Origin of the sequence: Paenibacillus sp. FSL F4-0097, from assembly GCF_038593125.1 — a bacterium.
Taxonomy (GTDB): Bacteria; Bacillota; Bacilli; order Paenibacillales; family Paenibacillaceae; genus Paenibacillus_AQ; species Paenibacillus_AQ odorifer.
On record NZ_CP151965.1, the window covers coordinates 3,633,301 to 4,094,673 of the forward strand.

The window sequence follows — 461,373 nt, forward strand, 5'->3', positions numbered from 1 at the left end:
AAAAGGATACGAAGCGGCTAGCATACCAGATTTACTAGAAGTGATGGGCATTAGCAGATCCAGCCTTTACGATACGTTTTCCGACAAGCAAACCTTGTATACAGATGCCCTTGAGCATTATAAAAAGGGGAATTTCAATAAGCAGGCTATTCTTGAACAGGCATCAAGCGTTAGAGATGGAATTCTTCAATTTTTTGAGTATCACATTGCTTCAGCATACGATACCAGCCTGCCGGGCGGATGTTTTGTTACGAATGTAGCTACAACATTGGAGTCGCCAGATGAAAAAATTAATGAGTTGATAAAGACTAGTTTTTTGGAATTAGAGCAAGCTTTTTGTGACCTTTTAGAAAAGGGCCAGCAACGGGGAGAAATTGATAAAACGACTGATATCAAAGTGTTATCTTATTTATTGCTGAATTTACATCAAAGCATAAATATTATGGCCAAAGCAGATCAGCACCCGGAACGTGCAAAAGAGATGATTAGCTTTGTAATTGCAGGAATCTAATTTTTTTTAATTATTTCGGAACGATCGTTCCGTTATCGTGTTTCCCATATTATGAAGGTGATAATTGAAGAGTATATGTTAGACTATATTTTTTTTGATTATTTCGGAACGATCATTCCGTTATTGAGAAGCCCATCAAAATAAGGAGAGGTGTCTAATGAAAGTATCGTTTATTGGGCTTGGAAATATGGGGCTACCAATGGCCCAAAATCTATTGAAAGCGGGTTATGAATTAGTCATCTTTAATCGGACCCCTGAAAAAGTTGAACCCTTAATGAAACAGGGAGCACGATATGCCAAAACACCGCTAGAGGCAGTGAAAGAAGGCAATCTTGTAATTACCATGCTTTCTGATGATGCTGCTTTGAAGGAGGTCGTCGAGGGACCGAATGGTGTTCTGAATGGATTATCGGAAAATGGAATTCACATCTCTGCCAGTACAATCAGCGTAGATCTGGCTCGAAAATTATCCGTCTCGCATGCGGAGCGAAAGCAACACTTTGTGTCTGCCACGGTGATGGGGCGCCCAGATGCCGCTAAAGAAGCTAAATTGCGTATTATTTTAGCTGGTCCGGAACAAGCAAGACAACGGGTACTTCCCGTTTTAACAGCAATGAGTCAAGAGATAGTAGAGATTGGGGATCACGGCGAAGAAGGGAACGTTGTAAAAATTGGCGTTAACTTTCTAATTGCTTCAATGCTGGAAGCTTTGTCAGAAGTGCAGCTAATGGTAGAAAAGCACGGTATTGATTCGTCCCAATTTATGAATGTTGTAAATGCTCTTTTTCAGTCTCCAATATATCAGAACTATGGAGCGATCATGAGCGAACAGCGCTTTGAACCGGCCGGTTTTAAAATGAAGCTTGGGTTAAAAGATGTTGCATTGGCTATTGAGGCAGCGAAGTCCGTTCAAACTCCTCTACCTTTAGGTCAGCTTATCCACCATCACTTGTCTGAGGGAATTGCCAATGGTTATGGTGAGTTGGATTGGACGGCTTTAATCCGTTGTCTTGAGCATTCTTCTTAAGAAATTGGGTTGTCACCGATGATGTCGGACAAATCGCAAGAGAAAATATAAGGAGAGATTAACTATGGAAATAGGTGTTACTTCGTTCATAGAAACAAAGCCAGATACTGAGACCGGAGTGGTGATGAGTCACGCACAACGATTACGTGAAGTCGTCGAAGAAATCGTCCTTGCGGATCAGGTAGGACTAGATGTGTTTGGCATAGGTGAACATCATCGTGAAGATTATGCAGCTTCATCACCAGCAGTGGTGTTATCTGCTGCGGCCCCCCTAACAAAGCGGATTCGATTGACGAGTGCTGTGACGGTCCTTTCATCAGCTGATCCTGTCCGTGTGTTTCAGGATTTTGCCACGCTGGACGGCTTATCCAATGGACGTGCCGAGATTATAGCGGGCCGGGGTTCCTTTGTTGAATCTTTTCCGCTTTTTGGTTATGACCTGCATGACTATGAGGATTTATTTAATGAAAACATTGAGCTGCTTCTGAAAATACGGGAATCTGAGAAAGTAACATGGAGTGGAGGACATCGATCAGCGATAAATAATCTGGGTGTATACCCGCGCCCTGTTCAGCACTCTTTACCCGTATGGATTGGTAGCGGCGGTACTCAGGAGTCTGCCGTACGTGCAGGACTTCTGGGTCTGCCATTAGTCCTGGCGATTATCGGTGGAAATCCAACCAATTTTGCGCCGCTTGTACAACTGTATAAAAAGGCGGCAGCTCATGCCGGACATGATGTTTCGCGGCTTCAGGTAGGTTCACATTCCATTGGATTTGTTGCAGAAGATACGGAACAGGCGGCAGAACTCTTTTTTCCGTCTACCCAGTACGGTATGAATAAGCTCGGTAAAGAACGGGGGTGGGCGTACTATGATCGTTCCAGCTATGATGCTGCCCGACGCTTTGATGGTGCGCTGTATGTAGGGGATCCGGAAACAGTCGCCCAAAAAATTATCCATCTGCGTAAGCATGTAGGGATTACACGATTCATGATGTATGTTCCCTTAAGTACGATGCCGCATGAGTTGGTTATGCGGGCTATAGAACTGCTCGGTACAGAGGTTGCGCCGCGAGTACGAGAGGAAATTGCCAAGTGGGAAGCTCAAATGGGATAAGGATTATCTATGAATAAAACGTAAACGAACGAATTCATTATTTTATTTGGAGGGATTATCATGAGTAATGAAACACGTATACTACCAGAATTAAGAGAGGTTTATTCACAATTTCCTGGGTTTGAATTGGAGAAGAATTTAGAGTGGAGCAGGAGCTTAGTGTCAGCTGCATCCGTGAAAGGATCAGAGCATGTAAACACAACCAGTCGCAAAATCCCGAGGGATGGAGGCGAGATGCTGGTGAAAATTTATGAACCTGCCGGGCGAACGAATGACTTGTTACCTGCCATGCTATGGATTCACGGGGGCGGATACGTGTTAGGACATCCGGATATGGACGACGAATTATGCGAACGTTTTGTTCAGACAGCTGAATGTATTGTCGTATCGGTTGATTATAGGCTTGCTCCCGAGCATCCTTATCCGGCGGCGATCGAAGATTGTTATGCTGGATTGGTATGGATGACGGAGGAGGCAGCCTTGCTTGGCATTGATGTGAATCGGGTTGCAATTGCCGGTGCTAGCGGTGGTGGCGGACTGACAGCAGCACTCGCGCTGATGGCGCGTGATAAAGGAGGACCCTCTCTTATTTTCCAAATGCCATTATACCCGATGCTTGACAACCGTAACATCACACCGTCCAGTCATGAGATTACAGAAGCAGGCGCAATCTGGAACCGAACAGACAACATAGCAGCTTGGAACATGTACCTGGGCGAGGAGAGCGTTGGCAGAGGAGAATCTACTTATGCAGTACCCTCGAGAGCGGAGAACTTGGCAGGTTTGCCGCCAGCCTATACTTGTATAGGTCAGCTCGATCTATTCCGAGACGAGACAATGGAGTATGTGGCACGACTTGCACAAGCAGGTGTAGATGTTGAATTCCACCTGTATCCCGGTTGTTTTCACCTTTTCGAAATTTTCGCTCCAGAAACAGAAGTGAGTCAGCGCGCTGTTCAGAGCTATATGGATGCGATGGCCCGGGCACTTCACCCTAACTAATTACTGAGACTAAAGTAAACAGCGAATACGCAGAAAAACTTGATTGGTTATTTAAGTAGAGACACGTAATTATTCGGGAAAGATTCATAAAAAAGATGAGGTTGTTGATTTTTAAAAACAGCCTCATCTTTTGTTATATATTATTGATTTTAAAAAAGGCTTAGATTACTATCGTATTGTTCATTGGAAGCTTATTTTTTCAATTTTTATTTAGATGATGCAAAACAGTTTAAATATTGATAGGGTAGGCTTATATATTTGTAGGCTACTTGATCCAAATTATATCTAGTGATAAGGAGAATACAACATGTGGGATAAAATTAAGGGTGGGCTTTACGGCTTATTGATTGGAGATGCTCTTGGTGTCCCCTATGAATTCAGATCAGCGGAGCAGCTCCCACCTCTGAAGCATATTGAGTTTACTCCTCCTGTGGGCTTTCAGCCCACCTACCGAGATGTCCCTGCAGGCACCTGGTCGGATGATGGTGCGCAGGCACTATGTCTGCTGGAGAGTCTGATCGATAAAGGTACACTGGAGCTAACTGATTTTGCAGACAAATTGGTCGATTGGTATCACGAAGGTAGATGGGCAGTAGCCCAACAAGTTTTTGATATTGGGATACAAACCAGTCGTACGCTGACTACTTATTACCATGGAATGTCCCCTTACGAGAGTGGCAATACGGTTCCTGATGGGAAAGGGAATGGAGCGCTGATGCGCGTGCTACCACTTGCCTTGTGGCATAAAGGAACAGACGAGCAGCTCGTTCAAAACGCACATACTCAATGCCTTGTAACTCATGGACATATCTGTAATCAGGTATGTTGTGCCTTGTATGTGTTAATTGCACGTGAACTGTTGCAAAAGCAAGACTTCAATCTGTGCTACCGAACTGCTCTTAGCAAGCTTCGAAAGATCTACCAGCAGATGCCTGAGCATGAACGGGAGCTTGAAGAGAACATTCAGCCTGATAAAGTATTCTATGGCGAAGGATCTGGTTATGTCGTGGATTCCTTGTTCAGTGCATGTATGATCCTCCAAACCTGCACTTCCTACGAAAATGCCGTCAAACGAGCAGTTGCCTTAGGCAACGACACGGATACAACGGCCTGTATCACAGGCGGTCTTGCCGGAATCCGATATGGCTATGAGCATATCCCTCAGCGCTGGATCAACCAGCTGCGAGAGACAGATCTGGTTGATCAACTGCTGCTCCGTCTTCAATCTGCATGAGGAGTACTAAGTTCTATTAGCATTAACTATGAGGAGGAGTGGGAATGAACGCAGCAGTACAGAGGTTTTTAAACGATGTGTGGAGCGAGATGATGACCATATATAACAAAGAGACTATAAGAATAAATGAATTCATAGGCAATCGTCAGCTTCAGGCTGGGATAAAGGATTATCTCCAAGTAGCTTGGCGTGAAGGAAAAATACATATTGATGTTGAAGAACCGCTTGATTGGACGGACAGCTCTTATGAAATCGAAGCAGGTCCTTATATCGCCGAGCTCACGGATGAATTAATTAGATCTGAACTTTACCCGGCATTATGCAAGAGAGTGGAGGAGCTTTTTTTATCAGATAAACTAGGTCCTCGTTTTTTTGATTACCGATTCCAGATCGTACTTTCCTTTGAAATGGAAGACGAAGACTTAACGCTTTGCGTGCATCTGGTAAACGAAGAGAAGCTGAACGAACTCCGCCAATCATTACAGAAGTTTATAACATCCAAAATCATGTCTGATCTTCCGGTATTGCCGAGTGTTGATGACCAGTTTTTCTTTTCTCATCACTTGATGAATCCTGATCTTTTGAAGCAGGAAGAGAATGCGGTTGGCCCATTAATAGAGCGTTTGTCCGACAAGCTCAGAAGTAATAGGGGACGCTTAGACGAATGGACTGGCCAGTATACTTCGGCTATGGATGATTGGATTCAGAATGTTTTTCTTCCTCGCCATTTTGTGCGTACAGGCAGCTTTAGAATGGATTGGATACCTAAAGAGAATATGGCGCTTATGGATCCGAATGCAGATCAACTTTCCTTTTTTGTATATGCCGCTCTGCAAATTGGAAAAACGAAACCGGACATCCGGGAACAATATTTGAAACTTGCTGTCCAGCTTGGTTCAAAACGCGCAGCGGAGTATATTCAGGGGGGAAGCGGGAAATTCACTCCAGTATATAAAGGAACCCGTGTTGAAGTTGATAATAATGATGTAACCCAGAGCATTGAAATCCGGATTTTGACCGAGGAGGAAACAGCTTATGGAGAAGCATTAGATCACATTAACGAATTGCTGCAGCAAGGATTTCCGAAGGAATATTACCTGAAGCTTAAAAGCACACAAAAGAACTATCTTCCTCTAAAAAAAATGGCTAAATCAGGTCTTCATCAGTTTTTTGCTGGTGCACTCGCATATCCGGCTCTATATCCTAAGCTAGCTGCGTATGCGAATATCGCTATGGAGCCCTATGCGTGGTACAAGGACACAAATCCGGGTGAAAAGTCGGTCATGCCTGGTACCTATGCTGTACTCGGATTAGGATTATATAGCAAGGAATATTTTTCACTCATCTCTCGTTATATGGAGATGGTAGATACGGAGCACCAAATGATACAGGATGGTTATGCGGAGGCCTTTATTGATGCGCACGGTGTAGAGGCTGAGCTTATACCAGTCCTAGTAGACATTCTGCTAGCAGGAAATGAGGAAGCAAGATCTGTCAAAAACTTCGTGATCGATCGGGCCGAGCTAGCAGAAGTGCTGCTTCGAGAGGTGTCTCCTAAAGAAATATATGAACGGGAGCAGGTTCTATACCGGATATTCGGAAGTCGAGCAAAGCTGGAAAAAGCCGTGAAGTCAGAGCAGACGGAGCATGAGCTTAGAGTTATTCTATCAGAGCTGCTGACTCTTATAAGTTGCTGATGCTATATAGAGATAAGTGAAGCTAGGATCTGAAATAGATCTTGGCTAAAGGAGGGACACAAATGAGTAACCTAACCTCTCAAAATTGCAATCTAAATATATGGTATTACCTATCAGATGAAGTCTGGGATAAAGTAACTAATATATATGAGAGTATGCCAGGTTGGATAGGATATAAAAATGGAATTCCCTATTGGTTCGGGCAGGAAGATGATGATATTTTTATTGTGGCCTCAGTAGAGCCAAGTGGATTATCATTTTATGCACAGATGAGTAATGGTGATTGGAATTCTTGGATAGAGAGATTTAAATTGGAAGCGACAAAAGTATTAGGATTTGATGTTGGTGAACCCGAAGACGGGTTTATCTGATGTAGTGCACAATTTAATTGTGGAGATGATTTCGTGTTTCAATATAATGTGTGTTTTTTAAAGAGTGACGACCGTATCTTAATGTTGAATCGTGAAAAACCACCAATTATGGGCGTGTGGAACGGTGTTGGCGGTAAAAATGAAGTAGGCGAAAATGCTGATGATGGTGCAAAACGTGAAGTATTAGAAGAAACGGGTATTAAAGTAAGCAAATACTATTCAAAAGGTATCATTACCTGGGATAAAAATGGCGAGGAAAAAGATGGATTGTATCTGTACTTATTCGAAGTAGATAAGAATTTAGGAAATCAGCCCATACAAATAACGAGAGAAGGTATTCTCGATTGGAAACAAATTGATTGGATATTGAACCCAAGTAATTTAGGAATTGCTGAAATGGTAGCTCAATATTTACCTGTTCTCTTAGAAAAAGAGGGTGATTATTTATTTAAGTATAAAGACGGAATAGTAAACCTTATAGAGTGAGAATTATAAAATACATACCTAAAAAAACAGTTCACCTATTGGTACGTTAGTTGAACAAGATTGGAGGAAACCCCTTTTATTAGGGGTTTTCTTTTATTTTCACACAATTAAAGTTAGTTCTGTTGAGAAGCCTTCTGGACTTCCAAACGCATACCTTACTGGCGAGGAGTTCAATTATCCCTAGAGCAAAGGGCTTATGCTTGATCCTATAACGAACCATTACAAATGAATAAGTACCTGTCTGTAGAAATAGGAAGAATTTACTTGCCCTTCACAGGATTTTCTGTTATTTTTGATAGTAACAATATGTTATTAACAAAATGATACTAAGTAAAACTTATGTTTTTCACTCTATGAATGAGTCGAAAAAGCGGAGGGATGCAAGATGAAAAAGGTGGCGGGTAGCTGGAATCTGTTCGAAATTACGTGGTTGGTACTGTTTACCTCAATCGCTGTCGGGTTTACGGTGATAACAAAGGACTCTTTATTCGGATTTACGGTTTTTATTACTGGGGTGTTATGCGTGGTGCTTGCGGCGAAGGGCAACCTGATGAGCTATGTTTTCGGCATGTACAATACAGTCGGTTACGCTTATTTGGCCTATATTAACGGTTTGTTTGGAGAGGTTATGCTCAATCTGTTATTCTTCGTTCCAATGAATGTCATTGGCTTCTACATGTGGAAAAGTAATCGGCAAGAAGACGGTAGGCTGACCATGAGGCAGATGGATCTTAGAAGACTGCTCCTCGTTGGGATGGTCTGTGTAATCGGCTGCTTGCTCCTCGGATTTGGTCTTTCGTTCATTCCGGGACAGAACTCGCCTTACATCGATGCTACTACGACGGTGCTGTCTGTTGGGGCGACCTTCTTAATGGTTAGAAGATTCAAGGAACAATGGCTGGTCTATATCGTGCTAAATCTCTTTACGGTGCTATTGTGGGTGATTCGTATGCTGGAGGGTAGCGGAGAAGGCCTGCTGATGATCGTGATGTGGAGCGCGTATCTGGTCAACGCAGTATACGGGTACTATATTTGGAATAAAGGGGCTAAGGAGGTGGCGGCGTGAAAACGCTTGGACTAACACTGGGGAAGTTTGCCCCGCTGCATAAAGGCCATCAGTTCATGATCGAGACGGCACTACAAGAAGTCGATGAATTGATCTTGGTCATTTACGAAACGACGGTCACCCCGATCCCGCTTCATGTCCGGGCAAATTGGATTCGCAGGCTCTATCCGGAAGTCCGGGTAATCGAGGCTTGGGACGGTCCGGACGGGTATTCGGATGACAGGGAGCATGAGATTCGGGAAGAACAGTATATACTCGGTTTGCTGAACGGAGAGCAAGTAACGCATTTTTACTCGAGCGAGTTCTACGGCAAACATATGAGTCTCTCTTTGGGTGCAATAGACCGGCGGGTGGATGAAGCCCGAGAGCGGGTTCCGATCTCAGCGACGATGGTCCGTTCCAATCCATATAAGTACAGGGAGTTCGTAAGTGATATCGTGTACCGGGATTTGATCACGAAAGTGGTGTTCGTTGGAGCGATGTCGACGGGGAAGTCGACGATCACCGAAGCGCTGGCACGGCGATATTGCACGACGTTCGCGAACGAATACGGACGCGATTATTGGACCGAACATCAGGTGGACCGCCGAATCGGCTTGGAAGCGTTCGATGAAATCGCGGTGGGTCATATCGAGCGCGAAGAACAGGCAATACTTGAGGCGAACCGGGTTCTGTTCGTCGATACCAATGCGATCACGACGTATATGTTCGCCCTGGATTACCACGGCCGGGCCCCAGAGCTGTTAACCCGGATCGCTCTTGAGAACGCGCAACGTTATGATCTGTTCTTCCTATGCGCTGACGATATTCCTTACGACGATACTTGGGACCGCAGTGGGGATCAGAAGCGGCATGTGTTTCATAAACAGATTATCGCGGATTTGAAGGAGCGGCGGATCCCCTATATTACGCTGCGGGGGAGCCTGGAGGAACGTATTCGCAAGGTTGATGAAATGTTGGCAAAGTTCGAGCCCTACGGAAACTATTTCGGAGAGCTGAACGGTTAAATCAAATATAAAGGAGGCGTACCCACTTGGATTTGTTGGATAAGGATGGACTTATGGAACGCGAATTTTTGGAGCAATACAGAGCAGGGGATTACGAGCGGCCTTCAGTGACAACGGATATGGTTATTTTCACTGTGACGGAAGAGGATGCTGACAGTTATCGCAAACTGCCGGAAAAAGAGCTACGCGTCCTCCTTATTCGCCGGGGGGCTCACCCCTTCTTGGGCAAATGGGCTCTGCCTGGCGGTTTTGTCCGGCCGAATGAGACGACTGAGCAGGCAGCAGTAAGGGAACTATGCGAGGAAACCGGTGTGGAAGACATTTATCTGGAACAGCTGTATACGTTCAGTGATATCGGGCGCGACCCACGAACCTGGGTGATCAGCTGCAGCTATATGGCTCTGATCAACAGCGACAAGTTGGAGCTTAAGGCAGGAGATGATGCAGCAGACGCCGCCTGGTTCAAGGTATCCTATCGGCCGCTGCGGGAGCAAAAAGAGCTGATTGAGGACGGATACATCAAGACGCTGGAGTACGAACTCAAACTAAGCAGTGAAGAAGAAGAACTTTCGGCGGTCGTGGCAAGGACTATGACAGCGAAGACTACATCGACTGGCACGGATTATGAGATCGTATCGAATGACGGATTGGCCTTCGACCATGCGAAGATCATAGCATGCGCGATTGATCGGTTGCGGGGAAAAGTGAATTATACCGATATTGCACTGCACTTGATGCCGATGCTTTTTACCTTGACGGAACTGCAGCAGGTGTATGAGGTAATTATGGATAAAGAGCTGTTGAAGGCGGCCTTCCGGCGTAAAGTTGTAGATCTTGTAGTGGAGACCGATCATTATACCGAAAATGCGGGGCATAGGCCATCCCGCTTATATCGGAGAAATTTGGAGGGTTAACGATGATTTACAATATCGATGAGTTAAGAAAAGTATATAACGAAGGAAAAAAGTTCAAATTCGTATTTTTTTGGGGACATACACCGCCTAAGGACGGGAGCGTCGATAAAAGCTGCTTCAGCCAATGGTGGATGTGCCCGTTCACGGTAGAGGGAACGCAGTACTCCTGCGCCGAGCAGTTTATGATGGCCGAAAAGGCAAGGTTGTTCGGCGATGACGAAATGCTGAAGTCCATCCTTAAAGCTAAGCACCCAAAAGAGATGAAGGCTTTTGGACGTGCGGTCCAAAACTTTGACAAAGATATTTGGGATAAGGAATGTTACGGTATCGTCAAAAGAGTCAGCTTGGCCAAATTTTCGCAGAATCCGAAGCTTAACGATTATCTTAACTCGACGAAGAACCGCATCCTTGTGGAGGCTAGCCCGCGGGACCGTATTTGGGGGATCGGCATGGGCCAGTCCAATCCAGATGCGGAGAATCCCGTGAAATGGCGGGGTAGAAATCTGCTGGGGTTCGCACTGACGGAAGCGCGGGACGAGTTGCTGCGGAGTTAGATTTATACAAGATTAAGAAAATAGACATGATGAAATCAATGAAAGGATGAGGGAAGACCGTGAGATATACCGATTATATCCGCCTGAAAACAGGTAGATACCAATCTGTAGGAAAGTTTGGTGACAATATTTATGCATATGAGGTCCTAACGGGGGTAACCGACTCCCCGGAGTACCATCAAATATCTATGGCGGAATTCGATTCGTTTGAAACTTGGAGCCAAGAGTACATTTCCGATCTTAAAAAAATGTATGAAATCATTAACCGCCCCGTTATCTGCAGCGGCTACTTGGGGAGAGCGGAGCTTAATACTTCACTGCTTCGTGATATTTAGCTGTAAACTATATCTTCTGCTGAGATTGAGAAACGATTCTCCGGTCAGAGGACAAGAACATAGTCTCACTGGAATCCGCGCTGGGCGCGGTTTTTTTTATTGGAACAAGTTCTTGTCTTTTGTTCAGGGCAAGAACTTGTGATTGCCGATTCGATGTTCTTCTAAATTTCTCGAAGCGGAAGCCCGCTGAAACGTTCATTTTTACGATATCTGTGTTTAAAGGTGGGGTTGATGCAACGATGACCGTTCATGAAAGCATCCTAGATAAGGATTCTATACATTTATTCGGCCCCTGTCCCCAATGTCACTTAATGATGATATACTTACCTCATGAATTATGATATTGATAATCAATATCAATTGATAGGTGATATATAAAATGGAAAAAGTGAGATGAGGGAGCGCAGATAGATGCAAGACGAAGCAGCAGCAAGCCAGGTATTTACACCGGAGATGATCGATACGATGGCCCATATTTGGACACGTTCGATCATTACATTAATAGACGTGCGTTTTCAGAATGTAGCGTCCCAATACCCGTTGGAGCAGTATAAAATGCCTAGTAGCATGTTTATCTATGCATGTGGAGGAGAAGCACAAATTCAACTGAATGAAACCACATTTGGAATGGAACGCTTTGGTTTAGTTCACGGAGGGAAGGGGAGCCTGCTCAGTATTTCACCTATAGGGGAGAATGTGAAGACCTTTATGGTGTTTTATAAAGCAGAATTACCTCTTTTTTTCAAGAGGCACCTGCAGCAATTACTGGAGGAAGTGAACCCATTTGTTCAACAGTTTGGTTATACACCAAGTAATCCTATCTTGCTACTCGATTGGTTTCAACAGATGATGAATGGCTGGAACCGCGGCAAGGCGATGGATCAGCTGCAGGCCAAAAGTTTTCTATATCAATTGATTCATGGGGTCTACAGAGATTTTGAGAGTGGTGAGATTCGGTATCTCCAGCCAGATCCGGCTTGTTCTGCCAAGATATACCTCGATAAACATTACATGCAGCCGATTATGTTTCAAGAAATTGCCGATATGTTTGGGATCAGTGGCGGGCAATTGACGCGGCTGTTCAAAAAGAAGGAAGGCATGAGCTTACAGGAGTACCTCATTCAGAGAAGGATTGAAGCTGCCTGCCATGACTTGAAGCATACAGAAGCAACCATTAAAGAGATCGCAACAGGATCTGGTTTTGCAGATGAGAAAAATCTGTTTCGGATGTTTAAGAAGTATTACAAGATGACACCAAGTGATTATCGGAAAATAAACGCACTATCCATGCAGGTTGATGGTATTGATAATGATTCTCATTTTCTTTACTATGAGAGGGAACTAGCAGGTCTAGTCCAGTCTTATAGAGAAGGGGAATCAACCATGTTTGGAAAAGTAAGAAGTAAAGAAATGATCTTGGCGGCGGCGATGAGCTTGATGCTGTTATTGTCGGCATGTGCGTCGGGAACGCCATCGAATAACGGGGGAATGGTAAATCCAAACCCTGCACAGACACAACCGGAAGTATCAGAGACGACTGCTTCAGAAGCAGTCTCGCAGACGAGAACGATATCCACAGTAAAGGGTGACGTTAAGGTGCCTAACAACCCTCAGCGTGTTGTAGTCGATTACTTAGTGGGTGATGTGGTAGCCCTGGGTGTAACTCCTCTAGGTGTGGCGAGAGCAGCAAGGGACGGGAAAGAGGCTGTTTTTGCTAACCAGATTACAGACTCCATTAAAATAGCTATGGAGCCGGAAGATGTCATGACTCTTGAGCCTGATCTGATCATTTTAGCATGGGGTGATGAAAATTATGAAGATTTATCCAAAATTGCCCCAACAATTTATGTCCCTTATGGTGATATGACTACAGAAGAGCGTATACATTTTATTGGCGATGTTTTGAACAAGCAGGAAGAGGCTAAGGCTGTTTTGAGTGCTTATGCCGGAAAAATCGAAGAAGCGAAGTTAGCCCTTCAGAATGCAGGTCTTTCAGACGTGACGATTACTATGGGGGAATTCAGTGATAAAAGTAACTACATCGCTGGAGCCAAGCATGCGGTTGGCGAGCTTGTTTATAATGAACTTAAAATGAAAGCACCATCAAAAGTTCAAACTGATATTATTGACGCAGATAAATATTGGGGAGATATCTCTATGGAGGTCTTGGCTGCTTACATAGGGGATTATCTAATCGCTATAGGGGATACGGAAGTTCCTACTGATAATGCGGTCTGGAAATCACTACCTGCTGTGCAACATAACCGGATCATATCGGTGGGTACATCGCTATCTTGGTCCACGGATATAATGACTTCCAGTGCATTAATTGATCATATTGTAAATCATTTGCTGGCAATGGCTAAATAAGGATTTTGACGAGGTTAAAAGAAGTACTTTGCAAATATGACTATCAGTAGGTAAGGAAAGGAAAGCGTAATGAAAAACAAGCCTGAACAAAAACGCCGTGGGGCGGTGAACTTCACCATGTACATGGTGGTAGGGCTTGGATTAACGGTTCTCATGTCGGCGGCGTCGATTAGCTTCGGCGCCGCCGACATGAGGTTAGCGACTGCATGGGAGGCTATTTTCCGATTTGATCCAACGCTCACTGAGCATCAAATTATACAAACCCTACGTCTTCCGCGTACCGTAGCCGATCTGATCGTCGGGTGCAGCCTTGCGGTATGTGGGGCTATTATGCAGGGAACAACGCGCAATCCGCTGGCTGACTCCGGACTGATGGGGATCAGCTCTGGGGCAGCATTCGCGATTGCTCTTTGCCTGGCCTTTCTGCCAGGTTATTCGTATGGGCATATGATGCTGTTTGCTTGTCTGGGGGCAGCGCTCGCGACCGGGATCACTTACTTCATCGCGTCACTGGGCAAGCGCGGGATGACGCCTCAGCGGCTGGTATTAGCAGGACTGTCCATCTCCATGCTATTTGGCGCACTCAGTCAGTATTTAGCGATCAATTATAATCTGGGTCGAGCATTGGCATTCTGGACGGCAGGCAGTACAGCGGGGGTCAAGTGGGGGGAATTGCTGATTATCTCACCGCTATTTATTGGTGGTGTACTGCTGGCGCTGGCGTTATCTCCTTCTGTTACACTGCTCAGTTTGGGGGATGATGTGGCAAGTGGACTCGGTATTCGTAGCGGACTGGTCAAAGGGTTATCGACGATTATCGTGCTCGTGCTGACTGGATTGGCTGTTGTCTTAGTTGGCCCGATCGGTTTTGTTGGCCTGATTACCCCACATATTGTGCGATACATGGTCGGTGTCGACTATCGTTACATTATTCCGGTAGTTGCACTATATGGTGCGTTGCTGACCGTGTCGGCCGATCTGGCTGGACGTTTGATCAATAAGCCGTTCGAAACACCGATTGGCATTATATTTTCTATCATTGGTGTGCCGTACTTTCTCTTCCTGGCTCGCAAGCAAAGGAGGGAATCTGAATGATCAAGCAGCGTTATACGGTGCAAAGGGGCATAATCGTCAATATAGTGCTTATGGTGCTCATCCTTATGTTTGCTGTCATTAGCATGAATTCTGGCAAAATGAATCTTTCACCGCTAGAAGTGCTGAATGTTCTCCTGGGAAACGGTACAGACAAGCAAAATCTGATCGTGTTCGATTTTCGCCTGCCACGAATCACACTGTCCATCTTGGTAGGCCTGGGAATGGGAGCGGCTGGGGTCGTGATGCAGAGTTTGCTGCGTAATGACATGGCTAGTCCGGGGACGCTGGGGATTAGTTCGGGATCGGGTTTGTTTGTCCTGTTCTTCGTAGTATTCATCGCATCGACAGGAAAGGGCTCCTTTATAGCCCTGCCACTACTGGCCTTTGTTGGCGGATTATTGGCGGCGGGATTGATCTTCTTATTATCGTATCGCCGTGGGCGAGATATTTCGCCAATCGGTTTGATCTTAACCGGGGTCGCACTCGGAAGCGGGTATGAAGCGCTGACCACCTTCCTGACTCTCAAGCTGAATGATTCGCAGATGGATTTCATGCTGCACTGGCTGGCGGGAAGCTTGTGGGGCGCTGATTGGCGTTATATTTCCGTACTGGCACCATGGGTCTTGATTTTACTCGGCTATATTTTCTACAAGTCTCGCATACTCAACACCCTCCATCTGGGCAATCAGACGGCAGAAGGGCTGGGTCTTGCCGTGAAGCGGCAGTTTTTGGGGTTGTCGATCGCTGCGGTTGCTTTATCCTCTGGCAGTGTGGCCGTGGGCGGAAGCTTCTTTTTCGTTGGCTTGATCGCTCCGCATATGGCAAGAAAACTAGTCGGGCCCGATCACAAATTGCTCGTTCCCGCTGCCAGCCTGACCGGGGGATTAGTCGTGGTACTTGCTGACACGATTACGCGCACGGTTAGCCTGGGGGGAGATGTGCCGACGGGAATTGTCATTACGGTCATCAGTGTTCCGTACTTTCTTTATTTACTATCGAAGGCCAATTAGGAGGACGTCATGGAAAGTATTACAGCGCAACAAATCGATATTGCCTATAATGACACGCTTATCGTACAAGAACTGGACTTGCAGATTCCGCGTGGACAGATTACCTCGATTATTGGTCCCAATGGATGCGGTAAATCAACCGTACTAAAGGCAGTTGGTCGGCTGCTTAAGACGAATAATGGTACGGTTTATCTGAATGGTTCAGATATCCGCACGCTGTCCACCAAGGAAGTGGCCAAGCAGATGGCGATTCTGCCGCAGACGCCGACCGCACCAAGCGGTTTGACGGTCGGTCAATTAGTCGCCTATGGGCGTTTTCCACATCAACGGGGCTTCGGCAAGCTCTCCAAAGAGGATAAGCAAGTAGTAGCCTGGGCTCTATCGGTTACACAGCTTACAGCGTTTGAGCATCGTGAGGTCGATACGCTATCTGGCGGTCAGCGTCAGCGCGTATGGATTGCGATGGCGCTCGCCCAGCAAACCGATCTGATCCTGCTGGATGAACCCACCACCTATCTGGACCTGGCGCATCAGCTTGAAGTGCTGGAACTGCTCTATGAACTGAATCGCAGTCAACAGGTGACGATTGTGATGGTGTTGCATGACCTGAATCTGGCAGCACGCTTCTCCGACTATATGGTGGCGATTCGTGAGGGCCAGGTGGTGGAGCATGGATCACCAGAGCGTGTAATGACGGTACGGACGCTACGTGAGGTGTTTGCCATTGATGCCGAGATTATGCTGGAACCACGAACAGGGCGACCGGTTTATGTGACGTACGAGCTCTTGCGTGATAGTCGTAGAGAACAAGGAGTAGATCAAGGATTCCCAAAAGCTAAGGAACAGAAAGAGGCGATTGCCACTTGAAAATCGCATAGCGTGTCCTCCTAGGAGCACGGAAATACTGGTGCAGTTAGGCATTGGATTTGCCGGGGTCGTGATAGCCACGATTCAACGCGTATAGCCTTTGCTGTAGCTTCCACAAGCAACTCCATAAAAGGGGGCTATGGCTTTGTTGGGGAGGGGAGAGATAATAATAAATTACAACATATCCTAAATAAAATTCAAAGCCGCAGGTACCTAGCTTGCGGGCTTTTTTTATTATTCGGAACACTAGATTACGTGATTAATTTGAGAAAACCAGTATATATAACTCTAAATGAAGCAAGGAGGACTATTGAAGGTATCAGAGGAATGCGCAACAAGCAGATTGCCCGGAAACTGCAGATGGGGACCGCAACACAGCAGTTGAGAAGATCAGCTGGTTCAGACTCAGGGCGCACAATCACAATAGAATCTAAACGTGGCTGAAAGCTTGGAACAGATGTATCCCGCGGTGAGGACAAATCGGGCTGAACCGTACCATAAATAGGGTGAAAAATTAGTTGTGATTGAAGTTTATATAGAGATAAAATCAACCCCTAAGATGACTCTTAGGTTTTTGTATATGACTTAATACAACAATATTTACAAATTCATGATACGATATTGCTAAATTGGGAAATAGATGCTCCATATGTAAGATAGAATTAATTATTGATAGAACTGTTGAAGATGAATCATAACAAAATGATTGATGATCAACCAAGGATGTTTACTGAAACTATTATGACTCTGTAGAATGGGGGCCACTATATGTCGTTAGCTAATAAAAAAGAAGAGTGTTTACTTATTGAGACATTAAAATCGCATATACCAAATGTAGAGGAATTACTGAATCCAGCACTTGAGGAATCAGAAATAGATCTTTTCGAGAGCATGATGAACTGCAAATTTCCAGAAGATTTCAGAAAGTTATACATGAATTCTAATGGAGAAGGAGAGCAGATTTTTGGTGTTATGGCTGGTCTTGGTTGGATGAACATTGAATCGATAGTAAGCAACTGGAAGTCCCTTTTGGAATCAGCATACGATATTATATCCAGCAAATCAGATGTAATAAAAGATGGGAACTACAGAGAAGGCTGGATTCCTTTTGCTGAAGATGGTGGTGGCTCATTTTTGGCAATAGATTTAGACCCCGGAGAAAAGGGCATTTATGGGCAAATTATTACTATAGATCACAATTCTAATTTTTCCTATGTTATTGCGGAAAGTTTGGGGCATTTCTTTGAATTTATCAATTCGAGCCTCAGAAATAGTAGTATTGGTATTCGTGAAGAAGATGATGTAATCATATTATCTCGTGAAAATGGAAGTTTGTTAGATGATATTTTGGCTTTGACTAATTGGAATATCGAAGAGAAAAGCCTTATCCCTGTAAGCGGATTTTGGGAAGAGTATTTTAAAGACGATGTTGAGAGTGGTTTTGTATCTTCAAAAACATTGAAAAAAAAGAGAATGGTATTTATTAGAGCTGATCAAGCTCAAAAATACGGAGCAATATCTTTGGATATTTTAACCCATATGGTTAATCTTAAAGAACTTATTATACATGCGGATGAAATTACTAATTTTGATGTACTTCAACGGTTGACTTCTTTAGCAGAACTTGTGATAGGATCAGAAGCTTTTAAAGAGTCTGATTTGAAGTACTTGGTTTCTTTAGATGGGTTAAGGAAGCTAACATTAATAGGACTTCCATTAAAAGATATACATAAACTGAAAGATATAAAGAAATTAAAGAGTTTGAGATTATGTAGAATGAACTCAATTGAAATGGAATTAATAGGAACTATAAAAAATTTGAAGGAACTAAGCTTAGAAGAAATGGATGTTGGCGACCTGCTTTATATTTCAAACCTTAGTAAGTTAATAAAACTAGAGCTCAAACAAGTGACAATACCACATTTATCATTCTTAAAAGCTTTAAAGAATCTAACGGTTTTTGAGACAGATAGCTGTGCAATAGATGAATCACATATTGAGGTTATAGGAGAATTGAAGAAATTAAAGCAGTTCACTTATCCGGTTGGAGATTTAACAATACTCAAAAATTGTATGAGTCTAAAGCAGATTGGAGTAGATGCATCAAGACTTAAAGGTTTGGAGGAAATTTCAGACTGTAATATAGTCGATATAACTATATTTCATGCAACATCGAAAGAGAATGCGAAGTCCGTAGTCGCGGAGTTTAGTAAATACTTTAAACTTCAGTCATATGGATGGCAGGTAACATGGAAAGATTAATGAAACTTGCCTACGCTGAGCTTTATCATAATAGGGTGGAATTTTTATAAAAGAAAGGAGTCTAGCCATATTGGTTAGTCTCCTTTCTTTTTGCCGTTAGACCAACTTGACAGAGGTCTATATTTCGCTTTGAAAAATTTTAAGGGCTTTGGAAATCTACAGATACTTCATTTAATAAAAGTCGCGCTGATACCTAATAAAATACCCTCATTAGAAATGATTAGCTCCAGGAGCGGGTCTTTCGCTAATCAAATAGCTAAGTTGTTGATAAATTGTAAACATGAGATTTAAGCCATTGACCTTTCCGCTAACCAAATCAGAGGGGTCTTTCTTGCGAAACAAGAAATAATATACATGGGTCTGTGAAGTTTACAATAGTAATCTAATTATTGAACGTTTAGCATTAAGTAAAATGGAACGACGCATTAGGCGGATAAGGCGTACTACGGGTTGTTTATATTATCCTCGCATAATTTTTTCGATATGGAGAGTTTATGAAAAAGACTATTGTTTGTGTGATAACGATACTTATATTAATCTCAGGATTCGCAACACAAAGTTATGCGTCGTTGTCAGATACGCAATCTGCGGCAATACACGCGTTGCTGGATGATGCCCGTCGTATATCAGGTGTGCCGGGAATGTCAATCTCGATACTTGCTGATGATGAAATGTTCTACTTTTCTTCCGGGTATGCAGACCGTGAAAGTGGGTTGTCTGCAAGTGAAAATACACTATATGAGTTGGCCTCGGTCAGTAAAGCTTTTACCGGCATGGGCATTCTGCTGTTGGAGGAGCAAGGGCTGCTGTCAATGACTGACACTGTCCAAAAATATTTACCTTGGTTTACGTTAAAGTATCAAGGGAAACCTGTTGATATGACAAGCCTTACACTCAATAACTTTCTTCACCATACTAGCGGCCTAACAAATAGTAGGCATTCTCAAAATATTCCACAAGGCAATACACCAGATTTGCTGCAAAAGACTGTGGAAAATCTGGTAGATGCTGGGTTGGTGTTCCCTCCCGGTGAACAGTATAGCTATGGAACCGTTAATTATGACGTATTGGGTTTGGTTATTGAGAATGTGTCGGGACAAAGCTATGAAGACTTTATGAGGGAACAGGTATTTCAGCCGTTAGGTCTTCACCAGACGTATGTTTATAAAGAAGAGGCTCAAGCCACCGGACAGTTGGCACAGGGCTACCGTTCTTCCTTTTTTATGACAACTCCATATAACGCGCCGGATTATTCCGGGAATAAACCCGCAGGCTACATCATTTCTTCTACAAAAGATATGGCGCGTTGGATGGGCATACAGATGGGTATTGTGAAGGACATACCCGAAATATTCCATACGGTTATCGAAAAATCACATCAGGGGGATATGTCTGTTCCGGATGTCAACGAAATGTATTATGCGGCGGGCTGGACGGTAAACGCCAACCAAACGATTATAGAGCACCCCGGGGGAAATCCCAATTTTGGAACCGAAGTGATCATACTGCCAAATGAACGAACAGCCGTCTGCTTGCTGACCAACGGCGCCAATATCAACAGAAGCATGGTACTAAAAATCAAAGATATATTAGACGGCAATCTAACGCAGTCATATGAAATAAGCGGCACACAGCTTTTGGACATCATTTTATCGTCTACCACAATTATTTTTTGCCTATTGGCCGTTCTGTTCTTTCTCTTAGGATTACGCAGAAGAAAAATGAATGGGCGGCAGCCAATGACAAAAAAGCGAATAATCGTAACAGCTATTTTGCTGATTGCTACGATTGCCCTGTGTATAATGTGCTGTGTATTAGATTGGTCAACGATACTTATTTGGCAAACATATAGTGTTCTTACAGCCTTGATTTCGTCAGCATTATTAACAGCAAGCATTACATGGTTTGTATACACTCACCGATATAATAGTCTCATAAGAGGCGGGGCAGAGCGAGGTTTTTTTGATTTATGAATACATGTTCTTGTCGCGATCAAAGGACAAGAACATGCAACCATTTCCAAAAATGGACAAGAACATGTATCTATTTCCGCTAGAAGCAGAGGGGGAAGGTACATAAAAGGATATTTTTGATTTTAGAAATTTATTTTACAACCCGATTGCACCTATTGAACTTCCATATCACTTAGTTAGTATATTTATCAACATTGTCTAATCCCCATCCTTAGCTGGCCCTCGCTCTGCGACCCTTCCTTACGACAAATCCTTTTTATACTGGATGGCCATGTAAATTCCACCAGCTAAAAATGCTAGCGCATATTTGAACAAGAAAAAGATGTTCCACATATACTCTTTAGGAAAAATCATGTCACATAGAATAATTGTCAACAGCATAAAGTAACTGCTTTTCAAAAAGATTTTATTTGTCCGTTCATCGTCTTGCCCAATCTTCTTATAAAATACATAGGTAAAAATCGCACTACCCATGAGCAGTAAAAAACCGACTCCAATGAGAATATTCCAATTTCCCGTAGATTGCTCAGCCCAGGACTTTAAAGGGTGAAAAATTGCGTTATGGATATCAGAAATAGACTTAATTTTCATTTTGATCATTTCCTTTCAAATAAGTAAAAACATCGTTTACATCAACATTAAAAAAATCGGCAATTCGAAAAGCCAATAGAAGAGTTGGAACATAATTCCCTTTTTCCATTACAAAAATGGTTTGTTTGGAAACCCCGACTTTCTCTGCTAATTCTTGCTGAGACATTCTGGCAAGTACACGATATTCATAAACCTTATTGGATATTGAATCACCAAAATCTTTCTTCATGACCATCACCTCTTGAAGCAAATTATAAACTTATTTTTAACAAAAGTAAAGTATACTTATACTAAGTAATATAAAACCTTTATGTTTACTTAGATTGCTTTGATTTACAAGACTAGACTACAAAAAGAACCTGACGAAATTCATGATTCCGCCTGGTTCACATATCGATCTGATATAATTTATGGTTTTTGGTGGTGCATTTTATGATTTTCAGTGGCGCAAATAGATGAATGATTGCCACGATCGTGCAAGAACAATTCACAGTCAATAGCAGACGGATGGCAATCGGATTACTTAACGGATCTGGGATGGACGAAACCCATGCCTTTTAGCACGCCAGGCAACAAACAGAGCAAGAAGCAAGAGAAGCAGGAGTGCCCAAGGAAAGGAGAGATATAGGTGTACAAAATATTATGAGCCAGCATCCAGGCAAGAACCACAACCAAGATAGGAATCACCCCAGGTGTGAGTAAACTTTGAATACTGAAATGCGTTTATCAGCTGACTGTCCCGGATAATAAAGCAGCGACAGAAAAAGACTTGATAAATAAAGTCTTAGATTGCCGCTGTTGTTGTTCAATTATCGTTTCCCGTTAGTTTAGTCAAGGATGTTACGAAAAAACTATATATTTCGATTTTCATATTTAGATCAACCCCAATTGAAGGATTTAATGAAAATAAATTAAAAATCACCATACTATTTTAACAAAAAATTACTGAACATGTATTTCCGATTTGATATCATTTTGACTTAAAAATTTCATTAAATCATTACTCAGCTGCACAATCTCATTGTTAGCATTATTCGCATAATCCGGCAACATCATATCCCTAACCATTTTAGTTCTTAGCCATGTCATAAAGAAAAGATCCAAAAATAAGTTTGGAAATTTCAGCACCAATTTAAGCATTGATGGATCAATTGAAACGCCAGCTTTTTGTATTGCCCTTAGATACGCTTTTAAAGTGACTGTTATTTTGCGTGCCGTCTTTCTGGTTCTGGCTGTTTTTTTGTCAATAATCTTATTCTCAGAATGCAAAAAACTCAACATGGCAATGTCTGATACGGAATGTGTGATTAGATACGCTTGCATATCTTTTTTAATAACGTAGGGAAGCTTTGCAGTTTTAAATAATTTTGCAAGGTTTTCTATGCGTTCTGTCGCTACACCACTAATTTCTCCAAATGCAGTTGCCGCTATGAACTTTGGTAGAAATCGAGCATGCAATACTCCATCTTTAATCTGTCCGCCGAAGCCAGGAAAAGCTGGTAAAAGTCTATCTCCTATGATATCCAGCCACGAAGAAAATCCAATTGAATTACTAATCATCGTAACTATATTTTTGCTTTGATTATCTTTTAGCGCTAACAACGCTGATTCGGATCGATCATAACGAACGGTAACGAAAATAAAATCGTATACATCGTCATTTTCGAGCGTATCAATGACATTCACTTGTATCGATCTAACTGTACCTTTTTCTGTATATTGCAGGCCATTTTCTCTTAATGATTTAAATCTATTCGATTGTGCAAACAGGCTAACGTCAAACCCTGCTTCAATAAGCTTAATTGCGTACATGCTCCCGATGACACCTGCACCAAAAATTAAAATTTTATCTTGTTTTGCTGACAATTAAACCACCCCTACTTATTAGCATTTTCTTTTGATTATCCGACAACATGTTGTATGATGTGATTATAAATCTTCATTATTCCTTGATCAACCATCAGTTTTTTATGATTTGTCGGATGATATTCTTATTCGCTAGTAGGAGGGAAACATGAAAAAGCAACCCCAAATAACGGAGAAAACAAGACAAAAGTTTGTAGAAGTTTTTTGTGAGTTATATAGCCAAAAGCCGATTGAAAAAATTTCGATTCAGGAAATCTCGAATAAGTCAGGATATAACCGCAGCACCTTTTATCAATACTTTACTGACATTTACGAATTGTTAGACTCTGTTGAAAATGACTTATTGAATGACATGAAAAAAGAATTGGCGAATAATGAGCTATCGATGGATACGGTTCAAGATACGCTCAATTGTCTGGATAAAAAAGAACATCTCCTGGTTCTTAATGCCCTTTTGGGTGATTATGGAAGTGCCCGTTTTTTAAAACGCTTAAAGAAAGAAATCACTTTGGATCAATTAGGATTAAACGTTCCGCAAAACCAATCCTTAACGCCATACTTCATTGAGTTTTACCTGACAACTGCTCTTTCTTTGTTTCGTCTTTGGCTCCAGCGTCAAAAGGATTTATCGTCTGAAGAATTTTTCAAGTTAGTGGAGAACCTATATTCAAGAGGGATTACGCCCTATTTTAAAGAATGAGTTTGTCATTCAAACCAAACCCATATGTTGTATAACAATAAAAAAGTGTGCATAAGCATGTTTACCCAATAGACTCCAAAAGACTGGCCTAACCTACTCTTAAGATGGACGATGTTTTAGAGCACGAGATAGGGCGTTATTGCTTATATATGTACGGAGCGACATTCCATACGATCAGTTTCTGTTATATTGAAATATCAACGAAATTGTTTGTAACCTTTTGCAAATTCGTATCTAACAATTGATTCAACGGTGTAATCATAATTATTAGGGCAAAGGAGAATCATCTGGGAAGAAACTTATATAACTGGCGATAAAAGTACCTAATTATCAGTATTTGATCCAAATTACTTGACTATGACGTTAGGTCATAGTGCATAATTCTCACTATAGACGACTAGGAGTGAGAGATATGAACATAAAAACATTGCGTTCAGACCACATTTATCAAAAAGTTGCCCAAGCTTCGCCCGAGGAAAAACTTGAATTATTCAGAAATGAAATGATGGCTCCCTTTATGAAACAATGGCAAATTCAACAGATCCCTTTTAGAGCTGAGGAGGGGAATGGTTTTGACGTTGTTACGTTTAATAGTATAATGCATCGATCCCCTGATCAGATTACCCAGCAGATTTCATCTGAGGTAGAGTTGATTTCATCAGATTCTTTTTGGTTAGAGTGTGAGCACGCGGTAAGGAAAAGCCTCCGTCTATTTATAGAGCATGAAATAAGTCTCCCCGTATCCGAATATTTGTTTACCATTCAACTAGGGAATCCTGAAAGCAGTGCCTTAACAATAAACGAAGGATATAGTGGCTTTGGGGGCATTCCCGGGTTTATCTGGGGTACACTCTTGCCAAATGAGTACACGATTTCTCGAATGAAGGCTGCGCTGGCGCACGAGTGCAACCATAATGTGCGATATCAATTTATTCAGTGGGATCACACCGTTAATTTGGGCGAGCTCATTGTAAGTGAAGGATTAGCTGAAAACTATGCTATGTTCATGTTTGGCGAAGAATTGCTCGGCCCTTGGGTAACGAAAACAAACGCAGACACACTTAACAGGCGCATAAAGCCTGTCCTTAGAGAGCAATTGCAATTAACAGGGTTTGATAAATTTGCTCCGTATCTTTACGGTGACGAGATCGCCAAACTTCAAAACTTTGAACCGGTCAATATGCCTTATAGTGCTGGCTACGCTTGCGGATATTATTTAATCCAATATTATTTAAGAAAAACAGGAAGAACAATCTTTGAGGCCACAATAACACCTGCTGCTCAAATACTAGACGAAGTAAAAGGATTTTGGGATGAAGAAACCATTATTAGCTGTTAAAGATATTGTTCAGATTACAGGCATTACAAGCCGGACCTTGCATTATTACGATAGGATTGATTTATTTAAACCGACACATCTGACGGAAAAAGGGTATCGCTTATATGATCGAAGCAGTTTGGAAAAACTTCAAACTATTTTGTTCTTAAAGGAATTGGATTTTTCCTTGAAAGAAATTGCGGACATTTTAAAGCTGACCAGGCAAGAACAGAATCAAATATTAAAGAAGCAGAGACAAACCTTATTTTCGAGAAAACAAAGACTAGAAACCATCATGGTTGCTCTCGAAGAATACGTTTCGGGGAATGATATTAGTAATTTGCAAATTTTCAACAATTCTTCCGTTTTGCCATTAAAAGAACAATATGCAAATGAGGCGAGATTCATCTATGGTGAAACAGAAGCGTATAATGTGTTTAATGAAACGTTGGATAAACTATCACAAGATGAAAAAGATGAACGTTTTCAATCGATGGAGGAAGTATTCAAGCAAATTGCGTCTTGTGTCGATCAGCATCCTTCCTCCGATGAAGTTCAGCGATTAATCGAGGAGTGGAAAAAAAATCTAATGCAATTCATGCCATGTGATAAAGAGCTACTGGCTTGCATTGCCGATACTTATAAATTCGATGTACGATTCAATAACTACTTTAATCAATATAGCAATGAGGATTTTGCAGATTTTCTACACAGTGCTATTATGCATCATATATCTCAATCGTGAACAGGAAAATTCGTTTGAAACTTCGGTTGATAAGCGGAGTGTGCAGATAGAAGAAAGGAACAATATAGAAAAGACAGCCAAGATAAATAATTTGAAAGCCACAGATAATGCAGTTTTTATAATAAAAAATGAGGAACAGATAGAGAACGCCATACCATATAAATCGAAAACATTTTGGTATGAGTCTTGGCTGAAGATAAAAGAGTTCTTCGGAGTCTAACACGGTTGAACTAACGGGAAACGAAGGCCCGCGATGGAACTCGCCCAACAATTGGGCAGACGCATGGGGAACTTCATCGTTATAGGACTCTTTATGAAGTATATTCATGCTGGCAATGGACAACGCTTAAGGTTAAGTATTATCTTATACGGGAGGTCATCGCTTCTTGAAATTTGAAATAGGACGTTGCTTACTGAATGAACGATTGATGGAATCCGGAAAGTCAGCGGAATGGCTGGCAAAAGACTTGCTTTTTAAACCAGAACGAGTTTACGACTTTATTGAAAACAAAAGAGTGATGCCACTCAAAATTGCCATATCGATCGCCGATTCCATCGGTTGTGATGTTCGTGCCTTGTATGAATTAATTCCGAACGATAATGAAGTAAAGGGAGATTAATGGAATAAGTGGTAGGTTGCATTAAAACTACAAATGTGATCCATTAAGCTAGTTAATGATAAACGATAGCTCAATCAAAATAAGAAGGCAGCCGGTCAAATGATCGGCTGCCTTTTCATTAGCTAATAAGCAGTTTACAGTAACGAAACTGATACATTTTGGATTGAGAAACCGTCTTTATATTGAAGCAGCAAAAGGAGGGGAGGTTAGGCTAGCTAGGCAGGAATGATTGGAACAAATGAAAATGAAATTTTTTTAAAGGAGACTTGAGATGAGATTGTTTGAATTATTGCTATATTTGTCAAACATCAGTTTGTTTGTATTAACAGTTGTATTAAAAAAAGGTCAGCGTATAATTCCAGTATTCGTTGCAAGCGGGATCGCCGCAGTTTTACTGGTCATTCATTGGACGGTGGAAGGATACCGAGTGCAGCTGTTTTTATCATATTGCATAACGGTCTTTTTTTTAGCCATTTCAAGTTATAGTTATTTAAAAAAAATCAGTTTCCAAAAAATCCCTCGATTCCTGTTGGGTTCAGCTTATACCGCTATAGCGATCATGCTGGTCGGAACAGCGGTCCTCATGTATGCTTTTCCTGTATTTAAACTCCCTGAACTGACAGGCAAATTTAAGGTAGGAACTCAAACGTTTCATTTTGTGGATACCAATAGGGAAGAGATTTTTGATAAAGCAAGAGAGGGTAAAAGAGAATTGATGGTTCAGGTATGGTATCCGACTCAAGCTGGTAGTGGCAAGCGAACTGCTTTTATTCCCGATACGCGGATTTTAAGTTATATGGCCGCGAACTATGGTCTTCCCGGGTTTACTTTTCAACACCTGAAGTACGTATCCAGTCATGCATATTCGGAGGCGGAAATCTCTACGGCACAGACTTCATACCCACTGATCCTTGGGAATCCCGGCAACGGCTCTTCTAGGTTCCTCCACACGTCGCAAGTCGAATATCTCGCGAGTCACGGATATATCGTGGCAATGATAGACCACACCTACAACACATCTGCAACCGAGTTTCCGGACGGTCGAATCACGACCAGCACAACCAACGACTTATTCTCGCCTGACCATGATTATCGGACGGAAAGCGGAAATCGCGACAAGTTAGGGAAAGTTTTAACCGACGATGTGGTGTTTGTGCTGGACCAATTCGAACTTATCCAATCGGGGCAGATTCCAAGTCATCTAAAAGGCTGGATTGATCTCGACCATGTCGGGGTGTTCGGTCATTCTATCGGTGGAGCAACGGCTTATGACGCTTCTTACGATCCGCGAATCGCGGTTGGCATAGACCTGGATGGAGGGCTTTATCGTCTGCGTGAAAGAGAGGGACTGCAAAAGCCGTTTTTATTCCTCAACTCGGAAAGCTATTTTGAAAAATTAAAAATGGTGATGGATAACCGGGTCTACACGGATGCAGAAATTAACCGTATGGGCTCAACCAGAGAGTGGGAGGATCAAGTAACGGAAGATAAAAAGTTAGAGCTAGAACGAATGCGCAAAGCGGTCGACGAAGGGGGACAAGTCCTCTATATCGAAAATACGGAGCATTTGAATTTTACCGACGTACAGTTCATTTCTCCGATTTTCAAAATGCTGGGCATTACAGGAAAGATTAAGCCCGATAGAGCGGACTCCGTTACCAATACCTATATGCTGAATTTCTTCGATATGTATCTGAAAAATCAAGACGGAATCTTAATGAAAGGACCGGATAGCCGTTTTCCGGAGGTGAAGTTCGTAACCTCGCTATAAATTACGGAGCAGGTTAATATGATTGCAGTTATTTTAGACTGAAGCAACATCATTACGCTTACGGGGAATGATCGATCAATCCATACACGATAGCAGCCGTCTAGATGATCGGCTGTCTTTTTATTAAGCTAACGGCCACCCGTTAACTTTACCCTTTTAAGTACCGTAGCCGAAGTAGAATATTGTTACGCCATCCCGATCATACGATCGAGGAAGAAAGTGCTCCAATTTTCAGCCATTCTGAAAGAAACCAAAAGAATGAGCAACATGGTAGACGGCCTACTTCTTCTGGCAAGAGGCGTTCACATGAGGAAGTTATCTCATGCACACCTGTTAGTATTGACGGGATCATTAAAGAGATCGCCAAAAAAATGGAGCCAATAATGGATTACAAGCAGTTGCGGGTACAGCTTCATGTCGAAGGCTCGGAATTGCTCATGAATGGAGATGAGAATCGTCTCATACAGTTGTTCATGATTTTGTTGGACAATGCCATTAAATTTACGCAGGCGGATGGGCAAATCGATCTTGAGTGTCTTAGGCAGGGGAAATCAGTTCTTGTAACCGTCAAGGATAACGGAGTGGGTATTTCGGAACATGAATTACCACTCGTATTTAATCGCTTTTATAAGGGAGATTCCTCTAGAAGTAGAGGGGATCATGGAGCAGGTCTAGGGCTATCGATCGCACGTTGGATCGTCGATCAACATCAAGGTACTGTCCACATTAGCAGCGGGGTAGGGTGTGGTACGACAGTTATGATTCGTTTTCCGGTGATTAGTTAAATAATAATAGTACTCTTCAAAAGAGACTTACAATTGTTGTCGGGACTTTTGGGGATATCTATAGAACGCAGCAAAGTTCTTTATTATCTAATCTTTTCAAAAAAGAAGAAATTAGTACATCCTGTGCAATAAGCGAAGAAGATTATATGGCTTCGCTACCGGTTATTAGCGCATATAAACAAAGGGTGATTATCGCTCAATGTTTAACTTGGATGTGATGCCTTGTAGGAATTTCAAAAAAACCGTTGAATCAGCTCAACAGTTTTTTTGAATGCATTTGTGTGTCGTCCTATAAGTGGTTGATGAAACTCTGAGCAATTGATATGGCCAGTCGAAATCGCAAGGCTCTAATTAATGATGTGGTTATTGCTCGGAACTCGAAAGAGGAAGTGATAAATAGATCAAATAATATAAACCCCTAGATTGTGACACAATCCATATAGATCTATGTATAGTCTAAGTAGAATGCATCTTAGTGACATATGTACAAAATACGGGTTTTGTGAGGAAGTAGTATATAAATTAAAGGAACCAACCAATTTGATCCAAATTATTGCCTATTTACTGTCTATTAATGATTATCTAATCAATGTTCAAACCTGTTCAAAATAGCTGCCCTTTCATAAGCAATTGATTCTTATTTAGTAATCGATTTATCTTAAACGATTATTAAGCTTTAAAGCTCATCAGAGTGTCGCATAAAACTTTAAGTGCTGATAATGTTTTTATTGTTGCATTAGATTAAATAACTCTCGATTATAAAAAGTTAATTATTACCAGTATTTAACTTTTAGAATCATCCTCATACATGTTCATCTTTAAAGCTTTAATTTCAAAGCAACTCTTCAGCTATCCTTAATTGTCTTTCCCGTTCTTTAGTAGCTGCCTCTGCAACTGAAGAATGTTCTGATATGTAATTCACTAGTTTAACTGCATAGTCACTGCAAACCATAGCATGTCCTCTCATATGTCCAGTTGCAATGGCTTGTGCAAAAGAACGGGCAGCATACTTACTAACCTCGGTTGTGGACTCTTTGGCCAATTCATTGACTATGAATCCAACTTTTCTTAAATCAAAGGCTCTAATCTCACCAGTTATACGCTTTTCTAGCGTTTTTATACCTAAATCAATCCGCGGGTCATTTACAAGCTGCTGGTCCAGATGATCCAGGTGCTCAACTGCTACTTTCAAAGCCCATTTGGCCAGAAACTTCTGCGGCAGCTCTTCAAGCGTTTCTTCAAGCCAATTTCTTAATTCATGGTTATCTATAATCTTTATCTTTGGACTAGTATAAGTAAACATGTTAGTTTCTCTTAATTGCTGTTCATGTTTATTCCATGCATATTCCTCAATATTCAACGAATCACTCCCCCATTACAATACGGCACTATTTAATTGCTTCAGATCTTCTTTTATAAAAAGAGTGTACCATACTGAAAAAATGTAAATTAGCCATATTCTACGCGAATAGTCGCCTTTATTACTCCGATGCTGGGTAAACATCTCTTCGATGATATTCATATTGAATATTTCTTCAATGCCACTATATCGTATTTGTTCGAACATTATATCTGAAGTTGGAGTTTTGAGCCAATCACGAATGGGTACGGGAAATCCTAGTTTCGGGCGATTCACAATAGCTTCCGGAACGATTCCTTCCATAGCTTTACGCAAAGCAAGTTTTGTTGTTTTTTGCCCAATCCGATTGGATACAGGTATTTTACTAGCCGTTTCGAAAACCTCTTTATCTAAAAATGGGACTCTTAATTCTAATGAATGTGCCATGGATAGCTTATCTGCTTTTGATAAAATATCTCCAGGTAACCAAAAATTCATATCAATAAACTGCATTCTTGTCGTAGGGTCTAGGTGAGCTGTCTTATCATAAAAAGGCTTAACGATATCCGCGGGATGTAAAAAGCTATGCTGAGCGTGTACCGATTCGTGGAGCAAATTCATCTTACCGGTTTTGTTGAAGATGTTCGCATTACCGAAAAAACGTTCTTCTAAAGGTGTCAGACCCCGAAGCAAATAATTTTTTCCATAAAAATGATAGGGATATACGGATAATGATTTTCGTAACGAATCCTTTATAAAGTTAGGCATCCAGGTTATCGGTCTTAAAGCATTTGGCTCTCTATAGATTCTGTATCCTCCGAATAATTCGTCAGCACCTTCCCCTGATAAGACAACCGTAACATGTTCTTTGGCAAGCTGGTTTAGATGATAGAGTGCAATGGCAGAAGGATCCGCTACAGGTTCATCTAGATGCCAGACCGTTTTCGGGATACTTTCAAAAAAGTCTTTTTGCGATAAGATGTGAAAATAATGATCTGTCCCCAGTTTGGCTGCTGTTTGATTTGCAATGATTGTTTCATTGTTCAACCCTTCAAATCCAATTGAAAAGGTTTTGGTGGATTCTTCTGTTCTCATCATTGCAGCTATAGCTGTAGAGTCAATTCCACTGGACAAAAAACATCCTCTATTCACATCACTTTGTAAATGAAGGTTTACAGACTCTTTCAATTTCCACTGAATTTCTTCTGCGTAGTCTGCTAAAGATCGTACTACCGGTTGAAAATGGGGTTCCCAATATTTCTCGATCTTCATTTCACCTTCCGAGTTAACAAATACTCGCTCTGCAGGTCCTAATTTATGAATGTGTTCAAACATCGTATCAGGATGCGGGACATACTGAAAAGTTAAGTAGCTGAATAAACTTTGATACTGAAGCTTTCTGGGTACCCCTTGCACTGCAAGTATGCTTTTAATTTCCGAAGCAAATAAAAGATTATTTTCGTCTTTGTAATAATAAAAAGGCTTGATCCCGAAATGATCTCTAGCAGCAAAAAGAGATTGTTCCTTAAGATCCCAAATCGCAAAACTAAACATTCCACGTAAATGATGGACACAGTCCTTGCCGTATTCCTCAAATAAATGCACAATGACCTCTGTATCTGATTGCGTCTGAAAGTGATGTCCCTTTAGCTTAAGTTGATCTCGTAGTGTTTTATAATTATAGATTTCACCATTAAAAATAATCCAAAGAGTACGATCTTCATTCGTCATCGGTTGATTGCCATCACGTAAATCAATTACAGACAATCTGCGAAAACCAAGTCCAATGCGAGAATCGAGCCATACTCCCTCATGATTGGGACCTCGGTGATTCATAACCCCTGTCATTTGTTTTAAGGTTTCTTCATGTGGTGGCTGTCCATTATATTTTAATATTCCTGCTATTCCGCACATACTCTGGCAGTCCTTCCTATTATAAAGATTAGGATATAGAGTGCCCATAATTGCTTTGATAAATTTATCATTTTTTTCTAAAGGATTCACTTATTTGAAAATATAAAAAAAGAAAAGCCTGTATTAGCAGGCTTTTCTCATTCATTTTTACTTTATCTCTCCCAGAAAGCTTCTAAAGTTCTCGACAATGTCTTTAGATCGGGTATGGTGCAAATAATGCTCCCCATCAAGCAACATCAATTTCCCGTGTAAGGAGTCTTTAATCTGTTCTTTATGCAGGGATTCCCAGCCTGGAACATCCGTATTGTCTTTCACTAGGAAGAAAATAACAGGAAGATCTTTAGGGAAATTTAATGTTTCCGTGGCTTTGAAATTGCTTTTAAAATGCTCTGCTTCGCTGATGATATTAGGATTCATCATGTTTTTAAGTGAAATCATTCTATTTTGTTCTTTAGTTTCCTCATCATCACTTGGTGTAACGATTTGATCCGGGTTGAGTTTTACTAGCAATCGCATAAATCCTGATTTTTTAAGCAGCTTATAGGTTCCTGATGGAAATTCTTCATCGTTGCCCCCTTGTGTGGGTACGCTGCTGTCGATGCCTACGAATGCACTAACTTCGTTTTCGTATTTGTTCACATAGTCCAGTCCGTAAATTCCTGCTATAGAGTGTCCCATCAGAATATAACGATCTATCTTTAATTCTTGTAAAGCTTCATGAAGCTCACTCACTATATTGTCGACCGTTCGTTCTTTTGTGGTGACATCACTTAGTCCATAACCAAACGGCTCAACTACTACAACTTTATAGAAAGGAGTCAGTTCATCTACAAGTGGTTTGAAATCAATTACGGGTGATGCGGTTCCAAACCCTGGGAGTAACACGACCGTTTCCTTGCCTTGCCCTTGTATGGTTACATTCATCTTTTTCCCGTCGACAGGTACAAGCTGACCATAGGGTTCTATTTTTCCTTTCTCCACTTTATTGCTGATCACATTGACTGTAAAAACGATGACCAGAAAAAGTGCTAGGAGGATGACTATAGCGACTATTACTTTAAGTAAAATTAATAATGTTTTCTTCATACTTTCATTTCCTTCCTTGATGTTTCTTTTAGTTTCTCCAACTTCTGCACCCCTTCTTGTTATCCCTTATCTTTTGTCTATTCCATTCTATCAATCCAGTCTTAGATCCTGTGTAACGCAAGTTTAATTGATTCTTAACTTTCAACAGCCCCTAATGATAACGATTTAAGCTTCTGTTAAGATTGGAATAACAAAAAAACACCTTTAGTTATCCGTCGATTAACCATAGGCCAATTCAACGTTTTCTAAAGGTGTAGTTTCCACTTATTAGTTCATTGATTATTTACGCGCTGCACGAAGCTTCTCAGGAGTTACATCATTTCCATCCGGATCTAAAATTGTCACTCCAGAAAGACTGTTACGAACTTGTCCACGAATTTCACGCAGGTAGTCTTCACGCAATGCGATCTGTTCAACCCATTCGCCTTGTGTCAGACCTACTTCACGTTCTTTCTTAGCTAATTCATTGATGCGAGTCAAACTTGTAATCATCTATGTTCCTCTTTTCTTAGTTTTAATTAGCTTACTAACGGTTATGGCGATTAGTTCCAGATTCAAGCTAAATTATCAGCCATTTGTTTCATAAGTCTTCTTAATAATAAACGTTCTTCAGGTATAATTCCGGCTAGTAATTTATCCAGCTGTTTGTTCCAGATCTGTTCCACAGGTTCGCAGAGATTACGTCCGGCTGGGGTTAGATACACTCGGCTAACTCTGCCATCTTCAGGATCTCTTTTTCGAACAACAAACCCATGATTTTCAAGAGATTTCACCATATTTGTTATGGTTGGAGGCTCACAATTCAAGCGTTCACTTAGCTGTATCTGTGTCATTCCATCTGTTCTCCATAACCGGCATAATAACTGTTCTTGACCCACATGAAGATTAAGTTCTCTAAGCAGCTCTGCATAATCTCTACGCATTTCCGCTGATATTCTATCCAGTAGTTCCCTTATCTCATCTTCTATCACAGATATTTCCTCCGTACTGCCTTACAAATTACTTAGCAAGCTAATAATATCACGATTTATTAAAAATTTCAAATAAATGTCCGTAACGTTCATCCTGTTTGCTGACCAAACCATTAAAAAAGGAGTAAAACCACAAGATCACGTAGATCTTATTTTTTTACTCCTGCCCAGTCAACACTTGACTTCGTTCTCAATTATTTTGTGGAAGCCGCACTTCAAACATCGTCCGCACTACACTGCTTTGTGCAGAAACTGTTCCAGCATGTTGTTCCACAATGTTTTTAGTGATAAATAAGCCCAGTCCCGTACTCCCTGTGGGATGCGTTCGCGCTCGATCCCCGGTGTAGAACATATCAAAAATACGCGGCAGCTCTTCCGGATCAATACAATCTCCATAGTTAATAATCTCAATAACGACTTCGTTTTCTTCTAAATACCCATGAATATCAATAAATTGACCGTCGCTTCCGTATCGCGCTGCGTTAGTGAGAAGATTCTCAAATACACGTGCCAGCAGCTCACCGTCACCCTCTATCTTCAGAGGTTGGGTTACATCCAAACGGGAAGTAAGACCATTTTTCTCAAAAACGGGATATAACTCTTCATTTAATTGTAAAAGAAGCTCACTAAGGTCGATCGAGGTTTTCTCAAGCGTAAGCTTACCATAGTTCATTCTTGTGATTTCAAATAGCTCATCAATTAATTTTTCCAAACGTTGAGATTTAGTATAAGCAATCGTTGTGTAATGTCTGGTCTGTTCTGGCGTTAATTCATTGTCCTTAAGGATAAAATCCAAATAACCTATAACTGAGGTAAGTGGAGTACGCAGATCATGTGCCAGATTTAACACAAGTTGATCTTTACTGCTCTCCGCAAAGTCTCCCCGCTCAATAGCTTCCTGAAGATGATCAATAGCCAGATTGATATCATGGCCAATAAGGCCGAATTCATCTTTAGAAGGGATATCCACCCGCTCCGAGAAATCACCCGACGCCAGCTGATGGATCCCTTTCGAGATTTCCTTGAAATAATTTGCATATGGTTTAGTAAATATAAAAAAGAATAAGATGGCCAAAGGAATGAAGATAATCAAAAACGCATTAACATCACCGATATCCCGCATCAAGTAGCGAACTTTAGTCAATGGATTTTCTAATAAGACCTCTGATCGATAATATCTCTGCAGAATTTTATAGATTGAAAAGGTAATTCCACCGGATACAAGCATACTGGCCATCAGCAGCATAATCATTTTTGTACGAAAGCTATAAATCATTTTAGGCATTGGTTGTATACCCTTCCCCTACTATTTATCTTTGTAGTGACAATGGTATATGAATTCATTCAAAATCTCAAATCCTTCGAATTAAAGATCTTTCCGCACAAAAATCCGCAGAGAAATGATATATGAACAGCTAAGCAAGAATATATAAGCCAGCCCTAGGATTATAAAGGGAATGACCGTACCTTTCACTCCAAAACTTAGCCATCTGTTCACATCAGGTATCCACTGGATCAAAAAGCTAAACACGTTCGGGCCAAACATAACAATCATCATAAATACAAGATTAACCACTTGTGCCCCCTTTGCCCCTAACCAGTAATGAATCGGTAAATAAAGCATCGCAAGGAGAGGGAAAATGGATATCGTAATACCAACCTCTTGCCAAAAATGAGGGGTTACGGCTTTACCTGTCACAACAATCAGGAGATAGGTAAAGGCCGTTGCTGCCAGCCCGACAAGAGCAAACGGAAGGATCGAAAAATATTTGGCACGGACAAGCTCTTGTCTCCGTACAGGGAGATTAACGAGAAACCGTTGCGTCATCTGCTGAGTATCCATTGAACAGGAGCTTATCAATAACAGCATAGGTGGCATTACCGTAAATAAACTGAAGCTATGATAGTTTGAGTATGCTATGAAAATAAAGAAAGGGATTAGCAGCATCAGAAATTTACGCAAAAGAATGAAGTCTTTTTGAATTAAAAAAAATGATTTATACACTTTACGTCCTCCTTAGCTTATAACTCTTCCTTGCTAAACAATCGTAGTGAAATTCTATACGAGCAGTACAATATAGATAGATAAACAATCCCTGTCAAACCAACCGGCACCAGATGATCTTGCAGCTTTAAATGGGTAATCGTTAAGAAAAAGGATGAATTTGAGAGTGAAGATCCAGTGTTTAGGGTGGTTATCGTTATTACTACATTAAAAAGGATATTGAAGTAATAGTTTTTGGAACCAAGCCAATAATGAATCGGCAGATAAATAGACGCAGTCAAAGGAATCATCAGTAATGTTAAAGATACCCCTATCCAATAAAACGGGCTTATGGAATATCCAAATGAAAAGGAAATTAGTAACAAAGCTAAAGAGCAAACCAAACCGATGAAACAATAAGGAACAAGTGATAAGTATTTAGCCAAGATAATCTCTTGCCGTCTTACTGGCAACCCTATAACAAACTTTGTGTTGTTATTCTGTGCATCCATAGAACAGGAGTATACGAGCAACAGTAAAGATTGAAATGTAGCAAACATGCTGGAGTTATCCAGTTGAACATATGCGATAAACAAGATACTCAAGAGAAATATAGGGATAAAATTCCGCAGGAGAATAAAGTCTTTTCGAATCAGCAAAAAGAGATTAAACATACAAAGTGTTTCCCTTTACCGTAAAATACATGATTTCTTCCAGAGTAGGTGTTTCGCATATGGCATGACCTTTAAAGAAGTGTTCCCCCTCAGAGCGATTGTTCAGAAGACCCTCGAAACCAACTTCCGTCTCTCTAAGCCCGATGAACCATTTTCGTACATCCCGATCAAGCAACTCTTTTTTGCCTTTAACCAGCATATATTTGTTGGCTAGAGATTCTTTCATTTCATTAAATACTAGGCGCCCTTCATTCACAAAAACAATATAGTCTGCGATCCGGTCCAAATCAGTCGTATTATGCGTTGAAAAAAGAATAGACTTCTTCTCATCCTGGATATGCTCACTAAGCAAATCAAGCAACTCTCTTCGGAATATAGGATCAAGTCCTGCAGTAGGTTCATCCATAATGAGCAGATCTGCACCATGTGATAAGGCAATAGCGAGCGAATACTTCATTTTCATTCCTTTGGAGAGCTCCTTAATCTTTTTCCGCGGGGAAAGCTTGAACATCTCTATGTATTTCCTATACGTTTCTTGATCCCAACGACTATAAAAAGGAGCAATAATCTTACTCATCTGATCGATGGTTAATTGATCGTAAAAGTAATTTTCATCGGAGACATAGCCAATCCGATCCTTATTCTCTGCTTCATGAATAGACATCTCTTGGTCAAAAATCTTGACGCTGCCGCGATCAGGAAACACCATCCCCATCATCATTTTAATTATTGTTGTTTTCCCTGCCCCATTCGGCCCAATTAGCCCCGTGATATACCCTTCTTTGATACCGAACGTAAGTTCGCATAGGCTAAAATGGCCATATTTTTTAGAAATTTGGTCCAATTGAATGACTTCTTTCATTCTGTCTCCTCCTCATAAAGCAATTTCAACATCTCACTAAACTCAGCAAAATTAATCCCCAGCATTTTACTCTCGTCGATAATCTCCTTCATTTTTTGCTCCATAATCCGTAGCCGTTGTTCCCGAATAAACTCCTGATCTGCACCAGAAACAAAGGAACCTTTCCCCACAATTGAATTGATAAGCCCTTCTCTCTCCAGTTCTTCATAGGCTCGTTTCGTTGTAATTACGCTAATCTGCAGCTCTTTGGCTAATAGCCGGATAGAAGGTAATGGGGTACCAGACACTAATTCTCCTTGCAGAATCATCTGGCGGATCTGGCTGACAATCTGTGCATAGATGGGTTCACCGGAAGTGTTGGATATCAATATGTTCATGGAATCGTGCCCTCACTCCTAGTTTATGTGTTATCAATGTATATATGTAATATATACACTATACTCAATGTTGTCAATTACCTTTCTTGTATCGGCAAAAAAGCTGATTCCTAGGATCTAAGAACCAGCTTACACAGTTATCAGATATTTTCTCCATCACAATAATCCAGCACTTTTTAAAAAACGGCTAACAATATCTATCTGATAGCGAATCCGTAGCTCACGATCAAGGCTCCAGCAGGTTTCCACAGTAAATACTTTAGCCCCTAATATACGGGTAACGGCTGCCCTTGAGGAGCCGGGGCGCTCCCGTAAACGGATATTAAAATGATAAGCGGTTTTGGGAATCGTTCGATTAATGCCTTTGATGACACGTTTTGCTGTACCTATTCCTCGGCTTCCCGGAGTGACGATGATCGACTGGCCAAGTCGCTTCGGATTTTTTTGTGACAACCCATTTGCTTCATGAAGATCCAGAAACCAGGTGGGACGATATCTTAGTACTAGCTGTAGCAAAGCTGAAGCTAATGGATGTTTTGCCACTACTTTGTTAGAACGTGGAAAGGTGCGATTTAAATCGGGTACACCTCTGATCCGTTTGCGGTAAGCTTTTTGATTCAATAGAGGAACTACAATGATCGTGCCCCGGTGTATATACAACCTTCTCTGGTTAAAACGTTCTACAATGATCTGTGCGGCACGAATACTTCCTGTCTCATTCCCATGTATCCCCGACACCACCATAAAGACAGGACCAGGAAGCTCACCTCTAATCACATAATAAGGGGTAGCAAAAGCTGTGGACGATGCTAAGGTATAGCTTTCAACGATCATAAAGGATCACCTCCACATTTAGATAATCCATATATGTGTATTCCGATATACCCCAGTTGTCCTAGACAGATAAGCAAGAAGAAACGACGTTGTCTTTTTTTAAAGATAACAATCGTTTCTCGTAGAAATATATTCAAAAAAAGCCTGATTTCTCAGGCTTCCTTAGTCCTAACTAGTTAATTTATTTATACGCCGGGAGCCAGTCTCCATGGGCTGTGATCAGCTCGTCGCACATATTTGTAATGTCATCCATCGACAATTCAGCTGCTGTATGTGGATCAAGCATTGCGGCGTGATAGATATGCTCTTTCTTATGGGTAATGGCCGCTTCGATCGTTAACAGCTGTGTATTGATGTTTGTACGATTTAGTGCGGCGCACTGCGGAGGCAGATCTCCCACGTAGGTCGGAGTTACTCCGCTTCTATCTACTAAACAAGGGACCTCTACACATGCTTCATTTGGCAAATTGGTGATAAGACCTGTGTTCATAACATTGCCACCTATTTTGAAAGGCACATTAGTTTCGATGGCTTCCATGATATAAGACGCATATTCATGCGAACGTTCATGTTTAAGTTCTTTGTTATTAACCAATTCTTCCCGCATTTGTTGCCAACGTTCAATTTGATCTACACAGCGGCGTGGATACTCGTCGAGTGGAATTTGAAACCGTTCGATAAGCTCAGGGTAATTACGTTTGATAAAATAAGGATGATACTCTGCGTTATGTTCCGAAGATTCCGTAATGTAGTAACCGAATTTAAGCATCATTTCATAACGGACCATGTCTCCGTGATGTTCTTTTTGCTTCTCAGCTGCACGGCGTTTAATTTCCGGATACAAATCCTCGCCGTCTTTAGTAACCTCCAATAACCAAGCCATATGGTTAATCCCAGCGATCTTAGCCTGAACACCTGTCTGATCCATACCCAGATGCTCGAACAAGCCCGGAATACAATGCTGCACACTATGACATAATCCCACCGTCTTTACACCGCCATAGGTATTCATCACATTGGTCAGAACTGCCATAGGATTCGTATAGTTCATAAAGAGTGCGTCCGGACAAACCTCCCGTACATCCGCAGCAAAGTCCAGCATCACTGGAATAGTACGCAGGTTACGGAATATCCCACCTATGCCAACTGTGTCCGCAATCGTTTGCCGCAAGCCATATTTCTTCGGAATTTCAAAATCTGTGATGGTGCAAGGATCGTAACCTCCCACTTGGATTGCATTAATGACATATTTAGCTCCACGCAAAGCTTCTTTACGATCCGTATAGGATTTCACAACACAAGTGCTGCCGCTGCTCTCTTTTATATTATTAAGCATATTCTCGGAATCTTTAAGGCGTTGCAGATCAATATCATACAGGGCAAGTTCAAACCCTTGCAGGGCTGGCGTTCTCATACAATCTCCCAACACGTTTTTGGCGAATACGGTGCTGCCCGCTCCGATAAATGTAATTTTAGACATATGAAATATTCCTCCTTATAGGTGAGGTGAACGGTGTTAACATCGCAGTTTTATGGAGTAGAGTAAACTATAATTCCCTTATAAACACTAGGATGTTAGATCATAACCGTCTGCTCTCTTCACTAATCACTATAAATGAGAGCGGTCCCAATGAGTATGGAGAAATACAAGAGAAATATGGACGTTTGTTGCATTTGTATATTCAATCCTATACTCTAAATGTATTATAAAAGCAATCTTGGGGAGGTCCTAAGTGAATGGCTTCAGAGCATTATCATTTTACAGCAGGGTTTAATCTGGCTCCCGATGATCATGACCTATCTGTATTATTCAGCGGAGAAGGCAAGCCTGTTCCTGGCCATAAAATGGGCCCCTCTGTTCATGATTACTATCTCATTCATACAGTAATTGATGGTAAAGGTGTTTTTCAAAGTGGCAGTAATTCACAGGGATGTAGTAAGGGGGATACCTTTGTAATTTTTCCGGGTGCGTTATTTAGCTATCAGGCAGACATGGATCGTCCGTGGACATATGTATGGGTGGCCTTACAAGGGGAAGCGGTTGAACAGCTACTACACGAAGTGGGAATTACAAGGGACAAGCCAATAATCCACTTAGATAACCTAATAGAGATACATAAAATATATGAACATATTCGTTTATCCTTTCAGCAATCTGCTTATCCTCGACTGGAGAGCTTAGAAGCTTCGGGTTGGCTGCGGCTGCTAGTGCACAAATTCGGTGTTGCGAACATAAGTTCGCTTTCCTCTCAATCGATAGAATTACCGGATGTTATCGACCGCCAGATCGATCAAGCGATCCGTTGGATTTCTCTGCAGTTTCATCAACAGATCAGTATCGACCATATGGCATCGTCTCTAGGCTATCATAGAGCGCATCTCTCTAAAGTCTTTAAACAAAAGATCGGCATGTCTCCCAAACAATATTTATTAAAGGTTCGTATGGATAACGCAAAAAAACTGCTAGGAGGAACGCTGACCATCGACCAGATCTCTTCCTCGGTCGGTTTCAATGACGCGTTATACTTCTCCAAGCAGTTTCGTAAGTGGAGCGGCATGTCTCCAAGTGAATTTCGAAATCATCTTCGAACGGGCAAATGATTGATCTTTCTTACGTTTCTTTCATGGCTTTAGATAAAATAGAGGTAACAAACGTTGTCTTTCCTTCACAATAAGCATCAATGTCATAACGATGTTGTTCTGCCAGGCGCTGTTTGACCTCTGCATACGCTTGACGCGCTGCTGTATTCGATCGCAGATAGTCTCTGAAAGCGATATGCTCCAAGTAGCCTTTTCCATCCTTAGGGCAAACATACAGATGATATTTCATAAACCCGTCATCCTGAAGTCTTTGAAAAGCTTCTCTGCCCTCTATTCCCAAGTTCCCTTGGTGTTCATAACCACGCTGTTGTAAACGTTCGATGATTTGTGGGAGTACATCGTAGCTTTCCATCACAAGATCTAGGTCGATGATAGGTTTAGCAGCCAGCCCTTCAATGGAAGTACTGCCCACATGCTCGATAGAAATAATAAGATCTCCGACATAAGATAAGAGCTGTTCTTTTAATCTATTGAATTCTGCCTTCCACTCTGGGTTATACGGGACAACCTCTATAACTTTCGTCTTCTCAGCGATGATCAAACACCTCCCGGGTATAATAAAAGGTAATATAATACGTTTCTAGCTAATCTCCGGTATATCCTCTTTCTCGATCACTCTATAGACTATCCATATACATAGAGCGGCTACAACAAGCGTTCCCCCCATTAAGCAGACGCCACTCCAGCCCCAATGCTGCCATGCAAAACTTCCCAGCGTGGATCCAATCGCTCCACCTGTAAAAGTGCTGACCATAAAAACAGTATTTATACGACTTCGAGCCGCTGGTTCAAGTGCATATATCCGTGTTTGGTTACTGACCTGTGATCCCTGTACCCCAAGATCCAGAATAATAACTCCTGCAATCAAACTCCAGATTGTAAATCCGGCTAAACCAAAAAATCCGTAAGCAATCAATGTAATTAACAGTAGGATTCCTACAATCTTTTTGGGAGCAATTCTGTCTGCTAACCTCCCGATAAATGGAGCACCAGCAGCACCTGCTACACCAATAAGACCAAACAATCCTGTGATTGAGCTACTGTAGTGATAAGGTTCTCCTTCCAGAAAGAAAGCTAGAGAAGTCCAGAACACACTGAAGCCGCCAAACATGCAAGCCCCAATTAAAGATGACTCACGAAGCGTCGAATATCTGAGAATCAGTTGCCCCATTGATTTCAGCAGATCGGAGTACGAAGAATTATTGTCTGGTTTCGTTGCCGGGATTAGCCGATAAAGAATAAGGGATAGCAATAACATGACTACTGCGGCAATCCAGTACATCGCCCTCCAGCCGAACATATCCCCTATAATTCCGGATATTGTTCTTGCTAGCAGAATACCAAAAAACAATCCACTCATTACTGTACCTATAACCTTCCCCCGTTCCTCCGGTAAAGCTAACTCAGCCGAGAGAGGAATGATGACCTGCGGCACCACCGTAGTTATGCCGATAGCAAAGCTCGCGATATACATCCAAGTGAGGTTTTGTGCGGTAGCGAAACCAATTAGGGACAGTGATACAGCAATAAGAAGTCCGGATATCAGTGTTCTGCGTTCACGAATGTCACCTAGTGGAACAAAAAATAACATTCCCAGCGCGTAGCCGATTTGAGTAAGCATCGATACATATCCCACTGAGTTAGAGGAAGCATTAAAGGTGCGTCCTATCTCAGCTAGGAGCGGCTGATTATAATACATATTTGCCACGCTTAGTCCTGATGCAATGGCTAGAATTAGGATGAATTGCTTAGATAGACCTTCTCCTACACGAACAGCAGCGCCTGTGATAGATTGTGTCATGAAATTATGTGCCTCCGTTCACGTATGCTGCTTCAAACAGCGAGCTTTATTTTCCCTAATATATTATATCAGTCACTGTCAACCTTCTTTTTTCAATAGATTAATGATTAGTAAAAGCAAAAATATAAATATCTGCATAAGTACAATTTATAGTAAAATATATAAATCTGAGCTAGGAGTGGATGGGTGTGCACCAGAACGAACAAATCATAAACAAACTACAAAAGAACCCCTTAAAGAATGTTAGCTTGTTAAAAATGTTAACCTCCTTCCACGAAGTCATGAAAACACATCTAGTAGAGCAAGGTGAGCAGTGGGGTGTTGTTTTACTTCTTCCAGCCACAGCATACGCATATGATCATAGGGTATATCCTCAAGCGGATTACATCGTATTTTTGGATTACAGCTGCCCCGATATATTTCCAGCATTACTAACGCTGCTCCCCACAGAGGCGAAGCTTGTTTTTAAACTGCAGGATGTGAAGTACCAAGAGGCACTGTCTGCGCATTTTTCTTTAGAAAAAGTTCGGGGGTTTTTCTCTTACAGCACAACTGAGGGGTTAAGGTATGTTAAGGACAAAGAGGTAACAATCAATCATTCATTTGACGACAGACTACTTCCACTTTGGGCTGCTAACCATTACAATAAGGAAGAAATTGAGGAATATTTCCAAAAAGGAGCGTTTTCCGTTTCAATCTTTCAGGGCGACAATCCGGTTAGTACCTGCCTAGCGTTCCGCAATGAAGAGCAGATTTGGGAAATCGGCGCTGTACATACTTTAGAAGCATTTCAAAGATACGGATACGCGAAAATGGTAGTTCGCACAGCCATACAAGAAACGTTAGAACGAGGCTTTATTCCACGCTATCACGTCCTTGAAAGAAATCAAGCGTCCATTCGTCTAGCTGAATCTATTGGACTTGTCCCTTGTGTGCAGCTAGAGCACTGGATTAACTACATTCAATAACAATTTCTATTGGAGGTGATTTTAATGAGCTATCCACCAAACGACAATTTGAACTATTATCAGCCTCCACCCCCTCCGGCACCAACGAATGGCAAATCAATCGCTGGTTTTGTCTTGGGAATCCTCTCCATTGTTGTGCCTTATATTGGTTTTCTGTTAGGAATTATTGCGATTATTCTATCCGCCTTATCGCTGAAGGAAATCCGTAATCGTTATGAACAAGGCAAAGGCTTAGCGATTGCAGGTCTGGTATGTGGAATTGTGGGCACGCTGATGTACGCAATTATTATATTATTCGTCGTTGTGTTTGTTTTTGCAGCTTCTACTTACTAACCACGAAAAGGATCTCAATAGCCATCATCGGCTGCTGAGATCCTTTTTGAGTTAACACGTTTATCAAGTGAACCCTTCATTCAGTCGTGGAACCAAAATCGGTGATTTTAAGCTTTACATCAAAGGTTAATGGCATCCGAATAAATTCCTCGTCCCAATGATCCTTGACCTTTTTCCAAACCTGCGGTTTTTCTATGCTGAACCAATTTCCGAACCCTGCCACATCTACTTTATAGGTGGAATGCATTTTGTGAATAAGAGCATTAATTTTTTCGGTCAATCTCTCCTCGAATATCTTCTCCAATTCTTTGAAATAGGCAACTTCCGCGGAATGCTCATTATCATCCCAATGCTCAATAAGACGTCCATCAGACTCAATCGCAACATGAAAGGAAAACTTCTCATCAGCAGTCTCCTTCAGTGTAATCTTGCTCTTGACTGATTTAATCTCATAAGTAATTGCTTCGTTTGACTGATCATATGTTTTGATGCTCCCGCCTTTAACATCGCCTTTGATCCAGGCAATACTCTCCACATCCTGTTGGTTCAGATTGCCGATCCAATATCCTGTGTCTCCCTTGATAATACCGGCACCGGAAAACTCCACCTCACCATTTGCCTCAATAACGTTCTGCAAAACAAAGCTTTGCTTCGAATACATCAATGCATCTAGATTCGACAATGTTATGCCCTTCATAACTTTACTAGTCCTGAAGTGGTTATGGACCATGTCCTCCAGACGAAAAGAAGGAACCTCCTCTGCTGTCGTGTTTAGCGTATCAGACGCACGTCCTTGGCTAAGAAAGATGAGGCAGCTAGGGCGAATATCGTTATCACGCAACAGAAAGTCCATTAGCCGTCGGATTTTCTCCTCTTGTATCAATTTCTCGGATATGACAACAACCTTGAGGTGATGGCCTATAATCGGACGGTTCTTGCGGATCGAAATCTGGCGGAATACTTCAAGCAGGGAATCTCCAGACTCTGAAATATTATGGAAATGAGTTTTGGGTGTTTCACCTTCTTTGCCGGAGTTTCCAATTACATTTTCAGGCACAATTTGTACCGTAGCCGTCAATTTATTATGCTTAAGGTAACTTCCTCCGAGTTCCTCAAATTTCTTTTCGACTGTTTGAGGTTCCCCCTTGTCAAGCGCCAATCCCGTATAAACACTCAAGTCTTCAATTTCCTTACTGCTCCAGCAGCCGGACTGCGTAAGCAGAATCATAAATACCAATAGTAAGCGAATAACCTGCTGTCTAAACATTCTGCTTGAGTCCTTTCTTCCTAATGATTAATACAATCGACAATAACAGTGGCAGCAATATAAAGATCAGCACACCCATATAGCCAATCGCATCACCAAGACTGAAGACATCATTGATGCGTTGAGGGATCATCGTGCAGATGAAGATGATGGGCATTAAAGCGAACATAACCGGATGGATCTTTAGGTGAAACACCTGGGAGATTCCGAGTGACGCATTAAAGAAAAAGCTGCAAAAATTGCAGAACATCTGCATCAGCCAGATAACCAGCAACGGAAATTCAAATCGTTCAAAAAAGAACCCTGAAATTTCAAAGCTCCGCACCAAATCTATCGTCGGCCAGGTGCTGGAGATTACAGAATTAATAGATAAGCCGCCGATAACCATTACAACAGTAACCAAATATAATACAAATGGTATGCTTAAACCAACCAACATTCCCTTGACTGCTTGCTGTGGATGCTCCATAAAGGCCGTCATTGTCATCACAACCTCACAACCGGTAAAGATCAGGATGCTCGACTTCATGCCTCGGATCACCGGGATCATACCTTCACTCAGAAAAGGACGCAAATGCTGGATATCAAATATTCTGGTACTTAAGATATAACAAATTATCAGGATAAAAATACTGATCGGAAATACAATCTGAAACACGCGGGCCATGGAATTAATCCCACCATACACCAAATAAGTGCCCACCCAGATGAACGGCATCACAATCGCCCAGATCGGTGTCCCTTCCAGAAGAAAAAACAATGTTACTTCCGCCAAAACGCGGATTTCGAAACCCGCTATCACAATAAAGTACAGAATCAATATTGTACTCATTACACTGCCTGGAATATTCCCAACAATTCTTTTAGAATACTGAAAGACAGTCTTCCCTGGAAATTGCTGGCTAAGCTTCACCATAACCAATATCACCAAAGATACGGTGATACCTCCCAGCACTACTGAAATCCAGGCATCGGGAGTCTGTACAGCCTTAACAACATTTCTGGGCAAAGTCAAAATTCCCGCACCTAGCATTGAATTGGTCAAGATTATGGAAGCCTGCGAGGTTGTGATCTTGTCATCAGTTCGTTTGAACACTGTGGTCTCCCCTCTGCTCCTGCTAAGAATACATTCTCTAGGACCTGCGCTTTTTCTTCTGGGTCTTCAGCATCTCCGGTCTTCGCTTCATGATTGATAACGGTGCACGGACGAACAAATCCTTCCAGTCACTTAACCGGAAAGGGGAAATAGGAGTGACGTAAGGAACTCCAAAGCTTGAAAGCCGAGTCAGATGACTGCAAATAAGCAGGAAGAAAAGGATGGTTCCGAACATGCCCAGGACCGCCGCAAATAACATGCCTGCGAATCGTAAGATCCGGAGAGTAATCCCCGCACTGTACATCGGTATGGAAAACGAAGAGATCGCTGTCACGGCTACAACAATTACCAGAAACGGACTCACAATACCAGCCTGTACCGCGGCATCTCCAATGATCAGACCTCCGACAATCCCCATTGCCGGACCTATGGGCTTCGGCAGCCGGATTCCAGCTTCACGCAAGATTTCAATGGAAATTTCCAGAATCAACACTTCAATTAATGCAGGAAAGGGTACACCTTGGCGTGTTTCGATAATGGAGATCGCCAGTTGTGTAGGAATCAGTCCCGGATGAAAGGAGATAAAGGAAATATACAGCGCCGGAGCCAACAGAGCCAGAAATGATGCGCAAAACCGGAGTATCCGCAAAAGTGTACCCGGAATCCAGCGCTCATAATAATCCTCAGGAGACTGCAAAAGCATACTGAACGTCACTGGAACAACGAGTGCAAACGGTGTGCCATCCAGCAAAATAGCGACTCTTCCCTCTAACAAGGAAGCAATTACCCGATCGGGTCTTTCCGTATTCTGTGTCTGCTGAAACGGGCTTAAATAATCATCCTCGATCAACTGTTCCACATAGCCGGATTCCAGAATAAAGTCCATATCAATTTTGGAGATACGTTCCTTCACTTCCTGGAGCAGATCAGGATTTACAATGTTTTTCATATAAGCGATAACCAGGTTCTTCTTGATTTCGCTGCCTACTTCAACCATTTTCATTTCCAGATTCTTATTAAGCCCTTGGCGCCGCAGCATAGAGGTATTCTCACTGAGCACCTCGGTAAAGCCAATCCGAGGCCCCCGCAGCAAAGCCTCTGAGGTCGGCTCAGTAATCGAGCGCACTGCTCCATGCGGAGAACCCACCAGCAACATCTCACACATGCCTTCGACAATCAGCGCAGTGTATCCGAATAGGACAAACTCCTGCAGCTGGTCTAAATCCTTGGCTTCACTGAGCTGAGCTAGCGGGAGCATATTCTGTTTCAAGTAGTTGTATATTCCTTCTGAAGCTTGCGTTTCGCCGGCAAACATCAAATTCTGCAGCACCTGCTGATTGATCAGTTCTTCGTGCTGCATCCCCTCTACATAGACTAATGCGGCACGTGCCTGAATACCTTTAACTGAGAATTCACGAAAATGTACATCACTGTTCTCCCCCAATGCCGTTTTTATCGCTGTCAGATCGGCATCATAGTCCTGAGTAAAAGCAGTAGACACAGGAGGCTGCGGATTTACTTCCCGATTGTCATTCTTCTTCAGTTCCGCATCCTGTGATTTGGCCTCTGTTTCCTTAGAGCGTCCGCTTCCAACATAAAAATACAAATGCCTGTAAAGATAAAAAATCCCTACGGGAAAGAGCAGCGTAATCGCCGCCTGCATAAAAATTGTCCAGTCCGGAATATAAGAGACTATTTTAGGCCACATCGCAATCATCCTCTATAGGAATCTGTTAGTACTATTCTCCTTCCACCCTATTCTTATGCAACATTTGAAACTTAAGGAAAGTTCATATATCACCATGGATCCGGACATAACAAAACGCCCGCTTATGCGGGCGTCTGCAATTTAGAGTATTTTCGGTGTTTACTGCTCAAGGTTAATTAGGTTGCTGCCACTGCTTTAAAACTTCAATCAGACCCGGGACATCTAATCCATCCAAGGAAAAAGCTTTGCGCAGCAGCTCATGCGGGATGAACTCATCGTATTTTCCGAGGTAGGGCGCTTCATCTGGTGATAACAATGATAATGGATCTGTGGCAGCCATACTTTCGGCAATGATCTCTGCTTCCAGCGTTTCTGCATCAGTTTTACCCGCAACAACCATATAATAAGGTTCCATCGGAACGATAGAACGCAGTCCCAGAGGGCTCTTCAGATTGTTCTTCAGAAGGCGCTCCAGCGTGCGGAATTGTCGACTGCCCGCCCAGGGCAGAATGAACATAGAATCTCCACCCGCCGGCATAACGGATCGCACAAGCATTCCGCTTTCCTTCGCTAAACGACGAGCTCGTTCGAGCCGCGCAGCCGCACTCGGAGCTAAATACGGATACAATGAAGTGGCTCCTAAGATTTCACGGATCTTGTTCATGATGCGTGTATGTACATCCCCACCCGCACCAAGCCACAACGTATCTACTTTGCCGCGTGAGGTTTTCACATAAACGGCTTTATGGCGATTATCCACCTCTTCTACCTTCCAAAGCTTACCTGCTAGAGTAAAACAGTAGCCTGGTGGTGGAACCGTTGTGATCGATCCGATTTCCTCAGTTCCGTTATAGACCACATGCTCTTCATCATCTTTGAAGACCGCGTAGAAGCGGAAGTTATTCACGATCTTCTCTCCCGCCATCCCGATGATCAAGCTGCCTTCGTCCATCTTCTCAATTTGTCCCATGCCTAACATATAGGTCATGAAAATATCATAATCAGTAGGATCTATGGTTTTAAACGAAGGCAAACTCAGAACCGCTTCTTTTAAATCATCCGGTTCGGCCTCACCCATACTTTTCAAAATGCTCATCGTCTGATGGTATAGCAGTCCAACTGGCAGCTGACGCACGACCAGGGGTTCAACCCATTTCTCGCGCACATATAGCTCAATAACCGCTATCGCTCGAAGCAGTGTCCACGGCATCCGCGCCGGAAGCTGAGCTTCCTCGTCCTCTTCCTCGGGCGTGACAAAGATCATCTCGGATGCAGCGTCTCCACGCCTGCCCGAGCGGCCTAACCGCTGCACAAAGCTAGCACAGCTATAGGGAGCGCCGACCTGTAGCACTCGCTCCAGCTCGCCCAGATCAATGCCCAGCTCCAGCGTCAACGTCGCTGCGGCAACAGCCGGTCCGGTGCCTTGCCGCAGCGCGGCTTCCGTCTCTTCACGCAGCATCGCGGAGATGCTGCCGTGGTGAACGTGAAACACATCCCGTTCACCACGCTTCGCGGCCGTTCTCCGCATCTCTAGGGTCGCCGTCTCCGCATCTGAGCGGCTGTTGGTGAAGATCAACGCCTTCTTCAGATGCGTATGATCATAAATAAAATCGTAATAAGACTGCTTCGCACGTTCTAAATGCTCCGCCTGCACCTCATCCCGTGCATCCGGGAAAGAGAAATGCTCCACACTTAACCTGAGCTTACGCCCGCCTTGTGGAGCGGACACTTCAACGCTCTCCCGTGTGCCTGCCGCTAGCCACTCCGTGACAGAAGCGTAGTCGCTCAGCGTAGCAGATAGACCGATTCTGCGAGGATGGCATCCCGCCATTCGTGAAATTCTCGCCAGCTGGCTTAACACCTGGATCCCCCGGTCAGCTCCCATAAAGGCATGCACCTCGTCAATGACAATAAAACGTAGATCATGGAACAACGCTGGAATAGCATTCGGGCGGTTCATCAACAATCCTTCAAGCGATTCAGGGGTGATTTGCAGCACGCCTGAAGGATTCTGCACCAGTTTTGTTTTATCAGCTTGTGGTACATCTCCATGCCAGTGCCACACCGGAATGTTGCCTTCGCGAAGCAAATCATTCAAACGTGTAAATTGATCGTTGATCAAAGCTTTCAAAGGGGCGATATACAAAATGCCAACCGAACCGGAAGGACGTTCATACAGCTCAGTAAGCGCAGGGAAAAAAGCTGCCTCTGTCTTACCTGAAGCGGTACCTGAGGCAATCAGCAGATGATGCGGGGTATCAAAAAGCACACGGCAGGCATCCACCTGTGCCTCACGCAAAGTCTCCCAGCGGTTCTTATAAATAAACTCTTTAATGAAGGGTGCCAGCCTATAGAACGGATTATCACTCATAATTCAAACTCCGCTAAGAACCCATCCAGTTCATTTTGCTCGGTCTCAGCTGGCTTAGCTGTTTTTTCGCCCACTAGCTGTTCAAAAGTAATCTCCGGATGCTGGTGGAGCGTATGCAGCAGATCCATGAAATCACGAACTACCTCCCGTGGAGTCAAGAGTTCCTCAGCCCCTAATCTTCCAACCGCTTCCTCCATAAAATGAACCAATTGTTCCTGTGATAAACGCGCTTCATAACCATAATGTAGGGCGTGAATCCCTTTAAGCTTTTGCAGCAGTACCAGAATTTCCTCGTGTGATAACATGTCCAGTGCAATGATAGGTCCAGTATAATTGTTCAGACCCGCCGCCCCGTACCGGCCTGCAACCAATCTCGATCGCAGTGCCTCATAACTAAATAATCCGCGCCGTCCATCTTCCACAAATTGCGGTGTTCCCCCTATAAAAATCCCAAGGTTCTCTGCCTTCCCCTGCATCGTATCATTGAACATGGTAAGCAGCTTTTCATAGTTGCTCTGGCGGGAAATACTGTTCGTAATTTTATAGAGATTGACACCTTCATCAATAAACAGCAGCAGACCTTTATAGCCAATAGCCGCGGTAAATTCCGCCCAAAGCTTCATATAGTCATACCAATTATCATCATCAATAATCACGCCAACTCCAAGCGCTTTGCGGGCTTCTGTCCGAGTTGCAAATTCTCCACGCAACCAGCGAAGCGAATCCTGTTTCTGGTCATCATCAGCCAGCTTGTGTGCATTCCAATAAGAGGCGAGTACTTTGGCAAAATCAAAACCATGCACCAAACCACGCATTTCAGAGGCTACAGCGTAAATTCGCTTCTCTACTTCTTCACCAAGCTGAGGGTGATCAGGTCCATATTCCTTCTCCTGCATCACGGACTGCTGTAGCGTAATAATCCATTTCTGCAGGATGATCTCCAACGCTCCACCATCTGGACGTGTGCGGGTCGATAAATGGCTCATTAACTCCCGGTAAGTCGCTAGGCCTTGTCCTTTGGTTCCCACTAATCTGCGCTCAGGGGAGAGGTCAGCATCTGCTACTACAAAATCACGATCCATCGCGTAATTACGGATCATCTGAAGCAGAAAGCTTTTGCCGCTGCCGAATTTGCCTGTAATCAGCTTAAAAGCTGCCCCACCCTCTGCAATGTTCTCCATATCTCTTAATATGGCTTCAATCTCCGGCCGGCGGCCAACGGCTATATGCTCTAGTCCGATACGCGGAACAACACCAGCCGTCAACGAATTGACTAGCGCAGTTGTCATTCGTTTAGGTATTTTTAATTCACTCATCCAAAGTTCACCTCATTAAATATTGCGCAGCATAGAGATATATTCCTCAACAATATCTTCACCCTCAATGATCAGATCACCGAGAATATCCATTGCGATTTCATTAATCTCATCAATTAAAAGCTCTGACATCGTGCCATTGGCAGCAGCCAGCTTCAGCATAGATTGACTTCCATCCTCATCCAAAAGAGCAAACAGTGCTTCCCGTTGTAGTGGACTTAAAGCATTGGCAAACTGTTCTGCCTCCGACCCTATGTTAACCACTTGAGCTTCTTCCATCACATCTACAGGCAACAATTCTTCCTTGCTGTCTTTTATTGGACCGATTTCATCGATAGTTACATCGATCTCGCTATCCTCGTAATCTTCCTGCTCGTCCATATTCTCAACCGTAAGCATCGTCCGTACAATTTCAGAATCACTTTGCAGGCGTTCTAGCTTCTCCGGATCTATGACGACTGCCGGCCCCTTGTCTTCCTGCGTCTCTTTAAGGTACTCACGCTTTAGAAAACGAGTGATCAAATCGTCCATATCGGCATCCACATTAACACCTTTAAGTCGTCCGCGGTAGCCCATCAGTTCCCGTAGTTTATTCTCAGTCAGACGAAATAGCCTGGTAATCAGACTGCGAAGTGGTGGAGATTTACTAATACGTACAACCGGTATAAGAACAGAATAGCCATATAATGAAATGTCATATACGGCACTTCGGAATAAATAACGCTCCCGCATCACCGCTGGTCCAGGTGGAAACATTTCAACTAGATTGGAGCCGTGTTTTCGGGTGACATAAGCATTGATTAACGCCACGACCTGCGGAATGTATTGTTCAAGAGCTTCTTTGCCTTCTCCGATGTAGAACTTGGATTTACTAATATCATAGTCCGACATTGCCGTTAATACTGCAAAGGTTAGTTGCTCAGGCGCTGCGGTCAAGCCTCTCATTAATTCAAGTTCCGCCAGATCTCCTGCAAGACCACGTGAACGAGCCACAATGATAGAAAGCGGGACATCCAAGTGATGTACAAAAGAGAAGTCCGCGATCCAGCCGCCAAGATATTGATCCAAGCGTTTATAACTTTCCCGGTAAGCTTCCCACATCTGATTTAGCTGCCTATAGCCATCATAAGGATCAGTCCACCCCACGCCATTAATAAGCTCATATACATGCAGAAAAATATAAGAAAGATCTGTTTTCAGATATCTGCCTTGTCTAACTTCATTCCGCCAATAAAAATACCATCTGCTTTGCGTGCCTGTCATATGGCCATATGTAGGCCAGTAACTCTTAAAAGGAACAAATAGCGCTGAATCCTCAGTTTTATCAACCAATTCCTTCGCTCTTGTTACGAACTGCCCTTCGGTGGTAGTCACAGGCTCCGGCGTTTCCATCTCTGTATCCCAAAGCTGCAGCTGTAATGAAGGTTCAGGGGTGGAATTTGTTTTGCCATTATTCTTAGAAGATGACTTAGGCAGCGCAGGTTCAGGGGAATTTCGCGGCGGAATCGGTACATTTTGTTCCGTACTTTCCCAGACTAATTCTGTGAAATGCGGCTGCTTCCTATCATTACTCATGTGCGATCGCTCCGTCCTTATAACTAAGGATTAATGTAAAAAAACGGTCCTGTTCACAACTGTGAAGGAACCGTTTTGTTCTTACGTAATAGTAGTGGTCGTCCATACAGGACGACAACATCGTTTCTTCTTGATATTTTAGCACTGTTGATAGATTAACATCAAGTATGTAATGCAGAATCACACTTTAGAGAAGCTCGGTACCCTTTGTTTCTTTGCCAAGGAACAATACCGCTAATGCACCGATAATAATTGTTACAAAAAATAACATAAAGATCGAGCCAATCGCCATAGATTTACCTACTAGAACCCCTACCAGCAAAGGTGCGATAATGCCCCCAATCCGGCCAAAGGACGTTGCTAAACCAGCACCTGTGGAACGAATAGCCGTTGGGTACAGCTCTGGCGTATAAGCGTACATGCCACCCCAAGCGCCAAGATTGAAGAAGGATAAACAAATTCCGGCAGCCATCAGCATACCTTCAGTAGTCGCATTTCCGAACCATGCAGCGCTAACCGCAGTGAACAGCATATAGATGACTAGGACAAATTTACGTCCGAACTTTTCAATAAAGTAAGCGGCAGTAAAATACCCAGGCAGCTGAGCGAGCGTCATAATAAGCACATACTCGAAGCTTTTGACCAAGCTGAAGCCTTTAAGTACCATAACTGTAGGCAGCCATAGAAACATGCCATAATACGAGAACACCACCGTAAACCATAAAATCCACAACATAATTGTAGAACGGCGATATTCTGGCGACCATACGGTAGCGATTCGTTTCTTTAAGGAAACGGGTGCCTTTTTAATCTCAGCAAATTTCGGTGAATCATCAATCGCCCGTCTTAGATATAAAGCGTAGAGTGCAGGTACAGCCCCAATTCCGAAAGCTATACGCCAGCCATAATCAGGGATAATGAAGAACGCGATTAATGCAGATGCAATCCAACCGACTGCCCAAAAGCTCTCCAAAAGCACAACCGCACGGCCTCTCTCCTGAGCAGGCATGCTCTCTGAGACCAAGGTAGAAGCGACAGGCAGCTCTCCGCCAAGGCCAAACCCAGCAATAAAACGAAGCACACAGAGGATCGCAAAGCCTGTTGCAAATGCAGATAATCCGCTTGCCGCCGAGAAAATAAGGAGTGTCCACAGCAATACCGGTTTACGACCAAAGCGGTCTGCTAATATTCCTGCCGCTGCAGCACCTACTGCCATACCGACGGAATTAATACTAGTCAATATACCGATCTGCTCCGGTCCCAGATTCCAATCCTTAGCTAAAGCTGCTACAACAAAAGAAATCATTCCGACGTCCATCGCATCGAACATCCAGCTCAAGCCAGCGCTGAAGAGTAATTTCCTTTGTTTCGGATTCCGCAGCAGTGTCATTTGATTCACTTCGAAGCCCCCTTATTTCAACCTGCTAACTAATAAAACTTACTTTTGATTGTTTCACTTATACATTTTAAAATTGAAGTGCTCAAAAATCAAGAAATAAAGCAGCATTAAAGTATTGCCTAGCCAGCGATTGAAAATAACAGGTCTGCACAGAAATTGTGGCGATAAGCAGCATATTACGAACGGATTCTCTCTGCGCTCTCGACAAATGTGTCAGCCGGTTAATTACACGATCTATAGAGCTTTTTAACGAGGTATCTTCTTTCCAAGAGAACTCCTTGTGCAACACTTGATCTACTTTACATTGCGTCTGAATCGATGGATTGCTTTTGATCTCCTCAAAAAGCCCTGCATATGCGTAATACAGCTTGGCCGGTTCAATTAGATCATCATCATCGCGATCCGGCTTTAGGAACATTAGCTGGAACAATTGGCGAATACTTTCAAAGTTAAGGGCTGATTTGAGATCATCAATAATAAACAAAAGCGCCGCCTGATTAACCGAATATTTCTTTCCTTCTTTAGGCGAACCGAGATATTCCTTGAAGTCGCGCTTGACCCAATTTTGCATAGCTGTGACGGTCAATGTGGAATACTCTATAAGATGGCCCAATGAAGCAATTTCACCAAGTGAAAAGCCTTTTACATGGCCGCCTTTAATGATCTTTTGTAATATGGGTGGAACATTGGTTGATAAAAAAGCGGGTAACGAAGTCCCCTTTTGTAATTCTTCACGGTGAAACTTTGCCCATGCCTCTTGGAGGATATTCAGCGGTTTCCGGTCTGACAATCCGGTCAATGAGAGCAGTAGACTGGACATCTCCACACGAGTCAATGCAAATGATTCCATATCTGTTTCCCTCCACCATTTGATATTTTACTGAAAAGTTCGTAGAATAGTTCATAAGAACTCATAATAATGAGTATAACCTATTTTAGGAACGAAAGGGATGGTAAAGATTATATGGGTATAGGACTTAGTTTGACGTTGGTGGTTATTTTGATTATTTTAACCGCTTTTTTTGTAGCAACAGAATTTGCATTGGTGAGACTTAGAGGTAGCCAGATCAGTCAAATGGTGCTTGACGGAAAGAAGAATGCCTTAGCAGTACAGAAGGTATCCGCTAATCTCGATGGCTATTTATCCGCTTGTCAGCTCGGGATTACAATCACTGCGCTGGGTATTGGTGCACTGGCAGAACCTGCATTCGAACAGTTATTGCTTCCGATTTTCGACTGGGCCAATATCAGTTCTAGTGTGAGTCACCCTCTTGCGTTTTTACTCGCATTCATCATTGCAACATTCTTACACGTTGTTGTCGGAGAACTTGCTCCGAAGACGGCAGCTATAAACATTCCGGAAAAAATCGGTCAAATTACTTCACCGCTGATTATTTGGTTCTACAGAATTTTGTACCCTCTCATTTGGTTCATGAACGGTTCCGCTAATATGCTTGTTCGTCTTTTCGGGATGAAACCAGCTAGTGAGCATGGAGACGCGCATAGTGAAGATGAGATTCGTTTGATCTTGTCCGAGAGTTACGAAAGCGGGAAAATCAATAAAGCCGAATATGGCTATGTTAACCGAATCTTTACTTTTGATGAGATGCTCGCCAAAGAAATCATGGTTCCGCGAACCGATATGGTATGTCTTTTTACCAATCATTCGTTGAAAGAAAATTTCGAAATTATCCGCAAGGAGCAATATACTCGTTTCCCTGTGGCACAAGGCAGCAAGGATAATATTATCGGGATGATCAATACAAAACAGCTCTATTTGCAGTATGATAACAATCCTGATTTTGATTTCCAAAGTTTGATTCAACCCGTCCTGACAGTATCTGAGGTTACACCAGTCAAGAATCTTCTAACTCGTATGCAGTTGGAACGTGTGCATATTGCCTTGCTGCTTGATGAATATGGTGGAACATCCGGTCTCATCACGATTGAAGATATTTTGGAAGAAATCGTTGGTGAAATCCGTGACGAGTTTGACGGTGATGAACGCAGAGAAGTCGAAAAAATAAGCGATACTAACTATCTGTTCGATGGTAAAGTATCTCTGTTAGAGGTCAAGGAACTTACAGGGCTTGATTTCGAAGATGAAGAAGTGACTACAGTTGGAGGTTGGGTATATAGTCATATTACAGATCCAGCCATTGGCAAAAGTATTGTTCGTGACCATGTAACATTGACCATCCGCGAGATGAACAGATACCGTGTCCGCAAGGTTGAAGTTGTTATCGAACAATCAAGCAACACTGAATCATCATAAATTACGAAATCATAACCTTTATTCATAAAAAAAAGGATAGAGTCATCAGATTAAATCTGATCCTCTATCCTTTTTTCTTTTGGGAGAATTTTGCTCATATAATATTCGTCCACCCACTCACCATCGATAATAAGAGATTTCCGCTTCGTCCCTTCGATTTCAAACCCGTTCTTGATATATAGCGCCAAAGCAGCTTGATTATGGGTCATGACGGATAACTCAAGACGAACAATCCCATTGTTCATAGCCCAGATGTCCATCTCACGGAACAGGCCAGCTCCAATCCCATTCCCCTGATATTGTTTCTGAATCCCAATCACTATGTACGCGCTATGTCTATTGCGTCTAACACTTCCACCTCTAACAGACAAGTAACCTGCCAAATGATTGTCAACCTCTGCCCCTATAAGAATTGAAGTTTTCCCTGCCAGAAAGCTTTCGAGCATTTCTTTGACCTGACAAAGACTAGCTTGTCTTTCATCCGGTTCCAATAACATAAATTTGGACTCCTGGTCTAACTGATGCTGAAGTCGAAGCAATTCACCTGCATCCTCCGGCACCAGCTCTCTAAGTGTGACCATCATATCATCACTTCCAATCGTAAATAACTATAAATACTTCTTGAACAACTTGCTGGAGCTGCCATCATAACCTAGATGCTCGTAAAAACGATGCGCTTCTTCTCTCTTTGCAGCACTTGATAACATAATCTTAAGGGCTCCCTTGAAGATTGCTACATTCTCGGCATGTCTCATTAGCATTGCGCCATACCCTTTTCCTCGTACTTTTTCAGCCACAATAACTCTTTCTATAACAGCAAAGGGCCTATCGTCACACAAAGCATCCATACAAAAATGAAGATGTAACGACCCGACAATTATTCCTTGTTCTTCGTACACATAAAGAAAACTATCCGGATGATCTGCTATCTGCTTCAGTCGCTCAGGGGATACATGAATAGCTGGATGCTCAGGTAGCAAAATCCGGTATAGTTCTTCAATATTGATAGCGTCTTTGGGCACAGCTTCTCTTATCATTCGTCTACTCCCTTCTATATAACGCTTAACAACGACAGACCATAATCACATTTCCATCGGGATCTTTAAAATTAAACCAATGATCATGTTCGATATCCGTCAGAATCTCTCCTCCGTTGGCCTTTACATAATCATAAGCAGCATCAATGTCCTCGGTGTTTAGATGAAACGAAGGGATGTTTAGAACAGATTCAGCGGTGTAAATCTTACTGTCCAAAACGATGCCCGGTCCCTGCATAGGGACTACATATAAATGGCCGAATAATACCTCTCCATCTAGTGGCAGTCCAAGCAATTGGCAATACCATTGTTTAGATTTCTCAATATCCTTTACCGGAATAAAAACAGCACCAATCTGATTCAGAATCGGACTTATCATCATTAAGAAAGCCTCCTCTTTAAAGTTGACGGATAGGGTGTTATTCTAGAATAATTCGATAAAATATGTCAATTACCTCCCTCCATTTAGGGAAGGGCTGGTAAGTTGTGTTATAATTCTGTGAGCATTACTCCAATATCACGTACGTCAGGAGAATTACATTGGCTAACCTGAACTTCGGTGGTTTTAAAATGACCCCGCCCAAAGTTTTATCACTAGGATTCTTAATCCTTATCACTGCCGGGACTTTTCTGCTTAGTCTCCCGGTCTCCTCAACATCCGGACAAATATCCTTTATCGATGCCTTGTTTATGGCGACTTCAGCCACATGTGTTACAGGTCTTGCAGTCATTGATACGGGAACTCAGCTAACTACCTTCGGACAAGTTGTTCTACTCATTTTATTTCAAATCGGAGGATTAGGCTTTGTAACGATGGCTACTTTGATTACCTTGGTCCTTAATAAACGGATATCCTTGAAAGAGCGAATCCTTTTGCAAGAATCTATGAACCAAAATTCGATGCAGGGAATTGTACTCTTAATCCGTAGAGTCCTGATCTATTCTCTTGTTATTCAGCTGTCGGGTGCCGTGTTGTTTGCTGGAAGGTTTATGATGGATATGCCCTTTGGGAAAGCAGCATATTATGGGATTTTTCATAGTATATCTATCTTTAATAATGCAGGCTTTGATCTCTTCGGTGATATTCATGGACCCTTTAGCGGACTTACTCGTTTTGTAAATGATCCCATTGTTAACTTCACCTCAATGAGCCTCATATTTCTTGGAGGGATTGGTTTTATCGTTCTGTCTGATCTTATGGACTTTCCTAAACGCAGAAGACTCACTCTTCATTCAAAGGTTGTTCTTTGGACTTCTCTTATATTGATTATTATTGGTGCGGGGCTGTTTTTCTTACTGGAGTATAATTCTACGCTGAAGCCCTTGAGTGCAAGCGGAAAGTTTTGGGCGACCTTTTTACAAGCGGTAACTCCGCGATCTGGTGGTGTCACCACCATTGAAGTTCCACTTTTACGGCAATCCACACAATTTCTGATGATTCTATTGATGTTTATCGGAGCTGCACCTGGGTCGACGGGTGGAGGAATTAAGATCACTACATTCGCCGTACTGGTTACTGCGGTAGCTGCACGATTACGGGGGAAAGAAGATATTGTAATGTTTCGCCACCGGATCGCTAAAGAAAATGTATATAGAGCCCTTACCATCACATTAATGTCTCTCATGCTGCTTGTCATCGCTACGATGTTATTATCCTTGACCGAGAGCGCTGAATTTCTAACTGTACTTTTTGAAGCTGTATCTGCTTTTGGAACCTCAGGCTTATCTATGGGCCTTACTCCGGAACTGACTACGGCAGGAAAGGTTCTAGTGATTATCCTGATGTTTATGGGCCGGACCGGACCACTTACACTTGCTTATGCTTTGAAACCAAAAGGTAGTAAAGAACTGTATCGTTACCCAGAAGGTAAGATAACGATTGGATAGTCATGATATGGCCAGCGGCTACCAGATAATGCCGCTGGCGTCATATCAATAATAGTATTATTCTTCCACGATTTCTTGTTGATCAAGTGCCGCATCCAGCAACTGATTGTACACATCATCGTCATTCTCCAGCAATGCATCCGTTTCTAAGAACTGTTCCTCGCTCCCAGGCTCACCCGCAAAGCTTAGACTGTAATCCCATTCCGTTCCTCTTGTACTGAAGAAAGTAATTTCATATGGAGCCTTATGATTTTCGAGAGTGAATACAGTCCTCCCTACATAACTTTTATCTTCTTTACGGCTCATTTCAGCACTTACGATCTCTAAATTCATCCACTTATCTTCCTTCCTATCATCAAATCAGCTACCCTTTCAGTATATCATTGAAATGATTGTAATTCCTTCTCTTTGCTCTGTAAATTCCACGTAATTGACTTTTTTCATCCGGCGGTTAATAATTTAGTACAATGCTTGTAAAGTACTAAACTATTAGTAAATGGAGGAAATTACAATGACTGATTTTCAGGCTAAGCTTAGTAAATATGCAGATTTAGCTGTACAAATAGGTGTTAATGTTCAACCCGGGCAAATTCTAGTGGTGAATGCACCGATTCTTGCCGCTGATTTCGTACGTCTAATTACCGCTAAGGCATATGCCATCGGAGCAAGTTTAGTTAAGGTGAACTGGAGTGATGCGAGCATTACACGCCAACAGTTTGAACACGCTGCGCCAGAGGTATTCACTCAGCCTCCTACTTGGTACGCAGGTGAAATGACTGAATTCGCCGAAAAAGGTGCGGCTATCCTTAACGTGATCGCTGAAGATCCTGATGCACTTAAAGGTATTGATCCAGTACGTATCTCCAATTTTCAAAAAGTACGTGGAGCTGCCCTCACCAAATATCGTGAAATGCAAATGTCCGACAAAGTTAGCTGGAGTATTGTAGCTGTTCCTTGTCAAGCTTGGGCGGATAAAGTGTTCCCTGAGGTTCCAGCCGAAGAACGTGTAGATAAACTCTGGGAAGCCATTTTCCACACCGTGCGTCTTGACCGTGAAGATCCAGTAGCTGCATGGCAGGAGCATCTCGACACCTTAGAACAAAAAGCAAATGTACTCAATGCAAAAAAATATAAAAAGCTGCATTACATAGCACCTGGCACTGACCTTAGCATCGAGCTTCCTGAAGGCCATATCTGGGCACAAGGAGACAGCATTAATGCAAAAGGTCATTCTTTTGTAGCCAATATGCCTACCGAAGAAGTCTTCACTGCACCACTAAAAACTGGTGTTAATGGCACTGTAAGAAGCACAAAGCCACTTAGTCATGGCGGCAACATCATCGATGGCTTCTCTATTAGCTTTGAGAACGGCCGTATTGTAAGTGTTACTGCTGAGCAAGGTCAAGAAGCGCTAGAGCACCTCATTAGTATGGATGAAGGAGCGAAATACTTAGGGGAAGTTGCCTTGGTTCCTCATAAATCCCCTATTTCTGAATCCAACATTCTTTATTACAACACATTGTTTGACGAAAATGCTTCTAATCACCTTGCTATAGGTATGGCTTATGCCTTCTGTTTAGAAGGCGGTAAAGACATGAATCCAGAGCAGTTAATTGAGCATGGCCTCAACAATAGTGTAACCCATGTGGATTTCATGATCGGGTCAGCTGAGATGAACATTTACGGGATAACTGCTGATGGAACTGAAGAACCTGTCTTCCTGAATGGAAACTGGGCGTTCTAATTTAAGCACACAAGAGATACAGGATATTGGGAGGAATAGAAACTATGTTGGATTTCAAGCAAAAGCTGGAGAATTACGCATTGCTGGCCGTGAAGATTGGCGTTAATATTCAACCGGGTCAGACACTCGTTGTGAATGCAGATATTGTATCCGCAGAGCTTGTGCGACTTGTGGTTCGTAAAGCCTATGAAGCCGGCGCGAGACTTGTAAAGGTGAATTATAGTGATGAAGTTGTATTACGTACACGATATGATCTTGCTCCATCCGATTCCTTCCTGGAGCCGCCGCAGTGGCAAGCCGATGAATTAGAGGATCTTGCTAAAAAGGGAGCGGCATTTCTAACCATTATCTCTGCTGACCCGGATCTTTTAAAAGGCGTTGAACCTGGAAGAATTGCCGATAATCAGCGTATCTCTGGGCAGACCCTAGCGCCATATCGTGAGTACTTAATGGGAAATCATGCGAGCTGGAGCGGTCTTGCCTTCCCATCAGCCTCTTGGGCTGCAAAAGTGTTCCCTGACGCTCCATCCGAGCAGCAGGTTGAACTGTTATGGGATGCCATCTTTAAAGCCACACGTGCGGATCAGGACGATCCTATTGAAGCATGGAGCCGCCATTTAGATGGACTCAAAACTCGTTGCGCTTCCTTGAATGAAAGTAAGTTTCGCAAGCTGCACTATACAGCACCTGGTACAGATTTAACTATTGAGTTGCCAGAAGGACACATCTGGTGTCAGGCAGGAGCTGTGAACGGTAAGGGCGTCCCTTTCTTAGCCAATATTCCTACGGAAGAAGTGTTTACTGCCCCTTTGAAGTCTGGTATTAATGGTAAAGTGAGCAGCACTAAGCCACTTAGCTACGGCGGCAATCTAATCAATAACTTCACGCTGACCTTTGAGAACGGTAAAGTGATTGATTTTACTGCTGAAGAAGGCGCTGAAACTTTGGCATCACTAATCGCGCTGGATGAAGGCTCTTCCTATCTTGGCGAAGTTGCTTTGGTACCTTTCCACTCTCCGATTTCTGAGAGCGGTATTCTTTATTACACTACGTTGTATGATGAGAATGCCTCCTGTCATTTGGCTTTAGGTGCAGCTTATGCCTTCACAATTCAAGAAGGAATTACGATGACTAAGGAACAGCTGTTGGAAAAAGGAATGAATCAAAGCCATACCCATGTTGACTTTATGATGGGCTCTCCTGAAATGAATATTGACGGAATTAACGATGATGGAACAACAGTACCTATCTTCCGTAATGGGGATTGGGCTTAAGGCTTAAACAACACCCGTTAGATCCTAGATAGAACCAACTTCAAACAACCCGCTTAGCTCTCTAATTAGAGAGTAAGCGGGTTGTTTTTGTTTTAACAATAACATTTCAGGTGGTGAAATGCCCAAATTTGAATAAATGTTCAATATTTGTTCACACTATTGTTGATTTCCGTTCACAAATATGTCACAATACAATTAAGGATTGAATTTCCAAGGAGGGGATTATCATGTTGAGAGACCCAGTATCCAAAGAAGTTGACAGCATCGAAGAAGAACAGCTAGAAATTCAACCACCGGTAGATTCAAGAATTGTTGCATCTAATGCTATTAAATACACTGCCTATGTTATGCTGCTTTTTGGATTCTTGTATTTCCTGATTGCTTACTTGGCGCCTATGTTGGAACCTTAATGTGATGGATATAACTTTATTGGAAAACGCTTACGGTTAATCACTCTCTATGGAGTAGTGATTAACCGTTTTTATTAATTCCATGAGAATGCTTTGTTTGTCCAAGCTATTGCTGTAGGCGACCATACCCCGTTCATCTTCGATTGTATCCAAGCTATGGCCTCTTCTCTATCCCCTTCAAAAGCGGATAAACCGTTATCTGACATCCAGTGACTGACCGTCTCGAACGAGGTACTACTCCAACCATTTACTTCACCTTCATCATTCAGGCGTTGCTTGATGCCTGAGATCACCATATCTAAAGATCCTTGCAGCTCAGTAACCGCGTTATCGAAGGCTGTTTTCTTTTCTTTTGCCTTCATATCAGCCTCTGCCCGAAGTTTACGTGTATCAATACCTTCATGTTCACGAACAATCTGCAGCAAGGTCACAGCTTCTTTACTAGCCAACCCATCCTTATACCGCTCTTCAATAGATTTGGTACTGCCTGCTGCTGCTACAAATGCCGGGAACCACTCCCTTGAGACCAAAATAGCCTTTTTCTTAATAAACTTTCCGTATCCTGCAAGGCCCTCACCTGGAAACTGCGCACGCCATGACCACGGATCTAAATCTGTTCCAGTATGCCAATTCTCGGGCTTAGTTAAGCCGTTTAAAGACGGGTGCCCGGGGATGAGCGCAGCAAGCGGTAAAATCCCCAATTTCGCAATAACCTCTGCTGTTTCACCATAAGTGGTGACACTACCTTGTTCATATTCCTGACCCATTTGTTCATCATCTCCTAGATCTAATTTAATCAGATTTCATATTTCCAATTCCGGTTATAAAAGTGCTAATCAAGCGGGTTAGACTCTCGTTAGTATCGAGCGCCATACCGAATCCACCCTTTTGCTCCAATGAGGCGAATCCATGCAGGATACTCCGTAATCCCCTTACGGCATGAAGTTCTCCTTCTTCGCCTAATTGATAACTCTTCATCACCTGAATTATAAACTGCAAAATATGCTCACCAGCCGCTTCAAGCTCCGTGTTCTCCTGCTCAGGCGCTCGTAGTGTAGTCTCATACAGACCTGGTCTACTCCTAGCAAAATCCACATATGCCCGGCCCATCGCGTGTACAGCAGCATCTCCATTTAATCCTTCAGCTGCGTTCGACATGCTTGTAAATAATAACTCTAATCCGTAAATGGCGAGCCCAGTCCGCAAATCCTGCAGTCCATTTATATGGTTGTATAATGACGGGGAACGAACACCTAGTTTACCTGCTAATGCAGCCAAGGTAACCGCCTCTATACCTTCATCATCGGCAATATCTGCTGCTCTAATCACTAGTGTGTGACGATCTAATCCTGCTCTAGGTGACATTTAATTACTCCTATCCTGAATCATTTGTGCCTTACGTATGGCTTTCTCCATCTCCTGCTTTGGCGCTTTCAGTAAGTTGCCGTGACCAACAGCAAGTAAAGCTGGAGATAACTCTAGAAGCTTAATCGCACTATTCAGAGCTTGAGCTTTATTCCATGTAGCCATTGCTGGAAAAGGAAACAGGGGGATGATGGTTCCAGCCACCGCAGTTCCCCGGAAGGTCTGAAGAGCATCCCCAACGATTACAGCACCGCTGCGTGAATCAAGGAAAGACATAGAGCCGGGGGTATGTCCTGGAGTGTGAATCGCTGTTAATGATCCAATGGTATCCCCTTCGTGGAGAAGGACATCTGGTTTTGTAGCTATCTTCTTCGGAACGCCTCCCTTAATAGGGGTCTGAGGTTCTCCTTCCCGAAGTGAACGATCTCCACGAAGTAATGCCGAATCTCGCTCAGAGATGTACACCTGAGCCTCTGGACGTTGCTTTTTTAGTCCATCCAGTGCCCCAATATGATCATCATGCGCATGCGTTAAGATTATACGTGTAAGCTTCTTATTTAGCTTCGCTTCAGTCTTCATAATTCCTTTTAGACTAAATGGCATAGCGGCATCTATTAAAGTTAATCCATCCTTTTCCTCAATAATGTAACAATTCACTGGAAAAAAATTTGGCATCCAAGTCAACTGCAATAAATGACCTTCACGTGTTACTCTCATCCTTACCCCTCCGATAAACTAATGATATTAGCTTAAATATAAACTAATGATATTAGTTTTGCAAGAGATTGTTATCTTTAATATTTAATATTTAATATTTAACTCTCAATGTTCTTGTCAGCATTTTTGTTGGATTTATTAATTATGTACCACATCGCCCAAGTGATCCCTATGAAAAAAACAACCGCCCCCACGAGAGTACTCGATATATTTTTTCTAATATCCACTTCTCCCGCTTCTCTAAAATCAAGCAAAAATGTTAGCGTGGCCCAAATAATCGTGCTGATAACACCCGATATTAAATGAATCTTCTTAAACCGTCTGAGTTCTCCTTCCTTACTCGGCAGCAGGTATATCCCATCTTTGACACAACAAACGGTAACATACAAGCAACCTAACAGCATAATCCCAAAAGTATCTACCCAATATTTGATGTCCCATTCCAGGATAAATACTTTTACCAAAAGGCTGATCATAAATCCCACTAACACAATCAATAATCCGTGCGTACTAAACTTCTGAATTTCTGTGATAATTCGTTCGTCTTTAATCTTTGGCCCTTTCACAACTAATCCTCCCAAAAAATATCGTTTAATGACGTATCTAACGCCTTGCAGATGGCTATGCACAGCTTAATCGTCGGGTTATAGTTACCAGCTTCAATCAGGCCGATCGTCTGCCGTGTAACCCCTACAACTTCCGCTAACTGTTCTTGGGAAAGATTCTTTTGGATCCTTGCCAGCTTTAACTTGATGTTTTTGTTCTCTCCCACTCCATAACCTCCCTTTAATGTTTGTGATGCATTCCATTTTCCATCATTGTAATCTATATCGGTCATTATGTACATTATATATTACATTTGTTTATTGGGATCAACATTTCACTTTAGGATCGACGTGTCATTTTAGGATCCAGACTTCATTTTCCATTCCCTCTCCGTCAGGAATACTTTCTCCCCACCGTTGGATCAAATGGTGAAGAGTGATTGTAACTGAGTCCATAGCCAGTCAGCTGCGATGCCTAACTCGCCGCCTTGGCTAGTATGTAAGCACACTTTTGCCAATAGTTCGGACTCAGATGACCTTATAATGCAAATTCGAGTGTTTTCTACGGGTTATCGGACTCAATTGCAGCTATTTACTCAAAACCACACCAATTCTGCGCCTTTACAAGGTAATAAGAGCTATGGGGTCCGATACTTCTACAAAATGACTCAAAAAGCTCAAATAGCTGCAATACAGTCCCCAACATGAGGTTCTTTAGTTAGTTTAGGTTAGTTTGGGGTTAGTTCGCTTATTCGCCGTTGCATCGGACTGAGGAGTCCTTATTTCGTATATTTGCAGCTAATTGACGTGCTATCGGACCCAGTTGCAGCTATTTACTCATAACCACACCAGTTCTGCACAGTTATATGGTTATAAGAGCTATGTGGTCCGATACTTCTGCAAAATGACTCCAAAAGCTCAAATAGTTGCAATACGGTCCGATGCGGAGATCAGTAGGAAACCCGCAGGAGGTTAGTAGGAGGTTAGTAGGAGGTCAGTAGGAGATCAGTAGGAGATCAGTAGGAGATCAGTAGGATATCACTAGGGAGCCTGTAGGAGGTCTGTATGAAGCCCGCTGGAGGTCAGCAAAGATCACTAGGAAGTAAGTAGAAGGTTGAGCCACATCAGCAGAGGAACCGGCAGCGACAAGTGATCAGCAGCCATCAGCCATCACCCTACTATCGCTAGTCAAAGTAACAAAAAAAAGCATCCCTAAGGATACTTTGAACTGTGACCGTATTTGTGGAAAGTTGAAAAAAGAAGACCTTAAAGAAGCAATTAATAGGTGACTCCTGAATTCATCGGGAGTCATCTTTTTTAATGTCCATTGATATCGCTCGGAGTTATAGTAGGCGATATAGTCATCAACCTTTGTTCGTAATTCCAAGAGAGTCATACATGTCTTGTACTCCAAATCATCCTTCAGATGGCCAAAAAAGCTCTCCATGGCGGCGTTATCCCAGCAGTTCCCTTTCCGTGACATGGACTGTGTAAACCCAGCTTCGCGTACGAGAAGGCGGAATCTAGGGTGAGTATAGTGCATTCCTTGATCCGAATGCAAAAGGGCTTCTGGATGAATATTGCCATCCAGTCGTTCAAGTAGTTTCTCCAGTGTTCGTTCTACAATTGGCATAGCCAATGAAGAAGAGAGGTAGTGAGCTAAAATTTGTCTCGTAGCCCCGTCTTTCACCACGGATAAATAAGCACATTGTCCATTACCATAATGCATATAGGTAATATCCGTCAGCAGCACTTTCTCAGGCTCTCCTTGGTCAAACTGGCGCTTGAGTAGGTTGGGACATGTTTGGTGCTCTTGTGTGGCTTTTGCCATCTTGCGATAGGGATTTGCTTGCCGGATCGTAGCAACAAGCTTATATTTTCGCATTAATCTTCGAATCTTTTTATGATTCATGATGATACCATTCTCCCGTTCCAGCCACATCTTCACGACCAATGCTCCAGCTTTACCATTCAAAGCGTCATAGTGTTTCTTGATAAGGAAAGCGTCTCGTTCGTCTGCCTTCTCTCGCAACTGTCTTGCTTCCTCAGCGACTTGCCAACGGTAATATCCGCTTAAGCTCACACAAGCTAGCTTACACAAATAACGCGTCATTCGCTGCAGACCGTGCTTACGTATCGTTTGGTTAATAATTTCGTAGCGCTCGGAGGGGGTCAACGTTTCCTCTGCATCTTCTGCTTTTCGAGCGCCTCCAGCTTTTTTAAGAAGTCGTTCTCCATCTCCAGAAGCTTGATTCGTGCTTCTGCACGTTTTAACTTTTCCTCGGTAGAAAGTTCCCCTGTCGGTCGTCTGCCCGGGGATCCTTTTCCTCGTTGTTCCTCTAGTAGTCCAGCCTCTCCCAGAGCATTATATGTATTACGCCAACGGGTTAGGCAATGCTTAGGCTTCTTGCGACCGATAATATCTAGGTTAAATCCTGCGCTAAGGAAGATCTCCATTGGGGCTTGGCCTTCCTTATAGGCCTTAACCGCAGCCAACTTAAACGTTGGTGAATAGGTAATACTCTTTTCCGTCACGTTCTCTACATTTGGATTGTTCTCTAGTTGTTTGATCTCATTTTCGTTGAATATCCTTGAGCTTCCTCTTGTTTTGTTATTCATGAAGGCTTCCTCCGTTATTTCGATATTTCGATTAAAACACAAAATGACCCGTAAGAGGGTCACTTTTTTCAAAGTTTCCATCTTACGGGTCACAGTTCACTTTTGATCTTTCGATACTTTTGATCTTTCGATGCTTTTGATCTTTCGATGCCTTTGATCTTTCGATCTTTTTGATATTTCGACGCTTTTTCGATGTTTATGATCTTTCCGCTTTTAATATACGAATGCCTTCGACTTTCCTTATTCCACTACGCCATTCTCTGGATAGAAGTCTACGATCTTCAGCAGCTCCGAAGCGTCTGTGCGTGGACGGCTGTCAGGTACAGTCTCCGGATATCCGGCATGGATCATGGCTACAATTTTTTCGCCGGGCTTCACACCAATTTTAGTGCGGAATTCAGGGTTGTTGATGTATGGATCTGTCTTCCAAATCGTTCCTACACCTTGTTCCCAAGCTGCGAGCTGGAAGTTCTGTACTAGTGCGGACGCTGCTGCAAAATCCTCGTCCCACTCTCTTTGCCGAGGATCTTCAGGCATCACTACGATTACTGTTAATGGAATATTCGAGATATATTCTTTACGTTTAGCAGCCACTTCTGGATCAGCTATAGCACGTTTTACAAAAGCAAATGCAGATTCAGCTAGGAATTTCGAACCTTCCCCTTGAAAAGCAATAAATCTCCACGGCTCACGCACACCATGATTCGGTGCCCATACCGCTACATTTAATAATTCCTCTAAAAGGCCTTGTGGAAGTGGATCTTTTTTAAAAAGCTTAATCGAGCGTCGTTCTTTTATTATTTCGGCCACACTATTCTGTTGAGTCTGTTGAGATTGCGTCATAAGATCCACTCCCTAATATAGTAATAATGATAATCATTATCACAAATGATACAGCATCTTTCTGCCTTTTGCAAATAATAGGCAACCATTCGAATCACAACTCTTGAATTCACAAAAAAACACCGTTCCCGAAAGAACGATGTTCACAGCTTCAGCCGAATCGGCCCATGATATATTCTTGCGTCATTTGATTCTCTGGATTGGTAAAGACTTTATCCGTCTTATCATATTCGACAAGGGAGCCTAGATAAAAGTATGCGGTATAATCAGAGATCCGAGCTGCCTGCTGCATATTATGTGTCACAATAACGATGCGAAGCTCTTCTTTCAACTCCTTGATTAGCTCCTCTACTTTACCTGTGGAGACCGGGTCTAGAGCTGATGCTGGTTCGTCCAAGAGCAGAATTTGCGGGTTAACCGACAACGCTCTAGCAATACAAAGGCGCTGCTGTTGTCCACCGGAAAGTGCAAGTGCTGAATCTTTTAAACGATCCTTTACCTCATCCCACAATGCTGCTTTGCGAAGACTGCTCTCAACAATCTCATCAAGAGCCTTTTTGCCTTTAATGCCGTGATACTTAGGTCCAAAAGCGATGTTATCGTAAATCGATTTATAGAACGGATTTGGCTTTTGCCATACCATCCCGATCTTCTGACGCAGCTTAATCACATCCGTACCCGGAGCATTAATATCCACTCCATCAATCCAGATGCTTCCTTTTGTTTTTGAGCCAGAAATTTCGTCATTCATCCGGTTCAAAGAACGAAGAAAGGTTGATTTACCGCAGCCGGATGGGCCGATCAGTGCAGTAACCGTATTTTCAGCAAATGGAAGGCTTATCCCCTTTACTGCCTCATATGTTCCGTAAAAAATACTCAGGTCTTCGGTTTGAAAAGATTCACGCACTGCTGTTGCCGACGTTCCCATCGATTACTCCTCCTACATCTCTACTTTAATTTGTATGATTAGTTCATTCTTTTTGAAGCTGTAAGCTTACGATAAATAAATCTTCCGAAATAACGTGCTGCCAGATTGAAGATTAACACCATAATTACAAGCACCGCCGAAGCTCCCGCAGCAATCTGTGCAGCATCTGGAGCTAGACCTTCACTGTTGACCTTCCAAATGTGGACAGCCAGCGTTTCCGCTGGACGGAAGGGATTCAGTGGCGAATTCGCACTAAGTGGATTCCAGTTGGTGAAATCCAATCTAGGGCTACTCATTCCTGCTGTGAACATCAACGCAGCTGCTTCCCCAAAGACACGGCCAGCGGACAGGATAGTACCTGTAATAATTGTAGGTAATGCTACCGGAAACAACACCGAGGTAACAATTTTCCACTTGGATAATCCTAGTGCAAAACCAGCCTCTTTTTGTTGTTTTGGAACACTACGAAAAGCTTGCTCCGTAATCCGCACCATCAGTGGTAGATTAAAGACCGTCAATGCCAATGCACCGGAGATTAAGGAGAAGCCTAGATTGAAATAGTTAACAATCAGCAATAGACCAAACAAGCCGACTACGATGGAAGGGAAAGATGACAATACTTCAACAATCAAGCGAATAAAGCCGGTAATCTTACCGGGACGAGCATATTCCGCCATATAAATACCGGCACCCAGTCCAAGCGGAACTGTAATAATAAGTGTCAGTACTAACAGGAATAAGGAGTTAAATAGCTGTGGTCCGATCCCTCCACCTGCACGAATCTTTTGCGGTGCGGAGAAAAGAAAATCCCAACTGATATGGCTTAAGCCTCTAAAGAGGATATATCCCAAAAGTCCAAGTAGAATGGCAACGATGAGCATCGCGAAAAATACAATAAGACTGGTGGCAATTTTATTTACGGTTCTCGGCTTCAAATTTTATTTCTCCTTTCAAGCATTCTCACAAAGAAGACAAATACGAAAGTCATCAGCATGAGAACCAGTGCCATACTCCACAGTGCATTATTGTGAGGTGAGCCCATGGTCGTGTTCCCCATACCGAGTGTGATCACACTGGTCAAGGTAGAAGCTGACTCAAAGAGTGATTTTGGTACGAATGGCGCGTTCCCGATAACCATTTGTACAGCGAGTGCTTCACCGAAAGCACGAGCCATTCCCAATACAATCCCTGTCATTATGGCAGGAAAGGTTGTTGGAATAATCACCCGCGAAATCGTCTGCCACCGGGTGGCACCAAGCGCATAGGAAGATTCTTTTAAGTTTTGCGGCAATGAAGCCAGCGCGTCTGCAGCCACGCTTGTAATCGTCGGAAGAATCATTACCGAGAGCACAAGCGCGCCTGCAGCTACCCCGATGCCTTGGCCCGGCAGGTTGTTGCGTAGAAACGGTACAATTACACTTAATCCGATGAAACCATATACTACCGAAGGAATCCCTGCCAAAAGCTCAATAACAGGTTGAAGTAATTTTTTGCCCCACCCTGGAACAATCTCAGTCATAAATAACGCAGCGCATAAGCTAAGTGGACTAGCAATCAATGCGGCAAGCAAAGTAACCAGAAAGGAACCCGAGATAAATGGAAAAGCTCCGAAGGAAGGCGTATCCGCTTCTGGCGACCACTTTGTACCGAATAGAAATTCAGAAACTGTAGCATTACCACTTGTGAAGGTTGAAATTCCTTTAGACGCTACAAAATATACCATCGATACAATGATTGTTATCAACAGTAATACACAGAAGGACATATAAGTACGTCCAACAAAATCTTCAATATGATGTTTTTCGAATCGTGAGTTCTTTAGTTTCACCCTCAATTGCTCCCTCTTTCTAAAGTGAAAAGAGAGGCAGATGTATCCGCCTCTAATCACTTGAGATTCTAATCAATAACATTGCCTAGAATTTAATTACTTAGCGGTAACAGTTCCTGCAACGTCGCGAACAACTTGCATTTTAACAGCTGGGATGTATCCAAGTTCAACAACTTCACCAGTTTGAACTTCGTCAGTTAAGAAAAAGTCGAGGAATGCTTTTACTGTCGCGTTAGGTTCACCATTTGTGTACATATGCTCGTAAGCCCACACTGGGTATTTACCAGAAACAACATTATCAACAGATGCTTCCACACCGTCAAGACTAAGTGTTTTAATGGAATCATCCAGGTAAGAAAGAGCAAGGTATCCGATTGCCCCTGGAGTTTCACCGATCATTTTCTTAACCGTACCGGAGGAATCTTCTTGAATCGAACCTGGGATATCTTCTGTTTTGGTTCCAAGTGCAAAGCTTTCAAAGGTTGCACGAGTACCGGAGCTGCCTGGACGGTTGATGATTTGGATTTTTTGATCCGCTCCGCCTACTTCAGACCAGTTAGTGATTTTACCAGTGAAAATGTCCACCAGTTGTTGTTTAGTTAAGCTATCCACACCAGCATCAGGATGAGCTACTGCTGCGATCGCTACTACTGCTACTTGATGATCTACGAGTGCTGCTGCTTTTTCTGCATCTGCATCTTTTAATTTTTCTTCTGCGAATACGTCAGAGTTTCCGATATCTACTTGTTTCTCAGCTACTTGAGTAAGACCAGTACCACTGCCACCGCCTTGAACTTGAATGTCCACGCCAGTGTTTTTATCCATGAAATTCTCTGCTACCAGCTCAACCAAGGGTTGTAATGCTGTTGAACCAGAAGCCAGAATCGAACCACTTATTTCAGCGCCGCCGCTTCCTTCGTTAGTTGCTGCAGCGTTTCCTCCTGTGTTGTTTGCCCCGCCGTTACCGCAAGCCGATAGTGCCAGTACGCTTGTTAAAGCCAAAGTCATGATCCATGATTTTTTGAATTGCATTGTTTTGTCTCCTCCTAAATGGTTTGTTAGCATGGCTCCCTGATCAGTTCATACCAAACTGGCTTCGAAAGCTTTAACATGGTGTTGTGGAGCTTGGCCCCCATATGCATGGTTACTGTAAAAGTTCATCAAACGCATATGTTATATGTTGTCCGGGACTTCTTGGCCCCTCTGACTCTTCTTATTCTAGAGCTCGTTCGTTAGAGAAACTTCTTATCTTTGTAAAGTGAACGAAAAAAATACCAATATAAAGTGTATATCTGTATAGATATAATCTATAATGGAGATATAATTTGTAATCCAACTTAGCATTATGTGGAGGAAAGTCATGAATATTATGAAATTGAACATCGTAGTTCTAATTGAAAAATATAAAAAGGTAACCGATGTAGCCGCAGAATTAGGCCTTAAACAGCCTACTGTTTCTTTTCATATGAAGAATCTGGAGGCTGAGCTCGGAACCCCTCTATTTCTTTACCGCAGCGGAAGAGTGCTGCTTACGGATGCTGGGCGAGCCCTTTATCAATACGCCCTCAAAATCGTTTCCCTCACAGCAGAAGCTGAGCGTACAGTCAAACAATTTTCTTCTCCCTCAAAAGGAACATTAGAGCTGGAAGCCAGTTTTATTCCTGCAACTTATATTTTACCTAATGTGTTAATCCAATTCATGAAACTCTATCCGGGGATTAACAACTCCTTGACTGTTCAAAGCGATGCTTTGTTACGTGAACGTCTCCGTAGTCGGGATATTCAGATGGCCATTTTACATACTTCGGATTGGCAGGACGAATCTTTTGATTTTCAGCTTATTGTCCGTGATGAACCTGTCCTAATTTTTGCACCTGGTCATCCATTTGAAGACCTAAAGAAATTAACACCTGAACTAATTGCCAATGAGCCGTGGATTCAGCATGAGCAAGGATCTTGTTTACGGGGGTATGCCGATCAATGGGCACAATTCAATCAAATCCGTTTATGGAACCGATCCGAGTTGAATTCTCCAGAAGTGATTAAGCAGCTAGTTAGCGGGAGTGACTGTGTTGGCATATGTTCTAAAGCGGCTGTTAAAGCTGAGATTGAGCTAGGCAAGCTTAGCTATGCCAACCTACCAGGGATTTTGCCTGAAAGCGGCGGGTTTGTGCTCGGCTGGCGTAAAGATCATATTTTAACACCGTTGCAGCAATCCTTTGTTGAAATAGTAACGACTCTTGATCTTTAAAAAAACAAGGAAGCTTCTAAAGCCGCAAACGGTTTTAGAAGCTTCCTTGTTCATTTATTCTATAAAAGGAAACATTAATTTCTCATTTTCACTTAAATACATATTCTCCTTCGTGATGACCACGGAGCCTGTGTCTATTATCTGTTCCACTTCCTCACCCTCAACAGCTTCAATCGCCGTCTTCACAGCTAAATACCCCATATTAAAGGGCTTCTGCATGACCGTGCCAAGCAAAATCCCTTTTTCGAGGAGCTTCACCTCATTGCTAGAATTGTCGAACCCAAACAATTTCACTTTGTCCTGAAATCCCATATCCATAATCGCCTCCCCAGCACCTAGTGTAGAAGGTTCATTAAGACCGATTATTCCCTTTAAATTTGGCTCGTCCTTTAGCAAATCAATAGTTAACTGATACGCTTTTCGCACGGAACCATCACTGTATAATGTAGGCTGCACATCATGAACTCCATTTTCTAAAAGGGCGTCACGAGCTCCTCTTTCCCTCTCTATTGCTGTCGCAGAGCCTTGTACAAAGTTAACGATGGCGACTTTATCCTCTGGATCGATATATTTTCTTAACTCCTGCCCTGCCTTACGTCCTGCTTCATAATTATCCGTAGCAATAAAACTCTCTGATACACCACCGCTCAAGCCCGAATCTACAGTAATAAGCGTAATGCCAGCTGATTTGATCTTTTCCGCGATTGGAATGAGGCGATAATAATCCGTAGCAGATAAAATAATGGCGTCAGGCTTCTCCTTAATTGCTTGCTCCAACAGTTCTATTTGTTGATCTACATCAAGCTCTGTATCCGTTCCAACCGTGCGAACCTCTGCACCGAACTCCTTAGCCGCTGTTGCCACACCTTGTTTCATCACTTCCCAGAATTCAATACTGCTGTCGATAGTCTTGGGCACATAAATAATGGTCCTAACCTTTGCGTCAAGCTCATTTGCAAACATACGATAGGCTAATGAACCCAAAGTAACAATGAAGAGCAGCAACAGAGTATACAGGCCAATTTTTGACCGTAATGCGCTCATTGACTCTCCTCCTCATAAATTACAGGTATTCGTAAAGTGGCCGTCGTTCCTTCCTCCATCTCGCTTGTAAAAGACAAACCGTATTTCACACCGAAATACAGCTGGACACGATGGTTCACATTTGCGACACCTACACCGCTGCCAGTCTTGAAATCTGACTTTTGCAGCAGTACCTTACCCATCTGCTCTTCATCCATCCCAATACCGTCATCAATGATCTGTACGATAATATCGTTCTGTTCTTGTCTTGCCCGGATCAGAATGTGCCCTTGCTCAGGATTATGTTTTATGCCGTGATAGATCGCATTTTCAACCAAAGGCTGAAGTACCATTTTTAAAATGCTGCAGGTTAGGATATCTTCTTGTACCTCTATGGAATAAGTGAATTTATTACGATAACGCATGTTCTGAATCGTTAAATAGTGCCGAATATGCTCTAATTCTTTGGCCAGCGGAATCAATTCCTCACCCTCACCAATTGTTGAACGGAGCAGCTTGGATAGAGATGAAGTCATCTCCACCACTTCCTCCATCTTTCCTGTCTCTGCCATCCAAATAATCGAATCAAGTGTATTGTACAAAAAGTGAGGTTTATTCTGCGCTTGCAGCGCCTTCAGTTCACTCACACGCTTCATCTCTTGCTCCAAGACGATCTGACCCATTAACTCTTTAATCTTCATGATCATAAGATTAAACGTACGAGCAAGCTTGCCGATTTCATTCGTGCTCTCAATCTCTACGCGTATGTCGAACTCTCCACGTTCCGCTTTTTTCATATTCAGCTCCAAATTCTTCAGCGGTTTGGTCAGTGCGTAAGAGAGAAAAATCGATATAGCCATAGCAAAAATCAAACTAATTGCTCCCCATAAGGCGGCGGTTCCTTGCATACGTTGCTTGTTCGCGACCAAATCATCTGGATAAGTGACTCCAACTATTTTCCAGCCAAAGCTGGTAGTGTCCACAGTGTACAGTTTCTGGTCATTCCCCGTGTTAACCGTAACAGATCCATTTTTGATCCCAAGGACCGTCTCCAATTGTTCGAACTTGAGCTGGGAGTAAATCAACTGCTGTTGTGGATGATAGACAAGGCTACCTGCGGGATCGACGATAAAAACATAACCGCGTTTTCCCAGTTCGATTTGTTTACATAGATTATTAATTACACTGTAATTGAGATCTACGAGCAGTACACCTTGTTGATCCGCTTCCGTCATAGCATTCGCATTCGAGAGCTTTCGGCTTATCGACACTACCCACCGGTATTCATCTTGAAAGATGTGCTGCACATGTGAGGAAGAAACTGCAACGTCTAGTTGATTCATAGCTTTTTGATACCAATCTTGAGCTATTAGTTCAGGAAGCGGTTTCAAAACAGCATGCTGTCGATCCGAAACGGTCATGCCATCTGAGCCTGCATATAATATAGAGGAAATATCCGAGCGGGATTGAACGACTGACCGGAGATAATGACTGGCAAGCAGTTTATTCTTAAGCGCTTCTTCTTTATCTAAATTCGAGCCTTTTATATATTTCTCTAGATCACTGCTAGTTAACACCAGAGCGGCTATGCTCTCCATATTGCCAATGTAATTCTCGATATTCAGTTTTACTTGTTCTATTAATTGTGAAGTGTAGGCAACAGAATTGCCCTTGACCGCGGCTGAGGACAGGCGATAGGAAGTATAACTCAGGACAATAGTTGTGCAGAGGATAAGAAGTGAAAAGGAGACAGCAATATTAGTATGAATGCTTCGGCTGCGGAAAAAGCGCTGTGCTCTCATAGAGAGAGATTCTCCTTCTGCCGGTGTCGATATTCCTTCGGTGTGCTTCCTACATTACGTTTGAAAATAACACTAAAATACTGTGGATCAGCATAACCAACTCTGGCAGCGATATCATATGTCTTCAACTGTGTGACCGTAAGGAGTTCTTTTGCTTTTTCCAAACGGAGTCGAGTCAGATATTCTATAAATGTTTCTCCGGTATGCTGTTTAAAAGTTGCACTGAAATAACTGATGCTCATAAAAATATGGCTACACAGCTCATTGAGTGAAAAGCTGTCATTACAATAATTCTCGCGAATATAAGCTTCTGCGGCTTGCATCTGAGAAGTCCGAACCGTTGTTCTCTGTTCCGATAGTTTAAGTATCAGCTCATGGCAAGTCCTCTCCAGATAATTTCTAGCTTCATCTAAAGTCTTAAGCGCAGCAACCTCTGCAAACATATTATGCGAAACAACTACTGTATTTGGGAAGCCGATGTCGACCACATAATTCATCAAAGAAACCAGCAGCTGATAGATGCTGCTACGGCAGCCTTCTATAGAGGAGGTATTACTTTTAAGCTCCTGAAACCACTTCAATAGAATTTCCGATACAGCAGAAGCTTTACCTGTCTTTAAAGCGGATATGAATTGCTTTTCCCATGAGGTGAAATGCGCCTGATCCAATCCCTTGCCAAACTCAAGATCCTGTATGGAGATAACTTTATCTATGCCTAAAAGGTAACGATATTCTATGGAGGAGACCGCTTCTTGGAAGGATAGTGGAATTTGTTGCAAAGTATTATATTTTCTACCGATGCCTATGGTTGATGACAGCTTCAAATATTTATTTAAGCTACTCTGGACTTGCTCTGCAAGAAGCTGCGTTGCTACTTCTAACGTCTCTGAACTGCCGGATCTTATCGCAGCGATTTTTCCATCTCTCGTCTGGAATACCACTCCGTCTTGCTCTTTCTCCAACTGCTCCTGAACAATGTTAAAGGCTCCGAAACGCAGTAGCTCTGCATCAAAAGCTAGGTCCTGGCTTCGTTTCTCAAGTTCTATATCTATAACGAGCGCAAGGTACACTTGACCCTGTAACTGAATATGAAAATAACTCAATTTATTCTCGATTTCTTCGCTTTTCATTCGAGTAGTTACCAGCTGCTCCAAAAATCGTTCCCGCAGCAATGGAAGACTCTGATTAAGTTGCATACGAAGCTTAACTAAATTCGCTTTTTGTAGATGCTCTTCATCTAAATCCTGCTTCATCTTACTTAGAAATTCAGCAAACTCACGTGCATTAATCGGTTTTAATAAGTACTCAGTCACCTTCAGTGTTATGGCCTGCTTCGCATATTCGAAGTCTTCATATCCAGTGACGATAATGACCTTCATATCCCGGTACCTATCCATCACAGCTTTGGCCAATCCCAGTCCATCCATAAAAGGCATACAAATATCAGTAATAATTACGTCAGGCCGATGCTGCTCGATTGCTTCCAGCGCATCTCGGCCATTATCGAAATCACCAACCAGCTCAAACCCATATTTACTCCATGTAATCTTCTGTTTGATCCCTTCACGAACCTCATCTTCATCATCAACCAGAATTATTTTGTACATCCAACACCTCCACAACTTTGAACTTATCAGCATAAGCATAATAGAGGCCGCCTGCGTGAGGCAACCTCTATTATTAAACTCTATTCGTATAGTAGAGGTTTGATCTCATCAGAATCTATATTGTTTTTATCATACCAGTGGAACCCCGTGTCGATGTTCTTTTCAACCGCTTCCCCTTTAATCGCTTGCACAGCTGCCTTCACAGCTTGATAGCCAATACCAATGGGGTCTTGTGTAACAGCGCCAGCCACAACACCACTGCGGATAGCATCCATCAACTGCTTGCCAGAGTCAAAGCCGACGACTACGATCTTACCATTCATTTGCAATTCATTTACTGCATTAGCCACACCTACAGCAGAACCTTCGTTAGAGCCATAGATTCCTTTCAGATCCGGATTTGCCTGCATCATCGCTTTCGCAAGGTCTGTGGACTTTAACTGATCTCCACCCCCATATTGCGGCTCTAACACTTGAATATCCGGATATTTTGCTTTCATTTGTTCCAAGAAGCCATTGCGACGCTGTTGCCCTGTGCTGCTCGTTTGGTCATGTATGACAAGGCCCACTTTACCTTTCTTGCCAATCAGTTCAGCCATTTTATCTGCGGCCAAAGCAGCTGCTGCTTTATTGTTAGTCGCTGCTGTTGCTACAGGGATATCACTGTCTACACCAGAGTCGAAGCCGATGATAGGAATCTTATTTTCCTTTGCCTTTTCTAGATAAGGAATCGCAGCCTTGCTGTCTAGTGCGGCTAGCGCAATTGCTGCTGGCTTCTTGTCGAGAGCTGTTTGCAGCATCTCAATTTGTTTATCCACCTGACTCTCATTTTCTGGACCTTCGAAGGTAATCTCAACATCAAATTCCTTAGCAGCTTTCTCCGCTCCTTGCTTCACCGCTTGCCAGAATTGATGCTGGAAACCTTTTGATATGACTGGAATGTACGGTTTGTCTGAACCGGATGCACTCTTGTTACTATCATTGTTGTTACATGCACTCAGCGATGTAGTGACTAATAACAGACAGGCAAGCATGATAAACCCTCTACGACGCAGTTTCATTTGAATCTTCCCCCTCGTCATTTGCTTTGTATATCACTCCGGATGGAGATCATACCAAGTTTATTGCTTACGGCGGCGTAGAATATCAGCGTAAACCGCAATGATGATTACAACACCGACAATGACCGTCCGCCATTCCTGAGCCACGGACATAATCTGCAAGCCATTCGTCAGCACACTCATAATCAGTGCGCCAATAATCGTGCCTAGAATAGAACCTACACCTCCACTTAAGGAAGTTCCGCCAATGACCACTGCCGCAATAGCCTCTAGTTCATAACCGGTGCCCAGTGATGGCTGTGCTGAATTCAAACGTGATGCCATCAGGATACCTGCGATTCCGCTAAAGATCCCTGTAATGGAATAGATAATAATCTTCCATTTGACTGTGTTCACACCTGATAAGCGAGTAGCTTCTTCATTACTGCCAAGCGCGAAGTTGTAACGCCCAATAATCGTCTTAGACAAGATTATGCTTGCGATCATACCGAGTAATAAGAAGATAACGATGGTATTGGGTATACCGGGGATCATTTTACCCATAGCGATCTTGGCGAAGATCGGATCATCGTTGAAATAAATGGGTTTGGCTCCTGTAATGACAAGCGACAAGCCTTTGGTGACCATCATAATCGCCAGAGTGGCGATGAAGGGTGGAATGTTCATCTTCGCCACCATCAAACCGCTGATAAAGCCGCACAGTGCTCCAGCCAGAATCCCACCTACAATACCTAACGGGACGGGCAGACCCCAGAAGGTAATAATGACTCCAACCATAACAGATGAGAATGTCATTACAGTACCCAGAGCGAGGTCGATGCCACCCGTAATAATAACAAAGGTAGCTCCAAGCGCTAATACTCCGATTACAGCTGTAGAAACTAGAATTCCGACAAGATTTGAGAATTGAAAAAAGTTACTGGAGGATAAAGAGAATACGATGACCAATATGATCAGACTGGCAAATGCCAATAATTTTTGTTTGAATCCGGATTGCCCTCCCGTTTGCTTCATACCCGCTGGCTGACTAATCTCTTTATCCGCGATCTTCATAGTCCTGACACCTCCGGTTAACTCTTGAACAGTTATGAACGTTTCGTCGCATATTTCATAATCGCCTCCTGCGATGCTTCTTCTGCGGGGAGTTCTCCTGTTATACGCCCTTCACACATAATGATAATCCGATGGCTCATTCTTAGAATCTCAGGAAGATCTGAAGAAATGATAATGATCGCCTTCCCTTGACTCGCAAGCTGATCCAGCAGCTTATAAATTTCACTTTTCGCGCCTACATCAATACCTCGTGTGGGCTCATCGAAGATGAGTACATCACAGTCTCTAGTCAACCACTTGCCGATGACCACTTTCTGTTGATTACCTCCGGACAGAAACTTAACCTTTTGACCTACACTTGGAGTTTTGGTGGCTAGCGCTTCAACATGCTGCTCCGCTGAGCTTCGCATCTCCCGCTCCTTCATCCAGCCAAATGAATTACGGAATTTATAAAAGGAGGCAATCGCATTATTCATGCTGATATCCATATCCACAAGCAGTCCGAAACGTTTACGGTCTTCGGACAAATACCCAATACCATGCTGTACCGCTTGATGTGGCTGACGTATACGAACCGATTTTCCATGGAGCATAATTTCACCCTCATCGATGGGATCGGCACCAAATACGGCACGAACAACCTCGGTACGTCCAGCTCCCATTAAACCAGCGAAGCCCAAAATCTCACCTTTATACAGATGAAAGCTAATATCCTTGAACGCATGCCCTCTAGAAAGATTCCGAACTTCTAAGACAACTTGCTGAGTCTGTTTCGCAATCGTTGGTTTCGACGTTTGATATAATTCACGTCCAACCATCATGCTGATGATCTGATCAATCGTTATTGAATCGGTACGAACGGTATCTACATAACAACCATCGCGCATAACTGTAATGCGGTCTGTAATTCGCTTCAATTCATCCATGCGGTGAGAGATATAAATAATTCCCACACCTTTATCTCGTAGCTGCTCAATCATTCGAAATAACTCGTTAATTTCTGTATCTGTTAACGCGGCGGTTGGTTCATCCATGATCAATACCTCGGCTTGGAAAGACAAGGCTTTAGCGATTTCAACCATTTGCTGATTAGCAACTGTCAGATCTGATACCAAAACTCTGGGATCCAGCTTCAGATTCATTTGATCAAACAAAACCTGAACTTTTCGGTTTATCTCTAAATCATCAACGAACCATTTCAGAGCTTTTCGCGGCTCTCGTCCAATGTAAATGTTCTGGGCGACCGTAAGATGAGGCATTAAATTCAATTCCTGATGGATGATACTAATTCCAAGCTCCTGTGCTTCACGGGTATTAACAATCTCCACTTCATTTCCCTTGTACCACATTTGACCAGCATCCTTGGAATAGACACCTGTCGCAATCTTCATAAGGGTAGACTTGCCAGCGCCATTTTCTCCTACTAACGCATGAACTTCCCCACGCTTCAGCTCAAATTGACATTCATTCAAAGCATGAACACCTGGGAAAAACTTGTTGATTCCCTCCATACGAAGCAACACTTCGTTCATTTTGATATCCACCTCAAATTCTTTGAGAATGCATTAACCCTTAAAGTAATCGCTTTCAATCCGGAATGTAAAATCATTGTATTCCCTATAAGTTGCCATTGTAATGGAATAATCTCCGTAAAAAAGTTTAAAATTTTATGTTTTACACAAAAAAAAGCTGAACCGAGAGCACCTCAGTTCAGCACAAATGTTATACCCTAAAAATCACATGTCAGCGATCCCTCTTACAGGCTTGCGCCATTTCCAGCCACCAATGTGAAGGTCTTAGGAATTCCCTTATCATACACGTCGGAAGATAGATTAGGTTCTTCTACTAATTGGCGGATCACTAGTCCGCTATTAGCTGCAGCGGTTACAATTTCTCCGAGTGTCCAGCGGCGCCAATACACAACACTATGCTCTTGTTCACCTGCTGGTGTACCTGTGGAAGGCAAATACTTGGAATAGGATACCTTCTTCTCTTCCAATGATGAGTCAAAATAATCTCCGTTTACTTTGTGTTTGCGTACCTTCGCAGTAGATCCCTTTGAGGAAATAAGCTTGGTCGTTACCGGATGAAAATCGCGGAGTACAAATACGCCTCCAGGAGAAAGCAATCGGCGAGCTGTTTCCATGAATAGTGTAAGGTTAGTAAAGTAATGAACAATTCCTAACTCCGCGAAGACGATGTCATATGAACCGTCAAGGACGTCTTCTGGTAGCTTAAGAATATCTGAGACGATATAGGTTAGTGGTACCCCTGCTTCTTGGGCAAGATCAGCCGCATATCGCGCATTGGCTTCCGAGAAGTCAGCAACCGTTACTTCCGCACCTAGTAATGAGAGTGCCACGGCCTTCATTCCGTTTGAGCCCATTAAATTCATCATTTTCTTCCCCTTCACCTCTCCAAAAAAAGAAAGGAGCGGGTAAAGCTTTGCACTTGGTTCCTTTATTAATTTTGCAGCTGCTTCTGACGGTGTACCAAACCGAGTTACCCAAGCGGTATAAGTATCTTCGTTCCAAAGCTCTTCGCTTGTTGGCACAGCGTTTTTTTCTGCCTGATTATTTGAATATTGATTCTGCTCTTCCATCCATTACTACCCCTTTATGTGTAAAATATCTGTTATGAAGCATTCTGAATGGCATCAGCCATCCGGATAGTTTTCCTTCTTCCCGCGTACAAATATACTGCGAGTCCAATCATAACGAGCAGCCCACCTGCCCATTGTAAGGTTGTTAGCTGTTCACCCAAGAGTAAATACGCTAAGATACTGGCACCCACTGGTTCTCCTAAAATGTTCATTGAAACCGTAGTCGCAGATACATATTGTAGTAACCAATTAAACAAAATATGGCCAAACACCGTTGGCACCACTGCTAACAATACAAAGATTCCCCATTCCTTGGCCGGATAATTAAAAAAGGAAATCCCCATGAACAGATTGTATACGGCGAACACGCCAGCGGCTGACAAGAAGACAATCAAGCTATATAAATAAGAGGGCATGCGCACCACTAGCTTTTGACCGATCAGCATATGTATAGCTACCGCCACAGTGCCTCCGACCGATAATAGATCACCTTTAAGATTATCTGCAGAGATTCCAATATCACCCCAGCCGATAAACACGACACCGCCAATTGCAATGCCAAGCCCTAGAATAGCAGACAGAGCTGTCTTTTCCTTATACAAAAAATAAACACCCAGCATAATAAATACAGGCTCCAGCGCCATGATCATTGTTGAACTAGCTACCGAAGTATACTTTAATGATCCCATCCATAGCAAAAAATGCAGCGCAAGCATTGCGCCTGAGAGGATGAGCATTAGCCAGTCTTTTTTACGAAGAGCAAAAGCAGCTCCACTATAGGGTCTTGCAAAAGGCAGCATCAGCAGTGAGGTAAATAATAATCTGTACATGCCTTGTATAGATGCAGGTGCATCAGACCATTTAATAAAAATGGCGGAAAAAGAGATGGCCACAATCCCTATCAACATTAATAGTGGAATCGGAAGTGGCGGTTTTTTAAGTTTCACATGTTACGCGTCCTTTCAATATCTTAAGTCACTTATGTTAATTTAACGCAGACCGTGAAAAAATGCATCTTTTTTCATAAGATTTCACTAAAAAAAGCACAAGCAATGTCATTTCTGACGAAAGCTCATGCTTCTTAAAAGGCTACGGCTTCAGAACAACCTTGATGCAATCTTCTTTTTTCTCACTAAAAACGTCATAGCCATGCTCCGCTTTACTAATTGGCAGGCGATGCGTAATGATATCTGTAGGATCAAATTTATTTTCTTTAATCATCTTATACAGCAACGGCATATAGTGAATCACCGGCGCTTGTCCCATCTTTAATGTGATGTTTCGTTCAAATAGCTGACCCAGCGGGAACATATTGTAATTAAGTCCATAGACCCCTACAAGCTGGATGGTTCCGAATTTACGTACGATATCCGCGGCCATTCTGAATGCACTGAGCGAGCCCCCTTGCAGCTTCAGAACCGTTTCCACTTTCTCCAAGGCAGATATTTTGGCATCTAGACCCACACAGTCAATAACCACATCTGCGCCCCCATGAGTGATCTCCTTCAAATGAGCCCCAATGTCCTTGATCTCTTCGAAGTTATAAACTTCAACATTATTGGTCAGCTTCGCATGTTGCAATCGGTAGCCGATATGGTCAACAGCAATGACTCTAGAGGCTCCTTTGATCCAGGCAAACTTTTGAGTTAGCAGTCCCACGGGCCCGCAGCCGAGAACAATGACCGTATCTCCCGGCTTCACTCCCCCGCTTTCTACTCCCCACCAAGCAGTAGGCACAATATCAGATAAGAAAAGAATTTTCTCATCTTCCATTTCTGCATCCTCCGGAACTACAAAAGGCCCAAAATTACCATAAGGTACCCGCAGCAATTCAGCTTGTCCGCCAGCAAAACCGCCATAAGTATCGGAATAACCAAGATAACCGCCTGTGTCCTTGGCGTCATTAGCATTGTCGCATTGGCTCTCCATCTCATGCTGGCAGAAAAAACACTGCCCACAGGCGACATTAAAGGGGATGATGACTCGGTCACCTTTTTTGACTCTAGTTACGTCAGGTCCCACTTCCTCAACAATCCCCATCGGCTCATGACCAATAACATAATCATCATGCATACCTGGAATTTCTCCGTTATAAATGTGCAGATCCGAGCCACAAATCGCCGTAGTGGTAATCCGAACAAGAATGTCATCTTTTTTCTCAAGCTTCGGATCAGCTACTTCTTTAACTTTCACTTTTTTCTTCCCTTGGTAGGTTAGTGCTTTCATGCTGTTAATCCGCTCCTTTGGAGATGGTCTAGAGATATAACGTTCATACCTTTCTATGTTATATCCCTAAGCCCTAACCTCTTATCCATGAAGAAGCGGAGAATACATCATCAGTGCGTAATTATCAGTTACAGCTTCATCTCCAATTAGATCTCCAGATCGGGTATATACTTTTCGACTGATCTTATTACTGCGTATATATCCGCCCCAAGGCTCTAGACTAATCCTATGATCACTTTCGTATACTTCATAATCATAAAGCGCCTGCTCATTGCATCTCCATTCCCCGTGTAAATGGCTATCGTCCAGCCAGAGCTTTAGTTGATACGTTTGAGCGGTGTTATTTTTCAATTGAAGATCCAAATAGTTATAAGAACAGGTCGCCCCGCTTCCAAAAGGTTGTGTACGTTGTTCATCTGGAAATACATCATAGCTGTGACGATGCCGTTCAATAACGGTAAGTGGTGTGTGCAGTGCCATCCAATAGATCAGATTAGACAACTGGCATAAGCCTCCTCCAACCCCGGAATGAAAACCACCATAATGCAGCACCATACCCTCCAGATACCCTTTTCGTTTAGTGGGCTTACCAATACTTCTCCAGTAGGAAAAAGTCTCCCCCGGCTGCACAACAAGTCCATCCAGCTTCGCAATTGCCAGCCGTAAGTTAGTAATTTTATTGTATTGAAGCAGCATATCTACATTCCGAAGACTTCTTAATAACGGGGTAGCATGAGTCATAGCTGCATAAGATAATGTTTCATCCGTACGCTGCTTCGCTATTTTGCTTCGTCCAGTGTACCATTTCAAATATCTTTTCCAAATAAAATATCGTTTGCCAGCAAACAATCTAAGGCGAGAACGCTGAATAGGCTTCATGGCAGCCTGGGGTGTATTCATCTAGAACTGAACCTCGCTTTCAGCTCGTAACTGGGCGAATCTACCTCCAATTATCGCATTATGATGCTTAACGATCTCCCTACTACTCAGAACCCCATTATCAAAGGTGCTATGAGCATCTGAAACCAGTACACTTTTATATCCCATGCTGTATGCGCGTCTTATTGTCGTATCCAGACAGAATTCACTTTGCATCCCACAGATCACCAGATTCGTGATCTCGAGCTTTTGGAGTTCATCTTGCAATTCCGTTCGGTGAAAAGCATCCCAAGTAGGCTTCTCAACGATAACTTCGCCTTCCTGCGGTGTGATGCGGTGACTGATCTGCCAAGTGGGTGTACCTTTTGTGTACTCCTCATCTTCGGTATGTTGAATATACACAATAGGAGTACCTGCTAATCGAGCTTTTTGCTGAAGGGAGACAATCCTGTCCATCACACCCTCTTCATCGTACAGCTTTAGTTCATAGGAGAACATGGCTTCTTGAACATCGATAATTAATAATGCTGTTGATTGTTCCAAATGAATAACCTCCAAGAGCTTTTTTCAAAATCATACCAGAAACTGGGACAGACTATCTACCTACTAGAAGTTACAAATGTTAAAAATAAAAAACGAGCATCTGTAAGCTGATACCCGGACGATTTCATCAATCTTTTATTTGCCACGCTTATTATGCCAGATCAATGCATGCAACTGTGGAAGTACACGAACCTTGTTCATATCCGAATCCACGATTACTTTATTAAACAACCACTCCAGCCTTCCCAGAAGTCGAGCAGAAATGTTGCCCTCTTCCGTGACATCATCATTACCAGGCTGCAGAAAGAGCTGCACATTCGGATATCGCTGGTGAACGTTTTTCGCATAATCAAAATCATTATCATCAAACACTACGACCTTCAAGCTATGCGTAGAACGACCCAGTTTCTCCATCTTACTCATGATGTTATCTAACATTTCCCAATTCGTTGTCATTCCTGAGCTTGGGGGTTTAGGGCTGATTGTCAGCACATCCACGTCATTGAACCAATCCTGCCATTTACTCCCCTGAGTTTCTATCGCTGCTTTTATTCCACGCTCATGAAGCAGACTGATGAAGGTACCCATTCCTTCACCAATCAAGGCAGGATTACCGCCTGAAATCGTAACACAGTCGAAATTATCTCCAGCTAACGCCAATAATTCATTTATGATTTCTTCTGCTTCCATCATGCGAACCTTATTCTTAGCCGTACCATCCCAAGTAAAAGCGGAGTCACACCAGCCGCAGCGATAATCGCAGCCATAGGTGCGGACAAACATCGTCTTCACTCCAATTACCGCACCTTCGCCTTGAATAGTTGGACCGAACATTTCAATTACAGGAATCTTACTCACAGTCACAGCCTCCATACAAACGGTAGGATGGCCCTTCATCCGGAACGTCTTCAGCCAGCACCTCTGCCCAAGAGGTTGGAGTCTCCCATAGCTTTACCGAGTATAAAGGCAACCCTGCTTGCTTAAGCTTGTAGGCAATATATGAAGACATATTCTCCACTGTGGTGCGGAAAGACAATAAGGCTACTTTGGAGCCCGTATTCGTTAACGTCTCTAACACAGGTTCATTTCCCATAGCAAGAAAAGCGTGATCTAAACGATCTACAAGGCTTTGTTGTACTGTCATTTTGATATCGCTAAAATCAATGACGAAGCCTTCATCCGAGTGGCCTTCCGCGGCCATAGGTTTGCCCTTAAGCACTACTTCGAGCTTATAAGTATGTCCGTGCAGATTGCTGCATTTCCCTTTGTGTCCCACTAACTGGTGTGCCGCATCGAACGTAAATATTTTGCAGACTGAAACCTCGTTAAGCATTAAGAACCGGCCTCCATTCTCTCCGCCTCATATTGCTCAAGACCACGCTGACGCAATAGACAGGCTGGACAAGTACCGCAGCCACTGCCAATAATACCGTTGTAACAGGTCAGTGTGTGTTCGCGAACATAATCAAAATACCCCAGTTGATCGGCCATTTTCCACGTTTCTTTTTTATCCAGCCACATTAGGGGAGTGTGGATCGCAAACTCATAGTCCATAGATAAGTTCAGCGTAACATTCAATGATTTCACAAAAACATCACGGCAGTCCGGATAACCGCTAAAGTCCGTTTGGCAAACCCCAGTGACGATATGGGAGTACCCCAGTTGTTTAGCTAATATAGCGGCAAAAGATAAAAACAACAAATTCCGTCCATCGACGAAAGTACTTGGAAGCTCATCCCCTTCCCCAGCCACGATATCTATATCCTGACGGGTAAGTGCATTGGGTGCCAGCTGATTAAGCAGCCCCAGATCAAGAATATGCTGTTTTACATTAAACTTAGCTGCTATCTCTGTTGCAACTTCGATTTCAGCCGCATGACGTTGATTATAGTTGAAGGTAACTACCTGCACTTCCTCATACTGCTGCAATGCCCAAACCAGGCAAGTGGTGCTATCTTGTCCGCCGCTGAATACGACGAGTGCTTTTTTGTTCATATGAATCTCTCCTTATCACAAGTTGGAATTTAGCGGTTGTCCACTTTTTCTGGATAGAGGTCGTGATTGATTAAGCGGTGTTCCGCCATCGCCTCATACTTCGTACCCGGTCTTCCATAGTTGCAATAAGGATCAATTGAAATGCCTCCGCGCGGAGTGAACTTGCCCCATACCTCAATGTAACGCGGATCCATCAGTGAGATCAGTTCATTCATAATAATGTTGACACAGTCCTCATGAAAGTCACCATGGTTGCGGAAGCTAAACAGATACAGCTTTAATGATTTGGATTCCACCATTTTTTGTTCAGGAATATACGAAATATACAGCGTGGCAAAATCCGGCTGACCCGTTACAGGACACAAGCTAGTGAACTCAGGGCAGTTGAATTTAACAAAATAATCACGTCCGGGATGTTTGTTATCAAACACCTCCAGAATGTCTGGATCATAACCAAACTTGTACTGTGTTCCCTGATTACCAAGCAAAGTAACTTCTTGCATTTCCTCTTTCAATCTTCCTTCTGACACGACAAAAAACCCCTCTCTTTTCCTTCGGCCTTGGCCGGTAATGGAAAGAAGAACGAGATTTCGAAAACTTGGCTCCACTAAGAAGAAACGGAAGCAACGTCCGGATAAAGGACAGCAACCGCTTGTACTGTTTAATATATTCTTAGTTTTTTATAGAGGGAGTTCGCGAACCTCTCCTGCACAACTTTAGTGCAGACTTCTTCTTAAAGCATAAAGCATATTGCGTCTTGAACTATACCATGGGTAGCCCGCTCCTGACAAGTTCTACTCTTTACTGTTACCTTATACAGATCAGCAAATCACTCCAGATTAACGTGGATAGACCTGCGTATGTAGAGATTAGGAAGCTCAAAACCAATGCCAATTTGATTGTGGATTTCTTTTTAATGACATGAATTATTCATATGGTTAATTAAGATGCGGCAAAAAAAAGGATTCAAATCCTAAGAAAAGGGTAACTTATTCATAATAATCTTCGAGCTAAGGGTGGGAGCATTTTATGGAACAAAGTATACAGCAGCTTATGGATTGGCTTAACAATCATTTGAATGAAACAATCGCTATTGAAAAGAAAGAACTTCGTGATTTGGATAAAGTTCATTTCAATTTAGAGTCCGTAGATTTCCGGAGTGCAGACGATGTTATTGATGAATATCTTGGAAGTGCACTGATATTAAGAGGTTTCGGCAGCACACTTAACGCCGATGGTGAACTGGTATCCCTGCCACAATCCACTTATGATTTAGCTGTTGAAGGTCTTCAAATCGTAGACTTAGCCGACCGCAAGGCAGAAATAACTACGGACAGAGCTAATTACACCCTTTCAGTAGATTAAACGAACATGATTATGATAAGCAAAAAGAGCCCACAGCGATTGCGGGCTCTTTTTGCTTATCATTTATTCTTCTCCAATGATCTCCACTTCAGTTTCCAGCTCTACACCGAATTTATCCTTCACAGTCGCTCTTACATGGTGGATTAGCCCGATGTAATCACTGGCTGTTGCATTATCTGCATTCACAATAAATCCCGCATGCTTCTTGGATACCTCAGCACCGCCGATTCTTGTACCCTGTAAGCCGCTCTCTTGAATTAACTGACCTGCAAAACGGCCTGGAGGCCGCTTAAATACACTCCCACAGGATGGATACTCAAGCGGTTGCTTCGATTCACGTAAATAAGTTAGTTCATCCATTTTTGCCTTGATCGTTAAAACATCACCGGAAGTCATAGCAAATTTGGCCTCAAGTACAATGTACTCACCGCTTGCGAACACGCTTTTTCTGTAACCCCATTGCAGCTCATCACCTTGCAGAGTTACCAATTGCCCGTTCTTATTTATAGCTAGTGCACTATGCAGGACATCTTTGATCTCACCGCCATAAGCACCTGCGTTCATATAGAGCGCTCCACCAACTGTTCCTGGAATGCCACAGGCGAACTCAAGACCCGTAAGCTCCTTATCAAGTGCATATCTGGAAACATCAATTATTTTGGCACCACATTGCGCATATAAGAGATTGTCGCGAATCCCCATTTCGGTCAGTCCTGCCGTTTGCAGAACGATCCCACGTACACCTCCATCACGGATAATCACATTGGAGCCATTCCCAAGTACCGTAAGGGTTATCCCATTTTGTTCTGCATATGTAACGATCTTTTGAATTTCATCATAAGTAGCTGGTGCAGCCAAAATATCAGCTTTGCCGCCCATTTTAGTGTACACGTGATCTTTTAAATTCTCATGACTTTTCACTTTTCCTGCAGTCATTAGCTGCTCTAGGTCATCTTGAATTTTGTCAATATTCATGTTTTCATGCTCCTTTAACCATGTATAAATGATGGTCCTTGATCTATTTTAAAGAGTTATTATGAAATTGTAGGCAACCACAACTGTAACAACGAACAGGCTCCCTTGTCAATGACGGGAGCCTGTTCGTTGTATGATTTTAGATGATAATTACACAGCTTTATAGGCAGCAAGCTCGTAAGGAAGACACAGTGGCACACCCGTACGTGGATCCGGAACGATATCCGCTTCAATTCCAAACACTTCCCGCAATACATCTGGTGTCATAACCTCAGTAGGTGAGCCTTCGCTAACCACAGTACCGGACTTAATCGCTACCATATGCTGCGCATAACGAGTAGCATGATTCAAATCATGCACGACCATGATGATGGTACGACCTTCTTCCTCATTCAGCTTTTGCAATAGCTGAAGAACTTCGAGCTGATGCGCCATATCTAGGAAGGTTGTAGGCTCGTCAAGGAATAAAATATCTGTTTCTTGAGCTAACGCCATAGCGATCCATGCGCGTTGACGTTGTCCACCTGAGAGACGGTCAATAGGGCGATCATGAAAAGATTCCATGCCCGTAACAGAGAGGGCGTTGGAGATGATGTTGCGATCCTCAGCGGTCATCGTGCCAAATCCCTTCTGATGAGGGAAACGACCGTAGCTGACCAGCTCAGATACCGTCAGACCGTCAGGAGCCGTTGGGTTCTGCGGTAGAATCGCTAGCTGCCTAGCAACCTCTTTAGTTGAAAAGTTATGGATCGATTTGCCGTCCAGCATTACGGTGCCACTCTTCGGCTTCATAATCCGGGCCATCGTTTTGAGGATTGTAGATTTACCGGAGCCGTTAGCGCCCACTAGTGCGGTGATTTTTCCCGTAGGGATAGACAAGTTCAATCCTTTAACTATAGTAGCCTCTGCATACCCAATACTTAATTCTTCTGTATTCAAACGTTCTGACATGATCTACAACTCCCTTAAAAGTTTTATGGAGCTTTGCTCCTAAGTATGAACTAATTTACGCTTTAGACTTGGCGAGTAAATATAAAAAGTAAGGTGCGCCAATAATCGCAACCACAATGCCAGTAGGAACTTCCGCAGGTTGCAACACCCATCTGCCGATGGTATCAGCGGTAATCATAAGAAGCGCCCCTGTCAAAGCACTAGCAGGTAATAACACCTGATGACGGGGTCCCACGAGCCTGCGAGCCAGGTGTGGTGCTATCAGGCCGACGAAGCCAATACCTCCGCTTACTGCGACGCAGGAGCCGGCAAGCGCTACGGCTGTTACCAGAAGGAGAATACGTTCCTTCTCCACACGCATTCCTAGACCTAATGAAGTATGGTCCCCTAGATTCAATACATTTAGAACCCGGGCTTTATAGAAGGCGAACGGTAACAGAATCGCGATCCAAGGCAGCAAAGCAAGGACGAATCTCCAATCCCCACCCCATATTTTCCCGGCGATCCAAGTAGCTACAAATTGATAATTATTAGGATCAAGCCTAAGTGCCAATACAAGCTGGCAAGCATTGATTCCTGCAGCGACCGCAATCCCGATAAGGATCAGCCTTGTAGGAGACAGACCATCTGCCTTCCGGTAGGCAAGAATATAGATTAAAGCTGCGGTCAGGCCAGCCCCACCAAGCGCTAGGAGAGGCAAGACAAATACCGGAGCTGCTGTTGTAGCCGGAAAGAACGAGATAAAAATGATTACAGCAAAACCTGCACCAGCACTTATGCCCAGCGTAGCCGGTTCGGCGAGTGCATTACGTGCGAGACTTTGTAGAATACAGCCTGATACTGCAAAGCCCGCTCCAACTAACAATGAAATTACGATGCGGGGTAATCTGAAATCAAATAAAATAAGCTTTTGCTGATGTGTTCCATCACCCAGCAGTGTATGTAATACCTCCAGTGGGGATAGACGCATAAACCCTGTATTCATACTGACTATAAACACCACGACGATCAGTATAGCAAGGAGCGATAACACCGTTAGGGCGCGTGTACGGCGTTCTTTTTCATCTGGAGTAAGGGTTATTTTGGGCATTACAGCTCCCCCTTCCGCTTACTCGCTAAATAAATAAAGAAAGGTACGCCGATGATGGCAATTAAGGCTCCTAGCGGTGTCTCATACGGTGCATTTATCATTCTTGCGGCAATATCTGCAAAGATAATCAATAAGCTCCCCAGAACAGCCGAGCAAGGTATAATCCAGCGGTAGTCCACTCCAACGAAATAACGTGTAACATGTGGAATAATTAGTCCTATAAAAGCAATCGGGCCAACCGTTGAAACCGCACTTCCAGCTAAGATAACCACAACAATCATACATGCCAACTGAACTAACCTTGTCCGCTGCCCCAGACCAACCGCAACTTCTCTTCCTAAGCTGAGCAATGTAACGGATCGTGATAACATCATCGCTGCAATTAAGGCTACGGCCACCCAAGGGAATATAATCTTGATCTGAGTCCAGCTAGCTCCCCCCATCCCACCGGCTAACCAGAAGGCTATATCCTGAGATAAGTTGAAAAGAATAGCTACTCCCTGACTAATAGCAACCAATAAAGCACTAACTGCCGAACCTGCTAGTGTCAATCGCAAGGGGGTCAGGCCATTAAAAGAAAGCGAACCGATTCCGAATACGATAAAAGAGGCCACAGCGGCACCGATAAAGCAATACAACATTAGTGAAGTGAATGAGAGTGAGGGTGCAAAAGCAAATACTATTGCCAGCGCTACTCCTGCTCCTGCATTCAAGCCTAACAGCCCTGAATCCGCAAGCGGGTTTCTTGTCATCCCCTGCATGATAGCCCCTGCTACTGCGAAGCAAGCACCGACTAAGGCGCCAGCAATAGCACGTGGAAATCGCAGTTCTCTAATCACCTGATGTTTTTGTAAATCTGGATTGAAATGAAATATTGCTTCCCATACCGTAGCTAACTTGATATCTGCCGCACCCACTGAGACCGAAAGTGCCAATCCGAAGGCAATGGCAGCAAGTCCAAAAATAAGAATACCAATGGCAGCTGCCGGTCGGGTATGTAGAGCTTTTTTGGGTTCATTGTTAATACGATTTGCGAAATCTGAGGGTGAAACCATGGGTTGTCTCCTTATTCAATAGTTACAATGGTTTATATGATAACAACAATCATTCTCATTATCGCAAAAATATTTATGTTGTACAATTGCAGGAACGATTTTTCCGTACTATGGGATTGGTTTATAAAAAAATGGTGCAGATCTTTGTATCACGAGATACTTGATCTGCACGCCCTTCCCCACCGAAATGATCAGTCTCATTCATGGTGAATTACGACTTTTATTTCACAAGACTTTTTAGCACATCGTCAATGATTTTGCTGCCAGCGTTCGCACCACTGTAAAGCCAGCTGCTTGTTGAGCTCATTTCATGCACATTTCCAGCTTTCACAGCTGGGATGCCCTTCCAAATTGCACTATCTAAGATCTCCGAACCCTCAGTCTTATCACTATTTACAAGGAAAATATGATCTGCAGTCAGCTCAGAAAGCTTCTCTAGCGAGATTGGATTCCAAGTTGCTCTTGTTCCTACTGGGATCTCTGTTACTAAGTTAGGAAGCTTTACGCCAAGGTCTGTATATAATACAGCACCACTGCTGCGGGTTTCGTCTACAATATAGAAGTTTTTTTGCACCAACCATAGAATAGCCGCGGACTCTTGTCCAATAGCTCCTGCAAGCTGTTCTTTCGCAGCCGCTGCTTTAACATCATAATCTTTAATGGCTTTTTCTGCTTCAGAGGTTTTGTTCAAAATCTCACCAATCTTGAGCAAAGATTTGCGCCAATCTTGATTTAGTTCATCCCCAATTACATAAGTGGGTGCAATCTTATTCAACTGATCGTAAATCCCGTTCTGAACAGAAGACTCCGATGGGATGATAATAAGATCCGGAGCAAAGCTGGTTACAGCCTCTAACGGAAGATCGTAACTAATTGTAGGAACATCCTTCAATTCAGTGGCCAGATAATCCTGAACGCCATTTGTAACTGACCATTGAGCTACTGGAGTCACACCCAGAGTTACCAATGAGTCTTCCAAATATGAACCCAGGACGCGCTGTGGATTAGCCGGAATCGTTACTTCATGGCCCATTGCATCTGTTAATGTCTTAGGAGCAGCAGGTGCCTCTGTAGATTCTGCTGTAGGAGCTGTTGTAGGCGCTGTTCCTGCATTTGATGAACTTTCAGCATTATTATTACCACAAGCGGAAAGTAATAGCGTCATCACTATTAGTCCGCTCATTGTCACTTTCATGCTTCCTGATCTTTTTCTGTTAAGCCAAAACATTAAAAACCCTCCTATATGTAACTGCTTTGATATTCAAAGGTGACCTTTACCTCTGCTTCACTTTTAAATGATATTGATTCTCATTCTCTGTGTCAACATATAAATTTCAAATTCTGTGGATTTGCAACAATTTCCTTCATATAAAATACAAAAGAGGTTATATTCCGAACGTTCCGGATATAACCTCATCTTTAATCTTCTACTTATTTATTTAAATGATAAGGGACAGTCGCTACTACAACGTCCTTTTGATTCATTAGATACGAGCGGATTAAAAAGCTGGTCTGATTATGAAGCACGGCTTGCCACCAATGTTTGGTAATAAACTGTGGAATCAGAATCGTGATGTGATCCGTCGCAGCTGTCTTCCACTCAACCGTATCGATAAACTTCACTAACGGACGAATGATACTACGATATCTGGAGCGAAGTACAATCAGGCGTACGCCTGGATTCCATTCCTCCCACCGTTGCTCCATCTTATGAATGTCTTCTTCATCAAAGCCTACATACACAGCAACAACATTATCTGTTAGAGACTTCGCATAGCTGATGGAATGTAATACAGCACGTGTAACCCCTGCAACAGGAACAACTACAGTACTTCCTTTAATTATAGGTTTATCAGTAGCCGGACATATACGCAGTTGATCCGCAGTGTTCAAATAGTGCTTATGAATACGGTGGAACACGAACATTACAGCAGGTAAGAAAATGAATGCCATCCATACGCTTGAGAATTTAGTAATAATAAATATAAGCGTAATCGTCAATGTAGTCAGCATACCGATGGTATTTACAACAAATCTTTTCACCCATCCAGCAGGTCTTGTTTTGATCCAATGCACCATCATCCCCAGTTGGGATAAGGTAAAAGGAATGAACACGCCTACCGCATAAAGTGGAATCAAACCTTCCGTATTCCCATGGAATGCAGCCACAAGTATGATAGACATAACTCCTAGAAAAATAATGCCGTTTGAGAAGCCCAGGCGGTCACCACGGACCATAAATGCGTGTGGCAGATATTTATCTTTTGCAAACATAAAGGCAAGCAGCGGAAACGCTGAATATGCTGTATTAGCTGCCAAGAACAAAATCACTGCTGTAATCCCTTGAATGAAAAAGTACAATCCGCCACGGCCAAAGGTCGATTCAGCGATCTGAGAGACAACCGTAGCCTTTTCATCTGGCACAATACCATACCAATACGCCAGCACAGTGATTCCGGTAAACATAAAGCCAAGGATAAGTCCCATGATCATTAGCGTCTTGGCTGCATTCTTCTCAGCCGGTGCTTTAAAGTTTGGGATCGCATTAGATACGGCCTCAACCCCCGTTAGGGCTGAACAACCAGAGCTAAACGCTTTTAATAGTAGAAACAAACTTACATTAGATACGGCGCTGCCTATTTCAGGAACATTCGCATGCGCGCCACCCATTGCATATTTAACGATACCGGAGATAATCAGAACAACAATCGAAACCACAAACAAATACACTGGAATTGCGATGAACGAAGCCGATTCAGTCACTCCGCGAAGATTAATGATTGTTAATAGAACGATAACAGATACAGCGATGAGAACAGTATGATTATGAAGACTTGGAAAAGCCGATGTGATCGCATCCGTCCCTGCCGAGGCACTAACCGCTACGGTAAGAATGTAATCCACCAATAATGAACCCCCAGCGAGCAGCCCTGTCGGAATACCAAGATTGCTCTTGGCTACGATATAAGCTCCGCCTCCTTGCGGATAAGCAAAAATCGTCTGCCGATAGGATAAAATCAGGATGGCCAGCAGGCCCAATACGGCTAATGCAATTGGCAGGGAATACCAGATGGCAGTAAACCCGGCAGCCACCAGTACAATCAGTATTTGTTCCGTTCCGTAGGCTACAGACGAGAGCGCATCAGAAGACAGGACAGCCAGTGCTTTAACCTTGGATAACTTTTCATGATCGAGTTCATTCGACTTCATCGGACGTCCGATCAATAGTCGTTTTACCTTGCTTACCATGGTGGATACAGTTCCTTTCTTTGGGAGCTGAAACGGAATTTCCGTGCGCTGTTTTCATCGGTGGATTTCATAAATGCAGACACAAAAATAAGCATACGGAAATGATCCGCATGCTTATGCATGGTCATTTTCCCACCTTGCTTACGAGGTTAGCTGGCGGATTCGGGCTGTGGTTATAGCCCTACGGTACAGGTCTGTTCGACCCGGTTCCGATTCACCCCATTGGCATGAATGCCAAGTTTGGTTCCCCCGTTTTTCCTAAGAAAATTCAGCGCATATTCAACTTCTCACAAGGTCTAATATTAGTCTACAAAGTGCCTACAGTAAAGCGTTGAAAAAAATGAAAAAAGAATGAAAAAACATCCAATAAGCTCAAATATAGCGTCTTATTGGATGCTCTCTTTCATTATCTTCAATTATCCCTCTAGCCCGTGATTTTAATACCTTTTCAGCTTTTTTGTAACTTCCAAAGCGAAAACTAAAATCCTAAGCTCTCCTCTGCATCTACTTCAATCATTTCTTCTTCCTTACGTCCATACCAAAGAAGGAGACTAATTAGAGCAAAAGCGATTAAAGCTAACAAAGGAATCGTAATAAATCCGAAGTAGTTCAAGTAATCTTTATTACAAGGAACACCAATTGTACAAGGTAGAACTTTACTTAACGCTGGAATCTTCTGTTCCGCATAATGATAGATTGAGATACTGCCACCAATCAAACTTAATGGAAGCACATAAGGAATGATGCGCTTATCTCCACGGAAAGTGGCAATTCCCAACAAAAATAACTGCGGATACATAAAAATCCGCTGAAACCAGCAAAGCTTACAAGGTTCATATTTCAAGACTTCACTTAAATACAAGCTACCAGCTACAGCAACCAAAGAGACAAACCAGGCCAGATAGAGGCAGTTACGCTTGCAAAAAGATAGGAATTTTGTCACTTTGCCTCCACTGCTTTTGCGGCGGTGTTAATTTCAGATGTAATCGCTTCAATATCGAAAGGTTCAGCCGTTTTCACCCCATTAATGTAGAGCGAAGGCGTAGTTGTCACGCCTGCGTCAGTTGCCAACTGAATGTCTTTCTTCAGCTCATCTGCATAAGTTTTCTCTTGGATGTCTTTACGCAACAGATCGTAATCGATCGCTAATTTCTCTTTTTCAGCAAGGCTTATCAAGAAATCCTCAGTGGCCCATTCGTCGCTCTCATCCCCTTGCTGCGCATATACAGCATCATAGAACTTCCAGAATTCATCCTTATTCTGATGGTATACAGACAATGCAGCTAGTGAAGCTGTCTCAGAGTCAGGACCAACGAAAGCCATATTTACAAAGTAAAGAGCTGCTTTTCCCTCGTTGACAAAATCTTGAACAATTTTCGGTTTCATGGAGCCAGCAAACTGGGAACAAGCTGGACATTTGAAATCGCCAAATTCAACAAGCTTAACAGGTGCATCCTCATTACCAATCCTAGGTAGCTCACTGTAATTGAATTCTACCGGTTCTCCTGTAGAGACATTCTTTGCTGCATCTTTCGAAGCTAACATAAACAATCCAACAAAAATGATAACTACTACAGCTATTGAACTAATAACTAAAATTCTCGTTTTCTGCTTCTGTTGCTCCTGTTCTACCCGTCGTTTCTCTTGTTTGCTCAACTGGGGAACATTTGGACTTTTTTTAGGTTTACTCAAGGAGAATTCCTTTCTGTCCTCTAGGGACTAATGTAGTTTTTATCATATACATTTAAAATTATATAATTATTAATCTCTTTTTGGCAAACAGTATAGTCAAAAAAAACAGCGTGACTCCAAAAGGAGAAACGCTGCTCTTATTTTAAAAATATATAATTCCATCAAGCTCCAGCTTCTTCATTCAATAACTGTAACCGCAATAGCTTAATTCGAGAAATTCGCTTATTCTCAGTCTCTTCTACAATAAATAGATGATCATCAAATTCTACGGATTGCCCTTTTTGAGGTGGATTAACCTCCAATTTAGAATACAGCCAGCCGCCTATCGTATCGTAATCCTCAGTCTCCATATGAAGACCCAAAAGATCATTAATCTCTTCAATAAGCATCAAACCGTCAATGGAGTGTTCATCCTCGCCAAGCTTCTCAACACCGGGACGTTCCTCATCAAATTCATCCTGAATTTCTCCAACAATTTCCTCCATGATATCTTCCAATGTCACCATTCCTGAAGTTCCACCATATTCATCGATCAATATGGCGATTTGTGTCTTCGCACGCTGCATAACTTTCAGCAAAGCGCTAATCTGAATGGATTCCGGCACGGTTAATATTGGACGAATTAATTTCTGATAACTTTGCGGGCGATCCTTAATTAAGTCCTTTATATGGATGAAGCCTAAAATATGATCCTTATCACCATCACAGACGGGATAACGTGTCCTCATGCCATCATAGGCAATCTCAAGGTTCTCCTCAGCAGAAACATGATTATTCAGACAGATCATCTCTGTCCGCGGAATCATGATCTCCCGAGCCATGGTATCCACAAATTCAAAAATATTGTCAACCAAAGCCATTTCAGTATTATCGATAAAGCCGCTTTTGTTACTTTCCTGCATGATAATACGAATTTCTTCTTCCGTATGCGCCGTTCCCAGCTCTGAAGCCGGGGCTAATCGGAAAATTTGCAGTAAACCACGCGCCAGCCCATTAACGATCCATATCACTGGATACATGATTTTGTAAAATACATTCATCGGTCCTGCTGTTAGTAAAAGGACAGATTCAGCCTTGTTAACAGCAATGGTCTTAGGTGCAAGCTCACCTAATACGATATGCAAGATAGTAATGAACATAAGAGCAATAACCAAAGATACAACATTAACAGCAGTTTCTCCTAAACCTATGCTTCCTAATAAAGGTCCTATAAGATTAGCTATAGCTGGTTGACCCAGCCACCCTAATGCAAGTGAAGCCAATGTAATGCCGAGCTGACAGGCTGAGAGATAGCCATCCAGGTTGCTGACAATGCTTTTTGCATTAAAAGCTTTTTTACTACCTTCTTCAATCAGGGTATCAATTCTACCACTTCGCACTTTCACCATTGCATATTCGACTGAAACAAAAAATCCATTTAACAATACCAACAAAATAATAAGACCAACATGTAATATACCGGGTAAAGGGTCGCTCAATTTATACTCCTATCCACCATTTTCCGTACATGGATGGATAGGCCCACCTCCTTCGTTTTTTCAGAGTATTGGCAAAATGCTCGCCGTTTGTTCCTTTCAGTATCAATTTCCCAATGGTTTCATCTCCAGTCTAGAATCACGTTTTTGAATATATACTTTATTATATTAATATATTGGGGCAAACCGCAAGCATGCGTGTCCTTTCGAAAAAAAATGGGCAGTGATTATCAAGATTATTCCATAAATTAATCACAAATAAAAAGAACTCCTAACCGTTTGGCGTTGGAGTTCTTCTCATCGAAGATGGATTACATTTAGCGACAATTTCTCATCGTTGGAGGATTGCCAATTACACCTGGGTATTGATAAGTAAGGGGCTCATCGAAGGTAGCATAATCAAAATAAATCATAAGTAAGACGGTGCGTTGGCCAGTCGCAGGGTCACTGATAATAATGTGGTCACGGCCTGCCGCTTCCAGCACACCCTTGTAAACTTTGGCATTCCAGTCTTTGTTGTTCTCATAAGTAAAATAAAACGTACCTACTTTTCCTAAATTCAGGCGGAAAATATTTTCGATGTAGGATTGTTCGAACGTTTGTGGTGGATTCTGAACTACTACTCCCCCTGGCGTCATTGGACTGCCACTGCTTACTTGAGGTGGCATGCTGCCCATGCCTTGCATTCCTGATGACATCGGCATTCCGGAAGACATTGGCATACCTGAAGAAGAGACACTACCGATGGTATAAGTTACGGGGCGGTAAGGTTGAACGATCATTTAATGAAACCTCCTAAATGTTTATCGGAGCATAAACTCCTTTGGACACAATTGAAATCACTCTTACTTTCTGTGAGAATTACTCATTTTATTGAGTAATTCTCTTTGCACAGTTACCATTCTAATTGCCGATAAATACAGTCGGGCAATCTTCTCCGGTCGGAGTAAAGAAGCAATGGGCTTTGAAGCGGCCTGTGTTTTGTTGGTTATACCAGGTTGCAGGACAATCACCTGCGGGTCTGAAGAACCACAAAGCATTGGTAGCTGGCCAGGTTCTTTCACCTGCAATTACACGTTTGGCTAGACGGATATCTGCTTCTCTGGCTCGCTGATAGAAGTATCCCTTCTGCGGCGCTTCGAAACCTCCTGGACTTTGATAGACCATGTCATTCACATTCCGAATGTTATTAAAGTCCAAGCAATTGCCAAGAATCCGGTTGACGCCAACATTGCCGACCATGAGCATACCGAGTTCTCCATCTTCCTCAGCTTCCGCTCTCATCAACCGCGCCAGCACCTTCACATCTTCCGAGTTCGTTTTGATGACGGCCACGCTGTCTCCTCCTTGGGGTCACTTCTTGTAGCAACCTCGTTCTTAACTGCATGCTGTATAGTATGTGCATTCGCCTAAGAGGTGACAGTTCCCGCCTATTTTTTAGAGTAGGGATTTTTCCTTTTAACCACTCAGCAAATCCCCTTTATCTACACTCTAAGCTGCGTTTGCCCAATTACATTCGCGTTACAGCGTAAGAGTCGGGGGCAGCTGCGGTGTTAGCGACAATGTCAGCGTCAGCATCGATGTCCTCGTTAACGACAGCGTTAGCGTCTGAGTCGGGGGGCGGTGTCGGTGTTAGCGACAATGTCAGCAGCGTTAGCATCGATGTCCTCGTTAACGACAGCGTTAGCGTCTGAGTCGATGTTGGTGGCAGCATCAGGGTCGGCGTCGGTGTTAGCGCGTCAGTACAGCATCAGAGTCGGCGTCGGTTTTAGCGTCGAATCGGTGCTGGAATCGTTGTCGGTGTTAGCCACAATGTCCACGTCAGCGTCGATGTCCTTGTTAGCAACAGCAATAGCTTCAACGTCAGCAACAGCATCCACGTCAACGTCCGCTCAGAAGGCGCTATCGGACACAGCTGACCTTATTCGCGATATTAATCCACTTTTGGGATTCTATCGGACCCCAAAGCCCCTATTGGCCCGCAAAGCACCGATTATAAGCATCTTTCTAATGAATAGCTGCATTGGAGTCCGAAACTAGGCTCAAAAGGCTGTGAAATTACAAATAACGTCATCTGGGTCCGTAAGGTAAGAGGGTAATGAATATCTGACACTTAATAGATGATCGCACCTACAGTGAGCTTTGAGAGCTATAGTATCAGTGAGCTTTGAGCGCTACGGGATCAGTGGGCTTTGAGAGCTACAGGATCAGTGGGCTTGAATGGTACATAACCAAAACGCAAAGCAGCGCTCCTCCATTAGCATGGGGATCGCTGCTTTGATTTTATATAACAAATGACTACTCCGCAGTTGAGTATTGTGGCTGTCGTTGGAATCCATGATATCTAGTTCCTTGATAAGTAAGCATTCCTCTATCGCCTTCTGCGCTCAAGCCATATTCATGGCCATCTACTTTAAATTCCATGCGACTGCCGCCTTCCAGCTCGTACGTTAAATAGTAAGTTGTACTCGTACGAGTTGAGCCATTCTCTTCCTGAAGCTGCTGCTGACGTACTTCAGTCCGTTTGCTAACGATATGTGCAGGGATTGTTAGTATGGGTGAGCCATTGTTCCTGCCCCATTGAAGCAAGCCCCTGCCTGCTGATATAGCAAGAATACCAATCATAACAACGATAAAGATCGGCATCACCGTTCCGGCAAAATCAAACATCCACGAAAGATCCGGGCCCATTCCCATGACAGTTTCCCCCTTCTTCCCCTTGTAATTCAGCCTAATTGCTGCGTTCTGGGTACTTCTGTACATGTATATGCCTCATCTAGTCCAGAAAGCATTAAATAAGTGAGACTAGATGCAAAAAGACCACTTCGTTTTCTTAAAAATCAAGAATTCGAGTGGTCTCTATACAGAGTTTTCAGTAATTAAATTAAGCATGAACTAGGTCTAGCAATTTCTTAGTTTCGTCTGTCTGATCATCTAACATTCCATTTTCAGCCCAGCAAGCTCTGCATTGTTCTTCAGTTTCACAAAGATGAGCGTCATCACAGTTGTAGCAAAGTTGCAAAAGGTTTCTTGTCATATAATCTGTTTCGAATGTTTTCATTGTAATCTCTCCTATTCGATGTCTGAGTTTGTGAAAATATGAACTTGTTTTCTATGTGTTAAATATATCACAGGATTCTTTAAATGTCATGTGATTTTTTTCACATTTATAAAGAAAATTTTAAATAAGTTTTTTCCTTATATTCAATCATTCACAAACAACAATAAACCCCCACTCTGCTAACAACAAAAGAACCTACCAACAGGCAGGTTCTTTTTCCTTATTACATTACGCGCCAGCTGATACCACCATTCGTAGTCTGTAACAGTATCGAGCGCTTGTCCTCTTTTTTCTCAATCAAAAGCCACCCCACCTCAGTGGAAAAAAACTGCAGCTTTACAATCTCCGGATATTCCAGAAGTTTAGATCGCAGTACACTGCTCTCTTTAAGGGGCAACCACGTAGCTCCTTGATCCACCGTATGGTAAAGGGTGTCGCCAAGTATGGTCCAACCGATCTGTGAGTTCAAAAACGTCGGAGCAATTTGACGATTGACACCAGCTTGTGCGTTCAATCCAAAGGATGCAAATTTCCAGTTTGCTCCACCGTTAGCCGTAAAATATCCATGGTAGGCGATTGTTTTTTCTTTATCCTTTTGGCAGCCAACAGACATCCAACCAGTAGACTTACTGGTATCAAAGAACTCCGGTTTGCCCGTAATTACTCGGTCACAATCCTCTAAACGTTCGTTAACCAGAAAAGCTGGCCCGAGGCTCCAGCTCTTACCGCCATCTTTTGTCATAAAGATTTTGGGAAGAGCACCTGTCTGCATTGTCACAAATCCATGTGTACTATTGCGAAAAATCATTCCAGTGGTGACGCCGGCAAACGGTATCGAATCATTAGGGAAATTCGGATTGTATTGCTCATTCTGCATCACTTCTTCCCAAGTGGCCCCACCGTCTGTCGTTGAAAAAAGTGCCTTGTTCTCTTTATTGGAAGAAGCGTTCCATGAGGTCATCAGCCAACCCCGTTTGGGTGAGTTGAAATATACAGAGGATACTGTATTCACATCTCCTAAAGATGAGATTTTCCAGCTTTGGCCACCATCTGTGGTTCGCAGCACAATCGTTTCTGTCGCTCCAAAAGCACTTCTTATAATCCAACCATGAGATGGATCCGTGAAGAAAATCCCCTTCCCATACACAGGGTTGGAGAGGAACTGCACATTTGGTGCTGGTGAAATATTAGCCCAAGTTGCTCCGTTATCCCGGGTTAAGTACAACCGGAGTTCGTTTTTGGTAACCCCCCAGGCCAGACCTTCACTTTCACTAAGCAGCTGAAAATCTGTAAGACGAGTCTGAATTTGATATTTCGGAGCACTATCATTGTCAACATGATTCGCGTCTGGAGTAATCAGGGTTATCGTCTGTCCTTCTTCAGGTGCCTCTGTCGGCTGGGGCTGCTGAGTAGGTTCCGGGGGAGGAGATGAACAAGCCGTGACCACCCACGCTAACAAAATCAGCATCAATATTAATCTTATTCCCTTCAATCCAGCAATCTTAGATGCCAATAACCTCTCTCCTCTCGGATGGATTGAATCTTATTTATGATTCAAATTACTATTACGATAGCCGTATAGTGCATAGATTAGAAGTCCAACAACTGTCCAAATTAGAAAACCAATCCATGTCTCACTTCCTAGATTATACATCAAAATACCACAAGTTGCCGCACTTAACAGCGGAATGAAAGGTACCCATGGAACTCTGAACCCTCTTTTTAAATCCGGATGAATATATCTAAGCGCGATTACCCCTAAAGACACTACAAAAAAGGCAAACAATGTTCCTATGCTTGTCAGATTTGCCAACCGGTCCAGTGGGATGAAACCCGTTAACACGGCTATTAAGATGCCTACCATCCATGTGCTTCGTACAGGTACCTGTGTTTTAGCATTAATCTTAGATAAACTTATTGGCAGTAGGCCATCACGTGAGATGGCAAATAACAGCCGGGTTTGACCGAATAACATCACGAGGAGTACTGTAGTCATTCCCGCGATGGCTCCAACAGAGATCAGACCGGCAATCATATCCTGATTTACAAAGCGAAGCGCATAAGATACAGGATCACTAACATTGAGATCAGTATATGGAACAATACCTGTTAATACGAGTGAGACAAGAACGTACAAGACAGTGCAGATAGCAAGGGATGAAATAATTCCAATCGGCAAATCGCGTTGGGGTCTTTTCACCTCTTCTGCAGCGGTTGCTAGCGCATCAAAACCTATGTAGGCAAAAAACACTGTGGCCGCGCCATTGATCACGCCATGGTACCCAAAGGGGAGAAATGGAGTCCAATTCTCTGGCTTCACATAGAAAAATCCAGTTACGATAAATAGAAGCACCACTGCTATTTTGATAAAGACCATGATGGCGTTAAAACGTGCCGTTTCTTTCGTTCCCCGAGTCAGTAAATAGGAAATTAACAAAATGATGATTACTGCAGGCAGATTTATTATTGTACCCGCTTCCGGATTATAAGCCCCCGATAGTGCGGTTGGGAGATGTATCCCAAAGCCCTCTAATAACCCCTGAAAATACCCTGACCAGCCACTGCTTACAGCCGCTGCGGCAACTCCGTATTCCAAGACGAGATCCCAGCCTAAGATCCAAGCTAATAGTTCTCCAAAGGCTACATAACTATAAGCATAAGCACTCCCGGAAACAGGAATGGTCGAAGCAAATTCCGAATAACATAATGCCGAGAGCACACAGGCAAACGCCGCCAGTAAAAAAGAAATTATAAGACCAGGACCTGCATGTTCTGCTGCGGCAACTCCTGTCATTACAAAAATACCTGTGCCGATAATGGCTCCTACCCCAAGCATTGTTAGATCCAGGGCACCCAACGTCTTGTTTAACTGCGTCCCCTCAGAACTTGTGGGTATGTTTAGAGCCTTTTTACGAAATAAATCCATCCTTACATTCTCTCCTGTCTAGTCTTGCTAAGATAATGAAATAAAAATCACATTTTAGTATGGCCTTAATTAGGGTAATGCATTAAATAAGATCAGCTTGAAAACACTACCGTTAACGATTATGATGGACAAGATTGAAACCAAAAATTTGAAATATTAAGGAGATGGAGACATGGCCCCCCCAAAACCCAATCGGGTCGTAGTTATCGGTACTGGAGCAGTTGGTACAACTACAGCCTATACTTTATTGTTACGTAGACGTATGCCCGAACTCGTACTTATTGACGTTAATCATCAGAAAGCACTTGGCGAAGCACTGGATATGAATCACGGCATGCCTTTTGTCGGTGGTGTGAAGTTATGGGCTGGTACTTATGAAGACTGCCGTGAAGCAGATATCATTATAGTAACTGCCGGTGCATCACAAAAACCGGGAGAAACCCGGATAGATCTGCTTCGTAAAAATATTTCAATTTTTAAAGATATCATTGAAAAAATTACAAAGTATAACCAACATGCCATTCTACTTATTGCGACTAACCCTGTAGATATTCTGTCTTACGCGACTTTGAAAATAAGCGGGTTTGACCGCAGACGTGTAATTGGTTCTGGTACGGTACTTGATAGTGCTCGTTTTCGCTATTTGATCGGTCTTCACAAAGAAATCGATCCTCGCAGTATTCACGGACAGATCATCGGTGAACATGGAGATTCAGAGCTTCCGGTTTGGAGTCTTGCGAATGTAGCTGGGATTGATCTTGGTTTTGACGAAGCAGAACGCGAAGAAATCTTCCAAGATACCAAGAATGCAGCCTATGAAATAATTGATGCCAAAGGCTCAACCTCTTATGCAATAGCGCTTGCACTGGACCGAATTGTAGTCTCCATTCTTCATAATGAAGGCGCCGTGTTGAATGTTTCTACTTTATTAAATAACTATAACGGGGTTTCGGATGTCTATCTCGGTGCACCTTGCGTAGTAGATCGCTCGGGTGTTCGACAGGTACTGGACCTCCCACTCAATGAAACCGAACAGGCTTTATTCCAGAAATCCGCTGAGAAGCTAAAAGCAGAAATAGCTAAGCTAGAATTGTAAGCGAATCTGGCTGGAAACAGCCCTTTTTGACTACAAAAGACACAAGAAACCGTCCTTTTTATATGTGGAGCGTTGCCTCCACTATGAAAAGGACGGTTTTTAATATAACACGAATTAACTTAGCCTGCCAATGACAAAAAGATCCTTTAGCAGGCCAGGCTCACCTGAAATTCCGGATCTTTTTTATCAATTTATTTAGTGATAGTTTGCTTATAGTATTCTTTGAGAACTTGTTCGGCTTTTTTGCCATAAATATCAAAACCACGGTCAATGGAAGCCTCTTCTAAGTCATACAATTTCGTGCTCCAATCCCACCAGAAGTAACCGGCAAACCAAGGTTCATTCCAGAATGCTTCCAGCGCTGAGCGATAGAAGTTGGCCTGTTCATCTTCTGAATATGGTAAGTCTGTGTATGTAAAGTCCCATGGCATGGTGGCACACCCATGAGCACTTCGGCAGCCAATCTCGATGAATACGAGAGGCTTGCCAAATCGCTCAGAGAGTGACTTAAGCCGCGGTTTCTGCCGCTCCCAACCAGCCAGCATATTCTCATAAGAATCTCCCGGCACTGAAGCTACCGGATAATAAGCGCTGGTTCCGATAAAATCCACCTCATCCAGCCACTCGATTCCTTCTTCTTTGCCATGATTGGCATTATAAATGATCGGCCCTGTATAAAGATTGGTGACCTCTTGAATCAATTGTCTCCATTCCGCAGTTCTAGACTCTGTGCCGACCATTTCGCAGCCGATACAGAACATCTCACATTCAAGTTCTTCCGCCAACTCTGCGTAGTGTTTAATGAAATTAGTATAAGAACGGAACCATGCTGCCCAATAAACATCTCCCTCTTCCGGAAATCCAATCCTAGCTCTCCAAATGCCATCCCTCGAATTCACTACAGGTTTAAGACAAACTTTAAGACCAAGCTGTTTTGCCAGTTGTACCGCATGTGTGAGATCACGATCAGTCACCGTGTAACCGTAATCATAATGAATTTCTGTTGAATGCACAGTGTCTTGCCATGTCCAAAAAGATAAGGCAATCCATTCACTACCTGTCTCTGCCAGCTTTCTCATCGAATCTTCTGCATATTCTGTACGGTATTCACCTCGTTTTGATCCCCAGCCATAAGTCATCCCTTTTAGAAAAACATTCTTCACGATTAGGACCTCCTATAAAACTCTTAATAACTGTTAGAATAAATCAATACCGTTATAATAACAAGTTATTTTTTGTTATCGATTTTCTAAGGAGGTTGCTTTCTTTTCAATCACAGCTGGATTTGTAATTTAGACATGGCCTCTTCCTTCTCACGACTCGTGATATGTGTGTATACGGTTGTAGTCTGGATCGAGGAGTGACCTAGCAGTTCCTGTACGGTACGCAGATCTGCCCCTTTTCTCAGCAGCATGGTTGCAAAAGAATGTCGGAGCTTATGGCTTGAATACGGGCGTCGCTGTGCTGCTGGCACATCCCTTTGGAAACGATCGAAGGTATCTGCTGCGATTTGCTGAATGCCTCGGATAGACAACCTGCGTCCTTTTTGTGAAATGAACATCGCTTCCTCTTTACTGCGCCAAGGGTCTAACCTTTCTGCTAACGCGGAGTCGAGAAAAGGCACTACATCCTCGGGAACCGGCACATTACGCCATTTACGCCCCTTCCCAAACACACGGAGGGAATGTCTTTCTACATTATAATCACTCAAATTCAGCGTGTGGACTTCCCCCACCCGAAGCCCCATATAGGACATCAACAAAAAAACTGCTAAATTACGCTTTTTGTATTTACCATCTATAGAAGATAAAAACCGCCCCAGATCACTTTCATCTAAGTAAACCGGCTCACGATTGATCTCAGTTTTGGATTTCTTAATTCCGGCTGCCGGGTTGTTCTGTAGTAGTTCCAGCTCGATCAATGACTTGAAAAAACAGTTAATCGCAGCATGCTTCCGGTTACGGGTGGCATCACTCACTCCACGTTCGCGGACAGAGGTCAAAAAGGAAATGACATGCAGCTTCTTCACTGTCTCAAGCTTTTTACCATTCAGACTGTCTAAAAACTGTTTCACATCTACTAAATAGGATTTTTGCGTATAGGGAGTGTACCCGGCATCCTTCATCCAGATGAGAAAGGCCTCCAGCCCTTCTTCGTAGTCTTCACACCACTCATTCATGCCTTAGAGCCTCCTTGTTAATGTTGATCTATATTAGACTTCTCCATTGCTCAGCATGTTTTTTTATTGCAAGTAAGAACTCCGTAAGCACGGGCGATTTCCATTTTTTATGATGATAGGCGATCTGCGTCGCCACACGCTGTGATTCATCATTCCAATTTAATCTGGCAAGTTTGCCTTCAGCCAGTTCATTTTTTACAGTAATTAATGGAAGAAAGGCAATGCCAAGATCAGCCATTACACATTGCTTTATCGCCTCGATACTCCAAAACTCTAACGTGGGGTCAGGAAATACACCGTAACTGTTCAAATGCCGTTCAAATAAAGTCCGGTAGGAACAGCCAGTTTCGGTATGAAGTATGGTCACTCCTTTTAAATGAAGGGGTTCTACCTCAGCGAGGTTTAATAAGGGATGATCTGGCGCTGCGATCAGCGTCATCGGCTCATGTACTAATGTTTCTATATTTAAATCTTTATCTTCCGTCTCAGGTTGCAATAAGAACGCTAAATCCAGTTCACCCGAACGGACAAAATCTGATAGTTCCCAGCAAGCTCCAGGCTTCAGAATAATTTGCACCTGCGGATATTTAGCACGAAACTCCTTAATAATGCCTGGTAAGCGAAAAGCAGCCAGAGATTCAGGAGCCCCAATCCGCAAAGAACCCGTTAGTTCACTATCCGAGCGTAACGCGTCCTGTGCTAAATTGTGCATTCTGGATATTTCCTGTGCGAACGGAAGCAAACGACGGCCTGCGTCGGTTAGAATAATCTTTTTACTGATCCGATCAAATAATGGCTGGCCAATTTCAGACTCTAGTGCTTGGATTTGTGCAGTAATACTGGACTGTGCATAATCAAGCTTCTGTGCTGCTCTAGTAAAACTGCCCGTCTCCACTACCACTAAAAAGGTAAAAAGATGACGTGACTCCATGAATTTCCCCCTAAATGAAAATGAACCATCGGAATATTGAATGGATACTATTCAAAAATTCTGTTTTTCCAATGGATCTATTATCTGCTACTCTAGAACAAAAGACAAGGAAAGCAGGATAAAAAAACATGAAGGAATCCGCTTCAAACACTTTACAAAAAAACATTGGCATGCCTCAGGCTATTGCCCTTTACATCGGGGCTGTGTTGGGTTCTGGGGTCTTAATTGTTCCTGGTTTGGCTGCAGAAATGGCGGGTCCCGCTTCATTACTGGCGTGGGGATTTATGTCGTTGCTGATTTTGCCGATGGCCTTATCAATGGGTCTGCTCTCTGCTAAATTCCCTAACGCTGGAGGCGTGTCCCATTTTGTAACGCTTGCTTTTGGTCCAAAAGCTGGCTCACTGGTGGGATGGTTTTTTCTGATGTCCGTTCCGATAGGTGCACCTGTTGCTGCACTGACTGGAGCGGGTTATATGACAGCCGCTATGGGCTGGGACGAATCTGCGAGAATTACTATCGCCGCTATTATGCTGGTCATTGGTCTGATTACGAACTGGATTGGCATGCAGGTCGCTGGAAAGGTACAGATAGCGGTAGTAATAGCGATTGTTGCTGTGCTGGTCTTCTCCTTTGCTACTGCACTGCCCCGCATGGAAGTCGAACACTTCACTCCCTTTGTCCCACATGGATGGATGAGCATTGGCCAGGCTGCTGCAATCTTATTCTGGTGTTTTATTGGCTGGGAAGCTGTCTCACACCTATCTGAGGAGTTCAAGGACCCACAGCGCGCCGCCGTTAAAGGAGTAACCATCGCCGCTATTATAGTAGGGATTCTATATTTTCTCTCCGCACTAGCAACTGTTGGTACACAAAGCTACCTCAAAGGTGGATCAAGTACTTCACTCGTGTGGATTATTAGTCAGCCTCTTGGGCGCTGGGGAGGGTTTATTGCCGGACTTACCGGTCTGTTCATCTGTACAGCCACGATTATTGCCTATGTAGGAGCTGCCTCACGTGTGGCTTATGCTTTATCCCGCCAAGGCTCTGCGCCGAAATGGATGGGTAAAATGTCCAAACAGTATCATACCCCTATCGGTGGCATAGCTTTTCTTCTGCTCTGTTTTGTATCGGTGATGACACTGTATGGCAGCGGATCCATCTCCATCACCACTCTGATTCAGTTTCCGAATGCTACTTTTATCCTGACTTATATCGGAGGGTGTGCCGCAGGGATACGCCTGCTCAAAGGAAGTCGCTTAGGTGTGACGATAAGCTGGATTTCTTTTTTAGCAACAGCTGCTGTGTTTCCTTTTACGGGTTGGGCGATAGGCTATCCGCTGCTCATCACTTTGGTGTTCGTTTGGATTATCGGTAATAAAAGTAAACAGAGGATAAGTGTCACTGAGGAAATTAGTCGTGGAATGCATGAGAAACAACAAAAGGTGTTGTAAGGCTCTAACTGCGTTTGAACCTCTCCCAAAGGAATAGTTACACTGGTGTCCGAAACCGTGCTCAATAGGCGATAAATGTGCAAATAGTGTCAAATCTCTAACTAGTCGTAAACTGGCATTCGTTTCAGCAGCTGCTTAGATGGTTATGGAATGAAGAGGGTATACTAGACTATGACCAGTCAAAGGAGACGATAAATCATGCCAAACAAAACTAAGATCATTCTTGAGCCAGCAGCTCAAAAATTTGCCGATGATAATGCGAAACCTCCCTTTCTACCTGCCCTTGGGCCAGAAAAAGGTCGTGAAACGGTAGATAGCGTACAATCCAGTGATATATATAAACCGGAAGTTGATATTGAAGATCTAATGGTGCCAGGTGGACCTAACGGTGATGTTTCCATACGAATCGTTCGCCCCCCTAGCTCCTCATCAGCATCGTTGCCTGTTATCCTGTACATTCATGGCGCAGGATGGGTGTTTGGGAATGCCCATACCCATGATCGCTTGATCCGTGAACTAGCTGTCGGAGCGGAGGCCGCTATTGTTTTCCCAAATTACAGCCTCTCCCCAGAAGCTAAATATCCTACAGCTATTGAAGAAATCTACGCAGTTCTCAAGTGGACATCTGAAAAAGGAAGCGAGCACGGATTAGATACTAGCAAGCTTTCTATAGCCGGAGACAGCGTCGGTGGGAATATGGCAGCTGCTATTACTCTCATGGCGAAAGAACGGAGTGGACCGAAGATAGCGAAACAACTACTATTCTATCCGGTAACGGATGCCTCGTTTGATACTGAATCCTATCATGAGTTCGCCGAAGGTTATTTCTTGCAGCGGGACGGCATGAAATGGTTCTGGGATCAGTATACCACTGACCCTGAGGAACGAAATCAGATCACTGCCTCTCCTCTTCGGGCTAACCTAGAGCAGCTACGGGATTTACCAGATGCACTGGTTATTACTGGTGAAGCAGATGTGCTACGGGATGAAGGTGAAGCTTATGCCGCCAAATTGCGGGAAGCTGGCGTGAATGTTACGGCTGTCCGCTTCCAAGGCATCATTCATGATTTTGTCATGCTGAATCCTTTAGCCGAGACTCATGCTAAAAAAGGAGCTATCAAGTTAGCGACTACATGGCTTCGTGAAGGTTTCTAAACAAATCAACTGTTGACATATTCTTTTACTAGGCGAATTGGTTCTCACAAGAATTTTGTGCGAAACTGATTCGTCTTTTCTTGTTAACATAATATTTATTATGTTAACAAGTGTATTTTTACAATTGAGAAACAAATATCCATTCCCTGCGTCAATATATTATAAATGATCTATAAGGAGCTAAAATCGTGAAATATGTACCGTTTATCCTAAAGACCGTTATAGCATCCTCCTTGCTCGTATCTGGAGCTGGTGTATATTTGCCTGGTGCTCAAGCAGCAGTAACAACCCCTGCCTCCTCTTCAACAACCGTCGACTCTATCACCACAATTAAACCCTTATGGCACGCCAAGGCAGATGGTCAAGGAATTTATAGCCAACAGGCCCCTATTGCAAATGGATTATTCTATTATTCATCAGGCGGGACGCTAAAGGCCGCCGATCTCAGTACAGGCAAAGTTAAATGGTCCTACAAAAACGGAACAAATCCTGAGATTATAACGAATAACTCGGTTTTCTTTATCACTTATGAGGGTTATCTTGTAAAAGTTAATGCCCAAACGGGGAAATTGCTTTGGAAGGTTAAGGCTGCCAAAGATCCGATTGAAATCGGTGCTTTCGCGGAGTTAGTTAACGGAGTGTTGTACTTCCGGAACGAGCATGGTGGAATTGCAGCTTATCACCCGGTTACTGGTAAAAAAATCTGGGAGAATAAAGACATCCCTATGTATGTAGGAAGTATCGACGGCCTATATAACGGGGTATTGGTAGTATCCAGTACTGTTGATAATAGGCGTACACAGTTTTTCGGGCTCGATCCGGCTACAGGCAAGAGGTTATGGAGAATTCAGGGATTTTATAGCTTTGTTGCTTACCGGGATGGTGAATTATTACTCCGCGAACAAGCAAATGCTGCAAATGATGCCTCTAACGAGCCTCTTAAAGGCTATCAGTTGACCTTGGTACATGTTGATGTTAAAACTGGAAAAGCGAAGACCAAAAAGAACTATAAACCGCTCGAAGATGTCAGTAGACTCGGTAATTATTTCACATCACTTCAAGGCTCGTATCTATATACAGTCGATGGAGGTTTAGACCAATGGGGGGGTCATCCCCTATACCGCTTTACCTTAGGTCAAGAAACAGCGAGTGAACCCAAAAGTTATGAGGAGTACGGAAATTGGGTGGCTGGTCCAGTAAATAACATGGCTTTTTTCCAAAAGGATGCACAGATCACTGCCGTTCAAATGAACGATAATCGCATTATAAGCTTCAACGGGCCGGACAGTCCTGCGTTAAGCATTCAATCTATGGGTAAGGGGCTATACGCCGGCTATGAGAACGGATATTTCCTTATCATAAATGCAGAAACAGGAAAAGCGCTTGGCAAAGTAAAAACTGGAGCACAACAATACGGCAAACTATTCAGTGCGAATGGTATTCTCTACATCCAGACGGAGCACAATATATTCGCGATTTCTCTGCCAAAAGAATTAAAATAGTTGTTGTTACTCCTTATCTTTCGCAGCCACTTCTCGTTTAAACTCAATGGTTCGACTCTCCAGATGAACTGACCCGCTGTTTCCAATCTGGAAGGTCGTGCCAGACCCAATCGACAGAATTTTGATATATTGTATATTAATTGTTGATTCCGCGGAATCCTTTAATATCACAAATTCATCCACTTCATTCCCTTGGTTTGTCCATACAGGGATAGGAATGTCTATGAGTGTAGTATCTTTCGTGCGATTATTAATCTCCTTTATGTTAAAAAGGTAATTCTCCTTGCTTCCCAGGAATTTAGATTGAACCCGGCCTACAGATCCACATATAAATATAGAACTGTCAGACAGATTGTTGATATAGACATCTTGTATGCGTGAGGTGTGCATAGGTTAACTGCCTTTTTTGACTTGATCTGGAGCGCTCTGAGTATATTCTATTACGCTGTCAAACGCCGAGGAGCAATGAATGGATTGAGTATCCCCTACTAAAAATACTGATGAACCCGATATCGAAACGACTTTCACTGCATTGACACTAATATCTCTATTGATCACCGTTATCTTCATTCGTCTCCCGCCTTCCGGTTATATTTATTTCCAAATGCCGCTCTACTGCCATAACGATATCTCGTTTCATTTGCTCTACAATAGAAGCGCATTCCTCATCAGTGTATCCACGCCCTTCTTCTGTGGCAGGGAGTTGGCTTACATACTCGTTAATCCGTCCATCCATCTGATTCAGCAGATCCTGAGTCACCATTTGGATATATTGCTCATCAATGCTTAAATTCTTCTCTTTTTCTAAACGTGAAAATTGCGAGGGAACCTCTTCTTGCACATACTTCAGAATCTGTGGGCGAATCTGATCCGATAAGGCAGTTGTACCTACCTCCTGCTCTCCAATAGGTTTACCGTTGATCATCGCTTCATCCAGATTGTTCCCCTCATTCGGTGTAATGCCTATATTTAAAGTGCCTTCCAGCTTTTCGATTTTTAATTGTTCAAAATGATAATTAATAGGTCCTATACTTGCAGATTTATTGTTCTTTATGCTGTCTACATCGCCTTGCAAATCTCGAAGCTGCTTCTCTAGCTGTTGAATCTTCTCCGCTTGCAATCTTAGTGTATTAAAAACCTGTTGAGCATAATACGGATGCATACAACCCCCTCCTATGGTTTATTGTATGCGGGGACAAAGAGCCTAATTCAGTTGTGCATATAGTTCTGCCGCTGGCGGTAAGGACACAAGGGGTGAATCCATTTTTTCCGCTGGAGGTGTTGGAGGCGATGATGGAGCTCCAGAGGTCTCATAATTATGAGACAAAGTATTGATTCGTCCCGATGTACCAATCTGAAGAACCGAGGAATTAGAGATAGTACCGATTTTTAGATTATAGATCGATATGCATTGATATACCGTAATGTTCATTTAAACCCCACCCTTAAGGAGGTGATACTTGATCCACCACATCTGAATCCATCGTATTTGTACTGCTGGCCGCATTATTCGTTATATTCGTACCTATGGAGTCACCTATGGAGAAGGAGTTGGCACCGGCATAAATTTTAGAGTTGCTGCTCAGGATAACGGATGCCGTATTTCCTACTAAGACTGTGGAGCTGGGGCCTACGCTATTGATTTTAATATTGCCGATGATTGAAACCACCAAACCACTCCTCCTTTCGGAATGATAAGCTATTCTATGTAGATATTCGCCCAGATGTCACTGAATAAGTCAAACGCCCATACAATGGATAAAAACCGTAGGAGGCGCAGAGCTATGAGTCCCAATAAGACGAACCCTTTAGATTGGATGAATGAAGATCCTTTTTTTAAGAAAAAGTTATCCTTGAAAGCTCTTGAAGAGCAGTGGAAGTTGGATCCTAACCAAATTGACGGGTATGTCGAAAAAGTCATCCGAGAAGCAACTGCAGCGACCTCCTCTTCATTTATGAACGAAACCTCAAGTTTAAGCTTTGAGCATATCGACACTCATAATCACCTGATTACCAAAATTCGTATTCCGAGCGGAATCCACCCCGAAAGTATATGGGCACAAATCAATCGCACACAAATTAAATTAACAGGTTTAGGAAAAGATCATAGCGAGATTATTCAGCTGCCAGTTCCCGTCATTCCAGATCAGAGCAGAGGCACTTATAAGCAAGGTTCCCTGCAATTCAGAATGGCTAAAATGTCAGCGGGAAGATTCAAAGATATCGACATCCGTTATTTATAAAATATCCCTTTAAAATCCACCTGTTTTACTCGTCCAAGTGCCCCATTCCCCCTAAAAAAACGCCTTAAAATCAAAACAGCGTATAATTTAAGTTATACGCTGTTTTTTAAAGGTGTTTTTTGGACCTTTTTCATCCCATTTTCTATTCTTTTCGCTCTTCGAACTTTAAGTTCCTCTTGGTCATAAGATGGAGTATCCAGAGTAAAGGTGGGGTCAAATCATGTCTAAAAACAAACGCGGCAAAGCACTTTGGCGCATTCCATCCCGGGCCAGAGGAACATGTCCGATCTGTGGCAGCACACGTATTAAGCTGCTGTACTTCGGGAAAGGCATTTCAGGTGAAAAGCTTAACGTATGTAAGAAATGTGATGGAAAGCAAAAGGCATGAAAGCATTTAGCAGTTGATTCACAGAAAGGGTTACCAAATAAAGTGCGACCTTAACCTCGAACCTAGGCTCGACAAAAAAGCTATCGCACTTGCTTGGTAATCCTTCACTCCAATAACTTTTATAGCTCAATCCGATATCTTCTTTCCTCATTTGTTAGAATAAATCCCACTGATTCATATAGCCGTAATGCTGAATCATTTTCCGTAAGCACCATCAGGCATGCCTCTTCCAGTCCGTGGGTTCTAAAATAGCTCAATGCTTGAAAAAGCATGTACTTAGCAATTCCGGATCTTCTCCATGGTTCAAGTACAAATACATTTTCGATATAGCCGCCCTTCTCTTCCTGCCAGACCATTAAGCTACCCGCAACCTTCTCCCCTTCTCGAACAACAAGTGATGTCCAGAGCGGATTTTGTTTGAATTCAGCTAACCGTTCTTTCCCTAGCGGAGTTTCCGGCCAAATCTCAGCTTCTAATTCCAAATAATGCTCGTCTTCTTCAGGCGTCTCCATATTCCAGGTTGCGAATTCAAGTTCCTTAGCCAGAGTGGGTTCGGACAAACCATCACTTAGATTGTGTTTCATCTTAAATAAGCTATTATAATGAGAGAAGCCCTTCACTTTTTCGAAAAATTGAGTATTCAAGACCTCTGCCGAATCGTTCCCTATACAAAGAGTGGTTTTGTAATCCTTTGATAAAGTTTCTTTTAATTCAAGGGCTCTTAATAAGAGTGACTGATACACTTTTTCTAATAAATCAAAATCACTTTCACGTTCTGGTATTGTTTTTAAGTTCAGGTAGATCGAATGTCTGCTATCCTTGGAACGGTCGGGCGGCACAATATTGATGATGCTCACTTGGCCTTTGGCCACCATTTTACCGTCCTCGAAAGCGCAATATACATTTTCCCAATTTTCCTCATTACCAACCCACCAAAAAACAACATTCCCCTTTGTAGATACCGAGTTATAAAGTTCCCCAAGTAATGGCATGTCACCTTGTTCAAAATGACGAATAGTAGTCAATGCAAAACCCCTTTTCAAATCATTAATATGGAATATATTTATAATAACATGCATGTCCACGCTACATTTGGTAATTAATTGTTATAAATAACTTCTCCTTGATGTAACATTTTTTAAGTAAACCCTGTCTTACTTATATAGGGGGACAAAAGATGAGAAAACGATTTTTTATAGGGATTACGATATTTCTGATTGCTTGTGGAGTTGTTCTTGGCGTAGGGACGATATCAAATCTTCTGAGTCCGTTTAAAAGCTTCTCAGTCATCGTAGATAATCAATCTGATGTTGATATTAGCTCTATCGAAGTAGGATTAATTCGTTCGGATTCAAAGAAATCGTATACAAGTCCAATAAAAGCAGGACAAAAGAAAAAATTCAAACCAAAATTGAGTCTAAATGGTGAAGGTGCTATATATCTTCGATACACCAAATCTAACGGACAGTCTAAAGAACAAACCGTGTGCGGTTATACCGAATATTTATCAGGTCATTCCAAAGTCACGATTACTAATGAAAGCACAACCGTTGTTCAGCAATGTAATTAAGTCCAATCTTCCAAAAAGAGGACGTAAACCCTTTCAGGTTCACTTCCTCTTTTCAGTTATGTACTTTTAGATTCGACTCCTAACCGGAAACCCTCGAGATCATATAATAGTCGTTGAATGACACCAGCGTATCGCCCTCAATTTTTGCATAACCACTATTTAATAGTGCTATAACTCTTTTCTCAGCGCTAGGAATCGCCTTCGTAATCATCGCATCAACCCCAAAACAATCATAGAACTCCTTCTCAATCAAAGAGAGGATCTCATTAAGGTTACCTTCATTCTCCAGCCTTGAGATCAGATCGATTCTTAGGACACCAACTACTCCTACCCCTTCAACGCCCTCATTTCTCGCAAAAAATTCAATAGTGCCAACAGCCTTACCACTATTCTTCTCTACGATACTAAAGCGAATGTAACCATGTCCTTCATATTCATCCAGCCAAAATCGAATACACCGATTCATCTCTTCTATCGTTTGAAAGTTAAAATCGTTATTACAGTTATCGCTATTGAACAACGGAATGGAATCAGCATCTGAATAGCATTCTAATAAATCAGCAGCATCTAATTCTTGAACCAGTCTATATACGAACCTTTCACTTTCAAACACTGGACATACTTGATATGGATTAAAGGACACCCTACATTCCTCCTTTACTCTAATGGGAGACAAGTATTCGAAAATAGATAACAAGCCGCCATTAAAGCGACTTGCTAATCAAATAAGATTTAGTTTTTAAGTTGCCGCAGCAGTTATATAGGGATGGTTGTCCCTCAATTGAAAGAGAAGATTATAAATGAGCTGAAGGTTCACTTATCTAGCGCTTTAGGAGATCTCTACCCAGATAACGTGAAAAGCTTTTATGTACCGATCATCGCACAAATGATCCATGAGGGTGTCTATCAATGGGTAACAGGAAATAATACTATAAATCAACAAGAAGTCGCCGAGAGAATTTCAACATTAGTCATAAGCGGGCTTCAATCGTGAGTTAAAATCAGAAGAGTCCTCAGACCTTTCCGCTGCCTGACACTAAGGGGCCGAGTTCGTCATTTATAGTCGACCTCGGCCCCTTGTGATACAGCGTATTATCTGTCTGTGCAACACATCAATCGTTTACACATTCCCCAGAAGATTTAATTGCCAAGACACGCCAAATTGATCCGCCACCCAGCCAAATTTCGAACTGAATGGATATTCACCTAGTGGCATGAGCACCTGTCCACCCTGGGATAATGCTTCATAAACGCGGTCAATTTCAGCTTCACTTTCACAATTCACATATAAGGATACCGCTGGAGTAAAGGTGAATCCATGCTTCACGTAGCTATCTATACACATAAAAACTTGTCCATGTAATGAAAAAGTAGCCTGCATGACACTCCCTTCAGGGCCTGCTTCATTTGCTCCATAACGTTTAATACTGATGATTTCGGAGTGATCAAATAAAGAAGTATAGAAATTCATAGCTTCTTCAGCCTTCCCTTCGAACATTAGAAAAGTCATTATCTTTTGATTCAGTTCCTTCATAATCGTCCAGCTCCTTACAGTCATTTTATAGAGATCATCTCATATCATTAACGCTTTCGTAAACTTTCAAACGGGCATATGCGGTTTCGAGAATGGGATACGCAACTTGACCAGGTACAGCCATCGCCAAAAGTGCACCATGCAGATGCTCAGCTTCCACTGGCAGATGTTTAAGCATATCCCTATGCATAGAGGAGGTGAATTCGGGCAGGACCGAATCCATCTTTTGCATCGTGACCGACACCATATCTGGTCCAACAGGCATACCTGCACTTTGCGCTATCCTCACGATCTCATTCAGAAGCTGCTCATAAATAGCACGAGCTGTAGGTGAGGCTAAAATAGGTCCAACCGAGCTATCCATTAAAGTTGTAATCCCGCTTAAACTAGCTACGAATATATATTTCTGCCACACTTCGCGTTGAATATCAGAACTTAATATCACAGTGAATCCTGCTTTATCCAAATGGCTGAGAAGTTTCTGCATCCGTTCTGACTCCCCACCCGCCCATTCACCAAACACAATACTATGGAAAGAACTACTTTGTATGATAGCTCCATTCGAATCTAACGTTGTTTCGATATAACAAAGACCACCCAATACCTTTTCTGCTCCAAAATGCTGCTGCAAAATACCAAAATGTTTATACCCATTAAGGAGCGGGAGAATCATAGTATGTTCACCGACGAAAGGGGTTAGATCCATCATCACCTGAGGCAAATGATAGGCCTTCACTGCAATAATAATACAGTCAAAAGGCTCTGCCTTCTCCCCGTATGTAATCGTACGAACGGGAGTCTGAAAGTCACCATGCACACTTTTTATTGCCAGACCCTCATCTTCTAACTGCTTTTGTTTAGTAGAACGGACTAGAAAAGTTACATCTTCCCCTTTTTGAACTAGACGCCCTCCAAAATAACCACCAATAGCTCCTGCACCCACGAATAGAAAACGCATGTAAGTCTCCCCTTTTTTCACCTTATTTTAAACAAATAAAAAGACCGCTTAGCTTATCCGCTAAACAGGTCCGAATGGCAAAAAAAGAGTCAAGTATCGACCGTTCTTTTGTCTCGGTCCATACGGATCTGAGTAAAATCCAACGAGTTCACCTCCATGGCTACAATTAAATTACTATTCATAAATCTGATCCAACTAGAGCACCATTCGATTCTATCGATACAGCCTCCCTGGAAAGTATAACAAAAGAAAACCTTAAAGCCTATTTTTAATCCATAACTTGGAGATGTCCAAAAACCCGAAGGAACCGGTGTGCAGACCAAACAAGCTTTGATTTAGCTGAGCTTTTTTATTCATATGACAGCCATGCAGCACCCAATAATTGTCTCGTAAAATTCCCTCCGTTTGATTCAGCAGCTTCACCCGTTCATCCTTTGGAGATTCTGTGAAAGGACCTAACACCTTTGAAAACAATGAAATCTGGTCCTCTCTAAGCAAAGAAAATAAATAATTAGATTTATTATTAAAGTAGTTAATCATTCCCCATTGCCAATCGTCTTCTAAAACCTCTTCAGCAAGCTGGATCTCGGCTGTTGTCTGTATATGATCTGCTTTAAACTCATTGAAAAAGTATAATTTAATTTGCAAACCAACGGAGGCAGCGCGTGTTTGGAGCCATAACGCTTCTTCTCGTTCTTCTTTTTTATCCTTAGTTGCTAAAGTAATGACTTCTCCCTGATACCCATTTTCCGCTAAAAGCGCTCGGGCATGTTCCAAAGTTGGATCTACAAGCTCTCTCTTACTGCTCTCCCATGGCAAAAAGCTATCTGCTGGAGTGATACGATTGCCACCCAACTCTTTTATTAAAGCCGTTCGACTGTAAAGGATACGGATCACTTGACGAAACCATAGCTGCTGATGAATTCCCTCTCTATGAAAATTAAACAGAATATATCTACAGCCTAAGGCCGGGTAATCTATACTGTGATTGCTGATGATATCAGGTAAAAGTTCTCCATGTTCAGGATCTGGCAGCTGGTATTGGCGTTCATTAGAAGCCTCTTTTGGCAAATACCAAATCTCAACACGATCCAGGAGCGGCCGAATTCCGAAATAAAAATCAAAAGCTGCGAGCACCAATACATCCTCATTCAGATCCATTAAACGGTAAGGACCTGTACCGATCACTTCACTAGTGATGTCTATATCGTATGGGAGTATGGACATGTGAATGCAACTAAACAGATGCAGAAAAAAGAGATTTGGACGAGACAGATCAAACCGGATTCGATGATCTCCTTCAACCTCTACTCGTTCGATATCCTTATAAAGGTTCACCGCAGGGCTATTCAAGTCAATAAGCCGTTGTAGCGTCTCTTTTACATCTCTCGAGGTCATAATTCTTCCGTGATGAAAGCGTACCCCCTTGCGGAGGTAAAAAATATAACTTGTATGCTCCTCATTAGCTTCCCACATATGGGCCAAACCAGGAAGAAAGGCATCGGTCGTTGCGTCATAAGTAACTAGTGTGCTATAGATCTGACCCAGCAAATAGGATTCAAAAGCGGTGTATACATAAGCAGGGTCCAGTACTTCCTTATGCCGGTTACGGGTAATCCGCAGGACGTCCAGCCCTGAGGTTGACTCTGCTTCACTACGAAAACCCATCTGTTTATTTAACATCGTTAACAATCGTTCCTTTAAGGGTCCGGTCACCTGATCGCTGCTCATTAATTCGATAGCTTCTTTTATCTTGCCTTTACTGACTAACTCCTGAAAGCTATCCTCGAACACCTCATCAATACTTTTTAAAAAAGTAAGTTGAGAGATATGCCCCCTGCCTCTCCCCGGCTGCCATAGAATATATTCCTGCTCTTCCAGTTTCCGCAGAACGAATTTAACATTGCGTGGAGTGCAAATTAGGATCGAAGCCAATAAATCTATCGTCACAGGAACAGGTTCATTCACTTTGAACGAACTAGTAACGCTTGCTGCTAAACATAAAAAATGATTACTTATCTGGTCCAAATGGTTCACTCCTTTAAAGGTGAAACGGTCAATGTATTTCTTACACTTTTCCTTCCCCCTTTTATCATTATAATTATACATAAATCAACAATGAATATGCAGCAACAATATTAGAGCAATAAGACTAGGAGATCGTAATCATTATGAAACAGCATCTAAGGCACATTCACCCTCTAGCCTGGACAATTATCATCGGCACTATGTTCGGACGTCTGGTGACCTCGATGAGCATCCCATTCTTATCCATCTATCTGACCCAAGTTCTCGGAGCTTCCCCGACACAAACAGGGATTACGGTCGCGGTTAGCTCGCTGGCAGGCGTATTGGCTAGTTTCTATGGCGGTTATATTTCTGATATTGTTGGCCGCAAAATCGTGATGTTAATCTCGGTATTTGGCTGGGCAGCCGTCTTCTTCGGATTCTCAGTGGCTCAGCATCTATGGGTATTTTTCTTGGTAAACACCCTAAATGGCTTATGTCGATCAGTATTCGAGCCTACTTCACGGGCACTTTTGTCCGATATTACACCACCCGAGAGCAAGCTGCTTGTCTTTAATCTTAGATATGCAGCAATTAATCTTGGTGTAGTATTTGGTCCGATCATTGGGCTACAGCTCGGCTCTGCGGAATCAACTTTTCCTTTTCTAATCGCCGGAATCGTATATGTTGCATACGGAATTGTATTATTCATGCAATTTAAGGCACATCGTTCAAGCATGCCCGCCCGTACACAAGCTCAAGCACCACGTTTACTCGAAGCTTTGACAATCACAGGAAAAGACCGTGTGTTCCTGCCAGTATTGCTGGGTACAATCTTTTGTGTGTTAGGATACGGTCACTTCGGCTCAACAATGGCTCAATATTTAGCGATGAACACGCATTTCACCAATGGGGGGCAATTGTTCTCCTATATGCTTTCACTGAATGCTATAACCGTGTTAGTAGTGCAGTATCCCATTGTACGTACGGCAAGTAAATTTCCACCGATTGTCCCTTTAATACTTGGGAATATCTGCGTTGCACTTAGTCTTCTCTTAGTGGGGCTTGCTGGTGGTGTGGCTCTACTAATGATCAGTGTAGTTCTGTTCACTATAGGGGAAGTCTTACTCTTTACGATGATGGATATGTTAATCGATCGGATTGCCAAACCTGAAATGAAAGGGACGTACTTTGGTACGATTGGCTTTAATAATTTAGGGAGTGTTATGGCACCTATCTTCGGTGGGGTGTTGTTAGACCATTATGGCGCTCAGAATGGCCTTGCGATCTTTGTGCCGTTGGCTTTAACAACAGCTTTTGGTCTTCCTTTTCTTCTCGTAGCGCACAAAAGACTTGTTGCCAGAGAGAAATTAACACTTGGTATTAAAAATAGAGCAATAAAAGGATGATTTTCCAATTCAATACGTTGTTTATTGGATCATCCTTATCTCGGTTAACATAATCATTATTATGTAAACCAATTATATGAATTAATTCTTTTATCAGAAAAGAGGGACCGTATCTTTGCAGAATATGCAATAGCTACGGTCTCTTTTACATAGAAAAAACGGTTAATCATATATTCCCTGAAGAAAACTCAGCTGGCCTTTTACATATTGCCTTAGCTCTAAGGGCTCCATGATTTCGGAATGACCCATTATGCACCAGACATTAGCACATGCACTTTCATAACCAAACATATTCACCTTTAAAATGAATGCATCCCCTTCTTCTCTCATTTCCATGATCTCTAGCTGAGATAAAGAAGACATTGTTCTCTTATCAGCTCTGATCACAACAGGATAGACCTCTTCTTCTTTACACGCTTGCTTAAAAACCTGTCCCTGCTGCTTCCAGTGCTCTTCTAATGAAAAATCCATAGGTATAGAGTACTCTTCTTCCACAAGCTGCGTAGAGACAATTCGCTCACATTTAAACGTTCGGATTTGATTAGCTTCTTCACAGTAGGCTATAAGATACCATTCCTCTTTTTTCACCACAAGACCATAGGGCTGTAATTTCCTGCACGATACTTCTCCGTTAACCTTTTGGTACTTAACCTGTAGTTTCTGAGATCGCCAAACGGCTGTCCGGATAGATTCCAGACAGGGGATTTCTATTCGTTCTGTCCACCATGGTGTGTCATCGAAATAAAAGCGCTTTTGCGCTTTCTGAATGTCAGGTTGATAGGATGCGGGCAATGTTTTTTCTAATTTCAACAGCGTCGTCTTCAGCTTAAGACCAGATTCAGAATGTCCCCCAGAATAGATGCCCATACCTGTTAAATATAGATTGATTACATCTTCACCATGTAACTGCTTCAGGTTAACTGTATATCCCTCCATTAAAGAGATACCACCATTCGGCCCCGACATAGACAACAAAGGAATTCCAGCTTCAGCTAGTACATCAATATCTCTATAGATTGAACGTACAGAAGTCTCCAAGGCTTGAGCTAGTTCATTGGCCTTCATTTTCCCTCTCGACTCCACTAATAATAAAATAGCAATCAAACGATGCAAGCGCATGGGAACCTCCGAGCTTTTCTTTTTTATCAAGTATACTTCAAAATTCTTGCCATGATGTTGTCAACAATAAGAGGTTATGATTAGTTCATTACATAAAGGGAGCTGAAACATATGAAAATTGCCGTTTTAGGAACAGGGTTCGGAGCTTATCATGCAGAATTATTGACGAAAAATGAGCGTGTAGACAAAGTTATTGTTTATGGTAGAAATGAAGCTAAGCTGCAAAATTTAAAACAAGCGTTAGGCGTTGAGATTACCACAAATATAGAGGATATCATGCTTGATACCACAATTGATGTGATCGATATCTGTCTGCCCGTAACTTTACATAGACAGTTTGCCGTTGAGGCGCTTAAGCATGGAAAACATGTATTCTGTGAAACTCCCGTATGCTTTACCATTGAAGATGCCCTTGCGATGAAGGAAGCAGAACAATTGTATGGCAGACGAATTCTCGTGAACCAATTTATTAAATTTGATCCTGCGTACAAATATTTATACGAAACCACTTCTAATGAGAAATATGGAAAGCTTTTAGCCTTCACCTTAAAAAGAGAAACGTCTCCTCTCTGGGGGGATCTCGGACTTCATTCTATCTCCACAAATCTGATGATTCACGAACTTGATTTTGTAACCTGGCTGCTTGGATCTTTAGAAGAATACTCTGTGTGGGGAACCGATGGTGGACGAAATGAACAAGCTTTAGTACGTACCCATTTTCAGAAAACGAATGTCTCCGCAGAGATCGTTGTATCCTCACAAATGCCAGCTGGTTATCCTTTTTCCGTAGGGTATGAAGCTTATTTTGAACAAGGAAAGCTTGTCTATCAAGAAAGTGACGACATGAACGGAAAGGTTGAAGGATCATTAATTGAATATACCTCTGCAGGTAAACAGCAACTATTGATAGAACAAGCTAATCCTTTTGAAAAGAGTATTACGCATGCTCTCCAATGCTTAGAGGATGGTACTTCATCCATAATCGAGTTAGACCATGCCCTACAAGCTATGGAACTAGCAATAAAAATAGGAAAAAAGCTTGTGTAAACATAGAGGTTGGTGTTAGGTATCCTTTTTCATGGTTTTGTTTGTGGGGGTGTAGAACTTATGGAATTAGTGGATTGTAGCTAGGGTGAGGAATAGGTTTTGATTTTTCTATTGTGAATTTTTCATATGTTGAAATTATAGAACAAAGTAGTAATTTTAGTCCTTTTTGGTAAGCTGTCCTTAGTTCTAGTTTATAAAATGCTGTTATTTCACAGCATTTTGGAGGGATTTCATCCTGGGATTAAGATAGTTCAATTAGAGGTTAAACTAGTCATACGATGGAAATTCTCAAAGATCGTGGTCCCTGCTGATATTGAGGAGGTAATGACCGAGGCAAATAGGGTTTTTAGAATGGCGCCTTATAAAACCAGCGGCAGTCTTGGACTGGAAAATAAAGTCCTATCTTTAATCCACCTCTATTACTCTTCTCATTTAAAGTACACACCTACATCACGTTATTCTGCCCGTTCGTATTATGAGGTCACCAGATCTTTCTGGTCGACCTTTTTTTTGTATGGTCGTAAGATAGCGGTAGCCGGGGATCGAACGTTTCTGCCCGTGGGACTTGGATCCCGAGAGCTATTCTGTTCATCCCCCCTACTTGTTCAACCATGGTTAGGCTGGTTGGGACGTTGATCCCGTATCACATGCGATAGTGTGGAAGACAAGAAGGTTAGGGGTTGCCGGTGAAAATACTACAGGAGTGATGTCATGAATCCAGTCATTGGTTTGGATGTGTCCAAGGGAGAGAGCCATGCACAAGCTTTTTTAGACCGTGGAGTACCTCATGGGAAGATCTTTAAATTTAATCATGATCTAGAGGGATTATCGTCTTTTCTTAATTATGTTAGAGCAGTGGAATCAGCTGCTGGGGTGAGCCCTTGCATTGTAATGGAGGCAACAGGTCATTATCATAGCCCTGTTGTTCAGTTTCTGGATGAGCACCAGTATCTATACATCGTCATTAATCCGTTAATCTCATATGAGGCCAAAAAAACTAATTTAAGACGGGTCAAGACGGATGCTGCTGATGCCTATCAACTTGGGGCACTGTTCTATAAAGAAGAGTTTGAACCCATCAAAAAACGGGGTCAGCATCTCATGAATTTACGCTATCTAACACGACAGTATGAATCCCTAACGGGTATGTATGTTCAAGCAAAACTACAATTCCAGGCCATTCTGGATCAAGTTTTTCCCGAATACCATGGCGTGTTTGGTGACCTTTATTCGAAAGTTTCACTTCGATTTCTAGCCTTACACCCGACGTCTAAAGAAGTCCTGGGTATGACTGTGGAAGAGATTACAACAACAATCCAACGTCTTACTGGACGCGGAAGATCCGTCTCATGGTGTTTGGAACGCGCTCAAATCCTAGCGGCTGCAGCAAGGCGAAATCCCTTTAAGGAGACGGCTTTTCCAAGTCATTTGATCTCCATGCAGCTGCTCATCAAATTACTTCTTCAATACCAGGACCATCTATCAGACCTTGATAAATCGATAGAGACCCTGGCTGAAGAGTTACTTGAATATGATTTAATCCAATCGATACCCGGTATCGGCACGAAAATTGCTGCAACAATTTTGGCTGAGATTGGAGAAATCGATCGGTTCGATCACGCAAAGAAGCTGGTGGCCTTTGCTGGTGTTGATCCCAGTGTATTTGCTTCAGGTAAGTTTGTGGCAACCCAAAATCGAATCACGAAACATGGCTCGAGAAGGCTTCGTACAGCCCTGTATCAAGCTGTGCGCTGTGGTATTCGTAGTAATAGAAACAAGAAATTAAGAGCTTACTACGATAAAAAGCGTGCGGAAGGAAAGCTGTTCAAAGTAGCGGTAATTGCTTGTGTAAACAAACTCATCCACTGGATTTTTGCCATCTTAACTTCAAAAGAAGCATTTCGTCTAGAATGAGCAGCATGAAATAGAAAAAGATGAAATATATTCCTGTGCCGAAGGGGACGGTTATTTGTCATATCTTTTTTTAAGTATACCACTTCAGGAATCGGCCATTAATAATTAAATATTGACAAGCTATTAGCTGGAATAGCTGAACAGGCTGCCTATGATCTCGGCAGCCTGTTGTCATTGTGCTATCGTGCCCCATTAGCGTAAATAGCGAGATTTATTAAATCTAACGATTAGTTTCAGAAAACTGAATCGATTGGATTGTATCAGTTGATGGGTCAAATTGGATTGATACAAAAACCCCAAACTCGTTACCTGCTTTGCTTCTAATCCATAGTTTGAATTTCTCTTCAGACTTTTTAGGTGTTAGTTCAGTACGACCAATGTGCTTATAATCAATTATGACTGCATTGTATCGTTTTTGTGTTTCCTCTACTGCAATTTTGCCCCATTTTGCGTATTCAGGCGCAGCCTCTACTGTAACAGTGGAAAAAATAAGTATCACCAAAAATGATATCAGTATTTTTTTCATAATAACCGCCCATCTGGAGAAGTTTTCAGTAATATCTCCCACTTTATCCAAATGTATTCTTAAACAACTTAATGCCAGCGTGCAGTCTACAACTTTGTTTTTTCAATTAATCAAGATCTAGATTTAGGAAAGTCAGATATAATAAAGGGTTCCACATATTATACATGACTAATATGTGGAACCCTTTATGCTTAACTATCGTACTCCATTAGGATTCCTATGGAAGGAATATTTTAAGTCGCATTGTTACTCATGTGGCATCTTGTCCATATCCATATATACAACACACTTTCACTTTTCCTTAAATGCTGATACCTTCATTGTATTGAATTCATCAACTCATAGTAATATTTAGAATCATTAGTCTTATTAAGGCTATACCAGGCGTCTAATGTTTTTGGAGAAAACACATCCAAAGCTTTCAAGATGTGTGCAGAAAATTCCAACGGAGCTATTCCAGATGCTGTGATCAGTTTTCCATCCGTTACAGCAGACTCCATTTTGTAATACTTTTCTCCTGTATAAGTGGGACAGATCATTTTAAGGTATTCCAGATCATTGCTTGTATGCCCACGTGAATTCAGCAATCCTGTCTGGGCAAGTCCCATTGTAGCACCACAAATCGCTGCAACCCATATACCTTCCCTTAAACACCTTTCAGCGATTTTTAAGAGGGGGTGGTGAATGGTTTCTGTCCATGTATCTCCACCGGGTAAAATCAATAGATCTGATCTTTCAATGCTGCACTCATCCAATTTGATGTCAGGCAGTATTTTCAATCCGCCCATTGTAGTTACTGGAGTCTTATCAATTCCCACGGTAACTATTTTTGACGGGACCAGCCCCTTTTTATAATATCTTCCCGATTTCAGTTCGGCAGTTACGTAGCCTATTTCCCAGTCTGCCATTGTGTCAAACACATAAAGATATACCGTATTATTCATTTGCAAGTTCTCCTTATTTTACAATTCATCTAGTGATACCAACCATCGGTAATCAATGATTATCGTCATTATAAAATGACTTCACTGACATCCGCTGTCAGTGAAGTTATTAAAGTTGATAATATTCCATTAACTCCGACACAACACCAACAAGTTTTTCCTTCAAACTCTGTGGTTCGATTACTTGAATGGATTTCCCGTAGGATAAGAGAAAATTAGGAACATAGGTATGAATTGATTTTTCCTCAAGTAAAAAGATTGCTTGATTTGATGTACGCTCTTTCAGATGATGCCCCAAAAACCAATGCAGGCATAAGTCATCCAACGCCTCTGATCTACCTTCGATAATTAAAGCAATCAACCCGTCCTTGCCGACTAAATCAGGTAATAGATTTCGCAAAAAAAATTCCCGAGCCAAAAAAGCTTCGGAACGTTTAAATATGTTTTGAGTACGCTTGATTTGTAAAATCCGTTCTACCCGAAAGCTGCGGATCTCATTTCTCAGATGGCAAAATGCAACAATATACCATTTATTGTTCCAGTAAACCATTCCATAGGGATCTATCACCCTAGTCTTGGGTTGATCATCACGGCGTGTGTGATAATCAATTTCTACAGAGAATTCGTTTGCTACAGCTTGCTCCAATTCCGCTAATACTGGCTGAATAGAAGGGTCTCCCCTACGGTTTATAACTTCAAATCCGGCTAAATGACGGCTGAGAACACTTTCCTGTTCCTGATTCGAATACATTTTCAATTTGGATGTCGCATTACCTAATGCCTCACTCAAAGGGTATCCGGCTTCTTTTGCAAAAACAGCAGCATGAAGAAGTGCTTTTTTTTCTTCAATATCAAATAGCAGAGGTGCTCTGATAAAATTATTCAGTAAGCTATACCCGCCATTATGACCAGTGTCGGATATTATAGGCACTCCACTGGCACTTAGCGCATCAATATACCGATAGACTGTCCTTATATTTATTTCTAACTTTTCGGATATTTGTTTTGCGGTCATTTTAACACCCGAATTCAGCATCCATAGGATTGCCAGCATATTATCGTTTTTTGGCATCACATATACCTCATCTTTTATTAGGATCGCTCAAAATTATTAGCTTTGCGAATCGCCTGCATCCCTTTATTCATCGATCTTCCAGCCTTTCAATCCTCACTTAGCAATCTATAAACAACAATCTGCAATTTTTAACATTGCTGCTCTTAGCTCAACCCAACAATCTACTTTACCACAACTTGTGATACAGTTCACCGCGCTGTTTGTAACGGTAAGTTTTTGGGTCATCCTTTGCAGGATGCTCTTTCTTTGATCCGCTAGGTTCCAATTGCCCTAACCGCCGTTCAGGGGACTAAAGAATATACTCAGCATATACATCACCTCGAAGAATGGATATTTCCAGTTCAATAAACTTGAGTGATGCGTATAGACTTTACCAAGTAGACAGTAATAACGCCTTTACACAAAAACAAACTTACCATGCGTCTGCTCATGAGCAGTAACGCACGGTAAGTTCCATCAATAATAACTCTTTATTTGGTAATATGTTGTATTTTTACGAAAATATCTTCCTTCTTCATTTATTTATGCCGTCATCAGTATTTAAGCTCAATATTCTTCCACATGGTATTCCCATCCTTGTCGAAGCCTGTCATCTCGGTAGCGCTCATCAATTCGCCTGTTTTGACATCAAAGAAAGCGCTCATTCTCAAACTGTCATTCTCACGATTAGGAGAATTCGGCGAGATACCCATAACTCTTAGCAGCAGACGTGTTTTGGAGGAGTTAGGATCAGTATTATACCTGCTGATAGTAAAATGATACCCCTTGATCCAGTCATCTGCTATAGCAGGATTTCCTGGTTTCATCCCCAGTCTCTCAACAGCTTGTTTAACTGCATCGGAAGAATCGATTTGAATATCAGATATCGCATACTGTCCTTTTACAAGTAAATTCTTATCGTGCTTTTTCACATCAGTCTTAATGGCCATTCCATTATCGATCTTGATATAAATAAAAACATTCCCTTTCTTGCTGCCAAATTCGGGATTCCAAGCATCTCTTGTTCCATCCGAACCATCGGTTCGTTCCTGGGAAACAGAAGTGTCATCCGTGCTTGTTATGTTAATAAGTAATGGCTCTTCTTCCGTAAGCTTATTCGCCTCTGAGTACCCAAGGCGCAGTGCCTCCATCGCGGTTACGCTCTTCTTTTCATTGGTTCCCTTATTCGTTATTGTGGCAGCTGGTTTCTCTGTCTCGTTAATCATCTCACTGGTTGTTGTGACGGCCTGTTCCTCTGATTTGTTAGAAGAGCCGTCGAAAAGAACATTTTTCATACTGAAGAATAGAACGACCATAATCACAATCAATGTAATTGAGGCTATGCTAACATATTTCTTCTTACGCAAGGCTGCTTCTCCTTAGTTAATAAGTATAAGAAACTTTGGTTACGCCATAATTAACTGCTGAAGTAGTATCCGTACTGTCCACACAATGACGATTAAATTTTCCAATTTTTAACACACCAAATCATACAATAATATTTCTTCAAATGCAATTTTTGTCGCATATTTAAAAATAATGGATATTATTCACATTAACTCGAAACGAAATTGATCCTAGCTCACTGGTTTCAAGGGTTAAACTTGCCCCTATTTATGATACAGTTCACCGAGTATGATCTTAAATTAAGCTGCCCGTAAGCTGGATAAGCTAACAGTCATTCCCTCAAATCCATTGATAGACCTCCGCATAGGAAAACTTAAGTTGTTCTCGCAACTTTTTATTTTCTTCTTCGAGCTTCTTCATCTTTCGTTTTAACGACGCAATGATGGCGTCCTTGTTGTTTTCATCCATCTCCCGCTTAATTTGTTTCGGTGTCGGCTCTTGAACTTGCTGCTGACGAAGCGATTCAATGCAAATTCGTATCTCAGGATTGTCTTACCCGGTAAGCACTTTATTATTCAGTCTAATACTTGTTTTCATCGAACGCCAACGGATAATTGCATTTCTCCGCCTCATGCGTTACACTCTTTATATTGACAAATTTGCAGGTCTATATAAAAAAAGGAGGTTAACGCGCCCATGTGCCCCCGTACCAAAGAACAAAATGAGCTCATACGTATGCAGCGCAGAGAACAGATCCTGGACTTCGCCGCGCATACCTACTTCCGTACGGGCGGAAGCTTTGATATTCGCGACGTCGCCCGCGAGGCTGGTCTCGGTTATGGCACGGTATACCATTATTACCCCAACCGGCATTTACTAATAGAAGATGTGCTGAGCAGCGGCTTCGAGCGATGTGAGCAAACCCTGACTCAATGGGCGAACATCAGCCGGGACAACCCTGACGACAGGCAGTTGTTAACGTATTGCAAGACGCTACTCCAGTTGTGGCAGTCAGATGCCCGCGCATATCTCGTCTACAAAATGGCAGCGGAACATTTTACAGGCTTGCCAGAGAAAGATCGGCACCCTGCCAAGAGACGATTCATGGAAAGGCTGTATGTTCCACTCCAATCGACTATGCAGCGTGAAGACGACAGCATCAACCTTATGCTTGCCGTGTTGGTCGGCTGCTGCGGGCTGCACTACTATGCGAGCAATTCCGAGCTGGACATCGATCGAATCGCCCAGCTCGCGATACAAGCCATTACAAAGGAGTCCTGAAACAAACATGGTCATCTTAAAAAGCAAGTATGAAATCGAAGCCATCCGCAAGGCATGCCAGGTTGTGGCCGAATGCCATCGCACAATTGCCCCGCTCATCAAACCGGGCATCACAACGAACGAGATTGAGCGCATATTCGAGGATATTATTTTGAAGCACGGCGCCAAACCATATACGAAGGGCTACAATGGTTATCAATATGCGACCTGTGCCTCCGTCAATGACGTAATTGCACATGGCTTCCCTACAAATAAGCCACTTGAGGAAGGCGATATCGTGACGATCGACACGGTAGCGGAGCTCGACGGCTGGCTCGGCGATTCAGCCTGGAGCTATGCGGTCGGGAAGATCTCACCGGCGGCTGAGAAGCTGATGCGCGTCACGAAGGAGTGCCTTGACCTCGGCATCGCGCAGGCACAGCCCGGCAATCGGCTCGGAGACGTGACGAGCGCAATCCAGCAGCATGCCGAATCGAACAACTTTGGCGTCGTGCGCGACCTTCTCGCTCATGGCATCGGTCGTGACCTGCATGAGGAGCCTACCTATATGCATGTCGGCAAGCCCGGCAAAGGCCCCCGCATCAAGGAAGGCATGGTATTCACGATCGAGCCCATGATCACTGAAGGCACCTACAACATGACAATTGATCAGGACGGCTGGACCGCCCGGACGCTGGACCGCAAACTCGCCGCCCAATACGAGCATACGATCGCCATCACCGCTGAAGGTCCACAAATCCTGACCGCGCAATAGAACAATTAGAAGCCGACCAACGAGAGGGTCGACTTCTTTTTTATTTATTGAGCAGAACTTCTTTCTTCATCCGATACATGTGTGATCTTCTCACATAGGTGGAGAAAACGAATGTCCCGAGGACCGATTGAATTCTTAATGCGAAAAGTATGCTAAACTTAGGAACAACAAAATCCCCCTCAATCTGAGGGGGAGTTCTATTGCAATGCATTACGTTTCTCCTAACATTTCCTACAAACGCTAATGATAGATGAAGATGACGGAGAAAACGGCGTTTTATTCCAGTCAGCATATAGATGTTCGACGCGAAAGCCGTGACGGGTTAATAAAGAATGCAGCGTATTCGGATCCGTGAACCGACAAGCAATCCGGGAAGTCGTTCGTTTATACCCCCAATCACGCATCGTGACCCAATGCATGATATGCTGGCCAGCATCGTAACATTGTGTGCCTGATACCTTGACGTTATTTCCATCCTTATCAATAAATGATCCCCATTCTGTCTCCTCTTGATCGGATAAATCCGTTCCCTCCGGATTACGGGTCTCAAATGCAAAGATTCCATGAGGTTGTAAATGTTTGTGAACGGTCGTGAGCAAATCGCTTTGATCTTGATCACTTAAAAATGCCTGAAATGCATTACCAGTCAAATAAATCATCGAAAATCGCTTGTCCGATTCGAAGGTACGGGCATCACCTTCCATAAAAGTAACAGTCAGCCCTTTCGCCTTCAACCGCGCATATGCAATCATTGCTGAAGAGATATCTACACCGGTCATTGTTATACCGGCTTTCGAGAGGGGGATCGTTGTTAAGCCTGTACCACAAGCAAGTTCTAACACTTCCCCAGGACTCGATCTAGCAAGCTCAAGATAGAACTGATATTTGTCCATTTCACCGTCAAATTCAAGATCGTAATTTACCGGATCTTGAAATTCTTCAAGATTGCTATGTTCAATCAACACCATTCCCCCTTTCATTCCTTGTTATAATATAATCGAAATAAATGCTCATCGACAGCCATCGCGCTTAACAGTATTATTTTACTATTTTTTTGATAACACGTTTGGTGATAAACGGATATAATCAATTTTTATCAAACCTACCACTCCTCGTTAGTTCAACCATGAACATTCCATTTCATATTTTATAAAATATACTTTCACCATTGAGGAAGGGGCGACAATACTCAGCGCATAATTTGGGCATTCTTTCACGCATCCAGGCATGAACATGTACATTCTCCATCTGGAAGACGTAATATCCAATAATAGCGACCAACATTAAACCTTCCAACTGAAGTAGATCATTCGCTGTATTTTCGTACTCTCTGTAGTAACCCTTTAGGAAAGTATCTCTTCGATCGGATGGCAGCATCATAGCTCCCATGGCTACATCAAGTAAGGCATAACCGTTACCGAAAAAGCCAAAATCGATGAAGCGCACCTCTCCTTCGGTTGTGATGATGATATTACCCATACACAAATCCCCATGAATAAGGTCAGGGCCAGCCTCCCCGCCACGGTCATCTAACCGGGAGTTGATCAATTGCAGCGTTTGTTCAATGACATTAGCATCAGAAGGCGTAAATAAATTCTTTTTCACACCCGAATGAATCACACGGATCATCCGTTCATTATAAGCTTTACCTTGACTCGGTCGAATCTCCATACCTGTATGTTCGTACTGCCGAAAAAAAGTATGCAGTTCTGCTATTTGCGATCCCAGTTCTTTTACCAGTTCAAGATTGTTAACATCATTCATATTCATGTCTCTTCCATCCAGCCAGGTGAGGACGGAGCAGTTTAGCAGTTCACCTTCGTATTCAATGATCGTAATAAGTTCACCCTCATTGTTTCTTACGGGAGTCTGTATTTCGTTGCTGCTCCAGCTTCCCAGCTTCTCAAGCATTTGCAATTCTCCAAGAATGCCGCCGTATGTATGTTGCAGACCTTTCATGTCATCTATAAAAGGGTCATGAATGCGGAGTAAATATGATTTTCCCGTTCTGTCATTAACACGATAGGTTCTGTTCTCGTTATGCCTTAAGAAAATAATCTCAGGCTGTTGGATATCGTAACTGCCTAGTAAGTCCAAAAGCTTCTCGTTCGTCATAAGGACTCCTTTAAAATAGAAGGATTCATTGATTCAATCTTCGTCTGAATCATAAAAATTGAAATCTACTACATTCCAAAAATCATTCGACTCACCAATTGTACTTCTACAACATTTTCGAAATATCCTGCCTATAGCTTGACGAAGCTGCCGGAATGTTTTTCGCGGCAGCTTCGTAGTGAAAGGATATTCAGCTCTCAGTCTCATTAATCCAACCAAACTCTTTTATTTCTTAGTGATAGGCACCCATATTTCGCTTTTAAAATTTGGCGATGTGATATCTTTGTGCTCATTCCAAAGAATTTCAGGCCCTTTAATTAGCTCATATCCCGATGACGGAGCCCATTCCGAATATATTCGCCCCCAGATCTCTTGTAGCGCACTCGGAAAAGAGCCGACGACTGTGAATACAGCCCACATGGAGGCCGCCACTTCCAGCTGATCCAAGCCATTCCATGCGTCTTTCGTAGTGGCAACGCCAATATAATGATCGAACTCTCCTTTTTCCTCCATACGCCCCTCAGAGAAATTTGTAGAGGCGCTTATAAACCCTGAGGGCTCAACATCGGAAAATCTCTTCATCTCATCAATCATTTCCGGCGTCAACCCTTCATACATCGACGCAATCTCCGGATTGACCCCTTGGAAAATGATTGGTACCCGTTTTTTTATGCCCACGATGTGAAAAGATTCTTTGATTTCAATACGGTAATTCATTTCATTTCCTCCTTTGATAGTCAGCTGAAACGACATCCGAGGGAACGCCTTAAGGGATTGTCCATGGACCCGAGCTTCCGAAGGATTTACCCCATGCATGCTATGGAAAGCCCTAGAAAAGGAATCAGGCGAATTATAACCATATTTCAGAGCGGCATCGATAATTTTGATATTACTTTGTGATAGCTCGAGTGCTGCCAAGGTTAGACGTCGACGCCGGATGTATTCCGACAGAGTAATGCCTGCTAGGAATGAGAACATGCGAGTAAAATGATATTCCGAACAACAGGCTATTTTCACAACCTCCTGATAATCAATTTGATTTGTTAGGTTCTCCTCAATATAGTTTATTGCTTTGTTCAGTTGTATCAGCGTATCCATGACGTTGCCTCCCCTCGTTAATTAAAGGTTATCAGAGAAGGTTTTTACCTTCCCGACTTTTCTGCACGATTCTGTAGGGTTTTCATGTTTCGATGAACAGAGACTCGATATGAGGAAGTAAAATTCTTCTCACAAGAAGGACTACTTTTTTTGAATGTCAAGATCATAGTTAACATAATCATAATTATGTTAACTATGACCTGAAGTACGTTCAGCAGTTCGTTTGTCCACTCACTTTCACTGCCTTTTCATAGTAAGCGCAAAACGCTCTATCGTCTCTTTTGACAACCCATTTACGTTCTTATTTTTTCCTTTTACCATCCGCAATACAAACCGATCTAGCAAAGTTAGCTTCTCTTCATAGATCTCATCTCCAAAAACTTCTTTCGTCACCGATTGGTTATATAACACTTCTGGAAACGCAGATTTCAATTCTTGTGAGGCCTCCTCACCTTTTGCTCCTGCACAAATAAACAATCCTACTCGTTTTTTCCCTAGTTCATGTTGATATTTTGCTGTAAAATCAGTCATTTGTTTTTGGATTTTCCCATAATAAATAGATCCTCCCAAGATGACCGTATCATATCGTTCCAGTGTCGGCTCTTTAGCATGCATCAAATTAACTACTTCGGTTTCTTCGCCCAGTTGAGATTTTAATAAATAAGCCGCTTTCTCCGCACACCCATATTTCGAGGTAAACATAATTATTGTCTTCATTCTAATCGCTCCCTTCCGCTCGCTGGTCACTTATTATCTTAAGGGTTCACGTACATGCTTTAACAAAATAACCATACAAGCAGCAATAGCTAAAGCCATCGTCGGAAAAATTACACACTCGGCTATAGACACAGCCACACCGCTATAGATCATTGCCGCCAGCATTGCCGTAATTGCTAGCAGTAATGTAACTCCTTTGAAAACAACGACAGTTGCCAGTAGGTACCCAAAAGGTTGTCTACGAATGACCATAATCCCCGTAACAATTGCTAATGGGACCAAGATCGCAAGATCCAAAACTTGAATTACCAACGTACTATAGTGCTCGAGCCCTTGTGGCGGTATTCCCCCCAGTAGTGAATTCAGTATTTTCCCTAGCCAGAGCAATAAAATCATAAAAGCAATAACCATTAGTGAAAAGCCGATTCCTTTAGAAGGTAAACTGTTTTTAAAGTAAGTATGTATGGATTCTTTATCGAAGGAAAATAAAGCTAGGATGAATGCGAAAAAACTTAAAGAAAACAACAGCACATAAACTAAAAACAATGAATTGTACATCGTCAGAAAGCTGTAGGATGCGTAAGTATATAAAAAGTACCCCAGAGTGCCCGTAAGGAGCATCCTCCCCTTTATCGAGCCTTTAATTGTCATGATGAGCGAACTGAGCAGTAAAGGTATGGCAAGAAATAATGTAACTCCATCCTGTGCTTTAGCTTGTGCCGCCGCAGAGACAGAATCATGGCTGTACACTCCTGACCCCTGAAGCTTTACATCCTCGCCCCATATTGACGTAAAAGTATATTTTGTTCCATCACTTATCCCATCTGAAAACAACCCAACCGCTGTTGCAAACACTGCAATAACCGAAATCAACACCGACAGCACTACGACTTTCCTTATATGTTTTATAACAACCTCCCCCTCCCTTCATGAAAATATTTAGATTTTACCTGGAGGCAATAGCAACCATTGAATCCAAATGACATGAAATCAGAGCTTCGACCTGATCATCAGGCAGATCTTTTTCGACAAGCAAACGCATAATTAAACCGAACGCTGCACTCCATATCACCTGAGCAGTGAGTTCTACGAAAGCTTCCTCACGGTTTTTCTGTGCTTCAAATCTGAACAGGCCCTGGCAGAGCATCCCAATCGCTTTACGCTCCTGGGCTGCTCCTCTAAATAGAACAGCTGTGTAACTAAGAACAGCCGGCGTATCGTTTAGCATGACATTCCGGTATTCTACACCCGTGGAAAGAGACATCCTGATGAACTTCTCCAATGATCGTTTTAAAAGTGTATCTGGAGGTAATTCCTGCTGTACCTCTTGTTGCACAGACTGAAGCTCAGTAAGCATATCCGTATATTTTTGTTGCAAATAGTTCTCGATAATCTCTTCTTTGCCTTTAAAATAATGATAAATAATTCCCGGTGAATATTCGATTTTCTCAGCGATTTTTCGGATAGAGAGCTTCTCTATTCCCACTTCAGCAATCAATAAAGCTGCATTTTGCAGGATCAGATTTCTCATTTCTTCACGCTCACGTACTTTTCGTTGTTCTTTAGTCATAAATTTGTCTCCTCATGAGTTGAACATTGTTTAATCATTGAACACTGTTTAATATATATTTCGGATTAGTTTTATGTCAATATCCTTAGTCACATGTATTCCCCTCCTCCAATGTACATATCTGGACATAAAAAATCCGCCAGTCATTTAGACTGACGGAACCTTTAATTTGTGAAGTTAAAGGATTACAGACAGAGGGTTTTAGTAATGATAACCAACAGGATAAACAGAACCAGAATAGCTCCTGTGGAAGTGAAACCACCGTATCCTCCTGCAAATTCGCCCATTGTTGACTCCTCCTTTGTAATTGAGTACATCATAAGATATGCAATATTGCCCTCACTGACTGGGTATTTTGAACACAAAAAATAAACCAACGACCCTTTTTATGGTGAATGGTTTAATTGGTTTACATAAATAATGTTATGTTAACTATAGTAGAGAGCATTAGATGCTCATTACTTTACAATTCGTATATGTTCTTAATAGCTAGCCAGTTATATAAAAAAATACAGTTTCCTGGCCGTCCGTCTTGACGCTCTCTTGGTCATCCTCCACTGTCTAGCGCTCACTCGCTTAGCACCACTTTTCCATTCCATTTGCTGTTAATAGTAAACTCCTTATTTAAGAAAAACCCGAAAACACACGGATTTTCATTTCTTAATTCGATTAATAGTTAATGTGTTGAAGTATTGGCTGGGGTTGCCTTGTTGTGGATTAAAGCGCTCTTGAAACTCTCCATGGGTATAGTCCCCGATCACTTTATGCCAGAAATCACGAGCGGGCGTATTCGCACGGACTTGTGAAACCTTCCATTCACCAGAGTACATATCAAATAGCTTATGCGCAGCCCATGTACCTACACCACTTCGGCGGTATTTTTGCATCACAAAAAACTCAGTCATATAAAACTGGCCTTCAGGATTACGCAATAACCTGTCCACCAAAGCAAAACCAGCAATATGCCCGTCCACCTTAAACAAATATGCGAATTTATTATTCCCGCTACTCCAATAAGCTTCTAGTCCCGGATAGGCCGGAAATACCCCGTCTTGATTGACATCAAATTCCAAATAACGGGTGAAATCATATAGGTAGAACTGCATTAATCTGCTTATAGTATGCTTACGTTCTTTAGGAACCAGCTCAATTTCAAGTTTCATTATTTGCACCTCTGATATTTATGTTTACTTCACATCATAAAGCTTAGCGGCATCAGGAGCAAGGCTCGTACCTAGTTTCCCCTTCATTCAAAGTCCAATATGGGACAAAACATGTTAAGATAGAAAGGAGAAATTTTATGCAATCTATGGAAAAAGGTGAATCACATGAGCGTTCAAAAGAACGATGACCGTAAAAAACTTGATCAAAAGCTACCCCTCATGCCCTGGTTCGTTCAGCAGTTTATTGACTATAAACGGCCTGATCTCTCCCCCTCCACACTGCTGGAGTATATCCGGGATTATGAATCTTTTTTCGGCTGGTTGCGGGCAGAGGGCTTATCCCAAGCCGGCTCAAATACCGAGATCACGCTTCTAGAATTGGAAACCCTACATATGGACAGTATTGTCGGATATCGGTTGCATCTAACTACCCGAGCCGAAGGTACGAACACTCGTGTTACTGTATCCCGTAAACTATCTGCATTACGCTCCTTATTTCATTATTTAAGTCAAATCGCTGAGGACGAGAACTTTTATCCATTGCTTAAGCGAAACATTATGGCTAAGGTTGAGGTCAAACGAACACATAAGCCAAAGGATACTGCCGCTAAATTAAAGGGTAAGATTTTGGAAGATGAGGAATTACTGGAGTTTGTGGGGTACATTTATGAAGGTTATGGACGGGATGTGGAGGGCAACAAACAGGCTTATTATTCGTTTCAATTAAATCACGAGCGCGACGCCTGTATTGCCAGCTTGATTCTGAACTCTGGCCTGCGTGTATCTGAGGTAGTCAATCTAAACGTAGACGATTTGGATATTAACAACAAGCTGCTCTATGTCACCCGCAAAGGGAATAATGACGAAACGTTTAAGACACCCGTCTATTTTAGAGAGCAAGCTAAAGATGATCTAGCTCTTTATCTTAGTCTGCGCCAATCTCGCTACAAAACACCCAAGAGAGAAAAGGCCTTGTTTATCTCCCTCCCTAACGGGCGTCAAGAAGGCAAACGTATGACCAAACGTGCAATTCAAGAAATGATTATTAAGTACGCTAAACGCTTTGGTAAACCGTTTCTTACGGTTCATAAGCTGCGTCATTCTTTTGCAACAGATTATTATCTGCAAAATGATATTTATAAAACGAAGGAACAGCTCGGGCACGCATCCACCGAAACAACTGAGATCTACGCTCATTTAACGGATAAAACGATGTCTGAGGCGATCGAGCGGCGTGTCGATAATTAATCATCACAAAAAGGGTGCTCCTACTTCGGTTGAGTAGTTGCTCTTCGCTAGTGCAGAGTTGTTATCGGACTCAGCTGACCTTAAACGCAAGATTATCTCATATTTGGGTGGCTAACGGACCTCAAGGTCGCTATTGGCCTGAAATACGCAAATATGAGCTCCATTCTATGAAATAGCGACGCTGAGGTCCGAAACCCCGCTTAAAAGGTGATAAATAAACAAATAAGATCATCTGGGTCCGTAAGCATCCGCGGGTGATTAATCTCGGCAGTGGCGCAGCCAATAACTCAAAACAATAGAGCAGTAACTCTTCCGATAGGAGATTTACTGCGATTTGTGTCGCCTACCCGGAAACTTTACTTTCGCTTTTCTTCAAATTTGAATTACATTCGGCGGGCACCCCTAACCCGATTATTGTTGCACTAAAAACCCACTTACGGTACGCAAGTGGGTTTTCTTATTCTAATTTCTGGGGTAACCCTCCCTTTAAAACCGGTTGTTAGCGACTATTGGGTTAGCAGGAACGCTGTTTTTTTGCTTATCTATTGTGAATTTTTCATATGTTGAAATGTTGGAAATAATACCGTTGACCTAGCAATTCTATGACGATTTCTGTGCGTGCGTGGATATCAAATACCTTTAATTACTCCAATACCTGCGGTGAAATTTTGTTCATCATCGATGGGCAGAGTACCCTCCACATCTAGCCCCGAATCTCTCCTGGCAGCTTGATCACCGTTACCTTATCTCCGGCAGATAGCCCCTTTTCTTCTGGGGGTACAACTATCAAACAGTCGCTATCCTTGATCGTGACGAATACGGAAGATTCATCAATGAGTGCCGGATAAGCAAACAAGCTGCCGTCTTTTATTTCTAAGCGAGCTCGCACAAATCTAGTAAAATTATTCACTCTTTTATAATCTGTACCGAGTGTAACGTTCCATTCCGGTAAAAAAGACTGAGAAGCACTTTGCATCAGTGAAATCACAGGCCGTGCAAACAGTTGAAACCCAACGAAACAAGCCCCCGGATTCCCGGATAAAGCTAACAGCAGCTTACCACCTCTAACCGCAGCAGTAGTTACGCTTCCTGGACGCATCGTCACTTTGTTGAACAACATATTACCACTTTGTTCACGAACCAAGTCGCCCATGATATCATAATCCCCCACAGAAACGCCACCCGTTGTGATCACAAAATCATAAGTTTCCAGCGCCATCTGTACTTTACTTCTAGCCAGCTCCAGATCATCCACAATAGCGCCTAACATTACTGGAACACCCCCTGTCTCTTTGACTAGAGCTTCGAGCATAGGGGAGTTACTATTGCGGATTTTGCCAGGCTCCAGCGGCTCATGCACTTCCAGCAGCTCTGTTCCTGTGGCAAAGATGGCTACCTTGGGACGACGATAGACTTTCACGGTATGTAATCCAAACGCTGCAAGAACAGCTATATCCCCCGCAGAGATTAACCTTCCTGTTGGCAATACAAGATCACCTTGGCTTAATTCGAAACCTTGAGGTGTGATATTGCTGTTTGCTTCTAGTTTTTTTCGAATTCCAACGTAAGTCTTTCCTTCCTCTTCACGTCTCTCCGTGACCTCCAGCATCACCACAGCATCAGCCCCAACCGGTACTTGTGCACCAGTCATAATTCTTGCGGCTGTTCCCTGAGTTATATCTACCGCAGGCACTGCGCCACACGGAATATTATCCACAATTTCTAACCATACAACTTGTCCATTAACACAGTTATGGGTGTCCGACGCTATAATCGCATATCCATCCATACTAGATCGATTAAACGCAGGAAATGGGTGTGGAGCAATCACTTTTTCAGCCAAATAACGTCCACAACACTCATCTAGCGATACGTCTTCTGATTCTAGCGGATTGGCATATTTGATTATTTTGGCCTGAGCTTCTTTGACTTGCAGCGCTTCCCGCTGAAATTTATTATCCTTCATAAAGACCTCCGCTCTGAAACGTCGATTTTTGCTGTAATAGGTATTATTTTAACATGAGACCTCTTGAAGTAAAATTATAAACACAAAAGGCCACCATCCATGTTTATGGGCAGCAGCCTTTTCTACAATATTTTTTCCGGTATAGTGATCTATTACTTCTCTACTAGGCTAGGATGCTCTAATTACCTTTACATCCCCAGGGATTATTTTCTCCCCTTCATAAAGCATAAACCGTCCATGTTGCCACTCTACACGCAGTAGACGTGAATCATCTGATTGATATTGCCACACATGCTGCTCTCCACCATTCATAAATGGCGTCTGACCTGCAACAGCGACAAAACCTTCATATTCTTCCTCCAGGAAAAATGTATAGCCATCGAGCTCAAGAGTTGCTGGAACCTCAGCAGGATTATCTAACCGCCCATCGATAGGTCTGTACAATCCATATTGCAGCTGTTCCCGCTCTTCTATATGAAGATAAGCTATCTGGCTTCCATCTCTAAGGGTCAGAACTACAGCATTACGGCCCCGATTATGTGTCCGGCCAGTAACTTCATAGGTGACAAGCGATACTTCACAAATGTCTCCGGGAGACAAATTAAGCATACTTTTTTGAACTTCCTGAGGCGCTGGCTTAGAGAAAAGGTTACCTATACGTTTCCACATACTCAACTTGATCGTTCCTCCTACATAAAGGCAGTAATAATTAAAGCACCCGTAATTTGCAGTGAACCTGATAGCAGGCCATATCCGATTTTACCAAGCTGTGTACCATGATCCAGATCCAGCTTCCCCCAATTTGCTAGTAGAAGCCGAACCGTTCTTTCTAAAATTAACAAAAGCAAAAATGATACCAACGAAATCAGCAACGCATCTAACAAACTATTGGAAGCCGCTATCGATGAAGATAAAATGAAGGCCTGAGCTAAAAGCTTCATTACAAACCGTGTAGTCACCGCCATATTTCCAGCCTTTAACTCTTCAATATCGTTATAACGAGTAAAAAGTGAATCTATATACATCAGTACAAACAGCAACACAGCGCCGCTCACCGTCCACACGACCATGGACACCAGAATATGGAGATCCATTCTATAGCCCCCGCTTAATCATTTTGCATGCCTTTCATAAGCATAGATAAAGCGAAGAAGAAACGAATTTCTGTCTCCCCTTCGCCTGTGAACACCAGCCGTGAACCGGCTAAAGATCAAATGTTATTGCTTCTCGTATTGTTTCATCAGAGCCGCCAGTTCATCTTCAACCGCTTGATCTTTGTTCAGCTTCTCGAATTCATCATCCAGAGATTTATTGCCTGAACTCATCTCATTGCTGGCTTCAGCCTGAGCTTCTGCTTGCAGCATTTTATCTTCCATACGTTTGAGACCTGCAGACGCTGAATCGGAGCTAAATCCGCTCATTGCTTTGTTGATCTCGGTTTGAGCTTTGGCAGCGTTATAACGCGCAACCAATGTCTCACGTTTGTTCTTCATTTGGGTAAGCTGTTTGCGCATCTCTTCAAGCTTGCCACGAAGGTTATCCGCAGAGGCTTTGTTCTGATCAAAGCTGGCTTTGTATTCTACCAGTTTAGCTTCAGCAGCATTTTTCTCTTCCAGAGCGCGGCGAGCAAGGTCAACATTACCCGCTTGAGCTGCTGCATGAGCCTGTTGGGTACGTTTGTTAACAAGCGCTTCTTGTTCTTCATACAGCTGTTTGAATTTCTTCTCAATGGCGATTTGCGCCGCTACAGCTTTTTCTGCATCTTCTAAATCTTCGGTCATATCACGAATGTATTGATCTGTCATTTTAATCGGGTCTTCTGCTTTGTCAATAATCGCGTTCACATTAGACATGGTTAAATCGCGCAATCTTTTAAATATAGACATGGTTTCATTCCTCCAAAAGATAATTTAATTCCTCACATGCTATCTTTTACGTAGAATTGCCACTACCGTTTCATATTTGTTGCGCTAAATATTGATTTACTTTTAAATTCACAATTTCCACGACTTCCATAATACCTTCTTTCGTGAGATTGTCATAATGAATCCCCATCACTACTGTGACCGTCTTGTTCAGCGCTTCAGCTACTCTGATCGCAATGGGCTCGCTTATCGTGTGCTCTTTATGATGAGGAACCGCTGAAGTCAGTACTTTAACCTGCTCCCCCTCCAGATAAGCAGTACTCGTGGCACCAATATGCCGAACACCTCCACTAATTAAGAGCAAGAGATCACGTCCGACAGCCGTCGCCTTCAGCTCAATATCCTCAGGATCAATCTGGTTAGTAGTCAATAGTATTCCCCTCACTGCTTCACTTTATATAATGCCCCGTATTTCCTCTAGTGATTGAATATTTTCTTCAACCATAAATTGCTCAAGCTCTGCAACTAGCTGACTACCTGCACGCAAGTTCATGAAATTATAAGTTCCCACTTGGATAACTGCAGCACCTGCCATAATAAACTCGATGATATCCGTTGCTGAAGTGATGCCACCCATTCCGATCACGGGAATCGTTACGTTTTGTGCAACTTGATGCACCATACGAAGAGCGACAGGCTTAATCGCAGGTCCAGACAATCCAGCATATAAGTTATTGAATACACTGCTTCTGCGGCGGACATCAATCTTCATTCCTGAGATCGTGTTGATGAGTGAGACAGCGTCTGCTCCCTCCTCCTGACACATTTGTGCCATTTCAACGATATTTTCGGCTCCCGGCGACAGCTTTACAGCAAGGGGCAGTTTAGTTGCGCGTCTAACAGCCTGTACTACTTTTTGAGCTTCTGAAGTTTGGATCCCAAACGCAATGCCGCCCTCTTTAACATTTGGACAAGAAATATTCAATTCAATCATGTCCACTGCTGTCTTACCTGCACTCGCACGAGCATCTGCATCCCGCTGAATCATCTCAGCACCAAGAACATAATCTTCAAGTGTGCCTCCACCCAGGTTGACCAAACGAGCAGTATCGAGTGTTTCCCAATAAGGGCATTCTTTATCTATAAATGCAGCTACACCCGGATTCTCGAGTCCCACACTATTCAGCATACCAGAAGCTGTCTCATATACACGAGTGCCGGGATTCCCCGCTTTCGGATTGAGGGTTAACCCCTTGCCAGAGATTCCACCCAGCAGAGACACATCATACAGCTTGCCATATTCACGGCCAAAACCAAACGTTCCAGAGGCCATTATAATTGGATTTTTAAAATGAACGCCAGCAATTGTTGTGTTCAACTTAGTCATGGAAAATCACCTCCTCAGAAAGAAACACAGGTCCGTCTGCACAGGCCTTCTTTTGACCATCACGGCAGGATACACTGCAGACCAGACAGGCTCCAATCCCACAAGCCATTCGGTTCTCTAGAGAAAGGTATACTTTCGTTCTAATGCCTGCTTCTTCAGCAGCAATGCCTTTACGTTGAGCAGCTTTAAGCATAGGGTGTGGGCCGCAGACAAAGACATGATCATATTGGCTGAAATCCACACTATCCAAAATTAAACCGCCAACATCGACTACAAGCTCACTTGCAAGTGGGCGAAACGCTTCTGTCCGGTAAGCTTCACGGCTAAAGCCCAAAAAGATATCACTCCCCGGAAGCTGCTTCGCACAATAATAAAGCGGTGCAATTCCGATCCCACCGCCGATGAGCGCAACCTTCCCTTCGACCTGTGGAAATCCATTTCCAAAAGGGCCCTCAAGCTCTACCGAATCACCTGAACCCAGCCGTGAGAATATCTCCGTACCTTCCCCAACTACGTGATACAGAAATTCAACACTATCCTCGTGTACTTCATGTATACTTAAGGGTCTGGATAGGATGGGGTAAGCTCCCCATGCCCGTAACATGTAGAATTGACCCATTGCTCCGCCACTATTCGTCTCTACCTTAAGGTGATACACACCATCTGTCAGCCGTTCGTTACTTAGAACCGTCCCCACGTTATCAAGCTCCTTCAAATTTTATCTTTATTAAGATTGCCTTAGAAGGAGCATAAAATCTGTGACAAACTTCACATTGAAAACGGTCTAGCCTCTTTTCCAAATCCCACGTTCATAAGGTTTAGGTACATCATGTACGCCACCAAGCGCTTCTTCAGCATGTAAAGCCCAATAAGGATCACTTAACATCCCACGGCCAATAGCTACAAGCTCCGCCCTTTTTTCTGCAATGATGGACTGTGCCTCAGAATAGGCTTCAAGCCGTCCTACCGCAATTACTGGCACTTGTAATCCACTGCGAATATATTCTGCCAGATCTGCTTGGTAGGCTGGGCCCGCATTAGGTCCACCATTAGAGCCAATGGGCCCTTCACCACCTGAAGACACATGGAACATATCCACTCCAGCATCCTTATATCGGCGGCAAAACTCCAGGGCATAGGCAGCATCATATCCACCATCAACATATTCTTTCGCGGATACCCTCATGATCAAGGGCATATCTACTGGCACTACTTCTCGGATTGCTGCAACTACTTGTTCTCCAAAAAGTGCAGGATCTTGTCCATATTCATCCACTCTGAGGTTGGACAGAGGTGAATGAAACTGGTGAATTAAGTAACCATGCGCACCATGAATCTCCACAGTATCAAATCCTGCCTCCACAGCTCTACGAGCGGCATCACGAAAGGCTTCTATCATCTCAAGGATGCCTTCCTTAGAAAGCACCTGTGGCTGCTTAGAACGAGCATCAAAAGGAATTGCAGAAGGTGCAACCGGCGGCTCAGCATCGACCGCTTTACGTCCGGCATGCCCTAGTTGAATGGCTATTTTTGCTCCATAGGCATGTACACTATCTGTGAGCTTACGATACGCCTCTATATGCGTATCACTCCAAATCCCTGTATCCCGGTTCGTTATTCTACCGTCCGGATGTACTCCAGTCATCTCGACAATGATTAGACCAGTACCTCCAATAGCACGGCTTACATAATGAACAAAATGCCAATCATTGGGGATGCCATCCTCTTTATCCACCGAATACTGGCACATAGGTGGCATAACAATACGATTTTTCAGCGTTAAACCCTTCAATTCATAAGGTGCAAACAATTCTGACATCCTTGTCCCCATCCTTCCACCTGTCTATAATTGGCCCGGGAATAATCCCGTTCTATTTAGTATACACGCATTAGTGTGTGCAAGAAATCTTTACCAGAGACCTTGAAGAAACGGCATAAATTCATCCTTCAATGGAGATAACAATGAAGAATATGGTGATGATCAGGTAGTAAAGGAGGCATTTGGGGATGTATGATCAACGGAGAGTCCAGAAACTGCTAGTAGTATTAGGATCAATCATTGTCCTGCTATTTCCAACCTCTTCAGCAGAGGTTGCTTCAGCTCCAGCTCAGAATCAGAAGTCCTCACAGGATCAAATTAAAAGTACGCAGACCACTGACGAAGACAAGGCGATATCTGCGGGAACTTCTACTACAAATAATTCAACGAGCAGCAACAATAAGAACACTAAGGGCTTGTCTCTGAGTCAGCTATTACACAAATATCCCGAGACCTTTAAGACCAGCGGTCCTCGGAATAAAGTCATCGCCTTAACTTTTGACGATGTGCCTGACCCAAGGTTTACACCCCAATTGCTAGATGTTCTTAAAAAATATCATGTCAAAGCAACCTTCTTCGTGGTAGGAAGCCGAGCTGAGAAACATCCTGCTCTAGTGAAGCGGATGATTAGAGAAGGACATGCTATTGGAAATCACTCTTATGACCATCCTCAGTTTGTGAAGCTGAAGATGCATGATTTCAGATCACAGATCATTGAGACCGAGAACATTATTCAAACCTTGGCCGGATATAAACCACGCCTGATTCGTCCACCCTATGGAGATATCTCTGAGCAACAATTGAGATGGGCAAAAAATCATGGTTATAAGCTCGTAAATTGGAATGTGGATTCGTTGGACTGGAAGGGACTTTCCAAAACTCAAGTTAGAAATAACATCTTAGCTAATGCAGGAAAAGGAGCAATTATCCTTCAGCATGGTGGAGGTGGGCCGGGTAGTGATCTTAGTGGAACGATTCAGGCTTTACCTGAGGTAATCACGATTATGCGTAAACGCGGCTATTCTTTCGTTACCGTGCCTCAATTGCTGCAGGTCTCTAAAAATAAATAAATAAATAAATAAGAAACGGAGGCAGCCGCTAAGGACTCCCTCCGTTTCTTATTTAACCTATTTAAAACCATTCCATATCTCTGTATAAATCTCTATATTTTTATCTAGCTATTTAACAATGTATAATTGTACATATTGATAACCAAAATCCGCTACAAAGCTTTGGCTGCCTGGAATAAAGATATCGATGCGGTTACCTTTAATGGCACTTCCCATATCGGTTGCAGTAGCCAGAAAAGCTTCTTTAGGCAATCCTGAGTGTGAATGGCCGGTAACCAACACTTTTGTTCCAAGAGGAATTACACTTGGATCAACCGCAATGGTTCCTAGCTTAAGTGGGTTTCCAAAATAATCAACCGCACCCCAGCCTCCATTCTCACTAGCCGCTGAGGAATAAGCAGAAGCTTTAACTTGTATCGTTTTCTCATAGTTAAATGACTTGCCCCATGCTTCAACTGTTTTTGATTCTGGAGTAACATTCAGGCTTGGGGTAAGCACTGGAGTTTCTGTCGTAGCTACAGCTTCTGCTTGCATTTTACTAGGGATCGTTATTTTAAGTCCATCGTAAATATTAAGAGCTGCAACGTTTGGATTAGCTTTCATTAGATCATTAACACCGACATTGTATTGTTGAGAAAGAGTATAGAAAGTATTGCCTTCCTTTGCAATATGAACGCTGTCTGCAAAAGCAGGAGCGGTGTGCAGCAATGCACTAATTCCCATAACTGCAGCAAGGGTTTTAATGGTTCTGAACTTGTTCTTCATAAATGCCTCCTCTTTAGATGGGCGTAAGCGGTATGACTTCCGTATACGCTCGTGTACATTTCCTGTACTTATGTACATCTTGTGTGATGTCCTGATGTATTGTTGTCTTTTGTAAAACTGACAGGACTTAATATATCACAATTTTGTAACCTATGCGTATGTAATTGTTACCATTCTGAAATAACATGTTTAATTATTGTCTTTGATTCATTAAGAAGTTAACATAATTTTTATTATGTTAACTAATTAGCGACAATCATATCCTATTATATAAGATAATTAAATAATATTCTTTGAGATTTTACATAGATTTAACATTTCGTGCCTCATCCAATAGTAAAATGATAGAATATGATAAATAGATTTGAGATACAGACATCGAAGCATATTTGGAGGTCCCATGAATACAGAAGAGATTAAAAACAACCAAAGCAGTCCAGCCACTGCTTACCTCAATAGGGATTTGAGCTGGATCGAATTTAACCGCCGTGTACTCAAGGAGGCGCAGGACCCTGATAACCCTTTAATGGAACGTGCCAGATTTCTGGCAATCGTCTCGAGCAATCTGGATGAATTCATAAGCGTTCGCGTAGCGGGAATTCAAGATCAGATCCGGGCGGGTTATACTAAAAAAGATTTCACAGGCTACACCCCTTCCGGGCTGTATAAACGCCTCATCAAACGCGTAACCAAAATCATTGCCGATCAATACCGGACATTCCGTGATATTTCGCGGAGTTTGCATAAAGAAGGCATCGTATTTGTGGATTATAAGGATCTTACCCATGCCCAAGAGCAGTCCATAGAACAGTATTACCGAGATATCATCTATCCTGTACTTACGCCAATGGCTGTTGATCAGAGCCGGCCGTTTCCACTCGTGCACAGCCAGTTTATCTACCTAGCTGTTGTTCTTACTCGTAAGAATGGCCTTGAAGAGGAGCCTTATTTTGCTATCCTGCAAATTCCTTCGAATCTGCCAAGATGTATCCCTCTTCCACACCGCTCTAATAGTAAGAAAAGACAATTTGTATTTATTGAAGATGTGATCCGCCATCACATTCAAACCTTATTCAGCGGTTACGAACCTGTTGCGGTTAGTGAGTTTCGTTTGACTCGTAACTCAGATCTTACTATCGATGAGGAAGGTGCCGAGGATCTGCTGGAAGAGATCGAAAAAGAGCTGCGCAAGCGTCGTCGCGGGGTGCCTGCTCGTCTGGAGGTACAAAAAGGTATCCATCCCTATGCTCTTGAGCAGCTACAAGCTGAATTTGAGCTGGAGGACTTCGTATTTGAAATAGAAGGTCCGCTCGATCTGGGCTTTCTTCGTAATTTTGCCGGAAGCTTAAAAGGTTTTAGTTACTTGAACTATCCACCTATTGAGCCGGTCTACCCTGCTGAATTTCAAGAAAACGAGGATTTCTTCGAGGTGCTGCGTGAACGGGATGTATTAGTCTACCACCCTTACGAGTCTTTTGATGCGATGACAGACTTTATCATTCAAGCTTCAGAAGATGAGCAAGTGATGGCTATTAAAATGACCTTATACCGCGTCAGCGGAAATTCTCCACTTATCACTGCACTAGCCAATGCTGCGGAGTCTGGCAAGCAAGTTACAGTGGTTGTAGAGTTAAAAGCCCGATTTGATGAGGAACGGAACATCGCTTGGGCACGCCAGCTTGAAAAATCAGGCTGTCATGTCGTTTATGGTCTGATCGGACTCAAAACGCATGCCAAAGTGACCTTGATTGTCCGCCAGGAAGGCCCTGAACTGCGTCGTTACGTGCATGTAGGCACAGGAAACTATAATGACAGTACAGCCAAGGCTTACACGGATCTCAGTCTATTCACCGCCCAAAGCGATATCGGACTGGATGCTTCCGAGCTGTTTAATCAAATGACTGGATATTCGGCTAATTTTGACTGGCATTCCTTCATTGTAGCGCCAACGAATATGAGCTTATCCCTGCAAAAGCTAATGATGCGTGAAGCTGAACATGCGCGGGCAGGCAGACCCGCACGCATAATCGCCAAGATGAACTCACTCTCTAATCAGCAAGTGATCGACGATTTATATGGCGCAGCCCAAGCCGGTGTCTCCATTGACTTAATCGTGCGAGGGGTTTGCTGCCTACGTCCGGGAATAGAGGGCTTAAGTGAAAACATTACAGTACGCAGTATCGTAGACCGTTTTCTGGAGCACTCCCGGATCTATTATTTCGAAAATGGCGGCAAACCTGAGGTGTATTTATCCAGTGCCGACTGGATGACTAGAAACCTAACCCGCCGGATTGAGCTGATGTGTCCTGTCAGAGACAGCGGCATCCGTAAACAGATCGTCAAGATTCTAGAGTTGTCTCTACAAGATAATGTTAAAGCCAGCTTCTTGCAGGCTAATGGATATTACGAACAACCAGACGACAAAAAGGCCCCTTTCCGGAGCCAGTTTGCTGCAATGGATGTTACACGTTGGAAGGGAAGCCGAGTTTTACCTTCACCGCCCAAGCATTCTTAAACGCTTTTATCGCGTTCTCAATGTCCTCTAGGCCAATTAGCAGTGACGATGCGCCCTCTAAGTCCAGATGAAGCGTATTGCCGTGCAGATTGGCCTTCAGGCCGCTTACAATTCCAATCTCCGTGCTGTCCAGCGCAATGCTAAGCTGGACAAGCGATCCGAGCTTATGAATCCACTCTTCGTCGGATGGCAGCAAAATGTCCTTATGTTGTTGGGACAATTTCTGCTTCCGGCTTTTTGTGCTGTATGAGGCAATCATAGCGCAAAGAATAAGCTGACGGTGGGTAAGTCCACGAATCGGTGAATTCATCAACCAATACAAAGTATGTCGTTTGGATTGGTAATAGTTAATATTCGTTCCCGTACGATGCAGCATGATGGACACATAGATTAACATCTCGTGCTCTGCTCTATTCGATTCATCTTTAAATGCGTCAAACAGGCTGAGCGCTAGCTTGTTGATATGATCTAAATACCGTTTAGAGGTATGAATATCAAAACGAATAATCGTGTTTAAGCTATATTCTAAAGCACTATCACGCACTGGCTGCTCCGGCTCCAGCAGATCATGCAGCAAACCTTCTCTGAGTCCTTCCCCGCTGATCACCGCCTCACCCGCCCCAATATACTGATACACCGTATGGAAAATAATCAACCCTGATACAATGATATCCGCCCGACTCTTAGATAGTCCTTCTAAATCCTTACGTTTTTCGTAAGGCATTGAAGGTAGGGTGTTCATAAAGTGCTCGATCGTCTCACTGGTCATCGTATAGCCATGGGAGTTAGGCAATGAGTATGCTCGTGTCTTCTGATCCAGCTTCCCTAAAGAACGAACCGTCCCTCCTAAACCGAATAAAGGAAGACCAGCTTTGGCATTTAGCCAATCATGCTCAACCAGCCTGCCCAGAACAAAGGTCTGCAGCTTGTGAATCTGCTCATCGCTCCAATTCCCACCTTGACCAAACATTAGATTGGTATTTACTGCCCCAAACGGGAAAGAAATGCTGTGTTGATAACGCCGCTGACAAAAAAGAGTGATTTCAGTACTCCCGCCACCAATATCAATGACATAACCATCCTCTACATTAAAGGCATTAATAACACCCAAGAAGCCATAATATGCCTCCTGGTGGCCACTGATCACCTCAATCGGAATGGAAGAAGATTGTGACAAAAAGCTTATTATTTCGCTTGAGTTAGCTGCATTACGAATAGCTGCCGTTGCACCCGCCCGAATGGTTTCCACTGCAAAAGCATTGCAGATTTCCTTAAACTGCCGCAAGACCGGAACAATCGTTTCCATGTCCTTTTGTTCCAGTCTATTCTCCTTCGTAATCTTCTCACTAAGGCGAGCGGAGTACTTACACTCCTTGATGATCTTATAGCCTCCTTCGCGCGTTGTATCATAAATTACAAGACGAATGGAGTTCGAACCAATATCAATAATGCCTATCCGGCGTAGATCATCTCTCATTATGTATGTACTCCTTTTCCTGTTGATTGACTGACCATCTATTATACATGGTTTACATAAATAAATGAACTCAGTCCCAGCGATATATCCCCACATTACCCTCAGGACCCTATAACAAAACGGCCACCGGATACTTGTCCAGGGCCGTTTTGACGAATTCTTTATAATACTTTACTTAAAAAATCCTTAGTCCGAGCATGTGTAGGATTACCAAATACTTGTTCAGGAGTACCCTGTTCAACGATTACCCCGCCATCCATAAACAGAATGCGGTCACCCACTTCACGGGCAAAGCCCATCTCATGTGTAACTATAACCATTGTCATTCCGTCTTCGGCAAGCTTTTTCATAACCTCAAGTACCTCTCCTACCATTTCCGGATCAAGCGCTGAGGTAGGCTCATCAAAAAGCATCACATGCGGCTGCATGGCTAATGCACGAGCAATCGCAATCCGCTGCTTCTGTCCACCGGACAATTGAGCTGGATAAACATCCTTTTTATCTTCAAGCCCTACAGTCTTGAGGAGCTCCATTGCGAATTTATCGGCCACAGCCTGTTGCTGTTTTCTTACTTTAATCGGTGCGAGTGTAATGTTTTGCAGAACGGTTTTGTGCGGAAAAAGGTTGAACTGTTGAAAAACCATCCCCATCTTCTCACGCGTTGCATTGATATCATGCTTCTTTGAGGTGATCGATTCCCCTTCAAAAGTGATCTCTCCACCTGTAGGCTGCTCCAATAGATTCAAGCAACGCAGAAAGGTACTTTTTCCCGAACCACTGGGCCCGATTACAACGACAACCTCACCCTTTTTAATCTCCAAATCGATTCCCTTGAGAATCTCCAGCTTTCCATAATGCTTCTGCAGGTTCTTAACGGCGATCATCGGTATTCAGCCTCCTTTCGAGTCTACCTAGGATCTTGGAAAGCGTAAACGTTAGAACAAAATACATAAAGGCAGCAATCACGAGTGGTGTCATACCATCATACGAAATCGTTGTAACCGTACGAGCTTGAAACATCAAATCCGTTACTCCGATAAATGAAATAATTGATGATTCCTTGATAATGGTAATGAATTCATTACCGATTGCCGGAAGTACACTTTTAAGTGCCTGAGGAAGTACAATATGACGCATTGTCATCCCTTGTTTCATTCCAAGTGAACGTGCGGCCTCCGTTTGTCCACGATCGACACCCTGAATTCCGGCGCGAAATATTTCTGCCAGATAAGCAGAACTGTTAATGGAGAGTGTAATCGCCCCGGACTGAATCGGAGTAAACTCAATCCCAAACGTCGCCAGCCCGTAATGGATGAGAAACAGTTGCACAAGCATTGGAGTGCCCCGCAAAAATTCAACCCAAGCAGTGGCTAAGAAACGTAACACTCTCCATTTTGACATCCGTAGTAGAGAGACGATAATCCCAAGAATGAAGCCAAAAAAGACACCAAGAACAGCAAGAAGCAAGGTATATTGTAATCCAGTCAAGAAAAGATCACGATAATCATAAGCCATTCTAAATAAAGTAATATCCAATATCTTATCCCCCTATCTCCAAAAAAATAGAAAATAGCAAAGTTCCGCTATTTTCTGTAATACACATACAATTTACTTCAGCAGACCTAAAACAATATCCATTCCTTACTTCGTGCTTTCAGCAAGCTCACTGGCTGCCGCTACATATTCATCAATCTTACCTTCTGATTCTAGACGTTTAAGTGTAGCATTTACTTTATCCAGAAGCTCTGTATTGCCTTTTTTAATCCCAATTGCGTATCCATCATCTTCTACTTCAGGCTTAGCATCGGTAATTACAAGACCCGCTAAATTCTTAACAAAAGATTTGGCTACAGGTCCTTCAATAATTGCTGTATCGATACGGTTAGATTGCAATTGCAGAACGATCTCGGAAATTTTACCAAGAGAAGTGATTTTTGCGCCTTCAATCTCTTTGGCGATTTCTTCTTGAATAGAGCCTGTCTGTACACCAATTTTGGTACCCTTCACTGCGTCCATAGTAGCGTATTTATCTTTATCTGCTTCGCGTACTACAATAGCTTGTTCTGCTTTGTAATAAATATCTGAAAGTTCAACCGCTTTTTTGCGTTCTTCAGTCGGGCTAAGACCGGAGATCACCATATCTACGCGTCCACTGGACAATTCGTTAAGCAGTGAATCAAAAGGCAGATCCTTAACTTCAAGCTCAGCGCCCATGTCGGCAGCAATTTCCTTAGCGATGTCGATATCAAAACCTACGATAGTATCTTTTCCGTCCACTACTTTATGGAATTCGTACGGAGGAAAATCTGCACTTGTTCCCATAATCAGCTTTTTAGTAACTGCACCAGTATTTGCATTACCACTAGCAGCGGTATCATTATCATTTTTATTTTGACCGCAGCCTGAGAGCAGACCTACCGCTAATACCATTCCTAAACTAAGTTTACCCCATTTGTTCATTTCTATATCTCCCCTATTCATATGAAAAAATCTAAGTTGACCCAATGACTGACTTATTATAAATCAGAACGCATGAATATGCAAAGGCATAATTGTGACAATAACTTCCTTTTAATGGATTTCTATGAGGGGAATTCTATAATACGCAGCTAAAAAATCACTTTTATTCACGTTGAAGCTAAATTTATACATTTTTACTATCCCCTATACTGGCTAAATCATTCGACTGTTTATTCCTAATTTCATAAAAAAAGGACTGCTCCCAGAGTATTTACCATACTCCCGGGTGCAATCCCTTATTAACCCATTACAGAATTTGTTAAACTTTATCTGGTTATATCATCATAGATATCCATGTACTGCTGAGCGGATACATTCCAGCTATAATCTCCCGCGAATGCATTTTTTGTGATCTTTTTCCAATGTTCAGGCTGCTTGTAAAAAGAAAGCGCCCGGCGCAGCGTAAACATCATATCGTGTGCATTATAATTGCTGAACGTAAAGCCATTGCCTTCACCGGTTTCTTCATTATAAGCGTGCACAGTATCATTCAGGCCACCTGTCTCACGGACAACGGGTATGCTACCATACCGTAAAGCGAGCAGCTGACTGATGCCACAGGGCTCAAACTTAGACGGCATAAGGAAGATATCGCTGGCAGCATATATTTTTCGTGAGAGTGCATCATTAAATAAGATCTGTGAAGACAGCTTGGTCGGATACCGCCATGCCGCTTCCTTGAACCAACGCTCGTAGGATTCATCACCTGTTCCTAGAAGCACAAATTGAATATCATCGTGATATAGCAGCTCATCCAGCACTCGGGTAAGCAGATCTAAGCCTTTGGAGTCCACAAGACGCGTGACCATAGCTACCATTGGGATATTAGCATCTACGGGTAATCCCAGCTCTTCCTGCAAGGCTACTTTGTTTTCCGTCTTCTTGGTTAAATTGGAACGATAACGGGTGACAAGGCTGGAATCTGTCGCTGGATTATAACTTTTAGTATCAATGCCATTCACAATCCCACTTAAAACATCTGACCGTGCGTTCAACAAACCATCCAGGCCGTAACCATAATAAGGTGTGCGAATCTCTTCTGAATAGGTCGGACTAACGGTCGTGACCCGATCACTGAATACAATCCCGCCTTTTAAGAAATTCACATTACCATAGTACTCCACACTACCAAAATAACTGCTATCCAGACCTAACAGCTCTCCAAGTACCTCATAAGGAAACACTCCCTGATACAACAGGTTATGTATTGTAAATACACTCCGCATTTCACTGTAAAATGGATTGTGACGATAATGCCCCTGTAGGAGCGTTGGAATTACGGCCGCGTGCCAATCATGGCAATGCAGAACATCAGGCTGGAAATCAATGGCCGGCAGACACTCCAGTACTGCACGATTATAGAACGCAAACCGTTCACCATCGTCCATATAACCATAAATTCCATCACGCCCAAAATAATACTCATTGTCGATAAAATAAACGGGGATACCCTCATAGATAATGCGTTCAATTCCACAGTATTGTTTTCGCCAGCCAATTGGGACATACACTTCCGTTAAATGCTCCATTTGAGCGGTGAACTTATCAGGAATCCCACGATATTTAGGCAAAATCACTCGTACATCTACCCCGGCAGCCTTCAGCGCTTTAGGTAGTGCTCCAATGACATCGGCCAAACCACCCGTTTTGACAAAAGGATGGGCTTCAGCTGCGGCAAATAAAACTTTCATGATTATTTCCCCCTTAAACTGTACGGATTCTCTATTCGTACTTAGATCTATAACTCTTTTGCCTCTTTATTCTTACCCATTCGTGACGTTTTTTTAAACACCAGGAAGCTAAGGGGCGGAAGAGTCAGCTCTATGCTGTTCACCTGATTGTGCCATTCCAGCTTAACGCTCTTTTGAGGGACATTGTGCAATCCGGAACCGCCGTACTCTACATTTTCGGAGCTAAAGAACTCTTCATATGTCCCAGCCCGTGGCACGCCTATACGATAATTGTGCCGTTCTACCGGTTGGAAATTGATGACAATAAGCAGCGTATCTCCTGGTTTCTTCCCTCGGCGTATATACGAAATCACACTTTGATCATTGTCATCTGCATCAATCCACTGATAACCTTCTTGAGCATGATCCAGCTCCCACAGCGCTTTTTCGGAGCGGTACAGCTTATTAAGTGCAGCCGTGTAGGCAAGCATCCGACGATGGCTCTCATAATCCAACAGCAGCCAGTCCAGCTGCTCCTGATCCTTCCATTCGATAAACTGACCGAACTCTCCACCCATAAACAGAAGCTTTTTACCGGGATGTGAGATCTGATATCCCAGCAGCTGTCTGAGCCCTGCAAACTTCTGTTCATAAGCACCCGGCATTTTGTCTAACAAAGACTTCTTGCCGTGGACAACCTCGTCATGCGATAGCGGCAATGCGTAATTTTCGGCATAAGCATAACATATTGGGAACGTAAGTAAATTATGATGATAAGGGCGCCCACCAAAATCATGTTCTATGTAGCCTAGCGTATCATTCATCCAACCCATATTCCATTTGTAATTGAAGCCAAGGCCTCCTTCATGCACTGGTGCAGTAACCCCCGGCCAAGCACTGGATTCCTCCGCCATCATCAATGCTTTTGGGAAATAATGAAAGATAGCCTTGTTCAGATTCTGGATAAATTTAATGGCTTCCAGATTCTCCAATCCACCGTTAACATTCCGCCGATATTGATGATCCCGCTTTTCGAAATCTAATCGAAGCATACTGGTAACCGCATCTACACGCATTCCGTCGATATGATAATACTCAAACCAAAACAGCGCATTAGAAATAAGAAAAGAAGAAATCTCCGGCTTACTGAAATCAAACGAAAGTGTCCCCCAGCCTGGTTTTTCAGCTAACATTGGATCGGCATATTCATAAAGTGGCGCTCCATCAAACATACGTAATCCGTGTGCGTCTTTGGCAAAGTGAGCTGGAACCCAATCTAAAATCACACCGATACCTGCCTGATGCAGCTGATCGATCAAATACATCAACTCATGGGGTTCGCCATAACGGCTGGTTGCCGCAAAATACCCCGTCCCTTGATAACCCCAGGATAGATCGTATGGATGTTCTGCCAGCGGCATAAATTCCACGTGTGTATAGTTCAGCTCCACCAAATAAGGAATTAAGAGCTCGCTCATTTCCCGATAGGTGTAGAACTCTCCATCTTCTTTTTGACGCCAGGTACCGAAGTGCATTTCATAAATGTTCATTGGTTGTTGATAAGGCGCTTTGCTTTTCCGACGCCATGCTGCATCTCCCCATCGGTAGCCATCCAGTTCTGCTACTACCGAAGCCGTTGCCGGTCGAACCTCGGCTTTGAAAGCAAAAGGATCCGCTTTTAGGAAACTTGATCCATCTGAGGCAAGAATCCTGTATTTGTAAAAAGTTCCCGGCTGTATTCCCGGAAAAAAACGACTCCAAAATCCTGAATCGGGTATCTTATATAACGAGTCCACGCCCTGTGTTCCGTCCCAATCATTATGATCACCAGCTAGTCCTACATATGTCGCATGAGGAGCCCACACGGTAAAGCGCACACCGGTAACGCCTTCTTCAGCGGCAGTGTGTGCACCCAGCATAGAATAGCTGCGATAATTGGTGCCCTCATGGAACAGATAGATATCAGCAGCTGACGGAAGGGTCTCGATTTTTGCTTTTTCAGCCAATTCTACACCACCTTTTTCAATGTGCTTGTACCTATTACCTTACCCGAATATTACCATTTTGAAAATGTTTTGATGTTAAAAGAAAAGATTTTCTGATAAAGAAATATTAATTGTAATTTTTCTGTTTACAAAGCAATATATTTCACCTATGTCGTTTCAAGCGCTTGTCGTAAGTTTATATTACAAGCATTGACAAAATAATGGGAGGGATAACAAATGAACAACAAAAAAGATTGTATCGCCATGTTATTGGCAGGAGGGGAAGGCCGCAGATTGGCTCCCTTGACTTCCAGTATGGCTAAGCCTGCAGTCCCTTTCGGTGGACAGTATAAAATTATTGATTTCCCGCTAAGTAACTGTGTAAATTCGAACATTGATACAGTAGGTGTTCTGACACAATACGAAGCTGACTCTTTGCATAATCATATCGGTGAAGGTGAGTCTTGGGGCTTAGTTAGTCAAAAGGATAAAGGTGTCACATTGCTTCCTTCAGGTGTTGAAGGCAGAGACAGTTATACAGGAACTGCTGATGCGATTTATAAAAACATTGACTTTATTGATAGCCGCAACCCAGAACATGTGCTCATTCTATCCGGTGATCATATTTACCATATGAATTACCGTAAGATGCTGAATTATCATATTGAAAAAGGAGCAAAAGCAACTATCTCCGTAATGGAGGTTCCTTGGGATGAGGCTAGTCGTTTTGGAGTAATGAACGTAAACGATGATCTGAAAATTTCCGAATTTGCGGAAAAACCTAAAGTACCAAAAAGTAATCTTGCTTCAATGGGTATCTACCTGTTCGAGTGGGCTTATCTGAAGGAGCACTTGTTGCGGGATGCAGCTAATCCTAATTCCAGCCATGACTTTGGTAAAGACGTTATTCCTACCATGCTGGATCAGAATGATGATTTATTCGCTTACCGTTTCAAGGGTTACTGGAGAGATGTAGGTACAGTCGGCAGTCTCTGGGAAGCACATATGGACCTTCTGCAAAAAGACAATGGCATGAAGTTAGACAAGACTCATTGGCCTATGTATAGTCGGGTTCGCCGGACTAAGCTTGCAGTTCATAAACCACGTGTACAGATCCCGTCAACGGACTCTCTCGTGAATGAATCCTGCTCCCAAGAAGGTAGTCTACAACGTTCTGTAGTCTTTAATGGGGTAGAAATCGGTAAGATGAGCCAGATCAAACAAAGTGTTATTATGCCTGGAGCTCGCATTGGTCGTGGAGTATTGATTGAGAATGCCATTATTGGTGAAGGGGCAATCATTAAGGATGGCGCAGTCATCAAGGGAAGCATAAATAATATCGTTGTCGTTGGACCACATGAGACTGTGGCTGCCAAGCCGGCGGTCCGAAACCAACCTTCCCGTCTGTTTCAGGATGTGTATGAGAAGACAGGACGTTTGCGTGAAGTTCTTCCTTCATAACAACCATTATATAGAAAAATACTTTATATAAAAAGGGGCTGTTGTCCTGGTCGATCATGACCAGAGCAACAGCCCCTTCGGTTGTAAAGAATTAATGATCTTATGAATTACGGCTAGCCGTCCATTCTCTGTCTAATATGCTCATTTCCACACAATCTACATAATGCTCTCCGAATAAAGCGGACTCACGTTGAACACCCTCCCGCTTAAAGCCAACAGCTTCATAAGCTTTCAGGGCAGCTGTATTGAAATCGAAAGCGCCTAGAGACAGACGATGCAGGTCCAGACCTTCAAATCCAATTCGAAGCATTTCTTGCATCACCCGTTTACCAATGCCTCTACCTTGAAACTCAGGGTCCACTACTACCCTCCCGATACGAGCAGAACGATTAACCCGGTCAATGGCTGAAAAGCTAATATGGCCCACTACCTGCTGCGTAGCTTCCTGAATTGCACAGAAGATAAGGCGATCGGATAAGCCTGGATGATTAGCATCCGTTAAGTATTTAACAAGCTGCTCATCGTCTAAAGGATAAGTAAGCGAAGGTCCTGCCCACTGCTTCAGATACTCTGGAGAAACACTCCAGCGCTTTAAGTGTTCAAAATCAGATTCTGATATAAACCTGAGGATCAGACGGTCTGACTCAGCACTCTCCTCAAAATGTTCATATAAGTTCACTAAACGACCATTTCCCATATCGTTAGTGCCCATGTAGTGAAAACCCATGCTCTGATAATAACGATTGAGCTTAATGTTATGTGCCACAGTGTCAAACCTAAGACTCTTACAGCCTAGATCTTTGGCTAGAACTACTGCATATTTAAGCATTTGCTGTCCAAGTCCTCGGCCGCGGTGGGAGTCTTTCACAGCCAATCGGTGCAAATAAGCGTAGGACTTATCATTTTTACTGCCCCAGTACTGTGGATCACTGAATTGCAACGTGAACATGCCAACTACAGCCCCATCGTCAAGGGCTAAATAAACATGTCTGTCAGCGAAATATCCTGCAATATCGGTCTCATTAAATTGTCCGGGTGTCCATTGGTTAATCCCGTTACGCTCCATCCATCCTGCCGCTTCTTGCAACAGCCTCAAGATGTCGTTAACCCGATCAGGCTCTCCACGAACTATACGGATCGAATTCTTCGTTATCCCCATTCCAGGTCACGTCTCCCAATCATCTAATTCAGGAAAGGTAGCTGTAATTTGAGTTACCTCATCTGAGTTAACTTCCGGCTGTGGTTCAGTAAGAGGCAAGATGACGGTTACTTCCGTTCCCTTTCCAAGCTCACTTGCCATATCAAGTGTCCCATTATGAAGTTCTACAATCTGCTGTGAGATCGCTAACCCCAAGCCTGTTCCTCCATTAAGTGCATCCACTTGAAAGAAACGGTCCTTAACTCTGGATATATGCGCTTCACTAATCCCTATCCCGCTGTCTCGTACCATAATCGCTGTTTCTGTAGCAGACAGCCTCTTTGCTGACAATTCAATACTGGAATCTTCATGTGAGAATTTCACTGCATTGTCTACCAAGTTCAAGAATACCTGTTTTAATCGATTGGCATCCCCTTTAACAAAGATCGCGTCTTCACATTCCAGCAGCAGATGAATTCGTTTCTTTTCCGCTTTAGCCCAAACATTCAGTATCGTCTCTTGTAGCAGTACCTTTACATCTACAACCCCAATCGACAGCTTCATTTGGTTCTGCTGCAGCTTAGAAAAGTCGAGAATTTCCTCCACCAGCCCAATCAGACGTTCACTTTCTTTGGAGATGATGCTGACTCCAAGTTTTGTCTCCTCCGGATCATACCCGCCGGAAACTAAAGTTTCACTCCAGCCCTTGATACTTGTAAGAGGTGTCCTCAGCTCGTGAGAAATGGACGAGATAAAATCATCCTTAATCTGATTGCTGCGCACAATTTCCTGAGCCATATAATTCAGCGTTGAAGCCAAATCACCAATCTCAAATTTATAGTCTCCCTTAATCCGTACGTTGAATCTCCCCTTGGCCATCTGGGCTGAAACTGCCGTAATATTATTCAGCGGCTTCACAATCGAATTGGCCAGTCCGAAGCTAAACCCAACAACTACAGCCATAACAGCTGCAGCAATAGCAGTAGACAATAAGGTAAGATTAAGCAAATCATTATTGATTTCTTCTAGTGAAGTAATATACCTTAGGACATACTTATCCTGTCCATGAATCTGCAGCATTTTGGAAACCGCCATTACGCTCTCATTCGTGCCTGCCTGACGCCCTACCCAGCGTCCAACGCTGCCGCCAACGGCTTCTGGTACATCACTGGTCGTAATGGTCCGATCCGGCTGAAAGCCAGTGGAACTAGTGATGATATCCCCATTTAGCGATAAGATTTCCAGCTCCGTCTTGCTCAATGAGAACCTCTCCAGTACTTCTTGTAGCAGATAGATGCTATTATCGCTTGGTATCATGTTCTTTTGAAAAAACGACTCTGAAACAGAAATGTGATTCTTAATCTTGCTGTATACACTGTCATAATAATATGTTCTGATGGCCAGCAGGAAGATAACTTCTACGAGGAGAAGCGCCAAAAAAACTACAAGAATGTAGTGCAGAACAATCTGTCTGCGCATCCCCTTCTTAATCATTGTCCTTGGCCTTTCCATCTATATCCGTGCCCCCATACAGTCTGCAAAAATTCCGGTTCCGAAGGATTGTTCTCAATCTTCTGGCGTAAGCGCCGGATATTTACATCTACAATTTTGGGATCACCCATATACTCCTTGCCCCACACATGATCCAACAGAAGATCGCGGCTAAGTGGAGTGTTTTCTTTTTCAAGAAAGAATTGAATCAGAGAGAACTCCGTAGGCGTCAGTTCAATGGCTACATTATCACGTTTGAATTGTTTAGTAATAAGATCCAAGCTGAAAGGCCCCGAATGAAAAGAAACCTTGGCCGACTGTTCACGATGCACATTTACTCGGCGCAGCAAAGATTGAATACGCGCAATTAGCTCCGTTGGGCTAAATGGCTTACTAACATGATCATCTGCACCTACGGACAAAGCGTAAACTTTATCCTGCTCCTGAACCTTGGCGGTAAGAAAAATAATTCCCAAGCGTTCATTAGTCTCCCTAATCCGTCTACAAACTTCAAATCCATCAATGCCGGGAACCATAACATCCAATAACGCAATATCAATATCAGGTATAGTGGTTAATTTATGCAATGCTTCATTTCCGTCAGCAGCCTCCAGCACTTCGAACCCATTACGCTTCAAATTAATGACTATGAAACTGCGAATGGACTCTTCATCTTCCAATATCAGAACTTTACTCATCTATTCCCTTCCTTTCAATAGGGGAGGCAATCTTATTGCTTCCTTCTTTTGTTGTACTTTGTTCTAGCTCACCACGGTAGCCGATGACTTTATCTGAATCCCGCCCAAGCAGCTCCCAGCCTTCATTCTTAGCCTTATCCCATTCCGAAGGAGAAAAGAAGGAAACCTCAGCAAACGTCTCTCCGGTGTCGGTCATGATGAACTTAAGGTTTTTATCCAGAACAGATTTCGTGTCAATACTTACCTTTCCATGCAGCTCTGGATCAAAATTAATAGTAAAGCGATCCGATGGATCACGATATAGCTGGACTGCAAAGGTTAGGCCATCTTTTCCATCCCATTTATAATAGGAGGTGAAATAAGGAATATCTGCGGGGTCGAAATACTCCCATCCTTTTGGTGCTTCAAGCAATCCAACTTCAATAATGCCATCATGATCAATATCTTCGCTTGCAATCAGACGATCTTTGTAAGTCCTCGTATCACCTGGCAAAACCACGCGCAGCTTGTTATGCTCCATAAGAACAATTAAACTGTAGGCGGATTGGAAATCCACCGAAGCGTCCAATACGATTCCTTCTTTATCTTTGGCAATCTTTCCTGCGACAATATTGTAATAATTAAAAAAATACGGATCGATATCCTCGATCTTATCGAGCACCTTAAAGCCATCATTGTACTGATAGATCGAAATGGTTGCAAATTCATTTCTTTTAAAATAAACAACGGTGATGTCTTCAATTCCATCCTTGTTAAGATCATCAATCATATATTTGGTGTAAGGAAGTGAAAGCACTTCTTCTAATGATCCACTGGAATAGCTATACACGACGAGGCCTTTTTCTTCCCCACGTGAATAACCTGTAATGATATTCAGCTTCCCGTCACCTGTCATATCTTTCAGATCGACGGACTCCAGCATAGTTCCATCCCCATCAAAAACAAGCTTTTTGACCCAGGCATCTCCTTGCTTCTCTAAGATCATCCCGTGAATCTCTACAGCTTCGCTTGGCGTTCTATAGAACACCAACGACTCCATAATTCCATCGTTATTGAGATCCTCTGTGAAAATTGAGCTCTCATCATTAACCGGACGGATCAACTCCGTACCCGCTGGAATATGTGAATTAATAGCAGCCATAAGTGTTGCTTTGTCAGCAGACAGCTGCGGAGCTTTCATCTTCGAAACGGGATCACTGATGAAAGTACAACCCGAAAGTACGGATAACGACAGTGTTGCAGCTGCCAGGCACCTAAGACTTTTTATACTCAACCTCATCACTCTTTTCCTTATCCGTGTCCGAACTTTACAAATTCGCGCGTTCCTGAGACGTTAATCTACGTCCCTTTATATCATGCTTAATTCGTCCATCTTCTAGTACCCATATACGTGAAGCGAAACGTTCAGCCAGTTCAATAGGCAGCACCGTCACTACGGTAAGCCCCGTCTCTTTACATAGTCTGCGCAAAGTTTCCAATACACTCTCTGCCGATTTGGGATCAAGACCCGTAACCGGTTCATCCGCTAGAATTACTTTGGCACCATGAGTTAATGCTCTAGCAATCGCTACACGCTGACGTTCACCACCGCTTAGCTGGCTAGTCTTCATCTTCGCTTTATCTAGAAGTCCAAGGGCATCTAATTCATCCATCGCACCCATATAATCATCTGAACGAACCATCCCTGTAACCATACGCCACATTGGCGTCTGTGCGGACTGGCCGATCAGCACGTTTTTCAGCGCTGTTCGGTTAGGATTGAGCTCAGCATTCTGCTCCAGGTAAGCCCACTCCCGGCGAATTTTTCTTTTTCCGGAAAAGGCACTCGCCATAATATCCGTACCGTCCACTCTAAAATTCCCTCTGTCCCACTTCTCTCGCAGCGCTAAACAGCGTAATAAAGTGGTCTTACCGCTCCCACTCGCTCCAAGTATGGCTACGAGCTCACCCGGCTCTAATTGAAATCCTATATCCTGCAGGACCGGATTTTTATCTTCCCCAACTGCCTTGGCTAAGTGTTCAACTGTGATCATAGTTCAGCCTCTCCCTGTCTTCATCTATAATCTATAGTGTACTCTGAATGTGAGTTCAATTTCCATGCGAGCACTCGTTCTTATCTTACCTCAATTTCTAGGTTGTGGCGAGAATAATAACCCAAGCAAGCCGAACACGATATATAAACCACCCATCAGGGCAAAAATACCGCCGCTTAAGCCCACTTGCAGCAACAAACCACCAATGCCGGGCCCAATAATACTGCCAATACTAAAATGGAAAGAAGCAACCACATTGGCAGCAGGCAGTAGATGTCGTGGCAAAATATCCGCGGCCAGACTTAGCCCTAATGAGAAAAAGGAGCCCACTAGTCCTCCTGCGATCATCAGAAGCACCATTGTCAACGTAAAATGGTCACCTGCCAGCGGCAACATAGTGAAGGCGATCCCGCCTCCGATCCCGGCAATAATCAGTACCCGCTTGCGGCCAAACCGGTCGCTCCACAGACCTAATGGAAACTGCAGAAGCAGTCCTCCGATCCCCGCAAAAGGCAATAACGCTGCAATTTGATCTGTGCTGTAACCGATACGCAGACCATATACCGGAAAGCTGCTATTTAAGCTGGCTTCCATAAAGCCATATAAAAGGGCTGGAATTAAAGCGAACCAGGCTAAGCTGTAACAACGACCGAAACGGCGAACCTGACTTTCACCACTCTCCGCTTTATCTGGCCGGGAATCCGGCAGAATTGTAGTCACAAGAATTAAGACTAATAAAAATAGAAATGCGAGAACAATAAAAGGCACTGCCTGTCCATAACGCAGCAGACTTATCCCAAGTGGACCCAAGCTGAAACCCAGACCATAGGACATGCCATATAGTGAAAGATTACGTCCGCGATGCTCGGCAGGTGTCATGAGCAGAACCCAAAGCTGGGCCCCGTAATTAATCGCAGCATCGCCCACACCCACAAGCAGACGCAATACAAACCATACCTTGATCCCTGTAAAAAAGGGAAACATGAGCAAGCTTACTAAGACTAAACTAATCCCACCAGCTATCAATTTTTTAAATCCAACCGCTCCAAGAACACGTTCAGCAATCAAGGTCATCCCAAATGATCCTATGTATAGGGCAGCAGCATTCAGTCCGTTCAGTGACGAGGAGACTCCTTTTTGCTCCAAAAGAATGGATAGAATGGGCAGCAACAGCCCTTGGCTAAGCCCCGCGGCTATAGTAGCTGTAATAAGAATCATGAAAGTCATTTTGCTATTACTTCGTATAGATACTTTAAACCGGTCTGACACGGATGATATCCCCCTATAATAAAAACAATGATGTAATGTAACGCCAATTGGCAAACACCGAACATTATAGTGGACAACCCTCTTCAAAACAAGAGATAATATGTAGAAGTTACGGATTTCTGGGGGTGCATGTTACATGGATTACGAATTAAAAATCGACGTATCGCCGGTTTATGAACTGCTGGACAGTTTTATGATATATGTAACCAGAAAATGGATCTCCAATTTAGACCTCGGTCCCCACTGGGTAAGTGATGTGGAAGATCGCATTACTCCTCATAAAGTAACAGCTCTCATGCAAGCTGCGGAGTGGCCATTTACAGATTATGATGTGTTATATGCTTGGGTTTACAGCCGAGGGCCCGCAACGTCAGTGCTGCATTTTCTGGATGATCTGGATTCAGCTTCTATAGAAGAGTGTTATCAGCAGATCGCACCGTTAATTCATGATTTCACCATAGATGAAGCTTCCCGGATCAAGAGCAGCTATAGTCCGCTTCTAAGACTCTGGTATGAGCAATATTTTCGTCATGTAGAACACAAGATTTTACCGTTATTAATTGAAGATGCCTCCGAGAAAAAAATGCTGGAAAGCAAAATGGACCCTATTTCTTTAATTGAATATGCATCCGGTGGTGTAGTTTTCGAGGATATACGGGATCTTAAGACTATAGTATTATTGCCTACCGTTCATAATCGACCAATTAACACCTACTGCTTCTACAAAACTATGGTGATTGTACAGTATCCTGTAGATGTGCCATTGGAAGATGAAAATGAGCCACCGATGGTGCTATTGCGCATGACCAAGGCGCTGTCAGATCCAACCAGACTCCGATTGCTTCGGTATGTCGCCCATGAACCCAAATCTCTATGGGAGATGCAGTCCGATCTAAATCAATCCAGAGAAATGCTTATGCATCACCTAATGATCCTACGCGTAGCCGGTTTACTCCGTATCCATCTTCGCGGGGAACAAGACGAGCGCTTCAGTATCCGTCCAGACGGCGCTTCTGAGCTTCAAATGTTTCTAGAATCTTATATTCACCTATAGAACACTATACAGATACAGATCCAAGGAGTGAGAGATATGAAATACACAACTCAACAGGTAATTTTCGATCTAGATGATACGCTGGTTCACTGCAACAAATATTTCGATTTAATTTTAGGGCAATATTTCGAGCTCATGACTGATTGGTTTAATGAATTTGGCCCAAGCACCAGTGAATTACGCAGCAAGCAAATAGAAATTGATGTTGATACCGTCAACACAAGTGGCCTGGCCAGCGACAACTTCCCTAAATCCTTAATCGCCACCTACCGTTATTTCTGCGCCAAATATAACCGTCCGACAGATCGCTTTCAAGAGCAGCAATTACACAAGCTCGGTCTAAGCGTCTATGACCAAGAAATTGAAGCTTACCCTGGCATGGTTGAAACACTCGATACGCTGAAGCAAGAGGGTCACCATTTATTCTTGTATACTGGCGGGGACGACACCATTCAGCAACGTAAAATTGAACAAATGAAGCTGGATGCTTATTTTGACGATCGTATCTATATTCGGAAGCATAAAAATGTTGAGGCACTTGAAAATATTTTGGCTACCCAAAGCTTTGACCGCAAACGTACCTGGATGATTGGCAACTCGTTACGTACAGATGTACTTCCCGCAGTTACCGCAGGCATTAACAGTATCTACCTGAAGCAACAAAATGAATGGAGCTATAACCTTATCGAGCTGGAGCAAGAGATGCAGCAAGCCGTGATGACTATTTCGTCCATCCACGAGGTGCCTCCTGTCATTCGCTCAGCCGCTAAATTCAAAAACTAATAATCTAGCTACAACGTTACGTAGCATTGTTACAAATGACATATCTACACTACCTACTGGATGATTATACTATTTTTATAGTATTCCTATATTGTCTAGGAGGTGAGATATGAATAAGAAAGTGTCAGCTAAACAATCTCAGACCAAAAGACCTTTGCTTCCCATGATATTAGGTGTCGTTGTTGTGATCCTTCTCGCTGTAATTGTTTTCATCTTAAGCAATAAGACTGATGATACAGCAGATCTACCCAACTACACCGACGTAAAGGGAAGCATTGTTGTTGATGGGCTGAAATATGAGAAGCAACCTCATCTTGGAAGTCCTGATGCCAAAGTTAAAGTTATCGAATTCGCAGATTTCAAATGTCCCGCCTGCAAAATGTGGACTGAAAAGTATCTGGATACTTTTATTAAAGACTACGTGGATACCGGAAAAGTGGAACTTTTCTTCATGAACTTTGCATTTTTGGACCGGGACTCTTATCTTGCTGCTAGCGCCGGCGAAGCCATCTACAAGCAAAGTAACGAGAAGTTCTGGGAATACCTTCATAAGCTGTACGCTAATCAAGGCGATGAGAGCGAAATTTGGGCCACTCAGAAATTCATTTTAAAATTCGTTAAGAATAACATCGAGGGCATTGATTACGCTCAATTTGAAACAGATCTCAAGAATCATACCTACATGTTCGATGTAAAAGAAGACTTTAAGATCGCTGGTTCCTACGGAGTGAACGGTACTCCTAAATTTATGGTGAACGGAGTGCTGCTTCAGGATTCTTCCTATGAAGGGTTAGCAGCAGCGATTGACAAGCAGTAAGCAGTCTTTAAACTGCGCCCTATAAGCTGTTCACTTTGAAAAAAGTGACCTTCTTACAGGGCTTTTTTGTGTGTATGAATTAAAAAAGATGACTTCTGTGATATACAGAAGTCATCTGCTGATTACTTAATTAAGCCTCTGCTTATTCTACCAAATGACACACGGCGCTATGGCCTTCTGACACGATTTTCCGTTCAGGCTTGACAGCCATACATACATCCGAGGCAAAAGAACACCGCGGATGAAAAGTGCAGCCACTTGGTGGATTGAGCGGTGATGGCACCTCGCCTTGAATCGATACCATCTGCTGCTTCTGCTCCACACTATCCGGAATCTTCAAAATCGAATTTAGCAGGACCTGCGTGTAAGGATGCGTAGGTTTCTTGAACAATTCATCCGCCGGAGCCTGCTCAACCACCTCTCCTAAATAAAGAACCGCGATATCATCACTCAAATACTCCACTACTGCCAAATTATGCGAAATAAAGATATAAGTCAGGTTAAATTCCTTCTGCAAATCCTTTAGTAGTTGAATGACTTGAACCTGAATAGATACATCCAATGCGGACACCGGTTCATCACAAATAAGCAATTTGGGATTCAGTGACAACGCTCTGGCAATTCCAACCCGCTGCAACTGTCCACCTGACAGTTCATGCGGATAAGCGTATTGGACTTCAGAAGGCAAACCGACCCGCTCAAGAAGTTCGAGCACACGCTCATGCCGGCTTACTTTAGTTCCAATTTTGTGGATAGCCATTGCATCTTCAATAGCGTCTCCTACCGTCATTCTCGGGCTAAGGCTCGCCTTGGGATCCTGGAAAATAATTTGCATATCACGGCGCATCGCCCGCAGCTTCTCTTTATTTGCCTTTGATAGTTCAACGTCCTCAAAAAATATTTTTCCTTTGTCAGATTCGAGTAGACGCAAAACCATTCTCCCCAAGGTTGATTTTCCTGAGCCACTTTCCCCAACAAGCCCCAATGTTTTCCCTGCTTCCAGAGTAAAAGAAACATTCTCGATGGCATGCAGCTTTTTTCCTTGTACCCGAAAAGTTTTTGAGACATTCTCTACGCGCAAGAGCGGATTATTGGGCATAGGAAGCGACCTCCTCAGCATGATGGCAGGCGATCTGATGATCGGTGCTAAAATCTCGAAGCTTGGGAACTTCATTCTGACACCGTTCAGTTGTATAGAAGCAACGATCGGCAAATGGGCAGCCGGTCAATGTCTGTGTAAGTGTCTTTGCCGTCTTTGGAATAGGCATTATTTCTTTTCCCTTGTGGCCCACTTCGATAATGGAGCGTTTCAATCCAAGTGAATAGGGATGCGCCGCCTCACTTATGAACTTGTCCGTAGTGGCTTTCTCCATGATTTGGCCCCCGTACATCACGATGATTTTGTCACAAAAGTTGGTCGCAAGGCCAAAATCATGCGTTACCATCACTACGCTCATCCCATGTTTTCTGCGCAATTCCTGCAATAGTGCAAGAATCTGCATCTGCACTGTGACATCAAGTGCGGTTGTTGGCTCATCGGCAATCAATAATTGCGGTTCACATGCCAAAGCAATAGCAATCATGATTCGTTGGCGCATTCCCCCGGAAAATTCGTGAGGATAACTTTTAAACCGTGATTTGGGATCCGGAATCCCCATTTCATGCAAGAGCTGAATAGTTCGGTCAAAAGCTTCCTTCCGGTTTGCATATTGATGCGTCAGCATGGCTTCCATTATTTGATCCCCGATACGCATGATCGGGTTCAAACTGGTCATCGGATCTTGAAAAACAACGCCGATGTCACGTCCACGAATATCTTCTAATTGTTTGGGACGCATTTTAAGTAAGTCCTTACCATTAAACTGAGCTGTCCCCGATGTTATTTTTCCATTTTCGCGAATGAGCCCAATTGATGACATCAATGTAACGGACTTGCCGGAGCCACTTTCACCAACAATCCCCAAGGATTCATTTTCATTGATTGAAAAACTAACGCCGTTTACGGCATAAACTTCATCTTCACTGCGGGAGAACTTCACATGAAGGTCATCAATAGAAAGTAGCGGTTCACCCATATTAATTGCCTCCTTTCGGACTGAATGCTTCCTGGAGACCGTCTGCTACAAACAGAAACGAAAGCAAGGTTATTGCAAAGATACCTGCCGGAAAATACAGCAGCCACGGAAAGCCGAGAATATTCTCACTGGCTTGAGCAATCATACTCCCAAATGAAGGGATTGGCGGCCGAAGCCCCATGCCAAAAATACTTAAGCCTGCAATCTGGATGAGATCACCGGGAATCCCGAAGGCAAGAGAGACACCCATACTGCCGATAACATTCGGCAACATATACCTTCTAGCAATATGCGCCTGAGATGCGCCTAACGCTCTTGCCGCTTCCACCATCTCCCCGTCCCGCATACTCAGGACCAGACTTCGGATCAAGCGCGCATACCCCGCCCAGCCCGGAATCCCAATCGCTAGAATCAAAGATAAATACCCACGTCCCAGCATAATGACTAATATCAAGGCGAACAAAAATCCCGGCAAGGTCATCATGAAATCCACAGCACGCATAATAATCATATCGGCAATTCCGCCGCGCAATCCGGCCCATAAGCCCAATATGATCCCGATGATGAAGCTGACCAAAGTCGCGCCAAAGGCAATAATCAAAGCGCTTCGAACACTGAACAAGATCTGGCTGAACATGTCATGCCCCACATTATCCGTGCCAAAAATATGCTGCCATGTCGGCCCTTGATTGATGGCCAAAAAATCTCCCGTGCGATAATCATACGGAGCCACCCAAGGTCCGATAATCCCCGCGATCAAAAAAAGGACAACCCAGACCAAACCAATAACGGCAAGACGATGTCTTTTAAATCGCTTCCAACCTTGATAAAACTGGGATCTCTGAAGATTCTTTTTTCTCTTCAAAGCTACATCCGATTGAGTTGCTGCAACTGTGCCAGCCAATTGCTCCCCCTCCTAGGTTCGTATAGTCTGTGCCGCTTATAATCTGACACGCGGATCAATAAAGGCATAAATAATGTCAACAAGTAAATTCATAATCATAATCATGGATCCCAGCAGAAATACAGATGTGATGGCGAGCGGATAGTCGAAACTGGTAAATGCCGTCTGCATCACCTGACCAAGCGCTGGAATGGCGAAAATTTGCTCCACCCAGATCGTGCCCATCACTGTAAAAGCAAATTGAGGTCCGATGACGGTTATCATCGCTGTCAGCGAATTTTTGACACCATGCTTAAAAATCATCGGCCAATATTTGACGCCCTTAGCTTTTGCGGTCCGCATAAAATCCGACCTCATGGTTTCGATCAGACTGCCCCGCATATATCTGGCCACAACACCGACATTTGCCGCAGATAAACAAATAATCGGCAAAATTGCTTGCCTCCAGTGACCCCATCCCGTTACAGGCAGAATCCCTTGAAACACAACACCAAATAACAAAACCATAATCACCGCGAGAACAAATGCCGGAATGGCCTGACCCGTCAATGAGATGGTGCTTACAACATAATCGATCCAAGTGTTACGTTTGAGTGCTGCAATAATGCCAAGCGGAACCCCGATAATTACCGAAAGAACAACAGAACCAAATGCCAAAAGTGTACTGATCGGCAAAGCCTGCTTCAGTTGAGTCGCAATTTGCAAAGACGGATTCTGCATCGAATTACCGAAATCGAAGGTTAATTGATGCCATATATACTTCATGATTTGCTGCCACAGCGGTAAATTTAAACCATACCGGCTTTGAAATTGGTCCATGACTTGCTGATAGAGAACAGGGTTTTGCCCTTGCAGCGGAGCCAGTGCCGTAGCCATGGTATTCGTATTCATGAAACCGCCAGGTGAATAATACATCATGGTATAGCTGACTGAAATGACCAAAATTAAAGTGATAATGATTTGTAAAATGCGCTTTGAAATAAATTTCAATATGGTCAAATCCGACCCTCCTTTACCGATTCACGGGCACCATAATTGGCGCCCGCGATTGGTAATTATTCAACCCATTTAGGATTATTCTACAGATAAAAGATGCAGCCCATAGAAGTTGCCCCATGCCCAAGGATTTGATTGCACTCCTGTAATGCCGGGTTTTACCAAGAAGTATTGCTGTTGATAATACAACGGAATAGCATAAGCTTCTTCTAGCAGGTTATTAACTACCTTAGCCGCGATAGGAGCAGCGTCTTCGACGGTCAGCGCATTTACGAATTGCGCTTGCCACATTCTCAAATCTCTTAAGGTATCGGATTGATAACCGTTGTAGTATACCTGTACATCAAGTGCATTTTGATTCAACTTGCCACCTGGCGCGTTTGGTGCTACGAAGGTCCAAGCGGTTACAAAGGCGGCATGTTTTTCATCGTTATTTTTAGCATTTTTCCAAAGATCTACAATCTGTTGCCATTGTTCAGCGGCCGTTGGAAGCCCCAGTTGTTTCAGATAAGGCTGCCAATCCGCAGGTTGCTCTGCTGTCCATTTATCCAAAAAGACGATATCCTCTTTGGCAGCTTTTTCTAATGCTGCCCAGTCGCTCCATTCCACACCGGCGTTCTTATTGTCCGGATCTCCATATTTTTTAATGGCCGGTTTATAATAAGTTTCCTTGGTCCAATCCACGAATTGTTTCGTAGCTTCTAATGGAGCATCCAGCGTTCCTATGGAATATAGTTGCTGCGTTGCACCCATGTCCAAACTTCCTGGTTCACTCCAGTTTGTTGCGCCCGACGCCAGAATAAAGCCTGGTTTTGCATCGCCCTGAGGTCCGCTGTACTGATAAGCGTTAAACTGCGCCTCATTGAGCTGAACTAGCTCTGTTTTGATACCAAGATTTTGTTGCAGTAATTGACCTAACGCCAAAGCGATTTGCTCACCCTGAGCATCTACTTGCTTGACCCCAACATACAGCGATAAGGTTGGCAGACCTTTACCGCCTTCATAACCGGCATCCTTCAATAATTGTTTGGCTGCCTCGAGATCTTCCGGAAGTCCTTGCTCCAGTTTTTCCGTTGGCCAACCTGGTGAAGCAAAGATATTGGTCGCCCCGCCCATGCCGTTCAGCACCGATTCTACGATCGGTTTACGTTGGATCGCTTTGGCGATAGCCTGGCGCACCTCTTTTTTGTCATATGGAGATTCCGTTGTCGGGTTGCTCCAGAGCAAATATTTGATCGCATAAGTCGCTGCAGTATACAACTGGGACTTTAGCTCATCCGTTTTCTTCACGTATTGTAAATCAGACGCGCTTTGGATTAGAACAACATCCGCATGGCCGGACATATAATCCTCCACCGGCACGGTTGTTGCCGGAAGAACATGGATGGTCTCTACATTGCCGTGATTAAGCTGGCCAGCTGCACCTACATAATTCGGATTGCTCACCATGACGAGTTCACCGTTTGGTGTAAAAGATTTAACCATGTAAGGGCCATTGCTCACAAAATTCCCCGGTTCAAACCACTTACCAGGGTTCGCTTCGACCGCTTTAGGATTCATAGGCATCGACCCGGAAAGAACCATATCACCCAGAATCGCGTGAGGCAGCGTGGTCGTAATTTCCAGCGTGTAATCATCAACTACTTTTAGACCAACTTCTTCTTTACTTACAGATCCGGCATGGTATGCATATCCGTTCTTCACAAAATTAAGCACGCTTAGCCAAAGTTGTGCGGTTGTGTTAGCTGGATCCAATTGATACATATAAGAAAAATAAAAATCATGGGCGGTCACAGGATCGCCGTTAGACCATTTGGCATCTTTACGGAGGGTAAATGTCCAAGTTTTTTTGTCGTCGGAGACGGTATAACCTGTCGCAATTTTCGGAACGATTTCATTATCCTGATTGTAGCCATAAAGCCCTTCGAGCAAAGTTCCTTGCCCTACCAGAATTTGTCCTTGCCATTGTGTAGGATCAAGCGTCGGGATCTTTGGATTGAAAACGGTTACCGAACTTCCCGCCTTAATTTCAAGATCAGCAGCACCTTCATTCTTAACTGCCGTTTGACCCACATCACTGGTTGCTTTTACCGAAGTATTGCTATTGCCTGCAGCATTTTTACCGTTCTCATTGGCACTATTAGAGGAATTACTGCAAGCAGTCACAGATAACAAAGAAAATGACAGAAGTAGAGCTAAGAACGCGTTCTTTTTTTTCATCCTCAAGTGAACCCCCTCGTACAAAGTCATGAATCTAAAAAATAACATTTTATTTTTTGTTATCTATGATGTTATCCTTCACCTTCTCATGTTTTGCCCCCCTAAATTTAAACTCAGATGTTTGTTTGTGAACTTTCGAATGTCTTCTTTTGAATTTCACTTAGAAAACTAAGAGTAATCGCTTACATTCTAAAATTTTCCACAAAGATTGTCAAGAAAAAATGTTACGTTAGTTAGCATAACTCGTTATTTTTAATATAACTTATTTGTTTAATATGAATTTTTCGTTAATATTTTATTAGCTTTTTTAGTGTTATTTCGTAAATAACACTAACTTATTGACGAATTTTAGCTTATTTCTTGTAATGCTGTTATAAACGCTATAGAAGAACAAGTTCTATGAGTTCCATAGAACATAATAAAAAGAGTGTATCCCAGCAGTCATTTTATGACCTTTGGGATACACTCTGAACCATTGAGATATGGGAATCGGAATAAAATACTGCTATCGATACAAATATCAGAATAGGTGGACTCCGCCTCTACCGGAAATTATCTATACACTCATGTAGAAAGGCGTCTAGTGTGCGTGGATCTCTGCCGAGCAAACGCTTCACAGTGTCATTTGGACTTTCTGGCACCATCCTAGACATGGTTTGAATTTCCACAACGTGGTTCGCGAGCCAAGGAGGCAGATTCCCATGCTCAATAAGATTACGGAGTAGTACTTGAGGTTCCATGTTGATGTAACTTATCGGCCGATTAAGCAGGGCAGATAGTCGACTCGCGATCTGGGGATAACTGAAAATCTCCGAACCAGTAAGCGTATATATATGGCCTGATACCTTGTGGTTGGTCAGAACTTCTGCGGCAACGTCTGCAATATCGCGACAGTCAATAAAGTTACACGGTGAAACGCCCATAGAGCCGAAGAAAACATTTTGGGTTGTGATCGTTGGTGCAAAGCGCATTAAATTTTGCATGAACGCATAAGGGCGCAATACGGTATGGGTGATACCCGATTCCCTCAACGTGTTCTCAATTTCTTGATGCCAGCCCGCCACTGCCACTGGAGAGCTCTGCTCAAAAGCTGGACTGGATATTTTTACGATGTGTTTGATTCCAGATTCGGTGGCAATCTGAATGATTGAGGTTTCCAATTCGATTTGTCTTGGACTGTTGGACATGGCAAGGAAGAGCTGGCTAGCACCTGTAAACACACGTCGCAGCGATTCAGGATCGGAAGCGTCTACCCTTGCGACCTCAGTAGTCGATCGGCCTTTCTCTCCGATTTGATCACGCAACTTCTCTGGCTCTCTGCTCAGCGCCCTGACAGGTACGCCAAGATCAACCAAACGTTCCAAAAGCGCACTTCCAATCGTACCTGTTGCTCCGATAATAACTATCATTTTTATCTTCTCCTTTTGGATGAAAAATTAGTTGTGAAGGCAAGTCGCCACCGCCATGTCACTATCGTGCTCGCTATGAATCCAGACAACGGGAAATCGATCCAGACACGATTTACCCAGGCCAAGTGATTACTCGGAATCATAATTTCTACTACAACAGATGTCACCCATGCAGCGTATAGCCCAAATGAGGACCCGGCCATTGCGAATACCCCTACCACAACCAAGTGAGGTGCACCGATGACCCATCGCAAACGGCCCACTCGGCTGTGCAACAAAAGTCCAATCATCAAGGCCATCAAGGTCGATGCACCGCCAATAGTAGTCAATGCCGCTATTTGAAGCCCCCTATCTACAGTAACCAATCCCCCGATACCTGCCATAATGGCAGGAGCAGCATAGGCCATTACAACTTCACGCCATAGTACAAAAGTCTTTTTCTTGGAACCAACAGCCTTGATGCTGTAAACATCTTCTGTCTGATTCGGGTATTTCATCTGGTTCATTTAGTTGCTCCCTTCTTCTTTGAAATAGTTCAACGATTGATTTCAGTAAATTATAATTAGGCACCTAACTATATAAGAGTAAAAAAAGGCTAGCTTCACTAGCCCAATTCTACTCATTACTGATGTTTCCCTTTGGTTTCGAGCCTAATTCGCCCGTAAGTGCTGAAATGCCCTGTGTAACTCGACCCAGCAAGTCGAGAAATACGCTGCGTTCTTCGATGTTGAGCAACCCCACCATCGCTTCCAACCGAGCGAAATGCTCAGGAGCCATTTCACGGAGCTTCTTCGCTCCTTCTTCCGTTAAAACGACTGATTTCTGACGGCCATCGTCTGAGCTTAATCGCCGAGATACTAGCCCATCTCGTTCAAGAATGTCGATAAGACCAGTCACTGTAGCACGTGTAACGCCTAGATGCTCCGCTAATTGCGAAGGCAACTCTTCTCCTTCGTTATCTTCAAGATCTGCCAATAAACGATAACGCCCTGTTGATAAACCGAATCTAGAGAAATGAATCTCAGAGGCGTGTCCAAGCATGGCTCCCGCTGCCATTAGCCTAGACGCGACGAGTATAGCCTGTGCGTCTATGTCTAGGTTATAACGATCAATCTGACGCTTGGATTGTACAAGCGAGGGAATAGCCTCAATGTCGTTTATTTTTTTATTATTGTTGTTCATATATGTAGTATGGTCCCTAACTACTTTTGTGTCAACTCATTTTTTTATAACTCGTCAACCCTGGAGTTATACAGTTGGATTTGGTTGTAACTCTATATTTCTCCCAAAGCTCGATCAATCGACCTTCAAGCTCTTCAATTCAAGAGGTCCTTTGCAACAAAATCTGTTGATGCTAGCTCATACCATGTGTGACGATAATTTTCCAGAGACTGCTTACTCCATCCTGTCTCTACGAGAATTCTTTTGGCACCTACAGCTGCAGCTGCAAGCATATCTGTTGAACCTACATCACCAAAACGCGCCGTCGTATAGTGAATATTGTGCTCTTATTTTCTAAAGTAGTAGAAGTTCTGTCCGCATCATTCTACTATTCAAATTTTAACTGAAGCGAATCACAAATTGGCATATAGCCTATCTTTTGATAGATGCTATTAGATGTGGGATTTGCTAAGTCCGTATATAAGACGCACTTAATAAACCCTTTATCCAATGCAAGTTGGCTTATTTGCGCCACAATTGAAGTAGCGTAACCCTTTCCGCGCTCATATGGAGGGGTATAAACAAATGCCACGCCAATTGCCGTCTGCATTTCCCTTGTATATCCTGCCATAGATACGGGTATCCCGTTGTCCTCTAAAATATAGAGTTTCTTCGATGCTATTCGGTAGAGGTAAGGGTCTGCATCTTGCGGGATGGACATTTCTGTTTTACCATAATTCCCCGCTGCATAAAATGCTTCAGCCCAGTATGGGAAAAAGTGAATATCCTTTTCATCTAGCAATCGAACGATACCAACCTTTTGAATGTCTGGATTTACTGCAGTAAGTTCATATATACGTTGGCTCATCATTGTTTTAAAGGATATTCCCTTGCGCAAGGTATATTCTTTGGCAAAATACTCTGCCAAGGTTTTTTCGGTCATCACACCTGGAATTTCACGGTCTTTCAGCCCATCTATCAGACAGTTTATAGCTTCTGGGTTTATTATGTTGTCTGTTGCATAAAGCGTAATATTGTGTGGCGGTGTCATTATGGCGGTAAGTTGTATGCCACTAGAATCTGAAATAGTTACCATAAGCCAATTTACAGGGTCACGCCAGTCTGTTTTGTCTTTTCCTTCATGCCCAATTATGATATTGCCAAGAGGAATCAAATTTTGTGCTTCATGACGCATCAGCATACCATAGGTATCATTGTAAAACTCATGCACATCCGTATACAACTTGAATTGCATTGCAATATCACCCTTTCATCTGCTCAACGTTTTTCCAGATTTTTCGAACTAATCGTTCTTCTTACAGTTTGTTGATTTTTCGCCTGCCAATTTAATAATTAATTAATGAAGACGCAAAAAACCCCATCCCATTAGGGACGGAGTTGCTCCGCGTTACCACCCTGATTGACGTTTATAATAAACGCCCTCTTAGCCATCGTCCAACAACGATGCTTCTTTGTAACGGTAGAATCCCGGTCCCATCTACTATAATTCGGGGGACAGCTCTGAGGTGATTTTTTGATTCGGATATCCGCTGCCTCGCACCAACCGGCAGTTCTCTGAACGGCGTTTCCAGATCTAATTGTCCTCTTCATCGCATTTGGTAATTATTAATTAAGTTTAATATAAGATAATAGGAATATTCTGTCAATAACTCAAACAACAATAGGGATCTCTAAACTTATATTGCTTCTAAAGCAGATAATCCAACTAATCATGCGACTATATGATTGCGGAGACTACACTACAGTCTGCTTATTTTCTTCATCAACACATAGCACCTGCTTAATCTGTTTCGATTAGCTTGGAGGTCAACTTCACTACTGGCCTGATATACTTCAAAAACCGCTCCGGATCGTGATACACGTAATTGATTCTCCCAGGGGAAGTATCAAAGCAGTAACCAGTGTCTGCAAAATTAAAAGCTGCCATTGCCCTTTCCATCTTTTCCTCTACACTACGATTTTCCTGTTCATAATTGAATGGCCCATGTTCAAAAACAATATACTCGGCTTCGAGAACATCAATCATAAGCATTTGTGGAGGTACTTCACCTTTATAATCAAGAGGAAGACGTACACCAAAACACTCTGTACGTGGAATACCCCAATCGCAGAGTCTGCCATCCGGGTCATTAATGTAAGCCATAATCTGACCGCTGCCACCGTTAGATTCACTCCCACCATCGTCATCCAATTTGCCCTTGATACTATCGAGTAAGCCGCAAATAGTTTCGCAGTCCTGTCCTGTAATAAGGCTTTGCTTTTGCCAAAAATCCCAATACCCATTACTCTCATAGTTTTTAATGTGCAAAAATTTGTGAGTGGGGATGGTTACAAAATAAATGTTAAGATCATCTGTAGATTTCATCATACCAATCTCTCCAAATCCGAAAAAGTAGCGGTCGAAAGAGTTTATTTTTGTACGAAGGGCGACAGGCATAGGCTTTTTCCGGTATTCACTTGGAGTTACACCATATGTTCCCTTGAAAGCCCTGGTAAAAGCTTCATGTGATGAAAAACCATAATCAAAAGCAATATCCAAAATGCTCTTTTCACTATCCCGAACCTCTTTTAGTGCGAAGGCTAATTTTCTATGCCGTAGATAATCCCTAAATTGCATTCCCGATATTTCCTTAAATTTTCTCGTAGTATGAAATTCGGAATAACCTAACTTGTGAGAAAGAAATCGTAGCGTTATTGCTTCACTGTTACGATTCTTAATACACTCGTCAATTTCATTAACGATTATTTGGATTTGCTTGTGCCACTCGTACAATTGGTCTGTTCACCTCGTTTCAACCACTCTATAGTCATTGTAGAGTAATGGAATTTGCATTGCTTGATTCTACTTGCGGAAAAGAGAGGAGAGGATATATTTGTACCTTAAATCGCCTTGGAAAATATCAACGTTATCATTCAATGACAAATCAAACGTTTTGGTCCTACTATTTCGGAATCTCATCAGATTTCCTCTTTGCACTTAGTGGTCGGTGTATAACCCTATCGTTCTGTCAAAGTATTTCCGCAAGCAGCTTAAGCGTGTCATGCATTCGCAGGATGGACAAGAAGCACGGAGTACCGGGAGGCATTAAATAAAAGGGCTCGGACCCGTTGAGACATGGGAGTGAAAATCACATGCCCTTACAGTTGTTCCAAGCCACCGCCTCCTCAATTTCCTTCTTATCTCACATTTAGCTAAAGGTAAAATCCTACGAATTCATGAGCCTGCGTGAGTAAACTAGATCATATCGGAGAAGTTCAATGCCCATCTCATTCCGGGTAATGGTGATGATTAGGCCCTGTTAGAGTCTCGCGAACGTGATGTAATCGACTTGGACAGGCTCTGCCAATTCGATCCGCAGTGCCCGGTTGATTTGTCCCCGGTGATATTGCCCATGTAAAATGACCTGCGACAGGATGTCACGGACGGACGTTCGGAACGGGACTCCGTTCTGGTTCGCGTAGTCGATCATCACGTCCAAATCAAATTCCTCCAGCCCTTCGATATACACACGATATTGCTCGGCGTTTTCTTCGAACATCGTTCGGATCGCCGTCAGGTCTTCCGCTTCCTCCCATAACGAATATTGCGCACTGCCCTTGCCCTGCAATCGGGACAGCCAGACTCGTTCCGCAACCGCGACATGCCGAACCAGCTTCAGAAGGTCATTGTTCTTCATCTCACTCTCCTCGAGCGCTTCCAAGATTCGTGCGTCCGCCCAGTACAGGTGGTCCATCATGCGCTTGATCGTCTTCATTTCCGTTTCCCCCTCTTCGTCTCATCGATTACTTGAACCTACTGTTTCCCGCATTGGTCATTTATTTCTCTAATCGTCATAATCTTCAGCAGTCCAAGGTTCTTTTTTTATCGCGCTCATTGGAATCAGGAGACGTGTATCGCCTTTTGGTTAGAATCAGAAAATATAAAAGATGAGACCTTTGCCCTCGGCTACAGTTTGGCTGTAGAAGCGCCGGATATCGTTAAAATGCTGTAGCAGGTAGGCAAAGAACGCATCCTTATCCTCGTCTGAAACAATATCAGGTTCAAGAGGATATACTTCTTCCTTGACCATGGCCGGGAAATCATACCGCAAGCGGAGCTGCGCTTCATCCAGCTCAGAAATAGCCTGAAGCGCAATCATCTATTTTCAAGCTCTTCAATGCAATGTCGCCTGCAATAATTTGCTGCACTAGGTTGTCATCCATTGCGAAGTAATATCCACGCATTCCCATGATGTCATCCTTCCTTCCATTCTAGTAGTGACTATACTGCCCTATCAAAATGTAACCTTTGAATTTATCCCGTAGGATAAAAAAAGAGTGAAGATCAGCCCCCTACGTAATCATAATATCTTGTGCGCACAAGTTACTACATCCCGTTTAAGATAGGTATGTCCTACACTCTTTACTAATGAATTTTATGTGTAAAAGATATGGTCACCCACAGCTGTCACCGAAACCAAATCCCCTATACGGCGAGTCTGACTAATAGTCATGACTATGGACCCTGCTGACGCTATTGGCGAATTTATAGCCGTTGGAGCAAGTTTGCGGACTCCAGTGCTGTATTCTCCCGCAAGCGGTGCATCTATAGCCCTTTACGCCCATAACGACTATGGGGTCCGATAGCAGTCCAAAAAGGATGTATTCCCGCGCTTAAGATCAACTGTGTCCGATAGCGGCTTTGTACGTGCAAATTCGCTGTAATCATCCATGATCCATTCAAGCTTCCAGTTAGACTATGACTCCACTGTTAATTGACCCGTATCCATATTATTGAGCACAAGTTTGCCTTCCAGCGGGGTGCCGTCTTCGCTCGTAAGCTTCAGCTTTCCCGTACGGCCTTTTTCTATCAATGCCTTTACTTGTGTATCTGTAAGGGTACGTCCGTGGTTTTCTTTCCAGATCACGAACTTGCAGCCTTCTTTGTAATGAGAGCAGCCGTAGCCTTTTTTACCCATAAAAATCATCCCGCCACAGCCAGGACGCGGGCAGTTTCCGATAATTTTCGGACCGGAATTTGCTGATTCCTCTTCATTAGCTGGTTTACGTTTTCTTGGCGCGGCAGGTTTATCGCTGGTTTTACGAGATGTACCTCCACCACTCCGACCTTTAGCCCCTGTATTCACAGAAGGAGTTTCCCCTTCAAAAGAAGTTTTGGACGCCCGAGACTGCACACGAACCTTGTCCACGATCATGCAGGCGAATCTTTTTACATTCTCCATAAATTGTCCGTCCGACGCCGTTCCTCTGGATATCTCGTTCAAGCGACGTTCCCACTGGCCGGTCATTTCAGGTGAAGTCAACAGCTCGATGCCCGCTCCACGTATCAGTTCAATAGCCGTTCGTCCTTTTTGCGTGATGGCGATTTTTTTACCTTGCATTTCAATGTATCCGACATTCTTAAGCCGTTCAATGGTTGCAGCACGTGTGGCTGGAGTGCCTAACCCTGAATCCTTCATAGCATCCCGAAGCTCTTCGTCCTCAATCTGTTTTCCGGCACTTTCCATCGCTCTAAGCAGCGTGCCTTCTGTATAGTGTTTTGGCGGCTGTGTATCCTTCTCTTTAACAATCGCATCACTACAGATCACTTCATCTGCCGGAGCAATTGTGAACGGTTCATTCACTTCAATCTCTTCGTCTTCCTCATCATCCTTGTTTTTTCCCTTGGACGACTTCGCTTTATCTTTCTTCTGGTCCGCGTAAATGACCTTCCAGCCGAGACTTAATAATTCCTTAACAGTAGTTTTGAACTTTTCGTCCTCTACATCAGTCATAACCGTATGCACTTTATATTCCGCAGCCGGATAGAACTGTGATAAAAAGCGCCGCACAATCAAATCATACAGCTTTCCCTCATCCGCACTAAGCCCTGTTGCTTTTCTATATGTAGGCAAAATCGCATGGTGATCCTCGACCTTCGAGGGATTGCAGATAAATTTATTTCCTTTATAAACGAGATTACGATTCGCGCCTTTCACCCATTCATCATAAGCCGTCCCTTGGAGCGCAGATAAAGTCTTATGCATCTCCGGAATATTCTGTTCTGTAACATAGTTAGAATTTGTCCGCGGATAGGAAATCACCTTATGCTTTTCATATAACGCTTGTGCGATATCGAGTGTTTTTTTAGCGGAAAAAGCGTACTTCCCATTCGCCTCCCGCTGCAACAGCGTCAAATCATACAGTTTATTCGGATACTCTTTCGTTTCCTTAACCTCATAAGAGTCAATTCGTCCCGGTTTTCCTTTGACCTTGGCAGCCAGCGCCTCCGCCTTCTCACCATCGGTCAGCCGGTCACCCTGCCACATGCCTTTATAAGTCATTTCATTTTGTGTAAAATGGCCCTCTACCTCAAAAAACTTAAGGGATGAGAACGCCTCAATCGTCTTCTGGCGATCATAAATAAGTGCAAGTACTGGAGTTTGAACTCTCCCCACCGACAGCAGCACATTATGTTTCGTAGTAAATGCACGTGATCCGTTCATACCGATTAGCCAATCGGCTTCACTGCGCGCTTTTGCCGCTTTTGTTAGATTCTCGTACTCCGCCCCATCCTTTAGCTCTTGAAATCCTTTGCGGATTGTCTCTGGTGTCAAATCGGAAATCCACAGCCGTTTCACAGGATGTTCAAGCTTCAAATGCCGCTGAATGAGCGAAAATATATGCTGGCCTTCCCGCCCGGCGTCACAAGAATTTACTAGCAGATCGCTTCGTTTAGCCAGCTCTCCGATTACCTTCAGCTGATCAATGGTCCGTGCATTAGGAACCAGCTTGAATTGGTCCGGAATAATGGGAAGATCATTAATATTCCATTTTTTGTATTTTACATCATATGCATCCGGCTCAGCCAATCCGATTAGATGCCCTATTGCCCATGTAATAATGTACTGCTCCCCTTCAAGATAGGAACGGTAATTTTTAGCCTTTGGTTCTATTGCGGCGGCGATATTCCGCCCCATGTCCGGTTTCTCCGCAATAATAAGTGTCTTCAAAAACATTCGCTCCTTACCTTCTCGTTCTTAAGTCCAAAATAGGTCCAGTACTCTATTATAACATTAACCTCGGTTTTTTTTAATCGACCGGACTTTTCATAGTCTTTCGTTTGATTTAAAATAAGTTGGTATAAGCGTATTCATGTATCGGAGGGAAACAAACCTTGTATGAGAATCACAGATTTACAGAACCTTTTTCTGATCGAAGCCTCTCTGCCCTGAAGGCGGATTGTGAGCAGTGCTTCGGCTTATGTTGTGCCGCATTACCTTTTGCTGCTTCCGTAGATTTCGCTAGAGACAAAGACGCTGGACAGCCGTGTCACAATCTACAGTCGGACTTTCGCTGTGGTGTACATACAGAGCTAAGAGAATTAGGCTACCGTGGTTGTACGGTCTATGACTGTTTTGGAGCTGGGCAAAAGATTTCTCAAGTCACTTATGCTGGAGAAGACTGGAGGAAAAAGCCGAAAACTGCGAAGCAGATGTTCGAGGTATTTCCGATTATGTGGCATTTGCACGAGCTGCTTTGGTATTTACATGAATCTTTGAACCTAGAAATAACCCGTACAATCCATACTGAGCTGCAAACAGCTCTCGATGAAACAGAACAGCTCACCTTACTCAATCCTGAAGCTCTTATAAAGGTGGATGTTTCCGCTCATCGAGCAAAAATCAATATGTTACTGTTGCAGGTCAGTGAAATTGTAAGAACTGACGCTCGTCGTAAACTAAAAAAATCCACGAAGAATTTCAGTCGAGGTGCCGACCTTATGGGAGCAAAGCTCAAAGGAGCTGATCTTAGAGGTGCCAACTTGAGAGGAGCCTATTTAATAGCCGCAGACCTTAGGGATGCTGATCTCAGAGGTGCAGACCTTATTGGAGCAGACTTTCGCGATACTGACCTCAGAGGTGCTAATTTAGCAGAAGCTCTCTTTCTCACCCAGGCACAGATCAATGCGGCAAAAGGCAATACTCTCACGAAATTACCAGCAGCACTCTTGTGCCCTGATCATTGGCACTCTCATTAGATTAAAAAGATCATTTATATCAGCGGTGAATAGAATTTTTTGATCCGAGACACAGCTTCCATAATTTCTAAGACTTCTTTCTCCGCTGTGTTTCGTTCCAGATACTCTACTCTTCCCTGAGATGCTTCCTTGCCCACAACTATTGATAAAGGTATCCCGATCAAGCTTGAATCTTTAAATTTCACGCCAGCGCGTTCATCCCTATCATCGATCAGCGTCTCAATGCCAAGCTTGGTTAGTTGATCACAGAGACCTTCTGCAACCGTCCGCTGCTCACTATCCTTGACGGCCATTATCAAGATATGAACCTGATAAGGTGCCAATGCTGCTGGCCACATTAATCCATCCTCATCATGATGCTGTTCAGCAATAGCGGATAAAAGCCGTGAGATACCAATTCCGTAACAGCCCATAATCATAGGTTGACTTTTGCCTGAAGAATCTAAGTAAGAAGCGCCTAGCTTTTCACTGTATTTAGTACCTAATTTGAAAACATGACCCACTTCAATCCCTTGATGAAAATGCAGAATACCCTCCAAACAATGCGGACAAACTTCACCTTCTGCTACATTCCGTAGATCCCCCACATGCTCAAGCGCAAAATCTCTACCTGGAACTACGTTACGGAAGTGATAATCTTTTTCTCCCGCCCCTGTAATCCCTTGGGTCATATCTGCTACTGCTGCATCTACTAGGACAGTCAGCGTTAAACCCACAGGTCCTACAAATCCACTCTCTACACCGGCTAAGGATTTCACTGCCTCATAGTCAGCAAGCTTAATCTCATTCATTCCTAAATATTTACTTACCTTAATTTCATTGACTTCATGATCTCCCCGGACCAGAACAGCAAAAATCTGTCCGTCACCTTCATAGATTAATGTTTTAATAATCTGCTCTGGCCGGATATCCAGCTCCTGCTCTAGTTGCTCAATTGTGCGCAAATCAGGAGTGAGGAACTTCTCTATCTCCGGTACTTGCATGACAACTTCATTTTTTGCAGGCCGCACGGACTCTGCCTGTTCCAGATTGGCCGCATAATCACAAACGGAGCATGCAGCAATCGTATCCTCCCCAATCTCAGCCAGCGCCATAAATTCATGACTGCCGCCCTCGCCTCCAATCGCACCGGAATCCGCATGGACAGCACGGAATTTCAATCCAGATCGCTCAAATATCCGGTGATAAGCCTCGAACATTTGGATATATGATTTATCGAGACCTTCCATGTTTGTATCAAAAGAGTAAGCATCCTTCATCAAAAACTCTCTGCCTCTCAGCAGTCCAAAACGTGGTCGGCGTTCATCACGGAACTTGGTCTGAATCTGATATACGGTAATAGGAAGTTTACGATAAGAGCTGATCTCATTCCGTACGAGTGTGGTTACTACTTCCTCATGTGTAGGACCTAGTATGAATTCCCGCTCATGACGATCCCGAAGCGTCATCAACTCCTTACCGTATACCTCATATCGGCCTGATTCTTTCCAGAGCTCCGCAGGCTGCATAGATGGCATCAATACCTCCTGAGCCCCAGAGAAATCCATCTCATTCCGCACAATCGCTTCTATTTTCCGTAAAACACGTCTTCCAAGCGGTAAATAAGTGTACACACCCGCTGCTAATTGGCGAATATATCCCGCACGCAGCAGTAGCTGATGACTGCTTGTCTCCGCCTCTGAAGGTGCCTCACGCAGAGTTGTTAATAAAAGATTACTTTGACGCATATTTGTACCCTCCCTAAAAAATGAACGCTCTAAACGCAAAAAGACACATTCGTCAGGGACGAATGTGTCGTGATACCACCCTTATTTAACCGCCAGCCCATACATAGTCTACATGGCGATCCTCGATCGAATAACGGCCGATTCCGGCAGCGGTTGTACGCTGCAGCTACCCAGGCAGGATACCATCCACACGTATTTGAGGAACCTTTCAGCCGGTGAGTTCCCTCTCTGTTCTAACGCTTCTTGGACCGTAAGTCCTTGGTCAATGCTTTTGTCATTTAAATATTGTATTAAATCTATATGAAAATAATATTTCCGTCAAGCGTCGGCTCCAAAAAAAAGCCGCTTCTCCAGCAGGTAAACTGCTTTTGAAACGGCTTCTTAAATTAAAGCCTAGACAAGAACGCTTGAGCCCATCAGATATTTATCCACTTCACGTGCAGCTTCGCGACCTTCGTTGATGGCCCAGACCACCAAACTTTGACCACGACGCATATCCCCAGCAGCAAACACCTTATCCACGTTCGTGTTGAACTTGCCGTAACGTGCTTTCACATTGGTACGACGATCGGTCTCCAGTTTAAGCTCCTCAACAATATCTTGCTCTGGTCCATCGAAACCAATAGCGATAAGAGCGAGTTGAGCAGGATATACAGCTTCTGTTCCAGGAACGGGCTGATAGATTTTACGACCTGTCTCATCCACGATCCGGCGGATCTGCACGGTATGAAGCTCCTTCAAGTTCCCCTCTTCATCCCCAACAAATTTAGTGGTCATGATTGAGAATTCACGCGGATCATCACCAAAAATAGCTTTCGCCTCTTCTTGCGCATAATCCAAGCTGTACACATTCGGAAATTGCGGCCAAGGATTAGCAATCGGATCCCGTTGCAGAGGCGCTTTTTCATGTGTACCAAATTGAGTGATACTGCCGCAGCCATGACGAAGTGCTGTGGCAACACAGTCAGAACCTGTATCCCCTCCACCCAAGACGATTACATCTTTACCTTCAGCGGATACATAGTTACCATCCTCCAGATTCGAATTCAAGTAACTCTTGATCGTTCCATTTAAATAATCCATGGCATACATAACGCCCTTAAGCTCACTGCCTTCAATGTTGAAACGGCGTGCTTTAGTAGCTCCACCACACAGAACAACCGCATCATATTCATCAACAAGCTGCTGAGCCGGAATGTCTTTACCGATCTCAGTGTTCACCACGAAGTTAATTCCTTCAGCAGCCAGCAAATCCACACGACGTTGTACAACTTTTTTATCAAGCTTCATAGTAGGTATTCCATATGTCAGCAGTCCGCCAATGCGGTCACTGCGCTCAAATACAGTTACAGTGTGTCCAGCCTTGTTAAGCTGTGCTGCCGCGGCAAGTCCAGCAGGTCCAGAGCCTACAATTGCAATTTTTTTGCCAGTCCGTTTCTCAGGAGGATTAGGTACAACCCAGCCCTCTTCAAAACCCTTATCAACGATCGCAAGTTCAATTGTTTTGATGGTTACCGGCTGTCCGATCAGACCCACTGTGCAAGAGCCTTCACATGGGGCGGGACAAATACTGCCTGTGAATTCAGGAAAGTTGTTTGTCTTATGCAGACGTTCCAGTGCTTCTTTCCAGAGTCCACGATACACCAAGTTATTCCACTCCGGAATTAAATTGTGTACTGGACAACCTGAGGTCCCGCCAGCCATATCAATACCTGTATGGCAATAGGGGGTTCCGCAATCCATACAGCGTGCGCCCTGTGTCCGAAGCTCGTCCTCGGATAAATGATGGTGGAATTCTTCCCAGTCCTTTACCCGCTGCTCAGGATCCCGATCACCTGGGAGCTGCCGTTTATACTCCATAAAACCTGTAGGTGTAGACATGTTTACGTTTCCCCCATCCGTTCTCTTCGTGTTGAAGTATAGTACATTGTAGCATATTGCGGCTTCGTATGGTTGTCAGCAACGCAATGAAGTACCTGCACATTCTATTCTATACCTATACATAATCATTTCTAATTTTAATTATAGTAACATTCATCACTTTTGCACAGTAATGGATAAATCTACTGATTATTTGTACTATTTCACATGTTATGTCAGAGAAAACGTTTTATTGCTATTCCGTACGTTCATAAACAAGGAAACGGTAATCATACGGATTCTTCTCATCACGAATTCCCTTGATATTGGAGACCTCTTTCCACATCCTCCAGTCAATCTCAGGAAACCGGGTATCTCCTTCAAAATCCTGATCGATCTGCGTCAACATTAGCTTGTCAGCATACGGCAGCATCAAGCGATAAATTTCTGCACCACCGATCACCATCAGCTCATCTTCTTTTCTACCCTCGCTGAGAGCCTCTTCAAGCGTGTGTAGAACCACTGCACCTTCAGCTGAATAATCAGTATCCCTAGTTAGAATTAGGCTCGTTCTGCCCTTCAAGGGCTTGCCTCCGAGCGAATCCCATGTTTTGCGGCCCATTAGCATTCTTTTGCCCAATGTTTCTGCTTTGAAATAAGCAAAATCCAGAGGTAAATGCCAAGGCATATCGTTATCTTTTCCTATGACATGATTGGCACCCATTGCCCATATTAAGCTAATACTCATGAAGTTCCCTCCTTCCTTCATACTAAATTAAAAAACTACGCTGCCAGAAATTATATTTGCGAATCTTAATTTATAACAATTACGCTATACTGCGATCGGCGCTTTTATCGAAGGATGCGGATTGTACCCCTCAATGACCAGATCTTCCAGTTCAATATCAAAAATTGATTTCTTCTGTGAATTAATAACCAGTGTAGGCAATGCTCTTAATTCTCTTGATAATTGCTCTTTCACTTGCTCAACATGGTTTGAATAGATATGCGCATCACTAATGCTGTATACAAACTCACCTACTTCTAGACCACATTCATATGCAATTAAATGCGTAAGTAATGAGTAAGATGGAATATTGAAGTTTGCCCCGAGAAAGGAGTCAGCACTGCGTTGCAGCAAGTGGCAGCTTAGTTTACCATTTGCAACATAGAACTGGAACATAACGTGGCAGGGCGGTAACGCAGCTTTACTTCCTTTTGTTCCGGCATTTATAACATCTTCCGGGTTCCATGCGCTCACGATTAAACGCCGAGAATCAGGATTTGTTTTGATCTGATGAATAACGTCTTGTAATTGGTCAATTGATTCACCAGTAGAAGATGTCCAATTCCGCCATTGCTTACCGTAAACATTCCCTAGCTCACCATATTTCGCAGCAAACTCATCATCTTCTAAGACACGATCACAGAATGATTTCATCTCTGCTTGATACACTTGATTAAAATCTTCATCAACTAAACAACGATTCCCGAAGTCTGTCATATCCGGGCCAACATATTCGTCTGATTCAACCCATCTTTTAAAAGCCCATTCATCCCAAATATGATTATTATTTTTCAATAAATAACGAATGTTGGTATCGCCTTTAATAAACCACAATAACTCACTTGCAATTAAGCGAAACGGTGTACGTTTTGTTGTAAACAGCGGGAACCCTTTTGATAAATCAAATCGCATTTGATAACCAAAAACACTAATTGTACCAGTTCCTGTACGATCTTCTTTTTTTACACCATGATCTAAAATATATCGTAAAAAATTCAAATAGGTTTGTTCTAACTCATTCGTCAATGTACTGCACCTCCGTAATATTACACCTCATATATTATATCTGAAAAATCCGAATTTTGTAGAAGGTAAGATAATTTTTAAATATATTTAATAATCGGGTTACATATTCAATTATAAAGGATTGGTTCAGCAAGTGTATCTCTACTCCGCTATCCTAAGCTCCACTCTGGCCCCATAAGCACGAACGTTTGCTTGTCCACCCACAGGAAAGGTAATCATCGGCGATGTATGTCCAAAGTCCACGTCTGCGATCACAGGAATATCAGATAATTCTTCTTTTGAGCGGATAATTGTAGTTAGCAGCTTCTTTGACATACGCGATTCTTTTTGGAATCTGCCGATCACCAACCCTTTGACCTCTTCAAACTCAGGCTGATGAATTAGGGATTGCAGATCTCGATCAAAGGTTGCAGGTGCTGACTCATAATCATCCTCGATGAACAAAATAGAATTTTTTAAACTAGGCATATACTCTGTTCCCTGCAAAAGATTTAAAGTGCATAAATTGCCACCAATAATCGTTCCTTTCGCTTCCCCATCATTGATAATGAACGGACCTTCATTTTTAATAAATATCCTGTTTTCCTGATCCAGATACCACTCATCATCACTCCAATGCCTGGAAGGCTGCACGAGAATTTCTTTATTGTCCATCATCAGCCTGCGGAAATATTCGATGGTATATTCATTATCGTGGAGCATCGCAAATGTGGAAAAATGCGGCCCGGAGTATGTAACTAATCCTGTTTGAGCATAAATCGCATTACTTAGTGCAGTAATATCCGAATAACCACATAAGCGCTTTGGATTCTCCGCAATGATTGAATAATCTATATAACGCAGCAGCTGGTTACTATTGAAGCCTCCAATGGTCGTTAATATTCCTTTCACTTTGGGGTCTAAAAAGGCTTCGTGCAAATCCTCAATTCTCGAATCAATAGAAGAGGAAACAAAATCATCCGTCTCAAAAGAATTTGTTGAAATGGATATCCGAAAACCTAACCGTTCAAGCTGCTCTTTGGCAATTTTTCTTTGCTGAGCATCGATTAATGACAAACTTCTGGAAGGAGAGATAATACGCAGCTCATCTCCAGGCTTTAATTTATCAGCTCTCATCATTGAACCTCCCTATATTCATGAATTACAGATTAGGTAATTACTCTTCCTTCCAGTATATCTCTTTTCAAAAAAGTGGAAAACACAAAAAAAGGCGGAACGCATTTGCGTCCGCCTTTCTGTTGCCTGCTAGAGCAATTTTGGAGAAAAATTATTTCATTACATGAATAGGGTGACCTTCAACCAATTCAGCAGCTTCCATGACGATTTCGCCAAGGGTTGGATGCGCATGAATAGTCAAGGCGATATCTTCAAGCGTTGCGCCCATTTCGATTGCCAAACCAAGTTCAGCGATCAAATTGGATGCTTCGATACCAACGATTTGAGCTCCCAGTACCAAATTGTTCTCGGAGTTAGCAACAATTTTGATGAAGCCCTCTGGGCTGTTCAAAGATACTGCGCGACCATTTCCTGCGAATGGGAATTTGCCGCTTTTCACTTTGTAGCCTTTGTCTTTTGCTTCTTTCTCAGTCAAACCAACGCTTGAGCACTCAGGATCTGTAAATACAACAGCTGGGATGACTTTGTAGTCAACAACAGATGTAAGTCCTGCGATTGCTTCTGCAGCGATTTTACCTTCGTAAGAAGCTTTGTGAGCCAAAGCAAGACCTGGAACAACGTCGCCGATAGCGAAGATGGTAGGAATGCTTGTGCGTCCTTGGTGATCAACTTTGATCAATCCGCGCTCGTCGAGCTCAAGACCGATCAGGTCCAGACCAAGTTCACCGTCAGTGTTAGGACGACGACCTACAGTAACAAGCAAGTAATCTGCTGTAACTTCTTTGGACTCGCCACCAACAGAGTATTTCACGGTTACTTCTTTGTCGTTCTGAACAGCACTTTCAGCTTTAGCGTTAGTTACGATTTCGATGCCAGTTTTAGCCATGTTTTTCGCAACAAGACGAGTCATATCTTTATCGAAGCCTGGAAGTACAGTATCCAAACCTTCGATGATTGTTACTTTAGTGCCAAATTTAGAGTACATTTGACCAAGCTCGGCACCGATGTATCCACCACCGATTACGATCATGCTCTTCGGAATTTCTGGAAGTTCCAGAGCTTCAGTCGAAGACAGAATACGTCCGCCGAATGGGAAAGGTTTAAGTTCAATTGGACGGGAACCTGTAGCAATGATGCAGTGTTTGAAGCGGTAACGTGGAGATTCATGATCATTGAACACACGTGCTTCTGTGTCGCTGATAAACATGCACTCGCCGTTAAATACTTCAATTTTGTTGCCCTTCATCAAGCTAGTCACACCGCTAGTCATTTTTTTAACTACGCTGTTCTTGAATTCTTGAGTTTTGGCAAAATCCACTTTAACATTCTCAGCTGTAACGCCGAAAACTTCACCATGCTGTGCAGATTCAAATTGATGTGCAGCAGCGATCAAGGCTTTAGAAGGAATACATCCACGGTTCAAACATACACCGCCGAGTTCCGATTTATCCACGATGAGGACTTTTTGGCCGAGCTGGGCGGCACGAATTGCCGCCACATACCCACCAGGACCTGCACCAATGACCAATGTATCAATATCTAGTGAAGCGTCTCCTACTACCATAATTATACCTCCATAACCAGCAGCTCAGGATTATTGAGCAGCGATTTAATGTAGTTCATAAAGTTTTGAGCAGTCGCACCATCGATAATACGGTGGTCAAAGCTGAGTGACAACGCCATTACTGGAGCAACTACGATTTCACCATTTTTCACAACTGCTTTTTCACTGATACGGCCAGTTCCGAGGATAGCCACTTCAGGGAAGTTGATGATTGGAGTAAAGAACATACCGCCAGCAGAACCGATGTTACTGATGGAGATCGTGCTGCCCTTCATTTCGTTAGCAGACAATTTACCGTCACGGCCACGAACAGCCAAGTCAGTGATGCTGCTAGCGATCATCCAAATGCTCTTACGGTCAGCGTCTTTGATAACTGGAACGATCAAACCGTTTGGTGTATCAGTAGCGATACCGATATTGTAGTATTTCTTGTAGACAATTTCGCCTGCTTCTTCATCAATCATAGCATTAAGTGCTGGGAATTGACGGGAAGCTGCAACAAGAGCCTTAACGATGAATGGAAGGTAAGTAACCTTAACGCCTTTTTTCTCAGCAATAGGTTTCATACGCGTACGGAATGCTACCAGTTCAGTAACATCTACTTCATCCATGATGGTTACGTGCGGAGCAGTGTAAGCCGATTTAACCATTGCGTTGGAGATCGCCTTACGAATACCCTTGAATGGTACACGTTCTTCTTCAAGACTAACGTTACCGCTAGCTGCTGCAGGTGCTGCTTTAGCTTCGGTCTTAGCAGCCTTAGGAGCTTCAGACGCCGCTGCTGCTGCAGGAGCCGCAGGTGTAGAACCACCTTTCAAGAAGGCTTCTACGTCTTCACGAGTGATTTTGCCACCTTTTCCAGTTCCGTTCACTTTGGAAATATCCACTTTTTGCTCACGAGCAAATTTGCGAACGCTTGGTGTAGCCAATACATCGCGGTCAGGAGCTGGTGTTACACCTGCAGATCCGCCTTCTTTAGCATCAGCAGGGCTTGTTGCTGCAGGGGAAGAAGTAGTGTTTGCACTTCCTTTTGCTGCATCAGCTTCAGCAGATGCATGACCTTCTTGTTCAGGAACGTCGCCTTCAGCAGCGATAATAGCAACAACTTCGCCTACGCGGCAAACTTGGCCATCTTTAGTCAGAACTTCCAATACAGTACCATTCACTGGACATGGAACCTCAACTACCGCCTTGTCATTTTGAACTTCCATGATGATGTCATCATCAGTTACCTTGTCACCGGCTTTGATATGCATTTTGATGATTTCACCTTCATGCAGACCTTCACCCAGCTCAGGGAAGCGATATTCAAAATTCGATGCTTTGTTAGATGCTGGAGCAGCTGGTGCAGCTGGCGCTTGAGCAGCAGGAGCTTCAGTAGCAGCACCCTCTTGATCAGGCACGTCACCTTCTGCTTCGATAATAGCCACCACTTCACCGACACGGCATACTTGACCGTCTTTAGTCAGAACTTCCAATACAGTACCGTTTACTGGGCAAGGCACCTCAACTACCGCCTTGTCATTTTGAACTTCCATTACGATATCATCATCCGTTACCTTGTCACCGGCTTTGATATGCATTTTGATGATTTCACCTTCATGCAGACCTTCACCTAGTTCAGGAAATCGGTATTCAAACTTTGCCACTTTGAAAACCTCCTCGTGAAATTGGGACTAACCTTATGATTTAAACTTTATAAGATGAAACAACGTTGTCATCCATATGGATGACAACTGTTTCTCGTAAAAATATTTAGAATTCCAAAACTTTCTTCACGCCTGCAATAATACGCGCAGGGTTTGGAAGCCATGTATCTTCAATTTGTGCAAATGGATATACAGTGTCAGGACCTGCGATACGAAGCACAGGAGCTTCTAAGTGCAGTAGAGCTTTTTCATTGATTTGTGCGATAACTTCAGCAGCTACACCCGCACTCTTTTGTGCTTCTTGCACCACGATAGCACGGTTAGTCTTCTTCACAGACGCTACAATAGTGTCGATGTCGATCGGACTTACAGTACGAAGGTCGATAATTTCAACATTAACGCCTTCTTTTTCGAGTTGCTCGGCTGCTTTGGTAGCTGTATGTACCATCAGCCCGTAAGTAATGATCGAAACGTCAGAACCTTCACGTACTACGTTCGCTTTACCAAGTTCAACTGTATATTCACCTTCTGGCACTTCAGCACGGAATGCATGATAAAGGTTCAAGTGCTCCATGAAGAATACAGGGTCATTGTCGCGGATAGACGCGATTAAAAGTCCCTTAGCATCATATGGGTTTGAAGGAATTACAACTTTAATCCCTGGGCTTTGTGCAATCAAACCTTCGAGTGAGTCAGTATGAAGCTCAGCAGCCTTAACTCCGCCACCAAAAGGAGTACGGAATACTACTGGAGCATTATATTTACCGCCAGAACGCCAGCGCAGACGTGCCGCTTGAACAACGATCTGATCCAGAGCTTCAAAGATAAAACCTACGAATTGAATTTCTGCAATTGGGCGGAAGCCTTGTACACCAAGACCAAATGCCAGACCGCCGATAGCGGACTCAGCTAGTGGTGTATCAAAAATACGATCTTCGCCAAATTCCTTTTGCAGACCTTCTGTTACACGGAAAACGCCACCTACATTACCAACATCCTCTCCGAAGATAAGAACGTTAGGGTCACGATTCAGTTCAACGCGCATCGCGTCGCGGATCGCTTCTTTCATATTCATTTGTGCCATTGCCTGATATCCCCCTTATTCAAAATCGGCTTTTTGCTCTTCCAGATGTTTAGGTGTTACTTCGAACATGCTGTCGATCAAGCCAGGTATTGTCATTTTTTCGGTTTGTTCAGCTTTTTTGATCTGCTCGTTAACAGTAGCTTTCGCTTCATCTTTCACGCGCAGTGTATCTTCTTCAGTCCAAAGACCTTTCTTCTCCAAATACTTGGCAAGACGGGCGATTGGATCCTTTTCACTCCACTGTCCTTCTTCTTCTTTCGAACGATATTTACTTGCATCGTCAGAAAGGGAGTGTGGACGGAAACGGTAAGTTACAGCTTCGATCAATGTAGCACCTTCGCCGTTGCGTGCACGTTCAGCAGCATCGCGTACAGCACTGATTACTGCAAAGATGTCCATACCGTCAACCTTAATCCCTGGAATACCAGCTGCAACCGCTTTGTGAGCGATCGATTTGGAAGCCGTTTGTTTAGCGAACGGAGTCGTAATCGCGTAACCATTGTTTTGAACAAAGAAGATTACAGGCAGTTTAAAACGACCAGCAAAGTTCAAGCCTTCGTAGAAGTCACCTTCTGAAGAACCGCCATCACCAGTGTAAGTAATTGCAACACTCTTTTGTTTTTTCAATTTGAAGCCCATAGCAATACCAGTAGCGTGCAGGATTTGCGCACCAATGATAATTTGTGGCATCAATACATTAACACCATCAGGAATAGCTCCACCATGTTGGTGACCACGGGAATATAAGAAAGCTTGGTACAATGGAAGTCCGTGCCATACTAGCTGCGGAATATCACGGTAGCCTGGGCATAAGAAGTCTTCTTTCTCCAAAGCGAACTCACTACCAATCATGGTAGCTTCTTGACCGGATACCGGTGCGTAGAAACCAAGACGACCTTGACGGCCAAGGTTTACTGCACGATCATCCCAAGTACGGGTAAATACCATACGATACATAATTTCTTTCAGTTGATCGTCAGTTAAATCTGGCATCTTATCCTTATTGATAATTTCTCCATCCGGGGAAAGTACCGATAGAGCCTCGACGTCCTCTGTATACACTTCATAAGGAACTTTACTCATTATCTTCACCTCAATAAAAAAATTTGAATATCAGCTGCCTCTGTTATAATATTATTATACACCTGTTTAGTTACTTTCGTCAAAGAAATACTTATAAAATTTATATTTCTTTAAATTTTGTATGTATAACAGGTGAGATAATTTAATATAACAGTTTAACACTTTTCCAACAAGTAAATGATTAATAACACAGTTACACATTTAATAATTTTAGCGTAACCCTGTGTGTATTGCAAAATTCGACAAGAAAGGTGACGTGACAACGATGAGCGATTCTGTTTTTCTGAAACGCACAATTGTAAAAGAAACGCTTTGGAGTGAACATCTGCAGGAGGAACGTAAATTACGTATCTATCTGCCCCCAGGCTACAATGAAGTTCTCAGTTACCCCGTGGTGTACTGCCAAGACGGAGAAGAATTTTTCAACTTTGGACGCATTGCTACACTTGCTGGACAACTTATTATAGAAGAAGATGTCGAGCCCTTCATTATCGTCGGTGTAGAAGTTAACGTCGCTGTTCGGACTCAAGAATACGCTCCGTTCGGCAGCCGATTCAAGCAGTACCTATCTTGCTTTTCCGAAGAGATTATTCCCTTCATTGAAAAAAATTATCCCGTACGCCGTACACCCGAAGAACGAATCTTAGCCGGCGATTCCCTTGGAGGCAGCGTCTCCCTCCATCTCGCACTTGCTTATCCAGCTATCTTCACACGTATCATCAGCCTATCCGGTGCATTCTATCCCGAATCACAAGCCATGCTGGCAAAAGAAGAAGATCTCGCCTGGCTTAACATTAATATGGTCGTTGGACTGCAGGAAACAGATTACCAGACTGATACAGGGACCTATGATTTTGTTCAGATGAACAGAGAAACAAAAGCGTTGCTTGAAGCACGTGGAGCTACCGTATCCTACCGTGAGAAAGACGGTCGTCATCTCTGGGGCTTTTGGCAAAAGGAACTCCCTGAATCTCTACTCTATTTTTTAAACACATAATGCCTTATTGATAGAAGCAAAAAATGAACATCTAAAGAACGTATGTAGATTTCAGCCGTGTTTGCGCTTACAGTTTAATCCAGCGAATTTCCTTAATTTACTTTAATACTAATCAGAGAGGGCTGGAACCCAACCGGGTTACAGCTTTTCTCTTATCACCATTTCAAGCAAAACGTCACAGCCTGCATTGATTAAATCATATACCTGCTCAAAATTCCCTGTAAAATAAGGGTCTGGCACTTCTCTCAATTCTTCCTCAGGCAATAAATCCATGAAGAACAAAAGCTTAGCCTCTTCCCCACCAGGAACCTTTCGAACATTCTCTCCATTAGACTTGTCCATACAAACGATATAATCAAACTTCTGAAAATCCTCGCTACTGACCAAACGCGCTGCCATATTTGCATAACTAATCATGTTTTGATCAAGTATACGTCTAGTCCCTTCATGGGGTTCCTTACCAATATGCCAATCTCCAGTTCCCGCACTGTCAACCAGAATCTTATGTGAAAGCTCTTGTTCATCAATCTTATGGCGCAGAACTGCCTCCGCCATTGGTGAGCGACAAATATTACCCAGACATACAAATAGCACGTTTACGATTTCATTCACCTCCCAATTGTTAAAACATAAGTAAATATGAATTTATGCACATAAAAAATCGCACACTATCATTTTAGCGTTGTCTTGGTCAATTGTGCAACTTTTCAATCTGCATTATACTGGGACAGGATAACCAACTAGAGTTTTAGAGGAGGAATGGATGTTATGCCATCCAAACGTGTCGTTATTTTTGCCGGTGGAGAACTATCTCCGGATTATTTCGCTCTATTAGATGAAGAAGATTTTATTATCGGTGCGGACCGGGGTGCATTATTCCTAATCTCACATGGATATATACCAGATATTGCAGTAGGTGATTTTGATTCTGTATCGCCTGAAGCTTTTCAGGATATTCAATCCAAAAGTAAAAAAACCATCACTTGTGATGCCGTAAACAAGGATTTAACCGACAGTGAGATGGCGCTCGATATTGCGATGAATCAGCAACCTGATTCTATTTTACTATTAGGAGTTACAGGCACTCGAATTGACCACTCCTTAGCCAGCATTCAAATGATGACAAGGGCTCTGCAACGTCAAATCAATTGCTACGTCATGGATTCTAATAACTATGTGACACTTACCGGATCCCAAACAGTCATTGAAGATTTGGGCTACACCTATGTATCTTTGCTTCCATTAACTCCTGAAGTAACAGGGATTACATTAGAAGGATTTCAATATCCTTTGAATGACGCCACTTTAAAGCTAGGCCAATCTCTAGGTGTAAGCAACAAACTGATTTCCTCCACTGGAACAGTTAGAATACGTAGTGGATTATTGCTGATTATCCAGAGCAAAGACTAAATACATAGTGATATAGAAACATCCTTGTAACTTTTGTTTTAAAATCAAAAAGCCGATAAATCCCTTATATATCAAGGGGTTTACGGCTTATTTTATTGTCCAAAATATCAAGTTATTAATTTTTTGTAACTTTTAATGAATTTTTAATAAAACGTTTACAACCCAGGCCCAGCCTCACTTTATTGCTGCTCTACCAAATTTTATGACATAGATAACCTGCTATACTACGAATCAGGCAAGCAAGACAAGACACAGCAAGACAGATTGATATACTAACTTTGGAGGTACTTACAACATGAATAAACAACAATGGATAAAAAAAGCGATTGTCATAGGAATGGTTACTACGATGGGCTTAGGAACAATGATGGCAACAGGCGTAGGCGCAACTAAAGTCGAAGCCGCTACGGTGTCCAAAGGACAAAGCGTTGTCAATTTCGGGAAAAACTATATGGGAACTCCATACAAATTCGGAGCATCTACTTCTACTACTAAGGTTTTTGATTGCTCTTCATTTATGAAACATATCTTTAAAAAGTATAATGTATCATTACCCCGTACAGCTGCAGCTCAATCAAAAGTAGGAACTTCTGTTTCCAAAGCAAACCTTCGTGTGGGCGATCTTGTATTCTTCTCTAGCGGCAGCAGAGCAACTGGTAAAAATGTAACTCACGTAGCTGTTTACGCCGGAAACGGTAAAATTCTGCACACTTACGGTAAACCAGGTGTTACGGTTTCTGATCTTAATTCTGGTACATGGAAAAAGACTTATCTAAAGGCTCGCCGCGTACTGTAAACAACAGCTCTATAGTAGAGTCTTTTCTATAAAAGAGAATAAGTCTCAGGATGTGGTGCTGCCTTCGGGCACCCTCATTACATATCCTGTTCCGCGAACAGTGTGAATTAACTTGTTCCGGTACCCTTTATCAATCTTTAAGCGGATATGCCTGATGTATACATCTACAACATTGGTATCTGCATGGAATTGATATCCCCATACTTGTTTGAGTATTTCCTCGCGGGAACATATAATCCCTCGATTCGCAGCGAGATAATATAGAAGATCGAATTCTTTATGCGTCATCTTAAGCTCGATCCCTTCACGGGTGACCAGCCTGCGGCTGGGATCGAGCATTAAACCATCCACCTTTAACAGATGTTTTAAATTTCGACGCCGACCCGTGAGGGTTAATAAATTTAGAATTCTACATTTGAATTCACCGGTATGTAGTGGTTTTGACATAAAATCATTCCCCCCGGCTAAAAAGGCCGCAACCGCTCCGTTACCCGATAACTCTTCGGAAATCACCATGACCGGAAGAATCATTCCCTCATCTCTTACTGCGGAAATGATTTTCCATCCTTCCCATGTTCCCACCTCGCCTAAATCAGCAACCAGCAATACCGGTTCTACTTCAGAAATGGATAAGCGAAGATCTTCGGGATCTTCGCTTTTTGTTATTTGCAGACCGATATCATTAAACACTTTTTCTATAGCGATTCGCTCTTCTTCTCCTCTTTCGTTTCCCTCAGACATATACCATATCAGTTGCTCACTCACAAAGATCCCCCGTATCCATCAGGCATGCATCAGCATCCCATTAATAGATATAGAATCCCCGGAAAGCAAAGAGACCATTCCTAGGAAATGGTCTGAAGATCAGTTTATCTTGCTTTTTAACCGAAATATCGATGATAAAAGCTACGGGCGGCGGCAATATCCTTCGTCCCATGAATCAATGCCCGGCCATCTGCGAAGATCACCATCCGGTAAGGACCTTCTTTAAAGGAAATTAGATAAGGATTGCTCTCTACCTCACCGTCTCCTAAACGAGACAAGCGGCTGGCTGTTTCCTGCAGGTTAAGGCTCTGCGGCCGGGCAGGGCGGATTTGTACGGTATCCCTACCACAAAGCACATCACTTCGTTCCGTATTCAAGGCTGTTAGATAAGGGTAGATCGGATGAGTCCCACAAGAAGGGCAATTCTCCTTTTTGGCACTTTTCACTCCAATTTCTTGATGTTCATTACGCCATACATCGAAAGTGAGCAGTTTATTTCTTAATTGGTCCTTACGGTGACCGAGAAGCTTTAACGCCTCAGCTGTAGCATTTGCAGTAACCAATTGCACGGCCTGTGGAAGAATACCCGCTGTATCACAGGTATCTCCCCCTAGTGGGACTGTACCTAAAAGACAATGAAGACATGGCGTTTCTCCAGGCAAAATCGTATATGTAATTCCATAGCTTCCTACACAAGCTCCATAAATCCAAGGGATATTATTCTTTTGGGCAATATCATTAATGATGAGACGTGTATCGAAATTATCGGTCCCATCCATAATCAGATCCACCCCTGAGATGAGTCCTTCCAGTTCTTCCTTCCGCACATCCATAACATGCGCTTCTATGACAACCTCAGAATTAATCTGCTGCAGTCTGTTCTGGGCTGCTATGGCTTTCGGAGCTCGCTCCTGTGCATCCATCTCGGTATACAGCTGTTGCCGCTGCAGGTTACTCCACTCTACATAATCGCGATCAACGATAAGGACATGCCCAACACCACAACGGACCAATGTCTCTGCAATCCCTGTACCTAACGCACCCGCACCAACCACAAGCACTTTTGATTTTGCGAGCCCTTGCTGTCCTTCAGTACCAAATGGCGCGAAACGTATCTGTCGTGAGTATCGATCTTCTCGCCCGGCGTAATGAAACATACATTATCTCCTCCCCATATCCAAAAAGCGGAGAACAGCAGGATGTCTGCTATTCTCCGGATTTATGATTATTCTATACTTGTACAGCTGACCACTGCTCAACATCCCAAATTTTCGTAACCCAATCTTCATAGAAATCAGGTTCATGGGATACAAGCAGGACTGTGCCTTTATATTCTTGCAAAGCGCGCTTCAGCTCTGCTTTAGCAATAACGTCAAGGTGATTGGTAGGTTCATCGAATAGTACCCAGTTGCTTTCACGCATCAAAAGCTTACAAAGACGCACCTTCGCTTGCTCCCCACCGCTCAGCATACTAAGCGGACGTGTAATATGTTCATTTTTTAGACCACAGCGAGCCAGATGCCCACGAACTTCGTTCTGAGTTAAACTGGAGAATTCATTCCAGACATCCTCAATAGGCGTAAGACTAGCTGCTTTCACTTCTTGTTGGAAATATGCAGGGTTCAGATAATCCCCAAGATAGGTTTTGCCGCTGTATGTTGGGATCACTCCCAGAATAGTCTTCAGCAGTGTAGATTTACCTACACCATTGCAGCCAACAATAGCAATCTTCTCCCCACGTTCAATGACCATATTTAGCTGTGGCAGCAGCGGACGATCATAACCAATCTCGAAATCAATTCCTTCGAATACGGTTTTGCCGCTTGCCCGGCTCTCTTTAAACTTAAAGGTCGGCTTAGCAGCTTCTTCAGGACGATCAATTCGGTCCATACGATCAAGCTGCTTCTCACGGCTTTTTGCCCGGCCTGAGGTTGAAGCACGCGCTTTATTCCGTTGGATGAAGTCCTCTTGTTTTTTGATAAAATCTTGTTGTTTCTCATAGGCATCGATATGCTGGTTTTTGTTCATCTCCGCCATATCAAGGAATTTCTCATAGTTCGCCGTGTAACGGGTCAATTTACCAAACTCCAAGTGATAAACGACATTAACGACTTTATTCATGAACTCAGTGTCATGGGAAATCAATATAAATGCATATGGGTACTGTTTCAAATAGTTGGTCAGCCAATCGATATGCTCAACATCCAAATAGTTGGTAGGCTCATCAAGCAATAGTACATTGGGTTTCTCAAGCAAAAGCTTTGCCAGCAGTACTTTGGTTCTTTGACCACCGCTAAGAGAAGCTACATCCCGATCAAGCCCAATCACGGACAGGCCTAAACCATTTGCCATTTCCTCCACTTTTACATCAATCAGATAGAAATCTCCGATGTCCAGTTGTTCCTGAATGTCCCCCATCTGCTCCAATAGTACTTCTAGTTCCTCAGGCGAAGCATCACCCATCTGCTCTGTGATCTTCAGCATTTCCTGCTCTAACTCAAGCAGTGGCAGAAAAGCGTCCTTTAGAACATCGCGAATCGTTTTTCCTGGTGTAAGAATCGTATGTTGGTCCAAATAACCGTAACGCACCCGAGGGGTCCATTCTACTTTACCATTATCCTTCAAAAGCTTTCCTGTCAAAATATTCATTAGCGTCGATTTACCAACGCCATTTGCTCCAACAATTCCAACATGTTCTCCTGGTAACAACCGGAAAGACACGTTCTTGAACAACGTCCGATCCCCAAAATTGTGGGAAACGTCTTCTACAGTAAGTAAACTCATAAATTCTCCGCAAGCTCCTGTCTATACTTAAATAATGCGTAAATCAAATCACGTATAAATATATATTTTATCACACTTTAGCGGAACACTGAATTAAATGTTAGTCCCAATAGCCTATCTTAAGAAAAAACCACGGCGTTTTCCATCGTTTCGTTCGCCCTTAATGTCCCCTAACAGCTCAGCAATTACATCTGCCAACTTCCCTTTTTGTAAAAATGGATCTTGCTGACACGGTAAATTATAAACCCTATCTATACCTAAAGAATTTCGCAACAGTTCAACAGATTGCTGTTCAGCAAGTGGTAAACCCACTCTCCAATCCCGTTCAGGCTGCAGCCCCTTCCTCCTAATCCATAATAAAGTTTCCTCCAGTCGCCAATCTGCGCCAGAAGCAATTAGAATGGGAATATCGCTATGTTTGATTTCTTCCAGCGCTCCATCAAATCCACCCGTGCCCAGATCTAATACCACAAATTGATAAGCCCCTCTCATAAGCTCTGCTACATCCCCATGGTGAGGTCGCTTCCAGTAATGAACCTTCATCCAGGAAAATACAGACTCAGAGCTCTCAGCAGGAACTGAAGCGCTCTGCACATCAAGCAAATTGTGCATGCGATCATAAACCGATGAATCCGGTGATAGATCAACCCAAGCTGTTGAACCAATCTGTGCCAGATAACTGCTAATCGCAAATGAAGTATGTGTTGTTCCAAGTCCTGGCCCTACTCCAAGTAAGGCAATCACTTTAGCTTTCCGTTTGTCAACTGCTAGGGGTACAGACACTGCTGAATGATTACCTTCATCCATATCAGCCTCCACATGAACCAGTGCTTGAATAACAGCTGTTGCCTCCTGATATCTTTCCTCCGGATGTGGCCGTAATAAACGTCTAATTATCGGAATAAAAGCTGCGGGAACTTGGTCACGCAACTTATTTTCCATTCCTGACTCCCAGTGGCTGCATAATCCTCCGGTAGCCATATATAAAAGCAACGCACCAAGACCATATAAGTCAGAAACCGGTTGACTCTGCCCATTCCCATACTGCTCAGGAGCCGCGAATCCTACCGTACCAAGCTTCACCGTATCTTCAGCGATGCCTTTTCTAAAATTTCGAGCGATTCCGAAGTCGATTAACATTAATTCTTTTTGCTTAGTTAACATAAGATTGGAGGGCTTTAAATCACGATAAACAATGGGCGGATGATGACCATGCAAATATTGCAGGACTTCTAAAAGCTGTTTAGCAATTTGTAGGATGAATTCACAAGGCAAAGGTCCGGGATTATCCCTCATCAGCTGACTTAAAGTTATCCCTTCAATATAATCCATGACTAAATAAGAATACCCTTCTTTATCCGAAAGATAGTAATCAACAATACGTGGAAGCCGCGGGTGATCCAGCCCCATTAGCATCTCCGCTTCCGCTTCAATGTCCGAATGCAGCGTTGCTGAGCTAACACTTTCTTTTACAGCCCAACGTTTCCCCTTTAAACGCAGATCCTCCGCAAGATAAACAATACTCATTCCACCTGTTCCAATCTGGTCAATAATTCTGTATCTGGCGTCCATTATCTGCCCTACCCCAAGCTTCGATGCAAAATTCACTGAACTTCCCCCTTTTTCACATAAAAAAAAGAGAAAGCTTCCGCCATTAACGTTGTTACCGCAGATTACGATAACGTTAATAACGGGATGCTTTCCCTTAAGATTTTTAAATTAGGATCTTACCTAGTATTTAATCATATAAAGCGTGATCTCGTCACGATTATGAAACAGCTGCTTAGCCCGCTGAATCTGCATACGTTCGCCCTCAAACATTGCAATGATCTCTTTGATCATCGCTAGAGGTTTCTTATGCATCAGCTTTACGGTCACAATCGCTGTTCCGCCTGGTGACAGGCTGTGCAGCAGCCCGGTTACAAGCTTTGCCATCAGCTTAGGACTCCAGCTCATATCACATACAAGCAGATCAAATTCATTATCGCGGAATTTCACTTCTCCGGCATTTTTGCGCAAGATCTTCAGACCCGGGTAATTACGCAGCGATTCATGCATCAAAGCAGGGTCAACCGCTGTTACCTTCATTCCACGCTCCAGCAAGAAAGAAGTCCAGCCCCCTGGAGAGGCGCCAATATCAAGCGCATTACGGAAGCTGTAAAAAGGAATAGCGAACTCCTTCTCCGCTTCCATCAGCTTGAACTTAGCACGTGAGATTTGTCCGTCTTCTTTGCGGAAGCGGATTGCACCGCCATTCCAGCCGGATAGATTCTCTTCTGGTCTGGACACTCCTGCATATAAGGCATTCCCGTCTGCGTAGACAGAAATGACCCATGCCGGATCTTGTACTGTAAATTCTGCACCCAAGCTTTGTAATTGCTCCTGCAGCCATTCACGAAGTTCGCCCGGACTTTCCTGCCAGAAGGAAGGATCCCCTTTACGAACATTTAGGGATACTTTCTCCCCCTCTAGCTCACTGCGGCGGCTTAAATACACAGCCAAACGCTGTAGTGCTTCCATGGTTCCTTCATCCTGAAACTGCACAGGCTGTATATGACGAAGGAAAATGGGCAGATTCTGTGTGAGCAATCGTGATACTTCCTCGGGTTCAGACTGCAGGGTGGCGAGAAAGATTTCTCCCGGCAACAGCAGCGTACTCTTCACTGCGCCGAACAAGCGCCGAAGCTCTTCCTGAGCATAGGGCGCAAAGCCGTGATTAGCTGTACAAATATATCGGGAGTACACTATTTCTTCTGGAGCAGTGGTCTGCTCTTCGTTATCATGTCTTAATTCGTTCAAATCGTTTTGCCTCCAGGTCTAATTTTAATCCAGGGACGACCGCTATCCCATTCTACATCAACAGGAATATCATAGGTGGCCAAGATCATTTCTTTGGTTAATACTTCTTCTTTCGGTCCGGAACCAGCTAGCTTACCGTCGCGAATTAAAGCAACATGTGTAAAAAGCGGGACAATTTCTTCCACATGATGAGTTACATAAACAACGGAGACATTACGTTGTCTCAGCTTATCTACTTCAGCCAGCATTTTTTCTCTTTCGTACAGATCAAGACCTGCACAAGGCTCGTCCATAATCAGTAGTTTGGGGTCAGCCATAAGACATCTTGCCAGCATTGCTTTTTTTCGCTCTCCCTGTGACAAGGTTCCAAAAGGATGAAGTGCCATATTGCCCAGATTCATATCCTCTAGCAGGCGGATTGCCTTCTCCTTCACTTCGTGTGGAATGCTCTCGTAGAAACGCAAATAAGCGTAAGCTCCTGTAGCGACAACCTCCCACACCGGATCATTTAAAGACATCTTCTCCATTAAGGAAGGACCAATATAACCAATTTCTTTACGAACCTCGCGTAAATCACATTGACCATATTTATTCCCCAATACCTCAACAGTTCCTTTGCTAGGGAATAAATAACCTGTCATAATCTCCAAAATTGTTGTTTTGCCAGAACCATTCCGTCCCAAAATGACCCAGTTTTCGCCTTCCTTAACTTCTAAGGACACATCGTCCAAGATTAGGCTTTCTTCTCTGCGCAGAGATAAATGTTGTAATGAAATGATCATGATATAACACTCCTTATGTATTCCAGAATCCGCTCAACTGAAACCATTGAATAATAAATATGCGGATCCTCTATCCGGTCAGCAGAAGCCACTAGTAGAGCAGGAACACTGGTAATACGGTATTGTTGTACCAGATTAGGCAACATGTTCACATTTCCAGCAACCATTTGGAGTTCAGCAGGCAACAGATGTGCCGTCACTTCCAACATGCGTTCTGTAGCCTTACAGGTACCACACAGCGGAGTATGCAAAAACACTACCAGCGGTTCTCCCGGTCTCGTGAGTATCTCCAGTAAATCCGCTTCATTCATTTCCTTCATTTTAGTCCCGTCTCCCCAGCGATATCATGAAGCTTATCAGAACTCAGGGGACCATTAAACAAGCGCATCCCCTCAGGTTTAGCCGCGTATAAGATTTCATACATTTCTTTTCTCCCTAAAACGCTGGAGGTGTGTAGATAGATTTCACAGGGGTACAGTCCTTCCAGAACAATCCGTCTAGCCACTTCCCCACCTGAATAATCATCCGGTCCCATATCATAATCTAACGATAAAATACCGACCTCACACTCACGCAGCATCAGAAGACATTCTTCTGTTGTCCGGGCTAAAGCAAATCCAAGCGGACCTTTACGGAGATCGTCCATATAGATATGAATCACTTTCTAGCCCCCGCTTCAAACCAACTGCGAACAGTAGCTATTTCATTCCGATGACTGCCATCTGGACCCTTTTCAGTTTCCAAAACAACAGATGTTTTACGTAATGGATCAGAAGTTATTAAGCTTTCAAGACCCTTTTCGCCGATAAAACCTTTTCCTATTCCAGCATGCCGGTCCCGTCTTGAACCAAAGGGAAACTTAGAATCATTAAGATGAACAGCTACAAGATGCGGCCAAAATCCAAGCTGGTTTCCTCGTTCAAGCAAGTCTTCCGTATGCTCAGGATTCCAAATTCCTGCTGCAAAAGCATGACAGGTATCCAGACAAAATCCAATCTTCTCGGGAAACTGGCTAAGCTCACGAACCTTCACCAATTCTTCAAGTGTAATCCCTTCGGTACCATGGTTGCCCGCTTGATTCTCAATTAGCAGCTTGGCGTTACCTTCCCAGGACTGCAGCGTCTCATTCATACATTGTATAATATTTTGATAGCCTTGTAACGGCTCCATTCCAGCAAAATGTCCAAAATGAACAACAATACCTAAGGAACCGCAGGCTTCAGCAATTTCCAGATCATTAAGAAGGGAGTCTACATACACCTTTCGAGGGGTTGCGTCATCCCTATTCGCAGCCATATTGATTGCATAAGGGGTGTGGGCGATAGAGGTGATTCCTTTTTCTTGGCAAAAGAGTGCACAATCCCTTGTATCTCGAATATCAACCGTCTTTAGCTTCAGACTGCGCGGATTTTTCGGAAAATATTGAAAACTTGTTGCACCGCTCTCCCAAGCCAATCGGGCAGCTCTCCCATATCCACCACGAATGCTAACATGAGCCCCTATTTTGGGTTTAGGCTTCATGCTGACAGTCTGGACAATAAAATACTTTGCGTCCAGACAGCTCTGTTTTGATAATCGTTCCCCCATCGCGTAGGCAAGGCTCGCCCTCACGGTCATAGACTTTACATTGATCATTATAGGAACCCGTAACCATGTCACCTGTCATAAACGGCATTTCCATGTATCCGCCGATCTCTGTCGCATCAGTTAATACTTTTTGAATGCTTTGATACAGACGGGAGATGGCTTCAGGTGATAAATTTTGTACTAAAACTGAAGGCAGAAGCCCAGCGTCAAAAGCAATCTCATCCGCATAACAATTTCCAATACCCGCCATTACATGCTGATTCACTAACAGACTTTTTAACGCACCACGCCGCCCTTTTAATATTCCTGCAAAACGTTCCGGCGTCATCCGTCGATCCAGCAGTTCAGGTCCAAGCTTACCCATCGTTGCTTCGCTTTCCTTCACGGATACTAAATGTAAGAACCCTAACCGCAGGCCCATAAAATAAAGGATCTGATCACCAAATGCGATTTCTACTTGCGTATTACGATCCGGCCGCTCTTCTTCTGAACCATAAAAAAGCAATCCACCCAGCATTAAATGCAATAGTAATCTTCGTCCATCATGGAGATGAAACAAAATGTACTTGGCGCGCCGCTCTACAAAAACAACACGCGCACCGATCAAGGCATCAATGAAAGCTTCTGTTTCCATGTTAATTGTTTTTTCTCTGTTCACAATTACATTAGTTATCGGAACATTTATAATACGCTGGCTAAGCAGCTGTCTATAATTCTCCATTTCCGGCAATTCTGGCATACTCATCGTCCCCTCTAAGTTGGTGAAGTAATAAGACCCTAGCTATTATACACCGAGAAACATTTTAAGTTCAGCTAAATCGGCACATATTTCATCGGGAGTGATCCCTGTGATACTTTTATAGTGCTCCAGATTCTCTGTAGTGGTTAAACCGGTAAGAACAAGGATTGTACGACAGCCCGCATTAACACCGGCAGCGATATCCGTACGCATATTATCCCCAACAACAGCAGCATGTTCAGGTTGAATTTTCAGAAGATCTGTCGCATATTTGATCAGATGCGATTCAGGCTTACCGATCACTACTGGCTTCACACCACTGGCAGCCTCAATTGCTGCACCGATCGTACCCGCACCCGGCATAACCCCATTATCTGATGGTAACATTAAATCTGGATTGGTGAGCACAAACTTTGCCCCGCTCAAAATCCAACGCGAAGCTTGAGCTAACGAAGCATAATTAAAAGAACGATCGATACCTTGCACCACATAATCAGGGGATTCTGTGACGATTTGGAGCCCTGCCTCAATGCAAGCCATACGCAGTCCCTCTTCTCCAAGTATCGCCACTGTAGCCCCGGGTGATTCCTCAGCTATGTAACGTGCGGCTGCCATAGAAGAGGTACATACCTCCTCAGCTTTCGCCTCAATTCCCATTCCACTTAAGTGGGCAGCAACGTTAGCTGCCGTACGCGATGAGTTATTGGTAACAAATAAAAAAGGGATATCCGCTTCACGAAGAGCCTTTATCAGCAGATCAGCACCGGGAATCATTTTATGCCCATGGTACAATGTACCGTCTAGATCAATCAATAATCCTTCAATTTGTTCCATCACTAACCCCTCAGTTTCCATAATAAATTTAATTAATATAATAAATAAATAATAGTATTAACAAACTCGCAGCCTTTGCCCTGCTTGGATTTACAGGCATACTCAAGCCCTTTAGGTGGAAGATATCACCTACTGATTTTCGGCAATATGTCCAGCCATTCGTTCGTCTTTTACTCCGTGATTACTTTAAATCTAACACACTTCGTCGAATGAAATCGAACAAGCGTCCCATCCAGCATTTTTTAGCATAGCACTGTCATTTCCTGCGCTTTCCCGGAAAATAATCATTCCCCCTATTGCCCATTTAGTCTGCGAGGTACCGGATATGCATTAAATTCCTCAGCTAATAATGTCTCAGGGAATATGAGTTCAGCTTCCTCAAGCAAAGGAATTAACTCTTCATGCGAGCTGTAACGAGAACTGAAATGAGTCAGCAACAGCTGTCCTGCTTTGGCTTCTTTTGCTAACTCTGCAGCCTGACGCGCTGTACTGTGATGATATTGATACGCCATGTCAGCCAGATCATGGGCGAAGGTTGCTTCATGAACAACAAGGTCTGCATTAAGAGAGAGTTCTAAGGCTCCCGAACAAGGTCTTGTATCCCCAAGGATAGTAACAATACGTCCTCGTTTAGGTTCCCTGACAACATCAGCAGCACAGATTCGTACACCTTCATCCGTAACAACATCTTCACCTTTTTTTAATTTCCCATAAATCGGTCCCGGTTTTAAACCATAACTCTTAAGCAATTCCGTATTGAGGCTTCCGGGACTATCCTTTTCCGTTACCCGGTAGCCATAGCTGTCAATGCGGTGCTCAAGTAATGCAGCTTCAACTTTAAAGCCATCGTCCTCGAATATAGTTCCTCCTGTATGCTCCACAATCTCAATCTTATAAGGAATTCGGGATTGGCTCACAGCTAAGGAGATCTCTAGGTATGCTTTTAATCCAGGGGGGCCGTACACCGTTAACGGCGCTGTCCCTCCCTGATAACCACGACTTGATAATAGACCTGGAAGACCAAATAGGTGATCACCATGCAAGTGGGTAATGAATAGCTTTTCCAGCTTTCCTAGCCGAATCGGTGAACTAAGAACCTGATGTTGTGTACCTTCCCCACAATCGAACATCCAAATACTGCGACGTTCTTCCAGCAGTCTTAATGTAACGGACGTTACATTACGTTGTAGCGTTGGTACACCTGCATTAGTACCTAAAAAATATAAATCCATTCTTTTTCCTCCCTTCTACTTATTGGCTCAACCATCTCTTTTCAATTCTAAACGACCTTCTTCCAGCAAAAAACCCCCCAGTTACGGGAGGTTCCGCTGAAAGGGATACAATCCCCTACAGACCAGGTATATAAATGAAAGAATTACAGCTTCTCTACATTAAAATACTGCGCTTCTGGATGGGCAAATACCATAGCCGAAACGGAAGCTTCGGGCTCCATCATAAAGCCTTCTGTAAGGTGAACACCGATATCCTCCGGAGATAACAACTTAAACAGTGGACCTTGATCTTCTAAATCCGGGCATGCAGGATAACCAAATGAAACACGGATCCCTTGGTATCTTGCCCCATGTCTTTGCTTCATCGTCATATCCGCCGGATCTGGGAAACCCCAAGTATCGCGCATCATATGATGGACACGTTCTGCCAGTCCTTCTGCCACTTCAAGTGCAACCGACTGCAAGGCGTGTGAACGCAGATAATCTCCGCTTTCTTTCAGCTGAGTAGACAATTCACGTACACCGTGACCTGCTGTTACAACTAGGAATCCAACATAGTCCATAATACCACTGTCAACAGGTTTCAAGAAGTCCGCCAAGCACAGATGAGGCTCTACCCCTTGTCTTGGGAAAGTAAAGGTATGCAGGATCTCGGACGTATTCTGTGGATTATACACTATAATATCATTCCCTTGCGATTGTGCAGGGAAGAATTGATACATAGCATGTGGAGTAATGGTACCCTCTAGCATCGCTTGATGGAGAATATCGTCTACGGTACCCTTCAGTTCAACAGTCCGCTGATCTCCAGCAGCTAATTGGGCTTCTACAGAACCCCGTAACCCCAAATGATGACCCAGCAGCATTTGCATATTCACATAGGGAATAATATGCCCCAATGGATAGTTACGCAGTACGTGGCGTTCTAAATCCGGTGGAACAAAAACAGGTGCATCTGGAGATATTTTGGAACGCACTGCTCTGGTTAGTTTCGGCAGTTCTTGCTTAGGCGCAACCGCAACCGCTGCTTCTGCCTCCACACGAATTTCCTCGGCAATCTTCTCCCGTTCTTCAGGGTTCATAAGCCGATTGGCAATATCCAGCCCGTCCATAGCGTCCTTAGCATACAATACTAGGCCGTCATATTCTGGACGAATACGGGTCTTCGTAAATTTACGGGTCAAAGCTGCGCCGCCAACCATAATCGGAACATCGATCCCAGCTGTACGTAAATCCTGAGCGGTGAGCACCATCTGCTGAGCAGATTTTACAAGCAGCCCGGACAATCCTATCGCATCAGCTTTTTCTCGACGGAAGGCTTCGATAATGGTCTCTGGTGGTACTTTTATACCCAAATTAATGATCTGATAACCATTGTTGGAGAGGATGATCTCCACTAGATTCTTACCAATATCATGTACGTCCCCTTTTACGGTCGCCAGCATAATTTTTCCTTTAACCGCTGTCTCATCCTTCTGCATAAACTGCTCTAGGTGATTCACAGAAGCCTTCATCACTTCAGCGCTTTGTAGCACTTCAGCAACAATCAATTCATTATTATTAAATAACCGGCCGACTTCCGACATCCCTGCCATCAGCGGTCCATTGATGATCTCCAGCGGACCAGATTTAGTCAATGCTTCATTTAGATCAGGAATGAGTCCTTCCTTCGTACCTTCAACCACATAGGAGGCTAAACGTTCTTCAAGTGACAGGTTGGAAATCTTCTCTTTTTTCTCTACTTTTTTACCACGGAAAGCAGCTACAAAAGCAGAAAGCGTCTCATCATTCGTATTATAAATCAGTTCCTCAGCAAGATGACGTTCTACGGCAGGAATGGAAGCATACCGCTCCACTTTCTCTGTATTTACGATCGCATAATCTAATCCAGCTTTTGTACATTCATAAAGGAATACTGAGTTCAACACTTCACGTCCCGCTTCCGGCAATCCAAAGGAGACGTTGCTGATGCCCAAGATCGTATGAACACCTGGAAGTGCTTCCTTGATCAAACGAATGCCGTCAATCGTTTCTTTTGCTGAACCGATATATTGTTCATCTCCGGTTCCTACAGGGAACACCAGCGTGTCAAAAATAAGATCTTCTCCTGCTAAACCATACTTGTTCACTAGCAAGTCATAGGAGCGTTTAGCCACTTCCAGTTTATCTGTCGCCTTAATTGCTTGTCCCGTCTCATCGATGGTACCCACAACAATAGCTGCGCCATATTTATGAATGATCGGCGTCACCAGCTCGAATTTCTCTTCACCATCTTCAAGGTTAATAGAGTTAATTATCGCCTTACCTTGGCAGTACTGCAAAGCTAAATCAATAACCTTAGGATCGGTAGTATCGATCATCAGAGGTACTTTAACCTTTTTTACAACCAGTTCTAAGAAAAGCTTAATATCTTCAATCTCATCGCGGTCAGGGTCTTGTACACACACGTCAATAACCTGTGCCCCACTCTTTACCTGAGCTCGGGCAATTTCTGAGGCTTCCTCATATTTACCTTCGACGATAAGACGTTTGAATTTACGAGAGCCAAGTACATTCGTACGTTCACCAACCATGTAAGGACGGTTGTCGTTCTCAATATAGATTGGCTCAATACCTGAAAGTGCAGGTGGATGATTACCTGCCAGCGGGCGTGGAGGATATTCGGAAAGTGCTTCCTTCATCGCACGGATATGCTCTGGTGTCGTTCCACAGCAGCCCCCCGCAATATTCAGCCAGCCTTTTTCAGCAAAGGCTGCAATCTTGCGAGCTAAAGAATCTGGAGATTCATGATAATGTCCATTCTCATCCGGCAATCCTGCGTTTGGATAACAGCTCACGGCTGCCGAGGAGATCTCCGAAAGCGAACGAATATGATCCCGCATGAACTCTGGACCAGTCGCACAGTTGAGGCCCATAGAGATAGGCTTCAGATGTTCTAATGAGATATAAAATGCTTCAATATTCTGACCCGCCAGTGTAGTACCCATTGGTTCAATTGTTCCTGAAATCATAACCGGTAATGTGATGCCAGTCTTTTCAAAAGCATTACGAATACCAATACTTCCAGCTTTAACGTTAAGTGTATCTTGAGAGGTCTCCAGCAGCAAAACATCTACTTTACCGTCGATCAATGCCACTGCTTGTTCCTCATAGCTATCAACTAGCTCTTGGAAAGTAACGCCTCCAGTTACTGAGAGCGTTTTTGTTGTTGGACCCATAGCCCCCACGACGTATCGCGGACGGTCAGGTGTGTCATATTTGTCTACTGCTCTGCGGGCCAACTCTGCTGCCGCTAGATTGATCTCACGTGCGCGCTGAGGAATATCATATTCAGCTAGTACAACAGAGGTTGCACCAAATGTGTTAGTCTCAATGAGATCAGCCCCTGCTTCGAGATACTGCTCATGAATCGTCTGAATGACTTCTGGACGTGTTAATACCAGCATTTCATTACAGCCATCCAGCTCATCGCCACCAAAATCTTCTCCAGTAAGAGGCACCTGTTGGATCATTGTGCCCATTGCGCCATCAAGGATCAAAATCCTTTGTTGTAAGCTTTCCTCAAGTGTATATTTAGCCAACTAATAGTCCCCCCAGTAAAACATTAGAGTAAGTTTAGCAGAATAAAGGAATTTCGAAAAGCCTTCCTTTCCACTCTGCTTTATCTGTTATTGCTCAGCAACCGTTGTGAACCTTTGAATCATGGTTTCACAGACAGCTCTTTGCTAGGCATAGAGTGCTGTGTCCGGGCTGTCACATGTGAAGTGACATTATATTGTCCTTCCTTTTCAAGGGTCCCTTCAGCTTGATAGACTCCTTTACCTATTAGCTTTCCCTTAAGCTCTATTTTCTGTCCCTTATCATTTTTATTCACAATTTCGAACAGAACCTCTTTTGCATCATCTACTGCCTCGTTATCTTGGGTCACCACAGCTTCAAAGGTTACCTTTTGATTTACAACAACTTCTTCAGGACTCCATTGTAGTTCGACTTTGATAGGTTCCATAGACATGTTCATATTCATGTTATGTATTTCTGAATGCTTGGTTCCATTTGAAGAACATCCACCTAGTACTAAAAGTGTTGCACCTAATAATACAGCGACTAATTTCTTCGATCTCATCATTTGGAGCCCTCCCAATCATTATCGAATAATAAAAATCTACCAATTCATGTTATACATCTCCATCTATTATACACATTATTATTGGTTTTTCAGTATTTTGCATCAATTCCGCATTAGACTTGTGACTTAAATCATTTACTTAAAAAATCTAATGAAATCCTTATGTTAGTATGTATGTACAGAAAAGCAGCGAGTTTCTTAGGATCTTAGAAACTCGCTGCTTTTATAAAGTCTTTATGTTGGAGCTAATAGCTCTGTATATCTTACAAGGATTGAACTAGTGGAAGAAGCTCCTCAAGGTGATTGATTTCATGATCCGGATGAATATCAAGACTAGGTGCTCTACCTTTTCTATTAATCCAGACCGTGGTCAACCCTGCTGCCAGCCCCCCACGGATATCCGTTGTAAGCTTATCGCCGACCATAACCGCTTGCTCAGGAGTTACATCAAGAAGCTCTAAAGCATGCAGGAAAATTTCCTTATCCGGTTTGCCTTTACCAAAGCTTCCGGAAATCACAATATGATCAAAGAAAGGAATTAACTCTGGCACACCATCTAGTTTTTCTTGTTGCAGTGCAGGACAACCGTTCGTAAGTAGCAAAAGCTTCACTTGACCCCGTAACTGCTCCAGTACATGCATTGTTTCTTCATAGATGTATGGACGTTTTCTGCGCTCTGCTGCGAATTTAGTTGCCAAGGTCTCAGCTAGTGCTTCGTCTTCCACCCCTAAGGCTGCAAGTCCGCGACGCCAAGACTCTTTACGATAAACCGGTGCAAGCTGCTCCAATTGACGGAATTCTGGCTGTTCACCTGCCGTAAAGTTAGCCCAGAGTGCTTCATATGGATTAATTCCGATCATCTTTGTAAATGGGAACGTCTCATAAGATTCATACAAGCTACTTGCTTCCTTACGAACTGCAACTTCTAGTTCTTGTGGATCAATCGTATCCCCGGCGGCTTCACAAGCAGAACGAAATGCTTCTTCGACGCTCCGATCATCCCACAGCAATGTATCATCAAGGTCAAATAGTACAGCAGAAATTGGCATTACAGGTCTCCCTCTCCCTTTAACTGGTCTAGTTCTATTCGTGAACTACTTCAATGTTGTGAGCTTTAGCAAATGCTTCTAATCGTGTACTCATCGCATTAGTATCATAGCGATTCATAAGTCTTGTGAAAATCCATTTCGTACGTTTCCCTTTGTGCTTAATGACTACAGCTCCACGCGAAAGGGTGATTTTCTCAATATCTGCAGCTGGAAGCCCGCGTTCGCGATTGAATTTAATAGTAGACAGTCTTGCTTTTTCCACCTTCAAGTACGGACGACGGAAGAACAATAGCGCTGCCAGCAAATAGTACAGTACTACTCCCAACCAATTAGCCAGCATGCCATTTCCTTTGGCCTGATCAATAGAACCAACTACCCAAAACATAGTGCCAAGTATCACTAACACTACCGGAAATGCAATGTTGCGACCTTTAAAGACTTCGGCATTCTGGGTAGGAGATTTAGAGGCATAAATCGTATCCTTACCTTGTTTCTTTCTTTGCTTGTTGATTTGCTGTGTGTTGCGTTGAACCATTCTTTCCCAAGAACGGGCCATGTGCGTTCCCCCTAGTCATCCTGAAATATCTATGAAAAGGAACAGCGAGCTAATGTTTAAGCCCCTTGTTACCTTGTTCATGCTCATCGTTATCTACTACTTCAATAGTATTTAATTGTGCTCGGAAGTTATTGCGGATATTCCCCAGGTAAATTTCACGAAGCTTGGCGCGTTCCGCCACTTCCTCTTGATTAAGGCCTACGCTCTTCTGTTTGCGTGCCAATTCGTTAATTCGCGCGACCAACTCATCAATATTCAATACTTTCCCTCCCCCTATAAATTAATTCTAACTCTGCCATGAGAAAAAGAGCTTGTCAAGGTCTACTCCCTGCAAGCTCTACTGGTCATTCTATTATGTTCTCAGAAAATTAATAAATAGGTAAAGTAAGTATGTCTCCAGCGTTAATTTGACTACTCTTAATCCCACTTGAACGTTTAATTCCTTCTATATAAACAACTGTCTTCATATCAGCCGGTTTATTCTTAAGGGCAATACTCCATAGTGTATCTCCACGTTCAACCACAATCCGCTTCTCTTCCTTCATTATAGTCGTCGATCCTGCAAATACATTTCCCACTACTGTTAGGCCAGAAAATACTAGCACGATAATCAATATTAACTTAATAAAGAAGTCCTGACGGAACAACGAAATCATCCCTCCTAGCAAACGTTCCGTTATCTCTTTTACCTTAGCGGAATTACGGGCAACGTCATTATGTCCTAAAGATTCAACCACTGGGGCCTTATCGTAGATGCTGCGGTATGTACTGTATTTTAGCATAATTATCATCCTCCAAACACTTGTTCTTACTTTCGAATTCATAATAACACGAACATGTGTTTTGTTCAATACTATTTCAGAACAATTGTTCTCTTTTTTTTGAGAGACTCAAGTGGTACATTTTATTATCATTCGTCTACCATTTTTTAACTCTAGCAGATTAATATTTATAATAGTTAGAACTTATGTTTGTGCGAACGGTAGTTCTATGTTATAATTTTCCCAAACATTACTATATGGGGTTGATTCCAATGTCAAAGATTTCAAGTCGCCAGCTGGCGATCCTGGAATTTATACGAAGCGAAGTCCGCAGCAAGGGTTATCCACCTTCCGTCCGGGAAATTGGAGAAGCTGTTGGCCTTGCTTCCAGCTCCACAGTTCACGGTCATTTGGACCGGCTTGAGAAGAAGGGACTTATTCGTCGAGATCCAACGAAGCCACGTGCAATAGAATTACTAGGCCAAGAGGATTCAGAGAATGTTCACCAATTCGCCCAGACCATCTCACGGATTCCTGTCGTAGGTAAAGTTACCGCCGGGGTACCTATCACTGCTACAGAGAATATCGAGGATTACTTCCCACTTCCTACTCACTATGTAGGTGACAACAAAGTATTTATGCTGTCAGTTATGGGTGATAGTATGGTGGATGCTGGCATTATGAATGGTGATTATGTAATTGTTCGCCAACAACAAACAGCGGACAACGGAGATATCGTTGTAGCCATGACTGAAGAAGATGAAGCAACCGTTAAGACCTTTTACAAGGAACGTGATCATATACGGCTTCAGCCGGAGAATCCAGCTTATGAGCCTCTTCGCCTTAATCGCGTAACTATTCTCGGAAGAGTCATCGGATTGTTTCGAGATATCCACTAAGTATGCACTCCTACCATAAAAGGCTGTTCCGCAAATGCGGAACAGCCTTTTTTCTGTGTATTTTGCTTTCTCAACCACTAACGAACATTTGTTCTCGTTCGCTAAAATGGGCATTTTCTATGAATAACCGTTTAGGCGTTCTGCTCATATCCTAATTAGAAAGGAGTGTTGTGCATAATGCCAAATTACCGAATTATTGTAGATCTGACCCAAAGAATGTTATATCTTCTGGACAATGATATTGTGATTAGAGGTTTCCCTGTCGGCATTGGTAAGATGTTAACCCAATCCCCAGTGGGAGAATTCACGATTATTAACAAACAACCCAATCCAGGTGGTCCCTTTGGTGCCTTTTGGATGGGACTGTCTAAACCACACTACGGGATTCATGGAACGAATGATCCTTCCTCCATTGGGAAAGAGGTATCCCACGGCTGTATCCGGATGTACAACGAGGATGTGTTAACACTCGCAGCTATCGTCCCTATAGGAACACGAGTAACGATAAGGAATTGAATTCGCTGAGGACCTCACAACCCCCAAATCACCATATACAGAATGGGGGTCATTACATAAGTAAGTATTTTTTCATTAGCATACTAGGAGTTTGGTGATTATATGTCGAATATTGTTAACAGGATTGCAAATTGAAAAGGATGTGTTTAGTTTTGAATAACTCAAAAATTAGAACCCTCGTCGATTTTAAAGTCGATGCACTGGGTAAGCTGTCCGGTTTACTTTTAAATGATGAACAAGCTAGTGGAAAAAAAGTGAATTTGCTCACCTCTTTTGGCAGCATTCAGGGAATCGTCTCTCCAGCCGTCTCCAACAAAGAGGATGTATTTGATTTAAAATCTTTGATGGATGATGTAATAGTAGACGAATACATATCTTATTTGGGAGCAGAACACCCTGATAAAAATTTCAGCTATAACTTTGTTGTCCTCAATGACGTTACTGTAAGACCTTATGCTAGTTATGGGACTCCGATCGAGTACAAACAGCTGATTGTTTATACCGATCATATCACTGCCTTCAATTTTCTATAGGTTATATACTTACCTTAAAAAGCACCCTTGCAGCAACCCCCAATTTTGCGCCATTTGCAGAATCGGCAGGTTTCTCCGGGTGCTTTTTTTGGGCTAATTCCGAAGCCGATCCTATAATTCCACGAATTTCCCTTTTAAAAGATACTAGTGGGGATCATTCAGGCATATCTTTCAATAAGCAACAATTTGAGTCTAATGAGATAACTGGGAGGTGATTATATGCTGATTATCTTAGTGTACTTATTTGCTATTTTAGGAGTTGTTTTAATTCTAAGTGCCGCCATTATAAAATTGAAAACGCTATCCACTTCATCTGATATTTCTATGCTAGTTAATGCGGCTGCATCCTTTAACATCATTTTCACCAAAACATTCATTCCCCCCAATCAATCTCACTTGATCGCACTTAACGAACCTAATAAAAAATTAGCAATAGGCACCAGAAATCCGAAGAGCAACAAAAAAGCAGTAGCAAAGCTATACTCTTTCGATAATGTAATGGGATCCGAGATTGTGGTTAACGCACTTACCCTTTCAAAAGTCTCCAAAAGACAACAAAACAGCAAAACAACTGCAACTAGTGCAGATATTAACGTCCTTAAGGAAGCTGATGAAGAAGCTAATGTGATAGAAGAACTCACGCTTAAATTATATATGAACAGCAAAGAAACGCCTGTGTATTGTATTTCCTTCTTGCCGGGTTTATTGCCTATTCAACAATCCGACAACCAGTACAAGGAAGCTTACTCCCAAGTACAACAATTGCATGCACTCTTCAGGTCAATCGTATCTGAATAATTAAGTTGTTATCGCCATACCTCTCATTTGATTTCGAAATAGAAAGAACCTAAAATTGCACACTAAACCCATCAAACTGGTGAATACCCGTACCATGTGCCACTACCTTTTGCTCACGTAACTCACGAACTGCCTTTTTGACCTCTTGTAAAATAGATGGATCTAAACCCAGTGTATTATGAGAGCCATATACTTGGGTAACCCCTGGAATTTCTGTAATCTTCTCTAAGGATGCCACTAAATCAACCGGACTAGTCGAAGGGTAAAAGGCATAGATTGGCGTAACGTCATACAATAAATCACCTGTAAACAGATATCCGTTGGCATGATCAAAAAGGCTGATATGACCTGGCGAATGACCTGGTGTGTGGTAAATTTCTATTTTGCGCCCGCCTATGTCGAGCACATCCCCTTCTTGTAAAAGAGCTGTTGGTTTCCCTTGAAAAGGTATGTAGGTGTTAGGATCAAAGGTTTCAGGAACAGGAAGGGTGATGTCCCGGCTCATATCTTTTCGAATCTGGGCAAGGGACAAGCCTTTTATTCCGTTAATCAGCCAATCCTCATCCGCTTTATGAACATAGATTGTCTCGAATTGCCCATGACTGCCAATATGATCTGCATGCACATGCGTAGTTATGACAGCGATAGGTAAATCCGTTAACTGGTCCGTTATTCTTTTTATATTATCAATACCTAATCCCGTATCAATTAACGCGGCTTGTTTTTGCCCCAAGAGTAAAAAAGAATGCACCTTTTCCCAATGTCCATATTCACTGATTGCATAGGTGGTCGGATCAATTTCAGTTACTGTAAACCAACGATCTTTAATCAATTACACTCCCCCATTCCATTTTTCCCTTACATGCTCTTCTCCCTTACAATAATCCGCCTGTTCATCTGCTTGATAGATTTCTTGATAGGGCAAAATGTTGATTTTGCCTGAGTCTGGATATTCGCAAACATCTATTCCCTGATTCGTTCGGAGATCCAGATACCTGCATGGTGCATCGGAATGATTATAAAGCTGGTGCGCCCCTTCCGGTCCCATTTCAAAAAATATTACATCCCCTTCAGTAACCTCCGTAAAACCCTCGGGTGTTCTTAACATCGCTTTTCCCGCTAAAATCACAAATATTTCTTCAGCATTTCTATGAAAATGATAAGGAAAAGAATATTTATCAGGATCTAAAGATCTGATATCAAAAACTAAATGCTTGGAGCCCACCATTTCAGCTAACCTTTCACTCGTATGCCAAGCAAACTCTGGGATCGGGGACTGTTTTTGTGTAAAAGAGACCGTATTTTCATTAAAAATCTTCACCATCTGCAACACTCCTCCTTATGTTGTGCGTTCATTTACAACAAATAAAGAATCCCAGCTACAGCTAATGAAATAAGACCACCTAAAGCGGACCAATTCGCTACTTTTTTTTTAGCTTTACGGTCTTGCTTAGATTCCGAATAAAAGTTACCTCTTTGTTGTGTACCTGTCGTGAAGGCTCCAACACATATACCTGAAATTATAAAGAAGCCCAATCCTATGTAAATAAAAATTTGCATGAACTTACTCCTTCCCAGGAAAGAATTAGTTATCTATATATAAGATATTTTAACATTAAATCCCTCTACTACGTGCCCTGACTTTCGGACCCAGATGACGCTATTTGCTAATTTTCAGCCTTTGGAGCATGGTTTCGGACTCCAGTGACGTTATTCCTAAAAAAGAAGCTCATATTAGGTCTTTTTATTGCCAATTGCGACTATGGAGTCCTTTATTATCCCAAATGTAGGGTAAAGCTTCGTATAAGGTCTGCTGGATCCTATAGCAGGCTCATACGCGAAATTTGCAACCTCAGCAAACGAAAATTGGCGTTCGAATGAAGTAAGGTACCAAAAAGAAGAAGAAGTGTGCCAACAACCATTTTTTTGATTATGGTTATGGCACACCCCTTCTACTCCGCACAACTCCTTCGGCTCTGATCACACTTAATTCCTTTCAAGTTCAAGTGTTGCCAGTGAAACCATCACCCAAGGTGCAAACTTATTCGACGAATCCCCCTTAGGATTGTGTATCCGAAAAAGAAAAGCTTCCCCCGCCTGATTCTTCCAGACCATATAATCTTCTATCCCTTTATCACCGGTTGCCTGCAGATATAGTTCAGCAAAACCTAGAGGATGTTCAATTAGTTCCCCGCTATGGTCGTTGGCTTTGCCAATTGCAGAAAGCTCGGTTTGTCCCTGCTGCTTCAAAGCTGTGAGATCGTAATCGGCAGGTAAGTGTTTAATTTCGGCATAATAGGTTGGATCCTCAGTTAATGATAAACGACCAGACTGTGAGTCTAGTGTGAAACCCTGAAAAACATACAGGGAATATCCATCACCTTTCCCAAGTGTACCTTCTTGCCCTGAGACCCCTCCCTCCTGTTCACCAAATGCTTTGGTCTTTGGCCGATCGGATGTTAGAGGATCAGTGGCCTCCGGACTGGCGGACTCCTGCGCCTCCATAGAAGGAGTAGCAGAAGGTTCAGGAGTGCTTGTAGCTTCAACAACTGGCATTGTCGCTGCACTTGACGCTGTAGGTTTTGCCTCGTCTGTTGTTTTATTGTTACTACATGCACCGAGAATTGAGGAAGACAGAAGAATACTAGTAACTGTAGTTAATAATATTTTTTTCATTACGCACCTCCTTATTACTATATTAGTTATTACCCACATGAGTGACGTGTCCTCTTATTCTTCAAACCTTTTCTCAATTTTATTGCTACGGATTGAAAAATTTCAAACAATCGACTCGTTCTTATTTACAGCTATGGAGTTGTGCTCGAAATTCAAATTGTTCCCGGACGATTCGGGCACCAACTATCTTAATTAATGCCACCAGATTCCATAAAGTGACCCATGAGATCTTAGTTCTTCTCGGTTTCATAAGGTTAATTGGACTGAGCAAGAGCAAGGTAGACGATAAAACAATTAAAGTGAAAAAAAATTTACAATCACTTTTACTTTAACACTTTTAGAATATACAAAAATAATAAAATAGCGACTCACAGCCAACCGCGGGGGGGGTCTGTAAATCGCCATTCTTAATGGTCTGTAACTCAGGTCTTGTGTCAATACTCTTTGATAAATTCTTTTATAGTCACGATGCGGGAATATAACCAATGACTGACCATGACTATGTATAATCGTCTATAGAGTTATTTTTTTGATTTATAACTTCTTACTAATAAACTAATACCTTTAAAAATCAAAACCACTAATATCCCGAAAATTATCAAAGTTAATATTAAGTTTGACCAAACTATATCCAAATTCACTCCTCCGTCTCTGCATTTAATTCTTCTATATCCCATCATATCCCATTATTTATGATAAATGAACAGCTTCTTACACGTTAAAATTGTTAATCAACAATATGCCAATTTTGATATTCACCTGTAAAACATCCTCGAATAACCTTAACCTCAGCTATTTGTGGGCATTTCGCGGGCATTTTTCGTAGACATATCATTGATGGTTACAAAACCACTATTTTGCCCAAACAAAAAAACCCTCAACACCAAAGGTGTCAAGGGTTTAAAGGTTCTAGTACAAAGTCATGTATTGGTTTCTTTCCCACTCGTGAACCTGAGTACGATAGATATCCCATTCGATTTCTTTCAGCTCGTAGAAGTGAGCCAGCGCATGTTCGCCGAGAGCTTCGGTAATTACATGGCTGCGGATCATTTCGCTTAGCGCTTCTTTCAAATCGGATGGCAAGCTCGGGATGCCTTCTTCAATACGCTCTTCCTCAGACATCACATAGATGTTACGGTCAATTGGGGCTGGAAGATCAAGCTTACGCTTAATTCCGTCTAGCCCTGCTTTCAACATAACAGCAAGTGCGAGGTATGGGTTAGCTGCCGGGTCCGGATTACGAACTTCAACACGTGTGCTAAGCCCTCTCGAAGCCGGGATACGAATCATCGGGCTACGGTTACTTGCAGACCAAGCTACGTAACAAGGTGCTTCATAACCAGGAACAAGGCGTTTGTAAGAGTTCACTGTTGGGTTAGTAATCGCTGCAAAAGCACGAGCGTGCTTCAAAATACCAGCCATATAGTAACGTGCAGTTTTGCTCAGACCTAGCTTGTCACTTTCATCGTAGAACATGTTTTCTTTGCCATTAAACAAGGATTGGTGAGCGTGCATACCCGATCCGTTAATACCAAACAAAGGTTTAGGCATAAAAGTTGCATGCAAGCCGTGTTGACGGGCAACCGTCTTCACAACGAGCTTAAAGGTTTGAATTTGGTCAGCAGAAGTGATCGCGTCAGCATATTTGAAATCAATTTCATGCTGGCCGGAAGCCACTTCATGGTGGGATGCTTCGATTTCAAAGCCCATTTCTTCAAGGGTCAATACGATTTCACGACGGCAGTTTTCTCCTAAGTCCGTAGGAGCTAAGTCGAAATAACCACCTTGGTCGTTCAATTCTGTAGTTGGGTTACCTCTTTCGTCTGTTTTGAACAAGAAGAATTCAGGTTCAGGTCCAACATTCATCGCTGTAAAGCCCATTTCTTCGGCTTCCTTCAGACAACGCTTCAGGATACCACGTGGGTCTCCAGCAAATGGAGTACCATCAGGCATATACACGTCACAAATCAGACGTGCAACACGGCTATCAGTCACCCAAGGGAAGATTACCCAAGTATCAAGATCTGGGAAGAGATACATATCGGATTCTTCAATCCGTACATAACCTTCAATGGAGGAACCATCAAACATCATTTTGTTGTCGAGTGCTTTTTCCAATTGGCTAACCGGAATCTCTACATTCTTGATAGTACCTAACAGATCTGTAAATTGCAGACGAATGAAACGAACATTCTCTTCCTTGGCAATGCGTAAAATATCCTCTTTAGAAAAGCTCACGTGATCCTCTCCCTTTCAAAACTCTGTATATTATTATTTATTAAAAAACCGGGATAACTCACCTTGAATAAGCGATACCTGTCCCGGTCTTTTACCGGAAACTAGTTCTTGCTTCAGCAAACGGTGAAGCTGCGAATCTGATAGCTCTCTACGTCTAACCTCTGTGTCAGGGGTAATCACAGTAGCTTCTTCGGATTCCTTAGAGACTGGGTTCATTACTTGCTTGATGCCAGCAATGTTAACACCCTTTTCAATCAAGGCCTTAATTTCTAATAGGCGCTCAACATCATTAAAAGAGAACAAACGTTGATTCCCAGATGTACGTGCAGGTACGATTAGACTGTGCTGTTCATAATAACGAATTTGTCTTGCAGATAAATCAGTTAACTTCATTACAATTCCAATAGGAAATAATGCCATATTTCTGCGGATTTCATCACCCATGACTCATCCAACCTTCCAATGATCTTTTTCTGATCTCATTGTACATTTCCTAATACAGCGTGTCAATGGTGTGTAAGATTTTCTGACAGTAATTTTCGATCACGCATACTTTGGAGTGCCATCAAAACGCCATATTTGACATGGGAGTAGGTTAATCCCCCTTGCATATAGCCGATATAAGGCGCACGGATAGGCGCATCTGCCGATAACTCTAAGCTACCACCTTGTATAAACGTACCTGCCGCCATGATGACAGGATGTTCATATCCCGGCATATCCCATGGTTCTGGAACTACATGGCTGTCTACCGCCGCAGCACGTTGAATTCCCTGCACGAAGGCAATTAAGTGATCCGGTCCATCAAAGGAAACCGCCTGAATCAAATCTGTACGAGGTTCATTCCACGCTGGTTTCGTCTCAAACCCGCAGCGCTGAAATACAGCTGCCGCAAAAATACTGCCTTTAAGGGCTTGTCCAACTGTATGCGGAGCCATGAACAGTCCTTGGTATAACCCGCGGGTAGTTCCTAACATTGCACCTACTTCGCCGCCGATACCAGGAGCTGTAAGACGGTACGCTGTAAGCTCTACTAGATCTCTGCGCCCACAGATGTATCCACCCGTCTCAGCAATTCCACCACCAGGATTTTTAATTAATGAACCCGCTACTAGATCCACTCCAACCTGTGGAGGCTCAAGCTCTTCAGTAAACTCACCATAGCAATTATCAACGAACACAATAACATCCGGTTTCAATGACTTCACTCTCGCTGTCATGTCACCTATTTCGGCTACTGTGAAGGAAGCACGCCAATCATAACCACGCGATCTTTGAATTCCAATTACTTTAGTCTTCTCATTGATAGAGAGAGTTACCTCTTCCCAATCAATCTTACCCTCTGCGGTAAGGGCAACCTCCCGATATGTAATTCCGAAGTCTGCGAGTGAGCCTGTCCCATCTCCTGCTTGGCCAATCACCTTGTGTAAGGTATCGTACGGACGACCTGTGATGTATAAAAGCTCGTCTCCTGGTCGCAGCACACCAAAGAGGGCTGTTGAAATGGTATGTGTTCCTGAAGCAAAATGCGGACGCACCAAAGCTGATTCCGCACCAAAAACGTCAGCATAGACAAGATCCAGCACTTCGCGTCCACGGTCGTTGTAAGCATACCCCGTTGAACCCGCAAAATGATAATCACTGACCTGATGACGTTGAAACGCTTCAATAACCTTCCATTGATTCTTATCGACAATTCGATCGAGGGCTTTGACTGCACCTTCAATTTCAACTTCTGCGGACTCTGCCGCTCCTAAAATATCTTCTGCAAAAACTGCCATTAGTTCTTATTCGCTCCTTACATTTACTTGCCATCATAATGACAGAAAGCGACAGTTGCCTGACGCTTTTTGTCATTAGCTATTATTTTATACCTATACTACAAGCATTTCCACTTTAGGGGAACAAAGAAGATTACGGCTGGTCCACAAAATCAGCAAGCATGTAACCCCATTTATCATAATCCTCTTTATTAAGACGGACGTTATAGATAACATCGTTCTCGTCATAGGTGGTTTCCAGAACCTCACCTACTCTGTAAAGCAGGGAAGAAATATCGCCACGGTCTCCAGGAATTCGAAAATTCAGCGTATCTCCGGCCAATTCATCAGAGATAATTTCGATAATCCGGGTTAAATCCTCAGGGTTAAACGCACTGATCTTCAAAAACCCTGTGCCGGTTGGCAGCATTTCCAGTTGCTCAGGCTCACATAGATCGATTTTATTAAAAAGCACTATTTGCGGTTTGCTGGCTGCCCCTAAGTCCTGCAAAATAGTTTGCACAATCTCCATCTGCTCCTCACGCATTGGAGATGAGGCATCCACTACATGCAACACCAGATTGGCCTCATTGACTTCCTCCAGCGTTGCGCGGAAAGATGCCACAAGATCATGCGGAAGATTCTGAATGAAGCCTACAGTATCCGTAAGCACTACCTCTTTGCCACCCGTTAGCTGAAGCACACGTGAAGTAGGGTCAAGCGTAGCAAACAATTGATTTTCAATATAAACATCCGCATCCGTAAGCTGCTTAAGCAGCGTCGATTTACCAGCATTTGTGTAGCCGACTAGAGCAACCTGCACTGCCCCTGCCTTACGACGGCGTTCACGGTGCAATTCACGGGTTTTAACTACCTCATCCAACTGGCGTTTCAACTCCGTAATCCGATTGCGAATATGCCGGCGATCGGTCTCAAGCTTACTTTCACCTGGACCTCTGGTTCCTATCCCCCCGCCTAATCTGGATAAGTTTTTGCCTTGACCGGATAACCGCGGCAAAAGATAGGACAGCTGTGCCAGCTCTACTTGAATAATACCCTCTCTCGTTTTGGCCCGCCCAGCAAAAATATCCAAAATGAGCTGCGTCCGATCAATAATCTTCAGATCCAAAGACTCTTCAAGGTTCCGTACCTGCGCTCCAGATAATTCCTGATCAAAAATAGCCGTATTAGCTCCAAGACCATCAGCGGCCATGCGGAGCTCTTCTACCTTACCTTTCCCGATAAACCATTTTGAATCCGGTGTTTCCTTATTCTGACGCAACACATCCAGGACTTCAACACCTGCTGTTTCTGCTAACTGTACTAATTCCTGCAGAGAAAGCTCTGGGTCAATACCGGTACGTTTAATTTTATCTGTGACGAGAGTGACCAATATCGCCCGATCTTGAATATCCGTTTCTGTATCATGCGTAGTTATTGCCATTTATTCATGCTCCTTATGACGGTAATAGAATCTTTGTGTACCATTTAATCAGTTTTTCACTTCTTGCTGATGTTATACAGATGAAACTGTTCATTCACAGCACTTCAAAACATTTTATCATAAGTTTCATTGGTAATATAGGCTGATAATGGAACGGCTCCCCATGCTGTCAGCATTTTCATTATGATAATCTTCAATCTTTTATAAAAGATAAACCGACTAAGCACGTATAAACTTAGCCGGTGTCAATTTATTTAAGAGATTATACTCTCCCCTTTTGGATAATCATCGACCGGAAGAACAAGGTCTCTCGGTAAGATCTCCATCAAAGATTGCTTGGATATTTTGACATGTCTGCTTATTAATCTAACCGCTTGATGGCGAATTGCCTGCTCGAGGATATTGCGTACATACCGCGCATTACTAAAATTTTCTTCAATAATTTTCTCATTAAGGATTAACTCTTTTAGTTTCCCGTTTGTTTCCGGAGTAATTATATAGTCTCTTTCAGCTGCCATTTTATGTGCAATCAATATCAGTTCATCTGTTGTGTAGTCCTGAAAATCAAGTTGAATTGGAAATCGTGAGGGAAGTCCGGTATTAGCCTCCATGAACATCTCCATTTCATTTGGATAACCCGCTAAGATAATGATGAGATCATCATTCCTGTCCTCCATAACCTTTACAAGACAGTCGATTGCCTCTTTCCCAAAATCTTTATCTCCGCCTCTAGCCAAGCTATAAGCCTCGTCAATGAATAATACGCCACCCATAGCCTTCTTAACAAGGTCTCTGGTCTTTTGAGCTGTATGCCCTATGTATTCCCCCACTAAATCCGCTCTCTCTACTTCGATTAATTGACCTTTACTTAATATGCCCATATTCTTTAACAGCTTGGCAACGATTCTTGCTACAGTTGTCTTTCCAGTCCCGGGGTTGCCTTTAAACAGCATATGATAAACCTGATTAACTACATTTAACCCCAGTTCTTGTCTCATTTTTTCCACTTGGATAAGCGCATGAATTTCATATATAAGATCCTTCACCTTTTCAAGACCAATAAGCTCATGAAGCTCTTGCAGGATTTCTTTTGTAGATTCTAAATGATTATTTTGAGCCAGCGCGCTCTCCAATGTTTCATTCGTAATATTTGTTGGGTCTTGATTTTTGAAAGTTATATTCATTCTGGAATCATTAATGGTTATCTTTCTTAAATTTTCTTCACCCATTGTAATCACCTCGTTAGAGCATTATATGCAATAACTGAATGACATCATGCACTTGTTTTAAAGAATGGGGTTTTGACATTGAATTCCCTGCTATCTCTCGCATCTTCTACGATGGTACACGAGGATAGAATGACCGAAATACATAAAAGCCATAAGCAAACGCTTATTTTTTTATCATTTTACACTCCCATTATTATTGATATACAAATAACAAATAGCCCCCAGTTAGAGTTTAATCCATTTGAGGGCTGGCTTTTCTAATCAAGTCTCTTCCGGAATAGGAGGCGTTATTAGAAGATTCTGTTATTCGGGAACAATTACAGGAACAACTGCTGGATTTTCCATTTCGTATAGGCTAGAATTTCACGCGACTTATGCCTTGTCATCGACAGAACAGTGGATTCTGTAAGTCCCAGTTCAGGATTCACATAACCGAGCTCGTCCGCGATTTCGTGTGAACGCCATCCATGATATGTATGCGTAATAATAATTGCTGAAGACAATCCCTCACTTGTCATAATGGCTTTGCTATACAGAAGATTCTCGTAAGTGCTGGTAGCTTTATTTTCAACAGAAATGGCGCTATCCGGAACTCCATGAGCTACTAAATAATTACGCATGCCTTGACCTTCGGTATATTTAAGATCAGGTTTATCCAAACCTCCAGAAACTATGAAATGCGAGAACATCCCCTCTTGATAAAGCTTAAGCCCGTAATCCAATCGTTCCTTCAATCCCGGGCTAGGTTCATCTCCCCACATCGACATGCCAAGAATGATCCCTGTATCGGCTTTGAGCATAGGATCTGTCGTTGCGGCTTTATTGATATTCCTCAATGCGTACGCACACCACAACAATCCAACTACAACAATAAGCATTAAAGCAATAAGCAACGTTCGTTTAGACCAAATCCGGCGTTTTTTGGGAACAATCCGAATCGGGGAAGAGTCTCTTCCATAAACGTACCATTCCATCTTTATTTCCTCCTGAATTCTCCATGATGAAATAATTCGGCACGATGTTTCAAAGAGAGAGAGAAATAAGGGAAAGCATGAGCATCGATGCCACGTAAAATAGTATGGGCAGTCTCCCAGGCTAGCTTATAATCGCTTTCTGAGATATCTTGCCTCTCCAGTGCTTCCTCCAGTTCATCCTCATCGAGCAAAAACACCTCGCCGTTCCAAAGTACTACCACGTCCAGATACAAATCGTCAAACCAAGGCACACCTTGGTCAGTGACGCCTTGCACCTTACAGGTGTCTATGTACCATTGAACAATATTTTGTTTTTCGTCGAACATAGCCGTCACAATATAGTGACTGTCTTTCGGAAAATATTGCAGCCAGGAATAACCTTTATCTGCAATACGATATGTATGTCGTCCATAGCTCTTCCACAGTGGTTCTTTCAGCCCGTAGATGGTATAAAGCGTAATATATCCGCTGAATTCCCGGCTCTCCACATAGCGGCAGGCAAAATGGCGACGCGTAATCCGGCGCCAGTTGGCCCGGTCTCCGAATTTACGTTTCATAGAAATTACCCTCTCCAGTATGGTCTATTCAGCTTAACACATTTAGAGGATACACTCAAAACATCCCGCAAAATACAAGAAATTTTTCTTCTAAACCTAACAAAAACGGCAGCCTAGCTTCGCTTTTTAAATAAAGCGAAGCTGGGCTGCCATGGATAAAGCTTATTATTTGAAATTCAAACTCGTTTATTGAGCGGAAGAATCTCCGTTCACAAACCCCGCCTCTGGATCAGGGTTTGTGGACACATTCCCGCTCTCATCGCCGGAACCCTCTCCACCGATAGTGGGTTCTGGAGTTGGAGTCGGCACTGGTGTTGGCGGTGGCGGGGTGATTTCAGGGATCGTCCCTGTACCTCCGTCATTTCCGCCACCCTCGTTGCCGCCTCCGTTATTGCCACCATTTCCATTCTCTCCGTTGTTGCCACCTTCCTCTGGGGTCGGGGTCGGAAGATTAGGATCTATGGTTGGTTCAGGGGTCGGCATTTCATCCTGCACGGATACACTAACCACATTTGATGGTTCGCTCTCCACTTTCAGCGCAGGGTCATAAGAAGTTACATAATACTCGTAAACCAAACCAGGCAGTGCACTAAAATCCCCTGCGCTGGTAGTCACTGTATTTAACAGTGAGCCAAACTCAGCTTCCGATGTCTCTCTACGATAAATACGATACTCAACTCCGGAAATAGGAACTGCCTCCCAATTGAGATTTACAGTCATCGTAGAAGGATCATATGCTGCTGATAGTCCAGTAACGGTCTGAGCTGTTTCTGGTGTTTCTGTAGGCTCAGGGGCAATCTCGTTATCGATCTGCGGGAAGGATTTCTTAGGAACATCCTTCAGCGCTTCCTCCATGACCTTACCCCAGAAAGCAGCGGCAAGCGGACTGCTGTTCTTAAGCAGATGCTTTTTACTTGGCTTGTCATAACCCATCCAGACTGCTGCTGTCCATTCCGGCGTGTAGCCTACAAACCACACATCACGGTTCGAGCTGATTCCAGAATATCCACTTTGCGTCGTACCGGTCTTACCGGCCACAGGACGGTCAATCCTAGCTTTTCTACCCGTACCGCTCTCCACGACCTTCTGCATCATCTCAGTCATTTGATAAGCCGTTTCCTTACTCATCACACGCTCAGGCGTTGTATTCGCTTTGTAGACCGTCTCACCACTGCTGTCAGAGATGGATTTAATGGAATAAGCCTCTCTTAGTTCGCCGCCATTTGCAAAAGCGCTGTAGGCTTGCGCCATTTCCAGCGTATTGGTTCCTTTGCTCATGCCTCCAAGAGCCAGCGAGAGGTTCTTATCCTCGTCTTCCAATCCAATGCCTAGTTTCTTGGCAAATTTAAATCCGGTATTCACACCAATTTCATTGAGCAGCCAAACAGCAGGAATATTCTCTGATTTCTGAATGGCATCACTCATGTTGATGCTCTTAGAATATCCGTGCAGGTTGGTTGGACAATAGTTCGCGAAACATTGCTTCTCATTGCTTAGCGTTGAATTCATGGTGAATTTCCCAGATTCCAGCGCTGGAGCATAAGAGACAATTGGTTTGAAAGCAGAACCTGGAGAACGACGGCTGCCAGTTACACGACTGTAGCCTTTTTTCTCATAATTCCGTCCGCCAAGGAGTGCGACAATGCTGCCATTCTCCTGATTCACAATCGTCATTGAGCCTTGTACCAGCTCTTCATCTACACTCTTTTCAAAATTATCACTATCTGCAAAAGCATCTTCAACCGTTTCTTGAGCATGCTTATCCATGGTAGTGTAAATTTTGTATCCGCCGATATTCAGATCATCTTCTGACAATCCAAATTTTTCTTCCGCCTCATCTACTGCAAAATCAATAAATGCTTGATAACGCTGTTTCTTTTCTGGCGGCTTATAGTTATAATCTACGGCTTTTGCTTCGTCTCTTTCCTGCTCCGTTATGTACCCTTGCTCATACATAAGCTGAAGCACTACTGCGCGCCGTTCCTTCGAAAGATCTGGGTTACGCAGCGGGTTGTAACGAGACGGGCCTTTTGGCATTGCCGCCAATGTCGCGATTTCCCAGACCTTAAGCTGACTCAAATCACTTTTACCAAAATATCTTACTGATGCTGCTTTAATTCCGTAAATTGTACCCCCGAAGTTAATCCGGTTCAGATACATCGTAATGATCTCTTCTTTAGATTTCTGATTCTCAAGGGCTACGGCAATAGACACTTCAGTTGCTTTACGGAAAAACGTCTTGTCCCGTGTCAGGAAGATGTTTTTGGCGAGCTGTTGAGTAATGGTACTACCGCCCTCTACCATACTTCGTGCGGCGATATCCTTTACTGCTGCCCGGCCAATCGACCATAAATCCACACCAGAATGTTCGAAGAAACGTTTATCCTCTGTGGCTACAAAAGCATTAACCAATAACGGTGGAATTTCTTCATACTCTACTGGATCACTTTTCTCCAGTGATAATTCGCCGATTAAATTAGCATTGCGGTCATATACCTTAGTAGTTTCATTCACTGTTAGCTTATCTTGGTTCTCAAGCAGAAGCTTTTGACCATTTAGCATAATGAACAGATATCCACCTAATGCACAAAAAATGGCTAATGCCGTAGCGAAGAACAAGCTCCACAGCACACGCTTCTTCGTCAAAAATTTCTTTTTCTTTTTTGGTTTTGATTTTGGTTTTGATTTGGAACTGGACGATCCTCTATCTCTATTGTGATTCGTCCTGGATGTATCGTCTCTAGACATAATGCCTCCTGACTCCCTTTCGGAAATAAACATAAATGGTCTGCCATGAATGAAAAGAACAACCTTCACAGGTTGCTCTCTCACACTCTATTCAAACGATTTATAAACAAGAAAGGTTTCAATTCATTTTTGATAAATATTATTCTTCACTACTGCTGTCTTGCATCAGTGATACACTACGCTGTGGTGTGAACGTGGAAATTGCGTGTTTATACACCATTTGCTGGCGTCCATCACTGTCAATGACGATTGTAAAATTGTCGAATGCTTTAATTATTCCCCGGATTTGAAAACCGTTGGTCAGATATACCGTAGCAGGGATATTTTCTTTGCGTAGTTGGTTCAAGAATGTATCTTGGATGTTAATGGACTTGTTCATATGACGTACCCCCAATGGTTCAATTAGATTGTTCAGAAGTATATTCAAGACCTGAGAGAAACTTTCCTGCTATTATACCACGTATTTTTGAGAAATTCTCAGAAAAGTTTTGTTCACCTTCGACATCGATCCACTCGATTTCCTTCATGTGGCGAAACCATGACAACTGTCTTTTGGCGAATCGGCGAGTATCGCGTTTAAGCAGTATCACAGCTTCTTCCAGCGTCAGTTCTCCCGCCAGGTAAGCGGCAATTTCCTTGTAACCCAATCCCTGCATGGACACAAGGCTTCTGCTGTAACCGTTATCTAGCAGTCCCTTCACCTCAGCAACGAGACCATCCGCCAGCATGCTATCAATTCGGTCCTCAATACGTTTATATAGTATTTTCCGGTCCATTGTCAAACCTATGAGACATAAGTCATAGGGTGATTCCTTCTTTTGAGCAGCATGAGAAGCGGAAAGTGTAGTGTTTGTCTGGTGTTGAATTTCCAGTGCACGGATAATTCTGCGACGGTCGTTAGGATGAAGTTTGGCTGCGCTGACTGGATCAACCGCCTCGAGTCTGGCATGCAGTGCAAGCGCTCCATATTCTTCCGCAAATTGATCCTGCTCTTTACGGAAAGCTTCATCAGCCACTGCTTCCGAGAACTGAAAGCCGTAACATAAAGACTCAATATACAGTCCAGTCCCCCCTACGATAAAGGGAAGCTTCCCTCTAGCGCTTATCTCCTCGATAAGTCTAGTGCCCTGCTCTTGAAATTCAGCGGCAGAATACGCATCCTGCGGATCATGAATATCGATCAGGTGATGGGGAATTCCCTTCATTTCAGCGGGTGTAATCTTAGCTGTACCAATATCCATACCACAATAAACCTGCATCGAATCGCCGGAAATAATCTCAGCGTTATAAGCTGCTGCCAGCTCCAGACTTAACCGGGTTTTGCCTACGGCAGTTGGTCCTAACAGCACTAGAACCTTATGCCTTTCTTTAGTTGTCAATGTGTATCACCCCGTACGATGTTTTGGAGTTGCTTCGGAGCAGCTCAGTAAACCCTAGGCGTTCAAATTCGCCACTCAAAGCCTTTTCTTTTAAAAGAACAGTCTTACGGGCGACCCTAACCGCCTCTGCTACACTCTCTGTCGATAAGGCTGCACGGTTAGCGAATTGCCGCAGCGGGGAAATCGAGGCAGAACCCGTCAGAGGCACGCGAAACATAGGATCGAAGTAGACAATATCCACACTTCGATCTGGTTGAGACCGTAAATAATCCAAATGTTCACTATGCACGACATTAACTCTGCGTAAAGCCTCATTGACCTTTACTTGCCCAGAGGTGTAATGAGACATCCCTTCACTGAGCAGTGCGTACAGCGGTAATGAGCTCTCCAAAGCGGTAACCTCCGAGGACTCACCACCATGCACAGCAAACAGTAAGGAGTCGGCTCCTAATCCGGCTGTACAATCCAATACGCTATCTCCGGGAAGCATTCGAGCAGCAACAAGCATCGGCTCGATCTCACCCTTTAGGATTCGTTTAGCGCGAACGAAGCCCATGCTTGGATGAAACTCCATAGGCTCCATTCCTAAGCGGTGTAGTCGAACAGCGTCCTGAGATAGAATCAGAATATCCTCATCTCCGTAATGTTCAACCATCCTTGTAATTGAGAGTTTCTCACGTGAAGCATAACTACAACCCGTTCTCTCCGCAAGGCTTTGCGCGCGTTCTACTATTTCCATTATCGGGCTATACCCCGTAGTTATAATCATGGTGCCTCCAGTCTTGCTCTCAACAAATTTCAAAAAAATGTATAATTACATAACCCGCTTGAACAATTTCTCTAAATCATAGGATGAAAAAGAGATCACAATCGGCCGTCCATGTGGGCAAGTATACGGTTGCTTGCACTCTGCAAGTCGGGATAACAGAGCTTCCACTTCCTGTTCTGTTAGTTTATGGTTGGCCTTAATCGAGGCTTTACATGAACACAGAATCGATGACTTTTCTCTTAGCTTCGCAAGATCAATCATACGCTCACTTAAGACCCACTCCGCCATTTCTTCAACGACCGCCTTCTCATCCCCTTCAGGAAACCAATAGGGCAAGGAACGAACGAGAAAGGTTTGTCCGCCAAAGTGCTCAAGGTATACCCCGGCCTGCTGAAACCAATGTAGACGTTCACTAAGCTGGCGACTTTCAGAAGGCGTGAACTCCAGCGTAATCGGCAGTAGCAGCTCCTGTGAGGCATCCTCCGGCCGACCAAATTTCTCATAGAAGTATTCGTAATTAATTCGTTCATGTGCCGCATGCTGATCGATTAAATAAAGCCCTCCATCATTCTGAGCAATAATATACGTCCCATGATGCTGACCTATATAATTAAGCTCAGGAAAGGCCGGAAGTCCAGGCTCTTCTTGTTGTGGTGGAGCCCATAGCTTCTCAACCGAAGGGAGCTGCTTCTGCGACATTGAGGTTTCTTGCGGGCGATAGCTATTGGAATAACTAGTATTCGCACTAGTTTGGCGCCCCTGCGAAGATGAAGACGGATAGCCTGACCCGTAAGCTGGAGCCACCTCGCGAGCCACCTGATGATCCGCCTGACCTTCCTTGCTAAAATCACGGGTATTACGGTCAAGGCTCGATGACTGTAGTCCACTTAAGAAGTTGGCAGATCCCGTGGGAGCTGTATCCTTCACATCACCAGTCGAAGATGACGGTGGAACGGCCCCTTTGGAAAAGGCAAATTGCTCCTGAATAAAGGAGCTGCTGCCCTTGGGTCCGATTGTTTCCTTGCTTGGACGTGGAATCAGACTTTGCCCCAGCAGTATTTTGCGGATCTCCTGCTCAACAAAGGTGTAAAGCTCATTCTCTTTACTAAATCGAACCTCCAGTTTTGCTGGATGTACATTGACATCTACCAAAGAGGGGTGCATATCCAGTTCAAGAACTAATAGCGGATAACGGTTAATCGGAAGCAAGGTATGATAAGCGCGCATGATTGCTGCGTTCAGACCATTACTGCGAATATAACGTCCACCGACAATAGTAGTGATTGCATTTCGATTGGAACGAGTCCATTCTGGACGACTAATATATCCGGAAATCCGGTAATCCAAGTCTTCTGCCGTAATCGGCAGCATTGCTTTGGCGGCATTGGTTCCGTAAACAGCTGCGATGACCTGCAGCAGATCACCATTTCCGAGCGTATGCAGCAGCTGATTGCCATTATGATGCAAGGTAAAAGAGATCCCCGGATGAGCGAGCGCCATGCGGTACATGGCATCTGAGATATGGCCCAGCTCCGTCTGAATACTCTTCATATATTTCAGCCTTGCCGGCGTATTAAAAAATAATTCACGAACGGCAAGATCACTTCCCCGGCCGGAAGGAGCGTCCTCATTTCGTATGAGATTGCCACCCTCAATGTCTACTAGGCGCCCTTTGCCGTCATCGGCAGTTGCAGTTAGAAGCGATACCTTGGATACCGCGGCAATACTGGGAAGTGCCTCTCCGCGGAAGCCTAAGCTTGTGATTTGAAATAGATCACGGCCATTCAGAATTTTACTTGTAGCATGCCGGTAAAAGGCGGTCTCACAATCTTCAGGATCAATCCCAGAGCCATTATCTTTAACGCGGATGCTCTGCAAGCCCCCCTCTTCTACCGATACCTCAATTCTTGTACTGCCAGCGTCAATCGCATTCTCGACAAGCTCCTTTACAACAGAAGCTGGCCGCTCTACTACTTCACCCGCAGCAATCTGGTTGGCAATATGCTCGTCCAATATATGAATTTTGGCCATTTCATTCACCTCTTATTTAGGCAATCAATTATTATAAAATCTTTATTGCAGATCCTTAACCTTCATCTTCAGCTCGTTCAACAGACTCATCGCCTGCAGCGGCGTCATATTCATAAGATCAGCGTCACGCACAGAAGAAATGAACTCTTTTAGCGCGGGATTCTCATGGATTTCAGTTACCGCTACTTGATGTGCACTACCTTTGCGGTTCTTGCGTGGTTCTTCCTCACCAAAGATAGACAACTGAACAACCTCATTTTCTACAGGTGCCTCAGTGATGACACTTACGGCTTGCGCCACGGAAGATGTGCTAGCAACTTCTCTTACAGCCGCCTGTCTTTCGAGGCTTCCCCCGTAATGAAGTTCAGTACCACCAGGATGGGCTGCCTGCTCAATGCTCTGTAAGAGACCATAAGCTCGGTCAATAATCCCTTCAGGAAGACCCGCAAGACGTGCACAATAGATCCCATAGCTGCTGTCAGCCGCTCCAGGAACTAGCTTGCGCAGGAAGTTTACTTTATCGCCGCTCTCTTGAACAGCCATAGAGTAATTCCGAAGTCCTTTAAGACTCCCTTCCAAATGAGCCAATTCATGAAAATGGGTCGAAACTAGAGCTTTGCAAGAAATAACATCATGTACATATTCAATAACCGCCTGAGCGATGGCCATACCTTCACTGGTCGAGGTACCTCTTCCCAGCTCATCAATAATAATCAAGCTGCGAGCTGTTGCTTTCTCTGTCATAACCTGGATGTCAGCCATTTCCACCATAAATGTACTTTGACCACCGATCAAATCATCAGCTGCTCCAATACGAGTAAAGATCCGGTCTATAAGCGGAACTTCAGCACTGTTTGCTGGAACAAAACATCCAATCTGAGCCATGATGCAGATCAGCGCCACCTGACGCATGTAGGTGCTTTTGCCCGCCATATTAGGACCTGTAATTAGAAGAATGTTACCTTCTTCCTTACTCAGCGTGCTTCCATTTGCAATAAACGCGGAATCTTTAAGCACCGCCTCCACAACAGGATGACGGCCCCCTTCAAGCCGAAGATCATAACCATCCGAAAGGACTGGCTTCACAAAACGATGTTCGGCACTAACTGCCGCCAAGCATTGATACACATCAATCTCGGCAACCTTTTCTGCAAGATTTTGCAGGCGGGGAATTTGCCCACTGATGCGATCACGCAGCTCGGTAAAGAGGCTGTATTCCAAATCCGTCATTTTATCCTGAGCTTCAAGGATGAGTGCTTCCTTCTCTTTAAGCTCAGGTGTGACAAAACGCTCTGCGTTGGCAAGCGTCTGCTTACGTTCATATCGTCCTTCCGGCAGTGCAGCCAGATTGGATTTGGTGATCTCTATGAAATAACCGAAGATTTTGTTATAGCCGATCTTCAGTGACTTAATGCCAGTGGCCTGTCTTTCCTTAGCTTCCAGTTCAGCGATCCACCGTTTACCGTTACTGCTAGCTTCCCTAAGCTCGTCCAAACGTTCATGATAACCGGAACGGATAATTCCACCGTCGCGCACAGACACCGGGGCATCCTCGACGATTGCGCGGTCAATATCCTCTCGCAGCTCAGCGCATTCATCCATACTTGCACCGATCTCTCGTAAAGTAGCTGAACCGGAGGTCATACATAATTCCTTCAATGCAGGAATTTGCGCCAGCGATAATTTCAGAGCATTCATATCACGTCCATTGGCGCTGCCAAAAGCAATACGACCCACCAAACGCTCCAAATCATAAATTTCTTTAAGCGCTAAACGCAGGTCCTCGCGAACGATAAACTGATTGTACAAATAATCGACAGCCTCTAGGCGCCGTTCGATCGGAGCTCGCTGCAATAGCGGCTTATCAATTCTGCGACGCAACAGACGGGCGCCCATCGAGGTTTCCGTTCGATCCAGCAGCCAAAGCAGGGATCCTTTTTTGGAGCGTTCACGAACCGTCTCGGTTAGTTCAAGATTCCGGCGTGTAAATGGATCTAGAATCATATAATTGCCTGGTTCATAAGGAGAAATCTGACTAAGCTGCCCTAACGAACGCCGCTGGGTCTCATTCAGATAAGAGATCAGAAGCGCCAGACATTGTCCACGTTCCTTCTCTAGACGTACCCATGCCGCTTCACCGAACTGACGACGTGCCAGCTCCTCCTCGCGTTTCTCCCAAGGGGTGTAAACTACAGGTTTGGCTAACAGCGGCGTTTCGCTTCGCAGGATCTCCAAAAGTGCAGCGTCTCCGATGATCTCAGCCGGTTCATAAATGCCAATCTCATCACGCAGCCATTCGGCTCCAGATAATACCGAAGTAACATACAGCTCACCAGTTGTTAAATCGCAGGCAGCTAATGCCATCATTCCGTCACTTTCGGTGACGCAAACGAGGTAGTTATTGCTCTTGTCAGCAATGATTTTTCCATCCATCACGGTTCCTGGTGTCACGACGCGTACAATATCCCGCTTCACCATGCCTTTAGTGACTGAAGCATCCTCTAACTGCTCACAAATGGCGACTTTATATCCTTTTTCTATCAGGCGTTGAATATACCCCTCGGCGGCGTGGTAAGGCACTCCACACATAGGGATTTTCTCCTCACCTCCGCCTTCGCGGCCTGTCAACGTAATCTCAAGCTCCTTGGAAGCCAAAATGGCATCTTCAAAGAACATTTCATAGAAATCGCCCAGTCTAAAAAATAGGAAGGCATCCTTAGCCCCTTCCTTTACCTTTAAATATTGCTCTATCATCGGCGTATATTGTGCCATGGTCAACCTCCATGCCTATTTAATGCTGTCCCCCATTATAACAGAAAATTGATGGACAAAGTTACCCTGAAACCTCACATTAGTACAACGAAAGACTAGAATACTTATCAGACAAACACTTACAGGAGGTATATTCTTCTGCTTTTAAATATTGTAAAATCTTAACACAGAGCGTCAGCCCATATAAAAATCAAAGGAGAATACAATATGATACGAAAGCTAACGAAGGATGATCAAGAGCTGCTGATGGCATTGCTGCGGAAAGAGCCGGCGCTTAATTTATTTATCATTGGCGATGTGGAGAATTTTGGGTTTGAACAGGATTTCATGGATTTATGGGGAGAGATTGATCCAGCCGACGGGCGGATAAAAGCCGTTCTGCTGCGCTTCTATAGAAGTTACCTTCCTTATGCAGATGGCCCTTTTGATGTCGAGGGGTTCGCTGAGATTATCCGAAAGGATAATGACATACATATGATCTCCGGAGCCTCAGAGGTGGTGAAGGCTTTTGACGGGGAAATTAATTTCAAACAAGTAAAACAGCTGTATTTTGCTGAATTAAAAGATATGAACAATAAAATAATTGAGTCCTTCTCTTCAGCTGAGCCTATCAAAAAAGCTACAGTTCAGGATGTAGAAGCGATTTGCGCACTCACCGATACCATTGAAGAATTTGAAAGCAGCCGGAATGGTTCAAGAACCAGCCTGCGTAAAACGCTGGAAAGCAACACCGGCCGCACGTATTATATGGAACGGGAAGATAAGGTCATTGTCACAGCTTCAACTTCAGCGGAAAATTCCATGTCAGCGATGATTGTCGGGGTTGCCACACATCAAGCATTCAGAGAGCAAGGCCTTGCTTCGCGCGTAATGGCACAGCTATGTGCAGACCTGCTTCATGAAGGAAAGTCATTATGCCTCTTTTATGACAACCCACATGCCGGAGTTATTTATAAACGACTTGGCTTTCAAGATATCGGTTCATGGACCCTCGTTAACATGTAGACCAAATAGTAAAATATCACATTTTTACTTTGCTGCACCATAACTCACGTATATCACGCGACTCATCCCACGTCCGCTCAGCGGCAATATATTCGAATAAAGGCTCGATATAGGGGGCGGCAATCTCGTAGCCGCCTAGGGAACGCAGCTGCGCCAGCAATGGGGGGATTGCGGCGCGCAGCGGAGGTTTATCGCCGCTGTAGTAGGCGATATGCAGGTCTTCCCGGTCGAGCGGGCGTTGCGTCAGGTCCTCATAATGGCTCACGATCAGATGAGCCAGATAGACCGCGCCTTTAGCGATGACCGGGGATACCAGGAAGCTCGGCAAGGTCCGGTACTCGAAGCCGCCATGCGGCTGAGTCCGGAAATCGCCGAGCACGCCGTATCGGGGACGACGCGCCCCTGCGCGGACGTCTTCGAGCAGAAGCATGGGCAGCGCGAGATAGTTATCGAGCGCGCGCAGCAGCGGCGCCGTCAGCGTCACGCCGCTGAAGTGCAGATGGCCGCCGAGGGCCCAGCCCGTCAGCGGCATGCCTCCCGCCCGCCAGCGCAGCGAGCGGTCGGCGATGAGCCGGTCCGCCAGCGCCGCGGCGGACATCAGCTGCGCCAGCAGTGCGCGCGGTTCCCCGCGCGGCTGAGGGCGCAGCTCGGCGACCGGGAACGCGCCGCGCGTTCCCGGAGGTCCGGCGTCGCAGCCAGCGACGCCGTCCGTGGGCAGGTACCGCGACGCAGGCACGACGCGGCCGGTGGATTCCCGGAGGATGATGAACTCCGGGTCCATACCCATCAGCAAGCCGCTGCGGCCCGGCTGCTCCAGAGCCTGCTTTCGTTCCAGCGCTAACGCTGCGGAACGATAAGGCTCGGGCAATCGTTGCCCGGAGGTCTTTACTAGTGGAGTGACTCCCTCCACCACATACCTCCGGTTCCCCATTGCCCTCAGCAGTACCTCACCGCTATCCAGCCCCAAGCTGTACAGCGTGCGGACAGCAATCCGCTGGAGCAATTTCATCACCCCGCGAAGCTCTCCCCGCACTCGGCCTCCCGTGGTATTGCTCTCGGCATTAGCAAAGCTCACAGCTTCGCTATAATTATCGGTGGCCGCACGCATTCCAAGACCCGCTCCAAGCAAAGAGATGTGGAGCACAGTCAAATGATAAACCAATATCTTATAACACTGCCTGTGCCCCTTCTCAGTAGCGTGTAAAGCATATGTATCGACAAAACGTTTTACAGATGGCGTCAGCGTTGCTTCAACTCCGCTTCTAAGCAATCTAGACTCTCTCTCTGCCACAGACAATTCTGAATACACCTTAAGACCTTCATTCATACTCTTTAGCGCCTCCATCCGAGCGTGAACCTTTTTTCATCCTAAAAATAAATAAAAAAAAGGAGGGCATTCGCCCTCTACGCCGCCGCACTCCCTACATATAATGGACCATAACCCATTGATACTCAGTTAACGGCGGCGTATCCTTCCTTACAGCTCATCATCCAGATTGTCAGGGTCCAGATCATCGTAATCGAAGCTATCACCTTCAAAATCATAATCCTTGTCTTCTGGATCATCACTTTGCTCAGTGACATACACACGGACTTTGGTCTCAGCCACCAACTCCACTTCGAATTCGCGCTCTACGCGAAGTGTCACACTGCCTCCGCCTGGCGATACGCCCGCTTCTACACAGTTGGGTTCCTGCGTTGCCTCCGCAGAGACCTCAACTGTTGAAGTGCGGTGTCTCGTGTCCAGGTAGGAAAGCGGGATGAGCTCCACATAAGAGACTGTTTCCTTTGCTACCTCGGTCTGCTTGTTCTTGTCGTACGAGTACCAGATGTTTACATCATAAGTACCAATTACTTCGATTCCGTTCCCGGCGGCAACCGCTTCGTATTGGTGGTTGATAATCCAAGCCCCCAAAATACTAGTCGGATGATGTGGCGGAGTCACGGTATGGGTTGCTGTAGAGAACTTACGACCTTTGCCGCAAATTGCCTTCGTAATGATCTCCCTTGTTTGACGTTTATGGCTTAATGACATCTTTGAACCTCCTCCATACAATCATTCACTATCAAGTGTATGCAGGTTCTAGGCATTTGTTGATTGTTAGACTATAAATAAATTTGAGTAAGCCCTCAAGAAGGCTTTTTCAGGAGACTCATAGTTCATTTTATTTCAAAATTTGTACATATATGAGTAGATTCCAAAAATGGTCCAACCTGTTCCAGAGCCATTCCTGACCCCTAAAAAAACCTTAAAACACCAGCTATTGCGGGATTACCCGCACAATTCCAAGCGATCTATGTTTGCTTAAGTCAATAAAATCCTCATCAATATTCACCAGTGGCCGCAAAGGGTCTGTAGCAAGAATCATAACAATTTTTCCTTTTCGCCCATCTGTCAATTCCACTTCGTTCCCTAGCATTGACTGCATTAACTTATTAATAAACACTCTGCAAATATAAGGGTCGAGCTTACCGAACACACTCTCCTCCATTTGCAGTAATACTTCGTATAAAGGAGCCGCTTTGCGATAAAAACGGTCGGAGGTCATCGCGTGAAACACATCAGCCACAGCAACGATTTTACTGAAATCAGTAATCCGGTTCCCAAGCACACCAAATGGATAACCACTGCCGTCCATTCTTTCATGATGCTGTAAGGCTACTAGCGCTTGGGTATGGTTTGTGCCTACCGTATCCCTGATCATCTCATACCCAAAGGTCGTATGCTTTTTCATCAGCTGAAACTCTTCGTCGGATAATGGACCGGGCTTGGTTAATATGTCATCCGGGATTCTCATTTTGCCGATATCATGAAGAGTCGCTGCAATGGTCAACATGCTCAAATCCTCAGACTTTAGCTTCAGCCATTTGCCTAGCAAGGTAGATATTATGCCCACGGCTACATTATGTCTGTATGTATAATCATCTTTGGTCTGCAAAGCAGCCAATACTCCGTAGAAGTCATTCTTTTCGCTTACCTGCTGGATAAACGGAATCACTTCATTTCTAACTTCCAGCATAGGAATTCTTTTATTTTTGTTATGACGAATCTGTTCAAAAATATTCTCAATCGCAGCTGTACAATCATCAATTGCAAGCTGGAAAAATTCCGCGCTATCCAGCTGGACGACGTCATGAGATTCCAGAGTGATCTTATGTTGTCGAATTAATCTAATATGTTCAGCACTCAATAAAGTCAATGCGGGTAAAACAAATACTCCTTTGTCATTAAAGAGGTTAGCTACAAGTTGTTTTCCGATAAATGATTCCATATCTTTGTCCATACGCCTCACCTGCCAATGCGGAAAATTCGTATATGAATTTCCTGCTTGAATTTGAACTCACCCTATAATTGTTAATCCCTTTCGGAGATCAACTTTTAGTTCATACATATTTTATCGTGATTTCAGGGGCGAATGTTAATACTTCACTTTATTAAAGCCTAATTTTAAGCTTTTTTCCGGGTGAGCAAACGTTTCTCAGGCTTATAGCTGACCGGTATTTTATGGCGTTTCGCAATTTTCAAATAAAGTGCCAATTCTCTGCAAAGCTGCAGAATCGCTGATCGCACTTCGAATTCCTCACGTGTCTCCGGCAAATCCATGCTTTCAAATTCTTGTTCAAGCTCTTCCAGCAAATGTTCCGTGCGGCCTGTATATTCTTCAGCCAAAACATCTCCGCTAAGCTGGTCGAACAATTCAGCTACCATCTCTCCATGCGGTAAATGGCGATATACTTGAGAAATCAGCTGCATCATGCTTTGAATCGATTCCAGCTGCTCCTTACGCATATAGAAATAGACATTCCAAGCTTCATCAGGATGAATCACATGATTCTCCATCTCACGAGTAGCGGCAGTCAGTCCCCGCTGCACTGCATTATCCGCATCAATTAATTCTTTGCCATCCCACATATACGCAGGTTCACGCAAAGTACGGGCCATCTGAGTAAAAATAACTGAAAAGTATCGATCCACTTCCTTGCGGATTCCATAAATAACTCCCCCGGTCTGTGGCATGTAAATCAAGTTAACCACCCCCGCTGAACCGAGACCTATGGCCAGAAGCTCTACTTGCTGCAACAACACATGAAGCGATAACTCAGCTTGTCCAAAAACACGAAACACAATAACAGAGCTAGTGACAATCCCTTCCTTGTAGCCAGACTTCACAATCATCGGAAAGCCAACCAGAACGTATAGTCCAAGCACCCAGTAATGAAACCCTAATATCCAAAATAAAATACACCCAAAAAAGAGTCCCACGAGCGAGGCCAAAAAACGCGCCGTTATCGTCCGGAAACTCCTTTTCAAGGTAACCTCCACACCCAAAATGGCTAAAAGCCCTGCACTTTGTGCATTGGGTATGCCTACTGCAGACGCGAGAAGAACGGACATTAACGTCGCAGCAGCTGTTTTAATCACACGAAATCCCATAACCCTATCTCTCCTTAAAAGCACTAACCGTTAATAGGTAAAGATATAGACATGTTACAAGATTTTGTGTACGGACACAACGTTACATTAGACTTACCGCCGGTATAACAAGCGCTTCTCCAGATACACTACCAGTTGATACATTGCCGTTGCTACGGCTGCGATAATCAGCAGACTGGACATCACAAGCGTGAAATTAAACACCTGGAATCCATATATGATCAGGTACCCAAGACCGGATTTTGCTACTAGAAACTCTCCCACGATAACCCCGACCCATGACATACCCACATTCACCTTTAGGGTAGAGACAACCGTTGGAAAAGATGCCGGAAGAATCACTTTAAAAAACACCTGAACTTTAGAAGCTCCAAAAGAACGAACCACCTTCACAAGATTAGGATCCACACTACAAAAGCTATTGTAAACAACAAGTGTAGTAATGATCACCGTAATCGATAAGGTTGTTACAACGATAGCGGTGAAACCCGCCCCGAACATTACGATAAAAATCGGCCCCAAGGCCACCTTCGGCATACTGTTAAAGACAACCATAAACGGATCAAGCACCGCTGATAAAAACGGAGACCACCAAATAATCACTGCCAGCAGCGTTCCTAACAAGGTTCCCAGAACAAACCCTACCGCAGTCTCTCCTACCGTCATCCCCAAATGAGGCCACAAGCTTCCACTGATCATATCCTGCCAAATCTGCTTGAAGATTTTTGTCGGGTAGCTGAACAATAACTCATCAATCCAGCCCATTCTTGCTCCCGCTTCCCACAGCACAAAGAACAGCAGCAACAGACTGCTTCTTACAGCAATTACCTGATTACGCTGGCGCTGCTTTCTTTTTTTGAAATCCACATGCATTTGCTGCAGCCACAGTTCACGGGAAGCTAAAACTCCCGCTTGCTCTGTTCGTTTCATTAGCTTTCCCTCCCTGCGATCTCCATCTCTGTCCATACTTCATGAAAAAGCTCCGCAAACCCTGGCTGATCACGCGCATACAGCGGTGGGGCTGAGCGGATTAGCTCCGGAACAGGAAACACTTTACGAATCTTCCCTGGATTTCGCTGCAATAAAATAACCCTACTGCTGACCGCAATCGCTTCTGACAGATCATGCGTGACCAAAATAGCCGTGGTTCCCCGGCTGCGTAAGGTCTCTGAGACTAAATCCTCCAGCTGAAGTTTGATCTGATAATCAAGTGCCGAGAACGGCTCGTCTAGCAGCAGCAGTCCTGGATTGGTAGCTAATGTTCGTACAAGAGCCACCCGTTGCCGCATCCCTCCGGATAGCTGAGAAGGATAGGCATGTTCTTTCCCTTCTAATCCCATCTCGCGAAGCAGCTCCAAAGTCCGTTTATGGCTCTCCTCGTTTATGCTTCCGGTCAGCTCCAGTCCAAGCACAGCATTGTCAAGAATACTCCGCCAAGGAAAAAGATAATCCTGCTGCAGCATATATCCAACCTCAGGTGAAGGGCCTAGAATGGGTTGGCCATTTACGAATACTTCACCCTCAGAGGGCTGCAGCAGTCCGGCAATAATCGATAGGAGAGTCGTCTTGCCACAGCCACTTGGACCTACTAAGCTGACGAACTCTCCCTGCTCGACATTAAGATTTAGATCCTCAACGGCCAGTGAAGCTTCCCGATCGCCGAGATAGGCATGCGTTACTCCCTTTAATTGCACTACTGGAAGCAAGGTCATCCCCTCCTTATAGTTAACAAAATCCATTTAGGATCTTATCTCTCTTATTTAGAGCCACTGCTCTTTATGGTCTTTTCAGCTTTTTCAGCAAAAGTATTGTTCACGATTTTTTCTGCTGGAACACGTTCTTTAAGTTCACCTGCGTTATCCATAACATCCAGCAGATTATTCCATTCTTCATTATCAACAACCGGATTAATGGCGTAGGTGTCCTGTTCCTTGTAGCGTTTTACAGCAGAAATCACAATGTCACGATCCGTTTTATCAAAATAAGTTATTATGGCATCCGTAATTTCTTCAGGACTATGTTCCTTCACCCAAAGCTGAGCACGCTGGATGGCATTAGTGAACTTTTGCACGGTGTCCCCATTTTTGCTTATATAGCTGTTCTTTGACATAAATACTGTGTAAGGTAAATAACCGCTCTCTACCCCAAACGATGCCACTACAGCTCCCCGGTCTTCTCGTTCGAAGATAGAGGCCTGCGGCTCAAACAGCTGCACATAATCACCAGTACCTGAAGCAAATGCACCGGCAATATTAGCAAAATCGATATTTTGGATCAAGGTAATATCCTTCGCAGGATCAATTCCTTTTTTAGATAAAGTAAACGCGCCTGCCATTTGTGGCATTCCGCCTTTTCTTTGACCAAGGAAGGTAGAGCCCTTCACTTTATCCCAATTAAAATCTCCATCAGCCTTCCGGGCGAACAGGAATGTTCCATCCCTTTGAGTCAGCTGTGCAAAATTAATGACCGGATCATCCGAGCCCTGCTGATACACGTAAATGGAGGTTTCTGAACCAACCAACGCCACATCAATAGCTCCTGAGAGCAATGCAGTCATCGTTTTATCGCCACCGGGAATCGTCTGCAGTTCTACATCCAGCCCTTCATCTTTGAAGAAACCTTGAGTCAAGGCAACATACTCGGGTGCATAAAAGACAGAGCGGGTAACCTCCCCAATCTTCACCTTTACCGTCTCTGACTTTCCGCCGCAACCGGCAAGTACTGAAAAGCATAAAGTAATGATCATGAGCGACAATGACAGCTTTTTCCGAATCTTCATTCTTCATTCTCCTTTCTTACCGGGTCCTTCGCCCTTGCTTAAAGCATATGCACATGCCTACTGAAAGGTTAAAATCCCGTATATCGTGGGGAATTAAAAGAATATCCATGATATCAGCAGTTTTTATTGAATTTATGGATAAATATCACTGGATTCGCTGTTTTTATATCTGTGCAAACGTTTTACCTGAGGATTTGATTACAGTACTATAAGAATTAAAGCGCTTACCATTTCCTTTATAGGAAAATTGCAGCAGAAGGGGTTATTTTATATGGATAAACGAGCAACACCTATCGCCAAAAAACACACAATAAACGGACTTTTGGGTCTTAGCTTAACTGCCTTTCTGCTCTCCGGGTGTTCAGGAAATAATAACAATATTTCTTCCTCTGCCTCCCCTTTTCCATCGCCAAAAGCAAATACTGTTCAGGATACTACAACACCTCCCGCTGCAAAAACGATAACTACTGACGAACAACCCTCAACGGTTTATTATGAGATTTTTGTTCGTTCATTCTATGACTCTGACGGGGATGGCATCGGTGACCTCAAAGGGATTACCAAAAAATTAGATTACTTAAATGACGGAAATCCTGACACTACAGACGATCTGGGGATCGGTGGGATTTGGCTTATGCCTATCAACCCTTCACCAAGCTATCATGGTTACGATGTGACTGATTATCGTGCAATCAATCCAGATTATGGGACGATTGAGGATTTACAGGAGCTCGTTACGGAGGCGCATAAACGTGGGATTAAAGTAATTATGGATTTGGTCGTGAATCACACCTCCAAAGAACATCCTTGGTTCGTAGATTCCGCTAAAAATAAGGACAGCAAATATCGCGACTGGTACATATGGGCTGAAGATCAAGGACGTCCGGCGAATGGAGCCAGTGCCGCTGGTAGTGGCAATGCATGGCACTCTTTACTGGGTAGTCATTATCTAGGTGGCTTTTGGGAAGGCATGCCTGATCTAAATTTTGATCATACGGAAGTTCGTAATGAAATGAAGGATATCGGCAAGTTTTGGCTGGAACAAGGGGTTGATGGATTCCGTTTAGACGCTGCTAAACATATTTACGAAGACCTTCTAACCGACAAAAGCCAAGCCACAACCCATAAAAATGTATTTTGGTGGCAGGATTTCCGCAAAGCGATGAATGAAGTGAATCCTCAAGCTTATATTGTTGGTGAAGTATGGGAGAATTCTGCAGTCACCGTAGGGGCTTATTTGGATCAAGCCTTTGACTCCAGCTTTAACTTTGGTTTAGCAGAGACTCTTATTAATTCCGTGAAAACTGAAAAAGACAGCGGGACTGCCTTTACGCTGGAACGTACGTATAATCTGTACTCCAAAATATCTGAGAGCCATTTTACCGATGCGATTTTTTTGACAAATCATGATCAAAACAGAGTCATGAGTCAATTAGACGGCAATCTGGATCATGCAAAAATGGCAGCAGCCCTGCTGTTAACCTTGCCTGGAAATCCTTTTATTTATTATGGTGAAGAAATAGGAATGCTTGGTGTAAAACCAGATGAAGGAATTCGTGAGCCCATGAGATGGATGACAGCGGATCAGGGTGAGGGGCAGACTACTTGGGAGGTCGGCAGCAATAACGCTGATGATGTTAGCATTAATGTCGAAAGCCAGACTAACGACAGCAGCTCACTGCTTAAAAGATACCGCGAACTCATTGCGTTAAGAAACGAAGTCCCAGCGCTCCGTGATGGCGGAATTCGAGACTACACTTCTGGCAATGCAGGGGTAATGGCCTACGAACGTATAACAACAGAGGATCAACTCCTCGTTGTTCATAACCTAACTGGAGATGAACAAATCATTACGCTTCATCCAAATGTTGAGGGTATCTCTTACACCAAGATCCAAAAGACAACTGCTGACAAAGTGACCTTAAATTCAGATCAGCTTACTCTTCCTCCCTATTCAACGGTTATTGTGGACTAGGAAAAGCGGAGGAATGAAACACCCACTCTGCCACAGAACCACATAATTGTGCTTTCGATATAGGAAGAGCTACAATCCAGTCTTGGGAAGGATCGCTGCTCATTCGCAGCAACCAGCCACTTGAATGATCGCTTATGAAGCTAGCATACTGAAACTTCCAGCCATTTTCACTAGAAATACAGAGTCGCAATTCTCCCTCTGCGTCGAAGCATTTCATCACTTGTGCAAGATGGTTGGAATGGACATCATCTCCTGTCTCTGCAGCTAAACACTCTGAGAGTCTGTGAACCGTAGAGGAATCAGAGCCTTTTTTCAGCTCCTCGAACCTTTTTTTTGACATTAGTAACGCCGGAATCCCGTGAGCAAAGGGCTCCATCGCTCTCTCACATTCGAACAACTCGAGACAAAAGCTCTCTGTTTCCTCTCTGTTCTTCAGCACACACGGAGGAGAGTCCGGTGTATTATTGCAGTAGGCTAGTATTTTATCCTTATGTATTTGTAAACACAGATCTTTAGTTTTCTCCTTCTCTCTATATTTGAATCTACCTATCCTTTCTGCTGTAGACGCAGTATTTAACAATTCATTTAATACTACTTGGTCGGTTACCCGATCTGGAAATAAAAATTCCGTTAAATCCGTTAAATCCGTTCGTTCTTTCTCATTCACATTATTGTATCCTTCCTGTATTACATATAAATGTATATTAAACTAGCAATCTTTATGTTATCATAAGCTAATTTTAAGGTAAAATTAAGAAACAAGGGGTATGATCATTAACATGAAATACTTGTAGCGAGGTGATTTCAAAATGAGAATGCTCATCACATTTCAGAACAAACTTGTACCTGTGTATTTCACAACAGAAAATAAACAGCCCACTCAAAAAGTACTTAGATTACTTAACAGTACGCTGGAGCTCAAAATTCAAAAGGGCAAAAGTGCCCTCCAGAAATGCCTCAATTCTCTGATTAGTATCGAAATTAAAGGCTCTGAAGCTATATTGCACAGTTACAGTGAAAATGATTCATTGGCGCTATCCCTCTATTAATGGAGGGGTAGTTTTTTTGTCACAACATTGCAGTCCTACGCTTCTAATAAAGAGCGTCCTAAGCAACTAAGAATTGCTGCTTAGACTCGTTTTCTTTTTGAAGCTAAACTTGATCCAAAATGACACTCCGTTTGATTTAGATACCATTTGCGCATACATAGCTTCTACTATCAAAATCAGCGACCTTGGTTCTGCTTGGTGCTATTTTGTACTGCTTTGTGCTATTTCATAGCACATTTTAGATTGCTGCTTGCCGGCCATCCCCATAGCCGACTGCTATCGGACCCAGAAGACCTTAATCGCAGCTTTTTGACTCATTTGGAATCCTATTGGACCCCAGAGTCGCTATTGGTACGAAAAACACTAATTATCGACCTCAAAAAGCTGAATAGCTGCGCTGGAGTCCGAAACTCTGCTCTAATGCCCATAATTTCGCATATAACGTCATCTGAGTCCGTTGCCTGCGATGGATGTTTATTACTCGGTGGTGCAGATGTATGTATAGCGGGTTACATGAAATTCCAGGGAGTTGTCACTTAACACTATAATAACCGCTGGGACCTCTTGACCATTTTGGAGCTCCCTCTAGCATCTTGATCTAAATCCGAGCCATCATTTGTATTAGATACCATTTACACATACATAGCTTCAACTATTAAAGTATGCGACCTTAGTTCTGTCTGGTTCTGCTTGAGTTCTGCATGGTTTGCTTTGGTTCGACTTGGGACTGCTATATAGCAAAATTGAATTGCTGTTTACTGACTAGTCACATAGCTGACTGCTATTGGACTCATTGTTGGATGCTTTCGGACTCAGTTGACCTTAATCGCAGCTTTTTGGCTCATTTAGAATCCTATCGGACCCCAGAGTCACTATTGGCACGAAAAACACTAATTAACGACCTCAAAAAGCTAAATAGCTGCGTTGGAGTCCGAAACTCTGCTCTAATGCCCATAATTTCGCATATAACGTCATCTGAGTCCGTTGGCCGCTGAGGATAACTTGGAAGGTCACTTAGTGTGTAACTCAACAAATGACTTTGCATGGGTCATCAGATTAGATGTAGCGGGTGGCCTGACCCTACTATGTCACCTGCCAAAAGTGACGTTTGTCGTAGGTTGGCTTTCATTTGCTGCCCCTTTATGCTGAAGCAATCTGCCAGAACTAAAAAACGCAGAGCAGTGATCCCCCCTTAACGGGAGGATCACTGCTCTGCTATATTTACGGACTTTTTTAACCCAAGGACTCTGTCTCATTCAGCGAAAAATCTACTATTAAGAAGAGCTCAGCAATTATCAGCTGATCTTGTAATTCTTCTGCTCTGCTTTTTCAGCTTTCTGGATTCGAAGTCTAAATAGCTTCACTAAATTCTGACGCGTATGCTCTTCGTGACAGCTGTCCAATTTTTTAATGATAAACCGATCGATGGACATGTCAATCGCTCCTTTTAGATCATTCTGGAACTTATAGAGACAGGAAATTATTTCCTGTTCTCTTGTATCACCTATTAACCTTGTTTTCATTTTTTCAAACTCCTTAAGCGCAAACAAATTTCAAGAACAAAAAAATAATTTACAAACAAAAGATTACATGCTATATTAAATATAGTTAATATTAAATACACACATGCAAGGGAGAAATCATAATGTCTAAAGTTCTATTTATTAAAGCAAACAACCGTCCAGCAGAACAATCCGTAAGTGTTAAGCTTTACAATGAATTCTTGGAGAGCTACAAACTCAACAACCCAGAAGATGAAATCACTGAGCTTGATCTGTTCGCAGAGCAACTTCCATACTACGACAATACCCTGATCACTGGTATGTATAAAGCCGCTCAAGGATACGAAGCAACACCTGAAGAAGCAGCTGGTGCCGCTATCGTTAATAAATATCTTAACCAGTTCATCGCTGCAGATAAGGTAGTATTCGGTTTCCCACTGTGGAATATGACTGTACCTGCTGTATTGCACACTTATGTAGATTACCTTTGCCAAGCTGGTAAAACATTCTCTTACACTGCTGAAGGTCCAGTTGGTCTTTTGACAGGTAAAAAAGCAATCGTTCTGAATGCAAGAGGCGGTATCTACTCTGAAGGTCCTGCAGCAAGTGCTGAAATGGCAGTAAACTTCATCGTTGGTAACCTTAACCTGTGGGGAATTAAAGATATTACACAAGTAATCATCGAAGGCCACAACCAACTTCCAGCACAATCTGCTGAAATCATTGAAAACGGATTGCAACTGGCTAAGGAAACTGCTGCATCCTTCTAAACCATAACCGTTTAGATTCAATTCAATAATTAAGGGCGCCCCTTAGCTGTCAAAAGCTAAGGGGCGCCCTTTTCCAATGTCTATGCCGTTATATCAATTCTTTTTAATATTCATCCAGCTCTTTACGCCATCCGTATCCTCTGGTTCTGGATGAACTCACTTTAGTGGAAGCTGCGCTTTTTCTCTTAAGCTTGGCTTCTTTATTATTTTGGTACAATACTTCTCGTTGTGTTTTTCGGTAGTTGAATAGTCTCTTCTCTTCCAGTTCACCTGTTTGGACTGCTTCAAGTACAGCACAGCCCTCTTCGCGTTCATGACTACAGTTACTAAACCGGCACTTAGTAGCTAGGCCGCTGATATCACTAAAGGCTAGATCAAGACCACCTTCATCTTCCCAGAGCTGCAGCTCCCGCATCCCCGGTGTATCTACGATAATCCCCCCATCCGGCAAAACAAACAGTTCACGGTGGGTAGTAGTATGACGTCCGCGGCTATCCCCTTCTCTAACATCCTGAGTAATCTGAAGGTTCTTCCCGCATAGCCAGTTGACCATTGTCGACTTCCCACAACCGGAGGAGCCCGTTAGAGCTACTGTTTGACCCTCACCAATGTAAGGCAGCAGCTTCTCGCGCCCTTCATCTTGTATTGCACTAACAGCATGTACTGATACTCCGGGAGCCGCGCTCTCCATTTCAGCGATTTTACTGTCTGCATCCGGACAAAGATCCGCTTTAGTGAGTAGAATAACTGGATTTGCCCCACTATTCCAAGCCATGATCAGATATCTCTCCATCCGGCGAACATTAAAATCATCATTCAACGCGCTGACCAGAAATAACGTGTCTACATTGGAGGCAACAATTTGCTCATCTTGTGTATTTCCTGCGACCTTGCGTGAGATCACACTCTGCCGGGGCAATACACCATGTATAATTCCATGCTCGCCGCCATCTTGCATTGCTAATGCTACCCAGTCTCCAATGGCAGGAAAATCACCCGAGGCTACAAATGTGTGTCTCAGCTTCCCGGCAAGCTCTCCCCACGTCTCTCCTACATCAGTTAACACTTTGTACTTACTGCCGAAATCACCAACGATTCTCCCGGGTATAAATTGTTTATCCTCTGCATGACTCCACTTTTCATTCCATTTTGTACTCCAGTTTTCATTCCAACCATATTGCTTTATGCTATTCATTCATTTCCTCCTAAAAGATATGTTTATGTTTTTTCTTGCCCCTTGGCGTTTTCCGAGAACACAAAAAGCCGCCGGAAATAAAGACTCCGGCGGCGGTATATAGACATGTGGATTTATTACACCAAATCCAATCTTTCTACACACGCAAAAAAGCCACCGGACCCTATACGGTTCCCGGCGGCTCTAATAAGCGTAATTGAGCTTACCTGCTAAACTGCACGAATCAATTATTCGGCAGCAGCTGTTCCCGGAAGACACGTATCCACAACAGTTGAGTTCATTACATTTAAAACTGTCATAAAACATCGTCTCCTTCCGAAATTTAAGATGCTGTTATCATAATTGGTGCAGCAGTAAAATGTCAACCCCAAATTTTCCAGATTACAAAATAGCCTTTAATTCTTTCAGCTCACGGATCATTTTCCAAGGTTGGATGTCCAGCTGATCGTCCCAAGGATGTTTCCTTTGCAGCCAAATTCCTTCAAGGCCAGCCTTACCTGCACCCCAGATATCATTTACCGGATGATCCCCTATAAACAAGGTTTGATCCGCAGAGGCACCCAGCTTGTCTAGTGCCAATTGATAAATCGCAGGATCAGGCTTCGCAATGCCAACTTCTCCAGATATAACTATAGCCTTGAAGTACTCTCGCAGGCCGAGAATATCGATTTTGGTGTTCTGGATTTCTTTTTTACCGTTGGTGACCAGCCCCAAAGTATATCCACGCTCCACGCAATACTCCAGAACCTCCAAAGCATGCTCCATGACTGCACCATGATTGATGTAGCTCGCATCATAATACGCCCGGATATGTTCAGCCGTCACAGGCTTTTCCCAAGGCAGGATCTCACTAAGTTCTAAGAAAAATCCGTCTTTATCACGATAGCCATCAGCGTCTCTGTGGATCATATCCTCAATCACGGCCTGCGCTTCCGCAGGTTTCAGATGCCCAAGAAAATCCTGCACGAACTGAGTGCTAAAGCTGCGAAATGTATAGTCGCGATCCATTAAAGTATTGTCCAGATCAAATAAAATAGCTTGTACTTCCTTCATCAAGCGATTCCCCTTACATGCTGTTAATTTTCAAACCTAACCTACAGAATGTAATTGTACTATGCCTTAAGAGACAAAGAAAAGACTATTCAACAAAAAGGATTTATGGCTTCCCTTTTACTGAACAGTCTTTATGAAGATTCGTATCTGCGTCATTCCTTTACTCGAAATGCTCTGCCCGATGGGTCAGCATCATTTCTTCATCCGTAATATACAGCGGAAAAGGAGGTGTTTCTTTTAGATAACTTTCTGTAGATAACAATCGATAATGAACCTCTGGCAACCAGGTGTCTTCAAGCAACGGTAGCTTGCCTGTATCACTAATATAACTGTCTACAGCAGCCTGAACTAAATCCAGATAATACGGCACTAACTTGTCTTCTTCCTCGAAAATTTCATAGGTCTCTCGTGACATATAGAAATTCCGTTCGGGTATTCCACCCAAATAACGTTTCAGGCGACTCATATCGATTCTTTTGTCCTCTAAGATTAATGCTGTTCTATTAATAGGTCCAGGCATATCTTCTTCGAACTTTCGAATCGCCTGTTTCACTTGGGGTAATGTGACGGTTACATGATCTGATTTGGGTTGCTTTTTTGTGCGTTTAAATAACATAACGAAAGTCTCCTTTCTAAATATGTCTCAGATAACGCTTACAATTCCATTTTATTCGAAATTCGAATAATTAATCAGTACATTTCAAATCGACACAGAATGTTAATATTTAAAAGATCATTATTTGACATATTCCCACCGAGTCCATACTTCTCGAGGATTTAGTTCATACTTGTCCTTCTCACGATACATAAACTGATGCATGATGAATTCACGACGAATAGTGGCGAAATCTTCATGAAACTGCTTAATAAACTCATTGATTTCCTTTTCCGTATAAACAACTCCTGGCTCCAGCTTCTCAACCATGTATTGAAGCGCTATCAATTTCTTCTTGTATTGTGCTGGAATTTGCCGCAGCCGGCCATCTTTAGAGAAAAAATTACGAATTACAGTATCCTGAAGACTATTCTCAGGCAATTGCCCTTCCATATTCTCAGCTCCTTTCGAAAAAATAAACTGCAGTGAAGCCTCAGCACCATTATTGATAAACTCCGGATTCAACTTAAAATAAACTGTATTTTTGTCGCGTCTTTCTTTTATTAGAGCCGCTTCACGTAATTTAGCCGCATGATGAGTGACTGTAGGCTGCGATAAATTCAACTTCTCAGCCAGCGCTTGCCCGTGCATTTCTCCTTGGGACAGAAGCAACAATAAGCGAAGACGCGTTGGATCAGCTAAAGCTTTATGATAACTCACGATTTTCTCCAACTGCACTGGGTTCACGCTCCTAGAATTTCACAATAAATTGAAACATTAGATATATATCTAATTATATAATAATCAACGTTATTCTTGCAATGGTTATTATACTCAATCTGCTCTTATGGAAAAATTCATGAATTTAGGGTAGGATTTAAAGAAAAGATAGTAACAATCAGGAGGTAACCCGCTTTATGAAAGATGTCATTATTATCGGTGCAGGTCCTTGCGGCCTCTCGGCAGCTATCGAATGCCAACGCCAAGGCCTGTCCAGCCTTATCATTGAAAAAAGCTTTATTGTACACTCCATTTATTTGTATCCAACAAATATGCAATTTTTCAGTACGGCTCAGTTATTAGAAATCGGGGATGTTCCGTTCACTTCGACCAACGACAAACCTTACCGTCACGAAGCGCTTGTCTATTATCGCCGAGCCGCTGAGCAATATGGTCTAGAGATCGCCGCTTATGAAGAAGCTTTATCCATTGAGCCGCTTGAAGATGGAACCTTTGCCGTACATACGTCAAATATGCGTGGTGAGCATCAGAAACGTATCACTGCTAATGTAGTTATAGCAACAGGTTATTTTGATCAGCCGAATATGATTGGCATTCCAGGTGAAGAACTACCTAAAGTTACTCATTATTTCGGTGAAGCTCATCCTTACACGGGAATGAAGGTAACTGTAATTGGCGGCAGTAATTCCGCAGTAGATGCAGCGCTGGAGCTTATGCGTGTAGGAGCTACGGTAGATATGGTATATCGTGGTGAAAGCATCTCAGAGAATATTAAACCTTGGGTTCGGCCAATCTTTGAAGGCATGGTGCAAAAAGGGAAAATCACTCTGCACTTAGGCTCGCGTGTCACTGAAATTACTGCAAGCTCAGTAATTGTTACGGATCATAAGGGGGACAAGAAAGCATTGGATAATGATTTCGTTCTTGCCTTGACTGGCTTCCGTCCTAGCCGTACCCTCCTCACTTCAGCGGGTGTGATCATGGATGACGACATGGATAAGCCTGCTTTTAACACCTCTACCATGGAAAGTAATGTTCCAGGGTTGTATGTTGCTGGAGTAATCGCCTCCGGCCGCAATGCTAACGAAGTGTTTATTGAGACCGGAAGAGGGCATGGTAAGCTTATCGCAGATCACATTGTGTCAAAACAAAGTTCTAATCCTAAGGAGTTGAAACATTAAGATGGACATGACCTCTTTGCTTTTGCTTGGACTTGCAGCGCTGGGAATTATCAGCAGCAATTCCCCTGTAACAATAGCAATGGTCGTCCTATTACTGCTAAGAGTACTTGGCCTGCAGCAAACCTTTCCTTGGCTAGAAAAATACGGTTTAACCATCGGGATTATCATCCTGACCATCGGGGTCATGACCCCATTAGCCAGCGGCAAAATATCGTTGCAGACAGTCGGTCAATCCTTCTTGCACTGGAAGTCCTTGCTTGCTATCGCTATCGGCATTCTCGTCGCTTTTCTTGGAGGCCGCGGTGCTACGCTCATGACCAACCAACCCACAGTTGTTGCGGGTCTGCTGATTGGCACGGTGATCGGGGTTGCGTTATTTAAAGGCGTTCCGGTCGGACCGCTGATCGCAGCCGGCATTTTATCACTTATGATCGGCAAAATGTAATAGAACAGCACAAAAAAGACCGCTTTTGGCGGTCTTTTTTATTGTGCCTTTTATACAACCATCTTCTTCACTATTCCTCCACCTGAGAAATGGACTGCGGAATTTGCTGCGCCGCTCTTTTTTCAACGACTAATAAATCTTCAACGCCATACTCTGTCTTAATTTTCTGCAACTGCTTCAAAGCCTCTTCTTCTGAATTAAAATATCCTGCTTCCACGAGATATAAGCCTTTCTGATCCTTTAACATCCGCACATCCTCTAACCCATATAACATTTCTTCAGCCATACCCAGCGCCTCACCAGAAGGCTGTGAGACCGTTCTTAAGGAATATACAGAGCCCCCTTTTGCTTCGTCTCCTTTCTCTTTTAACGTAATCACTACCTGTGCTGGCTCTTTATATTCTTTCACCTCATAAGCAACCGAGTCCGTAAGTGTGCCATTGAACCGAATGGCCGAATCATCTAGTGTAATTAGTGGATAAGCATCCTGAACATATCGGCTTTGTTTTAATGTCTCCAGATCTTTGACTGCTGAGAATTTTCTGGCCCCACTTACTGTAATCGTCATTGTTGCCGGATTTTCCGTAAACTTTACGTTATATGAGCTTGCCATCTGTTGAGTTTCATCCGGATTTGCAAAATTCAAAATCAATTGATCACTATTCTTCAGTTGTTTGACCGAAATAAAATTCACATCTACTCCATCCTGAATGGTTCCCCCTCCTGCGCTTCCCTCCGTAAATTGCAGAACACTGACCAGCTTACCTAGAACCGGTATTTGATCCATACTACTCGCAAAAGCAGGAACCGTATTTACACCCACCGTAAAAGAAATCAATACAGCAGCAGCTACTGATCCTGTCCATTTCAAGGCACGTTTTGAAGAACTGTTTTTCTGTTTATAGATTTTCCCTCTTTCAATTCCTTTACGAGAAGCGAATGATAGTTCTTTAGGAATTTCAATCTCATTATAGGCTTGTTGTAGACGTTCTAGTTGCTTATCCAAAGTTCTCACTCTCCTCCATACTTATTTTTAATTTTTCCAAACCTCTATAAATAACGGTTTTGACGCTGCTCAGGGGCATATCAAGAACCTCTGCAATTTCCTTTATGGGCAAGTCCTCCAAATATCTCATCACAATCACCATTCTTGATTTTTCATCAAGGCCGCTGAGCGCTTCATGCAAGTCCATAACTTCTTCCCTAGATTTCGGAGCATAGCTGCCTCCTAGCTCTTGATCTATATACACGATTTTTTTAGATTTACGGATAAAGTCCAGCGCACAGTTGACAGCGATCTTGGTGAGCCAAGTTTTAAAATATTGCGGTTGCTTCAATTTATGAATGGAGATATAGGCTTTGAAGACGGTCTCCTGCACAATCTCCAGCGCATCCTCTTGATTCCGCACATAGGAGTAGGCCATTCGGTATAAACGCTCCTGCATGCCGTCAATAAGAACAGTAAAGCTGTCTTCATCACCAGCTATCGCCTTTTCCTCAAGCGTGGTTTTATTCACGTTCCTCACTTCCTTTCATGATGTTTATAAGCTTTAGACGCACATGATCACCGAAAAGACTCAAGTCCCCTGTAGAATTTTTGCCATAGTATAAGTTACTGTGTGCCACAAGCCTGATTGGAATTCAAAAAAAGTGGCCTTCTCTTTCGAGAGGACCACTAAAGTGTTTAATTATTCAAAACATATTAAGCGTCTAAATGCTGTACGTTAAATAATCGCGCATAACTACCCTCTATCGACATCAGCTGTTCATGCGTACCCCGTTCAGTAATTTCACCATTCTCAAGTACGACAATCTGATCTGCATGAGTAATCGTTGACAGTCTATGCGCTACAATTAGTGTAGTACGTTGCGAAGAAAGGGACTGCAGCGCTTGTTGAATTAAATGCTCCGATTCCAGATCCAGCGCCGAAGTAGCCTCGTCTAATATAAGAACCTTCGGATCCTTGAGAAATACCCTTGCGATAGCAACCCGCTGCTTCTGTCCTCCGGATAGCTTAACACCACGTTCTCCCACTTCTGTCTCATAACCCAGTGGCAGCTGCTCAATAAAATCATGCGCATTGGCAGCTTTCGCTGCTGAAATGACCTCTTCTTCCGTGGCGTTAGGATTACCGAATAAAATATTCTCACGCACAGATCCGCTGAATAAGAAATTATCTTGTAAGACCATACCGACAGACCTGCGCAAGCTTTCCTGTGTTAATTCCTGTATATCATAACCATCCATTTGGAGGCTGCCTTTACTGATGTCATAGAATCTCGGGATCAAGCTTATAAGGGAGGACTTTCCTCCACCGCTCATTCCGACGAACGCAATGGTCTGTCCGGGCTGAATACTCAGATTAATATCTTTTAAGACCCAATCATTCTCTTCGTTATATTTAAACCATACATTCTGAAAAGCAATCTCACCACGTGCATCCTTTAGCACTTTTGCTCCCGGCTTGTCTACAATATCGTAAGGCTCATTCAGCAGCTCAAGCACCCGTTCAAGAGAAGCAGAGGCTTGTGTAAGCACCGTCGAGGAATTAATCAATCTTCGCAGCGGAGAATACATCCGGTCCAGATAGCCAAAGAAAGCTACAAAGGTACCTACTGTCAAATTGCCATGAATGACCTGATAACCACCATATCCGATGACCAAAAGAGGTGCTATATCCGTTAATGTATTAATAATTGCGAAGGTCATAGCGTTCCAGCGGGTTTGCGCCATCGCTTTTTTAAGAAAGTTACCGTTGATGTCTTCAAACTGCTTCTGATCCACTTTTTCCATCGTAAAGCTGCGGATAATTGATATCCCTTGAATCCGTTCATGGAGATAACCTTGAATGCCAGCCAGAGCTTGGGAACGATCTTTCGTTAACAGCTTAAGCCGCTTATACAATTTGTTAACTGCAATTGCGTAAAAAGGTAATACCGAGATAGACACGAGCGCCAGCACCGGATTTAAATAAAACATAAATCCCAAAGCAAAAACTAGTGTGAACGTGTCGAGCCATACATTCATCATGCCGACTTCGACCAAATTTTTGGTCTGCTCAACATCGTTAATAAATCTGGAAATGGCTTCTCCCACCTTGGTATTCTGATAATACCGCAGTGACAGCCGCTGTAAATGACTGTAAAGCTTATTTCGCATATCGAACAACACTTTACTTGTGATAAGCTGAGCAAAGTATTGGCGATAGTACTCTACGGGCCCTCTTACGATAACAAATAAAATTAAGGCACCACCCAGAATAAGCATCAAATGTGATACCCGTTCCTCAATCCCCATGCTCGGGTTCATTAGCAGGTCATCGACCACGTATTTCAGAATCATTGGCAGTGTTAGCGGAATACTGAATTTGATCATGCCGATAAACAGCGTAAACACAATCAATTTCATATAAGGTCGTACAAAAGTAAAATATGATTTCCATTGCTTCACAGGAATATTCTTTCCCTTCTCTTTAGTGAGTTGCTAAGTACAGTTGACTTTTGCTCTCTACAGTGTTTTTATAATTTTAGATCATAAGTACAATTGCAGTACCGAACTTCAGGAGGATAACGATGTCTAGACAATTTGTGACGGAAGCCGTCATGATGGCGATTTACGGCCAGCTTCTCGTATCGAGCAGCCCTGTAGAATATATAGTGCCTTATACTACTGTGATGGAACTATACGAACTGCGAGACAGCGATGATCCGTTGATGAACCGTCCGGACGACGACAAGCATGTTAAGTTGAAGATTAGTGAGCTCATTGCTTATTTTGAAGAACCGCTCAACGCGAAGAAGATCAACCGCTGTTTAGCAGTGCCATGGGCGAAAAGCTCAGGTATTCTCCTTGGCGGGCAATCCAAAATCACCATCATTAACAGTATGGATACCGCTGCCTACGGTGAGATGTTCGATCCCATCGAAACAGAGCTTCTGCTGTCCTCACAACGTGAGAAAGTACCTATCCTAACGGATCAATTTGAATTGATTCAACGGATCATCGAGGGTGGAGTTCCAGTTCAGGTGTACGATATTGACGACTTCGACTTCGCTCTGGAGGAAGAAACCTCTCGCAATTTGCACTGATAACACCTATGTATCTCCAACTGGAATACCCTCATTTTAAAGACAGCATTTGAAAAGCCCCTGCCTTTTGGCAAGGGCTTTTCCTGATTAAAATAAACAATCATTAAGACAACTATACCTGCACTTCACCGGATACCGGCTTTGGTTCGTACTTATATTCAATGTCATCCTCTGACTCAGAGTATACGATAGATAGGTCATAACCTTCCATATACCACAAGTCCTGCTCCTCCATGTAGAACACAATATCATCCTGTTTGACCTGAATAGCTGGACGCCCAGGTGCTTCTGTAGCAATGCCCAGCGAAAAACCGGGGTGAAGTCCACCTCCCGAGCTATAACGGGGAAATAAACGAATATAGTCTCCATTCTTAAGGTCCAATTCTCTCTTAAACCAAGCTGCCGCTGCTTGACTAATTTCCATGTTCATTTCTCTCAGCTCCTTTGTATATTCTAATCATAACGAAAATAAGTCGATATTCAAACAACTTTATGCAATTAATGATTTCCCAATCCATTTAAAATTAAGTTTGACAAATTCGCGAACCGGATGATAAACTCTGAACATAACTAAACGTCTTCTAGTTATTACCAAATTAATGAAAGGGGTGAGCGCGGTGTTTACGAAGTTACAGCCATATTATTTTACTATTGTTGGAATTTTTACTCAACCGAATACCGAAGCAGCCCAAGTGATTAAGCCATCCTGAAGTTTTTGCGAGTCTTATGGACCGTATAACTTTAGTTCTTGAAGGTCTCTAACATGCTTGGTGCTGTAACGCACCGTGCGCATGATAGCTGTAAATTACAGGCATATCGTCCGTTTTCGGATGATATGCCTTTTTTGTTTGCTGAAGAGATAATCACTTGCGCTTTTATCAGCATCACAAGCAATCATTACAACCTGAAAGGAAGGGATTTACTTGTTCTCTGTTCTTCGCGATCTCGGCTGGTTTTTTCGCCGAGAAAAAAGGCGTTACCTGATTGGACTCATATTACTCATAGGTGTGGGCGTTCTTGAATTACTCCCTCCACGTCTGCTAGGCAATGCCATTGACGACATAGTACGCGGTTCGATTACTACAGCTTCGCTTGCCAAATATATCGGCATGATATTCATTTTGCTGCTAGTTATTTATTGGATTACCTACATATGGATGCACAAACTTTTCGGAGGTTCCAACCTTGTTGAGCGCCTGCTGCGCTCCCGATTTATGAATCATCTTATGACTATGACACCTTCGTTCTTCGAAAAAAATAGAACTGGTGACCTCATGGCCCGGGCAACCAATGATATCAGAGCCGTCTCAGCTACCGTAGGATTCGGGATGCTTACACTGGTGGATTCTACAATCTACCTCACGGTTGTGCTGTTTGCGATGGGCTTTCTCGTGAGTTGGAAATTGACCCTTGCAGCAGTATTACCATTACCCCTAATTGCAATAGCTATGATTTTTTATGGTAAAGCTATTCATGATCGGTACAGCTTAGCGCAGGATGCATTCGGAGATATGAATGACCAAGTGCTCGAATCTGTCTCTGGTGTGCGCGTAATCCGTGCTTATGTCCAAGAGCGTCTTGATGAAAAACGTTTCTCGGATATTACTGAAGATGTTTACAACAAAAATATGGCCGTAGCTCGTGTCGATGCTTTCTTCGAACCAACCATCCGCTTCTGCGTCGGACTCAGCTACATTATTGGTCTTACTTATGGGATATACCTTGTATTCCGCAATCAGATCACACTGGGTGATCTAGTCTCCTTTAATATGTACCTCGGTATGATTGTATGGCCGATGTTCGCTATTGGAGAATTGATCAACATTATGCAGCGTGGCGGAGCTTCCCTCGAACGTATCGACGAGACGTTAAACTCCAAACCCGATGTTCAAAATGCTGCCCATCCTGTTCAAGTTCCCCATCCTACTCGAATCGAGCTTAACGATGTGACTTTCCGTTATCCTTCTTCGACGATTGACAATCTAAGCCATGTCAACTTAACCCTGAACCAAGGGCAGACATTAGGTGTAGTCGGGCGTACAGGAAGCGGGAAATCTACACTGCTCAAACAATTGCTCCGCGAATATCCGACAGGTAATGGAGAGATCCTTATCTCTGGCGTGCCTATTCAACAGATTTCCCTGGATCAGCTGCATAGCTGGATGGGTTATGTTCCGCAAGAGCAAATTCTTTTCTCCAAATCCGTTCGGCAAAACATTCAATTTGGTCTAGACAACGCCGATGACGATACGATTATGCAAGCCATTACAGCTGCCGCTTTCCAGAACGACCTGGGCACATTGTCCGATGGTCTGGATACTCTGGTGGGTGAACGTGGTGTATCTCTCTCCGGTGGACAAAAGCAACGTGTCTCTCTGTCCAGAGCTTTTATCGCTAATCCTGATATTCTTATTCTGGACGATGCCTTATCAGCCGTTGACGCTCGTACGGAAGCTCAGATTATCGACAATATCCGGAATGAACGTGCCGGAAAAACCACATTAATCTCTACTCACCGTCTCTCCGCCGTCCAACATGCCGATATGATTGTTGTACTGGATAACGGACAAATCGTTGAGCGAGGTACACATCAGGAGCTGTTGGATTTGAATGGCTGGTACCGTGAACAATATGATCGGCAGCAAGTCGAAAATAACTTGTCGAATGATTAAACTACAACCATAAATAAACGAGCTACGACTACGCAAAACATTTTAGGAGGTGTCACGGTTGACACAAAGTACAGGCAAACGCCTGCTGGAATATGCATTGACCGCAAAGAAAACCTTTATCGCAGCCCTTCTGCTGCTTTCAATCGGGGTAGCGGCAGAGCTGGCAGGTCCATTTATAGCCAAAAGCATGATCGACAATCACATGCTGGCCATCGAGAAGCCCTATTTCAGCACCACGTCTCCCGATAAGGCGGCTGAATATAACAATAGTTTATACAAACGCGGCGATCGCTTTGAGCCTGGTGAAACTAAAGGCCAAGAAATTCGTGTTCTTCAAGCAGGGAGAAGTTTTTATTTTATTAACGAAGCTGTAACACAGCCTGACGGTGAACGAAAGTTCATCGATGGAGAGATGCATATCACCCGTGGTGATAACGAAGTTATCTATCCGGCGGTTAAGCTATCGGCCGATGAGCTGTTCGCTTTTTACAAACCTGAGCTTCCTGGAATCTATCAGTTGGTCGGAATGTATGCTATTTTTCTTGTAATCTCCATCTTTGCTGAATTCGGAAAAACCTACTGGCTGCAATCTTCGGCGAATCAGGTAATCCGGAAGCTGCGGACAGATGTATACGCACATATCCAGCGACTACCCGTTCATTTTTTTGACAATTTGCCTGCTGGTAAGGTAGTGTCGCGGGTTACAAATGATACCGAGGCGATTAAGGATCTATTCATTGCCGTCCTTTCCAATTTCAGCACCGGTATTATCAATATAACTGGCGTATATATCGCTCTGTTCTTACTTGATGTCCGTCTGGGTCTGATCAGCTTGTTCATTGTACCTATTCTTGTGCTGTGGATCGTGCTCTATCGCAAAATTGCGACCAAATACAATACGATCATTCGCTCACGTCTAAGTGAAATTAACGCCATTATTAATGAATCGATTCAGGGGATGTCAATCGTCCGGATATTCCGCCGTCAGAAGCAGCTTAGTGCAGAATTTGAGAACCTGAACGATGATTACTTGAAATATCAGAATAAAATGTTAAATCTGAATGCTTTCACGTCCCACAATCTGGTGAACTCACTTCGTTCTCTCTCTTTTGTGATGGTGCTTTGGTATTTCGGACATGGCAGTATTACTGGTTCAACCTTTGTATCCTTAGGCGTTCTATATGCCTTTGTCGATGTGCTCGGACGTTTGTTCCAGCCTATCACGGGTATGGTGAACCAGTTGGCGAACCTGGATACTTCTATGGTATCTGCGGGACGTGTGTTTACGCTTATGGATGAACCTGGAGAGAATGTTACGGACGGCTCCATGCCACGCTACAAAGGAAAAGTGGAATTTAAGAATGTATCTTTTGCTTATAAAAAAGACTACGTCCTTCGCGATATCTCCTTTGAAGCACGCCCGGGTGAAACTGTCGCTCTTGTAGGTCATACGGGTTCCGGCAAAAGCTCAATCATCAATCTGCTGTTCCGGTTCTATGATCCACAAAAAGGCGATATTACGATTGACGGTCAAAAGGTTACGGATATTCCGAAGCAGTGGCTGCGGAATCACATGGGCATCGTGCTGCAGGATCCGTACCTCTTCACGGGCACCATTGCTTCGAACGTCAGCCTAGGGGATGAACGAATTTCACGTGAACGTGTAGAACGTGCATTGCGTGAGGTTGGTGCGGATAAGTTGCTCGCTCATCTTCCACAAGGATTTGATGAACCGGTAATTGAGAAAGGAAGTACTTTATCTGCGGGTCAGCGGCAATTGATTTCTTTTGCGAGAGCTCTCTCCTTTGACCCAGCTATTCTTATTCTAGATGAAGCTACCTCCAACATCGATACAGAAACGGAAAGCGTCATTCAGGATGCGCTGGAAGTTCTCAAAAAAGGACGCACCACTTTCATCATCGCTCACCGCTTATCCACGATTCGCAGTGCAGATCAGATTCTAGTCCTACATCACGGAGAGATCGTAGAACGCGGTAGCCACGATGAACTGATGGCGCTTGGCGGAAGATACTTCCGTATGTACCAGCTGCAAGTAGGTGCCGCTGCTAACAGCTCTGACGATAACGCTGGCGCAAGCAACCGTCCAGCACTCGGAAACTTGCAACCCTCTCTTGAGAAAATGTAATTTACAACCCTGAGTCACTTCATTGTGATTCAGGGTTTTTTCCTGCTTGATCTTAGAACAGATGTTCTGTATTATGGAAATTAATACATATCCTTGGAGGAGTAAACGATGCTTACTTATAATCTGACTAAGAAACAAGCCAGGCTTTTTCTGCTATCTCATCAAAAGTTAACTGCCGGAGCTATCCCTTCCGGAAAACTTAGTATTTATGACTATGTTCGTCACGTAGGCTGCATCCAATATGACCCCCTTAATATTGCCGGCCATAATCATGAGCTGGTCCTCCAAGCACGGATTCCGGGATTTACGCCAGAACTGGTCCAAGAGCTTCTGTATAAAGACAGGTTGCTCGTTGATGGCTGGGACAAGAACATGTCTATTTATTGTACAGAGGATTGGCCTTATTTTAAGCGGAGAAGAACAGCTGCTGCCTCCCACCATCAGGCTAATGAGCCTGTAATGGTCGCTGTAGCACAGGTTCGTGAAGAGCTTCAGAAGCGCGGTCCCCTCTCCTCTTTGGATTTAGACGGAAAGGAGAAAGTAGATTGGGCTTGGGCTCCGACAAGATTATCACGAGCTGCAATGGAAAGCATGTACTTTTGGGGAGAGATTGTTGTCCACCATCGTGTACATACTCGGCGATATTATGATTTCGCTGAACGTTTGTTACCCTCAGAGCTGCTGAGTTCAGCCGATCCAAATGTCACGGAAGAACAATTTCACGATTGGTATGTGATACGTAGAATAGGAAGTATCGGCTTGTTATGGAATAAATCTGGAGACGGATGGCTGGGCATATCCGGACTGAAGAGCAAAGAGCGTGCGGCGGCGATTCAGAGATTGCTGGAGAAGGATAGTCTCAGAGAAGTTTGGGTCGAGGGGATTAAGGTTCCGCTTTATATCCGCAGTATAGATGCTCCAACCTTGGAGTCTGTGATGCTGCAAGAATCTGAAGAGATTGGGCTTCAACCACGTGATTCATTTGCGGCTGTTTTGGCTCCGCTGGATAATTTGTTGTGGGAACGCGAGCTGGTTCGGCAATTATTCGGATTTCATTACCGCTGGGAGGTCTATAAGCCGGCAATAGAACGAGAATATGGTTACTATGTACTGCCAATATTATATAATGATCGTTTTGTTGGCAGATTTGAACCGGTGATGGATAAGAAGAACCAAACATTGAATATTAACAATTGGTGGTGGGAACCTGGAGAAAGCCTAACACCGGAGATGATTCCGGCATTAGGCGAAGCTTTAACTGCACTCTCTCGCTGTGTTAGAGCTTCTTCGGTTCATTTTAGACCAGAGGTTGTAACAGCTTGCGGCTTAGAAGGATTATTACAATAAGTTTTCCTCCTCTAATCCAAGCTTCGTGAACATTTCTGTGCAGTAGCCTTGCAGTTTAACTTCAAGTCTACTTGCTTTATTTTTAAAACGTTTCAGCTCCCGAATCATTTTAGCTCTTCCGGCAGGCGTAAAGGTTTCCTGTATACGCTCTTTAAAGTAATCATGAACGATGTAATTACGTTGTTTCCACACTTCCTCCAACTGAGCGGTTTCTTGCTCCGAGAAAGGAAAATGATGTTGGATTTCTTTGATGAGTTGGCCGAGTGAATTGCTGAGTTTTCGCTGATAAAGGTCTGTCAGATCTGCTTCTGTTGGCGTTTTTCCTTGTGATAGCTTAGTAAGCAATAGCAAGTTGGTAAGCTGCTGCTCGAGGGCCTGTCCATAATAAACTGCCAGTCCAAAATAGGCGAATAACTCTTTCGATTGTTCACTCTCAGCTACATATGTATCCTTCATCTTTTCCCCCACTTCTGTATCCTTGTTCCTTTTATCTATACAAGTTATGTTTTGTTGTAATCCCTCTGTCTTGATCTGTACAAATAAAAACCGATAAGCAGTGTTATATATACTAATGCTTGTGCAAATGAACCTAACAACTCCGCTAATGACAATGTATCAGCTTTCATCATGGCCTCCATTACAGGAGTTACTGGCGGCAACAACCAGATCAAAAAATGAAATATACCAGGCAAACTTTCGCTGATTTGTGCTCCACCCAGTGATAGTACAACGATAGCTAATAACATACCTGTTGCGTGACTGCCTTTTTGAATCCAAGAAGATTGAAAGAATAGGGCAATAGCCACACCAAGCATACCCAACAATCCATGTCCTATAAGCGCTAGAATTAACCGATATGCCCCAGGTGATTCTGCGAAATGACCTGTTACCCAAGGATAAAGGACAATCAATATATCTAGCAGCAACGTTAGAAAACAAAGCGTTAAGATACTACCTGCACTATGTTTTGCCGCACTTCGCATGTGAACAACTGCAATCTGCCGATGAACAGCGTGCTCATGATTCAAAAAACTAAGACTCATCCAAGCGCAGCTTATAAAGAGCATTACTGCTGTAGCGGCATAGCTATTCATAACTGGATTGGGCTTATAAGAATACAATATCAAGACTGCAATCACAATCCCCGCTAACGGGCCGAAATAACGCTGAGATCGAGTATAACTTCGCAGCATGTAAACGATAAACGGATACACGTTAGCCCCCCTTGGTTCAACTCCTAGGATTCATCCATTTTTCTAAGTCATGCGATCCTCCGCGAGGTTCTACCGATTGTATTGAACCACCCGACTCCAAGATAACCCGCAAAAAAGCATCTGATTCTGAACTTGTTACTGTCAACGCTGTACGTGCTATGTTACAACTATCCTTAAACGTATTTATTGCAATGAAACCTGCCATTTCCTTCAATTGCTGCAATTTCTGAATCGACAGATTAGACAATAGTATGTATGTAGAGGGTTTAAAGTTCAGCTTCTCTGACCCCTGAATTGACTTTACAATTTTCCCTTCATGTATGACATGAACCTGATCCGCAAGCAATTCAATCCATTGGGGTTCATGTACAGAGAAGACTATAGCAGTACCCTTATTTCTCAAACCAATAAGAAGCTCAGCTAACTTATTCATTGAGGGGAGATCAAGGCCCGACATAGGTTCATCAAGAAGCAGCAACGAGGGACTCCCCAGCAAGCTTTGAATCAAATTAATTTTTTGCAGCATTCCTTTGGAGAAGTTTAGCATAGACTGCTTGCGAAAGTGCTCCAGCTTAAAAAGTTGAAATAACGTTGTTAGCTCCTGCTCGATCAGGACTGGCGCAAGGCCGCTAATCTGTCCCATACTTCGCAAGTACTGTTCTGGGGTCAGCTTCAACCCTGGAAACATCTCAGGTGCATAACCAATTCTCAGATTTGAATCCTTACAACTCAGCTTTCCAGAGGAAATATGGACCAGTCCAGCTAAGATTGACAACAGCGTACTTTTGCCGGATCCGTTCCGTCCGATCAGAGCAGTTGCAGTCCCCTTTTCAATAGTAAACGATACATCTTCCAATACGGGTCGGCGTCCATACTGTTTACTGATCTGTTCTAATTCTATCAGGGGAATAGCAACATCTATACTACCGCTGGCAAAGTTACGATCTACTAAGTTCGCCACTTAACATTCTCCCTTCATATCTACTGTTAATTCTCCGGTTCCCTACGAATTTCCTCTTCTAGGAATCAAAAAAATGAAAGAACTGCCATAGCAGCCCTTTCTAAAACTTCCTTTCTATCCAGTATTCCTCCCCTTTTTTTCTACCAGTAGCATTAATCAAACAGACCTGGATATAAAAAACCAGACTATTGCTATATTTCTACAGCAACAGTCTGGCTATTAGTTCATATATGAGAGTTAAGCTATACGATCTTACGCATATACCTCAACAGCATCGCTAATCAAACGGCATGCCTCTGCAGCTTTACGGCAGGCATTAATACATTCTTGGCAGTGATTATGTATATGCTTGCTGCTCTCATCTGCGCATGCTTCACAAATCTCCGCACATAGTTTTAGAATTCCAGATACAAACGGACTTTGACGAGTCATTGCTTGAATGGCATAAGAACAAATATCCGCACATTCACGATCGAGTCGCATGCTCTCACGAAGTGATGCAAGATCATATTCTTTTAGGCTTGAGACATAGCTGTAGTTACAGGCATTCATACTTTCGAGACAAGCGTCAATGCACTCCTGATATTGAATTCGGGTCATAGCCTTCAACCTCCTGCATTTTTAATGGGTATGCCTTACTATTAACCTACAAGATTAGGAATGAACCACAGCTTCTTCTGAAGCAGAACGGATTACAGGCTTCTTTTGATCGTGCCAGGCCGAACTAAAATACGTCCTTCCATCGCCAGCAGCTTCGTGCGTAACTCACTGGATGAGAAGTGTTCCCCGATAAATACAGCTACGTCTGGGACTTCGCCTTGAGGTGTGATTTTCATAAAATCAGCTTCACGGTAAGCATATTGAAAAAGAAAACGACTGGAGGTGTCATTAAAGGTCACAATGCCTTTAGCCCTATAAACATCACGCGGAAGCTCCTTGACGAACTGTTCAAAGGTCTCGCTGTTGACAGGTCGTTTGAAGTAATGTGTGTATGCCATCACGTGATCATGAGAAGCATGGGTGCCTCCTAAAGGTAGTTGAGCTTCCTCATGCACTTGGCTTTCGCTGTCGCTCTCTTCAAGCTGTGTATCCGTAAGAACTCCACCTGCACTACGCAGGAGCTCCTCTGTGTCGATCTCACAACGCTCCGCTGGCATAATCGGTGCATAAGAATTCCATTTTCGCAGAACAGTTGTGATCTCTTCCGCTTCATCTGCTGAGACACGGTCAGTTTTATTCAGAATCAAAACAGATGCGCAGCGAATTTGCTCCTGCATCAGTCGATAGGTTGCCCCCTGCTGCGCACGGTACAATTCGAGCAGATGCGCGGCGTCAACGACGGTGATCAAGCTTTTTAGCTCGACTTTTTGATACAGTGAAGTTTCGGTTACACCATCTACAATTTCCAACGGGTTCGCCGCACCTGTGGCCTCAATAACAACCACATCAGGTGATTCCTTCTTGATAAGAGTAGTTAGCTCTGTGCTAAGATCCCCTCGGATAGAACAACAGATACAGCCGCCGAGCAGCTCTGCCATAGGAACGGTTTGCTCAACCAGCAGCCCATCCAGGTTCACTTCACCCAGCTCATTCATCACTACGGCCGGGCGCAAGCCCTGATCTTTCCAATGTTCCAGCAGGCGCTGCAGCAGGGTAGTTTTGCCGCTTCCCAGAAATCCTGACAATATATACACAGGTACAACCTGTTCCATGATTCATCGCTCCTTGCAAATTACGGGTATGGTAGCGAGTTTACTACATGATGCCAAAGCACGCAAGCGGCACACCTATAACCTCAAAAGAATAGCGATTGATAACAAAACTTGTCTTTGCCTTCCCCATACCCTATCATGAGAACATCTCTAATTTAGGAGCTGATCTCATTGTCATCCGTTGAAGAACATCGGAAGGAAGCACCACAATCCGTTTCCTGCTACATCATTACCGTCTCAGACACCAGAACTACTGAAACAGATACCGGTGGAGCATTAATCAAATCCATGCTCGAGGCTGCCGGGTATGAAGTTATTGGTCATACCATTATCAAAGACAACTATCAGGACATTCGTGAACTACTCTATAAAAACGCTGATCACACTGAAGTTGAGGCCGTGTTGCTGACAGGTGGAACAGGAATCTCTCCCCGTGACACCACCTACGAAGCAGTTTCATCCTTGCTTGATAAAACGCTACCGGGCTTCGGTGAGATTTTTCGAATGTTAAGCTACACAGAGGACATTGGTTCGGCGGCAATCCTTAGCCGGGCAATTGCAGGTACGATTGGCAACACAGCTGTTTTTTCTATGCCTGGCTCCACTGGAGCCGTTAAATTGGCTATGGAACGGCTCATTATCCCGGAGCTTCGTCATGTAATGCGAGAGATATACAAACAATAATCCCACCCATTTTTTTATAAACTAGACAAATAACCAAGCATGCCTTTGTTCTGTGCGTATAATACGGTAAGTTCACACACAAAGGAGCTGAAGGAAATGTCAGAAGGATGTCCAAAATGCCCGGCCCAAACTGTCACTGACCCACCTAAGGTGGTTTATCAAGATTACTACCACCCTCAAGTTGTGAATGTTATTCACCCGGTAGAAATCGTTAGACGCCATCACTGTGTCCCAGTTCCTCGTCATTGCTACACCTATTCTGTTAAAGATATCATGTGCGATAACTCCATGATGCCTAGAGGCAGAAGATAACTCTACTTCATAACTCTATCAAAAGAATCCTATAAGTGAGAGAAACATCATCCATGTCCATCGCATGGGGATGTGCTCTCGCTTTTTTCTGCATAAAAGATTTGACAATCCTGACCATTCCCCCTATAATTTTGAACACTTTACGCGAAAGTGGTTTTTGATTAACCAAACAGTTAATCGGAGAGGAAAGAGATGAGCTCACTCAAAACTTTAAATCGAAAGATCAAAACGGTCGTCAGTCCTTTTCATGAGTTATTATGCAGTCTGCATGTCTTCCATCAACCAGAACACCATCCAACAAGATTACAATGGGCTCTGGAGCTCAAGAAAAGGATGCCTCTTGCTCTACAGGAGAACATCCACACACTTGGGCAGTTGTCAGACCGTTGGATCGCTCTGCTAGATTTACCGGACCGTATGGGTGTCCCTATTTCTTGCAATCAAGGAATCACCCTACTCAAAAAACTTCCGGATGCAGAGCTAGTGTATCTATTTATGAATCAAGAAATTGCACTAAGTACCCTAGTCGAATGGCTGAATGAATCTGAAAGCAAGCGTTCGCTGATGAAGTTGAGTGGAAACGTGAAGTACCTGATAAACAATCTGGCTAGTGTTCGCAAGCTGTTAATCTCAACATTAATTACATACGAACATGATTATTTCGGGCAGGAATGGGACTATATTGAACCATTTATGAACATCTCAGCCGCTCAGTTTCAAGACTTAGCCAGTCGATCCCCGGAAAAGGCACTAAATACGCTCCACCCACGCCTCCTCGCAGAGAACGGGACTCTGACAGTACAAAAGTCTGTAACGTATTACTTTCCTTATGACCAGCTTGGACAAGTGTACGTTTTTCCTTCTACATTCATATTTCCGCATCTGCTTGTTGGCTGGTTCGAAGACACTTTATTTTTGCCACTCACGGTGGATGTTCCCGGTCTTGCCTTTAGTGAAGGACCGCCGAGTGACCTGTTGCGCCAACTCAAAGCTTTAAGTGATGATACGCGGATGCGAATTCTGAAACTACTGTGGAAAAGTCCACATTGTACCAAGCAGCTTGCGCCAATATTGGGTATTTCTGAAGCTGCGGTCTCTAAACAGCTAAAACAACTAAGTGAAGCAGGATTTACCCAATCACAGCGAAAAGGGAATTATTTATTTTATTCAGTGAACAAAGAAGTCTTTGATAATCTTCTCGTTCTGCAAAGGCAGTACCTTGAACAATAAGGTTAATGAAAGGTGTGAGTACAGTTGTGGCATATCGCTATCGCAACCCTAAAAAGAAACCAAAAATCTAATCTTAGAGCCTTTCCCTGGACCTTTACATTCGGGCACATTATTGATGGAGTTTATCTAGTCATCATCTCTTATTTTTCTTATGTGTATCTAATCAATGGGGATATAGATTCAAAATTCGCTATCTATAGTGGCAGTGATGACTATCTGACCTATGTAATTATTGGAGGTATGCTCAGTATATTTTCCGTCAGTATGATGATGAATGTATCCAGGGCACTTATTACCGAATGGAGAGAAGGTACACTTGAGGCACTGTTGCTCTCCCCTTCAAGCCGGAGCGGTTATTTTCTAGGAAACGCAGTCCAGCAGTTGTATCGAAGCGGGGCGGAATTGCTGGTGGTTCTCTTCTTTGGCCTTTTGGCAGGACTTCGGCTCCCCTCTGTTCACTTTATATCTCTCCTCGTGGGAATTTTGCTGTTTTTACTATCATGTTATGCGATGGCGCTGGTGCTAGGAAGCATTATGCTTTATACAAGGGACACCTTCATTGTTCAAAATACTCTATTTACGATAACTGCTCTACTATGTGGATTTCAGTTTCCAAGGCAATACTTGCCTGACTACTTGCAGGCTATAGGTGAGATTTTCCCATTGACCTATGCGCTACAACTGCTACGAGGCACGCTGCTAACTGGAGAATCAATACGATTAATTGATGCATTGCCTATCATACTACTTAGTGTTGTATACATAACGGTTGGTCAATGGACAAATCGGCGCATAGAGCGCGGGTTGTTCGAACGTTTCTAAAACCTTGGAGGGTGAAAACCATTGATAAACATGCATGAAGTTACTAAAATTTACGAAAGCAAACATAGACTGGGCTGGTTCCGTTCGGAAAAAAGATCAGTGACTGCAGTGAAATCACTATCTTTAGATATCGCTGCGGGGGAAATCGTAGGTCTTCTCGGTCTAAATGGCGCTGGAAAAACCACTACAATACGTATGCTCTCTACTCTCCTAGAGCCAACCTCAGGCAGTATTGAAGTCGATGGAATGTCACTGCACAAGAATCGAAAGGCCATTCAGCAAAAAGTAAATATGATCGCCGGAGGAGAACGAATGTTGTACTGGCGACTCACTGGTAGAGAAAATCTTCAATACTTCGGTAAACTCTATGGAATGAACAGCCCTCAAATCGCTAGAGAAGCAGAACGTCTTCTGGAGGAAGTAGGTTTGACCCAAGCTGCTGACCAACCCGTTGAACAATATTCTAAAGGGATGAAGCAACGGCTGCAAATCGCCCGCGGACTTATCAACGATCCACAATACTTATTTCTAGATGAGCCCACACTTGGCCTTGATGCCCCCATTTCCAGGCAGCTTCGCGGTACGATAAGAAAGCTTGCACTGGACAGTGGAAAGGGTATCCTTCTGACCAGCCATTATTTGCAGGAGGTCGAAGAACTCTGTGATCGGGTTTATGTACTGAATCGAGGCGAGCTTCTGCTCTGTGACAAACCTGAGCGGATTGTCCATCAGGTTGCAGGCTCGCAAACTGCTCATTTAGAGGTTACAGGCTGGCATGAATCACTTCGTCCCAAGCTACTAGAGCATCTACGAACATATACTCAGCCTGCGGAATTAATGGGTGTCTGCGCAACAGAAAAACTCGAACTTCGAAATGATGGACTGCAGCGCATTTCTGTAAAGACACCTTCGGCTGATAGGATCATTACAGAGCTGCTGCCATGGACTACGGAGCATGGGCTTAGCATTAAAAGCTTCGCATCCGAAAAACCTAATTTGGAGGATGCGATTATCCTCCTTTCGGAAGGAAGGGTATCATGAACTTACATAGCTTATGGTTTACCCTTAGCGCGGAGATCACTAAGCAGCATCGAAATAGAGTTAAAGGACGCGCAGTGTTTTTTTCACTTCTACTCTGGCCGGCGCTCACCTTTTTAACCACCTACTTTACTATGCAGCCCTTTAGAACAGGAGTAGGATCAGCACTCTCAAAAGTAATACCAGATGGACGGATTCCCCTTTTTCTGCTGAGCGGATATCTCGTCTTTCAGTTATACTGGACGGTTGTGCAAGCCGCATGGTTATTCGAACAAGAACGTAAAGGGGGCACACTTGAGGTAGTGTTCCTAACCCCAGCGTCAAAAATGACCTTCCTGTATGGACGTTCCATATATTCACTATTTCACGGAATATGGAGGTTCGCTTGTTTCTCCATCCTGACTTTCATTTTTCTTGCGGATGCAACGACTGTTAACTGGGGCGCCTTATTGCCTGTATTAGTACTTATCATGATATCAGCGGTTATATGGGGAGCTTTGCTGTGTGCGATATCTCTATTCTCAAGGGATTCAGGGCTACTCTATTACATCTTTCAAGCACCAATGGAGCTGTTTGGTGGGGTTCGTATTCCACCAGCGGTATTCCCAGCATGGGCAACGGGCCTATCCCTTCTGTTTCCACTCACATATAGTCTGATTCTCGTGCGCGGGGCGTTATACGATAATATCGGGATTAGCTGGTGGTGGGCTCTCGGCGCTTTAATCGTAGGTAGTTCTTGTCTTGTCATTTGTACCCGCTATCTTCTGGTTAGGGCAGAACAACATGCAAGAGTAAAAGGGAATTGGACTTTATTCTAATTGTAAATGACCAAGTCTTTAACACATAGGACCTAAATGACGTTATTTGCCGGTTCTTAGCTTTTTCAGAAGTTTCGCGGACTCCAGTGACACTATTCCTTCAAAAAGGGCTCATATTGGGAGTTTTTAGGGCCGATAACTGCTATGCAGTCCGTTAGAATTCCAAATGGGAAAGAAGACTGTGTTTAAGGTCAGTGGTGTCCGAAAACTGTTTCTTACGCGCAAATGCTCCCTAACCACAAAAAACCCGGCAGACAAATCTGCCGGGTTTTTTCATATTTTATATGCTGGAGATAAACACATCTTATAAGTCAGGATGTTCGTGTTTTGCCTTGAGACGATTCCAACGGCGCTCAACTTCTTCTTCGAAGCTGTGCAAAGCTGGCTCATTCTCAGGTTTCAACAAGTGACGAGTTTTACCCATTGTCTTCAGCCATGCTGAGAGCTCGACACGTTTGCCCTTGTCTTCGGGATTATATGTGATATTCGTAGAACCATGCTCTACTTCATATAACGGGAAGAAGCAAGACTCAACAGCTAATGAAACGATGTTAGTGCCTTCCTTATCATCAGACATCCAGTTTAGCGGACATGCGATCAGGATTTTACCATACACCAAACCTTCGTTTTGTGCGTACCACTGTGCTTTTGCCGCTTTTTTCACCAGATCCTGCGGATAAGCCTCCGAACCCGTGAAGACATAAGGAATGTTAGTAGCCGCCATAATTTGTGCTGTATCTTTATGCTGAGTCACTTTACCTTGCTGCTGCTTGCCGATACTGGAGGTTGATGTACGATGACCCAGTGGTGTCGAATAGGACTGCTGTGCTCCAGTATTCATGTAACCCTCGTTATCGTACTCTACAATAATCATTTTGTGACCACGCAGCGCAGCTCCAATTGCCGGTCCCATCCCGATGTCCATACCGCCATCTCCGGTTACCATAACAAACGTAAAGTCCTCTTTAAGCCCTAGTCCATCCAGCTCACCGCGACGTTTGCGTTCCCAGAACATCTCTACGACACCGGACAAGGTAGCCGCTCCATTTTGGAAAAGATTATGGATAAACGTTGATTTATGGGAGGAATACGGGTACCCCGTAGTCGTTACCATGGCACAGCCTGTATGATAAAGTGCGACGATATCCCCTTCAATCCCTTTGAAGAAAGTCTCTAGTCCTGAGAAAATCCCACAACCCGGACACGCACCATGACCTGGGGAGAGCCGTTTAGGTTTCTTCGTCAAGCTGCGCAGCGGCGGAATCCGTACGCTTAATTTGCCCGTTGCTTCATCCTGTTTCACAGTGATCAAGCCTGTCTTCAGTGAGTCAAAGTCCATTGGCTTCAGAAGACGTTGTGGAGCTTTTTCTGGTGTACCCGGATTGTGGCCGTAATAATCAAATGGTATGTCTACTCGATCTGCAGCAACAGCATCAATTGCTAATTGGAAAAATGCATGACCATCTTCTGCGTAGAAGTCCTTACCACCCAAACCGTAAATACGGCTTATTACTTTAGTCGTAGTGTTGCCATATGTGAACAGGGCTGCCTTAATTTCATTGACCATGTTACCACCGTGTCCGCCAACAGAATCTGCGCGGTCACCAACGGTGATTGCTTTAACGTTTTTCAGCGCTTCAGCAATTTGCTTCTGTGGGAAAGGACGGATCATATTCGGCGAGATTGCACCGGCTTTGATTCCTTGCAAACGAAGCTGATCTACAACATCCTTAATAATCTCAGAGGCAGAATTCATCAAGAATACGGCTACTTCAGCATCTTCCATCCGATATTCCTCGATCATTGGATAATAACGTCCGGTTAACTCAGCAAATTCCTTCGCGATTTCTTCAAAAACTTCACCCGCATTGTACATAGCTACGGACTGTTGATAACGGTTGTTAATATAGTCAGGTTCGTTCATATAAGGGCCAACGGTTACCGGATTATTGCGGTCTAAAGTATCGGTGAAACCTGTTGGAGGTTGTGCTCCAACAAATTTATGAACATCCTCCCGATGAGTAAAGGCCTGTACGCGGCGCTTCTGGTGGGAAGTGAAATATCCATCTGAGGCCACCATTACCGGAAGACGAACTTTAGCATGTTCAGCAAGCTTCAATGCCATTAGATTCATATCATAAACAGATTGTGGATCCCGGCACATTAAAATTGGCCAACCTGTATTCAGGGCAAAATACAAATCAGAATGATCCCCGTGAATATTCAGCGGTCCAGAGATCGAACGGCAGATTAGATTCATAACCATAGGCATACGCGTACCAGCTTGTACAGGCAATTGCTCAAGCATGAACATATAACCTTGGGCACTGGTAGCATTAAATACACGTCCGCCAGCCGTTGAAGCGCCATAACAGATTCCAGCAGAGCTATGCTCGCCATCTGACGGAATCAGCATAATATCATGCTGGCCGTTCGCTTTCATCGTATCAAGAAATTGCGCTACTTCTGTCGATGGAGAAATCGGAAAATACCCCATTACATGATAATTAATCTGATGAGCAGCATAAGCTGCCATTTCATTGCCGGATTCATATAGGAATTTCTGCTCTACTTTAGCAGAGCCTACTTCTTTTTCATAATCTATTGCCACGTGTATTCCACCTTTCCTCCGTTAATTAGGCCTCAGTAACGAGATCAAAAATATGCCGGACCGTATGACTCTCTGCGTAGCCTTCTTCCTCACGTTCGCCAGACAAGGCAGTTGTAGGACAAGCTTCTACACATTTTAAACAGCCTTTACAGTATTGGTAATCAATACCTTGCAGGAACATTTGTGGACGCCCCTTCTTATCAGGCTGCTCATCCCAAACAAAACAGAGATCAGGACACACCGTATCGCACTGCGCACAATGAATACAATCCTCCTGCTTAAAATGAGGCAGCAAACCGGAGCGAGAAATGCTCAAGTTCTTTAAAAAGCTACTGCCAGGATTCGTAATGGTACCGCCGATAGGCTGTGTTTCATAACCCAATGCGGAAATATCAGACCGCACGAATTCAGGCATTGTCACGCCCGCAGGCAGTGGAAAATGCATAAACTTAACTTCATTAAATCCACGGTCGAAAGTAGTCAGCGCTGACTGTACTGCCTGTGGATACTTTTTGCCTAGTGATTTCTCTATAACGCCTTTCATAATTTCAGGGTCCAAGAAATCACACATCCGGAACAACGCGCCCAGCATCGCCATATTAACACGGTTTTTCTCATCTAAGGCGATAGTTGTAGCATCAACGACTGCAATAGTTCCTGCCATCATATTCAGGGAGGATTTCAATTCCTCCGGCGATTTTGCTGAGTTTACCAATACTGTGCTATGTTCATAAATTCCGCTAATTACGTTAACTGTCTTTGCTAGTGCTTCGTGAAATACCCCAACAACATGCGGGCGCTCAACCGGAGACGTGTCACGAATAGGTGTGTTCAAATCACAAAACCGGATATGCGCTTTTACCGCTGATCCCTTCTTCTCCGAACCATATGACGAAAAGCTGACCCCATTCATTCCAGCACCGACAACACCTGCTTCCGCAAGCATTTTACCAGCCAGGTTCGCACCCAACCCTCCAATTGACTCCAGACGAATCTCAAAAAATCCGAGCTCGTTCACTTTTGGTAACTGTACCACCGACATAGCCCCTTTCAGAATGTCATCTAGTATAATATCCTTTTGACTTTTTCAACGATTGTAACTTGATTTCGCAAGACGCGAAGTGACAAATCTTGCATTTTCCAAGTGTTGCCTAAGCTTATTTATCTACTTTCATTTAGCAATAAAATTAAAAATTAAGATGTTAAATTCATCACATTGTTCATGATAAATATCACACACCGATGAAAAATCACCTCTATTTCTGCAAATGTGTATCATTTATACTTTTCAACTAGTCCATTTCAGGATAAACTGATTCTTGGTGTAATTTTTTGAACCTACTTAGGAGGCATTAAATGTGAAGTCAAACGAAGCATCATTACAGAAAAAATTGCTTCCACGGCATATCAGCTTTATGGCGATGGGCGGCGTAATCGGTACGGGGATTTTCAAAGGAAGCTCTGAGACGATAAGCATTGCTGGACCAGGGGTTGTTCTCTCCTATGTATTGGCAGGCTTGCTGCTACTAGTCGTTATGGGTGCAATTGCCGAAATGGCCACGGTATACCCGAACAAAAATATGAAGGAATTCATTCGCGAAGCTTTTGGAGAACGGCTTTCCTTTATCGTGGGTTGGCTCTATTGCTTCATGTGGTTGACTGTCTGCGTGATCGAAGTGCTGGCGGCAGGAAGCTTCTTGCAATACTGGTTACCGGATGTTCCGTTATGGCTACTGAGTCTAGCAAGTGGTGCTTTAATTATTGGCATCAATATGATGAGTGTAAGCGGTTATGGAGAGACGGAGTTTTGGTTAGCAGGAATCAAAATAGCTATGATTATCATCTTTATTATCCTGGGAGCTGCATTATTGTTTGGGCTATTGCCTATGTCTGAAGGGACTCCCTATTTAAGTAATTTTACGGATTATGGCGGATTATTCCCACAAGGCTGGACACCTATCTTCTCTGCCCTTCTGGTCGTCATGTTCTCCTACGGCGGATCTGAGCTGATTGGACTAACTTTAACAGAAACTCAAGATGCAGAAAAAGTGTTGCCTAGAGTTGTCAAAAGCTTCATTTTGCGCGTTATTCTGTTCTATACGATTCCAATTCTGATCATCTGTGGGTTAATTCCTTGGAATCAGCTTAACGAGCATACCAGCCCCTTTGTGCAGGTTTTAGCAGCTACAGGACTTAAGGGTGCTGACCATGTTATGAACTTCATACTGATTACAGCTGTGCTCTCTGCTGCTAACTCCGGTATCTATGGCGCCACACGGATGTTGCACTCTTTGGCTTCACAGGGTGAAGCTCCACGTAGCTTAGCAAAGACCTCAGCAAAAGGTGTGCCGATCAACAGTCTTAAACTTTGCGCTATAGTTCTTTTTGTTGGTTCTATGTTAGCGTACTTCGCACAGGATGGACTTTTCCGGCTGCTGATGGCTGTTCCCGGCTTCGTAGTAAGCTTGGTATGGATCAGCATCTGTCTATCACAGCTGAAGCTGCGGAAAACCTATCCTAAAGAGCCAAGCTTTAAAGTGTGGGGGTTCCCTTATATAACGATTTTGACGCTTATCTGTTTGTCGGTTATTACGATTTCCTTCCTTTTCGACACTCAGAACCGGATCAGCATAGGCACATGTCTGGGCTTCCTGCTGATGCTTACCATCTGGTCATTCGCGAAATTCCGGAAGAAGAACTAAATTAAATTGCTCGCATTGACATGTAAGAAGGTGTATCCATTGTTCCACGCGATAGCGTAGAACGGGGATACACCTTTTCTTATGGGACCGTTGATTTGCCTACTCGCACCGGATTCGCCCCATTCTGCGGGATTTATACCGTTGATTTGCCCACTCGCACCGGATTCGCCTCATTCTGCGGGATTTATACCGTTAATTTGCCTACTCACACCGGATTCGGCTCATTCTACGGGATCTAAACCGTACATTTGCCTACTCGCAACGGATTCGCCACATTCTGCGGGAGATATACCGTAGATTTGCCCACTCACACCGGATTCGCCTCATTCTACGGGATTTATACCTTTGATTTACCTCCTCCCACCGGATTCGCCACATTCTACGGGATTTATACCGTTGATTTGCCTACTCGCACCGGATTCGTCCCGTTCTACGGTATATATACCGTTGATATGCCCACTCACACCGGATTCGGCTCATTCTACGGGATTTATACCGTAGATTTGCCTACTCGCACCGGACGAGCCACATTCTACGGGATTTATACCGTTGATTTATCTACTCGCAACGGATTCACCACATTCTACGGGATTTATACCGTAGATTTGCCTACTCGCACCGGATTCGCCCCGTTCTACGGGATTTATACCGTTGATTTGCCTACTCGAACCGGATTCGGCTCATTCTACGGGATTTATACCGTTGATTTACCTACTCACACCGGATTCGCCACATTCTACGGGATTTATGCCGTTGATTTGCCTACTCACACCGGATTCGCCACATTCTACGGGATTTATACCGTTGATTTGCCTACTCGCAACGGATTCGCCACATTCTGCGGGAGATATACCGTTGATTCGCCTACTCGCACCGGATTCGCCTCATTCTACGGGATTTATACCGTAGATTTGCCTACTCGCACCGGACGAGCCACATTCTACGGGATTTATACCGTAGATTTGCTCACTCACACCGTCGCCTCATTCTACGGGATTTATACCGTTGATTCGCCTACTCGCACCGGATGCGCCTCATTCTGCGGGATTTATACCGTTGATTCGCCTACTCGCACCGGATGCGCCTCATTCTGCGGGATTTACTTATTCTTTTGGGTTTATGGTAATTTGTCGATATACTTTAACTAGTGTTCTGCTGCACAAAATGCAACGAAAGCCAAATCAGATATACGCAGACAAGCTGGCTTAATATACTTTCAGAAATAAACTCGCGGCGTTCGAAGTTAACAAACGCAAGCTTCATCCAAACGTCGGCTTCACCCAAACGCAAAAAAGCACGGGAATCTAATCCTCCCGTGCTTCTTTCCATCGAAACTACAAAATCTACTCGATCTCCGGCTGAATATGCTCCGCGATCAATTGTTGCTTGTTGGTCCAGACCTTCTCACTCAGATTCACCCGGTACACCTCAGGATTGAGCTTACGCAGATATTCCGGCCAGAACAGATCCTTCTGCTCCCGATGGTAACGGCGAACTTCATTCAGATCCGGCAAAGTATAGACCTGGAAGCCGTTCACATAGATCGGCTCAAGCATAGGCAGCGCTTCATAGCGCTCCACATACTTGTGCATGTATGGATGCAGCGGATTAAACAGCTTCACCCGACCGCCGTTGCGCGGAGCTTCCTCTTCCGGGAAGCAGATATAATCTGCTAGCGCTTTGCCATTTTTCCCGATAATCCGGAATACGTCCTTGCTGCCTGGCGTGGATACTTTTTCAGGGTTAGAAGAAATCTTGATCGTCGGTACCATTTCTCCCGTTGCGGACTCAATTTCTACCAGCTTATAGACCCCACCCAAAGAGGGTTGATCCGAAGCCGTAATCAATTGTGTGCCTACGCCCCACGTGTCGATGGCTGCACCTTGCAGCTTCAGATCCATGATTGTATTCTCATCCAAATCATTGGATGCCACAATCTTCACATAATCGAGCCCAGCTTCATCCAGCATGTTCCGCGCCTGCCGGGATAGATAGGCTAAGTCACCGCTGTCTAAGCGGATACCGATCATCTTTTTACCTTGAGCTTCAAGCTTTTTGGCGGTTCTAATCGCATTCGGCACACCACTGCGCAACGTATCGAAGGTATCAACTAATAGTGTAACTTCATCAGGCATCACCTTGGCATAAGCATCAAAAGCTTCCTGCTCGCTGCTGAAGCTCTGAACCCAAGAATGCGCATGTGTACCTTTGGTAGGGATGCCAAACATTTTACCTGCTAGCATGTTAGAGGTTGCATCAAAGCCGCCGATATAAGCCGCTCTAGCGCCCCAGACCGCCGCATCCGCTTCTTGTGCCCGTCGGGTACCAAACTCCAGCAGAATATCATTCGGAGCCACCTGCTTAATTCGGGAAGCCTTCGTAGCGATCAGCGTCTGGTAGTTCATGAAGTTCAGAATGGCGGTCTCCACCAGCTGCGCTTCCATGATCGTCCCTTCCACACGGATTAGTGGCTCATCCGGAAAAATCAACGCCCCTTCTTTCATCGAATAAACGTTGCCCTGAAAATGAAATTGCAGCAATTCTTCCAAAAAAGCGGGAGCGTAATTTTCTTCTTGCTCCGACAAGTAACGGATATCATCTTCGGTGAAACGCAAACCGCCGATGTACCCAACGATACGCTCTAATCCTGCGAACACGGCATAGCCGTTTCCGAAAGGTAACTTGCGGAAATAAGCTTCAAATACAGCTTTTCGCTTATGGCTTCCATTCACCCAGTGAGCATACATCATATTGATCTGATATTTATCTGTATGTAGCGCAAGTTCTCTCTTCAAGTCCTCATCTCCTAATATCCACGTTGCTGTATGTGTATGTTTTTTATAGTATTATGCCTTAACAACGTCTGCTCCTAAACTTCCCCGGAAATGATTTAGTGCCCATTTATGTCCATCCGCGTTGAAGCTGGCGACCGCATCTTCGTGCACAGTAATAATAAAACCTTTGTTATATGCATCCACCGCAGTGTGCAAAACACATATATCTGTACATACACCAATCAAATGAAGGTCAGTAATGCCACGTTCCCGCAGCTTGATCTCTAGATCGGTTCCACTAAAAGCGCTATATCGAGTTTTGTCCATCCAATAGATGGAATCCTGGTCAGCTTCATAAACAGTTTTCAGACTTCCATAAAGCTCCCGCCCCTCAGTCCCTCGTACATTGTGAGTTGGAAACAGTTTACTCTCAGGATGATAAGGATCATTGTCTTCATGTAAATCTACAGCCATTACAACATAATCGCCATTTTGGACAAACTCAGATGTTAATTGGCTGATTCTTGGCTCGATGTCGATTGCAGGCTGCCCAACCGGTAAATTCCCATTGACAAAATCATTGGTAAAGTCAATTACTATTAGTGCTCTCATGAGAATCGTCCCTCCCCTGATTTAAGACACTACGTATAAATGGACAACAATGGCTCGTGATCTGTAAACATATACAGCTGAGCCGGGCGTTGTGAGTATTGATTAGAGCTTAGTGCATTGCCCTCTTCATCTCTCACTTCTTTTAATATACCCTGACGGCTGCGTGTTGACGTGATTTTACGAATAAAATTTGGCTCTTTAAATTCCGGCACTACTGTCTGAATCACCTGATAAAGCTCACTTAGCGTAAAATGTCTAGGCAAAAACTGTCTTGCTATCGTTGTCTGCAGCATTTGCTGTTGGATACGTACGTATGCATCCTTGATAATTTCATGGTGGTCAAAAGCGAGCTCCAGTTCTTCTAACGCTTCCTGCAACGTAAATAAACCCACTTCACCCGCATCGTCGGAAGCTTGTCTTTGCTCCAGCATCCACTCTTCTACTAAGGCGAAAAAGGCATGGCTGATAATCCATCCCCGAGGGTCGCGGCCAGGTGTACTATAAACTCCAAGATATTCTAAGTGACCTCCATCGACACCGGTCTCTTCTTTCAGCTCACGAGTTGCAGCATCATAAATAGACTCATCTTCCTGACAGAATCCGCCTGGTAGAGCCCACATGCCTGCACATGGCCATTTTTTCCGTCTAATTAACATTACCTTCAATTCACGTAAAGGCAGCGTCTTAGTGACCGTCTTCCGTTCGCGTTTGGTCAGTGTAAACATTACAATGTCGGCCGGAACACCATCCGGTGTACGATATTTTTTGGCGTTATAGGTTAATTCCCCATTGTCGCTCATAATTGCCCCATCCTTTTCCGAAGCTGTAGTTTTACTTATTCGTATCTTTAAATGTACCAAACATGTTCTTCATAAATCAACAGCTAAATTCCATTATTTTACATTATCCTACAAAAAAGACTATATGAGAAACGACCTTGTCGTTGAATTATAAGGATTATGTATATTCTTGAATCTTACTTCTACCTCTTATATTGAAATAAAGGGACGGATCTGCATCCGCCCCCTGAACTGAGTGTGGGTTATCCGCATGTGGTCGGAGGCGCTTCGGTGCCGGCTTCCACATTTATTTTTTCCGAAACGGTATCTCTAATCACGGAAATTACTAGCTGGAGCAAATAATTAATATCGCTCTGGCTTTGCTGAAATTCATTGACGACAGGAATACCGTCGATCTCATCTTGCAGCACTTCAATTTCACGTTCAATTTTGGCGACCATATCTTTATTATTGAAGCTTTCGAAGGCCACGATTTCTTTTTGTTTTTTCTTAATGGTTGCAATCAGTCCTTGCACACGCTCGTGATTAAGAATTTTTTGCTCCGCCTGCTGAAAATGGCGAACCTCTTCGCTGGTTGAGATTAATGACGCTAATTCTTTAGCTTTGCCCATAATATCCTCGCGAACGATCAGATCACGGGTATTATAAGTCTTCATTCCATATTTATTCAACCGTTGTTCTTCTGTACTCATTAGTCATCTCCCCATTCGTATGTGATTAATGAACAGCTGCGGCCTCAACCACAATATCCCCTTTAATGTACCATGTTTTGGTATCTGTAATTCTCACGTTTACAAATGTGCCGATAAGCTCCTTCGGACCTTCAAAATGGACCAGCTTGTTAGCGCGGGAACGGCCAGAAAGGACTTCGGAGTTATTCTTACTCTCCCCTTCTACCAGCACCTCTACAACTTCACCCAGCATCCGGTCATTAATGATCCGGCTGTTCTCCTTGATGAGATCATTTAATCTTTGCAGACGTTCACTCTTCACCGACATCGGTACATTATCTTCCATAGCGGCTGCTGGTGTACCCTCCCGCGGAGAATAAATGAACGTATATGCCATATCATACCCAACCTCACGCACAAGCGATAGGGTATCTTCAAATTGCTCATCAGTCTCCCCAGGGAAACCAACGATAATATCGGTACTTAATACAGCATTCGGCACACTTATCTTAATCTTACGCACTAATTCCAGGTAAGCTTCCCGGGTATATTTACGGCTCATTTTCTTAAGAACGGCAGTACTTCCCGATTGTACCGGCAGATGGATATGCTCCACCAAGTTGCCGCCTTTGCCTAGAACCTCAATCAATTTATCGTCAAAATCCCGCGGATGCGATGTCATGAAGCGAATGCGTGGAATATCAATCAGACGCATATCATCCATCAGGTTACCGAAGGTGTAATCAATATCTGTAAAATCTTTACCGTAAGCATTTACGTTCTGCCCCAGTAGCGTTACTTCCTTGAAGCCTTGGCGCGCAAGCTCTCTCACCTCAGCGATGACGTCCTCTGGACGACGACTGCGTTCTTTACCGCGCGTAAACGGTACGATGCAATACGTGCAGAACTTATCACAACCATACATAATGTTCACCCAAGCGCGCATGCCTTCCCGCTTCTTCGGCAAGTTCTCAATAATGTCGCCTTCTTTAGACCATACCTCAACCACAAGCTCTTTACTAAATACCGCTTCTTTAATGAGGTGTGGCAATCTGTGAATATTATGCGTACCGAAGATCATATCCACGAAGCCATGCTTTGACATAATCCGGTTGACTACGCCTTCCTCTTGGGACATGCAACCGCATACCCCTAACAACAGACCCGGCTTCTCGATCTTCAGGTTCTTAAGATGTCCTAGCTCTCCAAATACCTTATCCTCGGCGTTCTCCCGAATCGCACAAGTATTCAGCAAAATGAGATCCGCGTCATTACGGTCAGTGACACTGCGGTAGCCCATCTGTTCCAATAGGCCCTTCATCGTTTCCGTGTCATGCTCATTCATTTGGCAGCCATAAGTCGTTATATGATAATATTTGCCCACTCCGAAATTCTGCATTTCTTCAGGAATTTCGAAATCATAATGCACTTCTATTTCTTCCTTGCCGCGCCGTTTTCCTTCTTTATAGTCAGGCTGGCTATTAATTTGCACATTTCTTCCTTTAATCCGGTAAGTAACCTTACCTTCTTCTTCACTAATTACCTTTGCATCACTAAAATCAAAATATTTCGAATAATCCTTAGAACCCTTGCCGGATTTTAAGTCCGGTGAGTTGTGGTTCCCCTTTGTCATGCTGTTTTCACGTCCTCTATTGTTCAACAATTATTTTTATACTTTGCTAATTTAAAATTATAACATAATGCTGGCCTAACATAGAAGTGCCCGATCTATTAATGATGTAAAGGAGCGTTGCATATCGACAAAAAAATACCCCGCCAACGTTTGGCAGGGTCAAGTTCTATCATATTAAGGGGGGTATGCTACTATTATAAGCAGATACACTACTCTTGAAACAGTTATACAACCTCTTACCTAAAAAAATAGTCATTGTATATTCTGCTAGTTTTAGTAAAGAGTATTCGTCGCTTCAGGAGTAAATGGGATGATTTCGTCTATCGCTCCACTTTGTACTTTAGCGGGCCAAGCCGGATCGCTAATAAGCGCTCTGCCCACTGCAACCAAATCAAACTCCTCCCGACCGAACCTTTCAGTTAACTCATCGATATTATCCGCAGGCTTCTGAGCTTTATCTTCTGCGAAGAAATCGCTTTGCAGGCCAATAGAGCCCACTGTAATACACGGCTTCCCGGTAAGTTTCTTAGTCCATCCAGCTAAATTAAGATCAGAGCCAGCAAATTCAGGTTGACTGAAGCGTCGGGTCGAGCAATGAAAAATATCTACACCCGCTTCGCTAAGCGGTGCCAAGAAACTCGCAAGTTCTTCTGAAGTCTTCGCCAGCTTCTCATCATACGCCCCCAACTTCCACTGGGAAAAGCGCAGCACGATTGGGAAGTCTGGTCCAACCGCTTGACGGCATGCTTTAATGATCTCGACAGCGAATGTTGTTCTTCCTACCAAATCGCCACCGTAACGATCGGTACGTTTATTCGTTCTATCCCAGAAGAACTGGTCTATCAGATACCCATGAGCGCCATGCAGCTCGATGCCATCAAAGCCAACGCTTTTGGCATTTGCCGCCGCTTGAGCGAAGGCTGTTACTAAGCTTTCAACCTCTTCTGTAGTCAGCGGCTCTGTCACCGGCTCACCTGCTAAATTCAGACCCGAAGGGCCTACAGGAAGGGCTTCAACGTTAGGATACTCGCCGATTGTACGCGCCATTCCCACATGCCAAAGCTGCGGGATGATCTTGCCCCCAGCTGCATGAACCTCTTCCACAACCTTCTTCCAGCCTTCTAAAGATGCTTCTTCATGTATATTAGGAATATCTTGGTGACTGACAGCCGCTGGATGATTTACCGCAGTACCCTCAGTAACAATTAATCCCACTCCACCCTCTGCACGTCTACGATAATAAGCGGCAACATTGCTTCCCGGCACACCATTCGGAGACTGCGCGCGTGTCATCGGCGCCATTACAAATCGGTTCGACAGCGAAAGATTCCCCACTTGAAAAGGTGAAAATAGTTGCTCTGTATTCATATGTTACCTCCAATTTATTAATTGATTACTTTAAGTAAGCTTATTATCTACCCAAAAGATGGGAAATGCAAATTTTAAGAAAAAGACAAAAAAAACCGGACCTCGCAGAATCTACGAATGCCCGGTTTTCACCAAATTATAATGACTCTCTAGACTTCAAGAATCCCCGCTTTAGGTGTAACTCCAAATGCTTTAGCTAAATCCCATAGCTGTTGGTCTGTGATCTTTTGTTTGATTTCTCTACCGCCAATCAAGTTGTAGATCGTTGCAGCCTTTTCAACCGTTTCTACTAGACCAAAGGTAGCATCCATGGTGGAGCCCGTGCCAAAAATCCCATGCTGCGGCCAGATGACTAAACGGTGATCCTTCATTTTCTTAGCGGTTTCGCGGCCGATCTCACTGCTGCCCGGAACAATCCACGGAATAACGCTGACCCCATCAGGGAAAACAACAAGGCACTCTGTGCACATTTCCCATAGTGTTTTGGTAAACTTCAGTTCGTCCAGATCATGCGTGAAGGTCATCGCGATAACATTTGTAGCATGTGTATGCAGCACGATACGGTGTGTGGGATCTACTTTCAAGCGTTCAATATGACTCATAAAATGCGAAGCGAGCTCACTCGTAGGAACTGCCCCATTCCGCAATCCCCACAATACTTCCACACTTTCGCCATTGCCGCTAACCCTTAACACACCCAGATTCGCTTCAGGGTCTTTAATCACATTTCTGAAATATTTGCCCGAACCTGTTACGATAAAATACTTGCCTGCTAATTCTTTTACCGGAAAGGTGAGTTTGATCGTGCGCAACGGCTCCAGTACATTAATATACTTAGCCACCTCATTCTCATCCAGCAAATAGCTGACATTCCCACCATTCAGTTCATCCCAGCCAAGCTCCCACATATGACGGGTGATCTCTGACATTTCCTGAATAAATGGAGCTTCACTGCTGGCAATATAACCTTTTGACTCTAACAAGGATGTACTCATAGTCTATTCTCTCCTTTGTATTTGCTGCTCTCCGTATCCACTTTTATCTTAAAGACAAAACGTCCTGTTCATAATTTTTCACTTCAGTAAGCCATTGCTCACGCACCGGTGTACCTTGTGATGCACAGTAGTAATCCCAGACCGCTCCAAACGGATACGATTTGAACTCTTCTACCAGAGCAAGACGTGAAGTATAATCCCCGGACTGCTCGATTTGCTTAAGTTCTTCCACGGGTTCCAGCATCGCACGCAGCAACGCCTTAATAGTGTTGCGGGTGCCAATGACCCATGCCGCGAGATGATTGATACTGCCATCAAAGAAATCCAATCCAATATTCGTACGAGGAAGTAAGTCCCCACGAACTAATTCACGGGCGATTTCCAGCAGCTCATCATCCATCGTTACCACATGGTCACTGTCCCAGCGGACAGGTCTGCTAACATGCAGCAGCAGCTGCTCACTGAACATCAGAATCGAAGATAATTTATTCGAAATCACTTCTGTAGGATGAAAATGTCCCGCATCCAGACAGATTGCTTTTCCATTTGTTAAACCATAACCCATATAGAATTCATGAGAGCCAACCACATAACTTTCAGAGCCAATTCCAAACAGTTTACTTTCCAAGGCATCCATATTATAAAGCGGATCTATTTCCTGACTAAAAATCTCATCCAGCGACTCTTTTAAACGTACTCTTGGAGCTAGCCGATCTACTGGCGTATCTTTATAACCATCTGGAATCCAAAAATTCGTCACACAAGGCTGACCCAGCTCCCGCCCAAAATGCTCAGCGATCGTACGTGAAGCTTTACAGTGTCTGATCCAGAAATCCCGAATCTCCGCGTCCGAATGACTGAGAGTGAATCCATCGGCTGCTTTCGGATGTGAGAAACAAGTAGGGTTAAAATCAAGCCCTAAGCCCTGCTCCTTCGCCCAATCCACCCAGGATTGAAAATGTCGTGGCTCTAGTTCATCCAAATCTACAGGTTCATCTGTATCTGCGTAAATAGCATGCAGGTTAACCTTATGTTTACCAGGAATAAGCGATAACGCCTTTTCTAAATCTTGACGTAGTTCATCTGGTGTACCCGCCCGGCCCGGATAACTTCCCGTTACCGCAATGCCCCCGCTTAGTTCTTTTCCCTTAAAAAGAAAACCTTTTACATCATCACCCTGCCAGCAATGTATGGAAATTTTTATTTGCGCGAGTCGCTCCAGCACTTTATCCACATCAATACCGTGGGCTGCGTATAGTTTTTTGGCTTCGTTATAGCTAGTGATAATGCTCTGATCCATGCTGTTTATCCTCCTAAAATAGTGCAATGTCTGTTTCGCTTAGATAAGCTCATTCACCTTGGACAGATGAAGACTTCTCCAGCGATTTAGAATGTTATCAAAATGCTTGATCGGCTGCGGAATGTAGGATGTTATTTCAAAAGATTGTTCGATAATAGCTCTTGCCTCAGTTATGTCTGCAATGGAATCTGCGCTAATCATCTGCACTACTATATTTCCTAGAGCAGTCGCTTCCGTTGGTCCAGCCTTTACTTCCCTGCCGATAACGTCAGCTGTTAGTTGGCATAAAAGCCGATTGTTCGCCCCTCCGCCGACAATTTGCAACCCCTCGATCCGACGTTCTGTCAGCTCCTCCAACTCTTCCAAATAAGTTAGATAGGATAACGCCAAGCTGTCAAAAACACAACGTGCTAACTGTCCAGGTGTCTCCGGAACGGGCTGCCCACTCTCCATACAGGCACTGCGGATTTCTTCTATCATGTTGGATGGATTTAGAAACCTTGGTGCATTACAAGGGATGAGGCTACGAAACCCCTCTTCTCCCTGCGCAAGCTCTGCAAGCTCCGCAAAACTATAACAATTGTTCAGTAATCTGCGAACCTCTTGAATAAGCCATAAGCCCATTACATTTTTGAGGAATCTATAAGTTCCGTAGGCTCCCCACTCATTGGTGTAGTTGGCCTGCATGGCTTGTAGAGAATTTAGAGGCTCCGTTCTTTCTACACCGAGTAAAGACCAAGTTCCACTGCTGATATAAGCTGAGCCTTCTTGAAGTGGAGCACCTAGCACTGCTGAGGCCGTATCATGGGAAGCCACACAGATCAGTTGGCATTCTGGCAGGTCATATTGTTGGATTAAAGCTTCGTCAAGAGGACCAACCACTACACCAGGCTCAGTTAATTTTGAAAATTGATCTTTCCTGATATTCAAGAATTCTAATAGGTCATCGTCAAAATCCCGGCTTTCCAGATTCAACAGCTGTGTTGTAGATGCAATAGTAACCTCATTGATCTTGCGGCCAGTCAGTCGGTAATATAGATAATCTGGTACAAGTAAAATTTGATCCGCTTGCGCTAACTCTTCTTCATTATGAACATATAACTGATTCAAGGTATTGATGGATAACTGCTGGATTCCTGTCTTTTCATAGACGGTTTGTGGTGAAAGCTGCTTTGCCACCAGATCCACAGCCAGATCCGTTCTGCGGTCCCGGTAGGCGTATACTTCCTGAACACGATTCCCGTCCGCATCTACCAGCACATAATCTACACCCCATGTATCAATACCGAGCGTACAGGTAGTAATTCCATCGGTTTTAGCCTTCTGAAGCCCGATCATAATCTGCTCTACTAAATAATCAATGTCCCAGAAACAGGAACCCTCTTGTTCCGTAAAGCTATTACTAAAGCGATGAAGCTCTTCTAAGGAAAGAATACCTTCTTGCAATATTCCGCGCACCAACCGCCCACTTGAGGCACCGATGTCAACGGCGATGTGATTATTCATAAACAATCTCCTATGATAAGGGGTGATTTATAATATTTTTTTGAACAGTGTAATAACTTCTTCTTTAGTAGGAATAAAAGGGTTACCTGGTGCACAAGCATCCTTCATCGAATTTTCAGCCAGAAGATCAAGATCTACTTCTTCTACACCAAGCTCGGATAATTTGGCTGGAATCCCTACTTCTTTAGACAACGCCTTGATCGACTCAATTACGAAATCCGCGCATTGTTTATCCGTTTGGTTCTCTACATTAAGTCCAATCGCTTTAGCAATGGATCTGAATTTCTCAGGCACATATTTGGCATTTTCTTCTTCCACAAAAGGCAGCAGCATCGCGTTACATACGCCGTGCGGCAGATCGTATACGCCGCCCAGCTGATGCGCCATCGCATGCACATAACCAAGCCCCGCATTATTGAAAGCCAATCCGCCAAGGAATATCGCGTATACCATCTGTTCACGCGCTTCGATATCATGGCCATTCTTCACAGTACGAGCCATGTTAGCAAAAATTAGCTCCACTGCGGCTAGTGCCGTAGCATCAGTTACCGGATAAGCTCCTGGCGTCACCAACGCTTCAATCGCATGAGTCAGTGCATCCATACCCGTGGCCGCGGTAAGTGCAGCTGGTTTATCAACCATAAGCTCAGGATCGTTGACTGAAATCGTCGCAAGGCTGTTTTTATCTACCATAACCATCTTCACTTTGCGATCTTCGTCTGTGATTACATAGTTAATGGTCACTTCAGCCGAAGTACCAGCAGTGGTATTCACGGCGACAATCGGCAGTGATTTATGCTTAGACTTGTGTACACCTTCATATTCTTTGATATGACCGCCATTTGTGGCAATGATACCAATGGCTTTGGCAGTATCCTGTGGTGATCCACCGCCGATGGAAATCAGATAATCACAATTCTGCGACTTGAGATAATCAACGCCATCGTGGACATTTTTACAGGTCGGATTGGGTTTCACTTCATCATAGATGGCATATTCAATCCCCGCTTCGTCCAATACCGCCAGCAATTTACCAGCAATGCCACTTTTCATAAGGAATTTGTCCGTAACTACAAGTGCCTTTTTTAATTTAAGTTCTTGGATGTATGGACCAATCTCCTGCAAGCATCCCTTGCCCATAATATTGATCGATGGAACATAATACACATGCGTGCTCATTGCTTGACCAGCCTCCTAAAGTTAATTTATCAACACCAAAGTTTTACACACAACTCTGCAAGCTAGAGCGTAGTATTCCGGCTGCAGCGCCTCAGGCTGGCCTCTGAATCGCAACTGGGCCGGCTCTGGTATCTTTCAAATCTAATTACCACTACAGGACTTCTTTTCTCCTTCATCGTATGCCTGCGAATCTTTGTTGTCAACATTTTAAATATTATTTATGTTGTTTTTGTTTGTTTTATATCCGTTTTGTGAATATTATTGGAAAACAAACATGATTCTACGTTGATTTTATTGCAAAACACAGATATTTGGAGCTATGATTAAGGAATATACAGATTTCGGAAAGGTGATCCCTATGCTTGCAGCTGAAAGACGCAAAAAAATAATAGATCTTGTTCATCAGGATAAACGAGTATTAGTCTCTGATCTAAGCCGGATGTTTGAAGTTACAGAAGAGACGATACGCAGAGATTTGGAGAAGCTGGAGAAGGATGGCATTCTGAGCCGAACCTATGGCGGGGCCATGCTGAATCGTCACACGAACGAGGATTTGCCTTTTGTTACACGCAATGCGCTGAATACAGATATCAAACGGGGAATCGCCCTCAAGGCGCTCGATTTAATCAATGATGGAGATACGTTAATGGTGGATCCTAGCTCCACAGCCTTTGAGTTTCTAAAACTGCTTGGCAATAAAAACAATCTGACCATTATCACGAACTCGATTAATATTTTGCATGAGTTCTCGAATTCAGGGATGGATATCATCTCTACCGGTGGTTCTTTACGTTACCGATCCATGTCACTCGTGGGTCCTGTAGCACATGACACCATTCAAAGATACAATGTGGACACTGCGGTTATCAGTTGTAAAGGAATTGATATGGAGCGAGGCATCACAGATTCTAATGAACCGGAGTGTGAGCTCAAGAAATATATGCTACGTCAAGCTAACAAGGTCATACTCCTGGCCGATCACACCAAATTCGATAAGACCGCCTTTACGAAGCTGATCGAGCTTGGCCAAATCGACTTTTTGATCACAGACCGCCAGCCTTCTGAGGCTTGGTTGAAGCGCCTGAACAAAGAGAATATTGAGCTTCTCTATTGATCGGGCTCAAATGCCTTCGGTGCCCAATTAAAAATGCCGTTCCCCAATGAGTAATGGGTGACGGCATTTGTTGTATAAAGATGATTATCTTTTTGTATAAACCTGAGAGATTGGGACTACGTTGACTGTTGATTTGGGATTTTCGCGTTGCACTTGCGTTGTGGTTTTTTTCCTGCAAATATATACAAGCGCTGGCGGAAAATTCAGCAGCACCCACTTCGTGTGTAGGATCTCAAAATGCTGGCTCAACTCTGTTTTCATCCGCGGAAAATATTCATAGGTTATAAACCACCCTCCTTCTTTTAAAGAAGAAATGATCTGTTCCATAAACCTAGTGCGGTCTGGCTTCGAGAAATTCATCAAAGACAAACTACTCACGATACAATCCAGCTTCTCCAGACTGCTGTTATGAAGCGCAAGACGCAGCCGGAGACAATCGTTGTTGCAGAAACATCCGGGGAATTCCTCTCTTAATTGCCTGCGAAAATCAGGATCTATTTCAAACAGAAAAACATTCATACCGGTCTTTTCTCCACGCGGAATAAACCTTGTGATTGCACCAGTCCCCGCACCTAACTCAGCCATAGAATGCACTTGGTTCCAAGGCACTGGATCAAGCAACTTCTGGGCCAGCCAATGTGAACTGGGAGTCACACTACCATATTGTCGGGGCGCATGCAGAAATTTATTTAGAAAATGAAGTCGCTCACGAATTCCACTTTGCATGAAATCTCCCCCTTGCTTCCTAACTTCCCCTTCTACCCCTAAAATATGTAAACTGCATTAAATTCGTACTCCATCTATACTTCCCATTATCTATTCCCCCTAAAATAAAAAGCCCAAATTTCTCCGCAACATAAATTGCGAGAAATTCGAGCTTGTAAACACTCAATTCAGAGTCGGCCAATTTTATTTAGTTTCCACAGCATGTCCGCCGAACTCGTTCCGCAGTGCAGCAACTACTTTACCAGTGAATGTGTCGGTCTCAAGGGAACGGTAACGCATCAATAACGCCATTGCGATGACCGGAGTCGCTGCTTGTAAATCAAAGGCGGTTTCAAGCGTCCATCTGCCTTCACCAGACGAATGCATAATGCCCTTGATCTCATCTAGTTTAGCGTCTTTCGAGAAGGCACGTTCCACCAGTTCCATCAGCCACGAACGGATTACAGAGCCGTGATTCCACACCCGAGCTACTTCCTCAAAGTTGTAGTCAAATTCACTCTTTTCCAGAACCTCAAAACCTTCACCGATCGCAGCCATCATGCCGTATTCGATACCGTTATGCACCATTTTTAGAAAATGGCCGCTACCTGCTTTACCAGCATATAAAAAGCCGCTTTCTACAGCTGTATCACGGAAAATAGGCTCCACAACCTCCCAAGCTTCGGGATCTCCGCCAACCATGTAACAAGCGCCATTACGCGCCCCTTCCATACCACCAGAGGTACCTGCATCCATAAAGTGAATTCCGTGCTCCTTCAATTCCTCATACCGACGAATCGATTCCTTATAATGCGAGTTTCCTGCTTCAATAACGATATCACCTTTAGACAACTGTGGAGTGAGTTCAGCGATTACAGAATCAACGACCTGATGCGGAACCATGATCCAAATGATTCTTGGCGTTTCCAATTGCTGCACCAATTCAGGAAGCGTAACTGCTCCACTAGCGCCTTTAGCTTTCATTTCTTCTACAGCAGGTGCATTCAGATCAAAAGCAACAACCTCATGTCCATGATCCAGCAAATTTTGACCCAAATTAAAACCCATTTTTCCTAACCCAACTAATCCTACTTTCATGTAAATTCCCTCCGATTTATAGATTCTTATGATGTATTTTAGCTAAATTGGCAAAAAAAACAGGCAGGGGCTTAAGCCCCTGGCCGTATAGATTCCTGCGCTGCTGCAACTTCTGCTTGAGCGTCGAGAACATCTGACTCCTGATCTGCATCATCAAACCACCAGCGGTCTTCACCCAAAAGCTCCATAGCCGCATTTGGACCATAAGAACCTGAAGCATAGGTATGAAGTGGCATTAGCCCCTCCTCCATAGCTTCCTGGATTGGTGTAACCCATTGCCATGACAGCTCGACTTCTTTCCAGTGAGCGAAGAAAGTGGCGTCACCACGAAGCGCATCAAAGATCAGATTTTCGTAAGCTTCTGGTACGTCTGAAGTTCCGGCTTCATAAGTAGCGAGGACAGGTTCAAGTTTCCCTTTTTGCAGCTGATCCTTCGTATTCAACTGAAGCGTAATGGCTTCATTTGGACCGATCTCGATGATGAGTAGATTTGGAACGTCATTCCCTTTATTTTTGTTATTGTTATCATTAAACGGTTCTTTAAATTCTATAACAATTCTTGTTGATTTCTCTTTCATTCTCTTGCCGGTACGGATATAGAACGGAACTTCATTCCACAATGGATCATCTATAAACAAACGCGCTGCAATAAACGTCTCATTTTGTGAGGATTGGCTAATTCCTGGTTCATCTAAGTATCCTGCAACAGATTTACCTTTAATTTCACCTTCAGCATATTGTCCGCGGACAACGTATTGATTAACCTCGTCTTTACTTAACGGAATGAGGCGCTCCATGACATATCTTTTCTTCCCGCGGATCTCTTCAGGTGTACTGCCTTTTGGAAGCTGCATCGCCATCATCATGAGCAATTGCAGCATATGGTTCTGGAACATATCACGAAGTGCCCCAGCTTTATCATAATAGCCTGCCCGTTCTTCAACGCCAACAATCTCACTCGCCGTAATTTGCACATTTGCGATATAACGATTTTTCCACAGTGCTCTAAGTACAGGATTTGAATATTTTAGAACTTCCAGATTCTGAACCATTGGTTTACCCAAGAAATGGTCAATTCGGAAAATCTCTTCTTCTGCAAATACGGCATTCAAGCTGTCATTTAACTCTCTTGCTGTTTGCAAGTCTGTACCAAAAGGCTTCTCAATAATCAGACGCTTCCAGCCCTTCGTCGATCCCAGACCACTGGAGTGAATATTGGCGGCAATTTCCTTGAAAAACTCAGGACCCACCGATAAATAGAACATCCGATTCTCCGGAATGTTAAAAAATTGCTCACGACGTTTAACGTGCTCCAGTAGCTTAAAATAATCTTCTGTATTACCTACATCTAGAACGCTATATTCAAAAGCTTCTAAGAAAACCTGCAACTGTGGAGATTCTACTGCCGGTTGTCTAGAAAATGTCTGCAAAGATTGCAGGACTTGCTTACGGAAAGCTTCAGTTGAAACTTCTCTTCTTCCTAATCCAATCACTGAGAGAGGACCTGAAATTTGACCATCTAAAAAGAGGTTATATAGTGCAGGATAGATTTTACGTTTTGCTAAATCTCCTGTAGCGCCAAAAAGCACAAATGTTGATGATTCCACTTTCATTCCTCCCGCTATTATATATTATTTATTAACTTACTTTTAATTACTAGCATACTCAGTAGAATCAATCATACGACTGATATTTTTATTCGTCAACCTCATTTCGACATTTACGAAAAGTTATTATTTTCACAAAGCTTCAAATTGGTAATTATGATTAATGTCACACCAATTATCTTATTGGATTATTCATATTAAATTACTAGGAAATAATCCGCGAGCAAGTTAACAACCCGCTCCCAGCATGGGTTTAGGTGCTCTAACTTTACACACTCTGATTTAAAATTCTTCATACAAAGCTGTTTATAACATGATCAAAATTCCCAGTCGCCTAAATGTGATCATCCTTCCACTGTGTTTCAAACTAACTTTAAGTAATTGACTGGATTGGTCTGGCGCGCCTCGAAGAAGACTATGCGATTTGATTCCAAGTTTGGGAATTAAGCATAAAAAGTGACTACTTCGAGGAATATTATCAGAGAATACTTCGAAGGAATTTTCACTCAGCATTTCGGAATGACTTGGAGTCTCCCAAGAGGACAATATGTTGTAAAGAGTACCTTTGGGAACGAGTTGAGGTTTGCTAGGTGAACCCTGTGAATGTCTTGAAGTTTGCTAGGTGTGCGCTTTGGGGGATCACTTTAAAGTTCGCATAGAGCGTCTTTAGTTTCTGCTTGGAGTAACATTTATGTTTGCCCGCATCTCCGACTGCTGCGAGATCGGACCTAACAAGACCTTATTCGTCGATTCTCACTCGTCTGCGTTGGCTGCATGTCCACACCATGGAGGGGACGGACTCAGGTGGCCTCAAACGTCGATTCGTTCTCATCAACCGAGGCTGTATGCCCACACTAACTATGGGTTCGGACTCAGGTGACATTATACGTCGATGCTTACTCATCTGCCGAGGCTTTATCTCCACACCATGTATGGTCCGGACTCAGGAGACGCTATTTCGCAGATTTAGGTCATTTCGCCATACTATCGGACTCAGATGCAGCTATTCGACCAAATGTACGCCTCTTTGGAGCAAAAACTTGGCAATAAGAGCTATGCGGTCCGATACTCCTGAAAAATGCTCCAAAAACACCAAATAGCTGCAATACAGTCCGAACGATGATGTAGTATCGTCAATAGTGGCTAGTCGGACTTAGTTGACCTCAAACGTCGATTCGCACGCGTATGCCGAGGCTTTATCTCCACACCATGTATGGTCCGGACTCAGGAGACGCTATCTCGCAGATTTAGCCCATTTCGCCATGCTATCGGACTCAGATGCAGCTATCCGACCAAATGTACGCCTCTTTGGAGCAAGAACTTGCCAATAAGAGCTATGCGGTCCGAAACTTCTGAAAAATGTTCCAATAACACTAAATAGCTGCAATACAGTCCGTTACGGTGTGTATTATCGTCAATCTTGGCTAGTCCGGACTCAGGTGACCTCAGACGTCGATTCGTACTCGTCAGTTGAGGCTTTATGTCCACACTAACTATGGGTTCGGACTCAGATGACGCTATACGTCGATCTTAATCGTCTGCTGAGGCTACCGTCCTCGCCATCGAAAGTCCGGACTCAGGAGACGCTATTTCGCAGATTTAGCCCATTTCGCCATGCTATCGGACTCAGATGCAGCTATTCGACCAAATATACTCTTCTTTGGAGCAAAAACTTGGCAATAAGAGCTATGCGGTCCGATACTCCTGAAAAATGCTCCAAAAACACCAAATAGCTGCAATACAGTCCGAACGATGATGTAGTATCGTCTATCTTGGCTAATCCGGACTCAGATGACGCTATATGTCGATTCTTAATCGTCTGCTGAGGCTACTCGTCCTCGCCATCGACGGTCCGGACTCAGGAGACGCTATTTCGCAGATTTAGGCCATGTTGCCCTGCTATCGGACTCGGATGCAGCTATTCGACCAAATCCACTCTTCTTTGGAGCAAAAACTTGGCAATAAGAGCTTTGCGGTCCGATACTTCTGAATAATGCTCCAAAAACACCAAATAGCTGCAATACAGTCCGAACGATGATGTAGTATCGTCTATCTTGGCTAATCCGGACTCAGAAGACCACACACGTCGATACCACGTCATCCTCATAGAACAGCCGGACCCAGAAGTCCTTATATCGCAGATTCAAAACTACTCATGACGAACTAGTTACCTGCCAAGTTTACAATGCCATTTGTTTAGAGCCGGTACATTAAGTGTTATAGTTAATGAACATAAGAATTTTCATTCAGTTCACGAAAGGAAGGAGAATTTTCATGAATATGGAGCAATGGGAACGAATTCGGACGGGACAGGGATTTATAGCTGCCTTGGATCAAAGTGGTGGCAGTACACCAAAAGCGCTGCTGCAATATGGTGTTGCAGAGGACAGTTACTCTAATGAAGATCAAATGTATGGGTTGGTTCACGAGATGAGAACGCGCATTATCAAGAGCCCTGCATTTGATTCTAAGCATATACTGGGTGCAATCTTATTTGAGAACACAATGGATCGTTCTATAGACGGTCAATATACTGCCGATTTTCTATGGGAGAAAAAAGGGATTGTGCCTTTCCTGAAAATCGATAAAGGGCTTGCCGACCCTGAGGACGGAGTACAACTAATGAAGCCTATTCCCGGCTTGAATGATCTTCTGAAGCGGGCCAACGAACGTAACATCTTCGGTACAAAAATGCGCTCGGTGATTAAAGAGGCTAACCCTGCCGGTATAAAAAAGGTGGTAGAACAGCAGTTTGAAATCGGCAAGCAGATTTTAGCAGCGGGACTCGTTCCTATTATCGAACCGGAAGCTGATATCCACACTGCTGATAAAACAGCTTCAGAGAAGCTGCTAAAAGAAGAACTATCGGCCCAATTGTCTACGCTGGGCAAAGACGTGAAGGTCATGCTTAAGCTCTCCATTCCAACGGAGAATAATTTCTACCGCGAATTAATGGATGATCCTCACGTTTTGCGAATTGTCGCTTTATCAGGCGGTTACACACAAGCAGAAGCAAACGATAAGCTCGCCCATAATCAAGGGTTGATTGCCAGCTTCTCACGTGCGTTATCGCAGGGACTAAGCGCTGGACAATCAGAAGAAGAGTTTAACGCGCTCCTCTCCAAATCTGTAGAAGCGATTTATACAGCATCTATTAAATAAGATCCTCATTTAACCAGCACATAAAAAGAGCTGTTTCCCGACAGGTGATCCCTGCTGGGAAGCAGCTCTTTTTTATGATAAGGTTTTACTTTTAAAGTCTAGAACTTTCAGATTAAACGCCATTTCGTCTACTCTTTCAGCCCACACAAGCATGCAATAGGTTTGCTAAAGTCCCCCTTTCATCTTATCTAAAGGCCGCACCTTTACCTAAAACATATTAATCTACCACTTCTCTGTTGTTTCTCGGTACACCATCCATAATTCCTGTTTTTAATCCAGCATATTTCCTTACCCAATAATTTCTTGATCTTACGCAAAAAAGGCTTCCACCACGCATGTATGCGAGTAGAAACCCTACTAAAGTCCACTACTTCTATGTTATCTTAAATCGAAACCACGAAGATTAATGCAATTAAAGCTGGAAGACCTTGCATAAACAAAATAGACTTTTTCACCGTCAGTCCGCCATATAATGCCGCCACAATAACTGTTGCCAAGAAGAAGATTTCAATTTGATGGCCGAAATTTACATTCGGATGAACCAATCCCCAAATTAAACCTGCCGCCAAAAATCCATTGTATAACCCTTGATTCGCGGCCAGAGTTTTAGAAGCATCCGCAACTTCCTGTGTCATTCCAAAGACTCGAAGCCCTTTTGGCTTTGACCAAGCGAACATTTCTAAATAAACAATATAGATATGTATTAACGCAACAACACCGACCATAATATTAGCTACCCATACCATCAAAATAACCACCTTTATTTAATTTGTGTACAATTTAATTGTATCATACTAAAATTAAAAAGTGTATACAGAATCCCATAAACAATTCGAAACTAAAAAAGAATAGCCATAATCTTCAAAAAAAGACTATCGCTATTCCATACGTAATGTTTATGAAATTCTAAAATATTTTTGCAGCAATATAAACGGTCACGCTATTGTAAAAACCATAATGAGAGCCATTGCTCCAGACGAAATTGCTAGGATCTGAAATTGCTGTGTTTTGAGAAGGTTGATGTCCATGTTTCTCTGACCATAGACCTGAGCTATTTTGAAGCATGAAGTGGTAATCAACGTTATCCTCAGGAATATCGACTTTACCATTCCCATTTGAGTCGATCCACCCCACTCTAAGTGCAATACGATGTTCATCGGAATTAATCGCTGCAGTTCGGCCCGGAAGTATCCGCCAACCTGGCTTAAAATATAAAGGATTCGTATTGCCATCTTGAACCACAAGACCAGCAGTATAATACACATTAGTAAAATAGGCAGGATCTCTGACATTTGAGACCCCGTCTCCATCACCAGGGTTGATTGCCCCTGGAAATCTTAAGGCATAACCATAACAGTTAATTCCATAGCTATTTTCGGCTGTATACGGCCATGCATGACCATAAGCGGAAGATAGGGTTGCTTGCGGAGAATCAGGTTCAAAAGTAGGTGTTATTAGCTCCGGTGCCAACAATTCATTATTTATAAGGTTGTCATCTGCTGGGGGCACAAAGCTTGAAGACTCTTTGAGTTCTCCAACAGTAGTAACATTTCCTTGTGTGTCCACAATAATCGTATCGTCGCCTTTCCATTCTCCAACCCAAGCCTTTTCCGGTCCAGAAGTTTGGACTTCTTTCAAATTACTCACGTCGACGTCGATGGGTGCGGCCATTGCAGCAGAGGACAGGGCCAGATTCAGCAAGAGTGTGCAGGTTAATACGACTTTATAAGTCTTTTTCAAAATCACAAACATCCCTTTCTATGTAAGATAAGTAAAAATTAACATTTTATCCTAAAATAGAATATGAAGAATGTTATGGTTTTTTTGAACACCTATAAAGCTTTATATTCAAAATAGTCAAAATAAGCCGGCTTCGCTTGCTGATCCAAATCCTGAGCACATACCCCGACATAGGAACCGGTAAAGCCGAGCTTACCGCCATATTCATCCGAAAGCGTGCCAAAATCTAAGGGAGTACAGACAGCTGTCCAATTCACCCCATCTGGAGAGGCATAAAACAACAGATCACGTCCATGAATTTCCGCCTTTAGATAATAACGATCCCAATTCTTCACAGATAGCTGCATAGAGGAAATCTCATCGTATTTGCCACCTCTACACAGCACAACGCCCAAACTAGTTCCACGGATCTCATCTGCGGTAACACGCAAATAATAGTAATCACTGTCATCATAATAGAGGACTAGTCCAGCCATTTGCAGGAAGCTATCCGGCTCGAATTCCAGACAGGTTGTAGCTGAGCATTCAAAATGTTGAATCGGCCGGGCAATTAAGCTCTGATCATGCAGTGAAGCTAACGACTCTCTACCGCGCAGACGAAGAAACCCTGGGCGTTCCTTCAAGCTAACCCAAGATTCATCAAAGGGCACACGCAAGCTTTGGTATGGAAATCCAAGAACCTCTCCATCAAAATCATCTCTGTTTGGCAGCTCCTCAAAAGTGAATATAGGCAGTTCAGGAGCCATTGTCTCCAATGCAGGCAGCTTCCCTCCGTGAGCCAATCGCAACCAGCCATCCTCTGTCCATTCACAGCGTTGAATAGCAGTTTCCCGGCCTAACGGATTCATCGTTGACGTTCCCGGAATCGGACGTGTGCATAAATGTGCCATGTACCAGTCCCCATTCTGAGTCTCTACGAGCGATCCATGACCTGCTTGCTGAAACGGGTAGGTCAGATCATGCGCCGTGGTCATAATCGGGAAATCCGGATCAGTCTCATAAGGACCTGTGAGGCTTCGGCTTCTAGCTAAGGTAACCATATGGTTGATGCCGGTGCCCCCTTCAGCTGTCAGTAAGTAATAGTACCCATCCTTCTGGTACAATTGCGGACCTTCGGTCACTCCGATAGGTGTCCCTTTATAAATTTCATGGATAGGTCCCGTTAATTTGCCAGTCTCCGGGTCATATTCCTGCATAATGATGCCAGAGAAGTTATTGTGATTTTTACGGAAATCCCAACGCATATTAAGCAGCCATTTGGTCCCGTCCAGATCATGGAACAAAAATGGATCAAACCCGCTGCCATTAAGTCTAACCGGCTCACTCCACGGACCCATGATATCAGTCGCTGTAATTAAATAGTTATGCAGATCTTTATATACACTTTTGCGAGATTTCACATCTGTAAATAGCAGATAGAACACGCCTTGATCATAAGAAAGCGCTGGTGCCCAAATGGAACCAGAACTTACGTTACCACGCAGATCTACTTGTGAGGCTTCTGTCAGAACACGTGAAATGGAATACCAATGGACTAGATCCTTGGAATGATGGATTTCTACACCTGGAAACCATTCAAAAGTAGATGTTGCGATATAATAATCATCCCCTACTCTAATAAAAGACGGATCTGGATGAAAACCTGCCAACACCGGATTAACAATTTTTCGCTTCATAATGTTACCCTCCACTACCGGATTTTTCATAGTTTAACGTATTTATTGTATCGCTTTCATAATAATTAAAGTTATAATGGGATATAAGAAAATGTTTATATTTTGTCATCTTGGAGGGCCTATGAAGCAGTTGTTCGAACCTGTTGTTTTTGAAGAACACAAGACCTTGATTTGGGATTATAAAATATATACCGACGACTATTACAAAGGTTATTATCACTGGCATCAATGCTGCGAAGTCATGTTCGTGTATGGCGGACAGGGAAACGTTGTTGTGAATCAGCAGATGTACGATATTCGCAGGGGAATGTTATTCTTTTTCCAGCCCTATCAGCTGCACCGGATCTATTCTGAGGTTTCTCCCGAGTGTCCTTTTGAACGAACCATCTTCTACATTGATCCACATGTTGCTGAGCACCTGCTGGAGGGTTTTGCGAAAAGAAAGGCTTTATTCACAGCGCTTTGGCAAGGAAAAAATACACATTGTGCCTTTGATCTTAAGGACCACGTTGAGTCTGTGGAGTGGATTCTGGAGCATTATAATCACAATAAAAAAGTCAGTCTGACTGAGGATACCGAAGACATTTCACTGTTAATTCTTCAATTATTGAGCAGTATAGGAACTGAAGATCAGCATGTATTCCAATCAGGAGAACGGCGAACCTTGCGCTATTCTGAGAAAATCATGAGTTTTATCGAAGAGCATTATCATGAGGAGGTTAATCTGAATCAGTTGGCTGAGGAGATTCACTTGTCCAAATCCTATATCTCCAGAATCTTTCATCAGGAAACCGGAGGAAGGCTTGTTGATTATCTGACTGCCCGCCGGATCAAACAGGCCTGCCGCTTGTTAGGAACGACAGACCTGCCTGTGGAGCAAATCGGAATCACTGTTGGTTTTCCAAATGCCTCTTATTTCAATCAACTGTTCAAAAGAGTCCTAGGGACGACTCCATTAAAATATAGAAAAAGTAATTAGATCTAATCTACACAACCGTATTTTTTTCAGTAACGAAGAGTATATTTTTAGCAAAATGATTAATATCTATCAGCTCTGGGCGGGGGGCGTCCATCAGTTCACCATTGAACCTTAAATTGACAAAGGTCACATTTTCAACAGCTCTCTCTTCGTCATATCCATAAATTCGTGAAGGGTTGGCCGTCCCGCTATAGCTGATGTCTCGAAATGTAATGTCCCGGATGCTTGTCCCCGGCTCTGGATTGTAGTCCTTGTTATAGACCACTCGCACATCAATTAGCTGCCCCTGCTCAATACGTTCCACACGTATATTCTCATATAGAACATTACATACCTTATTTCGATCCCCGGCATTAATCGCCAGTGCCCCCCAATAATTCTCTTGCGGTTCGTGATGATTCAAGATATCAATATTCGCAAAAACAATAGACTCAATTACGTCACCATTCCGTTCATGGTCACCATGAGTGCCAATCATCAATGGATGAGCAACATCCGCCCACAGAATAGAATCACGAACGCTAATATTGCGGGTATCCCCATAAAAATCCCATCTTGAGCCATAGATAGCAATACAATCATCAGAATTACGCATAAAAACATCCCGGATTCTAATCTCAGAACTAGACATGATATCAATGCCATCAGACCAACCGCGAGTGCTAAACGATTTGAAATTATCAATCACAATCTGCTCAGACTGCCCGATGAAAATGCTATAATGTGGCGGATCAATCACGGTAATACCTTCCACATTTATAGATCGTGAAAAAACAATTCGTATCCCTCGAAAGGCCGAGAATCGATGAAAATCCGCAAGATAAATTACACCGCGACCACGAATGGATACATCATGAACTCCCTCGCATACCAAGGAACCTACAAGCACTGAACCTCCGGCAAGATACACCGTGGTTTCCGAAGGGACCGGCAATACTGTTTCTTCTATATAATGTGTGCCCGGAGCGAAATAAAGCACCTTCCTCTTTTCACGAGGATCAGCAGCGGTATTATCCAGCAGACGTAAAAGATCAGGTTTCCGGTGTATACCCGGTTGGACTACTAAGACATTAGCATCCTCTGGTTGAGGGGCATCCTTCTCCTTAGGGTTAGTAAATAAATGCAGATTCCGAAAAATATCACCGTTGATCTCAATCGATAACTTTTGCGGACCCGTTAGTTTAAACAAAATGGTATTTCCATGATGTTCGTAAGTGATCCCTCGCGAAGCCGGAGCAATGTTCACACAATCAATCTCCGTATAAAGACAGGTGACTTCAACTTCTACTGTACCTTCCAGATCAAAATAAGCCATGGATGCAGGACGTACCTCATGCATATCTACCTTAACCTCGTAAATAAACAAGCTATGCCATTCTCCTTCAGGCTGCCGTACTCTGACCTTATAATCCTCACGTCCCGGGAAATCTTTAGGTGCTTTATATACTTGTAAATCATCCACTTTACCATCCTCCTGTTCATTTAGATTGTATCGCTTCTAACACCGATAAAGTTTTAATGTGTTATGCAGAAATGTTTGTATTTTGTCAGTTATAGATTAAAAGCCTGTTACAACATGACAATAATCAAACATTTCCTTATATCAAAACACAACTTTCCTGAGCTTTAGAAAGCTATACTCATAACATCCTAAATACACTGGAGGCAGTAACAATGACAAACCCTTATTGGCAAGAGATCATGGGTAGACTCGATACAAAAGTAGAACGTATGATAGAGCAGATCGGTGATAAGTGCCCGCATTTCGCCGGAAAAGATGGCAAATTTGATGATATTGGTTCAGACTGGTGGACTACAGGGTTCTGGCCTGGACTCCTCTGGATCATGCATGATATGACCGGAAAAGACCTTTACAAGGAGGCCGCTTGGCATTGGGACGGTACCTTGGAGGAATGGTTTATTAAACCAACGGTTGAGATGCATCACGATGTGGGATTCCAATTCCTACCGACAGCTGTAATCAAACATACAATTACAGGTGACGAAGATGCCCTGCGCAGAGGAATTGAAGCGGCGAATTTCCTCGCTGCCCGCTATAATCCTGTAGGTAAATTCATCCGCGCATGGAATGAAGATAAATACGGCTGGGTAATTATCGACTGTATGTTAAATATCTCCCTGCTGTTCTGGGCCAGCAAAGTGACAGGTGATCCCCGCTATAAGCATATTGCAATTAACCACGCCGAGACGACGATGCAATATGGCATACGTGAGGATGGATCCACCAAACATATTATTTCTTTTGATGCAGAGACAGGTGCTTATATTGAGAATTTTGGCGGTCAAGGCTACTCGGCTGAATCCTCTTGGAGCCGTGGAACGGCTTGGGGACTGTACGGCTTCATCAATACTTATCGCCACACTGGAGATGAACGTTTCCTGAACACTGCTAAACGGATCGCACATTATTTCATCTCTGCTTTACCCGAGGATCAAGTCCCTTTTTGGGATTTCCGCCTAGAGGATGACACACGGATGTTTCGAGATAGCTCTGCAGCCTCTATAGCCGCTTCAGGATTATTAGAGCTTGCAGATATCGTACCATTAGGCGAAAAAAGTCTATATGCAAATGCAGCGGAGCGAATTCTGCGCTCACTGACTGAAAATTACGCAACCTGGGAGCAGCCGGAGCATGAAGCGATTTTATTGCACGGAACTGGCAGTGGCGATTCCTTCATTGATGTATCCCTGATCTATGGAGACTACTATTATATTGAGGCTATCGCTAAATTAAATGGCTGGAAGCATCGAATCTTCTAATTGTAGATAGTTATTCAAATCGAGTAGGAGGGGGCGGCTAGCCCCCGACCTCTCACACCACCGTACGTACCGTTCGATATACGGCGGTTCATGAAATATTCCGTAAGGAGTTGTATCTGTCCAATACACTCTTTAATCCATTGGCTTCCCAATATTGGTTATTCAATACATGTTGTAGAATTGGACTCCCTGCAATTCGCCAATACCCTTTTCGGGTATTTCCCCACTCATAGGCTTTATCCTTAGGTACCCCTAAGGATATAAGTCTTTTGACTTTGGTTCTAGGGGTCTTCCACTGCTTCCAGAGGCACATTCGTAGCCTTCTTCGTATCCATTTATCCATATCTCGAAAGGTACTTGGGGTATCCGCCAGCGAGAAATAACCGCACCATCCCATGAGGTAGTGGTTTAGTTCCTTGATTCGCTCTTCCATCTTCATCGATCTCTTTCGAGAGGATATCTCCTGTATTCGAACCTTGACTCTCTGTAAGGATTGCTTCGCAATTCTCACCTTTGGTTCTTTGTCCACACTAAAACTAAATCCTAGAAACTTTCGTTTCCAGGGACGGTCTACCGCGCTCTTTACTTGGTTCACCTTCAGCTTTAGCCTCGTCTCGATGAATCGGGTGACCGTTGTCTTGACTCTCTCTCCTGCTCTTAGCGTTTTCACGTAAATATTGCAATCATCCGCATAACGAACGAAGCGGTGCCCACGTTTCTCGAGTTCTTTGTCGAGCTCATCTAGGACAATGTTAGATAATAACGGACTCAGTGGACCGCCTTGCGGGGCACCTTCCGTTGTCGGGGTTACTAACCCGTTCTCCATCACACCTGACTGAAGATATTTGCGGATAAGCAGGAGAACTTTCTTGTCCTCCACTTTCTCCGAAATCTTCATCATCAGTCGGTCATGGTTGACGCGATCAAAGAATTTCTCCAAGTCTAGGTCGACTACGAATCGATAGCCTTCTTTCATAAAGGTTCGAGCTTTCCTCACCGCATCATGCCCTCGTCTTTTCGGACGGAATCCATAGCTATGGTCGGAAAACTCTGGATCAAACAATGGAGTTAACACCTGCGCGATTGCTTGTTGGATCATTCGATCTGTCACGGTAGGTATTCCTAGTAACCTAACACCTCCGCCACCGGGTTTCGGGATTTCGACTCGGCGCACGGGGCTCGGTTCATAGGTTCCTTCTTCTATGGCATGCCGCAAGGTCTGCCAGTTTTGTACGATGTGTTCTCGTAAGGATTTTACGGACATCCCATCTACGCCATGACTTCCTTTATTCGCTTCAACACGCTTTAAGGCTTGCAGAAGATTTTCCCGTGATAGCAGTTGCTCCAACATTTTTTTTTTAACCTCTCTTTACGTGATTTATACCTTCCATTTGTGCCAAAGATGAACTCCGCCCTGCTGAAGTCCCCCACGGGATTCACCGTTTCCTTCTTCAGTCAGGTCCTTTCGGATTTTTTTTTCTGCATTCATCGCTCATCTTGAACGCCTGGATGTATAAATCCTATTCCATGTTCAGCCCTTCCGCAGCTGTTGCAACAGCTTGCGTACTATGGCGTCTGCTGACTTCTGTGCACTCAGCCTACTCTCACAAGTAGGGTTACGAAGTATACTCGCCTATCACACAGATCTCCCCAGGTAAGAACGCTATCTTCCCCTCCATCTATCTGCTTCATTTACTCTCGTACGCCTTTGGCAGTATGGACTTTGGTTTGTTGTGCAACCTCATCCAGCCTACGTTAGCCTTGTATGAAGTTCGTATTCCTCAGACCGGAGATTTGCCGCTGGCTTCCTTCAGATTCCACCTCGCGGTGGACACCCTTGCCTTAAGCTAATGGCTACTACTGCCTTCGCCATTCGGGACTTCAACCCTATAGATAGCGCCCATGCTGGGCGCACACAACAAAAAGACACCTCTCTTGAGGTGTCTTTATATTTTATATGCTACTCGTTCGCCAGTGCCGCCGCACCCTCCAGCAGCATCAAGCCGCTGAGTTGAATGCTCAGCTGAACCGGAAGCTCCGGTTTCACTTCCCACGATGAACTGCACAGACCCAGTTGTTTATCCAGACCTTTTTCCCATAACTGCATTGCATTGGCCAATACGACCTCACGAATACGGATATTTTCAGGAGATTCTTTACAGAGCTGAACCAAATAACGAATCAGAATACCCTTGAACAAACCCGTATCATCAATGCCTTCATCAGGCAGTATCAGATTAACCGGATCACATAACCGATCAATACAAGTATTAGCCGTTCGATTCGCATCTTCTAAGTAATGAACATTACCCGTATTCTTGTAAAGCTCTAGGCCAGCGCCTAGAAACACTCCCTGACAGTACGTAAACTCCCAATCGTAATCGATCTGGCCATCCCCGCGTCTATTCATCCCATCCCACACAAAACCAGTCGCAGAATCCACTAAATATGTCTTGTTCCATTCATAGATACGGAGTGCCCACTCCAGATCCTCTTGCTTATGAAAAAGTTCATATAACCGGGCTGCAAGGATAACGGCAGGTGCATTGGCAGGAGTGTTTTTATAATCGAGCTGATCCTTCTTCCACGCCAGACCTCCACCCAACTGTTCATTCCAAGCCGTCTTAATATCCTCCCATAGATCAAGCACAGCACTTAAATAGGCTTCATGTCCTGTAACCCGATAAGCACGCAGCAACGCCAATGCTGTCCATTCCATATCATCATAGTAATTATGCCTGAAAGTCCCCCCGTTATAAGCTTGCAGACTTTGACTTAGCTCCTTAATTCTCAAGGAATACATAGGATCTCCACTACGCTCATAACCATCTACTAAAATATCAATGACATGAGCCTGCCACCAATAATAAAAGTTTTCCCCCGCAACGTTGTACTCTCTGGGATACCATTGGTTCATGATCCCAGTCTCAGCATTATAATAATTACGTAGTAGACATTGTTGGAACCACTCGGACTTTTCCTGCCAACTGACCGCTTCTATGGCTTCCTTTGCTTGTGTCATTAAGAACTCACCTCAAACCTGTTCCTTAGTTAATTCAGCCATCTTCTCCAGCAGCTTGATCGCACTAAGCTGGGAGCTGAGCTGAATTACAACAGCAGAGGACGAAGTCCAATCTGTGCCAAACAACACTGTGTCCTCTGACTTTCCTTGTTCCCAGAGACATTCTGCATTCGCACGCAGGAAATCAACAGCATCAACTGCTGCAGAATCAGCTTTAACCCATTCAGCTGTATAGCGAATCAGGATCCCTTTAAACAGTCCCGCATCACCATTCCCTTCATCTGGCAGCACACCTCCCTGAGAGTCAGCAAGTTCATGGGCTGCGGCGGCAAAGGTTAGGTGAGCATCCTCTAAATATTCTTGCTCTTTAGTAATACGGTACAGTTCAACTGCTGCGCCAATGAAGACGCCTTGATTGTAGGAGTATTTCCAATCCTTATCGATCTGGCCATTGCCAGTGCGATTCATGCCATCCCATACAAAACCCGTTGCCGGATCTACCAGATGCTCTTTTTGCCATCTGTATATTTTTAACGCCCATTCAAGATTGCTAGCTTCACCAAAAGCTTGATACAACCGTGCCGCAAGTATAGCTGCCGGTGCGTTGGCTGGTGTATTTTTATAATCCAACTGTGACTTCTGCCAAGCAATCCCACCGCCCATATGCTCGTTCCAGCCTGTCTGAATGTCATTCCATAAAAGAAGGGCTGTATCTTTATAACCTTCCACTCCTGTTGCTTGATATGCACGAAGCCACGCGAGAGCCATCCATTCCATATCATCATACAACTCATTTGGCCATACTCCACCATTTCGCTGAAGCAGACCTTCATGAAGTGCGGAAAGCCTTTCGGCATACCAGTTCTCTCTAGTCCGCTGTAGTCCATCTACCAATACATCCACAGCATGAGCCATCCACCAATAATGAAAAATCGTGTTGCATTCTCCATTTGGACAAGGTGTTTCTATATTGTACATTTTGATCGCTTCATTCCAGAATAATGAATCCAATGCAGCTTGTGCTTGATTCGCCCGTGCCTCCCAAATCCCTATCTCCAATTGGTTCATATAGACTCTCTCCCTGGTTCGATTTTTGTTGCATTAACCCTTAATACCACTAAAGGCTATTCCCTGTACAAAATAACGCTGAAGCGCTAAAAACAACACCAATATCGGCAAGATTGCTACTAGCGCACCAGCCATCATTGGACCGTAGTCTGTTTGAAAATTATAAGAAAAAGCTTGAAGTCCCATTTGAATCGTTGCTTTGTTGGGATCATTCAGCACAATCATTGGCCATAAGAAACTGTTCCAGCCCGCTTGGAAGGTAAAGATACTTAAAGTAGCCAACGCTGGTTTAGTCAACGGCAAATAAATCCGCCAAAATATTTTAAACTCTCCACAGCCTTCGATCCGGGCCATTTCCATCATGTCACTAGGCAAGGTGAGAAAGAATTGCCGCATAAAGAACACAGCAAAGGTTCCTGAAGCGCCCGGAAGAATAATCCCCCAGAATGAGTTCATCAGCCCGTTACCCCCGCTACCAAAAATATCATTGCCTCCAAAAAGAGGAATATGGCGCATAACATAAACCGTGGGGATCATCGTCACAATGCCTGGTATCATCATCGCCGCAAGCAGCACTCGGAATATTGGCTTATTGAGCTTAAAATTCAACTTTGCAAACGCGTATCCACTGATGGAACCAAAGAACAGATTCGCCAGCACACCCGCTACTGCAAGTACAAGCGAATTCCAGAAATAGAGCGCAAACGGAACCGTAGTAAATGCCTTACGATAGTGTTCTAAGGTCAAATGTGAAGGAAACCACCGGATGGGCATGGCGAATATCTCTTCGTCAGGCTTCAAGGATGTAAGAACACTCCAATAAAAAGGTAGAAACATTACGATGGCAATAACAATGCACACTATATAATAGATAGTTTTACTTAAGCTTCTTTTTAATAACGAACTTCCGCTAGTATCCATACCTCTATCCCCCTTCTGCATGGCAAGCCCGGCTTATACAATGGACTCCTCCGCCTTTGTGATCCGCATGTTTATAAGTGAGAATATGAGAATCGCCACAGCAAGCACAAATGCTTGTGCAGACGCATACCCCATTTGCAATTGATTAAAGCCCTGCTGATAGATCAGATAAACCGGGGTCTTTGTCATATTCGCCGGACCCCCCTGCGTCAGCACAAAAGCTTGGTCGAACAACTGCAACGCACCAATGATTGACATCGTACTGACAAGAAAGGTCGTTGGTCGCAGCTGCGGCCAAGTAATAAACCGGAAACAAGCCAGCTTATTAGCACCGTCCAGCCGTGCAGATTCGTACAAATAGTCAGGCACGCCTTGCAGACCTGCCAAGTAGATAATCATATTAGAACCTACTGACTGCCAGAGGGTAAGCATAATAATGGACAACATCGCTGTTCGTGTCTCGGATAACCAAGCCGGACCTGTAATCCCAACATAAGACAACAATCCGTTAACCAAACCAAATTCAGGATGCAAAAGCCAGATCCATACCGTAGCTGCAGCAACAGCGGATGTAAGGGTAGGCAGATAATTCAGTGTGCGGAACAACTTTACCCCACGCCAGGATCGACTAAGTAGAATCCCGAGGAGAAGCGAAATCAGAATATTAAATGGAACGAAAATGATGGAATACAGAAATACATTTCGGAATGTTTTCCATAACAAACTGTCCTCTATCAAACGGCGATAGTTATCAAAACCGATCCAATCGTTTCTACTAAGTACATCGTAGTTGGTAAAGCTTAAATATAGCGCCATTACCACGGGGATGACCGTGAAAACTGTAAACAGCAATACCGTGGGTGTAATAAACAGATAAGCCGTCCGCGCCTGATGTTTCTCTAGCTTTCTGATGGAAGCCATTTCAGCTACCCCCTCCTAAGCAAAAGGGAGGCGAAACCCCCCTTCACTTCAAATGTCTTACTTATTACTTCACTACTTCATTATCCTTCAGCATTTTGTCGCCCTCTTCTTGTGATTTCTTTAAGGTCTCATCAATGCTCATCTTGTTTTGCTGGTTAAGCTGCAAATTAGGGGCCAAAGCATCAGTCTCCATCACGGAATAACCAGGGTGGTTCGGACGAACCTTAGCGAACTCCAGCGTTTCCAGAAACGGCTGCCACTTTGGATCATCCTTGAAAAATGGATCTTCCATCGATGGCTTATAACCCGGCAGATTTAGACTCGTCTTAGCCCAGAGCAACGCGTTATCCTTGTTCGCTGTCCACCATTTGATGAACTCCCATGCCTCTTCTTTATGTTTGGAGCCTTCTGGAATCACTAGACCAAATCCACCCATGACACTGCCTTTATCACCATTTGGTCCGGCCGGAGGAGGAACGATCCCATAATCCAGATCTTTACCATATTTGTTATAGGTGCTGAGCATCCACGGACCGGAATACAGCATAGCCACTTTACCTGTGACAAAAGCATCTTGCCCTTCACCAAGTCCAAGTTCGAACCCTACTTTATATACCTTATCCTTGTTCATCAGACGATCCCAGAACTCAAGCACTTGCTTGCCCTGCTCATTATTAAAATTGGTCTTTCCATCTTCTGTAAGCATGGTGCCGCCAGCCTGTTGGAGATACATATTAAAAAGTCCCAAATCTCCCATAGAAAAACCTGCGGTCTCCAATTTATTTCCATTCCATTTGGTTAGCTTCGTAGCCGCTGCCTCTAGTTCATCCCAAGTTGTTGGAGGCTGAAGTCCAGCCTCTGCGAGCAGCTTCTTATTATAGAAAAGAGCACGTGCATCTACCGTAAGCGGCAGCCAATATAATTTGTCATCGTATGAAAGCTCCCGTAGCGATTCGCTGTAAAAATCATCTTCGGAAATGCCGTCACGCGTTAAGTATTCATCTACCGGATGCAGTACATTTTTCGGAGCATACAGCGAAGTTCTCCAACGGTCCCAAAACAGTACATCGGGAGTGCCACCATTGGTCGCAGAAGTTAGGAATTTGGTAATCATATCCTGTTGCAGCACATATTTTACGTGAATTTTATCCTGCGATTTATTAAAAGCATCCACCATGGTCTCGAATTGCTTCTGCCCCTCACCGCCCCAATCTCCCCAGAAGGTAAGCTCTGTCTTTTTCCCGGTACTGCTCCCAGCTTTGCTTGTGTTTCCGGTCTCTTTGTCCGCAGATCCGTTATTACCACCGCAGCCCGCAGCAAGTGTAGTAGTCATTACCAAAACAATGGAGGTAACCAGCCATTTTTTCATGTTCTCTATCCCCTTTAGAGTCGATTATAAAAACCTTGTTGGTCTCAACCGCGCTTAATTTGCCTACCACAGCGCATGAGTACAAGCTCACAGAACATCATGTTTGCCCAAGAGAACCATGGACGTGTAAATTCATCAGGATTATCCACATGAAACCCTTCATGCATAAATCCAGTTCCAGCATCCGTCTTCTCCAGCAGATGAAGTAAGACCTCCTGTTCCTCTATGCTGACAGATGTCATTCCCTGTATCGCTAAAGCTATGGGCCAGATATACCGATTTGGCGTATGCGGACTTCCAATGCCAGCAGCCTCTTTTCCTGCGAAAAAATAGGGATTAGTGCTACTTAAAATAAGTTCACGGGTATTCTTATAGATAGGATCATCAGCACTCACATAACCCAAATAGGGAATAGAGAGAAGACTCGGTACATTTGCATCATCCATAATATTCACCTGTCCCAGACCATCTACTTCATAGGCATAGACCGCCCCATACTCTGGATGTTCTACAATTCCATACTCACTTATTCCCTTATTAAGCTGGTCAGATAGTTTCCTAGCTTTCTTTTCCAACTCCTGATCACCTAAAATCTCACGGGCAATTTCACACACATATCGTAAAACAACCACAGCGAACATATTTGCTGGAACCAAATACCCATATTCACAGGCATCGTCACTAGGACGAAATCCAGACCAAGTCATTCCGGTATAAGCCGTCAACGTCCCTTTGCCTTCTCGAGCTAACGTATCCGTGGGCGGACAGTTCATCCGTTGAAAAAGATATTTTGAATCGCGCTCATGGTTCTGTTCGGTAGTCCATAATGTTATGATTCTTTCTACGCCCGTTACAAATGACTCATTAAACTGACTGGTGCGACCCGAATTCTTCCAGAGCAGATAACTCAGTTGGATTGGATAACATAACGAATCAATTTCATATTTTCTTTCCCAGACTCCCGGGCTCATCTCTGTCAGATCCTCTTGGTGACCATGCCCACTTTCTTCTTCATTGAATGCGTTAGCATAAGGATCAAGCTGGATGTAAGTAAATTGTCTACGTACAAGTCCCTCAATCATGTCTGCAATTTCTTCATCTTCGGAGGCAAGGATTAGGAAAGGTCTGACCTGTGCGGCGGAATCCCGTAGCCACATCGCTGGAATATCCCCGGTAATAACAAAAGTGCTTCCGTTTGGCATTCGTTTTAAGGTTGTGTTCCAGGTGTTAGCCATACATTTCTCGAACATGTCGGCTAATTTCGGACGATCACTCAGCTGTGCTTTTACGCTAGATGCCAGTTTTTGCATCGACTCGGGTATTTCTCTAGTTGCTTTCAGTTATAATACCCCCTTTTTCTTTTGAGCTTTGAAGCGCTTTCATTGATTAGTATATTGTCATGTAATTGGTATGTCAATATGTTTATTTATTATAATGATATATCAATACATCTATAAAGATAAATATATTTCTAAAATAAATAAAAAAACCCATCCATAAAGATAGGTTTTCATAACAACTAATATATGTTTAATTTGGATAATAACCCAAATTTCTATTTAGAGACGGATTGTTTAGCAGAGCTTGTTGATTCACCAGAAATCAACTCAGCTTCCAGCATTATCTTATTGGACACACTTTGCCCGTTCATAATTCGCAATACATTTTCTACTGCGAGTCGCCCCATCTCTTCTTCATTTTGCCGTAAATGGGTAAATGCATAACCCGAACCGAGTGGAGTTGGCGGACTATCAAAGCAAATGATCGAAATATCTTCTGGAATCCGTAGCCCAAGTCGTTGGACCGCAGTTCTAGCCAGCAGCGCAATATTATATTCCACAGCAAAAAGCGCTGTTATTGTTGGATTCTTTTGCAAATGAGAAATAAGCCGTGAAATGTCATGTTCAATATTCTCATCGTTGAAGGAATCCGGTAGTGTTGAGGTCAAATCGCTGACCCACAATCCCTTGTCTACAGCTATCCCCCGCTCCGCATGCGCTTGAATAAATCCTTCTACCCGCTCTTCAAGAGCTGTGGTATCCGCTGGAGGTGGAGAGAGAAAGGAGATGTGAGTATGCCCGAGATCAAATAAATACTCCGTACCTTTGAGTGCAGCCTGCATATTATCAGTACTAATCGATGCTGCTGCCACTCCTTTTAAATGGCGATCTACCAGAACTAGCGGGAAGCGCCCTATCACCAATTTTAGAATCTCAGCATTAAAAAATTCGCCTTGAGCCGGAAAAATGATCAGACCATCTACACCTAAGCTGAGCAACTTCTGAATAGACTTCTCTTCGTTCTCCGGGACCCCAAAGGTTCTTCTTAAAACCAGAAAACAATCATTATCACGTGAAGCCTGCTCCATGCCATAAATCAAGCCTGTGCCATAGCTGTTGCCAAAGTCGGTAATAACCAGACCGATCGTCTTTTCCTCATGGTTAAAGGAATTGAAAACAGTTCCGTCGGAGACCGTCCCCGGAGATATCGCTGATTCCATGTAATCGACTGCTGGATCAGCCACAAATGAACCTCTCCCCGGTTTTCTCACAATTAATTGTTCCGCGGCGAGCATTTCCAGAGCTTTTTTACTCGTAATCCGACTAACATTATAGGCTTCAGCCAGTTCTTTCTCAGAGGGAACCCGTTCCCCTTGTCCATAGGATTTATTAACGATAAGCTGCTTCACTTCATCAAATATTTTTTCATACATCGGTTTGGATGATGTTGTCTCACTCATGACTTTCGTTATCTCCTGACTCTAATTTTTTCATCTTATACATAATAATATATCATGATATATTAAGTTTGTCGACATTTGTGCTGCTGCTGCAAAAAAAGAGGGAGGAAGGATGTATGGTGTAAAGTGGAAAAATACAAATATTCATATATAAACAGAGATAACCCGTATTCAGCGAATGCGGGTTAAATAAAGGCTAAGTAATAGATAAGCTGTTGAAAGGCAACTGCTCCATGTTCAAATTCGTTCCCAATGATCCCTTTGGTCGGGAATCCTAATCCATCCTTGTAAAAAATCAAAACCCTCTCCAGATCGTCCACACCTAGTGTTATTACTGTAATCCGGGGTTTCATCTATATCGAGCCTCCTATTTTCGCTTCATTACATTGTACGGATGCGCTCATAAATTGCATTTCTACTATATTCTTAGATAATATCAAACCGTATTTCATCTAACAAGTTTTTACACTTTTGTCCATTTGTTCTTTTTTTATTCAAAAACAGCTAACACAGGTCTATCGTAAATTGCTGTTCAGAATATATAATAGAGACTATCTGGTATAGAAAGGAAGTTGAATAGTTAATGAAATTTAATGATTATCGCTATGAGCGCCCGGATGTAGAGAAGTTCAAACTGGATTTTAACAACCTGCTTAAAGATCTCAATGACACCGAGCCATTAGAAGTGCAAAAGGCTTCCGTTACCGCTATTAACAAGCTTCGCAATGAGTTTGACACGCTGCAGACATTGGTTAGCGTTCGCCATTCGATCAATACAACAGATGAATTCTACAAGGCTGAACAGGAATTCATGGACGAAATTGGGCCTATCGTTCAGGAATACATAACGGACTATTACAAAGCACTCGTCAATTCCAAATACAGAGCCGAATTCGAACAAGAATGGGGCACACAGTTGCTTCAGCTTGCAGAAGTAGCTCTGCGTACTTTTAGTCCAGAAATCATCGAAGATTTACAATTGGAGAACAAACTCTCTACAGAATACGCTCAGCTTATCGCGTCCGCTAAGATTCCATTCGAAGGCGAAGAACGCACACTGACTCAGCTTACTCCTTTTGAATTGTCCACGGACCGTGATATGCGTAAACGTGCTTCACAAGCCAGATATGATTTTATGTCTGAACATGAAAGTGAATTTGATCGAATCTATGACGAGCTAGTTAAAGTCCGTGACCGCATTGCTAAAAAGCTTGGTTACAGCAACTTTGTGGAGCTAGGTTATGACCGGATGATGCGGACCGATTATAACGCCGACATGGTAGCCAACTTCCGCAAACAAGTTCTGGAGCATATCGTACCCGTCTCCCAACAGCTTAAGAAACGGCAGACTGAACGTCTAGGCCTGGATGCCTTGAAATTTTATGACGAGAACTTCAGCTTCAAGACTGGCAACGCCACTCCTAAAGGAGATCCTGACTGGATTGTAGCTAACGGATCAAAGATGTACAAAGAGCTCTCTCCGGAAACTGATGAATTCTTTACTTTTATGTTGGATAACAATCTAGTGGATTTAGTAAGTAAAAAAGGAAAGCAAGGCGGCGGCTATTGTACTTACTTCAGCCAATACCAGGCACCTTTTATTTTCTCGAATTTCAATGGAACCTCAGGGGATATTGATGTCTTGACCCATGAAGTGGGGCATGCCTTCCAGGTGTATGAAAGCCGAAATATTAATGTACCCGAATATGCTTTTCCTACTTATGAAGCCTGTGAGATCCATTCCATGAGCATGGAGTTTTTTGCTTGGCCATGGATGGAATTGTTCTTTGAAGAGGATGCAGACAAATACCGTTTCAATCATTTGGCAGATAGCCTTCAGTTTATTCCTTACGGAGTTACTGTAGATGAATTCCAGCATTTTGTTTACAGCAATCCTGAAGCAACCCCTGCTGAACGTAAGCAAGCATGGCGAGAAATCGAGAAAAAATATTTGCCGCACCGCAATTATGAAGGTAATACTTATCTGGAACAGGGTGGATTTTGGCATAAGCAAGGCCATATCTTCGCTTCCCCGTTCTATTACATTGACTATACACTAGCACAGCTATGTGCCTTCCAGTTCTGGAAACGCTCAAATGAAGATTTCAAATCCGCTTGGAGTGATTATTTGGAGTTATGTCAAGCCGGAGGAAGCAAATCCTTTATCAAGCTAGTTGAACTTGCGGGCCTGACTTCACCTTTTGAAGATGGCTGCATTAGCTCGGTCATTGGGGAGATTGAAAGCTGGTTAAACAGCATTAATGATAAAGAACTTTAATAATACCTTGCAGTACCGATAAAAAAGCAATCCCTGCTTCTTAGCTGGGATTGCTTTTTTTTGCACATCGAGGTTATTTAGCGATAACGAATCAACAAGTCCAGTGGATAACGACCTGCATTACGGCCATACAAAGCTAGCCCGCCGTCCTCTGCTTGCAGCTCCAAACGAAAAACACGATTGCGATCCAGCTTCGCTGCTAACTGCCCCGGTACACTTGCCTTGCATAGGTAGCCGTAAGATCCAGCCTCATCCAGCTTATTCGCTATTGGCTGATAATGCCAAGACAAAATCCCTCTGCTATCAGCCGGATCATCCGGTAAATAGAAAGAACCAATCCGCTGCCCATCCACCAGAACGTTCACTCGGGAAGGATGACGCTCTTCATCCGTCATATAATACGTATTCGGATTATATTCCACCCTCGCATCTGCCCCATGCATAAGATCAAGGCCCATATCATTAAGCTTCGTACCTTCAACATGCCGCGCCAGCAATCGTTTAGCACTTGCTTCGAACATGATCTCAATCTCACCAATCATCGATTTATCTGCTGCATCTGGCAGTGTAACCTCATATACATAATGACCTTGCCCAGCACCATTAATCTTAGATCCTTGGATAGCATCCCATTGATGCTTAAAGTTATGTTCGGTATAAGCTCCCACTGGAATTTTTATAAATTCTCCTTCACCTTTAAACAATACAGTGTTATTACCGCCTCTTACATCGAAAGTAATGAAATTCCGCGTGATCACTTCACCCTTCTCATTAATCAGAGAAACAGCAAGTATTGCAGCCGCCTCCTGACCAGGCATTGTAATGTTCAAAGAAGGAAGTATAGTGTTTCCAAAGTTATCCCATTTCACAGACATATGTCCACTTTGCGCAGTGACCCGAATCCCCAAATTGTCGTACCACAGTTCCCATTTCAGCTTCAAATTATGACCGTGATAGCTGTCCGCGAAGCTGGAACCTAGCAAAGGTACTTTAACACTCTGCCCTGCTTCTACTGTCTGGCATGGAGGAGCATCTATCACGATAAAATCTGGGGAATGCAGATCCGCAATCGTCATCCCGGGAACAAAATCCCCATATCCAAAATCCTTATCGCTCCCGTCTAGCCGGTAATAACCATTGAACTCATTCGTAACATCACGGAATTCTGTAAATACGAATCCACATAGCTTATCATGCCGCCGGAATTCATTCATCATATAGCGGTAATGCCATGCCAAATCACTGTCCCCTGCACCACCTTCGATCCCCCACACGTTGCCGCATTCGCTGTTCATTAGAGGTGCATCAGACTGTACGTTGCCGCCAATACAGTTAAACTCCGACCCTGGGAATGTTTTATCTACAACCTCATTCATGTGGGCTTGCAGCTGCTCGTAACCATTAATGTAAAAGTGCCATGTATTAATATCCGATTCCACATGATCATAATTACAAGGCGAGTTATCCTCAACAATTCTAGTCGGATCAAGCTGCTTCGCCCAGCGATATTTCTCCCGCACCCATTCCTGTGTCTCTTTAAGATAACTACTCTGCTGCTGTACATCACTTGTGAGGCCAGCCTTCTGAGCATCTGTCTTCAAACCCCAGGTCTCATTGAACATAACCCACGAAAAAATAGATGGATGATTATAATCTCGTTCAATCACCTCAAGGGCTTCACTCTCATAGGAGGCTCTGGCTTTGTCATCTGGATTACCCCAGAAACAAGGCATATCTTCCATAACAAGAATGCCAAGCTTATCCGCCCAATACAGCTTACGGGGTTCTTCGGGCTTGATATGAATTCGCACCATGTTTAGTCCCAAACGTTTCATTAGATAAATTTCATCCCGCATGTCTTCATCCGTTGGATAGGTGAAATAACCTGTCTTGTGATAGGACTGATCAAGAGTGCCGTTCAAATATATCGGCTTGCCATTTAAGGTGATCCACCGATAATCACGATCGTCAAAGCGGGCAGTCTGAATTTCGCGAATTCCGAAATAAGTGCTGACTGTATCTGTACCAAACGATCCACTAAGCTGCAGTTCACCTTCGTATAAATAAGGAGTTTCTGGACTCCACAAATGCGGATTGGGAATATCGATAGACAGCTTACATTCGTTCTCCCCTGCTATAAGCTGCAGCTTCTCTGTATGAACAACGGAATGATCAGCGAATTGCAGCGTAAAATCTGCCGAACCCGTTTCATGCGAATTTATTCTTGTAGTTATAATCACCTGTCCATCTATACTGGTCACAAACTTTGCATCTTTCATATAAGTTTCGGGGCGTGCTTCAAGCCATACTGGCTGCCAAATTCCACGGATTTCTCCATATCCTTGTTTGCCCCGCGCTTGATAAGCATGATCGGAATCCTCAGCTCTTACGACAATATTATTCTCACTGTTAGCTGCCCAGTAAGGTGTAACATCAAATTCAAATGAACCATATCCACCTTGATGTGAACCTACATGTTCTCCATTTATCCACACATCACATGAATAATCTACTGCCCCAAAACGTAAAAACAATCGTGTTTGTTGGTCGATAGCCTGCCCATTCACGGTGCGTCGATACCAGCCGATTCCTTGTTGATCGCAGCCAATTCCGGATAAGGGACTTACCCAAGAAAAAGGTACAGTGATCATTGAATCGTAAGCGATTTCAGGATTGGAGTACCATAACGCCTTCATACCTTCGTTGTTCGGATCAAAGTTAAATGACCATTGCCCATTCAAATTCATCCATTCCTGACGTTGCCAATGTGGATGAGGGTGTTCAGATCGAGGAATCTCAAGTGTCTCAGAAGCTAATATAGAAGTTGTCATTTGGCGAGCACAGCCTTTCAAAATAAGAAGTTGAGCCCATTTTAGCACCAGTATATGATTTTCGCAATGTTTATTATGATTTTACAATATCCATTCTTCATTGTACAATAACCTCAACCCATCCTAAACGAAAAGGAACAAATATGATGAATGATATTTCACAAGAAACGATACGTTATCCCGCGTCACGCATTTTAGATGTAGCTAAAGCACTGTCTGGTGACGTCCGCGTCCGCATTCTTGAAGCCCTTGGCGAAAAGCCTATGAGTGTCAGTCAATTAGCTGAGACGTTAGGTGTAGCTCAGCCAACCATATCTATCAATGTGCAGACATTAGAACAGGTTAATCTTATCTCGTCTACGCAAGGAGCAAATCGCGAAAAAATCTGTGCGGTTACCTGTCGCTCTATTCATCTCGATCTCCCTTCGAAACTAGGGGATGGCCTGCATCAAACCGAGGAAATACATATGCCCATCGGCATGTTCTCCCGCTGCTCCATACAACCGTCCTGTGGGATGGCCGGAAAAGATGGTGGCGTCATTGGCTCCCAGGATGATCCAAGAGCATTCTACATGCCTGAACGAGTCGATGCCTCACTCTTATGGTTCGCGGAAGCGGGTTATGTCGAATACTATTTTGCCAACCCCCTGCCTCCAGGCGTCGAGTTGGATGAAATCCGCATTTCGGCAGAAGTATGCTCAGAAGCCCCTTCGTTCCGAGAGGATTGGGCCAGTGATATCAGCTTATCCATCAATGACCAGTTAGTCGGGACTTGGACTTGCCCCTCCGATTTCGGTAACCGCAAAGGGAAGCTGACCCCTGAACGTTGGAGAAGTGGAACTGAATATGGAGCTCTTACTACATGGAGTGTCTCTAAATCGGGCAGCAGCTGTAATGGTTCTCTCTCATCTTCCACTACAATCAGCTCTTTAAAGCTGGCGTTTAATGAACCTATTCGTGTACGTTTTGAAATTCGGGAGGATGCACTCAATAAAAGAGGATTAAATCTGTTCGGAAGTGGGTTTGGGGACTATGCCCAGGATATTATACTGGCATTCGTACGACGTCCGCAATGAGGATAGAAAGGCAAGAAGTGCCTCGTAAGAGGATCCAAATGTTCACTAGCTTCAAGAAGAAGATCAACAATGGATACACACTTCCAGCCCTAGCCAGACGTACAACTCTATTTCATACCAGTAGACGCCTTATTTTGCTTCAACTTTTTTTAGATTCTCAGAGACTCTGAAGGTTACAATCTTGCTAATTAATTCATAAGGCATAGGCTTATCAATGGGGAATTGAACGGAACCTTTAGCACCTTTATAGCCTGATAATTCATCTTTAAAAGCATTAATTCCACTTGGTGTGGGGTAGAATCCAATATGCTTGGGATAAGCAGCGAAATGCACCAAATTTCCGTGTAATGCAAAAGTAGGCATCTGATAGCTTATTTTTTCCTCTGCTTCCGGTGCCGCCTCTTTTATCACCTTTCTTAACGTATTAAGGATTTCCTGAACCTCAAGCGAAAACCCGGAAATATAGGCATCGATCGATTCATATGTGATTTTACTTTCATCCATGATATAACTCCTCTCTGGATCATCTCCACGATTTGCATAAATGAAGGGCTGCTGAAGCCTCAGCTTCAGTACTTTTGAACAACATCTTATCGCCTTGATTGCATTCGTAAATAAAATCATTCAGACTTTTGCTGTTATAGCTTGTAAATTCTCCTACGATAGCAACTCTCATCTGATAGTTTGTATATTTTTGAGCAATCTCACCAGCAATTCCAGACTTTAGCTCGAAAAAATCATCCGTAATCTGTTCCTTCCTCAGAAGCATTTTATCGCATCCTTGGTATTTCACATTCATCATTAAGTCTAAGGCATCCCTTACATTATTGATAATGATCTCTTCCCCAGAGATTATAGCTACCGTTGAATCATTCTTATCATCCACTGTGATTTTCATTCAAGACTACTCCTTTTCCGCGGAGAAATTCTGCAACATTATGATTACTCTGCTTAATCGCAACCGACCATGCAGATTCACCACTTTTAATTTTAGCAGAAATGTCGGCGCCATGTTCGATTAACAACTCTATTAGTTCTACATTATCCGTATGAAAAGCAGCAGAATGTAAGGAAGTATATCCATCACTATCAAATATATTGGTCTTGGCCTGATGTTGCAAAAGAACCCGGATCACCTCCATATTTCGCTCACCAGCAATTGCCGCATGTAATGCTGTGTTGGATGGAATATAGCTGATTTGGGAATGTGACACTGCATCAATGTCAGCACCATAGTCTAACAAAACCTGAACAGCTTCCACTTTACCAAAATGCGCGGCATAACCAAGCGGTGTAAGACCTTCGTTATTCTCCATATTCGCAAGGTTCGAATGAGCTTCCAGGATTTCTTTCAGCCGTTCTACCTGGCCTGATTCTGCTGCCTGAAATACATCATTAATGATTGGATTTATTTCCATAGATTTCGCCTCTTTTCTAATTATCGTATAAACGATCTAAGTTATTTTTTCTGGATAACTATCCATTCTCCTGCTTGGCTAACCATAAAAAGAAAAGAGGACTCGTTCAATGTTCTTTGAACGAATCCTCTATCTTCATCACAATTCTGGAGCTTAGTAGATTAAATTAAATCCGACTTTTCAAGTAGCCGCTTCACGATCTCTGCAACCTCAGCTCTTGTCATATCATCTTTTGGAGCAAGCCCTTTACTGCTTCTTCCCATGATAATGCCTGCCTGCAAAGTGTCAGTAACTCCACTGATCGCCCAGTTAGAAACCTCACTACTATCTGTGAATGGAGCTAACAAAACGTCAGCCGATTGAACAGAAAGCTTAGTCTGTAGCGCTGTAATTTTCATCGCTTTGGCGATAATTAACATCGCTTGTTCGCGGGTAATATGTTCATCAGGGCGGAACATACTATCTTCAAAACCATTGATTAATTGATAAGCAAATGCTGTGTTGATCGCACTGTTATACCAATCCGTGGTCTTTACATCTGAGAATGGTGTTGCAGCTTGTTCCATCTCAAGTCCCAGACCGCGTACAACAATCGCCGCAAACTCTGCACGGGTAATGGCTTGATCCGGAGTAAATTGACCATTACCTGTTCCCTCAATGACTAATCGAGAGCCCATATCGTTCACTGCCTCTTTTGCCCAGTGATTAGCCACATCACTAAATTCAAGCGGATGCCAGATTACGGAGTAAGTACCTCCGCTTAAGCTGTTGATAGTAGCAAAATATTTGCCATCAATTACAACCACTTTAGTAGGTACATGGTGTACCGAACCTTCGGAATCAACATACACTCCAGTTGTAATCTTGTTCGGGTCCATCCCCTCAGGAATGGCTATGGTACGTTTAACATACGTATTGAATTGGGAAAGTTCAATACTCTTATCTCCGTAGATACCTCTGGCCGTAAAATTAACTGGCGCGGAAACTAATGAAAAGGATCCTTTTTGCGCAGCTGCTTCTAAAGCTTTAACTTTATCGGCTGTAGGGGCGCTAATTTCAATCTGTATCTTAATATCTTGCAAAGCTACCGACTTGCCGATTTGTTCGTTCAAAGCGTCAATATTAATTTGCTGAGCAGGCAGTGTAAATGTCGCATTTCCTGTTTTGATCTCAAGAATTGCCTGATTACCCTGCATATTTTTAACCATTTGTCCGTTTAGTTCGCCAACTATAACATCAGATTTACTATTTGCAGCGATAGAAACTACCGTACCTTTACCTTCAGTGGCGAGCTTGTCCTCTAGCTTCTTCTGATCTAACACAATGGTGGTTAACGTTTGCTCATTCCGTTTACCATTCGTTGCGGTTCCCACTGTTTCCGCTTTACCATTGATTAGGATGGAAGCATCATTTACCACAGGTGCCGGAGTTGCTGATGGGGTTGGTTGCCACGGAACAACAACATCACCACCAGATGAAGTGCTAGGAACAATTGCATTGGACTCAGCAGAGGATTCGCTGATGCCAGCTTTATTGATTGCCTGTATCGTGAAGGTATAGCTTGTTCCATTCGTCAAACCACTGATTGTCAGCGGACTTCCAGTTCCCGTAACCGTCAAACCTCCCGGATTAGCAGTTACAATATATCCTATGATTTCGCTGCCTCCATCGTTCACCGGCGGTATAAAGGTGATGATTGCTTGACCATTCTCTGCAGTTGCAGTTACAGATGTTGGAATTCCTGGTGCTGTAACTGGCTTAACAGGAGCCTTCACAGTGACGGTTGTAGAAGCCGTATAACTTCCATCTTTCGTCGTTACCGTAATGATGGCTGTTCCCTCACCAATCGGAGTTACTACTCCATAAACAACCTTAGCTACTGTCTCATCGCTGGAGCTCCAGATTACACCTTTATTTGTCGCATTAGCAGGTGCTACTGTAACTTGTAGATTCCCGTCGCCTTCACCCACCGTTAAGTTAAGTTCTGTCTGGTCTAAAGTCACCCCAGTTACGATAACGCTAGGTGGCTTAGGAGCGGCTACATTAACTGTGGTTGAAGCCTTAAAACTTCCATCTTTGGTCGTTACCGTAATAACTGCGGTACCCTCTCCAACCGGAGTTACCACTCCGTTTACTACGGTCGCAACTGTCTCATCGCTAGAGCTCCAGATCACGTCTTTATCCGTTGCATTGGCAGGCTCTATTGTTGCTTTTAGAATTCCATTAGCTTCACCAGCTGTTAAATTCAGTGTCTCCTGATCTAGCTTCACTCCAGTTACGTCCACAACGGGTGGGATTGGGGCACTCACATTTACTACAGACGAAGCAGTAAAACTTCCATCAGTAGTCGTTACCGTGATGATCGCTGTTCCAACGCCAATTGGAGTTACCACTCCGTTTACAACGGTCGCGACTGTTTCATCGCTAGAGCTCCAGATCACGTCTTTATCCGTTGCATTGGCAGGCTCTATTGTTGCTTTTAGGAGTCCATCAGCTTCTCCAGCTGTTAATTCCAGTGTCTCCTGATCTAGCTTCACTCCAGTTACGTCCACAACCGGCGGGATTGGAGCACTTACATTTACTACAGACGAAGCAGTAAAACTTCCATCAGTAGTCGTTACCGTGATGATCGCTGTTCCAACGCCAACTGGAGTTACCACTCCGTTTACAACGGTTGCAACAGTTTCATCACTAGAGCTCCAATTTACTGTTTTGTTCGTGGCATCAGCAGGTGTTACTACGGCACTAAGTGTGTCCCCTGCTTCTCCTTGCGTTAAACTCAGTGATGGTTTATCCAAAGACACTCCGGTTACGATTACATCCCCCGTATTGTTTACCGTCACATTAAAAGTGTAGGTGTTGTTTAATGTTCCATCACTTACTTTGACTGAAATCACACTGGTGCCAAAAGCATTCGCTGCGGGTGTTATTTCTAAAGTTCGTTGCTCACCACTTCCACTTATTTTCAGTCCATTATTCGGAATTAAGAGCGTATTCGAGGAAGTAGCTGATACTTGTAGGTCATCTCCATCCACATCGAGGACTTTAAAGGATCGTGAGACCGACTTGTTTTTATCGGTTGTAGTATTCCCCATAAAACCTGTGTCCTGCTTCCAGGTTGCCCCAGTAATTGTACCGTTCTTAAGGGGAAGACCAGAAGTATTAATAGCGACATTCCCATCATTGCTATTCGCTAATTTATAGTTTAAAGCCAGATTAGGCTCCGAGCCTGTCAAGTCGACATTCATTTCTCGAACAATATCACTTTGGGTCTTGGCTTTACTCCAGAACCTCACGTCTCTCATTCCACCGTTATAATCTCCGTCCTGTCTCCACGTGCTTTTTCCAAGCCAGTTATTCGGACGTGCAACGTTGCCTACAGTACTTAAATCCATAGCCCCTTCTGCCTTAAGTACACCATCCCAATAAATCCGTCCCTTTTTCTGACTGTGATCATAAACAATCGCGACATGAACCCATTTAGAAATCGGGAAATCCTCAGTGACATTAATATCTCCCTTATTAGTGTAGGCAGTGAAATTCATCCGTTTGCCGTTAAAACCCACAAAAATATTGTGGTTCTGCTCTGCGATCGATGATTCAAAAAATCTCATCCAGGTCTGAAAAGCATCTACCTTCAAAAATCCTTCAACTGTAAAAGAATTCCCATAAATCCGTTGATCCGGGAAGGTCACATAATCCCCGTTGCCGTCAAAACTAAGATAGTCCCCACCATTTAGTTCTGTCAGATAAGGTGCATCGTTCACTGGATTTACAGTAATTACGGCTATACCCGGATCTGAGCTGAACGCGGCAGATACTGTGGTATTCGCATTTTTTTGATAATTTTGATAACCTGATGCTGTCGTATCCCATAGCTTAAAGCTAATGGAAGCAGTTCCGTTCCAGTCTTTAGCCGGGACAAAACGGATTTTCTCCGATTTCAGCAGCAGAAAAGCATTACTGTTCGAAACCGGCTCGATATTATACCAAATTCTTCCCACCGTGTTGTAATACTGCCAGGCCCCTTTGGTATTATCTAAAGCTACTACAGCAATCCCCGTTAACTCTGGATCCGAAACTTTTCCTGACAAAAAGCTGGCTACCTCAACACCTGCGTTGGAATAGTCATCTTCATTGATGGACGTTATTATAGCTGGGCTATTCTCGATCCAACCGAAACTAGCTTTTGCACTTATGATTGGAGTTTGCATAGGACCCACCCCCTGCACCACAAGTCCAGTACATAAAGAAATACTAATGCCTATTTTCATAAATGATGGCTTCAAACTCTATTTCCCCCTCTAGCATAAATCATGTCATTAATTCGACAATAATCGAGAGTATTATACAAAATTAAGATAAACAAAAAATAAACAAAAAAAGAACCCTCGATAACCATCCATTCGAAGGTTCCTTCCATTACAATAACTTCTGTTTCATTAACGCTTTGAGTTTAGGATCGGGTGTTGTTCCGAGCTCTTGCTGCAACATCTCTTCCAATTGGCCAAATTTCCGCTGTGCTTCATTCATTCTCCCTAATTCAATTAATAAGTTGATGATTTCATGATAGATGTCCTCTCGCAAGGAATCTAATTTTAATATTTCTCCAAAATAATGCAGTGCTTGATGCTGCTGATTCTGCTCTAAATGAAATCTTGCAGCCAGCTCCAGCAATCCTATATATTCATGCTCGAGTCTCCGGGTCCTGCTACTAGCCCATTCATAAGCTTTTCCTTTGAGTAATGCTCCTGAGTATAAAACTTCTGCTTGAATCATCCATTCAACATGTCTTTCAGAGGTTTGCCTGATTTGCTTTAACAATCGCTCAAATTCATACAGATCACAATAAATGCTGCTCTCTACTACATGAATTTCGTTCCTGCTTGCTTTTATATAATTGGCGCCGATTGCTTTTCGAATATAATACAGCGTCGAGTTCAGATTCTTCCATGCTTTTTCAGGCTCCAATCCGCTCCACAACGTGTCGATAATTTCCTCCCGGCTAACCGTTCCTTTACTAACCAGAAAAGCAAATAATTCTTCTGTTTTTGGACTTCTCAGCTTGATTAGCTCTCTGTTCTGCGTTCTGCGATACACTTTTAAACCATTAAATAAAAAAACTTCTAACGTAGGCTCAGCCGTTGTATTTCGATTCATTTTTTTGAGTTTCTCTAACGTCTTAGACAACCGCTCCGCAGTTACAGGCTTCAAAAGATAATCCACTGCACTTAGGTCAAAAGCCTGCAGCGCATACTCATCAAATCCGGTTACAAAAACCACATCTATCGATTCATCCAATTCATGCAAAAGGCTAGAAAGCTTCATCCCATTCGTCTCAGGCATAGAAATATCCAAAAAAGCTACATCTATCGGATTGGCCTTCGCAAAAGCATAGGCTTCCGCTGGATCCAAAAACGTCTCATAGACTTCAATCTCTCCGCTCTGCGATAAGATCCGCTTCAGGCGTTTTACCGATAACTCCTCATCATCTACAATAATCGCTCGCAGCATGCCTTAACCTCCCATCCGCTTAAGCTGCTGTATTGGAATTTCAAAAGATACAGTTGTGCCTAATCCTTCAGCACTTTGAATATGAATATTTGTTCCATATAACAGCTTTATGCGCTGACTGATATTCCACAGCCCCACCCCTCTTTTATCTACATCTGACTTCATTACTTCTTTCAATTTATGCTCACTCATTCCAGATCCATTATCCTCCACAATAAAGCTAATCAGCGAATTCTCTAATTCTTTTACAGATATATTTACCGTGCCACCCCGCAAATTGGACATTAGGCCATGCCTTATTGCATTTTCGACCAAAGGCTGTAGAATCAGCGGAGGAATCCGGTAATCCGTATTAACTCTCACATCATATTCCACATTTAATCTGGCACCGAAGCGTGCTTTTTCAATATTGATATAAGCCTCTACCAGCTCAAGCTCATTCTCCAAACTCGTTAGTGAATCCAGTTGTTTGAAATCAAAGCTGCTTCGCAAATACTGTGACAGCTGCAGTGTCAACTCTTCGGCCTTCTCAGGTTCTTCCACACATAGTTCAGCAATTGAATTCAGAGCATTGTATAAGAAATGAGGTTTGATCTGGGATCGTAAAAAAGCAATTTCGGCGTCTTTGGCAGTCTTCACGGAAGCTCTCAATCGGGTCAGACTTTTAACACGTGCCATTAGCTCTTCAGCTTCAAAAGGTTTTCCCACATAGTCATTCGCGCCGTTATCCATGGACATCTTCATATCGCTCACCCTGTTCTTGGCCGTCAGCATTAACACAGGCAGCTCAAAAGGAGTAAATCTCTCTCTAATCTTTTGCAGAACCTCGTAACCCGAAATGTCCGGCATGGTAATATCCAGTACCACCAGAAAAAAATCTGTGTTTTTCGCTAGCTCCTCAAGTGCCATCTGCCCGCGATTAACAACCACAATAGAATATTTCTCTAGCTTAAACAGATTGATCATAGATTGCAGATTGGCAAAATCATCGTCCACTACTAAAATGGGCTCATCGATCTCGCCTTTGATATAAAGGGGATAACCACCATGGGAGAAACTTAATTCTTTATAAGAATGTGCCGCCTTAAGGGTAGGTCTCGTGATTGGCTTAACCGCTTTATCCCACCGTGGAAGTGTAAAAATAAACACCGAACCTTTTCCCACTGTAGATTCCACAGCTATGTTCCCGCCATGCAGTTCTACTAGCTTCTTAGTAATACTTAATCCGAGCCCTGTTCCACCATGACTATGAATCTCCGCCTCATCCACCTGCTCAAAAGCTTTGAAAATACGCTCCTGCATTTCCGGTGAGATTCCCAAACCTGTGTCTGCCACACGTACTTCCACCCACTCCTGAATAACTCTGGCACTAATCTCTATTTCACCCTGTTCCGTAAATTTAATCGCATTATCAACCAAGTTGTGGAAAATTTGAATCAGGCGATTGCCATCTGCATTCACCATAGGGAAATTCGAAGCGACTCTGTTAACGAGCAGGATCGACTTTTCTCCGAGCAGAAAAGAATGAATGCCAATGACGGAATCAACAACGGCTTTCAAATCCAGTTTGCTTTTGTATAATGTGATGTCTCCGTACTTCATTTTGGAATAATCGAGTAGTTCATTTACCATATGTGTTAATCTTCTGCCGCTCCCGATTACGATCGCTAGATTCTGCGCTTGTTTTTTATTAACTGGACCCTCAACCCCATCCAGCAGCGTAGCTGTAATGTTCACTATGGCATTTAGAGGTGTTTTTAGTTCATGTGAGGTGTTGGAAAGGAATTCATCTTTAATTTTATCCAGCCCAATCAACTGGTTTTTCATCTCGTCTATGGTATGGTAGGCTTCAAAAAAACGTAGAACAATCAGCACGATCATGATGATATTAAAAGCCACAATGTAAAACTGTCCGAGCCAAAGGTTCTCTTTTATAGATAGAGCAAACAGAATAATATCTATGGAATATAGATTAATAGCTAGAATCGCCATAAACATCAGCAGCAATTTGATTCTATTTACTTCTGCGCTTCTGATATACAGGGTGGCCACTCTACATAACATCCAAATTAACATCAGCTCATATAAAATAATCACATACGGATAAATGACCGTGTAAGAACGAATCGGCAGGATGGCGACCAGAATTATAAAGCTGCCTAAAACAATCGTTATGGCTTGAGTAAATTTTAAAGATATTATGCTTTTGTGCATTTGGTAAAAAAATATTGCGAGCACAATAAAGCAGGAGATGGAGCTTATATCCTTTACTTTGTAGAGCATTATGAACGAAAGTTTAGGGAAAAAGAGTAAGAGTGAACGCTCACCGATCAACCCATGATATATCGCAAACAGCAAACAAATAGTCGCAAACACAAGTAAAGAGTAATCCTGCTTACGGTATAAGGACGCTGCCCCAAAGCAGATAAAAAAGAAAAGGGCAAGTGTGCCTAAAATAGCAACGGTGCTAAATTCACGGGCCGTACTCTTCTGCTGAACCTCCATCATTACTGCTTCCTCACCAAAGGATAAAGAAACCGGAATGCCCCCATTTACATAATCGAAGTTGGAGACTTGAATTATGATTTCTACATCTCCCTTATCAGACGAAAAAAGCCCAATCTGCGGGATATTCCCTGACCGATAATCAGCTTCATTAGCAGCAGGATTACCATCCTCAATAACTGACTGTCCATTAACAAAAATCCTGCTTGAAAAGCGGATATTTGTTTTTTTCAAGGCGAATACCCCACTTACGGGCAGGTTTTTTAGAACCATCCGATAGGTGGCGGAACCGAAGGCGGGTAAAGGGCTTCCATTAACGATGTTGCCGTTCCACCGGGAGGGCACCTCCATCCAAGCTGAAGAAGCAGGTATATCTGCGCTACCCGCCCTAAAATGCTCAGGAGTTAATAAGTGATTCCAATAAAACTCCCATTCACCGTCTAACTTGATAATCTTATCCTGTTCGTAATCCCAATTTGCGAGATCCATGACTCCATGCTGCACTTGCAGGTGACTCCCTTGTTTATCGTGACCCATAAGAATGGATAGAGGAATCGCAGATAATAAAATTAAACCAATCAGATAGATAAGTAATGTCCTTTTGAGCATCGTATCGGCCCCTTTTATGGAAGAGTAAAGCTGCAGCAATCACCAGGGCCATCCTGCAACACGTGTTGAAGAGTAAAAAGTTTAGATGAACATAGATAATTCTATGAAATTTTCTGATTTCCTTCACAATTCGACAAAGTAATGGGCCTTTATTAGGATTTTTTTCTGAAAAAGCGGGACTTGTATGAAAAGATGGTCTGATATGAATGACCATGATGAGGATGATGACGATATGAGGATGATGACGATATGAGCATGATGAGTAGGACGACGAAATGAGCACGATGAGTAGGACGACGGTATGAGCTTGATGAGTTTAATGACGAAATGAAAGGACCAGTTGGGCGACTTATGCTACTTTGGCAACTCGAATGTATCTGCCGCGCGCATGCGGACTCAGGAGACCTTATTTGCTGAAAAATGAGGGTTTTGCCACGCTATCGGACTCAGTTGCAGCTATTTGCACATAACTACCCCATTTTGAGTCGATTTGCAGCTAATAAGAGCTATGCAGTCCGTAACTTTTGGAATACGAGCGAAAATGTACGAATAGCTGCAATACGGTCCGTTCATGCTGGAGTTACACGACTTTGGGACATGGAAGACATGGACACAATGATAATCTGACGACTTGGACTAGATAGACAATTCTGACGTCGTTGGGAACTCTGAATACTTACACCGCGCGCATGCGGACTCAGGAGACCTTATTTGCTGAAAAATGAGGTTTTTGCCACGCTATCGGACTCAGTTGCAACTATTCGCTCATAACTACCGCATTTTGAGTCGATTTGCAGCTAGTAAGAGCTATGCAGTCCGTAACTTTTGGAATACGAGCGAAAATGTACGAATAGCTGCAATACGGTCCGCAACGTTCGAAAATGAATAATGATATTGCGCAGAGCACGTAATCCATTTTTGCGGATCAGTAACCACATGATGATCGTCCTAGAAAAGCCATGCGGCCGCGCGGGGGAAGAATCCGCTTTTAGAGTAACTATTAACTTCAGCAAATTCAGCTCGTTCACCCTGCTAGCTTCCTTCAACTAAAACCTATTTGGATTCGTCATCCTTATACACAGTAACTCATTGAAGAAATCCTCAGCACTCGTTATAATAGCAACTATAGGTCGTGAAGAACACGCCGCTTTTATACAATCTCTATCCTGGGTAAGCTCAGGAGGAATTGTATGGGAGCGGCTTTTTCTTTTTTCAAAAAAAATTACTTAAGGAGGATACACAAAATGTCCAGATTCGAACAGCAACTAGAGGAATGGTTACAGGTCAACTTGGATAAGGAGAACAATCCCCGCAGACAGGAGCTTCTTGCAAAAGGGTTGGGCTATGGAACAGTCGAATTTCTACGTGCGGTATGGTTTCCTGCTGTAGGAAACTTCAACTACTTGTTCCCCGAATGGGAAGTGCGCGATTTCAACAATGGTTATCGTTATCTTGATCTGGCCTATATGCCAGGTGGAGCAAAGGGCGGAATTGAGATTCAAGGCTACGGTCCGCATGCTAGAGATCTTGATGTACGACGATTCAAAGATTTATGTAGACGCTATTCCTTATTATCGCTAGACGGTTGGACCTTCCTATCCATCGCCTATCCCTCAATCACGGACGAGCCTCAGCTATGTCAACAACTAGTACTCGCATTCATCGGCAAATTCATGGCTTCAGACGTGCCCTCTTCATTAACTTGGTTAGAAGCTGAAACACTTCGTTTCGCAAGACGTCTTCTGCGTCCTTTCACACCTGTTGAACTCACCCATCATCTTAGAGTCACTAATCGTCATGCCCGACGTGTTTTACATGAGTTAGTTGAACAGCAGCTACTAGAGATCGTCGGTGGAAAAGAACGGAATCGAAGCTATCAGCTTAGAATGTGATGATTTGATTTGATTAGTTTGTTTTGATTAGTTTGGTTTGATTAACAAAGTTACGTTCGGACCGTATAGCTCTTATTTCCCAATTATCTTCGTTTTCACCACGCTATCGGACTCAGTTGCAACTATATGCTCATAACCACCCCATTTTGAGTCGATTTGCAGCTAATAAGAGCTATGCAGTCCCTAACTTTTGGAATACGAGCGGAAATGTACGAATAGCTGCATTACGGTCCGTAATGGCAACTCTAAGGTCATACCAGCAAGGCTCATACAAAAAAATGATCATGAATCTAATCCGTTGCACCCCCGCATTGTCCTTCCAAAATCTAAGTCTTTTTCAATACCACCCATTACTATTACTAATCATTATTTAGAAAAAAAGTGCTCTGCTTATCCCGTATTTTAATCGACGCTTGACCTTAGGTCTGACCTAAGGTTTATAGTTATTTTTATCAAATAACTTACAGTTAGGAGCACCGCCCTTGAATCCGTACCTTACAATTGGAGAACTATCAAAACTTATGAATGTATCTATCCACCAGATTCGATATTTTGAAGAAAAAGAAATCCTGTTTCCATCCTATATAGACAATAATCAGTACCGGATGTACGGCATCGATGAGATCTATCAATTGGCACATATCCTGTTGCTCCGCAAATTAAACATCCCTGTCAGTACCATTAACCAAAGTATGAATAAATCCGCAACGAATGACTACCAACAGCTGTTAGAGAAATCGCTAAACAAAATCAACTCAGAAATAAACCAATTAATAATGCTGCAACAATTTATACAAAAGGTACTAAAAGAACATGCAGATTATGGCAACATGGAGGGGGATTATCAAATTAAACATGTGGACAATCGTTATCTGAAAAAGTGGTTGGTGCTAGAGGATAACGAAACACTAACTGCACGAAGTTTATATGAAAAAAGACCGCAGAACCATCATTTATTTGAAACAGATTTGCATTATGTATACGATTCTGAACAAGTAACCTTATGCTTTGAAACCATTGAAACCACTCCCGCCCCTGACATTTTTTTAGAAAAAGGGTGCTATCTCTATAAAGCATTTTTTGTAACAGACGATCAGGATGTAGATCATGAAATTGCCAAGCTGGAACACTTTTTAAATGGGCATCACTACATGGTATTGGGACCAATCATCATTCTGGAAAAATCGTACCTATCCATGTTTAACAACGACAAGCTTCATTATGAGCTTCAAATTCAAATCGAGCATGCCCTAGCTGATACTACTAAATGAGTACAAACGAGGTTATCATCGCCCATTACCAGGAACAAGATCGTGAGGCTGTAAGCAGGCTATTGGTAGATGCATTTCACGGGAAATTTCACTCTCTCCTCTCTCTCGAGGACAATGAAATTGCTGATCTACTTATAAGACTTTGGGAACAAGATTCTTCTTCCTTATCATCTAAACAAATAATCGCTTATGAAAACGGAGAAGTGGTTGGCACTATCTACTTAAAATGGCAGGATACGCTCTCCCTTAAAAAAGGATCAATTAAACCACTAAATCGGGCTCCCTTTTTGCAGCTATTCAAGAAATTTGGATACTTAAATGTTTGTAAGTTAATCCTTGGGTTATATTTTTTGGATTATCAACCTAGAGCAAAAGAGTGTTATGTGGCTCATTTGGCTGTTCGGTCCAGTCACCGCAATAAGGGAATTGGCAAAGAGTTGCTGGGTTGGGCGGCGGATTTTGTAAACAGTCATTCTAAGGTTGAAAAATTAACGCTACATGTTGCTAACAAGAATAAACGAGCCATTAATATGTACCAGCAGTTGAACTTTGAGATCCATAAATCTAACTATAGCGCGGTAAGACATTTACTTTTTAAAGAGCCTATTTGGCATTACATGACAAGAAAAACATCGCTACAATCTGGGGGATCAATGAATGAAAAAGAAAATTAAGCTAACTGTCTGGATGATTACCATTTCGTTGTTAATTGCAGCGGTCTTGTTCGTACTACAGCAACATTCTTTCTCAATGACTGAGCAAAAAATTGAAATTGATACGCCTCAAGGTCAACTAACAGGAACCTTAGTTCTGCCCGAAAGCTACTCTGGAACCGTCGGACTGGTAGTTTTTGTTCATGGGGATGGCCCAGTTAATGATACTTACGATGATGGATATAAACCTTTGTGGGAAAAGCTCGCCTCTGCCGGATATGCTTCCTTATCTCTTAACAAACCAGGTATTGGGGGTTCCTCAGGGAACTGGCTAGAGCAAAGCATGGAGGATAGAGCACAAGAAACTATATATGCGATTAACTGGGCTAAAGCCTTACCTATGATTGATGCTCAAGCTATTGGTTTGTGGGGAGCAAGTCAGGCGGGCTGGGTGATTCCCAAGATTGTTAAAAAAGTGCCTGATCTCGCCTTCAGTATTCTTGTATCCCCCGCCATTCAATGGATTTCTCAAGGACAATACAATACCAGACAAGAGATGATTTTAGAAGGTTTTTCGGAAAAGGAGATAAAAAAGAGAGAAGATTATAACGCGCAAATCCTACTGCTACTTAAGGAACAGGCGTCATATGAAAGTTACTTGCGAATTGCACAATCGGACGATTTAATTTCCAAAGAAAAATGGGGTTTTTTCTCTAAAAATTATCAGTCAGATGCGAGCGAGGATTTAAAAAACTTCACTACTCCTGTCCACTTAGTTCTTGGCGGGCAAGATATAAATGTAGATGTTGAGGAAACCGAACGTGTTTACCGTGAAAAAATTCCTAAAAACCTACTCTCCGTCTTCTATCTTCCTGATGCTGATCACTCTATGCTCTCAAAAAAGAATGCCTCATCACCATTAAGAACATATTTGACCGCAGTCTTTTTCCCACGACATATTGTTGTTGAGCAATATTTAGATGATTTGGTTCACTTTGTAAGCCAGTTTTAATCTGTTTGCCATCCATTAATGCACTCTCGCCAGTTGAACTCCCTACGTTCGGACCGTATAGCCCCTATCTGCCAATTTTCTTCGTTTTCACCACACTATCGGACTCAGTTGCAGCTATTTACTCAAAAGCACCCCTCAGATCCCCTTTTTCAGTTCATTAAGAGCTATGCAGTCCGAAACTCAGGGAAAATGAGCGAATTAGCTGAAATAGCTGCCTTACGGTCCGTAACGACAACCGCGGAAGGAATTACCGACAGCCCAAGCCCGTGTATTGGCTTTGATTTCCCCAGAATCTACGTATCTTATAGAATACCTACGACTATCACCAATGCACTCCCTACGTTCGGACCGTATAGCCCTTATTTGCTGAATTTCCTCGTTTTCGCCACGCTATCGGACTCCGTTGCAGCTATTTACTCAAAAACACTGCTCTGATCCACTTTTTCAGCTCATTAAGAGCTATGCAGTCCGAAACTCAGGGAAAATGAGCGAATTAGCTGAAATAGCTGCATTACGGTCCGTAACTCCAATGGCGGGCGTAATTTTCGCTCAAACGATCGCGGACTTCCACTGCGAACGTACTTATCGGCAGTTTCGGCGCCCGTAACCACCACGCCAGCGTGCTAACCACCAACACCAAGCTCCGAAAACTCCACATAAGTAGCAGAAGCAAAGGCATAAACCGGGTGTCATTAACTCAGATTCTCCCTCTCCTACTGCATAAACAGCGTTATATGGCGTATTGATTATAGCTGTACGCTTTAGTGATAACGTATAATTTCGGATGATCAAGCTTAGCTTTGGTCAAAATCGATCATATAAGGAGAGGTTTTAATCATTGAGAAAACAACAACGTTTGTTAGCCATGCTCGTAACCTTCCTGCTTTTGTGTTCCTCTTTTCCGTTATCGATATTTGCAGAGGAAGCACCTGATCCTTATGAAGGAATGATTAACATTCAAAGTGAATGGCAAGGCAGCGTATTTGGTGATGTTGGGGGGCAAGACAAGATTACTGCAGCCAACTTTGGCATTACGGAGAACACGGATGGATCAGCTACACTGCGAAGCTCGAACGATAGAGGCAAAGTATCGGGCAGCACGGAAGGTATCGCTTATTACTTTAAAGAGGTTGATCCAAGTGTTAATTTTGAGTTGAAGGCAACGGCTCACGTGGATGCTTGGACAGCCAATAACCAAGTTTCCTTCGGAATAATGCTGCGCGGCAATGTGTGGGATAACCAATTCGGAGCCTACTCTGGAGATTATGTCGCCGTGGGTGCTTTGGATCAAGAAATGAAAACGTTTCACAAATCGCAAAATACAAGCCTACAGAAACTTGGGTACGTGTTTGATAACGTTAATCGCCCTGCCCAAGGAGAGAATTACGAATTAAGCATCAAAAAGACCGGAAATCTGTATATTGTCCGCATCGGTAATGAAATCAAAACGATCGAAAGCTTTGACGGCTCCATTCAATATGCGGGCCTTTATACCGCTAGAAATACTACGGTTACGTTCCGTAATATTCAATTCAGTCAAGAAGGTCAAATCGAGTTAGGACCTTGGGGCTTCAGCGCCTTCGGAGGCAACACTAGTCCAACTAAGAACCCCGAGCCTATAATTGAAAGTCCAACCTCTGTAACGATGACGACCTACGGCGGCAAAATCTCCAGCAGCGATGAGGGATTATCTTTTTATTCGAAAGAGATTCCGGTGGATGCGAACTTTGAACTGAAAGCGACCGCTTCAGTGATTGCTTTTAATAGCAATAGCACTGTCAGCACACCTAACCAGAAATCCTTCGGTCTTATGCTCCGCGACAGTGTTGGGACGAACGGAGATACAAACACAACCACTTCTAACTATGCGGCGGTGGGTGCTTTGGATCAGGTAATGAAAGGTTTTTATAAAAAAGACACCCAAGTGAAGTTAAATCCTTTTAGCGATATCCAGGCCCCGTCCGCAGGAGCTGTATATTCGCTAAGTATTAAAAAAACAGGAGATACTTATCGATTAAGTGTGGGTGATCAGACCGAAATCATAACACTGGACGATACGTTCACAGATACTCTTTTTGCCGGAATCTATGTAGCTAGAGATGCAACTGTTACTTTCAGTGACATAGACATCCAGCTTGAATCCAAAATCGTAACCAGCTTAACCGCTGATACCAGCGCAATGACGAAAACCACTTATCTGGTTGGTGAATCCCTTGATTTGACTGGATTAGTCGTTAAGGCTATTTTTTCTGATGAGAGTGAGGCAGTTTTGTCTTCTACGGATTATATTGTTACAGGCTTTGATAGCAGCAAGGTTGGAGAAAATATCATAACCATTAACTACAACGGTGCTTTCGTGAGCATTCCTTTGCAAATCGTTCCATTATCTATGACCTCATTATCAGTGAAGTATTATCCAGCTAAAACCGTATATTATCCAGGGGATACGTTCGATCCAGAAGGTCTTGTTCTTGTTGCCAATTATAATGACGGCTTCTTGACCAAAGAACTGACCAGTGATCTTTATTCCCTCTCCATTAACGGACAACCGGTCAGCGATTTATTACCGTATCTATTTACGCAATCAGGCTCCACAGCGGTATCCGTTACTTCAACAGAGGCGCCGGCAATCACAACGACCTTTAATGTGGAAGTAAAAGCAGCGACGTTATCCGCTTTAGAAATTCGAAATGAACCTAAACAAACACTCTACTATATCGGTGACTCCCTCAAACTAGAAGGACTTGTGGTTTATGCTCATTACAGTGATGGTACACAGATTCGGCTGTTGAACAATGAATACAAAGTCTCTCCTCTCGACACCACGACATCTGGCGATAAAAAAATCACAATTGCGCATAAAGGCTTAATAACCTCTTTTCAAGTTAAGGTCAACGTTAAAAAACTAGTAGGCATCGAAGTCACCAGCTATCCTAAAACTACCTTTTTTATTAACGACAACTTTGACAGCAAAAATCTGCTCGTATCCAAAGTGTATGATAATTCAGATAGAGAGAAGCTAAACAGCTATACGCTCGACACTTCCAAGTTCGACAATCAGGCAGCTGGATTGTATGAAATTGGTATACTCCCTACCGATTCTTCTATTAAGCCCATTACGTATTCCGTTACAGTAAAAGAAAAGATGGATCCCATTTGGAAAAGCATTCAATTCGGTCAGTCCACTTCAGCTGCTAACAATCAGACGATTGTCAACGAGGATGGATCCGCCCAGCTGATCGCTTTGGAAGGCGGCGGTAAAGTCACCGAAGATCATGACGGCATTACCTTCTATTACACCGAGCTAGATGCTTCGGAAGATAATTTCGTGCTGTCTGCGGATGTCCAAGTGTTGGCTTTTGCAAAAAATCCATATGACGGGCAAGAATCTTTTGGCATTATGGCACGTGACGTCATCGGCACACAAGGAAATTCTAGCGTCTTTGCATCCAATATAGCTGCCCTCGGTGGTTATAGCGGTGGGACGAAAAGCGATCTGGGCACACAGCTTTTTGTCCGCACTGGAGTTGAAAAAACGGATGGGACTGGCAGTAAAGGGATTCAAACCATCATGCTTCAAAAAGAACGTCCGGCACCTGCCAATACTGTTCCTGCAGCACCTTACCATTTAACGTTAGCAAAGACGAATAGTGGTTTTACAGGACAGCTCAATAATGGCCAGCAAGCTATTCATTTCACACCAGACATTCTTAGCGTACAGGATTCAAAAATGTACGTCGGATTCTATGCCGCTCGTTTAGCCACAATTAATGTAAGCAATATTCAATTAACAGTCACTTCAGCAGCTACAGATTCTCCTAAAATAGAACCACCTGCGATTCCCGTCACACCTAGCTTAAATATTCTTTCACTAAGTAAAACTTCAGATCCAGCTTACCAAATGATTGTACGCTCTAATGTCAACGGAACGGTGACGTTGAAGCAAGGTTCTACGATCATCGCTCAGGATATCGAGGCAATAGCTGGTAAACGTCTTTCTATTCCCACGAGACTTCTTGATCAAGGAGATACGAACTTTAGTATTACTTTTTTACCAGATGATACTCAGTATTTGACCTCTTATGAGAAGATTATCAGCAACTTTACCGTCACCCTAAAAAGTTATAACGAAGATGATGAGATCTACGTATCGCCCACCGGATCAAGCTCCGGAGATGGAACGATCAATCTCCCACTTGATATCGATACTGCGATTGATTTCGTTAAACCAGGTCAGCATATTATTGTGCTTGAGGGTCGTTATGTGCGGAAATCACCACTTGAGATTAAAAAGTACAATGATGGTAAAGCCTCCGCCAAAAAGTATATAGAAGCAGCACCAGGAGCAAGACCTATCTTTGATTTTGACAAAAAAACAGAAGGCGTTCTCTTGAGCGGAAACTATTGGCATGTGAAGGGACTTGATTTCACTCGCTCAGCTGGGAATACCAAGGGCTTTACAGTGGGAGGCAATTATAACATCGTTGAAAATAGCCGTTTCTATGCGAATGGTGACACTGGTCTACAAATCAGCCGAACAGATGGTACCGCGATAGAACTCAGTGAATGGCCTTCCTACAACTTAATTCTCAACAGTACCTCTTTCGACAACCGTGATCCATCCGACAATAATGCCGATGGCTTTGCGGCAAAATTGACTGCGGGTGTTGGTAATATTTTTAGAGGTTGTCTGGCGCATAACAATATCGACGATGGCTGGGACTTATATACGAAAGCAGGCTCAGGAGCGATAGGTTCAGTGCTGATTGAGCACAGCGCCACCTTCAACAATGGGTTCTTAACAGACGGAACCGTAGGTGCCGGTGATAAAAATGGCTTCAAGCTTGGTGGCGAAGGCATTCATGTCACACATACCATTCGCGATTCAATCGCCTTTGGTAATGGCGCTTATGGTTTTACAAGCAATAGTAATCCAGGTGTGATCGCCATCAACAACATCGGATTTAACAATATGCGTGGTAATATAAGCTTCACCACTTATGATCACATTACTGCTGACTTTACGATTGACGGTTTCTTATCTTACCGAACTGCCAACATTGCAAAAGACCAATATCCAGCTTCTTTAGCTGCGGACAATAATTTCATGTTTGACGGTACGCGATCGGCGAATAAATCAGGTTTAGAACTGACCGATTCTAACTTTGTCAGCTTAAATCCTGTAGTCAATTACTCTCGGGATGCTGACGGGAATATAATCTGGGGCGATTTCTTGAAGTTCATTCCTTTTGATGGACCGGAACCAAGTCCGACGGCTTCTCCAAGTCCGACGGCTTCTCCGAGTCCGACGGCTTCTCCGAGCCCGACGGCTTCTCCGAGTCCGACGGCTTCTCCGAGCCCGGCGGCTTCTCCGAGTCCGACTGTTTCTCCGAGTCCGACGGCTTCTCCAAGTCCGACGGCTGCCCCGAGCTCAGGCAGTCCCGGATCATCGGTTGGAGATTCGGCCACTACTATACTCCATTTGGACGGTAGCGTAAGGATTGAGATACCTACTACTATGAATGGAGGAAAAACTAGTGCGATATTGACTGAATCTTCCTTACAAAAGATTATCGCTTTAGCCAAACCTAATTCTGCAGGCCATAATATCCTAAGAATTCAGCTTGCAGAGGAACAATCGTCAGATGATAGCTCATTTGAAGTCACTCTCCCTGCCGCTGCATTTCTTGTTGGAACTTCCACATTGCAGCTTGAGATCAATACAACACTAGCTACCTTTGTACTTCCGGATAATCTATTCCCGGCGAAGACACTGGACAATGTGAAGACAGTTACTTTGCTCCTCAAATCTGTCGATACAACAGGAAGTTTAAAGAAGCGATTGGGTGAACGTTTGCTTATTGATTACGAGCTACTTTTGGATGGTACAACAGTTCAATTAGAGAGCTTAAATTCAGCCATACAAATTGGGCTTCCTTATCTAGAAGCTGTACCTCCATTGAGCAACACCTTTATTGTAGTGTGGAACGTCAATGAGTACGGAGTCATCCAACCGGTATTAGGCGGGAATTATGATTCAGATAAGAAGCAAGCTATTTTCTCAACAACAAATTCATCTGGACAATACGCCGCCGTTTACAATCACAAAACGTTCAGGGATATAACAGATTCTCATTGGGCGAAGTTTATTGTAGAAGTACTAACATCAAAAGGTGTCATTAATGGTGTAACGGAAACAGAGTTTAGACCCGAACAGACTATTACACGTGCAGATTTCGCACTTTTATTAGTTAGAGCTATAGGTCTATCCGCAGCAGAAGGAAATAGCTTTGCTGATGTGTCACCTAACGATTATTTTTATGAGGGACTTATGACTGCTCAGAAATTAGGGGTCGTTACGGGCCAAACCGACGGTCTTTACCACCCTCATGATTCCATCTCCAGACAAGAGATGTTTGTTATGGCAGCTAGGGCATTGAAGGCTGCAGAGGTATGGAAATCGAATACGACCTCTTCCTCTGCATTAGACGGCTACACTGACCATAATCAAATTTCTAATTATGCGGCAAATGATATTGCGGCGCTGGTATCAGCAGGTCTCATTAAAGGAGACTCTCAGCAGCAGCTTACACCAACTGCCCATTCCACACGTGCCGAAGCAGCCATGCTGATTTACAGAATTATGATGCAACAATAAAAAAAGAAGAACTCCAAGACCACTATACTCGTGGTTTTGGAGTTCTTTTTATCCTCTTCCCTACCGTCTTAAAGTCTTCTAGTTCATTTTCTTATCAGGCGGATTGGAAACCCGATACCCTTTCGGCGATTGATGGGTGATTTTCTGAAAATTCCGATGAAATGACCGTAAGTTGCTATAGCCGCAAAGGTTGGCGACTTCACCAATAGTCACATTCGAGTTTTTTAATATATAACATGCGTGTGAGATCCGATAGTGATTCAAGTAATCTGTGAAGGGTATTTTCATCAGCTGGACAAACAGCTTTGATAAATACGGGTAATCATATTGCAGATGTTTTGCTACAGCTTTTAATGTGCAATCGGCAGAATAATTTTGTTCTACAAAAAGCAGGATTTTATAGAGCACCTTTGTTTGCGGGGACTGTTTGACCGGAGCAAATGATGTCTGACAGATCAACCCCGCGCATACACCATACAGGAAACTTTTCTGGCTATAAATCGAATCCAGCTTTGAACAATCAGGTTCATTCACAGCATGGAGGACATTGTCAGTTGGAATAAAGCTTTTATAATTCATGTGAAAATCACCTATCAATTCTGTGGAAAAAAGGATCACCATAATCTCCGAAAAATCAATCGTCTCAAATTCATGCATCTGATTAGGAAAAATAAAAACCAGATCATTTTTCTGCACCTGATAGCTTTTCCCATCAATGGTGATAGATAACTGCCCGTCGTTGACATAAATAATCTCAAATGCCCGATGAAAATGAAGTGGAAAATGATAGTTTTTCAAGGGAATGAGTTTAAAGTAATCTTTTTCGCTGACACCATGTTTTTCAAAAAAGGGCCACAAGTAGATTCTCCTTCACGAAAACACTAATTTTGTCTTAAAGTGTACTATATAAAGTATAGAACTAACAACGTTATTTCCTATAATATTGGATAAAGTCAACCAAGCGGAGGTTATAGGACAATGGAATATCACGTATCAAAAACTGGTGCAGATCAAGGTCAAGGTACTCAACATGATCCCTTTTTAACCATCAATAAAGCGGCTTCAGCAGCTGTGGCTGGGGACAAGATTATCGTTCATGAAGGGATATATCGCGAATGGGTAAAACCGAGATACAAAGGATTAAGCGAACAAAGAAGAATTATTTATCAAGCCGCTGAAGACGAGCAGGTTGTCATAAAAGGCTCTGAACATATACAAGATTGGCAGCAGGTTGAGAATCATATTTGGAAAGTGATCTTGCCGAACACGTTTTTTGGCAGCTTTAATCCGTATGTTGAGGAAGTGTCTGGCGATTGGCTCGTCACTATAGAGGAGACAAGACACTTAGGCGATGTATATCTAAATGGCATGTCTTTTTATGAGGTCAGTCAGTATGATCAACTGGCAGCTCCCGTCGAAAAGCTGGAGTTCAAGGATCTCTGGACACATGAGATGGTTCCGGTCCAAAATCCAAAACAGACAACCTATGTTTGGTTTGCCAAAGTAAGCCCTGACCACACCACGATTTACGCTAATTTCCAAGGTGCCAACCCGAACAAAGAACTGGTAGAAATCAATGTACGCAGATCTTGTTTCTACCCTGAAGAAACCGGGATTGATTATATTACTGTAAAAGGTTTTGAAATGGCGCATGCTGCAACACCTTGGGCACCTCCAACGGCAGACCAGCCCGGACTGCTAGGCACTAACTGGAGCAAAGGCTGGATTATTGAAAATAATATCATTCACGATGCCAAATGCAGCGCTATCAGTATCGGCAAAGAAGCTTCCACAGGCCATAATTACCGTACCATTCGAAAAGACAAACCCGGATATCAATATCAGCTTGAATCCGTCTTTACTGCTGAGCGTCAGGGCTGGAGCAAAGAATCGATCGGTTCACATCTTATCCGCCATAATACCATTTATGATTGCGGCCAAAATGCCATCGTCGGCCACTTAGGTTGTATTTTCAGCGAAATTCATCATAACCATATTTACAACATTGCGATAAAACGGGAATTCTGGGGCCACGAAATTGCCGGGATCAAGCTTCACGCACCGATCGATACTCACATCCACCATAACCGGATTCACGATTGTACTTTAGGTTTATGGCTGGATTGGCAGACCCAAGGGACAAGAATCAGTAAAAATCTGTTCTATCAAAATCACCGGGATTTGTTTATAGAAGTAAGCCATGGCCCTTACATTGTTGACCATAATATCTTGACAGCTAAACATGCTTTAGAGAATGTAGCCCAAGGTGGAGCCTATATCAACAATCTGATCGGCGGCAGGATGGTTCATCGAAAGGTACTAAACCGGTCCACGCAATATCATCTTCCGCATAGTACAAAAATTGCCGGTTTCTCACTTATTTATGGTGGGGACGATCGATTCTATAACAATATCATTGTTGGAAAAGATGGATGGACAGGCGTGGGAACATCACATTTCAATAACTACACCACCTCTTTGGCGGAGTATATCGAGAATGTCCATAAGTTACACGGTGATCTTGAGGAGTTTGAACTCGTTGAACAGCCTATGTTCATTAATAACAACGCTTATTTAAACAGTGCTGAGCCTTTCGAAAGAGAGAATGTAAAGCTGGTTGAGGAAAGCTTTGATCCAGACTTCTTTATTGTAGATCAAGGAGATGAGGGACTCCTTTCCATTGATCTGCCTGAAAGCTTCGTTAACTTCTTAGGTGAGGTACATTCAACTGAGACTTTGCCGCGGGTGCGCATCGTGGATGCCGAGTTTGAGAATCCGGATGGCAGCAATATAATTCTGGATACAGATTTTCTGGATAACAAGAAAGAGAATAAAAGCACTTTAGGACCTCTTACACTTTTGAATAAGGGCAAAAATTATATTAAAGTGTGGTGATCGGTAAAGCAGGTGGCTAGTCCACCTGCTTTTTCATTGCTATAATTGAGTCTGCTATTTAATATCCTTAATCTTTTGAATAGATACTTCGTTTTGTTCTATTAGGATCTGATATTCAACAATCTCTCCTGCTTTAAATTCTTCCTTAAATTCTTTACTGACCGAGTAATTATCTTTCGGATTGAGTGTAACCTTAAATAAATGCTTTCCATTATCTATGGGGAACTTTGCTACCCCACCATGCTTAATATTACTGTCGATCAAAGAGTTAATTTGAACGTCATTTCCTTCATCAACGGTAACAACTACACTTTTTAAAAATAACGGACTGTTATTCGTAATCAGCAAGTTATATTCTTGATCATCAGTTACATCTACATCTGTATTATTGGATATATCGGCATTGTTTTTTTCGCAACCCGATAACAGGACGATAAACAAAACGAATAAAGATACGTATTTTTTTCTAGACAAAATGTTCTCCTCTCCATTCCTATAATCTTTTCTTGTGAAAATCTTAACATGTTCTAGAAGTTTTATGGGAAATATTTGAAGGCTTTAGCTAAAATGATACACTCTAATAAATAAGGGTAGCCCCGTTGGCTACTCCTTTCTGAATGGCCATTTACCTATATATTGTCGTAACCTTGGAATCGGTTCACTATTTTGCTGTTGACTTTGACCTTAGGGTAAGGTGTTAAGTAGAGCTAGAACCAAACATCGATGTTTTAGCTTGGAAGCTTAATTCAAACGAAAAAGGGAGATGACTTTTTGCTGTCGATTGGAGAATTCTCGAAGATATGCGAAGTTTCTACGAAGACGCTTCGATATTATGATGAGATCGGATTAATTCATCCCGATGAGATTAACCCTGAGAACGGTTATAGGTATTACTCCATCAAACAACTTAAAAAAATGCTTTTTATCAATCGTCTAAAAGCTTATTATTTCTCGCTGGAAGAAATCAGAGACATTTTGCAATGGGAACAGGATCATTCAGAAGAGAAGCTCTACTCAGCCCTTAATCTCAAGAAAAAAGAAATACAGGAGAAAATAAGTACTTATGAATACACCTTAAAACAAATCAATAGTGATGTATTAAATTTGGAGAAAGGTATCCCCATGATGTCCTACCTGAATGAGATAAAAGTAGAGCTTGTTGAAACTCAGCCTATGAATATTCTTTTTACGCGTCAGATGTTGAGCAGTGATGACTATGCGCTAGGTTATGGACATTATTTTAGCGGGCTATATGAAAAAATCGCCACTGAAAAACTCACTTTGCTCGGTACGCCAATAACAATTTATCACAGCCATGAATATAATCCAGCCGGAAATGATACAGAGTTTGCTCTCCCCATAAAAGAGGTTGTAAAAGGTACAAGAGATTTGCCTGATGCTCTTTGTGCGAGATCTGTTCTTAAAGGCGCCTATTCAGAATTGACCTCGGTCTATGCAAAGCTGAGAGAATGGATAGAAAATGAAGGTTATGAAATGGTGAATTCGCCCTATGAAATATATGTAACGGACCCGATACAAGCCGCTGTGCCTGAGGATCTGGTTACCCAGGTCTATTTTCCAGTAAAGAAAAAAAATTCATAAAGGAGATACTTTCATGCTCAAAAACAATTATCCAACTTCAGATTGGCAAATCTCAGCCCCCGCAAACTTGGGAATGGATGCTGATATGCTTTCAGAACTAGAATCAAGGATCAAATCCGAGTATAGCAATATCAACGGGATTGTTGTGATAAGAAGTGGAACTATCGCTTATGAAAAATATTATAATGGCGCTGGCCCGAATGACACACATCATGTGGCCTCTGTAACAAAAAGTATCATATCCGCGCTCATAGGCATTGCCATAGATGCTGGCTTTATTAACAATGCAGATCAAAAGGTACTGGAGTTTTTCCCGGACTATGTTCCAAACGCTGCTCAAGATCCGCAAAAACAAGAAATCACCTTGCACCATCTCCTTACGATGACCGCACCTTATGCTTTTGCAGATTGGCACGAACCGCTGGAGCAAATGTGTATGCAGCCTGACTGGGTAAAATATACGCTGGATATGCTAGGCCAACAAGGAACAATTGGGGATTTCAAATATTCTACCGCTGGAGCACATCTGCTTTCTGCCATCATCACGCGCAGCACTGGACAAAGTGCCCGTGAGTTCGCCAACGAACGTTTATTTAAACCTATCGGAATGAATGAAATCCCGGATTATGAGATGAGCTCATTTGGGTTCGATGATTTGTTTGGGGTAAATGTGAAGGGGTGGGTGGAAGACCCAAATCGTATCACCACAGGAGGATGGGGACTTACGTTGTCTCCACGCGATATGGCGCGTTTTGGTTTATTATATTTGAACCGTGGACAATGGGAGCAAAATCAGATCATTTCGGAGACATGGATTGAGGAATCAACAGCGATGAACCCTAATCATTACGGTTACTTGTGGTGGCTACGCGAAGAAGACGGGGTTTACACCTACTCAGCGTTAGGTGATGGTGGTAATGTCATTTGCTGCATTCCAGAAAAGGATCTTGTCGTAACCATCGCCTCAGAATTCACACTTCAGCCTCGTGACCGCTGGCCTCTGATTAAGGAGTGTATTATTCCGTCTGTAGTAGAGTAAAGAAGATAAAAAACATGCTGGTTGCCCCTTCATTCACAACTAGGAGAGCAACCAGCTGTCTACACTCTAAATCATATTGCTTCAAGGAAAAATAATATCACCTTCGTTGCTGCTTACATCAAAAAATCCAACTTTATGTTTTATAGCCAACTCCCGCATCGCCGTATAAGCTTCGTCAGCTACGGAATACGCAAAAGCCGCATAGATGACGGATGAGCCAAGCGAGTAGTCAGTTAACCGGTTATCCGTTCCGGCTTCCTCCATCGCCTCAAAAATCTCGTCCTCTACATTCATATTAGGAAATTGCTCAGACAACTCACTATAAAAGCGTTGCAGCGCCTCCGATAAAACCGATGGATCGTTATAGGCATGGTCTTCCGACCACTGCACTTGCTGCTCATACCACTCCATAAACGTTGCTCTCTCTTGCGGTGCTTTAGACGTCTCAAATGCCATCAAATCATAGCTCATTTAAAATCCTCCTCTAACCCACCCTAATCGTGCATTTTCAGTTCCTATAAATTGTTGGGCTGTCTTGATTATATATTAAAAATCATCAGACCCGTACTATAGAATCATGATACTTACTCAACCGTTAAATATCATGTGAGCTCCGGTGTATCTACAAAAGTAACCACTGGCTCCATTACGCCATGTAGTTCGAATAAGATAAGCTCGTTATCACCTTGACGCAGAAGCGGCGCTGGTAAGTATAGTGTTTTAGTTGGACCCTGCTCCCAGTAGCGCCCTAAATTAAAGCCGTTTATGAAAACCTGACCTTTACTCCATCCGTCCAGCCGCAAAAAAGTATCCTCAGACTTACTGACTTGAAAGCTCCCCCGGTAAAAAGTAGGCTGCTGACGTTGCTCGCAATCTATCGGTGTGAATGATAATCCCTTAAGATTGGTTAAAGGCAAAGAATGAATGGTCCAATCATGCAGGAATTGATAGCCGAGTCTAACGCCACAGGTTATGCCTTTTGGATCACAAAGCAGCGGGCCATAATTTACACGCCCCATATTCTCCACAAGGATGTCGATCTGCAGTCCCTCCGTTGGAACCTCTAATGGAATTCCTCGCGGATCCCAGCGTTCAACTGTACCGACAAAGGCCCCATTCGCGAATACAAGCGCACGATCACGTACTTCTTGAAGGACGAGCTCCATACTGCTGCGGGGTCCACTGATCCTCGTCGAATATAAGATGAACCCATGATTCTGACCCAGTTTCTCCATTGGCTCGGGACATGCTCTATGTTCTGGGGTAGACAAAACGTCTAACTGAGTGAACAGTGGTGCTGCTTCTGTCATCAACACTTTACCATAAGCTTGTGACTTTAATAACGGCGGTAATTCCAGTGGCGGTAACGTTACGTATTTCTCAATTATTTTTCGTGCTGCATAGAATTTTGCAGTTGGCTTACCGGATTCGTCCAGCAGCGTATCATAATCGTAGCTGGTTACGATGGGCTCATATTTGTCAAAAAGATTTGCCCCATTCATAAATCCAAAATTCGTCCCCCCATGGAACATATAGAAGTTAACAGAGGCTCCTAAAGCCAGCATTTCATCCAAAGTCTCCGCTACTTCAGATTCGGGGCGTGTATTATGCGGTTTCATCCAGTGGTCAAACCATCCATTCCAGAATTCCATACACATCAACGGTCCCGTAGGCTGATATTCACGTAGTTTAGCAAAGGCTTCCTTTGCCCGTGAACCAAAATTCACAGTGGCGAACACTCCGTCAATCATACCGCCTTGGAGCATATGATCTTCAGCTCCATCTGAAGTAAACAGCAGAACGTCCATGCCGCGGGCGATCATTCCTGCTTTTAGATCATTCAGGTAAGTCTTATCACTACCAAAGCTTCCATATTCGTTCTCTACTTGAAGGGCAAGCACAGGCCCACCGTTAGTGCTTAACAAGGGCCGCAGACGTGGAAGCAACTCATCGAAATAGGCATCCAACTTAGATAAATAGACGTTATCATTACAACGCAGTTGTATGTTATTGTCCGCAAGTAACCAAGCTGGCAATCCACCGAATTCCCATTCCGCACAAATATAAGGACTTGGCCGCAAAATCACGTGCAAACCAAGCTCTCCGGCAAGTCTAACGAAAGCCTCGATGTCAGCAAATCCAGCAAAATTGAAGTTCCCCTCCTCTGGTTCGTGTAAATTCCAAGGAATATAGGTTTCAACAGTATTCAATCCACAAGCCTTCAGCTTCAGCAAACGATCCTGCCAATATTCCGGAACGATCCGGAAATAATGAAGCGCACCAGAAAGCAACCGGATGGGTTGTTCGTCCAATATAAAATGATCCCCTGATATGGATAACTTCCGCATATAATTTCTCCTCCAACATTGAGATAGACTATTTAATTATAGGTAATAAAAATATCAACCCATATGGACGATTCTAATGAAATATATGGAGAATTCATTGGTTGCTAGGGGCTTTTGTGATGCTATACACTATATTCATAGGGGGTTATTACGGATGTCAAAAAGAACTCATATTTGGTTAATTACCACAGATCAAATGCGCGCGGACGCACTAGGTATCGAAAACGCTTCCGTACTGACACCTGAACTTGACCAGCTTGCTTCGGAAGGCACACTCTTCACTGGCGCTTACTGCGCTAGTCCCGTTTGCACGCCTTCACGTTCTTCCATTTTTACAGGCAGGTATCCGCATGTTCATGGTGCCTGGAACATCGGTACCACACTCAGAGAAGACGAACTTACCTTATGCGATCATTTAAAGAAAGCGGATTATAAAACCATCGGTATAGGAAAGATGCATTTCCGCCCTCAGATGAAGGGGAACTTTTCACAAGAATATGAAGAGCCTGCTTATCGTGACCGCGGAAGAGCTTCCGATGGAACGTACTACGGATTTGATGAACATCATATTACGGAAGACAATTGTATCGGGGAATATATGGAGTGGCTTAGACAGCGTAACCCTGAAGTGGCAGAGCGTTTCAGCAAGGATCATTACAGAGCTTCTAATGCTCAAAACGATGTGTGGGAGAGCGAACTCCCTCCGGAGCTGCATCAGACTTATTGGATTGCTGAACGGAGTATCGATGCTATCCTCGCCCACAAAACCGAGCAACCGCTATTTTTATGGACCAGTTTCGTCGATCCACATCACCCCTTTGACCCTCCAAAAGCTTACGCGGATATGTACGCTGACACTGACATTCCATCTCCAGCCAGAGAAGCAGATGACGTGCATCTTCGTCCTCCACATCTGCTGCGTCAGAGTCAGGGAGGATATTGGCCTGGTGGCGGTGAGGAGCATTCTCTTGATGAAGCGCATATGAAACGGCTCACCCGAAATTATTATGCGATGATTACCTTCATTGATGCGCAGATCGGACGTATTATAAAAGCTTGGCGTCAAAAAGAAATGTACGATGATGTAGTCATCCTCTTTACCAGCGATCATGGAGAACTGCTCGGTGACCATGGACTAATTTACAAGGGGCCGTGGTTTTATGAAGGGTTAACACGAATCCCGATGATCGTACGCGGTCCTGGGATTGCTTCCGGGCAACGGGTCCCTGCTTTGATGGAACATGTTGATATTGTCCCCACACTGCTTGCAGCCGCAGGTCTCAAAACTCCCTACGGAATTCAAGGTGTGTCACAGATGGAGGTGCTGGCTGGAAGAGAGTCCCATGTGCGCAATTCTGCCCTGACCGCTTATATTGCTCATGACCGCGGCATTAACGCTAAGTGTTTGCGTACAACACGTTATAAGCTGGTGATTTTCGCAGGTGAGACCTACGGCGAATTGTATGATTTGAAAGAGGATCCTCATGAAAACTCCAATCGTTTTGAAGATCCCGATTATAGTGATATTCGCCATTCGATGGTTGAATTGCTCGTCCATCGAATGATTCAAGATCAGGACCCTTTGCCTGAACGCCGGAGTAGCTGGTAAATTCACTAACCTTTCTTTATATCCGTAACAGACGTAGGGCAACCTGTGAGTTCTGGTTGCCCTATGTTATGATTATTTCCCCAATTGGGATGCCTTTAGAATATGAGATATTGGGCGTCCGGCAATCCATTCGCCGTTGTTTACAAACCCTTCCTCTCGTCCCTCCAGCTCGTGAATAAGACGCTCTCTCCACTCTTTTATACGCTCAAATTTATCAGTACAGCCTATCGCATTAATCTTCTCTGAGGGGTCTGCCGCTAGATCAAAATACTGCTCTTCCCCTGTCTGAGAATACCAAATAAATTTCTCTCTTCCATCCGTTAAGAAGTGGTGGGACTTTTCTCCATAGGCTTGTTCCCCATGAATATAAGATCGCCATAATGTCTGATCTCCCCTGCACAGCGGCAACACACTTTGCCCTTCTACTGGAACTGGTATTTGGACGCCAGCAGCTTCAAGAAATGTGGGCATAATATCGCGAAGCTCTACAATGGAATCAGGCCGGGAGCCTGCAAGAAGTCCAAGCGTTTCTCCCGGATCAAACACTATGAAAGGAATCTTAGCACTTCCTTCATAAGGAAGAGATTTGCGGAAGTAATGGTGATCCCCCATCATTTCACCATGATCAGAAGTAAATAGAATCAAAGTTTCATTTAAAACTCCATACTCCTGCAGCCCATTGATCAACCTCCCAATTTGGTCGTCAAGATGCGTAATTAGCGCGTAATACGCCGCACGGGCACGATCCAATCTGCGCTTTGGCAAATTAGTGAACGAAGAAGTTGGATCCTTAGCTCCGTTTAAGGCCGCACTCTCGTCCACCCAGTCTCCGATTGGAGGATCGGGAAATTCCAAGTCCTTGTACATATCTAGATAACATTGTGGCGGATCCAATGGGGAATGCGGGCGAACGAAGGAAGACCATAAGAAAAATGGTTTCCCAGGGTCCCTTCTTCGCAAAAAGTCTAGCGACTCGGTCACGCACCAATTCGTGGGATGCATCGCTTCCGGCAAGTGCCAGGGGCGGGCAACCGTTGAGGCGTTGCAATCAAGGCCTAAATCAGTGATATCCGAGTTAGCATTAGTTTGTCTTCGCAGCCACTGCAAATAATCATCCACTTGATCATAGTGTTCATCCTGTAACGTTTTGCTCTTATCCCGATTGTAGTGAAGATATCCATCATGAAGCACCACATTATGGAATCCACATAGATTACGTGCAGGATACACATGCATCTTGCCAACACACTGCGTATGATAACCAGCTTGAGCAAGCTCTCCGGCAATCGTATGGGCGTAATTCCATTCAACCTTATCCCGATAACCAACCCGCCCATGTGATCTTTGCCCCATTCCTGTCATGATAGCAGCCCTGGCGGGAATACAACTGGGGGTAGCCGAGTAAGCGTGCTCAAATAAGATCCCCCTTGATGCCAGAGCGTCCAGGTTGGGTGTCTCAACGACGGGATGTCCCATAATGCTCAGGCAATCAAAACGCATCTGATCTACGGTGATAAGCAAAAGGTTGGGCTGCTTTGTGCCCTTTTGATGGTCCAGATTAGTATCAATCATAACCTCACCCCCTCCTTAAACCCCAGCGATCACGGATGGTGTTGCAATCGTGTGCCATAAATTCGCACTTATCGTCCTGGGGTCGCCCTCGTCAACAAGACCGTCGAACGTCAGAAGCTCCTCTTCTAATTCAGCAATCTGCTCCACGTTCCCTTCGACATAACGATTGATTCGATGAATCGCCGTTCTGATTCTCTCAAGCATTCCTCCCATACGAAGATCAAAAACATCAAGACCAAATACCTTATTTTCCAGCTCCCATTGCACTCGATAGTCGTCCATGAATTGTCTGGCCAAATCAGATAATTGTGGCAAAGTCACCTTGGCAAAGTGAGCCAATTCCTCTAAATTCCCCCGATGATAAGCGTCGCGTATAGAAATCCCGATTTCGCTATTTATTTCGAGCAAGCGACACAAGCTGGCTTGTACAGAGAATAAGGATTGCCAAGGCGAATTGCGAGTGATCGCCTGTTCGAGCTTTTCTGCACTTTGCTGATAATGCTTCGAATACGCGTTAGGAATAACATGTCGATCAAACAAACCACACAAAATATCTTGATAAAGCAAGTATTTAGCCGGATTGATAGAACATCCCCCCGGAGCCGAATTACCCAGAACCAGGTTGGCCGCATCAAGTGCCATAAAGTCATCATAATTGCCTTGCACACAGCTGCTGAATCTTTCTTTGACATGGTTCTCCACGAAACATCCCGTGTAGCTCAGCTCCGCCCAAAGTTGAAGGGTAGGAAGAACCGAGAAAACGGAAGCTTCAGCGCCATTATCTCCCCATGCGGTAATCAACACTTCTTGAATTCCATGCTTAACACAGCTATCATGAGCCAGCAGACTGACATGGCGACTGAATTCATTGTTTGGAGCGAAGCCCATCCATTTCCAAGCACCACCTGCAAATCCAATATGATCATTCAGCTGCTTATGTTTGCTTAACATCCCGTCGTATTTCTCCTGCGTTTCCGAATAATAATCCCAGTAGATCAAGGTAACATCTTCAGGAATCAGCTTTACAATATCAGGGCTAATTGGACTTTCAGCATCGTAATATTCTCCGGAACTGGCCAGACGGAAAAACATGTCGCTCCACATCATCGTCTGGAAACCATATTTTCTGGCGATCTCCATAACAGTGCTAAAGTGTTTTAACATTAATGAAGATCGATCCTGATACCCATGCTTATCCAGGTATTTACCAAGTCCCATCATATGAGCTTCGTCCATCCCGATATTTATGCGGCGACTGCTTACATGAGCCGACATAAAAGCAAACATTCGATCAATTAACTTGTAAGTTCTGGAATCATCAATAAGGAGAATATCCTGGAAATCCACAAGCGGTGCATGTGCCTGCCATTTCAATGCTTGTCCGAGATGGGCCAGGGTCTGAATACAAGGAACCAGTTCTATGCCAAATAACGCGGCATACTGATCCAGCTCCCGAATTTGATCTCCTGTATATCGGCCTCGCAAATAGCCGAAATAAGGGTATCCCTCCAGTTCGTAGGTGTCTTCCGTATACAACTGAACCGTTGAATATCCCATAACCGCTAAACGCCGGATCAATTCCTTATATCCTTCATAGTTAAGAACCGCATTTCGCGAACAGTCTACCATGAAGCCTAACTGTTCATAAACCGGTCGTTCATTAATTTCAACTCGTTCTCCACGGCGTATGTTCTCAAGAAATCGGCTGAGTGCCCGGATCAACTGATGTTCCTCTTCATACACAATGGTGACCTGAGCCTCATCGTAAGATATTCGAATGCCCTTCCCTTGCTTCTTACAATTCACTGGTATCCCTGAGCGTTCCATTCGAATACTCAATATTCCCGCTACTTCTGAAACAGCTGCTAGCTGTTTCTCAGTTAACCCTGTCAAGTGAATGCTAAGGTTCATAAACTTTACCCTCCCAATCTTATAAGTATGCGGTCAGTAGCGCCGCACCGTCTAAGCCATACTTCAAATAATTAAACGGAAGATCCGGGCTACTTCCGCCCGGATCTTCTCTATTTATCCATTATTCAATACCTTGTTCCTTGGCCTTCTCATTTACTTCCTCAATCATTTTATCAAGGCCTTTTGCCTTATAATCGTTCACAATGCTATTCCAGTAACTCTCAACAGGTTCTTTGGAAAGCATGATCTTAAGCAAATCATCATGGTCAAGCACAGTAAATTTATCCTTTGTTGGGGTGGACATATAAGTTAACCGAATATCATATTCTGGAACCTTCGTATTATTCTGAATCCAGTCGATGTAATCGACAGCTTCTTTGCGGATTCCTTCGTTAGCAATCGTCGGGTTATCCATGTTATAGCTATCTGAAGTTTCATATGCCACCAAATTCTTCAGAAATCTGCTAGCTGGATACTTCTCATTTAACGAACCCTTTTCAATGACAACCTTCTGCCCATTTTCGAGCTTGTAATCTACACCTTCGATGCCATAAGTCAACAGATCCTTGCCTTCAGGAGACAACACATAATCATAGAGTGCCATGATGCGATCCATCTTTTTATCGTCAATCTTATTGCTGAAATAGCTTTCTGACCAGTATGTTTTAAAGATAGCATGTGAACGTTCACCATCAGGACCGATAAGCGGCTTGAGCGCCTTCACGCTCTCCGTCATATCCTTATCCGGATAAGCTGTTTTCCAGCGTTTTTCATACATATCGCTATTTAAATTTATGAAACCTCCACCGCTCAGGAGAGCAGCTGCTTTGCCTGCTACGAAATTGTCATAGGACTCTGCTGGTTTAACAAGCGCGATGTCTGGATCGATCAATCCTTTTTCGTACATATTCTTCATGTTTTGCAGCGCTGGCAGCGCATTTTTAGAGAATACAGCAGGGATAAATTTCCCATCCTCTTTGATCCATTTAAAATCACTGCCGCTTCCATCACTAGTAGCAACCGGGTTGCCATACAACCAGAAGAATCCGCCCAGCATCTTGGTAGTTGTCGTCGTAAGACCAGTAACATGCTTGCCTTCCGGATCCGACTTTACGACTGCATCAAGCATAGCTTCAAACTCTTCCCATGTCTCTGGTTCTTTGGTGATCCCAGCCTTTTGAGCAAGATCCCAACGATAGAAGACCATACGATCCAGTGCGCTCCAATCGACACTCGGGAACATCCGGCGAGGCACAGTATAATACTTTCCATCCACTCCTAATCCTTTAATATCTGGCGATTCGAAGTATTTTGCAAGATTTGGATACTTTGAAAGATCCGGGAGCGCTTTGACAACGCCTTGATTCACCCATTTGCGCTGATATTGTGTACCTACGGCGTCGATCGCGAAAATGTCTGGCAATTGGCCGGAAGCGGCCCACATTTGAATCTTCTGGGTATAGTCATCCCAAGACAAATTGACAGGTTTTAGTGTGATGTTAAATTTCTCCAATACTTGTTTAGCAATCGGGTCCTTTTCGATGTTAGCAATCTCGGCATCTGCATCCCAAAACCCAAGAGAAATAGTCATTGAATCCTTGTAAGGATTATCCGTAGAGTTAGAAGAATTCGGAGATGTTTCACCGTTTGAACCAGCCTGCCCTTTGCCGTTATTGCCTCCACCGCAAGCCGTGAGTACTGAAGCGAACAAAGTTATACATAATGCCAATGTCATTATTTTCTTTCTATGCATGCTTGAAACCTCCCTTTATACTATTTTAGGATAGAATCAATCTATTTAAAATCTTTCTTATCCTTTTATTGAACCCACCATAATGCCTTTATTAAAATGCTTCTGCAGGAACGGATAAACAACAATAATCGGAATACTCGAAACTACAATCGCTGCCATTTGAAGTGCAGGTGTGTAGACCTTTCCCGTCTGCTCCTGCTCGGCCATCGTTTGTGCCATTTGGCTTAGCAAGGAATTCGAGGTAATAAGTGTCTCCCGTAGATAAATCTGAAGGGGTGCTTTTGCCGCGTCACTGATAAAAATTAATGCATACCACCATTCATTCCATCTTTCCACAGCATAGAACAAAGCAAAAGTCGCCATGAATGGAGCAGAAATTGGAATAATGATTTTGAAAAGAATGTACAGATCATTCGCCCCATCCAGCTTAGCCGATTCTTCCAAGCTTTCTGGAATGGTATTGAAATAGTTTTTCATAATGATTAGATAAAACGTATTGAGACCCGCAGGGATGATCATGACGAGTATATTGTTTACGAATCCTAGATCTTTAACGACTAAGTAAAAAGGAATTAAACCGCCATTGAAAAACATAGTGAACAAGATCAAGCTAAGCATTATGTTTCTGCCGGGCATACCCCGCTTGGATAATGCGTAAGCTCCCGCCACAGAGATTGTCATGCTGAACAACACGCCAACCACTGTTACGATGACAGAATTAAAGATGGAAGTCCAAAACTTCATATCCTGAAGCAAAAGCTTGTAAGCGGACAGGTCAAACGAAAGCGGAAAAATATAAAAGTCGCTTTTACTAATCGCTTCGAACTTTGCCACAGAGATAATAAGAACATTATAGAAGGGAAAAAATGTTACTATTGCTAGGAGCCCCAGCACCACGAATGCGACGATATCGAAAACACTCCACTTTTTTCTCTTTTTAACCGTTATGTCGGTCACTTGCTTCTCCCCTTTTCCTGCAGATTAATACAGTCCTTCCTCGCCCATCTTCTTAGCGAACGTATTGGCCGCCCATAAAAGGATTAGGCTGATAATGGACTTGACGACACCCACAGCGGTCATATATCCAAAGTCTCCTCCAATCGTGAATGAAGTCCGATAAATGTAAGTATCGATCGTGTCGGCAACCGAATATACCGGCGAACTATACAGGTTGAAAATTTGCTCGAAGCTCGAACCTTGGGTTAGTAGTTGTCCAACTTGAAGGATTAGCAGGACTGCGACTGTACTCTTCAAACCCGGCCATGCGATGTTTAGCAAACGGCGAAACCGGTTCGCTCCGTCCACTTCAGCCGCTTCAAACAGCTCAGGATTGATCCCTGCCAGAGCCGCCAGGTAAATGATTGAATCCCAACCGATCTCTCGCCACACATGCGTGATATACAGAACGGGTCTGAATGCACTTTCATCGACAAGAGGAGAATTCGGATCTCCACCAAACAGCATGATGATCTGGTTATAAATCCCCTCCTTGCTTAAAATATTGATAATAATCCCCGACAGTACAACCCACGATATAAAATGCGGGAACGTCAGGATCGTCTGAAAAAAACGCTTCATTTTTGTCCTGGAAAACTCATATAAAACAATCGCCAGGATAATGGGCATCGGGAAATGAGTGACAAGCTTCATCAAGCTGATAATGACCGTATTCCAAAACGCCTTGCGAAAATCGGGGTCGGTCAGCAGCGTTTGAAAATTCTCCAAGCCAACCCAAGGACTTCCCAGAATCCCCTCACTGTAATTAAATGTTTTGAACGCTAGCGTTACACCGTACATGGGAGCATAGCTGAAGAGGGCATACCAGATTAACACCGGTAGAACCATGAGGTAAAAATACTTGTACTGTAAAATCGTTTTTCCTAAACTTTGCTTTGGAGCACGAGTTTTTAAGCTTCGTTTAGGCGTACGAGCGGTTACAGAATCAGCCAATCTTCTCCCCACCTTTCTGTATGAGATTGTTATGCTTGTAAGCGATTTATATGGTAAATTATATCGGGAGTGTAAATTCTCTTGTATAGAGAATACAACTCCGGTCATGTGGATTTTTCACACCTTTGCGGGAGACCTTCCTGTAGCACGTAATATCGGACATAGTGAGCGTAAGATAGTCCATACCCCCCATGGTCCACAATCGCTAGGATAAATCTAAGAGCTCTATAAAGAGAGGGGGATTCACTTATGCGTTCAGTAATTATTGCAGATGATGAGAAGTGGATTGTAGAAGGAATTAAAGCAGGAGTGAATTGGAAGAAATACGGCTTTGAAGTGATCGACGATGCCGAAAATGGGCAAGAAGCCCTTCAATTAATTCAATCGCTTCGCCCCACCCTTGTTCTAACAGATATCAAGATGCCTGTTATGAATGGACTAGAGCTCATTCAACGTGGCAAGGCCATCGCGCCTGATACGATCTTTATCGTACTCAGCGGACATGCCGAGTTCGCTTATGCACAAAAAGCAATGAATTATGGTACTTTCGGATATTGTCTCAAACCCTTTGAAATCGAAGAAATTGAAGGTATGCTCAACCGAATAGCCCAGCAACACGATTCCAAGACAGTTAAAGAACAACCTATCCACGACTTCGAACTTTATGAAGCGGTTTGTTCCGGAGATCTTGAACGAATTAACTTATGGTTGGATGAGAAGAAAATACCCTTGTCGAAAGATACCCCTCATATCCCCATTGTTATCCAAGGGTTAAGTTCACCTGTAGATGTCAGGCAGTTCTCTTCCCTGTGTTTCCCAATGAGCCGCCGTCGGTATGGTTACTTATTGGAAGAGTGCCAATACGAAGTCTTCCTCCAGGGTCTTGAACAAACAGAAGTTGTACAAGAATGCGGAGTCGGGATCGGTCCTCCTATTTCGGATATACACCAATTGGATGCGTCTTTAGAGTCCGCCTCTCATGCTGCTTTCAGTATGTTCGCAACGGGGATGCCCGGATGTTACCGGGTGAATCCACAGCAGGAAATAACGATCGACGAGAAACTCAAAGAGATTTCCCGGATTCTCCATAATAAAGACCGGCTCGGTTTCATAGCAGCCATGGAATCGATAAAGAAATTATTCAAAGAGGGAACGTTCACCATTAAAGAAGCCTATTTGCTCTATACATCGATCCTCTACTTATTTCCTCGGGAAGGGACTCGGGTTAGCGGCCGTTTTTTTGAAGGATATGAACAGCTCTATTATCGGTACGGCACGGCTGAAGCTATGATCGATGATCTGATTCTTATGACACTTGATATTTTTATGAACAGAAACGAATCTGATATTTCACGAATCTCAAACCACAAAGTCAAAGAAATCATGTTATACATCCGCAACCATTTCAATCAAGAAATTTCGATCCAGCATTTAGCCAATCAGTTTTTTTTAAGTCCAAATTATTTATGCCAATTATTCAAAAAAGAGGTCGGCGAGACCATCATCGAACATATCAGTCGTTTACGAATTGAATACGCTTGTAAAACGCTGATCGAAACCAACCTTTCCATTTACCAAATCGGTGAGAAATGCGGTTTTCAGGATTATTTCTATTTCACACGAATTTTTAAACGGCATCTCAAAATGACACCTACACAATATAGGGAACAAAACAATGAAGACATTTAAGAGACTATCCATCCGAACTCAGGTTTTGCTATTCGGGTTATTTATTGTTGCCATTATCCCAATCATCGTTTCACGAGTCTACCAACTATCAAGCGAAACTATCATTAATCAAAATACGCAATACAATACAGAGCTGGTCTCCCTCCTCAAGCAACGGATTTCTGACAACTATGCCAACGTTTCTTCCATGATGATGAATGTGGGTTACGATTCGACCGTCCAAAAGTTCCTAGTCGAGAATGATAAGCTTCGAGTCTACGATCTATCCCAAAAAGTTGAAGGATTGTTGAGCATCGCCCGAAATATGAACACGGATATCTTAGATATTATTGTTATCGGCAGCTCAAACACACGTATTTCCTTAGCAGGAAGAACAAAATATGCTATCGATCTTATGAAAACAGCTGAGGAGGATGGAATCGTTCATTATCGCGGATACAGTCCTCCAGACAAAGTCATCGACAAGAGAAAACTGCTTTTCGGGATGAACATCTTCGCTTCAGGTGACACGTCCCTATATGGTGAAAAAATTGGCTATCTCGCAGTTATTGTAGATATGAAGGCCATTCAAACTGAAATTTCTGAGTATCCCCGATTGGTCGGAACCAGCTTTTTTATGATGGATGATAAAGGCATGATCTACTCTAATAGCAATGAGCCGGAGGATATGCTCCAGCAGTTTCAAACTCGGGCAACTGGAAGGGATGGAGAGTCCATCGTCGAGACCGTTCATGGAAAGAAATATGCAATTCAGTCCTTTAGCTTACCGGAGATCTCTGGAAAAATCATAACCGCTGTTCCTGTCCATAATTTAATGAAAGAACTGGAGAAATTGAAGAAGGTCAGCTATGCTCTTCTAGCCTTAATCTTGCTGGTCGTCTCTATCCCCTATTCTGTGCTTATGATGAATCTCTTAAGACCGTTGTCTAGGCTTATGCGCTATATGAATCAATTAAAGGGCGGAAGTCTGGGGATATTGAACAACAAGGTCGATTTAAAGGGCTATGCTGAGATTGAAATCATCTCTCGACAGTTCAACGATATGACCACACGGATCCACGATTTGACGGACCAATTAATCGATGCTTCAACTCAACTTTATCTGACCGATCTGGAAAAGCAGCGGGCGGAATATTCGTATTTACAAAGTCAAATTAATCCGCATTTCTTAAGCAATACTTTAGATACAATCAAGGGCGTTGCGATCGTAAAAGGAAATCGGGATATCTTCGAGATGACTACCGCCTTAAGCACAATGCTCAAGTACAGCATCAAAGGCAAAGAGGAGGTAACTCTTGGGGAAGAGCTGAAAATCGCGGAATCTTGTGTGAGGATTTACCAAGGCCGTTTCCCGGACAAATTTACTTACAAGCTATTGTGTCCCCAGGAATGGTTACACATTCCCGTGCCTAAAATGATCCTTCAACCTATTGTTGAAAATGCGCTTGGTCATGGGCTTGAGGCACAAGGACAAGGAATTTTGCTGATCTCCGTAGAGAAAAACGAAGCGGGGCTACTTGAAATCGTGGTAGAAGATAATGGTGTAGGCATCGATACAACAAGACTGGAACAACTTACGGAGTTGCTGGCTGGTAAGAATATAGAATCAGGAGATCATATCGGTCTCCTAAATGTCAATAATCGTCTAAATCTTAAGTATGGCGATCCTTGCGGCGTTCTGCTGTATAGTAAGGAGGGTAGCGGGACGAAGACCGTTTTGAGGCTTCCCGGATCTTTAATAGATCCACAAAAAGCGAGAACATAAATAGGGAGGTTGCCCATTCAGGGCAACCTCCATTTCATATGTCTTTCATTCGCCGCATTTACTAGGATATTATTAAGCATCCTATAAGGATGAGCTCAGATACTCTTTGGCATGGTAGGGTCCACCTTCCATAAGTACCGTCCATAATGGATCGATATCACAATCCATGGAGCCCATCATATTATCATGCCATTCATTCAACAGATAGACAGCCTCCATACAAACGTCTTTACGCACTTCGGCAAGATTATGTTGTTCATAAGGATCATGCTTCAAATCAAACAGCATTTCTTGCGGGAATCCATGGTGTCCGTCATGATAGGTACGTATATATAACCAATCCGCAAACCGAACACTGCGTTGACACACATGCGCACATTGTGAGATTACGAGATACTCACGCCCTCCCAAATCCCCCTCCAGAATGGTACCTGCATAACTTTCACCATCCCAAGAAGCAGCCGCTTTCAAATTCAAAAGGCTTGCTAATGTAGGTCCTAGATCAAGGTGATAATGTAGCCCCTCCTCCACGATTCCCTTCTTGCCCCCTGGCCAGCGAACAATCATCGGAATACGGCAAGTCGCCTCGTCTGCTGTGCCATGTTCGGAGTAAATTCCTAGTTCACCCAGACTCTCTCCATGATCCGCAGAGATCAAGATAGCCGTATCTTCCATCACGCCAAGTTCTCTCAGCTTAGAAAAAACTTTTCCGAGATGCTCGTCCAGATACTTAACTCCAGCATCATAGTTGTCAAAGATAACACGCAGGTCATCACGGTTCTCTATCTCCTGCTGATGCCTGAAATGCAGCTGATAATGCGATTTCGCGAGCACATTCATATCTTCAATACTATGCTGCCCCTTCTTATTTCGGTGAAGCTCAAACACGTCTTCCGTGATCCAATCGGGTAAAGGCTCCTTCTCGAACGGATTACCGTAGCTCTCAGGTGTACGATAAGGTGTATGCGGATCCCAGAAATTCAGATGCAGAAACCAATTTTCGGACTCCCCATTATCCTCAAGCCATTTAAGTGCCACTGGAAGCACCTGCTCTGCCGTCTCATGCCCTCTGCCACCAACATTAAACACTTCTTGGAACCCGGCGTTAAAGGTCCAAGCCGAGTGTCGTTCGGAGAAGGTGCTGATCGATGCAGTTTTCATCGCAGCTTGCCTTAATATAGCCGGAAGGCTCTCCCTCCCCAACCGGTCATTGAATTCACGTTTTGCTCCTTCTCTACGCATATCAGCAGCGGTTCCGCCATGCCCTATAATCCCATTATGAATGCCAAATCGCCCCGACATTAAAGCAGAACGAGACGGCAGGCAAGGAGCATCTGAACAATAGTAGTTGGTAAAGGTGACACCTTCTTTTGCGATTGAATCGATATTCGGGGAGGTATTCCGATGATAGCCATAACATCCCAGATGGTCCGGGCGAAGCGAATCCAAATCCAAATACAAGATTCTCATGAGTTTATTCCCTGCCTTTCCTTTTCATCGAAATGGTTACGCTCGATTCGGGCAGCTTAGAATGATCTGCTCATGCTCATAAGAGTAAATGAATATGGAAAGCTCCGCTATGGAGTAGCGATGTTTGTTTTTGTAAATTCGATACTTTTCCGGTACTCTGCCGGCCCCTTGCCGTATTCGCCACGAAATACCTTGCTGAAGTGTGAAGCATCATAATAACCACATCTCTGGGAGATATGCTCGATTGTAAAATCCGTATATTCCAGCATTTGTTTAGCTTGCTGCAGCCGCAATTTTCGCAGCATTTGCATGGGTGTCAGTTTATATATTTTCTGAAATGCCCGGCTAAAATAAACAGGATTCATATGATAGAGCTTGGAAAGCTCCTCTCTACTAATCTCCTGATCAAGCCTCTCCTCCATATATTGCAACGCTTCATTAAAGCGGTCCGTGATAAAGGGATCTCGTGAAGAACGTCGCCCGCCAAGCTTGGTACTCTCCATAATTTCATAAAGAAGAAAAAATGCCAATGAACCGACCTGAACATTCCTGAAATCATCTTCCTCCTGCAACCACAGGCTTCGCAACTCGTCAAACCTCCGCTCATATTCGCTTCGATCCCGGACCCGAATCACCTTGCCTAAAGGGAATAACTTAAAGAAGTCATCTCCGTCTTTAACTTTAGCGTTAATATTAAACAGATAATGTACGCCATCCGTTTTGGAGATCACATTAAAAGGCTCGTTAGGACGGTGGATCATCACATCTCCGGCAGAAGCAACATATTCTCCTTCGGAGGATGTCGTCAATACCTCACCTTTTTGGATATAAGAGACGGTATAACAAGACTGGACATAATCGAACAGGATCCGCTTCTGATATTGAATCTTTAGGACGTCCAGCACGTTGATGTCAAACTGACTATGGATGATAGAGGACAAGGAAGTTCCTCCTTCTTATGTAGTAGTCGTAAAAGTGCTTTAACTTGTATAATCAGCCGTACATCGAAAGCCAATATTTCCGGCAGAGCTGTCTGGAGTATTTTTGCTTCTAGCCGCCACCCGATAACGGTTGCAGTAAGATTTATGGCACAAATATGATCCTCCGCGCATCGATCTTGCGACACCACTTACTGGACCTTTCGGATTCACGGATTCGGAAGATAAATGATAGTCCTTAGTAAACCAATCCGCGCACCATTCCCACACGTTTCCTGACATATTATAAAGACCATAGCCGTTAGGCAGATAGGAACTTACAGGTGCGGTACCTGCAAAACCATCACTGGCATGATTTTTATCGGGAAACTTTCCCTGCCATATATTACAGCGATGCTCTCCGCCTGGTTTTAATTCATCCCCCCAAGGATACCGTTTCTGAACCAGTCCTCCTCGTGCGGCATACTCCCACTCCGCTTCCGTAGGCAGACGTTTACCAGCCCAGCGACAATATGCATCCGCATCATGCCATGATAGGTGAATAGCCGGATGATCAAGTCGTTCATCTACATGGGAATCCGGACCTTCAGGATGACACCAATCCGCTCCCTCCACCACCCACCACCAGGGGGTTTGAGTGGCTACTTGGGTCACCTTTTTCCCAGTTTCCATGGATACAAAAGAATGAAACACGTAAGACCATCCAAAACGTTCCGCATCTGTAACGTAGTTTGTTTCCTGGATAAAAGCAGCAAACTGCTTGTTCGTAACCGCCGTTGCATCCATCAAAAAGGAAGATAAGGTAACCTTCCTAGTCGGCCCTTCTCCATCTGCGGGGAACCCTTCCTTATCATCCGTCCCCATAAGAAAAGTGCCTCCAGGGATAAGGATCATGTCCGAGAAATCTTTTTCCCCTGTTACTCCTTGAACCGTTGTGTTCTCCTTACAAACATCAATAGATTCTTGTTTCGCGACTTGATTTCGACTAGCTGAACAACATGCCCTTATATTCTCTGACATGATTTACCTCCAATCTGGGATCGTCCCGGCTCTGTCTAAAAAAAAGCTACCCCAAGAATGCCAGAAGCAACGATAATGGTGAGCGGATGCAGCTTATATTTCATTAAACCATAAAGTGCAGCGAATACAATGATCAACATGCCAAGGGTCTGCCAAGTAATAAAAGCATGTTCCACGCTATTTAAGCCAAAACGAATCACAGCATAGGCAATCAAGCCTGTAATCACTGGCCGCAAACCATAAAATAACGTTTTAATCCATTGACTATCCCTCACCCGATAAAAGAAGACAGAAATAACAATGATGATTAAAAATGAGGGCAGAACCATGCCTAATGTTGACACAATCGCTCCTTCCATTCCGGCTATACGATATCCGATTAAGGTTGCACTGTTCGTCGCAACAGGACCAGGTGACATCCCTGCGATGGAAACTACCTCTTGAAATTCCCCTTCGGATAACCAACCCCCAGCCATGGCTTCATGCTGAATCATCGGAATGATGGCGTACCCTCCTCCAAAAGACAGAAGACCTATTTTTATAAAAGTGAAAAATAAATTCCAAATCACATCGCTTCCCCCTAGATGTAATACTCCGGATAATTCGATTCTTCATCAGAAGCTTTCAAGGACTCCTTCTCCGTTCGAACTTGGAGCCCTAAGAGCTGTTTAATTTGCAGATATACAAACCCAATACATAAACCAACTGCAATCACGTAAATGGGATTAATTCCGAAAACCAGTAAAACAACCGGTATAACTAACGCCGTAACTGCGGTAGTCTTGTCAATTATAGCGTTCTTGGCCATTCGATATGCAGCTACTAGGATCAAAGCAATAACTGCACCATTAATCCCTTTCATAGCGGCAATGACTTTTGGTTGGTCGGCCAGTTGGGAGTACACGGCGCTAAGCAAACAAACAATGATAAAGGTCGGAATCGTTATCCCTGCGATTGCAGCAATCGCCCCCGTCACACCAGCAAGACGATAACCAATGAATGCCGCTGCATTTACACCTACACCACCAGGTGCAGCACCAGCTAAAGATAGAATTTCATCCATCTCTTCTTCACCCAGCCATTTTCGTTTAGCGGAAATTTCCCGTTCGATCATAGGGATCATCGCATAACCTCCCCCGAAGGTTACTGGACCAATTCGAACAAATACCCAAAACAACTGAAACAGTAGACTTATCCTCAGGTCTGTATTCGGTATCATATTTGTTTTCATAGTTGTTCTCATGGAATCCACCCTTTTATAATCTGTCGTAATTTCATTATATCACTTTTTCCCAAAATGGAATTAAGTTTTTTGAACGGTAAAATACAACCAAGGGTTTATGAGTTATACTATATTCATGTTAATAAATACAAACTATATAAAAAACGATCTTACAAGTTCATCCTATATATAGCTTGGAGGTATATCGTGGAAAAGCGCTCGACACAAATTCCATCACCAAAAAAACTTCTATACGACCGAATCGCCGAACAAGGCACTGTTTCCAAGTTGGATCTTCTACAGACATTTTCACTTACCAAAAGCACAATGACGCGGATATTGGATGAGATGACCGAAGAAAGCTTGCTGATAGAAAGCGGATTTGGAGAATCTAGCGGAGGCAGAAGACCTATTTTATACCAGATCAATCCTTTCTACGGTTATATAATCGGTTTAGAGATTTCCAGGGTGTATTCTTCTCTTGGTTTATTTGATATGCAAATGAACCCAAAATCAATTGTTCACTGGCGAATGGATCAGGCATTCACACCTGAAAGATTTATAGATCATATCAGTAATCAAATACGCGCTTTCCTTCGGGACCATCAGTTAGTGGACAGTCAAATCATCGGGATAGGAATAGGGGCTGTGGGGCCACTTGATCGGGAACATGGCTTGATCCTAAAGCCGCTGCACTTCCCTTCTTCGGGCTGGAACAATCTTCCGATTTGCAAATTGGTGGAGGAACGGACGGGGTTCAAAGCTTGGTTGGACAACGGTGCCAATTCCGCATTGCTTGGGGAACGATGGTCTATCCGTCACGCAAACATTCAGCATATGCTTTATGTACATGCTGGAGCAGGACTCCGCTATGCGATGATGTCGCATGGAAGTATTGTTCATGGCACAATGGATATGGAAGATGCCATTGGTCAAATGATCATCCAGACAGATGGACCCCGATTAAATCATGACGGGAACTACGGGGCTCTGGAAGCATTTGTATCTGTGCAGGCCATAGAACAAAGTGCACGCTCGGAGGCGAAAATGGACAACGATCTGATCCTCCAAAGATATAAAGTGGCGCCTGAGAAGCTGACTTATGATGTATTGGTACAAGCCTTTAGAGACGGTAATCCACATGCGCGTGAATTATTTACCCAAGCTGCCAGCCATTTCGGGATCGGGCTCGCTAACGTTATCAACCTGTTTCATCCAGAGACCATCATTCTAGGCGGTGCGCTCATTCACTCTCACGAGTTGTTTTTCCAAACAGCGGTGGAGGTGGCACAGAGAAACACTTACCGTTATCCTGAATACCAACCTCACTTCTCCCTAGGTATATTAAAAGAAGAAGCTGTGGTGACTGGTGCGGCAATAATGGCGAGAAATCATATGGTTCTATAGCATAACAAAAAGGTTGTTCCCAATCCTTTGCATGACTGTTGGGACAACCTTATCTAGTCAAAGCTATAATGCCTGACAGCAATTTTTGAATTTCTTCCCGCTTCCGCAGAGACATGGATCATTTCGACCTGGAAGTGGTTTTGCACTTTTCCTGTACTCCAGCATCCGCTCCGATCTAAGTCGGTTCGCCAGTAATAACATGCGTTCATAGGCGTGTGAGTAGAACATTTTGTAACTATGGCAGAAATAATCAACCTCAGTCCGATCATTAACATCAAGCCAATTCCGGTTGCGCGGACATCCCCCATTGCAAAAGCTAAGGTACTCACACTTATAGCATGATTCATTCATATTGGGCTTCATTAACAAAAAATCATCATATACTGGGCTGGTTAGCAGCGCTTTCAGGTCAGTTTGGCCGATATTTCCTAACCTATGCTCTTCATCAATAAAGAAATCGCAAGGGTAGGCATCCCCGTTCGTTTCAAGCACCATCATCTTCGGGCAACATGAGTTGTGAACGCATAACTCTGCCTCACGATGCATGAATACAAGAAGCATATTCTCAAAAATACGAATAGGAAGCTCTGGATACCCACCGTTGTACCAAAGGTCAAATGTACGGCATAAAAAGACTCCGTATTGTTCAGGTGTAATTCGGAAACGTCCCGCTACATCACTTTTCTGAGAAACAAAATCCATGCAGGGGATAAACTGAATATTCGGAAAGGTATGTTCTAGATAAAATGCCATCAACTCCTCTGGTTTCGTCACGTTATCTTCATGAATCACCGTCAGAATACTATACTCCACACCCTCATTCTGTAAATGACGAATCCCACGCATAACTAGACTATAACTGCCTTTCCCCGAACCCGTTACACGATGAGCATCATGAATAGGCTCTGGGCCATCCAGACTAATCCCAACCAAAAAGTTATACCGTTTAAAAAATTTCGCCCATTTCTCATGGATAAGCGTTCCATTGGTCTGCAGTGCATTACTGATCATCGTATGAGGCGGAGCGTACTTAGCTTGAAATGAAATCACTTGTTCAAAATACGAAAGTCCGGCCAATAATGGCTCCCCACCCTGCCAAGAGAAAGTCGCTATCCCTGATGATCTTTTCATGTACTGAGCGATAAACCGCTCCAGAAGCTCCGTATCCATCACCCGGATCGGTTGCTGAGGATGTCCCCCGGCTGTACTGTAATAGCAATAATCACAGGCTAGATTACAATCCTCTGAGACGGTTTTCCACATGACATGAAGGGTCTCCTGCTTAGAGGTTTGTATACATGCAGTCATACGATTCTGCCCCTCCTATGTAATACTATCTTTGTAGAACCTAATTCCTATTTGTTCAATTAAATCATAGATCTGCAAGTCAACGATGAGTAAAACATCATAGCTGGTCGAATAACTGGGCATAAAAAAGCTGCACTCCCCATTGTCCGTTGGAACAAAGCAATAAGGGTGTGCAGTTTCTTTGTGGATGAGTCTAACTAACGGTAGTTAGAGACTAAGTCTTATTAATTACGGACGTATTCTCTATTTGCTGTTTCCAACATGGATTTCCAATCCGCAAACTTCGTCTCCCTAACAACATGACGATCAAAGAGTTCATCAGGTATGTCAGCAACATCTTCTTCTGTCTTTACTTGAAAGTTCCCTTTGGTTACAAACTCATCGAAACTTTTGTAATTGGAATACTTACTCATAAACGCTTCATTAAACAATTTCTCGAAAGAGATGTGATTGGGATCTTCTTGATACGTTTTCTGTCCTTGTAACTCATTCATCAATTCTTCCATGGTCATTGGTTTTTGTCTTCTCAAATTACCACTCCTAATTTTCTGTTATAGTTGTAGAATATCATGTTAATCCATAAATCACACGAATCCTAAGCTTACCATAATTTTGACGATTTCACCTTTCAAATTTCACTTAATATGCAAATAGTCTGCCTCTATACTTAAAATACAACAAAAAACCTTCCTTATTCATAAGGAAGGCTTCTTATTATTAGGACAATTTCACCAGGCTGTAGTTTTTCTTACCCTTACGGATAATGATAAAACGTCCGCCGATGGCTTCGCTGGCTGTAACTTCAAATGCTACATCGCTAACTTTTTCACCGTTCATGGAAATTGCGCCTTTGGTGATGTCTTCACGCGCTTGACGTTTGGATGGCTCAATTCCTAGATCTACCAGCCACTCCACGATATTTTTGGACTCCAATGTCGTTTCGTAGGTCGGCATTTCCTTGAAGCCTTGCTCGATCTCGTCAGCGGTCAGAGATTTAATATCTCCACTGAACAGAGCGGCAGTAATGCGTTTAGCCTGCTCCAGCAATTCCTCACCATGCACGAATCTGGTCATTTCTTCAGCCAGTGTTATTTGCGCTTCACGTTTATGCGGTTCGGTTTGCACCTTTTCTGCTAGTGCATCAATTTGCTCTTTAGAGAGGAATGTAAAGTACTTCAGGTATTTCACAACATCACGGTCATCTGTATTTGCCCAGAACTGGTAGAATTCAAAAGCTGTCGTTTTGTTCGGATCCAACCAAATGGCTCCACCAGCTGTTTTACCGAATTTTGTACCATCGGCTTTCAGCATAAGCGGGATGGTAAGTCCGAATGCCACCGCTTCAGAACCTTCTTTTTTACGAATCAGATCTAAGCCACTTGTGATGTTCCCCCATTGGTCAGAACCACCGATTTGCAGCTGCACATCTTCATGCTGGAACAGGTGCAGGTAGTCCAGGGATTGCAGGATTTGGTAGGAGAATTCCGTAAAGGAAATTCCGCTGTCCAATCTGCTCGCTACAACATCCTTGGCAAGCATCGAATTGATACTGAAGTTTTTACCATAGTCACGCAAAAATTCGATAACATTGATTTTATGCGTCCAATCGTAGTTGTTCACCATGCGGATTTGATTGTCGCCATCAGTCACGAACAATTTTTTCATTTGTGCTGTAAGTGCATCAACGTTGGCTTGGACTTGCTCCAGCGTTTGCAAAGAGCGCTCGGATTGACGTCCACTTGGATCACCGATCGTTCCCGTAGCCCCACCAATTAGAATAACCGGACGATGTCCTGCCAGCTGGAATCTTTTGAGCACCATGAACGGAATCAAGTGGCCAATATGCATACTGTCACCAGTTGGATCTACACCGCAGTACAGGGATACCGATTTTTGATTGGTCAGTTCTCTAAGCCCTTCGGCATCTGTTTGTTGATTGATGGCATCGCGCCATTCTAGTTCGTCGATAATATTCATTGCCTTACACCCCTCAAAATTAGTAGTTATCCTATAATGAAACATCAGTCCGCCAAGCGGAAACGGCTTTGCCCTCCTGATTAGGACGGTACCGTTTCAGCGAGAAATATAAGGATCATTGATGAAGTGAACCCTATAAATCCTTATATTTAAAAACAAAAAAATCGTCCCCTTGTCTATTGTAGACATAGGGACGATTGAATAACCGTGTTACCACCCAGATTGCACCCATGAAACGCTTATGCTCAAGCATACCATTGATACCACTCTTGACGAGATATCGTTCGCCATTCCGCTCGGTGTTACCCGAGATACTCCAAAGTGTAATTCGCAAGCTTAGTGTGTACCGGGTTTCATCAACCCCCGGCTTTCTGGAACAGGGACTAAGTTACTACTGGGCTCCTTCAACGTATATCGTATATAAGATTACAGCCAGTATAGTGAAATAATTCTTTTATGTCAACTATCTTCAGCAGAGAATGCCGTCACACACTTCTACTGTAAAGCGCTACTAGGCATTTCCACTTTTTTTCTGATACAATTACGAAAAAAGAGGTGAACGAATCCGCATGCTAGATCCTATCGATAACCATATTTTGATGCGGCTGGCCCAAAACAGCAGAATTTCCTATACTGATCTAGCTAAAGAAGTCAGTTTATCAAGTGTCGCGGTGAAAGACCGTATTGATCGGCTAGTCAATCAAGGGATTATTGAACAGTTCTCGATTGTCATCAGTGCCGAAAAGTTAGGAAAGAAAATCTCCGCCTACCTGGAACTTGAAGTAGAACCTGCTCATTTGAATCATATCGTCGACGTATTAAAAGAAAACGAACGTGTAGCTGTATTATACGAAATGACAGGACCTTGTATTCTGCATATTCACATCTTAGTTGAGAATCTCGAAGAGATGGAACGGTTTATGCATGAATCAATCTATTGTCTGGATGGACTGGTACGTGTAGAAAACCAAATTTTATTGAAACGCCACAAAAATCAAGACGGCTTAAATATATAAGAAAAAGAACCGCCTATAAAGACGGTTCTTTTCTCATCTGGATTTTTATTAGAATTATCAAATAATTGCTATTTCGTCCTACTCTGTCTTAGCCAGCTTAGCTTTATAAAAGTTCACGAAATATTCGCTGACCACAACCTTCTCATTCACAACACTTAATGGGGCTACAAGCTTCACTGTCTCTCCGTTGTAAATTCCCGTTGTCGCTCCAACCTTCATCTCCAGTACATTGCCATTATAGCTCAGCGTAACTGTCTTAGTGGCTGGCTGCCAGCCAACCTTTGCTCCAAAGTTCTCAAAGCTGCTCCGTAAAACCACGGGCTTGCGCTCGGAATCGCCGAATTGACCTTTATCAATTAAGGCGTGAACGCCCCAGTTTCCATCCACCACTTGTGTAATTCCAAAATCAGCTGACACCGACATCAGAGAGTACGCTTCATCTTCGCTCAATTCCATTCCATCCATTAAAAAATCTTTTGTTTTATGAGCGGCATCCTTCATTGCTTTGTCGATGGACGAGTTGTTGAAGATATCCGTCTGAGCACTAGCCCCCAGCTCCTCCAAATAATTGGCGTAGCTGAATCCATGCACGACCCACTCGTTCTCATTTTCAAGTAATGGGAAGTTTAAACCTTTCAGCTTGTTGTTAAGCGATGCTTTTTTATGAAGAATAACTTGTATATCCCCAGTGACCGATGTCTCAATCGCAGTACCGTTAATCTCCGAATCGCCTTGACCGGCATGCGGGTCACCGATCGACAGTAGTGCACCAGCTACGGATACAGGATAATACATCGTTGCACCTTCGGTAATCCGCCAATCATCTACGTTACCGCCGTTGTAAGAAGGTGGAACGGAGTCAACAACATCTGCTTCTTTCGGCGCCACACCCATTGTACCAAAGTGGAGACGCACCGGAATTTTCACACCTTTTAGCACATCGAAATTCTTATCAATCGTTTTATGGTCAACGATAACACCCGGGTAGTCAATTGTCGGGTGCACTTGACCATCCGGATCGGTTTGCACAGACCATTTGTAGTTATATACAGCTGTTGCATAATCTGTTCCACCCTCCGTATCCATCTCATAGATGGTTACTACCTCACGCTTTTTCGGCTCCTCCACCATATCTCCGTATAGATAACCCCAGTTCGCCGCGGCATTCACGCCATATGTTTTTCCAGCGTATTGTTCATTTCCATTAGGTCTCAGCTTCATGTCCAGAATCTTCACTTCCAGCACATCCCCTGGTTCAGCACCTTCTACTGCGATGGGACCCGTCATAATATGTACGCCTGGCCCGCGGAGCGCTTCGTTCTTCTCCCCTTCAATCCAGTGGAAAATATCCTCCACTCCCGCATCTCCTTTAATCATCCGCTCGTAATCATCACCAGAGTGATGTGTAATAGCCTCAACCGTTACGATGTCTCCCGAATGTACAGTCAGAGCTGGATCTCCCTTACCAATATTCCCCCATCGAACAGTCTCCGAATTCGCCTTCAGAACATGGGTTTTTGGCTTATACGCATCATTCATTGTGTTAGCATACATGACACTGGATAACGAATTCACCACTAAAAACATGGATAACGTGACGCCTACATTACGAATTATTTGTTTTTTCATACGAAAATCCTCCATTCCTTTAATTAGTGTTAGTTTTTGTAACATTTGGTGTTTCTGAGTATAACAGATGACCTGAGGATTAACAATATAAATATTTTCACGAAGTTTGGTTTAAATAATAAATAGGAAGTAGTCTTTCTCTTGAATTATCCAAGTTAACTCCATAATAAAAAACGCCAACACATATTAGTCCATAGTGTTTGGCGTTTGAATATCCAGTCTAAAGTGATGCACTAATTTCATTTTTGATCAGTAATACTTCTTGTAGCCCGGGTTACAATCCGCTTTGTTTCCTTGGTATCTGATAGGTTCAACCATTCATCACAAATTTGCTGTACCCATGCCGGATTGCTTTTGCTAGCATCATTTAACCAATTGCTTACAGAATCCTGAACGTATTTTGCCGGATCAGAGTTAAGCGGTTCTAATAGCGGTAGGGCAATCGCTGGATTTTCTTTGAGCGCTGTAATATGCTTTGCCCATACCCCATGTGGGCGCGTCAATTCGACCGCAAATCTCCTAATATTCGCGTCCTGGTCATGAACCCAAACCTTTAACAATTCAATGGACGCTTCCAGCTCGGCAATGACTGATTCCCTCAAAGCCATCCAAGAAATCTCACGCACCCCAAAATGACCATCCGCTGCAAAAGGACGGATTGCTGTTAGTTTTTGAACTAGACTCCATTGATGATTCTGCCCCACGATATAAGCAGCCCAGCAGCGAACACTATCGGAGTTATGATGAGCTAACACAGCAAATAGTCGGGAACGTTCCAGCTCTGATTTACAGTCAAATAGAAGCTGCCACTCACGTGAAATCACCGGGATGAGCTTCATGATTTTCTTTTCCGATAACGCATTCAGCCTTTGTAAAATTGGTTTAGCTTCCTGTTCAAAACCTAGCTCATTCAGTACATTTTCCAGCAATATAAGATGATCCACAGCAAGCCATTCCGTTAAATTCACGCTCTGTAAATATCCTTTATTCAGCAGTTCTACAATCTCAACGGGAATTTCAGTAACCTTCCGAGCGCCCTTCCTGCGTTCCATGGAAATCGTCCCTTCACTATGATTTGAAAGCTTAAATCACCTTCATGTCATAGCTAGGATACCGTTGTTTCTAAAAATGAAGCTGTAATCTCGTTTACAACTCGATAGCTATGTTATATTTCTTTCCAAAATCTTGTCTCGCTGGATATAGATAGTTCTGAACCCTGTCCGAATAACTTCCGCTTTCACCAATTCTTGTAATGCCACTGTTACAGCTTCTCTGCTGGCTCCAATTAAATTAGCGATTTCTTGATGCGATAGAGGAACATTAATTTTGTAACAATTATCCTTATGCTCAACCCCATGCTGATCCGCCAGCTTTAAAAGAACACACAATATTTTATCATGCAGATTTCCAATGGCTAGATTTTGAGTTAACTGACTCATACTTTTTATGCGGTCGCTCAATACTTGCAATAATGACATCATAAACCTAGGCCGGTGAGAGATGAATTCTTCAAACCTTCCAGGATCAATTGTGCAGATATGGCTTTCCTCAATCGTTTCAATATAATGTTCCTTCGTTCCAAAAGAAATCACACCCATTTCACCAAAAACATTGCCTTCATTAAGGATATCCGATGTAAATTGCTTACCGTTTGCATTTAATTGGTATAAACGAACCTTCCCTTTTTTCACAAAAAACAGTCCTTCAGAAAAGGTTGACGGTGTTTGGATATATGTATTTTTGGGGACTACTGTTATTCGCGTTAATTCTTCCATTTCAATTAGATCTTCCAGTCCTAACGATTGAAGCAAATTGAATTGAGATAAATAATGAATTTTATCCATTGCCCCTCCTGTATAAAACGTTATTCATTTCTTCAGTATACCTTACAAAAAAAGCCACGTCCTAAGGACGCAGCTTACTAAATTACCGATTACTTGCTTCCCAGCGCGCTACTTCTTCCCGAACACGTGGGGCCACTTCGGTGCCCAGCAGTCTAATCGCCTGCATAACATCCTCATGCGGCATCGTGCCGTGCGGCACATGTAAAAAGAATCGCGTAATTCCCACATGCTTGCGCAGATGAATGATTTTATTAGCAACAGTTTCTGGATCACCTACGTAAAGGGCGCCATCTAAGCTGCACGCTGCATCATAATCTGCACGATGGTACGGAGGTGTTCCTTTTTCCTTCGCCCGCACATTGGTCCGGGCATGCGTTGAAGGGAAAAATTTCTCCAGCGCTAACTGATTAGTCTCCGCTATAAACCCGTGTGAATGCGAAGCGATTGGAAATTTTGAAATATCATGCCCGGCTTCAGCTGCTGCTTTTTTGTAAAGCTGTACATGTGACGCATAATCCAGCGGTAGAACATTCCCTATAATCGCTAAAACAAAAGGCAAACCTAGTGATCCTGTGCGGATCGCAGACTCTGGACTTCCTGCACTCCCGATCCAAATCGGTAAAGGATCTTGAACCGGACGCGGATAAATCCCCAAATTTTCTATAGCTGCTCGGTGTTTGCCTTTCCAGGTCACTTTTTCTGACTTTTGGATGGCTAATAACAATTCCAGCTTCTCATTAAACAGTTCTTCATAATCCTTCAGATCATATCCGAATAGAGGAAAAGACTCTGTAAACGAACCCCGGCCGATCATAATCTCCGCACGTCCGTTCGAAATTCCGTCCAGCGTTGCAAAGTCCTGAAACACACGCACCGGATCGGCTGAAGACAGGATCATTACAGCACTGCTCAACCGGATCTTAGTAGTCAACGAAGCAGCTGCAGCCAGTACAACCGCAGGTGAAGATGCCGCATAATCATGCCGATGATGCTCACCTACTCCGTATACATCTAATCCCACCTCTTCGGCAAGTACAATTTCCTCCACTACTTCACGTAGTCGTTCTGCATGACTTATTGTCTCACCCGTTTGGACATCAGGTGTGGTCTCGACAAATGTGCTTACTCCAAGTTCCACTATTCATTTCCTCCTAATATTCTGCACGATGCATTATTCTCTGGATGTAAAAAACCATAAAGGGACTACCTAATTATTCTAACTAATTTAGTTCCCTTCGACTATAATCGAAGTTCATCTAATTAGATCCCCCTCACTATAGATCGGACTGAGGAGCCGTTATTTTAATAATTTCATTCATTTTGCTAAATTATCGGACTTAGATGCAGCTATTCGTGTAAAGTAGCTTCCATAATGTGTGTTTTTATGGAAATAAGCGCAATACAGTCCGAAACTATCGTAAAATCAACTAAAAAGTGAAAATAGCTGCAATACGGTCCGAACAAACAAAACCTCGTGTGAACTGACTACAATACAACAATTATACTGGGACTTTGCCGCCAATGTGCAAGAGTGTAGCTAATGTTAGGTAACGACGAAGTTAGTTTAATTGCATCTACCGCAAACGCACAGTGTAGCTAATGCGAGGTTACGACGAAGTTTGTTTAATTGTATTTTGTGCAACTATATACGCTTTGAAGGTAGCCTTTGTGGATTTAGTTGCACTCTGTACACTTAAATACGAGCATTTGCCTCAATATGGCGGGATTCTAGAATAATAGTTGTAAAATATGCAATTAAACTGCCCCAAAGCTGCGAGCATAAGAGCTTAATTGTACTTTTTACAACTATTTTGCTTTTTTAATGAGAATTGAGAGGATGCTGCTAGTGCGATGTAATCGCGATGTAATAGCAATGTAATTAGCAATGTAATTAGCAATGTAATTAGCGAAGTAATCGCAATAAATGCAAAAACAAAAAAAAGACCACTAATCACCTAAACACAGACGATTAGCGGCCGGTCAAATCCAAGCTAGTTTGCATTCCCAATACTCGGAGTTATCGGCTTATCCAGCGATTTCGGTGGTTTGCTTGGGTTTATCCCTACGCCGATCCGACCGAATACATACGCTCCGCCAGGAATTCGATTCGCTAAATTCATTATAAGTGCCGAGCCTACCACACAACCGACAAATTGCAGCAGAACACTAAATAGTCCAAGGTTTTGCAACCCAAATGAAGCTGGAAGCTTGACGAATATAGCCAATAGCAAAGGATGAAGCAAGTATATGCCAAAAGAGTATCTGCTGCTCCATTCCAGTACACGTGGCACTTTCTTCATTTTCGATGCCACGGAGAAGAGCAGCAAAATCATGCTTAAGGCGAATAGAAGCATATCAATTCTTTTGGAGCTATGCGCCGTTATCCAGCCTTGACTATTCACGAACAGCACAAGCGCACCTGTCAGAACCGGGAGCGTGTATACCGCTATGCGGAACTTTTTTAATTTTTCCCGGAACCACAGCTCATTTCGTCCCAAGTAATAGGCTACTGTAAAGTAAAAAATCCAACCTGGTGCGAAAATCCAGTACATTTTATCCCAGAAATAATGGGCGGCAGCCGTATCTGCGGGCGTAGTAAAGTTGAAGAAACCCAAATAGATAACGTTAATAAGGAACGATACGATTAGAATAGTGCGGGGGTTAAGCCGCTTCGCATACGTCTGAAACCAGAGGAATAAAGCATAAAACTGAAAGATAATCAGTATAAAATAGCCATGGAAATCTCCAATCAGCAAATGACGCCAGAGGTAATACCAAAAAGCCTGCAGCAAAGGAATGCCGTCACTACCCGACATCTCCAATCCTTTTAGTCCTGCATACAAGGTCCCGAAAAAAAAGTAAGGCAATAAAATATACTTGATTCTTTTCTCCCAAAATCTCGCTGGAATTTCATTGGGATAGGCAAATGACAACACGAATTGAGAGATAAATACGAATACAGGTGTGCCAAACGTTAGCAGTAAACCCACCGACTCTACCCAGGGTGTATTTCCATCGTCATAAACCCGATAAAGAGCATGCAGCAGGGCTATACTTAAGCAGGCTACACTACGAAGAACGAACATTTCCGAGTTCATTTTGCGTTCCATGCGGAGTGCCCCCTTTCAATGGGTGCTTTTAATGATCTACTGCACTTCCTACACTTAAGCGGACAGTAATTGTTTTTTCGAGCCCGGTATGAAAGTTATGGTTAGGGAACCAAGACAATAATTCCTGGGCTTTTTGATTATTTAAATAGCTATGGAGAATATCCCCCGGACGAGGCTCCGCATAGGTTGTCAGGAAATCCCGACCTGTGATGTCCCCTAACATCCGAACCATCGTATTTATCGAGGTTGGTATTCCACAGCTAATATTCATCGTCTCATTATTCACTCTGCCGTCGGTCTGAACCGCATCAACGAACGCCTGCGCCACATCCTCCACATAGACGAAATCTCTTGTCTGCTCACCGTCCCCATAGATAACGAGATCCTTCCCTTGCTTTATACGATCCAGAAAAACGGAAACAACGCCAGCTTCTCCATGCGAACTTTGCCTTGGCCCATATACATTAGCGAGACGCAAAATCGTATATTTAAGCCCATGTAAGCTGGCAAACATCCGAATATATGACTCTGGTACACTTTTGGATAGACCATAGCAGGACTCGGGATTTATGGGATGCTGCTCATCAATGCTCAAATATTCCGGGTTCCCATAAACCGCTGCCGACGAGGCATAAACTAGCTTTTGAACCTGATGGATCTCGCACATGCGCAGTACATTCAGCGTGCCAACAATATTCACATTTGCATCAAATAACGGGTTCCGCTGTGATTCTCTGACGTCGATCTGTGCAGCCAGATGAATGACTGCATTTGGCTTTTCAAGGCTAAAAACCTCATGCAAAGTCTCATCCCGAATATCGTACTTATACAAAACCGCAGCAGGATTCATATAAGTCAGACCGGAGGCTCCGGATACATTATCAACAATCACAGTTTCTATGCCCTTTTTTATTAGCCGATCAACCACATGGGACCCAATAAAGCCTAACCCCCCAGTTACCAATACCTTCAAAATAAAAAACTCCTTTCGCCCGCTAAGAGTGATCTTTGTACCGTGCATTCCCCGAAAAATTCACATAAAATACAAAATCAAAGTATAAAGGAGTGAAGTATATGGCTACTGCCCCTATTCCAGACAGCTCGGTGACTACGTCCATCCTTTCTGACGGTGCGGTCACATCTATTAAATTAGACCCTGAGACTAACGGTTATGTGAACGTCCGATCGTACGGCGCTGTAGGAAACGGTATCAAGGACGATACAGTAGCGATTCAAAATGCTATCAATGCGGGAAACGCCAAAAACAAAGTAGTAATCTTTCCTCCTGGTATATATAAGGTATCTTCGGGACGCATGCGTAACCCCTCCGTCCTCGACTGGTGGTGTCTTCGAATTCCAGCCAAAACTAATTTAAGTTTTGAAGCCGGCTCCAAACTTGTGCTTGCCCCGAATCCACCCTCAGACACTAGGGTTCTAGTCATCTTAAATGCCTCAAATATCACAATCGCGGGCACCCTTGAAATTGATGGAAGTGCATCGACTGTTAAAACAGCCGTCAACGATCAGCTTCACGGCCTGTTCATTTCTTCTTCGCAAAATATAACGATAGAGTCAGTGTACTCTCACGATTGCTATGGGGATAATATCTTCATTGGAGGGACAGAAGAAATCCCCTCCGTTAATGTGCACATCGGATATGCCCGCTGTGAGACTGCTGGACGAAAGAACTTTGTGGTCCATTTTGTAGACCAGCTTCATGTCAACAGAGCGGTTCTGAATAATAGCCGCGGTGGCGCGCCTGGATTTACTGGTGCTAACTCTCTCGATCTTGAACCCGATGTCTTTAAAGGAACGCGCAGCTTTTATCAGCGATTCGACTCCTTGACAACCATTGGTTTCGGTAACGATCTATCAGCAGGGCTTACAGATGCTATCACTAGACTCTGGACACTCGACATCGGTTCACTAGATATGCGTGTAAGCGGATCGGTAAGTCCAGCCTTACTGTCCTATGGATTGACGCTGAAAATCAATCATTTGGCTATCCGCTCCACCGATCACAAAGCTAGCTTCGGCCTACAGACGATCTATTCACAATTTATTGATATCGCTAGCGCCAAGTTCGATGGCATCGGAGGCCCTGCGATCTATGCAGCGTTTAATGCTGCCGGAGGTAAACCAAGATTGCATATCGGTTCGTTAGGAATGTACGGCTCGGGTTCCACCTTAGCAAGTGGTGTCCGAATCGACGGAGGAGATCTTTATGTGGGGACGATAGATGCACAGGATTTAACGGGCAATACCTTGCATTTATTCACAACGGAGTCTGACGCAATGGCTACTGTCGACAATATGATCGTCCGCAATAGCGGAACCAATCAGGTAGTGCTAGTCTCTTCTTACGGTGCAGCTAAACCGTCTCTGCGCCTCAATAATGTAGCGGTGTTTGATACCCGAGCAGTGAAGGTAAAGCGAATTCTAGAATTCGAAACACTAATCGGCATGCAAGGCACATCACTAGGCACCTTGTATAATCCTTATTCGCTTCTTGAATGGTTCTCGACCTACGGTAACTTCAAACGGGCCATTCGCCTCACTGGCGGGGCAGTGTTGCCCGCAGTGTTCATAGTGGAAGGTTCGCCCGAGGGAGTCGTAACCGCCCCAGTTGGCAGTCTGGCTATGCGAACGGATGGCACCGCACAAGCCACTTTGTATGTGAAGGAAAGCGGATCAGCTGCGAGTGGATGGAAGGCTAAATAAGATGAATCAACGGTATTGGTTACATGTCTCTATCGCATAAATGACACGTTCCAAATCCTCATCCGATAAAGAGCTTCCAGAAGGCAGACAGACACCTGTTGAAAATAATTTATCCGATACACTGTATTCCTCACTGTAAGGATAGTAGTAATTGCTCTCGAACAACGGTTGTAAATGCAGCGGTTTCCATACAGGTCTAGCTTCTATATTGTGATGTTCCAGACATGACAGAAGTTGTTGTGAAGAGAACCCTGCCACTTCTTCATCAATGGTCAGCGCACTCAACCAGTGCGTGCTGCGACAATTGCGTGCTTCCGGCATAAAATGAAGACCCGGTATGGAACCTAAACGTTCCCTATATCGCCGGCCAATAGATCTGCGCCGTTCAACCCGCTCTTCAAGCAGTTCTAATTGACCGCGTCCTATAGCTGCCAACAGGTTGCTTAACCGATAGTTGTATCCCATTTCGGAATGTTGATAATGAGGGGCAGTGTCTCGGGCTTGCGTAGACCAGAAGCGCGCTTGCTCTAGGGCTTCGGTATCGTCGGATACGAGCATGCCCCCACCTGAGGTTGTAATAATCTTATTTCCGTTGAAAGAATAGATTCCGAATTGGCCCCAGGTTCCGCTGGCCTTGCCTTGATAGAAAGCACCTAATGATTCGGCAGCATCTTCAATCAAGGTAATTCCATATCGGTCAGCTATTTCTACAATGGGCTCCATATCTGCGCTTTGTCCGTATAAATTGACGACAACAGCCGCTTTTGGCAGCAGTCCTTTGTCATTCAAATCTTGGCAGGCCCGCTGAAAAGCTAGCGGACACATGTTCCAGGTCTCAGGCTCTGAATCGACAAATACGGGGGTGGCCCCCAAATATAAAATAGGATTGGCGCTAGCAACGAACGTGAGCGTTGAACAGATCACGTAATCTCCTTGTGTGACACCGGCTAGACGAAGTGCGAGATGAATCGCCGCCGTGCCAGAGCTTAACGCTAGTGCACCCTTTGATCCTGTGTAGGCGGCCATCTCCCGCTCGAACGCATCGACTTGCGGACCAATAGGAGCAATCCAACCAGAGTGTATCGCCTCCTCCATGTAGACCTGCTCACGTCCACTAATATGCGGCGGGGATAACAAGATTCGTGGCAGAATGCTTGTTTGACGAATGCTCATGCGAAGCTCCTTTCTCCATTTGGACCGATTTCTCCAGATGGAATACATATCATATCGAGATCTGGATGCCGATAGAGCGGAAAGTAACTTCCTGATACTCTAGTGTCACAAAAGGATATGATCCGCTCATACAACTCTGGAAAAAAAATTCGTTTACCTAAGTAATAGTCAAGGGGTTCCAGTTGTGTCGCGAATCTATGCTTGAATTGAAATAAGTCGTCATTCCCCTTATATCCCCCGCCAAGATGAAAACGTTCAAAGCCATTTTCCATCCCCCACTTGGCTGCTGCGTGAATTAGCAATTTGGTAGGTGACCACTGCAGATAGGCGCGATCCCAACCACATAGGTGATAATGCATCCACGGTCGTTCATGTAACACGATGCTGGTTGCCACCGTTTTCTCCCCAACCATAGCTTCGAATAGCTCTACTCTCCCTTCAAGTAGATAACTAGTATCTTCTATAAATTTTTTGGGGAAATAATAAAAAGAATCCGCCTGTAAATCATTTAGTGTTCCGTAATACAATTCACTGAAGGACTCAATACGATCTTTCAGATTGGAATTCCGAATTGTAAAGGGCGCAGACTTTATTTTGTGAATATTCCGTTTATGATTGCTGCCATAATGCCGGATGAGCTCTGCCTCCGAACCCACAGTCAAATCAATATATATTGTATTTCTATTCCACTCGGTGGTCAGACCGCTTTGATATTCCGTAGCGTTGCCAATCAAGGGATGAAATCTTACAAACTCGGTCATGATCTTTTTCTCTCTACAGTAATCCGTGAACGTTTCACTGAATTGCCGGTACAGCTCACTTCGTTCGGCTCCTGGAGGGAGATTCGATATCGGTCCCCCGTATCCATAAGGTGTACTAATATCGTACCAATCACCATCAAGCCCCAGTTGGATTACGGCAGGAAGATGGCTTATGGAGCGAAGCAAGTAAGGATACATTATGAGCTGGTCTCCTTGCTTGAATACAAACAGCTCTGCCTGCTGGTGCTCTCCGTCCTCAAACAGCCGAAAAAACGCTGAGGAGAAATAGATATCCTTCGTCTCTAACTGGTTCAAATAGGCATCCCATTCCTCTGAACTAGAGCTGCCTAGCACGATAAAGTTACTCATACAACACCTCTTGATTCTCCAATATTTTGATCATACGTATACTTTCAGTGCTTAAGATTAGCTCGGGGTCTCGCTCACGCAAATAAGCATCTGAAGAAAGCAACAGCAGCCTTTTCTCCCGGTCTAAATCCATTAATACGTCTGTCAAAAGATTGCAGCCACTCCACCCTCCATTTTGCAGTTGGATACGATAATACTGTTCACCTAGCCGGCCCACTACTGAAGTCTCTTTTTTTGTTCTAATCCTAAGAGCAGAGAATCCATACTTTTGATGATGTGCCTCTGCCATCGGGTAATCATCTATGATGTACGCCAATACTTCTCTATCCCTATCAATCGATGGAGCCAAATCTCTTACATACCAGTAAGTCCGGCCTTCCTCTGCAAAACCAAGCCGCAAATACCAAGCATGAGCTTGCTCATTCCACGAAAATACATCAAGTGCCAGCTTCGAAATGCCATCCTTTTGGGCTAACGTCTCCCCGTAGGCCATAAGCTTGCCGCCGATGCCGTCTTTTCGATAAGCTGCGTCCACATTCAAGTTATTCAGAACCAGCATCTGCTCCATTCTTCTCCATTCAGCGAATCCAATAAGAAGATCTTCAGAATAGGCACCAATCAGCAGTGTTGCTGAATGGCTTCCGCATTTACATGCTGCTTTCAAATATTCGGGATAACCGCCACAGGCGAATATGGTTTGATTGTAGACTGACTCTGGCAAGTTGCTCTGTAAGAGCCGGCATGCAAGGTGAATATCATCTTCCTGAAGCGGACTAAACCGCAAATTCATGCCGACCCCTCCTTTTGGTTCATTCTGTACTCATCGAGCGGCAGACTATGCTCACCCGGATTGGCCACAACGTCATCTTGGCGGATAACCTTCAGCACAGTTTTACATAAGATCAACGCATCTAATCTAAAGCTCAGCTTCTCAACATAGGTAACGTCATAGGAAAGCCGCTGTTTCCATTCCGAAGTATTACGTCCAGATACCTGCGCCAATCCCGTGATTCCGGGTCTTACAGTGAATCGCAGCCGCTCCCGTTCAGAGTAATGCGGGCTGTAACGGATGAGCAAAGGTCTTGGTCCGATCAGGCTCATTTCTCCCTTCACAACATTCACTAATTGCGGCAGCTCATCCAGACTCAGCTTTCGAATCAATCCGCCGAATTTGATATAACGCCGAGCATCCGATAACGGCTGGCCCTGCGCATCATACATTTCAGCCATGGTTCGAAACTTGTAGATGTAGAAGGGTCTTTCTCCCATGCCCGGCCGCTGCTGCTTGAACAAAATAGGACTTCCCAACTTTATCCGAATCAGCAACGCCACTACAGCCATGACCGGACTAAACACACCTAACATAAAGATCGCTCCCACCAAATCGAAGCCCCGCTTCATATGGCGATACATGGTAGTCATCCCCCCCGCCTTTCTCTTATTCCGTAAAAAGACGTTCTGTGAGTGACTTTACCTCTTCCGAATTAGCACTCCAGTAATACACTTTAGTTCGGACGAGCGGATCTAGAGCAGAGCTGTTATGGCCAGGAATCTGTTCGTAAGCAAAATCCGCGGAATCCATTCCCTTGAATAGCCAAGCTAAGCTCATCAAATCACTGTCACTAAAACTCGTATCAATAATGTCTTTCTTTTCACGCAGTAGCAGTCCAGCTAGATCAGGAATATGCTCCGGACTTAATAGCTTTTTGGCTACAGCCCGAACGATATTGAATTGCTCCCGTTGGCGGCTAAAGTCACCCTCCGGAGTCGAGTAGCGCTCCCTTGCTAAATAAAGCGTGTGGGCACCATCCAGATGCTGCTCACCTTTCTTGATGGTGATCTCCGGAGTGATGGTCACATCCTGATCAATTAGCATATCGATCCCGCCAATCGAATCGATGAAATCACGAACACCGGAGAAGTTCGTCTTGATGTAGTAATGAATAGGAATATTCATAAAATCACTAACGGCTTGAATCAGTGTCAGCGTACCCTGCTGATTCCCACCCTTTGTCTCACCAACGATATGTGCATGATTGATCTTGGTATAGCCGACATTCTGCACATAAACCCGCGTGTCCCGCGGCACAGATACGATATTCACCTTCCGTTGATCCGGCATCACATGGGCAACCATGATCGTATCTGCCCGCGAGCTTTCTCCGCCCCAAGTGTCTGTTCCAATTAGCACTACATTAAAGGATGAGCTTTTCTTGTCTGCTGGGGATATCGCCGCAGCTGGAGTTTGTGTAGGCGTTGTTAGGATAAGCTCATCCGTTTGCGCTTGTGGGGCTGGTGTGCTGAGCGACTGTACCATCTCTTCATTGTCCGTAACCACATTAGAGCTAGGGATCGTCAAGGGGTTAAGAATCGCCTTGTTAAAACGATGCTCTGGATTCAATATCCCTCCAATCCAGATCCCCCCAACTACAACCACAACAAGAATAACAATCAGGCTGTATCGTCCCACCCGCCGCATGCGTGAACGTTTACCTGTAATTGGCTTGTCGCGCTTGCCCCATAATCTTGTCATCCATGAATACTTAGTCGACTTCATAGGTCAGATTCCCGCATGAACTTCGGATTTAATGCGTTCAAGATCATGTGTGCCCACCTGCGTTTCTTCCTGAAAACCCGAATAGCTTGGAATTAGCTGCTTTAGCAGTTTTTTGATCTGATGACTGCTTGGCATCAGTTCATACCGTTTGCACAAGTTCTCCAGAACCCCCAACACCAAATTCAGTTCAGATCTGGAGACACTTTGCGGGCGGCTAATCATAATACGGTAGTTGTTAGTGACCAATAACCCTTCTTCTTCAGTCAAAAGCTCCTCAAACAATTTTTCTCCAGGACGAATGCCAGTGACCACAATGGGAATATCTTTGTCAGGCTCGAGACCCGACAAGCGGATTAAATCCCTCGCTAGATCGTATATACGAACTGGCTTACCCATATCCAGCACAAACACTTCTCCCCCTTGTGCCAGCACACTTGCTTGAATAACCAACTGTACCGCTTCGGGTATCGTCATGAAGTAACGCACCATATCCATATGTGTAACCGTCACCGGGCCGCCGTTTTCGATTTGTCTTTTGAATAACGGAATGACACTTCCCCTACTGCCCAGCACATTACCAAAACGTACAGCAGCAAAAACCGTCTTGCTTAAGGAATTCTGATCATTAATGATCATTTCCGCGGCTCGTTTCGTGGCACCCATAACACTGGTAGGATTAACCGCCTTATCCGATGAGATGAGGATGAACCGTTTAGCGCCATATTTAGCACTCGCTTCCGCTACATTCCTTGTGCCGATCACATTATTTTTAACTGCCTCTACTGGATTCATCTCCATAAGAGGAACATGCTTGTGAGCAGCGGCATGATACACAATGGAGGGGCGGAATTTTTGAAAAACGTTATCAATCCGCGATACATCCTGAATGTCCGCTATAATGGGATGAATGATCTGATCGGGATATAACTGCCGCAATTCTTGTTCAATAAGATAAATGCTATTTTCTCCATGCCCCAAAAGCAGCATTTCCTTCGGACGGTACGCAGCCAATTGCCGGCATAACTCCGAACCAATTGAACCGCCTGCACCGGTGATGAGAATACACTCGCTTCCCAAATTCTCACGAATCTCTTCCGTATTAATTTCTATTGGGCTTCTCCCCAGCAAATCATTTACGGATACTTCACGAATCATGTTAATGGCCATTTTCCCGTCCAAAATATCGGTCATACTGGGCATTAACTTGATCTGAGCTTTGGTAGATTTGCAGATTTCGATGATCTCCAGTAATTCCTTTTGTGGAGCCGTAGGCAAAGCGATGATAATGAACGAAATATCCAGCTGCTCGACTGCCTGGGGAATGAAGTTACGGTTACCGACAATCGGCAACCCCATAAGCTCCAGCTTGCGCTTTGAGATATCATCATCTATGAAGGCGACTGGGTTCATGAATTTAAATCTTGAATGCTTGATATCTTTGGTAACGAGGATGCCTGCTTTCCCTGCCCCTACGATTAGCAGATTGCCTTCGGATGAACCCTTTGCCCCCGCTGTTTCAAATCTATCGTTGATGAGACGGTTTACTAAACGTAAGCCAGCAATGCCGAGAAATACGTATCCCGCTGCAAAATAAATCGAAATCGGCAATCGATAAGAAGGGACGAATACATGCGTAGATACATTGACAGCGACCACTCCACAGAGTGTTAAAGCACTCACTTTTAGCAGCTGCAATAACTCACCTATACCGGTGTATCGCCAGATATTGTTATACACCTTGAATCCAAATGAGAACGTTGCGTATACCATAATGTGAATGAGTATCGCCCACGGAAGCATCCACATATACTGCTCAGGGATTTGAAAATCAAACCGAAGTAAAAACACAAGCCACACTGAAGCCGCTATAATTCCCGCATCCAACATGACTAAACGTACGATCCGCATTTTCATCACTTCTTTCTCCCTAATTAACTAATTATTCGTTTATTCGTATGTTGTCGTATATGCGAGAATGAATTATCTATCTGCTGTCAGACCCGGTTGCAATTCAGTCGGAAATGCCTTTATCCCTGGTTCTTTCAGCGCTTCTATATAAATCGAGTCCATTTCACAAAGCACCGCAGGCAATCCATAGCGAATAATCCTGTCCTTATTCGCTTTCCCCATTGCTGCGGTCAAAGCTGCGTCCGCTCGCAGTTGAACCAGTGCTTTTGCCGTAGCAGCAATATCATCTACTGGAACCAACATGCCCGTTGACTCATGCTCAATCAAATCGCGAATGCCCCGAATATGTGTGCCGATCACGGGATTACCTGCTGCCATCGCCTCCATAATCGCCCGGGGTAACCCCTCGCGATAGGACACGAGTGCCGCAACATCACACGCTTGTAGCAAATCCGGTATATCTCTTCGAAACCCCAGAAAATGCACCTGATCCCTAACCCCTAACCGAGTAGCAAGTTCTATAAGAGTTTGCTCGAAAGGACCTGTACCTGCGAATACTAGATGAATATCGCTTGCTTGATCACCCAAATGATGTAGTGCTTGGATCAACTGTTTTTGGTTCTTGTTAGCATTTAACTCAGCGACGCAGAGAACAACGAATGAAGGATTATCATTGTATCTCTTAGGTAAATCAAATAGCTGGCGACGACTTTCCCCCTTCATTTTTGCAACTTCATTATCCCTCTCACCGCTACCGTATACCTGAAGATCAAGCCCGACTCCACTCACATAAGTTACTTTTTTTCGCACAGGGAATTTCTGAGCACGCTCATAATCTTCTCTATTAATAGTGATCAGTACATCCGTCCAACGGGCCATTAAATACTCCAACGGATAATAAAGCATCCAGTTCAGAAAAGGAGCACCTTTAAAAAAATGAAAACCATGAGCTGTATACAATACGCTAGGGACACCTGCTCTATGGGCTGCAATCCGTCCGAGAATCGAAGCCACTGGTGTATGTACATGGACGAACTGAAATTTTTCCGCTTGGAAGCTTTTAGTTAAGATCCGCAGAGCCGTCCAATTCTTCAACTGTAAAGGACTTCGTTGTATAGGTACGTCGTGACATACAATTCCCCGCTGTTCCAAGCACTGTCTGGCTTCGCCCGGCTGAGCGTAAGCATGGACTTCACACCCTTTTTGCTGCAATAACGCCATGTAAGGTAAATGAAAACTCTCGAAATGCCCATATATGGAGGCTACAAAAGCAACCTTTGCTTGTAAGCCGCCCTCAGCTGGGATACTCCCGATGTCCTTACTTGAGCTTTTATTGAGGTTGCTCTGCTCGTTGTCGAAGCTTGCGCCCAGCTGACCTTTCAACGTGTTGGGTTCGATAGGGCATCTCTCCTTTCAGGTTTTTGTCTGTTAACCGGATGCAAGCTCCGTTCATCGCCATCATGAACCACCAATACCGCTGGAATAACGCCTCAATGCCCATCGATAACCCAATCATCGCCGCATGGGACAGCAGCAATGCCATAATAATTGGTCTATGAATCGGATCTGCTGCACGATAAGAACGGATACCAACAATAAAGAACCAAATCATAAATCCGCCATATACAATCAAGCCCAATAAGCCGAATTCAGTCAAAAACCATATAGGGGTGTTGTGGATAATAATGCGCAGTTCGTAATTATAGGAACCAAGCCCAATGCCTAATAACGGACTTTGTGCGATCCAATCCACCGCTTTGTCAATGATGTCAAGACGCGACTGGATCTGGGAAGGTCTGCTGGACATAGACTCCAGCACATTTAGATAAGCGGTGCCTTTATACAGCAGCAGAGCTATAAAAGCCACCCCAAACCCCATACCGATCTTGATCAGTCTGGACGGTTTGGTAATCAGAAGTGTAAGTAATACTAGGAACAGACCAATCCAAGACGAGCGCGAGAAGGTCATTATAATGCCCCCGGCTAAGCTTATCGTCGCTAGTACGCTGACCCATCCCCGCAGCAGCTTTATCTTCTCCCCACTCGTCATGATATGAATGGCAAAAGCCGTCACCAGCAATCCCCCGTATGCATTGGGATCAATTAACATGCCGGACAACCGCCCGTCTTGCACCATGAACGGAACCTTTACTCCGCTGAAAAAAGCGAATAGGGCAACACCATTTAAGAGCAGCACACTGATCAGGAAAAATCGGAGCATTTTATATAACCGTTCCCAGCTATCTGCTGCTTGCACAAGCATGATGTAGGTCAACAAAAGGAGAATAAATCCAATATCTTTTTGCAGCAGGGCGTATTGAGTAATGAAGCCGTTGCGCCAAATGGATACAAAGGAAGCTAAAACAAAAATGAACAGCATGCCCCAATGCCATGAACTGAATATCCTCCGGTCCAATTTGAGATGGAATCCAGCGGCAAATAAACCTAACATTAAGAAGAGATCCGACGGGGCGATACGGAAGGCTCCCCCAAAATCAATCTGCGCCGGAAGGCATATGATGTACCCCATGACCGCAAACAGAAATAAATTGTGCATGGTGTAGGGCTTCCCTACAACAGATACAGATGTCATACAAGTCCCTACTTTCCTACTTTCCTATAAAACAAGAACTTATGCTGCCGCTTCCGACTGTTCCCGATTTCTTGCCTTTCCGATGACACGATACAGCACAACTACACTGCCAATCATCTGTACAAATAACGACGAACTTGCCCCCATTGCAGCACCTACTACCCCGTAATGAGGTACGAAGATCAGACAACACAAGCCATTAGTGAATGCTGTGCACAGAAACAATGGAATCTGAGCTTTGTACCTTCCGGTAGCCGTTATGGCGTACCACAGGTAGGATGAAATAAATACCAGCATGGTGGACGCCAGCAGCCAATGAAACAACCCTAACTCTCCTGCCACGTCTGAACTGAATAATACGGTTAACAGCTTGTGGCCAAACAACCACCCTATCAAACAAGCGACCGCACTAAACCCCAAACCCATCGCTATCATTCGGCTGAGTAAAGTGACAAACTCCTTGTGTCTCCCGCCTGCGTGCCACCTGGCAAGACGTGGTGTTATGGCTTCACCAAGTGCGGTGACGACAACATTGCAGGCAACAATCATATATGAGAGTGAAGCATAAATACCTAAGTCATGCTCCCCTTTAAAATAGGAAATCGCATATAATGGGATATTCGTATTTAACGACATCAACGCCAATACCACGCCTAGCGGTGAACTGACGATCAGTAAACTCCATAGGCTTCTTTTGTTGAAGAGTGGCCTGAGAGAAGTGTAGATTCTCGCTTTACGAGCATCATATCCAATCGTTATCGCTAACCATCCGATTATCATGACTAACAAGGCAAGAACAAGGCTCTGTGTAGGGATAAATACGAGGATGAAGATTAGAATGGAGAATAACCCTTTTGCCATTCTGGAGATTGAGATTTGATCTAATCTCTCCTCCTTTTGAACGATGCCTAATAAAATATCACTGATTGATTCAACGATTCTATACAGACCGATGAAGAAAATAACCAATACTGTATTCCAATCCAAACCACTTATTATGCAAAAACCTGCGGTAATCGTAAACGCAAGGGCGGTTGTTATCAGCCGTAAGCCCAGAAAGTCTCCAAAACTGTATTTCCCCGATGAATCAACGATTAATACGGAACGAAGATGTAGATGCGACAGCATAAAGATCGGAGCAGTAACTGCAAGCCCTAGCGAATATTGCCCCACGATTGCCGATGACCCGAATTTATTCAGCAGGATCACAATCACAAACTGAGCACCAGCGTAAGTGATATTCCCGAGCAAATAACGAAGAGAAGCAAATGACATAGACGTCAGACCATTCCAGAAGAAGAGGCCCACTCGGCAAAATCTTCACCACGAATCTTGGAACGCCTGCTCTTTTTCCGATAATTCAATACGGCTCCCAGCAAATGTGCTCCCTGCTGCTCTAGCAAGTGCTTGGCAGAACTCGTGTGCTTTAAGAGCACTTTTCCGGATTTCACAACTAGCAATACCCCCTCAGTCATCGTTGCCAAAATAAGGGCATCCGAAAATGGCATTAATACAGAGGATGAGTCGATAACAATCGTATCAAAACGCACGCTCAGCTCTGCAAACAATCGCTTCATTCCTTCAGAGCCTAGTAATTCAGCGGGATTTGGTGAAATCGGACCAGAGGTCAATACAGACAAACCTTCTGCTTCCTCAATAGAAATAATGCAATCCTCTAAGCGGGTATGATCCACTAAGATACTGCTAAGCCCGATCCAATTAGGCAGATCAAATGCCTTATGCACCGTTGGCGTACGTAGATCCCCATCAATGAGTAGAACTGTCTTACCAGCTTCCGCCATGGCAATCGCCAGGTTTATGGCTACCGTTGATTTTCCTTCATCCGGAAGCGAGCTTGTGACTAATAAAGAGCGGATCTCTCCACCAACGCGGGTATAACGAATATTGGAGCGTATGCTTCGGAATTGATCTCCGCTAGATGACTTCGGTTGTTCCAGGCAATATAATTTTGGCGTTTTCTTCTTCATAACTGATGGCTCCTTCTGCTGATTTGGTTTTCGCTTTATTCCGCCGTTTGCGTGGCTTTAATTTGCCCACGGTTCCCAGAAGCGGAAGCTGCAAATCAAGCTGAATATCTTTGGCACTTCTCACGGGTTTCTCCATCAATTCCCGGAGGATAGAGATTGCAATCCCGGTAATCAGCGCCAATCCGAAGGCAACAGCCATATTGAAGACGGGCTTAGGTGAGACAGGATCAGAAGGAACCTTGGCACGGTCGAGAAATACAACATTCTCCACTCCCATAATCGATTGAATATTCGCATTAAAGGCCTCTCCGAAGCCATTCGCGATATCTGTTGCCCGTTGAGCTTTTGAATCAGTCACAATTACCGTTGTTACGAGTGACTCGCTATTGGTTCTTGTCTTAACATTTTTGAGTAACTCTTCTGCTGTCATTTTTAGCTGCAGCTTTCTGACGACCTCTTCCGCTATCCTGCTGCTTCGAATGATCTCCCCGTAAGTAGTGACCAGCTTTTGTCCGGCCATAATGTCATTAATTGCTTTCTGCTGCCTGTCCCCTTGAATAAGTATAGAAGCTGTCGCTTCGTATTTCGGCTGTAAAACGTAATAGCTAACACTACCAGCGAGCCCGACTGCAGCGATACATAATACAATTATGAACAGCAGCCTACGTTTTACTAGTTTCAAAATGCTGCCCAGTTCGAATTCCATCGATCATTTCTCCTAACTAGTTAATGTATTGTCGCCTCTTTAACAAGATTATTGTTGTATATTCATATTCTCTTTCTCTCAACATATGTCCAAGTCCGTACTTAAAATTTAAATGTCAAAATATTAAAGAGCTCATTTAGCTCACCTGTTAAAATCCAACAAAAAAAGGTATTCTCCAGCCAAATCTACTGGTAGAATACCTTACATATAATCTATCTAGTTCAGGAATGTACAAGTGTAGTCAACACCATCAGGAGATATCTTTACGGTTCAGAACATGATTAACATTGCTTAACATGCCGGACAGGATACCCGCAATTGGGAATACTGCCCAATTGATGTCCCAGCGACCATAGACAAAACCCGTGAACAGAAAAATCGCCGTCGCCAAAGGCCATAACACAGCCCCAACAACTCCAACAAATCGGTTCTCTTCCTGCTTCTCTGCAATGATATTCGGCTCCTCCAGCAACTTCGTATAAGTACCCTGGATATTCCCGTAATAGATGAACAGAAACACCGCTACAGCCGCAATAAACAGAAAAGCAGCGACTCCATAGGGAGCATAGTCATCGTTGACATAGCTAGTGGTGAAGATAAAAGCCGGCGACAGCACACACAGGCAGACTCCTGTAATCAGAGAAAGACGGTAAGTCGGAGCATAAAGACTTTGGCTCCGTTGAAGCGCCATCTTTAGAGCGTAAGGCAGCTGAAAACCTTGCTCCAGACTCTTAAAGCGATCAAGCTTCATTCCGCTGTGTATAAACATCCCGACCGCGATAGCGACCAGCACGAACATTCCGACCAGCCCCAGCATAGAACCTTTATCACTCATAACAGCCTTATTTTCAAATATTGTATCCAGGGTGATCAAAAACGCCACTCCGCATGCGCAGAGAAAAACGCCGATACCCGTCCATAATCCAGCGCTTCGTCTGGCCGCCGCATAAGCGTAAACCTCTTCTTCCGTCAGCACCGGAATAGCCTGTTCCGGCGCAACTGGATCGATGCCAAGCTCCGCTGTCAGCTCTTCAATATTGCCGAATTCCGATATGACGATACCAATCGCCTCATTCTCCGACTTGCCAGCAAGCTTCAGCTCTAGGTACTTCTCCTCCATCCCGGATAGCAGCTCTTGCTTCAGATGTTCCAGTTCCTGAGTCTTTGGCAGACCCGCAAACATATTATCCAGATATACTATGATCGTCTCCATGCTCTATCACCACTCCTTGATAAATTGGTTTACAACTTGCTGCGTAACCTTCCATTCCTCACATTTTTCTCGGTAATAGGCGAGACCCAACGAGGTAATCCGGTAATACGTACGCCGCTTGCCAAGACTCTCATCCAGATAAAAGGATTCTATATATCCGTTTTTCTCCAGTCGGGTGAAGGCAGAATATAACGTTGTCTCCTTCATGACATATTTCTCCTGCGTTAACTGCCTGATATTTTTGGAAATCTCGTACCCGTAAGATTCCCCGTCCAGCAGCATGTAGAGGATCATCGTATCATTGTAGCCGCGTATAACATCACTGCTGATCAAGAATATCCCCCCATGATTACTTCATCTGTCGTAGTAGTTGCAGTATAGCATAATTACTACGACAGATGAAGTAGTTAATGGAAAAATAGGCCAAAATAATTTGAGGACCGAACCTTCTTTGATTAAATCCAATTGCTTTCTGCGCATGACGTAGCTTCCAATACGGAGTTACGTGTACGAAGGTTCATGCCAGTAGTATTTGCGGGGACGATGGTGTTTACTAGTAGGTTGTTTGCGAGGACGGGGGTGTTTACTAGTAGGCTATTTGCGTAGACTTAGATAATTACTAGTAGGCTATTTGCGAGGGCGAGGGTGTTTACCTCCCCTTACTTTGGCGGACGAGGTACTATCGGACTCAGTTGACCTTATTCGTAGAACTTCCCCACTTTTCTGATCCTATCGGACCTCAATGCACCTATTGGCGCACAAATCACCATATTTAGAACCCTTTCTAGGGAATAGCTGCACTGGAGTCCGAAACTGCGCTGGAACTGCGAAAAATATGCTAATAACGTCATTGGGGTCCGTTAGCCAGCCTTGCTTGCCTAAATTTTTGTTGAAGCAACCAACGCTGGTTTTTTGTCCTTTTTATTGAACCTTAATACAATAAGGTTGACTGCAAGAACATAAGTGTTTACCTCGCCTTACTTTGACGAACGAGGTACAATCGGACTCAGTTGACCTTATTCGCAGAAATCCCCCACTTTTCTGATCCTATGGGACCTCAATGCACCTATTGGCGCACAAAACATCATATTTAGAACCCCTTCTAGGGAATAGCTGCACTGGAGTCCGAAACTACGCTGGAACTGCGAAAAACATACTAATAGCGTCATTGGGGTCCGTACCACAGTGGACGATTATGAGTCAGCGATGTGATTTAGATGTCGATTGGTAATTTTGTTGATGTTGTTGTTGTAGATGTTGGTGATGTTGGTGATGTTGGTGATGGTGATGGTGACGTTGATGGTGATGTTGATGTTGATGGTGATGGTGACGTTGATGTTGACGTTGACGTTGATGGTGATGGTGATGGTGACGTTGATGTTGACGTTGACGTTGATGTTGTTGTTGGTGTTGGTGATGTTGGTGATGTTACTGATGTTGATGTAAATTCAAGCGAACGGAGTCAAAGTCAGCAAGTCAAAACACAAAACAGCGGTTCTCCCATATTGGGGAGAACCGCTGTTTTGTTGTTTTTTTATAATTAAAATAGTTAATCATTGCTAAGGAATACACCAGCTTGAATACGTTGACCCATTAATGTCGCGTACGGAGCATGCGTCCAACAAAATAAAGCATTTGTTTACGTGTGAAAAAACGTGACATTTGAGCTGAAATATAGTTTGTAAATCCTGGGACAGCAAACACTTTTTTAGCTTGAAGCGAACGAATAGCCACTTGAACCACATTTTCTGGAGTATCTCGTTTCCCGACCGAAGCTTCATCGGCTCCTACAACATTAAAAAATTCTGTTTCCGTAGACCCCGGACATAACGCAAGAAATTGTACGCCCCGTTTCCGATTTTCCTCCCATAGCGCTTGTGTAAATGATAATACAAAAGCTTTTGTCGCTCCATATACAGCCATATTAGGAAGAGGTTGAAATGCTGCTGTTGATGCAACGTTTATAATCACTCCGCTTTTTCTTTTTAACATCTCTGGCAAAAACAAATGGGTCAGATCTACAACCGCCAATACATTTAGCATCACTTCTTCATGTTGTCTCGAACCAGATAGTTGTTCAAAAAGCCCATGCGTAGCAAAACCTGCATTATTAATAAGAATATCAACGTTCAAGCCACGTTCTACACATTGTTGATAGAGCCTCTCAGGGGAACCTTCTTGAGATAAATCAGCAACTAGAACCTCCGCTTGAATTTGAAATTCTCGTTGTAATTTTTCCGCTAAAGCAATCAATTTATCTTCAGAACGGGCGACTAAAATTAAGTGACTTCCTTTGGCTGCAAGTTCTCGAGCAAACGCTTCACCTATACCCGAAGAAGCTCCGGTAATCAACGTCCATTTATTTTGAATTGTAATCATTGTTATCATCTCTCCCTTTAATGACTATTCAGAAACAGTGTTTCAATATGAATCATTGTATCCAAGTGAGGTTTCGTTGTCAAATAAAGTTCTACACATTTAATTATTGGCTATTTCTCTTCTACATCAGTAAAATAAGGTTTAGAAATAACGGCTATCTAAAAAAAGCTAAAGTAAAGTTCTAAGGAAGTGAAACTACATGCAAAAATCGTCCGAAATATCTTCTATAGATGCTCAATCTGTTACAACCTACCCAAAAGCAAAACAACAGCATGCGGAAACATTAAGACTGAACATTATCGAAGCCGCTGCGGCCATCATGCATGAATCCGGACCCGAAGGTGTAACTATTCGCAAGGTTGCTGAAAAAATGGAATGTCCAACAAAGATCATTTATAACTTGTTTGGAAACAAGGAAGGTTTAGCGAAGGAGCTTTTTTTGCAAGGGTGTAAATTATTAGCTGCTGCCTTTCAAGCGGTTCCAAAACAAGATAATCTAAATTTATATCTTCGCGAGCTTGGACAAGCTTATTGGGATTTCTCACGGAATCATACCAGCTATTATATGGTTATGTTCGGAGGGGCCTTTAGTGAATTCAAACCGGAGGAGGAAAGCTTACATGCTATCTTTACGGCACTACAACAAGTGATAGCCCTTATTACAGAAGCGATCGAACAAGGGTTTATTAATGAGAAAGACCCTCTCCTTGTTGTTAACCTGGTATGGGCGTCATTGCATGGCGTCATTCATCTGCATTTGGGTGGACATATTCAAAATGAGGAAACTGCTAAAATATTGTATGATAGATCGGTCTCCAATTTAATTCATACCTTCTTTAAAAAAGATAAGTAATTCTAAAAAGCCTCTTTGCAAGTCCCTCCTCAACAAATTTAAGCCGTAATCTTGGGATATCCTTTGATCACGGCTTTTTCAACATAATAAAAAACACAAAAAAACGGCATTTCTGCCGTTTCTTCATCTCTAATTATGTCCGGCGCATATATGCACGCACAGTAATAGGTGCAAAAATCGCAACAATCACAGCGGCTCCGATAAGTGAGATAGCGAAATCCCAGCCTACGGTTCCAGAGTTAGCAAGCTGACGGACAGCTGACACAAGATGCGAGATTGGATTTACTTTGACAAACCATTGCAGCCAGTTAGGCATCGTATCTACAGGCACAAAGGCGTTGGATAGAAAAGTGAGTGGGAACAGCACAATCATTGATATCCCTTGTACGCTGGAAGCGGTTCGGGCAATCACACCAAAGAAAGCGAAAATCCAGCTAATCGACCAGGAGCAGACGATAACCAAAAGCGCAGCAATTGCGACATGCTCCAGACCGCCATCAGGTCGGTAACCCATAATATAGCCCATGACAAAAGTAAGCACAGTTGCGATCGTATATCGAATTGTATCTGCCAACAAAGCTCCGGCTAATGGGGCTATTCGGGCAATCGGCAATGACTTAAAGCGGTCAAACACCCCTTTATCCATGTCTTCCCGCAGTTGGACCCCAGTGACGATGGAGGTCGTGATTACAGTCTGCACTAGAATACCAGGAATAATAACGGGCAAATAGCTCACTACATCTCCTGATATGGCTCCACCAAAAATATAAGTAAACATTAGTGTGAAAATAATTGGCTGCAGCGTTACGTCGAACAATTGCTCGGGTGTGCGACGGATTTTCAATATCCCGCGATAAGCCATCGTTAACGAGTTACGAACAGATTGTTTGAAGCTCGTATGGTTTTTCAATTGTCGGGTCGCACCTGGACTAATAGTAGAAGTTCTCATACTCATGCTCTTGCTGCCTCCTTATTAATTGATTCTTGTGACGCTTGGGACGCCTCATCCGTAACTCCATGGCCAGTGATCGTCAAAAACACTTCATCAAGCGTCGGTTTCTGCACACTCATCTCCGCAAGTGGAATCCCCGCTTCGCGGAGTGCAATAAGCAAATCAGTGACTAAATCAGCGTTCGCCATCGGTGCAGTAATTTTCCCAGCCTCATTCGGCACAATAGACTGGATATGCAGCACATGTTCCACAATCCGGCGCGCTTGAGCGATATCTTTAAGATTTTGGACTTTTAAGTGCAGCGAGGTGGTGCCCACTGAAGCTTTTAGCTCATCCACGGTGCCTTCTGCAACGACATGGCCATGATCAATAACTGCAATGCGATCTGCCAGCTGATCGGCTTCTTCAAGATACTGTGTAGTTAACAGCACTGTTGATCCTGTGTTCACCAACCGACGAATGGTATCCCACATTTGCGAACGTGTCCGTGGGTCCAGGCCTGTTGTTGGTTCATCCAAAAAGATAAGCGGAGGCTGGGCAATCAGGCTCGCTGCAAGATCCAGACGTCGGCGCATACCGCCAGAGAAATTTCGAAGTGGCCGTTTCGCCGCCTCCGTCAGACCAAACTCTTCTAACAACTCCGCTGCCTTTTGCCGCGCCTCTACCCGCCCTAACCCTAAAAGACGTGAAAAGATAATCAGATTCTCTGTAGCACTAAGTGACTCATCCACAGAAGCATATTGTCCCGTAACCCCTATCAATTGCCGAACAATCTGCGACTCCTTTACCACATCATGCCCGAAGATTCGCGCCGACCCCGCATCCGGACGAAGTAACGTAGCCAGCATCCGAATTACCGTCGTCTTTCCAGCCCCATTGGGACCAAGAACACCGTAAATTGTGCCTGCCTTAACGTTTAGATTTACTTCATCAACTGCGCGATTGTCACCAAACGTTTTGACGAGCCCACGCGCTTCGACGGCCCAATCTCCAGGGTTGGGCTCAATTATTTTTTTGCGTTCATTTACCATTACAATTCCTCCAACGTTTTAGTTTGTATTGTGATGGTAACTCCCTTTTATAAACTGAATTTAAACAACACAAAAAACCGGGGAGCGCGATCTCACGCCTCCCGGTTTATTACTTCTCCTCTGAGTCAGCCTCAACATATTCTTTAAGCGCAAACAATTTATTAGCCCAATAACCTTCAAAAAAGGCAAGCCAATCTTGCAGCTCCAGCAAAGGTTCTGGCTGAAGCTTATACCGGGCCTCCCGTCCGACTTTCTGACTGCTAACAAGCTGCGCATCGGACAATACCTGTAAATGCTTATTAACAGCGGTTCGGCTGATCGGGTAGCAATCCGTAATAGATGCTATAGACATTTCCTTATTAGCGAGCAGCTTTAGCAGACTGCGGCGGGTAGGATCTGCTATCGCCTGAAATACATCATGTCCTGCTTCAGCAACCGGCATATTAAGCCTCGATATAAGCAGGAAGTTTTTCTTGGACGATTTTTTCCCAGCCGCTGTTCATAAAGCCGCGTACGATTGGATGTGGTTGTCCAAATTCAGTAACTTTTTCAGGGTCCCATCCAGAATGAATCAAGGTAAATTCAGTTTTCCCTTCGATTTCTTTCAGTTCAAAAGCAAGATGCCAATCCTTCCCCCAATTAAAACCAACACGATTCGGAGGATCAACTTCGGTTACTTTACAAGGAGAATCTCCGAATTGTCCAGCATGCAGGATGAATTCATGCCCAACAACAGGCTCGAATGTACTAGGCATCCACCAGGCTGCCATTCCTTCTGCCGTGGCAACAGCTTTCCAAACCTTTTCTATTGGCACATCTAGTAAAATCGTTTGACGAATTTCTTGTAAGGGTTCTTGAGTTTGCATAATAAATAGCCTCCAGCATTCAATTAATATAACACCTTTTGGGTTCACTTTTGATTATAACACCTATAGGTGTTATGTCAATTTACAGAATCCCCTAATTCTCCGTTCGTTATTCAACGTCTCAATCCCTCAATAGTATCCTTTACAGCTATAAAAAAGCCCCTCCCTCGGTCATCCCGAAGAAAGGGCCTTCCTATTTCATCAGCTCTATGATCAGTTTCTTGGCTTGACAGTTACTGTGATTTTCTCACTAGATGTCTCGCCTGATGCATTGACTAATACTGCGTAATATTCATATACACCTGGTGCTTTATCTTTAAGTTTCGTAACTGTCATCTGAGCCGCAGGGGTAGCCGTGTTTAGTGTCTGGGTGTCGATCACTTCTCCATTCTCATACAAACGGTACTCAGTACCATTGGTTCCCCACCACATATTCATCATAACGTCATAAGTTCCATCCCCGCTCCAGTTGTCGTGGGATACTATAGGCTTACCCGGTGTTGCATCGGTAACAGTAAGGATAAGCGGATCGCAGGTTGTCGAGCCGAAGCTGTTGACCAGCTCGCACGTGTACGTGTAGGTTCCATTTGATTTGCCCACAATATCCGTACTCATGGCTTGCGCATTCGGTGAGCTGTCCGTCAGCATCTGGTTACTGATCAGCACATCGTTTTCATAGAGCTTAAATTCGGTACCATTGTTCCCCCACCAAAGATTCATGGTGACGGTATATCTGCCATCTCGAAGCCCGGTGTCGTGCCCATTATTGTCAGACAACACTGGCTTTCCAGGGGCTCCACCAGCAAGCGGAGTTGTATTCTGGAGCCATTGTGACCAACGGACTAGAACCTCTGCCTGCTCAGAAGTGAACACCTGATTGCTCTGGAGGTTCACTTCACTATTAAAAGCTTCCAGCAAGCTGTGAACTTCTGCGCCAGCATACTGCTCAGCTTTTTCTTTTGCGTTATCCAGCTGCTGCAAAAGTGAGTTGGTTACGTTTTCTAAATCTGGAGCACCCGTCTCAGCTGCAAAAGTTTCGGTTAATGCCGACAAGCTGTCAAATGTCGCATATACACTAAACGAATGCTCTGCCAACCCGACATTGCCCGCCGCATCCTCGGCTTTCGCAGTTACACTATGAGTTCCCGGTTCCAGCGTATACGCCTTTACATCTGCGAGCGTTGAATCACATGGCGAATAAGTGATGCCTGATACAGTATCAGCTGCACTACAGGTGATGTTTAATGTCTGCTCTATGGTATAGGAAATCTCTCCGTTAATTACCACCTGTGGTGCGGTCCGATCAATCTTCACCACAGCAGTCTTCTGCGGCTGTTCCACATTACCCTCTCTATCAACGCTCCAATAAACTAACTTATGTGTTCCTTCATTGGACAAAATAACTGAATTCCCGGTTTGCTGTTCGCCATCGTTTACTGTGAAATAGGTTACCGCAACACCAGAGCCCGCATCTGTAGCTGTGAAGGTTACCAACGTATCCTTGTTAGTCCAACCTTGTGGCGCATCATCCATTGTCACCGGAGCTGTATGATCTGCCCCTTTTACTACACCATAAAAGCGTAATTCTGCCATGTTTCCAAACCAATTACTACTATTATAGATCCGGATATAACGATAGGCTTCTGCATTACTAATACTTAAGGTCTGCCAATCCATCGTTTTTCCTGCAGGAGAGGAGATTGTCGTCCAGCTTGTATTATCATTCGAACCCTGAACCACAGTCCCATTGATTCGTGTAAAATAATTATCTTGCCTGGAAAGCACCTCTGCCTTGGACAGCTGAACCCTATTCCCTTCTTTAAAATCAAACGTTATAAATCCTCCATATCCACTGCCATTTACCCGAAAATCCGTAATTGAGCCTGCATTTCCATCGAATAATGATCCCGCAACATTCCTGAGATCAGTGGATGTTCTCCCACTGGAATCACTTAAATTAGTAATCGCAAGCACATTACTAATCAACTCGGTCTCATCGGGAATGTACAGAGATGAACCATCTGTAGTTGATGTTTTTTCCGGCCCCTCGATTCCCTCCTTTGTCTTGTATTTAATACTAAAGTTCACAGGTCCAGGTTGTACGTTATTGCCCATCACCGCTTCAGCCGTCCAATTGATCTTATCGACAGTAGCAATGGTTGCGACTTGACCCTGAATATTGACATTCACTTGGTTTATTGCATCGCTTGCTTTAAAAGACAATTTCACCGTGTTCCCAGACACAATTCGTTTCTGGATACTTTGGTCGGAGCTAATGGACACCGCATCAAGCTTTGAATTGATTTTAACATCACCATACAAACGTAGTTCAGCCATGTTTCCATACCAGTTGTTTCCATTGGTGATGCGGATATAACGATAGGGTTCTGTGCTGTTAATCGTCAACGTCTGCCATTCCGGCGTATTCCAGGCTGCATTAGAGATCGTAGTCCACGTCACATTGTCGTTGGAGCCTTGCACCACTGTTCCATTAATTCTGCCCGCATAATTATCTTGCCTTCCGATTACTTCTACCCTAGACAGCAATGCCTGGCCACCTTCTTTAAAGTCAAAGGTTAGATAGGCACCATAACCACTGCCATTTAAACGAAAATCCGTGATAGAACCTAAATGATTATCAAATAAAACTTTTGCTGTTGCCAAAAGATCAGCCGGATTCCTTCCACTGGAATCGATTAGATTTGCTATCTCAAGCACATTAGCGACAAGCCCTGTCTGATCTGCAATGAATAAAGTAGAACCATCTGTTGTAAAAATAGTCTCTACAGCATCCTCTCCAGCTGCCGTTTTATAATTGATCTTAAATTTCACAGTACCTGATGGAACATTTTCATTCACCACAAGCTTAGCTGTCCAGTTGATATTGTCCACAGAACTGACTGCAACAGGTTGACCCTGTATATTGGCCGTGACATTATGGATCATTTCTGTAGACTTAATGGATAATTGAATCGTATCCCCTGGAATAATCCGATTTTTTAAGCTTTGATCTGAGTGAATGGACACGGACTCTAATTGATTTACTGTCTCATACCGCTGGCCAAAGATTCTAAATTCAGCAATTTCCAGCATAGTACTCGAAGGCTTTATCATTTCCATTTTCAAAAATCGGAATTTTTCATGCTCCAGGCCTGCTTGAACCTCTAGTCTCTGCATCTCTTCAGTAACTGTTGTCAAACCGGGAGTTAAGCGGGTCCAATTTTCTTTGTCATTCGATCCGAACATTGCAACGCCGCCAATTCTCTCCGGAAAACTAGCTCTTACCTGAAGCTCAAAGCTTTCTGCTGATATTTGAAAATCCGGTCCTAAATCCATGTAATGCGCCCGATCCTGCGCTGTATAATACCCCACAAAACTATCATTTGTGTTGTCCAGCAGGTTCGGGACTGCATTACCAAAGGTTGAGCTGACAAACATATTCGTAAAATTAACACTTCCATCTTTCATTAAAGGCGTCAATTCTTTAAGACTTTGCACTGCAAGATTCAGGTCAAATAACTTCTGATAGAAGACCTCGTCAGTGACATTAGTAATTACATCCATTACCTCAGCATGCACTTGCTTATAGTGAGCTAACGTTGCCGAAATGTAAGGCACATCAGCATGATAAGGAGAAATGACAGCGTTGACGGCAGATTGCCGATCATTCGCTACTACAACAGTAACATCCTTGGTTGTAACCGAAGTTCCGTCTGAGGCAATCACTACAAAGGAATACGTTCCCGCATGTGCTCCAGACCAAGAGAACACACCTGAAGTTTCATTGAACAGTGCGCCCTCAGGTAATTGATCCGCTTGATAGGCAACAACATCCGTTGCACCTGCGTCTGTCGCAGAGAAATCAAATTGAATTGCCGCTGTAGAACCCTCATAGGTAAATAAAGATACCGGTGCCTTCCCTGATGTAAATACTGGAGGGGTAAGCTGTGCCCCAGCTTTTAAATTAATATGGTCAATATCGACTGTTGTCCCATTTCCTTTCACATTAAAATAGACAAGATCGCTGAAGCCTTGGAACTCATTGAACGCATACTGAATATACCTCCATTGCCCCTTTGTATCAGGCAGCGTAACGGTATCGCCAAACACCTCCATGGTTGCTATGCCAGTAGTCCGAATCTTAAAAGCAATGGTTCGTTCGCCGCTGCTTGCACCCACATAAGCAATTTTACTGCCCTCATCTGTTGCGGTAATCTCAACGTAAGTAGTGTCTCCTTCTTGTTTTGTGGTGGAGTGACTATCAAGCTTCGTATACCGGTCTTCTAGTTCTCTCAAATCTGGATTCGTTATCCCCTTCGGCAGATTGAGCGTACCCTCGCCCTCTGCTTCTTTAGGGATGTACAGCCAATAATCCCCGCCTCCATCCGGAGACTCCCAATAGAAAGGCAATCTCTTAGTAAACATCTCGCTAAAGTAAGGAGCTTCAACCTCCATATTTATTCCAGCTGAATATTTATAATAATAATAAAGGTCATAGACATTACCGCCAATTCTCCCCCTGTAACCGCCAGCCAAGTGTTTATAGATAATCGTTGGATTTCCATTTACATCTGTATGTGCCGCCACTGGAAACCATGGTGTATCATAGCCAATCATATACTGCGCAAAGTAGTCGGCAGCTTTTAAAATCCGTTGATCTAGAAACTCATACGGACCCACCGCATTTGGCGTATTAGAAACAGTCCCCTCTACCGGATCTACCTTTGTTTCCTGAGCCAATAATAAACGTGATAAAATCTCTACATTCGTTATATCCCCAGCGCCATGCGCCTGATCTCTGCCCATTTCAACATGCTGAACTACGGGAGGATTAACTTTTTTCCCTGTTACAATATTTGTATCAACCCATCTGAATAATGCTTTTATCGCGCCATTTTGCCCCTGATCGACAGCAGTTTTATTGACGGTAAACCATTCAACTCCCTCATTGTACCTATCTTTATTTCCTGTAAAAATATAACCTGACATAGCTCCAAGCAGCGGATAAAGATGCTGGTTCATAAAACGATCATTGGTGTGTTGGAATGTTTCAATAACCGGATTAATAAGATTATTCGTAAAATCAGCGACATCTTGTTCCGTCCATTTCAGCTCTTCAGTTTGAGTACTTGTGTACCTTAAGATTTCCGCCGCAGTAACCATTCGATTAAGCGGAATTCCTGTATGAATATGTGCATCATTAAAATACACGTATTTCTCAGGGTCCATCTGTGACCAAATCCGGATAATATGCATGGCATTAGCTCTGTAAACCTCATCACCTGATATTACATACAATAGAGCTTGTGTATAAGCCTTCAACCCATCCGCTATAAATCTTGAATTAAAGCCTTGGCTATTAAAAGCATCGCTCGCTGGTTTCAACGGATTCGCACCACTCTGATTGTTGGAAGTGACCGTTCTTGAAGCTGCCGGAGAGAGAAGCATCTGATTATAATAAGTGATCCAGGGTTCTTTTTGCGCCCGTACCTGTGTCCTAATATTCTCAAGAATATCCTTGGTCAGGCCAACACCCGGATGTTTGAATCCGCTTTCATCTATAACCTCATTAATGGCAGGTTGGTAATCCGTAATTATCGACAGCTCTGTCGATTCTACTGCGGCTCCTTCTGCTGATAAAGGCACTAGCGTTACCAACAAACTTAAGGAAACTGTGATCCTAAAAATACGTTTAAGCGATTTTCCAAAGAGTAGCCCTCTAAGTGAATTCATTGTTCTCCTCCATTCATTTACATCCTCTGATTTAATGCAAATAAATACCGCTGGCAAATTCATTCACTACAAAATGTTTGTTATTCAGGTCGACAATAACCTCTCCATTAATCTGGAGATTATAAAAATAAATGTCCTTCACACCTCTTTCCTCGTCATAGCCGAATATACGGGAAGGATGGGTATTCTTCCCATTGTAGTGGATATCGCTAAATTCAATATTTTCGATACAGCGTCCTGGCACCGGATTATAGGTTTTATTCCACACCACGCGGACATCAAACAGCTGACCTAGTTCGAAATCCTCCACCCGGATATTTTTGAAAGTAACCTTACGAATGGTATTGTTGTCCCCTGCACAAATTGCCATAACGCCCCAATAATTTTCCTGCGGCTCGTGATGTTCAAGCACATCGATATTTTCGAACCAAATATTTTCTATAAAATCGCCATTATGTTGGTGATCACCATGAATACCGACATGTATGGCATGAGCGACGTCCGCCCAGAGTATGGAATCTTTAACCGTGATATGGCGTGAGTCTCCGTAATACTCTCCACGACTGCCGTAAATGGCAATGCAATCATCAGAAGTTCTCAAGAACACATCTTTAATATCCACATTTGAGCTAGCCATCATATCAATTCCATCACACCAGCCGCGTGTACTGAAAGCTTTGAAGTTATGAATGCGAATATGCTTAGACGCTCCGATATATATACTGTAATGCGGAGGATCAAGCGTGATGATCCCTTCGATCTCAATCTGTTCAGAATGCTGGATTTGAACGCCTCTTAAATAAGTCGTTTTCTCCATATCCGCCAAATACAGAACACCTCTGCCGCGAACAACAACATTCTCAGCATGGTCAATCATTATGGATCCACAAAGGATCGCGCCTCCGGCAATATAAACGGTGGTCCCAGAAGGGATATGCAGCATTGGATTCTCGAATTGATGAAGCCCGGGCATAAAATATATCGTCTGACGCTCCCCGTTAGCCCTTTCTGACAAACGCTGAACTTGTTCTGCGATAGCCGCAAATTGATGTATTCCTGGTTGGACAAGCACTACATTATCATCGTCATGTCTAGGAGGGGCTGTCTCCAAGGGGTTGGCAAAAAGATGCAAGTTACTAAAACGTTCTCCATTGATTTCAATGGAAAGCTTACACGGGTGCTCCAATGTGAACAAAAGGGTATTCTCTTCGATTTGAAAGGAGATTTGGGATGCCAAAGGGCGAATAACCGCTTGTTCAATCTGTTGTTTTTTACAATGAACAGAGACCTCCACCGTGCCATCCATATCAAAATAAACCATCGATGTCGACCGAACCTGATGCATATCCACCTTTGCTTCAAAAACAAACAGAGATTGCCATACCCCACCAGGCTCTCTTACGCTTACTGTAAAATCGTCTTTCCCCAGGGCTTCATTCGGCTGCTCATAAATAATTAATTCGCTCATTTCTACCTCCGTTATCTTAGAATCAACTCTCTTAAGGGTTTAATAAATAGGCTGGAGCAAGCTTTTGCTCCAGCCTATCATCCAGTACTAATCAGCGGACAACCGCTCTATTTACGATCCGCCAACACTTTATTTACTTCATCCGTTACTTCCTGACCTCCGGCTTTTAGCCAGCTATCCTTGAAATTATCAAAATCTTTACCCGTGTTCGCTTCTCCTGTAATCGCCTTGATAACAAACGTATCTTGTAACGTCTTCAGATTGCCCCAATACTTGGGTTTGCTTGTCAATACCGCTGGGCCTAGTACATCAAGCAATGGTGTAACACCTGGAGTGATCTTGTCTCTCAAATCTAGCAATTCTTGTTTTACCGTATGTTTTTCCATTGAAGTGTCTGTGGAGCTAAGTGGATTATAGAAATTGCCCGCTCCCATCTTCGGAGCACTAACCTCTTCATCCGCTTTTGGAATGGCAAGGTCCCCTTCCATATCATAGCTCACCCCCAATTGACCGAAACCTGTCAGCAGAAAACCTTCGGAATCCGTAGACACATATTCAAGAATTTCCATAATTTTATGGCGTTTTTTCTCATCCTTTTCGAGTTGAACACCGAACAATACTGGCGCCTGTCTTGCACCATACGCGAATGAATAAGCAACGCCATCTGGAGCTGTAAACGGCTTGCCAGGCACGAATATTTGACCTTTCTCTAGACCAGGTTTTGCGACAAACCCAGATTCTTTATAAAAATTGCCCCACTTCCCGTTATCCACCATACCCACTTTTTGATCAGCAAATTTAATATTGATTTCGTTATTATCACTAGTTATGAATTCAGGATCAATCAGACCCGCTTTGTACCATTTGCTCAATAACGCCAATGCTGATCGTGTCTCTTCTGTAACGCCTCCATAAACTACGTTCCCGGAAGCATCCTTCTTGAATTGATAAGGGGAAACAGCATAGGCTGAGAACACACTTGTGAACAATTGTTCTGGAAGCTTGCCGCGGCCGATTAAGCCGTAAGTATCTTTCTTCCCATTTTTGTCCGGATCTTCATTAACAAATTTGGTGAGTACATCTTCAAGCTCTTCCAATGTCTTGGGTGGTTCTGAGTAGCCAATATTTTTCAGCCAGGCTTCATTATAGCCCGGAATAAATCCATCAAGACCACCTGGCCAAATTTTCGGGATCCCCCAGTTTTTTTCGTTGTATAAGCCTACGCCCCATGCCCCGGAATCAACGGAATCCAATGCTGCTGCATATTTCGGCATCAGGGATTCAATTTCAGCCTTATCAATTGTCGCAATGATCCCTTGATCTGCCCATTGCACCATATCCGTTTCGTTTGCATCGACCGGGAAGATATCAGGAATATCTCCAGAAGCTAGAAGCACCGAAAATTGTTCTTTCCAAGTTCCACGTTCCAATTTAATATTTTTGATTTTTACATTAAATTTCTTCTCTAGCTCGGTTTGCACATAGTTACCGTCTTCTTCTGGCGTATTAAAGTTGTTCGCCCAAATAATTTCAATCGGAGCTTCAGCTGCTGATGTCCCCCCTTGACCTTGATTCGTCGGCTTAGCTTCGTTAGTGCTATTATTCGCCGCATTCCCGCCACAACCACTCATGACAAGTGAAGCCGATAGGGCTATCGCAGCAATTTCCAACCATTTCTTGGATGTATGCCTCATATTCTTTTATTTCCTCCCTTTTCTTGTTCATCTATATATTTAGACAGCTCGCGGATATAGCGGACTGTTTAAACCATTCTGAGTCTTCTAACCCTTAAGTGATCCAACCATAATTCCTTTGACGAAGAAACGTTGCAGGAATGGATAGATCATTAATATAGGCAGCGCTGTAAACATAATAATAGCTGCTTTGACCATTTCAGGAGCCTGCTCATTAGTAGGAAGTGGTAACATCGGATCTCCTTCGGCTGAAATAACAAGCCGTCTTAAGAAGAGCTGCAGTACAATCTTTGATTGATCCTGCATATATAACATTGCATCAAACCAAGCGTTCCAGTGCCCTACTGCAGTCCATAGGGCTAATGTTACTAGAACAGGCTTCGACAGCGGAATAACAATCGTAAATAAGATCCGCATATCATTAGCCCCATCTATTTTAGCTGAATCCTCCAGTTCCTCCGGTATACCCATAAAGAAATTTCGCAGGAGCAGAAGATTAAACGTGCTGAGCAGGCCGGGGACAATATAAACCCATAACGAATTTATAAGTCCCAGACTTTTGATTAGCAGATAGGTAGGGATAAGCCCGCCGCCAAAAAACATCGTTACAACAATGAACATTGTATAAAATCCCCGGTGCGGCAAATATTTGCGAGACAGCGGATATGCTCCCAGTGACAGAAACACCAGTGTCAGAGCCGTTCCTACAACTGTGCGAAAAACCGTATTTCCCATCGTTTGCCAGACCGTATCAGTTGTCAGTACACGCTTCCAAGCAAAGAAGGAAACTTCTTTAGGATAGAAATGAATTCCCGGCCGAAGGGCTTCCGCAGGTGTGCTAAATGATATAGAGAGCACATGCAAGAAGGGATAAATCATCGTAATACAAAGAATGATTACAAATAGGATTAGAAAGACTTGGAATACTTTTTCACCAGTGGATAGCTTCAATTGTAGTTACTCCTTCCTTACATTCATTCATTAATAAAGACCTTCCTGCCCCATTTTTTTCGTTATGAAGTTTGCAAATAACACCAGGATAAGACCCACCACATTTTTAAATAATCCAACAGCCGTCGTTAGACTGAACTGAAAGTTTTGCAGACCTATCCGGTACACATAAGTATCTAACGTATCCGCCACCCCATATACAGCTGGTGAATAAAGTGTTAAGACTTGATCGAAGCCAGCATCCAGCACACTCCCTACCCGAAGAATAAGCAGAATAGCAATCACCGGCAGGATCGAAGGAATGGTGATAAATAACGTTTGTTTCCAGCGATTGGCTCCGTCCAGAACTGCAGCTTCGTACATTTGGGAATCAATGCTTGCTAATGCAGCTAAGTATATAATCGTTCCCCAGCCGATTTCCTTCCATATTCCTGACATAACGAGCGTAAAGCGGAAATATTTCTCGCTGCCTAAAAAGTAAATGGGATCAAAGCCGAGCCACTGAATAATATAATTGACCACACCCGAATTCGGAGATAACAGAGTGATCAATATCCCCCCAATAACGATCCAGGATAAAAAATGGGGTAAATAGGAAATCGTCTGTGCAACCTTCTTGAAGAAGGAAAACCTAAGTTCGTTAAATAACAGCGCCAATATAATCGGTGCAGGAAAACCAAAGATGATATGGTAAAAACTGATAATAAGCGTGTTCTTAATAATTTTCCAAAAGTCGGGTGAAGCTGTGAACAAATATTCGAAATGCTTAAAGCCGACCCAAGGACTTCCCCAAATTCCATCACGAATAAAATAATCTTTAAAAGCCAGTTGAATGCCATACATCGGGCCATAAGCAAATACGGTATACCAGATGATCACGGGAGCTAGTAATAAGAATAAATATTTGTTTTTTTTGTATTGGCGCCAAGTATGTGTCCACCTCGAGACTTTCGGCTTAAGATTCTCTCCCTGTTTTTGAATGCCAGCAGTGCTTGCCGGGTTCATAGTTGTTTTCTCCTTCCGAATACGATTTTGCGTTAAGACTGTGTCTGAACACCCCTTACGTTAGGGTATTGTAAGCGCTTTTTCTATTGTAAATTCATTAAAATCAGTAAATTATCTTCGTATTGGGGCTATAATTTTTCAAACAAAAGAAAAGACAATCGCGAGACGATTGCCTTTTCCACATGGATTAGAGAATTATGCACTTGAATGGCTCGAATGGTTTGCATTGCCTGCATTCCTATACTGGACCGGTGTAACTCCGTAACGTGTTTTGAATTTGTTGTGAAAATATTGCGGGTTACGATAACCCACCTGAGCAGAAATCTCAGCCACGGACAGCTGCTTTTTTTCTCTTAATAAATCAGCCGCCTTCTCCAACCGCACTCGGGTTACATATTCAGTGAATGATTCATTCATAACGGTTCCGAACAAGGTAGAAATATACGATGGCGCCAACGAAGCAACCTCAGATAATTTATTTAGCGATAAATCCTCTTGAATATTATCATCGATAAAGATTTTTAATTTATGAATGATCTCCGTATGTGCGTGATTACCTGACTCTTGAATATAAGCTGTAATTTGTGCTGATAAATCACGAATGGAATCAAGTGTTTCGGCCAACGTTTCCTTTTTGAACTCATCGAACAGACTGGAAGGCGAAACGATTTGTTGCAGATCAAGCTCAATAATGGTCTGATACAGAACCGTAACCAACTGAAGCAAGCCTAACTCAACCGTCTCCAATTGGACATCACCTTTCTCCAGGACCCTCTGGAAATCGTCCATAAACCTATTCATCGTAACGTCATTGCCTGCCTTTAATGCATTTTTATAAAGATCAAAAGAGAATAAGTGTGGCGTAACATCGTTGAGCGGGATATGTGAATACCGCACAATAGCTTCCGAACCATAGATAAACCGATAACGATAGGCATGTAAGGCATTTTGATACGAAAAGGGGATTTCTTCAGGTGCCTGAACCTTCGATCCAAGCGCTGCTCCAAAGTGTAGTTGCTCGGGCAATCCATTTTTTATAAGCTCCAGCTCCTTCAATAATAAAAGCTCCAGCTCTTCGGGATCCTTATTCAACTCACTGAAATAGATAAGCGCCGCTTCCTGGGTATTCAAGCTGACGAATTTATAAAAGCTATAGGCAGCATGCTGTTCATAAAAAGCCCTGAATTCCTCGCAATCTCCCTTGGTTATACGAATATAGCTAGTCATGTAATAACATTGCAAAGGTAAATAATCGTAGTAATCCGAGCCAGCACCTGCACCTAATACCAGATTTTTTAGTTCATTCACTTTAGCTTTAGATTCTAAGGTTTCGATTTTTTGACCTAGCTTTGAGATTGTACTACCAATAATAGCAAACTCATTTTGCGAATAGTTTACGGTGCCTGGATGATAAAAGCTGCGAACATTGTTTACAAGCTTCTTCATAGGAACATATACACGTTTGGAGATCAAATAAGCGAATAGAAGCCCAATTAACAATACCAGGATACAGCTGACAAATATTTGACTCTTCAGCTGCTTTGATGAGGATACAAATGAATTCATAGGCCGTATTAATACGTATTTCCATTGATTATTCGAGGTTTGGTCATTTTTAAAAGACAGCACATATTTGTCGCGTTTATTATAATGAATTTCCTTATTATTCCCCGCTGACTCCATCCATTGCTTAGCAGTCTTAAGCCCCTCTTCGACGTTCGAGCCCGTATGGATAATAGGGCTGCCCTTTTCATCAAAAGCATATAGCTTTTCCATCGGCGAGCTCATCGTGCTGGAGATCATTTTATTGATGTATTCTAAGCTAACGTCAATATACATGGTTCCGGTTGATGTTTTTGATAAAGCACCGTAGGGAAGGGCGATTGCGTAAGTCAACACCTCTTCTTCATCCGATAACGTTCTATAAGTCCAGCGGTTTAAGGCTGGTGTAACTGATGTTTTTAAGAAGGAAGCATCTGGAGAATTGTCCAGCTTCGAATAAAACTGGCTGTTATCGATGATATAATTACCTTTCTCGAAGTATGTGGATATTTTGTAAACGCCTTCATTAGTAAGCTTGAAAATTTCGAGATCCTTGCGAAAAGCTAATATTCTGCTCGTATTACCTTCCCATTCACTGTCCAGTAAATAATTCAGCATAGATTGATTCTCTAACGACAAGGTAGACACTGCTCGGTTGCGGATACTGTTTTCGTATTTTTGCAGCAGTGTATTTTCCACAAAATCACTTGAAGTCATCAGTCGTTGCTTGCTGTCTCTGGCAATCTCATCCACCATTAAGCGATTAGCCTGAACATACAGATAACTGCCCACAAGTCCGATTAAAACAACGGCTAATAATGTGAATGAAAAAATCAGATGGGTAAACAATGTGCCTCCATTTCTTAGTCTGCCGCCGATCTTCATCACAAGCCCCCCTTTAGTTCATAACCCTATCTCTGTAACTTTCTAAATTGAAAGCATTTATAATTAAAGATACTAAAATGCACCAACTTTAGCCATTATAAAATCTTCTGTTTAAAGATAACGCATCTTTATAAAACCGAAAAAAACAGGCTTCCCCGAAATTAATCGCTGGAAACCTGTTTATTAACCTATACGAGATAAAAGTAACTTCAATGCCCCCGCTCCCTTTTTAAATATTCCTTCACCCATGCAATCCATTCTAACCTGTGCGTATACACAAGGATTACAAAGCTCCCAAGCCATACCCATAGGATAGGAGCAGACCACTTACTGATGCACAAATAGACAAAAAGGAGCAGCATTCCGCTAACCACTTGCACACCATCCGAGACAGGTGAATTTCCTCTGCTTTTGTACCCGCTGCCGAGCACTTTCAACACTGCCAGGATGACCGCTAACGCTAAAGAGGCTTTGAATCCTGTCAATGCACTCCATACCCCAAAGGTTACGGCAATCGCCTTCCCTCCTTTTCCTTTAAGAAATGGAGAGAAGGCATGACCGGCAATAGGAGCTAAGGCAAGCGGAATAATGAAATAACCCTGACTATAATGGCTTCCCATTACCCATAAAAGAGGCAGATATCCTTTTAAAAAATCCAACAACACCCCAAAAATTCCGAATTTATACCCAGATGACTTCCAGAGATTCAAAGCCCCCGGATTACCGTCGCCTATGACCTTTAAATTCTTTTTACGCGCCAGCCCAAGCCAATAGGAAAACATAAGAGATCCCGACAAAAATAAACCCGCAACCCACAATATGATCATTAGTCCCTATGGCCTCCCACCTGGATATGCCTTCCTTTCCAGCTTACATGCCTCAGAAAAACGACCTGATATATCGAATAAAGCATAATCAAGATAAAGAAAAGAGTAGCAACCACGTGAAATACTGGAATGACGATGCCAAAAACCCCTACATATTTAATAAAATAAAAGAGCTGGAACATATAAAGGAGATAACCAAAAAGTAACGGCAATCCCCAAGAAGTATTCGCAAAAATAAACACAGTTTCTGAGATGATGAGCCCGACCACCCAAAGTGCAATTGGAATAATCGTCCGCGGGCTTAACGTTGAGGTGCTTAAGACAGCCCCTTTACTGAAGCCTTCAATTTCACTTTTTATCCCCTTCGGATACATACGAAAAGATACTAAGCCATAACCGATAAAATTTCTAATGGGAACACCTGCCGCGATAAACTTCTCTCCTAAAGACAAATCATCCAGCACTTCAGATCTAATGCTTTGATGGCCATTAACCTTTTCATAATCCTGCCTTAAAGCTAGAATACACGAACCGTATAATCCTTTTTTGGCGTTATTCTTTTCAAAAACGGAGGTGAATGTGAAGATCCCCAGCATATTCATAATTAAGGCAAGTTTCTCAAACAGCTTTTCTGTATGATGAAAAGGAACTACCGAAATGACACCTTTCGATAGCTCCCTTGCTTTTAATAATGAGGCCAGAGCGTTAGGCTTTAACCGGATATCTGCATCCAGAAAAGCAAAAATATCGCCCGAGGCTTGCAAATATCCATTCCATACTGCCCAGCTCTTGCCCGTCCATCCCTCAGGGAGACTGCTATTTGCAATAACCTTAACTCCACAGCTTTCGGCAATTTCCTTGGTCCGATCCTCCGAGAAGTCATCCACAACAATAATTTCATAGGGGGTAATGGTTTGGAGCTGGAGTGAGTCGAGCAGAAGACGCAAATTATATTCTTCATTCCTTGCGGGGATGATGATGGACAATTTCTCCGGTCCTTGAAAATATTCTTGATCAGCGGCCAATATATTCTTTCTAAACAATATAAAACCGGAGAGACATCCAACACCTATAATAATTAACAACCACATGTACAGCTCCCCCCTCCTATAGCTATATATATGAAGGGTTAGTCCGTAATATATTCAATTCAAATTTAACCGACATTTACTTTTGCTGAGTAATGATTAAGCTTTTCTGTACACAAGAGCATAACGATGGCAAAAAAAACGATCATCGCAGGAAAAATACCCAGCGTGAATTTCGAAGCTAATAAGCCGATAAAAGGCGGCATCAGCGTGGTGCCGGTATAAGCTGTTGCCATCTGAAAGCCCATAATTGACTGAGCATGTCTCTTCCCGAATCGTTCAGGGGTTTCATGTAGCATACACGGAAAAATGGGGGCTAACCCTAAACCTATAATCATAAATCCTACAAGTGAAACTATAGTTGGAAGCGGCAATACTAACAGCACCGTACCGATTAAAGCAATGAGTTGACCATATCGAATAAGCTGTTTATTACTCATTTTAAAAGTAATGAAACCCGTCACCATTCTACCAAAAGTAATCCCTAGATAAAAAAACGATACCCATGTCGCTGCAGTTGATGCAGGAATATCTTTAATGTTTACAAGAAAGCTGCTCCCCCATAACCCCATACTCGTTTCTATGGCAGAATAAAATAAAAAGGTTAACATCGCTAGCTTCACCCCTCTTAATTTCCAAGGTTTTGTGTTCTCTCCGGCATGCTCTAGCTCCGGATGATTGAACTCGGGATCACTTTCAGCATTCGGGTGGTTATTACTCCCAGCCACTCTATCCCATAAAGGCAGTGTAACGAATAGAATAATGACTAAGCTCAATTGTATGTAAGCAACCGTAAGATAACCTTGCCGCCATAGACCTTCACCAGAGATAAAAGAGCCCATAATAATAGGACCCAGCGTGGCGCCCACTCCCCAGAAACAATGTAACCAACTCATATGATGGGCTTTATAGTGCGTAGCAACATAACTATTTAATCCGGCATCTACAGATCCCGCACCTAAACCGAGTGGAATCGCAGCAACAATTAACCACACTAACGAAGGTGACCATGCAAAACCAAGCAACGCTACAGCAGTCATGATGCAGCTAACAAGAGTCACTTTCCCCGTACCAAAACGTTTAAGGATAATGCCACTCATCAAACTGGACACTATTGTGCCTACTGCAATGACCATCGAAAGAATTCCAGCCGTACCTAATGAAGCATTTAAGTCCATTCTCATCACTGGCCAAGCGGATCCAAGCAATGAATCTGGCAAGCCTAAACTAATAAAGGCTAAATAAATAATAATAAGAAAAAAAGTTGCCATAGTTATCTCCTTAATTGTTCTCATCTATTTGTTGTGAAACTAATAATCCTAATCCAAGACTTTGTAATCCATTCAGATAATCACGCTTCAAGTTACTCACCGCTAACGCAGGAAGATGCTCCTTCGGAACGTATGTGGCACTTCGCTCAGCGATTTGATTAAGCATAGCTGGAGCTAATTCATCCTCACAAAAAATAATATAATGCGGATTCAAAATAGAAGTCATAGTAGCCACTAATCGACTAATCGCATCCACGCTTTGATTCGATTGCATATTTGATCCACCAGGATCTCCAGTTAATGCCTCTATGAAATTTCTATTGTCATACTGGGGCAAGAATTGAACTTCCCCTGAAAAAAACGTCTTTCCTCGCACAATTTCACCATTGACCGCGATCCCAGCTCCCGGACCATTTTTCCCTAAATACAGATACATTAGAGAAGTATTCTCTTTCAAATTTCGTTGCGTCATATAGCCGATTACAGCCGCATTCATATCATTTTCCACGATTGTCGGAATGGATAGTTGATCTTCTATGTGTTTTCTCAAATCTAAATTCTGATATTTCTCATAACCCGGAATCAGAAAAATCTGCCCATGATTCACCGCACCTGGAACTCCAATAGCCACAGAATGGATTTTAGGATTGGCCTTTTTTTCATCTTCAATAAGCGTGACCAGTTTACTAACATCTTCCTCAAGAATACTGGGCAAACTCCCTTCTTTGATTACCTCACCAATGCAATTATAGATGGTATAATTCGTTTCATTTTTTTCCAAAAAAATAGCCATACCTAACCGATAATTCGGATTGTAGGCATATCTTATTGCCCTTCTTCCACCACTTGACTCATCCAGACCGCTGATCGTTATTTCCCCTGCCTCTTCCATCTGCATTAGAAATTTACTTATCGTCGGGAAACTATATTGTAATTTATGGCTTAACTCTGCCTTCGTTGCTTTTCCTAGTTCTAATAATGCTGTTCGAATATTTCGGATAATTTCAGATTTCATTTGCAGTGAAGGAAGTCGTTTCTCACTCGCCATGGCTCTCCCACCTATAGTCATACTGACTTATTAAACGCATTTAATAAGTCAGTATGACTATAGCAGCAATTAGATCTATCGACAAGTTAATTCTTGAATGAAGACCCTTCAGTAGGGGGTAGATTGAATCAAGGAGGGAGCGTCGACACAGCAAAAAAGAGGGGTAGCCCCCTCTTAGTATTTTTGCATATTCCGTTTCTACTTATTGAAACTATCTACTCTTATTTCTCATCTAACCACAAAATCGCTGTAACGCCACGCGGATAATATTTACTGCCCGTGATCTCACCGGAAATAATCTGATCGCTCCAGCTCCAAATCGACAACTCCGGATGGGTAAGCCAAGCTACGTGAGCACGATCCGCTGCCGCTCCCCGTTCCTCCCATTCCAATCCCAGAATGCTGCGGGCGATGAACTGGGAGAGATAGATTTTGCTGAGCCAGCTATTGTTGCTAGTTGAGGAGATTTTCCAGCCTCCGTCTTCGAATAAGCATACTCCCGGCTGTAACACCGCATGCAGATGCTTGTCGAGTGCGCCAATATAGGCGGCGAACCGTCCATTACGATCAAGAGCTTCTTTGCAGCCTGTAAAGTAAGGGAACACAAGACCTTCGATAGCCGGAATGATCTTAGAGTCATTGCCTTCTCCAATGACAGCCGGAATATACCCGTCTGCTGTAACACTTGCCACCATTGTTGCGGCGCATTTTTCAGCCTGATCACCTGCTGTTTTGGACTGTTCCGCACGCCCATGCTCTGCAAATATTTTCTCCATAGCCAAGTAAGCAGCCCAGCATTTTCCTGCCAGATAAATATTGTTACGAGCCTGACCTAAAGACACATCCAGACTGTCATACGTAGTAATTTCTGCTCCGCCCATCGTACGTGAGCTATCAAGCCCCATGACACCATTTCTTTGTTCAGGATCTGGATGATCGCGATTTACCATGCTATTCAGGCATTTCTCCATAATACTGAGATTACGTTCCATCCAGCCCCGGTCGCCTGTATGCTCTACATAAGTTGCTGCACTCAGCACCCAGTTAACCAATTGTTCATGTGTCATATGTGAGAAACAACCATCAATGCCATAGACCTCATAAGCAGAATATCCCGGACGTGAAACTACGTTGGCTACACCCATATCATGTGTGAAGCTAATTCCACCTGGATACTCTGTATCCTCACCCGGGAAACGCACCGTATCTTCGTAGCTGAATCTTTCCACGAACATATCCAGTTCATTACGTACAGTCCAAGGATTCAAACGCAGCTCATAAAATAACTGATCGACGGTAAGATCAAAGGTATTCATCATCCGGTATTCGCCTTCGTTGACGATCCAAAATGGCTTATTCTTGTAGTCCAGCAATTGTGTGGAGCCATAATAACTACGTATCGCATGCGCTAACATAAAGGTTTGATCTGCGGATAGGTCATCATGAGTAAATCTATCGTTAGCTTGCTCCGCTTCTTGCTTAAGGATATCAAATCTAGCTAATGCATATGCAGCCACTGCCTCTATATTGTTGAAAAAATGATTATAATAATAGGAAGCATCAATTCCTGAGGTGACATAACCTGAACGGTGAAAACAGATAGCAAAGCGGTAAGTTTCTTTTACTCTGGCTGGAACATCCATGAGCAAAGCACCGACTCGTCCCAGCCCAAAGGTCCAATTCTCCTGCAGCTCCTCCGTTAGAATATCCTCCATTGTGAAGTGCAGTGCGGACTTTGCAGTTCCTTTTTCCGCAGCAATTGCAATAAATCTTCCTTGGCCAACGCCAGTAATCTCCGATGATACATCATCCAGTCTTCTCATTCCGCTATACACATCTGTTCCCTGAAAACCAAAGAATGCACGGCGCGAGGTTGCGGATGAGGTGTTGTCCACTTCGAGTTCAACCAGCACTGCAGGCAGCAGTACATCCTTCATTTCTTCTATAGAGGCAGTTTCTGGATCGGGTACAGAACGAACGGGGGACAGAATCCGGAAGGTCAAATCACCCGCACTCCAGCCGTCTGTGGCTACATGAAAATCTCTAGAAATCTCACGCTCTTGAAAAGGGAACAGAATATTCTCCTTGTCAGGATTAGGATCCGGATTCTCGATATCATAGCGTTTGCTCTCGTCCTCTCCTCCGATCTCATGAAATGGCAGTGTGTCATATCCCTTCCCATCAGCACGTTCTAATCCTATGAATATATTTTGTCTAGGTGGTTTTCCAATCTCCAGATCGAAACCTCCACTAGCTCCTTTGAATCCTAAAGTGAAACTCGCAAATGCACCGATCGGTGAATGATGGGCATTAAAAAATTGATTATGCGACATTAATAATAACACTCCTTCCAGCATGGTCCCGGATACTACCGGGCTATATCTCCATGTTATCGATCTTTCCGGAAGTGCAACAGGGTTAAAGCCTTCTATTATTTGGGCAAATCAAACATCAACAAAAACCTATGTTATAATGAAGCCAAACTTTACAGTAAAAGAGGATTGAAATGATCTCGAATGATCCCGCTTTTCATAATTCTATTGATGGCCAGATGGCTCCAGACATTCAAGCGGCTTTCCATATCTTCGCCGCGCATTGGAGAAAAGTAAATCCGGATTGGCAATATCCCGTACACACTCATCCCATGTTTGAGATTAACGTTGTACTGCAGGGTGAGCAACATATGACGGTCGGCAATAAATCTTTTATCCAGCAAAGCGGTGATATTTTATTCATTCGTCCCGGTGTAGAACATAGCAGCCTCGGTTCGAATGCTAGTCGTGACATGACTTATTACTGCCTGCATTTTGATATTGATGATCTGATTTTACGGCGAGCATTATTAACAGCAGACGCTGTTAGTCTAAGTGGGAATACCCCGGAGCTGCGAGCCATTCGTTCCGCTCTAGATGTGATCATTAATTCTTCCATTCTGTCAGAGTCAAAGGACACACACAGAAATCGTCTGATTACATTGCATGCTTCGCTGCAACTTCTAACCGCGCTCAGCGGCTGGGTACTTTCGGAAATGCCCCTTCTGACAGATACAGAGGCTACGGAAAATACCGTCGCTCTAGCTAACGCGATCGAAGGACTGCTGCAAGAATCTGTCTCCACCGCTGCAAGCACAGGCGAAAGAGGCGGCGGTATTGAGCACATTGCGGCAAAGCTTGGATACAGTACAACTCACTGCAATCGTGTTTTCCACCAAATTTATGGCATGTCGCCAAGACAATATTTATCCCGCTTGATCATTCGTCACGCCAAACTGCTGCTAATGGATAATAACCTATCTGTCGAATCGGTCGCCCACCGGCTGGGGTATCGGGATGTGTCCCATTTCAGCAAGCAATTCAAACGCTGGACAGGTCTCCCGCCAATGGGCTACCGCCGTTTAACCGCGAATCCAAATACGCTTTAGTGATTGTTTCGCTTACAAAAAAAGGGATGTACCCCGCAGCCCACTAAGTGGTTACAGGATATATCCCTTTTATGAATTAACCCTTCGTTGCACCAGACGCAATCCCCTTAACAAAATACTTCTGCAAGGCGATAAACACAATCAGCACAGGTACAACCGACATTGCTGTTCCTGCAAAAATCATATCCCAACGTGAGGAGAATTCTCCGATATAACGGTAAATTTCCACGACCATAGTTTTAGCCTGTCCTGAAGGCAATACCAGCATCGGCATCAGGAAATCATTCCAGATTCCAAGTCCGTTTAAGACCACCATACTGGCTGTGACGGGTCCTAGCAGCGGGAAAACAATTTTCCAGAATATCCCATAACGAGAACATCCGTCGATCTCCGCCGCTTCTTCAATTTCTCTAGGAATGCCTTTGACAAAGCTTGTATACAGCAGGCATCCAAAGCCCACCGCACCGGCTACATAAATTAGAATTGGGCCGGCAAGGCTGCCGTATAACCCCAGCATTCTAAGCTCTTTAAACAGAGGAATCATATACGCCTGAAAAGGGATCATCATTCCTGCTAAAAAGTAAACGAACATGAACCGAGTCCATCTGGCATTTCTGCGTTCAATTGCGTAGCCCGCCATCGGAATAATCAAGACCTGTGCCGCAATAGAAACTGCTGTCAAAATCAGACTATTCAGAATAGCCCGTGGAAACTCTGTTTCGGTTAACAGATATTTAAAGCTGTCCAGATAAAGGGTTTTCGGAAAAGCGATTGCATCCTTCATAATCTCTGCATTACTCTTGAAGGCTGACATTAAATTAAAGAAAATAGGAAAGAAAAAGATAATAGCCACTAATAATGTAACAATGAAAAGTGCGATTTGCCCAACTCTTTTGCGTGTCTGCATCGTCATCTTAGAGCTGCACCTCCCGCTTCTGGAGAACCTTCACTTGGAAGACTGTAATGATGAGTATGATTAAGAACAAGACCATCGCCAGTGCAGTACCAAAACCTTGTCTTAATTCACCAAACCCGACTTTATAAATAATATAAGTTAATGTCTCCGTCTCAAAGCCCGGACCACCATCGGTCATGACGGCAATCTGATCAAAAATCTTCAAGGCGCTGATCATCGATAATACCATACATACAGTCATTGACCCCGCAAGCAGCGGAAAGGTAATATGCCGGAACTGTTGCCAGCCCCCTGCCCCATCAATACTGGCCGCCTCATTTAATTCCTGCGGAATGCCTTGCAATCCAGCGAGGTAAATGATCATATAATAACCCGCGCCTTTCCAAACGGTAGACAAAATAATCGACAGCATCGCATATTTAGGATTGCCCAACCAATCCACAATCCAGCTTCCGAGTCCAACAGACTCCAGGATCTGATTAAATACACCAAAGTTGTAATTCAGGATCATCGCCCAGACGAAACCCATTACGATCCCACTAAGCAACGTAGGGAAATAAAATACACTTCTGAATAAATTCCGGAACCAGCGTACCTTATCGACCATCATAGCCATTGCAATTGCTGCAATATTCTCTAGAACAACAAGTGAAATGGTCATGATCATCGTATTTTTCAGTGCGTTATGCACCCTTGGACTATTCCAAATTTCCACAAAGTTAGCGAAGCCGATATACCTTACGTTGTCGCTAATGCCATCCCATGAGGTGAAGCTTAAATAGACACTCCCAACCGTTGGGACGATAACGAACAAGGTGTACAAAATAAATGATGGTAATATGAACAGCAGAGCGTAGGACTGCCATTTTTTCTTTTTCTTTTTCTGCTGCACAGTGCCTATCAATGACTTGTCAGCATTTACTGCGGATGTAGCCATGGCTACTCTCCCTCCCTTAAAGACCGTGCTTGTTAAAAAGAGAACCTCTGCAGCAGCAGAGGTTGCTCGATCAGGCGCTGCTCTTACATCTGATTAGCTTTCACTTGGTTGTCATACTCTGTATCCGCATCTTTCATGTACTTCGCTACATCTCCATCTTTTACCACGAGATCCTGCAACAGTTTGTAGTACCAGTTACGGAACTGTGGAGGGATTAGATTGTCTCCCCACCAGTTATTGATCGCCAAGGATTTCACTACATTCGGGTCAGCAATAAGATCCAAAGCCACTTGCATTTGTTCACTTGTGTCATAGGTTACTTTCTCTTTTGTTGAAGGAATCGCATTTATGGTTGCTAAATAGTTCGAATACTGTTCTGGGGCGAAGAAGAAACGGATAAAGTCTTTGATGGCTTCTGTTTTGTCTGCATCCTTAGCGGCTTCAGCCGATAAAGACCAGCCTGCAGGTGACGGAAGACCTATGACATTGATTTTCCCTTCACGGTCAGGAAGAGCATAGAAGCCAAATTCAAAGTTCGGGTCCGCTTCAGCGATTTGTGTAAACATCCACGTACCGGAGTACAATTGTGCTGCTTTGCCAGAAACAAGAATCGAAGCGGTCTGATTGTCGCCCGTGCTGAGCCAACCTTTATCTACATAATTCTTGAACAATTCTTTGAAGTCCGTTATGCCTTGAACTACATTAGCATCTGTGAAGCTGACCGTTTTAGCGGTACGTTTGGAATTCCAATCTGCATCTTTCGAGTAGACCTCATCAATCAGGAATTTGTTAACCCAGAAACCCATATGGAAAATATCTTTTCCACCTACTACAATCGGAGTAATGCCCGATGTTTTCAATTTTTCTTGGATGGCGATGAATTCGTCATAGGTTTTTGGAAGCTCGGTGATCCCTGCATCCGCATATGCTTTTTTGCTGTAGATAATCCCTTGGGGAGCGTTCACTTGCAGCGGTGCGTTCCACACCTTACCATCCACTTGTGGTGGGGCTTCGAACAAATCTAGCAGATCGGAAGGCAGCTCTACAATCTTACCCGCATCGGCAAAAACTTCTGTATCACGCATTTCCACCAGGTCCGGGAATTCACCCACAGCATCCTTTGTTTTAAGCCAATCAAGATAGGCAGCGGATGAAGTTTCGCTCAAATCTTTAATAGTGACATTCGGATTAGCTGTTGTAAACTTTTTGACCGTATCTGAGATAGCCTTTTTAGTGGCCGGATCTCCGGAGGCGTAACCTATCGTAAAGCTAACCTCTTTTTTGGTCTCTTGTGGTGTATTTGAAGGCGTTTCGGATGCTGGCGTATCGGTTGCCTTACTCCCTGCATTATTATTATTTCCACCGCAAGCAGTCAAAACTGTTGTAGTGGCGAGTAACAATACGGATAGTTTCATCATTGTTTTTTTGTACATATCATAATAGCCTCCCCTTTTAGTGAACCGTGGAAACTGAAGCAAGATGTGCGCATCATCTCTCGAAAGCGTTTCCGTTGCTAATAGAATAGCATTCCTTATAAATAGTTAGAATGAACTTTTTTAAGCGGGATATGCGGTGAATTTAAGAATAAGTAAAAAAAGAACGAAAGACCGCAGTCTTCCGTTCATCGTCCATCCTTTACGCATTCTCCGAATCTGAGATTTTATAAGGGTCCTCTACAATCGGAAGCAACAATAGAATCGATGTCCCAATATGCTCCCGGCTGCTGATGGATAATCCGTATTCTGCACCGTGCACTGTACGAATTCGTTCATGTACATTTTTTAGTCCAACATTTTTGCTAGGCGAACTAGGCTCTTCCAAGGTTTCAGCCAACTGCTGTACCTTTTCCTTGCTCATACCGATTCCATCATCATAGATCGTAACCAACAACATTTCATCTTTCTTTTCGATCGTCAATCCAACTGTCCCTCTGCCTTGACTGCGCAAGCCATGCTGGATAGCATTTTCAACTATCGGCTGAAGTGACAATTTCAGAATGTACCAGTTCAGATCCACTTCGGGTGAGAGATCGACTACAAGCTCAAATTTATTCTCATACCGCACAGAGATAATATAGAAATAATCCCGTAGATGCTCCAGCTCCTGTCGTATGCTTACCCTATCCTCTCCATAGTCGATTACATATTTCAACTGGTTAGAGAGCGATAAAATCATATCTGCGACCTCATCATTATCTTTATCCACCGCATTCATTCGAATGACTTCCAGGGTGTTGTATAAATAATGCGGACGAATCTGGCTTTTCAGAGCATTTAACTCCGTTTGCTTCTGCTTGATCTGGGCAACGTAAGCTTCATCGATATAGGCTTGTAAACGCTCGACCATTCGGTTAAAACCATGGCTAAGTCTACCCATTTCATCATTGCTGTTCACGACCATCTGGGTATCCAAATTACCGGATTCTACGATAGCCATTTGCTTAATTAAGTTCCGAATCGGAGCAGCCAGCCGCCTTGAGAACCAGACACCCATGATGATCATTGCAATCGCACAAATAAACATCGCTATAAACACCGTCGTACGGGCTGAAAAAAGCTGATCGAATAAATTCGCCCGATGAATTCTGGCAGTCACCGTGCCTTTAAGAAAAGGAATCTCTTCACTGAGAACGATCATCTCCTCGTCCTTTTTAGCCCGAAAAGCCTCTCCATTCGCTGACCTTGTCTCATTCGTGAAATATACATTTCCGTCGCCATCCAGCAGAAATAATTCATCCTGTCCCCCCAGATTTAATTCTCTGAAGAACTGATTAAATAACGAAACATCCACGTCCATAAATAAGGTCCCTACTATCTTGGGATCTTTGGTGACACGCCCAGAAATATCAATTAAAGTACGGCCGATAGTGAACACACTGCGCTTTGAACCTGTGTAATATTCTTCGGAATGGGTAGGGAAAATTGCCACTTGTGAAGGATTTGGAGCCATTTTAGTTAACCACTCTTGATAAGGCAGCAGATCAAAGTTGACCCCTCTGTTTTCTTTTTCCTGATAGTAGAGCTTATCGTCTGACTCCCTATGAAAATAAACACTGGTGATGTAGGAATCACTGTAGAGAACTGTTTTTAGAAAGGTTTCAATAGGAATCGTATTGATCTGCTCCAGCTCATTTACATTATAGGTTTGATTCTGTGAATAACTCTCGATAAAACCTTCATATCGTCCCGTATACATCAGCTTAGAGACCTCATTGTACTGATTGAAGGCAGAATTCAGATTATAGCTCATATATAGTACCATTTGCTGCAAATTACTTGTTGTGTAACGCTCGACATATCCGGAAAAAGTCTGCACAGAAATGTAACTAAGTGCAAAAAGCGGAATTAAGCCGACTAATAAAAAGGAAGCGGAGAATTTAACAAATATACTTTTGGATCTTCGGCCCCAGATAAACATGAATGAAGGCATCCCCTTTGCTATCCATCTGACTATTGGCTTTTGAAGGATTGCTTATATTCTTGTGGCAGCTTGCCATATTTCTTCTTAAACATATCGCTAAAATGCCGGGCATTGTTGTAGCCTACACTATCGGCAATCTCATAAACCATCATATCGCTTTGCAGCAATAAACGAAGGGCATGATTCATCCTCACCTCAGTGACATAATTCTTAAAGTTCTGTCCGGTATGTTTTTTGAAAAAGCTGCTGAAATAATAGGAATTCATAAACATCATCCCTGCCATAGATTCCAGTGTAATATTTTCTGGATAATGCTCCTCAATATAAGCCTTCACCTGGGAAAGCTGCTTCAGTTCCTTATTGCCCATGCGACTGGCAATTTGCCCAGACATTTTGCTCAAAAGCACACGGAAATCTTCCTCCACCTCTTGAAAGGTAGAATAATTAGCCAATCGTTCAAGAATCGGATTTGTATCCTGAAGTGAGGGCCCTGCCTCCACACCAAATTGAATAAGCTCCTGTTCAAGCTGCAAAAATGTATTGTATACGGTAGAAACGGCTTGGTTTCTATTTCCGTCTGCCATCTGCCGGATCGTCTGAAATAATCGCAGGCACTCCTGCTCAATTTGCTCTTTATGTTGTGATTTCATGGCAATCCCAAGGGCGGACTGGATTTCATGCAGCGGAGTTTGAATCAATGATTCACTCTCATACCTGCTCTCTTTAACAGAAATCACACGATTAGGCCCTGTAAAATATTTATAATTTAGCGCTTTCAAAGCTTGACGATAAGATTCATCAGCATCATCCATACCGTCAACAGGATTGCCTACTCCAAGGGTCACCTTTAATTTCAGAAAACTTGTGATTTTGTCATGGAGATCTAAGGCAATTCCCGCTGGTTCCTCAGCATGCTCATGCTGGAGCAGGATACAAAAACGTTCCCCTTTACGGAACATATAACTATTATCGCTTTGCTCCACGGTTTCTTTAATAATGTTAGACAGTGCAAAATCAATCAGCTTACGTTCGCGTTCTTCCCATCTGGAAGGCTGCCCCGACGATTCGTCCGTCTCTACCAAACAAATACTGACGTAGCGACTTAGCGCAATAATCTCCATATCAAGCAAGGTGTCTGCTGTCCCCTTATTGCCGTCCGTCAGCTTGTCGAGCAATTCTTCGATCGTTAATCTGCGGTTTCTCTGTTCATAATGGTTCAGCTTCTCTTTGTTGCGCTCGCCTTCTGTTTCTTGACGAATAAGGGAAACGGCTTTGCTCACAACCTGTTCCAGCTGGTTTTTGTTCACGGGCTTCACCAAATAATCCAGCGCACCATATTGCAGTGCTTGACGGGCATACGTAAACTCTTGATAAGCGCTTATAAAAATAACCTTCACTGCTCTGCCAGCTTCATGAATTTCACGGATAATATCAATCCCTGTATATCCTGGCATGCTTATATCACTAATAATCAGATCAGGATCACAATCCTCGATCTGTTGTTTCAGCTCGATTCCATCACTGGCCTCTCCAACAATGGTCAGTCCAAGCTTCTCCCATGAAATCAGTTTTTTTAGGCCTCGCAAAATCACCGGTTCATCATCTGCGAGCAGTACCCGGATACTCTTCATTATGCAGTCCTCCTACCTTCGAGAAATCATCCCACAGCTGTCCAATCATCTTAATCTTATGATAACAGACAAACAATCTTTGGTGCAGCTTCAAGCGGATGAACTTTCTTAAGAAGAAACCGCAGTTTCTTAAGATTAATTTATCTAAGCTTAAAAAGGTGGTGGGCGTAACTGCGGGGAATGTTTGAACTTCCTCCGTTACTGCTCACCTGTTATTTTTATCTAAAGTTCAATAAAACAAACTATCCTCTACTTTAATATTGTTGAAATAGAAACAAAAAATCAATATAATTTGTTAATGTAAGAGCGCTGGGAGGACAGGCCATGAACAAAGAAGATCAGGTCATGATGGGTTTCAGGGACGTATATAACAAGATGGTTTGGCTTAATAAGGATAAGATGGAAGACAGTCTTAAGGGTTATAAACCTTCTGAAGTACATTGCATCGAATACATTGAAAAAAATGCAGATTCCAACGTCACAAAACTTGCAGAGTCCTTTTATATGACTCGCGGTGCCATAAGTAAATTAACTAAGAAGCTCATCCAAAAGGGCCTCATCGAAAGCTACCAAAAATCGGATAACAAAAAAGAAATCTATTTTAAGCTTACTGAACAAGGGAAAGTAATTTATAACGTCCATGAGGACCTGCACAAAGAGTTCCAAGAGCGGGATAAAGCCGTATTTGAGCAGGTAACTGAGGAGCAATTTGACAGTATGCTTAGCTTCGTAGAAAAGTATAGTAGGCATTTGGATGCAGAAATAAAGAAACAGGGTATAGATTTTAATCCGAATAAATTCGAATAATGAAAATGAAACTCCATGCAGCCGGGCTCTTATGAGTAAGGCTGCATTTTTATGGTCATTATTTTGTTGACACGGAAACAAAGACGTGATAAAAATGGTGATGTACCAAATTTGTTTCCAAGGAATCAAAACATCAACTTTTGAGGAGAGAATTTAATGTTCAAATTCAGATCACATAATAAACAGAACATAGATCAATCCGTAGATAAACACGCTCTAATCTTCGGTTTGATCTCTGTGTTTCTGTGCGGAATAGGCTTCAGTATCATCATGCCCGTTGTCCCCTTTTTAGTGCAGCCTTATATAAGCAATCCGGGAGAACAGGCTATAGTTGTCACACTGCTGACCTCTGTTTATGCAGTCTGCGTATTTTTTGCAGCCCCTGCACTTGGAGCTTTGAGTGACAAATACGGGCGTCGTCCATTACTTTTGGTATGCCTTTTAGGTTCCGCAATTGGGTACTTTGTTTTTGGGATAGGAGGAGCGTTATGGGTACTTTTTGTTGGACGCATAATAGAAGGTATAACAGGCGGAAGCATAGGTACTATCTTCGCCTATTTTGCTGATATCATTCCTCCAGAACAGAGAACTAAATACTTTGGCTGGGTGAGTGCGGTAGTAGGTGTAGGTACCGTCATTGGTCCAACGCTAGGCGGATTACTTGCCAAGTTTGGTTATTCTGTACCCATGTATTTTGGAGCCATAATAACCTTATTGAATGTTCTTTACGGATTCTTTTTTATGCCTGAGAGCCTTGACAAGAACAATAGACTGAAAGAAATTACCTTGGTAAGACTGAATCCATTTACACAGCTTGCAAGCATATTGTCCATAAAAAACTTAAAAAGGCTACTGGTCTCAGCATTCTTACTTTGGATACCCAACGGATCTTTACAGGCTGTTTTTTCACAATTCACAATGGATACTTTCAGCTGGAAGCCTGCACTAATCGGACTGATGTTTTCAATTATGGGCTTCCAAGACATCCTTTCACAGGGTTTCATCATGCCTAAGCTTTTGCTGAAACTTAGTGATAAACAGATCGCAATTCTTGGAATGGTTTCGGAGATTATAGGCTACAGTCTCATTGCGCTATCTGCTTTGTTCTCATACTATCCGCTTTTTATCGCTGGAATGTTTATATTTGGTTTTGGGGATTCGATTTTTGGGCCTTCATTCAATGGGATGCTCTCCAAGTCTGTCGATTCTAGTGAACAAGGAAGGATTCAAGGAGGTAGCCAATCTATTCAGGCTTTAGCCAGAATGATTGGACCTGTCATTGGAGGTCAAATTTATGTATCACTTGGTCATGCCGCACCCGCTTTTATGGGGATGATCCTGATAGCTGCGGCAATATCCGTTTTGTATAAGGATACGCGTGTAAATATGTAATCTTGCAATCTCATGTTACAATACAACCTGAACTTATATTTTTAGAAGGCGGTTGATACTGTTGATTTACATCATCAAATTTGTATACAGCTTTGTGCTTCCTCCCGGTCTGTTTATCGTGCTTCTGCTAGGTCTAGTCATTTGGTTATGGAAAAAAAACCGCCGGCCAGCACTAGTTCTACTCGGGGTTACACTATTAATGTATTTCTCCATGACACCCTTAGTCAGCGATGCGCTGATCGGCAGTCTAGAACGGAAATATCCGCAGCCGGATACTTTGCAAGGAGATGTCATCGTCGTACTCGGCGGGGGCGCCAGCTCTGGCACACCGGATATAGATGGCGAGGGCAATTTATACGGATCAGCAGCAAATCGCCTGCTTACTGCTGTTCGCCTCCATCGGCAGACAGGTCTGCCAATCTTATTTTCTGGCGGACAAGTATTCTCCGACAGTGGTAATGAAGCGGATATCGCGCAAAGACAACTACTGGGTCTCGGCATACCCGAAGAGGATATCCTGATCGAGAATCAATCCCTCAACACGGAGCAAAACGCTATAAATACCGCAGCCATCCTGCAACAAACCGGACTTAAAAAGCCTATACTAGTTACTTCAGGTTTTCATATGTCCCGTGCGATGTTGCACTTTAAGAATGCGGGGCTAACAGCGCAAGCCTATCCTACGGATTATATCGCCAGCGCTGATATTGCACTGCAGCCCGCCAAGTTCAGTCCCTCCCCAGGAGCGATCTCCACAACAGGGTTAGCATTGAAGGAATATTTAGGCCAGCTTGCTGCTCGGCTATTTGATTAGTTCTGTAAACTTCGCATGCACAACCTCAGCGAGTAACTGTGGGGCTACGTCCATTTGCTGGCCAATCTTCCCAGCGCTGACAGCCATCGTGTCCAGCCCTTCTGCACTGCTGTCAATGAACGTGGGGTACAGCTTTTTCATTCCAACAGGTGAACAACCACCGCGGATATAGCCTGTCCATTTCTGCAGATCCTTCACTGGCAGCATCTCAATTTTTTTCTCTCCGGCGGCTTTGGCCGCCTTTTTGAGATCCAGCTCTTCGGCAACCGGGATAACAAATACATAAAGATTCGCACCGCTATGAGCGACCAACGTTTTAAAAACCGTCTCTGCCGCCTTTCCAATCTTCTCAGCCACAGCCGTGCCATGGATGAGTCCATCTTCATTGTCATAAGCGAACACTTTATAGCCGATTTTTTTGGCATCCAGCATTCGCATTGCGTTGGTTTTGGTTACTTGCATTGTTGACCTACCTTTCAATATCCTCTATTCGTTAACTTTATGATCAAAGAGGCCCCAAAGCTAATATAGCTTTCAGGACCTCCTGTTGCTGCCGTGCCCATTAATCTCTGGGATAATTAACCTGCATGATATCCATAAAAGGAACTTTTATGATTTCTTCATGATTACTGAGGTGTACTTTCCCGGTTCGCGAATCCATTTCCACGATCATGCCGCGTACCTCTTCTTCTTTTCCCCATACGGTCAATAAAATCTCAGAACCTTCTTGCTTAGCTTCAACTAACTGATTACCTAACTCCTCAAGCACAAATTCATCTCTTGTGGGCCGCTTGGCCACCTTTGCTTTTGCCACACTAATCCTCCAATAAGCTATTACGGATATTAAGTATATTAAATACTAAGTATGAATGCTCTCATTTATTATACCATGTTTCAGATTAAGGCTCGAACCCCTTCTGGCTCAAGAATAGCTCCTCTTCGGAAAAAACTTGCTGAAGTCCTTCATACACTCTGCGATATGCTGCAGGATCATACCAATCTTCCAGTTGCAGCTCTTCATATAGGGAATAAATCCCTAATCTCCGTGTGCGTTTGCCGCCGCTGCCGTCGCCCATAAAATAGTCATCCACACAGACTCTATCCACCAAAGCCCTTAAGGTCGCTGGAAAAGCTGGACTGCTTGGCAGTACTGGCGCTATAGTAGCTTGAACAGGGATGCCAGCTTCACGTAGAAGCTGTAACGTCTTCAGTCTTGCCGCAATGGGTGGAGCGCTTGGTGTGAATTTTTGCCGAATATCTTCACGGTCTGTTTCTACAGTTATACTTACTCGAACCTTATCCTCTAAACGTAATAATAAATCTATATCTCTGCGAACCAGCGGACTACGGGTCTGCACGAATAGGAAATCGGGCGGGTCTTGTACCATAACCTCCAGTAAAGATCTCGTCACCTGTTCCTTGTGCTCTACCGGTTGATAGGGATCTGTGCTTGACGACATAAAAATAGAGACGGGACCTTTCGCCTTCGCTTTGTGCAGTTCTTTTTGTAAAATCACAGCCGCTTCTTGTTTAACATCTACCCACGTCCCCCACTCCTCTTTGCGGAACAGCGAGACAGGCATCTGGCGCACATAACAATAGGAACAGCCGTAAGTGCAGCCCGTATATGGATTTAAGGAATGACTGTAGCCTGACAGATAACCTGTTCCTTTATTCAGCAAGGTTTTTGGGGAGGTGTAATTGGACTCTATTTTCATATATCTGCTGTATACTCTCCTCTCTCCAACTGAAGTAGTTTGGTCTTCATATCCAAACCACCCCGGTATCCTGTTAATGTCCCATTCTTACCAATAACCCGGTGGCAGGGCACCGTAATCAGAATCGGATTCGCACCAATGGCAGTCCCTACCGCGCGCACCGCAGCTGGTTTTTGTATATGTGTGGCAATATCCGAATAGGACCAGGTTTGCCCATATGGAATTTCACATAACGCCTTCCATACCGCAAGCTGAAAAGGAGTACCCTGATAATCAAAAGGAATGCCGAAGCTCTGCCGGTTCCCTTGCAAATATTCACTAAGCTCCCTCACATAAGGCGCCATCTTCTCATCGTCCTGCACCAGTTCACTCCCCGGAAAACGACGTCTAACCCATTCACTTAATTCCTCAAAGGGTTGCTGCTGCGAACCCACATAACTTAACCCATTCTCTGTGGCAGCAATATAAAAACTCCAGTCCTTATCGGTTAATAATGTCCAGTATAGAATAGCATTTGTTTTATTCTCCATGATTCGGTCCCTCCAAAATAAAATCAGAAGCCAACGTTACTTTCTGTTTGTTAAGCTGACGAAACTGTGTAGGCGTATACCCCGTTTTTTTCTTATATAAAGTAATAAAATATGACGTATTGGGCAGACCCACGCGTAATGCAATCTCAGCAACTGCCTGCTCTGTAGTAAGCAAATACTCAGATGCCTTAGCGATTCTCTTTTGCTGTATATAATCCACAGGAGTGATTCCCTTTACTTTCTTAAAGGTTCGATGTAAATGATAAGGACTGCCATGACATACCTCAGCTAACGTTTCAAGGGTGAGGGGGGCCATATAATTATGATCAATGTATTCAGTCATCAAAGCTACCCATTCCTTATCAGGAAGACGCTCACCTGTCGGTTTACATCTTTTACAAGGACGAAATCCGGCTGCCAGCGCTTGTTCAGCATTCTGAAAAATACACGCATTCTCCCGATTGGGTGCTTTGGATTTGCAGGAGGGTCGACAAAAAATTCCTGTAGTCTTCACCGCATAAAAAAATATGTCGTTATAAGCAACATCGTTTTGCAAAATAGCCTGCCATTGCTCCTCAGTCATTTGTTCCTCATCTTCAATCCTGTTCATCGCCTTCACCTCTAATGCAATTATACCCCTGAGCAGGCTCATCTGTACTCAATTTGGAATGGAAAAGCAAGATAGTGAAATTCAAAAGAGTGAGATTGCTCGTAATTACACTTTGTTTAGCGAATACGCACTACCTTTGTCAACCGTGCAGGGAGCCGCTGCTGGACAACGAATATTACTCATAACATGACTACGTGAACTGGAGGAATCGAAATGGATATTCTAAAAACAAAAGATGCCGCAGAGCTGATGTCAGTTAGTATAACCACAATTAAACGTTGGGCTGCCATGTTCCCTGATTTTTTTCCAAAAGACCGATTTGGCCATTATGTGTTCTCAGAGCAGCAAATCGGCCTGCTCAATCATATTAAAGACCGTATTAATCACGGAGAAGCCTTGGAATGTATACAACTCACACTCACGAATGAGCAGCAAATTTCCACATCACAACAGGAAAATCCACTACAGCACACAGATGCTGAGCCTATGAAGGATATCTTGTCTCGCATCAACAATGTTGAACGTGCACTCGATCAAAAAGCCGACGAAGTAGTATTGATACAACTGCTACAGCAGCGTGAGGAGCTTGAGGATCTACGAATAATGATCAAGCAAATAGCGGCATCCATAGAACCGTTGCAAGTGTCTAACGGCAAACCGCTCACCTCTTATGAAAATTCCCAGTCCACTGCCACTACCAGGCTAACGGCTCCGCCAAGAAAACGCGGTCTATTACGTTCTTTATTTTTCTTTTAAGCCTGAAATGTAAAAAAAAGAACCTACTTCAGACAATCGCGAAGTAGATTCATATAAGTATAAACATATTTAGGATCTCCCCCTGTCACCCTAAACGGTGGCGGGGGTTTGCTTTTTCCTAGCAAAAAGCTCGATCCTCCGGAACATTCTACTCTTTATGCAATAAAGCTGCTCCTGCAATTCCCGGATGTGTCATTTCGTAAGGGTCCAGAATCAGATTAAGCTCTTCTTCGGTTAGTACATTATATTTAATGCACAATTCCCGTACAGATTCCCCAGTCAAAATCGCCTCTCTAGCGATCCGCGATACCACTTCATACCCCAGATGCGGGTTCACAGCCGTAATGATTCCGACACTCCGCTCCACATCCCGCTCAAGCTTTTCCTTATTGGCTTCAATCCCAGCCAGACAGAAGTCTGTGAAGACTTGGAAGGAATTGTTCATGATGCTGATGGACTGAATGAGATTGAACACAAGCACAGGCTCCATAACATTCAGCTCCAGTTGACCCGCTTGGGAAGCCAGACAGATCGTATGATCGTTCCCTATGACTTGAAAAGCCACCTGATTGATGACCTCTGCCATAACCGGGTTAACTTTACCCGGCATAATTGAAGATCCAGGCTGGCGTGCAGGCAATGAAATCTCATTAAACCCAGTACGCGGACCGGAGGCCATCAATCGCAGATCATTAGCGATCTTGGACATGTTCATCATGCATACTTTTAGGGCAGCAGACACTTCTGTATAGGCGTCTGTATTTTGGGTGGCATCGACGAGATGATCTGCCGTTACGAGTGGCAATTCACTGATCTCAGCTAAGTGCTCTACCACCAATTCAATATAACGAGGATCAGCATTTAATCCTGTACCTACTGCTGTTGCCCCCATATTGACTTCATACAGATGATGGCGTGTATGTTCAATACGTTTGATATCTCTTTCCAGCACTCTGCGATAAGCCTCGAATTCTTGACCCAGACGAATCGGCACTGCATCTTGAAGATGTGTCCGACCCATTTTTATCACAGGATCGAATTCATCCGCTTTTACCGCAAACACATCATGCATTCTGTGCATCGTTACAAGCAGCTGCTCCAGCAGTGAAAGTGTGGCAATATGAATTGCCGTCGGGAACGCATCATTTGTAGACTGCGCCATATTTACATGTGAATTGGGGCTTAAGTGACGATAGTCTCCTTTTTCATGGCCAAGCAGTTCTAAAGCACGGTTAGCAATAACCTCATTCGCATTCATATTTAACGAGGTACCCGCACCACCCTGAATAGGATCTACAATAAATTGCTCATGCCATTGACCCTCGATGATTTCTTCTGCTGCTTTCACTACAACCTCTCCAAGCCCTCGATAGAGACGGCCAACTTCCATATTTGCAAGCGCAGCGGCTTTTTTTACAATCCCCATCGCTTTGATTAACTCTTTGTGAACCCGATAGCCCGTAATAGGAAAGTTCTCGACTGCGCGTAGTGTCTGAATCCCATAATAAGCGTTCTTATCTACCTGTTTACTGCCTAGAAAGTCATTTTCTACACGAAATTCAGTTTCAATCACTGTTATATCCCTCGCATTCATTATGATTAGGTTTATTAGAAAATAAGTAAGCGCAATCATTTCTATCTCACTTAGATATTAACCTTTATTGTGACAAATGTCTCTCAGAAAAATAGGGTTTAATGTAATTAATTACTATTTAGTAACCTAACACCGCTATTCTAAAGGGAAATGTGCTTAGGGAGGATTGAATTACCAAATCGTTAGGTCTAGTTTATCCAGATAAATTGTCGCTCACCCCAATTATAAGTATTTTGGACAAAATCACGTTTACGGATACTTAGGTATCTATTGCGGGCTGTGCAATGGGGCATCACATCCTTTCATGTACCTCCTTATTAAAGAAGCCGGCCAAAAAGGCCGACTTGGATTACTATTTATCACAGCAATTGTGTATTTTTTATACTGAATAATGATCTAATGAGATCTGGATTCCATTAAGCTGAGCTTGCGGTAATTCTGACTCCCTACTAATACTCAGAACTAAGCTTTCACCATCCATGTTGGTATAATTCGCTGCTAATCCCTCTCCCACTTCGAAATTCCTTTCTTTATGAGCCATAGCTGCGGCAAAAGCCTCTAAACCAATAATACCACATTCAGCCGCTTTCTTAATGCCCAATGCTTCAACGATCACACCACCCGGCATCCCTGCGACTGATACCTCTATGAATCTGGACCGTTCCTGCAGCTGATAAGAGTGAGATAAATAAATAACAACATACGTCTCACCAACCTGCCCGTACAATGTGTTAGGCTCTTGTTTCCATTCCCCTTGGGGAAGTACACCGATGATCGTATTCTTTTCACCCTGGGGGATTGGGAATAGAGAAATGATGACATTCTTGTGATAGAGAACCTCCATATAACGGCTTTGATGGCGGGGATCTCCCTCATTGTAGCCTTGTCCCGGGTGGAAGAAATACAGCTGATTTGCGCCTCCCTCTCCACTCACAGGTAACGAAAAAGCCCAGCGAAGCTGCTCATTATCGAATTCCTCAACCCGCTCCCACATCCCGCCTGCTGCAAACTCTTCTGTAATATAAGCATAGGAATGAAGCAAAGGCTGCGGCTGTGGATCCGTTGGGACAACCTTCTGAGTAATCTTCCTTACTTCCACTGGTGACTGGTGATTCATGGCTGCGGCTAATATTTCATCGGATGCTTGATAGAATAATAAACCGGCATACTCCGTGCGCGGCATCATCTCAGGCAGCTGGAAATCTCCAAACTGAACATAATCATGAAGCACATTAGCATCGCCGGGAACATCATGCGGCCAGCCTCTAGAATGCGCACCAACCCAAGCGCCACGCAGATAGAATTCAGCTCGTACATTCCATAAATGGTCAAGCATTTCTTTAATGCTTGTAGTAAGCTCCGTATCCTCAGGCGGGACAAGTTCCAACGCACAGGTGAATGCCTGCACCCAATGCCAAAACCACGGAAGACTGCCGTATTCCGGCATACCTTTAGTACGAATATAAGCCAGTGTATCCTTCAGACTCTGCCGGCCATCCTCAAGCAATATTTCATCCGCAAACATGGTGCCAAAAATCAGCTTAGCAGCTGTATATTTAGCTTCATGATGCCCAAAAGTAACCACCGGCTTACGGTAGAAATCACTGCGATAAATATGTCCAAACGCTGTATTCAGAACTATGCGAAGTTGAGCGTTTAATGCTCCTCCGTATCTTTTGCAAAAATACGCCAGCAGGTTGCCCATAAGCTCCACTGGTAACTCATGCGGTGACGCATCTCGCGGCACTGGATTTAATCCGAGTGGCCAATGGCCGTATAACTCCGTGCCAGGCTGCCGGTTCTGAAGCATTAAGATCTCCAGCAGCACATCCTGTGCTTTCTGTTTCGCTTGCTCACGATCAAAAGGCAGCTCAAAAGAATCATCAACAGCCGCTGCAAAAAGATACGAGGCATAATAAAAGTTATTTCGCACATCATCATGGAACCAGAGTCCACTTTCCAATAAAGAGCGTTGCTCCGCTTCCAGTGCTATATTAAAAATAATTTCTTGCTGACGTTCCTTATAAGTACTCTGGATATTTTTCAACCCCGGCATTACTTTTCAACCTCCATCATTTCAGTTTTATATCATCTTCCGGCATTCATGAAAATCGAGCATAATAGCTCTATTGTGCACACTTTCCGTTCATTTTGCAATTGGAAAAACCAATAAATAAACATAAATAAACGAAATAAAAAAGATTAGTACTTGTAAAATGAACCTAAATGGACTAAAGTGTACCTATACGAACGATAATATGTACACAAAGGAGATTGAACATTCAATGGAAAGACGTTTCGCATCCCATCCTAATGAAGTAAAACAATTTGACACTGAGCGCCTCCGTAAGGAATTCCACATTCCCGTTATTTTTGCACCTGATGAGCTAAAGCTTGTCCTAACTCATGAAGATCGTATGATCGTTGGTGGAGCTAATCCTGTAAAAGAAGAGGTTGCGCTAACTACTGACCTTAAAGAACTTGGGGTTACTTATTTCTTGGAACGCCGTGAACTGGGCATCATCAATGTCGGTGGTAAAGGCTCCGTGGTTGTAGATGGCACAGAATATGAAGTAGATTTCAAAGAATGTCTTTATGTAGGTCAAGGTTCTAAAGATGTAGTCTTCAAAAGTGCAGACGCTTCCAAGCCTGCTAAATTCTATTTGAATTCTGCTCCAGCTCATCAGTCCTACCCTACTACCAAAACCACACTGGCCGATTCTGAATCCGGTGCGATGGGTGGTCTGGAGAACTCTAACGAGCGGACAATCCACCGCTTCATTCACACAAATGGTGTGCAAAGTGCCCAACTGGTTATGGGTATGACCCAACTGAAACCAGGCAGCATGTGGAACACAATGCCAGCACATACCCATCCACGCCGGATGGAAGCCTATTTCTATTTTGATCTTCCGGACGATTCCGTTGTATTCCACTTGATGGGAGAACCTGACGAAACCCGCCATATCGTAATGCATAACGAACAAGCGGTTATTTCTCCAAGCTGGTCCATCCACAGTGGTGTCGGCACTCATAACTATACTTTTATCTGGAGTATGGCTGGCGATAATAAAAGATATGATGATATGGACCCCGTATCCATGAAAGAATTACAATAGAGATAAATCAATTACGGAAAGATGAGGCAGGCGGATGAACCCGATACGACGACACGAGATGATTATGGAAGTTATGCTGAACCAAAAAGATGTAACGGTGAATGAACTGAGCGATAAGCTTCAGGTTACTGGAAAAACAATACGCGAGGATTTAAGTAGGCTGGAGGAACAAGGACTGATCGTACGTGTACATGGCGGAGCTGTGCTGGCACAAAGCGACCAGTTTGGTATTTTGCCCTCCAAGGATCCGCTGGATAAATACTCTGACGAGAAGACGGAGATTGCCTTGCGTGCGCTTGCTCATATTGAACCGGACGATATTATCGCTCTTGATGGCGGTAGCACTACGCTTGAAATTGCTCGGCGTCTGGACAATATGCCACTAACGGTAGTCACCAATGATGTATACATCATCAGCGAACTGGTTCCCAAAGATAACATCCGTCTGGTCGTTCCCGGTGGTTATCGTGTCCGTAATATGTTGGCTGGTCCTGAAGCCGTCTCCTATGTACAAAAGCTTAATATTCAAAAAGCATTCCTTTCATCGACTGCTATTCATATAGAGCATGGGCTCTCCATTTATACCGGAGATTTAATTGAGTTCAAGCAAGCCCTTGTATCTACAGCCCGTAAGGTATTCGCGGTTGTAGATCATCATAAATTCGGCCATACTGCACTGCGTACCTTCGCTTCCCTACAAGAAGTTGACGTGATTCTGACGGACAAAGGGCTCTCCCCCGAAACGGCAGATCAGTTCCGCAGTGCAGGCGTTACCATTGAATGCGGGTAAACCCGGAATAACAATCCATTTACAATAAAGGGGCGTAATTTATATGTCATCATTATTCAGCTTGGCAGGTAAAACAGCTATTGTAACAGGCGCAGCTCAAGGTCTTGGACAAGGAATCGCGCTTGCATTTGCAGAAGCCGGTGCAGACGTTGCATCTGTCTCCCTTAATTCGAGTGAAGAAACTGTAAATGCAGCAAAAGCTTTTGGAGTAAAAGCAGTTAGTATCGAATCTGACTTAAGTGATCATAGCAAGCTGCAAAGCACTTTTGACCAAGCGTTAGAGCTGACCGGACATGTTGACATTCTCGTAAACTGCGCCGGAATGATCCGCCGTGCACCGGCAAAAGATCATAGTGAAAAAGACTGGTTTGATGTAATCAATTTGAACCTGAACACAGTGTTCCTTCTGTCGCAAATTGCAGGCCGCCACTTCCTGGAAAGAGGATCCGGCAAAATCATTAACATCGCCTCCATGCTCTCCTATCAAGGCGGAATCAATGTCCCTGGTTACACTGCGAGTAAACACGGGGTTGCTGGTCTTACTAAAGCTTTTGCCAATGAATGGGCAGGCTCCGGTCTGAACATCAATGCAATTGCTCCAGGTTATATGGCTACTGAAAATACCGCTCCAATCCGTGCCGACCAAAGTCGTTCGGACTCTATCTTAGACCGTATCCCTGCAGCACGTTGGGGAACGCCTGATGATGTTAAAGGTCCTGCCGTATTCTTGGCTTCCGCAGCATCTGACTACCTGAACGGTCACGTTCTTAATGTGGATGGCGGATGGATGGCTAGATAATCCATACAAAAATGGGTGTCCCATAGGGGCACCCATTTTTTGTGTGAGGATATGAAGCACTATCGGACTCCGCTGACCGATCTGCACAATGCAGCAGCTAAAGACTCAACTGAGCGATCTGCGTACGCAACAGCTTAAAGGATTCAACTAACCGATCTGCATACGCAGCAGCTAAAGACTCAACTGAGCGATCTGCACATGCAGCACCTAAAGGACTCAACTGAACAATCTGCACATGCAGAAGCTAAAGGACTCAGCTGACCTTATACACCGTTTTATCCGCTATTTGGATAGCTATCGGACCTCATAGCCGCTATTGGTGCAAAAAAAGCTAATTATAAGCTCCTTCCTGAGCTATAGCGACGCTGGAGTCCGAAAACCTGCTTAATAGGCGTTAAATTCGCAAATAGGGGCATCTGGGTCCGAAAATCTCAGTACCAGTGGTGGTTGATCCTTCTGCGTCATTTAAATAAGCTTGCAATGCAATTCACATCAAAATCACTAGTCATTCTAAAGTTTCCCGAACTGTATTTGTCCTTCTTATCAAGATCCGTCACATACAGGAAGTTAGTATCCGTAAGATTCATGCCAAACCTCAAGCTGTTATTCACAATAATACTTATCCAGTAGGTCTCCGTAGATTTGTCCAAAGCACTACTTCTTCTCAATTTTACATCTGAAAAAGCATAAATGATCTTTTCAATTTCCTTCGGATCTTCAATCACTACCTTTTCATCCACTGAGTATTTCTCAATCTCGATAGAGGTGATTTCTGTTTCGTCGATTTGATCCAACACTAAATTCTCAAATGAATTATAACTATGGTAGAGATTAATGATTACTGGGATTTCGATCAATAAAAAAATAAGTACGAGAAATACATAACGTTTCTTCATATTCATAATTATGAACACCCTATTTCTACAAACTCCTCTGGATGAGAGCGAATATATTCGCCAATTATTCTATGCGTATTTGGTGTCAGGTTCTTATATCGTTCGAATAACCCAGTAATTACTTCTAACAGCTGAGGGTCTCGATCCAAATCCGTGATGGCAGCATCCGCCCACTCTTTACCCAGTCGATGATTTCTTTCCTCGAGAAATGTCTTTGTTTCCTGAAGCAAAAGAATCATGGGTGAATCGTCAAAAAATCGTATGCCTCCTATCACCCCTGTCCAATACCCTGGCAGGTCTTGCATGTAGGAAATCCAAGCATAATACTCCCCTTCGGAATTACAGCTGTGACCATATAGCACTCTGAACATACATAATGCTTGTTGCCCCTCTGTGAGCTTCGAGATCACTTCTGATTTGGTCGATGGCGATTTTCCGCGAATCAGCTGAAAGGTAGGCTCCATACAGGCCCATCCTAACCTTTCATCACTTAAAGTGTCCAAGTCTTCCTGCTTCATGGCTACTAAATTCATTTAACTCCTCCTTTGATTAACATCCAAAAATATACATATCTTTCTTAACGATGTCAATAAAAATCGCTTGGGCACATGAAGCAATTCGATCGTTTTTATGATACGCTTTAGGCAGTAGATATTTTCACGAAGGAGCTTTTCTATGCATAATGAGATACTTACTATATTTGATGAAGGCGGTCACCGAATCGGTACAGCTCCACGGAAAGAAGTACACCGGTTAGGACATTGGCACGAGACCTTCCACTGCTGGTTTATAAGCAAAACCCAAGAAATCCCCTATATTTATTTACAGCTTCGTAGTGAGCAGAAACAAGAATATGCAGGATTGCTGGACATCACGGCCGCTGGACATTTGCTGACACACGAAACGGTAGAGGACGGGATTCGCGAGGTTCAAGAAGAACTCGGTTTGGAGCTAGCTTTTGATGAGCTGATTCCCTTAGGTACAATTCCTTACTGTATGATCAAAGAAAATCTAATCGATAAAGAACGAGCGCATGTTTTTGTTTATAACAATCCTTATCCACTGGACGATTTTAAGCTGCAAGAAGAAGAGGTCGCAGGAATTGTTATCACAAAGTTTGCGGACTTCCGAAGCTTTTGGCAGGGAGAAATACATAGTCTACAAATCAATGGTTTCAAAGTCGATTCAAACGGGCAGAAAATCAACATTCAACAGAGTGTGGATCGGACTCATTTTGTGCCTCATGAAGCAGCTTATTTCACTCGGATCATTGAGGGCATCGAAGCAATAATTCTAACATCAACCATCGTCACGGAGGACATATGATCATTAATCCTCAAACATCTACAGTGAATGGAATCCAATACAGCATTAGATCTGCTGCCTCAAAAGACGCTAAGGTGTTGTCTGAATTAAGAGTACGTATCGATGGAGAGACTGAGAATTTAGATCGGGAACCAGGCGAAGCCTTTATTGACGAAGAAGGATTTGAACAGCTTATTCAAGCCGATTCAGAGAAAAATAATAACCTCTTTCTAGTCGCAGTAGTGGATGATCAAATCGTTGCGTTCTCCAGATGCGAAGGTTATCCCTTAAAAAGATTCGCTCATAAAGTAGAATTCGGAGTATGTGTGCTGCAGGAGTATTGGGGATATGGTATTGGAAAAAATCTTCTTGGCGAATCGATTGCCTGGGCTGACACTAACGGTATTCAAAAGATCACCCTAAATGTGCTGGAAACGAACACCAATGCTATTAAGCTTTATCAAAAGCTTGGCTTTGAAATCGAAGGGATTTTAAAGAAAGATAAACTTCTATCGGACGGCAAATTGTATAACACCATTATGATGGGAAGAGTTAAGAACTGATTCTATTCAAAAAAAAGGCAGAACCTGAATCTCAGGTCCTGCCTTTTTATTATACTAATGCTTTACGCTTCAACATCACGAGTCCATTCACCGCTAGATTCAATAGGACCGGAGCTGAAAGACCTGATTCCAAGTCTGTGTATTCCGCTCCATCCAGCTCTACCGTTTGCGGACTGCCGCTGAAATTTTGCACAAAAACATAATCACTTTCGCCATCTGTGCGAAGTTGTGCAGTCACACCTGCTGGAAGCTCACTATCCATCGCACGGGTAATTCCTGCCTTAGATGTGATCGCTGCGTATAGCTCAACATAGAATGAAGTCTCTTTCACCCGGGTAGCAAGATGGTACCCATTTCCTTCACCGAAACGATTGACTGTAAGCGCTGGACGGCCCGCATAGAAATCGTTGCGATAATGCCCCAAAGCCTCTGCACCTTCCAAATGAATCAGCTCGGCAATCTCATGCGCATCGTAGTCACCGCTTAGCTTAAGTTTATTACCTGCCTCCATTACTAACCCGTTCAGATCACGGCTGTGCAGCCCTTCTGTCTCCTCTGCCCAAATCCCCAGTGTTCTGCGCAGTGGACCAGGGAATCCTCCCAGATGACATAAATCCGTTTCGTTAACTACTCCTGACCAATAGGTTGCGAGGAAAGTGCCACCTTGCTCTACATATTTCTCGATATGCTTTCCATTCTCTTCACTAATCAGATATAACATAGGTGCAACAACCAGCTTGTAGGCAGACAAATCATCTCCAGAGCCTATAATGTCAACTGGAATGCCCAGCTCCCAAAGTGCACGATAATGCTGTAGCACCGTCTCCTCATAACGTAATCCGGAATTACGGATGCCTTGCGCATCCTTTATCGCCCAGCGGTTGTCCCAATCGAAAATAATCGCCGTCTGCGCCGGAGTGGACGTACCCACTACTTCCGTCATTCCCGCAAGCGTCTTCCCTACTTCCGCTACATCTTGGAATACTCGAGTCTCGGAATGGCCACTGTGGTCTACAACTGCACCGTGGAACTTCTCACTTGATCCGCGGCTTTTGCGCCATTGGAAATACTGCACGGAATCCGAACCATGCGCTACCGCTTGCAAGGAAGACAGCTTGTGCATTCCGGGACGTTTTAGCTTACTGACCGATTGCCAATTCGTAAGGGATGGCGTGCTTTCCATCAGCAAGAACGGTTTCTTTTTAAAAGAGCGCATTAAGTCGTAGTGCATCGCCGCCCATGCTGCCAATCTAGTATCGTCACCGTCTTCGGTATAATGCCAGTCTGGATAAGCGTCCCATGAGACCACATCCAAGATTTTGGCCAGCTCGCGGTAATCAATACCATCGATCATATGCATATTCGTCGTAATAGGCAGCTCTAGATTGTACGGACGAACCGTATTGATCTCGTGCTGGCAGAAGTCAATCGTCCGTTCACTAACAAAACGCCGCCAGTCAAGATTCAAGCCGTGTACTTGTGTCTCACCATGTGGAGCTGGGGATTCAATCTGTGACCATGAAGTATAGGTATGGCTCCAAAAAGTAGCCCACCAAGCATGATTCACCTCATCCAAACTGTTATTATATTTCACCTTCAGCCATTCTCTAAAAGCATCCTGGCAGAGCTCACAGTGACACTCCCCACCGAACTCATTCGAAATATGCCACCCGATAATGGCTGGATGCTGGCTGTACCGTTCCGCTAGCTTTGCATTTAGAATTGCAGTTTTCTCACGGTACACTGGTGAGGTATAGCAATGGTTATGACGGAAGCCATGCAAATTGTGAACACGGTTACGCTCCACTCTTAAGACTTCTGGATATTTTTGCGACATCCATGCTGGGCGGGCACCACTTGGCGTTGCCAAGATAGCGTAAATCCCATTCTCTGCAAAAGAATCAAGTACACCATCCAACCATTCGAAAGTGAACACACCCTCTTCTGGTTCAAGAGATACCCACGAGAAAATGCCTACGGACATGACATTGCAGCCCGCCAGCTTCATTAATCGGATATCCTCACGCAATACTTCCGGATATTTAAGCCATTGTTCAGGATTATAATCAGCACCGTGCAGCATGACACCAGCTTTACTGCTTATCGGGGAATGTTTTTTATTCATTGTGTACGATCATCCTCTCAATTCTGCCCATTTATGGAATGGGACTATTCTCTGATGACAGGCTAGAAGCGTAAGCTATCTAATTCAGGAATCATCATTTATACTATTTATAATATAAGAAAAGTCATTTCAATCAGTAGGAATATAGTCTCGAAGTGATAGCACAAAATGAAGATGAGGTGATAAACCTGCTGCCTTTTTCTCTGATTGAATTACCACGCGACTCTGGAACGTTACCCCTATCCCCCTACTCTGTAGGTCGTCATATCCAATTCCATCATGTGCGCCCAGCAGGATTTCCTGTGTATCAAATCTTTTTGATCCGGACCGGAACCGGTTTATTTCGTGATCTGGAAAATGGCACAGAAATCATACTGGAACCGGGGATGGCTTTTGCCTTCCCACCAGATCGAGGTCATGAATATTATCCTACCTCTCATGAACCGTGGCATGTTGGCTTTATCGGTTTTCAAGGCAGTCAAGCTCAAGGATTGCTGGAAGCGCTTGAACTGCTCCCTTCTGCTCCTTATCGACCGGAGCGTTTTGAACAATGCTGGGAAGAAAT

The 461,373-nt window shown here is 43.4% G+C and carries 415 protein-coding genes, 3 pseudogenes, 2 riboswitches and 1 other annotated feature (2 of these 421 cut by a window edge); of the genes and pseudogenes, 116 read left to right on the forward strand and 302 right to left on the reverse strand.

Annotated elements, in window-relative coordinates:
• From MHH86_RS16205 to MHH86_RS16295, 19 genes are all read left to right on the forward strand, one after another.
• A protein-coding gene (locus MHH86_RS16205; protein ID WP_232061372.1) for a TetR/AcrR family transcriptional regulator crosses the window boundary here: on the forward strand, positions 1-511 show its 3' portion. 74 nt of this gene lie to the left of the window's left edge; 511 of the gene's 585 nt are visible here — the last part of the coding sequence; its start codon lies beyond the left edge, outside the window; its stop codon occupies positions 509-511.
• A gap of 157 nt (positions 512-668) precedes the next feature.
• Positions 669-1,538, forward strand: a complete 870-nt coding sequence (locus tag MHH86_RS16210; protein WP_076106684.1) for an NAD(P)-dependent oxidoreductase — start codon at positions 669-671, stop codon at positions 1,536-1,538.
• A gap of 64 nt (positions 1,539-1,602) precedes the next feature.
• Positions 1,603-2,655, forward strand: a complete 1,053-nt coding sequence (locus MHH86_RS16215) for an LLM class flavin-dependent oxidoreductase (protein WP_036677037.1) — start codon at positions 1,603-1,605, stop codon at positions 2,653-2,655.
• Between the two features lie 60 nt (positions 2,656-2,715).
• Entirely contained in the window at positions 2,716-3,657 is a 942-nt protein-coding gene (locus tag MHH86_RS16220) for an alpha/beta hydrolase (RefSeq protein WP_076223726.1), read from the forward strand.
• A gap of 307 nt (positions 3,658-3,964) precedes the next feature.
• The gene (locus MHH86_RS16225; RefSeq protein ID WP_036677031.1) at positions 3,965-4,891 is read left to right on the forward strand and encodes an ADP-ribosylglycohydrolase family protein; all 927 of its coding nucleotides are present in this window, start codon (positions 3,965-3,967) and stop codon (positions 4,889-4,891) included.
• Positions 4,892-4,935: 44 nt separating this feature from the next.
• Complete coding sequence (locus tag MHH86_RS16230) at positions 4,936-6,588, forward strand: DUF6138 family protein (protein WP_076316456.1); 1,653 nt, start codon at positions 4,936-4,938, stop codon at positions 6,586-6,588.
• 62 nt (positions 6,589-6,650) lie between these two features.
• Positions 6,651-6,959 carry a hypothetical protein gene (locus tag MHH86_RS16235; protein ID WP_036677026.1) on the forward strand — a complete coding sequence of 103 codons (309 nt, stop codon included), beginning with the start codon at positions 6,651-6,653 and terminating at the stop codon, positions 6,957-6,959.
• Positions 6,960-6,992: 33 nt separating this feature from the next.
• Positions 6,993-7,445, forward strand: coding sequence for an 8-oxo-dGTP diphosphatase (locus MHH86_RS16240; protein WP_036677025.1), 453 nt, complete (start codon positions 6,993-6,995; stop codon positions 7,443-7,445).
• Between the two features lie 385 nt (positions 7,446-7,830).
• Positions 7,831-8,511: a nicotinamide riboside transporter PnuC gene (gene pnuC, locus MHH86_RS16245; protein WP_076213808.1), complete on the forward strand. Its 681-nt coding sequence runs from the start codon at positions 7,831-7,833 to the stop codon at positions 8,509-8,511.
• The gene (locus tag MHH86_RS16250) at positions 8,508-9,518 is read left to right on the forward strand and encodes an AAA family ATPase (RefSeq protein WP_340891058.1); all 1,011 of its coding nucleotides are present in this window, start codon (positions 8,508-8,510) and stop codon (positions 9,516-9,518) included. Before pnuC ends, MHH86_RS16250 begins: the two co-directional genes overlap by 4 nt.
• Positions 9,519-9,544: 26 nt before the next feature.
• Positions 9,545-10,432: an NUDIX domain-containing protein gene (locus MHH86_RS16255; RefSeq protein ID WP_340891061.1), complete on the forward strand. Its 888-nt coding sequence runs from the start codon at positions 9,545-9,547 to the stop codon at positions 10,430-10,432.
• A 2-nt stretch (positions 10,433-10,434) separates the two neighbouring features.
• Entirely contained in the window at positions 10,435-10,986 is a 552-nt protein-coding gene (locus MHH86_RS16260; RefSeq protein ID WP_340891062.1) for an NADAR family protein, read from the forward strand.
• Positions 10,987-11,045: 59 nt separating this feature from the next.
• Positions 11,046-11,321, forward strand: a complete 276-nt coding sequence (locus MHH86_RS16265) for a hypothetical protein (protein WP_036677015.1) — start codon at positions 11,046-11,048, stop codon at positions 11,319-11,321.
• A 411-nt stretch (positions 11,322-11,732) separates the two neighbouring features.
• Entirely contained in the window at positions 11,733-13,691 is a 1,959-nt protein-coding gene (locus MHH86_RS16270; protein ID WP_076316458.1) for an AraC family transcriptional regulator, read from the forward strand.
• A gap of 153 nt (positions 13,692-13,844) precedes the next feature.
• Positions 13,845-14,786, forward strand: a complete 942-nt coding sequence (locus MHH86_RS16275) for an iron ABC transporter permease (RefSeq protein ID WP_340940278.1) — start codon at positions 13,845-13,847, stop codon at positions 14,784-14,786.
• A complete protein-coding gene (locus MHH86_RS16280; RefSeq protein ID WP_076316460.1) occupies positions 14,783-15,796 on the forward strand; it encodes an iron ABC transporter permease in 1,014 nt (337 codons plus the stop codon). The genes MHH86_RS16275 and MHH86_RS16280 overlap by 4 nt, the downstream gene beginning before the upstream one ends.
• Positions 15,797-15,805: 9 nt before the next feature.
• A complete protein-coding gene (locus tag MHH86_RS16285) occupies positions 15,806-16,663 on the forward strand; it encodes an ABC transporter ATP-binding protein (RefSeq protein WP_076316461.1) in 858 nt (285 codons plus the stop codon).
• A 768-nt stretch (positions 16,664-17,431) separates the two neighbouring features.
• Positions 17,432-18,925: an SMI1/KNR4 family protein gene (locus MHH86_RS16290; RefSeq protein ID WP_076316462.1), complete on the forward strand. Its 1,494-nt coding sequence runs from the start codon at positions 17,432-17,434 to the stop codon at positions 18,923-18,925.
• Positions 18,926-19,419: 494 nt separating this feature from the next.
• Positions 19,420-20,898: a serine hydrolase domain-containing protein gene (locus MHH86_RS16295; RefSeq protein WP_036677005.1), complete on the forward strand. Its 1,479-nt coding sequence runs from the start codon at positions 19,420-19,422 to the stop codon at positions 20,896-20,898.
• 240 nt (positions 20,899-21,138) lie between these two features.
• Here MHH86_RS16295 and MHH86_RS16300 read toward each other — a convergent pair whose 3' ends face one another.
• The 3 genes from MHH86_RS16300 to MHH86_RS16310 all read right to left on the reverse strand — a co-directional run bounded on the left by MHH86_RS16300 (position 21,139) and on the right by MHH86_RS16310 (position 23,355).
• Positions 21,139-21,489 (reverse strand): hypothetical protein, encoded by a 351-nt coding sequence (locus MHH86_RS16300; protein WP_036677002.1) that lies wholly within the window; start codon positions 21,487-21,489, stop codon positions 21,139-21,141.
• Positions 21,479-21,718: a helix-turn-helix transcriptional regulator gene (locus MHH86_RS16305; protein ID WP_036677000.1), complete on the reverse strand. Its 240-nt coding sequence runs from the start codon at positions 21,716-21,718 to the stop codon at positions 21,479-21,481. Before MHH86_RS16305 ends, MHH86_RS16300 begins: the two co-directional genes overlap by 11 nt.
• A 713-nt stretch (positions 21,719-22,431) precedes the next feature.
• Positions 22,432-23,355: a 2-dehydropantoate 2-reductase N-terminal domain-containing protein gene (locus MHH86_RS16310; protein ID WP_076316463.1), complete on the reverse strand. Its 924-nt coding sequence runs from the start codon at positions 23,353-23,355 to the stop codon at positions 22,432-22,434.
• Between the two features lie 148 nt (positions 23,356-23,503).
• Here MHH86_RS16310 and MHH86_RS16315 point away from each other — a divergent pair, with 148 nt between their 5' ends.
• From MHH86_RS16315 to MHH86_RS16340, 6 genes are all read left to right on the forward strand, one after another.
• The gene (locus MHH86_RS16315; RefSeq protein ID WP_076316464.1) at positions 23,504-24,055 is read left to right on the forward strand and encodes a TetR/AcrR family transcriptional regulator; all 552 of its coding nucleotides are present in this window, start codon (positions 23,504-23,506) and stop codon (positions 24,053-24,055) included.
• 412 nt (positions 24,056-24,467) lie between these two features.
• Positions 24,468-25,394 (forward strand): DUF2268 domain-containing protein, encoded by a 927-nt coding sequence (locus MHH86_RS16320; RefSeq protein ID WP_036676993.1) that lies wholly within the window; start codon positions 24,468-24,470, stop codon positions 25,392-25,394.
• A complete protein-coding gene (locus tag MHH86_RS16325; RefSeq protein WP_076316465.1) occupies positions 25,369-26,118 on the forward strand; it encodes a MerR family transcriptional regulator in 750 nt (249 codons plus the stop codon). Before MHH86_RS16320 ends, MHH86_RS16325 begins: the two co-directional genes overlap by 26 nt.
• Before the next feature lie 386 nt (positions 26,119-26,504).
• Complete coding sequence (locus tag MHH86_RS16330) at positions 26,505-26,738, forward strand: transcriptional regulator (RefSeq protein WP_076316466.1); 234 nt, start codon at positions 26,505-26,507, stop codon at positions 26,736-26,738.
• A 271-nt stretch (positions 26,739-27,009) separates the two neighbouring features.
• Positions 27,010-28,509 carry a dienelactone hydrolase gene (locus MHH86_RS16335; protein WP_342479361.1) on the forward strand — a complete coding sequence of 500 codons (1,500 nt, stop codon included), beginning with the start codon at positions 27,010-27,012 and terminating at the stop codon, positions 28,507-28,509.
• Between the two features lie 371 nt (positions 28,510-28,880).
• A complete protein-coding gene (locus MHH86_RS16340) occupies positions 28,881-29,294 on the forward strand; it encodes an ATP-binding protein (RefSeq protein ID WP_076223752.1) in 414 nt (137 codons plus the stop codon).
• Positions 29,295-30,126: 832 nt separating this feature from the next.
• Here MHH86_RS16340 and MHH86_RS16345 read toward each other — a convergent pair.
• From MHH86_RS16345 to MHH86_RS16400, 12 genes are all read right to left on the reverse strand, one after another.
• A complete protein-coding gene (locus MHH86_RS16345; protein ID WP_076141277.1) occupies positions 30,127-30,654 on the reverse strand; it encodes a putative immunity protein in 528 nt (175 codons plus the stop codon).
• Between the two features lie 15 nt (positions 30,655-30,669).
• On the reverse strand, positions 30,670-32,547 hold the full coding sequence (gene asnB / locus MHH86_RS16350; protein WP_076141278.1) for an asparagine synthase (glutamine-hydrolyzing): 1,878 nt from the start codon (positions 32,545-32,547) through the stop codon (positions 30,670-30,672).
• Between the two features lie 147 nt (positions 32,548-32,694).
• Positions 32,695-33,633, reverse strand: a complete 939-nt coding sequence (locus MHH86_RS16355) for an alpha/beta hydrolase (protein ID WP_094900689.1) — start codon at positions 33,631-33,633, stop codon at positions 32,695-32,697.
• A gap of 279 nt (positions 33,634-33,912) precedes the next feature.
• Positions 33,913-34,125: a DUF896 domain-containing protein gene (locus MHH86_RS16360; RefSeq protein ID WP_036676956.1), complete on the reverse strand. Its 213-nt coding sequence runs from the start codon at positions 34,123-34,125 to the stop codon at positions 33,913-33,915.
• Positions 34,126-34,187: 62 nt separating this feature from the next.
• Positions 34,188-34,604 carry a MarR family transcriptional regulator gene (locus tag MHH86_RS16365; RefSeq protein WP_254848917.1) on the reverse strand — a complete coding sequence of 139 codons (417 nt, stop codon included), beginning with the start codon at positions 34,602-34,604 and terminating at the stop codon, positions 34,188-34,190.
• Positions 34,605-34,794: 190 nt separating this feature from the next.
• On the reverse strand, positions 34,795-35,889 hold the full coding sequence (locus tag MHH86_RS16370) for a HAMP domain-containing sensor histidine kinase (protein WP_036676951.1): 1,095 nt from the start codon (positions 35,887-35,889) through the stop codon (positions 34,795-34,797).
• A gap of 81 nt (positions 35,890-35,970) precedes the next feature.
• Complete coding sequence (locus MHH86_RS16375; RefSeq protein ID WP_036676948.1) at positions 35,971-36,609, reverse strand: ABC-2 transporter permease; 639 nt, start codon at positions 36,607-36,609, stop codon at positions 35,971-35,973.
• 17 nt (positions 36,610-36,626) lie between these two features.
• The gene (locus tag MHH86_RS16380) at positions 36,627-37,262 is read right to left on the reverse strand and encodes an ABC-2 transporter permease (protein ID WP_036676945.1); all 636 of its coding nucleotides are present in this window, start codon (positions 37,260-37,262) and stop codon (positions 36,627-36,629) included.
• Positions 37,255-38,124 carry an ABC transporter ATP-binding protein gene (locus tag MHH86_RS16385; RefSeq protein ID WP_036676942.1) on the reverse strand — a complete coding sequence of 290 codons (870 nt, stop codon included), beginning with the start codon at positions 38,122-38,124 and terminating at the stop codon, positions 37,255-37,257. The genes MHH86_RS16380 and MHH86_RS16385 overlap by 8 nt, the downstream gene beginning before the upstream one ends.
• Positions 38,121-38,501, reverse strand: coding sequence for a GntR family transcriptional regulator (locus MHH86_RS16390; RefSeq protein WP_036676940.1), 381 nt, complete (start codon positions 38,499-38,501; stop codon positions 38,121-38,123). The genes MHH86_RS16385 and MHH86_RS16390 overlap by 4 nt, the downstream gene beginning before the upstream one ends.
• Before the next feature lie 156 nt (positions 38,502-38,657).
• Entirely contained in the window at positions 38,658-39,335 is a 678-nt protein-coding gene (locus tag MHH86_RS16395; protein WP_339210022.1) for a succinylglutamate desuccinylase/aspartoacylase family protein, read from the reverse strand.
• Positions 39,336-39,516: 181 nt separating this feature from the next.
• Positions 39,517-40,815 carry an alpha-glucosidase/alpha-galactosidase gene (locus MHH86_RS16400; protein ID WP_036676934.1) on the reverse strand — a complete coding sequence of 433 codons (1,299 nt, stop codon included), beginning with the start codon at positions 40,813-40,815 and terminating at the stop codon, positions 39,517-39,519.
• Positions 40,816-41,072: 257 nt separating this feature from the next.
• On the opposite strand from MHH86_RS16400, the gene MHH86_RS16405 reads away from it, so the two are divergent.
• Positions 41,073-41,936, forward strand: a complete 864-nt coding sequence (locus MHH86_RS16405) for an AraC family transcriptional regulator (RefSeq protein WP_076099101.1) — start codon at positions 41,073-41,075, stop codon at positions 41,934-41,936.
• A 10-nt stretch (positions 41,937-41,946) separates the two neighbouring features.
• Here the strand turns inward: MHH86_RS16405 and MHH86_RS16410 are convergent, their stop codons facing one another.
• Positions 41,947-42,477 carry a GrpB family protein gene (locus tag MHH86_RS16410; RefSeq protein ID WP_235219390.1) on the reverse strand — a complete coding sequence of 177 codons (531 nt, stop codon included), beginning with the start codon at positions 42,475-42,477 and terminating at the stop codon, positions 41,947-41,949.
• 39 nt (positions 42,478-42,516) lie between these two features.
• Positions 42,517-43,737 (reverse strand): MFS transporter, encoded by a 1,221-nt coding sequence (locus MHH86_RS16415; RefSeq protein WP_076099100.1) that lies wholly within the window; start codon positions 43,735-43,737, stop codon positions 42,517-42,519.
• A gap of 281 nt (positions 43,738-44,018) precedes the next feature.
• Between MHH86_RS16415 and MHH86_RS16420 the strand changes: the two genes are divergently transcribed.
• On the forward strand, positions 44,019-44,705 hold the full coding sequence (locus MHH86_RS16420) for a GNAT family N-acetyltransferase (protein ID WP_170914196.1): 687 nt from the start codon (positions 44,019-44,021) through the stop codon (positions 44,703-44,705).
• Between the two features lie 24 nt (positions 44,706-44,729).
• Positions 44,730-45,038, forward strand: coding sequence for a DUF4190 domain-containing protein (locus MHH86_RS16425; protein ID WP_036676925.1), 309 nt, complete (start codon positions 44,730-44,732; stop codon positions 45,036-45,038).
• Positions 45,039-45,114: 76 nt separating this feature from the next.
• On the opposite strand, the gene MHH86_RS16430 is transcribed toward MHH86_RS16425, so the two are convergent.
• The 8 genes from MHH86_RS16430 to MHH86_RS16465 form a co-directional block, all read right to left on the reverse strand.
• Complete coding sequence (locus MHH86_RS16430; protein ID WP_036676923.1) at positions 45,115-46,305, reverse strand: Ger(x)C family spore germination protein; 1,191 nt, start codon at positions 46,303-46,305, stop codon at positions 45,115-45,117.
• Positions 46,298-47,401, reverse strand: a complete 1,104-nt coding sequence (locus tag MHH86_RS16435) for a GerAB/ArcD/ProY family transporter (RefSeq protein ID WP_036676920.1) — start codon at positions 47,399-47,401, stop codon at positions 46,298-46,300. Before MHH86_RS16435 ends, MHH86_RS16430 begins: the two co-directional genes overlap by 8 nt.
• 37 nt (positions 47,402-47,438) lie before the next feature.
• A complete protein-coding gene (locus MHH86_RS16440) occupies positions 47,439-49,109 on the reverse strand; it encodes a spore germination protein (protein ID WP_036677387.1) in 1,671 nt (556 codons plus the stop codon).
• A 172-nt stretch (positions 49,110-49,281) separates the two neighbouring features.
• Positions 49,282-51,480 carry a DEAD/DEAH box helicase gene (locus MHH86_RS16445; RefSeq protein WP_076126645.1) on the reverse strand — a complete coding sequence of 733 codons (2,199 nt, stop codon included), beginning with the start codon at positions 51,478-51,480 and terminating at the stop codon, positions 49,282-49,284.
• Positions 51,477-52,796 carry an ATP-binding protein gene (locus tag MHH86_RS16450; protein WP_036676916.1) on the reverse strand — a complete coding sequence of 440 codons (1,320 nt, stop codon included), beginning with the start codon at positions 52,794-52,796 and terminating at the stop codon, positions 51,477-51,479. The genes MHH86_RS16445 and MHH86_RS16450 overlap by 4 nt, the downstream gene beginning before the upstream one ends.
• Before the next feature lie 15 nt (positions 52,797-52,811).
• On the reverse strand, positions 52,812-54,371 hold the full coding sequence (locus tag MHH86_RS16455; RefSeq protein WP_076296604.1) for a TerB N-terminal domain-containing protein: 1,560 nt from the start codon (positions 54,369-54,371) through the stop codon (positions 52,812-52,814).
• Between the two features lie 187 nt (positions 54,372-54,558).
• Positions 54,559-55,770 carry an MFS transporter gene (locus MHH86_RS16460; RefSeq protein ID WP_094900681.1) on the reverse strand — a complete coding sequence of 404 codons (1,212 nt, stop codon included), beginning with the start codon at positions 55,768-55,770 and terminating at the stop codon, positions 54,559-54,561.
• An 82-nt stretch (positions 55,771-55,852) separates the two neighbouring features.
• Positions 55,853-56,620, reverse strand: a complete 768-nt coding sequence (locus tag MHH86_RS16465) for a DUF1836 domain-containing protein (RefSeq protein ID WP_036676915.1) — start codon at positions 56,618-56,620, stop codon at positions 55,853-55,855.
• Between the two features lie 114 nt (positions 56,621-56,734).
• Here MHH86_RS16465 and MHH86_RS16470 point away from each other — a divergent pair, with 114 nt between their 5' ends.
• Complete coding sequence (locus MHH86_RS16470; RefSeq protein ID WP_076296603.1) at positions 56,735-58,045, forward strand: hemolysin family protein; 1,311 nt, start codon at positions 56,735-56,737, stop codon at positions 58,043-58,045.
• Positions 58,046-58,095: 50 nt separating this feature from the next.
• Here MHH86_RS16470 and MHH86_RS16475 read toward each other — a convergent pair whose 3' ends face one another.
• The 3 genes from MHH86_RS16475 to MHH86_RS16485 are packed head-to-tail and all read right to left on the reverse strand — an operon-like array spanning position 58,096 to position 59,461.
• Positions 58,096-58,629: a GNAT family N-acetyltransferase gene (locus MHH86_RS16475; RefSeq protein ID WP_076296602.1), complete on the reverse strand. Its 534-nt coding sequence runs from the start codon at positions 58,627-58,629 to the stop codon at positions 58,096-58,098.
• Between the two features lie 24 nt (positions 58,630-58,653).
• Entirely contained in the window at positions 58,654-59,082 is a 429-nt protein-coding gene (locus MHH86_RS16480; protein WP_076106756.1) for a GNAT family N-acetyltransferase, read from the reverse strand.
• Positions 59,083-59,107: 25 nt separating this feature from the next.
• A complete protein-coding gene (locus MHH86_RS16485) occupies positions 59,108-59,461 on the reverse strand; it encodes a VOC family protein (protein WP_036677380.1) in 354 nt (117 codons plus the stop codon).
• A 191-nt stretch (positions 59,462-59,652) separates the two neighbouring features.
• On the opposite strand from MHH86_RS16485, the gene MHH86_RS16490 reads away from it, so the two are divergent.
• Complete coding sequence (locus tag MHH86_RS16490; RefSeq protein WP_036677378.1) at positions 59,653-60,969, forward strand: TrkH family potassium uptake protein; 1,317 nt, start codon at positions 59,653-59,655, stop codon at positions 60,967-60,969.
• A 57-nt stretch (positions 60,970-61,026) separates the two neighbouring features.
• Here MHH86_RS16490 and MHH86_RS16495 read toward each other — a convergent pair whose 3' ends face one another.
• Complete coding sequence (locus tag MHH86_RS16495) at positions 61,027-61,302, reverse strand: hypothetical protein (protein WP_038571400.1); 276 nt, start codon at positions 61,300-61,302, stop codon at positions 61,027-61,029.
• A gap of 178 nt (positions 61,303-61,480) precedes the next feature.
• Between MHH86_RS16495 and MHH86_RS16500 the strand changes: the two genes are divergently transcribed.
• The 3 genes from MHH86_RS16500 (at position 61,481) to MHH86_RS16510 (ending at position 64,397) form a co-directional block, all read left to right on the forward strand.
• The gene (locus MHH86_RS16500) at positions 61,481-62,713 is read left to right on the forward strand and encodes an aminopeptidase (protein ID WP_038571402.1); all 1,233 of its coding nucleotides are present in this window, start codon (positions 61,481-61,483) and stop codon (positions 62,711-62,713) included.
• A 44-nt stretch (positions 62,714-62,757) separates the two neighbouring features.
• Positions 62,758-63,987 carry an aminopeptidase gene (locus MHH86_RS16505; RefSeq protein WP_076099098.1) on the forward strand — a complete coding sequence of 410 codons (1,230 nt, stop codon included), beginning with the start codon at positions 62,758-62,760 and terminating at the stop codon, positions 63,985-63,987.
• A 227-nt stretch (positions 63,988-64,214) separates the two neighbouring features.
• A complete protein-coding gene (locus tag MHH86_RS16510; protein WP_036676895.1) occupies positions 64,215-64,397 on the forward strand; it encodes a hypothetical protein in 183 nt (60 codons plus the stop codon).
• Positions 64,398-64,471: 74 nt separating this feature from the next.
• Here MHH86_RS16510 and MHH86_RS16515 read toward each other — a convergent pair whose 3' ends face one another.
• The 11 genes and pseudogenes from MHH86_RS16515 to MHH86_RS16565 all read right to left on the reverse strand — a co-directional run bounded on the left by MHH86_RS16515 (position 64,472) and on the right by MHH86_RS16565 (position 74,274).
• Positions 64,472-65,164 carry a hypothetical protein gene (locus tag MHH86_RS16515; RefSeq protein ID WP_036676892.1) on the reverse strand — a complete coding sequence of 231 codons (693 nt, stop codon included), beginning with the start codon at positions 65,162-65,164 and terminating at the stop codon, positions 64,472-64,474.
• A 25-nt stretch (positions 65,165-65,189) separates the two neighbouring features.
• The gene (locus MHH86_RS16520) at positions 65,190-65,762 is read right to left on the reverse strand and encodes a TetR/AcrR family transcriptional regulator (protein WP_076106759.1); all 573 of its coding nucleotides are present in this window, start codon (positions 65,760-65,762) and stop codon (positions 65,190-65,192) included.
• On the reverse strand, positions 65,763-66,479 hold the full coding sequence (locus tag MHH86_RS16525; RefSeq protein ID WP_339210025.1) for an MBL fold metallo-hydrolase: 717 nt from the start codon (positions 66,477-66,479) through the stop codon (positions 65,763-65,765).
• A 98-nt stretch (positions 66,480-66,577) separates the two neighbouring features.
• The gene (locus MHH86_RS16530; RefSeq protein WP_076099096.1) at positions 66,578-67,045 is read right to left on the reverse strand and encodes a DUF6773 family protein; all 468 of its coding nucleotides are present in this window, start codon (positions 67,043-67,045) and stop codon (positions 66,578-66,580) included.
• Positions 67,046-67,047: 2 nt separating this feature from the next.
• A complete protein-coding gene (locus MHH86_RS16535) occupies positions 67,048-67,251 on the reverse strand; it encodes a helix-turn-helix transcriptional regulator (RefSeq protein ID WP_036676881.1) in 204 nt (67 codons plus the stop codon).
• Positions 67,252-68,303: 1,052 nt separating this feature from the next.
• Positions 68,304-69,643, reverse strand: a pseudogene (locus MHH86_RS16540) (IS3 family transposase); the annotation flags it as partial.
• A 240-nt stretch (positions 69,644-69,883) separates the two neighbouring features.
• On the reverse strand, positions 69,884-70,486 hold the full coding sequence (locus MHH86_RS16545) for a nitroreductase (RefSeq protein WP_076099095.1): 603 nt from the start codon (positions 70,484-70,486) through the stop codon (positions 69,884-69,886).
• A 151-nt stretch (positions 70,487-70,637) separates the two neighbouring features.
• Positions 70,638-71,414 (reverse strand): phosphate ABC transporter ATP-binding protein PstB, encoded by a 777-nt coding sequence (gene pstB / locus MHH86_RS16550; protein ID WP_036687516.1) that lies wholly within the window; start codon positions 71,412-71,414, stop codon positions 70,638-70,640.
• A 38-nt stretch (positions 71,415-71,452) separates the two neighbouring features.
• The gene (gene pstA / locus MHH86_RS16555; protein WP_036687518.1) at positions 71,453-72,349 is read right to left on the reverse strand and encodes a phosphate ABC transporter permease PstA; all 897 of its coding nucleotides are present in this window, start codon (positions 72,347-72,349) and stop codon (positions 71,453-71,455) included.
• Positions 72,346-73,248 (reverse strand): phosphate ABC transporter permease subunit PstC, encoded by a 903-nt coding sequence (pstC, locus tag MHH86_RS16560; protein ID WP_036687519.1) that lies wholly within the window; start codon positions 73,246-73,248, stop codon positions 72,346-72,348. Before pstC ends, pstA begins: the two co-directional genes overlap by 4 nt.
• A gap of 90 nt (positions 73,249-73,338) precedes the next feature.
• Positions 73,339-74,274: a phosphate ABC transporter substrate-binding protein PstS family protein gene (locus tag MHH86_RS16565; protein WP_036687522.1), complete on the reverse strand. Its 936-nt coding sequence runs from the start codon at positions 74,272-74,274 to the stop codon at positions 73,339-73,341.
• Between the two features lie 328 nt (positions 74,275-74,602).
• Here MHH86_RS16565 and MHH86_RS16570 point away from each other — a divergent pair, with 328 nt between their 5' ends.
• Complete coding sequence (locus MHH86_RS16570; RefSeq protein ID WP_036687523.1) at positions 74,603-75,493, forward strand: LysR family transcriptional regulator; 891 nt, start codon at positions 74,603-74,605, stop codon at positions 75,491-75,493.
• A gap of 54 nt (positions 75,494-75,547) precedes the next feature.
• On the opposite strand, the gene MHH86_RS16575 is transcribed toward MHH86_RS16570, so the two are convergent.
• From MHH86_RS16575 to queF, 15 genes are all read right to left on the reverse strand, one after another.
• Positions 75,548-76,537 carry a substrate-binding domain-containing protein gene (locus MHH86_RS16575; RefSeq protein WP_036687526.1) on the reverse strand — a complete coding sequence of 330 codons (990 nt, stop codon included), beginning with the start codon at positions 76,535-76,537 and terminating at the stop codon, positions 75,548-75,550.
• The gene (locus MHH86_RS16580; protein ID WP_342479362.1) at positions 76,534-78,318 is read right to left on the reverse strand and encodes a sensor histidine kinase; all 1,785 of its coding nucleotides are present in this window, start codon (positions 78,316-78,318) and stop codon (positions 76,534-76,536) included. The genes MHH86_RS16575 and MHH86_RS16580 overlap by 4 nt, the downstream gene beginning before the upstream one ends.
• Positions 78,315-79,925, reverse strand: coding sequence for a response regulator (locus tag MHH86_RS16585; RefSeq protein ID WP_076099093.1), 1,611 nt, complete (start codon positions 79,923-79,925; stop codon positions 78,315-78,317). The genes MHH86_RS16580 and MHH86_RS16585 overlap by 4 nt, the downstream gene beginning before the upstream one ends.
• Before the next feature lie 80 nt (positions 79,926-80,005).
• A complete protein-coding gene (locus MHH86_RS16590; RefSeq protein ID WP_076099092.1) occupies positions 80,006-80,986 on the reverse strand; it encodes an ABC transporter substrate-binding protein in 981 nt (326 codons plus the stop codon).
• A 60-nt stretch (positions 80,987-81,046) separates the two neighbouring features.
• Positions 81,047-82,000: an ABC transporter permease gene (locus MHH86_RS16595; protein WP_036687770.1), complete on the reverse strand. Its 954-nt coding sequence runs from the start codon at positions 81,998-82,000 to the stop codon at positions 81,047-81,049.
• Between the two features lie 71 nt (positions 82,001-82,071).
• Entirely contained in the window at positions 82,072-83,571 is a 1,500-nt protein-coding gene (locus tag MHH86_RS16600) for a sugar ABC transporter ATP-binding protein (protein ID WP_076099091.1), read from the reverse strand.
• Between the two features lie 224 nt (positions 83,572-83,795).
• Positions 83,796-84,641, reverse strand: coding sequence for a class I SAM-dependent methyltransferase (locus MHH86_RS16605; protein WP_076099090.1), 846 nt, complete (start codon positions 84,639-84,641; stop codon positions 83,796-83,798).
• A 32-nt stretch (positions 84,642-84,673) separates the two neighbouring features.
• On the reverse strand, positions 84,674-85,588 hold the full coding sequence (locus MHH86_RS16610; RefSeq protein ID WP_036687536.1) for a DMT family transporter: 915 nt from the start codon (positions 85,586-85,588) through the stop codon (positions 84,674-84,676).
• 142 nt (positions 85,589-85,730) lie between these two features.
• Positions 85,731-86,867: a zinc-dependent alcohol dehydrogenase gene (locus tag MHH86_RS16615; protein ID WP_076143589.1), complete on the reverse strand. Its 1,137-nt coding sequence runs from the start codon at positions 86,865-86,867 to the stop codon at positions 85,731-85,733.
• Between the two features lie 81 nt (positions 86,868-86,948).
• Complete coding sequence (locus tag MHH86_RS16620; RefSeq protein ID WP_038571429.1) at positions 86,949-87,767, reverse strand: VanW family protein; 819 nt, start codon at positions 87,765-87,767, stop codon at positions 86,949-86,951.
• Positions 87,768-88,289 carry a cysteine hydrolase family protein gene (locus MHH86_RS16625; protein WP_038571431.1) on the reverse strand — a complete coding sequence of 174 codons (522 nt, stop codon included), beginning with the start codon at positions 88,287-88,289 and terminating at the stop codon, positions 87,768-87,770.
• 135 nt (positions 88,290-88,424) lie between these two features.
• Complete coding sequence (gene queE, locus MHH86_RS16630; RefSeq protein WP_038571434.1) at positions 88,425-89,147, reverse strand: 7-carboxy-7-deazaguanine synthase QueE; 723 nt, start codon at positions 89,145-89,147, stop codon at positions 88,425-88,427.
• On the reverse strand, positions 89,140-89,622 hold the full coding sequence (locus MHH86_RS16635) for a 6-carboxytetrahydropterin synthase (RefSeq protein ID WP_036687544.1): 483 nt from the start codon (positions 89,620-89,622) through the stop codon (positions 89,140-89,142). Before MHH86_RS16635 ends, queE begins: the two co-directional genes overlap by 8 nt.
• The gene (queC, locus tag MHH86_RS16640) at positions 89,622-90,284 is read right to left on the reverse strand and encodes a 7-cyano-7-deazaguanine synthase QueC (protein WP_036687545.1); all 663 of its coding nucleotides are present in this window, start codon (positions 90,282-90,284) and stop codon (positions 89,622-89,624) included. Before queC ends, MHH86_RS16635 begins: the two co-directional genes overlap by 1 nt.
• Before the next feature lie 29 nt (positions 90,285-90,313).
• Positions 90,314-90,787, reverse strand: coding sequence for a preQ(1) synthase (gene queF / locus MHH86_RS16645; protein ID WP_038574518.1), 474 nt, complete (start codon positions 90,785-90,787; stop codon positions 90,314-90,316).
• 163 nt (positions 90,788-90,950) lie between these two features.
• Positions 90,951-90,994, reverse strand: a riboswitch (PreQ1 riboswitch).
• 319 nt (positions 90,995-91,313) lie between these two features.
• Between queF and MHH86_RS16650 the strand changes: the two genes are divergently transcribed.
• Entirely contained in the window at positions 91,314-91,649 is a 336-nt protein-coding gene (locus MHH86_RS16650) for a hypothetical protein (protein ID WP_036687547.1), read from the forward strand.
• A 63-nt stretch (positions 91,650-91,712) separates the two neighbouring features.
• Here MHH86_RS16650 and murB read toward each other — a convergent pair whose 3' ends face one another.
• The 11 genes from murB to MHH86_RS16705 all read right to left on the reverse strand — a co-directional run bounded on the left by murB (position 91,713) and on the right by MHH86_RS16705 (position 103,471).
• Entirely contained in the window at positions 91,713-92,624 is a 912-nt protein-coding gene (gene murB, locus MHH86_RS16655) for a UDP-N-acetylmuramate dehydrogenase (RefSeq protein WP_036687548.1), read from the reverse strand.
• Between the two features lie 150 nt (positions 92,625-92,774).
• Positions 92,775-93,575: an ABC transporter ATP-binding protein gene (locus MHH86_RS16660; protein WP_342479363.1), complete on the reverse strand. Its 801-nt coding sequence runs from the start codon at positions 93,573-93,575 to the stop codon at positions 92,775-92,777.
• A 55-nt stretch (positions 93,576-93,630) separates the two neighbouring features.
• Positions 93,631-94,665 carry an iron ABC transporter permease gene (locus tag MHH86_RS16665; protein ID WP_036687550.1) on the reverse strand — a complete coding sequence of 345 codons (1,035 nt, stop codon included), beginning with the start codon at positions 94,663-94,665 and terminating at the stop codon, positions 93,631-93,633.
• Entirely contained in the window at positions 94,665-95,720 is a 1,056-nt protein-coding gene (locus MHH86_RS16670; protein WP_051491521.1) for an iron ABC transporter permease, read from the reverse strand. Before MHH86_RS16670 ends, MHH86_RS16665 begins: the two co-directional genes overlap by 1 nt.
• A 220-nt stretch (positions 95,721-95,940) precedes the next feature.
• Positions 95,941-96,948: an iron-hydroxamate ABC transporter substrate-binding protein gene (locus tag MHH86_RS16675; protein ID WP_036687551.1), complete on the reverse strand. Its 1,008-nt coding sequence runs from the start codon at positions 96,946-96,948 to the stop codon at positions 95,941-95,943.
• A gap of 203 nt (positions 96,949-97,151) precedes the next feature.
• A complete protein-coding gene (locus MHH86_RS16680; RefSeq protein WP_036687552.1) occupies positions 97,152-98,969 on the reverse strand; it encodes an APC family permease in 1,818 nt (605 codons plus the stop codon).
• Positions 98,970-99,093: 124 nt separating this feature from the next.
• Positions 99,094-99,253, reverse strand: a riboswitch (cyclic di-AMP (ydaO/yuaA leader).
• A gap of 194 nt (positions 99,254-99,447) precedes the next feature.
• Positions 99,448-99,912, reverse strand: coding sequence for a disulfide oxidoreductase (locus MHH86_RS16685; protein ID WP_036687553.1), 465 nt, complete (start codon positions 99,910-99,912; stop codon positions 99,448-99,450).
• Positions 99,909-100,661: a DsbA family protein gene (locus tag MHH86_RS16690; protein ID WP_036687554.1), complete on the reverse strand. Its 753-nt coding sequence runs from the start codon at positions 100,659-100,661 to the stop codon at positions 99,909-99,911. The genes MHH86_RS16685 and MHH86_RS16690 overlap by 4 nt, the downstream gene beginning before the upstream one ends.
• A 161-nt stretch (positions 100,662-100,822) precedes the next feature.
• Positions 100,823-102,139 carry a hemolysin family protein gene (locus tag MHH86_RS16695; protein WP_036687555.1) on the reverse strand — a complete coding sequence of 439 codons (1,317 nt, stop codon included), beginning with the start codon at positions 102,137-102,139 and terminating at the stop codon, positions 100,823-100,825.
• A gap of 314 nt (positions 102,140-102,453) precedes the next feature.
• Positions 102,454-102,918, reverse strand: a complete 465-nt coding sequence (gene gerQ, locus MHH86_RS16700) for a spore coat protein GerQ (RefSeq protein WP_036687556.1) — start codon at positions 102,916-102,918, stop codon at positions 102,454-102,456.
• A 121-nt stretch (positions 102,919-103,039) separates the two neighbouring features.
• Complete coding sequence (locus tag MHH86_RS16705) at positions 103,040-103,471, reverse strand: cell wall hydrolase (RefSeq protein WP_036687557.1); 432 nt, start codon at positions 103,469-103,471, stop codon at positions 103,040-103,042.
• 294 nt (positions 103,472-103,765) lie between these two features.
• Here MHH86_RS16705 and MHH86_RS16710 point away from each other — a divergent pair, with 294 nt between their 5' ends.
• Positions 103,766-104,176: a hypothetical protein gene (locus MHH86_RS16710; protein ID WP_143766232.1), complete on the forward strand. Its 411-nt coding sequence runs from the start codon at positions 103,766-103,768 to the stop codon at positions 104,174-104,176.
• Between the two features lie 258 nt (positions 104,177-104,434).
• Here the strand turns inward: MHH86_RS16710 and MHH86_RS16715 are convergent, their stop codons facing one another.
• The 4 genes from MHH86_RS16715 to MHH86_RS16730 form a co-directional block, all read right to left on the reverse strand.
• On the reverse strand, positions 104,435-104,827 hold the full coding sequence (locus MHH86_RS16715; RefSeq protein WP_036687780.1) for a DUF2500 domain-containing protein: 393 nt from the start codon (positions 104,825-104,827) through the stop codon (positions 104,435-104,437).
• Positions 104,828-105,020: 193 nt separating this feature from the next.
• Positions 105,021-105,197, reverse strand: a complete 177-nt coding sequence (locus tag MHH86_RS16720; protein WP_169744776.1) for a hypothetical protein — start codon at positions 105,195-105,197, stop codon at positions 105,021-105,023.
• Positions 105,198-105,420: 223 nt separating this feature from the next.
• Complete coding sequence (locus MHH86_RS16725) at positions 105,421-106,710, reverse strand: hypothetical protein (protein ID WP_341138568.1); 1,290 nt, start codon at positions 106,708-106,710, stop codon at positions 105,421-105,423.
• 30 nt (positions 106,711-106,740) lie between these two features.
• Positions 106,741-108,123: an amino acid permease gene (locus MHH86_RS16730; protein WP_036687561.1), complete on the reverse strand. Its 1,383-nt coding sequence runs from the start codon at positions 108,121-108,123 to the stop codon at positions 106,741-106,743.
• A 172-nt stretch (positions 108,124-108,295) separates the two neighbouring features.
• Here MHH86_RS16730 and MHH86_RS16735 point away from each other — a divergent pair, with 172 nt between their 5' ends.
• The gene (locus MHH86_RS16735) at positions 108,296-109,219 is read left to right on the forward strand and encodes an L-lactate dehydrogenase (RefSeq protein WP_036687562.1); all 924 of its coding nucleotides are present in this window, start codon (positions 108,296-108,298) and stop codon (positions 109,217-109,219) included.
• Positions 109,220-109,410: 191 nt separating this feature from the next.
• Here the strand turns inward: MHH86_RS16735 and MHH86_RS16740 are convergent, their stop codons facing one another.
• From MHH86_RS16740 to MHH86_RS16750, 3 genes are all read right to left on the reverse strand, one after another.
• A complete protein-coding gene (locus MHH86_RS16740; RefSeq protein WP_249267770.1) occupies positions 109,411-110,382 on the reverse strand; it encodes a glycosyl hydrolase family 53 in 972 nt (323 codons plus the stop codon).
• Positions 110,383-110,492: 110 nt separating this feature from the next.
• The gene (locus MHH86_RS16745; RefSeq protein WP_038571448.1) at positions 110,493-111,398 is read right to left on the reverse strand and encodes a tyrosine-type recombinase/integrase; all 906 of its coding nucleotides are present in this window, start codon (positions 111,396-111,398) and stop codon (positions 110,493-110,495) included.
• Between the two features lie 28 nt (positions 111,399-111,426).
• Positions 111,427-112,329: a LysR family transcriptional regulator gene (locus MHH86_RS16750; RefSeq protein WP_076099085.1), complete on the reverse strand. Its 903-nt coding sequence runs from the start codon at positions 112,327-112,329 to the stop codon at positions 111,427-111,429.
• Positions 112,330-112,457: 128 nt separating this feature from the next.
• On the opposite strand from MHH86_RS16750, the gene MHH86_RS16755 reads away from it, so the two are divergent.
• The 3 genes from MHH86_RS16755 to MHH86_RS16765 all read left to right on the forward strand — a co-directional run bounded on the left by MHH86_RS16755 (position 112,458) and on the right by MHH86_RS16765 (position 116,437).
• The gene (locus MHH86_RS16755) at positions 112,458-113,780 is read left to right on the forward strand and encodes an amino acid permease (protein ID WP_076099084.1); all 1,323 of its coding nucleotides are present in this window, start codon (positions 112,458-112,460) and stop codon (positions 113,778-113,780) included.
• Positions 113,781-113,978: 198 nt separating this feature from the next.
• Positions 113,979-114,935, forward strand: coding sequence for an alpha/beta hydrolase (locus MHH86_RS16760; RefSeq protein ID WP_076099083.1), 957 nt, complete (start codon positions 113,979-113,981; stop codon positions 114,933-114,935).
• Between the two features lie 188 nt (positions 114,936-115,123).
• Entirely contained in the window at positions 115,124-116,437 is a 1,314-nt protein-coding gene (locus MHH86_RS16765) for a PQQ-binding-like beta-propeller repeat protein (RefSeq protein WP_076099082.1), read from the forward strand.
• A 6-nt stretch (positions 116,438-116,443) separates the two neighbouring features.
• Here the strand turns inward: MHH86_RS16765 and MHH86_RS16770 are convergent, their stop codons facing one another.
• Genes MHH86_RS16770 through MHH86_RS16790 form a run of 5 tightly spaced genes read right to left on the reverse strand, consistent with a single transcriptional unit; the run spans position 116,444 to position 118,107 of the window.
• The gene (locus MHH86_RS16770) at positions 116,444-116,827 is read right to left on the reverse strand and encodes a hypothetical protein (protein ID WP_036687572.1); all 384 of its coding nucleotides are present in this window, start codon (positions 116,825-116,827) and stop codon (positions 116,444-116,446) included.
• 3 nt (positions 116,828-116,830) lie between these two features.
• Positions 116,831-117,007 carry a spore gernimation protein GerPD gene (locus MHH86_RS16775; RefSeq protein ID WP_111504304.1) on the reverse strand — a complete coding sequence of 59 codons (177 nt, stop codon included), beginning with the start codon at positions 117,005-117,007 and terminating at the stop codon, positions 116,831-116,833.
• Complete coding sequence (gene gerPC / locus MHH86_RS16780) at positions 116,985-117,599, reverse strand: spore germination protein GerPC (protein ID WP_076099081.1); 615 nt, start codon at positions 117,597-117,599, stop codon at positions 116,985-116,987. Before gerPC ends, MHH86_RS16775 begins: the two co-directional genes overlap by 23 nt.
• A gap of 42 nt (positions 117,600-117,641) precedes the next feature.
• Positions 117,642-117,869, reverse strand: a complete 228-nt coding sequence (locus MHH86_RS16785; protein ID WP_342479364.1) for a spore germination protein GerPB — start codon at positions 117,867-117,869, stop codon at positions 117,642-117,644.
• A 13-nt stretch (positions 117,870-117,882) separates the two neighbouring features.
• The gene (locus MHH86_RS16790) at positions 117,883-118,107 is read right to left on the reverse strand and encodes a spore germination protein (protein ID WP_036687577.1); all 225 of its coding nucleotides are present in this window, start codon (positions 118,105-118,107) and stop codon (positions 117,883-117,885) included.
• A gap of 114 nt (positions 118,108-118,221) precedes the next feature.
• On the opposite strand from MHH86_RS16790, the gene MHH86_RS16795 reads away from it, so the two are divergent.
• Together MHH86_RS16795 and MHH86_RS16800 are read left to right on the forward strand one after the other, a co-directional pair.
• Entirely contained in the window at positions 118,222-118,680 is a 459-nt protein-coding gene (locus tag MHH86_RS16795) for an Hsp20/alpha crystallin family protein (protein ID WP_036687578.1), read from the forward strand.
• A 220-nt stretch (positions 118,681-118,900) separates the two neighbouring features.
• Positions 118,901-119,068 (forward strand): hypothetical protein, encoded by a 168-nt coding sequence (locus MHH86_RS16800; protein ID WP_169744777.1) that lies wholly within the window; start codon positions 118,901-118,903, stop codon positions 119,066-119,068.
• A gap of 119 nt (positions 119,069-119,187) precedes the next feature.
• Here MHH86_RS16800 and MHH86_RS16805 read toward each other — a convergent pair whose 3' ends face one another.
• Positions 119,188-120,060: a GNAT family N-acetyltransferase gene (locus tag MHH86_RS16805; protein ID WP_076317306.1), complete on the reverse strand. Its 873-nt coding sequence runs from the start codon at positions 120,058-120,060 to the stop codon at positions 119,188-119,190.
• A gap of 185 nt (positions 120,061-120,245) precedes the next feature.
• On the opposite strand from MHH86_RS16805, the gene MHH86_RS16810 reads away from it, so the two are divergent.
• The gene (locus tag MHH86_RS16810; RefSeq protein WP_076317304.1) at positions 120,246-120,638 is read left to right on the forward strand and encodes a hypothetical protein; all 393 of its coding nucleotides are present in this window, start codon (positions 120,246-120,248) and stop codon (positions 120,636-120,638) included.
• Positions 120,639-120,717: 79 nt separating this feature from the next.
• Here MHH86_RS16810 and MHH86_RS16815 read toward each other — a convergent pair whose 3' ends face one another.
• The 4 genes from MHH86_RS16815 to MHH86_RS16830 form a co-directional block, all read right to left on the reverse strand.
• A complete protein-coding gene (locus tag MHH86_RS16815; protein WP_076317303.1) occupies positions 120,718-121,281 on the reverse strand; it encodes a hypothetical protein in 564 nt (187 codons plus the stop codon).
• A 477-nt stretch (positions 121,282-121,758) separates the two neighbouring features.
• Entirely contained in the window at positions 121,759-122,172 is a 414-nt protein-coding gene (locus tag MHH86_RS16820; protein WP_038571468.1) for a VOC family protein, read from the reverse strand.
• A 34-nt stretch (positions 122,173-122,206) separates the two neighbouring features.
• Positions 122,207-123,130 (reverse strand): ketopantoate reductase family protein, encoded by a 924-nt coding sequence (locus MHH86_RS16825; protein WP_076317301.1) that lies wholly within the window; start codon positions 123,128-123,130, stop codon positions 122,207-122,209.
• A gap of 255 nt (positions 123,131-123,385) precedes the next feature.
• Positions 123,386-125,158: an ABC transporter substrate-binding protein gene (locus MHH86_RS16830; RefSeq protein WP_076317300.1), complete on the reverse strand. Its 1,773-nt coding sequence runs from the start codon at positions 125,156-125,158 to the stop codon at positions 123,386-123,388.
• A 143-nt stretch (positions 125,159-125,301) separates the two neighbouring features.
• Here MHH86_RS16830 and MHH86_RS16835 point away from each other — a divergent pair, with 143 nt between their 5' ends.
• On the forward strand, positions 125,302-126,546 hold the full coding sequence (locus tag MHH86_RS16835; RefSeq protein WP_036687590.1) for an MFS transporter: 1,245 nt from the start codon (positions 125,302-125,304) through the stop codon (positions 126,544-126,546).
• Positions 126,547-126,708: 162 nt separating this feature from the next.
• On the opposite strand, the gene MHH86_RS16840 is transcribed toward MHH86_RS16835, so the two are convergent.
• Complete coding sequence (locus MHH86_RS16840) at positions 126,709-127,665, reverse strand: WYL domain-containing protein (RefSeq protein WP_038571476.1); 957 nt, start codon at positions 127,663-127,665, stop codon at positions 126,709-126,711.
• Positions 127,666-127,776: 111 nt separating this feature from the next.
• Here MHH86_RS16840 and MHH86_RS16845 point away from each other — a divergent pair, with 111 nt between their 5' ends.
• From MHH86_RS16845 to MHH86_RS16855, 3 genes are all read left to right on the forward strand, one after another.
• A complete protein-coding gene (locus tag MHH86_RS16845) occupies positions 127,777-128,712 on the forward strand; it encodes a Gfo/Idh/MocA family oxidoreductase (protein ID WP_038571480.1) in 936 nt (311 codons plus the stop codon).
• 351 nt (positions 128,713-129,063) lie between these two features.
• On the forward strand, positions 129,064-129,348 hold the full coding sequence (locus tag MHH86_RS16850; RefSeq protein WP_342479365.1) for a hypothetical protein: 285 nt from the start codon (positions 129,064-129,066) through the stop codon (positions 129,346-129,348).
• 75 nt (positions 129,349-129,423) lie between these two features.
• Positions 129,424-130,626 carry an IS110 family transposase gene (locus tag MHH86_RS16855; RefSeq protein WP_076121959.1) on the forward strand — a complete coding sequence of 401 codons (1,203 nt, stop codon included), beginning with the start codon at positions 129,424-129,426 and terminating at the stop codon, positions 130,624-130,626.
• A gap of 220 nt (positions 130,627-130,846) precedes the next feature.
• Here the strand turns inward: MHH86_RS16855 and MHH86_RS16860 are convergent, their stop codons facing one another.
• From MHH86_RS16860 to MHH86_RS16875, 4 genes are all read right to left on the reverse strand, one after another.
• Positions 130,847-131,152: a DUF3889 domain-containing protein gene (locus MHH86_RS16860; protein WP_038571483.1), complete on the reverse strand. Its 306-nt coding sequence runs from the start codon at positions 131,150-131,152 to the stop codon at positions 130,847-130,849.
• Between the two features lie 317 nt (positions 131,153-131,469).
• Positions 131,470-132,096, reverse strand: coding sequence for a type 1 glutamine amidotransferase family protein (locus tag MHH86_RS16865; RefSeq protein WP_076099070.1), 627 nt, complete (start codon positions 132,094-132,096; stop codon positions 131,470-131,472).
• A gap of 109 nt (positions 132,097-132,205) precedes the next feature.
• Complete coding sequence (locus MHH86_RS16870) at positions 132,206-133,168, reverse strand: YafY family protein (RefSeq protein ID WP_076316739.1); 963 nt, start codon at positions 133,166-133,168, stop codon at positions 132,206-132,208.
• 536 nt (positions 133,169-133,704) lie between these two features.
• The gene (locus tag MHH86_RS16875; protein ID WP_076316738.1) at positions 133,705-134,517 is read right to left on the reverse strand and encodes a hypothetical protein; all 813 of its coding nucleotides are present in this window, start codon (positions 134,515-134,517) and stop codon (positions 133,705-133,707) included.
• A 715-nt stretch (positions 134,518-135,232) separates the two neighbouring features.
• Here MHH86_RS16875 and MHH86_RS16880 point away from each other — a divergent pair.
• Both MHH86_RS16880 and map read left to right on the forward strand, forming a co-directional pair.
• A complete protein-coding gene (locus tag MHH86_RS16880) occupies positions 135,233-135,778 on the forward strand; it encodes a TetR/AcrR family transcriptional regulator (protein WP_254924482.1) in 546 nt (181 codons plus the stop codon).
• A 7-nt stretch (positions 135,779-135,785) separates the two neighbouring features.
• Positions 135,786-136,532 carry a type I methionyl aminopeptidase gene (gene map, locus MHH86_RS16885; protein WP_036687603.1) on the forward strand — a complete coding sequence of 249 codons (747 nt, stop codon included), beginning with the start codon at positions 135,786-135,788 and terminating at the stop codon, positions 136,530-136,532.
• Between the two features lie 221 nt (positions 136,533-136,753).
• On the opposite strand, the gene MHH86_RS16890 is transcribed toward map, so the two are convergent.
• From MHH86_RS16890 to MHH86_RS16925, 8 genes are all read right to left on the reverse strand, one after another.
• Positions 136,754-137,494: a class I SAM-dependent methyltransferase gene (locus MHH86_RS16890; protein WP_080742510.1), complete on the reverse strand. Its 741-nt coding sequence runs from the start codon at positions 137,492-137,494 to the stop codon at positions 136,754-136,756.
• A gap of 178 nt (positions 137,495-137,672) precedes the next feature.
• A complete protein-coding gene (locus MHH86_RS16895; protein ID WP_076099066.1) occupies positions 137,673-138,647 on the reverse strand; it encodes an aminoglycoside phosphotransferase family protein in 975 nt (324 codons plus the stop codon).
• A 225-nt stretch (positions 138,648-138,872) separates the two neighbouring features.
• Complete coding sequence (locus MHH86_RS16900; protein WP_342479366.1) at positions 138,873-139,745, reverse strand: AraC family transcriptional regulator; 873 nt, start codon at positions 139,743-139,745, stop codon at positions 138,873-138,875.
• Positions 139,746-139,982: 237 nt separating this feature from the next.
• Positions 139,983-140,462: a flavodoxin domain-containing protein gene (locus MHH86_RS16905; RefSeq protein ID WP_342479367.1), complete on the reverse strand. Its 480-nt coding sequence runs from the start codon at positions 140,460-140,462 to the stop codon at positions 139,983-139,985.
• 33 nt (positions 140,463-140,495) lie between these two features.
• Positions 140,496-141,347 (reverse strand): hypothetical protein, encoded by an 852-nt coding sequence (locus tag MHH86_RS16910; RefSeq protein ID WP_342479368.1) that lies wholly within the window; start codon positions 141,345-141,347, stop codon positions 140,496-140,498.
• A gap of 61 nt (positions 141,348-141,408) precedes the next feature.
• Complete coding sequence (locus tag MHH86_RS16915) at positions 141,409-142,032, reverse strand: TetR/AcrR family transcriptional regulator (protein ID WP_076099062.1); 624 nt, start codon at positions 142,030-142,032, stop codon at positions 141,409-141,411.
• A 185-nt stretch (positions 142,033-142,217) separates the two neighbouring features.
• Positions 142,218-142,319, reverse strand: a complete 102-nt coding sequence (locus tag MHH86_RS16920; RefSeq protein WP_197069683.1) for a sporulation protein YjcZ — start codon at positions 142,317-142,319, stop codon at positions 142,218-142,220.
• A 366-nt stretch (positions 142,320-142,685) separates the two neighbouring features.
• Positions 142,686-143,195 (reverse strand): GNAT family N-acetyltransferase, encoded by a 510-nt coding sequence (locus MHH86_RS16925; protein ID WP_076126756.1) that lies wholly within the window; start codon positions 143,193-143,195, stop codon positions 142,686-142,688.
• Between the two features lie 165 nt (positions 143,196-143,360).
• On the opposite strand from MHH86_RS16925, the gene xerS reads away from it, so the two are divergent.
• Complete coding sequence (gene xerS / locus MHH86_RS16930; protein WP_076106816.1) at positions 143,361-144,443, forward strand: tyrosine recombinase XerS; 1,083 nt, start codon at positions 143,361-143,363, stop codon at positions 144,441-144,443.
• A gap of 703 nt (positions 144,444-145,146) precedes the next feature.
• Here the strand turns inward: xerS and glp are convergent.
• The 8 genes from glp to MHH86_RS16970 all read right to left on the reverse strand — a co-directional run bounded on the left by glp (position 145,147) and on the right by MHH86_RS16970 (position 151,480).
• Positions 145,147-146,409 carry a gephyrin-like molybdotransferase Glp gene (gene glp, locus MHH86_RS16935; RefSeq protein WP_342479369.1) on the reverse strand — a complete coding sequence of 421 codons (1,263 nt, stop codon included), beginning with the start codon at positions 146,407-146,409 and terminating at the stop codon, positions 145,147-145,149.
• A gap of 168 nt (positions 146,410-146,577) precedes the next feature.
• The gene (locus MHH86_RS16940) at positions 146,578-147,084 is read right to left on the reverse strand and encodes a DUF4178 domain-containing protein (protein ID WP_076130052.1); all 507 of its coding nucleotides are present in this window, start codon (positions 147,082-147,084) and stop codon (positions 146,578-146,580) included.
• 14 nt (positions 147,085-147,098) lie between these two features.
• Complete coding sequence (locus MHH86_RS16945) at positions 147,099-147,503, reverse strand: DUF350 domain-containing protein (RefSeq protein ID WP_036687618.1); 405 nt, start codon at positions 147,501-147,503, stop codon at positions 147,099-147,101.
• Positions 147,504-147,626: 123 nt separating this feature from the next.
• On the reverse strand, positions 147,627-148,295 hold the full coding sequence (locus MHH86_RS16950; RefSeq protein ID WP_036687619.1) for a PspA/IM30 family protein: 669 nt from the start codon (positions 148,293-148,295) through the stop codon (positions 147,627-147,629).
• 70 nt (positions 148,296-148,365) lie between these two features.
• A complete protein-coding gene (locus MHH86_RS16955) occupies positions 148,366-148,704 on the reverse strand; it encodes a hypothetical protein (RefSeq protein WP_076218215.1) in 339 nt (112 codons plus the stop codon).
• Positions 148,705-148,728: 24 nt separating this feature from the next.
• On the reverse strand, positions 148,729-149,661 hold the full coding sequence (locus MHH86_RS16960; RefSeq protein WP_038571513.1) for a dihydroorotate dehydrogenase: 933 nt from the start codon (positions 149,659-149,661) through the stop codon (positions 148,729-148,731).
• Complete coding sequence (locus tag MHH86_RS16965; protein WP_076144768.1) at positions 149,654-150,358, reverse strand: dihydroorotate dehydrogenase electron transfer subunit; 705 nt, start codon at positions 150,356-150,358, stop codon at positions 149,654-149,656. Before MHH86_RS16965 ends, MHH86_RS16960 begins: the two co-directional genes overlap by 8 nt.
• A gap of 87 nt (positions 150,359-150,445) precedes the next feature.
• Positions 150,446-151,480: an NADH:flavin oxidoreductase/NADH oxidase gene (locus tag MHH86_RS16970; RefSeq protein WP_076106821.1), complete on the reverse strand. Its 1,035-nt coding sequence runs from the start codon at positions 151,478-151,480 to the stop codon at positions 150,446-150,448.
• A 188-nt stretch (positions 151,481-151,668) separates the two neighbouring features.
• On the opposite strand from MHH86_RS16970, the gene MHH86_RS16975 reads away from it, so the two are divergent.
• Positions 151,669-152,550 (forward strand): polysaccharide deacetylase family protein, encoded by an 882-nt coding sequence (locus MHH86_RS16975; RefSeq protein WP_036687626.1) that lies wholly within the window; start codon positions 151,669-151,671, stop codon positions 152,548-152,550.
• A 108-nt stretch (positions 152,551-152,658) separates the two neighbouring features.
• Here MHH86_RS16975 and MHH86_RS16980 read toward each other — a convergent pair whose 3' ends face one another.
• A complete protein-coding gene (locus MHH86_RS16980; protein WP_036687628.1) occupies positions 152,659-153,315 on the reverse strand; it encodes a 3D domain-containing protein in 657 nt (218 codons plus the stop codon).
• A 400-nt stretch (positions 153,316-153,715) separates the two neighbouring features.
• On the opposite strand from MHH86_RS16980, the gene ppk1 reads away from it, so the two are divergent.
• On the forward strand, positions 153,716-155,830 hold the full coding sequence (ppk1, locus tag MHH86_RS16985) for a polyphosphate kinase 1 (protein WP_036687629.1): 2,115 nt from the start codon (positions 153,716-153,718) through the stop codon (positions 155,828-155,830).
• Here ppk1 and MHH86_RS16990 read toward each other — a convergent pair.
• The 5 genes and pseudogenes from MHH86_RS16990 to glgB form a co-directional block, all read right to left on the reverse strand.
• The gene (locus MHH86_RS16990) at positions 155,778-157,307 is read right to left on the reverse strand and encodes a Ppx/GppA phosphatase family protein (protein WP_326047254.1); all 1,530 of its coding nucleotides are present in this window, start codon (positions 157,305-157,307) and stop codon (positions 155,778-155,780) included. The two genes, ppk1 and MHH86_RS16990, sit on opposite strands and share 53 nt — an antisense overlap.
• A gap of 161 nt (positions 157,308-157,468) precedes the next feature.
• A complete protein-coding gene (locus MHH86_RS16995) occupies positions 157,469-158,191 on the reverse strand; it encodes an amino acid ABC transporter ATP-binding protein (RefSeq protein WP_036687633.1) in 723 nt (240 codons plus the stop codon).
• Positions 158,178-159,629, reverse strand: a pseudogene (locus MHH86_RS17000) (ABC transporter permease subunit). Before MHH86_RS17000 ends, MHH86_RS16995 begins: the two are co-directional and overlap by 14 nt.
• 464 nt (positions 159,630-160,093) lie before the next feature.
• Positions 160,094-161,518 (reverse strand): glycogen synthase GlgA, encoded by a 1,425-nt coding sequence (gene glgA / locus MHH86_RS17005; RefSeq protein WP_326047255.1) that lies wholly within the window; start codon positions 161,516-161,518, stop codon positions 160,094-160,096.
• Between the two features lie 47 nt (positions 161,519-161,565).
• A complete protein-coding gene (glgB, locus tag MHH86_RS17010; RefSeq protein WP_038571523.1) occupies positions 161,566-163,503 on the reverse strand; it encodes a 1,4-alpha-glucan branching protein GlgB in 1,938 nt (645 codons plus the stop codon).
• Positions 163,504-163,719: 216 nt separating this feature from the next.
• Between glgB and MHH86_RS17015 the strand changes: the two genes are divergently transcribed.
• Positions 163,720-164,943, forward strand: a complete 1,224-nt coding sequence (locus MHH86_RS17015; protein WP_326047256.1) for a glucose-1-phosphate adenylyltransferase — start codon at positions 163,720-163,722, stop codon at positions 164,941-164,943.
• A gap of 100 nt (positions 164,944-165,043) precedes the next feature.
• Here MHH86_RS17015 and MHH86_RS17020 read toward each other — a convergent pair whose 3' ends face one another.
• From MHH86_RS17020 to MHH86_RS17045, 6 genes are all read right to left on the reverse strand, one after another.
• Positions 165,044-166,102: a GNAT family N-acetyltransferase gene (locus MHH86_RS17020; RefSeq protein ID WP_094900629.1), complete on the reverse strand. Its 1,059-nt coding sequence runs from the start codon at positions 166,100-166,102 to the stop codon at positions 165,044-165,046.
• A gap of 6 nt (positions 166,103-166,108) precedes the next feature.
• On the reverse strand, positions 166,109-167,575 hold the full coding sequence (locus MHH86_RS17025; protein ID WP_051491526.1) for a HAMP domain-containing sensor histidine kinase: 1,467 nt from the start codon (positions 167,573-167,575) through the stop codon (positions 166,109-166,111).
• Positions 167,572-168,270: a response regulator transcription factor gene (locus MHH86_RS17030; protein WP_036687642.1), complete on the reverse strand. Its 699-nt coding sequence runs from the start codon at positions 168,268-168,270 to the stop codon at positions 167,572-167,574. Before MHH86_RS17030 ends, MHH86_RS17025 begins: the two co-directional genes overlap by 4 nt.
• On the reverse strand, positions 168,263-169,543 hold the full coding sequence (locus MHH86_RS17035) for a hypothetical protein (protein WP_235219555.1): 1,281 nt from the start codon (positions 169,541-169,543) through the stop codon (positions 168,263-168,265). Before MHH86_RS17035 ends, MHH86_RS17030 begins: the two co-directional genes overlap by 8 nt.
• 34 nt (positions 169,544-169,577) lie before the next feature.
• Complete coding sequence (locus tag MHH86_RS17040; RefSeq protein ID WP_036687647.1) at positions 169,578-170,303, reverse strand: ATP-binding cassette domain-containing protein; 726 nt, start codon at positions 170,301-170,303, stop codon at positions 169,578-169,580.
• 90 nt (positions 170,304-170,393) lie between these two features.
• The gene (locus tag MHH86_RS17045) at positions 170,394-171,572 is read right to left on the reverse strand and encodes an MFS transporter (protein ID WP_254924478.1); all 1,179 of its coding nucleotides are present in this window, start codon (positions 171,570-171,572) and stop codon (positions 170,394-170,396) included.
• Between the two features lie 136 nt (positions 171,573-171,708).
• Here MHH86_RS17045 and MHH86_RS17050 point away from each other — a divergent pair, with 136 nt between their 5' ends.
• The 3 genes from MHH86_RS17050 (at position 171,709) to MHH86_RS17060 (ending at position 174,226) form a co-directional block, all read left to right on the forward strand.
• Entirely contained in the window at positions 171,709-172,626 is a 918-nt protein-coding gene (locus MHH86_RS17050; RefSeq protein WP_036687649.1) for a helix-turn-helix domain-containing protein, read from the forward strand.
• Positions 172,627-172,662: 36 nt separating this feature from the next.
• Complete coding sequence (locus tag MHH86_RS17055) at positions 172,663-173,409, forward strand: HAD hydrolase-like protein (protein WP_076098782.1); 747 nt, start codon at positions 172,663-172,665, stop codon at positions 173,407-173,409.
• Between the two features lie 109 nt (positions 173,410-173,518).
• On the forward strand, positions 173,519-174,226 hold the full coding sequence (locus MHH86_RS17060) for a DsbA family protein (protein ID WP_036687653.1): 708 nt from the start codon (positions 173,519-173,521) through the stop codon (positions 174,224-174,226).
• Between the two features lie 142 nt (positions 174,227-174,368).
• Here the strand turns inward: MHH86_RS17060 and MHH86_RS17065 are convergent, their stop codons facing one another.
• From MHH86_RS17065 to MHH86_RS17130, 14 genes are all read right to left on the reverse strand, one after another.
• The gene (locus MHH86_RS17065) at positions 174,369-175,325 is read right to left on the reverse strand and encodes an ABC transporter ATP-binding protein (RefSeq protein ID WP_076098781.1); all 957 of its coding nucleotides are present in this window, start codon (positions 175,323-175,325) and stop codon (positions 174,369-174,371) included.
• Positions 175,315-176,301 (reverse strand): ABC transporter ATP-binding protein, encoded by a 987-nt coding sequence (locus tag MHH86_RS17070; protein WP_036687658.1) that lies wholly within the window; start codon positions 176,299-176,301, stop codon positions 175,315-175,317. Before MHH86_RS17070 ends, MHH86_RS17065 begins: the two co-directional genes overlap by 11 nt.
• Position 176,302: 1 nt before the next feature.
• Entirely contained in the window at positions 176,303-177,205 is a 903-nt protein-coding gene (locus MHH86_RS17075) for an ABC transporter permease (RefSeq protein WP_080742512.1), read from the reverse strand.
• Positions 177,206-177,241: 36 nt separating this feature from the next.
• Positions 177,242-178,204, reverse strand: a complete 963-nt coding sequence (locus tag MHH86_RS17080) for an ABC transporter permease (RefSeq protein ID WP_036687660.1) — start codon at positions 178,202-178,204, stop codon at positions 177,242-177,244.
• Between the two features lie 75 nt (positions 178,205-178,279).
• A complete protein-coding gene (locus MHH86_RS17085) occupies positions 178,280-180,421 on the reverse strand; it encodes a peptide ABC transporter substrate-binding protein (protein ID WP_076316733.1) in 2,142 nt (713 codons plus the stop codon).
• A gap of 542 nt (positions 180,422-180,963) precedes the next feature.
• Positions 180,964-181,830 carry an SDR family oxidoreductase gene (locus MHH86_RS17090; RefSeq protein ID WP_036687662.1) on the reverse strand — a complete coding sequence of 289 codons (867 nt, stop codon included), beginning with the start codon at positions 181,828-181,830 and terminating at the stop codon, positions 180,964-180,966.
• Between the two features lie 2 nt (positions 181,831-181,832).
• Positions 181,833-182,336: a hypothetical protein gene (locus tag MHH86_RS17095; protein WP_170914282.1), complete on the reverse strand. Its 504-nt coding sequence runs from the start codon at positions 182,334-182,336 to the stop codon at positions 181,833-181,835.
• A 109-nt stretch (positions 182,337-182,445) separates the two neighbouring features.
• Positions 182,446-183,012: a MarR family transcriptional regulator gene (locus MHH86_RS17100; RefSeq protein WP_036687664.1), complete on the reverse strand. Its 567-nt coding sequence runs from the start codon at positions 183,010-183,012 to the stop codon at positions 182,446-182,448.
• A gap of 134 nt (positions 183,013-183,146) precedes the next feature.
• Positions 183,147-183,329: an HAD hydrolase-like protein gene (locus tag MHH86_RS17105; RefSeq protein ID WP_256715430.1), complete on the reverse strand. Its 183-nt coding sequence runs from the start codon at positions 183,327-183,329 to the stop codon at positions 183,147-183,149.
• Between the two features lie 50 nt (positions 183,330-183,379).
• Positions 183,380-184,246, reverse strand: a complete 867-nt coding sequence (locus MHH86_RS17110; RefSeq protein WP_076316732.1) for a GNAT family N-acetyltransferase — start codon at positions 184,244-184,246, stop codon at positions 183,380-183,382.
• Positions 184,247-184,376: 130 nt separating this feature from the next.
• Positions 184,377-184,611 (reverse strand) — a binding site (T-box leader).
• Between the two features lie 181 nt (positions 184,612-184,792).
• Positions 184,793-185,785 (reverse strand): helix-turn-helix transcriptional regulator, encoded by a 993-nt coding sequence (locus tag MHH86_RS17115; protein WP_036687669.1) that lies wholly within the window; start codon positions 185,783-185,785, stop codon positions 184,793-184,795.
• A gap of 526 nt (positions 185,786-186,311) precedes the next feature.
• Positions 186,312-186,767 carry a DinB family protein gene (locus MHH86_RS17120; protein ID WP_036687671.1) on the reverse strand — a complete coding sequence of 152 codons (456 nt, stop codon included), beginning with the start codon at positions 186,765-186,767 and terminating at the stop codon, positions 186,312-186,314.
• Between the two features lie 156 nt (positions 186,768-186,923).
• On the reverse strand, positions 186,924-187,151 hold the full coding sequence (locus MHH86_RS17125) for a DUF1877 family protein (protein ID WP_235219556.1): 228 nt from the start codon (positions 187,149-187,151) through the stop codon (positions 186,924-186,926).
• Positions 187,152-187,748: 597 nt separating this feature from the next.
• Positions 187,749-190,004 (reverse strand): type IA DNA topoisomerase, encoded by a 2,256-nt coding sequence (locus tag MHH86_RS17130; RefSeq protein WP_036687820.1) that lies wholly within the window; start codon positions 190,002-190,004, stop codon positions 187,749-187,751.
• Between the two features lie 164 nt (positions 190,005-190,168).
• On the opposite strand from MHH86_RS17130, the gene MHH86_RS17135 reads away from it, so the two are divergent.
• Positions 190,169-191,032, forward strand: a complete 864-nt coding sequence (locus MHH86_RS17135; RefSeq protein ID WP_036687674.1) for a pentapeptide repeat-containing protein — start codon at positions 190,169-190,171, stop codon at positions 191,030-191,032.
• 14 nt (positions 191,033-191,046) lie between these two features.
• Here MHH86_RS17135 and MHH86_RS17140 read toward each other — a convergent pair whose 3' ends face one another.
• The 9 genes from MHH86_RS17140 to pdhA all read right to left on the reverse strand — a co-directional run bounded on the left by MHH86_RS17140 (position 191,047) and on the right by pdhA (position 202,928).
• Complete coding sequence (locus MHH86_RS17140; RefSeq protein ID WP_036687676.1) at positions 191,047-192,759, reverse strand: proline--tRNA ligase; 1,713 nt, start codon at positions 192,757-192,759, stop codon at positions 191,047-191,049.
• Positions 192,760-193,152: 393 nt separating this feature from the next.
• Positions 193,153-194,640, reverse strand: a complete 1,488-nt coding sequence (locus MHH86_RS17145; protein WP_036687677.1) for a glutamate synthase subunit beta — start codon at positions 194,638-194,640, stop codon at positions 193,153-193,155.
• A 235-nt stretch (positions 194,641-194,875) separates the two neighbouring features.
• Positions 194,876-195,367 (reverse strand): dihydrofolate reductase, encoded by a 492-nt coding sequence (locus MHH86_RS17150; RefSeq protein ID WP_036687679.1) that lies wholly within the window; start codon positions 195,365-195,367, stop codon positions 194,876-194,878.
• A gap of 84 nt (positions 195,368-195,451) precedes the next feature.
• A complete protein-coding gene (locus MHH86_RS17155; protein WP_036687680.1) occupies positions 195,452-196,432 on the reverse strand; it encodes a thymidylate synthase in 981 nt (326 codons plus the stop codon).
• Between the two features lie 141 nt (positions 196,433-196,573).
• A complete protein-coding gene (locus MHH86_RS17160) occupies positions 196,574-197,548 on the reverse strand; it encodes a S66 peptidase family protein (RefSeq protein WP_036687682.1) in 975 nt (324 codons plus the stop codon).
• A 151-nt stretch (positions 197,549-197,699) separates the two neighbouring features.
• The gene (gene lpdA, locus MHH86_RS17165; RefSeq protein WP_036687684.1) at positions 197,700-199,112 is read right to left on the reverse strand and encodes a dihydrolipoyl dehydrogenase; all 1,413 of its coding nucleotides are present in this window, start codon (positions 199,110-199,112) and stop codon (positions 197,700-197,702) included.
• Positions 199,113-199,114: 2 nt separating this feature from the next.
• Complete coding sequence (locus MHH86_RS17170) at positions 199,115-200,761, reverse strand: 2-oxo acid dehydrogenase subunit E2 (RefSeq protein ID WP_038571549.1); 1,647 nt, start codon at positions 200,759-200,761, stop codon at positions 199,115-199,117.
• Between the two features lie 106 nt (positions 200,762-200,867).
• Positions 200,868-201,845, reverse strand: coding sequence for an alpha-ketoacid dehydrogenase subunit beta (locus MHH86_RS17175; protein ID WP_038571553.1), 978 nt, complete (start codon positions 201,843-201,845; stop codon positions 200,868-200,870).
• A 15-nt stretch (positions 201,846-201,860) separates the two neighbouring features.
• A complete protein-coding gene (pdhA, locus tag MHH86_RS17180; RefSeq protein WP_036687689.1) occupies positions 201,861-202,928 on the reverse strand; it encodes a pyruvate dehydrogenase (acetyl-transferring) E1 component subunit alpha in 1,068 nt (355 codons plus the stop codon).
• Between the two features lie 265 nt (positions 202,929-203,193).
• On the opposite strand from pdhA, the gene MHH86_RS17185 reads away from it, so the two are divergent.
• Positions 203,194-203,925 (forward strand): alpha/beta hydrolase-fold protein, encoded by a 732-nt coding sequence (locus MHH86_RS17185; RefSeq protein WP_036687691.1) that lies wholly within the window; start codon positions 203,194-203,196, stop codon positions 203,923-203,925.
• A gap of 138 nt (positions 203,926-204,063) precedes the next feature.
• Here MHH86_RS17185 and MHH86_RS17190 read toward each other — a convergent pair whose 3' ends face one another.
• Positions 204,064-204,528, reverse strand: a complete 465-nt coding sequence (locus tag MHH86_RS17190; protein WP_036687823.1) for a low molecular weight protein-tyrosine-phosphatase — start codon at positions 204,526-204,528, stop codon at positions 204,064-204,066.
• Between the two features lie 165 nt (positions 204,529-204,693).
• On the opposite strand from MHH86_RS17190, the gene MHH86_RS17195 reads away from it, so the two are divergent.
• Together MHH86_RS17195 and MHH86_RS17200 are read left to right on the forward strand one after the other, a co-directional pair.
• Entirely contained in the window at positions 204,694-205,335 is a 642-nt protein-coding gene (locus MHH86_RS17195; protein ID WP_036687693.1) for a thiamine diphosphokinase, read from the forward strand.
• A 295-nt stretch (positions 205,336-205,630) separates the two neighbouring features.
• Positions 205,631-206,131 carry a C40 family peptidase gene (locus MHH86_RS17200; protein WP_036687694.1) on the forward strand — a complete coding sequence of 167 codons (501 nt, stop codon included), beginning with the start codon at positions 205,631-205,633 and terminating at the stop codon, positions 206,129-206,131.
• A gap of 45 nt (positions 206,132-206,176) precedes the next feature.
• On the opposite strand, the gene MHH86_RS17205 is transcribed toward MHH86_RS17200, so the two are convergent.
• The 18 genes from MHH86_RS17205 to MHH86_RS17290 all read right to left on the reverse strand — a co-directional run bounded on the left by MHH86_RS17205 (position 206,177) and on the right by MHH86_RS17290 (position 224,166).
• A complete protein-coding gene (locus tag MHH86_RS17205; protein WP_051491528.1) occupies positions 206,177-206,896 on the reverse strand; it encodes a response regulator transcription factor in 720 nt (239 codons plus the stop codon).
• Between the two features lie 116 nt (positions 206,897-207,012).
• Positions 207,013-208,053: a ThiF family adenylyltransferase gene (locus tag MHH86_RS17210; protein ID WP_036687696.1), complete on the reverse strand. Its 1,041-nt coding sequence runs from the start codon at positions 208,051-208,053 to the stop codon at positions 207,013-207,015.
• Between the two features lie 73 nt (positions 208,054-208,126).
• A complete protein-coding gene (locus tag MHH86_RS17215; RefSeq protein WP_036687697.1) occupies positions 208,127-209,680 on the reverse strand; it encodes an ABC-F family ATP-binding cassette domain-containing protein in 1,554 nt (517 codons plus the stop codon).
• Between the two features lie 114 nt (positions 209,681-209,794).
• Entirely contained in the window at positions 209,795-211,288 is a 1,494-nt protein-coding gene (locus MHH86_RS17220; RefSeq protein WP_036687699.1) for a serine/threonine-protein kinase, read from the reverse strand.
• A 123-nt stretch (positions 211,289-211,411) separates the two neighbouring features.
• Complete coding sequence (locus tag MHH86_RS17225; protein ID WP_036687700.1) at positions 211,412-212,479, reverse strand: SAM-dependent methyltransferase; 1,068 nt, start codon at positions 212,477-212,479, stop codon at positions 211,412-211,414.
• Complete coding sequence (locus tag MHH86_RS17230) at positions 212,476-213,258, reverse strand: ATP-binding cassette domain-containing protein (RefSeq protein ID WP_036687827.1); 783 nt, start codon at positions 213,256-213,258, stop codon at positions 212,476-212,478. The genes MHH86_RS17225 and MHH86_RS17230 overlap by 4 nt, the downstream gene beginning before the upstream one ends.
• On the reverse strand, positions 213,258-213,581 hold the full coding sequence (locus tag MHH86_RS17235; protein WP_036687702.1) for a thioredoxin family protein: 324 nt from the start codon (positions 213,579-213,581) through the stop codon (positions 213,258-213,260). The genes MHH86_RS17230 and MHH86_RS17235 overlap by 1 nt, the downstream gene beginning before the upstream one ends.
• Positions 213,578-213,922 carry a cyclic-phosphate processing receiver domain-containing protein gene (locus tag MHH86_RS17240; RefSeq protein ID WP_036687703.1) on the reverse strand — a complete coding sequence of 115 codons (345 nt, stop codon included), beginning with the start codon at positions 213,920-213,922 and terminating at the stop codon, positions 213,578-213,580. The genes MHH86_RS17235 and MHH86_RS17240 overlap by 4 nt, the downstream gene beginning before the upstream one ends.
• Positions 213,919-214,782 carry a deoxyribonuclease IV gene (locus MHH86_RS17245; RefSeq protein WP_036687705.1) on the reverse strand — a complete coding sequence of 288 codons (864 nt, stop codon included), beginning with the start codon at positions 214,780-214,782 and terminating at the stop codon, positions 213,919-213,921. The genes MHH86_RS17240 and MHH86_RS17245 overlap by 4 nt, the downstream gene beginning before the upstream one ends.
• Positions 214,772-215,587, reverse strand: coding sequence for a DNA-formamidopyrimidine glycosylase family protein (locus MHH86_RS17250; RefSeq protein ID WP_036687706.1), 816 nt, complete (start codon positions 215,585-215,587; stop codon positions 214,772-214,774). The genes MHH86_RS17245 and MHH86_RS17250 overlap by 11 nt, the downstream gene beginning before the upstream one ends.
• 45 nt (positions 215,588-215,632) lie before the next feature.
• On the reverse strand, positions 215,633-216,421 hold the full coding sequence (locus tag MHH86_RS17255) for a TIGR01457 family HAD-type hydrolase (protein WP_036687708.1): 789 nt from the start codon (positions 216,419-216,421) through the stop codon (positions 215,633-215,635).
• Between the two features lie 293 nt (positions 216,422-216,714).
• Positions 216,715-217,653, reverse strand: a complete 939-nt coding sequence (gene rnz, locus MHH86_RS17260; RefSeq protein WP_036687710.1) for a ribonuclease Z — start codon at positions 217,651-217,653, stop codon at positions 216,715-216,717.
• Positions 217,654-217,796: 143 nt separating this feature from the next.
• A complete protein-coding gene (metH, locus tag MHH86_RS17265) occupies positions 217,797-221,234 on the reverse strand; it encodes a methionine synthase (protein ID WP_036687711.1) in 3,438 nt (1,145 codons plus the stop codon).
• Positions 221,235-221,353: 119 nt separating this feature from the next.
• A complete protein-coding gene (locus MHH86_RS17270) occupies positions 221,354-221,779 on the reverse strand; it encodes a FixH family protein (protein WP_036687712.1) in 426 nt (141 codons plus the stop codon).
• A 263-nt stretch (positions 221,780-222,042) separates the two neighbouring features.
• Positions 222,043-222,828 carry an HAD family hydrolase gene (locus MHH86_RS17275; RefSeq protein ID WP_036687714.1) on the reverse strand — a complete coding sequence of 262 codons (786 nt, stop codon included), beginning with the start codon at positions 222,826-222,828 and terminating at the stop codon, positions 222,043-222,045.
• 34 nt (positions 222,829-222,862) lie between these two features.
• Positions 222,863-223,384, reverse strand: a complete 522-nt coding sequence (locus MHH86_RS17280; RefSeq protein ID WP_036687716.1) for a hypothetical protein — start codon at positions 223,382-223,384, stop codon at positions 222,863-222,865.
• A gap of 49 nt (positions 223,385-223,433) precedes the next feature.
• On the reverse strand, positions 223,434-223,643 hold the full coding sequence (locus MHH86_RS17285; RefSeq protein WP_036687717.1) for a DUF896 domain-containing protein: 210 nt from the start codon (positions 223,641-223,643) through the stop codon (positions 223,434-223,436).
• A 109-nt stretch (positions 223,644-223,752) separates the two neighbouring features.
• Positions 223,753-224,166 (reverse strand): LysM peptidoglycan-binding domain-containing protein, encoded by a 414-nt coding sequence (locus tag MHH86_RS17290; protein ID WP_036687719.1) that lies wholly within the window; start codon positions 224,164-224,166, stop codon positions 223,753-223,755.
• Positions 224,167-224,417: 251 nt separating this feature from the next.
• Between MHH86_RS17290 and lexA the strand changes: the two genes are divergently transcribed.
• The 4 genes from lexA (at position 224,418) to MHH86_RS17310 (ending at position 226,891) form a co-directional block, all read left to right on the forward strand.
• Entirely contained in the window at positions 224,418-225,044 is a 627-nt protein-coding gene (gene lexA / locus MHH86_RS17295; RefSeq protein ID WP_036687720.1) for a transcriptional repressor LexA, read from the forward strand.
• A gap of 177 nt (positions 225,045-225,221) precedes the next feature.
• A complete protein-coding gene (locus tag MHH86_RS17300; RefSeq protein WP_036687722.1) occupies positions 225,222-225,560 on the forward strand; it encodes a L,D-transpeptidase in 339 nt (112 codons plus the stop codon).
• Between the two features lie 152 nt (positions 225,561-225,712).
• The gene (locus MHH86_RS17305; protein ID WP_038571576.1) at positions 225,713-226,093 is read left to right on the forward strand and encodes a hypothetical protein; all 381 of its coding nucleotides are present in this window, start codon (positions 225,713-225,715) and stop codon (positions 226,091-226,093) included.
• 219 nt (positions 226,094-226,312) lie between these two features.
• The gene (locus MHH86_RS17310) at positions 226,313-226,891 is read left to right on the forward strand and encodes a hypothetical protein (protein ID WP_076316731.1); all 579 of its coding nucleotides are present in this window, start codon (positions 226,313-226,315) and stop codon (positions 226,889-226,891) included.
• Between the two features lie 49 nt (positions 226,892-226,940).
• On the opposite strand, the gene MHH86_RS17315 is transcribed toward MHH86_RS17310, so the two are convergent.
• From MHH86_RS17315 to mutS, 17 genes are all read right to left on the reverse strand, one after another.
• The gene (locus MHH86_RS17315) at positions 226,941-227,723 is read right to left on the reverse strand and encodes an MBL fold metallo-hydrolase (RefSeq protein ID WP_076316730.1); all 783 of its coding nucleotides are present in this window, start codon (positions 227,721-227,723) and stop codon (positions 226,941-226,943) included.
• Entirely contained in the window at positions 227,724-228,215 is a 492-nt protein-coding gene (locus MHH86_RS17320; RefSeq protein WP_076184439.1) for a cupin domain-containing protein, read from the reverse strand.
• A gap of 32 nt (positions 228,216-228,247) precedes the next feature.
• Positions 228,248-228,451: a DUF5316 domain-containing protein gene (locus tag MHH86_RS17325; RefSeq protein WP_076190187.1), complete on the reverse strand. Its 204-nt coding sequence runs from the start codon at positions 228,449-228,451 to the stop codon at positions 228,248-228,250.
• Positions 228,452-228,877: 426 nt separating this feature from the next.
• A complete protein-coding gene (locus MHH86_RS17330) occupies positions 228,878-229,567 on the reverse strand; it encodes a hypothetical protein (RefSeq protein ID WP_076128397.1) in 690 nt (229 codons plus the stop codon).
• Positions 229,568-230,476: 909 nt separating this feature from the next.
• Positions 230,477-231,805: a type I glutamate--ammonia ligase gene (glnA, locus tag MHH86_RS17335; RefSeq protein ID WP_036687730.1), complete on the reverse strand. Its 1,329-nt coding sequence runs from the start codon at positions 231,803-231,805 to the stop codon at positions 230,477-230,479.
• 33 nt (positions 231,806-231,838) lie between these two features.
• Positions 231,839-232,249, reverse strand: coding sequence for a MerR family transcriptional regulator (locus MHH86_RS17340; protein WP_019910684.1), 411 nt, complete (start codon positions 232,247-232,249; stop codon positions 231,839-231,841).
• A 62-nt stretch (positions 232,250-232,311) separates the two neighbouring features.
• The gene (locus MHH86_RS17345) at positions 232,312-233,586 is read right to left on the reverse strand and encodes a methionine gamma-lyase family protein (RefSeq protein ID WP_036687732.1); all 1,275 of its coding nucleotides are present in this window, start codon (positions 233,584-233,586) and stop codon (positions 232,312-232,314) included.
• Between the two features lie 133 nt (positions 233,587-233,719).
• The gene (gene hflX, locus MHH86_RS17350; protein WP_036687733.1) at positions 233,720-235,009 is read right to left on the reverse strand and encodes a GTPase HflX; all 1,290 of its coding nucleotides are present in this window, start codon (positions 235,007-235,009) and stop codon (positions 233,720-233,722) included.
• Positions 235,010-235,263: 254 nt separating this feature from the next.
• Positions 235,264-236,238 carry an AAA family ATPase gene (locus MHH86_RS17355; protein WP_036687736.1) on the reverse strand — a complete coding sequence of 325 codons (975 nt, stop codon included), beginning with the start codon at positions 236,236-236,238 and terminating at the stop codon, positions 235,264-235,266.
• Positions 236,239-236,555: 317 nt separating this feature from the next.
• The gene (locus MHH86_RS17360) at positions 236,556-237,212 is read right to left on the reverse strand and encodes a YdcF family protein (protein ID WP_036687738.1); all 657 of its coding nucleotides are present in this window, start codon (positions 237,210-237,212) and stop codon (positions 236,556-236,558) included.
• A gap of 2 nt (positions 237,213-237,214) precedes the next feature.
• Entirely contained in the window at positions 237,215-237,769 is a 555-nt protein-coding gene (locus MHH86_RS17365; RefSeq protein ID WP_036687739.1) for a DUF402 domain-containing protein, read from the reverse strand.
• Positions 237,770-237,955: 186 nt separating this feature from the next.
• The gene (locus tag MHH86_RS17370) at positions 237,956-240,517 is read right to left on the reverse strand and encodes a PBP1A family penicillin-binding protein (protein WP_036687740.1); all 2,562 of its coding nucleotides are present in this window, start codon (positions 240,515-240,517) and stop codon (positions 237,956-237,958) included.
• A 139-nt stretch (positions 240,518-240,656) separates the two neighbouring features.
• On the reverse strand, positions 240,657-240,896 hold the full coding sequence (gene hfq, locus MHH86_RS17375; RefSeq protein WP_036687741.1) for an RNA chaperone Hfq: 240 nt from the start codon (positions 240,894-240,896) through the stop codon (positions 240,657-240,659).
• A 19-nt stretch (positions 240,897-240,915) separates the two neighbouring features.
• Entirely contained in the window at positions 240,916-241,896 is a 981-nt protein-coding gene (miaA, locus tag MHH86_RS17380) for a tRNA (adenosine(37)-N6)-dimethylallyltransferase MiaA (protein ID WP_063829841.1), read from the reverse strand.
• Positions 241,886-242,698, reverse strand: a complete 813-nt coding sequence (locus tag MHH86_RS17385; protein ID WP_305953509.1) for a class I SAM-dependent methyltransferase — start codon at positions 242,696-242,698, stop codon at positions 241,886-241,888. The genes miaA and MHH86_RS17385 overlap by 11 nt, the downstream gene beginning before the upstream one ends.
• Before the next feature lie 12 nt (positions 242,699-242,710).
• On the reverse strand, positions 242,711-244,696 hold the full coding sequence (mutL, locus tag MHH86_RS17390; RefSeq protein ID WP_036687745.1) for a DNA mismatch repair endonuclease MutL: 1,986 nt from the start codon (positions 244,694-244,696) through the stop codon (positions 242,711-242,713).
• A gap of 42 nt (positions 244,697-244,738) precedes the next feature.
• Positions 244,739-247,468, reverse strand: coding sequence for a DNA mismatch repair protein MutS (mutS, locus tag MHH86_RS17395; RefSeq protein WP_036687747.1), 2,730 nt, complete (start codon positions 247,466-247,468; stop codon positions 244,739-244,741).
• A gap of 207 nt (positions 247,469-247,675) precedes the next feature.
• Here mutS and MHH86_RS17400 point away from each other — a divergent pair, with 207 nt between their 5' ends.
• On the forward strand, positions 247,676-248,473 hold the full coding sequence (locus tag MHH86_RS17400; RefSeq protein WP_036687750.1) for a GNAT family N-acetyltransferase: 798 nt from the start codon (positions 247,676-247,678) through the stop codon (positions 248,471-248,473).
• A 16-nt stretch (positions 248,474-248,489) separates the two neighbouring features.
• Here MHH86_RS17400 and MHH86_RS17405 read toward each other — a convergent pair whose 3' ends face one another.
• From MHH86_RS17405 to MHH86_RS17435, 7 genes are all read right to left on the reverse strand, one after another.
• Positions 248,490-249,800, reverse strand: coding sequence for a hypothetical protein (locus MHH86_RS17405; RefSeq protein ID WP_051491531.1), 1,311 nt, complete (start codon positions 249,798-249,800; stop codon positions 248,490-248,492).
• Positions 249,801-249,950: 150 nt separating this feature from the next.
• On the reverse strand, positions 249,951-250,508 hold the full coding sequence (locus MHH86_RS17410; RefSeq protein WP_036687755.1) for an outer spore coat protein CotE: 558 nt from the start codon (positions 250,506-250,508) through the stop codon (positions 249,951-249,953).
• Positions 250,509-250,734: 226 nt separating this feature from the next.
• Positions 250,735-251,757: an HD-GYP domain-containing protein gene (locus tag MHH86_RS17415; RefSeq protein ID WP_051491532.1), complete on the reverse strand. Its 1,023-nt coding sequence runs from the start codon at positions 251,755-251,757 to the stop codon at positions 250,735-250,737.
• A 164-nt stretch (positions 251,758-251,921) separates the two neighbouring features.
• Positions 251,922-252,908: an aromatic acid exporter family protein gene (locus MHH86_RS17420; protein WP_036687757.1), complete on the reverse strand. Its 987-nt coding sequence runs from the start codon at positions 252,906-252,908 to the stop codon at positions 251,922-251,924.
• A 93-nt stretch (positions 252,909-253,001) separates the two neighbouring features.
• Positions 253,002-253,838 carry an ABC transporter permease gene (locus MHH86_RS17425; RefSeq protein WP_036687759.1) on the reverse strand — a complete coding sequence of 279 codons (837 nt, stop codon included), beginning with the start codon at positions 253,836-253,838 and terminating at the stop codon, positions 253,002-253,004.
• Positions 253,838-254,614 (reverse strand): ABC transporter ATP-binding protein, encoded by a 777-nt coding sequence (locus MHH86_RS17430; protein WP_036687761.1) that lies wholly within the window; start codon positions 254,612-254,614, stop codon positions 253,838-253,840. Before MHH86_RS17430 ends, MHH86_RS17425 begins: the two co-directional genes overlap by 1 nt.
• 50 nt (positions 254,615-254,664) lie before the next feature.
• The gene (locus MHH86_RS17435; RefSeq protein WP_038571597.1) at positions 254,665-255,687 is read right to left on the reverse strand and encodes an ABC transporter substrate-binding protein; all 1,023 of its coding nucleotides are present in this window, start codon (positions 255,685-255,687) and stop codon (positions 254,665-254,667) included.
• Between the two features lie 271 nt (positions 255,688-255,958).
• Between MHH86_RS17435 and MHH86_RS17440 the strand changes: the two genes are divergently transcribed.
• Entirely contained in the window at positions 255,959-257,662 is a 1,704-nt protein-coding gene (locus tag MHH86_RS17440) for an alpha-amylase family glycosyl hydrolase (RefSeq protein ID WP_051491554.1), read from the forward strand.
• Here the strand turns inward: MHH86_RS17440 and MHH86_RS17445 are convergent.
• Complete coding sequence (locus MHH86_RS17445) at positions 257,649-258,329, reverse strand: hypothetical protein (RefSeq protein ID WP_036687996.1); 681 nt, start codon at positions 258,327-258,329, stop codon at positions 257,649-257,651. The two genes, MHH86_RS17440 and MHH86_RS17445, sit on opposite strands and share 14 nt — an antisense overlap.
• Before the next feature lie 142 nt (positions 258,330-258,471).
• Between MHH86_RS17445 and MHH86_RS17450 the strand changes: the two genes are divergently transcribed.
• Positions 258,472-258,711: a hypothetical protein gene (locus MHH86_RS17450; RefSeq protein WP_036687997.1), complete on the forward strand. Its 240-nt coding sequence runs from the start codon at positions 258,472-258,474 to the stop codon at positions 258,709-258,711.
• Positions 258,712-260,006: 1,295 nt separating this feature from the next.
• Here the strand turns inward: MHH86_RS17450 and MHH86_RS17455 are convergent.
• A complete protein-coding gene (locus tag MHH86_RS17455; RefSeq protein ID WP_038571602.1) occupies positions 260,007-260,234 on the reverse strand; it encodes a hypothetical protein in 228 nt (75 codons plus the stop codon).
• Between the two features lie 122 nt (positions 260,235-260,356).
• Here MHH86_RS17455 and MHH86_RS17460 point away from each other — a divergent pair, with 122 nt between their 5' ends.
• Positions 260,357-260,983: an FMN-dependent NADH-azoreductase gene (locus tag MHH86_RS17460; protein WP_038571605.1), complete on the forward strand. Its 627-nt coding sequence runs from the start codon at positions 260,357-260,359 to the stop codon at positions 260,981-260,983.
• 103 nt (positions 260,984-261,086) lie between these two features.
• Here the strand turns inward: MHH86_RS17460 and rsgA are convergent, their stop codons facing one another.
• From rsgA to MHH86_RS17480, 4 genes are all read right to left on the reverse strand, one after another.
• The gene (gene rsgA / locus MHH86_RS17465) at positions 261,087-262,178 is read right to left on the reverse strand and encodes a ribosome small subunit-dependent GTPase A (protein WP_076144727.1); all 1,092 of its coding nucleotides are present in this window, start codon (positions 262,176-262,178) and stop codon (positions 261,087-261,089) included.
• A gap of 381 nt (positions 262,179-262,559) precedes the next feature.
• Entirely contained in the window at positions 262,560-263,231 is a 672-nt protein-coding gene (locus MHH86_RS17470; RefSeq protein WP_038571611.1) for an HAD family hydrolase, read from the reverse strand.
• A 160-nt stretch (positions 263,232-263,391) separates the two neighbouring features.
• Complete coding sequence (locus MHH86_RS17475) at positions 263,392-263,847, reverse strand: DUF3939 domain-containing protein (protein WP_036688004.1); 456 nt, start codon at positions 263,845-263,847, stop codon at positions 263,392-263,394.
• Between the two features lie 120 nt (positions 263,848-263,967).
• Positions 263,968-264,564 carry a metalloregulator ArsR/SmtB family transcription factor gene (locus tag MHH86_RS17480; RefSeq protein WP_076316728.1) on the reverse strand — a complete coding sequence of 199 codons (597 nt, stop codon included), beginning with the start codon at positions 264,562-264,564 and terminating at the stop codon, positions 263,968-263,970.
• Positions 264,565-264,743: 179 nt separating this feature from the next.
• On the opposite strand from MHH86_RS17480, the gene MHH86_RS17485 reads away from it, so the two are divergent.
• Both MHH86_RS17485 and MHH86_RS17490 read left to right on the forward strand, forming a co-directional pair.
• Positions 264,744-265,748 carry a YpdA family putative bacillithiol disulfide reductase gene (locus MHH86_RS17485; RefSeq protein ID WP_076273299.1) on the forward strand — a complete coding sequence of 335 codons (1,005 nt, stop codon included), beginning with the start codon at positions 264,744-264,746 and terminating at the stop codon, positions 265,746-265,748.
• A 1-nt stretch (position 265,749) separates the two neighbouring features.
• Positions 265,750-266,193, forward strand: a complete 444-nt coding sequence (locus tag MHH86_RS17490; RefSeq protein WP_036688009.1) for a DUF441 domain-containing protein — start codon at positions 265,750-265,752, stop codon at positions 266,191-266,193.
• A gap of 70 nt (positions 266,194-266,263) precedes the next feature.
• Here MHH86_RS17490 and MHH86_RS17495 read toward each other — a convergent pair whose 3' ends face one another.
• The 3 genes from MHH86_RS17495 to MHH86_RS17505 form a co-directional block, all read right to left on the reverse strand.
• Positions 266,264-267,199, reverse strand: coding sequence for a DUF4179 domain-containing protein (locus MHH86_RS17495; RefSeq protein ID WP_342479370.1), 936 nt, complete (start codon positions 267,197-267,199; stop codon positions 266,264-266,266).
• A complete protein-coding gene (locus MHH86_RS17500) occupies positions 267,192-267,710 on the reverse strand; it encodes a sigma-70 family RNA polymerase sigma factor (protein WP_036688013.1) in 519 nt (172 codons plus the stop codon). Before MHH86_RS17500 ends, MHH86_RS17495 begins: the two co-directional genes overlap by 8 nt.
• Positions 267,711-267,895: 185 nt before the next feature.
• Positions 267,896-269,644 carry an ABC transporter ATP-binding protein gene (locus MHH86_RS17505; RefSeq protein WP_036688015.1) on the reverse strand — a complete coding sequence of 583 codons (1,749 nt, stop codon included), beginning with the start codon at positions 269,642-269,644 and terminating at the stop codon, positions 267,896-267,898.
• 122 nt (positions 269,645-269,766) lie between these two features.
• Between MHH86_RS17505 and MHH86_RS17510 the strand changes: the two genes are divergently transcribed.
• Positions 269,767-270,282, forward strand: a complete 516-nt coding sequence (locus tag MHH86_RS17510) for a hypothetical protein (RefSeq protein ID WP_036688017.1) — start codon at positions 269,767-269,769, stop codon at positions 270,280-270,282.
• Positions 270,283-270,394: 112 nt separating this feature from the next.
• On the opposite strand, the gene MHH86_RS17515 is transcribed toward MHH86_RS17510, so the two are convergent.
• Positions 270,395-270,712, reverse strand: coding sequence for a HesB/YadR/YfhF family protein (locus MHH86_RS17515; protein ID WP_036688019.1), 318 nt, complete (start codon positions 270,710-270,712; stop codon positions 270,395-270,397).
• A 493-nt stretch (positions 270,713-271,205) separates the two neighbouring features.
• Between MHH86_RS17515 and MHH86_RS17520 the strand changes: the two genes are divergently transcribed.
• The 3 genes from MHH86_RS17520 (at position 271,206) to MHH86_RS17530 (ending at position 276,447) form a co-directional block, all read left to right on the forward strand.
• Complete coding sequence (locus tag MHH86_RS17520; RefSeq protein WP_036688020.1) at positions 271,206-272,954, forward strand: ABC transporter transmembrane domain-containing protein; 1,749 nt, start codon at positions 271,206-271,208, stop codon at positions 272,952-272,954.
• 58 nt (positions 272,955-273,012) lie between these two features.
• Entirely contained in the window at positions 273,013-275,100 is a 2,088-nt protein-coding gene (locus MHH86_RS17525; protein ID WP_036688022.1) for an ABC transporter ATP-binding protein, read from the forward strand.
• 108 nt (positions 275,101-275,208) lie between these two features.
• On the forward strand, positions 275,209-276,447 hold the full coding sequence (locus MHH86_RS17530) for a winged helix DNA-binding domain-containing protein (RefSeq protein WP_036688023.1): 1,239 nt from the start codon (positions 275,209-275,211) through the stop codon (positions 276,445-276,447).
• Here the strand turns inward: MHH86_RS17530 and MHH86_RS17535 are convergent.
• The 5 genes from MHH86_RS17535 to MHH86_RS17555 form a co-directional block, all read right to left on the reverse strand.
• Positions 276,439-276,903, reverse strand: a complete 465-nt coding sequence (locus tag MHH86_RS17535) for a hypothetical protein (protein ID WP_036688025.1) — start codon at positions 276,901-276,903, stop codon at positions 276,439-276,441. The two genes, MHH86_RS17530 and MHH86_RS17535, sit on opposite strands and share 9 nt — an antisense overlap.
• Before the next feature lie 44 nt (positions 276,904-276,947).
• The gene (locus tag MHH86_RS17540; protein ID WP_036688027.1) at positions 276,948-277,661 is read right to left on the reverse strand and encodes a hypothetical protein; all 714 of its coding nucleotides are present in this window, start codon (positions 277,659-277,661) and stop codon (positions 276,948-276,950) included.
• Between the two features lie 16 nt (positions 277,662-277,677).
• Positions 277,678-278,622, reverse strand: coding sequence for an ABC transporter ATP-binding protein (locus MHH86_RS17545; RefSeq protein WP_036688029.1), 945 nt, complete (start codon positions 278,620-278,622; stop codon positions 277,678-277,680).
• Between the two features lie 252 nt (positions 278,623-278,874).
• Positions 278,875-279,222 (reverse strand): four-helix bundle copper-binding protein, encoded by a 348-nt coding sequence (locus MHH86_RS17550; RefSeq protein ID WP_036688030.1) that lies wholly within the window; start codon positions 279,220-279,222, stop codon positions 278,875-278,877.
• A 92-nt stretch (positions 279,223-279,314) separates the two neighbouring features.
• Complete coding sequence (locus MHH86_RS17555; protein WP_036688033.1) at positions 279,315-280,334, reverse strand: GTP-binding protein; 1,020 nt, start codon at positions 280,332-280,334, stop codon at positions 279,315-279,317.
• A 165-nt stretch (positions 280,335-280,499) separates the two neighbouring features.
• Here MHH86_RS17555 and MHH86_RS17560 point away from each other — a divergent pair, with 165 nt between their 5' ends.
• The 5 genes from MHH86_RS17560 to MHH86_RS17580 all read left to right on the forward strand — a co-directional run bounded on the left by MHH86_RS17560 (position 280,500) and on the right by MHH86_RS17580 (position 285,238).
• The gene (locus MHH86_RS17560) at positions 280,500-281,018 is read left to right on the forward strand and encodes a molybdenum cofactor biosynthesis protein B (protein WP_036688034.1); all 519 of its coding nucleotides are present in this window, start codon (positions 280,500-280,502) and stop codon (positions 281,016-281,018) included.
• Between the two features lie 504 nt (positions 281,019-281,522).
• A complete protein-coding gene (locus MHH86_RS17565) occupies positions 281,523-282,560 on the forward strand; it encodes a metalloregulator ArsR/SmtB family transcription factor (RefSeq protein ID WP_036688037.1) in 1,038 nt (345 codons plus the stop codon).
• 153 nt (positions 282,561-282,713) lie between these two features.
• The gene (locus MHH86_RS17570; protein ID WP_178420220.1) at positions 282,714-283,382 is read left to right on the forward strand and encodes an ABC transporter permease; all 669 of its coding nucleotides are present in this window, start codon (positions 282,714-282,716) and stop codon (positions 283,380-283,382) included.
• A gap of 30 nt (positions 283,383-283,412) precedes the next feature.
• Positions 283,413-284,423, forward strand: coding sequence for an ABC transporter ATP-binding protein (locus MHH86_RS17575; RefSeq protein ID WP_342479787.1), 1,011 nt, complete (start codon positions 283,413-283,415; stop codon positions 284,421-284,423).
• A complete protein-coding gene (locus MHH86_RS17580; RefSeq protein ID WP_339810034.1) occupies positions 284,420-285,238 on the forward strand; it encodes an ABC transporter permease in 819 nt (272 codons plus the stop codon). Before MHH86_RS17575 ends, MHH86_RS17580 begins: the two co-directional genes overlap by 4 nt.
• A 304-nt stretch (positions 285,239-285,542) precedes the next feature.
• Here the strand turns inward: MHH86_RS17580 and MHH86_RS17585 are convergent, their stop codons facing one another.
• On the reverse strand, positions 285,543-287,849 hold the full coding sequence (locus MHH86_RS17585; protein WP_036688045.1) for a thiamine pyrophosphate-dependent enzyme: 2,307 nt from the start codon (positions 287,847-287,849) through the stop codon (positions 285,543-285,545).
• A gap of 25 nt (positions 287,850-287,874) precedes the next feature.
• On the reverse strand, positions 287,875-288,885 hold the full coding sequence (locus MHH86_RS17590; RefSeq protein ID WP_038571642.1) for a 2-oxoacid:acceptor oxidoreductase family protein: 1,011 nt from the start codon (positions 288,883-288,885) through the stop codon (positions 287,875-287,877).
• 322 nt (positions 288,886-289,207) lie between these two features.
• Here MHH86_RS17590 and MHH86_RS17595 point away from each other — a divergent pair, with 322 nt between their 5' ends.
• A complete protein-coding gene (locus tag MHH86_RS17595) occupies positions 289,208-290,551 on the forward strand; it encodes an amino acid permease (protein ID WP_036688050.1) in 1,344 nt (447 codons plus the stop codon).
• Positions 290,552-290,799: 248 nt separating this feature from the next.
• A complete protein-coding gene (locus MHH86_RS17600) occupies positions 290,800-291,699 on the forward strand; it encodes a hypothetical protein (RefSeq protein ID WP_341144532.1) in 900 nt (299 codons plus the stop codon).
• On the opposite strand, the gene MHH86_RS17605 is transcribed toward MHH86_RS17600, so the two are convergent.
• The 11 genes from MHH86_RS17605 to MHH86_RS17655 form a co-directional block, all read right to left on the reverse strand.
• Positions 291,692-291,880, reverse strand: coding sequence for a hypothetical protein (locus tag MHH86_RS17605; RefSeq protein WP_094903567.1), 189 nt, complete (start codon positions 291,878-291,880; stop codon positions 291,692-291,694). The genes MHH86_RS17600 and MHH86_RS17605 overlap by 8 nt on opposite strands.
• Before the next feature lie 14 nt (positions 291,881-291,894).
• Positions 291,895-293,346, reverse strand: coding sequence for a nicotinate phosphoribosyltransferase (locus tag MHH86_RS17610; RefSeq protein WP_036688051.1), 1,452 nt, complete (start codon positions 293,344-293,346; stop codon positions 291,895-291,897).
• A 51-nt stretch (positions 293,347-293,397) separates the two neighbouring features.
• Positions 293,398-293,937, reverse strand: coding sequence for an isochorismatase family cysteine hydrolase (locus tag MHH86_RS17615; protein WP_036688054.1), 540 nt, complete (start codon positions 293,935-293,937; stop codon positions 293,398-293,400).
• A 29-nt stretch (positions 293,938-293,966) separates the two neighbouring features.
• Positions 293,967-294,737 carry an NUDIX domain-containing protein gene (locus MHH86_RS17620; protein WP_036688055.1) on the reverse strand — a complete coding sequence of 257 codons (771 nt, stop codon included), beginning with the start codon at positions 294,735-294,737 and terminating at the stop codon, positions 293,967-293,969.
• A gap of 242 nt (positions 294,738-294,979) precedes the next feature.
• Entirely contained in the window at positions 294,980-295,429 is a 450-nt protein-coding gene (locus MHH86_RS17625; protein ID WP_036688057.1) for a YlbF family regulator, read from the reverse strand.
• Positions 295,430-295,454: 25 nt separating this feature from the next.
• The gene (gene miaB, locus MHH86_RS17630; RefSeq protein ID WP_036688058.1) at positions 295,455-297,041 is read right to left on the reverse strand and encodes a tRNA (N6-isopentenyl adenosine(37)-C2)-methylthiotransferase MiaB; all 1,587 of its coding nucleotides are present in this window, start codon (positions 297,039-297,041) and stop codon (positions 295,455-295,457) included.
• Between the two features lie 273 nt (positions 297,042-297,314).
• Positions 297,315-298,409: an NADH:flavin oxidoreductase gene (locus tag MHH86_RS17635; RefSeq protein WP_036688059.1), complete on the reverse strand. Its 1,095-nt coding sequence runs from the start codon at positions 298,407-298,409 to the stop codon at positions 297,315-297,317.
• 149 nt (positions 298,410-298,558) lie between these two features.
• Positions 298,559-299,404: a rhamnulose-1-phosphate aldolase gene (gene rhaD, locus MHH86_RS17640; protein ID WP_036688060.1), complete on the reverse strand. Its 846-nt coding sequence runs from the start codon at positions 299,402-299,404 to the stop codon at positions 298,559-298,561.
• Positions 299,405-299,447: 43 nt separating this feature from the next.
• Positions 299,448-300,704 (reverse strand): L-rhamnose isomerase, encoded by a 1,257-nt coding sequence (gene rhaA / locus MHH86_RS17645; protein WP_076275411.1) that lies wholly within the window; start codon positions 300,702-300,704, stop codon positions 299,448-299,450.
• A gap of 39 nt (positions 300,705-300,743) precedes the next feature.
• The gene (gene rhaB / locus MHH86_RS17650) at positions 300,744-302,210 is read right to left on the reverse strand and encodes a rhamnulokinase (RefSeq protein ID WP_076275410.1); all 1,467 of its coding nucleotides are present in this window, start codon (positions 302,208-302,210) and stop codon (positions 300,744-300,746) included.
• A 27-nt stretch (positions 302,211-302,237) separates the two neighbouring features.
• Complete coding sequence (locus MHH86_RS17655; RefSeq protein ID WP_076275409.1) at positions 302,238-303,389, reverse strand: iron-containing alcohol dehydrogenase; 1,152 nt, start codon at positions 303,387-303,389, stop codon at positions 302,238-302,240.
• A 358-nt stretch (positions 303,390-303,747) separates the two neighbouring features.
• Here MHH86_RS17655 and MHH86_RS17660 point away from each other — a divergent pair, with 358 nt between their 5' ends.
• Positions 303,748-304,503 carry a DeoR/GlpR family DNA-binding transcription regulator gene (locus tag MHH86_RS17660; protein WP_076275415.1) on the forward strand — a complete coding sequence of 252 codons (756 nt, stop codon included), beginning with the start codon at positions 303,748-303,750 and terminating at the stop codon, positions 304,501-304,503.
• Positions 304,504-304,587: 84 nt separating this feature from the next.
• On the opposite strand, the gene MHH86_RS17665 is transcribed toward MHH86_RS17660, so the two are convergent.
• The 4 genes from MHH86_RS17665 to MHH86_RS17680 form a co-directional block, all read right to left on the reverse strand.
• On the reverse strand, positions 304,588-305,229 hold the full coding sequence (locus MHH86_RS17665; protein WP_076275408.1) for a methyltransferase: 642 nt from the start codon (positions 305,227-305,229) through the stop codon (positions 304,588-304,590).
• A gap of 183 nt (positions 305,230-305,412) precedes the next feature.
• On the reverse strand, positions 305,413-306,306 hold the full coding sequence (gene gnd / locus MHH86_RS17670) for a phosphogluconate dehydrogenase (NAD(+)-dependent, decarboxylating) (protein ID WP_036688068.1): 894 nt from the start codon (positions 306,304-306,306) through the stop codon (positions 305,413-305,415).
• Positions 306,307-306,377: 71 nt separating this feature from the next.
• A complete protein-coding gene (gene zwf, locus MHH86_RS17675) occupies positions 306,378-307,913 on the reverse strand; it encodes a glucose-6-phosphate dehydrogenase (protein WP_036688070.1) in 1,536 nt (511 codons plus the stop codon).
• Positions 307,914-309,831: 1,918 nt separating this feature from the next.
• A complete protein-coding gene (locus MHH86_RS17680; RefSeq protein WP_143763725.1) occupies positions 309,832-310,014 on the reverse strand; it encodes a hypothetical protein in 183 nt (60 codons plus the stop codon).
• Positions 310,015-310,187: 173 nt separating this feature from the next.
• Between MHH86_RS17680 and MHH86_RS17685 the strand changes: the two genes are divergently transcribed.
• Entirely contained in the window at positions 310,188-311,075 is an 888-nt protein-coding gene (locus MHH86_RS17685) for a fructose bisphosphate aldolase (RefSeq protein ID WP_341144533.1), read from the forward strand.
• Between the two features lie 383 nt (positions 311,076-311,458).
• On the opposite strand, the gene MHH86_RS17690 is transcribed toward MHH86_RS17685, so the two are convergent.
• The 3 genes from MHH86_RS17690 to MHH86_RS17700 form a co-directional block, all read right to left on the reverse strand.
• On the reverse strand, positions 311,459-311,821 hold the full coding sequence (locus MHH86_RS17690) for a DUF1304 domain-containing protein (RefSeq protein ID WP_341144534.1): 363 nt from the start codon (positions 311,819-311,821) through the stop codon (positions 311,459-311,461).
• A 160-nt stretch (positions 311,822-311,981) separates the two neighbouring features.
• Positions 311,982-312,815, reverse strand: coding sequence for a hypothetical protein (locus MHH86_RS17695; protein WP_036688074.1), 834 nt, complete (start codon positions 312,813-312,815; stop codon positions 311,982-311,984).
• Between the two features lie 92 nt (positions 312,816-312,907).
• Positions 312,908-314,491 (reverse strand): glycoside hydrolase family 43 protein, encoded by a 1,584-nt coding sequence (locus MHH86_RS17700; protein ID WP_076275424.1) that lies wholly within the window; start codon positions 314,489-314,491, stop codon positions 312,908-312,910.
• A gap of 121 nt (positions 314,492-314,612) precedes the next feature.
• On the opposite strand from MHH86_RS17700, the gene MHH86_RS17705 reads away from it, so the two are divergent.
• Positions 314,613-315,470 (forward strand): AraC family transcriptional regulator, encoded by an 858-nt coding sequence (locus tag MHH86_RS17705; protein ID WP_076100068.1) that lies wholly within the window; start codon positions 314,613-314,615, stop codon positions 315,468-315,470.
• Positions 315,471-315,477: 7 nt separating this feature from the next.
• Here the strand turns inward: MHH86_RS17705 and MHH86_RS17710 are convergent, their stop codons facing one another.
• Positions 315,478-316,932: a glycosyl hydrolase family 28 protein gene (locus MHH86_RS17710; RefSeq protein WP_339825504.1), complete on the reverse strand. Its 1,455-nt coding sequence runs from the start codon at positions 316,930-316,932 to the stop codon at positions 315,478-315,480.
• 212 nt (positions 316,933-317,144) lie between these two features.
• Here MHH86_RS17710 and MHH86_RS17715 point away from each other — a divergent pair, with 212 nt between their 5' ends.
• Complete coding sequence (locus MHH86_RS17715; protein ID WP_051491557.1) at positions 317,145-318,251, forward strand: glycoside hydrolase family 88 protein; 1,107 nt, start codon at positions 317,145-317,147, stop codon at positions 318,249-318,251.
• Between the two features lie 88 nt (positions 318,252-318,339).
• Here the strand turns inward: MHH86_RS17715 and ltrA are convergent, their stop codons facing one another.
• On the reverse strand, positions 318,340-319,602 hold the full coding sequence (gene ltrA / locus MHH86_RS17720; protein WP_076317345.1) for a group II intron reverse transcriptase/maturase: 1,263 nt from the start codon (positions 319,600-319,602) through the stop codon (positions 318,340-318,342).
• Positions 319,603-319,967: 365 nt separating this feature from the next.
• Between ltrA and MHH86_RS17725 the strand changes: the two genes are divergently transcribed.
• Positions 319,968-320,102, forward strand: coding sequence for a hypothetical protein (locus MHH86_RS17725; RefSeq protein ID WP_256720279.1), 135 nt, complete (start codon positions 319,968-319,970; stop codon positions 320,100-320,102).
• Positions 320,103-320,211: 109 nt separating this feature from the next.
• On the opposite strand, the gene MHH86_RS17730 is transcribed toward MHH86_RS17725, so the two are convergent.
• The 8 genes and pseudogenes from MHH86_RS17730 to MHH86_RS17765 form a co-directional block, all read right to left on the reverse strand.
• Positions 320,212-321,273: a glycoside hydrolase family 76 protein gene (locus MHH86_RS17730; RefSeq protein ID WP_036688082.1), complete on the reverse strand. Its 1,062-nt coding sequence runs from the start codon at positions 321,271-321,273 to the stop codon at positions 320,212-320,214.
• 12 nt (positions 321,274-321,285) lie between these two features.
• Positions 321,286-322,341: a glycoside hydrolase family 76 protein gene (locus MHH86_RS17735; protein WP_036688084.1), complete on the reverse strand. Its 1,056-nt coding sequence runs from the start codon at positions 322,339-322,341 to the stop codon at positions 321,286-321,288.
• Between the two features lie 33 nt (positions 322,342-322,374).
• Positions 322,375-323,262, reverse strand: coding sequence for a carbohydrate ABC transporter permease (locus MHH86_RS17740; protein ID WP_038571680.1), 888 nt, complete (start codon positions 323,260-323,262; stop codon positions 322,375-322,377).
• A gap of 33 nt (positions 323,263-323,295) precedes the next feature.
• Positions 323,296-324,183, reverse strand: coding sequence for a sugar ABC transporter permease (locus MHH86_RS17745; protein ID WP_036688088.1), 888 nt, complete (start codon positions 324,181-324,183; stop codon positions 323,296-323,298).
• A gap of 64 nt (positions 324,184-324,247) precedes the next feature.
• The gene (locus tag MHH86_RS17750; protein ID WP_342479371.1) at positions 324,248-325,552 is read right to left on the reverse strand and encodes an ABC transporter substrate-binding protein; all 1,305 of its coding nucleotides are present in this window, start codon (positions 325,550-325,552) and stop codon (positions 324,248-324,250) included.
• A 44-nt stretch (positions 325,553-325,596) separates the two neighbouring features.
• Positions 325,597-326,862 (reverse strand): glycoside hydrolase family 125 protein, encoded by a 1,266-nt coding sequence (locus tag MHH86_RS17755; protein ID WP_342479372.1) that lies wholly within the window; start codon positions 326,860-326,862, stop codon positions 325,597-325,599.
• Between the two features lie 245 nt (positions 326,863-327,107).
• On the reverse strand, positions 327,108-328,292 hold the full coding sequence (locus MHH86_RS17760; protein ID WP_340891469.1) for a GntR family transcriptional regulator: 1,185 nt from the start codon (positions 328,290-328,292) through the stop codon (positions 327,108-327,110).
• A 218-nt stretch (positions 328,293-328,510) separates the two neighbouring features.
• Positions 328,511-328,645, reverse strand: a pseudogene (locus MHH86_RS17765) (VOC family protein); the annotation flags it as partial.
• A 230-nt stretch (positions 328,646-328,875) separates the two neighbouring features.
• Between MHH86_RS17765 and MHH86_RS17770 the strand changes: the two are divergent.
• On the forward strand, positions 328,876-330,570 hold the full coding sequence (locus MHH86_RS17770; protein ID WP_340891471.1) for a M3 family oligoendopeptidase: 1,695 nt from the start codon (positions 328,876-328,878) through the stop codon (positions 330,568-330,570).
• Between the two features lie 77 nt (positions 330,571-330,647).
• Here MHH86_RS17770 and MHH86_RS17775 read toward each other — a convergent pair whose 3' ends face one another.
• Positions 330,648-333,401 carry a glycoside hydrolase family 2 gene (locus MHH86_RS17775; protein ID WP_038571688.1) on the reverse strand — a complete coding sequence of 918 codons (2,754 nt, stop codon included), beginning with the start codon at positions 333,399-333,401 and terminating at the stop codon, positions 330,648-330,650.
• 143 nt (positions 333,402-333,544) lie between these two features.
• On the opposite strand from MHH86_RS17775, the gene MHH86_RS17780 reads away from it, so the two are divergent.
• A complete protein-coding gene (locus MHH86_RS17780) occupies positions 333,545-334,477 on the forward strand; it encodes a helix-turn-helix domain-containing protein (RefSeq protein WP_235219558.1) in 933 nt (310 codons plus the stop codon).
• A gap of 129 nt (positions 334,478-334,606) precedes the next feature.
• Here the strand turns inward: MHH86_RS17780 and MHH86_RS17785 are convergent, their stop codons facing one another.
• From MHH86_RS17785 to MHH86_RS17815, 7 genes are all read right to left on the reverse strand, one after another.
• Positions 334,607-334,981 (reverse strand): DUF1801 domain-containing protein, encoded by a 375-nt coding sequence (locus tag MHH86_RS17785; protein ID WP_036688098.1) that lies wholly within the window; start codon positions 334,979-334,981, stop codon positions 334,607-334,609.
• Between the two features lie 19 nt (positions 334,982-335,000).
• Positions 335,001-335,375 (reverse strand): DUF4180 domain-containing protein, encoded by a 375-nt coding sequence (locus tag MHH86_RS17790; RefSeq protein WP_340891478.1) that lies wholly within the window; start codon positions 335,373-335,375, stop codon positions 335,001-335,003.
• Positions 335,356-335,895: an ankyrin repeat domain-containing protein gene (locus MHH86_RS17795; RefSeq protein WP_340891480.1), complete on the reverse strand. Its 540-nt coding sequence runs from the start codon at positions 335,893-335,895 to the stop codon at positions 335,356-335,358. The genes MHH86_RS17790 and MHH86_RS17795 overlap by 20 nt, the downstream gene beginning before the upstream one ends.
• 161 nt (positions 335,896-336,056) lie before the next feature.
• Entirely contained in the window at positions 336,057-340,184 is a 4,128-nt protein-coding gene (locus MHH86_RS17800; RefSeq protein WP_342479373.1) for an S-layer homology domain-containing protein, read from the reverse strand.
• 133 nt (positions 340,185-340,317) lie between these two features.
• Positions 340,318-341,409 (reverse strand): response regulator, encoded by a 1,092-nt coding sequence (locus MHH86_RS17805; RefSeq protein ID WP_036688106.1) that lies wholly within the window; start codon positions 341,407-341,409, stop codon positions 340,318-340,320.
• A 3-nt stretch (positions 341,410-341,412) separates the two neighbouring features.
• On the reverse strand, positions 341,413-344,523 hold the full coding sequence (locus MHH86_RS17810) for an ATP-binding protein (protein ID WP_342479374.1): 3,111 nt from the start codon (positions 344,521-344,523) through the stop codon (positions 341,413-341,415).
• Between the two features lie 797 nt (positions 344,524-345,320).
• Entirely contained in the window at positions 345,321-345,551 is a 231-nt protein-coding gene (locus MHH86_RS17815; RefSeq protein WP_038571697.1) for a hypothetical protein, read from the reverse strand.
• A 216-nt stretch (positions 345,552-345,767) separates the two neighbouring features.
• On the opposite strand from MHH86_RS17815, the gene MHH86_RS17820 reads away from it, so the two are divergent.
• The 5 genes from MHH86_RS17820 to MHH86_RS17840 all read left to right on the forward strand — a co-directional run bounded on the left by MHH86_RS17820 (position 345,768) and on the right by MHH86_RS17840 (position 356,009).
• Positions 345,768-346,415: a transcriptional regulator gene (locus MHH86_RS17820; RefSeq protein WP_076146420.1), complete on the forward strand. Its 648-nt coding sequence runs from the start codon at positions 345,768-345,770 to the stop codon at positions 346,413-346,415.
• A gap of 482 nt (positions 346,416-346,897) precedes the next feature.
• The gene (locus MHH86_RS17825) at positions 346,898-347,686 is read left to right on the forward strand and encodes a MerR family transcriptional regulator (protein ID WP_036688167.1); all 789 of its coding nucleotides are present in this window, start codon (positions 346,898-346,900) and stop codon (positions 347,684-347,686) included.
• On the forward strand, positions 347,683-348,360 hold the full coding sequence (locus MHH86_RS17830; RefSeq protein ID WP_036688169.1) for a GNAT family N-acetyltransferase: 678 nt from the start codon (positions 347,683-347,685) through the stop codon (positions 348,358-348,360). Before MHH86_RS17825 ends, MHH86_RS17830 begins: the two co-directional genes overlap by 4 nt.
• Positions 348,344-349,351: an alpha/beta hydrolase gene (locus MHH86_RS17835; protein WP_076098976.1), complete on the forward strand. Its 1,008-nt coding sequence runs from the start codon at positions 348,344-348,346 to the stop codon at positions 349,349-349,351. Before MHH86_RS17830 ends, MHH86_RS17835 begins: the two co-directional genes overlap by 17 nt.
• An 838-nt stretch (positions 349,352-350,189) precedes the next feature.
• Entirely contained in the window at positions 350,190-356,009 is a 5,820-nt protein-coding gene (locus tag MHH86_RS17840) for a bacterial Ig-like domain-containing protein (protein ID WP_342479375.1), read from the forward strand.
• Positions 356,010-356,087: 78 nt separating this feature from the next.
• Here MHH86_RS17840 and MHH86_RS17845 read toward each other — a convergent pair whose 3' ends face one another.
• Positions 356,088-356,867, reverse strand: a complete 780-nt coding sequence (locus MHH86_RS17845; protein WP_036688173.1) for a helix-turn-helix domain-containing protein — start codon at positions 356,865-356,867, stop codon at positions 356,088-356,090.
• Between the two features lie 120 nt (positions 356,868-356,987).
• Between MHH86_RS17845 and MHH86_RS17850 the strand changes: the two genes are divergently transcribed.
• Positions 356,988-358,904: a right-handed parallel beta-helix repeat-containing protein gene (locus MHH86_RS17850; RefSeq protein ID WP_339825474.1), complete on the forward strand. Its 1,917-nt coding sequence runs from the start codon at positions 356,988-356,990 to the stop codon at positions 358,902-358,904.
• 54 nt (positions 358,905-358,958) lie between these two features.
• Here MHH86_RS17850 and MHH86_RS17855 read toward each other — a convergent pair whose 3' ends face one another.
• The gene (locus MHH86_RS17855) at positions 358,959-359,378 is read right to left on the reverse strand and encodes a hypothetical protein (RefSeq protein ID WP_036688177.1); all 420 of its coding nucleotides are present in this window, start codon (positions 359,376-359,378) and stop codon (positions 358,959-358,961) included.
• A 297-nt stretch (positions 359,379-359,675) separates the two neighbouring features.
• Here MHH86_RS17855 and MHH86_RS17860 point away from each other — a divergent pair, with 297 nt between their 5' ends.
• Positions 359,676-360,506: a MerR family transcriptional regulator gene (locus MHH86_RS17860; protein WP_339825471.1), complete on the forward strand. Its 831-nt coding sequence runs from the start codon at positions 359,676-359,678 to the stop codon at positions 360,504-360,506.
• Between the two features lie 13 nt (positions 360,507-360,519).
• Positions 360,520-361,545 carry a serine hydrolase gene (locus tag MHH86_RS17865; RefSeq protein ID WP_076296232.1) on the forward strand — a complete coding sequence of 342 codons (1,026 nt, stop codon included), beginning with the start codon at positions 360,520-360,522 and terminating at the stop codon, positions 361,543-361,545.
• Between the two features lie 81 nt (positions 361,546-361,626).
• On the opposite strand, the gene MHH86_RS17870 is transcribed toward MHH86_RS17865, so the two are convergent.
• Positions 361,627-362,016, reverse strand: coding sequence for a hypothetical protein (locus MHH86_RS17870; protein WP_076225205.1), 390 nt, complete (start codon positions 362,014-362,016; stop codon positions 361,627-361,629).
• 131 nt (positions 362,017-362,147) lie between these two features.
• Positions 362,148-363,893: a beta-galactosidase gene (locus tag MHH86_RS17875; protein WP_076106200.1), complete on the reverse strand. Its 1,746-nt coding sequence runs from the start codon at positions 363,891-363,893 to the stop codon at positions 362,148-362,150.
• A 154-nt stretch (positions 363,894-364,047) separates the two neighbouring features.
• Between MHH86_RS17875 and MHH86_RS17880 the strand changes: the two genes are divergently transcribed.
• Positions 364,048-365,502 carry a sulfatase-like hydrolase/transferase gene (locus tag MHH86_RS17880; protein WP_038571715.1) on the forward strand — a complete coding sequence of 485 codons (1,455 nt, stop codon included), beginning with the start codon at positions 364,048-364,050 and terminating at the stop codon, positions 365,500-365,502.
• 72 nt (positions 365,503-365,574) lie between these two features.
• On the opposite strand, the gene MHH86_RS17885 is transcribed toward MHH86_RS17880, so the two are convergent.
• The 5 genes from MHH86_RS17885 to MHH86_RS17905 all read right to left on the reverse strand — a co-directional run bounded on the left by MHH86_RS17885 (position 365,575) and on the right by MHH86_RS17905 (position 372,688).
• The gene (locus MHH86_RS17885; protein ID WP_076146426.1) at positions 365,575-367,074 is read right to left on the reverse strand and encodes an arylsulfatase; all 1,500 of its coding nucleotides are present in this window, start codon (positions 367,072-367,074) and stop codon (positions 365,575-365,577) included.
• A 15-nt stretch (positions 367,075-367,089) separates the two neighbouring features.
• The gene (locus MHH86_RS17890; protein WP_342479376.1) at positions 367,090-368,985 is read right to left on the reverse strand and encodes a family 20 glycosylhydrolase; all 1,896 of its coding nucleotides are present in this window, start codon (positions 368,983-368,985) and stop codon (positions 367,090-367,092) included.
• A gap of 121 nt (positions 368,986-369,106) precedes the next feature.
• Entirely contained in the window at positions 369,107-370,738 is a 1,632-nt protein-coding gene (locus MHH86_RS17895) for an extracellular solute-binding protein (protein WP_076098967.1), read from the reverse strand.
• Between the two features lie 57 nt (positions 370,739-370,795).
• Positions 370,796-371,695: a carbohydrate ABC transporter permease gene (locus MHH86_RS17900; protein WP_051491567.1), complete on the reverse strand. Its 900-nt coding sequence runs from the start codon at positions 371,693-371,695 to the stop codon at positions 370,796-370,798.
• 24 nt (positions 371,696-371,719) lie between these two features.
• Positions 371,720-372,688 (reverse strand): ABC transporter permease subunit, encoded by a 969-nt coding sequence (locus MHH86_RS17905; RefSeq protein ID WP_076098966.1) that lies wholly within the window; start codon positions 372,686-372,688, stop codon positions 371,720-371,722.
• Between the two features lie 249 nt (positions 372,689-372,937).
• Between MHH86_RS17905 and MHH86_RS17910 the strand changes: the two genes are divergently transcribed.
• Entirely contained in the window at positions 372,938-374,377 is a 1,440-nt protein-coding gene (locus MHH86_RS17910; RefSeq protein WP_076098965.1) for a response regulator, read from the forward strand.
• A complete protein-coding gene (locus MHH86_RS17915; protein ID WP_036688197.1) occupies positions 374,364-376,142 on the forward strand; it encodes a histidine kinase in 1,779 nt (592 codons plus the stop codon). Before MHH86_RS17910 ends, MHH86_RS17915 begins: the two co-directional genes overlap by 14 nt.
• Before the next feature lie 81 nt (positions 376,143-376,223).
• Here the strand turns inward: MHH86_RS17915 and MHH86_RS17920 are convergent, their stop codons facing one another.
• The 5 genes from MHH86_RS17920 to MHH86_RS17940 form a co-directional block, all read right to left on the reverse strand.
• Complete coding sequence (locus MHH86_RS17920; protein WP_076225211.1) at positions 376,224-377,612, reverse strand: sulfatase; 1,389 nt, start codon at positions 377,610-377,612, stop codon at positions 376,224-376,226.
• Positions 377,613-377,719: 107 nt separating this feature from the next.
• Positions 377,720-378,553 (reverse strand): AraC family transcriptional regulator, encoded by an 834-nt coding sequence (locus MHH86_RS17925; protein WP_038571736.1) that lies wholly within the window; start codon positions 378,551-378,553, stop codon positions 377,720-377,722.
• A gap of 39 nt (positions 378,554-378,592) precedes the next feature.
• Positions 378,593-379,570 carry a formylglycine-generating enzyme family protein gene (locus MHH86_RS17930; protein ID WP_081387006.1) on the reverse strand — a complete coding sequence of 326 codons (978 nt, stop codon included), beginning with the start codon at positions 379,568-379,570 and terminating at the stop codon, positions 378,593-378,595.
• Between the two features lie 35 nt (positions 379,571-379,605).
• The gene (locus MHH86_RS17935; protein ID WP_076141899.1) at positions 379,606-380,139 is read right to left on the reverse strand and encodes a chromate transporter; all 534 of its coding nucleotides are present in this window, start codon (positions 380,137-380,139) and stop codon (positions 379,606-379,608) included.
• Between the two features lie 11 nt (positions 380,140-380,150).
• Complete coding sequence (locus MHH86_RS17940) at positions 380,151-380,813, reverse strand: chromate transporter (RefSeq protein WP_256717124.1); 663 nt, start codon at positions 380,811-380,813, stop codon at positions 380,151-380,153.
• A gap of 186 nt (positions 380,814-380,999) precedes the next feature.
• On the opposite strand from MHH86_RS17940, the gene MHH86_RS17945 reads away from it, so the two are divergent.
• Positions 381,000-382,199 (forward strand): ROK family protein, encoded by a 1,200-nt coding sequence (locus MHH86_RS17945; protein WP_036688209.1) that lies wholly within the window; start codon positions 381,000-381,002, stop codon positions 382,197-382,199.
• Between the two features lie 63 nt (positions 382,200-382,262).
• On the opposite strand, the gene MHH86_RS17950 is transcribed toward MHH86_RS17945, so the two are convergent.
• The 3 genes from MHH86_RS17950 to tyrS form a co-directional block, all read right to left on the reverse strand.
• A complete protein-coding gene (locus MHH86_RS17950; RefSeq protein ID WP_038571746.1) occupies positions 382,263-383,507 on the reverse strand; it encodes an anaerobic sulfatase maturase in 1,245 nt (414 codons plus the stop codon).
• Positions 383,508-383,731: 224 nt separating this feature from the next.
• Positions 383,732-384,019: a hypothetical protein gene (locus MHH86_RS17955; RefSeq protein WP_036688213.1), complete on the reverse strand. Its 288-nt coding sequence runs from the start codon at positions 384,017-384,019 to the stop codon at positions 383,732-383,734.
• 205 nt (positions 384,020-384,224) lie between these two features.
• A complete protein-coding gene (tyrS, locus tag MHH86_RS17960) occupies positions 384,225-385,484 on the reverse strand; it encodes a tyrosine--tRNA ligase (RefSeq protein ID WP_036688216.1) in 1,260 nt (419 codons plus the stop codon).
• Between the two features lie 569 nt (positions 385,485-386,053).
• Between tyrS and MHH86_RS17965 the strand changes: the two genes are divergently transcribed.
• The gene (locus tag MHH86_RS17965) at positions 386,054-386,500 is read left to right on the forward strand and encodes an Lrp/AsnC family transcriptional regulator (RefSeq protein ID WP_038571749.1); all 447 of its coding nucleotides are present in this window, start codon (positions 386,054-386,056) and stop codon (positions 386,498-386,500) included.
• 78 nt (positions 386,501-386,578) lie between these two features.
• Here the strand turns inward: MHH86_RS17965 and MHH86_RS17970 are convergent, their stop codons facing one another.
• The 6 genes from MHH86_RS17970 to MHH86_RS17995 all read right to left on the reverse strand — a co-directional run bounded on the left by MHH86_RS17970 (position 386,579) and on the right by MHH86_RS17995 (position 394,056).
• On the reverse strand, positions 386,579-388,129 hold the full coding sequence (locus MHH86_RS17970) for an acetamidase/formamidase family protein (protein ID WP_076106221.1): 1,551 nt from the start codon (positions 388,127-388,129) through the stop codon (positions 386,579-386,581).
• A gap of 239 nt (positions 388,130-388,368) precedes the next feature.
• Positions 388,369-389,181 carry a DNA alkylation repair protein gene (locus MHH86_RS17975; RefSeq protein ID WP_342479377.1) on the reverse strand — a complete coding sequence of 271 codons (813 nt, stop codon included), beginning with the start codon at positions 389,179-389,181 and terminating at the stop codon, positions 388,369-388,371.
• Between the two features lie 108 nt (positions 389,182-389,289).
• On the reverse strand, positions 389,290-389,973 hold the full coding sequence (locus tag MHH86_RS17980; protein WP_038571755.1) for a Crp/Fnr family transcriptional regulator: 684 nt from the start codon (positions 389,971-389,973) through the stop codon (positions 389,290-389,292).
• 82 nt (positions 389,974-390,055) lie between these two features.
• The gene (locus tag MHH86_RS17985; RefSeq protein WP_038571758.1) at positions 390,056-391,111 is read right to left on the reverse strand and encodes an LLM class flavin-dependent oxidoreductase; all 1,056 of its coding nucleotides are present in this window, start codon (positions 391,109-391,111) and stop codon (positions 390,056-390,058) included.
• An 853-nt stretch (positions 391,112-391,964) separates the two neighbouring features.
• Positions 391,965-393,083 carry an acyltransferase family protein gene (locus MHH86_RS17990; RefSeq protein ID WP_052097105.1) on the reverse strand — a complete coding sequence of 373 codons (1,119 nt, stop codon included), beginning with the start codon at positions 393,081-393,083 and terminating at the stop codon, positions 391,965-391,967.
• 28 nt (positions 393,084-393,111) lie between these two features.
• Positions 393,112-394,056, reverse strand: a complete 945-nt coding sequence (locus tag MHH86_RS17995) for an NAD-dependent epimerase/dehydratase family protein (RefSeq protein ID WP_076225195.1) — start codon at positions 394,054-394,056, stop codon at positions 393,112-393,114.
• 101 nt (positions 394,057-394,157) lie between these two features.
• Here MHH86_RS17995 and MHH86_RS18000 point away from each other — a divergent pair, with 101 nt between their 5' ends.
• A complete protein-coding gene (locus tag MHH86_RS18000; protein ID WP_076225194.1) occupies positions 394,158-395,804 on the forward strand; it encodes a glycosyl hydrolase family 28-related protein in 1,647 nt (548 codons plus the stop codon).
• Between the two features lie 6 nt (positions 395,805-395,810).
• On the opposite strand, the gene MHH86_RS18005 is transcribed toward MHH86_RS18000, so the two are convergent.
• The 13 genes from MHH86_RS18005 to MHH86_RS18065 all read right to left on the reverse strand — a co-directional run bounded on the left by MHH86_RS18005 (position 395,811) and on the right by MHH86_RS18065 (position 409,405).
• Positions 395,811-396,977, reverse strand: coding sequence for a DegT/DnrJ/EryC1/StrS family aminotransferase (locus MHH86_RS18005; protein WP_076225193.1), 1,167 nt, complete (start codon positions 396,975-396,977; stop codon positions 395,811-395,813).
• Positions 396,974-398,107: a GNAT family N-acetyltransferase gene (locus tag MHH86_RS18010; protein WP_076225192.1), complete on the reverse strand. Its 1,134-nt coding sequence runs from the start codon at positions 398,105-398,107 to the stop codon at positions 396,974-396,976. The genes MHH86_RS18005 and MHH86_RS18010 overlap by 4 nt, the downstream gene beginning before the upstream one ends.
• On the reverse strand, positions 398,100-398,897 hold the full coding sequence (locus tag MHH86_RS18015) for a GNAT family N-acetyltransferase (RefSeq protein ID WP_076225191.1): 798 nt from the start codon (positions 398,895-398,897) through the stop codon (positions 398,100-398,102). The genes MHH86_RS18010 and MHH86_RS18015 overlap by 8 nt, the downstream gene beginning before the upstream one ends.
• Positions 398,894-399,529: a sugar transferase gene (locus MHH86_RS18020; protein ID WP_280513427.1), complete on the reverse strand. Its 636-nt coding sequence runs from the start codon at positions 399,527-399,529 to the stop codon at positions 398,894-398,896. Before MHH86_RS18020 ends, MHH86_RS18015 begins: the two co-directional genes overlap by 4 nt.
• 16 nt (positions 399,530-399,545) lie before the next feature.
• Complete coding sequence (locus tag MHH86_RS18025) at positions 399,546-400,664, reverse strand: LCP family protein (protein ID WP_244886348.1); 1,119 nt, start codon at positions 400,662-400,664, stop codon at positions 399,546-399,548.
• Between the two features lie 3 nt (positions 400,665-400,667).
• Positions 400,668-402,578, reverse strand: a complete 1,911-nt coding sequence (locus MHH86_RS18030; RefSeq protein WP_051491571.1) for a nucleoside-diphosphate sugar epimerase/dehydratase — start codon at positions 402,576-402,578, stop codon at positions 400,668-400,670.
• A gap of 66 nt (positions 402,579-402,644) precedes the next feature.
• The gene (locus MHH86_RS18035) at positions 402,645-403,955 is read right to left on the reverse strand and encodes a glycosyltransferase family 4 protein (protein WP_081384422.1); all 1,311 of its coding nucleotides are present in this window, start codon (positions 403,953-403,955) and stop codon (positions 402,645-402,647) included.
• The gene (locus tag MHH86_RS18040) at positions 403,903-405,129 is read right to left on the reverse strand and encodes an O-antigen ligase family protein (protein ID WP_076106246.1); all 1,227 of its coding nucleotides are present in this window, start codon (positions 405,127-405,129) and stop codon (positions 403,903-403,905) included. Before MHH86_RS18040 ends, MHH86_RS18035 begins: the two co-directional genes overlap by 53 nt.
• Positions 405,130-405,204: 75 nt before the next feature.
• On the reverse strand, positions 405,205-406,440 hold the full coding sequence (locus MHH86_RS18045; protein WP_076106248.1) for an oligosaccharide flippase family protein: 1,236 nt from the start codon (positions 406,438-406,440) through the stop codon (positions 405,205-405,207).
• A gap of 5 nt (positions 406,441-406,445) precedes the next feature.
• Positions 406,446-407,153: a CpsD/CapB family tyrosine-protein kinase gene (locus MHH86_RS18050; protein ID WP_036688243.1), complete on the reverse strand. Its 708-nt coding sequence runs from the start codon at positions 407,151-407,153 to the stop codon at positions 406,446-406,448.
• Positions 407,101-407,859: a Wzz/FepE/Etk N-terminal domain-containing protein gene (locus tag MHH86_RS18055; protein ID WP_076098952.1), complete on the reverse strand. Its 759-nt coding sequence runs from the start codon at positions 407,857-407,859 to the stop codon at positions 407,101-407,103. The genes MHH86_RS18050 and MHH86_RS18055 overlap by 53 nt, the downstream gene beginning before the upstream one ends.
• 250 nt (positions 407,860-408,109) lie before the next feature.
• On the reverse strand, positions 408,110-409,072 hold the full coding sequence (locus tag MHH86_RS18060) for a permease prefix domain 1-containing protein (protein ID WP_076225189.1): 963 nt from the start codon (positions 409,070-409,072) through the stop codon (positions 408,110-408,112).
• A gap of 6 nt (positions 409,073-409,078) precedes the next feature.
• Positions 409,079-409,405, reverse strand: coding sequence for a PadR family transcriptional regulator (locus MHH86_RS18065; protein WP_036688249.1), 327 nt, complete (start codon positions 409,403-409,405; stop codon positions 409,079-409,081).
• Positions 409,406-410,289: 884 nt separating this feature from the next.
• Between MHH86_RS18065 and MHH86_RS18070 the strand changes: the two genes are divergently transcribed.
• Complete coding sequence (locus tag MHH86_RS18070) at positions 410,290-410,616, forward strand: hypothetical protein (RefSeq protein ID WP_076225188.1); 327 nt, start codon at positions 410,290-410,292, stop codon at positions 410,614-410,616.
• A 49-nt stretch (positions 410,617-410,665) separates the two neighbouring features.
• On the opposite strand, the gene MHH86_RS18075 is transcribed toward MHH86_RS18070, so the two are convergent.
• Positions 410,666-411,451 (reverse strand): SDR family oxidoreductase, encoded by a 786-nt coding sequence (locus tag MHH86_RS18075; protein WP_076146457.1) that lies wholly within the window; start codon positions 411,449-411,451, stop codon positions 410,666-410,668.
• Between the two features lie 199 nt (positions 411,452-411,650).
• Here MHH86_RS18075 and MHH86_RS18080 point away from each other — a divergent pair, with 199 nt between their 5' ends.
• Positions 411,651-412,304 (forward strand): TetR/AcrR family transcriptional regulator, encoded by a 654-nt coding sequence (locus tag MHH86_RS18080; protein ID WP_036688255.1) that lies wholly within the window; start codon positions 411,651-411,653, stop codon positions 412,302-412,304.
• 133 nt (positions 412,305-412,437) lie between these two features.
• On the opposite strand, the gene MHH86_RS18085 is transcribed toward MHH86_RS18080, so the two are convergent.
• The 15 genes from MHH86_RS18085 to MHH86_RS18155 form a co-directional block, all read right to left on the reverse strand.
• Positions 412,438-413,253 carry an ABC transporter permease gene (locus tag MHH86_RS18085; RefSeq protein WP_036689061.1) on the reverse strand — a complete coding sequence of 272 codons (816 nt, stop codon included), beginning with the start codon at positions 413,251-413,253 and terminating at the stop codon, positions 412,438-412,440.
• A 2-nt stretch (positions 413,254-413,255) separates the two neighbouring features.
• On the reverse strand, positions 413,256-414,287 hold the full coding sequence (locus MHH86_RS18090; RefSeq protein ID WP_076098950.1) for an ATP-binding cassette domain-containing protein: 1,032 nt from the start codon (positions 414,285-414,287) through the stop codon (positions 413,256-413,258).
• A 109-nt stretch (positions 414,288-414,396) separates the two neighbouring features.
• Entirely contained in the window at positions 414,397-414,729 is a 333-nt protein-coding gene (locus MHH86_RS18095; protein ID WP_076274967.1) for a metalloregulator ArsR/SmtB family transcription factor, read from the reverse strand.
• Position 414,730: 1 nt separating this feature from the next.
• Positions 414,731-415,153 (reverse strand): SRPBCC domain-containing protein, encoded by a 423-nt coding sequence (locus MHH86_RS18100; RefSeq protein ID WP_076274966.1) that lies wholly within the window; start codon positions 415,151-415,153, stop codon positions 414,731-414,733.
• A 213-nt stretch (positions 415,154-415,366) separates the two neighbouring features.
• Positions 415,367-420,886, reverse strand: a complete 5,520-nt coding sequence (locus tag MHH86_RS18105) for a discoidin domain-containing protein (RefSeq protein WP_342479378.1) — start codon at positions 420,884-420,886, stop codon at positions 415,367-415,369.
• Between the two features lie 31 nt (positions 420,887-420,917).
• Entirely contained in the window at positions 420,918-422,354 is a 1,437-nt protein-coding gene (locus tag MHH86_RS18110; protein WP_076274963.1) for a glycosyl hydrolase family 28 protein, read from the reverse strand.
• A 107-nt stretch (positions 422,355-422,461) separates the two neighbouring features.
• On the reverse strand, positions 422,462-424,048 hold the full coding sequence (locus tag MHH86_RS18115) for an extracellular solute-binding protein (RefSeq protein ID WP_036688263.1): 1,587 nt from the start codon (positions 424,046-424,048) through the stop codon (positions 422,462-422,464).
• A gap of 87 nt (positions 424,049-424,135) precedes the next feature.
• Entirely contained in the window at positions 424,136-424,999 is an 864-nt protein-coding gene (locus MHH86_RS18120; RefSeq protein ID WP_339825433.1) for a carbohydrate ABC transporter permease, read from the reverse strand.
• Positions 425,000-425,029: 30 nt separating this feature from the next.
• Positions 425,030-426,004: an ABC transporter permease subunit gene (locus tag MHH86_RS18125; RefSeq protein ID WP_036688267.1), complete on the reverse strand. Its 975-nt coding sequence runs from the start codon at positions 426,002-426,004 to the stop codon at positions 425,030-425,032.
• Between the two features lie 195 nt (positions 426,005-426,199).
• A complete protein-coding gene (locus MHH86_RS18130; RefSeq protein WP_076141893.1) occupies positions 426,200-428,431 on the reverse strand; it encodes a helix-turn-helix domain-containing protein in 2,232 nt (743 codons plus the stop codon).
• A 209-nt stretch (positions 428,432-428,640) separates the two neighbouring features.
• Complete coding sequence (locus tag MHH86_RS18135; protein ID WP_076141892.1) at positions 428,641-429,258, reverse strand: glycerol-3-phosphate acyltransferase; 618 nt, start codon at positions 429,256-429,258, stop codon at positions 428,641-428,643.
• The gene (locus MHH86_RS18140; protein WP_076141891.1) at positions 429,258-430,349 is read right to left on the reverse strand and encodes a glycosyltransferase; all 1,092 of its coding nucleotides are present in this window, start codon (positions 430,347-430,349) and stop codon (positions 429,258-429,260) included. The genes MHH86_RS18135 and MHH86_RS18140 overlap by 1 nt, the downstream gene beginning before the upstream one ends.
• 65 nt (positions 430,350-430,414) lie before the next feature.
• Positions 430,415-431,617 (reverse strand): MFS transporter, encoded by a 1,203-nt coding sequence (locus MHH86_RS18145; RefSeq protein WP_036688277.1) that lies wholly within the window; start codon positions 431,615-431,617, stop codon positions 430,415-430,417.
• A 10-nt stretch (positions 431,618-431,627) separates the two neighbouring features.
• Entirely contained in the window at positions 431,628-432,632 is a 1,005-nt protein-coding gene (locus MHH86_RS18150; protein WP_256719495.1) for an ROK family protein, read from the reverse strand.
• Positions 432,633-432,886: 254 nt separating this feature from the next.
• Positions 432,887-434,998 (reverse strand): glycoside hydrolase family 52 protein, encoded by a 2,112-nt coding sequence (locus MHH86_RS18155; RefSeq protein ID WP_076146473.1) that lies wholly within the window; start codon positions 434,996-434,998, stop codon positions 432,887-432,889.
• Between the two features lie 173 nt (positions 434,999-435,171).
• Between MHH86_RS18155 and MHH86_RS18160 the strand changes: the two genes are divergently transcribed.
• Positions 435,172-436,086: a helix-turn-helix domain-containing protein gene (locus MHH86_RS18160; protein WP_038571818.1), complete on the forward strand. Its 915-nt coding sequence runs from the start codon at positions 435,172-435,174 to the stop codon at positions 436,084-436,086.
• A gap of 76 nt (positions 436,087-436,162) precedes the next feature.
• Here the strand turns inward: MHH86_RS18160 and MHH86_RS18165 are convergent, their stop codons facing one another.
• The 5 genes from MHH86_RS18165 to MHH86_RS18185 all read right to left on the reverse strand — a co-directional run bounded on the left by MHH86_RS18165 (position 436,163) and on the right by MHH86_RS18185 (position 442,990).
• Positions 436,163-436,999 (reverse strand): carbohydrate ABC transporter permease, encoded by an 837-nt coding sequence (locus MHH86_RS18165; protein WP_339825428.1) that lies wholly within the window; start codon positions 436,997-436,999, stop codon positions 436,163-436,165.
• Between the two features lies 1 nt (position 437,000).
• Entirely contained in the window at positions 437,001-437,939 is a 939-nt protein-coding gene (locus MHH86_RS18170) for a sugar ABC transporter permease (protein WP_036688288.1), read from the reverse strand.
• A gap of 83 nt (positions 437,940-438,022) precedes the next feature.
• Positions 438,023-439,372: an extracellular solute-binding protein gene (locus tag MHH86_RS18175; RefSeq protein WP_076098941.1), complete on the reverse strand. Its 1,350-nt coding sequence runs from the start codon at positions 439,370-439,372 to the stop codon at positions 438,023-438,025.
• A gap of 202 nt (positions 439,373-439,574) precedes the next feature.
• Entirely contained in the window at positions 439,575-441,356 is a 1,782-nt protein-coding gene (locus MHH86_RS18180; protein WP_339825423.1) for a sensor histidine kinase, read from the reverse strand.
• Positions 441,357-441,388: 32 nt separating this feature from the next.
• A complete protein-coding gene (locus MHH86_RS18185) occupies positions 441,389-442,990 on the reverse strand; it encodes a response regulator (protein WP_036688297.1) in 1,602 nt (533 codons plus the stop codon).
• Between the two features lie 324 nt (positions 442,991-443,314).
• On the opposite strand from MHH86_RS18185, the gene MHH86_RS18190 reads away from it, so the two are divergent.
• The 3 genes from MHH86_RS18190 (at position 443,315) to MHH86_RS18200 (ending at position 446,003) form a co-directional block, all read left to right on the forward strand.
• Positions 443,315-443,797: a MarR family transcriptional regulator gene (locus MHH86_RS18190; protein ID WP_340891561.1), complete on the forward strand. Its 483-nt coding sequence runs from the start codon at positions 443,315-443,317 to the stop codon at positions 443,795-443,797.
• Positions 443,798-443,953: 156 nt separating this feature from the next.
• Positions 443,954-445,189, forward strand: a complete 1,236-nt coding sequence (locus tag MHH86_RS18195; RefSeq protein ID WP_038571831.1) for a tetracycline resistance MFS efflux pump — start codon at positions 443,954-443,956, stop codon at positions 445,187-445,189.
• A gap of 61 nt (positions 445,190-445,250) precedes the next feature.
• Entirely contained in the window at positions 445,251-446,003 is a 753-nt protein-coding gene (locus tag MHH86_RS18200) for a YdcF family protein (protein WP_076316955.1), read from the forward strand.
• Here the strand turns inward: MHH86_RS18200 and ybaK are convergent.
• The 5 genes from ybaK to MHH86_RS18225 form a co-directional block, all read right to left on the reverse strand.
• Positions 445,992-446,465: a Cys-tRNA(Pro) deacylase gene (gene ybaK, locus MHH86_RS18205; RefSeq protein ID WP_036688304.1), complete on the reverse strand. Its 474-nt coding sequence runs from the start codon at positions 446,463-446,465 to the stop codon at positions 445,992-445,994. The two genes, MHH86_RS18200 and ybaK, sit on opposite strands and share 12 nt — an antisense overlap.
• Before the next feature lie 100 nt (positions 446,466-446,565).
• Positions 446,566-446,817, reverse strand: coding sequence for a YolD-like family protein (locus MHH86_RS18210; protein WP_036688306.1), 252 nt, complete (start codon positions 446,815-446,817; stop codon positions 446,566-446,568).
• A gap of 85 nt (positions 446,818-446,902) precedes the next feature.
• The gene (locus tag MHH86_RS18215) at positions 446,903-447,721 is read right to left on the reverse strand and encodes a radical SAM protein (protein WP_076146483.1); all 819 of its coding nucleotides are present in this window, start codon (positions 447,719-447,721) and stop codon (positions 446,903-446,905) included.
• Positions 447,718-448,251 (reverse strand): methylated-DNA--[protein]-cysteine S-methyltransferase, encoded by a 534-nt coding sequence (locus MHH86_RS18220; RefSeq protein WP_076316954.1) that lies wholly within the window; start codon positions 448,249-448,251, stop codon positions 447,718-447,720. The genes MHH86_RS18215 and MHH86_RS18220 overlap by 4 nt, the downstream gene beginning before the upstream one ends.
• Complete coding sequence (locus tag MHH86_RS18225; protein ID WP_076106295.1) at positions 448,241-448,861, reverse strand: bifunctional transcriptional activator/DNA repair enzyme AdaA; 621 nt, start codon at positions 448,859-448,861, stop codon at positions 448,241-448,243. Before MHH86_RS18225 ends, MHH86_RS18220 begins: the two co-directional genes overlap by 11 nt.
• A 58-nt stretch (positions 448,862-448,919) precedes the next feature.
• Here MHH86_RS18225 and MHH86_RS18230 point away from each other — a divergent pair, with 58 nt between their 5' ends.
• Together MHH86_RS18230 and MHH86_RS18235 are read left to right on the forward strand one after the other, a co-directional pair.
• Positions 448,920-449,051, forward strand: coding sequence for a hypothetical protein (locus tag MHH86_RS18230; protein ID WP_256717814.1), 132 nt, complete (start codon positions 448,920-448,922; stop codon positions 449,049-449,051).
• Between the two features lie 23 nt (positions 449,052-449,074).
• Positions 449,075-449,617, forward strand: a complete 543-nt coding sequence (locus tag MHH86_RS18235; RefSeq protein ID WP_076316953.1) for a MerR family transcriptional regulator — start codon at positions 449,075-449,077, stop codon at positions 449,615-449,617.
• Positions 449,618-449,765: 148 nt separating this feature from the next.
• On the opposite strand, the gene aspA is transcribed toward MHH86_RS18235, so the two are convergent.
• Both aspA and MHH86_RS18245 read right to left on the reverse strand, forming a co-directional pair.
• Positions 449,766-451,196 carry an aspartate ammonia-lyase gene (gene aspA / locus MHH86_RS18240; RefSeq protein WP_094903409.1) on the reverse strand — a complete coding sequence of 477 codons (1,431 nt, stop codon included), beginning with the start codon at positions 451,194-451,196 and terminating at the stop codon, positions 449,766-449,768.
• 394 nt (positions 451,197-451,590) lie between these two features.
• Positions 451,591-453,267 (reverse strand): hypothetical protein, encoded by a 1,677-nt coding sequence (locus MHH86_RS18245; RefSeq protein ID WP_342479379.1) that lies wholly within the window; start codon positions 453,265-453,267, stop codon positions 451,591-451,593.
• A gap of 229 nt (positions 453,268-453,496) precedes the next feature.
• On the opposite strand from MHH86_RS18245, the gene kduI reads away from it, so the two are divergent.
• Genes kduI through kduD form a run of 3 tightly spaced genes read left to right on the forward strand, consistent with a single transcriptional unit; the run spans position 453,497 to position 455,919 of the window.
• The gene (gene kduI / locus MHH86_RS18250) at positions 453,497-454,330 is read left to right on the forward strand and encodes a 5-dehydro-4-deoxy-D-glucuronate isomerase (RefSeq protein WP_036688322.1); all 834 of its coding nucleotides are present in this window, start codon (positions 453,497-453,499) and stop codon (positions 454,328-454,330) included.
• A gap of 34 nt (positions 454,331-454,364) precedes the next feature.
• Positions 454,365-455,120 carry a DeoR/GlpR family DNA-binding transcription regulator gene (locus MHH86_RS18255; protein WP_076129821.1) on the forward strand — a complete coding sequence of 252 codons (756 nt, stop codon included), beginning with the start codon at positions 454,365-454,367 and terminating at the stop codon, positions 455,118-455,120.
• Positions 455,121-455,163: 43 nt separating this feature from the next.
• Positions 455,164-455,919 carry a 2-dehydro-3-deoxy-D-gluconate 5-dehydrogenase KduD gene (gene kduD, locus MHH86_RS18260; protein WP_036688326.1) on the forward strand — a complete coding sequence of 252 codons (756 nt, stop codon included), beginning with the start codon at positions 455,164-455,166 and terminating at the stop codon, positions 455,917-455,919.
• A gap of 461 nt (positions 455,920-456,380) precedes the next feature.
• Here the strand turns inward: kduD and MHH86_RS18265 are convergent, their stop codons facing one another.
• Both MHH86_RS18265 and MHH86_RS18270 read right to left on the reverse strand, forming a co-directional pair.
• Positions 456,381-456,821 carry a hypothetical protein gene (locus MHH86_RS18265; protein WP_076146493.1) on the reverse strand — a complete coding sequence of 147 codons (441 nt, stop codon included), beginning with the start codon at positions 456,819-456,821 and terminating at the stop codon, positions 456,381-456,383.
• Between the two features lie 2 nt (positions 456,822-456,823).
• Positions 456,824-457,348 carry a hypothetical protein gene (locus tag MHH86_RS18270; RefSeq protein WP_076146496.1) on the reverse strand — a complete coding sequence of 175 codons (525 nt, stop codon included), beginning with the start codon at positions 457,346-457,348 and terminating at the stop codon, positions 456,824-456,826.
• Between the two features lie 142 nt (positions 457,349-457,490).
• Between MHH86_RS18270 and MHH86_RS18275 the strand changes: the two genes are divergently transcribed.
• Complete coding sequence (locus tag MHH86_RS18275; RefSeq protein WP_076146498.1) at positions 457,491-458,141, forward strand: NUDIX hydrolase; 651 nt, start codon at positions 457,491-457,493, stop codon at positions 458,139-458,141.
• Positions 458,138-458,683, forward strand: a complete 546-nt coding sequence (locus MHH86_RS18280) for a GNAT family N-acetyltransferase (RefSeq protein WP_076098930.1) — start codon at positions 458,138-458,140, stop codon at positions 458,681-458,683. Before MHH86_RS18275 ends, MHH86_RS18280 begins: the two co-directional genes overlap by 4 nt.
• A 49-nt stretch (positions 458,684-458,732) precedes the next feature.
• Here MHH86_RS18280 and MHH86_RS18285 read toward each other — a convergent pair whose 3' ends face one another.
• On the reverse strand, positions 458,733-460,808 hold the full coding sequence (locus MHH86_RS18285) for a beta-galactosidase (RefSeq protein WP_076146500.1): 2,076 nt from the start codon (positions 460,806-460,808) through the stop codon (positions 458,733-458,735).
• 155 nt (positions 460,809-460,963) lie between these two features.
• Here MHH86_RS18285 and MHH86_RS18290 point away from each other — a divergent pair, with 155 nt between their 5' ends.
• Positions 460,964-461,373: the start of an AraC family transcriptional regulator gene (locus MHH86_RS18290; RefSeq protein WP_256719496.1), read on the forward strand. 496 nt of this gene lie beyond the right edge of the window; the window shows 410 of its 906 coding nt (coding positions 1-410); its start codon is at positions 460,964-460,966; its stop codon lies beyond the right edge, outside the window.

Coding starts and splice junctions, on each gene's coding strand:
- MHH86_RS18080 (WP_036688255.1), top strand. CDS start 411,651: ATGCAAAAATCGTCCGAAATATCTTCTATAGATGCTCAATCTGTTACA.
- MHH86_RS17785 (WP_036688098.1), bottom strand. CDS start 334,981: ATGGATGAAAGTAAAATCACATATGAATCGATCGATGCCTATATTTCC.
- MHH86_RS18100 (WP_076274966.1), bottom strand. CDS start 415,153: ATGCAAACTCAAGAACCCTTACAAGAAATTCGTCAAACGATTTTACTA.
- MHH86_RS18125 (WP_036688267.1), bottom strand. CDS start 426,004: ATGAACCCGGCAAGCACTGCTGGCATTCAAAAACAGGGAGAGAATCTT.
- MHH86_RS17530 (WP_036688023.1), top strand. CDS start 275,209: ATGCTTACTTATAATCTGACTAAGAAACAAGCCAGGCTTTTTCTGCTA.
- MHH86_RS17160 (WP_036687682.1), bottom strand. CDS start 197,548: ATGAGAGCTGATAAATTAAAGCCTGGAGATGAGCTGCGTATTATCTCT.
- MHH86_RS17890 (WP_342479376.1), bottom strand. CDS start 368,985: ATGAACCTTAGCATTCACTTGACAGGGTTAACTGAGAAACAGCTAGCA.
- MHH86_RS18110 (WP_076274963.1), bottom strand. CDS start 422,354: ATGAGCGAATTAATTATTTATGAGCAGCCGAATGAAGCCCTGGGGAAA.
- MHH86_RS17990 (WP_052097105.1), bottom strand. CDS start 393,083: ATGGAACGCAAAATGAACTCGGAAATGTTCGTTCTTCGTAGTGTAGCC.
- MHH86_RS16385 (WP_036676942.1), bottom strand. CDS start 38,124: ATGAAAGAAGTCATTCAATTGGACCAAATTTCTAAAAAATATGGCCAT.
- MHH86_RS17070 (WP_036687658.1), bottom strand. CDS start 176,301: ATGGGTGAACCGCTACTTTCTATTGATGACCTTCATGTGAAGTTCTCC.
- pnuC (WP_076213808.1), top strand. CDS start 7,831: ATGAAAAAGGTGGCGGGTAGCTGGAATCTGTTCGAAATTACGTGGTTG.
- MHH86_RS17370 (WP_036687740.1), bottom strand. CDS start 240,517: ATGTCTAGAGACGATACATCCAGGACGAATCACAATAGAGATAGAGGA.
- MHH86_RS17625 (WP_036688057.1), bottom strand. CDS start 295,429: ATGAGTACAGAAGAACAACGGTTGAATAAATATGGAATGAAGACTTAT.
- MHH86_RS17345 (WP_036687732.1), bottom strand. CDS start 233,586: ATGGCAGTTTTTGCAGAAGATATTTTAGGAGCGGCAGAGTCCGCAGAA.
- MHH86_RS17060 (WP_036687653.1), top strand. CDS start 173,519: ATGAATAAGAAAGTGTCAGCTAAACAATCTCAGACCAAAAGACCTTTG.
- MHH86_RS17355 (WP_036687736.1), bottom strand. CDS start 236,238: ATGGGTGAAGAAAATTTAAGAAAGATAACCATTAATGATTCCAGAATG.
- MHH86_RS17755 (WP_342479372.1), bottom strand. CDS start 326,862: ATGCAAAAACTGGCATCTAGCGTAAAAGCACAGCTGAGTGATCGTCCG.
- MHH86_RS16580 (WP_342479362.1), bottom strand. CDS start 78,318: ATGAGAGCACAGCGCTTTTTCCGCAGCCGAAGCATTCATACTAATATT.
- MHH86_RS17425 (WP_036687759.1), bottom strand. CDS start 253,838: ATGAAACGAACAGAGCAAGCGGGAGTTTTAGCTTCCCGTGAACTGTGG.
- MHH86_RS17330 (WP_076128397.1), bottom strand. CDS start 229,567: ATGAAAAAAATATTATTAACTACAGTTACTAGTATTCTTCTGTCTTCC.
- MHH86_RS17515 (WP_036688019.1), bottom strand. CDS start 270,712: ATGAACATGGAAATTAGTCAAGCAGCGGCAGCTTGGTTTAAGAGAGAA.
- MHH86_RS16235 (WP_036677026.1), top strand. CDS start 6,651: ATGAGTAACCTAACCTCTCAAAATTGCAATCTAAATATATGGTATTAC.
- kduI (WP_036688322.1), top strand. CDS start 453,497: ATGGAAAGACGTTTCGCATCCCATCCTAATGAAGTAAAACAATTTGAC.
- MHH86_RS17895 (WP_076098967.1), bottom strand. CDS start 370,738: ATGCATAGAAAGAAAATAATGACATTGGCATTATGTATAACTTTGTTC.
- map (WP_036687603.1), top strand. CDS start 135,786: ATGGTCATCTTAAAAAGCAAGTATGAAATCGAAGCCATCCGCAAGGCA.
- MHH86_RS18215 (WP_076146483.1), bottom strand. CDS start 447,721: ATGAAAATAGAGTCCAATTACACCTCCCCAAAAACCTTGCTGAATAAA.
- mutS (WP_036687747.1), bottom strand. CDS start 247,468: ATGGCACAATATACGCCGATGATAGAGCAATATTTAAAGGTAAAGGAA.
- MHH86_RS16220 (WP_076223726.1), top strand. CDS start 2,716: ATGAGTAATGAAACACGTATACTACCAGAATTAAGAGAGGTTTATTCA.
- MHH86_RS17680 (WP_143763725.1), bottom strand. CDS start 310,014: ATGACGTGGTATCGACGTGTGTGGTCTTCTGAGTCCGGATTAGCCAAG.
- MHH86_RS16500 (WP_038571402.1), top strand. CDS start 61,481: ATGACTGATTTTCAGGCTAAGCTTAGTAAATATGCAGATTTAGCTGTA.
- MHH86_RS17880 (WP_038571715.1), top strand. CDS start 364,048: ATGTCAAAAAGAACTCATATTTGGTTAATTACCACAGATCAAATGCGC.
- MHH86_RS16915 (WP_076099062.1), bottom strand. CDS start 142,032: ATGACTAAAGAACAACGAAAAGTACGTGAGCGTGAAGAAATGAGAAAT.
- mutL (WP_036687745.1), bottom strand. CDS start 244,696: ATGGCCAAAATTCATATATTGGACGAGCATATTGCCAACCAGATTGCT.
- MHH86_RS17970 (WP_076106221.1), bottom strand. CDS start 388,129: ATGAAAAAACAAATAATTCGTAATGTAGGCGTCACGTTATCCATGTTT.
- MHH86_RS16925 (WP_076126756.1), bottom strand. CDS start 143,195: ATGAAACTTGAAATTGAGCTGGTTCCTAAAGAACGTAAGCATACTATA.
- MHH86_RS18180 (WP_339825423.1), bottom strand. CDS start 441,356: ATGTTTATCTGGGGCCGAAGATCCAAAAGTATATTTGTTAAATTCTCC.
- MHH86_RS16335 (WP_342479361.1), top strand. CDS start 27,010: ATGAGATTGTTTGAATTATTGCTATATTTGTCAAACATCAGTTTGTTT.
- MHH86_RS18285 (WP_076146500.1), bottom strand. CDS start 460,808: ATGAATAAAAAACATTCCCCGATAAGCAGTAAAGCTGGTGTCATGCTG.
- MHH86_RS16755 (WP_076099084.1), top strand. CDS start 112,458: ATGAAGGAATCCGCTTCAAACACTTTACAAAAAAACATTGGCATGCCT.
- MHH86_RS18140 (WP_076141891.1), bottom strand. CDS start 430,349: ATGTGGTTGTTAATTATTATAGGTGTTGGATGTCTCTCCGGTTTTATA.
- MHH86_RS16525 (WP_339210025.1), bottom strand. CDS start 66,479: ATGAGAGTAACACGTGAAGGTCATTTATTGCAGTTGACTTGGATGCCA.
- hfq (WP_036687741.1), bottom strand. CDS start 240,896: ATGAACAAGTCCATTAACATCCAAGATACATTCTTGAACCAACTACGC.
- MHH86_RS17110 (WP_076316732.1), bottom strand. CDS start 184,246: ATGCAATTCAAGTTGTATACGGATGTGCATGAGTTTTACAATGATACC.
- MHH86_RS16730 (WP_036687561.1), bottom strand. CDS start 108,123: ATGGATTTATTTCGTAAAAAGGCTCTAAACATACCCACAAGTTCTGAG.
- MHH86_RS17460 (WP_038571605.1), top strand. CDS start 260,357: ATGTCTAAAGTTCTATTTATTAAAGCAAACAACCGTCCAGCAGAACAA.
- MHH86_RS16305 (WP_036677000.1), bottom strand. CDS start 21,718: ATGAAGAAAGATTTTGGTGATTCAATATCCAATAAGGTTTATGAATAT.
- MHH86_RS17870 (WP_076225205.1), bottom strand. CDS start 362,016: ATGAGCTATGATTTGATGGCATTTGAGACGTCTAAAGCACCGCAAGAG.
- MHH86_RS16440 (WP_036677387.1), bottom strand. CDS start 49,109: ATGTGGCCTAAAATAGTCTCTTATATTCCGGACTGGACAATTTTTATG.
- MHH86_RS17955 (WP_036688213.1), bottom strand. CDS start 384,019: ATGACCATGGAAGAATTGATGAATGAGTTACAAGGACAGAAAACGTAT.
- MHH86_RS16720 (WP_169744776.1), bottom strand. CDS start 105,197: ATGAAAACATTCGAAACAGATTATATGACAAGAAACCTTTTGCAACTT.
- MHH86_RS17415 (WP_051491532.1), bottom strand. CDS start 251,757: ATGGACAAAGATATGGAATCATTTATCGGAAAACAACTTGTAGCTAAC.
- queC (WP_036687545.1), bottom strand. CDS start 90,284: ATGAACAAAAAAGCACTCGTCGTATTCAGCGGCGGACAAGATAGCACC.
- MHH86_RS16355 (WP_094900689.1), bottom strand. CDS start 33,633: ATGAAGAAAACATTATTAATTTTACTTAAAGTAATAGTCGCTATAGTC.
- MHH86_RS16835 (WP_036687590.1), top strand. CDS start 125,302: ATGAAACAGCATCTAAGGCACATTCACCCTCTAGCCTGGACAATTATC.
- MHH86_RS18095 (WP_076274967.1), bottom strand. CDS start 414,729: ATGCCGGTTGCTGAAGCAGGACATGATGTATTTCAGGCGATAGCAGAT.
- MHH86_RS16450 (WP_036676916.1), bottom strand. CDS start 52,796: ATGAGTGAATTAAAAATACCTAAACGAATGACAACTGCGCTAGTCAAT.
- miaB (WP_036688058.1), bottom strand. CDS start 297,041: ATGACAAAGGGGAACCACAACTCACCGGACTTAAAATCCGGCAAGGGT.
- lpdA (WP_036687684.1), bottom strand. CDS start 199,112: ATGGTAGTAGGAGACGCTTCACTAGATATTGATACATTGGTCATTGGT.
- MHH86_RS18030 (WP_051491571.1), bottom strand. CDS start 402,578: ATGAAAATGCGGATCGTACGTTTAGTCATGTTGGATGCGGGAATTATA.
- MHH86_RS17250 (WP_036687706.1), bottom strand. CDS start 215,587: ATGCCAGAATTGCCGGAAATGGAGAATTATAGACAGCTGCTTAGCCAG.
- MHH86_RS18185 (WP_036688297.1), bottom strand. CDS start 442,990: ATGAAGAGTATCCGGGTACTGCTCGCAGATGATGAACCGGTGATTTTG.
- MHH86_RS18245 (WP_342479379.1), bottom strand. CDS start 453,267: ATGCCGGGGTTGAAAAATATCCAGAGTACTTATAAGGAACGTCAGCAA.
- MHH86_RS18170 (WP_036688288.1), bottom strand. CDS start 437,939: ATGGCTACATCCGCAGTAAATGCTGACAAGTCATTGATAGGCACTGTG.
- MHH86_RS17820 (WP_076146420.1), top strand. CDS start 345,768: ATGTCCAGATTCGAACAGCAACTAGAGGAATGGTTACAGGTCAACTTG.
- MHH86_RS16810 (WP_076317304.1), top strand. CDS start 120,246: ATGAGAAAACGATTTTTTATAGGGATTACGATATTTCTGATTGCTTGT.
- MHH86_RS17665 (WP_076275408.1), bottom strand. CDS start 305,229: ATGCAAAGTGGAATTCGTGAGCGACTTCATTTTCTAAATAAATTTCTG.
- MHH86_RS16800 (WP_169744777.1), top strand. CDS start 118,901: ATGTCTAAAAACAAACGCGGCAAAGCACTTTGGCGCATTCCATCCCGG.
- MHH86_RS17510 (WP_036688017.1), top strand. CDS start 269,767: ATGTCTAGACAATTTGTGACGGAAGCCGTCATGATGGCGATTTACGGC.
- MHH86_RS18070 (WP_076225188.1), top strand. CDS start 410,290: ATGTCGATTGGTAATTTTGTTGATGTTGTTGTTGTAGATGTTGGTGAT.
- MHH86_RS18275 (WP_076146498.1), top strand. CDS start 457,491: ATGCATAATGAGATACTTACTATATTTGATGAAGGCGGTCACCGAATC.
- MHH86_RS16405 (WP_076099101.1), top strand. CDS start 41,073: ATGGCTTCAGAGCATTATCATTTTACAGCAGGGTTTAATCTGGCTCCC.
- MHH86_RS17580 (WP_339810034.1), top strand. CDS start 284,420: ATGAACTTACATAGCTTATGGTTTACCCTTAGCGCGGAGATCACTAAG.
- MHH86_RS17740 (WP_038571680.1), bottom strand. CDS start 323,262: ATGGATACTAGCGGAAGTTCGTTATTAAAAAGAAGCTTAAGTAAAACT.
- MHH86_RS17735 (WP_036688084.1), bottom strand. CDS start 322,341: ATGAACCAATTGGAGATAGGGATTTGGGAGGCACGGGCGAATCAAGCA.
- MHH86_RS17040 (WP_036687647.1), bottom strand. CDS start 170,303: ATGATCACAGTTGAACACTTAGCCAAGGCAGTTGGGGAAGATAAAAAT.
- MHH86_RS17795 (WP_340891480.1), bottom strand. CDS start 335,895: ATGGAAATAAATCCAATCATTAATGATGTATTTCAGGCAGCAGAATCA.
- MHH86_RS18160 (WP_038571818.1), top strand. CDS start 435,172: ATGATCTCGAATGATCCCGCTTTTCATAATTCTATTGATGGCCAGATG.
- MHH86_RS16420 (WP_170914196.1), top strand. CDS start 44,019: ATGAAAACACATCTAGTAGAGCAAGGTGAGCAGTGGGGTGTTGTTTTA.
- MHH86_RS17235 (WP_036687702.1), bottom strand. CDS start 213,581: ATGAAGGAAATGAATGAAGCGGATTTACTGGAGATACTCACGAGACCG.
- MHH86_RS16775 (WP_111504304.1), bottom strand. CDS start 117,007: ATGAAGATAACGGTGATCAATAGAGATATTAGTGTCAATGCAGTGAAA.
- MHH86_RS17965 (WP_038571749.1), top strand. CDS start 386,054: ATGCTAGATCCTATCGATAACCATATTTTGATGCGGCTGGCCCAAAAC.
- MHH86_RS16600 (WP_076099091.1), bottom strand. CDS start 83,571: ATGAACGAAGTGTTGCTTCGTATGGAGGGAATCAACAAGTTTTTCCCA.
- MHH86_RS16905 (WP_342479367.1), bottom strand. CDS start 140,462: ATGAAGACAATAATTATGTTTACCTCGAAATATGGGTGTGCGGAGAAA.
- MHH86_RS16845 (WP_038571480.1), top strand. CDS start 127,777: ATGAAAATTGCCGTTTTAGGAACAGGGTTCGGAGCTTATCATGCAGAA.
- MHH86_RS17750 (WP_342479371.1), bottom strand. CDS start 325,552: ATGAAAAAATGGCTGGTTACCTCCATTGTTTTGGTAATGACTACTACA.
- MHH86_RS16795 (WP_036687578.1), top strand. CDS start 118,222: ATGAGTCCCAATAAGACGAACCCTTTAGATTGGATGAATGAAGATCCT.
- MHH86_RS16325 (WP_076316465.1), top strand. CDS start 25,369: ATGAAGAAACCATTATTAGCTGTTAAAGATATTGTTCAGATTACAGGC.
- MHH86_RS17940 (WP_256717124.1), bottom strand. CDS start 380,813: ATGAGAACAACTATGAAAACAAATATGATACCGAATACAGACCTGAGG.
- MHH86_RS17810 (WP_342479374.1), bottom strand. CDS start 344,523: ATGCTCAAAAGGACATTACTTATCTATCTGATTGGTTTAATTTTATTA.
- MHH86_RS17030 (WP_036687642.1), bottom strand. CDS start 168,270: ATGAGTAAAGTTCTGATATTGGAAGATGAAGAGTCCATTCGCAGTTTC.
- MHH86_RS18175 (WP_076098941.1), bottom strand. CDS start 439,372: ATGTACAAAAAAACAATGATGAAACTATCCGTATTGTTACTCGCCACT.
- gerPC (WP_076099081.1), bottom strand. CDS start 117,599: ATGCATCCGTATTATGCTCAACAGGTTTTTAATACACTAAGATTGCAA.
- MHH86_RS17575 (WP_342479787.1), top strand. CDS start 283,413: ATGCATGAAGTTACTAAAATTTACGAAAGCAAACATAGACTGGGCTGG.
- MHH86_RS17635 (WP_036688059.1), bottom strand. CDS start 298,409: ATGAATACAGAGCAACTATTTTCACCTTTTCAAGTGGGGAATCTTTCG.
- MHH86_RS16650 (WP_036687547.1), top strand. CDS start 91,314: ATGGAACAAAGTATACAGCAGCTTATGGATTGGCTTAACAATCATTTG.
- MHH86_RS16855 (WP_076121959.1), top strand. CDS start 129,424: ATGAATCCAGTCATTGGTTTGGATGTGTCCAAGGGAGAGAGCCATGCA.
- MHH86_RS17405 (WP_051491531.1), bottom strand. CDS start 249,800: ATGAATGAAGGTCTTAAGGTGTATTCAGAATTGTCTGTGGCAGAGAGA.
- MHH86_RS17025 (WP_051491526.1), bottom strand. CDS start 167,575: ATGATTAAGAAGGGGATGCGCAGACAGATTGTTCTGCACTACATTCTT.
- MHH86_RS17140 (WP_036687676.1), bottom strand. CDS start 192,759: ATGCGTCAAAGTAATCTTTTATTAACAACTCTGCGTGAGGCACCTTCA.
- MHH86_RS17915 (WP_036688197.1), top strand. CDS start 374,364: ATGAAGACATTTAAGAGACTATCCATCCGAACTCAGGTTTTGCTATTC.
- MHH86_RS17435 (WP_038571597.1), bottom strand. CDS start 255,687: ATGAAGATTCGGAAAAAGCTGTCATTGTCGCTCATGATCATTACTTTA.
- MHH86_RS18015 (WP_076225191.1), bottom strand. CDS start 398,897: ATGAATTTGCGGTTTAGTCCGCTTCAGGAAGATGATATTCACCTTGCA.
- MHH86_RS17950 (WP_038571746.1), bottom strand. CDS start 383,507: ATGACTGCATGTATACAAACCTCTAAGCAGGAGACCCTTCATGTCATG.
- MHH86_RS17400 (WP_036687750.1), top strand. CDS start 247,676: ATGATACGAAAGCTAACGAAGGATGATCAAGAGCTGCTGATGGCATTG.
- MHH86_RS16300 (WP_036677002.1), bottom strand. CDS start 21,489: ATGAAAATTAAGTCTATTTCTGATATCCATAACGCAATTTTTCACCCT.
- MHH86_RS17770 (WP_340891471.1), top strand. CDS start 328,876: ATGAAATTTAATGATTATCGCTATGAGCGCCCGGATGTAGAGAAGTTC.
- MHH86_RS16570 (WP_036687523.1), top strand. CDS start 74,603: ATGAATATTATGAAATTGAACATCGTAGTTCTAATTGAAAAATATAAA.
- MHH86_RS16670 (WP_051491521.1), bottom strand. CDS start 95,720: ATGGTTTCACCCTCAGATTTCGCAAATCGTATTAACAATGAACCCAAA.
- MHH86_RS16510 (WP_036676895.1), top strand. CDS start 64,215: ATGTTGAGAGACCCAGTATCCAAAGAAGTTGACAGCATCGAAGAAGAA.
- MHH86_RS18270 (WP_076146496.1), bottom strand. CDS start 457,348: ATGAATTTAGTAGCCATGAAGCAGGAAGACTTGGACACTTTAAGTGAT.
- MHH86_RS17455 (WP_038571602.1), bottom strand. CDS start 260,234: ATGAAAACAAGGTTAATAGGTGATACAAGAGAACAGGAAATAATTTCC.
- MHH86_RS18150 (WP_256719495.1), bottom strand. CDS start 432,632: ATGAAATCTGAAATTATCCGAAATATTCGAACAGCATTATTAGAACTA.
- asnB (WP_076141278.1), bottom strand. CDS start 32,547: ATGTGCGGAATAGCAGGAATATTAAAATATAATGGACAGCCACCACAT.
- MHH86_RS16545 (WP_076099095.1), bottom strand. CDS start 70,486: ATGACGCAATCTCAACAGACTCAACAGAATAGTGTGGCCGAAATAATA.
- MHH86_RS17055 (WP_076098782.1), top strand. CDS start 172,663: ATGAAATACACAACTCAACAGGTAATTTTCGATCTAGATGATACGCTG.
- MHH86_RS17360 (WP_036687738.1), bottom strand. CDS start 237,212: ATGGAATGGTACGTTTATGGAAGAGACTCTTCCCCGATTCGGATTGTT.
- MHH86_RS16280 (WP_076316460.1), top strand. CDS start 14,783: ATGATCAAGCAGCGTTATACGGTGCAAAGGGGCATAATCGTCAATATA.
- MHH86_RS16960 (WP_038571513.1), bottom strand. CDS start 149,661: ATGACTAAGTTGAACACAACAATTGCTGGCGTTCATTTTAAAAATCCA.
- MHH86_RS17310 (WP_076316731.1), top strand. CDS start 226,313: ATGCTGATTATCTTAGTGTACTTATTTGCTATTTTAGGAGTTGTTTTA.
- MHH86_RS17420 (WP_036687757.1), bottom strand. CDS start 252,908: ATGGGATTTCGTGTGATTAAAACAGCTGCTGCGACGTTAATGTCCGTT.
- MHH86_RS17920 (WP_076225211.1), bottom strand. CDS start 377,612: ATGAGAATCTTGTATTTGGATTTGGATTCGCTTCGCCCGGACCATCTG.
- MHH86_RS16750 (WP_076099085.1), bottom strand. CDS start 112,329: ATGGAGTCACGTCATCTTTTTACCTTTTTAGTGGTAGTGGAGACGGGC.
- MHH86_RS17100 (WP_036687664.1), bottom strand. CDS start 183,012: ATGAACAACAATAATAAAAAAATAAACGACATTGAGGCTATTCCCTCG.
- MHH86_RS16900 (WP_342479366.1), bottom strand. CDS start 139,745: ATGGATACGCTGATACAACTGAACAAAGCAATAAACTATATTGAGGAG.
- MHH86_RS16970 (WP_076106821.1), bottom strand. CDS start 151,480: ATGTCAGAATTGTTTGCACCTTATGAATTGAAGGGTTTAACGCTGAAA.
- tyrS (WP_036688216.1), bottom strand. CDS start 385,484: ATGAATATTATCGACGAACTAGAATGGCGCGATGCCATCAATCAACAA.
- MHH86_RS16210 (WP_076106684.1), top strand. CDS start 669: ATGAAAGTATCGTTTATTGGGCTTGGAAATATGGGGCTACCAATGGCC.
- MHH86_RS17185 (WP_036687691.1), top strand. CDS start 203,194: ATGAGCGATTCTGTTTTTCTGAAACGCACAATTGTAAAAGAAACGCTT.
- MHH86_RS17835 (WP_076098976.1), top strand. CDS start 348,344: ATGAAAAAGAAAATTAAGCTAACTGTCTGGATGATTACCATTTCGTTG.
- MHH86_RS18230 (WP_256717814.1), top strand. CDS start 448,920: ATGGAAAAGCAAGATAGTGAAATTCAAAAGAGTGAGATTGCTCGTAAT.
- MHH86_RS17865 (WP_076296232.1), top strand. CDS start 360,520: ATGCTCAAAAACAATTATCCAACTTCAGATTGGCAAATCTCAGCCCCC.
- MHH86_RS17690 (WP_341144534.1), bottom strand. CDS start 311,821: ATGGTATGGGTAGCTAATATTATGGTCGGTGTTGTTGCGTTAATACAT.
- MHH86_RS18075 (WP_076146457.1), bottom strand. CDS start 411,451: ATGATTACAATTCAAAATAAATGGACGTTGATTACCGGAGCTTCTTCG.
- MHH86_RS17125 (WP_235219556.1), bottom strand. CDS start 187,151: ATGATTGCGCTTCAGGCTATTTCTGAGCTGGATGAAGCGCAGCTCCGC.
- MHH86_RS17490 (WP_036688009.1), top strand. CDS start 265,750: ATGGACATGACCTCTTTGCTTTTGCTTGGACTTGCAGCGCTGGGAATT.
- MHH86_RS16515 (WP_036676892.1), bottom strand. CDS start 65,164: ATGGGTCAGGAATATGAACAAGGTAGTGTCACCACTTATGGTGAAACA.
- MHH86_RS16680 (WP_036687552.1), bottom strand. CDS start 98,969: ATGGTAAGCAAGGTAAAACGACTATTGATCGGACGTCCGATGAAGTCG.
- rnz (WP_036687710.1), bottom strand. CDS start 217,653: ATGGATTTATATTTTTTAGGTACTAATGCAGGTGTACCAACGCTACAA.
- MHH86_RS16490 (WP_036677378.1), top strand. CDS start 59,653: ATGACCCCGCCCAAAGTTTTATCACTAGGATTCTTAATCCTTATCACT.
- rhaD (WP_036688060.1), bottom strand. CDS start 299,404: ATGAGTACATCCTTGTTAGAGTCAAAAGGTTATATTGCCAGCAGTGAA.
- MHH86_RS16615 (WP_076143589.1), bottom strand. CDS start 86,867: ATGAAAGCACTAACCTACCAAGGGAAGAAAAAAGTGAAAGTTAAAGAA.
- MHH86_RS16260 (WP_340891062.1), top strand. CDS start 10,435: ATGATTTACAATATCGATGAGTTAAGAAAAGTATATAACGAAGGAAAA.
- MHH86_RS17790 (WP_340891478.1), bottom strand. CDS start 335,375: ATGAAAATCACAGTGGATGATAAGAATGATTCAACGGTAGCTATAATC.
- MHH86_RS16495 (WP_038571400.1), bottom strand. CDS start 61,302: ATGAATTTAGAGATCGTAAGTGCTGAAATGAGCCGTAAAGAAGATAAA.
- MHH86_RS16975 (WP_036687626.1), top strand. CDS start 151,669: ATGTATGATCAACGGAGAGTCCAGAAACTGCTAGTAGTATTAGGATCA.
- rhaA (WP_076275411.1), bottom strand. CDS start 300,704: ATGGATCAGAGCATTATCACTAGCTATAACGAAGCCAAAAAACTATAC.
- MHH86_RS17565 (WP_036688037.1), top strand. CDS start 281,523: ATGAGCTCACTCAAAACTTTAAATCGAAAGATCAAAACGGTCGTCAGT.
- MHH86_RS17805 (WP_036688106.1), bottom strand. CDS start 341,409: ATGCTGCGAGCGATTATTGTAGATGATGAGGAGTTATCGGTAAAACGC.
- MHH86_RS17885 (WP_076146426.1), bottom strand. CDS start 367,074: ATGATTGATACTAATCTGGACCATCAAAAGGGCACAAAGCAGCCCAAC.
- MHH86_RS18040 (WP_076106246.1), bottom strand. CDS start 405,129: ATGCACAATTTATTTCTGTTTGCGGTCATGGGGTACATCATATGCCTT.
- MHH86_RS16390 (WP_036676940.1), bottom strand. CDS start 38,501: ATGAACATATTGATATCCAACACTTCCGGTGAACCCATCTATGCACAG.
- MHH86_RS18225 (WP_076106295.1), bottom strand. CDS start 448,861: ATGAACAGGATTGAAGATGAGGAACAAATGACTGAGGAGCAATGGCAG.
- MHH86_RS16395 (WP_339210022.1), bottom strand. CDS start 39,335: ATGATCGTTGAAAGCTATACCTTAGCATCGTCCACAGCTTTTGCTACC.
- MHH86_RS16880 (WP_254924482.1), top strand. CDS start 135,233: ATGCAGCGCAGAGAACAGATCCTGGACTTCGCCGCGCATACCTACTTC.
- MHH86_RS16785 (WP_342479364.1), bottom strand. CDS start 117,869: ATGAACATTACGGTATATCAATGCATATCGATCTATAATCTAAAAATC.
- MHH86_RS17910 (WP_076098965.1), top strand. CDS start 372,938: ATGCGTTCAGTAATTATTGCAGATGATGAGAAGTGGATTGTAGAAGGA.
- MHH86_RS18135 (WP_076141892.1), bottom strand. CDS start 429,258: ATGATCATATTGTGGGTTGCGGGTTTATTTTTGTCGGGATCTCTTATG.
- MHH86_RS16660 (WP_342479363.1), bottom strand. CDS start 93,575: ATGTCAGAACGTTTGAATACAGAAGAATTAAGTATTGGGTATGCAGAG.
- MHH86_RS16470 (WP_076296603.1), top strand. CDS start 56,735: ATGGGTATAGGACTTAGTTTGACGTTGGTGGTTATTTTGATTATTTTA.
- MHH86_RS17195 (WP_036687693.1), top strand. CDS start 204,694: ATGCCATCCAAACGTGTCGTTATTTTTGCCGGTGGAGAACTATCTCCG.
- MHH86_RS16895 (WP_076099066.1), bottom strand. CDS start 138,647: ATGACGAACGAGAAGCTTTTGGACTTACTAGGCAGTTACGATATCCAA.
- MHH86_RS17300 (WP_036687722.1), top strand. CDS start 225,222: ATGCCAAATTACCGAATTATTGTAGATCTGACCCAAAGAATGTTATAT.
- kduD (WP_036688326.1), top strand. CDS start 455,164: ATGTCATCATTATTCAGCTTGGCAGGTAAAACAGCTATTGTAACAGGC.
- MHH86_RS16455 (WP_076296604.1), bottom strand. CDS start 54,371: ATGAGTAATGATAGGAAGCAGCCGCATTTCACAGAATTAGTCTGGGAA.
- MHH86_RS18145 (WP_036688277.1), bottom strand. CDS start 431,617: ATGGCAACTTTTTTTCTTATTATTATTTATTTAGCCTTTATTAGTTTA.
- MHH86_RS18265 (WP_076146493.1), bottom strand. CDS start 456,821: ATGAATATGAAGAAACGTTATGTATTTCTCGTACTTATTTTTTTATTG.
- MHH86_RS16485 (WP_036677380.1), bottom strand. CDS start 59,461: ATGATAAGTCCGATTCTGAATCAGATTGGTGCTGTTTTTATTCCGGTA.
- MHH86_RS17470 (WP_038571611.1), bottom strand. CDS start 263,231: ATGAAGGAAGTACAAGCTATTTTATTTGATCTGGACAATACTTTAATG.
- MHH86_RS17280 (WP_036687716.1), bottom strand. CDS start 223,384: ATGGCCCGTTCTTGGGAAAGAATGGTTCAACGCAACACACAGCAAATC.
- MHH86_RS16225 (WP_036677031.1), top strand. CDS start 3,965: ATGTGGGATAAAATTAAGGGTGGGCTTTACGGCTTATTGATTGGAGAT.
- MHH86_RS18220 (WP_076316954.1), bottom strand. CDS start 448,251: ATGGAGAATAAAACAAATGCTATTCTATACTGGACATTATTAACCGAT.
- MHH86_RS16950 (WP_036687619.1), bottom strand. CDS start 148,295: ATGTCTATATTTAAAAGATTGCGCGATTTAACCATGTCTAATGTGAAC.
- MHH86_RS17745 (WP_036688088.1), bottom strand. CDS start 324,183: ATGGCTTCCATCAGAAAGCTAGAGAAACATCAGGCGCGGACGGCTTAT.
- MHH86_RS17270 (WP_036687712.1), bottom strand. CDS start 221,779: ATGATGAGATCGAAGAAATTAGTCGCTGTATTATTAGGTGCAACACTT.
- MHH86_RS16620 (WP_038571429.1), bottom strand. CDS start 87,767: ATGAATACACCCCAGGCTGCCATGAAGCCTATTCAGCGTTCTCGCCTT.
- MHH86_RS17775 (WP_038571688.1), bottom strand. CDS start 333,401: ATGACAACTTCTATATTAGCTTCTGAGACACTTGAGATTCCTCGATCT.
- MHH86_RS18020 (WP_280513427.1), bottom strand. CDS start 399,529: ATGACTACCATGTATCGCCATATGAAGCGGGGCTTCGATTTGGTGGGA.
- MHH86_RS17980 (WP_038571755.1), bottom strand. CDS start 389,973: ATGGATAAAATTCATTATTTATCTCAATTCAATTTGCTTCAATCGTTA.
- MHH86_RS17275 (WP_036687714.1), bottom strand. CDS start 222,828: ATGCCAATTTCTGCTGTACTATTTGACCTTGATGATACATTGCTGTGG.
- MHH86_RS18045 (WP_076106248.1), bottom strand. CDS start 406,440: ATGTCATTTGCTTCTCTTCGTTATTTGCTCGGGAATATCACTTACGCT.
- MHH86_RS16465 (WP_036676915.1), bottom strand. CDS start 56,620: ATGGAATCATTTGCATTGACTCGTGTGGAGATGTCCAGTCTACTGCTC.
- gerQ (WP_036687556.1), bottom strand. CDS start 102,918: ATGATCGTTCAACCTTACCGCCCCGTAACTTATACCATCGGTAGTGTC.
- MHH86_RS17715 (WP_051491557.1), top strand. CDS start 317,145: ATGACAAACCCTTATTGGCAAGAGATCATGGGTAGACTCGATACAAAA.
- MHH86_RS17245 (WP_036687705.1), bottom strand. CDS start 214,782: ATGAAGCCTAAACCCAAAATAGGGGCTCATGTTAGCATTCGTGGTGGA.
- MHH86_RS17830 (WP_036688169.1), top strand. CDS start 347,683: ATGAGTACAAACGAGGTTATCATCGCCCATTACCAGGAACAAGATCGT.
- MHH86_RS16475 (WP_076296602.1), bottom strand. CDS start 58,629: ATGATGGTCACACTTAGAGAGCTGGTGCCGGAGGATGCAGGTGAATTG.
- MHH86_RS16315 (WP_076316464.1), top strand. CDS start 23,504: ATGAAAAAGCAACCCCAAATAACGGAGAAAACAAGACAAAAGTTTGTA.
- MHH86_RS17660 (WP_076275415.1), top strand. CDS start 303,748: ATGCTTGCAGCTGAAAGACGCAAAAAAATAATAGATCTTGTTCATCAG.
- MHH86_RS16590 (WP_076099092.1), bottom strand. CDS start 80,986: ATGAAACTGCGTCGTAGAGGGTTTATCATGCTTGCCTGTCTGTTATTA.
- MHH86_RS16770 (WP_036687572.1), bottom strand. CDS start 116,827: ATGCACACCTCACGCATACAAGATGTCTATATCAACAATCTGTCTGAC.
- MHH86_RS18255 (WP_076129821.1), top strand. CDS start 454,365: ATGAACCCGATACGACGACACGAGATGATTATGGAAGTTATGCTGAAC.
- MHH86_RS18105 (WP_342479378.1), bottom strand. CDS start 420,886: ATGAATTCACTTAGAGGGCTACTCTTTGGAAAATCGCTTAAACGTATT.
- MHH86_RS16275 (WP_340940278.1), top strand. CDS start 13,845: ATGTCGGCGGCGTCGATTAGCTTCGGCGCCGCCGACATGAGGTTAGCG.
- MHH86_RS17725 (WP_256720279.1), top strand. CDS start 319,968: ATGGACTTTGGTTTGTTGTGCAACCTCATCCAGCCTACGTTAGCCTTG.
- MHH86_RS17095 (WP_170914282.1), bottom strand. CDS start 182,336: ATGAACCAGATGAAATACCCGAATCAGACAGAAGATGTTTACAGCATC.
- MHH86_RS17700 (WP_076275424.1), bottom strand. CDS start 314,491: ATGAAGCGAAAAATTGTTAATCCGGTGTTGGCAGGTTTTCATCCAGAT.
- rsgA (WP_076144727.1), bottom strand. CDS start 262,178: ATGAATAGCATAAAGCAATATGGTTGGAATGAAAACTGGAGTACAAAA.
- MHH86_RS16480 (WP_076106756.1), bottom strand. CDS start 59,082: ATGATAAGAGAAGCTGTGCCCAAAGACGCTATCAATATTGAAGAACTA.
- MHH86_RS17930 (WP_081387006.1), bottom strand. CDS start 379,570: ATGTCAGAGAATATAAGGGCATGTTGTTCAGCTAGTCGAAATCAAGTC.
- MHH86_RS16520 (WP_076106759.1), bottom strand. CDS start 65,762: ATGTCACCTAGAGCAGGATTAGATCGTCACACACTAGTGATTAGAGCA.
- MHH86_RS16505 (WP_076099098.1), top strand. CDS start 62,758: ATGTTGGATTTCAAGCAAAAGCTGGAGAATTACGCATTGCTGGCCGTG.
- MHH86_RS18165 (WP_339825428.1), bottom strand. CDS start 436,999: ATGACGATGCAGACACGCAAAAGAGTTGGGCAAATCGCACTTTTCATT.
- MHH86_RS16665 (WP_036687550.1), bottom strand. CDS start 94,665: ATGCCCAAAATAACCCTTACTCCAGATGAAAAAGAACGCCGTACACGC.
- MHH86_RS17090 (WP_036687662.1), bottom strand. CDS start 181,830: ATGATAGTTATTATCGGAGCAACAGGTACGATTGGAAGTGCGCTTTTG.
- MHH86_RS16360 (WP_036676956.1), bottom strand. CDS start 34,125: ATGATTACAAGTTTGACTCGCATCAATGAATTAGCTAAGAAAGAACGT.
- MHH86_RS16920 (WP_197069683.1), bottom strand. CDS start 142,319: ATGGGCGAATTTGCAGGAGGATACGGTGGTTTCACTTCCACAGGAGCT.
- MHH86_RS18115 (WP_036688263.1), bottom strand. CDS start 424,048: ATGAGGCATACATCCAAGAAATGGTTGGAAATTGCTGCGATAGCCCTA.
- queF (WP_038574518.1), bottom strand. CDS start 90,787: ATGCAAGAAGTTACTTTGCTTGGTAATCAGGGAACACAGTACAAGTTT.
- MHH86_RS16320 (WP_036676993.1), top strand. CDS start 24,468: ATGAACATAAAAACATTGCGTTCAGACCACATTTATCAAAAAGTTGCC.
- MHH86_RS17605 (WP_094903567.1), bottom strand. CDS start 291,880: ATGGAAAGAAGCACGGGAGGATTAGATTCCCGTGCTTTTTTGCGTTTG.
- MHH86_RS16675 (WP_036687551.1), bottom strand. CDS start 96,948: ATGTTTTGGCTTAACAGAAAAAGATCAGGAAGCATGAAAGTGACAATG.
- MHH86_RS17850 (WP_339825474.1), top strand. CDS start 356,988: ATGGAATATCACGTATCAAAAACTGGTGCAGATCAAGGTCAAGGTACT.
- MHH86_RS18060 (WP_076225189.1), bottom strand. CDS start 409,072: ATGGAGACGATCATAGTATATCTGGATAATATGTTTGCGGGTCTGCCA.
- MHH86_RS17730 (WP_036688082.1), bottom strand. CDS start 321,273: ATGACACAAGCAAAGGAAGCCATAGAAGCGGTCAGTTGGCAGGAAAAG.
- MHH86_RS16380 (WP_036676945.1), bottom strand. CDS start 37,262: ATGTTTAATCTCTTTTTGCTGATTCGAAAAGACTTTATTCTCCTGCGG.
- hflX (WP_036687733.1), bottom strand. CDS start 235,009: ATGGCAATAACTACGCATGATACAGAAACGGATATTCAAGATCGGGCG.
- MHH86_RS16870 (WP_076316739.1), bottom strand. CDS start 133,168: ATGCCAAAAAACGATAATATGCTGGCAATCCTATGGATGCTGAATTCG.
- MHH86_RS16825 (WP_076317301.1), bottom strand. CDS start 123,130: ATGCGTTTTCTATTCGTGGGTGCAGGAGCTATTGGTGGTTATTTTGGA.
- MHH86_RS16760 (WP_076099083.1), top strand. CDS start 113,979: ATGCCAAACAAAACTAAGATCATTCTTGAGCCAGCAGCTCAAAAATTT.
- ppk1 (WP_036687629.1), top strand. CDS start 153,716: ATGAATACAGAAGAGATTAAAAACAACCAAAGCAGTCCAGCCACTGCT.
- MHH86_RS17210 (WP_036687696.1), bottom strand. CDS start 208,053: ATGTTTCATTACGCCGGGCGAGAAGATCGATACTCACGACAGATACGT.
- MHH86_RS16715 (WP_036687780.1), bottom strand. CDS start 104,827: ATGGGCCCGGATCTTTCGTGGATGTTTGATTTTGCCGGAACGGTGATG.
- MHH86_RS16635 (WP_036687544.1), bottom strand. CDS start 89,622: ATGCTTAACGAGGTTTCAGTCTGCAAAATATTTACGTTCGATGCGGCA.
- MHH86_RS17685 (WP_341144533.1), top strand. CDS start 310,188: ATGAATATGGAGCAATGGGAACGAATTCGGACGGGACAGGGATTTATA.
- MHH86_RS17255 (WP_036687708.1), bottom strand. CDS start 216,421: ATGGAACAAATTGAAGGATTATTGATTGATCTAGACGGTACATTGTAC.
- MHH86_RS17450 (WP_036687997.1), top strand. CDS start 258,472: ATGAGAATGCTCATCACATTTCAGAACAAACTTGTACCTGTGTATTTC.
- MHH86_RS18005 (WP_076225193.1), bottom strand. CDS start 396,977: ATGAGCATTCGTCAAACAAGCATTCTGCCACGAATCTTGTTATCCCCG.
- lexA (WP_036687720.1), top strand. CDS start 224,418: ATGTCAAAGATTTCAAGTCGCCAGCTGGCGATCCTGGAATTTATACGA.
- MHH86_RS17145 (WP_036687677.1), bottom strand. CDS start 194,640: ATGTCTACACCTACAGGTTTTATGGAGTATAAACGGCAGCTCCCAGGT.
- MHH86_RS16230 (WP_076316456.1), top strand. CDS start 4,936: ATGAACGCAGCAGTACAGAGGTTTTTAAACGATGTGTGGAGCGAGATG.
- MHH86_RS17780 (WP_235219558.1), top strand. CDS start 333,545: ATGATGAATGATATTTCACAAGAAACGATACGTTATCCCGCGTCACGC.
- MHH86_RS16990 (WP_326047254.1), bottom strand. CDS start 157,307: ATGAGAGATGATCTACGCCGGATAGGCATTATTGATATTGGTTCGAAC.
- MHH86_RS17290 (WP_036687719.1), bottom strand. CDS start 224,166: ATGCTAAAATACAGTACATACCGCAGCATCTACGATAAGGCCCCAGTG.
- MHH86_RS16980 (WP_036687628.1), bottom strand. CDS start 153,315: ATGAAGAACAAGTTCAGAACCATTAAAACCCTTGCTGCAGTTATGGGA.
- MHH86_RS16850 (WP_342479365.1), top strand. CDS start 129,064: ATGGCGCCTTATAAAACCAGCGGCAGTCTTGGACTGGAAAATAAAGTC.
- MHH86_RS18195 (WP_038571831.1), top strand. CDS start 443,954: ATGTTCAAATTCAGATCACATAATAAACAGAACATAGATCAATCCGTA.
- MHH86_RS18130 (WP_076141893.1), bottom strand. CDS start 428,431: ATGAAGATCGGCGGCAGACTAAGAAATGGAGGCACATTGTTTACCCAT.
- MHH86_RS16995 (WP_036687633.1), bottom strand. CDS start 158,191: ATGATCGCCGTTAAGAACCTGCAGAAGCATTATGGAAAGCTGGAGATT.
- MHH86_RS17875 (WP_076106200.1), bottom strand. CDS start 363,893: ATGCGGAAGTTATCCATATCAGGGGATCATTTTATATTGGACGAACAA.
- MHH86_RS17705 (WP_076100068.1), top strand. CDS start 314,613: ATGAAGCAGTTGTTCGAACCTGTTGTTTTTGAAGAACACAAGACCTTG.
- MHH86_RS16290 (WP_076316462.1), top strand. CDS start 17,432: ATGTCGTTAGCTAATAAAAAAGAAGAGTGTTTACTTATTGAGACATTA.
- MHH86_RS17150 (WP_036687679.1), bottom strand. CDS start 195,367: ATGAGTATTAGCTTAATATGGGCAATGGGTGCCAATCATGTCATAGGA.
- MHH86_RS18025 (WP_244886348.1), bottom strand. CDS start 400,664: ATGAAGTCGACTAAGTATTCATGGATGACAAGATTATGGGGCAAGCGC.
- MHH86_RS16425 (WP_036676925.1), top strand. CDS start 44,730: ATGAGCTATCCACCAAACGACAATTTGAACTATTATCAGCCTCCACCC.
- MHH86_RS16215 (WP_036677037.1), top strand. CDS start 1,603: ATGGAAATAGGTGTTACTTCGTTCATAGAAACAAAGCCAGATACTGAG.
- MHH86_RS16595 (WP_036687770.1), bottom strand. CDS start 82,000: ATGAAGCAAACGGGAGGGCAATCCGGATTCAAACAAAAATTATTGGCA.
- MHH86_RS16945 (WP_036687618.1), bottom strand. CDS start 147,503: ATGGATCTCCATATTCTGGTGTCCATGGTCGTGTGGACGGTGAGCGGC.
- MHH86_RS16575 (WP_036687526.1), bottom strand. CDS start 76,537: ATGAGCGCATTACGGTCAAAAATTGGCCTGTATACTCTGTTGCTGCTC.
- MHH86_RS18085 (WP_036689061.1), bottom strand. CDS start 413,253: ATGAGAACTTCTACTATTAGTCCAGGTGCGACCCGACAATTGAAAAAC.
- MHH86_RS16285 (WP_076316461.1), top strand. CDS start 15,806: ATGGAAAGTATTACAGCGCAACAAATCGATATTGCCTATAATGACACG.
- MHH86_RS17555 (WP_036688033.1), bottom strand. CDS start 280,334: ATGGAACAGGTTGTACCTGTGTATATATTGTCAGGATTTCTGGGAAGC.
- MHH86_RS16415 (WP_076099100.1), bottom strand. CDS start 43,737: ATGACACAATCTATCACAGGCGCTGCTGTTCGTGTAGGAGAAGGTCTA.
- MHH86_RS17320 (WP_076184439.1), bottom strand. CDS start 228,215: ATGGTGAAGATTTTTAATGAAAATACGGTCTCTTTTACACAAAAACAG.
- MHH86_RS17120 (WP_036687671.1), bottom strand. CDS start 186,767: ATGAAGACGATCAAGCGCATGATGGACCACCTGTACTGGGCGGACGCA.
- MHH86_RS16400 (WP_036676934.1), bottom strand. CDS start 40,815: ATGTCTAAAATTACATTTATCGGAGCGGGCAGCACCGTATTCGCCAAA.
- MHH86_RS18235 (WP_076316953.1), top strand. CDS start 449,075: ATGGATATTCTAAAAACAAAAGATGCCGCAGAGCTGATGTCAGTTAGT.
- ltrA (WP_076317345.1), bottom strand. CDS start 319,602: ATGTTGGAGCAACTGCTATCACGGGAAAATCTTCTGCAAGCCTTAAAG.
- MHH86_RS16805 (WP_076317306.1), bottom strand. CDS start 120,060: ATGCCATTACTTGGGGAACTTTATAACTCGGTATCTACAAAGGGGAAT.
- MHH86_RS16565 (WP_036687522.1), bottom strand. CDS start 74,274: ATGCAATTCAAAAAATCATGGATCATGACTTTGGCTTTAACAAGCGTA.
- MHH86_RS16745 (WP_038571448.1), bottom strand. CDS start 111,398: ATGAATGAGTGGTGTGAAGACTACGAAGAAGGGCTGGAGGCCTTTCTC.
- glgA (WP_326047255.1), bottom strand. CDS start 161,518: ATGAAAGTTTTATTTGCCGCAGCTGAAGCCCATCCTTTTGTCAAAACG.
- MHH86_RS18155 (WP_076146473.1), bottom strand. CDS start 434,998: ATGTCGCATAATCAATTTTTTAATGCCCATCATTCACCGATCGGTGCA.
- MHH86_RS17440 (WP_051491554.1), top strand. CDS start 255,959: ATGGATAAACGAGCAACACCTATCGCCAAAAAACACACAATAAACGGA.
- MHH86_RS17760 (WP_340891469.1), bottom strand. CDS start 328,292: ATGAGTGAGACAACATCATCCAAACCGATGTATGAAAAAATATTTGAT.
- MHH86_RS18190 (WP_340891561.1), top strand. CDS start 443,315: ATGAACAAAGAAGATCAGGTCATGATGGGTTTCAGGGACGTATATAAC.
- MHH86_RS17050 (WP_036687649.1), top strand. CDS start 171,709: ATGGATTACGAATTAAAAATCGACGTATCGCCGGTTTATGAACTGCTG.
- MHH86_RS17550 (WP_036688030.1), bottom strand. CDS start 279,222: ATGACCCGAATTCAATATCAGGAGTGCATTGACGCTTGTCTCGAAAGT.
- MHH86_RS16585 (WP_076099093.1), bottom strand. CDS start 79,925: ATGTACAAAATAATTCTGGTTGATGATGAAGATGAGGTTCGTGAAGGG.
- MHH86_RS17215 (WP_036687697.1), bottom strand. CDS start 209,680: ATGAGTTTACTTACTGTAGAAGACGTTTCCCACAATTTTGGGGATCGG.
- MHH86_RS17535 (WP_036688025.1), bottom strand. CDS start 276,903: ATGAAGGATACATATGTAGCTGAGAGTGAACAATCGAAAGAGTTATTC.
- murB (WP_036687548.1), bottom strand. CDS start 92,624: ATGAATATTGACAAAATTCAAGATGACCTAGAGCAGCTAATGACTGCA.
- MHH86_RS18010 (WP_076225192.1), bottom strand. CDS start 398,107: ATGAGTAACTTTATCGTGCTAGGCAGCTCTAGTTCAGAGGAATGGGAT.
- MHH86_RS17200 (WP_036687694.1), top strand. CDS start 205,631: ATGAATAAACAACAATGGATAAAAAAAGCGATTGTCATAGGAATGGTT.
- MHH86_RS16270 (WP_076316458.1), top strand. CDS start 11,733: ATGCAAGACGAAGCAGCAGCAAGCCAGGTATTTACACCGGAGATGATC.
- MHH86_RS17325 (WP_076190187.1), bottom strand. CDS start 228,451: ATGCAAATTTTTATTTACATAGGATTGGGCTTCTTTATAATTTCAGGT.
- MHH86_RS18090 (WP_076098950.1), bottom strand. CDS start 414,287: ATGGTAAATGAACGCAAAAAAATAATTGAGCCCAACCCTGGAGATTGG.
- MHH86_RS17975 (WP_342479377.1), bottom strand. CDS start 389,181: ATGGAACGCAGGAAGGGCGCTCGGAAGGTTACTGAAATTCCCGTTGAG.
- xerS (WP_076106816.1), top strand. CDS start 143,361: ATGAGCGTTCAAAAGAACGATGACCGTAAAAAACTTGATCAAAAGCTA.
- pdhA (WP_036687689.1), bottom strand. CDS start 202,928: ATGAGTAAAGTTCCTTATGAAGTGTATACAGAGGACGTCGAGGCTCTA.
- MHH86_RS16295 (WP_036677005.1), top strand. CDS start 19,420: ATGAAAAAGACTATTGTTTGTGTGATAACGATACTTATATTAATCTCA.
- MHH86_RS17615 (WP_036688054.1), bottom strand. CDS start 293,937: ATGAGAGCACTAATAGTAATTGACTTTACCAATGATTTTGTCAATGGG.
- MHH86_RS17020 (WP_094900629.1), bottom strand. CDS start 166,102: ATGGGGATAACGAAGAATTCGATCCGTATAGTTCGTGGAGAGCCTGAT.
- MHH86_RS17065 (WP_076098781.1), bottom strand. CDS start 175,325: ATGCCCAATAATCCGCTCTTGCGCGTAGAGAATGTCTCAAAAACTTTT.
- rhaB (WP_076275410.1), bottom strand. CDS start 302,210: ATGAATAATCACATCGCCGTTGACATCGGTGCCTCAAGTGGGCGGTTG.
- MHH86_RS17485 (WP_076273299.1), top strand. CDS start 264,744: ATGAAAGATGTCATTATTATCGGTGCAGGTCCTTGCGGCCTCTCGGCA.
- MHH86_RS16340 (WP_076223752.1), top strand. CDS start 28,881: ATGGAGCCAATAATGGATTACAAGCAGTTGCGGGTACAGCTTCATGTC.
- ybaK (WP_036688304.1), bottom strand. CDS start 446,465: ATGCAAGTAACCAAAACCAACGCAATGCGAATGCTGGATGCCAAAAAA.
- MHH86_RS16370 (WP_036676951.1), bottom strand. CDS start 35,889: ATGCCTAAAATGATTTATAGCTTTCGTACAAAAATGATTATGCTGCTG.
- MHH86_RS16865 (WP_076099070.1), bottom strand. CDS start 132,096: ATGAATAATACGGTATATCTTTATGTGTTTGACACAATGGCAGACTGG.
- MHH86_RS18000 (WP_076225194.1), top strand. CDS start 394,158: ATGGCTACTGCCCCTATTCCAGACAGCTCGGTGACTACGTCCATCCTT.
- MHH86_RS16840 (WP_038571476.1), bottom strand. CDS start 127,665: ATGCGCTTGCATCGTTTGATTGCTATTTTATTATTAGTGGAGTCGAGA.
- glp (WP_342479369.1), bottom strand. CDS start 146,409: ATGAAGGATAATAAATTTCAGCGGGAAGCGCTGCAAGTCAAAGAAGCT.
- MHH86_RS18280 (WP_076098930.1), top strand. CDS start 458,138: ATGATCATTAATCCTCAAACATCTACAGTGAATGGAATCCAATACAGC.
- MHH86_RS17365 (WP_036687739.1), bottom strand. CDS start 237,769: ATGAAACGTAAATTCGGAGACCGGGCCAACTGGCGCCGGATTACGCGT.
- MHH86_RS16735 (WP_036687562.1), top strand. CDS start 108,296: ATGGCCCCCCCAAAACCCAATCGGGTCGTAGTTATCGGTACTGGAGCA.
- MHH86_RS17655 (WP_076275409.1), bottom strand. CDS start 303,389: ATGAGCACGCATGTGTATTATGTTCCATCGATCAATATTATGGGCAAG.
- gnd (WP_036688068.1), bottom strand. CDS start 306,306: ATGAAAGTAGGATTAGTTGGGTTAGGAAAAATGGGTTTTAATTTGGGT.
- MHH86_RS17175 (WP_038571553.1), bottom strand. CDS start 201,845: ATGGCACAAATGAATATGAAAGAAGCGATCCGCGACGCGATGCGCGTT.
- MHH86_RS16820 (WP_038571468.1), bottom strand. CDS start 122,172: ATGAAGGAACTGAATCAAAAGATAATGACTTTTCTAATGTTCGAAGGG.
- MHH86_RS17475 (WP_036688004.1), bottom strand. CDS start 263,847: ATGTTATTTAAACGCACAAAAAAGCAACCCAAATCAGATCATGTAACC.
- MHH86_RS17620 (WP_036688055.1), bottom strand. CDS start 294,737: ATGAGCGACAATGGGGAATTAACCTATAACGCCAAAAAATATCGTACA.
- MHH86_RS18050 (WP_036688243.1), bottom strand. CDS start 407,153: ATGAAGAAGAAAACGCCAAAATTATATTGCCTGGAACAACCGAAGTCA.
- MHH86_RS17340 (WP_019910684.1), bottom strand. CDS start 232,249: ATGGGTGATGAAATCCGCAGAAATATGGCATTATTTCCTATTGGAATT.
- MHH86_RS16605 (WP_076099090.1), bottom strand. CDS start 84,641: ATGGAAGAGCAGAATCAATATTCAAATAATCAGGCAGAAAAAAACGCT.
- MHH86_RS17015 (WP_326047256.1), top strand. CDS start 163,720: ATGAACAACAAAAAAGATTGTATCGCCATGTTATTGGCAGGAGGGGAA.
- MHH86_RS18055 (WP_076098952.1), bottom strand. CDS start 407,859: ATGGAATTCGAACTGGGCAGCATTTTGAAACTAGTAAAACGTAGGCTG.
- MHH86_RS17085 (WP_076316733.1), bottom strand. CDS start 180,421: ATGAAAAAAAAGAACGCGTTCTTAGCTCTACTTCTGTCATTTTCTTTG.
- MHH86_RS16445 (WP_076126645.1), bottom strand. CDS start 51,480: ATGAGTGATAATCCGTTCTATAGGCTGGCACCCTTCATTAAAGAGTTT.
- pstB (WP_036687516.1), bottom strand. CDS start 71,414: ATGGGAACGTCGGCAACAGCAGTGCGTGAATCTTTTCAAACCGAAGAC.
- MHH86_RS16430 (WP_036676923.1), bottom strand. CDS start 46,305: ATGTTTAGACAGCAGGTTATTCGCTTACTATTGGTATTTATGATTCTG.
- MHH86_RS16860 (WP_038571483.1), bottom strand. CDS start 131,152: ATGAAAAAAATACTGATATCATTTTTGGTGATACTTATTTTTTCCACT.
- MHH86_RS17410 (WP_036687755.1), bottom strand. CDS start 250,508: ATGTCATTAAGCCATAAACGTCAAACAAGGGAGATCATTACGAAGGCA.